Origin of the sequence: Serpentinimonas raichei, from assembly GCF_000828895.1 — a bacterium.
GTDB classification, from domain to species: domain Bacteria; phylum Pseudomonadota; class Gammaproteobacteria; order Burkholderiales; family Burkholderiaceae_C; genus Serpentinimonas; species Serpentinimonas raichei.
Genome location: NZ_AP014568.1, coordinates 444,313 through 894,218 on the forward strand (window position 1 = coordinate 444,313; position 449,906 = coordinate 894,218).

Consider the following 449,906-nt stretch of genomic DNA (forward strand, 5'->3'; position numbering starts at 1 on the left):
ATCGGCGAGGCCGCCGTGGCCGCCTGGGTGCGCAATTTTGCCGATGCGCGCGTGGGCGGGGGTGAGTCGGTGCGGCAACTGCTGCAGCGCGTGCAAGCGGCCCTGATCGAGCAGGCGGCGGACGGGCCGGGCGAGGTGGTCTGGCTCTGCCATGCGGGAGTCATTCGGGCTTGCCTGTGGCTCTATGGATCCACCTCCAGCGCCACGCCGCAGGCCGATACGTGGCCGCGCACAACCGTTTCCTGTGCTTATTGCAAGGAATTTCCCAGGACATACCCTAGGACCGGGGAACTTGGGTGGCGTTCATAAGTTGGCTGTAAGAATCGGGCTCGACAGTCCATGCCTGAGCGTTGCTTGGCCTCTTGCGGCAGCGTTCTGGCGCGGTGGCGCAAGCCGCCGTTTCAGGTGTGATTCGACCCATCCCGGGCTGATCCAGAAAGGAACCCATTCATGACTAACCCCAGTACGAAAGACGCGGCACCGCCCGGCGTCGTGTACGACGAGGGCGTGATCAAGCGCAAGCTTGGCGCGGCCCTTGGCCTACTGGCCATCTTTTGTGTCACCTATTTCACGGCCGCCGTGATCGCGACGCGCGACTTCAAGCAAATCGGCCAGATCGAAATCCTCGGCTTGCCTCTGGCGCTCTACACCGCCACGCTGGTGTTCGTCGTGGGCTTGGTGGTGACCCGCATGTGTCTGAACCAAGACAAAGGGGGTAAATCATGAACTTTGAAAACCCGATTGCCTTTGCCATTCTGGTCGCCAGTTTGATTCTGGTGGTCTATATCAGTTGGTGGGGCAAAAAACAAACCACCACCACCACCGACTTTTACGTCGCTGGCGGCAAAATCTCGGCGCGGCTCAACGGCTGGGCCATGTTTGGCGACTACTGCTCGGCTGCCAGCTTCTTGGGTGTGGCCGGTGCGATTGCGCTGGTCGGCATCGATAGCTGGTGGATCGCCATCGGCTTCTTTGGCGCCTGGATTTTCGTGCTGGTGGCACTGGCTGGCCCGCTGAAAAGCTCGGGCAAGTTCACCGTCGGCGACGTGCTGGTCGGGCGCTTTGGTGGCCGCAGCCTCAAGTTCCTGGCGATGTTCACCACGGTGGTGATCGGCACGCTCTACTTGGTGCCGCAGATCGTGGGTGCGGGTCACCTGTTCCAGTTGCTGTTGGGCTGGGATTACATGGTCACGGTGTTCGTTTCGGCGTTCATCATGGGCCTGATGGTGATTCTGGGCGGCATGATGGGTACCACCTACAACCAAGCCATCCAGGGTGTGATCTTGCTGGTGGCGATGCTGCTGCTGTTCGTGCTGGCCACGCTGGTTTATTTTGGTGGCAACCCCTTTGCCATCATCACCCAAGCCATGGGAACCGTTCCGCCAACCGAGGCAGTGAAGGTAATGGCGCAAGTCACAGTGCCTGCCGCGACCGAAGCCGCTTACGGCCCGTTCGTGCTGGCCGAAGCGATCCGCGCCGGCTTTGCCGACCTGCCCAATGCGCTCACACCGGGTGTTGCAACCCCCGACGTCTGGAACCAAGTCAGTCTGGTGCTGGGTCTGCTGCTCGGTGTGGCCGGTCTGCCGCACATCCTGATCCGCTTCTACACCGTGAAAGACGCCAAAGACGCCAAGAAAGGTGCGCAAATCACCATCATCGGGCTGGCGGTGTTCTACATCGCGGTGCTGTTCGTCGGCTTTGCCACCATGATGATCCTCTACCCTGAGCTGATCAAAATGCTTGAAGCTGGCCAGCGCGGTCAAGCCACCAACTTGGCCATTCCCATGCTGGGTCAAGCCCTGGGTGGTGAAGTGGTGTTGGGCCTGATCGCAGCCGGTGCCATGGCGGCCATGCTGAGCACGGCGGTGGGTCTGCTGATCTCCATGACCACCAGCCTGTCGCACGACGTCTATGCCGGCGTGTTGCGCCCCAACAGCACCGACCGTGAGCGCGTTGCGTTCGCCAAAATGGGTGCCGTGGTGCTGACCGTGATCGCCCTGCTGGCTTCGATCTGGCTCAAAGACCAGAACGTCGCCATTCTGGTGGCCATGTGCTTTGGTATCGCCGCCTCCACGTTCGCCCCGGTGCTGATCCTGTCGGTGTGGTGGACGGGCCTGACCAAAGAAGGCGTGATTGCCGGTCTGGTGGTGGGCTTGATCGTCTCACTGACCTTCACCTTCGCTCGTTTCGCAGCGGTGCCAGAAATCGCGGGCATCCGTGTGCTGGGCAACCCAGCTCTCTACGGCGTGCCGGCGGCCCTGCTGTCGATCATTGTGGTGAGCCTGTTGACCAAGAACACGGGCAACGCCCGCGAGTTCATGGCCATGGCGCATCGCGAATAAGCAAGCTCTTGCTACAACTTGGAACCCACCGCAAGGTGGGTTCATTAAAAACCCGCCATGAGGCGGGTTTTTTTAGATCATCCCCGCCATACGGCGGGTTTTTTTATGGCTGCCCTTCTGGTGGGATCAGAGCTGATTGACCGGGTACAGCCGCGCCAGCGAGCCCTGCACGCTTTTCACCACGGCGAAGGCGTTTTTCAGGTGCCCGCGCTCGAGGTTGGAGAGCGCATCGGGGCGCAGGTAGTTGTCGGCGGCGTGGCCTTCCGACATGCGCTGCGCCTGGTGCTGCAGCCGCAGCGTGCTCAGGAATTCGAGCGCGTCGATCAGGTCGCGCACCTGCTGCGCCGTGACGGCCCCGCTGCCGGCGGCAATTTCCAGCCGGTCGCGCGTGTTCACGGCCGCCGAGCCGGCCGCCAGCGCGTAAAAGCGCGCCATGTCGGTGATCGGAACGATGCCCTGCATTTTCAGGTCCACACAGCCCTCGTGTGCGCCGCCCTTGATCAGGCTGATGTTGCCGAGCCAGTTCAGCGGCGGCTGGCGTTGCAGCGCGTTGCCGGCCAGGTTCACCAGAAAGGACTTGTTGCCCCGGGAGCGCTGCACCACCTCGGCGCGCAGCCCGTCGATCAGCTCGGGCTTGCCATAAACGAAGCGCTGGTCGAAAAAAACGCCGGTGAGCATCAGCGCTTCCGGTTCGGGGATGTCGATCCAGCGGTAAAAATACTGGCGCCACTGCTGCAGTGGCTGGCGCCACAGGTCGGTCATGGCCATCATCTCGCCGGGGCAGTGCACGTAGCCGCAGGCGTCGAGCCCGTCGCAGACAAAGCGCGACAGTTGCTTGAAGTACTCGCCATGGCGCTCGGGCTCGTAACCGTCGTCGAGCACCATGCAGTTGTCTTGGTCCGATTTGGCGGTCTGCTCGTTGCGCCCTTGCGAGCCCGCGGCCACCCAAGCGTAGTCCAGCGGCGCCGGACCCAGTTGCATCTCACCCAGTTGCAGCAGCCGCGCCGTGAGGGCGTCGGTGATGGCGCTCACGATGTGGCCGGTGCTGTAGGCGCTGGCCTCGGCGGCGGCCAGGCTTTGCTGCAACTGCTTGATGCGCGCACTGGTTTGCACCAGCGCCTGGACCGAGTCCTGGTTGTAGATGGCCCCAGCCAGATAGACCGCCGAATTGCTTTGACGCTCGCTCAGGTCCGAGCTGCTGATCATGCCCGCCACCGCTTGCCCGTCGAGCACCGGCACGTGGTGGATGTTGTGGCGCGCCATCAGCAGCAAGGCGTCGAAGGCGTGCTGCTGGATGTCGATCGTCAGCGGGGCCAGGGTGGCAATCTCCAAGATCGGGCGCGAGGTGTCGAGCCCAGCGGCCACCACGCGGTTGCGCAGGTCGCGGTCGGTGATGAGGCCAAACAGGGCCCCGTCTTGCACGATCAGCACCGAGGAGATGCGGTGCTCGCGCATCAGGCGCGCGGCGTCGATGATCGGGGTCTGCGGCGGCAGCGTGACGGGTGCGCGCTTGAGCAGGCTGCGCACCGGGGTGGTGATGAGGCTGACGTAGTCGTCGCTGCTGCGCGATGGGGCCGGGTCGGTGTGGGCGTTCATGGTGCGGTGTGCAGGAAGTCCCTCTAAAGCCGCATCTTAAAGCCATGCGCGGCTTGTTCTTGTTGGGTTGAAATTTTTATCAGTCTGAAGCAGCCCCGCCAAGATTGGGCGACAATGCGTGCACCACACGACAGGGAAAGATCCATGCCCAACGTCCCCTTGCAGTCGAGGTTCACACCGTGATGTGCCGCCCCCACTGCGTGGTCTGGGTGCTGCTCTGGCTGGGCGCTGCGGGTGGCGCAGTGGCCGCTGCACCCGGCCCTGCGCCGACCCTGCCACCCTCTGCGCTCGCGGTGGCCGTGGCCGATCTGCCCCCCTTGGGCCCGCCACCTTGGAGCGACGAAGCGCCGCAGCTGTCGCGCTGGATCGAGCAGGGTTTCGAGGCGCAGCAGCGCAACGAGGTGCTGCAGGCAGCGGCGCACTATTGTGCGGCGGCGCGCTTTGGCAGCACCGAGGCCCAGTACCGCCTCGGGCGCTTGTTTTTGGCGCGCGTCGACGAGCCCGGTCGGCTCGAAGGGCGCACCCTGCTGGCCATGGCGGCGCAAGGCGGGCACGAGCAGGCTGCGCTAATCGTGGCGCAGACCGGCTTGGCCGACGCCGTGCCCGATTGCCTGATCAGCGGCGCGGCGCCGCAGTTTGCGCTCCCGGCGGCGCCAGCGGCCCCGGCCGCGCTGATGGCCGAAGCGGTGGTGCCCTTCGAAGTGGTGCAGCGCTTCATCGACGCCCTGCCGCCCGAGCGCCAGCGCTACGCCGAACTGATCCAGCGCTTGGCGCCGCGCTTCGAGGTCGATTACCGCTTCGCGCTGGCGGTGGCGCGGGCCGAGTCGAACTTCAACCCCAGCGCCGTGTCGCCCAAAAACGCCATGGGGCTGATGCAGCTCATCCCCGAAACCGCCGAGCGCTTTGGCGTGCGCTACCCCTTCAACGCGGAGCAAAACGTGCGCGGCGGCTTGGCGTACCTGCGCTGGCTGCTGCAGCGTTTCAATGGCGACGTGGCGCTGGCCGCTGCCGCTTACAACGCCGGCGAGGGGGCGGTGGACCGTTTTGGCGGCATCCCGCCGTTTCGGGAAACGCAGGAATACGTGCGCCGCATCCTAAACTTTTACCGCGCTCCGCTGCACGTCTGGCCACCGGTGCGCTGAATCCGCAGAGCGCCCCCGGCTAGGGGTTTTACAAATCCAGCTCCTGCCGGATCAGGGTGGCGATTTCCTCGATCGATTTGCTGGTGGTCGAGAGGTTGCGGATGCCGGTGCGGCGCATCATGGCCTCGGCTTCGGCCACTTCGTAGCGGCAGTTTTCCAGGCTGGCGTAGCGCGAGTTCGGGCGGCGCTCGTGCCGGATTTCGCTCAGGCGCTGCGCGTCGATGGTCAGGCCAAACAGCTTTTTCTTGTGCGCCAGCAACTGCGGCGGCAGTTGGCGGCGCTCGAAATCTTCCGGGATCAGCGGGTAGTTGCTGGCCTTGAGGCCAAACTGCAGCGCCAGGTAGAGCGAGGTTGGCGTTTTGCCGCTGCGGCTCACCCCCACCAAAATCACGTCCGATTGCGCCAGGTCCCGGTCGGTCTGGCCGTCGTCGTGGTCGAGCGTGAAGTTGATCGCCTCCATGCGGTCGTGGTATTCGCGGCTCTTGGCCACATCAGAAAAACGCCCCACGCGGTGGTTCGACTTGATGCCCAGCTCCAGCTCCAGCGGTGCAATGAAGGTGCCGAACATATCGATCAGCATGCCCTTGCAGTGGCCGTGCAGCACCTGCAGCACCTCGGGGTTGACCACGGTGGTAAAGACCAGCGGGCGCCGGCCATCGACCTCGGCGGCGTGGTTGATTTGCCGCAGCGCCTGGTGCGCCTTGTCGGGGTCGTCGATGAAGGGCAGGCGCACCCGGCGCGGCTCGATCTCGAACTGCGCCAGCAGGGCTTTGGCAAAGGTTTCGGCGGTGATGCCGGTGCCGTCGGAGACAAAAAAGGCGGTGCGGTGCGACATGGGGTGCGTTTGGGTGCAACAGCGTGCAAGTAGGGGGGCGGATTTACAATCCAAGCATTATCCCGCCACCCGCGCCGGGCTCGGCCGCCACCCTTACAACACAACGATGCGGCGGTTTCAAGCCTTGGCGTGCGTGTTGCTGCCGCAGCCGCCGCAGCGGGGTACCCGGTTTTTAACTTTGGAACCTGCACCATGTCGCAACTGTTTGACCCGACCGCCTTGGTCGTGCCGTTTGAGCAACTCAGAATGACCGATGTCGAAGCCGTGGGCGGCAAAAACGCCAGCCTCGGTGAGATGATCTCGCAACTGCCGCAAGGCGTTCGCGTGCCGACCGGTTTTGCCACCACCGCGCACGCCTTTCGCCAGTTTCTGGCCGCCGACGGGCTGCACCAGCGCATCCAGGCCAAGCTCGACGCGCTCGATACCGACGACGTGCGCGCGCTGGCGCAGTGCGGCTCCGAAATTCGCGCCCTGGTCGAGGCGCAGCCCTTTCCGGCTGCGCTGGAGCAGGCCATCCGCGCCGCCTACGTGCAGCTCAACGGCAGCAGCGCCAGCGCCAGCTACGCGGTGCGCTCATCGGCCACCGCCGAAGACTTGCCCGACGCCTCCTTTGCCGGGCAGCAGGAAACCTTTTTGAACGTACAGGGCATAGACGACGTATTGCACAAAATCAAAGAGGTGTTTGCCAGCCTCTACAACGACCGCGCCATCAGCTACCGCGTCCACAAGGGCTTTGCGCACGCCGAGGTGGCGCTGTCGGCCGGGGTGCAGCGCATGGTGCGCTCCGACCTGGGCGCGGCCGGGGTGGTGTTCACCATCGACACCGAATCGGGCTTTGAAGACGTGGTGTTCATCACCAGCAGCTACGGGCTGGGCGAAACGGTGGTGCAAGGGGCGGTGAACCCGGACGAGTTCTACGTCCACAAACCGATGCTGCAAGCGGGCAAGCAGGCCGTGATCCGGCGCAACCTCGGCTCCAAGCTGATCCAGATGGTGTTTGCCACGCCCGAGCAAAAAGCGCGCAGCGGCAAGCTGGTGCAAACCGTCGAGGTGCCGGTGGAGCTGCGCAACCGCTACAGCCTGAACGAGGCCGAGGTGCTGCAACTGGCGCACTACGCGCTGGTGATCGAGCGCCACTACGGCCGGGCGATGGACATCGAGTGGGGCAAAGACGGGCTCGATGGCCAAATCTACATCCTGCAAGCGCGCCCCGAGACGGTCAAGAGCCAGTCCGGCGGCCAAGTCGAGCTGCGCTACAAGCTCAAGGGCCAGGGCGCGGTGCTGGCCACCGGGCGCGCCATTGGGCAAAAAATCGGCACCGGGCCGGTGCGGCTGGTGCAGCACCTCAGCGAGATGGACCAGGTGCAGCCCGGCGACGTGCTGGTGACGGACATGACCGACCCGAACTGGGAGCCGGTGATGAAGCGCGCCAGTGCCATTGTCACGAATCGCGGCGGGCGCACCTGCCACGCCGCCATCATCGCGCGCGAGCTGGGCATACCGGCCGTGGTGGGCTGTGGCGACGCCACCGAGGCGCTCAAAGACGGCGCGCTGGTGACGGTGAGCTGCGCCGAGGGCGACACCGGCCGCATCTACGACGGCCTGCTGGAGACCGAAGTCACCGAGGTGCGCCGGGGTGCCATGCCCGAGCTGGACCTGAAAATCATGATGAACGTGGGCAACCCGCAGTTGGCCTTCGATTTTGCCCAAATCCCCAACCACGGCGTGGGGCTGGCGCGGCTGGAGTTCATCATCAACAACAACATCGGCGTGCACCCGAAAGCGATTCTGGACTACCCGCAGATCGACCCCGACCTGAAAAAAGCGGTGGAGTCGGTGGCACGCGGCCACGCCAGCCCGCGCGCGTTCTATGTGGATAAAGTGACCGAAGGCGTGGCCACCATCGCCGCCGCCTTCTGGCCCAAGCCGGTGATCGTGCGCCTGAGCGACTTCAAGAGCAACGAGTACCGCAAGCTCATCGGCGGCAGCCGCTACGAGCCCGACGAAGAAAACCCCATGCTCGGTTTCCGGGGCGCGGTGCGCTACCTCAGCGCCGATTTTGGCGAGGCCTTTGCCATGGAATGCGAAGCCCTGCGGCGCGTGCGCGAGCCCATGGGGCTGGACAATGTGCAGGTCATGGTGCCTTTCGTGCGCACCCTCAAGCAGGCCGAGCAGGTGGTGGAGCTGCTGGCGCGCTTTGGCCTCAAGCGCGGCGTCAACGGCCTAAAATTGATCATGATGTGCGAAATCCCCAGCAACGCCATTTTGGCCGAGCAGTTTTTGCAGCATTTCGACGGCTTTTCCATCGGCTCCAACGACCTGACCCAGCTCACCCTGGGGCTGGACCGCGACTCCGGGCTGGCGCTGCTGGCGCAGGACTTCGACGAGCGCGACCCGGCCGTAACGGCGCTGATCTCGCAAGCCATCCAGGCCTGCCGCGCCCAAGGCAAGTACATCGGCATCTGCGGCCAAGGCCCGAGCGACCACCCGGACTTTGCGCGCTGGCTGCAGCAGCAAGGCATCGAATCAATCTCGCTCAACCCCGACACCGTGATCGAGACCTGGACGCAGTTGGCTCAGGGCTGATGGGGCGGGGGGGCACTGGCGGCGGTCTGCTGGCGGCCCTCTCTCACAGGGCTTACTGCCCCGGTGCGCGCAGCAGCGCCGCGATGGGCTGCAAATCCTCGGCTGTGAGCACGCCACTGGCTAGGCGCAGGCGCAGGGTGCCGAGCAGCAGCTCGTAGCGGGCGCGCGCCAAGCGGGCTTTGGTGTCGAAGAGCTGGCTCTGGGCGTTGAGCACGTCGATGTTGATGCGCACCCCCACTTCGAAGCCGAGCCGGTTGGCATCTAGAGCGCTCTGGCTGGAGGCTTGCGCGGCTTCGAGGGCCTGCACCTGCCCGGTGCCCGAGACCAGACCGAGGTAGGCGCTGCGCGTGGCTTGGCTGACGCTGCGCTGGGCCGCGTCGAGCTCGGCGCGGGCGCGGGTTTGCAGGGCCACGGCTTCGGCAATGCGGTTTTGCAGCGCGCCGCCGGTGTAGAGCGGCAGGTTGAACTGGATGCCGATGCTGGCGTCGCGCTGACTGACGTTGCCGCTGGCCGGCAGGCCTAGGGCCGGTGCGCGGACGAGTTGGAGCTGCGCCGTGGCATCGACGGTGGGGCCGCGTGCGGCTTGGGCGCGTTGCACTTCGAGCGCGGCGATTTGCAGCCCGGCCTCGGCTTGGCGCAGCATGGGGTGTGCGTTTTGGGCGCGCTCGACCCAGCTTGGCATGGTCGCAGAGGGGTCCGGCACCGGCAGGGCCACGCCTTCGGGCAGGTGCCACGGGCGCACGCCGGCGCGGCCGACGAGTTGCTCGAGTTCGAGCTGGCGCACCAGCAGCGCATTGGTGGCGGCGATGTGCTGCGCGCGCACCAGGTCGAAGCGCGCCTGCGCCTCGCGCGCATCGGTGATGGTGGTGGCACCGACTTCAAACAGGCGCCGCGCCGCCGCGAGTTGCTCGGCCACGGCGGTTTGCTGCGCCTCGATGAAGCGCAGGCTGTCTTGCGCCGCCAACAGATCGAAGGTGGCTTGGGCGGTGCGCACGATCAGCTCTTGTTCGGCGCTTTGCAGCCGCGCCTGCGCCGCCTGCAAGGCCAGCTCGGCCTGCTGCAGCGCCAGTTGGTTGGCGGGCCGAAACAGCGGCTGGCTGGCTCCTAGGCTGAGGTTCTGCCGGTTGCTGGAGCGTGTGGGCCCGGGCAGGCTGCTGTCGCTGTGGGTCCAGTGCGCGCCGCCGCTCAGGGCCACGCTGGGGCGCACCCCGGCCAGCGCCTGGGCAGCGCGGGCGCGCTCGGCCTCGAACTGGGCCTGCGCAGCTACAAACGTGGCGTCGTGGGCGCGCGCGGCGGCGAACAGATCGGGCAGGTTTTGCGCTTGGGCGCTGCCGAGTGCGCATAAGCCCAGCAAGGCAGCGGCTGCTGCAGCCCGGCGAAAGGTGCTGGCGGGGCGCCGGAGGGTGGCCTTCATGGTGCCGGGCAGCGCTTAAAACTGAAAGCGCGAGGCTTCGGGAAAGCCACGCAGACGCGGGGCCACGATGTCCCACGGTTGTTCGGTGGAGTAGTTGGCAGGGCCGGTGCGCCGCACCAAGGTGGCGCGCATGATCGGTTCTTGGCCGACGATGGCAAACAGACGCCCGCCGGTTTTGAGCAAGGCCAGCAAGTCGGCCGGCACCTCGGCCACCGAGCCGCTGAGCACGATCGCGTCGTAGGGGGCGTTGCTGCCACAGGCGGCGCAGCGCTGGGCGGCGGCGTCGGCGCAGCGCACCTCGACGTTGTCGATCCCGGCCGCGCTCAGGTTGCGGCGCGCCTGCTCGGCCAGCGCCGGGTCGATCTCCAGGCTCAACACGCGCGCGCTCAGGCGGCTCAGCAGCGCCGCCATATAGCCCGAGCCGGTGCCGATTTCGAGCACCGAGTCGGTGTCTTGCAGGGCCAGGTCTTGCAGGGCGCGGGCCTCGATTTTGGGGGCCAGCATGCACGCGCCCTCGACCGCCGGGCGACAGAGCGGGATTTCGACATCGGCCAGCGCCAGCGCGCGGTAGGCGGCGGGAGCGAAATCTTCGCGCTTGAGCTCGCCCAGCAGTTGCAGCACCCGCGCATCCAGCACTTCCCAAGGCCGAATCTGCTGCTCGATCATGTTGAAGCGGGCTTGCTCGAAGTCAAAAGCGGGGTGGGCAGGGCTCAAGGCGGACTCCAGTGGGCGGGTGGACAGATGGTGCGGATGATTTTAACGGACTGCACCCTCGGGTCCGAGCAACTGGCGCAAGCGGTACAGCGCCGCCAGCGCCTCGCGCGGGCTTAGGGCGTCGGGGTCGAGCGCGGCGACGGCTTGTTCGAGGGCGCTCGGGGGCTGGGGTTCCAGGGCCTCTGCGGCTGCCCAGGCTTCGTCGGCTGGCAGGCCCACGCCGGGTGCGGGGGCGAACAGGTCGATCTGCGCCTGCGCCGTGGCGCTGTGGGCTTCGAGCGCTTGCAGGGTCTGGCGCGCTTGGTTGAGCACGGCGGCAGGCACACCGGCTAGGCGCGCCACCTGCACCCCGTAGCTGCGGCTGGCCGGGCCGGGCTCGATCTGGTGCAAAAACACGATCTCGCGCCCGCTCTCGACCGCGCTCACGTGCAGGTTGAGGGCGGCGGCGTGCTCGACCGGGAACTGGGTGAGCTCGAAGTAGTGGGTGGCAAACAGGGTGTGGGCGCGCACCTTGTCGTGCAGGTGGCTGGCGATGGCACCAGCCAGCGCCAGGCCGTCGAAGGTTGAGGTGCCGCGCCCGATCTCGTCCATCAGCACCAGGCTGTTTGCGCTGGCGCGGTGCAGGATCTGCGCCGCTTCGCTCATTTCGAGCATGAAGGTGGACTGGGCGTTGGCCAGATCGTCGGCGGCCCCGATGCGGGTGTGGATGGCGTCCAGCGGCCCGAGGCGGCAGCGCTGCGCCGGCACGTAGCTGCCCACGCTGGCCAGCAGCGCGATCAGCGCCACCTGGCGCATGTAGGTGGATTTGCCGCCCATGTTGGGGCCGGTGATGATCTGCAGCCGCGCCTTGGGGCCGAGCACGGTGTCGTTGGGGATGAAGGGGGTGTGGCTCTCGGCCAGCCGCGCCTGCACCACGGGGTGGCGGCCGGCGCGGATTTCGATTCCCGGCTCGGGGCCGAATTCGGGCGCGCACCAGTCCAGCGTGAGCGAGCGCTCGGCCAGCGCACACAGGGCGTCGAGCGCGGCCAGCGCACGCGCCAGTTCGCCCAGCGCGCCCAGGTGCGGCTGCAAGGCCTCCAGCAGCGCCTCGTAGAGCCATTTTTCACGCGCCAAGGCGCGCTCTTGTGCGCCCAGCACCTGGTCTTCAAAGGCCTTGAGTTCCGGGGTGATGAAGCGCTCGGCGTTTTTTAGGGTCTGGCGGCGCCGGTAGTCGGCCGGCACCCGGTCGAGCTGGCCTTGGGTGATTTCGATGTAAAAGCCGTGCACCTTGTTGAACTGCACGCGCAGGTTGGCAATGCCGCTGCGCTCGCGCTCGCGCGCTTCCAGCGCCAGCAAAAAGGCGTCGCAGTTGTGTTGCAGGGCGCGCAACTGGTCCAGCTCGGCGTCGTAGCCGTGGTTGATGACGCCGCCATCGCGCAGCAGCGCCGCCGGTTCGGGCAGCAGGGCGCGCTGCAGCAGCTCGGCGCAGTCCGGCGGCGGCTGCAACTGCTGCGCCAGTTGGGCCAGCAGGGGCGGCAGGGGGCGCTCGGTGCGGGTGGCCAGATCGGCGCGGTCGGCCAGATCGCACAGCTCGGGCGGGGCCGTGGGCGCGCCGGTTTGCAGCGTTTGCGCCAGCGCCGCGGCGCGGTGCAGCGTCTGCGCCAGCCCGACCAGCTCGCGGGGCCGCACCTGGCGCAGCGCCAGCCGCGCCGTGATGCGCTCCACGTCGGCGGCCCCGGCCAGCGCCTGGCGCAGCGGCTGCAGCAGGCGCTGGCGCAGCAGCCCGATGGCCTGCAGGCGCTGCTGCGCTGCCGTGCGCACCCGCTGCGGCTCCAGCAGCCAGCGCCGCAGCAGCCGGCTGCCCATAGCGGTCTGGCAGGTGTCGAGCAGCGAGAACAGCGTCGGGCTGGGCTCGCCGCGCAGGGTCTGCGTCAGCTCCAGGTTGCGCCGGGTGCTGGCGGGCAGGTCGATCAGTTCCTCGGGCCGCGCCACGCGCAGGGTGGCCACGTGCGCCAGCGCCCGGCCTTGGGTGTGCTCGGCGTAGTCCAACAGCGCCGAGGCGGCGGCGTGCGCCAGCGGCAGCTCTTGCGCGCCCCAACCCGCCAGACTGGCGGCCTGCAACTGCGCGCACAGCTTGCGCAAGCCCAGCGCGCTGTCGAAAGCCCAAGCCGGGCGCGCCGCCAGGCTCAGGCGCGCCGTGCCGGTCCCGCCTACACCGCCCGCCAGGCTGGGCCACTGGCGTTGCAGCTCGTGCAACTCGCGCGAGGGGGCGGCGGGCAGATCGGCGCTGTGCAGCAGCTCGCTGGGGCCGATGCGCGCCGCCCACGTGGGCAGTTCGTCGCTGCGGCACTGCGCCAGGTGCAGCTCGCCCTGCGTCAGGCTCAGCCAAGCCAGGCCCAGCGTCTGGCGTGGGCCCCAGTGCAGCGCCAGCAGCAGCGGTTCGGCCTTGTCGGGCAGCAGCTCGGCCTCGGTCAGGGTGCCGGGGGTGAGCACGCGCACCACGCGCCGCTCCAGCGGCCCCTTGGCTTGGGCCAAGTCACCCACCACGCCCACCTGCTCGCATATCGCCACCGACTCGCCCAGCTTGAGCAGCCGCGCCAGGTAGTTTGGCGCCGAATGAAACGGCACCCCGGCCATGGGAATCGGCTGCCCGGCCGACTGGCCGCGCTTGGTGAGCGTGATGTCGAGCAGCCGCGCGGCCTTCTCGGCATCCTCGTAAAACAGCTCGTAAAAATCCCCCATGCGGTAAAACAGCAGCGTACCCGGATAGCCCGCCTTGAGCCCGAGGTACTGCTGCATCATGGGGGTGTGGGAAGGGGTGCTCGAATGGTTCATGCCCCCAGATTGTCCATTGCTTCGCTTGTCCGGTGGGCATGGGCCACCGCGCTTTCGTTGGCCGCCGTCACGTACACGCTGTGCACCCCTGGCACCGCTTGGGGCATGTTCACCCTTTTTCGCCACCCCAAGGGTTTTTCTAGGGACGCGATTCTAAGTGGCGGCGCGCGGGGCGGCCGGTCCCCGCGCGCGCACTGGTTTCAAGGTGCGGCCAAGCGCCTGGCTTCGACTTCCACTTCCACGCGGCGATCAGGCTGCAGGCAGGCGATCAGCGAAGGCGTGGCCCTGTTGCCCCGGCAGTCGCCGGGAGCCGTCACCGGGCTGGATTCGCCCGCGCCGGTGCTGCTCACGCTGGTGGCCGGGACGCCGCCGCGCACCAAGTAGGCGCTGACGGCTTGGGCGCGCCGCTGCGAAAGGTCCAGGTTGTAGGCCTCGGAACCCAGCCGGTCGGTGTGGCCGACGACGCGGATGCGCTCGAACTGCGTGTTGCGGATCTGGTTCAAGAAATCGTCAAGTTCGCGGATCGCCTCGGGGCGCAGGGTCGCCTGGTCGAAGCCGAACAGGGCATCGGCCGAGAAGTGCACCGTGATCACCTGGGCTGGCGGCGGCGGTGGCGGCGGGGGCGGGGGCGGTGGCGGTGGCGGTGGCGGTGGCGGTGGCGGGGCCGGCGGGGCCGGCGGGGCGGGGCCGGCGGGGCCGGCGGGGCCGGCGCCACCCAAGCCGGTGCCGCAGCAACGGGTGCCGCGGCACCGGGTGCCGGGCCGCCACCGAAGCGGTACACCACCCCCACGCTCAGCATGTCAACGTGGCCCCTGTTGCCCACGGTGTCCCTGATGCGCAGGCGCTCGAACTCGCCGCGCAGGTCCCACGCATCCGTGAGCTTCCAAGCCAGGCCGACGCCGAGCTTGAGGCCGGTGTCGCGCTCGCTGGTGCGGGTGGCGCCGTACGGATTGGTCACGGCACCGGTGGCGGCAAAACGGCCGCGGGTGTGCACGTGGGCCACGCCCAGCCGTCCGAGCAGCGACAGCCGCTCGGTCAGCGGCAGCGTGCCCACCAGGTCCAGGTTCAGCCCGCGCACCGTGACGTCGCCTTGCAGACTTCCGGGCGGGGTGGTGGTGGCCGTGTAGCCCATCTCGCCCATGTCGAACCAGCCGAGCTCGACGCCGAAGTTGCGGTTGATCTGGTAGCCCCCGAACAGCTTGAAACCGACGTCGCGGTCACGCTCGCTGAAGCCGTTGGTGACCAAGCCTTGGCCGAGCAGGCCACGGGTGATGCGGTCTTCGGCTATGGTGGCCGCGCTGCCGCCGACGCTGGCACCGCCGTACCAGCCAGTTGCTTGGGCGAAGGCCAAGGGGCTGGCGAGGGTCGCCGCCGCCATGCAGCCGATTGCTGCGGTTCTTCTTGCGCTGATCATGATTCGGCTTTCGTGGGAAGGAGGAGGCCGCGCATCAGGGTGCCGGCACGTTGATGACCGTGTTGACCACGGTGACGGACGCGTCCAAGGACAGCACGCGGCCGTTCAAGGTGGTGATTTCTCCCCGACCCGCCGTCGAGAAGGTCGCGCCGGCCTGCGAGATGATGGTGCCCACCATGGTGCCGCCGCCGCCCGCGTTGATGGTCGCGGCCGAACCGACCTGCCAGAACACGTTCTTGGCCTGCGCGTCGTTGATCAGGATCACGCTGCGCGGGAAGGCCACACCGGGACCGCCGACCGTCAGCGAGGTGCGCATCTGGAACACCCAGATCGCGTTGGCGTCGCCCCGGCCGTCTAGGGTCAGGTCGCCGCCCTCGATCAGGAAGCTGCCACCGGCGGCGGTGTACACGCCGGGTGGGAGCGTCAGGCCCGCCAGGTTGCCGGGGGCCAAAACGGCCGGCATATCGCGGAGCCGGATGAACGCGATCTCAGCGTCGCGGCGGGCATCTTGTGCGATCGTGCATGAGGCAGGATTTGGAACATCAGACGTTGGGCCCGTGGTGGAATCGGTGCACGTGAAGATCGTCCCGTTCACTGCTCCCCTGTTATCCCCCGTTACCGTATAAACATCTCCTGCCGTATCTTGGAATCCGGTTATCGACGTAGGTTCCGTAGCTGTGGTGCCGATGTCGCCGTTGATGACCGTTCGGGTGCCATCGTTGGTCATGCCGGCGGAGCCGCCGAAGATGCCGAAGGTGGCGGCGCGGCCCAAGGGCACGAGCGGCGGGACCGGCGGCACGACGCAGCTGACGGCGGTGAAGCTCCAACTGAAGTCGCTCGCCATGCTGTTGCCGGGCACGGCCAAGTCACGCACGCCGGCGGTGGTGCCGATCAGGCGGGCGACGTGCGCACCGGCCAGCATCGGCGCCTGCGGCGTGAAGGTCGCGATGCGGCCGGTGGCCACGTCCAGCACTACCGAGGACGCCGCTACGTTGGTGCCGCCCGGGCCGGTGAGCCTGAAGTTGGCCGCGTTGATGGTGGCCGGGTCCATGCGCAGGCCCGAGGGCACGGCGAAGGTGGCGTTGACGGCGTCCGTCAGGCAGACGCTGGGCGCACCGTGCGCCGGATTGGTGGAGGCGACGCTGATCATGGCCGGCGGCACCGCGGCGGCGGTGGTGAAGGTCCAGACGTAGTTGCTGGCGGCAGGCAGCGGGGCCTGGTTGCCGCCCAGCGCGTTGCCGGCGAGGTCGGTGGCCGCCATGGTGACGGTGGCGGTGTAGGTGGTTCCCGGTGCCAGCGCGGCGGCCGGCCTGAACACCGCGGTGCGGTTGCCGACCACGTAGGTCACGTTGCCGGCCGGCGCGACGCAGGGCGTGACGCAGGTCAGCGTGAAGCTGGCAGCCGAGATGCTGGCGGGCGCCATGTCCTCGGTGAAGGTCGCCGTCACCGCGGTGTTGGCCGGCACGGTGGGGCCGGGCACCGTGGTCGCCGGCACCGTCAGCGTGACGCGTGGCCGGGTGGTGTCCAGCGCGACGCCGGTGGTGAAGCGCCAGACGTAGGGCTCGGCCATGGCCAGCCCGGTCGTGGCGCTGCGGGCGGCGGTGATGGTGCCGGTGTATTGCGTCAGCGGCTCCAGCAGCGTCCCGGCGGGCAGGGCAAAGGTGGCGATGCGGCCGGTGGCGTCCAAGGTGGTGGTGCCCGCCGGGCTGACGCAAGGCGCGGCGCAGGTCACGACGAAGCTGGCGGTGCCGGTCAGCGGCGCCATGCGTTCGCTGAAGTCGGCGCTGATCAGGGTGTTGTTGATGGGAACGCCGGTGGCGCCGTCGACGGGGGCGACTGCCGTCACGGTTGGCGGGGTGGGCGGCGGGCCGTCGAAGCCCAGAATCTCGTCGCGGCCTCCGCCGCCGCCGCAGCCGGCGATCAATGCGACCAGCAGGCTGGCTGCGAGCCACGGCCGGACGCCGTGCAATAGCTTGTTCATGGTGTATTCCTCATGGTGTCTTCTTGGTTGCTTGGGGGGCAGTATGGGCTGTCCCAGCCGCAGCATCTGTGCGCTGGCGCACATAGCGCCTTCTCAGACGCAGCGCCACCTCTTCGGTCGTGCTGACACGGCGCGCAACGCCGACCCGGCTGCGGTCAAGGGGGGCAGCCCTTGGCGAGAGGTCAGCGACGGCAGACTCAGGCAGCTTCAGGCCTGCCCTGCCTCGCGCGCCCGCTCGGGCTCCAGCAGCCAGCGCCGCAGCAGCCGGCTGCCCATGCGGGTCTGGCAGGTGTCGAGCAGCGCAAACAGCGTCGGGCTGAGTTCGCCGCGCAGGGTTTGCGTCAGATCCAGGTTGCAATGCGTGAGCGTGATGTCGAGCAGCCGCGCGGCCTTCTCGGCATCCTCGCAAAACAGCAGCGTACCCGGATAGCCCGCCTTGAGCCCGAGGCACTGCTGCATCATGGGGGTGTGGCTGGGGCCAGATGCGGCGGGCGTGGCGGGAGTTGTTGACGGAGCCGGGTTCGTGCGTGCGGTTTGGACGGGGGGGTTTGCAGAGCCTCCCAGGCATTCAGGCCGCCAAGGGCTGCAAGGGGCGCTGGTCTGGAATCAAGTGGGGCTTGCAGGGCCGGAAATGTTGCCCGGCCGGCCGTCTGGCGCGGCGCAATCGGCCACCACACGGTTGCGCCCTTGCTGTTTGGCCGCGTAGAGGGCTTGGTCGGCGCGCTTCACGGTGTCGATTTCGGTGCCTCCTGCTGGGCCGGCAGCCACCCCCAGCGACAGAGTCACGCGGCCGACTTCGGCGTCGTGGCAGTCGGCTACGGCCAAGCGAATGCGCTCCGCCAATTCCAACGCAGCGGGCAAGCCTAGACCGGGCAGCGCGATCAAGAACTCTTCACCGCCCCAGCGCACCACCGCATCGGTGCTGCGCACGCTTTGGCTCAATTGCTGCGCCACGGCTGCGATGATGCGGTCTCCGGCGGCGTGGCCGTGCAGGTCGTTGACGCGTTTGAATCGGTCGATGTCGGCCATGATCACGGCATAGGCTTGGCCCGAGACTTGGGCGGCGGCATGGCAGCGTTGCAAGGCCTCTTCACCTGCGCGGCGGTTGAGCAGGCTGGTGAGCGGGTCGCGGCAAGCCAGGTTTTGCAGTGCCTGTTCGCGCGCCACAAAGTGGCCGACATCGGTGGCCACCGAGACATAGTGCGTTGTTTGGCCGGCTGCATCGTGCAGCGCCGCCACGCTTTGCTCGCAATGGTAGAGGCTGCCGTCTTTGCGCCGATTGGTGAATGCGGCTTTGAAGGTTTGGCCGCGTTCCAAGCTGCTCTGCAGGGATTGGTAAAAATCTGCGTCGTGCACTCCAGAATGCAGCAATTGCCCGGGTTTTTTTCCCAGAATATCGGCCTGCGCGTAGCCGCTGAGCGCGGCAAAGGCGCGGTTGGCATACATCACGCGCTGCTGCGCGTCGGTAATAAAAACGGACGAGGGCGCAGCATCCAGCGCCAATCCCATGAGCGCCTGCATTTTTTGCGCCTGCAGCAACTGGGTGATGTCTTGCTGTATCGAGATGTAGTGCGTGATCTGGCCCAGATCGTTAAAAATTGGCGAAGTTATCCATTCGACGTGGTAGCTGCTGCCGTCTTTGCGGTAGTTGATGGCCCGGCCTTCAAAAGGCTGGCCGGAAGCCAAACAGGCGCGCAGGCGCTGCAGCACGGCGGGGTCGGTGAGCGGCCCTTGCAGAATGCGCGGGGTTTGCCCCATCAATTCCGCTGCCGTGTAGCCGGTCATGCGGCAAAAAGCCGGGTTGCAATAGAGTATTTTGCAGCCGCCGGCCCCCAAGTCGGCATCGGTCAGGACGATGGCGTTGTAGGCTTGCGACAGGGCCGTTTCAAGCAGGCCGGCTGGCAATGCGAAATCTGGCGCTGCGGGGTTCTTCACTGCGAATCAGGCCAGTTGACGGGTGGCAACTGCTCATACATTGGGCGGGCAAACAGATAGCCTTGGAAATAGGACACGCCCAAATCGCGCAAGGCCTGATACTCGGCCGGGGTTTCGATGCCTTCGGCAATGACCTCGATTTGCAATGCGCGGCACACACCTATGATGCCCGTGACGATGGCCTTGCGCACCGGGTCTTGGTCGATGTGGCGCAGCAAGGCCATGTCGAGCTTGACGATATCGGGTTGAAACTCGGCCAGCAAATTTAGACCGGAATAGCCTGCGCCAAAGTCGTCGATGGCGGTTTGAAAGCCTTGGCGCCGATACTCTTTGATGATGCGCTTGAGGTGCTCTTTGTCAACCAGTTGTTCGTTTTCGGTGATCTCAAAAATCAGCCGCTCGGTGGGAAAGCCAAAGCGCTCGGCGGCTTGCAAGGTGGCGCGGATGCAGGTGGCCGCCTCATAGACGGCATTGGGCATGAAATTGATGCTCAAATAGCAGGGCATCTGCAGCTTCGCGGCGAGCTCTACCGCCTTGACGCGACACGTCTGGTCAAACAAGTAGCGATTCGTTTCGTTGACTTGGCGCAACACCTCAAGGGCGCTGCCGTCGCCTATGGGGCGCACCAAGGCCTCGTAAGCGTACACCTGCATGGAGCGCGCATCCACGATGGGCTGAAACGACATGCTAAAATCGAAATCCAGTGCGGGCTGATCTTGGCAGCGTTTGCATGGCGGGGTTGTGGGTCTAATCTCAATATTCATGCAAAACATTCTAAGCCCAAAAGGCTTGGGAATGCGCACACAAAGCCCACTGCCCTTGGTGGGTGTGGCGCACCGTTTGCAGGCGCGCCGCTACCATGCGCAGCGGGGCGCTGCAACCGGGTTTTAGGCCGGCGGCTCGGGCTGCGCCGCCGCACCCCCGCAGCGGCTGTGTTTGCCCAGCAAGCCCGCCAATTGGCCGTAAATGCGCGGGTTGGCGGCCATGCATTCGCGCTGCTCCAAAAAGTCGGACTCGCCGGTGAAGTTGCCCACCAAGCCGCCAGCTTCGGTGACCAGCAGCGCGCCGGCGGCCACGTCCCAGGGGCTCAGGCCGGTCTCGAAAAAGCCGTCGGCAAAACCGGCCGCCACGTAGGCCAGATCGAGCGCGGCCGAGCCGGGGCGGCGCACACCGCGCACTTTGGGCATGACCTCGCCCAGCATCTGCATGAAATGCTGCATCGAATCGCCGGGCCTGAAGGGGAAACCGGTGCTGACCAGGCATTCGCTCAACTGGGTGCGCTTGGCCACGCGGATGCGGCGCTCGTTGAGGTAGGCGCCGCGGCCGCGGGTGGCGGTGAAGAGGTCGTTGCGGGTCGGGTCGTAGATCACGGCCTGCTCCAGCTTGCCGTGCACCTGCAGCGCGATGCTGACGCAATAGACCGGGAAGCCGTGGATGAAGTTGGTGGTGCCGTCGAGCGGGTCGATGATCCAGACGAAGGCGCGGTCGCGCCCCTTGCCCTCGCGCCGGCCCGATTCTTCGGCCCACAGACCGTGGTCGGGGTAGGCTTCGTGCAGCGTGGCGATGATGGCCTGCTCGGCCGCCTGATCGACTTCGGTGACGTAATCGTTGGTTTGCTTGGCCGATACGCGCACCGATTCGATGTCGAGCGCGGCGCGGTTGATCAAGTTGCCGGCAGCGCGCGCGGCCTTGATGGCCACGTTGAGCATGGGGTGCAGGTGCGGGGAGGTCATGGTTGTGTAGGAGCGCAAGGTAAGGGCGCGATGGCCGCTGAATGGGGCATTTTAGCGGGGTGGGGCTGTGGGCGCCCAATTGTGTGGGCGCACAATCGTCCCATGCGATCCAACCAGCCTATCTCTCGTTTCATTCTGATCGAACCCAGCCACGCCGGCAACGTGGGGGCGGTGGCGCGCGCCCTGAAGGTGATGGGCTTTACCGACCTGGTGCTGGTGCGGCCGCGCTGGGTCGATGTGTTGCAGCGCCCGGAGGCGCTCGAGCGTGCCAGTGGGGCCACCGATGTGCTGGCTGGCGCGCGGGTGCTGGGCTCGCTCGACGAGGCGCTGACTGGCATCACGCACCTGTGCGCCACCGCCATGACGGTGCGCGACTTTGGCCCGCCCACCCTGGCCCCGCGCGAGCATTTGAGGGCCTGGGTGCGCACGCTGGAGGCTGGGCCACCGGATTCCAATCAAGCTGCCGATGAAGCTGCCCCTGAGCCTGCCGCAGCCGGGATCGCGTTTTTGTTTGGCCCTGAGCGCTACGGCCTGAGCAACGCCGATGTGTACCGCTGCCACGCCAGCCTGCGCATCCCGACTGCGCCCGGCTACGGCTCGCTCAACCTGGCCGCTGCGGTGCAACTGATCGCCTACGAATGGCGGTTGGCCCTAGGGGGGTTTGATGCAGGCGCGCTGGAGCCGCTCGCCGTGCCGCCGCACCACGCTACCGAAGCCCCCGCCGATGCCGCCGCCATCGCCGCCACACTGGCGCACTGGCAGGAGGCGCTGGTGGCGCTGGAGTATCTGGACCCGGCGGCGCCCAAAAAACTGCTGCCGCGCCTGAACCAGTTGCTCAACCGGGCCCAGCCCACGCAGGCCGAAATCCATATCCTGCGCGGGGTAGCGCGGGCGGCCTTGCGGCTGGCGGCGCGGGCCAAAGGTTAGACTGCGCGGCTATGTTTGCCCGACTCAAGTCCGACCTCGATTGCATTCTGGAGCGCGACCCGGCGGCGCGCTCGCGCTGGGAGGTGCTGACCTGCTACCCCGGCCTGCACGCGCTGCTGCTGCACCGCATCGCGCACCGGCTCTGGGGCCGGGGCTGGCTGTGGCTGGCGCGCTGGCTGGCGCACTGGAGCCGCTGGCTCACCGGCATCGAAATCCACCCCGGCGCCAGCATCGGCGCGCGCGTTTTCATCGACCACGGCATGGGGGTGGTGATCGGCGAGACGGCCGAAATCGGCGACGGCTGCACCATCTACCACGGCGTCACGCTGGGCGGGGTGTCGTTGCACAAAGGGGCCAAGCGGCACCCGACGCTGGGGCGCGACGTGGTGATCGGGGCCGGGGCCAAGGTGCTGGGCGGCTTTGTGGTGGGCGACGGCGCGCGCGTGGGCAGCAACGCGGTGCTGACCAAGGCGGTGCCGCCCGGGGCCACGGCGGTGGGCAACCCGGCGCGCATCATTTTGGCCGAGGCCGATGCCCGGCGCGAAGAAGTGGCCTCGAAGATGGGCTTTTCGGCCTACGGCATCACGCAAAATGACGATCCGCTCAGCCAGGCCATGCGCGGCCTGATCGACAGCGCCGCGAGCCAAGAGCACCAGATCGCGCTGCTGTGGCAGGCGCTGGAGCGCTTGTCGGCCCAGCAAGGCCAACCGCTGCCGCCCGACGCCGCGCGCCTGGAGCAGTTCGAGGCCCAAAAATTCAACGATCTGGTGGGCAAGTAGGGCGCTGCGCGCTCTTGGGTCTAAAAGCCGCGCACACAGCGGGATCGGTTTCCAGATACGGGCCGCCGATCAGGTCGATGCAGTAGGGCACGGCGGCAAAGATGCCGGGCAGCAGCACGCGGCCGCCGGGCTCGCGCAGGCCTTCGAGGGTTTCGGCGATGCTCTTGGGCTGGCCCGGCAGGTTGATGATCAGGCAGCGCCCGCGCAGCACCGCCAGCTGGCGCGACAAAATCGCCGTGGGCACGAAACGCAGCCCGATCTGGCGCATCTGTTCGCCAAAGCCGGGCAGTTCGCGTTCGGCCACATCGCGCGTGGCCTCGGGCGTGACATCGCGCGGGGCCGGCCCGGTGCCGCCGGTGGTGAGCACCAGCGCGCAGCCCGCTTCGTCGGCCAATTCGATCAGGGTCTGGGCGATGCGCGCGCGCTCATCGGGAATCAGGCGCGCCTCGAACTGCAGCGGGTTGCGCAGCGCCCGGCGCAGCCAGTCTTGCAGCGCGGGCAGGCCCTGGTCGGCATAGACACCGGCGCTGGCGCGGTCGCTCACCGAAACGATGCCGATGCGCACCGGCTCCAGTGCGCTCATGCGGCCTCCAGCGGTTGCGCCGGGGGGGTGCTGGAACTGCGGTGGGCCAGGGCTTGGGCGTCGGAACCCGCCGCGCTGCCGTCCTCGGGTGGCTCCAGCCCGGCGCGCAGCAGTTGGTAGATTTCGCGAAAGCTTTTGCTGTGGCGCACGGCTTGGCCCGAGCGCTCGGCGCCGGCCTGGGCTTGCGCGTCTTTGCGCGCCTGGCGGATTAAGGTGCGCAGGTGTTGCAAATCGGTTTGCGGGGCGATTTGCAGCCAGGCATTGAGTGCCTCGTCGTCGGCCAGCAGGCGCGTGCGCCAGAGCTCGGCTTGGTGCAGGCGCAGGGTGTCGGCGGCGCTGCCGTGGTGCTGCTCGGCCAGCGCCTGCTCCACGGCTTGCACGGTGGCGCTGTCGAGCCGGCGCATGAGCTTGCCGATGTACTGGATCTGGCGCCGGCGGCCTTCGAAGTCGGTGATGCGCTGCGCGGCGGCCAGCGCATCGAGCAAGCCACTGGGCAGGGCCAGCCGGTCGAGCAGGCCGCTGCGCAGGCTGAGCAGTTGCTCGCCGAGTTGTTGCAGGTGTTCGCTGTGTTTTTTGAGGTCGGTGCGGCTGGTTTCGGTGTCGCCTTTGAGTTCGCGTTTGAGTTCGTGGTCCAGTTCGCTGCCCTCAGCAACGAAGTGGCCTTTGACGTAGTAGCCTTTGGTGGGTTTGCGTGCCATCCGGCTATCATAGTGTAGTGTTCAACGCTATGCAGCACATAAAACCGCGTCTTTGCCACCCTGGCGTCGTTGCAAATCCTCGCGATACCTACGGGTATCGCTGTGGTTTGCGCCTAGCCAGGACGCCAAATCCATCGTTGTTCTTAAGTGCTGCTTAGCGTTGAACACTACACTAGCACCCAGCATGAAAAAATCCCGCTCCCCTGCGCCGGCCTCCGGCCCAACTGGCCCAAGCTCCAGCCCTGACACCACCACCGCCTATCCCGATCCCGAAGCGGGCTTTCAGTACCACCGGCAGCAGTTCGAGGCCTTGGCCGATCTGGCCCTGCAGCACGCCAAGCAACTCGGTGCCGCCGATGCCGCGGTCGAGGTTTCGGAAGCCGCCGGCCTGAACGTCTCGGTGCGCATGGGCGAGTTGGAAAACGTGGAGCGCAACCGCGACAAATCGCTGGGTGTCACGGTCTATATCGGGCAGCGCCGGGGCAACGCCTCCAGTTCCGACTTCAGCCCGCAAGCCATCCGCCAAGCCGTGCAGGCCGCTTACGACATTGCGCGCTACACCGCCGAAGACCCGGCCGCAGGCCTGCCCGACGAGCAAGACGTGGCCACCGAGGCGCCCGAGCTGGAGCTGTTTCACCCGTGGCCCATCGATGCGCACGAGGCGCAGCAACTGGCCTTGCGCTGCGAAGCGGCGGCGCTGCAAACCAGCAAAAAAATATGCAACAGCGAAGGCGCCGGGGTGTCGGCGCAGCAGTCGCACTTTTACGCCGAGCACATGCGCGGCGGCGAGCGCGCTCGCGCGGGCATTTTTCGAGGCGGCTACGCCAGCTCGCGCCACAGCCTGTCGGTCTCGCCCATTGCGGGCAAGGGCGCGCAGATGCAGCGCGACTACTGGTACAGCTCGATGCGCAGCCCGGCCGACCTGGCCAGCCCGGAAGCGGTGGGCCGCTACGCCGCCGAGCGCGCGCTGGCGCGCTTGCAGCCACGCAAGATCGCCACCACCGAATGCCCGGTGCTGTTCGAGTCGCCGCTGGCGGCCGGCTTGCTTGGGGCCTTCGTGCAGGCCATCAGCGGCGGCGCGCTGTACCGCAAAACCAGTTTTTTGACCGACAGCCTAGGGCGCCAGGTGTTCCCCGAGCACATCGATCTGTACGAAGACCCGCTGATCGTGCGCGCCAAGGGCAGCGCCCCCTTCGACAGCGAAGGCGTGCAGACGGTGCCGCGCCAGGTGCTCAGCAGCGGCTGCGTCAAGGGCTATTTTTTGGGCAGCTACTCGGCGCGCAAGCTCGGCATGCGCACCAGCGGCAACGCGGGCGGCTCGCACAACTTGGCCCTGCGCAGCCGCCTGACCCAGCCCGAAGACGACCTGCCCGCCATGCTGCGCCGCTTGGGCACCGGCTTGTTCGTCACCGAACTCATGGGCCAGGGCGTGAACTACGTGACGGGCGACTACTCGCGCGGGGCCAGCGGTTTCTGGGTAGAAAACGGAGAAATCGCCTATCCGGTGCAGGAAATCACCATCGCCGGCAACCTTAAAGAGATGTTCCTCGGGCTGGCGGCCATAGGCGCGGATGAATTTGCCTTTGGCTCCAAAAACGTGGGCTCGGTGTTGATCGAGCGCATGAAGGTGGCCGGTAGCTGAGCCACCATTCAAACCGGCAGCGCGCTGGCCCGCACCGGCTCGCCCCACAGGCGCGCGATCAACCCTGCGGCGTGGGCGCAGTCGCCGCTGCTCCAAAAATGGGTTGTGCCTGTGGCGGTTGCGGTTAGGGCGGCCGGCCGCGGCAAGCGGCGCTGCAACTCGCGCGCCACGGCGGCGGCCGGGTCCAGCACCAGCACCCCGGGGCCGGCGCGCTGCTCGATCAGCGGGCGCAAAAACGGGTAGTGGGTGCAGCCCAGCACCAGCACGTCGGCCCCTTGCGCCAGCAGCGGCTCTAGGCAGGCGGACACCGCAGCCCTAGAGGCGGCGCCATCGAGCTCACCGCGCTCCACCATTTCGACCCAGCCCGGGCAGGCTTGGGCCAGCACCCGCACCGGCCCGGCGTGGGCCGCGATCAGCCGCGCCAGGCCGGGGCTGCGCACGGTGTTGTGGGTGGCCAGCACGCCCACGGTGCCGCTGCGCGTGGCGGCTACAGCCGGCTTGACGGCGGGTTCGATCGCCACCAGCGGCAACTGCGGGAATTGCTGGCGCAGCGCCTGGATCGACAGGCCGGTGACGGTGTTGCACGCCACCACCACCGCCCGCACCTGCTGCGCCAACAAAAAACCGATGATGCGCTCGGCCCGCGCCTGCACCTGCGGCACCGGCTTGTCGCCATAAGGGGCGTGGCCCGAATCGGCCACGTACAGCAGTTCCTCGGACGGCAACAGGGCGCGGATTTCGCGCAGCACCGACAGGCCGCCGACGCCGGAGTCGAACACGCCGATGGGTTGCGGGGCGTCGCTCATGCCAAACAAAGCAGGCGTGGCGCGCAAACCCGATGGGGACCGGGCATGGAGGGTGGCCTCAGCGCGCCAGCGCGGCTTTCACGGCCGCCGACACCTGGCCCATGTCGGCCTGGCCGGCCAGTTGCGTCTTGGCGGCTGCCATCAGCCGGCCCATGTCGGCCGGGCTGAGGGGGCGCCCCAGTTCGGCCGTCAGCGCGTCTGCGAGGGTGCCCACAGCGCTGGCCACGGCGGCGGCGCTCAGGCGTTCGGGCAGGTAGGCTTGCAACACTAGGGCTTCGGCCTGCTCCACGTCGGCCAGGTCGGTGCGGCCGGCCTGCTGGAAGGCGGTGATCGAATCTTTGCGCTGTTTGAGCAGCTTGTCGATCACGCCGACCACGGCGCCATCGTCGAGCACGATGCGCTCATCGACTTCGCGCTGCTTGATCGCTGCCAGCAGCAGCCGGATCGTGCCCAGGCGAACGCTGTCTTTGGCGCGCATGGCGGCCTTCATGTCGTCGCTGATGCGGTCTTTGAGTGACATCGTGGTGCGCTTTCTTGGGGCAAAATGAACAAAGCCCGCCAGAGTGTGCTCAAGCGGGCTTTGAAGGGGGTGGCGCAGCGCTGTTGCAGGCAGAGCCCGCGCAGCACCACGGCACTTAGAACATGCGCTTGGGCAGTTGCATCGAACGCACGCGCTTGTAGTGGCGCTTGACGGCGGCGGCCTTCTTGCGCTTGCGCTCGGCGGTGGGTTTCTCGTAGAACTCGCGTGCCCGCAAGTCGTTGAGCAGGCCCAGTTTTTCGATGGTGCGCTTGAAGCGGCGCAGCGCGACGTCAAACGGCTCGTTGTCTTTAACTCGAATGGTGGTCATTAGCCAAAAAATTCCAAGATTGGGCCGCGCCGACTCTGGGGCAAGATCGAGGCCTCAGACCGTGCTGCAGCAAGGGTTCCCCGTCTTGTGGTGGATCAAGGCCGACGGGGGATTGCCAGCAAAAGCAGCATTATATGCAGCTTGGCCGGGCAACGGAAGGGCCGGGTGTGTGTTTGGCACTACAGTGCGCTTGCAGGAGGCAATTTAGATGTTTGAATCGGCAGAAATCGGGCACCGGGTCGAGAAGGAGCGCTGGAAGCAGGAGTCGGCGCGCCTGCGTCACGCCTTGTTGCAGGCGCAGTATCGCTTGCTCAACGAGGGGCGCACGGCGGTGCTGATTTTGGTCAATGGTGTCGATGGGGCAGGGCGTGGCGAGACCGTCAACACGCTCAACGAATGGATGGACCCGCGCCACATCCGCACCGAGGCCTTTGGCCCGCAGACGCCCGAAGACCGCAAACACCCCGAGATGTGGCGCTTTTGGCAGGTGCTGCCGCCCAAGGGCCGGATCGGGATTTTTTTTGGTTCCTGGTACACCGACCCGGTGGCCTCATTCGCCCGGGGTGGCGAGACCCACGCCCGCTTCGTGCAGCGGCTGGAGCGCATTCGCCAGTTTGAGCGCATGCTGGTTGCCGAAGGGGTGGTGCTGGTCAAGCTGTGGTTTCATCTGTCCAAAAAAGCGGCCCGGGAGCGCCTCAAAACCCTGCAGTCCGACCCCAAAACCGCTTGGCGCGTCACGCCGCAAGACAAGGACAACCTCAGGCGCTACGATCGCTTCATCGAAGTCAGCGACGAGGCGCTGCGCAAGACCAGCTTGGGCGAAGCCTCGTGGCTGGTGATCGAGGGCAGCGACCCGGCCTACCGCACCCTGAGCGCCGCGCAGCACCTGCTGCAGGCCATGCAAGGCGCGTTTGCCCGCCGCAGCGCCGCCGACGGCAGCACGGCAGCAGCGGGGCCGGCCGCAGCGCCCGACCGGGTGCTGCAGCAGCCGCCTTTTCTGGCGCTCGATTCGCGCAGCCTGCTCAAGGTGCAGGACTACACGCGCAGCCTCAAGCGCAGCGTCTACGAGGACGAACTCGAACACTGGCAGGGCAAGTTGGCGCTGCTCAGCCGCGATGCGCGCATGCACAAACGGGCGCTGGCGCTGGTGTTCGAGGGCATGGATGCGGCCGGCAAGGGCAGCACCATCCGGCGCATCACGCAGGCCTTGGATGCGCGCTTTTACCGCGTGGTGCCGGTGGCGGCCCCGAACGAGAACGAACGCGCCCAACCCTATCTGTGGCGTTTTTGGCGCTACATCCCGGATTTGGGCAAATCGGTGATCTTTGACCGCTCGTGGTATGGCCGGGTGCTGGTCGAGCGCGTCGAGGGCTTGTGCGCGCCCGCCGACTGGATGCGCGCCTACGGCGAGATCAACGAGTACGAAGAAGAGCTGTGCGATGCCGGGGTGGTGATCGTCAAAATCTGGCTCGCCATCACGCCCGAGGAGCAGTTGCGCCGCTTTCGTGAGCGCGAGCAGACGCTCTACAAAAATTTCAAGATCACCCCGGAAGACTGGCGCAACCGCGAGAAATGGCCGCAGTACGAGCGCGCGGTCGAGGAGATGATCGACCGCACCTCGACCCAGGTGGCGCCCTGGTACATCGTGGCCAGCGACAACAAGCACTGGAGCCGCATCGAGGTCTTGCGCCACCTGTGCCAGCGGCTGGAGGCAGCGCTGTAGCGGGCGGCAGGGGGCCTCGATGGGCGGCCAGGGTTTTTGATCAGGGCACAGGCCGCTGCCCGCCGCTGCAGCGCCGCTGCCCGGCCAGGTCCAGCCGGTGCGCCACGCGCTGGTAGCCGTGGGCGCGCAGCAGATCGGCCACGGCATCGGCCTGATCCCAGCCGTGTTCCAGCAGCAGCCAGCCGCCGGGCTGTAAGTGGGCGTAGGCACTGGCTATGATTTCGCGCAGGTCGGCCAGGCCATCGGGGCCGGACACCAGCGCCTGCTGCGGCTCGTGGCGCAAGGCGGCCAGGTGCGGGTCGGCGGCGCGGATGTAGGGCGGGTTGCTGACGATCAGCCACAGCAAGGCGGGCGGCGGCTCTGGGTCGTGGTCGGCAACTGGGGTGGCCGGGGCGCAATCTGGGGCGGCTGGGTTGGCTGGGCCAGCCGCCGTGGGCCAGCCGCGCAGCCAGTGGCCGTGCCGCAGGCGCAGCGGCAGGTGCAGCCGCTCGGCGTTGGCGCGCGCCACGGCCAGCGCGTCCAGGCTGGCGTCGAGCGCCCACACCTGGGCTTGGGGCCGCTGCTGTTGCAGCGCCAGCGCAATGGCGCCGCTGCCGGTACCTAAGTCGAGCACCGGCAGCGCCTGCCCCAGTGGCAGCCGTTCCAGTGCCCAATCGACCAGGGTTTCGGTGTCGGGGCGGGGGTCGAGCACGCGCGCATCGATTTGCAGCGCCAGGCCGTAGAACTCGCGCTGGCCGGTCAAGTAGGCCAGCGGCTCGCCGTTCAGGCGGCGTTCGGTGAGGGCGCGCAAGTGCTGGGCGGCGGCGGCGGGCAGGGCGGCGTCGCCATGCGCCAGCAGCCAGGCGCGTTCGTGCGGCCCGCGCTGCAGGGCGTGCAGCAGCAGCAACTGGGCCTCCAGCCGGGGCAGCCCGGCTTGCTGCGCGCCTCGCAAGGCGGCTTCGATGCTGCCTTGGCCTTGGTCCGGCACCCGGCTCACGCCAGCGCCCCACGCTCGCTCTGGGCGGCGCGCTGCTCCAGTTCGCCCAGCAGCTCGGCCCCGCGCGCCAGCCGCAGCGCCTGCAGCAGCTCGTCCAGATCGCCCTCTAGGATTTGCCCCAGCTTGTAGAGCGTGAGGTTGATGCGGTGTTCGCTCAGGCGCCCCTGCGGGTAGTTGTAGGTGCGGATGCGGTCGCTGCGGTCGCCGCTGCCGATCAGGCCCTTGCGCTCGGCGGCTTCGCGGCTGGCGCGTTCGCTGCGCTCTTTTTCCTGCAAGCGCGCTTGCAGCACCTGCAGCGCCTTGGCTTTGTTGCTGTGCTGGCTGCGCCCGTCTTGGCATTCGGCCACCAGGCCGGTGGGCAGGTGCACCACGCGCACGGCGGAGTCGGTTTTGTTGATGTGCTGGCCGCCGGCACCGCTGGCGCGGAAGGTGTCGATGCGCAGATCGGCGGGGTTGAGCGTGATGGCCTGCGTCGGGTCGGGCTCGGGCAGCACCGCCACGGTGCAGGCGCTGGTGTGGATGCGCCCTTGCGCTTCGGTGGCCGGCACGCGCTGCACCCGGTGCCCGCCAGACTCGAAGCGCAGCGTGCCGTAGGCCCCGCGGCCTTCTAGGCGCAGCACCAGTTCTTTGTAGCCGCCGAGTTCGGCCGGGGTTTCGCTCAGGGTTTCGACGCGCCAGCCTTGGCGTTCGGCAAAGCGGGTGTACATGCGCGCCAAATCGCCGGCAAAGAGCGCGGCTTCGTCGCCGCCGGTGCCGGCGCGGATTTCAAGGAAAGCGTGGCGCGTATCGTCGGGGTCGCGGGGCAGCAGCAGGGTTTGCAGCTCGGCCTCTAGCAGCGCCATGTCGGCTTGCACCTGCTCGGCTTCGAGCTGCGCCAGCTCGGCCAGTTCGGGGTCGGCGTCGGCGCTCAGGGCCAGCGCGTGCTGCAGCGCGGCTTCGCACTCGAGGTAGCGCCGGTAGGGCTGCACCACGTTGTCGGCCTCGGCGTGTTCGCGGCTGAGCTGGCGAAAGCGCTCGCGGTCGGACACGGCGTCGGGCGCGCCCAGCAGGGCGTCGAGCTCGTGCAGGCGCAGCCGCTGGCGCTCCAGCGTGTGGCGGATGAAGGGTTTCACAGGCGCCCGGGCCCGCGCAGGAACAGGCGCGAGACCGCCTCGGCGGTGGCGGCGCGGGTGTGTTCGTCGCCCGCGTGCAGTTCGGCCAGTGGGCCGTGCAGCATTTTTTGCGTCAGGCCGCGCGCCAGCGCTTGCAGCACGGCTTCGGTGTCTTCGCCGCGTGCCAGCCGCTTGCGCGCGCGCTCGATTTCCAGCGCACGCCAGTCTTCGGCCTGCGCTTGCAACTGGCAGATCAGCCCGACCACGCCCAGCGTCGGGTCGCGCTGTTGCAGCCAATGCATGAAGCCCTGCACCCCGGAATCGATGATGGCCTCGGCCTGAGCCACGGCGGCTTGGCGGTGGTCTTTGCCGTTTTGCACCACGCTGGCGAGGTCATCGACGGTGTAGAGGTAGACATCGTCGAGCTGCTTGACTTCGGCCTCGATGTCGCGCGGCACCGCCAGGTCAACCATAAACATCGGGCGGTGGCGACGCTGCTTGAGGGCGCGCTCGACCGCCCCAAGCCCGATCAGCGGCAGGGTGGAGGCGGTGCAACTGATGACGGCGTCGAACTCGTGCAGGCGGCCGGGCAAGTCGGACAGGCGCAGCGCCTCGGCGCCAAAGCGGCTGGCGAGCTTTTCGCCGCGCTCGAGCGTGCGGTTGGCGATCGCCATCGAGAGCGGCTGCTTGGCGGCAAAGTGGGTGGCGGCGAGTTCGATCATCTCGCCCGCTCCGATGAACAGCACCCGAATCTGGCGCAAATCTTCGAACAACTGGCCCGCCAGGCGCACCGCAGCGGCGGTCATGCTGATCGAGTGCGCGCCGATGGCGGTGCTGCTGCGCACCTGCTTGGCCACGGCAAAGGAGCGCTGGAACAACTGGTGCAGCGTGCGGCCCAAGGCCCCGGCCTGCTCGGCGGCGCGCACCGCGTCTTTCATCTGGCCCAAAATTTGCGGCTCGCCCAGGACCATGGAATCGAGCCCGCTGGCCACACGAAAGGCGTGCCGGGCCGCCGCGTCGTCGTGCAGCACGTAGGCGTGGTGCAGCAACTGCTGTGGGCTTACGCTGCCGGTTTGGGCCAGCCAGTGGATGGTGGGCTCGAGCGCCACCTGCTCGGCGGCGCAGTAAATTTCAGTGCGGTTGCAGGTGGAAAGCAGCGTGGCCTCGGGCTGCTGCGCAAGGCCAGCGCGAAAGCGCTGCAGGGTGGGGGGCAGTTGATCGAGCGCGAACGCGAACCGGCCGCGCAAATCGAGCGGCGCGGTTTGATGGTTGATTCCTAGCGCCCAAACTGCCATAAGGAACGGATTATAAAATCGCGACGACCCAGGCGGCTTGCCATGGGCCAATCGTTTGTACGATGAGCTTGATCGCCGGTTGCGGCCCCCCATTTTTTGCTCGATTTTGAGCGGGATTTTCAGCCTCCTGCGTAGGCCTGCGTGGCGACACTTTTTATGAGCTTCTTTGACGGCCTGCTGCACCTGTTCAATTTTTTTCTGCCCGCCTTGGGCATGGCGGCGCTGCTGGCCCCGGCGCTGGTCTGGGGCCAGGGCGCGGGCAGCCGACGCGGCGCACGCTTCAAAAGCCTGCTGCTGGGCTGGCTGGCCTTGTCGGCCTTGGGTGCGCTGGTGCTGCTGGCTGGGCTGTGGTGGCATGGCCGCGATGGCCGCATGGCCACCTATGCGGCGCTGGTGGTGGCGCTGGGCTCGGCCGTGGCCTACTGGCGTTCGCGCTAGCCCAGCCCAGCCCGCACCCGGTCCATGCCCTTGCGCCGAGCAGGCACAGCCAACGCTGCCCCGGTGAGCCAGGGGGCGCTGCGTTAATATCGCCAACCCCGTCCGATGCTTTGGCCTTTATGAACGCTCCGACCCCGATGCAGCATCTGCTCGCCGCCGCCGATGCGCTGCCGCGGCTGCGCGAAATCCCCTACAACTACACCTCGTTTTCCGACCGCGAGATCGTGATCCGGCTGCTCGGCGCGCGCGCCTGGGAGGTGCTGAATCAGTTGCGCCAGGAGCGCCACACCGGCCGCTCGGCGCGCATGCTCTATGAGGTGCTGGGCGATATTTGGGTGGTGCAGCGCAACCCCTATCTGCAAGACGACCTGCTCGACAACCCCAAGCGCCGCGCTGCGCTGGTGCAAGCGCTGCAGCACCGCCTGTGCGAAATCGAAAAACGCCGCCGCCCGCTCGAAGACGGGGCCCGCGACGCGCTGGTGGGCGAGCTGCTGGCGGCGGCGCAGCAGGCGGTGCGCGCCTTCGAGCGCCGATTCGCAGAAATGGCGGCCCTGCGCCAGCGCGCCATCAAGGCGCTGCGCCGCCACACCGCGCGCGACAACATCAAGTTCGACGCCCTGAGCCGCGTCAGCCACGTCACCGACGCCACCGACTGGCGCGTCGAATACCCGCTGCTGGTGCTCACGCCCGACAGCGAGGCCGAAACCGCCGCCTTGGTGCGCGCCTGCATCCAGCTCGGCCTCACGCTCATTCCGCGTGGCGGCGGCACCGGCTACACCGGCGGCGCGGTGCCGCTGTGCTGGAACAGCGCCGTCATCAACACCGAAAAGCTCGAAACCCTGAGCGCCGTCGAGCTGCGGCCGCTGCCCGGCGTGGCGCAACCCGTGCCCACGATCTGGAGCGAGGCCGGGGTGGTGACGCAGCGCGTGGCCGACGCCGCCGAGCGCGCCGGTTATGTGTTCGCGGTGGATCCGACCAGCGCCGAAGCCTCCTGCGTGGGCGGCAACATCGCCATGAACGCGGGCGGCAAAAAAGCCGTGCTCTGGGGCACGGCGCTCGACAACCTGGCCAGTTGGCGCATGGTCACGCCCGAGGCGCAGTGGCTGGAGGTCACGCGCCTAGGCCATAACCTAGGCAAGATTCACGACGCCGCCGTGGCCAGCTTCGAGTTGCAGTACTTCGAGGCCGACGGCAAAACCCTGATCCGCACCGAGCGGCTCGACATCCCCGGCAGCACCTTTCGCAAGGCCGGGCTGGGCAAGGACGTAACCGACAAGTTTCTGGCCGGGCTGCCAGGGGTGCAAAAAGAGGGCTGCGACGGACTCATCACCAGCGCGCGCTGGGTGCTGCACCGCATGCCAGCGCACACCCGCACCGTGTGCCTGGAGTTTTTTGGCAACCCCAAAGACGCGGTGCCCAGCATCGTCGAAATCAAAGACTACCTCGACTCTTTGCAGCACAGCCCCACGCCGGTGTTGCTGGCCGGGCTGGAGCACCTGGACGACCGCTACCTCAAGGCGGTGGGCTACAGCACCAAGAGCAAGCGCGGCGGCCTGCCCAAGATGGTGCTGATCGGCGACGTGGTGGGCGACGACCCCGATGCCGTGGCGCACGCCACCAGCGAGGTGGTGCGGCTGGCCAATGCCCGCAGCGGCGAAGGTTTTGTGGCCGTGAGCGCCGAGGCGCGCAAAAAATTCTGGGCCGACCGCAAGAAAACCGCCGCCATCAGCCGCCACACCAACGCCTTCAAGGTCAACGAAGACGTGGTGATTCCGCTGCCGCGCATGGGCGAATACACGCTCGGCATCGAGCGCATCAACATCGAGCTCAGCCTGCGCAACAAGCTCGAACTGGCCGATGCGCTGCTGGCCTTTTTTGACCGCACCACGCTGCCCCTAGGGCCAGTGGAAGACGCCGCCGACCGGCCCAGCCCGGAGCGGGTGCAAGAGCGCGCGCAACAGGCCCAGGCGCTGATCGAGGGCGTGCGCGCCCAGTGGCAAGGGTGGCTCGATGGGCTCGATGGCTTTGCCAGCCCAGAACACGGCAATGGCCTGGATGCCCTCGATGCCCACGCTGCGCTCGATGCCCTCGACGGCACCGAGGCCGCGCCTGCTGAGCGCAGCAGCTTCGAGCCGCTGCAAGAGCAGCGCTGGCGCGCCAGTTGGAAAACCCAAATCCGCGCCCCGCTGCGCGAGCTGTTTACCGGCAGCGTCTGGGCCCCGGTGCTGGCCGAATGCGAGGCCATCCACCAGCGCGTGCTCAAGGGCCGGGTTTGGGCGGCGCTGCACATGCACGCCGGCGACGGCAACGTGCACACCAACATCCCCGTCAACAGCGACGACTACGCCATGCTGCAAACCGCGCACGAGGCGGTGGGGCGCATCATGGCGCTGGCGCGCAGCCTCGACGGCGTGATCTCGGGCGAGCACGGGATTGGCATCACCAAGCTCGAATACCTGAGCGAGGCCGAGCTGGCCCCCTTTGCCGATTACAAGCAGCGCATCGACCCCGAAGGCCGCTTCAACCGCGGCAAGCTGCTGCGCCACGGCCCGCTGTTCGAGCAGCCCGAGCAGCGCCGCGCCGACCTCAGCCAAGCCTACACCCCGAGCTTTGGCCTGATGGGCTACGAGTCGCTCATCATGCAGCAAAGCGACATCGGCGCCATTGCCGATTCGGTCAAAAACTGCCTGCGCTGCGGCAAGTGCAAACCGGTCTGCGCCACCCACGTGCCGCGTGCCAACCTGCTCTACAGCCCGCGCAACAAGATTTTGGCCACCTCGCTGCTGATCGAGGCCTTTTTGTACGAGGAGCAGACGCGGCGCGGCATCAGCCTGCGCCACTGGGAAGAGTTCGAAGACGTGGCCGACCACTGCACCGTCTGCCACAAGTGCCTCACACCCTGTCCGGTCAAGATCGACTTTGGCGACGTGACCATGAACATGCGCAACCTGCTGCGCAAGATGGGCAAAAAGAGCTTCCGGCCCGGCAACGCGGCGGCCATGTTCATGCTCAACGCCACCCGGCCCGAGACCATCCGGCTGGCGCGCACGGCCATGGTGGGAATCGGCTTCAAGGCGCAGCGCTGGGCCCACGGGCTGCTCAAGGGGCTGGCGCGCAAGCAGACCAGCGCCCCGCCCGCGACCCTCGGGCCAGCGCCGATCAAAGAGCAGGTGATCCACTTCATCAACAAAAAGCTGCCCGGTGGCCTGCCCAAGAAAACCGCGCGCGCCTTGCTCGACATCGAAGACAAGGCCTACGTGCCCATCATCCGCGACCCGCGCGCCACCCACAGCGACACCGAGGCGGTGTTTTACTTCCCCGGCTGCGGCTCCGAGCGCCTGTTCAGCCAGGTGGGGCTGGCCACGCAGGCCATGCTCTGGCACGCCGGGGTGCAAACGGTGCTGCCGCCGGGCTACCTGTGCTGCGGTTACCCGCAGCGCGGCTCGGGCCAGTTCGACAAGGCCGAGCAGATCATCACCGACAACCGGGTGCTGTTTCACCGGGTGGCCAACACGCTCAACTACCTCGACATCAAGACCGTGGTGGTGAGCTGCGGCACCTGCTACGACCAGTTGCAGGGCTATCAGTTCGAGCAAATTTTCCCCGGCTGCCGCATCATCGACATCCACGAATACCTGCTGGAAAAGGGCATCACCCTGCCAAGCCAAGGCGCCTACCTGTTTCACGACCCCTGCCACAGCCCGATGAAGCTGCAAGACCCGCTCAAAACCGTGCAGGCGCTGGTGGGGCCCACGGTGCTCAAGGCCGAGCGCTGCTGCGGCGAGAGCGGCACGCTGGGCGTGACGCGGCCCGACATCTCGACCCAGGTGCGCTTTCGCAAAGAGCAGGAGCTGCGCCAGAACGCCGCCGACCTGAGCGCGTTGGCGCAGCAAAACGGGGTGGTGCCAACCGCAGGAGCGACCAAAATCCTCACCAGTTGCCCGAGTTGCTACCAGGGCCTGAGCCGCTTTGGCGACGACCTCGGCAACGGGCTGCTGGAAGCCGACTACATCGTGGTGGAAATGGCGCAGCAAATTTTGGGCCCCAACTGGCTGCCCGACTACGTGGCGCGCGCCAACGCCGGGGGCATCGAGCGGGTGCTGGTGTGAGCGCGGGCCCCGAGCTGATCTGCCCCTTGTGCGCGCACGAGGGCGGGCTGCTGCTGCTGCGCCAGCACAAATTGCGCATCGTGCGCGTGGCGGGTGCGCAAGATGCGCTGCCAGCCGATGTGCAGACGCTGGTGCAGCCCGAGGCGCTGGCCGAGCCCTTCCCGGCCTACTACCGCGTGATCTGGAACGCCCACGTGGCCGAGTGGTCCGACCTGAGCGAGGCCGAACAGGGCTTGTGCATGCGCGCCGTCAACGCCGTCGAACGCGTGCTGCGCTTGCAGTTGCAACCCAGCAAGATCAACCTAGCGGCGCTGGGCAACGTGGTGCCGCACCTGCACTGGCATGTGCTGGCGCGCTTCGAGTGGGACAGCCACTACCCGGCCCCGGTCTGGGCCGCTGCCCAGCGCCCACTGCAGGCCGAGCGGCTGCACGCGCTGCGCCAGCGCCTGCCGGCCTGCGACGCCGCCATCGCCGCGCTGCGTCTGTGAGGCGCGGCTCAGGTGCCCGTCATCCAAACCCGTTAGCATAGCGCCCCATGAGCCAAACCCATTTCGGATACGCCGCCGTCGAGGAACAAGACAAAGCCCGCCAGGTGCGCGCCGTGTTTGACTCGGTGGCGCCGCGCTACGACCTCATGAACGACCTCATGTCCGGCGGGCTGCACCGGCTCTGGAAGCGCTACGCGGTGGCGGTGGCCAACGTGCAGCCGGGCCAGCGCGTGCTCGACCTGGCCGGCGGCACCGGCGACTTGGCGCGCGCCTTTGCGCCCTTGGTGCAACCGGGCGGCGTGGTGCTGCACACCGACATCAACGAGGCCATGCTGCGCGAAGGGCACGTGCGCCTGCTCGACGCCGGCGTGCTGCTGCCCACGCTGGTCTGCGACGCCGAGCGCCTGCCCTTTGCCGAGGGCGCGTTCGACTTGGTCACGGTGGCCTTTGGCTTGCGCAACATGACGCACCAGCAGCAGGCGCTGCAAGAGATGAACCGCGTACTGCGCCCGGGCGGCAAGCTGCTGGTGCTGGAGTTCTCCAAGGTGGCACCGCCGCTGCAGCAGGCCTACGACTGGTACAGCTTTCAGGTGCTGCCCCGGCTCGGCCAGCGGGTGGCGGGCGACGCGGCCAGCTACCGCTATTTGGCGGAATCGATCCGCATGCACCCAGATCAGGAAACTTTGCGTGGCATGATGCGTCAAAGTGGCTTCGGACACGTCGATGTGCACAACCTGACGGCCGGGGTAACGGCCCTGCACATGGGCATCAAGTGTTGATTTTTTTAACGAAAGTGAGCGGGACATGAAGTTTTGGTCGATCTTTTTGGCGCTGATGCTGGCGCTCACCTCCTTCGATGCCTTTGCGCAAAAGCGCTTTGGCGGCGGCGGCTCATTTGGCCAGCAGTCGGGCAATGTGCAGCAGCGCAACGCCACACCGCAGCAGGCACCCGGCCAGCAGGCCGCGGGCCAGCGCGCCGGTGGCACGCAAACCCCATCGCGTCCGTGGGGCGCCATGCTGGGCGGTTTGGCCGCTGGCTTGGGCTTGGCTTGGCTGGCCTCCTCGCTCGGTTTGGGTGAAGAGTTCGCCACCCTGCTGCTGTTGCTGCTGGCCGGGGTAGCCATTTTGGCCGTGGTGGGCTTGGTGCTGCGCTCGCGCGCCGCCGCCGCTGGCCGCTCGCCCTTTGCCATGCAAGGCGCCGGTGGTCAGTACACCGCCCGCAGCTACCAGCCTGGCAACGTCGGCAACGACGCCTCGGCCCGGCCTTGGGAGCGCAGCCAGAGCGGCTTTGGCAGCAACCACCCGGCCCCGGTACAGGGGGCGCAATACAGTGGCAACCAAGGCGGCAGTCTGATTGGCTCCGGCTTGGGTGGCTCGGCGCTTGGCGGCAGCCAAAGCTGGGGCGTTCCGGCCGACTTCGACACCGAAGGCTTTTTGCGCGCCTCCAAAGCCAACTTCGTGCGCGTCCAAGAGGCCTGGGACCGCGCCGACATCGCCGCCCTGCGCACCCTCATGAGCGACGAAATGGTGGGCCACATCCAAGCCCAACTGGCCGAGCGCACGGCCGAGCGCGAGCGCAGCGGCGCGCCGGTGGTGCAGACCAACGAGGTGCTGATGCTGGATGCCAAGTTGCTGGGCATTGAAGACCGCGGCATCGACTACATGGCCAGCGTCGAGTTCTCGGGCATGATGCGCGAAGAAGGCTCGGCCGGCCCCACGCCCATGCGCGAAGTCTGGAACATCACCCGGCCCAAGCAAGGCCCAGGGGGCTGGCTGGTGGCGGGCGTGCAAGCGCTGCAATGACCCGGATTTGAGTTTTTTAGCGGGCCGCACCGGACCGTGGGGGTGCATACCCTGCGCCCGGCGCTGGCTGTGGGCATATACCGAATCGCCAAAGCAGGCGGTTCCATCGCGATGGAGTCCGCTTTATGCGCCAAAATCAGGGGGCCATGAAACAGCCCCCTTTTTCTTTTCCGTCCCCGCCCGAGGCGCTGCAGCGCCTGTTCGATGCGCTGCCCAAGCTGCCCGGTCTTTCCGGTGGCCTTGAGGCCCTGCCCGAGCCGCCCGAGTGGTTGCGCCTAGAGCTGCACAACCGCTTGCTGCTGTTGCTCAACCACGTGCTGCAGCAAGAGCCGCAGGCCATGGAGCGGCTGCGGCGCCAGCAAGGCAAGCCGGTGCAGGTGCAGTGGGGGCCGTTTGCGCTCAAGCTGCAGGCCACCGCAGCCGGTTTGCTGGCGCTGGCCGCGCCCGAGGCCGAGCCCGATCTGCGCATCCAACTCACCGAGCGCTCACCGCTGGCGCTGGCCCAAGTGGCCCTAAGCGGTGCCAAACCAGCGCTGGAAATTCAAGGCGATGTGCAGCTCGCGGCCGAGGTGGCGTGGTTGTTCGACAACGTGCGCTGGGACGCCGAAGAAGACCTCTCGCGCCTGCTGGGCGACGCTGCGGCGCACCGGCTGGTAAGCGGCGTGCGGGCTGGCTTGGCCGAACTCAAGCGCTTTGCCGAGCAGGCGCAGACGCAGGCGCAGGGCGTGGGCCAGGCGCTGGCGCGCGGCTGGCGCACCCCATCCCCCTTCGGCACCTACGCTGGGGCGGCGGCACCTGAGCCCGCACCCGCACCAGAGGCAAGCACCCCCAACCCCAACCGCACGGGCAGCGGCGAGCCCGGAGCCAGCGCGTGATCCGGCGCTTCTTTCGCGGCGCCTTCATCGTCTGGGTGGTGCTGCGCTACGGCCTCGACGAGCTGGTCTTGTCGGGCTTTGAACACCCGCTGCTGGCGCTGCTGCGTCGCTTCATCACGGTAGGGCGCGATCTGCGCGCCCCACGCGGGCTGCGCCTGCGCGAGGCGCTGGAGCGGCTGGGTCCGATCTTCGTCAAATTCGGTCAGGTGCTCTCGACCCGGCGCGACCTGATGCCGCCCGATATTGCCGAGGAGCTGGCGCACCTGCAAGAGCGGGTGCCGCCCTTTCCCAGCGCGGTGGCGGTGGCGATCATCGAAAAAGCCTTTGGCAAGCCGCTGAATCAGGTGTTTGCTGCGTTTGAGCAAACCCCGGTGGCCAGCGCCTCCATCGCCCAGGTGCATTTTGCGCAACTGCACGACGGGCGCGAGGTGGCGGTCAAGGTGCTGCGCCCCGAGATGCTGCAAGTGATCGAAAAAGACCTCGGCCTCATGCGCGTGATGGCCGGCTGGGTGGAGCGGCTGTCGCGCGATGGCAAGCGCCTGAAACCGCGTCAGGTGGTGGCCGAGTTCGATAAATACCTGCACGACGAGCTCGACCTCATACGCGAAGCCTCCAACGCGGCCCAGTTGCGCCGCAATATGCAAGACCTCGATCTGGTGCTGATCCCGGAAATGCACTGGGACTGGTGCCGCACCGAGGTGTTGGTGATGGAGCGCATGAAAGGGGTGCCGATCAGCCAAGTCGAGCGGCTGCGCGCCGCCGGTGTCGACATCCCGCGCGTGGCGCGCGAAGGGGTGACGATTTTTTTCACCCAAGTGTTTCGGGATGGTTTTTTCCATGCCGATATGCACCCCGGCAACATCCAGGTCAGCCTCGCGCCCGAGACCTTTGGTCGCCTGATTTCGCTCGACTTTGGCATCGTTGGCACCCTGACGCCGACCGACAAAGAGTATCTGGCGCAGAATTTCACCGCTTTTTTCCGGCGCGACTACAAGCGCGTGGCCGAGCTGCACGTGGAAAGCGGCTGGGCGCCGCCGCACACCCGCATCGACGAGCTCGAAGCCGCCATCCGCGCGGTGTGCGAGCCTTACTTCGACCGCCCCTTGAAAGAAATCTCGCTCGGCATGGTGCTGATGCGGCTGTTCCAGACCTCGCGCCGCTTCCAGGTCGAAATCCAGCCGCAACTGGTGCTGCTGCAAAAAACCCTGCTCAACATCGAGGGGTTGGGGCGCGAGCTCGACCCCGAGCTCGACCTCTGGAGCACCGCCAAGCCCTTTTTGGAAAAGTGGATGCTGGAGCAGGTGGGGCCGCAGCGCCTGTGGCAGCAGCTCAAGGCCGAAGCGCCGCTGTACGCCAAGCTGCTGCCCGCCCTGCCGCGGTTGCTGCACGACTACCTGCAGCAGCGTCCGACCGACTTGCGGCGCGAGGTGCAAGAGCTGGTGCGCGAGCAGCGCCGCACCAACCGGCTGCTGCAGGGGATCATCTACGGCGGGGTGGGCTTCGTGCTGGGGTTGCTGGCGATGCAGCTTTATGTGCGGGTGAGTTTGTGGTGATGCCACCTGCCCCCAGTTAAAATGGTGGGCTCGCGCGCCCATTGTTTCGTCCATCCCGATTTGCACAGGTAATTCCATGCCCATCTACGCCTATCAGTGTGAGTCTTGCGGTCACGCCAAAGACGTGCTGCAAAAAGTCTCTGCCGATCCGCTCACCACCTGCCCGGCCTGCGGGGCCGAGAGCTTCAAAAAACAGCTCACCGCCGCTGGTTTTCAGCTCAAGGGCAGCGGCTGGTACCAGACCGATTTTCGCAATGGCTCGGCCGCTGCGCCAGCCGCTGCTGCGGGTGCCACCAGTGTCGCCCCGGCCGCTGCCGATGCCGCCACCGCCGCCGCCCCGGCTGGCCCCTGCGGCCAGCCTTGTGCCGCGGCCTGTCAAGCCTGACAGCTGCCTACCTGGCTGCTAAACCCTTGGCCGACTGGCACTGCGCGTCGGGCTGGGGTGGTGCACCCGTTTACCCGTTCCGCTCCGGCGTTCCTTTGCCGCCTGAGCCCCGTTTCTGAAAGCCCCTCCCATGTCGATGCGCAGCCACTATTGCGGTCTGGTCACTGAAGCCCTGTTGGGCCAAACCCTGAGCCTGTGCGGTTGGGTCAATCGCCGTCGCGACCACGGCGGCGTGATCTTCATCGACCTGCGCGACCGCGAGGGTTCGCTGCAAGTGGTGTGCGACCCAGACCGGGCCGAGATGTTTCAGATCGCCGAAGGGCTGCGCAACGAGTTTTGCGTGCAGATCAAGGGCGTGCTGCGCGCGCGCCCAGCCGGCACCGCCAACGAGGCGCTCAAGAGCGGCCAAGTGGAGCTGCTGTGCCACGAGATCGTGGTGCTCAACCCCTCGGTCACGCCGCCGTTCCCGCTCGACGACGAGCACCTGAGCGAAACCACGCGCCTGACGCACCGCGTGCTGGATCTGCGCCGCCCCGCCATGCAGCGCAACCTGATGCTGCGCTACCGCGTGGCCATGCAGGTGCGCCAGTTCCTCGATGCGCACGGCTTCATCGACATCGAAACCCCGATGCTCACCAAGAGCACCCCCGAAGGCGCGCGCGACTACCTCGTGCCCAGCCGCGTACACGACGGCCACTTCTTTGCGCTGCCGCAGTCGCCCCAGTTGTTCAAGCAGTTGCTGATGGTGGCCGGCTTTGATCGCTACTACCAGATCACCAAGTGCTTTCGCGACGAAGACCTGCGCGCCGACCGCCAGCCCGAATTCACCCAGATCGACATCGAAACCTCCTTCTTGGGCGAGCAAGAAATCCGCGACCTGTTCCAAGGCATGATCACGGCCGTGTTCCAGCAGGCGCTGGGCGTTGATCTGGGTGCGTTTCCGGTCATGGCCTACGCCGACGCCATGCACCGCTTCGGCTCCGACAAGCCCGATCTGCGCGTGCAGCTCGAATTCACCGAGCTCACCGACACCATGGCCGGGGTCGATTTCAAGGTCTTTAGCAGCGCGGCGCAAATGAAGGGCGGGCGCGTGGTGGCGCTGCGCGTGCCGGGCGGGGCCGAGCTCAGCCGCAGCGAGATCGACGCCTACACCGAGTTCGTCAAAATCTACGGTGCCAAGGGCCTGGCTTGGATCAAGGTCAACGACGTGGCGGCCGGGCGCGAGGGCCTGCAAAGCCCGATCGTCAAAAACCTGCACGACGCCGCGCTGGCCGAGGTGTTGCGGCGCAGCGGGGCGCAAAACGGCGACCTGCTGTTCTTTGGGGCCGACAAAGCCAAGGTCGTCAACGACGCCATCGGCGCCCTGCGCCTGAAAATCGGCCACAGCGAATTCGCCAAGGCACGCGGCCTGTTCCAGCCCGGCTGGGCCCCGCTGTGGGTGGTCGATTTCCCGATGTTCGAATACGACGACGAAGCCGCGCGCTGGAACGCCGTGCACCACCCCTTCACCGCGCCCAAAGACGGGCACGAGGCGCTCATGGGCAGCGACCCTGGCCGCTGCATCGCCAAAGCCTACGACATGGTGCTCAACGGCTGGGAGTTGGGCGGCGGCTCGGTGCGCATCCACCGCGCCGAGGTGCAAAGCCAGGTTTTTGCCGCGCTCGGCATCGGGCCGGACGAAGCGCGCGCCAAGTTCGGCTTCTTGCTCGACGCGCTGCAATACGGCGCACCGCCGCACGGCGGGCTGGCTTTCGGGTTGGATCGGCTGGTCACGCTCATGACCGGGGCCGAGTCCATCCGCGACGTGATCGCCTTCCCCAAAACCCAGCGCGCCCAGTGCCTGCTCACGCAAGCCCCGAGCCTGGTCGATGAAAAGCAACTGCGCGAGCTCCATATCCGACTGCGCAACCCGGATGCCGTCCGGACCTGATACTATGTTCACTCCATCCACTCGGGAGTCCACCATGACCGATCACGTAAGCCCCTCCAAAGACAAACTCGTTGCCGACCTGCGGCTCGTCGTCGCCGACGCCGAGGAGCTTCTTGCCGCGACCGCGCACCAAACCGGCGACGCCTTGGCGGCGCTGCGCGAGCGCGCACAAGAAAACCTGCGCAACGCCCGCCACAAACTGGTTGGCCTCGAAGACGATGTGCGCATCAAGGCGCGTGAAGCCTGCCACGCCACCAACCACTACGTGCACGAGCACCCGTGGACGGCGATCGGCGTCGCTGCTGGCGTTGGCTTGCTGGTCGGCATGCTGATCAGCCGCCGCTAATAGCCGCAGCCGCTGTTCCCATGCCGTCGCTGCGTCCCGATAACGGGTCTGATTCGGCGCGGCCGACTTGGACATCCGCCCTGAGCGGCGTCGTGCGCGACGCCGTGGCCTTGGCCAGGGTGCGGCTGGAATTGCTGGCGCTCGAAGGTCGCAGCCACGCCCAAGCGGTGGTGCTGCTGCTGTTGCTGGGCTGGGCGGCGTTGTGCCTGTTCCTGCTCGGGCTGGCATTTTTGGCCGTGATGCTCACGGTGCTGTGGTGGGACACCCCCTACCGCGTGTTGGCGCTGGCCGCCTTTGCCTTTGTGTTCCTCACCCTTGGGGCGGTGGGTGCGGCTTGGGCTTGGCGCAACTGGGTCGTGCAGCGCAACTGGTTCGAGGCCACCCGCCAAGAGCTGGCGGCCGATGCGCGAAAGCTGCGCCCATGATGTCCGCCGGCCGCGATTACTGGCAGCGCCGGGCGGCCCTGCAGCAGCAGTCGGCACAGTTGCGCGACCGGCTCGAAGGGCAGGTGCAGGCGCTGCAGCCGGTGTGGCAGGTGGTCGATGGCACGCAACGCGGCGTCGGCTGGTTGCGCCAGCGGCCTTGGGTGCTGGCGCTGGGCCTGCTGGTGCTGGCGCGCAAGCCACGCACGGTGCTGCATTGGGGCTGGCGCGCGTGGCGCGGCTGGCGCTGGGCCAGCCGGTGGCTGGGCCGTTGAGCCGTCTCTCTGGTGCTCTCTTAAGCTCAACCCCGTATGAAGCTGATATTTGGTTTGCTGTTTGGCATAGGCTGCATCTTTGGCGGCTATGTGATCGCGGGCGGCAAGATGGGGGCCATCATGGCGGCGCTTCCCGTCAAGATGATGATCATCATGGGCGGTGCGCTGGGGGCCTTCGTCATCAACAACAAGCCTGCGGTGCTCAAGGGTGCGTGGGCCGGCATCGGCAAGGCGGCCAAGGGCTCCAAATACTCCAAGGCGCGGGCCATGGAGCTGCTGGCGCTGCTGTATGAGATTTTGCAAAAAGCGCGCAAGGAAGGGCTGATGGCGATCGAGTCCGACGTCGAAACCCCCGATGCGTCGCCTTTGTTCCAGAAATACCCCACCATCGCCGCCGACCACCATGCGGTCGAGTTCATCACCGACTACCTGCGCATGATGGTCTCGGGCAATCTGAACGCGCACGAGATCGAGTCCCTCATGGACAGCGAGATCGAAACCCACCACCAAGAGGGCCATGCCGTGGTGGCGGCGTACTCCAGGCTGGCCGGAGCCTTGCCGGCCTTTGGCATCGTGGCCGCGGTGCTGGGCGTGATTCAGACCATGGGCTCCGTCACCGAACCGCCCGAGATTCTGGGGGCCAAAATTGGCTCTGCCTTGTTGGGCGCTTTTCTGGGGATTTTTCTGGGCTATGCGATTTTCGAGCCACTCGCGGGCACGTTGGAGCAAAAGCTGGAAGAAGACACCAAAGAGCTGCAATGCATCCGCACCACCTTGTTGGCCAGCATGCAGGGCTACGCCCCCATGACGGCGATCGAGTTTGGGCGCAAGGTGCTGTACTCCACGGAACGGCCCACCTTCACCGAGCTCGAAGGGCATGTCAAGCAAAAGAAATGAGCCGAACATCGATTGCGCAAGCCCTTCACACCTAAGTTTCCCTCATGAGCGCCACCGGCAAGCCGCTGCAGCCCATCATCATCAAGCGCATCAAGAAGGCGGGGCATGCTGCGCACGGCGGCGCTTGGAAAATCGCCTACGCCGACTTTGTCACGGCCATGATGGCCCTTTTTTTGCTGCTCTGGCTGCTGGGTGCGTCCACCGAGGACCAACGGCGCGGGATTGCGGATTACTTCAACGCCCCCGTCATGGTGGCCTTGTTTGGTGAACCGGGTGCCAGGGCCACCATTACCCCACTGCCCGGCGGCGGGATGGATTTGTTGCGGCCCGATACACCGCTCGAAACCCGCCCCGAGCAGACGCAGGAGCAAAGGAATGACTGGGCCTTGCGCCAGGCGCTGATGCAGTATGACCGGCAGCGCGTGGAGGACCTGCGCCTCAAGATCGAGCAAGCCATCCAAGCCAATCCGCAATTGGCCGAGATGAGCCATCAGATTCGGCTCGAAATGGTGCAAGATGGGCTCTACATCCAGATCGTCGATGAGCAGGACCGCCCCATGTTTGCCACCGGCAGCCCGCTGGTGCAACCGCATTTGCGCGCCATCGTGCGCGAAATCGCCGTCTCGTTGGCCGAGGTGCCAAACCGCATGTCGCTCTCCGGCCACACCGACGCCACCCCCTTTGGTCGTGGCGCGCTGGGCTACAGCAACTGGGAGCTGTCAGCCGATCGCGCCAATGCGGCGCGCCGCGAACTGATGGCCGCTGGGATCCCGGAGCAAAAAATCGCCCGCGTGGTGGGCATGGGCCCGAGTCAGCCGCTGCTGCCCGAAGCCCCGTTTGATCCACGCAACCGGCGCATCAGCATTTTGGTGCTGACCCAAGATGCCGAAGAGCGCATGACGCGCTCGATCGCCGGCGCTGGGGTGTCGCCTTTGAGCAGTGTCGCCGCACCCGCAGCCCCGGCCCCCACCCCAGCGGCGACGCAGCCCCCCACATCGCCACCACCCCAAGGCGCCACCTTGGGCTCGGTCGCCTTGCCTCCTTTGCCCAGCTTGGCCCCGCCCGCGCCAGCGGGCCGTTGAACGCACCGCGCCAGGCGTTGCGCCTCCAGTTACACTCAATCCCATTAGCATCCCGATTTGGAATCCGTCATGCCAGACTTGCGCTTTTTGATCGTTGACGACTTCTCCACCATGCGCCGCATCGTGCGCAATCTGCTCAAAGAAATCGGCCATGCCGACGCCGATGAGGCAGAGGACGGCGTGGTGGCCCTGCACAAGCTGCGCAATGGCAAGTTCGACTTCGTCGTCTCCGACATCAACATGCCCAATATGAACGGCTTCGAGCTGCTGACGCAGATCAAGTCCGACGACAAGCTCAAGCACCTCCCGGTGCTGATGGTCACCGCTGAAGCGCGCAAAGAAGACATCATTGCCGCCGCCCAAGGGGGGGCGGCGGGCTACATCGTCAAGCCCTTTACCAAGGCCACGCTGGAAGAAAAGCTGGCCAATATTTTCAAAAAAATGGGCTGGTGAGCGTGCTGGTTCGATACACGATAGAAGGCTAAGGGCAGGGACATGAATGCAAGCACGCACGAACAATCCACAGAAATGTTTCAGCGACTCGGGCGCATCACGCGCCAGTTGCACGACGCCCTGAACCAACTGGGCTACACCCCGGCGCTCAAGGGCGCCGTCGATGAGTTGCCCGACGCCCGCAGCCGCTTGCAATACATTGCCCGCCTGACCGGCGATGCGGCCGAAAAGGTGCTCAATCGGGTCGATGAGGCCAAGGCCGAACAAGACGCCGTGCGCCAGCACAGCCAGCAACTGCTCGACACCATCGGGGCCGTGCCGGGCCTCAAGTGGGCCATGCCCGAGTTGCTGGAATGGTCGCAAAAAATCCAGCACAGCACCGAGCGCACCGACACGCACCTGACCGAGATCATGCTGGCGCAAGATTTCCACGACCTCACCGGCCAGGTGATCAAGAAAGTGGTGACGTTGGCGGCCACCATCGAAGCGCAGTTGGTGCAGCTGCTGCTCGAGTCGGCCGTACATGCCCATCCAAACGCGCAGCCCGCAGGGCCCGCAGGCGCGGCACCGCAGTCTGTTGCGCCCGCACCCCTTGCACCCACTGCGCGCCGCGAGGATGAGGCCCTTTCAGGCCCGGTGGTCAACCCCGAGGGGCGCACCGACGTCGTCACCGATCAAGCGCAAGTGGACGACTTGCTCGCCAGCCTCGGGTTTTAAGAACAAGGCGGCGTAGCGGGCCCTAATCGGGCTTTAGAAAACCGGCGCACGCCAGACAATGCGGTCAACCCAGCGTTGACCGCCCATGGAATCCTCCCAAGATAAAAACCTACCCGCCACCCCGCGCCGCCTGCAAAAGGCGCGCGAAGATGGACAGGTGCCGCGCGCCAAGGATTTGAGCAATCTGGTGGTGGTGGCGGGCGGTTTGGTGCTGTTGTGGTTCAGCGCCGCTTGGGCCTTTGAGCGCGTGAGTCAAATCATGCGCATCAGCTATGGTTTTAACGCCGAGATGCTGCGCCACCCCGAAGTCATGCTCGAAGTGCTGGCGCGCGCTGTGGTCGAAGGCCTGTGGTTTTACTTGCCCCTGGCGTTGGTGGTGGCCGTGCTGGCCGTGCTCTCGCTGCTGGCGGCGGGCTCCTTTGCCTGGAGCTTCAAGCCCATCACACCCACGCTGTCTGACATCGGCCTCATCAGCGGCTTCAAGCGGGTGTTTTCGATGCAGCAGATGTTCGAGCTGCTCAAGCTGATTGGGGTCTCGGCCTTGTTGGCGCTGGTGGGTTGGTGGTTCGTGAGCAGCCATCTGCCAGCCTTTGGCTCGCTGCTGTTGCGCCCGCTGGAAAGCTCGATCGTGCAATTGGGGCAGTGGTTCATGCTGGGCGTGGGCGGTCTGCTGCTGGTGCTGCTGCTGGTGGCGCTGATCGACGTGCCGCTGCAGCAGTACCTGCACCGGCGCAACCTCAAGATGTCGCACCAGGAGGTGGTCGAGGAGCACAAAGAAACCGAGGGCAACCCGTGGCTGCGGGCCAAGCGCTTGCAGCGCCAGCGCGAACTGGCACAGGGCAGCAGCGTGGGCAGCGTGCCCTCGGCCGATTTGGTGCTGATGAACCCGACCCACTACGCGGTGGCGCTCAAATACGACGAAAAAACCATGGCTGCGCCCTACGTGATCGCCAAGGGGGCGGACCTGATCGCGCTGCGCATCCGCGACATGGCCAAAATGCACCAGATTCCGGTGCTCCAGTCGCCCATGCTGGCGCGCGCCCTCTACGCCCACACCGAAATCAACCAGCAGGTGCCGGCGCCGCTGTTCACAGCGGTGGCTCAGGTGCTGGCCTATGTGTACCGCCTGCGCGCCGCGCTGCGCGGGCAAGGCCCGATGCCGGGCCAGCCGCCAGAGCCCGAGGTGCCGCCCGAACTCGACCCGCACCATGACCTAGCCGTCGCCCCGGTGCCAGCCTAAGCCCGCCGACCCGATGCCGCAGCGCCCATGAACGCCTTTTTACAAACCGCCCAAAACCTGTTGCGCACGCGCAGCGGTATTGGCGCCACGATTGCGGTGCCCATCTTGGTGCTGCTGCTGTTGGCGATGCTGGTGCTGCCGCTGCCGCCGTGGCTGCTGGACCTGCTCTTTACCCTCAACATCGCCATCGCGCTGATGGTGATGATGGTGGCCGCCTACATGCGGCGGGCGATGGACTTCATCGTCTTTCCCACCGTGTTGCTGCTCACCACCCTGATGCGCTTGGCGCTCAACGTGGCCTCGACCCGCGTGGTGCTGATGGAAGGGCACCAAGGCACCGGCGCCGCCGGCAACGTGATCGAGGCCTTTGGCACCTTTGTGGTGGGTGGCAACTTCGCCGTCGGGGTGATCGTGTTCCTGATTTTGGTGGTGATCAACTTCGTGGTGGTCACCAAGGGGGCCGAGCGCATCGCCGAAGTCGGGGCGCGCTTCACGCTCGACGCCATGCCGGGCAAGCAGATGGCGATCGACGCCGACCTCAACGCCGGCGTCATCGACGACAAAGAGGCCAAGCAACGGCGCGCCGAAGTGGCCGAAGAAGCCGACTTTTTTGGCAACATGGACGGTGCCGCCAAGTTCGTGCGCGGCGACGCCATCGCCGGCATCCTGATCTTGCTCATCACCATGATCGGCGGTTTTGCGATCGGCATGCTGCAGCACGACATGAGCGCGGGCGACGCCTCGGCCACCTACGTCACACTGGCCATTGGCGATGCGCTGGCGGCCCAGATTCCGGCGCTGCTGATCTCGGTCGCGGCCGCGATGGTGGTCTCGCGCGTGGGCAAAGAAGAAGATTTGGGCCAGCAGATCGTGGGCCAGGTGTTCGATTCGCCCAAGGTGTTGGGCGTCACCGCGCTGGTGATGTTTTTGCTGGGCATCATCCCCGGCATGCCGAACGTGGTGTTTCTGGGTTTTGCCTTTTTGCTTGGCGGCATGGCGTTCTGGATCGGGTGGCAACAGCGCCAGAAAGAGGCGGCCAAGCTGCAGGCGCAGCAGCTTGCCAACACCCCGGTTTCGACCGACGGCGAAGCCTCGTGGAGCGATATGCAGCCCGTCGATCTGCTCGGGCTGGAACTGGGCTACCGCCTGATTCCGCTGGTGGACAAAACGCGCCAAGGCGATTTGCTCACCCGCATCAAGGGCGTGCGCAAAAAGTTTGCCCAAGATGTGGGCTTCTTGCCGCCGCCGGTGCACGTGCGCGACAACCTCGAGCTGCGCCCGAGCAGCTACCGCATCGCCTTGCGCGGCGTGGTGGTGGGCGAGGGCGAGGTGTTTCCGGGCCAGTTTCTGGCCATCAACCCAGGTCATATCCGCACCCCGCTCATCGGCACCCCGACCACCGATCCGGCCTTTGGCCTGCCGGCGCACTGGATCGAGGAGCGGCAAAAAGAAAACGCCCAAATGGCCGGCTACACCGTGGTGGACTCGGAAACCGTGCTGGCCACCCACTTGTCGCACCTGATGCTGGTGCATGCGGCCAAGCTGCTCAGCCGCACCGAGGTGCAGGAGTTGGTGGCGCACGTGGCCAAGCTGGCGCCCAAGCTGATCGAGGAGGTGGTGCCGGCCATGGTGCCGATCGGCGTGTTTCACAAGGTGTTGCAACTGCTGCTGGAAGAGTCGGTGCACATCCGCGACATCCGCACCATCGTCGAGGTGCTGGCCGAGCACGCCGGCCAGACGCAAGATGCGGCCGAACTGGCGCGCCGCATCCGGCAGGCGCTGGCACCGGCCATCGTGCAGCAAATCTACGGCCCCGTGAGCGAACTGGAAGTGATCGCCATCGAGCCCGGGCTGGAGCGGCTGCTGACGCAGGCCCTGAGCGGGCAGGGCGCACTCGACCCCGGCGTGGCCGAGATGCTCACCCAGTCGGCGGCCAAGGTCGCGAACCGGCAGGAGGAAAAAGGCATCCCGGCCTGCCTGCTGGTGCCCGACTCCATCCGCAGCGCCATGGCGCGCCTGCTCAAGCGCGCCGCGCCGCGTCTGCAGGTGCTGGCGCACAGCGAAATTCCTGATACCCATTTGATCCGCATCGGCCCAATACTCGGAGAGCCCGCATGAACGCCCAACGCTTTATTGCCCCCAATTCGCGCGAAGCCATGGCGCTGGCCAAGGCCACCTTTGGCGACAGCGCCGTGATTTTGTCGAGCCGCTCCGTCGAGCAAGGGTTTGAGGTGGTGGCCACCAGCGAGGCCGACCTGGGGCAGTTGCGCACCCAGGTCGCGGCGGCGCCCAACCCAACGCAACGGCCCAGCGAACGGGTGCAACGCGCCAACCTGCAACAACGCGCCGAGAACCAGTTGCCGCGCCAATCGGCGGGCAGCAGCGTGGCGCAAGACACCGAAGCCATGGCCATGAGCACCCTGTCGTTCCAGGACTACGTGCGCGAGCGCATGCTGCGCAAACGCCGCGAAGTTCTGCAGGCGCCGCAGGCCGCTGACATGCCGCAACGCGAACCGGCGCCCCAAGAGCCGCTGCGCGCCCAAGGCGGGGTGCCGGCACGCAGCGCCGCGCCCGCGCGCGACGGCTCGCGGCTGCAGCCAGAGGAATTCGACGTGCGCTTGCGTTTTGCCCAGACCCCCCAGGAGCCGCCCAGGCCCAAAGCGCGCCCAGCCCCAGCCCCCGCACAGCCCGAGCCCAGCGTGGCCGCGGCAGCCACCCCAGCTGCGGCAGCGCGCCTGACCGAGCAGATCGACAAACTCCAAGCCATGATGGAGGAGCGGCTCAGCACCTTGGCTTGGCTCGGGCAGGCCAAACAAAACCCGATCGAGGCCGGGCTGCTGCTCAAACTCATCCGTTGCGGCTACTCGCCCACCGTGGCACGCGCCGTGATGGAGCGTCTGCCCGAGAGCTACGCCCCCGCCGAGGCCTTTCGCTGGACGCAAGAGGTGCTGGCGCGCAACCTGCGCACCCACCGCGAGGCCGGCCACCTCTGTGACGAAGGCGGGGTGTTTGCCCTCGTGGGGGCCACCGGGGTGGGCAAAACCACCACCGCGGCCAAGCTGGCGGCGCAATGCGTGCAGGCCTATGGATCGAGCAGCATTGGCCTGATCACACTCGACAGCTACCGCGTGGCCGGTTACGAGCAGCTGCGCTCCTATGCGCGCATGCTGGGCGTGGTGGCGCACCTGGCGCACGACCGCGCCGCGCTGCAAGATTTGCTGGAGCTGCTGGCCAACAAACGCATGGTGATCATCGACACCGCAGGCTTGGGCCAAAAAGACCCGCGCATTGCCGAAATGATGGAGCTGCTGGCGGCGCCGAGCATCAAAAAACTGCTGGTGCTCAACGCCGGCGCGCATGGCGACACCCTCGAAGAGGTGGTGCATGCCTACCAGGGGCCCAGCCTGCACGGCGTGGTGTTGTCCAAGCTCGACGAGGCCGCCAAGCTCGGCCCGGCGCTCGACACCCTAATCCGGCACCAGCTGGTGCTGCGTGGCCTGAGCACCGGCCAGCGCGTGCCCGAAGACTGGCAGCGCCCCGACGCCCCCACGCTGGTGCGGCTCTCGATGGCCACCAGCGGCAAATCGGCCTTTGATCCGCAGTCGGCCGAGTTGCCCCTGTACTTTGCCGAATCGGGTCAAGAGCGGGTGGCCTTGGATGGGCGTCATGCGTGAGTTGGGCTTCGACCAAGCCGCCGGCCTGGCGGCCCTGGGCTTGCGGCCACCCAGGCGCTTGCTGCCGGTGGTGCAAAGCCCCGACCGCGCGCTCACCGAGGCGCTGCTGACGCAGCTCGAGTGCGGCTTGCACGGGCTCGGCCTGAGCGTGCTGCGCTTCGAGGGTTTGCCCGCTGCGGGTGGGCCGCTTGCGCTCAGCGGCGCAGGGCTGGGCGATTGGGACGAGTTGCTGCCACCCTCTGGGGTGCTGCTCTGGCAGGCCCCGCTGGAGGCGTGGGCGGTGCTGTTGGCCGACAGCCAGGCGCGCCCCCTGGTGGTGCTCAACCCCACTCCAGCCAGTTTGGTGTACGCCTACAACGCGCTTAAGGTGCTGTGGCAGGTGGCGGCCTTGCGGCCCTTGGTGCTGTGGCTGCCCGATGCCGAAGCGGCCTCTGGCGGGTCAAGGCCTTGGGCCCCAGGCAGTGAGCCCGCCCAGGTGCAGACGCTGCGCCAGCAGGCGTGGTTGCGTCTGGGCCTGCGGCCGACGGTGTGGCCGCTCGGGTATGATCGTCAGCGGGGTGTCTTGCACCCAGCGGCCGATGAGTCCTGTGCGCAACGGGTTCTGGAAACGGCGTTGGTGCTGCAAGATAGCGTGAGACATCCCCATGTTCATTCCATATCAAACGATTTTTTCGCGCTTTCAGCTGATCAGACCAGCGGAGTTCCTGATGTACACCGCCAAAGGTACGCTTGACCGCGATGCCCAACTCCAACGATACAGCCCCCTGGTGGTCCGCTTGGCGCATCATCTGATGGCCCGGCTGCCCGCCAGCGTCCAAATCGACGACCTGATCCAAGTCGGCATGATCGGCCTCAATGAAGCCTTGTCGCGCTTCGAGCCCACGCAGGGGGTGCAGTTCGAGACCTTTGCCAGCCAGCGCATACGCGGGGCCATGCTCGATGAGCTGCGCGACGGCGACTGGCTCTCGCGCAGCTCGCGCAAGCAGCAAAAAGACATCGAGGCGGCGGTGCAGCGGCTGGAGCAGCGGCTGCAGCGGGTGCCGCGCGAATCCGAAATCGCGCACGAGCTGGGCTTGTCGCTTGCCGAGTACCAAGAGAGCCTGACGCGGGTGCGCGGCACCCAACTGGTGTACCTCGAAGACCTGGCCGGTGCCGGTGAGGACGACCAGTTTTTAGACCGTTACCTGCCCGCCGACGACAGCGCCAACCCACAAACCATGCTGAGCGACCAGCGCATGCGCACGGCGCTGATCGAGGGCATCAACAAGCTGCCCGAGCGCGAGCAATACGTGATGAGCATGTACTACGAGCACGACATGAACCTCAAAGAGATTGCGGCCGTGCTGGGGGTGACCGAATCGCGCGTGAGCCAGTTGCACAGCCAATCGATTGCCCGGCTGCGGGCGCGGCTGCGCGAACACTAAAGCCTGGGGTCGGTGCGGTGCCTTGCGCCGCCGGGGTCTAGGCTTTGAGGTAGCCGCCGCCGTTGCCGCTGGCGAGCGGGCCAGAAAATGGGTTGGCGCGGCCAGCCAAGCGGCTGTAGGCCTTGACGTGGTCGGCCGGGAACAGGGCGTCGAGCGCGCGCTGCGTGCGCGCCGACAGCTTGCTATTGAGTGCCAGCAGGGCTTGCAACTCGTGAGCCACTTGCTGCAGCAGCGCCGCCGTTGCGGGGGGCATGGGGCCGCTTAGCGCAGCCGCTTGCAAAGTGGGGAGGTTGCGTTCTAACGCACGGGACAGATCGGCCACGAGGCCGATGAAGGGCTCGGCGTCATCGCGCCCGATCGATTCGAGGCCGCTTTGGTGGGCGGCCGCAATGGCTGCATGCAAACCCAGCAGCGCCTGCTGTGCGGCCTGCCAAGGCGGCGGCACGGCGGCGGCAGCGCTCATCGGCCCGGCTGGACGGGCTGCTCGTTGCGCGGGGCGGCAGCCGCCACACTCAGCATGTCGCGCGCGCTGGCGATCAGGCGGTCAGCGATGGCTTCGGCATTGACCGAAAACGAACCGTTTTGAATGGCGCTGCGCATGGCCTGCACTTTTTCGGCATTGAACACATCGGTGCCCGAGCGCGCGACGTTGTTGGTCATGCTTTGCGTCACCGGCGACAGCCGAACCTCGACGCTGGCTGGGGCGTCTGGGGCGGCTGTGCTGGTGGCAGCCTGCGCAGGCACGGCCGCACGCTCCAGCGACCGCGACTGGGCGAGGGAGGCAGGGGTGACGGGCTTGTCGGAAAGGCTGTTGATGTTCATGACACGCTCCAAACCCCACTTGAGTGGGGCGGTTGAGAGCTTTATCGGCCAAAGATGGGCAGACTTTAACCCTATTTTGGCTTTTTGGGTGTCTTTTTTAAGTCACATCCGGACTTCAACCGTTTGCCCGTCGCGCACCACGCCGCTGACCACTTTGCGGTTCGGCAGGCGCACCCGCACCGTTTGCCCGAGTATGCCGTGTTGCAGCGCCGTGCCTGCAGCATACAGGCTAAAGCCCGGTCCCTGCATAGCCAGGCGCACCTGGGTGCCTGAGGCAAACACCTGCGGTGCGCGCACCATGCCCGGGCGCAGCACCTGGCCGGGTTGCAGGGTTTGGCTGGCTGCCAAGCCCAGCCATTGCGCGGACTGCGTCAGGGGCAGGGCCGTGCTGGCGGCCCAATCGGACTCGATGGGCTCCACGTCTTCCGGGCGCAGCGGCGTGCCAGCGGCTACCGGCTGGCGCAGCGCCCAAGACGGGCCCCACACGCGCACCTGAATTGGCAGAAACACGCTCCACGCCACCGGGCCTTGGGTGCAGCGCAGCCCAATGCGGGTGCGCCCCCAGAGTCGGGTGCCCGCGGGCAGAAACGGTTCCACACGCTGGCACGGGGCCAGCCGCAAGCGGCTGTCGAAACGCCCCACCTCCACCTCGGGGCGCAGCGGCAGGCTGGGGTCGAGCTGGGCCAGCAGTTGCTGGTTGATCCATTGTTCGGTTTGTTGCGACCACTGCGCTGGCCCGCTGACGCTGCCTGCAGCGCTGAAGCCACTGGCCGCTAGGCCCAACACCCACGGCAACGCCCACCGCAGCCAGCCCCGGGTGGGCAAGGCCGGTCGGGTGGGGATTGAGCGGGGTGGTGACATGGGGCAAGGAGAGGTTGCGCCAACTGTAGTCAGTCGCCGGATCGGCTAAAGCGGAATAAGCGCGGCCTTGGTTCAGTTATTCCGCGCTTGGATTGGGCTCAAGTTTTCCACAATCGCTGCATCGGGGGCCATTGGTTTCGTGCCCCCGGCCCTTCCACACCAGGAGCGCAGCGTGTTCGAGCACCTGACCCGTCGCATGGAGTTTTTCTCCGACGTCTTGCAACTGCGGGCGCACCGCCAGCAGGTGCTGGCCAGCAACATCGCCAACGCCGACACGCCCGGCTTCGTGGCGCGCGACTTCGACTTTAAGCAGGCGTTGGGCAATGTGCAGGCGCGCGGGTCGGAGCTGCGCGCCGGCGCCATGCCGGTGCTTGGGGGGGGCGATGCGCGCCATTTGCGCACCAGTGCCGCCTTGGGCGATGTGGCCGACCGCAACCGCGTGCAGTACAGCGTGCAGACCCAGCCCAGCCTAGACGGCAACAGCGTCGACATGGACCAGCAGCGCGCCAACTTCATGCACAACGCGGTGCAGTACGAATCGACCCTGCGTTTCATCAACGGCCATGTGCGCACCATGCTCAGCGCCATCCAGGGTCAGTGAAGGAGCAACCTCATGTCGATGTTCACCATTTTCAATGTCTCGGGCAGCGCCATCAGCGCCCAGGCGCAGCGCCTCAACGCCGTGGCCAGCAACTTGGCCAACGCCGACGCCGTGGCCGGCCCCGACGGACAGGCCTTTCGCGCGCGCCAGGTGGTGTTTCAGACCGTGCCCATGGGCAACAACCCGGCCTCGGCCGGGGTGCGGGTGCAAAACATCATCGAGAGCGATGCGCCCAACCGGCGCGTTTTCAACCCGCAACACCCGAGCGCCGACGGCGAAGGCTATGTGACGCACTCCAACGTGAACCCGGTGGAGGAGATGGTCAACATGATCTCGGCCTCGCGCGCCTACCAAAACAACGTCGAGGTGATGAACACCGCCCGCACCCTGTTGCTGCGCACGCTGCAAATGGGCCAATGAACGACCCCTTTTTGGAGCCCTCCCCATGTTCATGACACCGCTCAACCGCAGCCAGATCGACGCCTACAACGCCAGCGGCGGCGCCCAAGCGCAGGCCACCGATCCGCAGGCCGCGCAAGACCGTTTTCTCAAGCTCTTTTTGGCCCAGTTGAGCAACCAGGACCCGCTCAACCCAATGGACAACGCGCAGATGACGACCCAGATGGCGCAGATCAACACCGTCACCGGCATCCAGCAGCTCAACCAGACCGTCAACAACCTGGCCGAGCAGTTTCACATGGCGCAAGGGGTGCAGTCGGCGGCGCTGGTCGGGCGCCAGGTGGTGGCACAGGGCAATGCGCTGGCCGTCAGCAACGGGGTGGCGCAGGGCAGTTTCAGCTTGCCGCAGGCGGTCGATCAGGTGCGCGTCGATGTGCTGGGGCGGGCCGGCGAGGTGCTGGGCAGCGTCGAGTTGGGGGCGCGCGGGGCGGGTATGCAGCATTTCGAATGGCCGCTGGGCAGCATCGATCCGGCGCGCGTGGGGAGCATGCAAGTCCAAGCCAGCAGCGCCGGGCAGGCGGTGACCGCGCTGCCTCTGGCGCGCCAGCGCATCGATTCGGTCGGTGTGGTCGATGGGGCCCTGCGGCTGCGCAGCGCCGACGGCAGCACCATGACCCAAAAGCAGATTTTGGCCTTTCTTTGAGGCCGCATCCCTCTCAATCAGGAGCATTCCATGAGTTTTCAGACTGGCCTGTCGGGCCTCAACGCATCGTCGCGCAATCTGGAGGTGATCGGGCACAACATTGCCAACGCCAACACCACCGGCATGAAGGCCTCGCGGGTCGAGTTTTCCGAGGTCTTTGCCTCATCGCTGGGTGCGGCGGGAGGCGACAACGCCGGCATTGGGGTGCAGGTGGCCACGGTGGCGCAGCTCTTTACCCAGGGCAACCTGAAGATCACCGGCAACCAGCTCGATCTGGCCATCAACGGCAGCGGGTTTTTCCAGGTCGCCGCACCCGACGGCTCCACCCTCTACACCCGCAACGGCGAGTTCAAACTCGACCGCGATGGCTTCATCGTCACCAACAACGGCTCGCGCTTGCAGGGCTTCCCGACCGACGAAGCGGGGCGGCGCACCAGCGTGGTGACCGCCGATCTGAGCTTGCCCACCGGAGCCGCCATTGCCCCACGCCGCACCGGCAGCAACCCAGACGTGGCCATGCAAGGCTTGTTCCTGAGCGCCAACCTCGACGCCCGGGCCGCGCCGCAGGTGGTGTCGCCGGCCACCAGCGCCAGTTTTCCCTTGAGCGAGGGCCAAAAAACCTTTGGCACCGCCGCCAATGTGTTTGATTCGCAAGGCAACCCCATCGCCTTGCAGATGTACTTTGTGCGCTTGCCGGCCGCCAACACGTGGCAGGTCGTGGCCAGCGCCGACAACGGGGTCTCGGGCATGTCGCTGGGCAACGTGGTGTTCGATGCCGCCGGGCAGGTTTCCAGTGCCGCGCTGGCGCCGGTCAGAATCACTGCCGGTTCACCGCCCACTTCCCCTGCCCCGCCCCCGCCCCCGTCTGTGTTTACCGGCAACGCATCGTTTCCGAGCGATGGCACATTCAGCTTTGGGCTGCGTTTGGGTGACCCTACGGCCGGTTTTACCCTGACCCAGTTCGGCAGCAAGTTTGGCGTCTTCGATTTGAGCCAAGACGGCTACAGCTCGGGCGAGCTGACCTCGATCGACATCGGCGAAAACGGCGTCATTTTGGCGCGCTACTCCAACGGGGTCTCGATCGCCGAGGGCCAGGTGGCGCTGGGCAACTTTCGCAACCTGCAGGGCCTGCAGCCGATCAACGGCGGCTATTGGTCCGAGACCATCGCCTCGGGTGCGGTGGTGCTGGGCGGGCCGTTGGAGGGTCGCTTGGGGCTGATTCGCCAAAGCTCGCTCGAAGAATCGAACGTCGATCTGACGCAGGAATTGGTCAACATGATCGTGGCGCAGCGCTCCTACCAGGCCAACGCGCAGACCATTCGCACCCAAGATCAGATGATGCAGACGCTGGTCAACTTGCGCTGATGAGCGCATAAACCGCCGCCTGAACCAGGAGCACCCCCATGGACCGCATGATCTACCTCGCGCTCTCGGGCGCCAATGCGGCCATGCACCGCAAGCAGGCGCTCACGCACAACCTGGCCAACGTGAGCACGAATGGCTTTCGGGCCGAGCTGTCCACCTTTCGCGCGGTGCCCTTGCGCGGCGAAGGGGCCAGCACGCGCGCCTTTGCGCTGGAGGCCACCGCCGGCCACCTCGACACGCCGGGCACCATGAACCAGACTGGGCGCAACCTCGATGTGGCCGCCGTTGGGCGCGCCTTCTTTGCCGTGCAAGCGCTCGATGGCACCGAGGCCTACACCCGCGCCGGCGCCTTGCAGGTGTCGGCGCAGGGGCAGTTGGTGGGCGTCAACGGCCTGCCCATGCTCGACGACGGCGCCGCCCCGATCGCCGTGCCCGCCAACGCCCAGGTGATGATCGCCAGCGACGGCAGCGTGAGCGCGCGCGTGGGCAACGAGCCGCCGCAAGCCATCGGGCGCTTGAAGCTGGTCACCCCCGACGACGCCGCGCAGCGGCTGGTGCGCGGCAACGACGGCCTGTTTCGCAGCGCCAACGGCGCCCCCCTAGCGGTCGACCCGACCGCCACCTTGGCCGACGGCACGCTGGAGGGTTCCAACGTGAACCCGATCGAGGCCATGGTCGGCATGATCAGCGTGGCGCGCCAGTACGAGCTGCAACTGCGCATGCTGCAAAACGCCGAACGCAACGACCAAGCCGCCACCCGCCTGCTGAGCCTGCAAGGCTAACCCCCCCCATTTGCCACCGAGAGGTCCATCATGATCAACTCCTTGCACATTGCCAGCACCGGCATGCGCGCCCAGCAAACCCAGCTCGACGTGATTTCGCACAACCTGGCCAACGTCTCGACCACCGGCTTCAAGCGCAGCACCGCCTTGTTCGAAGACCTGATCTACCAAAACCTGCGCCAAGCCGGCGGCCAGACTGCCGAGCAGTCCGAGCTGCCCACCGGCTTGCAGCTCGGGCTCGGGGTGCGCACCGTGGCCACCGCGCGCACCTACACCCAGGGCGCCCTGCAGCAGAGCAACAACCAGCTCGATGTGGCCATCAACGGCGACGGCTTTTTCCAGGTCGAAATGCCCGACGGCAGCACCGCCTACTCCCGCGACGGTAGCTTCAAAATTGCCCCCGATGGGCGCTTGGTCACCAACAGCGGCATGCCGGTGCTGGGCGGCGTGACCATTCCGGCCGACACGCGCAGCATCACCATCGGCACCGATGGCACGGTTTCGGTGCTGGTGGGCAACAACCCGCAGCCGCAGCAGGCCGGCACCATCACGCTGGCCACCTTCATCAACCCGGCCGGGCTGGAGCCGCGCGGGCAAAACCTGTTCACCGAGACCGCCGCCTCGGGCGAGGCCGCCGTCGGGGCGCCGGGCAGCGAAGGGCGTGGCCCGGTGATGCAAGGCTTTTTGGAGGGCTCCAACGTGAACGTGGTGCAAGAGCTGGTGGCCATGATCCAGACCCAGCGCGCCTTCGAGCTCAATTCGCGCGCCGTGCAAACCTCGGACCAGATGCTGCAGCGGCTGGCGCAGATTTGATCTTTTTGCACAGCGATTTTTTGGGGCACAGAAAATGAAACCCTCTCACACCCGCTGGGCATTGTCTGCCATGCTGGGGCTGGCGGCCTTGTGGCTGAGCGGCTGCACCGCCCTGTCGCAAATCCCCGAGGTCGATTTGGTGCCGGCCCCGCGCACGCTCGACATTGCACCGGCGCCGCCGGCCGCCGCCGCACCGCTCAACGGCAGCCTGTTTAACGCCGCCACTTTTCGCCCCGGCTTTGAAGACCACCGCGCCCGCTTGGTCGGCGATGTGCTCAACATCCAGATCAGCGAGCGCCTGAGCGCCACCCAAGAGTCTGCGACCACGGTCAACCGCAACTCTGAAATCGGCGCCAGCGTCAGCGCCCTGCCTTTCACCGGCGCGCGCATGCTGGGGCGGCTGGAAACCGGGGCCCAAACCGAAAACACTTTTGACGGCGACGGCAGCACCGAGGCCAGCAACACCTTCGCCGGCAGCATCGTGGCGGTGGTGACGCAGGTGCTGCCCAACGGGCACCTGATCGTGGTCGGGGAAAAACAAATCGGGGTGAATCAAAACGTGGACGTGCTGCAGTTTTCGGGCACGGTCGACCCGCGCACCATCCGGCCCGGCAACACGGTGCAATCGACCCAGGTCGCCAACGTGCGCGTGCTCTCGCGCGGGCGCGGGGCACAGGCCGATGCGCACACATTTGGCTGGCTTTCGCGCTTCTTTTTAACGCTTATGCCGTTCTAAAGTTTCCCACAATCGAACCGAAGGCCTGCACCGATGGCCGCACCTTACCGCTTCGGAGTTTGCATGATGTTTCGCCCCCGCCCCGCCCTCGCATCTGGCCCATCCGGCTGGGCGGCGCTTTGGGTCGTGTGCCTAGCGCTCTGGCTGGCCGCGGCCGCGCCCTTGCAAGCCAGCACCCGCATCAAAGATGTGGCGGTGGTGCAAGGGGTGCGCAGCAACCCGCTCACCGGCTATGGGCTGGTGGTGGGCCTAGATGGCACCGGCGACCAGGCCGCGCAGATGCCCTTTACCGCTCAGTCACTGCGCAACTACCTCGAGCAACACGGCCTGAGCCTGCCGCCAGGGGCCAACTTCCAGCCGCGCAATGTGGCGGCGGTGCTGGTGACGGCGCAACTGCCGGCCTTTGCCCAGCCTGGGCAGGCCATCGATATCACGGTTTCGTCGGTGGGCAATGCGCGCTCGCTGCGCGGCGGCACCCTCATCACCACCCCGCTGCGCGGGGTCGATGGCCAGATTTACGCGCTCGCCCAGGGTAACTTGCTGGTCGGTGGGGCGGGTGCGGGGGCGGCTGGAACGCAAGTCGTGATCAACCACCTCGGTGTGGGGCGCATTCCAAACGGCGGCCAGGTCGAGCGCGCCGTGGCCACCCCGTTTTTGCTCGGGTCAACCATCGACCTCAACCTCAACGCGGCCGATTTTCAGACCGCGCGCCGGGTCGCGCAGTCGATCAACCAGGCCAAAGGCGAGGGCACGGCGCAGGCACTCGATGGCCGCTTGGTGCGCTTGCGCGCGCCCGCCGACCCCCATGCGCGGGTGGCCTTCATGGCCGACATCGAAGACTTGCCGCTGCAGCTCGCACCCCCAATGGCCCGGGTGGTGATCAACTCGCGCACCGGCTCGGTGGTCATGAACCAGACCGTCACGCTGGCGCCGGCGGCGGTGGCACACGGCAACCTGACCGTGACCATCCGCGTCACGCCCCAAGTGGCCATGCCAGCGCCTTTTTCTCCGCCGGGTACGCGGCCGGTGGTGGTGGAGCAGGCCGAAGTGCAGATCGGGCAAGAGGGTGGGGCGCTCATTCAAATGCCCGCCAGCACCCAGCTAAGCGAAGTGGTGCGCGCCCTCAACGCCATGGGCGCTACGCCGATGGATTTGGTCTCGATCCTGCAAGCCTTGCGTGCCGCCGGCTCCTTGCGTGCCGAGCTGGAGGTGATCTGAATGACCCCCACCACCAGCCTGAGCCTGCCGGCCGCCTCGGCCATGCCGCTGGCGCTGCAGCGCGGGCTGGCGGTCGATTCCACCTCGCTTGATCAGCTCAACCACCTCGCGGGCCGCGACAGCCGCGCCGCCGTGCGCGAAACCGCGCGCCAGTTCGAGGCCCTGTTCATGCGCGAGCTGCTCAAGAGCATGCGCGAAGCCACCGACAGCAGCGGCCTGATGGGCGACGAATCGGCCGGCTTGGGCACCCAAATGCTCGACGAACAATGGGCGCTCAAGATGACCGGGCTGCCACGCGGTCTGGGTGAAATGATCGAGCGCCAGTTGCTGCTGCAAACCCAGCCCGGCGCAGCGGGCGCAGCGGCGGGTGCGGCGCCCGCAGCTGCGCTGGCCTTGCCCCCCGCTTCGGCTGCGGTGCGCGGCCCGGTGGCCCAGCCCAGCGCAACCCAAGCCGCCTTTGTCTCGCAGCACCGCCAGGTGGCGCAGCAGGTCGAGCGCGAGAGCGGCATTCCGGCCAGCTTCATGATCGGCAAGGCCGCGCACGAAACCGGCTGGGGCCGCAGCCCGATCCGCAACGCCGATGGCTCTGACAGCTTCAACCTCTTTGGCATCAAAGCCACATCAGGTTGGCGCGGCCGCGTGACCGAGATCACCACCACCGAATACGTCAACGGCGCGCCGCAGCGCATGGTGCAGCGCTTTCGCGCCTACGACAGCCCGCTCGAGGCCTTTCGCGACTACGCCCGCCTGATCGGGCGCAGCCCGCGCTACGCCGAAGTGATGCAAAACCTGCACTCGCCACGCGCCTTTGCGCAAGAGGTGCAACAGGCCGGCTTCGCCACCGATCCGCGCTACGCCGAAAAGCTCGAGCGCATGATCAACGCCACGGTCAACGTCAAACGGGCCTTGGGCTAAGCCGCCATGGGATTCAACGTCGGCGTCACGGCGCTCAGAGCCAATATGGCGGCCCTGCAGGTGGTCGGGCACAACATCGCCAATGTCAACACGCCCGGCTTTTCGCGCCAGCACGTCGATTTGCAGCAGGTGCCGGGGCAAAAATTTGGTACGGGATATTTTGGCAAGGGTGTGCAGGTGGCGTCGGTCGATCGCGCCTTCAACCAATTTCTGACCCGCGAAGCCAACCTCAGCGCCGCCGCCGCCGAATCGGCCAACATTCGCTTCCAGCGGCTGCAAACGCTGGAGCAGTTGTTCCCCATGGGCGAGGCGGGCGTCGGGCACCAGCTCAACGGCTTTTTAAATGCCTGGGCCGACACCGTGGCCTCGCCCACCAACCAGACCGCGCGCTCCGTGGTGCTGTCGCGCGCCGAGGAATTTAGCAACCGGCTCAACCAGACCGCCAGCCAGCTCGAAGAGCTGCGCGCCACCACGCGGGTGCAGATCGAGGCCGGTATCGAGCAGGCCAACCGGCTCGGGGCCAGCATCGCGCAGCTCAACCAGCGCATCGTCGATGCCTACGCCGGTGGCACCGCACCCAACGATCTGCTCGACCAGCGCGACCGGCTGGTGGCCGACCTGAACAAAATCGTCCAGGTCAACACGCTAGAGGCCGACGACCGCTCGCTCACGGTGTTCGTGGGCGGCAGCGTGCCCTTGGTGCTGGGGGTGCGCGCCACGCCCTTGGTGGGCTCGGAGTCGGTCAGTGCCGAAGGGCGCTACACCATAGGCTTTGGCAGCGCCGGGGCCATCATCAACGAAGACCTGCTGGCCGGTGGGCAACTGCGCGGTGTGCTGGCTTTCTACAACGACGACGTGGCCGCCGTGGCCACCCAGCTCGGGCGCTTGGCGCTCTCGACCCTGGAGCTGACGAACCGCCAACACCGGGCCGGCTTGGACCTCAATGGCAACCAAGGCGTCGATTTTTTCCGCGCCTTGCCAGCCTCTTACTTTACGGCCTCGGTGTCGGTGGTGAGTGGTTCGGTGGCGCCACCGGGGGTGAGCTGGAGCATCGACAGCGCAGCCGCCGCGCCCGCCAGCTTTCAAGCCTCCGACTACCGAATTTCATTCACCGCAGCTGGCACTGGGTCGATCACCCGCGTCAGCGACGGCCACAGCGTGGCTTTCACCCCCCCCGCCACCGACCTCACGCTGGACGGCTTGCGCTTTGCAGGATTGAACACCGGCGCGCCCAATACCGAGGTGCTGGTGCGGCCGTTTCGCGGTGCCGCTGCAGCGATGGCCGTGAACCTGAGCGCGCCCTCTCAATTGGCCTTGGCCAGCCCGGTGGTGGTGGCTGCCACGGCGGGCAACTCGGGCAATGTGCAGGTCGAAGCGCTGCATCGGCCGGCTGGGCAGAGCCCGCCCTTCACCTTGCCCGCCACGATCGCCTTCGTGGCAGGTGGCTACACCCTCAACGGCGGTGCGGTGCAGCCTTTTGTGTCGGGGCAGCCGATTGTGGCCAACGGTTTTAGCCTCACCTTGCGCGGCTCGCCGGCTGTGGGCGACAGCTTCACCGTGAGCGACGCCGCCGGGCTAGATATGCGCCAAAATGCGGGCAATGCGCAAGCCCTGCTGGCCCTGCGCGACCTCGACGCGCTCGACGGCTACACCCTGTCGGATGGCTACATTCCGGTTTTCGCATCGGTCTCGAGCAGCATTCAGGTGGCCCAGGCCGAATCCGATTTCGCCACCCGCGTGGCCGCGCAAGCCGAGGCCGTGCGCGCCAACCAGTCTGGCGTCAACCTAGACGAAGAAGCCGCCCGCCTGATGCAGTTTCAGCAAGCCTACCAGGCTTCGGCGCGCTACCTGCAAAGCATCCAGTCGATTTTTGAAACCTTGCTGGCCACCTTCGGCCGCTAAGGAGCCACGCCATGAGCCTGATCCGCGTCGCCACCGCACACAGCTACGAAGCCACCATGGCGCGCATCACCCAGCGCGGTGCCGAAATCAACGACCTGCAAGAAAAGCTGGCCGCCGGCAAACGCGTGCTGCGCGCCAGCGACGACCCGGTGGCGGCCACCTTGGCCGAGCGCGAAAGCAACCGCTTGCTGCGCACCGAAGCCGATCTGCGGGCGCTCGAGCGCTCGCGCGCCAACCTGCAATTGGCTGAAGGTGCCGTGGGTCAGATGAGCGATTTGTTGGGGCGCTTTGGCGAACTGCTGGTGCAAGGCGGCAACAGCACCCTGCTGCCCAGTGATCGGCGCAGCATCACACTGGAAATGCGCGGCCTGCGCGAGCAAGTGCTCAACCTGGCCAACACCCAAGACGCCGATGGCAACGCCCTGCTGGGCGGTTTGGGCGTGACGCACCCCAACGGGCGCCCGTTCCAAGAAACCGGCCCACCCGCTGCCGTGCTGTCGCACCTGTTGCCCGGCCAGGCGGCGGCCACCGAAGTGGGCTTGCCCAACCGCGTCGATGGCGATTTTGCGCTGCGCAACCTCGCTTCGGTGGATCCGGCAGTGGTGGGCAGCACCGACCTGTTTGCCGTCATGCAGCGCGCCATCGATGCACTCGAAAGCCCCATCTTGAGCGTGGGTGACCGCACGCAGGCGCTCGCCCACGCCAACGCCGACCTGCAAACCGGCCAAGACCGGCTGCTGCTGGTGCGCGGGCGCTTGGGCGAGCTGCTCAACCGCGCCGACAGCCTCGGCAGCTTGCTGCAAGACCGCTCGGTGGCCGGCCAGCAGGCGCTCTCGGAGCTCACCGACCTCGACATGGTGCGCGCCATTTCCGAATTTCAAAACCGCCAGCTCGGCCTGCAAGCGGCGTTGCAGTCGTATGGGCAGGTGCAGCGGTTGTCGTTGTTTCAGTTTATTGCCTGAAAACTTTCTGAAGAAATAAAAATAAATTAAAATTTCCTCAGAAAAGGTTTGTGCCATGTCTGCAAATGCCAACGCTCCCGCCCAGACCGTCAACGCGGCAGCCGTGCTGTCCAAGGCGGTCGCCCGCGCTGCGGAGCACCTCGACGTTTCGCGCGCCCTGCTGGCCAGGGTGCTCGGGCTCAGCCCATCGACGGTTACGCGGCTCTATGCCGGCCAGTACCAGCTTGAGCCACAGCGCAAAGAGTGGGAGTTCGCCCTGTTGTTCGTGCGCTTGTTTCGCTCGCTCGACTCCATCGTCGGCGAGCAGGGCAGCGCGCGCGCCTGGCTGGGCAGCCACAACATCGGGCTCAACGGTTGCCCGCTTGAGCTCATCCGCAGCACAGAAGGGCTGGTTCGTGTCGTGCACTACCTGGACGCCTCACGCGCTCGCGTCTGAGGCCCGCGCTTGGGCAGCGTCAGCCTGGCGCATGGTCGAAGCCCAGCACGTGGCCTCGACCATGAAGATCGTCGATGACGCGGCCGAGCAGGATGTGCTGGAAGCCTTGCTCGAAAGCAGCAAGCCGCCTCTGCCGCGCGGCACCGACCACCTGGACTATTTGCTGGCCACACCGTTTCGCTACGACCCCTTGCGTGGCGGCTCTCGCTTCAGGGCGAGCACCGATCCCGGGGTGTACTACGGTGCCGGTAGTGTGCGCACGGCGTGCGCAGAACTGGGCTACTGGCGTTGGAAATTTCTCCATGACGCCGTTGATCTGAAGCGCATCGAGCCCGTGGCGCACACCGCCTTTAGGGTCGAACTCGCCACCCCAGTGGTCGATCTGCGCGAGCCGCCCTTTGCCATCGACCACCGCGCCTGGATGCACCCATCTGACTACAGCAGCACGCAATCGATTGCTGGCGTTGCACGGCAAGCCCACATTGGGGGCATACTCTACCACTCGGTCCGCGACCCAGAGCCGGGGTGGTGCGTCGCGGTGCTGGACCCTGCAGCATTTGCCTCGCCCAAGCCCGACCCCATCATGCAGACCTGGTGGCTGGCGGTGCAGCAACACGCCGTTGTGTGGCGGCGCGACAACGAGCGGCTGGTGTTGGATGCCGGGTTTTGGCGGGCCTGAGCCCAGCAACGACAACGCCCGCGCAAGGCGCAAAAAAAGCCGGGAGGCTTGCACCCCCCGGCTCTGGGTCTGGAAGTGCCAGCGCCACACCCCCGAAGGGGCCCAGCGCTTACACCCAGAGCGGCATCACATATCCATGCCGCCCATACCACCCATGCCGCCCATGCCGCCGCCCGGCATTGCTGGGGCGTCGTCTTTGGGGGCCTCGGCCACCATGGCTTCGGTGGTGAGCATCAGCGAGGCCACCGAGGCGGCGTTTTGCAGCGCCATGCGCGTCACCTTGGTCGGGTCCAGAATGCCCATCTCGATCATGTCGCCGTAGCTGTCGTTGGCGGCGTTGAAGCCGTAGTTGCCCTTGCCGGCCAGCACCGCATTCACCACCACGCTCGGCTCGCCACCGGCGTTGGACACGATGATGCGAATCGGCTCTTCGACCGCGCGCAGCACGATCTTGATGCCGGCTTCTTGGTCGGCGTTGTCGCCCTTGATCGAGCTGATGGCCTGGCGCGCACGCAGCAGCGCCACGCCGCCGCCGGCCACGATGCCTTCTTCCACAGCCGCACGGGTCGCGTGCAGCGCGTCTTCGACGCGGGCTTTCTTCTCTTTCATCTCGACTTCGGTGGCTGCGCCGACCTTGATCACCGCCACGCCACCGGCCAGCTTGGCCACGCGCTCTTGCAGCTTCTCTTTGTCGTAGTCCGAGGTGGCTTCCTCGATCTGGATGCGGATTTGCTTGACACGCGCCTGGATGTCGTCTTCGGAGCCGGCACCGTCGATGATGATGGTGTTTTCCTTGGCCACTTCGATGCGCTTGGCTTGGCCCAGATCGGCCAACGTGACCTTCTCCAGCGTCAGGCCCACTTCTTCGGCGATCACTTTGCCACCGGTCAGGATGGCGATGTCTTCCAGCATGGCTTTGCGGCGGTCGCCAAAGCCCGGGGCTTTCACCGCCACCACTTTCAGGATGCCGCGGATGGTGTTGACCACCAGCGTGGCCAGCGCCTCGCCTTCCACGTCTTCGGCCACGATCAGCAGCGGACGGCCGGCCTTGGCCACCGCTTCGAGCGTCGGCAGCAGGTCGCGGATGTTGCTGATTTTCTTGTCAAACAGCAGCACGAACGGGTTGTCGAGCAGGGCCGCTTGTTTTTCGGGGTTGTTGATGAAGTAGGGCGACAGGTAGCCGCGGTCAAACTGCATGCCTTCGACGATGTCGAGCTCGTTGTCCAGGCTCTTGCCGTCTTCAACCGTGATCACGCCTTCTTTGCCCACTTTGTCCATGGCTTTGGCGATGATGTCGCCAATGCTGGCGTCGGCGTTGGCCGAAATCGCACCCACTTGCGCCACTTCCTTGCTGGTGGTGGTGGGCTTGGAGGAGCGTTTCAGCTCTTCGACCAGGGCGGTCACGGCGCGGTCGATGCCACGCTTGAGGTCCATCGGGTTCATGCCCGCGGCCACGTACTTCATGCCTTCGCGCACGATGGCTTGGGCCAGCACGGTGGCGGTGGTGGTGCCGTCACCGGCGTTGTCGCTGGTCTTGGAAGCGACTTCCTTGACCATCTGCGCGCCCATGTTTTGCAGCTTGTCTTTGAGCTCGATCTCTTTGGCCACCGACACGCCGTCTTTGGTCACGGTGGGGGCGCCGAAGCTGCGCTCGAGCACCACGTTGCGGCCTTTGGGGCCCAGCGTCACTTTCACGGCGTTGGCCAGGATGTTCACACCCTCGACCATGCGAGCGCGGGCTTCGCCGCCGAAAACTACGTCTTTTGCTGCCATTTTTAAAATTCCTAAGGGAGATGGGATACGAATCGAAGCGGATGCGGGCGCTGGATCAGCGCGCCACGACGGCGAACAGGTCGTCTTCTTTCATGACCAGCAGCTCGTCGCCATCGATCTTGACGGTCTGGCCGCTGTACTTGCCAAACAGCACGCGGTCACCGACTTGCACGCTCAGGGCTTTGGTTTCGCCCTTGTCGTTCGTCTTGCCCGGGCCGACGGCCAGCACTTCACCCTGGTCAGGCTTTTCGGCGGCGTTGTCGGGGATCACGATGCCCGAAGCGGTTTTGGTTTCCTGTTCCAAGCGCTTGACGATCACGCGATCGGCGAGGGGACGAAGTTTCATGGGTTCTCCTGTGAAAAAAACGGTGGGTTGCTACAACGTGGGGCAGCCAGCGCTTGCTAGCACTCAACCCCAACGAGTGCTAATGATAAGGGCGCAGCGGCCGCTTTTCAAGGGGGGAGGGTGCGAAATGTGTGGGCGGCGTGTGCCTCGGCCAGCAATTGCTTCCAGTCGCTGGGCGGATGGCCGCTTTCAAGCATCTTGCGAAACACCCGGTAGACGTCGTCACTGCTCTCGTAGGCGCGCTTGGTGTCCTCGTCGTTGACCCAAGCGAGCACGATCGCCTTGGCTGTTGCGTGGTAGCGGAAGAACAGCCGGTGCTGCTGAAAAAACTTGGCCCGCAACCAGTGCTTGTGGTCGTCGCCAAGGGTGTTGCCTTGCCGGTACTCTGGTCGTGTCGGATCTTGCGGGATCACGTCGAACGCCAGCCTAGTGACCGCCGCCAGTCGCTTGGCGGCGTTTTTATTCATGTACCCGACCGGGTCCTTCTGCTTCAAGGCTTCAACCTGCTGAGCCAGCACTTCCAACTGGGCAAGGAACAGCGGGTGGGCAAAAACCGTCCAGCCGTGTACGACCAGTGCGGCAGGTTTGCCCGCGCTCATTCATCGTCTGCCGACAGGGCCGCGTCAAGATCGACTTTGATGCCGCCAGTCAGCCACTGGAGGCGCTGCACGAAACCGGCATCAATGGCCTGCAGGCGCTCGGGATGGTTGGCGATGTCGCGGGCCAACAAGCCAAGGAAAGATCCCAGCACCGGGTCGTCTTCCTGTGCGGGCTCGGCGCGCGACAGCACGACCTCGCCGCCGGGGCGTATGGTGTAGTGGATTTTGTCGCGCTTGCCCAGACGAAGGGCGCGGCGCACGGTTTCCGGCACCGTGGTCTGGTAGCGGTCGGTCAGGGTGGATTCGACTTCAAGGGTGGCCGCCATGGTGCTCTCCGGTCAAAAGGGGGGGGTGGATGCCTTGCATGGTAATGCAATCCCATTGCTCGGTCAATGCGGCACCTCGCGCCACAGCCCAACCAAGCGCTCGCTGGGCCAGCCGGTTAGGCGCTGCAGCAGCGCCCAGTCGAAACCGGGGCCGGGGTCGGCCTTGCGGCCGGGGGCGATGTGCTCGTGCCCGGCCACGTGCTCCAGCGGGTAGCGCGCCGCCAGCTCGTGGCACAGCGCGGCCAGGGTGTGGTACTGCTCCGCTTCGAAAGGGCCGCCCTCCAGCCCTTCGAGCTCGATGCCGATCGAGTAATCGTTGCAATTGGGCTGGCCCTGCCACTGCGAGGCCCCGGCGTGCCAAGCGCGGCGCTCGCAATCTACAAACTGCAGCAGCTCGCCGCCGCGGCGGATGAAGTAGTGCGCCGACACCTGCAGCCCGCGGATGGACTGAAAGTAGGGGTGCGCGTCCCAATCGAGCGTGCCGGCAAACAACTGCTCCACCTGCGCCCCGCCATACTGCCCCGGCGGCAGGCTGATGGAGTGCAGCACCAGCAGCGTGATGCGCGCCCCCGGTGGGCGCGGGCCGTGGTGCGGGCTGGGGCAGTGGCGGGGGGTGGGCATGGGCGCTAGTGTGGCGCAAAATGCGCTTGAACGGTGCCGGTGCCGCGGTTCATCATTTCTTCCATTGCCAAGCCAAGATGATGACTGTAAACACCATGCCCTTGCGCGCAGACTACCCTTTACTTGACTTCTTCACGTAGTTGCGGAGCAGGTACTCGTCGAACATAGGAACCGTGAAGGCAATGTCACCGTGGGACGGGCTATAGATCATTCCTTTTCTGATGATCTGTGCACGCCGTGGACCCAGGCTTTGGTGGGTCTCATTGAGTGCGGCCGCAACGTCTGATGACCTATACGGACCGGCGCCAAGTTTAGCCATCGCGATAACGTACTCTCGTTCCTTCAGAGTTAGCCGATCAAAGCGAACCTTAAAGAAGCCATCGTCCAGTCGCCTCGTGGCTTCACCTGCAGCCTTGGATGCGTCTTCTAGCCCAATGCCTGGTCCAGCGGCGATGTTCCAGCACTGATAGCCCCACTCCTGCAAAAAGTAGGGATAGCCTTTGGTCCTTGCTAGGATCTCATCGAGCGCCTCGCCATCAATGCGCTCTCCCTCACCTTCGATCGGTTGCCTGATGGCTGTCTTCGCATCCGCCTCCTCAAGAGCGCCAACGGCAGGGTAGTGAAAGAGCCGCTCCGCGTAGGATTTCGCATCGCCTGAAAGCGCTGCAACCTGCGGCAGACCAGCACCAAAGAACAGAACTGGCAGGTCCTTCTGGTTGACCTTGTGCAGCGCAACGATTAACGCTGCCAAGTCCTCGGAGCGGAGGTATTGCACTTCGTCAATCAGGAGCGTCCAGGCCTTGCCCGCGGCCTTCGCTGCCTCGCCTACCCGAACGAACAATTCAGGGAGGTCGGCCTCCATGTCGCCGCTATCGGCTACTCCCACTTCCGGGTCAACCGAAATGGAAGCATCACCGTACGAGAGCTTGAAGGCCGAGGCGAATGAGCGCAGAGCCCGAAGCGCCTGATGAGCTTTGGCCTTGGCCTTCTCCGATGCCGAAAGCTTGCGCAGGGCTTGGTTGATCTTCGGTGCAAGGAGTTCACTGAGCGCCCTTCCCTCCGGTGCCTCGATAGCCGATGTCACGTGCCCTGCTGCTTGGGCCATATCTTCAATTTTGTTCAGCAGCACCGTCTTGCCGACGCCACGCAAACCCAGCAACATCTGCGAACGGCTGGGCTTGCCCAGTAGAGCCCGCTGAATCGCTGTCTGTGCGTCTTGAACAATGGTGTCCCGGCCAGCCAGCTCCGGTGGTCTGCTCCCGGCGCCCGGGGCGAAAGGGTTCCTCACGGCGTCCATGATTCCTGCTCCGGTAGAAGTCTAAGCATTGACATCATAGTCTATCGCAAACAACTTATACATGCTTATACATGCTTAGAACTCACTAGAGATCGTTGCGCGTCGGCGCTGGCACCAGCGTCGAGCCTGCTGATGCCCAGTAACTGGTAGAGCAGGCCGTCATCTTCCTTGCTGCCATCCGAGGCGCGGTGCGGCGGGGGAGCTGGCTTGCCGCTGCTGCCCACATGGACAAGATGGGAGTCTAGTGTGGCGCAAATTGCGCTTGACACAAAGTACGTTTTAACGTACGCTAAGGGTCAAAGGAGCATACCATGCTGACCCCCATCACCGCAAGCGCAGCGCGTGCCGATCTGTACCGCCTGATCGATCAGGCGGCTCAATCGCATCAGCCGATCTTGATTTCTGGCAAGCGCAGCAGCGCGGTCTTGGTTTCGGCCGCTGACTGGCAAGCCATACAAGAGACGCTCTACCTGCTGTCGGTGCCGGGCATGCGCGAGTCCATCTTGCAGGGCATGGCCGAGCCCCTAGGCCAGAGTGCCAAGGCGGTTGACTGGTGAAGTGGGCCGTTGTCTATGCCAGGCAGGCACTGAAGGATGCCCAAAAAATCTCGGCCGCCGGGCTGAAGGAAAAGGCGCAAGCGCTGCTCGAAATCTTGGCCACCGATCCCTTTCAAAACCCGCCCGCCGACGAAAAGCTGGTGGGCGATCTCGAAGGGGCCTACTCGCGCCGAATCAACATCCAGCACCGCCTAGTTTACGAGGTGCTCAAGCAGGAACGCACCGTGCGTGTGCTGCGCATGTGGTCGCATTACGAATGATGCGCCTAGGGCAGTGGCTGCGCTACCCGGTTGCTCGCTTGCGGTTTTCCGGTACAGTCACAGGCATGGCACCCACCGTTGTCCGCGACGGCCAGTTCCGGCTGTTCTTCTTCTCGCGCGAGGAGCCGCGGATTCACGTTCACGTGGCGCACCCAGAAGGCGAGGCAAAGTTCTGGCTGACGCCATCGGTGCATGTGGCCACGAACGTTGGTCTGTCAAACGTCCAGCTTCGACAGGCACAGGAAATCGTTGAAGCTCACATTCAGGAGATCCAAAATGCTTGGAACAGTCACTTTGGAGGCTGAAGTCACCAACATCTCGATGCACTGCTTCTGGCTGTTGCTCGGAGACGAAGAGCTTGCCGTGCCGTTCTCCGACTTCCCGTGGTTCAAGCAGGCAACGATTGAGCAGATATCTAACGTTCAGCGCCCAACTGTTGACCACCTTTACTGGCCGCAGCTCGACGTGGACCTGTCTATCGAGTCCATCCGCAAGCCAGAACGCTTTCCACTGGTTTCGCGCAGCGCTGCCTGACCCATCGCTGTTGAACGGTGCCGGTGCCACGGTTCATCATTTCTGTCAGAGAACGAGCGGCTGGCCTTCATCGACTGGCAATCTATCGCACCCAGTGGTATGACTCGGCAGATGGACAGCGTTTTCCGTACCCGAACATTCACCCGCTGGATGCGCAAGGCGGGCCTGACTGACGCGGGCCTGCACGCTGCGGTGAGCGAGATGGTTCAGGGACTCGTGGACGCCGACTTGGGTGGCCATCTAGTGAAAAAGCGCATTGCGCTGGCGGTGGGTGAAATTGAAGAGGTACGCCATGACAACGACCAAACGCAAAAGCCGCATCCTAGATGAGGTGCATGAAACCGCACGCGGGCTGCATGGCGCAGGGCTCATCAGCAAGCGTCGCATGGGCGAGTTTGATGCCCTGTGCCATCTCGGCGTCCACGAGCTGGTGCCGCAGCAAATCAGAGCGCTGCGCGAACAAGCGCACCTGAGCCAGTCGGTGTTTGCCGCGGTGCTCAACACCAGTGTGTCCACGGTGCAAAAGTGGGAGGCAGGTGACAAGAAGCCGAGTGGCCCGTCCCTCAAACTCCTCAACCTCATCGAGCGCAAAGGGCTGGAAGCGGTGCTGTGACGCCAAGCGTGAGTCCATCAAGCAGGGCGGCACCGGCTCGCCTATGAAGTGCTCCAGCCGGAACGCACCGTGCGTGTGCTGTGCATGGGGTAGCACTGCGAATGATGCGCTTGGGTCTGCGTCAAGGGCTTGGTTCAATCATGCCATGGCTCCAAAAGCGCGGGAAGGGCGATAGCCCGAGCCCGATTGGGCGCCAGCCGCTGTGCTCGGGCCAGTGCAGATAGGGCAGTTGCTGCGCCACGACCCAGACCAGGTAGAGGCTGGCGAGCAAAAAGGGCAGCGCCAGCCATAGCCGTGCGCGCCAGCTTGCCGGCTGCAAGGGGGCATCGCACTCACACAGCGCCCACGCCCAGCCCGCCAGCAGGCACAGCCAGACCAGCGTGGTGGGCATGACCAGCACCCCATCCACCAGGCTTTGCGTGGCCGCCCCGGTGAGGCTGGCCAGCAGCGCCATGCGCAGGGCAGGGTGGGTGTCGCCGGCCAGCGGCAGGGCCGCCCCGTGGCAGCGGCGCAACAACTGCCAGTACGCGCGGCCCAGCCAAGCCAGCAACAGCAGGGCCGCCGGCAGGCCCCATTCGGCCGCCCCTTGCAGCGGCGCGTTGTGCGGGTGCGCGGCAATGGGGTTGGGGTGGGCGGCAAAGTGCATCGGCCCCACACCCAGCAGCGGCTGCTGGCGGATCATGTCCCAGGCCAGCGACCAGATCACCTCGCGCCCCGACAGCGAGAAGGTCAGGCGGCTGGCCGGGTGGTGGAACGTGGTGGGGTCGGCCAACAGCAGCGGGGGCAGCACGGTGAACAGCAGCCCGCTAAGCCCAGCCCCGAGCAGGCCGGTGAGCAGCAGGCCGAGCGCCACGCGCCGGCCCAGCGGCCCCAGGCAAGCCAGCAGCACGGCGCTGGTGCCCAGCGCCAGCACCGTGCCACGGGTGCCGGTGCTGAGCACCACCGCCCACGTGAGCACCGCCAGCGCGCCCAGCAGCCAAGCCCAGCGGTGCGGCCACTGCGCCGGGGCAAAGGCCCAGCCCAGCAGCAACAGCGGCAGCAGCAGCGTGGCCACTTGGCCAAAAAAACGCGGGTTGGAAAAACCGCCCAGCATGGCCAGCACGTGCAGGCCCAATTCGGGCTGCGCCAAGGCGCTGGCGTAGGCCACCAAAAATTGCAAGCCTATGCCCGCGCAGAGCATGAAGGCGGCCAGCAGCAGCGCCCCATCCAGCCCCGGCGCCTGCAGGCGCAGCCCGCGCACGGCCAGCGCCAGCCCCAGGCAGCCCAGCAGCAGGCTGATTTCCAGCAGCGCCCAAGCCGGGTGCGCCGCCGCCCAGGCCGAGGCCAGCCCCAGCCCCAGCACCGCCGCCAGCAGGCCCACGCTGAGCGGGCGTGCCGACCAAGGTGCGGTGTAGGGGCTGAGCAGCAACAGCGGTGCCAGCGCCAGCAGGGCCACCTGCACCAGGCGCTGCTGGTCGTGCCAGGCCAGCGGGGGCTGCAGTTGCAGCAAGGGCATGCTGGCCGCGAGCGCCAGCAGCAGCCAGGCCGCGAGCAGGGTGCCTAGGTGCGGGCGGATGAGGCTCGGGTGGGGCATGTGCGGGTGGGGTGGCTTGGGCTGCCTGTGCCGCCAGAGGGGGGTGGCGTGCAGGCCGGCAGGAATGTGGCTGCGGCAGTGGGGCCGACTAGCTGCCCAAGGCGCAGCCGACGGGCAGCAGTGGGGCGGCCACGCTGCTCTCGCACACCCACTGGCCGGTGCCGTTGCGCGTGAAGCGCACAAAACGCCCCACCACCTGCGGGCTGCCGTTCAAGGTGCAGGCAATGCGCTGCCCGCTGGCGTCGGACCAGGCACCGGACACGGCGATGCTGCCGCAGCGCAGGGTGCTGGCTGGCAGGCCCAAAGCCACAGCGTCTGGGCTGCCGGTGAGCTCGGAATGGATGCCGCTCTCAAAAGCCGTGACCCCGCTGCGTATGTCGGCCAAGCCGGCCGTTACTTGGGAGCGGGCGCTGAAATTTTGATACAGGGGCAAGGCGATGGCTGCCAGAATGCCGATGATGGTCACCACGGTCAGCAGCTCGATCAGGGTGAAGCCTTGTTGCGAGCGGTTCATGGGGGTGCCTTCGGTAGGTGCAGTCTGCAGGGGATGTGGCTGGGGTACGGCTTTTGGGTATCGTATTGCCAAGTCGGGCGGTAGCAAATTGGAGAGCCGAAAACGTGTTGACAAAAAAGCCCGCTCGGTGAGGAGCGGGCTTGGTCGTCATGCAAATTTATAGCTGTTGCGAGGTTCCCGTTGCAAACAGGCCCGCCACAGAAGTTTGCGAATTAGGATGCGGTGCAGCCGACTGGGCGATGTACTTCGTCCACGTTGGTGGTGCATGCCCACTGACCATCGGTGGCGCGTGTGAGTCGAATGTAGTCACCCCGAACGCTAGGGTTGCCATTGATGATGCATTGGATCTGTTGTCCACTGGCTAATGTCCAGCCAGCGGTCGGCAAAGTAATGGCGCAACGCGTTGTAGTTGCTGCTAAGCCAATGTCTGTCAAGTTTGCATTACCCGTGCGATCCCCACGCTGAATCCCTTCCTCAAAAGCCGTCACACCGCCGCGAATATCGGCCAAACCTGCTGTGGCTTGCGAGCGCGCGGTGTAGTTCTGGAAAGCCGGCAGCGCAATCGCCGCCAAAATGCCGATGATGGCCACCACGATCATCAGTTCGATCAGGGTGAAGCCTTGTTGAACGCGTTTCATAAAAATTCTCCAATGCGGGTTGATAAGGGGCCGCAAAGGGTTTGCGGTCGGTGGCATACAAGCAAACCGCGTGCCAGGGGCTGGCAAGCGCTGGTCTGCCCTAGGCGGCACAGGGGCCGTGCAGCACAGGCAAGGGGTTGCGGGGCGCTGCAGGCGGGCCGGCACCTCAAAATTTCACCTCAAAATTTGATGTGCGGTGGATCAAATTCGGGCTGGCACGGCAGCGCTTGCCGGGGCTGGAATGGCCGCAGAGTAGCCCAGCCGCTGCGCCATGCATCCGAAAGCCGTTCATGGGGCCCGAGCAACGCCCCGCCCCGCCCCGCTTCACCTGCGCCGACTACCGCCAGTGGGCGGGGGATGAGCGCTTTGAATGGATCGAGGGTCTGCCCTACGCCATGGCACCGGCACCGGGGCGCAAGCACCAAGGGGTGCTGGGGGAGGTTTAGCGCCAGATTGCCACCGCGCTGCACGGCCAGCCCTGCCGGGTCTATATCGTTGAGGCTAACCGGCGGGCTGCAACGCACATCCGAGTTGAACCGCAGCTTAGGCGCTGTGTGGCAGGGTGCCCGCTCTGGTGCCGGCCGGGGAAGCGTGAAGCTGCAGCCCCAAGGCAGACACGACCTTCATGACCGTGGCGAACTCTGGGTTGCCACTGGGTGCCAGTGCCTTGTAGAGGCTTTCGCGCCCCAGGCCGGCATCGCGTGCGATCTGACTCATGCCTTTGGCCTTTGCGATGTCTCCGAGTGCGGCGGCGACAAGGGCCGGGTCGCCCGCTTCGAGCGCTGCTTCGAGGTAAGCGGCCATGTCTTCTTGGGTGTTGAGATACTCAGCCGGATCCCACGGTTTGGTGATGGTCTTGGACATGTTCGTCTCCTAAAGTTGCTTGGCCAGGGTCTTGGCCAGCCGGATGTCTAGGTCTTGCGACGACTTGTCGCCTCCTGCGAGGAGTACGATCAGCACAGCGCCTTGCTGAACAAAATAGACCCGATAGCCCGGACCATGATCGATGCGCAGTTCCGAGACGCCCTCGCCCACAGGTTTCACATCTCCCGGATTTCCAAGAGACAAGCGGCGAATGCGGATGTCGATGCGCGCCTTGGCCTGCCGATCACGCAGGCCGCCATACCACTCGGCGTAAGCAAGGGTCTGGCGGACTTCGATCATTCTGGCAGTGTATCACATGGGATACGTTTTGGCGTCGCACGGTGCGCTTTGGGCGCCCTACTGCCGGCCCAGCAACTCTTCGACCAATACGTTGATGTCTTGCGCAATTTTGCGAAGCAAGACGGGTGAAATATCTTGGCCCTTGTGAAACGGGACGGTTGTTGCTCGACCGTCGGGGTGTCGGAACTGCTTGTGCGAACCCTTCTGCCTAGACTCAGCGAAACCCAGACGTTCGAGATGGCGAACAACTTCCTGCGGCTTCAAAACGGGCAGGCTGCCCATTACGCGATGGCAAGCTGCTGGGTGCCCACAAACTGTGCATCAAGCACCGGCTCGCCATCTTCCAAGAGCATGGAGACAACCTCTTGGAGATTTTGCTGCAACTCATCCAGTGAGGTGCCTTGGGTATGCGCGCCCGGAAATCCGGGGACATAACCAACGTAAAGCCCTGTTTCCATGCACTTTTCTACTATGGCGGTAAAAGTTTTCATGATCAGGTTTGTTGCGGCCTTGGAACGCTGAGGCGCTGCCCGAGATTATGGCTGGGGTTTTGCAGGAAAGCAAGGGCGGTGTGGCGGTTGGTGGGCATACCGTGGAGCACTTTGGGTGGCCGCCGGGGGCCTGAGCCTTTCCACGAAGACAAAGCAGCAGGCCAGCAGCCGGGTAGCGTCGCCGAAGCACGAGGGTGTGGAGTGTCAAAAGTCCATCCCATCGTCCGGGATGCGACAAGTAATTTCCCGTTCTTGATGCTCGCCCAGCCGTGCTTCTGAACCGAAGTGAAGCTGTGCCCAGCCAAGTGGAGCCGGATTTATGCGTGGTCTGCGACCCGGCCCAGCGCGACGCCGCCGGTTGCCGTGGCGCGCCACACAGCGCGCCCAAGTTGCAGCGCAGCTTAGGCTGCGGCCAGATTGAGCTTGCCTACCCGCTGCAAGTCGATGCGCTGGCGAGCTATCCAAAGATAGTGCGCGTCTTGCATGGCCAGCCAACTTTCCGCAGAGCGGCCTACCGCCTTGGACAGGCGCAGCGCCATCTCCGGTGTGACCCGGCTGGTGCCTCTGAGCAGGCGGTTCAGAGTTGAGGGGGCCACGTCCAGATTTTGCGCCAGTTCGCGGCCACTGATCGCGTTGGGCTCAAGGTAGATTTCGGTGATGAATTCACCCGGGTGGGGCGGGTTGTGCATCGCGGTGCAGCTTGCACGCTTGCACAGCAGCGTTTGCGGCTGCAGGCGCTAACGGCTAAACTCCAAGCTCAAGCTCGTACCATGAAACCTCGCTATAGTCAGTACAATCCTAAGCGCAAGCTGCTCACGCCTGCTCAGGCCCAAGCTCGCGCGGACGAGCTTGGTCGGTTGGCCGATCGTGTGCGCTATGGCGGAAACCCCGAGCACAAGAAAAACCCCGGCGATTTTGGGCTCACACCGCCATCCGATCCGAGGCAAGGCAAATCGCTGTGCGATGCCGCCCAGATTTTTCGGCGCGACGAAGCAGTCAAACTGCTGCAAGCAGGGCTGCGCAGTGGCTTGGTGAGCGACCGGATGGAGGGCGAGTGGCCAAAAAACGTCTGGTCGGTCACCGACTATGGCGATGCTCTGGAGGCGCAGCTTGAGAACCCTGAGTTAGGGGTTTACCACGGCTACCCCATGCCAGAGACCGACCCGTTGTCTCATGAAGTGCTGCGTCGTTGGGCGCTGCGCAATGGCTGAACTGCGCATCAACGCGAAGTGGATGGCGGCAGCTTCAGGCAGGCCTGAAGTCAGCGCCACTGCAGCCTTGCTCGATATCTGCGTCGACAAGCTCTGCTTGACGCGGAACCAGGACACTTGGGCCGAGACCGTGCGCGACAACGTTTTCGCGTCGGCCTATCCCCTTGCGATGTGGTTTGTGGCCTCGTGGTGGCGCTTAAGCCACGAGCCTTTGCCGACGCAGCCGCCTAGCCATGACTGGCGTATGGTGCATGAACTCGGCGCGGCCAATCATGGCTTCGTGTGGCCGCGCGTCGTCTTTGTCCCGGATGGTGAAGCGATCTTTGTCTGGGCCGAGGCTGCGATGAAGCCTGACCAGTCGGTGCAGTACCTGCAAGCGCTGGAGGAGCCTGGACTGATTCCGTTGGACGGTTTTCAGCTGGGCGTCCAGCGCTTCGTGCAGTGCGTACTCGCCCGACTAAATGCCAAGCAACTTGCTGGTACAAACTTGGGACAGCTTTGGGCCGTATTGCAAGAAGATCTGGCGGATCCCGAGTCGGTTCGCCGCAGGAAGCTGGAGGCCGAACTGGGCTTCGATCCCGAGGAATGCCCCGAGCACGCGCTGAACGCGGCATTGCAATGGGAGGGTCTGGTCGGAGCGGCTGCACTGTCAGAGCTGGCCCCTGCGATTGCAGCGTCGGGGTACAGCCCTGAGCTGGCAATTTTGGGGCAATTTGCCAGTGCCAGTGGAATTGTCGGGGCTCCTGCCGTTTCGCCTGGCAGCATTGAGCACCGAGACCAAGGCGCCCCATGGGAGCGGGCGGTGCATGACGCACACGCCCTGCGCCGGGTTCTGGGCAATGTCAGCGCTCCAATCTCCAACCGGGATCTGCACGAGGTCCTCGGACTGAGGCACGCAGACCTTGACAATTGGTCTGCACCCGAGGAGCGCTCACCTGTTGCGGTGGCGATGCCGATACAAGGTCATCGCCTGAAGTTTGTCCCACGCAAACGCAATGTGGTCGGACGGCGGTTCGAGCTGGCGCGCTTTCTGGGTGAGTACATGCGCCCTGTGGCCGACAAGGAGCGCTGGCTTGTGTCGACCGACCTTGGTACCGCTCCTCAGAAATACCAGCGCGCCTTTGCGGCCGAGTTCCTGTGCCCGTTTGATGCATTGAAGTCCTTTTTGAACGGCGACTTCTCGTCTTATGCCCGCGCGGAGGCCGCCGAGCAGTTCGAGGTAAGTGAGCAGTTGGTGACCAGCTTGTTGCTGAACAACGGCTGCATCCATCAACACGGCTCATGGGGTTTTCCCTATCAGATTGGCGCCCAGACCCGCCCTTGATCGATGCGCTCCGGCCGCAGAGCCACCGGCCTACTGCCCGGCTGGCTTACACTCCCAGCCATGCAAGACGACGCCAGCCCCCCACCCGCCCCCCAACCCGCGCCCGTGGCGGCGACCAGTGGCGCGGCGGCGCTGCCACGGCGCCACAAGGGCATTTACGTGTTGCCCAACCTGATCACGCTGGCGGGGCTGTTTGGCGGCTTTTATGCCGTGGTGATGGCCATGAATGGCCGCTTCGACCTGGCCACGCTGGGCATTTTTGCCGCCATGGTGCTCGACAGCCTAGATGGCCGGGTGGCGCGCCTGACGCGCAGCCAAAGCGCCTTTGGCGAGCAGATGGATTCGCTGGCCGATATGGTCTCGTTTGGGGCCGCGCCGGCGCTGGTGGCTTACGAATGGGCGCTCTACGATCTGGGGCGCTGGGGCTGGATTGCGGCCTTTGTGTATTGCGCCTGCGCGGCGCTGCGGCTGGCGCGCTTCAACGTGAACACCGCCGTGGTGGATAGGCGCTACTTCCAGGGCCTGCCCTCACCGGCGGCGGCGGCGCTGGTGGCGGGCTTTATCTGGCTGGCGACCGAGTTCGAGCTCGACCCGCAGACGCTGGCTTGGCCCATGTTTGCCCTGATGCTCTACGCCGGGTTGACCATGGTCTCGAACGTGCCCTTTTACAGCTTCAAAGACCTGAACATCAAGCGCAGCGTGCCCTTTGCCGTGATCGTGCTGGTGGCGCTGGGCATTGCGGTGGTCAACATCCACCCGCCGCTGGTGTTGTTTGGCCTGATCGCGGGCTACGCCTTTTCGGGCTATGCGGTGTATGGCTGGCGCAAGGCGCGTGGCCAGCCCACCAGCGTGGTGAGCACCAGCACGCACGACCCGGACGAAAAAGACCTGCACCACTAACCCCGGATGGGGTGCGTGTTTGCATCCGATTGGATACACTGCGGCACATGAACACCTTTGAGCGCTCAGAGCAGTTTGATGCTTGGCTCTTAGGTCTGAAGGACAAATTGGGCCGCGCCCGGATCGCCCTGCGCATTCGGTCTGCCGAGCACGGAAATTTCGGCGACTGTGAGCCGGTTGGTGGCGGTGTTTCCGAAATGCGCGTCCACGTTGGGCCGGGCTACCGGGCCTATTTCACACGGCGTGCAGAGCGGACTTATTTGCTTCTTGTGGGGGGCGACAAGGCCTCGCAGAAGCGTGACATAAAGCGTGCCATCGAGATGGCGCGGGGCTTGGATGAGGAGTAACCCATGGCCAAATTTGCCACTTTTGATGCGGCCGACTACCTCGACGATGAGGAAACCATTGCGCTATACATCAGTGCTGCGCTGGAAGATCCCAATCCCGAAGTGTTTTTAACTGCGGTGCGTGATGTGGCTCGCGCCCGTGGCATGGCACAACTTGCCAAGGATGCGGGCCTTGGCCGCGAGAGCCTTTACGAAGCCCTTGCGCCAGGCGCCAAGCCACGCTACGACACCATGCTCAAGCTGCTTCATGCGCTGGGTGTGAAGCTTTCTGCTTCCCCCGTCCACTCATGAACCAATCGCTGCGCGCCCGCACCGCGCCGCTCTTGGGCCTATTCTGGGGTGCAAGCACGCGCTGACGCCAACGGTGCTATATTGCGGTTCATGCAAAACGTCTGCGCTTACCTGCTACTAGGCCCCGGTTACCACGGGTCGGCTGGCTAACGCACGCCTTTTTGCACAACGGCCCGTATGCACCCGCAGCGGGCCGTTGGTGTTTTTGGGGGCTGCGGGCAACCTTAGATTGCGGCAAAAACCCGCTTGGAGCACTCACATGACCGACAAACTCATCATATTCGACACCACCTTGCGCGACGGCGAGCAGTCGCCCGGGGCCTCCATGACCAAGGACGAAAAGCTGCGCATCGCGCGCCAGCTCGAGCGGCTGCGCGTCGATGTGATCGAGGCCGGCTTTGCCGCCAGCTCCAACGGTGATTTCGAGGCCGTCAAGTCGATTGCCGACCACATCAAAGATTCCACCGTCTGTTCGCTGGCGCGCGCCAACGAGCGCGACATCGAGCGCTCGGCCGAGGCGCTCAAGGGGGCCAACAGCGCCCGCATCCACACCTTCATCGCCACCAGCGAGCTGCACATGGAGAAAAAGCTGCGCATGACGCGCGAGCAGGTGCTGGAGCAGGCGCGCATGGCGGTGCGGCTGGCGCGCAAGCTCTGCCCTGACGTCGAGTTCAGCCCCGAAGACGGCTACCGCAGCGACCCGGACTTCCTGTGCCGGGTGATCGAAGCGGTGATCGCCGAAGGCGCGCGCACCATCAACATCCCCGACACGGTGGGCTACGCGGTGCCCGAGCTGTACGGCAACTTCATCAAAACGCTGCGCGAGCGCGTGCCCAATTCGGACCAGGCGATCTGGAGCGTGCATTGCCACAACGATCTGGGCATGGCGGTGGCCAATTCGCTCGCCGGGGTCAAGATTGGTGGTGCGCGCCAAGTCGAGTGCACCATCAACGGCTTGGGTGAGCGCGCCGGCAACTGTTCGCTGGAAGAAATCGTGATGGCGGTGAAAACCCGGCGCGACTACTTTGGGCTGGAGGTGGGCATCGACACCACCCAGATCGTGCCGGCCAGCCGCATGGTGAGCCAGACCACCGGCTTCGTGGTGCAGCCCAACAAGGCGGTGGTGGGGGCCAACGCCTTTGCCCACGCCAGCGGCATCCACCAAGACGGCGTGCTCAAGGCGCGCGACACCTACGAGATCATGCGCGCCGAAGACGTGGGCTGGGCCGCCAACAAGATCGTGCTGGGCAAGCTGAGCGGGCGCAATGCCTTCAAGCAGCGGCTGGATGATTTGGGCATCGACTTGGAAAGCGAAGGCGAGCTCAACGCCGCCTTTGCCAAGTTCAAAGAGCTGGCCGACCGCAAATCCGAAATTTTTGACGAAGACATACTGGCGCTGGTGAGCGACGAGAGCGTGACGCCCATGCGCGAGCACTATGGCCTAGTCTCGCTGGCGCAACACAGCGAAACCGGCGAGCGGCCCCATGCGCGGGTGGTGTTCACGGTGGGCGGCAAAGAGTACAGCACGCAGGCCGATGGCAATGGCCCGGTGGATGCCTCGCTCAAAGCGATCGAGAGCCACGTGAAAAGCGGGGCCGAGTTGCAACTGTATTCTGTCAACGCCATCACCAGCGGCTCGACCGAGAGCCAGGGCGAGGTCACGGTGCGGCTGCAGCATGGCGGCCGGGTGGTCAACGGCGTGGGCTCCGACCCGGACATCGTGGTGGCATCGGCCAAGGCCTACCTGAGCGCGCTGACCAAGCTGCACAGCAAGTCGGAGCGGGTGGCGGCGCAGGGCTGGCCGGTCTGATGGGTGCGTGGGGGGCGGGTTGGAGGTCAAGGGTTTACCCTGGTTGCGTTTACCAAGTTATGTGATATTGGCTTAAAAAAGAAGCACAAGCCCATGAGGGGTTTCGGTATTTTGATTTTTCCTTCTATACTCGCGACCTTGTTCGCCAGTTTCTAGAAGGACCCATCATGAATCGAAACCGCTTGTTGGGGGCGCCGCGTTCTGGCTTGGCGGCGGCGCTGCTGCTGGCCGGGTCGGTGCTGTGGGTGCCCCTGCACGCCCAAGGCAGTTTTGCGGCCAAGCAACGCGTGGCGGCGCCGGGGGTGGGGGTGCAAGGGGTGCAAGGGGTGCGCCAGCCCCCCACGGCGGCAGCGCGCTTGCCCTTGGCCGACGCCCAGCCCCAGCGCGCCAGCGCGCCCGAGCCGGGCCTGCGCTTTGCGGCCAAGGTGCAAGTGGCCTCTGACGCCATGCTCGAACAAGCGCGCCAGCGCCAGGCCCGTGAAGCCGCGCCGCGCGCCGTGCTGGCCGCCGCACCGGCTGCTGCACCCGCACCCGCTGCAGCACCGGTGCTGCAAGCGCAAGCGCCCGGGATGCGTTCGGCCACCATGCAGGCCGAGCGCTTGGGATTGCGCGTGCCGGACGATCCGCTCGAGCTCGACTCCGGCGTGGCGCTGCTGGTGGATGCCAACACAGGCGAAATTTTGCTCGGCAAAAACGACACCGTGGTGCTGCCGATCGCCTCCATCACCAAGCTCATGACCGCCATTTTGGTGGTGGATGCGGGGCTGGACCTCAACCAAATCATCACCATCACGCAGGCCGACGTGGACCGGCTGCGCGGCAGCAGCTCGCGCTTGCCGGTGGGGGCGCAGCTCACACGCGGGCAGGCCTTGCACCTGTCGCTGATGTCGAGCGAGAACCGCGCTGCCCACGCGCTGGCGCGCACCTTCCCCGGTGGGGTGCCGCAATTTGTGCGCCAGATGAACCTCAAGGCCGTCGAGCTGGGCATGCACGACACCCACTTTGCCGACCCCACCGGTTTGTCGGGCGGCAACCGTTCCAGCGCGCGCGATCTGGCCATGCTCACCGCCGCCAGCTCGCACCGCCCGCTGGTGCGCGAGCTGTCGGTCTCGCCGCAGTACCAGTTGGCGCTGGGGCGGCGCGTGCTCACCTACCGCAACAGCAACATGCTGGTGCGCGAAGGCGACTGGGAGATCAATCTGCAAAAAACCGGCTTCATCCGCGAGGCCGGGCGCACGCTGGTGATGCAAGCCGATGTGTCGGGGCGCTCCCTGATCGTGGTGCTGCTGGGTGCCAGCGGCAGCCACGCACGCGCGGCCGATGCCGAGCGCTTGCGCCGGTGGGCCTTGCGCAGCTTGTTTTCGGCGGGCCCACGGCCCACCGACGCCGTATCGGCCGGCGAGCGCAGCCGCGAGGCGCTGCGGCAGCCGGGTTGAGCGCGCAAAGGCCTCAGGGTGCTTTAGGCCGGGCCAAGCTCTGCGCTCCAGCCCAGCGCCAGGCTGATCTGTTCGGCGGTGTTGCGCAATTTGGGCAGCCAGCTTTCCTCTAGCCGGTCGGCCGGGGCCGAGATCGACAAGCCAGCCACCAAGCGGCCTTGGTCGTCGTAAATGCCGGCGGCCATGCAGCGCACGCCAATTTCCAGTTCCTCGTTGTCGCGCGCCACGCCGTGGCGGCGGCACAGCGCCAGTTCGCGCTCGAGCGCCGCCAACTGGGTGATGCTGTTGCGGGTTTGGCCCATCAGGCCGGTGCGGCTGGCGTAGGCGCGCAGGCGCTGCGGCTCGTCGGCGGCTAGGAACAGCTTGCCGACCGAGGTCAGGTGCAATGGCGCACGGCCGCCAATGGCGCGCACCACCTGCATGCCGGAGCGTTCGCTGAAAGCGCGCTCCACGTAGATGATCTCGTCGCCTTGGCGCACGCTCAGGTTGACCGGTTGCTGGATTTGTTTGTGCAGCTCGCGCATGGGCAGCAGCGCGGCGTCGCGCACGCTCAGGCGCCCCTTGACCAGGTTGCCGAGTTCGAGCAGGCGCATGCCGAGCCGGTAGGCCCCGGGTGCGGGCCGTTCGACAAAGCGCCCCAGCGCCAGATCGTTGAGGATGCGGTGCGCGGTGGACGGGTGCAAGCCGGTGCGCTCACTGATGTCCTTGAGCGCGACCGGCTCTTCGTGCTGGGCCAACACCTCCAGCAAATCAAACATGCGTTCGAGCACCTGCACGCTGGGCTTGGGTGGGGCGATGGGGAGCGGCGCTTGGAGCGGGATGCGGTTCATAAAATAGGGCCTTTGGGCGATTGCCTTGCTGCGCTATTTTATCTGGTGAAATTTATTCGCCGCTGCGCTCTGCGGGCTGCCAGTGCCCGTCGAGCAAAAGCTGGTGCGGTTGAAAGCGGTTTTTGTAGCTCATCTTGGGGCTGGACTCGATCCAGTAGCCCAGGTAGAGGTAGCGCAGGCCCAGCAGACGCGCCTGCTCGATCTGCCACAGCACGCTGTAGACGCCATAAGCGGCGCTGGGTTCGGGGTCGTAGAAGGTGTAAACGGCCGAGAGCCCGTCTTCGATCGCGTCCAAGATCGAGACCATGCGCAACACCTCGGCGCCGCCGCCCGCTGGAGCGGGTTCGGTGAACTCTACCAGGCGCGAATCGGCCCGGCTTTGCAGCAGGAACTGCCGGTACTGCTCGAGGTCGTCTTGGTCCATGCCGCCGCCCGGGTGGCGCTGGCGCTGGTAGCGCAAATACAGCTCGTAATGCGCGGGCCTGAAGCCCAGCGTGAGCACGTGCGCCTGCAAATGGGCGTGGCGCTTCCAGGCGCGGCGCTGGCTGCGGCTGGGCACAAAGGCCTGCGCATCGACGCGCAGCGGGATGCAGGCCTGGCAGCCGTCGCAATGCGGCCGGTAGGTGAACAGGCCGCTGCGCCTAAACCCTTGGGCCACCAGTTGCGCGTAGGTGTCGCCCCGTACCAGGTGGCTGGGCGAGGCCACCAGGGAGCGCGCCGTGCGCTCGTTGAGGTAGCTGCACGGGTAGGCCGCCGTGGCATAGAACTGCACGGCTTGCAAGGGGAGTTCTTGCGGGTGCGTCATGGCGGTGGGTGGCTGCTGGGGCTGGGCTCGAACAGGGCCTGCCAGTGTAGGGGATCAAACTGCCACGGTGGGGCGGGCGCAGCAAGGGCCGGCTGCACGAGCTGCAAAAATTCGCTGCGCGGCAGGGTGCGGGCGCCGAGCGAGGCTAGGTGCGCGGTGTCTTGCTGGCAGTCGATCAGCGGCACCTGCCAGGCGCGGGCACAGGCCACCAGCGCCGCCAGCGCGATTTTGGAGGCGTTGGGGCGGCGGCTGAACATGGATTCGCCAAACACCATGCGTCCCAGGTTGACGCAGTACAGGGCGCCGGCGAGTTCGCCATCCCACCAGGTTTCGACGCTGTGCACCGCGCCAGCCCGGTGCCAGGCCAGGTAGGCCTCGATCATGGGTGGGACGATCCAACTGCCGCGCTGGCCCGCTCGTGGCACCCCGGCACAGGCGCGCAGCACGTGCTCGAAGGCGCTGTCGATGCGGATTTCGATGCGGCCCTGGCGCAGCCCGCGCCGCAGCTCTTTGCGCAGCGAGGGGTGCAGCCGAAAATCAGCCGGGCGCAGCACCATGCGCGGGTCCGGGCTCCACCAGAGTATGGGTTGCTCGCCGCTGAACCAGGGAAAGATGCCGCTGGCGTAGGCGCGCTCTAGGCTGGCGCAATCGAGCGCGCCCCCGGCGGCGAGCAGGCCGGGAATGGGGTCGCCCGCGCCCCAAGCTTGCTCCACGGGCGGAAAAGGCTGGCCGGGTTGCAGCCAGGGCAGGGCGGGGCGCGGGCCGGGCGGGTGGCTCATGGGTTTGCGCTGGGTTTGGTGTCGGGCTTGGCCCCGCGCTCGGCCCCGCGCTCGGCCCAAGTATCGCACCAAGCCGCCACGCGGCACTGGTCACACAGCGGCTGGCGAGCTTTGCAAACATAGCGCCCATGCAAGATCAGCCAGTGGTGCGCGTGGCGCAAATACGCCGGCGGAATGCGCGCCAGCAAACCCTGCTCCACTTGCAAGGGCGTGCGCCCCGGTGCCAGCCCGGTGCGGTTGGCGAGCCGGAACACGTGCGTATCCACCGCCAGCGTGGGTTCGCCAAACGCCTCGTTGAGCACCACGTTGGCGGTTTTGCGCCCGACGCCGGGCAGGGCTTCGAGTTCGGCGCGGGTGCGCGGCACCTGCCCGCCGTGGCGCTCGATCAGCATCTGGCAGCTTTGCAGCAGGTGCCGCGCCTTGCTGCGGTACAGCCCAATCGACTGGATGTGCGCTTGCAGCCCTTCGAGCCCCAGCGCCAGCATCTGCGCCGGGGTGGCGGCGACGGCAAACAGGGTGCGGGTGGCGCGGTTTACGCTCACGTCGGTGGCCTGCGCGCTCAGCAGCACCGCGCACAGCAGCTCGAAGTCGCTCTTATACTCCAGCTCGGTTTTGGGCTCGGGCTTGGCCGCCGCCAGTGCGGCAAAGAACGGCTCGATGTGTTCTGGTTTCATGGCTAGGGATTTTCACCCATGAGCGCTCCCACTGCGATTCGTTTTGCCGATCGGCTCTCAAACGTCGAGACATCGGCCATCCGCGAACTGTTCAAACTGCTCGGGCAGCCGGGCATCATCAGCTTTGCCGGAGGCTTCCCCGACGCGGCGCTGTTCGACGTCGAGGGCATCCGCGCCGCCAGCGAACGCGCCTTGCAGCACGACCCGGCCGCCGCCTTGCAGTACGGGGCCACCGAGGGCTACCCGCCGCTGCGCGAGCAACTGGCCGCGCTGATGGCGGGCAAGGGGGTGGCGGGGCTGGCACCCGAGCAACTCATCGTCACCACCGGCAGCCAGCAGGCGCTGGACCTGATCGGCAAGACGCTGATCTCGCCCGGCGACAAGGTGATCGTCGAAGGGCCGACTTTTCTGGCCACGATCCAGTGCTTTCGCCTCTATGGCGCGGAGCTGATTTCGGCCCCGATCGACGGCGACGGGGTGGACGTGCAGCGGCTGGAGGCGTTGATCGCCCAACACCGGCCCAAATTCGTCTATCTGGTGCCCACCTTTGGCAACCCCAGCGGCGCGCTGCTGAGCCTGGAGCGGCGCCGCCGCGTGCTGGAGCTGGCGCTGCGCACCCAGACCCTGATCGTAGAAGACGACCCCTACGGCGACCTGTATTTTGACGCCGCTCCACCGCCGAGCCTGCTGGCCTTGAGCGCGGAGCTGCCGGGCAGCCGCGACTGCCTGGTGCACTGCGGCTCGCTGAGCAAGGTGCTCAGCCCGGGGCTGCGCATCGGCTGGCTGGTGGCACCGCCCGAGCTGCTGGCCAAGGCGGTGATGTGCAAGCAGTTCAGCGACGCCCACACCAGCACCTTCGCCCAGGCCACGGCGGCGCAGTACCTGCAAGGCGGCCGCTTGGGTGCCACGCTGGAGCGGGTGCGCCAGGTGTATGCCGAACGCGCGCAAGCCATGGGGGCTGCCTTGCGCAGCGAGCTGGGGGCGGCGCTTGGTTTTGTGCCGCCGCAAGGCGGCTTGTTTATTTGGGCGCGCCTGACCGGCGTGGGCCGCAGCGGGGCCGGCACGGCACTGGCCGACGGCCACGAACTGGCGCAGCGCGCCATCGCCCAGGGCGTGGCTTTTGTGCCGGGGCGGCCCTTTTACGCCAGCGCACCCGACCCGGCCACGCTGCGCCTGAGCTTTGCCACCGTGGGCGTGGAGCGCATCCGCGAAGGGGTGGCGCGGCTGGCGCGGGCGCTCTGAGGCGCTAGAACACCCGCACCGCCCACAGCCGCAGCCGCATCCCTGTGCCGGTGGTGAAGCCCACGGTGGGGTGGTGCACACGGCCTTGGGCGTCGATCACCATGAAGGCCGGCACCGAGCGCTGGCCCAGCGCCTGCGCCAGTTCGCCGCGTGCGTCGATCACGCTGTGCCAAGGCAGGCCGCGTTGCTGCTGGTAACGCTGCACCTGCGCGGCGGGGCCCGATTGCATGGCGACCGTGAGCAGCGGCCAGTCTTGCCCTAGGCGCGTCACGCTGCCTTCCATGGTGCGGCAAATCGGGCACCACTCGGCCCAGACGTAGAGCGCCACCGGTTGCCCCGGGTGGTGCAGCCGCAGCACATCCAGCGCCTGCTGCAAGCTGCCGTTTTGGGTTTGGCCCGTGGGCAGCAGCCATTGCACCGGCTGCTGCAGGTCGAGCTGGGCCGGCACCGCGCGCGTCTGCCAGGCTTGCACACCAAAAAACACCGCCAGCAGCAGCGCCACGGTGAACAGGTGCGAGCGCCAGCGCGAGCGCCAAGTGGGTTTGGAGGGTGGGGTTTGGGGATCGGACACGGCACGGTTGGGGGTGATTCAAGCCTGCAATGATACCCCTAGGGGGTGCAAGCCACCCTACGGCGGAGACGATATACTTTTGTTGCTCGACTACTCCCCCCACACACACACAATGCAAGGCCGTGCCATGAAGCCGATCCAGCTCTTCGACCCCGCTTCCTGCACCTACACCTACGTGTTGTTTGACCCTGCCTCGCGCGCGGCGCTGATCATTGATCCGGTGCAAGAACAGATCGAGCGCGATCTGGCCACCCTGCATGACTACGGCCTCAATCTGATCTGGGCCGTCGAGACCCATGCGCATGCCGACCACATCACCAGCGCGGGCCAGTTGGCCGAGCTGGCCGGTGCCCGCATGGCGGCGCCGGCAGGTTGTGGCATCGGGACCGCAGGCACGCAGTTGGCGCACGGCGACGTGCTGCGTTTCGGTGCCGAAACCCTGCTGGCTTTGCACACGCCGGGGCATACCGCAGGCAGCATGAGCTATGTCTGGCGCGAACACGTGTTCACCGGAGACACCTTGCTCATCAACGGTTGCGGCCGCACCGATTTCCAGTCCGGCAGCGCCAACGCCCTCTACCACAGCCTGACCCAGGTGCTGTTTGCGCTGCCCGACGGCACCACGGTCTGGCCGGGGCACGATTACCAAGGCCGCAGCCATTCCACCATCGCCCAAGAAAAGACGGGCAATGCACGGGTGGCGGGCAAGACCGAGGCCGAGTTCGTGGCCATCATGGAGGGTCTGAACCTGCCCAAGCCCCGGCGCATCGACGAAGCGGTGCCGGCCAACCTGAACTCCGGCATCCGGCAAGATGCCGATGGCGCGCTGCTGATGCAAGCGCGTCCGCCCGCTCCAGCCCACTTGGGCACTTACGCCGGCGATGTGTCGCCCCAACTGGCTTGGCAATGGGTGCAGGCCGGGGAGGCGGTGCTGGTGGACGTGCGCACCGATGCCGAGCGCGAGTGGGTGGGTTTTGTGCCCGGCGCCCAGCCCGTGGCATGGAAACAGTGGCCCGGCATGGCCCCAAACCCGCAGTTTGACGCCGCCATCCGGCAGGCCGCCGCCGGGGGGCACAAGCTGGTGCTGCTGTGCCGCAGTGGGGTGCGCTCCATCGTCGCGGCCCAGCGCGCCACCGAGCTGGGACTGACGGCCTACAATATCCTCGAAGGCTTTGAGGGCGATTTGGATGCCCAGGCGCAGCGCGGGCGCAAAGGCGGCTGGCGCCAGCATGGCTTGCCTTGGCGACAAAACTGAGCGCTTGTGAATACCTGAAAAAGCTCTGCCATCAGCACGCGTGGCATTCACCAATAAAAGGAGTTACGCCTTGACCGCACCGACCAAATACCTGCTCGACGAAAGCCAGCTGCCGCGCGCCTGGTACAACATCCAGGCCGATCTGCCGCAGCCCGCGCCCGCGGTGCTGCACCCGGGCACCTTGCAGCCGATCGGGCCGGACGATCTGGCGCCGCTGTTTCCGCTGGAGTTGATCAAGCAAGAGGTGAGCACCGAGCGCGAGATCGAAATCCCCGAGCCGGTGCGCGACATCTACCGCCTCTGGCGCCCGGCCCCGCTGTACCGGGCGCACCGGCTGGAGCGCGCGCTGGGCACCCCGGCCAAGATCTTCTACAAATACGAGGGCGTGAGCCCCGCCGGCAGCCACAAGCCCAACACCGCCATCCCGCAGGCGTTTTACAACCAGCAGGCCGGCGTCAAGCGCCTAACGACCGAGACTGGCGCCGGCCAGTGGGGCACGTCGCTGGCCTTTGCCGGCAGCCTGTTTGATTTGGAAGTGCTGGTGTTCCAGGTGCGCGTGTCCTACGAGCAAAAACCCTATCGCCGCGCCGTGATGGAGACCTACGGCGCACGCTGCGTGGCTTCGCCCTCGGCCGAGACCGTCTATGGCCGCAGCGTGCTGGCGCAGCGCCCCGATCACCCCGGCAGCCTCGGGATTGCGATTTCCGAAGCGGTGGAACTGGCGGTGCAACGCGAGGACACCAAGTACGCGCTCGGCTCGGTGCTCAACCACGTGCTGCTGCACCAGACCGTGATCGGGCTGGAAGCGATGCAGCAGTTGCAGATGGCCGACGCCTGGCCCGATGTGGTGGTGGGCTGCACCGGGGGCGGCTCGAACTTTGCTGGCCTCGCTTTTCCGTTCATGGGCGACGCGCTGCGCGGCGGCCGCAAGGCGCGCATCGTGGCGGTGGAGCCGGCGGCCTGCCCGTCGCTCACGCGCGGCCGCTACGCCTACGACTTTGGCGACACCGGGCACCTGACGCCCCTGACCAAGATGCACACCTTGGGCAGCACCTTCACGCCGCCCGGTTTTCATGCCGGGGGCTTGCGCTACCACGGCATGGCGCCGCTGGTGAGCCACTGCAAAGAGCTGGGTTTGCTCGAAGCCGTGGCCTACACCCAAGGCGAGTGCTTTGCCGCCGGGGTGGCGTTTGCGCGTGCCGAAGGCATCGTGCCCGCGCCCGAGGCCAACCACGCCGTCAAGGGCGCGATCGAGGAGGCGCTGCGCTGCAAGCGCGAGGGCCGCAGCGAGACGATTTTGTTTGGCCTGTGCGGCCACGGCCACTTCGACATGGCCTCGTACCAGAAGTACTTTGCCGGCGAGCTCAAGGACGAAGCCTACGACGAGCAGGAGCTCGCCTTGGCGCTGGCCGGGTTGCCCAGCGTACCCGGGACTGGGGTTTAAGGTTTAGGGCCGCACGACTTCGAGCAGGCGCTCGAGCCCGCCCTGGTTGATCGCCACGTGCGCCTGCGTGCGCACCACCGGCTTGGCCTGAAAAGCCACCGATAGCCCGGCGGCGGCCATCATGGGCAGGTCGTTGGCGCCGTCGCCCACGGCGATGCACTGCGCCGGCTCCAAGCCCAGCAGGCTGGCGACCTCGAGCAGGGTGCGGCGCTTTTCGGCGCCGTCGCAGATGTCGCCCCAGCACTGGGGCAGCAAGCGCCCGGTGAGGGCGCCGCAGTGCGGGCCGCTGCGCAGTTCGAGCACGTTGGCGCGCACGAAGTCGATGCCCAACTCGGCGCGCACGCGCTCGGCAAAAAAAGTGAAGCCCCCCGAGACCAGCAGCGTTTTGAGCCCGGCGGCGCGGCAGGCGGCCACGAGCTCGGCGGCACCGGGGTTGAGGCGCAGCCGCTCGGTATAGACGCGCTCCATATCGGCCACGGTCACGCCCTCGAGCAGCGCCACGCGCCGGCGCAGGCTGTGTTTGAAGTCGGTGATCTCGCCGCGCATGGCGGCTTCGGTGATGGCCGCCACCTCGGCCTTGCGGCCCACGGCGTCGGCGATCTCGTCCACGCACTCGATGTTGATCAGCGTCGAGTCCATGTCGAAGGCGATCAGTTCGAAATCGCGCAGGCGCAGCGGCGGGGCAAAACCTTGGACGACAAGGCCGGGGGCGAATTCGGTGGGGGCGGTCATGGATGAATGATTGTGAATCGAATCGAAGGGAATGTCACGCATCAAACCAGTTGGCCACCTGCAAGCCCGGCACACGCCCGAATTCGCGCGTGTTGCGCGTGACCAGGGTGAGGCCATGCGCCAAGGCGATGCCAGCGATGAGGGTGTCGATGGGGCCGATGGGGCTGCCTTGGGTTTCGAGCTGGGCGCGGGTGCGGGCGGCCTGTTCGGCGCTTTGGGCGTCAAAGGGGTGAGATTGGAAGCGGTTTTGCACGGCCTCCAGCTTGAGCAGTTGGGTGTTGGGGTGGGCCGATTTGTAGGCACCGCTGAGCAGTTCCCAGAGCACGGGGGTGCACAGGCGGATGTCGGTATCGCGTTGTTGCGCCATGTGCTGGCGCACGGCACCCTGGTCTTTGAAAAAATAAATCAGGATGTTGGTGTCGAGCAGGTAGGGCATGGTGCGTGTTCACCAGCTTTGTCGGGGCAGGTCGGGCACTTGGCTGGCGCGCAGGGCTTCGAGCGTGGGGAAGTCGTCGTCGCCCTCGGTGCCGAGGGCGTCGAGCTCGGCGTAGAAGGCGGCCCAGTCGTTGTGTTGGCGGCGCTTTTCGGCGGCCGCAAACTGGGCGAACCATTGACTGAGCGAGAGTTGCTGGCGCGCCGCCGCCGCGCGCGCCGCTTGCAGGGCTTGGTCTTCTAGGTAAATGGTGACTTGGGCCATGCTGCACTCCGAATCAAAAAACCATGGTCGAAATTATAAGTGTTGGCCACTTATACGCTAGGGGTCTGAGACACGGCCAGCGGCGGCCCGAGCGCGCGCAGCACGTCGCGCACCAGTTGCGCCCGGTCTTTGGCTTCGGGCAGGGCGCGTTCGATGCGCAGCTTGTCGTTGCCGGCCAGTTTGATGTGGCGGTTTTTTTGCACCAGTTCGATGATGCGCTGCGGCTCGATGGGCGGGTTGGGCTTGAAACTGATCAGGATCAGGCCCGGTGTGGCATCGACTTTTTGCACGCCGTAGGGGGCGGCGAGCACGCGCAGGCGGTGCACGTCGATCAGGGTCTGGGTGGGCGCGGGCAGCTTGCCGAAGCGGTCCACGATTTCTTCGAGCAGGGTGTCGATCTGCGCGCTGGTCTTGGCGCTGGCGAGCTTTTTGTACAGGCTCAGGCGCAGGTGCACGTCGCCGCAGTAGTCGTTGGGCAGCAGGGCCGGGGCGTGCAGGTTGATGTCGGTGGTGGCGCCCAGGGGGCTGAGCAGGTCGGGTTCGCGCCCGGCCTTGAGCGCATCGACGGCTTCGGCCAGCATCTCGTGGTAGAGCTGAAAACCGACTTCGAGCATGTTGCCGCTCTGGTTTTCGCCCAGCACCTCGCCCGCGCCACGGATTTCGAGGTCGTGCATGGCGAGGTAAAAACCGCTGCCCAGCGCCTCCATCTGCCCGATGGCTTCCAGCCGCTGCTGCGCCGCTTTGCTTAAGCTGTCGATCTCGGGCACCATCAGGTAGGCGTAGGCTTGGTGGTGGCTGCGCCCGACGCGGCCGCGCAACTGGTGCAACTGCGCCAGCCCAAACTTGTCGGCGCGGCTGATGAGGATGGTGTTGGCGCTGGGCACGTCGATGCCGGTTTCGATGATGGTCGAGCACAGCAGCAGGTTGTGGCGCTGGGCCACGAAGTCGCGCATCACGCGCTCGAGTTCGCGTTCGGGCATCTGGCCGTGGGCGATGGCGATGCGCGCCTCGGGCAGCAGCTCGGCCAGTTGGCTGCGGCGGTTTTCGATGGTTTCGACTTCGTTGTGCAAAAAATAGACCTGCCCGCCGCGCATCAGCTCGCGCAGCACCGCTTCGCGGATCACGCCCTTGCCCTCGTTTCGCACAAAGGTTTTGATGGACAGGCGGCGCTGCGGCGCGGTGGCGATCACGCTCAGGTCGCGCAGCCCTTCCAGCGCCAGCCCGAGGGTGCGCGGGATCGGGGTGGCGGTGAGGGTGAGCACATCGACTTCGGCGCGCAGCGCTTTCATGGCCTCTTTGTGGCGCACGCCGAAGCGGTGTTCCTCGTCGATGATGAGCAGGCCGAGGTTTTTGAACTGGGTTTTTTCGCTCAAGAGCTTGTGCGTGCCGACCACGATGTCCACCGTGCCGGCGCGGATGCCTTGCAGGGCGGCGCTGATTTCGCGCGCGCTGCGAAAGCGGCTCATTTCGGCGATTTTTACCGGCCAGTTGGAAAAGCGGTCTTGCAGCGTTTGGTAGTGCTGCTCGGCCAGCAGGGTGGTGGGGGCCAAAAAGGCGACTTGTTTGCCGCCGCTGACGGCCACGAAGGCGGCGCGCAGGGCGACTTCGGTCTTGCCAAAGCCGACGTCGCCGCAGACCAGCCGGTCCATCGGGCGCGGGCTGATGAGGTCCTGGATGACGGCGTGGATGGCGGCTTTTTGGTCGGGCGTTTCTTCGAAGCCAAAGTCGTTGGCGAAGGCCTCGTAGTCTTGCGCCGGAAAGCGAAAGGCGTGGCCCTCGCGCGCGGCGCGGCGGGCGTAGAGGTTGAGCAGCTCGGCGGCGGCGTCGCGCACCTGTTCGGCGGCCTTGCGCCGGGCCTTGTCCCACTGGCCGGAACCCAAGCGGTGCAGCGGCGCTTCGTCGGCGCTCACGCCGGTGTAGCGGCTGATGAGCTGCAACTGGCTCACCGGCACGTAGAGCACCGCTGCGCTGGCGTATTCGAGGTGCAAAAACTCTTGCAGCGCGGGGCTGCCGTCGGCCGTTTTTTCGCCCAGATCGAGGTTGACCAGGCCCCGGTAGCGGCCGATGCCGTGCTGGCTGTGCACCACGGGGTCGCCGAGTTGGAGTTCGCTCAGGTCTTTGATCAGCGCTTCGACGTCGCTGACCTGCTCCTGTTTTTTGCGCCGCCGCGTGCCGGGTGCGGTGGCAAAGAGCTCGGTCTCGGTGACGAAGTCGATGCCGGTGGGTAGCCAGGCAAAGCCGCTGGCCAGCGCGGCGGTGGCCAGGCCGACGGGGGCCGGGCTGGTTTGGAAGGCGGCCAGCGAGTCGAACAGCGGCGGATTCAGGCCGCTGGCGCGCAGGAAGTCGAGCAGGCTGGCGCGCCGGCCCTCGCTCTCGGCCAGCAGCAGGGCGCGCCGGGGGCTGTGCTTTAGCAGCCTGTCGGACCTAGGGATAGTCGGCTGCAAATCGACCGCAGCGGCCCATTTTGCACCGTCTTCTGGCCCCATAGCCGGGCTATGGGGCGGCGAACCCGGCGCAAACTGTTCTCGCTGGGGCCGATTTTCGCTCTCGACGCCCCAAGTCCGACAGGCTGCCAGATGGGCCTTGAGGCGCTCCAGCGGGTCGGTGGCGGCGCGCTGGGCCGCGAGGTCGGGCAGGGTCTGCGCCCAGGCGCTGCTCGGGTCTGGCTGCTCAGATTCCTTGGCCGGTCGCAGCGCCAGTTGCGCCAGCGCCTTGGCCGCCACATAAAAGCCTTCGGCGTCGAGGAACAGCAGTTCGGGCGGCAGCGGTGGGCGCTCCGGGTCGCCAAGGGCGAGGCGGTAGCGCTCGCGCGTGTCGAGCGCAAAGCGCTGGAAGGCGGGTTCGAGCTCGCCGTGCAGCACCAGCGTGGTGGCGCTGCCGAGGTAATCGAACACGGTGGCGGTGGCGTCGAAAAACAGCGGCAGGTAGTACTCGATGCCGGCGCTGGCCACGCCGTTGCCCATGTCTTTGTAGAGGCGGCTGCGGCTCGGGTCGCCTTCGAGCAGTTCGCGCCAGCGCGCACGAAACTGGCTGCGTGCGGCTTCGTCGAGCGGAAACTCGCGCCCCGGCAGCAGCCGCACCTCGGGCACCGGGTGCAGGCTGCGCTGGGTGTCGGGGTCGAAGGTGCGGATGGAGTCGATCTCGTCGTCGAACAGGTCGATGCGGTAGGGCAGCGCAGAGCCCATCGGAAACAGGTCGATCAGGCTGCCGCGCACCGCGTATTCGCCCGGGCCGACGACCTGGCTCACGTGCTGGTAGCCAGCCAGCGTGAGCTGGGCTTTGAGGCGGGCCGCGTCGAGCTGTTGTTGCAGCTTGAATTCGAAACTGTAGGCGGCCAGAAAGGCCGGTGGCGCGAGCCGGTAGAGCGCGGTGGTGGCGGGGATGAGCACCACGTCGGCCCCGAGTGCGCGGTCGCGCTGCACGATGCGCCAGAGCGTGGCCAGGCGCTCCGAGATCAAGTCCTGGTGTGGCGAGAAGCTGTCGTAGGGCAGGGTTTCCCAGTCCGGGAACAGGGCGCAGCGCAGGCCGGGCGCGAAGAAGGGGATTTCGTCGAGCAGGCGCTGGGCGTCGGCGGCGTCGGCGCAGACCACGGCGGTGAGCCGGCCAGCGCGGCGCTCGCGCTCGGCCAGTTGCGCCAGCAGCAAGGCGTCGGCGCTGCCTATGGGGCGCGGCAACTGCAAGCGCTTGCCGGGGCTCAGGGGGGGCAGGTGCATGGTGGGCGGGCGGGTTGGGTAGGGGGGGCCCGCAAGGGGTTCAAAAAGGGGGGCGCAAAAGGCGCAAAAAAAGCGGCAGGGCAATAGCCCAGCGGCTGATTCTAAAATCACACACCGTGACCCATCCCACTGCAAACAAAATACCTGCAATCCCCGCCCCTTGGGGCTGCGTGGCCGACGGGGCCCCGGCGCGCTGCTACGCCCTCATCACCAGCGCGGGCAACGGCAGCCGGGCCGTGCGCCCCGCCGATCCGGCCGCGCCCAAGCAGTACCAACGGCTGGCCGGCCAGCGCGTGATCGAGCACACGCTGGCGGCCTTTCTGGCGCTGCCGCACTGGGCCGGGGTGGCGGTGGTGGTGGCACCCGGCGACGACGCCTACCAGAGCAGCGACGCACGGGTGCGCGTCTGGCCGGTGGGCGGCGCGGTGCGCGCCCAAACCGTGCACAACGGCTTGCAGCAACTGGCCGCCGCCGGGGCCCGCGACAGCGATTGGGTGCTGGTGCACGACGCCGCGCGCTGCCTGATCGAACCCGCGCAGATCGAGCGCCTGCTCGCGGCCTGCTGGGACGACCCGGTCGGCGGCCTGCTGGCGCTGCCGCTGCCCGATACGCTCAAGTCCGCCACAGCCGCCACAGCCGCTACAGCCGCCATGCCCCGGGTGGCGGCCACGCTGGAGCGCGACCACAAATGGCTGGCGCAAACGCCGCAGATGTTCAGGCTCGGGGCCCTGCGCGCGGCGCTGGCGGCGCACCAGGGCAGCGGCTATGCCGGCATCACCGACGAAGCCAGCGCCATCGAGCGCAGCGGGGCCCAGCCGCTGCTGGTGCCGGGCAGTGCCAGCAACTTCAAAATCACCTACCCGGCCGACTTCGCGCTGGCCGAGGCGCTGCTGGCGCAGCGGCAGACGCAGCGCCTGGCGCTCCCCGATTCCGCCACAGCCGCCACTCCCACAACAGCCCCCATGAACCCAGCCAGCCCCGCACCGGCCACCCCCGCCCCCAATCCCCTGGCCGGCCTGCGCATCGGCGAAGGCTGGGACATTCACGCGCTGGTGCCGGGGCGGCCGCTGATTTTGGGCGGCATCCACATCCCGCACCCCAGCGGCCTGCTCGGGCACTCCGACGCCGACGCGCTGCTGCACGCCATCACCGACGCGCTGCTGGGCGCGGCCGCGCTGGGCGACATCGGCACACTGTTCCCCGACACCGACGCGCGCTTCGCTGGGGCCGATTCGGCCCAGTTGCTGGCGCAGGCCATGCAGCGCGTAGCCGAACACGGTTACGCCCTGATCAACCTCGATACCACCGTGATCGCCCAAGCCCCCAAGCTGGCCCCCTACAAAGCGGCCATGCAAGCGCGCATCGCTGAGGTGCTGGGCCTGCAGCCGGGCCAAGTCAATGTGAAAGCCAAAACGGCCGAAAAACTCGGGCCGGTGGGGCAGGGTTTGGCGATCGAATGCCGCGCGGTGGCGCTGTTGCAGCGGGTGGCTTGAGGCGCTGCAACAGTCCTCAAGGCTCGGCGGGTGCCTTCGGCAAACGCAGCCGCGCCAGCAGGCCGCCCGCCACGCCGTTGCGCAGTTCCAGCGCGCCGCCCATGAGTTGCAGGGTTTTGTCGGCGATCGCCAGCCCCAAGCCGCTGCCGTTGGCGGCGGTGCGGGCGCTGTCGGCGCGAAAGAAGGGCTCGGTCAGGCGCGGCAGCAGCGGTGGCGGCACGCCCGGGCCTTGGTCGGCCAGTTGCAGCGTCAGCGTGCCGGACGGGCTGGGTGGGGCGCTGATCTGCAGCCGTAGCAAGCCATCGGGGCTGCGGCCGTAGCGCGAGGCGTTTTGCAGCAGGTTGTCGAGCACACGGCGCAGCTCCACCGGGTCGGCCAGCACGCACAGGCCGGGCGGCACATCCAGGGTCACCGCGCAGTCGGGTGCGCCTTGGTAGGGCAGCAGCGCGGTGGCCGTCAGCTCGGCCAGATCGACGGCTTGCAATTGCTGCACCTGATCGACGCGGGCGTAGTCGAGAAACTTGTCGATGATGGCCGCCACCTGGTCGATGTCGGCCGCCATGAGTTGGCGCGTGGTCTCGTCGGGCACGCTGAGCTCGATTTCCAGCCGCAGCCGCGCCAGCGGGGTGCGCAGATCATGCGAAATGCCGGCCAGCATCAAGGTGCGGTCGGCCTCGGCCTTGGCCAGTTGCTCGGCCATGCGGTTAAAGCCGATGTTGACAGCGCGAATCTCGTGCGTGGCCTCGGTTTCATCGAGTCGCGGCCCGCTGAAGTCGCCCGAGCGCACGCGCGCCGTGGCGGCGCTGAGCTGCAGCAGCGGCTGGTTGATCAGGCGTGCAAACAGGGCCGCTCCGAGCAGGGACAAGGCCGCCGCAATGCCGAGCCAAACCAACCAGGTGGCGCCTCCGACTTGCCCCACCCGGGCCGGATCGGCCAGCAGCCAGAAGCGGTCGCCGTCGATATCAAAGCCGATCCACAGGCCGTCAAAGCCGTTGACTTGGCGCGCCACCACCGTCTGCGGCCCGAGCATGAGCGCCAGTTCGGCGCTGATGCGCCGGCTCAAGGGATCGTAGTCGTAGGCCAGGTGGGTGTCGGCGACCTCACGCACCGCGATGCGCAGATTCTCTTGCTGCAGCAAGGTGGTGACCAGCGAAATGCGGGCGATCGGGTCGGCGTGTGCCAGTGCCGCGCGCGTGAGGTTGACCAGTGTGGCCAGTTGTTGGGCGCTTTGCACCGCACGCGGCTCTTCTTCAAGCGTGCGCAGGGTTTGAAACCAGGCCAGCACCGAGCCCAGCAGCAAAGCCGCGAGCAGCAAAAACGTGCGAGCAAACAGGCTGATTCCCATGCCCCCTTTGTTGCGGCGCGGTTCTGCACCGGCTGGCAGATCAGCTGCTGCCATCGGGGATAAACACATAGCCCACGCCCCAGACCGTTTGCAGGTAGCGCGGCGCGCTTGGGTCGGCTTCGATGAGTTTGCGCAGGCGCGAGACCTGCACATCGAGGCTGCGGTCGAAGGGCTCGAACTCGCGCCCTCGCGCCAGTTGCGCCAGCTTGTCGCGCGACAGCGGCTGGCGCGGGTGCCGCACCAAGGCTTTGAGCATGGAAAACTCGCCACTGGTCAGGCCAATGTCGATGCCGTCTTTTTGCAGGGTGCGCTGCCCAAGGTCGAGCACGAAGGGGCCAAACTGCACCACCTCGTGTTCGGTCGAAGGGGCGCCGGGGACTTCGGGGGGCGGGCGGCGGCGCAACACGGCGTGGATGCGCGCCAGCAACTCGCGTGGGTTGAAGGGTTTGCCCAAATAATCGTCGGCCCCGATTTCCAGCCCGACGATGCGGTCCACGTCTTCGCCCTTGGCGGTGAGCATGATGATGGGGGTGCGCAGCCGCCCGGCGCGCAGGCGGCGGCAGATGCTCAAGCCATCCTCGCCCGGCAACATCAGATCGAGCACGATCAGGTCGAAAGTCTCGCGCTGCAGCAGCTTGTCGAGCGCGCGCGCATCGGCCGCCAGCAGCACCTCGAAGCCCTGCTGGCTCAGGTAGCGGTTGAGCAGGTCGCGGATGCGGGCGTCGTCGTCCACGACCACGATGCGGTCGGTGCGGTGCGGCGGCGGTTCCGGGGTGGGGTGGGGCATGGGGTTGGCGTCAGAGCTAAAACAGTGACAACGATTGTGACACTGGGCGGCCCCAAGGGGGTGGGTCATATAGGCCTGAGAAACGCGCCGTTACAGTTGTTGCGCGTGGCTGCAGCCCCAATCGCCATCGGTCGGGGCTGCTGGTGGCACACTGGGGGTGCACCGCGCAAGGAAAAGCGCGCCACGCACTTTGCATGGGTCCGGTATTACAGGAGCAATCCAATGATTTTTCGTCCTATTTTTCTCTCCGCGCAGTTGCGTTATGGGCTGGCGGGCTTGGCGCTGGGCCTCGGCCTGCTGGGCGCTGGTGCTGCTGCGGCGCAGGTTTCGGTCAACCCGGCTGCGCTGCAGCCACTGCCGCACAACGTGGTGCAGCTGAGCGCCACGGCACAACAGCCGGTGCGCCAAGACTGGCTCACCCTAACGCTGGCGCAGCGCGTGCAGGGTGCCGACCCGGCGGCCTTGCAGCGCCAGCTCAGCCAAAGCGTGGAGGCGGCGTTGCGCCAGTTGCGGCCGCAGGTGCGTGCGGGCGAGTTCGAATTGGGCACGGGCCATTTCAGCCTGCAGCCGCGCCACGACCCCGAGGGCCAGATCGTGGGCTGGATCGGCAGCGCCGAGCTGCTGCTGCAAGGGCGCGACGTGGCAGGGCTGGCCACGGCAGCGGCGCAGGTGCGCGGCCTGAACGTGGCGCAGATGGCGTTTACACTCAGCCCGCAGGCGCGCCAGCAGGTCGAGGCCAGCGTGCGCAGCGCCGCCATCGAGCGCTTTCGCGCCAGCGCGCAGCAGGTGGCGCGCGACTTTGGTTTTACCGATTACAGATTGCGCGAAATCGCCATCAGCGATGGCGAGCAGGATTTTTCGCCCCGGCCGCGCCTGATGATGGCCGCCCAAGCCCGCCTGGACGGTGCCGAGGCCGCCCTGCCCGCCGAACCCGGCACGGCGCAGGTGCAGGTCACGGTGACGGGCACGGTGCAATTGCAGTAGCCGGGGCGCTCACTGCGCCGCCCAGCCGCCGTCCATGTTCCAGGCCGCGCCGCGCACATTGGCGGCCGCCGCCGAGCAGAAAAACACCGCCAGCGCGCCCAGTTCCTCGGGCGTGGTGAACTGCAGCGAGGGTTCCTTCTCGCACAGCAGGTGTTTGGTGGCTTCGGCGTTGCTCAAGCCCAGCGCGGCGGCGCGCTCATCGACCTGTTTTTGCACCAGCGGCGTCAGCACCCAGCCGGGGCAGATGGCGTTGCAGGTCACGCCGGTGGTGGCGGTTTCGAGGGCCACCACCTTGGTCAGGCCCACCAGCGCGTGCTTGGAAGCCACGTAGGCCGCTTTGTAGGCCGATGCCACCAGCCCGTGCACCGAGGCCACGTTGATGATGCGGCCCCAGTTGGCCGCCTTCATGGCCGGCAGCGCCAGCCGCGTGGTATGAAAGGCGCTGCTCAGGTTGATGGCCAGCACCGCGTCCCAGCGCTCGGGCGCAAAGTCCTCGATCGGGGCCACGTGCTGGATGCCGGCGTTGTTGACCAACACATCGATGCGGCCAAACTCCGCCGCCGCGGCGCGCAGCATGGCCTCGATCTGCTGCGGTTGGCTCATGTCGGCCCCCTGGTAGCTGACCCGGGCCCCCGGTGCGGCCACGGCGGCCACTTCGGCGCAAGCGGCTTGCGCGTCGCCAAAGCCATTGAGCACCAGGTGCGCGCCTTGTTGCGCCAGCGCCTTGGCGATCCCTAGGCCAATGCCGCTGGTAGAGCCCGTCACCAGGGCCGTCTTGTTTGCGAGCATGAAAACATCTCCGTTTGATTTACGATAGGCAGGACAAGCTACTGTTTTCTGAATTATCGCGGACAGCACCAGCGCTGGCTGGAGACAAAACTTTCAAGACCGATATGGAACCTACTCTGCACCACTTGGCCGTACCCGGCCCGCTGGCCACGCACGGCGAACCCCGCCGCATCGCCTGGTGGGAGTGGGGGCCAACTGGTGCGCCCGACGCCCCGGCGCAGGTGGTGGTGTGCGTACACGGCCTAACACGCCAGGCGCGCGATTTCGACGTGCTGGCGCAGGCGCTGTTGCAGCGGGCTGCGGTGCAGGTGGTGTGCGTCGATGTGGCCGGGCGCGGCCACAGCGACTGGTTGGCCGACCCATCCGCGTATGCGGTGCCCACCTACGCCGCCGACTTGGCGCTGTTGCTGGCGCACCTGCGTGCGCGCCACGCGGCGGCCACCGGCAGCGCCGAGCCCACCGAACTGTTCATCGACTGGGTGGGCACCAGCATGGGCGGCCTGATCGGCATGGCGCTGGCAGCGCAACCCGGGCTGGGTTTGCGCCGCCTGGTGCTCAACGATGTGGGGCCGGTGATCGAGGCCGCGGCGCTGCGCCGCATTGCCACCTACGTCGGCAATCAGGCCGTCTATGCCAGCGAGCAAGAGGCGGTGCAGGCGCTGGCGCAACTGCACCGGGGTTTCGGCCCGCACAGCCCCGAGCAGTGGCTGGCCTTGTCGCGCCCGATGTTGCGCCCGGTGCAGGGCGGCTGGATGCTGCACTACGACCCGGCCATCGCGCAGCCGCTGCGCGCCATGCAGGCGGCAGGGCAGGCGGCAGGGCAGGCGGTGGGCGCAGACCCCGGCGCAGCCATCCACGCTGGCGAGGCTTTGCTATGGCAAATGTACGAGGCCATCACGGCCGAGGTGCTGCTGCTGCGCGGGGCCGAATCCGACCTGCTCAGCCACGCCACCGCCTTGGCCATGACGCAGCGCGGGCCGCGTGCGCGCCTGCTTGAATTTGCGGGCGTGGGCCATGCGCCCACGCTGGTGGCGCCCGAGCAGGTGGCGCAGGTATGCGATTTTCTGTTGGCTCCATGAGATCGGCCCCTCCGCCACCGGATTTTTCCGCAGCCACAGCAGCCCCTGCAGCCGGGGGACCGTCGCAGGCCCGCGCCGCCGACGAGCAGGCTGCTGTGTTGCGCGCGCGTGCCTTTGCCGAGCCGCTGCTGGCCGCCGAAACGCTCGATACCAGCGAAAACACGCTGGCGCACGCCGACGGCGTGGTTGCCGTGCTGGATCTGATCGGTGGTGGTGCCGAACTCAAAGTCTGCACCTATCTGGTCTATGCCTGCGAGCACCTGAACCGCCCGCGCGAGCTCATCACCAAAGCCTTTGGCGCCGATTTGGCCGCCGTGGCGCTGGAAACCACCAAGCTGGTGCAGTTGCAGCGCCAAACCCGGGTCAAGGCAGCCCAGGTGCGCCTAGAGCGCGCCAGCGGGGCCGATTCTGGCAGCAGCAGCGGCATGCGGGCCACCCCAACTGAGCTCGAAGCCAGTCAGCACGAAAACATCCGCAAGATGCTGCTGGCCTTCTCGCGCGATTTGCGCGTGGTGCTGCTGCGGCTGGCCTCGCGGCTGCAAACGCTGCGCTACATTGCGGCGGCAAAAATCGAGCCCGACCCGGCGCTGGCCAGCGAATCGCTGCACGTGTTTGCACCGCTGGCCAACCGGCTGGGCATCTGGCCGATCAAGTGGGAAATTGAAGACCTGGCCTTTCGCTTCCTGGAGCCCCAAACCTACAAAGACATCGCGCGCCAGCTCGACGAAAAACGCATCGAGCGCGAGAGCCATGTGGAGCAGGTGCGCCAGCAGTTGCAGCAGGCGCTGCGCGCGCAAGGCATCCAGGCCGAGGTGCAGGGGCGGCCCAAGCACATCTACAGCATCGTCAAAAAAATGCGCGGCAAGGCGCTCGATTTCGACCACGTGTTCGACCTGCGCGCCCTGCGCGTGGTGGTGCCGCAGATCGAAGACTGCTACCGCGTGCTGGCCTACGCGCACGCCCACTACAGCCCGCTGCCCGAGGAGTTCGACGACTACATCGGCAAACCCAAGCCCAACGGCTACCAGTCGCTGCACACCGTGATCCGCGACGCGCAGGGGCGCGCCTTCGAGCTGCAGATCCGCACCCAAGGCATGCACGAGCACGCCGAGCACGGCGTGGCGGCGCACTGGGCCTACAAGGAAGCCGGCAGCAAGGGCTACCAAGGCGTGCACGCCGATTCCGATTACGACGCCAAAATCGCCGTGCTGCGCCAGTTGCTGGCCTGGCAGAGCGATGTGGAGAGCGAGCGCCGCCAGGCGGCAACGCAGCCGCTGTTTGACGACGCCATTTACGTGCTGACGCCGCACGCGGCCATCGTCGAGCTGCCCAAGGGGGCCACCGCGCTCGATTTTGCCTACACCGTGCACACCGATCTGGGGCACCGCTGCCGTGGTGCGCGCGTCGATGGGGCCATGGTTGCGCTCAACACGCCGCTGCAAAACGGCCAAACGGTGGAGATCATCGCCAGCAAAGACGGCGGCCCCTCGCGCGACTGGCTCAATCCCGAGCAGGGCTACCTGGTGAGCCACCGCGCCAAGAGCAAGGTGCGGGCCTGGTTCAACGCCCAGGCGGTGCACAGCACCATCCAGCGCGGCCGCGAGCTGCTCGACAAGTGGTTGCAGCGCGAAGGCAAGACCGCCCTCAACCTCGACGATCTGGCCAGCCGCATCGGCTACGACGACGCCGCCAGCCTGTGCGAGGCCTTGGGCAAGGACGAAATCACGCTGCGCACGGTCGAGCAACTGCTCCACCCCACCCAAGCGATGCAAGCCCCGGATGAGGTGCAATTGCGCAAAGCGCGCCACAGCCCGGCCCGCGCCCCGCAAGGCAGCGTGCTGGTGGTGGGCATGGATTCGCTGCTGACGCAACTGGCGCGCTGCTGCAAACCGGCCCCGCCAGACGACATCCGTGGCTACATCACGCGCGGCAAGGGGGTGGGCGTGCACCGCGCCGACTGCCCCGACTACGCCATGCTGGCACAGCGGCACCCGGGCCGGGTGATCGAGGTGCAGTGGAACGGTATCGGCGCCAAAGGCGATGCGGCCACCCACTACGCCGTCGATGTGGCGATCGAGGCGCAGGACCGCCAAGGCCTGTTGCGCGACATATCCGACGCCTTTGCCAGCCAGAAAATCAACGTCATCGGCGTGCAGACGCAAAGCGTGAAAGGGGTGGCCTGGATGACCTTCACGGTCGAAGTCACCGACGCCAGCCGGGTGCAGCGCGTCATGGCCGCCATGCAAGACGTGGCCGGGGTGCGCAGCGTGCGCCGGCGCTAAAGCCTGCTACAATCGCAGGCTTGCAACCGACCTTTAGGCGCGTAGCTCAGCTGGTTAGAGCACCACCTTGACATGGTGGGGGTCGTTGGTTCGAGTCCAATCGCGCCTACCAATCGCACGTTGAAAAAAGCCACAAAGCATCAAGTTTTGTGGCTTTTTTATTTGCTGAGCCTACATCCTCTCGACATCAAGTCCGTGTTTTTCCAGCTTGATTGGGCCTGCAAGGCCAGCAAACGGAGCCGACCGGCCCAGCGCGGCCAGTTAAACTTCCGCTCATGACCGCACCCAGACCCCTCGGCGCAGAGCCGGAGCCAGCGCTTGGCCCGCCCGCCGCCGTTGCCTCGGCCTCGGTCGAGGGCCTGCGCTTCCCCGGCTCGCCGTTCGAGCTGCACCAGCCCTTCGAGCCCGCGGGCGACCAGCCGGCGGCGATCGAGCTGCTGGTGCAAGGGGTGCAAAACGGCGAGCTCTACCAGACCCTGCTGGGCGTGACCGGCTCCGGCAAGACCTACACCATGGCGCACGTGATCGCCCGGCTGGGCCGGCCGGCGATCGTCTTTGCGCCCAACAAAACGCTGGCGGCGCAGTTGTACAGCGAGTTTCGCGAGTTCTTCCCCAACAACGCAGTCGAATACTTCGTCAGCTACTACGACTACTACCAGCCCGAGGCCTACGTGCCGCAGCGCGATCTGTTCATCGAAAAAGACAGCGCCATCAACGAGCACATCGAGCAGATGCGGCTCTCGTGCACCAAAAGCCTGCTGGAGCGGCGCGATGTGCTGATCGTGGCCAGCGTCTCGGCGATCTACGGCATCGGCCAGCCCGAGAGCTACCACCGCATGATCATGACGCTGCGCGTGGGCGACCGCTTGGGCCAGCGCGACGCCATCGCGCAGCTGGTGCGCATGCAGTATGAGCGTAACGAGCAGGATTTTGCTCGCGGCCTGTTTCGGGTGCGCGGCGACACCATCGACGTCTTTCCGGCCGAGCACTCGGAGCTGGCGCTGCGCATCGAGTTGTTTGACGACGAAGTCGAAGCGCTGCAACTGTTTGACCCGCTCACCGGGCGCATCCGCCAGCGCATCCCGCGCTTTACGGTTTACCCCAGCAGCCACTACGTGACGCCGCGCGAGCAGGTGTTGGCGGCGGTCGAGGCCATTAAGCTCGAGCTGGCGCAGCGCCTGCCCGAGCTGGTGGCGGCGGGCAAGCTGGTCGAGGCCCAGCGGCTGGAGCAGCGCACGCGCTTCGACCTCGAGATGCTGGTCGAGGTTGGCCACTGCAAGGGGATCGAGAACTACTCGCGCCACCTCTCGGGTGCGGCCCCGGGCGAGCCGCCGGCCACCCTGTGCGACTACCTGCCGCCCGATGCGCTCATGTTCTTGGATGAGAGCCACGTCATGATCGGCCAGCTCGGCGGCATGTACCACGGCGACCGCTCGCGCAAGGCCACGCTGGTCGAGTACGGCTTTCGGCTGCCGAGCGCGCTCGACAACCGGCCGCTCAAGTTCGAGGAGTTCCAGGCGCGCATGCGCCAGTGCATTTTCGTCTCGGCCACCCCGGCCGAGTTCGAGCGCCAGCACGCCGGCCAGGTGGTGGAGCAGGTGGTGCGCCCGACCGGGCTGGTGGACCCGCTGCTCGAAGTGCGCCCGGCCACGCACCAGGTCGATGACGCGCTGCAAGAAATCCGCCTGCGCGTGCAGCGCAGCGAGCGCGTGCTCATCACCGTGCTGACCAAGCGCATGGCCGAGCAGTTGACCGAGTACCTGAACGAAAACGGCGTGCGCGTGCGCTACCTGCACTCCGACATCGACACCGTGGAGCGGGTCGAGATCATCCGCGACCTGCGCCTGGGTGTTTTTGATGTGCTGGTGGGCATCAACTTGCTGCGCGAAGGGCTGGATATACCCGAAGTCAGCTTGGTGGCGATTTTGGACGCCGACAAAGAAGGCTTTTTGCGCTCCGAGCGCAGCCTGATCCAGACCATCGGCCGCGCGGCGCGCCACCTCAACGGCATGGCGATTTTGTATGCGGATCGCGTCACCGACTCGATGCGGCGCGCCATCGGCGAGACCGAGCGCCGCCGCACCAAGCAACTGGCCTTCAACGCCGAACACGGCATCACGCCCGTCGGGGTGGTCAAGCGCATCAAAGATTTGATCGACGGCGTGCAGAGCGACAAAGCCAGCGAGCAGGCGCAGCGCCAGGAGCTGGCCCGGGTGCAGCAGGCCGAAATCCAGGACATGAGCGAGAAAGACCTGTCCAAAGAGATCAAGCGGCTGGAAAAGCTGATGTTCGAGCACGCGCGCAAGCTCGAATTCGAGCAGGCCGCCCAGGCGCGCGACCGCTTGACGCAACTCAAAGATCGGGTGCTGGGGGCGCACACGCCACTGTAGCCCCTCACCCGTTTCGGGGAGCCCGGCCAGGGCTGGCGTGGCCCACAATCGCAGCATGCCCAGCATCACGCGCATCTACCTGATCGAAGACGACCGCACCGTGTTGCAATTTGTGCAGCACGCGCTGGCGCTGCGGCCCGATTGGCGCCTGGTCGGGCATTCCGAGACCTTTGCCCATGCCCGCATCATGGCCCCCAACAGCCTGGCCGATGTGTATTTGGTCGATCTGGGCCTGCCCGATGGCCGCGGCGAAGACATGCTGCGCCTGCTGGCCCTGACCAAGCCCGAGGCCGAGCTGCTGGTGTTCACCGTCTTTGGCGACGAGTCGCGCCTCATCAACGCCCTGCAATCCGGGGCCACCGGCTATGTGCTCAAGGGCTGCAACGCCACCGAGCTGATCGAGGCCATCGAGCAGATTTGCGAGGGTGGGGCGCCGATTTCGCCGCTGCTGGCGCGGTTGTTGCTCAAGCAATTGCGCAACAACGCCCCGGCGCAGGCGGCCGACATCAATGGAGCCATACCGGCGCTGTCGGAGCGCGAAACCGAGGTGCTCAAGCTGGTGGCGCAAGGCTATGTGAACAAAGAGATCGCCTCCAAGCTCGGCATCGGCACCGCCACCGTGAGCACGCACATCAAAAACCTGTACCGCAAGCTGGCGGTGCACACCCGGGTGCAGGTGGTGCGGGCGGCGCAGGAGCGGGGCCTGTTGTGAGGGGCTTGCCACCGGTGCCGCCACTGCCCGAGCACACCGCTGGGCGGGTTCCGCATTACGTCTGGGTGGCGCTGCTGCTGCTGGGTTTGCTGTGGGCGCTGCACAGCGTCTCGCGGCCGTCTGCCCCCGAAGGCGCCGTGACCTTGCGCCAGGCGCTGGCCAGCCTGCCGCAGCAGCCGCAGGAGCCGCCGCAGCGGGTGGCTTTGCCGCACATTCTGGACGACCAACCGGCTGCCTGGTGGGGCCAAGTGGACTACCAGCTCGACTGGCCGCGCGAACTGCACTACGACGACCCCGCCCAAACCCGGCTGGCGCTGTTGCTGCCGCGCGTGGGCACGCGCTTTCGGGTGCTGCTCAATGGGCAAGAAATCTACCAGGTCGGCTGGTACGCCGCGCCCGAGCGCAACATCCTGAGCGCCTGGTTCCCCTATCTGGTCAACTTGCCACCGGGGCTGCTGCACCCCGACCCGCAACACAACACGATACACATCCAAGTTCAGGGCCAGTTGCTCGAGCGCAGCGGTTTGTGGCCCTTGCAAATCGGCTACCACAGCGCCTTGTTCGAGCGCCACCAGGTGCTCGAAGTTTGGCAAGTCAAGGGCACGTGGATGATGCTCATCAGCTCGTTGCTGATGGGCCTGCTCTCGCTGCACCTGTGGCGCACCTTGCGCGAGCGCCTGTTTTTGCTGTTGGCGCTGGCGGCGCTGGCGCATACCGTGCGGCTGGCCCTTTCGGTCTCGCTCGAACCGGTGCTGAGCTATGGCTGGTATTTTTATTTGCACCGGCTTGCCTTTACCTGGTACGTGGGGTTTTTCCTGCTGTTCGTGGCCGAACTGCTGGTCTTTCGCGACCGGCTCGTGCACGGACTGGCCTGGTTTCTGATTGCCTTTGGTCCGTTCTGGCTGGCTTGGACCTTGTATACACAGAACTACGATTTTTATCGCATCTGGGCCGCAGCCTTGGCCGCCTGCGGAGCCATTTCGCTGCTGTGGCTGCTGTTCAAGGCGCGCCAGCGCGGCGCCTTCGACGCCGATCAAATCTTGGTGCTGTTGGTGGCGGTGTTTACGCTGGCCACCGGCGTGCGCGATTTTTTGGTGGTGCAACTCAATTTCCCGGGCGATGCCGACTTGCGCTGGACTTCGCTGGGCAGCCTAGCCTTGCTCTTTACCCTGAGCTGGGTGTTGGCGCAGCGGGCCACCGCCTCCACGCGCGAGGTGTACCGGCTCAACCAGTCGCTGGCTGGAACGGTGGCCAAGCGCGAGGCCGAGTTGCGCCAGGCCTTCGAGCAACTGCGCGCCTCCGAGCAGCAGCGCGCTATCGAGGGCGAGCGCCGGCGCCTGATGCGCGACATGCACGACGGCCTAGGCAGCCAACTGGTGCAGACCCTCAACATGGTGCGCAGCCAGAGGGATACGCTGGATGCGGCCTCGGTCGAATCCATGATTCACCACGCGCTCGACGAGCTGCGCCTGATGCTCGATTCGCTGGAGCCGATGGAGGGCGACCTCGCCACCATCTTGGGCACCTTCCGCCAGCGTGTCGAACCCGCCTTGGTAGCTGCCGGGATCGAGCTCGACTGGCAGGTGCAAGACGTTCCCGTGCTGGCGACCTTGGATGCCCAGGGAGTGATGCACCTGTTTCGCTGCATGCAAGAGATTTTTGCCAATGTGGTCAAACACGCCCAGGCGCGCCGCGTGTGCGTGCGCACGCGCCACGATGAAGTGCACGTCTACCTGAGCGTGACCGACGACGGCGTGGGCTTGCAGCGCCAGCAGGCCAGGCAGCCGCAGCAGCGCGGATTGAGCAATTTGCGGGCGCGCGCCGGCAAGCTCGGGGCCGAGCTGCGCTTTTTCAACGCCAAGCCAGGAACCGGGGTCGAATTTGCCTTTCCAATCCATCGCACCCTCACGCCAGAAGCGGTGGACACGGCGCCGCCCATCAAGTGAACAGCCCAATAGCCCTAGGCGCTCCAAGACCAAGCAAAAGAGTCGGATATTGGGTATACTCGAATTCAAAGATCGGTTGGCGGGGCATTCCGGTGCTCAGACTCCTGCACCCCATGAGGGCTTCTGGATTTTGTGCCCATGGGCCCGACAGCCAGCCACGAGAGGGTGTATTCAACAAAATCAAAAGGATTGCACCATGCGCCTCACCACCAAAGGACGGTTCGCCGTCACCGCCATGATCGATCTGGCGCTGCGCCAGGCCGGCGGCCCCGTCACGCTGGCGGCCATCAGCCAGCGCCAGCACATTTCGCTCTCCTACCTGGAGCAGTTGTTTGGCAAGCTGCGCCGCCACAACCTGGTCGAATCCACCCGTGGCCCCGGCGGCGGCTACACCTTGGGGCGCAAGGCCGGCGACATCACGGTGGCCGACATCATCGTCTCGGTCGATGAACCGATCGACGCCACCCAGTGCGCCGGCAAGGAAAACTGCCACGGCGAGGGCGAGCGCTGCATGACGCACGAGTTGTGGACCGCGCTGAATGCGAAAATGGTCGATTTTCTTGATTCCGTGACCTTGCAAAAACTGGTCGACGAGCAACTGGCAAAGGGCATGGTGATCGAAGCCACGCCTTCGCTCAAGCGCGCCATTTCGAGCGCGCCGGTGCTCAAACCCATCCGTGTCAACGCGCCCAACTCGGTTTTTGCCTTGGGCACCGCAGCAGGAAAATAAACATGACTCCGCACTTCCCCATCTACCTCGATTACAGCGCCACCAACCCCTGCGACCCGCGCGTGGTCGATCTGATGGTGCCGTGGCTCTACGAGCACTTTGGCAACCCGGCCTCGCGCAGCCACGCCTGGGGCTGGGAGGCCGAGCGCGCGGTCGAGCAGGCTCGTGAGCAGGTGGCGGCCCTGATAGGCGCCGACCCGCGCGAAATCGTCTGGACCAGCGGCGCCACCGAATCCAACAACCTGGCGCTCAAGGGCGCGGCGCATTTTTACCGCGACAAGGGGCGGCACTTGGTCACGCTCAAGACCGAGCACAAGGCCGTGCTTGACACCTGCCGCCAGCTCGAGCGCGAGGGCTTTGAAGTCACCTATCTGGATGTGCAGCCCGATGGCCTGCTCGACCTCGAGGCCTTCGCCGCCGCGCTGCGGCCCGACACCATTTTGGCCTCGGTGATGTTCGTCAACAACGAAATCGGCGTGATCCAGGACATCGCCGCCATTGGTGCCATTTGCCGCGAGCGCGGCGTGCTGCTGCACGTGGATGCGGCGCAGGCCACCGGCCGGGTGGAAGTGAACCTGCAGCAGTTGCCGGTCGATCTGATGAGCCTGACCGCCCACAAAACCTACGGCCCCAAAGGCGTTGGGGCGCTCTATGTGCGGCGCAAACCGCGCGTGCGCATCGAGGCGCAGATGCACGGCGGCGGCCACGAGCGCGGCATGCGCTCGGGCACCTTGCCCACGCACCAGATCGTCGGCATGGGCGCGGCCTACGCCATCGCGCAGGCCGAAATGGCGACCGAGCTGCCGCGCATCCGCGCCTTGCACCAGCGCCTGTTCAATGGCCTGTCGGGCATCGAGCAGGTGTTTGTGAACGGGCACCCGACCCAGCGCGTGCCGCACAACCTGAACATGAGCTTCAACTACGTCGAGGGCGAGTCGCTCATCATGGGCATCAAGGGCCTGGCGGTTTCCAGCGGTTCCGCCTGCACCTCGGCCAGCCTCGAGCCCAGCTACGTGCTGCGCGCCCTGGGCCGCAGCGACGAACTGGCCCACAGCAGCCTGCGCATGACGATCGGGCGCTGGACCACCGAGGCCGAGATCGACTTTGCCGTGCAGTCCATCCGCGACAACGTGGCCAAGCTGCGCGAGCTCTCCCCGCTGTGGGAGATGTACCAAGACGGCATCGATTTGTCCACCATCCAGTGGGCCGCGCACTGACAGCACCCGCGGCAATTTGACAGGAGAACCACATGGCATACAGCGACAAGGTCATCGACCACTACGAGCACCCGCGCAACGTGGGCGGCTTTGACAAGGGCGACGACACGGTCGGCACCGGCATGGTCGGGGCCCCGGCCTGCGGCGACGTGATGAAGCTGCAGATCAAGGTCAACCCGGCCACCGGCCTGATCGAGGACGCGCGCTTCAAAACCTACGGCTGCGGCTCGGCCATTGCGTCGAGCTCGCTCATCACCGAATGGGTCAAGGGCAAGTCGCTCGATCAAGCGACGCAGATCAAAAACAGCCAGATCGCCGAAGAACTGGCGCTGCCGCCGGTGAAAATCCACTGCTCCATCTTGGCCGAAGACGCCATCAAGGCGGCGGTCGATGACTACCGGCAAAAGCACGCCAAAGCGGCCCCATCTGCCGCTGCCGCCCCATCCGCCCAACTGGCCCACTAAAACGGTGCCGATTTTGAAGGTTTGAGTCCATGAGCGTCACGGTAACCGAAGCCGCTGCCAAGCACGTGCACAAATACCTGGCCCGACGCGGCAAGGGGGTGGGGGTGCGGCTGGGTGTGAAAACCACCGGCTGCTCTGGCTTGGCCTACAAGCTGGAATACGCCGACGCCGCCGCCCCCGACGATGTGGTGTACGAGAGCCAGGGCGTGCAGGTGCTGATCGAACCCAAAAGCCTGCCCTACCTCGACGGCACCGTGCTCGATTTCGTGCGCGAAGGGCTCAATGAGGGCTTCAAGTTCAGCAACCCCAACGAACGCGACCGCTGCGGCTGTGGTGAATCGTTCCGGGTCTGAGGCGCCGCAGGCCTTGGGCGGGGCCGCGCCGGGCCCAGCGTCCAGCCCCATAGGCGGCGCCGAGCACAGCCCTGATTTGATCAGGGCGCCCGACTTGCGCGCCAACGACTTTGCCCTGTTTGGCCTGCCGCCCGGCTTTGCGCTCGATTGCGCCGAGCTGGAGCAGCGCTGGAAGCAGTTGCAGCGCCAGGCGCACCCCGACCGCCACGCCACCCAAGGCGCGGCGGCGCAGCGGGTGGCGCTGCAGTGGTCGGTGCGCATCAACGAAGGCTACCAGCGCCTCAAAGACCCACTCAAGCGCGGCGCCTACTGGTGCGAACAGCAGGGCCAGAGCGTGGGAGCGCACGACAACACCGCCATGCCGGCCGAATTTTTGATGCAACAGATGCAGTGGCGCGAGGCGCTGGCCGAGGCCACTGACGCGGCCGATCTGCTGCCGCTGCAAGCCGAACTCGACGCCGAGCGGGCGCAGCGGCTGGCCGCACTCGAAACCGCCATCGACGCGCAACGCGACACCCGCGCCGCCGCACAGCAGGTGCGTGCGCTCTTGTTCATCGAGCGCTTCGAGCAACAATTGCACGATCGCCTAGACCGTTTATAACTGCACCCCCTATGGCTTTATTGCAAATCTCCGAGCCCGGCCAGGCGCCGGACCCGCACCAGCGGCGCATTGCCGTCGGCATCGACCTGGGCACCACCCACTCGCTGGTGGCGGCGCTGCGCCACGGCCACAACGAATGCCTGCCCGACGCGCAGGGCAGGGTGTTGCTGCCCAGCGTGGTGCGCTACCTGCCCGCCGCCCACCAAGGCGCGGGCCGCCAGATCGGCTGGGAGGCGCTGCAGGCGCAGACGCAAGACCCGGCCAACACCATCAGCTCGGTCAAGCGCCTGATGGGGCGCACCCGCGCCGACCTGGCCGCCAGCGGCGTGCTGGGCCGCTTGCCCTACACCGTGGTCGATGGCGTGGGCATGGCGGCGCTGCACACCGTGGCCGGCGACAAAAGCCCGGTGGAAGTGAGCGCCGAGATCTTGGCCGCCTTGCGCCAGCGCGCCGAAGACAGCTTCGACGCCGACCTGTACGGCGCCGTGATCACCGTACCGGCCTATTTCGACGACGCCCAGCGCCAGGCCACCAAAGACGCGGCCCAGCTGGCCGGCCTCAAGGTGCTGCGCCTGCTCAACGAACCCACCGCCGCCGCGCTGGCCTACGGGCTGGACCAGGCCGCCGAAGGGCTGTATCTGGTGTTCGACCTCGGCGGCGGCACCTTCGATGTCTCGCTGCTGCGCCTGAGCCGGGGCGTGTTCGAGGTGCTGGCCACCGGCGGCGATTCGGCCCTGGGCGGCGACGACTACGACCGCGCCCTGGCCGACGCGCTGCTGGCGCGCTCCGGGCTGGCTTGCCACGCCAGCGAACTGCCGCTGACCGAGCGCGCCACCTTGCTGGCCGAGGTGCGGCGCGTCAAAGAAGCGCTGTCGGACTTGCCCGATGCGGCGCAGACCTTGCCTTTGGTCGCCACGCTGCAAGGACAAGCGCAGCAGTGGCAGATCAGCCGCGCCGACTTCGACGCCGCCACCGCCACCCTGAACGCGCAAACCCTGGCTGCCGTACGGCGCGTGCTGCGCGATGCGCGCGTGGCGGCGGCCGACGTGCAGGGCGTGGTGCTGGTCGGTGGTGCCACCCGCATGCCCGCGCTGCGCCAGGCGGTGGCCGAGTTTTTCGGCCGCCCCCCGCTCACCGACCTGAACCCAGACGAAGTGGTCGCCCTGGGTGCGGCGCTGCAAGCGCAGCAACTGGCCGGCCACCCCGCCAACGGCGAAGACTGGCTGCTGCTCGACGTCACGCCGCTCTCGCTCGGCCTGGAGACCATGGGCGGGCTGGTCGAGCGCATCGTGCCGCGCAACACCCCGCTGCCGGCCGCGCTGGCACAAGACTTCACCACCTACCAAGACGGCCAGACCGCGCTGGCGCTGCACGTGCTGCAAGGCGAGCGCGACCTGGTACCAGACTGCCGCAGCCTGGCGCGCTTCGAGCTGCGCGGCATCCCGCCCATGGTGGCCGGGGCGGCGCGCATCCGCGTCACCTTCCACCTCGATGCCGACGGGCTGCTCAGCGTGAGCGCGCGCGAGCAAGGCAGCGGGGTCGAGGCGCACATCGAGGTCAAACCCTCCTACGGCCTGAGCGACGAACAAATCGCCGCCATGCTGCAAGAGGGCAACGCCAGCGCCGCGCAAGACATGCGCGCGCGCGCCTTGCGCGAAGCCCAGGTCGAGGCCGAGCGCATGGCCGCCGCCACCCGCAGCGCCCTGGCCGCCGACGGCGAGCTGCTGCGCCCCGAGGAGCGCGCCGCCATCGAAGCGCTGCTGCAGGCGCAGGCGCAGGCTAAACTGCAAGACGACGCCGCCGCGCTCGACGCCGCCACCGAGGCGCTGGCCGAGGGCTGTGAAGAATTTGCCGCCCGTCGCATGAACCGCAGCATTGCCACCGCCTTGGCCGGGCAACATATCAACCAGTTTTAAGCCGCCATGCCAACCCTCACCGTATTGCCCCACCCCGAACTCTGCCCCGAAGGGCGCACGCTCGAGGGCCTCAGCGGCAGCACCCTGTGCGAGGCGCTGCTCGACCACGGCGTGGCCATCGAGCACGCCTGCGACATGAGCTGCGCCTGCACCACCTGCCACGTGATCGTGCGCCAGGGCTTTGCCACCCTAGAGCCGGCCAGCGAAGAAGAAGAAGACCTGCTCGACAAAGCCTGGGGCGTCAAGCCGCAGTCGCGCCTGAGCTGCCAGGTGCGGCTGGCTCGGCAGGATTTGACGGTCGAGATTCCGCGCTACACCATCAACCACGCGCGCGAAAACCACTGACAGCCCAAGGGCCGCCCCATGCGCCAAATCGTCCTCGACACCGAAACCACCGGCCTGTCGCCCGCCAATGGCGACCGCATCATCGAAATCGGCTGCATCGAACTGCTCGGGCGCAAGCCCAGCGGCAACAACCGCCACTACTACCTCAACCCCGAGCGCGAAATCCACGCCGAGGCGCAGCGCGTACACGGCCTGTCGCTCGAATTTTTGGCCGACAAGCCCAAGTTTGCCCAAGTCGCCGCCGATTTGCTCGACTACCTGGCCGGGGCCGAGCTGATCATCCACAACGCCCCCTTCGATATCGGCTTTCTGGATGCCGAATGGCAGCGCCTGGGCCACGGCCCCACGCGCCAACTGGCCGGCGGCGTGATCGACACCCTGCTCATGGCCAAGGAAATGTACCCGGGCAAGCGCAACGGACTCGACGCCCTGTGCGAGCGGCTCGGGGTCGACAACTCCAGCCGCACCCGGCACGGCGCGCTGCTCGACGCCGAGCTGCTGGCCGAGGTCTATATCTGTCTCACACGCGGGCAGGATTCGCTGCTGATGGAGCTCGACATCGGCCCCTCAGGCAGCGGCCACTCCGACGGCTCCAGTCTAGGCCTAGGCCAAGGCCAAAGCGCATCGGCCAGCGACTGGTCGCATCTGGCCATCCCGCTGCTGCAAGCCAACCCGCAAGAACGGCAAGCCCACGAAGCGCTGCTGCTCGAACTCGACCAAGCCAGCAAGGGCAAAACCCTGTGGCGCAAGCTGCAGCCCATGCCAGCCTGAGGGCGCAAATTTTTGCAGCGCCGCTGCGGCGCCCCCGCGCGTGGCCGCGAAAAGTCGGGCTATAATTCAGGGCTAGATGGGTGATTAGCTCAGTGGTAGAGCACTGCCTTCACACGGCAGGGGTCGCAGGTTCAAACCCTGCATCACCCACCATCGGCACATGCGCACAACCCCCGGCAGTTTTCTGTGCGGGGGTTTTGATTTTTTAGCGCCAATCCAGCCCATGAAAAAAGCCGCCCAGTGCATGCACCAAGCGGCTTTTAAAGAGGGAATGGTCGGAGCGGCGGGATTCGAACTCGCGACCCTCTGCTCCCAAAGCAGATGCGCTACCAGGCTGCGCTACGCTCCGACTAAGCTGCATATTGTATGCGCCGCAGGCACCGCTTGGAGGCGGTCGGGCAAAAAAATTTGCTTGAGCGCCTACAGGGTGCTACAATGCAAGGCTTCACGACCAATTGGGCGGGTTTTTACCGGCCCTTTTTTTTTGGCTTGGCACCAAACGCATCAGGGCCCAACACCACACACATGAGCTGGCAGCACACCGTCGCACAGACCGTCACCGGGATGGGATTCGATCTGGTGGATCTGGAACGATCCGCCGGGGGCTTGCTGCGCGTCACCATCGACTGGCCGTGGGTGGGGCCGGATGGCGCAGCGGAGCGCTCCATCACCGTGGAAGACTGCGAACGCGTCACGCGCCAGTTGCAGCTGCTGCTCGAAGTCGAGGCGGTGGAGTACAAGCGGCTCGAAGTGGGCTCGCCCGGCATCGACCGGCCGCTGCGCCACCCGGCCGATTTTGAGCGCTTCCTGGGTTCGGTGATCGATCTCACGCTCAAGCAGCCCATCGGGGCGGCGGCGGCGCAAGGCGGGGTGGCGGTGGCGGCGACCCGCAAAAAATTTCGGGGCACGCTCGAGCGCGCCGCAGCACCCGAGGCGGTGGCCGAGGGTGGCGCAGGCCCAACCGGCACCGCCGAGGGCTTGCAGGCCGCGCAGCCTGCACCCGGCAGCCACTGGCAGATCGTCTGGCGCGACGAGCCGGTGCGCAAACCGGGCCAGCCCGTGAGCAAAAAAGCCCAGCCTGCGCCCTTGCAGGTGCTGGGCTTTGCGCTCGATGAGCTGCGCGAGGCGCGGCTGGCACCGATTGTCAACTTCAAGGGCCGCAGCGCAAGCGCGCCGGCCACTCCCTCCGCCGACGAAGGTGGAAGCAAAATTGCAAAGGCAGAAAAAAAATGAACCGCGAAATGTTGATGCTGATCGACGCCATTTCACGCGAAAAAAACGTAGAGCGCAGCGTGGTGTTGAGCGCGGTCGAGTCCGCCCTGGCCTCGGCCACCAAGAAGCTGTACAAGGGTGAGGTGGACATTCGCGTCAGCGTCAACCCCGACACCGGCGCCTACGAAGCCTTCCGCCGCTGGCTGGTGGTGCCCGACGAGGCCGGCCTGCAAAACCCGGACGCCGAAGAGCTCTACTCCGACGTGGCCGAAGAGCGGTCCGGCATTGCGGTGGGCGAGTACATCGAGCAGCCCATCGAAGCGGTGCCGGTGGGGCGCATCGGTGCCATGGCGGCCAAGCAGGTGATCTTGCAGCGCATTCGCGACGCCGAGCGCGAAATGCTGCTCAACGACTTCATGAGCCGCGGCGACAAGATTTTTGTCGGCACCGTCAAGCGCCTCGACAAGGGCGATGTGATCGTCGAGAGCGGGCGCGTCGAAGGCCGGCTCAAGCGCTCCGAAATGATCCCCAAAGAAAACCTGCGCAGCGCCGACCGCGTGCGCGCCATGATCATGGAGGTGGACCTGACGCTGCGCGGGGCCCCGATTTTGCTCTCGCGTTCCGCGCCCGAGTTCATGATCGAGCTGTTTCGCCAAGAGGTGCCCGAGATCGAGCAAGGGCTGCTGGAGATCAAATCCTGCGCCCGCGACCCCGGCTCGCGCGCCAAGATCGCCGTCAAGTCCTACGACAAACGCATCGACCCGATCGGTACCTGCGTCGGCATGCGCGGCTCGCGCGTCAATGCCGTGACCAATGAGCTCGCCGGCGAGCGGGTCGATATCGTGCTCTGGAGCGAAGACCCGGCGCAGTTCGTGATCGGTGCGCTGGCGCCGGCCAATGTGCAGTCGATCGTCGTCGATGAAGAGCGCCACGCCATGGACGTGGTGGTGGACGAGGAAAACCTGGCGATTGCGATCGGCCGTGGCGGCCAAAATGTGCGCCTAGCCGCTGACCTCACCGGCTGGAAAATCAACATCATGACGGCCGAAGAATCAACGGCCAAGCAGGCGCAGGAGTCCGATGCGATCCGCGCCCTGTTCATGGCCAAACTCGACGTCGACCAAGAGATGGCCGACATCCTGATCGGCGAGGGCTTTGCCAGCCTCGAAGAAGTGGCCTATGTGCCGCTGCAAGAGATGCTGGAGATCGCGTCCTTCGACGAGGAAACCGTGCACGAACTGCGCGCACGCGCCAAAAACGCCTTGCTGACGCTGGAAATCGCCAAAGAGGAGCGGGTGGAAGACGCGGTGCGCGATTTGCGCGACCTCGAGGGCCTAAACCCCGAGCTGATGGCGCAACTGGCCGCCGCGGGCGTGCACAACCTCGACGACTTGGCCGATTTGGCGACCGATGAGCTAATCGAAATCACCGGACTGGGTGCCGAAGAGGCGACCGCATTGATCATGCGCGCGCGCCAGCACTGGTTCACCACCGATCAGGACCCAGCGCCAAGCTCGCAGTCCTAAGACGGCCAGCGACACGGAGAACCGAACACATGACCAGTAAAACCGTCGCAGACTTTGCCGCCGAACTCAATCAACCCACGGCTTTGCTGCTGGAGCAGTTGGGGAGTGCCGGGGTGCTCAAGCAGTCCGGTGCCGACCCGATTTCAGAGTCCGACAAGCAGCGCTTGCTCGGATTCCTGCAGGCCAGCCACGGCACGGCCAGTGCCGAGCGCAAAAAAATCACCCTGACCAAAAAATCGACCAGCGAGATCAAGCAGGCCGACGCATCGGGGCGGGCGCGCACGATCCAGGTCGAGGTGCGCAAGAAGCGCACCTTCGTGCGCCGCGACGACGAGCCAGTCGGCAGCCCGAGCGCGGCAGAGGAGCCGGCCACCGAAGTGGACGAGGCAGCCGAGGCGATCTCGCACCAAGCGCAGCAGGCCGAGCTGGAGCGGCTTGAAGAGCAAGCGCGCCATCAAGCCGAGCAAATTCGGCTCCAGGAAGAAGAGCTGGCGCGCCAGCGCCTGGAGCGGCAGCAGCAGCAGGAGCGCGAGGCCCAAGAGCAGCAGGCTGCCCTTGAGCTGGAACGCCAGCGCCAATTGGCGTTGCAGCGGGCGCGCGCCGAACAAGAGGTGCAACAGAGCCGCCAACGCGGTGCCAAGCCTGCCACGGTGCCACCGCCCGCGCCGGCCGCTGCGCCAGCCGCCGAACTGGCCGCCCAGCAAGCCGCCGAGCTGTCTGCCAAGCAAGCCGCCGAATTGGCGAGCAAGCAAGCCGCCGAGTTGGCCACGGAGAAGGCCGCTGCCCAGCGGCTGGTGGACGAACAACGCGCCCTCGACCTCGATCAGCGCCGCCAAAAGGCGCTGGCCGAGGCGCAGGCGATCCGCGACATGATGGCGGCCCCGAAGAAGGTGCTGCTGGCCAAAAAACCCGAAGAGCCCAAGCCAGCCCCGGCTGCCGAGGCCAAGCCTGGCCTCAAGGGCACGCTGCACAAGCCAGCCGGCACGCCGGCACCGGCCAAACCGGGCGCGGCCAAACCCGCCGCACCAGGTGCAGCGGCTGCGGGGGCGGGCAAAAAAGAAGTCAAATCCGAAGCCCTGTCCTCCACTTGGAAGGACGAAGCGGCCAAGAAAAAAGAAGTCAAAGGGCGTACTGGCAACACCAGCGCGGTGCGTTCCAGCGGCACCGCGTGGCGCGCCAGCAGCAAGGGCGGTGGAAGGCGCGGCTCCGGTGGCCGCGACGAGCGCTCACACGGCTTTGATTCGGCCCAGTCCGAGGCCAAGGTGATCGAGGTGCACGTGCCCGAGACCATCACCGTGGCCGAACTGGCGCACAAGATGGCGCTCAAGTCGTCCGAGGTCATCAAGCAGTTGATGAAGCTGGGCCAGATGGTCACCATCAACCAGTCGCTGGACCAGGACACGGCCATGATCGTGGTCGAAGAACTGGGGCACCAGGCGGTGGCGGCAGCGCTCGACGACCCAGAGGCCTTCACCGAAGAAGAAACCGCGCAACAGCAGGCCGAAAGCCTGACACGCGCGCCGGTGGTCACGGTCATGGGCCACGTGGACCACGGCAAGACTTCGCTGCTCGACTACATCCGGCGCACCAAGGTGGCGGCGGGCGAGGCGGGCGGCATCACACAGCACATCGGCGCTTACCACGTGGAAACCCCGCGCGGCATGGTGACCTTCCTCGACACCCCCGGCCACGAGGCCTTCACGGCCATGCGGGCCCGCGGCGCCCAGGCCACCGACGTGGTGATTCTGGTTTGCGCCGCCGACGACGGCGTGATGCCGCAGACCAAAGAAGCCATCAAGCACGCCAAAGCGGCCAATGTGCCAATCGTGGTGGCCCTGACCAAGGCCGACAAGCCCGAAGCCAACCTGGAGCGCGTCAAGGCCGGGCTGGTGGCCGAGCAGGTGGTGCCCGAAGAATTCGGCGGCGATTCGCCCTTTGTGGCGGTGTCGTCCAAGACTGGCATGGGCATCGACGCGCTGCTGGAGCAGGTGCTGCTGCAAGCCGAGGTGCTCGAACTCAAGGCCCCGGTCGCTGCCAACGCCAAGGGGCTGGTGATCGAAGCCCGGCTCGACAAGGGCCGCGGCGCCGTGGCCACGGTGCTGGTGCAATCGGGCACGCTCAAGGTCGGCGACGTGGTGCTGGCCGGCCAGACTTCGGGCCGGGTGCGCGCCATGCTGGACGAAAACGGCCGCTCGACCAAAGAAGCCGGGCCTTCGATCCCGGTCGAAATTCAGGGCTTGTCCGAGGTGCCGCGCGCCGGTGACAGCTTCATGGTGCTGGCCGACGAGCGCCGGGCGCGCGAGATCGCCACCTACCGCGCCGGCAAGTTTCGCTCCACCAAGCTGGCCAAGCAGCAAGCGGCCAAGCTGGAAAACATGTTTGCCGACATGCAGGCGGGCGAGGTGCAGACCCTGCCCATCATCATCAAGTCCGACGTGCAGGGCTCGCAAGAGGCGCTGGCCACTTCGCTGCTCAAGCTCTCGACCGACGAGGTGCGGGTGCAACTGGTGTATGCGGGCGTGGGCGCGATCAGCGAGTCCGACGTCAACCTAGCGATCGCCTCGAAAGCGATCGTGATCGGCTTTAACGTGCGCGCCGACGTGGGTGCGCGCAAGCAGGCCGAGGCCACCGGCATCGATCTGCACTACTACAACATCATCTACGACGCGGTCGATGAGCTCAAGGCCGCCATGTCGGGCATGTTGGCACCGGAAAAGCGCGAGGAAATCATCGGCACGGCCGAAATCCGCACCGTGTTCGTGGCCTCCAAAATCGGCACCGTCGCCGGCTCCATGGTCACCGACGGCCACATCACACGCAGCGCGCATTTCCGCCTGCTGCGCGACAACGTGGTGATCTACACCGGCGAGATCGAATCCTTGAAGCGCATGAAGGACGATGTGCGCGAGGTCAAAGAAGGCTTCGAGTGCGGCATCAAGCTCAAAAACTACAACGACATCAAAGAAGGCGACACGCTGGAGGTCTTTGAAATCAAGGAAGTGGCGCGTACACTCTGATTGCCGAGCGCAAAGCCATGCCAAACAAAAAAGCCCCCTCCAACCGCAGCTTCAAGGTCGCCGACCAGATTCAGCGCGACTTGAGCGAGTTGATCGCACGCGAGTTGAAAGACCCGCGTGTGGGCATGGTCACGCTGCAAGCAATCGAGCTCACGCCCGATTACGCGCACGCCAATGTGTATTTCAGCGTGCTCACGGGCGATGCGCAGCAGGCGCTGGAAGGGCTCAACCAAGCGGCCGGGTTTTTGCGCAATGGCTTGTTCAAGCGGCTGCACATCCACACCGTGCCGACGCTGCACTTTGTGTTCGACCGCACGCCCGAGCGCGCCGCCGACATGAACGCCCTGATCGCGCAGGCTGTGGCCTCGCGTTCCAAAGAAAGCGACTAAATTGAGCGCCGTCAGGTCCCCCCAAGGTGCCGACGCTGCCTTGGAGGGCGGCGGCGCCCCTGTTGCACCCAGCCGCAGCACCCCTCGGCCGCGGCTGCAGCGCCGCCCCGTGCACGGGGTGCTGCTGCTGGACAAAGCGCTGGGCCTGTCCAGCAACCAGGCGCTGCAGCGCGCCAAGTGGCTGTTGCGTGCCGACAAAGCCGGCCACACCGGCACCCTGGACCCGCTCGCCAGCGGCCTGCTGCCGCTGTGCTTTGGTGCGGCCACCAAGTTCAGCCAATTGCAGCTCGATGCCGACAAGGTCTATGCGGCCACGCTGCGTCTAGGTGTGCGCACGAGCAGCGGCGACGCCGAGGGCGAGGTGCTGGAGCGCCGCCCCGTGGCCTGCACACCCGGGCAGGTGCAGCAGGTGCTGGCGCGCTTCCTGGGGCCGATCAGCCAAGTGCCGCCCATGCACAGCGCGCTCAAGCACCAAGGCCGGGCCCTGTACGAATACGCCCGCGCCGGGCTGGAAGTGGAGCGCGCGCCGCGCAGCGTCACCATCCACGCGCTGGAGCTGTTGGCGCTCCACCTACACAGCCCCGAGCCCACGCTGGGCCTGCGCGTGCGCTGCAGCAAAGGCACTTACATCCGCACCCTGGCCGAGGACATCGGGGCCGCGCTGGGTTGCGGCGCGCATCTGGCGGCCTTGCGGCGCGAGCGCAGCGGCGGCCTGGTGCTGGAGCGCAGCCTGACGCTGGAGCAGCTCGAAGCCTTGCCCGAGGGCGAGCGTCTGCAGGCCCTGCTGCCCGTGGAGGCGCTGCTGGACGGACACGAGCGCGTCACGCTCGATGGCGATAATGCAGCGCGCTTCCTCACCGGTTTGCGTCGGCGCGGACCGTGGCCGCAGGCCGAACGCGTGGCCGTGTATGCCGAACAGGACGCGCAGCACGCTTTAGGCCAAGGCCCACAACCCGCCCCGCTGCTCGGCAGCGCCCACATCCAGGGCGGCGAACTCATACCCGGGCGCTTGTTGAGCCCGATCGAAATCCAACAAATCCAACTGCAAAACCAGCCATGAGCACTCCGATCCGCAACATCGCCATCATCGCCCACGTTGACCACGGCAAAACCACCATGGTCGATCAACTGCTGCGCCAAAGCGGCACCTTTGCCGAGCACGAAAAAGTGGTTGACACCGTGATGGACAGCAACGCCATCGAGCGCGAGCGCGGCATCACCATCTTGGCCAAAAACTGCGCCGTGAGCTGGAAAGGCACCCACATCAACATCGTGGACACCCCCGGCCACGCCGACTTTGGCGGCGAAGTCGAGCGCGCGCTCTCGATGGTCGATGGCGTGCTGCTGCTCATCGACGCCCAAGAAGGCCCGATGCCGCAAACCCGCTTCGTCACCAAAAAGGCGCTGGCGCTGGGCCTGCGCCCGATCTTGGTCGTCAACAAGGTTGACAAGCCCGGTGCCAACCCCGACAAGGTCGTCAACGCCGCTTTCGATTTGTTCGACAAGCTCGGCGCCAACGACGAGCAGCTCGACTTTCCCGTCGTCTATGCCTCGGGCATCAATGGCTGGTCTGCGCTCACCGAGGGCGAGGCGGGGCAGCAGTGGGGCCCCGATATGTCGGCGCTGTTCGACACCGTGCTGGAACACGTGCCGGCACACCAAGGCGACCCCGAGGCCCCGCTGCAGTTGCAGATTTCAGCGCTCGATTACTCCTCTTTTGTCGGGCGCATTGGCGTCGGGCGCATCAGCGCCGGCCGCATCCGCCCCGGCATGGACGTGCTGGTCTATGAAGGCCCCGAGGGCAAGCCGGCCAAGGGCCGCGTCAACCAGGTGCTGACCTTCCAGGGGCTGGACCGGGTGCAGACCGCCGAGGCCGGGCCGGGCCACATCGTGCTCGTCAACGGGCTCGACAGCCTCGGCATCGGCGTGACCGTGACCGACCCGGCCGACCCGCGCCCGCTGCCCATGCTCAAGGTCGATGAGCCCACCTTGACCATGAACTTTTGCGTCAACACCAGCCCGCTGGCCGGGCGCGAGGGCAAGTTCGTGACCAGCCGCCAGATTTGGGACCGGCTGCAAAAAGAGCTGCAAAGCAACGTGGCGCTGCGCGTGCGCGAGACCAGCGAGGACGGGATTTTTGAAGTCTCGGGCCGTGGCGAGCTGCACCTGACCATTTTGCTGGAAAACATGCGCCGCGAGGGCTACGAGCTGGCGGTGAGCAAGCCGCGTGTGGTGTTTCGCGACGTGGGCGGCGAGCGCCACGAGCCGATCGAGCTGGTGACAGCCGACATCGAGGAACAGCACCAGGGCGGCGTGATGCAGGCGCTGGGCGAGCGCAAGGGCGACTTGGTGAACATGGAGCCCGATGGCCGTGGCCGCGTGCGGCTCGAATACCGCATCCCGGCGCGGGGCTTGATTGGCTTTAGCAACGAATTTTTGAACCTCACGCGCGGCTCGGGCCTGATCAGCAACATCTTCGACGGCTACGAGCCGCACAAGGGCGAGATCGCCAGCCGCAAAAACGGCGTGCTCATCAGCATGGACGACGGCGAAATCTTCACCTACGCGCTGGGCAAGCTCGACGACCGCGGCCGCATGTTCGTGCGCCCCAACGACCCGGTCTATGAAGGCATGATCGTGGGCATCCACAGCCGCGACAACGACCTGATCGTCAACGCCACGCGCACCAAGCAGCTCACCAACTTTCGCGTCAGCGGCAAGGAAGACGCAATCAAGATCACGCCCCCGATCGAGCTCACGCTGGAGTACGGGGTCGAGTTCATCGAAGACGACGAGCTGGTCGAGATCACCCCCAAGAGCATCCGCCTGCGCAAGCGCTTCCTCAAAGAGCACGAGCGCAAGCGCGCCAGCCGCGAGGGCTGATGCGGCTGACCGGGGGCGGCGGGCGCTGAAAACGGGCTGAAAACCGGCTTTGCGGTTTCCTACAATCGGGGCACCCTCACACACTTGGTGCCTCATGGTTCAAATGCCTGTTTTCCCGGCCAGCGCCTTCAAGGCCTACGACATCCGCGGTGTCGTCCCCGATGCCCTCAACCCGGCATTTGCTTGCGCACTCGGGCGTGCCTTTGGCGCGCGCGCGCTGGCCTTGGGCGAGGGCACGGTGGCGGTCGGGCGCGACGGCCGGCGCAGCAGCCCGGAGCTGGCGGCGGCGCTGACCGAGGGCCTGCGCCAGGCCGGGGTGGCGGTGCTCGACATTGGGCTCTCGACCACGCCCATGCTCTACTACGCCGCCCACACGCGCTGCCACAGCGGCATCCAGGTCACGGGCAGCCACAACCCGAAGCAACACAACGGCTTCAAGATGGTGCTGGCCGGGCGCGCGATTTACGGCGATGACATCCAGGCGCTGCTCCAAGCGATGGAGGAGGCGGCGGTGGCCAGCCCTAGCACCCTTGATTCAGCCCCCATGGCCGCGCTGCAGCGCATCGACGTGCTGCCCGACTACGTGGCTCGCATCGTTGCCGACGTGCAGCTGCAGCGGCCGCTCAAAATCGTGATCGACAGCGGCAACGGCGTCGCCGGGGCCAGCGCGCCGGACCTGTTTCGTGCCCTGGGCTGCGAGGTGATCGAGCTCTACAGCGAAGTCGACGGGGATTTCCCCAACCACCACCCAGACCCCTCCAAACCCGAAAACCTGCGCGACCTGATCGCGGCCGTGCAGCGCAGCGGGGCCGAACTCGGGCTGGCCTTCGACGGCGACGGCGACCGGCTCGGCATCGTCACCCCGAGCGGGCAAAACATCTACCCCGATCGGCAGATGCTGCTCTTTGCCCAAGACGTGCTGGCGCGCGTGCCCGGCGGCACCATTGTCTATGACGTGAAATGCAGCCAGCGCCTGGCCCCCGCCATACGCGCCGCCGGCGGCGTGCCGCTGATGTACAAAACCGGCCACTCGCTCATCAAAGCCAAGATGAAGGAAGTGGCCGCGCCCTTGGGTGGCGAGATGAGCGGCCACATTTTTTTCCAGGAGCGCTGGTTTGGCTTCGACGACGGCAGCTACGCCGGGGCGCGGCTGCTCGAAATCCTGAGCCGCTCGCCCAACGCCGGGGCGGTGCTGGAGGCGCTGCCCAGCAGCCACAGCACGCCCGAGCTCAACGTGGCCTGCGCCGAGGGCGAGCCGCACCGCCTAGTGGCCGAGTTGCAGGCGCTGGCCGACTTTGCCGCACCGGCCCAGGTCAACCTCATCGACGGTTTGCGCGTCGATTGGCCCGACGGCTTTGGCCTGATTCGCGCCTCCAACACCACCCCGGTGCTGGTGCTGCGCTTCGAGGGCCAGACGGCGGCGGCGCTGGCGCGCATCGAAGCCGAGCTGCTGGCGCTGCTGCGGCGCGTCAAGCCCGATGCGACGGTGGGCGCGGCGGCGCACTGAAGGGCCCTTCTGCCATGGTCAGCCCCAGCCCGAACCCGGAGATCATCGTCTTCAACCTCAAGCAGCGCTACACCGGGGTCTCGGCGACCGTGAACGCGCTGGTGCCGCTGCAATTGCAGCAGTGGCCGCTGGCCTATTGCGGCACCCCGCTCTCCAACGGCGTTCCGGGGCTCACGCTCAAGCAGGCGATTGCGCTCTCGCGCCAACCCGCGCCGGGGCGGCGCTTTCGCATCTGGCACGTGCGGCGCGACCCCGAAATGCTGGCCGGCCTGTGGGCGCGCGATGTGCTGCGGCTGCCGATCAAGCTGGTCTTTACCTCGGCGGCGCAGCACCGGCACGGCTGGTTCCCGCGCTGGCTGATCTCGCGCATGGACGCGGTCATTTCCACCACGCCCAAGGCGGCCAGCTTCGTGCCCAACACCACCGCCGTGGTGCCGCACGGCATCGACTTGCAGCGCTTTGCGCCGCCGCCCGACAAGCTCACCGCCTGGGCCGACTCCGGCCTGCCGGGGCGCTACGGCGTCGGGGTGTTTGGCCGCGTGCGGCCCGACAAGGGCACCGACGTCTTCGTCGATGCCATGCTGCAGGCGCTGCCGCACCTGCCCGAGGTCACGGCGGTGATCGCCGGGCTGGCGCAGCCGCAGCACCAGGCCTACCAGCGCGCGCTGCAAGCCCAGATCGACGCCGCCGGCCTGAGCCAGCGCATCGTGTTTCTGGGCGAGGTACCGGCCGGCGAGGTGCACCGCTGGTACCAGCGCTGCCTGCTGTGCGTGGCCTGCCCGCGCTACGAGCCTTTTGGCCTCACCCCTTTCGAGGCCGCCGCCACCGGCTGTGCGCTGGTGTGCTCGCGCACCGGCGCGTTCGAAGAACTGGTGCAGCCGGGCGTAAACGGCTACCTGGTGGACACCGGCGACGCCGCTGGCCTAGCGCAGGCGGTGCAGCAGGTGCTGCGCGACCCGCAGGCGGCGCTGCGGCTGGGGCAGGCGGCGCGCGAGCGGGTGCACAGCACCTTCACGCTGGCGCAAGAGGCGGCCGGGATCGGGCGCGTCTATCAGAGCCTGTTCGATGCGGCCTGAACGCGCTCCAAGGACAAAGCTGGTGCTGGATGCGGCTGGGGTGGGCGGGGCAGTGCGATGAGTGTGAAGAGCAACCACGCTTTTGTCCCACCTTTGAGCCTGCTTGAGCGCATGGCGCTGGCCGTTTATGGCCTGCTGATGCGGCTGCTGCAACCCTGGGTGCGCCGGCGGCACCGGCGCCGGGGCCGCGCCGAACCGGGCTATTTGCAGCACATGGAGCAGCGCTTTGGCCACTACCCGGGCTTGGAGCCCTCCAGCGGCTGGGTTTGGGTGCATGCCGTGTCGCTGGGCGAAACCCGCGCCGCCGCCTTGCTGCTGGCGGCACTGCGCGAGCAGGTGCCTGGCTTGCGCCTGCTGCTCAGCCACGGCACCGCCACCGGCCGCGCCGAAGGGGCCAAGCTGCTGCGCCCGGGCGATCTGCAAGTCTGGCAGCCGTGGGACACGCCGGCGGCGGTGCAGCGCTTTTTGCAGCAGTTCCGGCCCGCGCTGGGGGTGTTGCTCGAAACCGAAGTCTGGCCGCACTGGGTGCAGGGCTGCCGCGCCCACGGCGTGCCGCTGTACCTGGTGAATGCGCGCCTGAACCCCAAATCGCTGCGCGCCGCGCAGCGCCTGCGCTGCCTGATGCGCCCGGCCTACGCGGGTTTAAGCGCCGTGCTGGCCCAGACCGAGGCCGACGCGGCGCGCCTGCGCCAGCTTGGGGCCGAACCGGTGCAGGTGCTGGGCAACCTCAAGTTCGACCTCGAAGCCGACCCGGCGCAGATCGAGCGCGGGCGGCGCTGGCGCGCGGCACTGGGCGGGCGGCGCGTGGTGATGCTGGCCAGCAGCCGCGAGGGCGAGGAGGCGCTCTGGTTGCAGGCGCTGCGCCAGGCGCAGGACAGCCCCTTTGGCCCCGAGGCCCCGCTGTGGCTGCTGGTGCCGCGCCACCCGCAGCGCTTCGACGCCGTGGCCGCGCTGCTGCAACAGGCGGGCCTGAGCGTGTTCAGGCGCAGCCAGTGGCCCGAGGGTCTAGATGCCGTCGCCCCAGCCGCCGCCCGCAGCGCCCAAGTCTGGCTGGGCGACTCGCTGGGCGAGATGCACGCCTACTACGCCATGGCCGATCTGGCCTGGCTGGGCGGCAGCTTCTTGCCGCTGGGCGGGCAAAACCTGATCGAGGCCGCGGCCTGCGGCTGCCCGGTGCTCATGGGGCCGCACACCTACAACTTCCACGACGCCGCCGAGCAGGCCCTGCACTGCGGCGCGGCGCGGCGCCTGCCCGATATGCCCGCCGCGCTGCCCGCCACCCGGCATTGGCTCGACGACGCAGCCGCCTTGCAGCGCGCACGCGAAGGCTGTGCCGCCTTGCTGCAACAAGGCCAGGGCGCAGCGCAGCGCAGCGCGGCCCTGTTGCGCGCCGCGATGGCACCCGCCACACCGGGTGCTTAGGTGTCGCATCCCTGACGATCGTATAGACTCACTGCGCTTGCCCTCCTCCCGACCCTGAAAGCTCTGCCTGCCTCGCTTGGTTCCTGTTTCTATGGAGTCGATTAATCAGTTGCGAGGAGGGGAGCGGGGGTTGTCAACGGCCTGATAGCTGGTGCTGCGCCCACCCGCATCCGATTTGCGCAGCACGCCCCGCGCAAGCAGATCGTTGATATCGCGCAGAGCCGTGTCTGGCGAGCACTTGGCGATCGCCGCCCACTTGCTGCTGGTGAGCTTGCCCGCGAAGCCGTAGAGCAGCAGGTTGAGCAACTTCACCTGCCGCTGATTGAGTGGTGTGCTCGCCCAGCGCTGCCAGAACCGCGCCTTGACCAATACGGTGTCAAGCGTGTGCTGCGCCTGATCGACGGCGCGATGCAGCGTGCCGAGGAACCAGGCGAGCCAGGCGGTGACGTCCAGCGACCGTTTCTGGCTCTGCTCCAAGATGTCGTAGTAAGCCTTGCGTTCGCGCTGAATCTGCGCGGACAAACTGTAGAAGCGCTGCGGGCTGCCGTCGGCGCGTGCCAGCAGCAGATCACCGATGGCCCGGGCGATACGGCCATTGCCGTCGTCAAACGGGTGCAAGGTGACGAACCACAGGTGGCCGAGGCCCGCTTTGAGCAGTGGCGGCTCGTTCGACGCGCCATTCACCCAGTCGAAGAAGCGGCTGGTTTCGGTCTCGAGGCGATCGGCGGGCGGCGCTTCGAAATGCACCCGTTGGCGGCCGATGCGGCCCGAAACCACCTGCATCGGCCCGCTGGCATCGTCGCGCCAGGCGCCGACCTTGATCCTAGAAAGGCCGGAGTAACCGGTGGGAAACAGTGCGGCATGCCAGCCGAACAGACGCTCCCGTGTTGCCAGTGCCTGGCAGTTGGTCGTGGCGTCGAGCACCAGCTCGACCACGCCCTCGACATGCCGATCGACCGGCGCAAGCGCTCCGATGTCCACGCCCAGCCTGCGCGCGATGGACGAGCGCACGGACTCGACGTTGAGCTGCTCGCCCTCGATCTCGCTGGTCTTGACCACGTCCTCGGTCAGCGCGGCCAGGCTCGCCTGATCGCGCAGCGCCATGCCCACGTCGGCCAGACGCCCCATTAAGAGCCCTTGGGCGCGACTGACCTCGGCCATAGGGCCAGCCAAGGCCGCCCAGTCGAAGCGCCAGTTCGGCCAGTCAGGGGTCTGCCAGATGTATTTGCAATCGCCGCTATTCATGCGGATATTATGGGCTGCAATCTCCGCATGCACAAGGTATTCACCGCATAAAATGCGGTGAATAGTGATATTTGGGCTGCGCCAAGGCTTGCCAGAGCGGTCAGCACCGGGTAAGCCCCAAGCAGGCACAATGTCAGAGCCATCAGAATCGATCAGAATCGGGCTGAGCCTCTGATCCCCTGTGAGGCCCCCAAGCGGTTCGCTCCATGCCGCCCCCGAACGCACACGAACGCCCACCGGAGACACGCCATGAACGAGAGCTTGCTGTCGCAACGCCTGCTGGCGCTGTTCGCGGCTGCCGTCTTGCTGTTCAATTTTCCGCTCATCGCCTTGTGGGACAGCGAGATCAAGTGGTGGGGCATTCCGCTCTTTCCGCTGGCCATGTTCACGCTCTGGGCCTTGCTGATTGCGCTGCTGGCTTGGCTGATGGAGCGCCAGCCCGACTAAAACCGCCGCCCAGCCCACAAACCCAAACCACAGCCCAAACCCAGCCCCATGTCCCCGCTGCTGGTCATCGCCGTTGCCACCGCCTACCTGCTGCTGCTGTTTGCCGTGGCCTTTTACGGCGACCGGCGCGCCGCCCAAGGCCGCTCGCTGATCGGCAACGCCTGGGTCTATGCGCTCTCGATGGCGGTCTATTGCACCGCCTGGACCTACTTTGGCAGCATCGGGCGCGCCGCCACCGACGGGCTCTGGTTCCTGCCGATCTACCTCGGGCCCATGCTGGCCATGATCCTGGGCTGGATGGTGGTGCGCAAGATGATCCGCATCGCCAAGACCTACCGCATCACCTCGATCGCCGATTTCATCTCCAGCCGCTACGGCAAGAGCCCGCTGCTGGCGGGTGTGGTGACGCTGATCATGGTGGTGGGCATCGTGCCCTACATCGCCTTGCAGCTCAAGGGCATCGCGGTGGCTTACGCGGTGCTCACCACGCCGCTCGGGCAGCCCTTTCCGGCCCCGCACAGTTGGTGGCAGGACAGCACCTTTTACCTCGCGCTGGCGCTGGCCGGTTTCACCATTGTCTTTGGCGCGCGCCAGCTCGACAGCAGCGAGCGCCACGAGGGCCTGGTGGCGGCGATTGCGCTCGAATCGCTGGTCAAGCTGCTGGCTTTCGTGGCGGTGGGGGTGTTTGTGAGCTTCGTGCTGTTCAACGGCGTGGGCGATATTTTTGCCCGCGCCGCGGCGGTGCCCGAAATGGCCGGTCTGCTCGAACTCGGCGACGACAGCCGCTTTGCCTACGCCCAGTGGTTCACACTCACGGTGCTGGCGCTGCTCTCGGTGCTGCTGCTGCCACGCCAGTTTCAGGTGATGGTGGTGGAAAACGTGGATGAGCGGCACCTCAAGCGCGCGGTCTGGGTCTTTCCGCTCTACCTGTTGCTGATCAACCTGTTCGTGCTGCCCATCGCCTTGGGCGGGATGCTGTACTTTGGCGCGCAGCCCGGCCTGACGGTCCACCCCGAGACCTTCGTGCTGGCGCTGCCGCTGGCCGAGGGCTGGCTGTGGCTGGTGCTGCTGGCCTTCATCGGCGGTTTTTCCGCCGCCACCGGCATGGTGATCGTCGATGGCATCGCCGTCTCGACCATGATCAGCAACAACCTGGCCGCGCCGCTGCTGCTGCGGCTGCAAGGCTGGCTGCGCAGCCCGCTCGATTTCAAGCGCTGGCTGCTGCAAATCCGGCGCGCCGCCATCGTGCTCATCATGCTGCTGGGCTATCTTTACTACTACCTGGCGGGCGACGCCTACGCCCTGATGGGCATCGGGCTGATCAGCTTTGCTGCGGTGGCGCAGTTTGCCCCGGCGCTGTTTGGCGGCATGTACTGGAAGGGCGGCACCCGCGCCGGTGCGCTCAGCGGCCTGCTGCTCGGCTTTGGGCTGTGGTGCTACACCCTGATGCTGCCCTCGCTGGCCAAGTCGGGCTGGCTGGACGACGGTTTCTTGCTGCACGGCCCCTGGGGCATAGGCTGGCTCAAGCCCGAGGCGCTGTTTGGCTTGCAGGGGCTCGATCACCTCACGCACGCTTTTTTCTGGACCATGTTTTTCAACGTCGGGGCCTATCTGCTGGTTTCGCTCTGGCGCAGCCCCTCGGCCCAAGAGGCCAGCCAGGCGGTGCTGTTCGTCGATGTGTTCGAGCGCACCGCCGCCACGCAGCCGGTGTTCTGGCGCGGCCGGGCCCGGCTCGACGACCTGCTGCCGCTGGTGCCGCGCATCCTCGGCCCCGAGCGCGCCCAGGCCGCCTTGGCCGACTACGCACGCCAGCGCGGCGTGGCCAGCGTGGCGCAGTTGCCGGCCGATGCGCAACTGGTGCAGCACGTGGAAACCCTGCTCGCCGGGGCCATCGGCAGCGCCTCGGCACACGCCATGGTGGCGTCGGTGGTGCAGGCCGATGCGCTCGATGTGGCCGACGTGCTCGGCATCCTGGAAGAATCGAACCGCCTGCGCCTGCATTCGCAGGAACTGGAAGAAAAATCCCATTCGCTGGAGCGCGCCACTGCCGAGCTGCGCGCCGCCAACGTGCAGTTGCAAAGCCTGGACCGGCACCGCGACGAGTTCATGTCGGCCGTCACGCACGAGCTGCGCACCCCGCTGACGGCGATCCGCGCTTTCTCCGAACTCATGCGCGACGACCCCGAACTCGAGGCCGCGCAGCGCCAGCAGTTTTTGGGCATCATCGTGGCCGAGACCGAGCGCCTGAGCCGCTTGGTGAACCAGGTGCTGGACATGGCCAAGATCGAGTCCGGCCACGCCGACTGGCAACCCAGCGAGCTGGACCTGGCCGAGCTGCTGCGCCAGTCGTGCCAGACCACGGCCGAGCTGCTGCGCGACAAGGGCACCGAGCTGCACCTGCTGCTGCCCGACCCGAGCCAGCCGCCGCTGTGGGTGCGCGCCGACCCGGACCGCCTGACGCAGGTGATGCTCAACCTGCTCTCCAACGCCGCCAAATTCGTGCCCACGCCGGGCGGGCGCATCGAGCTGCGCTTGCAGCGGCGCGGCGACTGCGCGCGAGTCACGGTGCAAGACAACGGCCCTGGCGTGCCGCTGGCCGACCAGCAGCGCGTGTTCGAGCGCTTTCGCCAAAGCAGCGACGGCCAGGGGCGGCTGCGCGGCACCGGCCTGGGGCTGCCGATCAGCCGCCAGATCATCGAGCATTTCGGTGGCCGCCTGTGGCTGCAGAGCGAGCCGGGGCAGGGGGCCTGCTTCGGTTTCGAGCTGCCGCTGTGCGGGGCGGTCGCTGGGAGTGTGGCTGGGGCTGCGGCGGCGGGCACGGCACAATCGGCACCAGAACCAGGAGACTGCAACCATGAACCCCACCCTGCTGATCGTCGATGACGAACCCAACATCCTGCTCTCGCTCGAATTTCTGATGAAGCGCGAAGGCTACCAGGTGCATCTGGCACGCGATGGGGTAGAGGCCCTGGAAGCGATTGCCGCGCTGCGCCCGGACTTGGTGCTGCTCGACGTGATGATGCCGCGCAAAACCGGCTTCGAGGTCTGCCAGGAGGTGCGCGCCGACGAGGCGCTCAAAGCCACCCGCATCCTCATGCTCACCGCCAAGGGCCGCGACACCGACGTCGCCAAGGGCTTGGCGCTGGGTGCCGACGCCTACATGACCAAACCTTTCTCGACCAAGGAGCTGGTGGAGAAAGTGCGCCAGATGCTGCTGTCCAATCGCTGATCATGGCCCGCCACCAACCCACCGACAAACGGCTGCTCTGGCTGCTGGCCGTGGCGGCGCTGGTCTCCATCGTCTGGCTGCTGTTCACGCTCTGGCTCATCGCCGCCACGCTCACGCCGCCCGATCGCGCCACCGTCTGGGCCTTGGTGGGGCCCAGCCTGCTGCTGGTGAGCTTAACCTGGGGTGCCGGCATGGGGGCGATTGCCTGGGGCCTGAAACGCTGGTTCGGTCACTGGGTCACGCCCTCGGTGCAACTGGCGGAGGAAGCGCAGGTGCTGCTGCGCACCGACGTGGTGCGCGAGCTGCGCCCCAAAGGCAACGTCGAGACCAAGGAGCTGGCCAAGCTGTTCAACCAGTTGGTGGCGCAGCGCGAGGAGCTGCGGCACCAGATGCAAGACAAGGTGCGCGCCGCCGCGCGCGACATCGAGCAAGAAAAATCGCGCCTGGCGGCGCTGATGTCCGAGCTCACCCAAAGCGTGGTGGTGTGCAACCTCGACGGCCGCATCCTGCTCTACAACAACCGCGCCCGGACGCAGTTTCGCGCCCTCTCGCAAAGCCCGCGCTTGGCCGATGGGGCCGAGCTGATCGGACTCGGGCGCTCGATCTACACCGTGTTCGACCGCAAACTGGTGGCGCACGCACTCGAGAGCGTGCAGCAGCGCCTGCAGCGCGGGGTGGCGCAACCCACGGCGCAGTTTGTCACCAGCACCCGCGCCGGGCAGTTGCTGCGCGTGCAGATGACGCCGGTGCGCAGCGTGGCCGAACCCGATGCCGCGCCGGTCTTGGGCGCGGCCTTGGAGCCCGCCACCCAAGCCCCACCCCTGCAACTGGCCGGCTTCGTGCTCATGCTCGACAACATCACGCGCGAGTTCGAGGCCGAGGCGGTGCGCGAGCGCCTGGTGCTGGGCCTGACCGAAGGCAGCCGGGCGGCGCTGGCCAATATGCGTGCCGCCATCGAGATGCTCGACTACCCCGACCTCGAACCGGCCCTGCGCGAGCGCTTTCTGGCCGTGGTGCGCGACGAGGTGCAGGCCTTAAGCGAGCGCGTGCAGCGCAGCAGCAGCCAAGCCGCCGAGGTGTTTCAAAGCCGCTGGCCGCTGGAAGACATGCTCGGCACCGACTTGCTCAGCGCCGCCGGGCGGCGCATCGAAGAAACGCTGGGCCTGGCGCTCAACCAGAGCGAGGCCGACCCGAATCTGTGGCTGCGCATCGAGAGCTTTTCGATTTTGCAGGCGCTGCTGTTTTTGAGTGCGCGCCTGCGCGACGAATTCGCCATCCGCCACGTCAGCCTGCGCCTGCGCCCCTCGGGCCAAGGGGTCGACAAGGCCGAGCTGGACCTGATCTGGAGCGGCGCCACGCTCAGCACCGAGACCGTGATGAGCTGGGAGATCGACCCCATGCGCATCGGCAGCGAGGCCAGCGCCTTGACGGTGCGCGAGGTGGTGGACCGCCACGGCGGCGCCTTCTGGCTGGAGCGGGATCGGGCCAGCAACCAGGCTTGGTTTCGCTTCCTGCTGCCGGCCGCCACCGCGCAAGAGCAGCTCGACAACGCCACCTTCGTGCACCACCCAAGCCGCCCGGAGTATTACGATTTCGACCTGTTTCGCGTCAGTCCGCGCAGCCAGGCGCTCGACGAGGTGCCGCTGGCCGATCTGTCCTTCACTGTGTTCGACACCGAAACCACCGGCCTCAATCCGGCCGAGGGCGACGAGATCATCCAGATCGGCGCCGTGCGCGTGCTCAACGGCAAGCTGCTCAGGCAAGAGGTGTTCGACCAGTTGGTCGATCCCAAGCGCGAGATCCCGCCCGAGTCGATCCCTATCCACGGCATCACGCCCGAGATGGTGCAAGGCCAGCCCGGCATCCTGGAGGTGTTGCCCGCCTTGCACGCCTTTGCCGCCGACACCGTGCTGGTGGCGCACAACGCCGCCTTCGACATGCGTTTTTTGCAACTCAAGGAGCGGCAAACCGGGCTGGCGTTCGAGCAGCCAGTGCTCGACACGCTGCTGCTGTCGGCGGTGGTGCACCCCGGACAAGATTCGCACCGGCTCGAAGCCATTGCCGAACGCTTCAACGTCACCGTAATCGGCCGCCACACCGCCTTGGGCGACGCCATGGTCACCGCCGAGGTGTTCGTGCGCCTGTTGCCCTTGTTGGCCGAAAAAGGCATCCACACCCTGGGCCAGGCGCGGGGGGCGGCGCAGCGCACCTACTTTGCGCGCATCCAGTATTGAGAGGCGCAGCGGGTCCGCCCCGGGGCCTTACTGGCACAGGGCCTTGATGTGCTCCGGGATGGCAATCGCCTTCATGCGCTCGGGGTGCTGCGGGTGCCGGATGCAAAAAGCGCGCGTCTCGCGGCCCTCGCAGAGCAGATCGCTGCCGCGCTGGACGCGGTGCTCGTGGATGAAAACCTTGTCGCGCCATTCGACGATGCAGGTGTGGATTTGCAAGCGCTCGCCGTAGGTGGCGGGTTGCATGAACTTGGTGTGGATTTCCAGCAGCGGCGTGCCGATGATGCCGCTGGTCTTGACCAGTTCGCGCCAGGGCGGTACGCCGCACTGCATAAAGAAGTTCAGCGAGGAGGCGTCCATCCACTTGCTGAAATTGGGAAAAAAGACGATGCCGGCCGGATCGCAGTCGCCAAACATCACGTCCACTTCAAAAACGACCGATTTGCTCATAGCACTCACGCAGCCTTGGGGTTTTCGATCAACAACGCCATGCCTTGGCCACCGCCCACGCAGGCGCTGGCGATGCCCCAGCGCTGCTGGCTGCGGCGCAGCTCGCGCGCCAGTGTAATGCCCAGACGCAGCCCGGTGGCGGCCAGCGGATGGCCGAGCGCGATGGCGCCGCCGTTGACGTTCAGGCGCTCCATATCCAGCCCCAGCTCGCGCGCCACCGCCAGCGTCTGCGCGCCTTGGGCTTCGTTGATTTCAATGCGGGCTATGTCGGACAGCGCCAGGCCGGAGCGCGCCAGCAGCAAGCGAATGGCGGGTGCCGGCCCGATGCCCATGATCTCGGGCGCCACCCCCACCACCGCGCTGGACACCAGGCGCGCCAAGGGTTGTTTGCCGCTGGCCTTGGCCCAGCTTTGGGCGTAGGCGCCGGTGGCTACCACCGCCGCCGCCGCCGCATCCACCAGCGCCGAGCTGTTGCCGCCGGTTTGCACCCCGCCTGCATAGACCGGCTTGAGTTGGGCCAGCACCTCCACGGGGGAGGGGCGCGGGTGCGTATCGGTGCGCAGTTCGGGTGTTTTGGACGGCAATTTGATGCCGCGCGTTTGGTAGCCGGCCAGCTCGAAGCGCTCGCTCACCACGGCCACGATCTCATCCTCGAAAAAGCCGGCTGCCTGGGCCGCCACCGCCTGGGCAAAGGAGCGGCTGGCAAAGGCATCGACCTCGGCGCGGCCGATGCCGTACTGCTGGGCCAGGTTTTCTGCGGTTTGGATCATGCTGATGCCGGGGGCCGGGTCCATCAACGCTTCCCACAAATAGTCTTGGAAGCCCACCGGTGCCCCGAGCCTGAAGCCGCTGCGGTGTTCGAAAGCGGCGATGGGGTTGCGCGTCATGCTCTCGCAGCCCACCACCAGGGCGGCCTCGCACAGGCCGCCTTGCAGTTGTTCACCCGCTTGACGCAGCAGCTCCAGCCCGGTGCCGCAGATGCGTTGCACCATCAGCGCGGGCACCTCCACCGGCACGCCGGCATACAGACCGATGTGGCGCGGCAGCATGTACTGGTAACAATCGCCCGGTGCCATATTGCCCGCAATCACCGAGCCGATGTGTGCGCCCGCCACGCCCGCGCGTTGCAGCACCGCGCGCGCGGCTTTGATGCCCAGATCGGTGGGCGAGACCGACCCCAGCGCACCGCAGTAATCCACCATCGGGGTGCGCACGCCGTCCAGCAACCAGACGTCGTCGAACGCGTTGAAAAAGCCTTTGTGTTGCATGCGTATGTCCTGGTGCAGCCAGGCTCAGGGTTGCGGTTTGAGGATGTGGGGCAGCCGATCTTCGTGCAAAGCCAACACGGTGTCGGCCCGCTGTGCCAGCACGGCGCGCTGGTTGATCGAGCCTTTGTCGGTGATCTCCCCCCGGTCGATGCTGGGTGGCTCGGCCAGCAGACACAGCCGGGCGATGCGGCTGGCGCTGCCGGTGGCGCGCTGGGCCAGTTGGTTCAGCATGGTTTGGAAATGGGCTTGCACCGGGGCGCTCTCCAGCACCGCGCTCATCGGGGCCGAATCGGGCAGGCCCGAGAGCGCGCGCACCTTGGGCGTGGGAAAGACCATGGCGCCCACTTCTTTGCGGTTGATGCCGGTGAGCACCGCGTCTTGGATGCAGGGGGCGCCAGCGGCAATGAGCTGGGCCCGCAGCGGCCCCACGCTCACAAAGGTGCCGGTGGCGAGCTTGAAATCCTCGGCAATGCGGCCGTCGAATTTCAGGCCCAAGTGGGGGTTGGATTCGTCGATCCACTTCACCGCATCGCCGCTTTTGAAAAACCCTTCTTCATCAAAAGCCTCGGCGCTGTCGGCGGGCGCGCGCCAATAGCCGGGGCTGATGTTGGGGCCCTTGTAGCGCACCTCGGTTTTGTCGCCTTGCTGCACCAGCTTGAGTTCCAGCCCGGGGGCGGGCAGGCCCAAGTCGCCCGATTGCACGTGCGGGTGGGTGATGAAGATGGCAAAGGGGCCGGATTCGGTCATGCCCAAACCGGTGGCCATGACGATGCGCTGGCCGATTTCGCGCGCTTCGCTCTCAAACAAGCTGTCCCACACCGGTTGCGCCAGAGCCGCACCGGCGTAGAAAAACATCTGCACCCGCGAGAGCAGGGTCTGGCGCAACAGGGCGTCGGTCTGCATGGCGTGGGCAATGGCCTCAAAGCCGGTGGGCACGTTGAAATAGACCGTGGGCGCGATCTCGCGCAGGTTGCGCAGGGTTTCGTGCATCAGCGCGGGGGTGGGTTTGCCGTCGTCGAGGTAGAGCGTGCCGCCGTGCATCAGCACCATGCCGAAATTGTGGTTGCCGCCGAAGGTGTGGTTCCAGGGCAGCCAGTCCACCAGCACCAAAGGCTGCTCGGCCAGCACCGGCATGGACTGGGCCATCTGTTGCTGGTTGGCACACCACATGCCGTGGGTGTTGATGACCGGCTTGGGCAGCTTGGTCGAACCGCTGGTAAAAAGGAATTTGGCGATCGTTTGCGGCCCGGTGGCGGCCATGGCGGCATCAACCGCAGGCGTGGCCGGGGTGGCGGCCAGATCGGCAAAGCGGGTGCTGCGGCGGCCATCCAAGGCGCCCTCTAGGTCGCCCTCAGCAAGCACGATTTCCATATCCGCTTCGGCCACTGCGCGCAAGGCCTTGCCGTAGCGGGCCGCATCGCTGGCAAACAGCAGCCCGGGCGTGGTGCTGCGCAGCACGTGGCGCAGCTTGTCGAAGTCGGTGCTGAGCAGCGAATAGGCTGGCGAGGTGGGCACATACGGCACGCCGGCCACCAAGCAGCCCAAGGCCAGCAGGGCGTGCTCCAGGCTGTTTTCCGACAAGATCAGCACCGGGCGCTCGGCGCTCAGGCCGCGATCGAGCAGCCCTTGGGCGATGCGGCGCGCGGTGGCCCAAGCGTCGGCGTAGCGGATGGGCTGCCAATCGCCCAGCGCAGCCTGGCCATCGGCGCCGACGATGCGCTGGCGGCGCGCCATCCAGGTGCGATCTGGGGCGGTTTCGGCCCAGTGGCGCAGGCGGTCGGTCAGGCGCTCGGGGTAGGGCAGCAAATCGGGCGCGGCGCGCAGGTAGCGTGTGCCCGGCGCGCCATCGCGCAATCGCGCTTGGGTGACGCCAAATTTCAGCGGTCGAAACGGCGGGCTGGTGTTCATGGCTGCAAAGGTGGGGGGCGCGCTTGGCCATGCAGCGGCGCGCAGGGAGAGTCTGGGGCTTTATTTTTTCTGCACCTTGGCGGCCTTGCCTTGCAAAAAGGCGCGCACGCGCTCCTTGGCCTCTGGTGCGGCCTGGGCCATGCCCGAGATCAAGGCTTCGGTAAAGTAGCCGTGATCGGCCGGTTGCTCGGCTATGCGTGGCAGCGCGTGCATCAGGGCGTAGTTGGTCAGCGGGGCGTTGGTGGCGATCTGGCGCGCCAGCGCCAGCGCGCGTTCGAGCGCGCCGCCGGTGGGCACCAGATACTGCGCCAGCCCGGCGCGCTCGCCCTCGCTGGCACTGTAAACGCGGCCGGTGAGCATCATGTCGGTCATGCGCGCCACACCGATCAGCTTGGAAATGCGCACCGAACCGCCGCCCCCCACAAAAATGCCGCGCGTGCCCTCGGGCAGGGCAAAGAAGGTGCTCTCGTCGGCAACCCGGATGTGGCAGGCGCTGGCCAGTTCCAAGCCGCCGCCCACCACCGCCCCGTGCAGCGCCGCCACCACGGGCACCGGGCCGCGCTCCACGCCATCGAGCGCGGCGTGCCACATGCGCGAGTGCTGCATGCCTTGGCCGGCGTCGCGCTCTTGCAGCTCCGACAAATCGAGCCCGGCGCAGAAGTGCTCGCCCTCGCCATGGATCACGGCCGCGCGCACGCCTGGGGGCAGGTTTTGAAAAGTCTCGCGCAAGGCGAGGATCAGTCCGTCGTTGAGGGCGTTGCGCTTGGCCGGGCGCGACAAGCGGATCAGGGCGACCTCGTCTTGCAGGTGCAGCTCGATGCCGGATTGAAGGGGGGCTGCAGTTTTGCGGTTGGGCATGGGGATTAGTCGGGTCGAATGTTGCGTTCTCGGATGATGCGTCCAAAACGCTCGGAATCGTTTCTGACCCGTGCCGCGAGTTCTTGGGGTGAGCCCTCGAGGGCAGTTCCTGCCCCAATGGCGACCAGCCCCTCGCGCACCTCGGTGCTTTGCATGATTCGGCCGATCTCGGTGCTCAGGCGCGCGACGATGGCAGCCGGTGTGCCGCTGCGAGCGTAAATGCCAAAGACGGTGTCCACGTCAAAATCGGTCAGGCCCGATTCATGCAGCGTGGGCAAATCCGGCAGCGCGGGCACGCGGGTGCGGCTGCCGACGGCCAAGAGCTGCACCCGGCCTGCCTGAGCCGCTTGCAAGCCCGGGCCGGAATCAAAGAGGAAATCAATCTCGCCGCCGATCAGCGCCGTGAGTGCGGGTGCGGCGCCTCGGTACGGAATGTGTCTGGCCGTCACATTGGCCTGGCTGGTGAATTTCTCGCCTGCAATGTGCGAGGAAGTGCCGTTGCCGGCCGAACCAAAAGTCAGTTGTCCGGGGCGGGCGCGCAGCATAGCCAGCAAATCCTGCACATTTTGAACGCCCAGATTGGCGCGAACCATCAGATACACAAAGACCCGACCGGTGGCGGCCACCGGCACCAAGTCGGTGAAGGGGTCAAAGGTCATGCGGTGCAAGTGCGGATTGATCGCTAGCAGGCTGGCGGGAGCAGATAGCAGGGTGTAGCCATCAGGCGCCGACGAGGCCACCGCCTGGCCCGCGATATTGCCTGCTGCGCCGGCCCGGTTGTCCACGGGCACGGGTTGACCCAGGGCTCGCGTCAGGTGGTTGGCGACCAATCGGGTGGTGAGGTCGGCGATGCCACCAGGAGGAAAGCCGACGATCAGGCTCACCGCCCGGCTGGGCCAGGTTTGCGCGTGCGCCCATGGGCTGAGCAAGCCAAAACTGGCGGGCGCCGCGATGGCGGCGGTCAACAGCCTTCTGCGTTGGGTCTGGGTTTGGTTCATGCAAGTCTCCTGGTGGCGCCGGCTGTATTCAAGCGCGGCTATGTTTGTTGATCAATCGCTTGGCGCTGGCAATCAAATTCTGTCCGTTGAAGCCACGCCAGCCGTCGAAACTCTTGGGCCTGGGTCAGCCGGATCATGTTGATCTGCTTGCCTCGACCTGAAGCAGGCTTGTGCGGGGGAACATGGTGAGGTCTCCTCTGGCTCGAAGGTGGCACGAATGGGCTGGTCCGGGACCGGCCGCCAAAGGGTGTGGCTGGCAGGGCTGCACGGGCAAGATCGCAAGGGCAAGATCGCAAGGGCACTGTATCGCACTGCAGGGTGATCGGACAGCGCTGGATGGGGCGTTCGGGCTGGTGTTAACCCTTAATTTCTCGCAGGTATGTCGGTTTTGGCATGGCTGATATGCAGCCTGCGCTTTCAGGGCCGCTGCCTGCCTGCCCAGGGTTCGACAAAGCTGCGTATCGCTGCCAGCAGCGTGTCGGGTTGGTCGCGGTGCGGTGCATGGCCGCAGTGGGCCAATTCCAGCAGTTGGGTCTGCCTAGCGATGCGGGCGATGCCGTGAATTTGCTCCAGCGTGCCGTAGGCGTCGTCTAGCCCTTGCACCGCCAGCAGCGGGCAGCGCAGACGCGCGAGTTCTGGCAGCAGCGTCCAGTGGCGAAAGGCGGGCGCAAGCCAGGCCTCGTTCCAGCCCCAGAAGGCCGAGTCGGGGTCGTCGTGGTGCTGCGCCAGCCGGGCGCGCAAGGGTCCCTGGGTGTAGTCGGTGCGTGCCTGGGCTATGCTGCGCAGTGCAATGTCTTCGACAAAAATGTGCGGTGCCAGCACGATCGCCCCAGCCACCCGCTGCGGCCACTGGGCGGCATGGATGAGCGCGATCGAGCCGCCGTCGCTGTGACCCAGCAACCAGGGCGGCTGCGCCTGGGTGTCGATGCCCAGCGCTTGCAGCAGCGCCGGCAGCACCTCGAGCGCCTGGCGGTGCATGTAGTCGGGGCCCCAGCATTCGTCTGCGGCACGCGGGGTGGAGCGGCCATAGCCGGGGCGCGAATACACCAAGCCACGCCAGCCCAAGGTGTGGCAGAGCCGGGCGGGAAAGTCGCGCCACATGGCCACCGAGCCCAAGCCCTCGTGCAGAAAAACCAGCAGCGGTGCCTGCTGCGGCGCGCTCCCAAGCCACTGGTACTCCAGTTGCAGCCGATGGCCCCGCCACTCGATCGGGCAAAAATCGCTTGCGTTGGACCCGCTGTTCATGCGTCGACTGAATCCAGTTGGCGCAGCTTGAAGCGCTGAATTTTGCCGCTGGCGGTCTTGGGCAATTCGTGCACAAAGGCGATCTGGCGCGGGTATTTGTAGGGCGCGAGCTTGTCTTTGACAAAGGCCTTCAGGGCAGCCTCGTCTGTGTGCTGGCCGGCTTTGAGCACCACATAGGCTTTGCTCTTGATGAGGCCCTCTGCGTCGTGGACGCCGATCACTGCCGCTTCCATCACGGCCGGATGCTGCATCAGGGTGGACTCGACCTCGAACGGGCTGACGTAGATGCCGCTGACCTTGAGCATGTCGTCGCTGCGCCCGCCATAGGTGTAGCTGCCGTCGCTGTGCTGGGTGTACTTGTCGCCGCTCTTGACCCAGTGGCCTTGAAAGGTGTCGCGGGATTTGTCCCGGTTGCCCCAGTACAGCAGGGCCGCCGACGGGCCTTGTATGTACAGATCGCCCAGTTCGCCCTCCGGCACGACCGATAAGCCGTCTTCGGCGCGCAACTCGATGGTGTAGCCGGGCACCGGCCAGCCGCTGCTGCCGTAACGCACCCGATCGGGCCGGTTGGAGAGGTAGATGTGCAGCATTTCGGTCGAACCGATGCCGTCGATGATGTCGATGCCGAAGTGGAGCCGGAAGCGCTCGCCCAACTGGGCCGGCAAGGCCTCGCCGGCCGATGAGACCAGGCGCAGCGCTACTGCTGCGCGGCTGGGCAGGGCAGGGTGGGCCAGCATGGCGGCAAAGCCGGTAGGGGCGCCGTAAAACACCGTGGGTTGGAGGCCGCCCACCGCGCCAATCCAGCGTTGGAATACCGCTTCGGGGGTGGCCCGCTCGGCCATCAGCAGCGTGGTGGCACCCGCAACCAGCGGGAAGATCAAGGCGTTGCCCAAGCCGTAGGCAAAAAACAGCTTGGCGGCCGAAAAACACAGGTCGTTCGCGCGAAGGCCCAGCACGCGCTTGCCATACAGTTCGGCGGTCCAGTAAGGGTTGGCGTGGGTGTGCAGCGCCGCTTTGGGGCGGCCGGTGGAGCCCGAGGAATAGAGCCAGAAAGCCGGGTCATCGGGGCTGGTGGCGGCTGGGCTGGCTCGGGTGGAATGTGGGCGCAGGAAATCGTCGAACTCGACTTCACCCTCTAGCAGGGGCCCCTGCGGCTGTGAAACCACCACCTGCCGCACCTCATGCCGACTCTGCCCCAGCGCAGCGCGCAGCGTGGGCAACAAGGCTCCCGAGACCAGCACCGCCTGCGCACGCGAGTGCTCCAGCATATGGGCGTAGTCGTCGGCGGTGAGCAAGGTGTTGACCGGCACCGGCACCAGGCCCGCGTACAGGGCCCCCAAAAAACCCACCGGCCAGTGCCGCTGGTCGTGCATCAATAGCAGCACGCGCTCCTCGCGCCGCAAGCCGCTGGCCAGCAAGGCGTTGGCGCTCTGACACACCAGTTGGGCCAGTTGGCCGTAGCTCAGGCTGCCTTGATCGTCGATGAAGGCGAGCGCATCGGGCCGCGCAGCGTTGATTTCCAGCACATGCTGGGTAAAGTTGAAGGTCGCGCCCAAGGGCGCAATTGTTGGTTTGGTGCTCATGGGGGCGGGTTCCTGCACGGGCTCTGGGTCTGGGCTGCTGGGGTCTCAAGTGGCCGGGATGGCCTGCGCCAGCACGGCGCTGCTGGCTTGCAGCGCGCTGCGGCGGTGGTAGAAGTTGAGCGCGCGCACGCCGCCCAGCTCTTCACCGCCACCGGCCCGGCCCGGGCCGCCGTGCAGCGACTGCGGCATCACATTGCCGTGCCCGGTGTGCAGGGCGGCCACATCGGGCGAAACCACGTGGACGCGCCCGTGGCTGTCGGCCAGTTCCAGCGCGGTCTGGGCCAGCGCAGCCGGATCGGTGCCATAGAGCGAGGCGACCAAGGAACCCTGGCCGCGGCGGATGAGCTCGAGGGCGTGGGCGAGGTCGCGGCAGGGCATTAGGGTGGCCACCGGGCCAAACACCTCCACTTCGTGCACCGTGGCGTTGGCATCGGGGTCGCGCGTTCCCAGCAGCACCGGGGCCACGATGCTGGCCACGGCCGGGTCGGCATCGAGCAGCGCCATGCCGCGGCAGTCGCACAGCAGCTCGGTGTGCGCTTGCAGCAGGCTCAAGCCCTGCTCGACGGTGTTTTTTTGCGCCCGGCTCACCAGCGAGCCCATGCGCACCGCCGAGTTGCGCGGGTTGCCCACGGTGGTTTTGGCCAATTGGGCGCCGATCGCCTGTGCGGCCGCGTCGTACAGGTGCGCCGGCACCAGCACGCGGCGTATGGCGGTGCATTTTTGCCCCGCCTTGACCGTCATCTCGCGCGCCACTTCCTTGGCCAATAGGCCCAGTGCGGTGGCGCTGTCTGCGCTGTCAGCCGAGGGCAGCAGCAGCGCGGCATTGACGCTGTCGGCCTCGATGTTGACGCGCACCGAGCGCTGCACCACCGCCGGGTGGGAGCGGATCAGGGCGGCGGTTTGCGCCGAACCGGTGAACGAGACCACGTCGAAGGCTTGCAGTTGATCGAGCAACCCGGCCGAGCTGCCGCAGATGATCGACAAGGCGCCGGGCGGCAGGATGCCCGCGTTGAGCACATCGCGCACCATGCGCTGGCTTAGCCAGGCGGTTGCGGTGGCGGGCTTGATGATCACCGGCACGCCCGAGAGCAGCGCCGGCGCCGCCTTTTCCCACAGGCCCCAGCTTGGGAAGTTGAAGGCGTTGATGCACAGCGCCACCCCGCGCGTGGGAGTCAGGATGTGCTGCGACTGAAACAGCGGATCTTTGGCCAGGCGGGCGGCCTCGCCATCGACCAAAAAATGGCGATCACCCAAGGATTCGCCCAGTTTGGCGTAGTAGCCCAGGGTGTAGATGCCGCCATCGACGTCAATGGCCGAGTCGTTGCGCACGGTGCCGCTGTTGGCGGTGCTGATGTCGTAATAGGCGTCGCGGTTGGCCTGCAGCACCTGCCCGACGGCAGTCAGCAGCGCGGCACGCTGGCGGTAGCTCAGGGCGCGCAGTTGTGCCCCGCCTTGCTCGCGGGCAAAGTGAAAAGCAGCGGCCAAGTCCAGGCCGGTCGCGTCCACCCGCACCAGCTCGGTGCCCAGCACCGGGTCAAACAAAGGTGTGGGGGTGCCGCTGCCGCATGTCCATTGATTGGCCACGTGGTTGGCCAGCAGTTCGGTGCTCATGGTGTCTCCTCGGTATCGTGGTTGGAACTTGGGCACAATATGAACTATCGTGCACAAACTTTAGGTTAACAGAAAGAAAAATCGTGTCAAGCAATATATTGCATGAAGCCGAGGTATTTTCCCGTGCCCGCGAAGTTGCAGACAAGCACCCCTTCCTGCTCGCCTTGGGCGAGCGGGTGCGCAGTTTGCGCGCGCGCCGCGGCATGACGCGCAAGGCGCTGGCGCAATCGGCCGAGGTGTCGGAGCGGCATCTGGCCAACCTCGAGTACGGCGAGGGCAACGTCTCGATTTTGTTGCTGCTGCAGGTGTCGCAGGCCCTGCAATGTTCGCTGGCTGAATTGCTGGGCGATGTCACCACGCAGTCGGCCGAGTGGCTCCTGATCCGGGAGCTGCTCGCAGGCTGCAACGAGGCCACGCTGCGCCGCGCCCGCACCGCCTTGGCCGATTTGCTGGGTACGGGCTCCTCCCACGGCCCGCGCAGCCAGCGCGTGGCCCTGATCGGCTTGCGCGGGGCGGGCAAGACCACCTTGGGCAAGATGTTGGCCGAGGACTTGGGCTACCCGTTTCTGGAGCTGAGCCGCGAGATCGAAAAGTTTGCGGGCTGCAGCGTCATGGAAATCCAGGCCCTGTATGGACAAAACGCCTACCGCCGCTATGAGCGCCGGGCGGTCGAGGAGGCGATCCAGCTCTATCCGGAAGCGGTGCTGGCTACGCCCGGGGGCATCGTTTCCGATGCCGCCACCTTCAACCTACTGCTGGCGCATTGCACCACGGTCTGGTTGCAAGCCGACCCCCAAGACCACATGGACCGGGTGCGCGCCCAAGGCGACTTGCGCCCCATGGCCGCCAACCCGGAGGCGATGCAAGACCTGAAAAACATTCTGGACGGGCGCGCCGATCTGTATGCCCGCGCCCTGTGCCGAGTCCATACCAGCACCCAGCCGCTGGAGCAAACCTTTGCCTTGCTGCGCGCGCAGGTGCGCCAGGTGTTGCTGTTGCCGGCGTGAATGCTGCGTTCATGCAAAATAATGCTTGACATCGGAAAAACATGCAGTAAAATGCTCACACGCAGGCCGTGTACCGTGTACGGTCTTGCCATCAGGAGACCCCATGAACGCACCCGAACCCGCCTCTGCCGTGCTGCCCGATTCGGTAGATTTTCAGACTCACCCCGGCGTATACCGCCATTGGAAGCTGGACTTTGATGGCCCGGTGGCCACCTTGACCGCCGATTTCGATCAAGACGGCGGCATCCGGCCGGGCTATCGGCTCAAGCTCAACAGCTACGACCTGGGCGTAGACATTGAGCTCAAAGATGCCATCGATCGCATCCGCTTCGAGCACCCCGAGGTGCGCACCGTGGTGCTCACCAGCGCCCAAGACAAGGTGTTTTGCTCCGGGGCCAATATTTACATGCTTGGTTTGTCCAGCCACGCCTGGAAAGTGAATTTTTGCAAATTCACCAACGAAACCCGCAATGGCCTGGAAGATGCGTCCCGGCACAGCGGGCTGAAGTTTCTGGCTGCCATCAACGGCGCCTGCGCTGGCGGCGGCTACGAGCTGGCCATGGCGTGCGACGAAATCATTCTGGTCGATGACCGCTCCAGCGCCGTCAGCCTGCCTGAAGTGCCGCTGCTGGGCGTGTTACCGGGCACTGGCGGCCTGACCCGTCTGACCGACAAGCGCCATGTGCGCCACGACTTGGCCGATATTTTTTGCACCACCAGCGAGGGCGTGCGCGGCCAGAAAGCCAAGGACTGGCGTCTGGTGGACGCCATCGTCAAACCGGCGCAGTTTGCCGCCACGGTGCGCGAGCGCGCCTTGCAACTGGCCGAACAAAGCGACCGACCCGCCGGCGCCCAAGGGGTGCAGCTCACGCCGCTGGTGCGCCACATCAGCGATGCGGGTTTGACATACCGCCACGTTGAAGTGCGCATCGATCGCGCCAAGCGCAGCGCCCGCATCACCGTCAAGGCCCCAAGCGGCGCGCAGCCCAGCACAGCCGCTGGCATCGAGGCCGCGGGGGCTGCCTGGTATCCGCTGCAAATGGGGCGCGAGCTGGAAGACGCGATTCTGCACTTGCGCAGCAACGAACTGGATATCGGCACCTGGCTGCTCCAGACCGAAGGCGACGCGGCAGCGGTGCTGGCCAACGACGCGCTGATGCAGGCGCACCAAAGCCACTGGCTGGTGCGTGAGACCATCGGCTTGCTGCGCCGCACCTTGGCTCGGCTCGATGTCTCATCGCGCAGCCTGTTTGCCTTGATCGACACCGGGTCGTGCTTTGCAGGCAGTTTGGCCGAGCTGGCTTTCTGCGCCGACCGTGCCTACATGCTGGCTTTGCCCGGTGACCCGCTGCGGGCACCCAAGCTGCACTTGAGCGAGTTCAACTTCGGTTTCCTGCCCATGATCACCGAGCGCACGCGCCTGCAGCGCCGGTTTTACGACGAAGCCGCCCCCATGGATGCAGCTCGCCAAGCGCTGGGCCAAGCGCTCGACGCCCACGCGGCCCAGGCCTTGGGCCTGATCAGCGCCGCCCCCGACGACATCGACTGGGCCGACGAACTGCGCCTGGCGCTGGAAGAGCGCGCCAGCATGTCGCCCGATGCCCTCACCGGACTTGAAGCCAATCTGCGTTTTGGGCCGCATGAAAACATGGCCACCCGCATTTTTGGGCGCCTCAGCGCCTGGCAAAACTGGGTCTTTCAGCGCCCCAACGCTGTGGGCGAAAAAGGGGCATTGAAGGTCTATGGCAAAGGCGAGCGCGCCGCGTTCGACTGGAACAGGGTTTGACACCACAAGGAGATCAGCATGAGCAGCATCAATTACAGCGAAAAAATTCCCAACAACGTCAACCTCAGCGAAGACCGCACCCTGCAGCGCGCGCTCGAGCAGTGGCAACCCAACTACCTCAAGTGGTGGGACAGCATGGGCCCGGACGGCTCGCAAAACTTTGACGTGTACCTGCGCACGGCGGTGAGCGTCGATCCCCAGGGTTGGGCCCAGTTTGGCCACGTGAAGATGCCCGATTACCGCTGGGGAATTTTCCTCAACCCCGCCGAGCAGGACCGAAAAATCCACTTCGGCGACCACATGGGCGAAGCCGCCTGGCAAGACGTGCCTGGCGAATACCGCGCCAACCTGCGCCGCATCATCGTCACCCAGGGCGATACCGAGCCGGCCTCGGTCGAGCAGCAGCGCCACCTCGGCCTGACCTGCCCGAGCCAGTACGACCTGCGCAACCTGTTTCAGGTGAACGTGGAAGAGGGGCGCCACCTGTGGGCCATGGTTTACCTGCTGCACAAGTATTTTGGCAAGGATGGCCGTGAAGAAGGCGAAGCCCTGCTGGAGCGCAACAGCGGCAGCGCCGACAACCCGCGCATTCTGGAAGCCTTCAACGAAGAGACGCCGGACTGGCTGAGCTTCTTCATGTTCACCTACTTCACCGACCGCGACGGCAAGTTCCAGCTCTGCGCCTTGGCCGAGAGCAGCTTCGACCCGTTGGCGCGCACCACCAAGTTCATGCTGACCGAAGAAGCGCACCACATGTTCGTGGGCGAGTCCGGTGTGAGCCGCGTCATCAACCGCACTTGCCAGGTGATGAACGAGCTCAAAACCGACGACCCGGCCAAGCTGCGCGCCGCCGGTGTGATCGACCTGCCGACCATCCAGCGCTACCTGAACTTCCACTTCTCGGTCACGATCGACCTATTTGGCGCCGACGAGTCCAGCAACGCCGCCACCTTCTACAGCACCGGCCTCAAGGGCCGCTACGAAGAGGGCAAGCGCACCGACGACCACGTGCTCAAAGGTCAGTTCTACAAGGTGCTGAACGTGCAAAACGGCCAACTGGTCGAAAAAGAAGTGCCGATGCTCAACGCGCTCAACGAAGTGCTGCGCGACGATTACATCAAAGACAGCATCGGTGGCGTGGAGCGCTGGAACAAGGTGATCGAAAAAGCAGGCATCCCGTTTCGCCTGAAGGTGCCACACAAGGCATTCCACCGCAACATCGGCATGCTCAAGGGCGTGAAAGTGTCGCCCGAGGGTCGCGTGATCTCTGAGTCCGAATGGAACGCCCACCGCGACCAATGGCTGCCCAGCGAAAGCGACCGCGCTTTTGTCGCCAGCCTGATGGGCCGCGTGGTCGATCCTGGCAAGTTCGCCAACTGGATCGCTCCCCCGGTAATGGGTATCAACCGCCAGCCGGTGGACTTCGAGTACGTCCGGTTTGCCTGACTGTGGACGCGCCCGCACCCCGACTGAGGGCGTGTCCACCCCCCGCCAAGGGGCGATGCCTGCGGCCTGGCAAAGCCAGTTCCGCGGCATCACGGGATGGGTCAGGCGCTCCGGCACAGCCCGGGGTGCGTCTGTGCCCGAGCCACTTTTGCCCGAGGCGCGGTGCGGTGCGGACGGCGCAGAGAGGTTAACGAGCAACTGGCCGCAGGCCGGCGAGGGACACGAACGCAGCGAGCTGCGCTGTGTCGCGTGCTGCCACGTCAACGCAAAAACACCCCTTCGAACTTTCTACCGAACTCAGAACTACACTGCCAAAAAACCACGGAGACTTCCATGAACGCGCCCGCTGAATTGGCTGTGATCAAGCAACACCTGATCGATCCTGAAATTTGCATCCGCTGCAACACCTGCGAAGCCATCTGCCCGGTGCAGGCCATCACGCACGACTCGCGCAACTACGTGGTGGACGCTGAAAAGTGCAACTGGTGCAACGACTGCATCGCGCCGTGCCCAACGGGTTCGATCGACAACTACCGCACCATGCCGCGCGCCAAAGCCTATACGCTGGCCGAGCAGCTCACCTGGGACGCATTGCCGGCAGAGCTCTCGGCTCAAGAGCGCAAAGCGCTGGTGGGCGACGACACGGCTGGCGAGGCGGCACCGGAGGCCGCGGTCGAGGCCGCTGTGGTGGTCAATCCCACTGGGCAGACCGGGTTCCACTCAAGCGCTTATGGTGCCAGCGTGCCACCTTGGAGTGCGGCACACGCCTACACCAACCTCTACGGACCCAAGGCCGCACAGAAAACCGTCACCGCCACCGTGGCCGGCAATGTGCGCGTGACCGAGGTTGGTATACAGGCCGGTCATGACTATGACACGCACCACATCGTGCTCGACTTCGGTGCCATGCCGTTTCCGGTGCTGGAAGGCCAGTCCATCGGCATCATCCCGCCCGGCCTTGACGCCAAAGGCAAGCCGCACCATGCGCGGCAGTATTCCATTGCCAGCCCCCGCAACGGCGAGCGCCCGGGTTACAACAACCTGTCGCTCACCATCAAGCGCGTGCTCGAAGACCACCAAGGCCAGCCTGTGCGCGGCGTGGCCAGCAACTTCATGTGCGACCTGCAGGTCGGCGACAAGGTCGAGGTGATCGGACCGTTCGGCAGCAGCTTCCTCATGCCCAACCACCCCAAGAGCCACATTGTGATGATCTGCACCGGCACCGGTAGCGCACCCATGCGCGCCATGACCGAGTGGCGACGGCGCTTGCGCGCGCAAGCGCTGGCAAAGGCCGAGCGAGCCGGAGCCGCATGGGAGTCGGACTACCAAGGCGGTAAACTGATGTTGTTCTTTGGCGCCCGCACGCAGCAGGAATTGCCCTACTTCGGACCGCTGCAGAACCTGCCCAAGGACTTCATCGACATCAACTTTGCCTTCAGCCGCACTTCGGGCCAACCCAAGCGCTATGTGCAGCACGCCATGGTCGAACGCGCCCCCGATTTGAGCGCGTTGCTGGTCGATCCCAATGCCTATTTTTACGTTTGCGGTCTCAAGGTGATGGAGGAGGGCGTCTTGCTCGCGCTGCGCGACATCGCACACGGGGCCGGGCTGGATTGGTCAGCGCTCAGCGCGGCGCTCAAGCGCGAAGGCAGGCTGCACCTCGAAACGTACTGATCGGTGCGCAGGGCTGGGTGCAGCCCGGCCCTGGCCGGGGGGCGCTTCAGGCCCGGCTGTGTTTCTCGATCAGACGGCGTGCGTTGGCCAGCAGCTCGCGGCCGTTGAAGCCACGCCGATCCATGTCCTGCACCCAGTTGACCTCCACCGGGCGCGCCTGACGCCGGAACTCCTGCGCCTCCACCCCGCGGATGGTGTTGATCCGGTTGCCGCGCTCTTGGGCGATGCGGCGCGCGGGGGCGTCACCCGATTCTTGGCCGCGGCCCAAGGCGGCCGAGGCTTCGATGCCGGTGTTGGCGTCGATCACGCGCTTGAGGTCGGGCGGCAGTGCGTCGTAGCGGCGCTGGTTCATGGCCATCACGAAGGTGGTGGTGTAGAGCGCACCACCAGCAGGGTCGAACTCGCTGTGGAATTGCACCATCTCCTGCACCCGAATCGAGGGCACGATTTCCCATGGAATCATGGTGCCATCGATTACGCCGCGCGACAGCGCCTCGGGGATTTGCGGCAGCGCCATGCCCACCGGGGTAGCCCCCAAGTGGCCAAGCAAGGCGGTGATCATGCGCGTTGGGCCGCGCATGCGCAGGCCGCGCAGATCGTCCGGGCGCGTGATGGCGCGTTCCCGAACATGGAATACGCCCGGTCCGTGAACGTGAAACGCCAGGGAGCGAACCCCGCGAAATTCATCGGCGGCATGGGTCTGGATGTATTCCCAGAAAGCGCGCGAGGTCGCGCCAGCGTTGCTCATCATGAAGGGCAGCTCATACACCTCGGAGCGCGGAAAGCGCCCCGGGGTGAGGCCAGGCATGGCCCAGACCACATCGGCCAAGCCGTCACGGGCCTGATCGAACAGTTGCCCCGGGTTGCCGCCCAACTGCATGGAGGGAAAGTGTTCGAAGCGGATGCGTCCGCCGGATTCGTTCTGGATCTTTTGCATCCAGGGCAGCAGGGCGTTGTTCCAGACCCCAGAGGTGCCCGTTACAAAGGTGTGAAACCGGAGTGTGACGCTTTGCTGGGCAAAGCCAATCAAAGCCGGGGCACCAAGTGCCACGGCAGTGCCGGACTGAAGCAGGGTTCTGCGTGAAAACATGATGGGCTCCTCTGGGGTCCCGGGCGATCCCGGACGGGTGGTTGAAAACGGGCATGGGCGCAGATGTACGGTGCTGCGTCACGAGCACTATAATGCATATAGAAGGAAAAATGTGTCATATTGAGGCCCGCTGGCATCAGTGAATTCCATTAGGTGAATTCCCTTGGTGGCCGTTTGCCAGGTCTTCCAAGCCTTGGGTTTGACGCGGCTGCAGCGGTTTACGATGGCGCGGGTTTGGCGGCGCCTGCTCTGATGGACAATGCGGTATCCCTCCTTTTCGGTGCACCCAGCATGACCCATCTTTTCGAACCCATCCGCGCCGGCCAACTGGCCTTGTCCAACCGCATCGTCATGGCCCCGCTGACGCGCAACCGCGCGCCAAGGGCCGTGCCCACGGCGCTCATGGCCAGCTACTACCAGCAGCGCGCCAGCGCCGGCTTGCTGATCTCGGAAGCCACCGCCATCAGCCAGCAGGGCCAAGGCTATGCCGACGTGCCCGGCCTCTACGCCCCCGAGCAGATTGCCGGCTGGAAGCGCGTCACGGATGCGGTGCACGCCAGTGGCGGCAAGATCGTGACCCAGCTCTGGCACGTGGGCCGTGTTTCGCACACCAGCTTGCAGCCCAGTGGCGGCGCGCCGGTCGCACCCTCGGCCATCCGCGCCCAAACCAAGACGGTGCTGATCCAAGACGGGGCGGCGTCTTTCGTCGACACCTCCGAGCCGCGTGCGCTCGAGCTGGCCGAAATTCCCGGCCTCGTCGAGGACTACCGCAAGGCCGCGCTGGCCGCCATCGAAGCCGGCTTTGATGGGGTAGAAATCCACGCCGCCAACGGCTACCTGATCGATCAGTTCCTGAAAACCGGCAGCAACCAGCGCACCGACGCCTACGGCGGCTCGATTCCGAACCGGGCCCGGCTGCTGCTCGAGGTGGTGCAGGCGGTGAGCGCGGCCATCGGCGGTGGCCGCACCGGCATCCGCCTGTCGCCCGTGACGCCGGCCAACGATGTGCTCGATGCCGACCCGCAGCCGCTGTTCGAGCACGTGGTGCGCCAGCTCGCCCCGCTGGGCTTGGCCTATCTGCACCTGATCGAGGGTGCCACTGGCGGCGCGCGCGCGCTCACCGACCGCCCCTTCGATTACGCCGCCCTGCGCGCCAGCTACCGCGCCGCCGGTGGCCAGGGGGCATGGATGGTCAACAACGGCTACGACCTGGCACTGGCGCAGAGCGCCTTGCAAAGCGGCGCCGACCTCGTGGCCTTTGGCAAAGCCTACATCGCCAACCCCGACCTCGTGGCGCGCCTGCAACAGGGTGGCCCGTTCAATGAGCCCGATCGCAGCACCTTTTACGGCGGCGGCGCCAAAGGCTACACCGACTACCCGGCGCTCACGGCTTAAGCAAGCGGTGGGAGGCTGGCACCCCGGTTTATCCTCATGGCCCCATGAAGCTGTACAACTACTTTCGCTCCAGCACCTCGTTTAGGGTGCGCATCGCGCTCAACCTAAAGGGCTTGGACTGCGAGTACGCGTCGGTGCACCTGGCACGCGGCGAGCAGCGCGAAGCGGCCTACCGCGCCCTCAGCCCCGATGGGCTGGTGCCGCTGCTCGATCTGCAGGGGGTGCCGGAACCGGGGCTATTAAGCCAGTCGATGGCCATCATCGAGTACCTCGACGAGGTCTATCCGCAACCGCCCCTGCTGCCGCCCGATCCGCTGGGGCGCTCGCGCGTGCGGGCGCTGGCGCAGAGCGTGGCCTGCGAGATGCACCCGATCAATAACCTGCGCGTGCTCAAGTACCTGGCGCAGCCGCTGGGGCTTAACGAGGAGCAGCGCGCCGCCTGGTACAACCACTGGGTGGTGCAGGGTCTGCTGGCCTACGAGCAGCGGCTGCGCGAATTGCAGGCCGAACGCGCCGCACGCGCCTTGCCGCCTGCGCGCTACTCCTACGGCGACGCGCCCAGCTTGGCCGACTGCTGCCTGGTGCCGCAACTGATCAATGGGCGCCGCTTCGGCCTGTCCTACGATGCGCTCGACATCCCCCTGACGCTTGCGGTGCTGCAGGCTTGCCTAGAGCTCGACGCCTTTCGCCGCGCCCTGCCCGAGAACTGCCCCGATGCCCCCCCAGTCTGATCCCCACCCCTCGGCCATCGGTTGGCTGCCCGCCCACGCCCCTTGGCCGGCCGGGGTAGCGGCTGGCATCACGCAGCGCAGCGGCGGCGTGTCGGCGCCGCCGTGGGACAGCCTCAACCTGGGCGACCACGTCGGCGACGACCCCATCCACGTGCAAGCCAACCGCCAGCGCCTGGCCGATGGCTTGGCCATGCGAGCGGTGTTTATGCGCCAGGTGCACGGCAACGCGGTGTTGCACCTGCAGGCCGACACGCCCGACGGCCTCACCGCCGACGCCTGCTGGACCGACCAACCCGGCCTGGCCTGCACCGTGCTGGTGGCCGATTGCCTGCCGCTGCTGCTGGCCGCACCCGATGGCGCCAGTGTGGCGGCGGTGCATGCCGGCTGGCGTGGCTTGGCTGGGCAGGGCGTGTCGCAGGGCCGGGCACAGGGCCAGGGCGTGCTGGAGGCCCTGTGTGCGGCTTGGCCGGCGGCGCAGCACCCGAGCCAACGCGCTGCGATTCAGGTCTGGTTGGGGCCGTGCATCGGGCCGCAGCGCTTCGAGGTCGGGCCCGAGGTGCGGCAAGCCTTTGTCTCGCACGACCCGGCGGCGGCGGCGTGTTTTGTGCCGCTGCCGGGGCTGCCGGCCTTGGGTGAAAGGGTGGCTGCTGCGGCGCCCAAATACCTGGCCGATCTGCCCGCCTTGGCGCGCCAGCGCCTAGCCGCCTTGGGCTTTGAGCGTGTGGTGGGCAACGACGGCGGCGCCGACTGGTGCACCGCCAGCCAGCCTTCACGGTTCTTTTCGCATCGGCGCGATGGGGCTAGGCTCGGCAGCAGCGGGCGCATGGCGGCCTGCATCGCTTGCCAGGCCTGAATCGGAGTTGGATTCTGGGCTGGATGGGGGCGTCGGGCCCGCTGATGCCTCGGCCGGCTTCGAGGCGGCTTCGGCCTCTTGCTGCGCCTTGCGCCGCAAGGGGCCGGTCATCAGGTAAACCATGAGGGCCAATGGAAGCAAACCGTAAAAAAACAGCGTCATAATGGCTGCAAACAGGGTGCCCGTGGGGCTGGTGGCTACCGAGGCGGCCATCAGCACCACCACATAAAGCCAAGCGATGACGATTACGTACAGAAACAACATGGGGAATGCGCGTGTTTTGGGGTCCAAACAGGGCCCGCCTTTGGGCTTACCGTTCGCGGGCTGGTTGACAGCGCAGACTGTAGCGCGAAGCGGTTAGCCACACCCGCACCCATAAACCCATGCCCTTTACTAGGAGATAACCATGAACACCCCCCAAAACCCTTGGCTGCAAGCGGCGCAGCAGTTCCAGCAGTCGGCGCTGCAGCAGTGGGGCCAGATGTTGCAGGCCAACCCGGCTGCCGCCACCCCGCAACCGGCTTTCACCCCCTTTGCCGCCCCCGGCGGGGTCGATCTGAACGAAATGCTCTCCAAAGTGGCGGGGCACCCGGTGCAGATCGAGCCTGCGCGGCTGCTGCAAATCCAGAGCGACTACTTGAAGGACCTCGCGCAACTCTGGAGCCAGGGCGTGCAGGTCAAGCCGCCCCAAGACAAACGCTTTGCCGCACCAGCGTGGAGCAGCAACCCGCTGTCGGCCTACGCGGCAGCGGCCTACCAGCTCAACGCCCGCACCCTGGTGGCGCTGGCCGATGCGGTGCAGGCCGACGCCAAAACGCGCGCGCGCATCCAGTTTGCCGTGTTGCAGTGGATCGAGGCCAGCGCGCCCAGCAACTTCCTGGCCTTCAATGCCGAGGCGCAGCAAAAAGCCCTCGTAACCAAAGGCGAGAGCCTGAGCCAGGGCATCAAAAACCTGCTGCACGACCTGGAGCAGGGCCATGTCTCGATGACCGACGAGAGCGCCTTTGAAGTCGGCAAAAACGTCGCCACCACCGAGGGCCAGGTGGTGTTCGAGAACGAGCTGTTCCAGCTCATCCAGTACAAACCCTTGACCGAGCAGGTGCACCAGCGCCCCTTTTTGCTGGTGCCACCGTGCATCAACAAGTTCTACATCCTCGATTTGCAGCCCGAGAACTCGCTGGTGCGCTACGCGGTCGAGCAGGGCATGACCACCTTCGTGGTGAGCTGGTGCAACCCGGACGCCTCGCTGGCCCACAAAACCTGGGACGACTACATCGAAGACGCGCTCATCAAGGCCATCGCCGTGGTGCGCGAAATCACCCGCGCCGAGCAAATCAACGCGCTTGGTTTTTGCGTCGGCGGCACCATGCTGGGCACGGCGCTGGCGGTGTTGGCGGCGCGCGGCGAAAAGCCGGTGGCCAGCGCCACCTTCCTGACCGCCTTCTTGGATTTTTCCGACACCGGCGTGCTCGATGTGTTCATCGACGAAAACTCCGTGCGCCTGCGCGAGCAGCAGTTTGCCAACGGCGGTCTGATGCCGGGGCGCGATCTGGCCACCACCTTCAGCTTTCTGCGCCCCACCGATCTGGTCTGGAACTACGTGGTGGGCAACTACCTCAAGGGCGAAACCCCGCCGCCCTTCGATTTGCTGTACTGGAACAGCGACAGCACCAACCTGCCCGGACCCTACTACGCCTGGTATCTGCGCCACACCTATTTGCAAAACCAGCTCTGCCAGCCGGGCGCGCTCAGCGTCTGCGGCCAGCCGGTGGACTTGGGCCGCATCGACATTCCGGTCTATATCTACGGCTCGCGCGAAGACCACATCGTCCCCATCGCCGGGGCCTACGCCAGCACCCAGCATCTGCCGGGCCCGAAACGCTTCGTGATGGGGGCCTCGGGGCACATCGCGGGTGTCATCAACCCGGCCCGCAAGGGCAAACGCAGCCATTGGGTGGGCTCGACCGAGCAGTTCCCGCCCCAACTCGACGGCTGGCTCGCCAGCGCCACCGAGCGCCCTGGCAGTTGGTGGACCGACTGGTCGGAATGGCTCAAGGGCCATGCCGGCGCGTTGGTGGCCGCACCCAAGGGCTACGGCAACCGCACATACAAGGCCATCGAGCCGGCCCCGGGCCGCTATGTCAAGGTCAAGGCCTGAACTTTTTTACCCTTTCGATTCAACCGCAACAGGAGAGCACACATGCAAGAGATCGTCATCGTCGCCGCCGCCCGCACCGCCGTGGGCAAGTTTGGCGGCAGCTTGGCCAAAGTACCGGCGCCCGAACTCGGGGCCGCCGTGATCAAGGGCTTGCTGCAGCGCACTGGCTTGGCACCGGAACAGGTGGGTGAAGTGATCTTGGGCCAGGTGCTGGCCGCAGGCTCAGGGCAAAACCCAGCGCGCCAGGCCATGCTCAAAGCCGGTCTGGCCAAAGAAACCCCGGCCATGACCATCAACGCCGTCTGCGGCTCGGGCCTGAAGGCGGTCATGCTGGCGGCGCAAGCCATAGCCACCGGCGACAGCGAGATCGTCATCGCGGGCGGCCAGGAAAACATGAGCGCCAGCCCGCACCTGCTGCCCGCCAGCCGCGACGGCCAGCGCATGGGCGACTGGAAGCTGGTCGATTCGATGATCGTCGATGGCCTGTGGGACGTTTACAACCAGTACCACATGGGCATTACGGCCGAAAACGTGGCCAAGGCGCACGGTATCACGCGTGAGATGCAAGACGCCCTGGCTGCGGCCAGCCAGCAAAAAGCCGCCGCCGCCCAAGACGCGGGCAAGTTCAAAGACGAGATCGTGCCAGTCCTGATCCCGCAGAAAAAAGGCGATGCGCTGGTCTTTGAGAGCGACGAATACCTGAATCGCAAAAGCAACCTCGAAGCCCTCACCGGCCTGCGCCCGGCCTTCGACAAGGCCGGCACGGTGACGGCGGGCAACGCCTCGGGCATCAACGACGGCGCCGCTGCGGTGCTGGTGATGTCGGCGGCCAAGGCGGCGGCGCTGGGCCTGACGCCACTGGCCACCATCCGCAGCTACGCCACCACCGGGCTGGACCCGAGCGTGATGGGCATGGGGCCGGTGTCGGCTTCGCAAAAAGCGCTGGCGCGTGCCGGCTGGGGCGTGGGCGAGGTCGATCTGTTCGAGCTCAACGAGGCCTTTGCGGCGCAGGCCTGCGCGGTCAACCTCGGGCTTGGGGTCGATGCGGCCAAGGTCAACGTCAATGGCGGCGCCATCGCCATCGGGCACCCGATCGGGGCCTCGGGCTGCCGCGTGCTGGTCACGCTGCTGCACGAAATGCAGCGCCGCGGCGCCAAAAAAGGCCTGGCCGCGCTGTGCATCGGCGGCGGCATGGGCGTGGCGCTCACCGTCGAGCGCTGAAACGCAATTTTTTTTCCACCCAAACAGAGGGACAACACATGAATCAAAAAATCGCATACGTCACTGGCGGCATGGGCGGCATCGGCACCGCGATCTGCCAGCGCTTGGCCAAGGCGGGCTTCAAGGTCATCGCCGGCTGCGGCCCCACGCGCGACCACCAAAAGTGGATCGACGAGCAAGCCGCGCTGGGCTACACCTTCTACGCCAGCGTGGGCAACGTGGGCGAGTGGGACTCCACCGTCGAGGCCTTCACCAAGGCCAAGGCCGAGCACGGCCCGATCGATGTGCTGGTCAACAACGCCGGCATCACGCGCGACCGCATGTTCCTGAAGATGACCAAAGAAGACTGGGACGCGGTGATCACCACCAACCTCACCTCCATGTTCAACGTCACCAAGCAGGTGGTGCCGGATATGGTCGAGCGCGGCTGGGGCCGCATCATCCAGATTTCGTCGGTCAACGGCGAGAAGGGCCAAGCCGGGCAGACCAACTACTCGGCCGCCAAGGCCGGGATGCATGGCTTCACCATGGCGCTGGCGCAAGAAGTGGCGGCCAAGGGCGTGACGGTGAATACCGTGAGCCCGGGCTACATCGGCACCGACATGGTGCGCGCCATCCGCCCCGACGTGCTGGAAAAGATCGTGGCCACGATTCCGGTCAAGCGCTTGGGCACGCCCGACGAAATCGGCTCCATCGTCACCTGGCTGGCGGGCGAAGACTCGGGCTTTACCACCGGGGCCGACTTTTCCTGCAACGGCGGCTTGCACATGGGGTGATGCGTTTTCAGGCCGCCGCGCAGTGCTCGGCAGCCTGCAGGCCGCTGCGCACCGCCGCCTCCAGCGTGGCCGGGTAGGGCCCGTGCAGGTAGTCGCCGGCTGCCCACAGGCCGGGGGCGATGGCTGCGCTAGGGCGCTGCAAGCCGGGGGTGCAGGCAAAAGTGGCGCGTTTTTCGATCACCGTTTGCTGCACCCGCTCGCCGTGCAGGCCCAGCGCCTGCCGGGCTTGGTCCAGCACGGCGGCTTGCAGCGTGGCTTTGTCGGTGTCGCAGGCGCTGGCCACCAGGGCCAGTTCGGCCCATGCGCCGCCGGTTTCGGCTGGTGTGGCGGCGGCACGGCCCGCTTGCAACCAGTCGCGCCTGAAAGCGAACTGCGCCGGGCTGGCGCTGCCGCTGCTGCGCAGCGCCAGCATGGGGTGCGCGCTCGGCCACGGCTGGCGCAGCCAACCGGCCACATACACCGTGCCGATGGCGGTGTGCTGCAAGGCGGCTGCTTGCGCGATCCACTGCGCCGGGGCCTCGGGCAGGGTGCGCAGCAGGCGCGCGGCTTCGGTGGCCGGGCAGGCCAAAATCACGCGGTCGGCCTCGTATGCGGCGCTGGCGCTGTGCAAGCGCCAAGGGCCGTTCGTCGCGCTGCGTTCCAAGCCCAGGGCGCGCTGGCCCAGGTGCAGTTCGGCCCCTTGGTGCGTGAGCCAGCGCAGCGCCGCCAGTGGCAGCATATCGCCCAAGCAGGTGCGCGGCAGCAGCAGTTGCGAAGCGCGCCAGGGCGGATGGCCGGCCCCGAGCAAGGCGTCGCGCAGCACGGTCAGGAACACCTGCGCGCTGGCCTGCTGCGCCGGGGTGTTGAGGGCGGCCACGCACAGCGGCTCGATGAAATCTTGCCACACCCGCTGCGGCAGGCCGGCGCACAGGTCGGCCACGCTCTCGCTGGGCAGGCAGGCAAAGCCCCTCATGCGCCAGCGCACCGCCGCCATCAACAAGGCGGCCCGGTCGCGCCCGCTCCAGCCGCGCGCGCAGGCGATCGCCGCCACGGTGTCGAGCGGGGCGGGCCAGCGCTGCGCCCAGTCCGGGGTGGCCAGCCCGCTGCCGTCGGCAAAGCGCAAGTCCAGCGGCATGGCGTGCAAATGGTCGGGCAGGTACAGCCCCAGCCGCTGCAGCAGGCCGAGGGTCTGGGTGTAGGCCCCGATCAGGATGTGTTGGCCGTTGTCGAGCGGCATCGGCAGGTCGGGCGGGCAGTCCGGGCTAGGCGTAGGCTCCAGCGCCCGCGCCCGCCCGCCCCAAACCCGCGCCGCCTCCAGCAGCGTGACGCGGCAGCCGCGCTCACTGGCGCGCACCGCCGCCGCCAGCCCGGCCCAGCCACCGCCGACGATCAAGACCCTCCGGTTCACGGCCTGCGCCCCTTGGGGCTGCTCGCGCCCGGCCTCACAGCCGCCCCAGCGCTTGCACCTTCCAGGCCAGCCAGAACTTGCGCAGCGGCGTCAGGCGCACGCGCTGCGTCAACACCTGTTGCGGGTCGGCGGCGATTTGGTGCAGCAGCGTGCGGTAGATGCTGGCCATCATCAGCCCCGGTTTTTGGGCGCGCCGGTCGGCCGCGGGCAGCAGCGCCAGCGCCTCCTCATAGACACCCAGCGCGCGCTCGATCTGAAAGCGCAGCAGCGCCTGAAAGCGCGGCTCGAAGCCGGGCTCGGCCCCTTGGCCGCGCTTGAGCAGCTCGTGCGCCTTCACCTCGAAGCGCTGCAATTCGTTGATGGGCAGGTAGATGCGCCCGCGCAGCGCGTCTTCGCCGACGTCGCGGATGATGTTGGTCAGTTGCAGCGCCAGCCCGAGCCGGTGTGCGTAGGCGGTGGTCTGGGCCTCGTGTTGGCCGAAAATGCGCGCCGCCACCTCGCCCACCACGCCGGCCACCAAATGGCAGTAGCGTTGCAAGCCGGGGTAGTCGAGGTAGCGCGACTGCTCCAGGTCCATCTGACAGCCGTCGATGATTTGCAGCAGGTGGCTGGCCTCGACACCGTAGGCGGCCAAGTGCGGTTGCAGCGCCTGCAGGGCCGGGTGCTCGGGTGCGCCATGCGCCGCGTCGAAGCAGCGCGCCACTTGCTGGCGCCACCAGTGCAGCTTGAGCTGCGCCACCGAGGGGTCGCGGGCCTCATCGACCACGTCGTCGATCTCGCGGCAATAGTCGTAAAAGGCGGTGATGGCGGCACGCCGCGGTGGCGGCAAAAACAAGAAGGCGTAGTAAAAGCTGCTGCCGGAGGCGGCGGCTTTTTGCTGGGCGTAGGCTTGGGGGGTCATGTTTTGGGGGCGTGCTGAAGGCGCTGAGCTGGCGGCATTGGGCCCAAGGCCTCAGGGCGCAGGCGCTGCCGCACCGCTGCGGCTCAAGGGCGAGTAGCGCATGAAGGTGTGATAGAGCAAAGGCACCACGAACAGCGTGAGCACGGTCGAAACCGCCAGCCCATAGACGATGCTGGCCGCCACCGGACCCCACAGCAGGCTCTCGCCCCCCAGGCCGAAGGCGAGCGAGGCCAGTCCGCCGATGGTGGTGCTGCTGGTGATGATGACCGGCACCACGCGCCGGCGCGCCGCATAGAGCGTGGCGTGCAGCACGCTCATGCCGGCGCGCAGCCGCTCGTTGGCGGCGTCGATCAGCACGATGGCCGAATTGACCGCAATCCCGCCCAGCGCAATCACCCCGTACAGGGTGTAGAGCGAAAGCGGGTTGCCACTGATGGCCAGCCCAAAAGCCACCCCGGCAAAGGCCAGCGGCACCGCCACCAGCACCATCAGCGGCTGGAAGTAGCTGCGAAACTGCGCCGCCAGAATCAGGTAGATCAGCCCGATGCCAAACAGGAACAGCACCCCCATCGCGTCCAGGCTTTCTTCGATGTCTTCGAGTTCGCCGGTGAAATCGAGGTCGATGCCGGGGTGTTGGGCGCGGATGCGCTCCCAGCCGGCTTTGACAATTTGGTTGGCTTCGCGGGTGTCGGTGAGCTCGCGGTTGAGGTTGGCTTGCACGGTCACGGTGCGGCGCAGGTTGTAATGCCGTATGGCCCCGCGCCCCGGTTGCACCTGCACCTCGACCAAGGTGCCTAGGCGCGCGATCTGCCCATTGGGCAGCGCCACCGGTTCGTTGAGCAGCTCTGCCGGGTCTTGGCGCAGGCCCAGCGCCGAGCTGCTGCGCACCTTGAGCTCGATGCGGTCGCCCCCGACGCGGGTGAAGGCCACCGTTTCGCCATCCACCGCCAGCCGCACCAGCCGCGTGGCCTGCTGCGCACTGAGCCCGAGCTCGCGCAGGGTGTCGTGGCGCAGGCTCAGTTGCAACAGCGGGCGGCCGGGCAGGTTGTCGTCCTGCACGTCTTTGGTGCCGGGAATGGCGCGCACCAGTTCCTTGATGTCCTCGGCGGCGCGCTGAATCTGGTCGAAATCGTCGCCGCGCACGCGGATGTTGATCGGCATGCCCGTGGGCGGGCCGCCGGTGAAGATGAAGAAGCTCTTGTCGCCCGGCGTGTCCAGGGCCTCGATGTAGTCGCGCATGGCATCGACCACCTCCTGCACCTCGCGCGCGTCACCCGTGCGCGGATTGAGCGAGACGAAAATCTGGCCGAAGTTGTCGCCATAAACCGGTTCGGCCTCGGTGAACATGAGCCCAGCGGTGCTCGACACCGAGCGCGCCTCGTGCCCCGCATCGGCTGGCCCCACGCCTTGCAGGCGCGCGCGCACCGCCTGCTCGACCGTCTCGGTGGCCGCCAGCGTCTGCTCCAACGTGGCGTTGGCGGGCATGTTCACGTTCACGTAGAAAGCGCGAATCGGGTCGAAAGCAAAGAACTGCACCCGCACCACCCCCACCGCGTACAGGGCCACGGCCAGCCCGATGATGGCCAGCGCCAGCGCCGAAAAGCGCTTGGGGCGGCGCAGCACGTAGGCCAGCCACTGCGCATAACGCAACCGGATGCTGCGGTTGAAGGCGTTGCGCCAGAGTTGCATGCGCGACGGGGCACGCTCCAGCCGCATTCCCACCAGTTGGATGTGCACCGGCAGCATCCAGAACGCCTGGATGAGCGAGATCGCCAGCGCCAGCGTGACCACGAAGGGGATAATGAACATGAAATCGCCCACGATGCCGGGCAGCAGCATCAGCGGCATGAAGGCGGCCATGGTGGTGGCCACCGAAGCCAGCACCGGTTTCCAGACTTCGGCAATGCCATCCAGACTGGCTTGCAGCGCTTTTTGGCCGCGCTCGATGCGGTAATAAATCGATTCGGCCACCACCACCGCGTCATCGACCAGCATCCCGAGCGCGATCACCACCCCCAGCAGCACCGAGATGTTGAGCGTGTAGCCCAGCGGCGCCAGCAGCGCGAAGGTGCCCATGAGCGAAAACGGAATGCCCAGCGCCACCAGCGCGCCAATGCGCGAACCCAGGAACAGCCAGCACACCGCCAGCACCAGCAACATGCCATACAGGGCATTGGTCTGCATGATGCCGATGGCTTCGCGTGTGGGCACGGTCTGGTCGTCGCTCAGCTCCAGCCGCAGGCCGCTGAGCGCCAGCGTGGGGTTTTGCGCTTCGATGTAGGCCCCCACGCGCTCGACCAGTTCCAGCGTGTTGGTGCCGGCGGTTTTGGTAAAGGGCAAGGAGATGGCCGGCTGGCCGTTGACCGACGCCAGTTGCGAGGCCAAGGCGCGGTCGCGCTCGATGCGCGCCACGTCGCCCAAGCGCGCCGAAGCGCCGGGCCGGGACGGTGACAGCACCGGCAGGCTGGCGAGCTGCGCCGGGTCCAGCAGCACCCCGCGCACGCTCACCGACCAGGCACCGTCTTCGGTTTTGAGGGTGCCCGCGGAGCTGTCGCGCCACCACAGGCGCAGGGTGTCGGCCACGTCGGTGGCGGTCAGCCCGAGAGCGGCCAGCGCCACCGGGTCGGGGCTGACGCGCAGCACCGGGTCGCGCAGCCCCGAGGCAAAGACCTGGTCGATGCCCGTGATGCGCTCCATGTCGTCTTGGATGCGGCGGCCGTTGAGGCGCAGCGTTTCGTCGTTGGCCAAGCCGATGAGTTGCACGGTGGCGGTCGGGAAGCCGCTGGAGGAGGTGATCTCCATCACGCGCGGGTCGTTGGCTTCAGGCGGCAGTTCGGCGGTGGCGGCGTTTTGAATCTCGCGCCGCAAATCGTTCATGCGCTGGCTGAATACGCGCGGGCTGATCTCGTGAAAGCGCACCAAAATGCTGGAGACGGTTTCGCGCGAGGTCGAGGTGACAAAGCGCACATCGGCCACGCCGGCGATGGCGTCTTCGAGCGGGTTGGTGACGAGCTGCTCGATGTCCTCGGCGCTGGCACCGGGCAACGCGGTGGTGATGGTGACCCAGTTGAAGTTGATCTCTGGGTCTTGCTCGCGCGGCATGGACAGGTAGCTGAGCAGGCCCATCAAAATCACCACCACAAAGGCGATGTTGGCCAGCGGGTGGTTGGTGAGCAAGGAGCGCAGAAAATTCATGGCAAGTCTGCGCGTTTTAATTGAGGGTCTGGCCGTCGTTTAGCGCAGCCTGCCCGCGCACCACCACCAGGGTTGCGGGCGGCAGGTCGGTGGGGACGGCGCGCCCTTCTTGCGCCCTGGGCAAAGCCACGAAGCGCGCCTGCTGGCCTTGGCGCACAAAAATGCCAAGCTCGCTGCCCCGGCGCACCAGCAGTGCGGCCGGGATGTGGGGCTGCGGGTCGCGCCAGCGCAACACCCCGCTGCTGCCGGGTGGGGCGCTCGCTGCGGCGGCATCGGCAACGGCCGGGGTCCAGCCCAGGCGCACGGCGTGGGCCCGGTTGGCGGTTTGCACGGTGGGGCTGGCGCGCAGCAGGCGCAGCTCCAACAGCTCCAGGCTGCCTTGGGGCTGGAACTGCCAAGCTGTGGCGCGCCGCAGCCCTTGCAACTCGGCCGGTGGCACATGGGCTTGCAGCTCGGTGGCCCCGCTTTCGGCCAGCAGGTACAGCGGCGCACCGGGGGCTACCGCTTCGCCCACTTGCGCCATGCGCTGCACCACGGTGCCGGCAAAGGGGGCCAGCACGCGGGTGCGCTCCAGTTGGCGCCGGGCGCTGCGCAACTGCGCTTCGGCGCTGGCCAAGTCGGCCTGCTGCAGCGCCACCTCGGTTTCGCGCTGCGTCAGCGCTTCTTTGGAGAAAAAGCCCTGCGCCACCAGGTCGCGGGCGCGCTGCAACTGCGTCAGGCCCAGTTGCAGCCGGGCCATGGCGGCATCGCGCCCGGCTTGCGCGCGCTGCAGCGCCAGCTCGTGGTCGGTCGGGTCGATTTGCACCAGCAGCTCGCCACGGCGCACCGTGGCTCCCACGTCGGCAGTCCAGCGCTGCACCGTGCCAGCCACTTCGGCGCTCAGGCGCGATTCGTTGCGCGCCAGCACGGAGGCGGCGGCGCTGCGCTCGGGCTGCAGCCACACGCTGTCTAGGCGCGCGGTTTGCACGCTGGCGGCGGGGCTGGCACTGGGCGCTGTGGCGGTGCCGGGTGCAGCGGGTGCATTCTGGGTGGCTTGGGTGGCTTGGGCCCAGGCAGGGGTGGCGGTCAGCAGGCCAGCCAAGGCGGCAGCAAAGGCGAAGGCGAGCACAGGCACCCGCTTAGGCCCAGCGGCCTGTTGTGCAGGCACGACATGGCTGGAGGAGGCGGAGGGAGCGGCGGCTGCCATCGGGTGTGGGAGGCGGATCATGGGGTGGTTTCCTGATGGGGCACAGAAGGCAAGGGCAGCGCAGCCGCCGGCCGCCAGAGCGCGCGCCAGAGCAGCAGCGGGGCGTCGCGGGCGTGCAAGCGAGGGCGCTGGCACCAGGTGCGGCCGTTCAATGCCTCGATTTTGTCCAAAATGCGCAAGCCCCCCTGCACCACCAGCCGCAATTCCCAGCCCACACGGCCGGGCAAGCGCCACGCCAGCGGGGCGCCTTGGCCCATCAGAGCGCGGGCCTGGGCGCACAGTTCCAACACCATCGCCTCGGCCGGTGCGTGCTCGGTGGCATCGGGGTGCAGGCTGGCCAGTGCCACCCCGTGGCGCTGCAAGGCCGAAAGCGGCAGGTAGTGTCGCTGGCGCGGCAGATCCAGGCTCAAATCCTGCCAGAAGTTGATCAGTTGCAGCGCGCTGCAAATGGCGTCGCTCTGGCGCAGCGAGGGCTCGTCGCACACGCCATAGAGGTGCAGCAGCAAGCGCCCGATCGGGTTGGCCGAGCGGCTGCAGTAGTCCAGCAGATCGGTCAAATCGGCATAAGGCTGGCCGCTGGCCGTGCGGCGCACGTCTTGCTCGAAGGCGTCGAGCAGGTGCAGCAGCGGCTCCAGCGGCAATTGCCTAGCGCGCACCTGCTGCGCCAGCGGCTGCATGATCTGCGGCCAGCGCCCGACCGGGTTTGGAGTTGGGTCGGACACCGCAGGAGCCGCCACCGCTGCCAAAAATTCGGCCCGGTAGGCTTGCAGATCGAGCAGGCGCTGCGCCGCGCTGGCGTGGCCTTCGTCGGCCATGTCGTCGGCGCAGCGCGCGTAGGCGTAGATGGCCCGCACCGGCTCGCGCAAGGCAGGCGGGCACAACCACGACGCCACCGGAAAGTTCTCGTAGTGCGCCACACCTTGAACGGGGTTTACCATTAGATGCATTATGCCGTGCGGTGCGGGTTGTCGCGGGGCTGATCGGGGCTGCCTTACAATTCCCGCTTTCCCGCGTCAAACCAAGGTCTGTCCTTGCTTGGGCGCGGTCAGGCGCGCGGGTGGCGAAATTGGTAGACGCACCAGGTTTAGGTCCTGACGCCCGTTAAGGGTGTGGGGGTTCGAGTCCCCCCCCGCGCACCACCTGAACGAATCCCCTCATCCCGAACACCGGGGGCCAGCCTTGCAAGCGGGTTCCCATCCCCCACAGGAGTAAGCAGCATGGCAGTCACCGTCGAAACACTGGATAAGCTCGAGCGCAAGATCACGCTGGAGCTGTCGCTGGAGCAGATCACCCTAGAGGTGCAAAATCGGCTCAAGCGCATGCAGCGCCAAGTCAAGCTCGACGGCTTTCGGCCCGGCAAGGTGCCGCTGAGCGTGGTGTCCAAGCGCTACGGCGGCTCGGTGCACTACGAGGTCATGAACGACCAGCTGGGCAAGGCCTTCCAGTCCGCCGCCCAAGAAGCGCAGTTGCGCATCGCCGGCACCCCGACCATCAACGAAAAAGAGGGTGCGGCCGAAGGCGCGCTGGCCTTCGAGGCGGTGTTCGAGGTCTATCCGGAAGTGAAAATCGGCGACCTGAGCGCGGCGGCCATTGAAAAACTCAGCGCCACGGTCGATGACGCCGCGATCGAGCGCACGCTCGATATTTTGCGCAAGCAGCGCCGCACGTTTGCGGCCCGCGGCGCCGACGAGCTGGCGCAAGACGGCGACCAGGTGCGGATCGACTTCGAGGGTAAGATCGACGGCGAGCCCTTCGAGGGCGGCAAGGCCGAGGGCTTCCAGTTCGTGCTCGGCGAAGGCCAGATGCTCAAGGAGTTTGAAGAAGCCGTGCGCGGCATGCGCGTGGGCGACTCCAAGACCTTCCCGCTCAACTTCCCGGCCGACTACCACGGCAAGGACGTGGCCGGCAAGCAGGCCGATTTTCTGGTCACGCTGCAGCAGCTCGAAGCGGCGCAACTGCCCGAAGTCAACGACGAGTTGGCGCAAGCGCTCGGCGTTGCCGGGGGCAGCGTGGAGGCGCTGCGCGCCGACATCCGCAAAAATCTGGAGCGCGAAGTCAAGTTCCGCTTGCAGATGCGCAACAAAACCGCGGTGATGGACGCGCTGCTGTCGCAGTCCGAGCTCGATGTGCCCAAGTCCAGCGTGGCCTCCGAAGTCGAGCGCCTGGTCGAAGGCGCACGCGCCAACCTCAAAGAGCGCGGCATCCAGGGCGCCGACCAGGCCCCGATCCCGCCCGAGCTGTTCCAGGCCCAGGCCGAGCGCCGCGTGCGCCTAGGGCTGGTGGTGGCCGAGCTGGTCAACGCCAACCGGCTGCAAGCCACGCCGGAGCAGGTCGATGCCCACATCCAGGAGCTGGCCAGCTCCTACGAAAGCCCGGCCGACGTGGTGCGCTGGTACCAGAGCGACCGCCAGCGCCTGGCCGAAGTCGAGGCGCTGGTGCTGGAAAACAACGTCACCGAATTCGTGCTGGCGCGCGCCCAGGTGAGCGAAAAACCGATTGCCTTCGACGAACTGATGGGACAGGGCTAAACCATGAGCGCATTGCACACACAAGCCTTGGGCATGGTGCCCATGGTGATCGAGCAGTCGGGGCGCGGCGAGCGCGCCTACGACATTTATTCGCGCCTGCTCAAAGAGCGGGTGGTGTTTCTGGTCGGTGAAGTCAACGACCACAGCGCCAATCTGGTGGTGGCGCAGTTGCTGTTCCTCGAGAGCGAGAACCCGGACAAGGACATCTCGTTCTACATCAACTCGCCCGGCGGCAGCGTGAGCGCGGGCATGTCGATCTTCGACACCATGAACTTCATCAAGCCCGAGGTTTCCACGCTGTGCGTGGGCATGGCGGCCAGCATGGGTGCTTTTTTGCTCGCTGCCGGGGCCAAGGGCAAGCGCTTTTCGCTGCCCAATTCGCGCGTCATGATCCACCAGCCGCTGGGCGGCGCGCGCGGCCAAGCGAGCGACATCGAAATCCACGCACGCGAGATTTTGCGCCTGCGCGCCGACCTGAACCGCATTTTGAGCGAACGCACCGGTCAGCCGCTGGAGAAGGTCGAGCGCGACACCGAGCGCGACTACTTCATGTCGGCCAGCGAGGCCGCCGAGTACGGCTTGGTGGATAAAGTGATCGATAAACGCAGCACCTGAGCCCGCACAGGGGGCTTGCGACTGGTCTATGATCGGGTGCAGGCGGCCCTGTTTTGGCCGCCCCCCAACGAGGCAAGCACTTCATGCCCGAGAAAAAAAGCACCACCGGCTCCAAAAATCTGTTCTGCTCTTTTTGCGGCAAAAGCCAGCACGAGGTCAGAAAGCTCATATCGGGTCCATCGGTATTCATCTGCGACGAATGCATTGCGCTGTGCTCGGACATCATGCGCGACGAGCTCCCGACCACCTTGCAGGGCAAGGGCGGTGCAGCAGAGGATGCGCTGCCGGCGCCACTGCAGATCAAGCAGCACCTCGATCAGTACGTGATCGGCCAAGAGGCGGCCAAAAAGACCCTGTCGGTGGCGGTTTACAACCACTACAAGCGCTTGCGCCACCGCGAGCAATCGGGCAAGGACGAAGTCGAGCTGAGCAAAAGCAATATCTTGCTGATCGGCCCCACGGGGTCGGGCAAAACGCTGCTGGCCGCCACCATGGCGCGCATGCTCAACGTGCCGTTTGTCATGGCCGATGCCACCACCCTCACCGAGGCCGGCTATGTGGGCGAGGACGTAGAAAACATCATCGCCAAGCTGCTGCAAACCTGCAATTACGACCCTGAAAAAGCGCAGCGCGGCATTGTTTTTATCGACGAAATCGACAAAATCACGCGCAAATCCGAGAACCCCTCCATCACCCGCGACGTTTCGGGCGAAGGGGTGCAGCAGGCGCTGCTCAAGCTGATCGAGGGCACCATCGCCTCGGTACCACCCCAAGGCGGGCGCAAGCACCCCAACCAAGACATGCTGCAGGTCGATACCTCCAACATTTTGTTCATCTGCGGCGGGGCTTTCTCGGGCCTGGAAAAGGTCATCGATGCGCGCGCCGAGGGCGGCGGCATCGGTTTTGGCGCGGCGGTCAAGAGCAAGCAGCAGCGCAGCCTGACCGAGGTTTTCTCCGAGGTCGAACCCGACGACTTGGTGCGCTTTGGCCTGATCCCCGAGTTGGTGGGCCGTTTGCCGGTGGTCACGGCGCTCGATGAACTGGGCGAAGACGCCTTGGTCGATATTTTGACCGAGCCCAAAAACGCGGTGGTCAAGCAGTTTGCCCAACTGCTGCGCATGGAGGGCGTAGAGCTCGAAGTGCGCCCGGCCGCGCTCAAGGCGATTGCGCGCCATGCCATGAAGCGCAAAACCGGCGCCCGTGGTCTGCGCTCGATCTTGGAGCAGGCGCTGCTCGAAACCATGTTTGAACTCCCAAGCCTGAGCAATGTCGAAAAAGTGGTGGTCGATGAGGCCACCATCGAAGACGGCAAACCCCCCTTGCTGGTGTACCGCGAGGCGGTCCGTCAGGCTTGAATTCCCCCTACTTTGGGTGGCTTTGGCGTGCAACGTGACCGGATGCAGGCGGGCTGGCGACTTGAAATCCCCGCTTGCGCCCTCACGTGACGTCCACATATCGAGGTAAGAAATGTCCGGACACCCCCCCCTACCCAGCCAGCCCCTGACCCTGCCCCTGTTGCCCTTGCGCGACGTGGTGGTGTTTCCGCATATGGTGATCCCCCTCTTCGTCGGGCGCCCCAAGAGCATCAAGGCCTTGGAGGCGGCGATGGAGACCGACCGACGCATCGTGCTGGTGGCGCAAAAAACCGCCACCAAAGACGACCCGAGCCCGCAAGACCTGTTCGAGGTCGGCTGCGTGGCCAGCATTTTGCAGATGCTCAAGCTGCCCGACGGCACCGTCAAGGTGCTGGTCGAGGGTGTGCAGCGCGCTGCCGTGCGGCGGGTGCAAGAGGGTGAGTCGCATTTTGAAGCCGAGGTGCTGCCGGTCAGTGCCGACGACGAATTCGCCCATGTCGAATCGACCGAGCTCGAGGCGCTGCGCCGCGCGGTGATGCAGCAGTTTGACCAGTACGTCAAGCTCAACAAAAAGATTCCGTCCGAAATCCTCACCTCCATCGCCAGCATCGACCACCCCGGTCGCTTGGCCGACACCATCGCCGCCCACCTGCCGCTCAAGCTCGAGGCCAAGCAAACCGTGCTCGACCTCAACCCGGTCGTGCAGCGGCTCGACAACCTGTTTGTGCAGCTCGAACGCGAGGTCGATATCCTCAACGTCGACAAGCGCATTCGTGGCCGCGTCAAGCGCCAGATGGAGAAAAACCAGCGCGATTTCTATCTCAACGAACAGGTCAAGGCGATCCAGAAAGAACTCGGTGAAGGCGAAGAGGGGGCCGACATCGAGGAAATCGCTCGCAAGATCAAGGCCGCCAAAATGCCGCCCGAGGCTCGCAAAAAGGCCGAGGCCGAGCTCAAAAAACTCAAGCTCATGTCGCCCATGTCGGCCGAGGCCACGGTGGTGCGCAACTACATCGACGTCCTGAGCAACCTGCCTTGGAGCAAAAAAACCAAGATCAAGCACGATCTGGGTTTTGCCGATGAGGTGCTCAACGAAGACCACTACGGGCTCGACAAGGTGAAAGACCGCATCCTCGAATACCTCGCGGTGCAGCAGCGGGTGGACAAGGTCAAGGCGCCGATTTTGTGTCTGGTCGGGCCGCCGGGGGTGGGCAAAACCTCGCTCGGGCAGTCGGTGGCGCGCGCCACCGGGCGCAAGTTCGTGCGCATGGCCTTGGGTGGCATGCGCGACGAGGCCGAAATTCGCGGCCACCGCCGCACCTACATCGGCGCGCTGCCGGGCAAGGTGCTGCAAAATCTGAGCAAGGTCGGCACCCGCAACCCGCTCTTTTTGCTCGACGAGATCGACAAACTCGGGATGGACTTTCGCGGCGACCCGTCCTCGGCGCTGCTCGAGGTGCTGGACCCGGAGCAGAACCACACCTTCAGCGACCACTATGTCGAGATCGATTTCGACCTCTCCGATGTGATGTTCGTGGCCACCTCGAACACGCTCAACATCCCGCCGGCGCTGCTGGACCGGATGGAGGTGATCCGCCTGTCGGGCTACACCGAAGACGAAAAAGCCCACATTGCACTCAAGTACCTGCTGCCCAAACAGATCAAGAACAACGGCATCCGCGACGGCGAGCTCGAGCTGAGCGAGGAGGCGGTGCGCGACGTGGTGCGCTACTACACCCGCGAGGCCGGTGTGCGTGCGCTCGAGCGCGAGCTCTCCAAAATCTGCCGCAAGGTGGTCAAGGGCCTGCTGCTGAAAAAATACAGCGCCCCGGTGCAGGTCACGCCCGACAACCTGGGCGACTACTTGGGGGTGCGCAAATACAGCTTCGGCCGTGCCGAGCAGAACAACCAAATCGGCCAAGTGGTGGGCTTGGCTTGGACCGAAGTCGGCGGCGATTTGCTCACCATCGAGGCCGCCCTCATGCCCGGCAAAGGCAACGTCACGCGCACCGGCCAGTTGGGCGAGGTGATGAAAGAATCGGTCGAGGCCGCGCGCACCGTGGTGCGCAGCCGCGCGCGGGCGCTGGGCATCAAGACCGAAGCCTTCGAGAAAAACGACATCCACATCCACGTGCCCGACGGGGCTACGCCCAAAGACGGCCCCAGCGCCGGCGCCGCCATGACCACGGCCATCGTCTCGGCCCTGACCGGCATCCCGGTGCGCGCCGACGTGGCCATGACGGGCGAGATCACGCTGCGCGGCGAAGTGACCGAAATCGGCGGCCTCAAAGAAAAGCTGCTGGCGGCGCTGCGCGGTGGCATCAAAACGGTGCTGATCCCGCAGGCCAACGTGAAAGACCTGGCCGACATCCCCGACAATGTGAAGGCCGGGCTGGAGATCGTGGCGGTGCAGTGGGTCGACCGGGTGCTGGAGCTGGCGCTGGAGCGCTATCCGCTGCCCTTGGCCGCGGAGGAGGATGCAGCCACAGTCACAGCCACCGCAGCGGTTGCGGCGGCCGAGCCGGTGGCGGTGGCTTCCTTGAAGCACTGAGGGCGCGGCGTTTGCAGGCAGGGTTTTTTGCGGGTATCGGGCGCGTTTTATGCCAGTGCCGCTGCCCGATCGGCGTTTTTTCGGTATAGAATAGCGGCTCTGCAGTTAGGCGGTGCCGATGGCGCCGCAGAATCTGCAACACGCGGGAATAGCTCAGTTGGTAGAGCGCAACCTTGCCAAGGTTGAGGTCGCGAGTTCGAATCTCGTTTCCCGCTCCAATGGTTTTCCAAGGCAAGCGCTGGCTTGTTTTCCGGTTCGGTGCCTATGGCCGAGCCGGATGTGCCCAAACGAAGGCGCGGTAGCAAAGCGGTTATGCACCGGATTGCAAATCCGTGTAGGTCGGTTCGACTCCGGCCCGCGCCTCCAGCCTTACCAAGCACTGGTCCCAAGCGGGGCCAGTCAATGCGGGAATAGCTCAGTTGGTAGAGCGCAACCTTGCCAAGGTTGAGGTCGCGAGTTCGAATCTCGTTTCCCGCTCCATTCTCCCCCCCTCCCCCCCTGAAGCCATGGCTTCAACGCACCGCCACTTTCGATTGGCTGGCGTTGGCTTGCGCGCTGCGGACCGGTGTCTGCGCCGCAGGGCGGTTGCTGGCGGCGGTGCTGGCCGTGCCTGTGCGCTTGGCTGGGGTGCTGCTGCGGGGTGCCGGGGCGGCGCTCGCCGTTCTGCTCGCGTTGCGGCTGGCGGGCGCTGCGCTGCGCTGCACCAACAGCACCTGGCCGACGCGCAAGCTGGCGTTGGGGCGCAGCTGGTTCCAACTGCGCAAGTTGGCCACGCTCACGCTGTGGCGGCGCGCCAGCGACGAGAGGGTGTCGCCCGAGCGCACGGTGACGCGGATGCTGCGCTGCCCTTGGGTGGGGCTGGTGCTGGCGCTGCCGCTTTGGTCGCGGCCGAGCAGAATCTGGCCGCCGTCGGCGAGGTGCTCGGGTACGTCGGCTTCGTGGTTGCCTAGGCGAGGCACCAGCAGGGTGGAGCCGGCGCGCAACTGGCTGGAGCGGCGCGGGATGTCGTTGACTTCGCGCAGGCGCGCTTCACTCAAATCGTGCTGCTGCGCGGCTTGGGCCACGCTCATGTTTTGGGGCACGCGCCAAGCGGTCCAAGTGGCCCACGCGCCTTGGTGCTCGCGCAGGCGCTGCTGGAAGGTGAGGGCGTTGTCCCACGGCAGCAAGATGTTGGGGGTGCCGGCAGCCATGATCACGGGTTTGTCGTGCGAGGGGTTGAGCTGGCGAAAGTTCTCGATGCTCACGTCGGCCAGCTCGGCGACCAGGGCGACGTCGATGTCGCGCGTGAGGGTGACGCTGTCGAAGAAAGGGTGGTTGCCGATCACGGGCAGGTTGATGCCGAGGCGCTGCGGGTCGCGGATCAGGTTTTCGATGGCTTGCAGCTTGGGCACGTAGTTGCGGGTTTCGTTGGGCATGCGCAGGTCGAGGTAGCTGGTGCCCAAGCCCGCCGCGCGGTTGGCGCGGATGGCGCGCTGCACGTTGCCGTTGCCCCAGTTGTAGGCGGCCAGCGCAAGCTGCCAGTCACCAAACATGCGGTGCAGACGCTGCAGATAGTCCAGCGCGGCGTTGGTGGAGGCGAGCACGTCGCGCCGGTCGTCGCGGAAGGCGTTTTGCATCAGGTCGAATGAGCGCCCGGTGGCAGGCATGAACTGCCACAGGCCAGCCGCCTTCACCGGCGAGACCGCCTGCGGGTTGAAGGCGCTCTCGATAAACGGCACCAGCGCGACTTCCATGGGCAGGCCGCGGCGCTCGGCTTCTTCGACGATGTGAAATAGGTATTTGCTGCTGCGCTGCACCATGCGTTCGAGGTTTTGCGGCCGGCTGGCGTGCCATTGCTCGTGCAGGCGCACCAGATCGGTGTCGAGATCGGGCATGGCAAAGCTGCGCCGCATGCGCTCCCACAGGTCGCGCGGGGCTTCCAGCGGGGCGACGGAGACAGGATGGCTGGTGGCGCTGCTGCGGCCCAAGGCGAGCAGGGGGCCGCTGGGGATGAGGGGGCGCAGCCCTAGGCTGCCGCCGGATTGGGCCAAGCCGGGCTGGGTTGGGTGATCGGACGCGCCTTGCAGCAGGTCGGCGGCGCTGCTGTGGTTGGGCTGAACGGCGCGGGGAAGGCTGGCCGGCCTGCTGGTTTGGGCAGCAGGGTCGGCCGCCGATCTGTGCGCAATGGCATCGCTCTGGCTGGTGGTGCCAAGGCCGCCAGGGGCGGCGCAGGCGCTGAGCCAAAGCGCGGCCGCCAAGGGCAGCACCAGGCGCAGGGTGGAGTGGACTAAGTTGTGGGCAATGGATGTCATCGGCTTGGTATCTGTCGCAAATTGTGTCGATTATCGGGCTTGCAGCATGGAACTGGCAAACACGCCAAGGTCCGGGCAGATGCGCCGGGGCCAGAACGGGGCTAAACTGGGCTTCAAGGAAAGCCGTCTTTGCAGCGCCGCAGGGCGGCGAAAGCGTGCACATCCGCGGGCCAAAGGGCCGCCGCTGCAGCGCCCTCGGCCGTTGGCGCTGCACCGGGTCCGGGGCGGATGCGGGATGCAACCGGGGCGGGGGTGCTGGCAGCCGCACCAGCCGCCACCAGCGCCGTGGCCAGTTGTTGGAGGGCCTGGCGCAGCGCGGGTTCCCGGCTGCGCAGGAAGGGGTTGAGCGCGCGCTCGCGCCCGATGCGGCTGGGCAGGGTGGGGCGGCCGGCTTGGCGCTGCTGCTCGCACCAGCGCTGGTAGTCGGCCAAGCCCGGGTGATCGGGTTCCAAGGCGCGCGCAAAACGCAGGTTGGAGAGGGTGTATTCGTGCGTGCAGCAAACCAGCGTGGGTTCGGGCAGGGCGGCCAGACGGTCTAGGCTGGCGAGCATCTGCGCCGCCGTGCCTTCGAACAAGCGGCCGCAGCCGATCGAGAACAGGGTGTCGCCGCAAAACAGCAGGCCCTCACCGAGTGTCTGGCCGCGCTCGCTGGCTGGGTCGGGCGCAGTGGTGGGCGCGGCCGGGGCAAAGCCGGCGCAGTACCAAGCGATGTGGCCCGCGGTGTGGCCGGGGACTTCGATCACCTCGAAGCGGCCGCCAAGCAGCGCCAAGCTATCGCCGTCGCGCACGCGCTGCACGCCTTCGGGCAGCGGCTCGTGGGCGGGGCCCCAAACCGGCGCGGCAGTAGCGGCGCGCAAGGCCGCCACGCCGCCGGTGTGGTCGCCGTGGTGGTGCGTGAGCAAGATGCCAGCCAGTTGCAGGCGCTCGGCCGCCAGCCAGTCCAGCACCGGTTCGGCTTGTCCAGGGTCCACCACCCAAGCCTGGCGGCCGTCGTGTAAGGCCCAGATGTAGTTGTCGCTCAAAGCGGGGATGGGGTGCAGCAGGGGCATGGCCCGATTGTCTATCAGGCTGGCCGCTGCGTAGCGGGGTACCCCGGCGCCTTGATGGACAATGCCGGTTCTATCCTTCGGGTGCAAAGGTGCGTGCGTGCTGGAACGATTTTTGGATGCGCTGTGGCTGGAAGACGGGCTGGCACCGCTGACGCTGGCGGCCTATCGCAGCGATTTGCAGCAGTTGGCCGACTGGCTGGCGCAGCGCCGCCCGCCGCCGCCCGGGGTGGCTGCCGCCACGCTGGAGCAGGCGCAGGAGGCCGATCTGCTGGCCTATCTAGCCGATAGCCATGCGCGCAGCCGCGCCAGCACCGCGAATCGGCGCCTGAGCGTGCTCAAGCGCTACTACCGCTGGGCGCTGCGCGAAGGGCTGCTGGAAGTGGACCCGACGCTTCGGCTGCTGAGCGCCCAGCGCGCGCTGCGCGTGCCCAAAACCCTGAGCGAAGCGCAAGTGGAGCAACTGCTGCAAGCGCCCGATCTGGGGCAGGCGCTGGGGCTGCGCGATCGCGCCATGCTGGAGCTGATGTACGCCAGCGGCTTGCGCGTGAGCGAGCTGGTGGGGCTGCAATTGCACCAGATCAGCCTGCCCGAGCAGGTGCTGCGCGTGCTGGGCAAGGGGTCCAAGGAGCGGCTGCTGCCCTTTGGCGACGAGGCGCTGCACTGGCTGCGCCGCTACTTGGCCGAGGCCCGGCCCGCCATTTTGAGCGGCCAGATCAGCCACGATCTGTTCGTGACGGCGCGCGGCGCGGCCATGACGCGGGTGATGTTTTGGCTGCTGGTGAAAAAATACGCACGCCAAGCGGGCATCGAAGCGCCGCTGTCGCCGCACACGCTGCGCCACGCCTTCGCCACCCATTTGCTCAACCACGGGGCCGATTTGCGCGCCGTGCAACTGCTGCTGGGCCATGCCGACATTTCCACCACCACCATCTACACCCACGTGGCGCGGGCGCGCCTCAAGCAGTTGCACGCGCAGCACCATCCACGGGGTTGAGGGGGCAGCTTGGCGCACCCGCTTGGCACACCCCGGCCCCGCTTCGTACAATCGCAACCATGAGCATTTACCAACTCGACGACGCACAACCCCAAGTCCACCCCAGCGCCTTCGTGGCCGATGGCGCGCAGGTGATCGGTCAAGTCAGCCTGGGGGCTGAGGCCAGTGTCTGGTTTGGCTGCGTGATCCGCGGCGACACCGAGGCCATCGCCATCGGCGCGGGCAGCAACATCCAAGACGCCAGCGTGCTGCACGCCGACTACGGCTTCCCGCTGCAGGTGGGCGAGCGCGTGACGGTGGGGCACCAAGTGATGCTGCACGGCTGCACCATAGGCGACGAATCGCTGATCGGCATCGGGGCGGTGGTGCTCAACGGGGCGCGCATCGGCAAACACTGCCTGGTGGGGGCGGGCGCGCTGGTCACCGAAGGCAAAGAATTCCCCGACGGTTCGCTGATTCTGGGTAGCCCGGCCAAGGTGGTGCGCACGCTGACACCAGAGCAGATCGAGGGCCTGCGCCAGAGCGCGCAGCACTACATAGCCAACGCGCGCCGCTACCGCAGCGGTCTGCGCAAGCTCGCCTAAACCGGGTAGCGCAACCGTGTCCGACGAACTGCATAAGTTTTTATTCGAGGGCCTGCCGGTGCGCGGCCTGCTGGTGCGCTTGGGCGCGAGCTGGCAGGAGCTGCTGCGCCGCCACGCCGAGGCCGGTGGCTACCCGGCGCCGGTTTCCGATCTGCTGGGTCAGATGTGTGCCGCCGCCGTGCTGCTGCAGGGCAACATCAAGTTCAACGGGGCGCTGCAACTGCAGATTCAGGGCGATGGGCCGCTGCGGCTGGCGGTCGCCGAAGTGGGGCCGGATTTTGCCTTTCGTGCCACGGCACAGGTGCAGGGCGAGGTTCCCGAGGGCGCGCTCTTGAGCGAGCTGGTGAACCGGCACCGGCGCGGGCGCTGCGCAATCACGCTCGATCCGCAAGACCGGCTGCCGGGCCAGCAGCCGTATCAGGGCGTGGTGGCGCTCAGCGGCGCCGATGGGCAGCCCTTCGAGCGCCTGAGCGAGGTGCTGGAGCACTACATGCAGCAAAGCGAGCAGCTCGACACCAAGCTGGTGCTGGCCGCCGACGCGCATTGCGCCGCCGGACTGCTGATCCAGCGCCTGCCGCCCTCGGCCGAGGCGCACTTGAGCGGCCAGGCGGCGGCACAGGCGCGGGCCCAAGCACGGGAGCAAAGCGACGACTACCCGCGCATCGCCACGCTGGCGGCGAGCTTGCAGCCCGTCGAGCTGCTGCGGCTCGACACTGACACGCTGCTGCACCGCCTGTTCTGGCAGGAGCCGCTGCTGCGCTTGCAAGAACCCGGCGGCCCGAAGCAGCCGCGTTTTGCTTGCAGTTGCTCGCGCGAGCGCGTGGCGGCGATGTTGCGCAGCTTGGGCGCGGCCGAGGTGGATTCGATGCTGGCCGAGCGGGCGCAGGTCGAGATCGGCTGCGAGTTCTGCGGCGCACAGTACCGTTTCGATGCGGTGGATGCGGCGCAGGCGCTGCTCGAACAGCCGGTGCTGGCTGGTGCGGCGGCGCGCTTGCAGTAGCGCGGGTTGGGGTGGCTTGTTGGGGTAAGTCACTAGCCCAATCAGCCCCTTGAGGGGCAGAAAAAGCGGCTGCGCGGGGCCTGTCCTGCCTACAATGGGCTGCACTTTCATTTGCGCAGGAGACACCCACCATGCAACGCCGATCACTCCTAGGAGCCGCTGGGCTCGCCGCTTCCCTGCTCGCCGCCAGTGGCAGCGCTTAGGCGCGCACCTACCCGACGCGCTCGGTGCGCCTGATTGTTCCCTTTGCGCCCGGCGGGCCGACCGACATCGTGGCGCGCATCATCTCGGAGCCGCTGTCGCAGTTGCTGGGGCAGCCGGTGGTGGTGGACAACCGCGCCGGTGCGGGCGGCATGATTGGGGCCACCGAGATCGCGCGCGCCACCCCGGACGGCTACACGCTGGGCGTGGCCACGGTTTCCACGGTGGCCGCCAACCCGGCCTTCAACCCGCGCACCCCCTACCACCCGATCAACGACTTCACGCCCATCACCAACATCGCCGCCGCGCCCAGCGTGTTCGCGGTGCACCCCTCGTTTGCGGGGCGCGACTTCGCCTCGTTCCTGCGCGAAATTCGGGCCGCGCCCGGCCGCTTCTCTTACGCCACCTCGGGCACGGGCAGCATCAACCACATTCTGGTCGAACTGTTCGAGTCCGAAACCCGCACCTTCATGGTGCACATTCCCTACCGTGGCACCGGCCCGGCGCTGGTGGATGTGGTGGCCGGCCATGTGCCGATCATTTTTGGCGACCTGCCCTCGGCGCTGCCGCACATCCAAGCGGGCCGGCTGGTGCCGATCGTGGTGGCGGCGGATCGGCGCACGGCGCAACTGCCCAATGTGCCGACCTTTGCCGAAGTGGGCTTGCCGCGTGTCAACCGCATGGCCTTCTTTGGCCTGCACGGCCCGCGCGGTTTGCCGCGCGAGGTGGTCGAGCGCGTCCACAGCGCGACCATGCGCGTGCTGGCCGACCCGACAATCCGCCGGCGCATCGAGGACACCGGCCTGGTGATCGTGGGCAACACGCCGGAGCAGTTTGCCGAACAAACCCGGCTCGAGTTCGAGCTCTACCAAGGCGTGGTGCAACGCGCCGGATTGAAGCCGGATTGATGCCACCACCGGGCCACACGCGCGGCGGGGTGGCTCAGTTGCTGCGGCTGATTGGTGCAGCCTGAGCCGGGGCCTCCGGGGCCAAGGAACTGGGTTCTGCCCCCGCTGCCGCTTCGGGGCGCCGGATCTGCACAAAAATTTCGTTCGGTCGCACCAAGCCGAGCTGGTGCCGCGCCACTTCTTCGATCATCTCCAGCCCCTCTTGCAGGTCGCGCACCTCGCTGCCGAGTTCGGCATTGCGCTGGCGCGCCGCCTCGTTGGTGGCTTCTTGCAGGTGCAGGCGCTCGCGCAGCTCGCGCACCTGAGGCACGCCGCCACGGCCAAACCAGAGCTGCGCCTGCACCAGCAGCAGCAGGGCGGCCAGCAACAGGGCAACGGTGCGGGCGCTCATGGCCGCCGTGGAGGCATGGTTTAGCGCAGGTTGTAAAACGCCGCCCGGCCCGGGTAGCGTGCCACGTCGCCGAGGTCTTCTTCGATGCGCAGCAACTGGTTGTACTTGGCCATGCGGTCCGAGCGGCTGAGCGACCCGGTCTTGATCTGGCCGGCGTTGAGCCCCACGGCGATGTCGGCGATGGTGGAATCTTCGGTCTCGCCCGAGCGGTGGCTGATCACGGCGGTGTAGCCGGCGCGCTTGGCCATTTCGATGGCTTCGAAGGTCTCGGTGAGGGTGCCGATCTGGTTGATTTTGATCAGGATCGAGTTGGCGATGCCCTTGTCTATGCCTTCTTGCAGGATTTTGGTGTTGGTCACGAACAGGTCGTCGCCCACCAGTTGCACTTTTTTGCCCAGGCGCTCGGTGAGGTGCTTCCAGCCGTCCCAGTCGCCTTCGGCCATGCCGTCTTCGACGCTGATGATGGGGTATTTGTCGCACCAGGTGGCCAAAATATTGGTCCATTCCTCGGCGCTCAGCACCAGCCCTTCGCCTTCGAGGTGGTAGCGGCCGTCGCGGTAGAACTCGCTGGCGGCGCAGTCCAGCGCCAGCGCGATCTGTTCACCCGCCACGTAGCCGGCCTGCTCGATGGCTTGCAGGATCAGTTGCAGCGCCGCTTCGTGGTTCGGCAGGTTCGGGGCAAAGCCGCCTTCGTCGCCCACGGCCACGCTCATGCCCTTGTCGTGCAGGATTTTTTTCAGGGCGTGAAAAACCTCGGCGCCCCAGCGCAGCGCTTCACGAAAGCTGGTCGCACCCAGCGGGACGATCATCAGCTCTTGCAGGTCGAGGTTGTTGTTGGCGTGCGCGCCGCCGTTGATCACGTTCATCATCGGCACCGGCATTTGCATGCGGCCGCTGCCGCCAAAGTAGCGGTACAGCGGCAGCCCGGCTTCTTCGGCGGCGGCGCGTGCCACCGCCATGCTCACGGCCAGCGTGGCGTTGGCCCCGAGGCGGCTTTTGTTGGGGGTGCCGTCGAGGTCGATCAGGGCCTGGTCCAGAAAGGCCTGCTCAGAGGCGTCGAGCCCGAGCACGGCTTCGCTGATTTCGGTGTTGATGTGCCCCACCGCCTTGAGCACGCCTTTGCCGAGGTAGCGCTTGGGGTCGCCGTCGCGCAGCTCGATCGCTTCGCGGCTGCCGGTGGAGGCACCCGAAGGCACGGCGGCGCGGCCCATGACGCCGCTTTCCAGCAGCACGTCGCATTCGACGGTGGGGTTGCCGCGGCTGTCGAGGATTTCGCGCCCGACGATGTCAACGATTGCACTCATTTTTGCACCTTTGATTTAGAAAAAGTCGAAACTGGGGGTTTGGGCGGCGCCTACACGCCTTCGACGGCGATCATGCGGATCGAGCCGGCCCCGGCGCGCGCTTGCCGCGCCTGGGTGTAGGTGGCGCTGTCGTAGTAGGCGCGCGCGGCGGCCAGGCTGGGGAATTTGAGCACCACGATGCGCTGCGGCACCCAGCCGCCTTCGAGCGGATCGACCAGGCCACCGCGCACCAGCACCTCGGCCCCGTGCTCTTGCATGGCGCGGCTGCTCCATTCGCGATAGACCTTCATTTGTTCTTCGTTGCTGATGGTGACGTCGGCGATCAGGTAGGCGTGTGGCATGGTGTGGCTGGGGGCTGTGTTTCAGGGCTGGAAATGCTGTTCGATGAAGCCGTGTTTTTTGGTGACGCGGTCGAGCTCCAGCAGGCTCTCCAACAGCGCCGCCATGTGCTTGAGCGGCACGGCGTTGGGGCCGTCGCTTAAGGCACGATCTGGGTCGGGGTGGGTTTCCATGAACAGGCCGGCCACGCCCACGGCCACGGCGGCGCGCGCCAGCACCGGCACCATTTCGCGCTGGCCGCCGCTGGACTGGCCCAGGCCGCCGGGCAGTTGCACGCTGTGGGTGGCGTCGAACACCACCGGGGCACCGGTCTGGCGCATGATGGCTAGGCTGCGCATGTCGCTCACCAGGTTGTTGTAGCCAAAGCTGACGCCGCGCTCGCAGGCCAAGAAGTTGTCCTCGGACAGACCGGCTTCGCGGGCGGCGGCGCGCGCTTTGGCGATCACGTTGAGCATGTCGTGCGGGGCCAGAAACTGCCCTTTTTTGATGTTGACCGGCTTGCCCGACTGCGCCACGGCGCGGATGAAATCGGTCTGGCGGCACAAAAAAGCCGGGGTTTGCAGCACATCGACGACCGCCGCGACTTCGGCGATTTCGGCCTCGGTGTGCACGTCGGTGAGCACCGGCAGGCCGAGCTCGCGCCGCACCTGGGCCAGAATTTCCAGTCCGCGCTCGCGCCCGGGGCCGCGAAAGCTGCTGCCGCTGGAGCGGTTCGCCTTGTCGTAGCTGCTCTTGAAGATGAAGGGGATGCCAAGCGCAGCGGTGATTTCCTTGAGCCGCCCGGCGACTTCGAGTTGCAGCGCCTCGCTCTCGACCACGCAGGGCCCGGCGATGAGGAAAAAAGGCCGGTCCAAGCCGACTTCGAAGCTACAGAGTTGCATGGTGGATCAGCCTTTGCGGGTTTGTTGCTGTTCCAGCGCCGCCCGAACGAAGGCGCTAAACAGCGGGTGCCCGCCCCACGGGGTGGACTTGAATTCGGGGTGAAACTGCACCCCCATGAACCAGGGGTGGACGCTGCTGGGCAGCTCAACGATTTCGGTGAGTTGCTCGCGCTGCGTGAGCGCCGAAATGAGCAAGCCGGCCTGGCGCAGGCGCTCCAGGTAATGCGTGTTGGCCTCGTAGCGGTGCCGGTGCCGCTCGCTCACCACCGGGCCGTAGATGGCATGCGCCAGCGTGCTGGGCTGCACGTCGGCGCTCTGCGTGCCCAGGCGCATGGTGCCGCCCAGATCGCTGCTGCCGTCGCGCTGCTGGATCGAGCCGTCGGCGTCTTGCCATTCGTCGATCAGGGCGATGACGGGGTGCGGCGTGTCGGGGTCGAACTCGGTCGAGTTGGCCCCTTGCAGGCCGGCCACGTGGCGCGCAAATTCGATCGTCGCCACTTGCATGCCTAGGCAGATGCCAAGGTAGGGCACGCGCTGCTCGCGGGCGTAGCGGGCGGCGGCAATCTTGCCTTCGGTGCCGCGTTTGCCAAAGCCGCCCGGCACCAAAATGGCGTCGAAGGGGGCCAGCACGGCCGCCACGTCTTGGCCTTCCAGCGTTTCGGAGTCGATGTAGCCGATTTCCACGCGCACCTGGTTTTTCAGGCCGGCGTGGCGCAGCGCCTCGTTGAGCGATTTGTAGCTGTCGGACAGATCGACGTATTTGCCCACCATGGCGATGCGCACCGCGCCCTGCGGGTGTTGCAGCGCGTGCACCAGCTCGTCCCAGCGTTGCAGCCGCGCCGGCGGGGTGTTGAGGCGCAGCTTGTCGCAGATCAGGCCGTCTAGCCCCTGCTCGTGCAGCAGGCGCGGCACCTGGTAGATGCTGGGCATATCGGGCAGCGAGATCACGCCCCACAGTGGCACGTTGGTAAAGAGGCTGATTTTTTCGCGCTCGTCGTCGGGGATGGTGCGGTCGGCGCGGCACAGCAGGGCGTCGGGCTGGATGCCGATTTCGCGCATTTTCTGCACCGTGTGCTGGGTCGGCTTGGTCTTGAGCTCGCCCGCCGCCGCAATCCAGGGCACGTAGCTCAGGTGCACAAAGGCGCACTGATTCGGCCCCAGGCGTAGGCTCATCTGGCGCACCGCCTCCAAGAAGGGCAGCGATTCGATGTCGCCCACGGTGCCGCCGATTTCGACGATCGCCACTTGCACCGCCTGCGCGGTGCCAAAGCCGGCCCCGCGTTTGATGAACTCTTGGATTTCGTTGGTGACGTGCGGGATCACTTGCACCGTTTTGCCGAGGTAGTCGCCGCGGCGCTCTTTTTCGAGCACGCTTTTGTAGATCTGGCCGGTGGTGAAGTTGTTGGCGCGCTTCATGCGTGTCTCGATGAAGCGCTCGTAGTGACCGAGGTCGAGGTCGGTTTCGGCCCCGTCGTCGGTGACGAACACCTCGCCGTGCTGAAACGGGCTCATGGTGCCGGGATCGACGTTGAGGTAGGGGTCGAGCTTGATCAGGGTGACGTTGAGGCCGCGCGATTCGAGCAGCGCCGCCAGCGAAGCGGACGCGATGCCCTTGCCGAGTGAGGACACCACGCCGCCGGTCACGAATACGAATTTGGTCATGTCGCGGGCGAGCCGGCTAAGGCTCGCGGCTGAGGAAAGGCCGATTATAAAAGGCTGCCCGCCCTCAGTCCGTCCTCAGTCCGTCTGCTCCAGCGCCTCGATCTGCTGCGCCACCTCGAGCCACTGTTCTTCGGCGGCTTCGATGGCCTGCTCCACAGCACCTAGGCGCTGGCTGGCAGCGGCCAGCGCGGGCGCGGCTTGCTCCGGCAGTTGCAGTTGCGCGTGCAGGGCCTGCTGTTCGGCTTGCAGTTGGGCCAGCTCGCGCTCCAGCGCCTCGCGCTGCTTTTTGTGCGGCTGCAAGCGGGTGGCCAATTGCTGGCGGCGCTGGGCCTCCAGGCGGCGCTGCTCGGCGGCTGATAGGCTGTCGGGGCTGGCCGCTTTATCCGCCTTGGCGGCCTTGGTGGCTTTATCCGGCTGGCCTACTTTGTCCGTCTTTTCCGCCTTGTCTGGCTTGGCCAGCGCCTCGCGGCGCTGCTTGGCCAGATCGAGCAGGTGGCGCTGGTAGTCGTCGAGGTCGCCCTCGAAGGGCTCGATGCCGCCGTGGCTGACGAGCCAGAACTCGTCGCAGACGGCGCGCAGCAGGGCGCGGTCGTGGCTGACCAGCAGCACCGTGCCCTCAAAGCCGTTGAGCGCCAGCGCCAGCGCCTCGCGCGTGGTCAGGTCCAAATGGTTGGTGGGTTCGTCGAGCAGCAGCAGGTTGGGCCGCTGCCAGACGATCAGGCACAGCACCAGGCGCGCTTTTTCGCCGCCGCTCATGCTGCCCACGCGCTGCTGCGTGAGCTCGCCGCCAAACTGGAAGCGCCCCAGAAAGTTGCGCAAATCCTGCTCGCGCGTGGCCTGGCCGGCCAGCGCACCGGCGGCTTCGGTGTCGCGCGCCAGCCGCAGCATATGCGCCAGGGCGGTGTCGTCGGCGCGCAGCAGGTCCATCTCTTGCTGCGCGAAGTAGCCGATGCGCAGCCCCTTGCCGTCGCTGCGCTGGCCTTCGAGCAAATCGAGCGTGCGCGCCACGGTTTTGATGAAGGTCGATTTGCCCTGCCCGTTGGCGCCCAGGATGCCGATGCGCTGCCCGGCCATGACCGAGCGCGTGACGCCGCGCACGATGGTCGTGGCGCTGCCGTCGGGGCTGCGGTAGCCAAAGCAGGCATCGCGCAGGCTGAGCATGGGGTTGGGCAGGTTGCTGGCTTCGTCGAACTCGAAGTCGAATTCGGCTTCGGCCAGCACCGGGGCCAGTTTTTCCATGCGTTGCAGCGCCTTGACGCGGCTTTGCGCCTGGCGCGCCTTGCTCGCCTTGGCCTTGAAGCGGTCGATGAAGCGCTGCAGGTGCGCGACGCGCTCTTGCTGGCGCTCGAAGCTGCTTTGCTGCAACGTGAGCTGCTCGGCGCGCATGAGCTCAAAGCGGCTGTAGTTGGCGCCGTAGCGCTTGAGCTGGCCCGACTCCAGGTGCAGCGTGACGCTGGTCACGGCGTCGAGGAACTCGCGGTCGTGGCTGATCACCAGCAGGGTGCCGGGGTAGCGCTTGAGCCAGCTCTCGAGCCAGACCAGCGCGTCGAGGTCGAGGTGGTTGGTGGGCTCGTCGAGCAGCAGCAGGTCGCTCGGGCAGATCAGGGCGCGCGCCAGTTGCAGCCGCATGCGCCAGCCGCCAGAAAAGCTGTTCACCGGGCGTTCGAGTTGCGGCGTGTCGAACCCCAGACCCAGCAGCAGCGCCTGGGCGCGGGCGTGGGCGTCGTGGCTGCCGGCATCGAAGCAGGCGCTGTAGGCTTCGGCCAGCGCCAGACCATCGCCGCTGGCTTCGGCGACGGCGAGCGCGGCGCGGGCGGCAGCGAGCCGGGTGTCGCCGTCGATCACGAAGGCGGTGGCGTCTTGCGTGGTTTCGGGCATGTCTTGTGCCACGGCGGCGCTGCGCCAGTGGCGCGGCAGTTGCAGTTCGCCGCCGTCTTCGTGCAACTGGCCTTGCAGCAGCGCAAACAGGCTCGATTTGCCGGCCCCGTTGCGCCCGACCAGGCCGATTTTTTCGCCCGGATTGAGCACCGCGCTGGCGCCGTCGAGCACCACTTTGCTGCCGCGGCGCAGCGTGATTTGGCGCAGGGTGATCATGCTGGGGCCCCGTGGGTGGGGTCGGTGAGGGTGGATTGCCAGATTTCCAGCGCCGCGCGTGTGAGCAGCAGCACCGCATCGGGGCCGGCGCTGGTGTGCAGCCAGTGCGCCGGCAGGTCGGGGAAGGCGCGCTCGAAGTGGGCGCGTTCGTGGCCGATTTCCAGCACCAGCACGCCCTCGGGGTGCAGGTGCGCGGCGGCTTGTGCCAGCAGGCTGCGGATGAAGTCCATGCCGTCGGTGCCGCCGTCTAGCGCCAGCGGCGGTTCGGCGCGGAACTCGGGCGGCAGCGCCTCCATGCTGGCGCGGCAGACGTAGGGCGGGTTGCACAGGATCAGGTCGTAGCGCTCGGGCAGGGCGGCCCAGCCGTCGGACTCGATCAGGCGCACACGCGCTGTCAAGCCGTGCTGCTCCACGTTGATGCGCGCCACCGCCAGCGCGGCGGGGGACAGGTCGGCGGCATCGACTTGCACCTCGGGCCAGGCCAGCGCGGCCAACACCGCCAGGCTGGCGTTGCCAGTGCACAGGTCGAGCACGCGCCGGGTGTGCTCGCCCAGCCAGTCATCGAGGCAATCGGCCCCTTCGGCGGCGGCGATCAGCTCGGCGATCAGGCTGCGCGGCACGATGCTGCGCTCATCGACATAAAACGGCACGCCCTGCAGCCACGCCTGGCGCGTGAGGTAGGCGGCGGGCTGGCGCGAGCGGATGCGCTGCTCGATCAAATCCAGCACGGCTTGCACCTGCGCCGGCTCGATCGGCTGCCCGGCCAGCGCGGCCAGATCGCTGTCAGGCGGCAGGCCGAGCCGCCACAGCAGCAGCCAGGCGGCTTCGTCGTGGGCATTGGTGCTGCCTTGGCCGTAGGCCAAGGGGGCGGCTTGCAGGCGCGCGCGGGCGGTCTCGAACAGTTCGATCAGGGTCATGAAGCATGCGGTGGGGCTGGGGCCTGGCAGGGCCAACAGCCGATTTTAGAGTGCCCCAGACGGGCGCGGAACCGAAGGGACGGATTAGGCGGGTTGCCTGGTCTCGAGGGGCAGGGCTGCGGAGGGCGCAGGGGAGGGCGCCGCTGCCCAAGCCGGGTCGGGCTTCCAGTGCGCCACCCAGTCGGGAATCTGCTCGGCGGGCATGGGCCGGGCGATGGCGTAGCCTTGGCCGTGCACGCAGCCCAGGCGCAGCAGCATTTGGGCGTGGGCCGAGGTTTCCACCCCTTCGGCGATCACCAGCCGCCCAAGCGCCTGCGCCAGCCCCAGCACGCCCTGCAAAATGGCGCTGTCGCTCGGGTCGTCGAGCATGCCGCGCACAAAGCTCTGGTCGATTTTCAGCACCTGGGTGGGCAGGTGCTTGAGGTAGGTCAGGGACGAGTAACCGGTGCCAAAGTCGTCCAGCGAGGTCAATACCCCGAGCTCGCGGCACTGGTGCAGCAGGGCGGACACGGCGCCCAGATCGCCCAGCGCGCTGGTTTCGAGCACCTCGAGCTCCAGTTGGCTGGGCTGTACCTCGGGCTGGCGAGCCAGCGCGGCGCGCAGCTTGGGAACGAAATCGGCTTGCGCCAGTTGCATGGCGTCGATGTTGACGCTCACCGGCAGGCGCAGCCCGGTGCGGTTCCAGTGGGCGATTTGTTGCAGCGCTTGCTCCAGCACCCAGTCGCCCACGTCCACCATCAGCGTTTGCTGCTCCAGCGCGGGCAAAAAAGCTCCTGGGCCGAGCAGGCCGCGCTGGGGGTGCTGCCAGCGGATCAGCGCCTCAGCTCCGATCACGGCCCCGCTGCGCATATTGACCTTGGGTTGGTAGTGGAGCACGAACTGCTGCTGTTGCAAGGCCAGCGCAATTTGCCCCAGTTCGGCGTGGCGGCTGCGCAAGCCGCGGTCGTGCTCGGCGTCGAACAGGTGGTAGCGGTTTTTGCCGCCTTGCTTGGCAGCATACATGGCCTGGTCGGCTTGGCGCAGCAGTTGGTCGGCGTCCACCGCGTCGGCTTGGGGGTAAAAGCTCACGCCCAAGCTGGCTGTGAGGGGTTGGCCGTTACCGGCATCGGCTTCGCAGGCGGCAATGTGACTCAAGATGGCATCGAGCAAGGGCTGCGCCGCCGCCGCTTGGGGCAGGTCGGGCAGCACGGCCACGAACTCGTCGCCGCCCATGCGCGCCAGCGTGGCGTCTTCGGGCAACGCGGCCTTGAGGCGCTGGGCCAGGCGAATGAGCAACTCGTCGCCGGCGTCGGGGCCCCGGTGCTCGTTGAAGGCCTGGAAGCCGTCCAGGTCCAGATAAACCAGCGCCAATTGCCGCCCACGGCGCAGGGCTTGCCCCATGGCCTGCTGCAGGCGGTCGGTGAGCAGGCTGCGGTTGGGCAGGCCGGTGAGGGCGTCGAACTGGCTCAGGCGCTCCAATTGACGCTGCTGCTCGCGCAGGGCACTGAGGTCGGTCGAGATGCCGGCGTAGCCCTGCAACTCGCCTTGGGTGTCGCGCACCGGGCTGATGGTGAGCAGGCACGGGTAGATCTCGCCGTTTTTGCGCCGGTTCCAGATCTCGCCGCGCCACAGGCCCTGCTCGCGCAAGGACTGCCACATCTGGCGGTAAAAGGCGGCGTCGTGGCGGCCAGAAGCCCACAGGCGCGGGTTCTGCCCCAGCAGATCGTCGCGGCTGTAGCCCGTCAAGCGACACTGGGCGGCGTTGAGGTCGATGAGGGTGCCGTGTGCATCGGTGATGACGATGGCGTCGTTGGCGTGCTCGAACACGCTGGCGGCGCGGCGCAGGGCCAGTGCAGCCTCTTGGCTCTCGGTCACGTCTTGGGCGGTGCCGATGGACTCGATCACCGCGCCGGCGGCGTTGCGCCGGTGCTGGCAGCGCTCGTGGATGTGGCGGATGGCGCCGTCGCTGTGGCGCACGATGCGGTGTACGATCTCGTAGTGGTCGGCACCGGCTTGCAGCGAGCCGCTGTAGGCGGCATCGACGGCGGCGCGGTCGTCTGGGTGTACGGTCTCCAGAAAGGCCGGATAGCTGGCAGCGAACTCCTGCGGCTGCAGGCCAAACAGGCGGTAGAGCTCGTCGCTCCAGTGCAGCCGCCCGGTTTCGATATCCAGCTTCCAGCAGCCGATGTGCGCCACCTGCTCCAGTTCGGCCAGCAGGGTTTGGTTCTCGCGCAACTGATGCGCGTCGTGGCTGGCCGCAATCCACAAGGCGGAGCGCTGCAGCAGCGGGCGCAGCAGATCCAACAGGGGGCGCTCGTAGCCGCCGGGGCGGTTGGCCAGCCCGATCAGGCCCACCATGGCGCCCTCGTGGTGCAGCGGTATGCCCAGAAAGGCATCGAGCGATGGGTGACCGGGCGGCAGCCCGCCGCGGCGCGGGTCGGTGGCGGGCTGGTTGGCAAAGACCGGCTCGCCAGTGGTGAGGGCGGCACCAATGAGCGTGCGCAAATTGGTGAACTCCATGCCCTTGGGCGCCATTTCGGCCAAGTGGGCCTTGCTGGCCGCGTCCCAGGCAATATCGGTGATGGCGTAGATTTTGAGGTAGGGCTGGCCGTCGGCAGATTGCAGCACCTCGCCGATGAAGCCGTATTCGCTGTGCGTGAGGGCAAGCAGCCGCTGCAGCAGGCCAGAAAAACCGGTTTGGCGCTCGCCTTTGTCGGGCAGGGGGGCTTGCAATTCGGACAAATCGGCAATCTGGTGCTGCAAGGCCTGCAGCTCGGCTTGCGCGCAGTCGGCCAAATCGCGCAAGGCCGCGCGCTGCGCCGGGCTGAGCAGGCGCGGGCGCTGGTCTTTGATGCACAGCATGCCCACGGTCAGGCCGCTATCGACCCGCAAAGGCGCACCGGCGTAGTAGCGGATGTGTGGCGCGCCGGTGACCATCGGGTTGGTGGCAAAACGCGCATCCAGCAGGGTGTCGGGGACTTCAAAAATATCCGGTGCCAATATGGCGTGGCCGCAGAAAGAGATGGCGCGCTCGGTTTCGCAGACCTGCATCCCCTGGCGCGATTTGAACCACTGGCGCTCGGCATCCACCAAGGAAATGAGCGCGATCGGCACCTCGAACAAGGTGCGGGCCAGCCGCGTCAGGCGGTCGAAGCGTTCTTCGGCGGCGCTGTCGAGCACACCCAGCGCGCGCAAGGCGCGCAGGCGCTCCGCTTCGTCCTCGGGCAAGGCGGGGGCGCAGTCAGAGGTGCCGACTGTGTTCATGAAAGGGGGGCGGTGGTGTGCAAAATCAGTAAATGACAATCATCTGGCCTATTTTATTAGGATTCCGGGGTGGCTGCCCCGGTGGGTGGCGTCGGCGCGGGCCGCCGCGCCAAGTGCTCCATGGAGCGAAGGTAGATCGCAGTCAGGGGCTCCAGTTCGGCCAGCGCCACGCATTCGTTGACTTGGTGGATGGTGGCGTTGGGCGGGCCGAGTTCGATCACTTGCGGGCAGATGCGGGCGATGAAGCGCCCGTCGCTGGTGCCGCCGCTGGTCGAAAGCTGCGCCTGCAAGCCGGTGACCTCCCGCACGGCGGCGCGCACCGCATCGACCAGGCTGCCCGCTGGCGTGAGAAAAGGCAGGCCCGAGAGGCTCCAATCGAGCGCGTAGTCGCGCTCGGGCTGCAGGCCGTGGCGCAGCAGCACCTCGGCCACGCGCTGCTGCAAGCCCTCGGGCGTGCTTTCGGTGCTGAAGCGAAAGTTGAAATCGAGCACCGCCGTGCCGGGGATGATGTTGCCCGCCCCGGTGCCGGCGTGCAGGTTGCTGGCCTGCCAGGCGGTGGGGGGGAAGTGCGCGTTGCCGGCGTCCCAGTGGGTGCTAGCCAGTTCGGCCAGCGCCGGGGCCAGCATATGGATGGGGTTGCGCGCCAGCTGCGGGTAGGCGATGTGGCCCTGCACCCCCTTGACGGTGAGGCGGCCGCTGAGCGAGCCGCGGCGGCCGTTCTTGATGGTGTCGCCGGTTTGGCGTTCGGCCGTGGGTTCGCCCACGATGCACCAGTCCAGCCGCTCGCCCCGGCGCTGCAGCTCGCGGCACACCACCACGGTGCCGTCGTGGGCCGGGCCTTCTTCGTCGGAAGTGAGCAAAAAAGCCAGGTTCAGCGGCGCCTCGGGCTGCGCCGCGACAAAGGCCTCGCAGGCCACCACCATCGCCGCCAGCGAGGCTTTCATGTCGCTGGCGCCGCGGCCGTAGAGCTTGCCTTCGCGCACGCTGGGGGTGAAGGGGTCGCTGGCCCAGCGCTCCCGTGCGCCGGTAGGCACCACGTCGGTGTGGCCGGCCCAGACCAGGGTCGGGGCCGCGGGGCTGGTGCTGCGTTTGGCCCACAGGTTGCTCACGCGCCACTCGGGTGGGCCGCTGTCGATGCGCTCGCACACAAAGCCCAGCGCTTGGAGGCGCTCGGCGATCAGATCTAGGCAGCCGGCGTCGGCCGGGCTGATGGAGGGGCGGGCGATCAGTTCTTGGGTCAGGTGCTGGGTGGGGTGCATGGTCGCAAAGGGGGTTCGACTTCAGGCGTCGAGCGTGAAGTTGGAGAACGAAGGGCCACGGGTTCGCGCTGCCGGGTCGGCGGTGGGTTGCGGGCTGGGCTGGCTGGTCGAGCGCTCGTTGACGGACTGGTTTTGCAGCCGCCACATCAGGTTGGTGGGCGAATCGGCATGCGCCAAGCCCTCTTGGCGCTCGATTTTGCCGCTCAGAATGAGGCGCGCGATGTCGGACTCGAAGGTTTGCGACTCCTCGGCCATGGATTTTTCCAGCGCCTCGCGCACCCCAAAAAAATCGCCTTTTTCGATCAGTTCGCTCATCAGGCGCGAGTTGACCATCACCTCCACCGCCGGCACGCGCGCGCCATCGACGGTGCGCAGCAGCCGCTGCGACACAATGGCCTTGAGCGAGGAGGCGAGGTCGTTGAGCATGGTCGGGCGCACCTCGACCGGGAAGAAATTGAGGATGCGGTTGAGCGCTTGGTGGCTGTTGTTGGCGTGCAGCGTGGCCAGCACCAGGTGGCCGGACTGGGCGTAGGCGATGGCCAGCGACATGGTTTCGCGGTCGCGGATTTCGCCAATCAGGATCACGTCCGGGGCCTGACGCAGGGCGTTTTTCAGCGCCACGTAGAGCGAGGCGGTGTCGGTGCCGACTTCGCGCTGGTTGACGATCGAGAGCTTGTTGCGAAACAGGTACTCGACCGGGTCTTCGATGGTCAAGATGTGCCCGCTGCTGCGTGCGTTGCGGTGATCGAGCAGCGACGCCAGTGTCGTGCTCTTGCCCGAGCCGGTGGAGCCGACCACCAGCATCAGGCCGCGCTTGGCCATGATCATCTGCGCCAGCACCGGCGGCAATTGCAACGACTCGAAGGCCGGAATCTCGCTGCTGATGAAGCGCGCCACCACGGCGCAGTTGCCGCGCTGCTTCATGGCGCTGAGGCGAAAGCGCCCGACTCCGGTCATCGGAATGGCCACATTGAGCTCGCCACTGGCGTGAAATTCCTGCAACTGCGCTTCGCTCACCACCTCGGCCAACAACTGCAGCGGGCCATCGACCGGCAGCGGCTGCGGCGTGATGGGCGCGCAGACGCCGTTGAACTTCATTTGCACCGGCGAGGCCGCCGACAGATAGACGTCGGAGGCTTTGCGCTCGCTCATCAGGCGCAGGATTTTTTCCATTGGGCCCATGGGGGACTCCTTGGCAGCAGACTGGGGGATTAGTCGCGCAGCAGCTCGTTGATGCTGGTTTTGGAGCGTGTCTGCGCATCGACCTGCTTGACGATCACCGCCGCGTACAGGCTGTAAGGGGCGCCGTTGGCGGCGGTTTTGGGCAGGTTGCCGCTCACCACCACCGAACCCGCCGGCACCCGGCCGTAGCTGATCTCGCCTGTGGCGCGGTTGAAAATCGGGGTGCTCTGGCCCAGATAGACGCCCATGCCGAGCACGGCGTTTTCTTCCACGATCACGCCCTCGACCACCTCGGAGCGCGCGCCAATGAAGCAGTTGTCTTCGATGATGGTGGGGTTGGCCTGCAGCGGTTCGAGCACGCCGCCGATGCCGACGCCGCCGCTCAGGTGCACGTTTTTGCCGATCTGGGCGCAGGAGCCCACGGTGGCCCAGGTGTCCACCATGCTGCCTTCATCCACGTAGGCGCCGATGTTGACGTAGCTGGGCATGAGCACGACCCCGCGGGCGATGAAGCTGCCCCGGCGCGCCACCGCGGGCGGCACCACGCGCACCCCGGCGGCAGCCAGCTCTTGCGGGCTGAGTTGTGCGAACTTGGTCGGCACCTTGTCGTAAAAAGCCAGCTCACCGGCTTGGATGATCTCGTTGTCGCGCAAGCGAAAGCTCAGCAGCACGGCTTTCTTGATCCACTGCTGCACCGTCCACTGGCCCACGCCGTGGCGGGTGGCGACGCGCAACTGGCCGCTGTTGAGCTGCTCTAGCACCTGCTCGACGGCGTCTTGCACCTCGCGCGGGGCGTTGCTGGGGTTGAGCTGGGCGCGCTGCTCCCAGGCTTGGTCGATCAGGGTTGGCAGGTCTGTGTGCATGGTGTAGGCTGGAACGGATGTAGAGGGCCAAGCGGGGTGCCAAGCCATTGGGCAGATTGTATGCACTGGGGGCGTGCAGCAGCGGCGCTGCGGCAGCGGCTGCGCTGGGTGCCGGGCCCTAAACTACGCACCCCAGTCCCCGTGGCCTTTGCCGACCCCAAGCGAATCAGCGAGCGTGCGCCTACACACCATCAAACTGTCGGGCTTCAAGTCCTTTGCCGAACCCACTGCCTTTGGCCTGCCCGGGCAGTTGGTGGGGGTGGTCGGCCCCAATGGCTGCGGCAAATCCAACATCATGGACGCCGTGCGCTGGGTGCTGGGCGAGAGCAAGGCCAGCGAGCTGCGCGGCGAGACGATGCAGGACGTGATCTTCAACGGCAGCGCGCTGCGCAAGCCCGCCAGCCGCGCCAGCGTGGAGCTGGTGTTCGACAACACCAGCCAGCGCGTGCCCGGTGCGTGGGGCCGTTACGCCGAGATTTCGGTGCGCCGCGTGCTCACGCGCGACGGCGCCAGCAGCTACCACATCAACCAGCAGCCGGTGCGGCGGCGCGATGTGCACGACCTGTTTCTGGGCACCGGGCTGGGGCCGCGCGCCTACGCCATCATCGGGCAAGGCACCATCGGGCGCATCATCGAGAGCCGACCCGAAGAGCTGCGGCTGTTTCTGGAGGAGGCGGCCGGGGTATCCAAATACAAGGAGCGCCGCCGCGAAACCGCCGCCCGGCTGCTCGATGCGCGCGCCAACCTGAGCCGGGTGCAAGACATTTTGACCGAGTTGCAGGCCCACAGCGCCAAGCTGGAGCAGCAGGCGGCGCAGGCGCAGCGCTACCGCGATCTGCAAGCCCGGCTGCGGCGGCGCCAGCAGCAACTGGCCTGGCTCAAGCTCTGCCAGGCCGAGACCGACGGGGCGCAGGCGCAGGCCTTGGAGCAGCAAGTGCAGCTGGAACTGGACGCGCAAACCGCGGCCTTGCGGCGCCTCGAGGCCGACACCGAGACCGCCCGCCAGGCGCACTACGCCGCCGGCGAGGCGCTCAACCAGGCGCAGGGGGATCTGTACGCGGCGGCGGCCGAGGTGGCGCGGCTCGAGAGCGAGATTCGGCATCTGCGCGACCACCGGCAGCGGGTGCAGCAGCGCTTGCAGCAGCTGCAGCAGCAGCGCGCGCAGTGGGAGGGGCGCGCCAGCGCCGCCGCCGAGGAGCGGGCGCGCTTGGGGCCGCAAGAGCAGGCGGCGGCCGCGCAGGCCGCTGCGCTGGCCACTCAGTGCCAGCAGCACAGCGCCGCACTGCCCGCCGTGCAGGCCGCCTTGCAGGCCGCGCAGCAGCAGCTGGTGCGCGCCCGCCGTGCCTTGGCCGAGCGCCAGCAGGCGCTGGGGCTGCTGGGGGCGCAGCAGCGCGCCCACGAGCAACAGCGCCAGCAGTGGCAGCAGCGGGCGCAGCGCCTGCACAGCGAAGCCCAGGCGCTGGCGGCACAGGCCGCCGACGAGCTGCGCCTGGCGCCGCTGCAAGCCGAGTGGGAGCAGGCGCAGCAGCGCCAGCAGCAAGCCCAAGATTTGCTGCTGCAACTGCAGCTGGAGCAGGCCGATGGGGAGCGTCAGCGCCGCCAGTGCCAGCAGCAGGCGCAGGCCCAAGGGCAGGCGCTGGCCCAGTGCCAGGCCCGGCTCGATGCCTTGCAGGCCCTGCAAACCCAGCTGCAGCAAGCGGGCCAACTGCCGCAGTGGCTGGCCCGGCAGGGGCTGCAAGGGCACGCGGCGCTGTGGCAGCGGCTGCGGCCGGCAGCGGGCTGGGCCACGGCGGTCGAGGCCGCCTTGCGCGAGCGGGTGCAGGCGCTGGAGCTGCCCAGCCTGGAGGCAGCGCTGGCGCTCGCCGATGCGCCCCCGCCAGGGGCGCTGGTGCTGTTTGCGCTGCCAGATCGGGCCGAACAGGCCGATGCGCTGGACCAAGCGGCACACGTTCCAGTCGCCGCCGCTGAGGCAATCAACGCCGCCAAAGCCGCCCAGTATTCCGATGCCGCGCCCGCGCTGCAGCCGCTGGCGCAGCACCTGCACTGCCCCGAGCCGGCCTTGCAGGCGCTGCTGGCGCGCTGGCTCAGCCCTTGCTACGCGGCAGCCAACCTGCCCGAGGCGCTGGCCGCCCGCGCCACGCTCGGCCGCTCCGAGCTGATCTACACCCCGCAAGGGCATAGTGTGGGCGCGCAGCACCTGGGTTTTTATGCCGCTGCACCCGAGCAGTCGGGTTGGCTGGAGCGGGCACAGGAGATCGAGCAGTTGCAGCAGCAGCTGCGCGGCTTGCAGGGGCTGGCCGAGCAAGCACGACTAGCCGAGGCTGCGGCCGAGGCCGCTTGCAGCCAAACCGGCCAGCGTTTGCAACAGGCCCGTGCGGCGGCCAGCGCCGCCCAAGCCCAGGCCCATGCGCTGCAAGTCGAGCTGCTGCGCCTGAGCCAGCAAGCCGAGCACCGGCAGCAGCGCGCCGCCCAATTGGCGCAAGAGCGCGCCGAAGCCGAGCAACACTTGCAGCAAGTGCAGATGCAGCAGCAGCACGTGCAGGCGCAGCAGCAGGCGCTGCAAGACGAGCTGCAGGGGCAGCAGCAGGCCCTGCAGCAGGCCGAAGCCGAGCAGGCGCGGGCCGAGCACGCCCTGCAGCAGGCCAGCGCCCAGGCGCGCGCGCTGGAACGCCAGGCGCAAGAGGCCGAATTTGCCCGACGCAGCCTGCAGGCCCGGGCAGATGAACTGCAACGCAACCAGGCAGCGGCCGCGCAGCAAGCGGCCGAACTGGCCGGGCAAGCGCAGCAGGCGCTGGCCGAACTCGAAACCCTTGCCGACGCCGCCGCGCAGGCGGCCTTGCAAGTGGCGCTGGCGGCCAGGCACCGCTGCGAGCAAGAACTGGGAGCGCGGCGCAGCGCCCACGACGGCCTGAGCGCCGACTTGCGCGCCAGCGATGCGCGCCGCATGCAGCTCGAACACGGGCTGGCGCCACTGCGCGCGCGCCTGAGCGAGTTGCAGTTGCGGCTGCAGGCGGCGCAACTGAGCCAGCAGCAGCAACGCCAGAGCCTGGAGGAGGCTGGGGTCGAGGTCCAAGATGGGCCCGGCTTGCAGGCTTTGGCGCGCAGCGTCGAAGCCGATGCGGTGCAACTGGCCAGCCTGCCGGCTCAGGTGCAGCGCAGCCAGCGCGAACTCGAGGCCTTGGGCGATGTGAACCTGGCCGCGCTGCAGGAGCTGGCCGTGGCGCAGCAGCGTTTGCAATTTTTGGGCGAGCAAAACCACGATTTGCAGCAGGCCATCGACACCTTGGAGGGGGCGATTCGCACCATCGACACCGAGACGCGCAGCCTGCTGGGTCAGACCTTCGAGGCCGTGAATGGGCAATTTGGGCGTATATTCCCCGAATTGTTTGGCGGTGGGCGCGCGCAGTTGCAGTGGAGCGAGGGCGAAATCCTCGAGGCCGGGGTGCAGGTGCTGGCGCAGCCGCCGGGCAAGAAAAACCAGACCATCCACTTGCTCTCGGGCGGCGAAAAGGCGCTGACCGCGATTGCGCTGGTGTTTGCCATTTTCCACCTCAACCCAGCGCCGTTTTGCCTGCTCGACGAAGTCGATGCGCCGCTGGACGACGCCAACACCGAACGTTATGCCAAACTGGTGACTCGTATGAGCTTCGAGACCCAGTTTCTTTTCATCAGTCACAACAAAATCACCATGGAAATGGCGCAACAACTCATTGGCGTCACGATGCAAGAGCAAGGCGTCTCGCGCATCGTGGCAGTGGACCTGCAATCGGCCCAAGACATGCTGGAGGTGCAAGCGTGATCACGCCCTTGCAAGCCGGTCTGCTGCTGCTGGGGCTGGCGCTGCTGGTGGCGCTGCTGCTCTACAACCTCTGGAACGCCCGGCGTCAGCGCCCGCGCCGCCCCGAAGCCGCTGCGTCGGCGCAGTTGCCGCCGGGGGCGCAGGCCGAATCCGAACGGCGCATCGACCCGGTGTTGGGGTCGCTGGCGCAGCAGCCGACCGCCGCTGGACAGGACGCCACGGCCGTGCCCGACCTGCCCAAGGTGGTGCAGCCGCAACAGGTGCTCGATGCCCGGCTCGACGCCATCGCCCTGCTGCTGAGCGATCAGGTGGTGTCGGGTGACGCCATCTTGGCCGCTTTGCCGGCAAGCCGGCGCATCGACGGCAAGCCGTTTTATGTCGAGGCGCAAAACACCCCATCGCAGCAATGGGAACTGCCGCGCCCGGGGGAGCGCTACCAGAATGTGCGGGCCGGCATCCAACTGGTGAATCGGGCCGGCGCGCTCAATGAGATCGGCTTTTCCCAGTTCATCCAGCGCCTCGATGAACTGGCCGACACCCTGCAGCTGCGCCCCGAGTACCCCGACATGATGCAAGAAGTGGCGCGTGCCCGCACGCTCGACCAGTTTGCGCTGGCTCACGACGCGCAGTTGTCGTTTTATGTGCGCGCCCGGCGTGCCGCCTGGAGCCCGGGTTACCTGACGCAGCACGCGGCGCGGGTGGGGTTTGTGGCGGGCTTGTTGCCGGGCCGTCTGGTGCTGCCCGCCAGCACAGCGGGCGCGGCGGCGGTGCTGGTGCTGCAGTACGAGACCCAAGCCGCCTTGGCCGACGACCCCGAGCAAGCGGTGCTGAATCAGTTTTCGGTGGCGCTTGATGTGCCGCACGTGGCGCGCAGCGAGCGCCCCTACGTGCGGCTGCGCGAGTCGGTGCAGCAGCTGGCGCACAGCATGGAAGGGCTGGTCTGCGACGGCGCCGGTACCCCCTTACAGAGCGATGCCATGGACCAGATCGGGGCCGAGCTGGAGGCCCTGTGCGAGGCCCTGCAAGCGCGCGAATTGGCGCCCGGTTCGGTGCTGGCGCGGCGCTTGTTTAGCTAAACGATCTCGCCGTTGTGCACCTGAAACTGGCCACGGCGCCGGTCGGCGAAGTAGTGCTCGAGCGTGACCTTGACGGTGCGAAAAGCCAGTTCGTCCCACGGGATTTGATCTTCGCTGAACAGCCGCGCCTCGATGGTCTCGTAACCGGGCGCGAACTGGTCGCTCAGCAGCCGGGCCCGGTAGTACAGATGAACCTGGCCGACGCGGGCCACGCTGAGCACGGTGAACAGCCCTTGCAGCTCGATCTGCGCCCCGGCTTCTTCGATGGTTTCGCGCACCGCCCCGGCGGCGGTGCTTTCGTCCAGTTCCATGAAGCCGGCCGGCAGCGTCCACTTGCCGCGCCGCGGCTCGATGTTGCGCAGGCACAGCAGCACCTGCTCGCCGTCGGGGCCCCAGACCGGCACCGTGCCCACCACGTTGAGCGGGTTTTGGTAGTGGACGGTGCCACAGGCCGGGCAGATGGCGCGCACCCGGGTGTCGCCGTCGTCGGGCAGCCGGTGCTGCACCGCCGCGCCGCACTGGCGGCAGTGTTTGATGGGCGAATGCGTCATGGGTGATAAGTGTAGTGGCTGCGCAGCGCGGCTGCAGCCAGGGTGCAGCAGGCAGTGCCGCTGGCGTGACCCACAGGGCGCTGCTGTGAGAAGCTGCGATGGATAATGTGAATTGTCTGACCCACCAAGGATTTCCGCCATGAACCCGCAACCCCAACGCGCCCTGCTCACGATTTTGGTCCATGCCGCCATGGCCGACGGCCAAAAGGCCGACAGCGAGCGCCAGTTCATCCGCGAGCTGGCGCAGCAGCTCGACGCAGAGGCCGGCGCTGCGCAACTGTCGCAGGCGCTGCAGGATGCGCTGCTCAAGCGTGTCACGCTGGCGCAGGCGGTGGCGCAACTCGAAGACGCCGAGCAGCGCCAACTGGCTTATGAGTGGGCGCTGGCGGTGTGCGATGCCGACGGCGTGGCCAGCACCGCCGAGCAGGCGTTTTTGTCGCAACTGCGGGCACAGCTTGGGTTCACCGGAACGGCGGTGGCGCAAGAGCTCGAGCAACTGGAGCGGCAAACGCACTCGGTGGCCGCAGCCGCCTATGCCGACGATTTTCTGGACGCCGACGAGCGCACCCCAGAGGTGGCCCCGGCCGCGCAGGGATGGGCGGCAGCGCCCAAGGCCGCCATGGCCATGGCGGGTGTGGGGGCCTTGGCGGCCGGGGTGGCGGGTGCAGCGGCGCTGTCGGGGCGCAACCCGGCGCAGCAGCCGGCCCAGCGCCTGGCCCAAAATCAGCCTCAGAGCGTGGCGGGCAACCCGGCGCTGGATTCGATGATCCTGCGCTACGCCATCCTCAACGGCGCGCTGGAGCTGCTGCCGCAATCGTGGGCCACGGTGGCCATCATCCCCTTGCAGGTCAAGATGGTGTACCGCATCGGCAAGGCGCACGGGGTGGCGCTGGACCAAGGGCATATCCGAGAATTCATCGCCGCTGCCGGGGTCGGGATGGGTTCGCAGTACCTGGAGCAGTTTGGGCGCCGCCTGCTCGGTGGCCTGGTCGGCAAGATGGCTGGGCGCACGGTGGGCGGCTTGGCCGGGCGCGCCACCGGGGTGGCGTTTTCCTTTGCCACCACCTACGCGCTGGGCCAGTTGGCCAAGCGCTACTACGCCGGTGGGCGCGTGATGTCCACCGATGTGTTGCGCCAGACTTTCCAGGGTTTGCTGGGGCCGGCCAAAAACCTGCAACAGCAGCACCTGCCCGAGATTCAGGCGCGCGCGCGCACCCTGAACGCAGGCGAGGTGCTGCGTCTGGTCAAGGGCGGTATTTGAGTGGCCCCATGTTGCTGCTCGCCACCGCCCTCAAACTGATTGCCGAACTGGCCTTGTTGGCCTTGCTCGGGCGCTGGCTGCTGGTGGCTGGGTTGCGCCGCCTGGCGCCGCAGGCGCTCGAATCGAACGTGTTTCTGTGGTTGCTCGACACCCTGTGCCGCCCGTTCGTGACCGTGGCGGGCTGGCTGACGCCACGCTGGGTGCTGCGCCAGCACCTGCCGCTGGTGGCTTTTTGCCTGCTGACGGGGCTGTGGTTGGCTGCCACCGTGCTCAAGCTCCAGTGGTGCCTTGAAGTGGGGTTGGAGCAATGCCGCTAATGGCTGCGCGCGTGGCGGCCCTTGGGTGGCAAGGGCTGGGGCCGGCCTTGGCGGGCGCGGCCACCTTGCTGGGTGGGCAGGGCTTGGGGGCGCGGGTGTGGCTGTGGTGTTGGCGGCGCAACCGCCTCGACGCCGCCGCGCTCGCCGCGCTGGCTTACTGGCGCGCCCGCAGCGGGCGCCCGCGCGCTGCCTTGCGCTGGCAAGGGCGCTGTGTGCAACTGCGGCCCCAGAGCGGCCAAGCCCATTTCAACCTTGGCTTCTTGCTGGAGCAGTTGCAGCAAGACGAGGCCGCCCGGTTGGCTTTCGAGCGCGCCACCGAACTGGCGCCGCAGCTCGATCTGGCCTGGTTTGGGCTGGCGCGCTGCCTCGAGCGCCAAGGTCGGCTCGACGAAGCCTTGCAGGCCTACCAACGCAACGCCACGCTGCAACCCTGGAGCCCGCACGCGCACGCGGCGATGGCGCGGCTGCAGCAGCGGCTGGGGCGGCCCGAGCAGGCGCAAGCCCTGATCGCGCACCTGCGCGGCTTCGAGCCCCGGGTGGCGGCCGCTTTGCAACAGGAGTTGCAGCCTAGGGGGCCCGCGCCGGGCCGGGCGGCAGCGCATCCCTTGGTGGGCACCCGCACGCAGCAGGAGGCGGCCTGATGCGCGACCGGGCCTTGTACTGGCGCCGCATCAAGGCGTTGACGCTTTTGCTGCTGCTGGTCTGGTTTGGCGTCACTTTCGGAGTGAGTTTTTACGCCCGTGAGTGGGATTTCTATTTTTTCGGCTGGCCCTTTGGTTTTTGGGTCGCGGCTCAGGGGGCGATCGTGGTCTATGGCCTGCTGATCGCGTTCTATGCCTGGGCGGCCAACCGGCTCGACGACCTCCACGGGGTGGTCGAGCCGCCTGATATCCACGAGCCCCGGCGCCACTGAAGTGAACATACCCCCACGCGCGCTGCGCTCGCTGCCCCCCGAGGGGGCGCTTCAGTGGCTTCGGGCGTCCGGGCGCCACTGAAATGAGCATGCCCCCACGCTCGCCGCCCGCCAAGCCGACCGCACAGCGCAGCTTTGAACGCCAACTGCACAAGGTTTTTTTGCTCTACACCGGGGCGTTTTTGCTGTTTGTGGGGTGTCTGGCGTTGCTGGAGCAGATGGGGCTGCCGCGGCATTGGATCGGCATGAGTTTTTTGCTGGGCAACATCGTGGTCTATGCGGCGATCGGCATCCTGAGCCGCACCGTCGATCCGGTCGAGTATTACGTGGCCGGGCGGCGGGTGCCGGCGTTTTACAACGGCATGGCCACCAGCGCCGACTGGATGTCGGCCGCCTCCTTCATCGGTCTGGCCGGCACGCTCTACATGCATGGCTACAGCGGGCTGGCGTTCGTGCTGGGCTGGACCGGTGGCTATTGCCTCGTGGCCTTTTTCATGGCGCCCTATCTGCGCCGTTTTGGGCAGTTCACCATCCCCGATTTTCTGGCCGAGCGCTACGGCGGGCTGTGGCCGCGCCTGTTGGGCATCGCAGCCGCCATCCTGTGCTCCTTCGTCTACATCGTGGCGCAAATCTATGGCGTCGGGCTGATCACCTCGCGCCTGACCGGGGTGGCGTTCGAGGTCGGCGTGTTCCTGGGTTTGGGCGGGATCTTGGTTTGCTCCTTTTTGGGTGGCATGCGCGCCGTCACCTGGACCCAGGTGGCGCAATACATCGTGCTGATCATCGCCTACCTGGTGCCGGTGGTGTGGCTGTCGGTGCAGCAGACCGGTTCGCCGTTGCCGCAACTGGTCTATGGGCAGCAGTTGCAACTGATCACCGAGCGCGAGCAGGAGCTGATGCGCGACCCGGCCGAGTTGCAGGTGCGCGCCATCTACCAGCAGCAGGCCCTGTTGCTGCAAGAGCGGCTGCAAGACCCAGAGCTGGCGCTGGAGCGCTTGCGCGTGCTGGCGCGCGAGCGGGTGCAGGCGCTGCGCGATTTCAATGCCTCGCCATCGGTGATTGCCCAAGCGGAGCAGGATTTGGCAGCGCTGCCGCGCGACCCCCGCAGCGCCCGCCTGCTGTGGGAGCGCCAGTTGCAGGAGGCGCAGCAAAAATCGCTGCCGCTGGGCGGCATGCAGCCGCACGCGCAGGCTTTTGCGGGCGACCCCGACGGCAGCCCGGCCGAGCAGCAGGCGTTTCACGAGTCGCGCCTGAACTTTTTGGCGCTGGTGTTTTGCCTGGTGGTGGGCACCGCCGCCTTGCCGCATATCTTGATGCGCTACTACACCGTGCCCAATGCCCGGGCGGCGCGGCAGTCGGTGGCGTGGTCGCTGCTGTTCATCGGCTTGCTCTACGTGAGCGCGCCGGCGCTGGCGGTGATGGTCAAGTTCGAGGTTTTTCATGTGCTGGTGGGCACCCCGTTTGACCAGTTGCCCGACTGGGTGGCGGCTTGGAGCCGCATCGACGCCGAGCTGCTGCGCGTCAGCGACGTGAACCTCGACGGTCTGCTGCAGCTCAACGAAATCAGCATCGGCTCCGACATCATCGTGCTGGCCGCACCCGAAATCGCTGGCCTGCCCTATGTGATTGCGGCGCTGGTGGCGGCGGGCGGGCTGGCGGCGGCGCTCTCGACCGCCGACGGGCTGCTGCTGACCATGGCCAACGCGCTCAGCCACGATCTGTACTACAAAATGATCGACCCGCACGCCTCCACCGCGCGGCGGGTCACGGTCTCCAAGGTGGTGCTGCTGGTGGTGGCGCTGGCGGCGGCCTATGTGGCGGCGCAAAAACCGGCCGATATTTTGTTCATGGTGTCGGCGGCGTTTTCGCTGGCCGGGGCTGCTTTTTTTCCGGCGCTGGTGCTGGGCATCTTCTGGAAACGCACCACCGGCAGCGCGGCGGTGCTGGGCATGCTCAGCGGCCTCGGGGTCACGCTGTACTACATGATCAGCACCCAGCCGTGGCTGCGCTCGGTCTTTGGTGTCGAGGGACCGGTCGATCTGTGGTGGGGGATCGAGCCGATTTCGGCCGGGGTGTTTGGGGTGCCGGTGGGCTTTGCCGTCATGGTGGCCGTGAGCCTGGTGACGCGGCGTCCGCCGCTGCGCGTGCAGGCCCTTGTGGAGCAGGTGCGAAGCGGGTTATAATTCCAAGCTTATCTTGCCGCACCCCAACCGACGCTGGGGGCGGCTTTGTCTCGCAGCTCTGTTGGTTGCGAGAAAATCCACAAGGAGTGTGCATGCGTCATTTTGAAATCATCATGTTGATCCACCCGGATCAGAGCGAACAGGTGCCCGCCATGCTGGAGCGCTACAAGGGCATGATCGCCGCTGGCGGCGGTCTGATCCACCGCATCGAAGACTGGGGTCGGCGCCAAATGGCCTACCAGATCAACAAGCTGTCGAAGGCGCACTACCTGTGCATCAACATCGAGGCCAATCAGGCCGTGATGGCCGAACTCGACCACGCCTTTCGCTTCAACGACGCCGTGTTGCGCCACCTCGTGGTGCAGCGCAAGCAGGCCGACACCGGCCCATCGGCCATGATGCGCTCGGTGGAGCGCGAAGAGTCGCGCAAGGCCAATCAGCAAGAGGCCGCTGCTTAAGTGGCTGCCCGTGGCTGAACCCGCAACCGAGGCCCGCAACCCGCACAACCGCCTGCACCTAGAAGCCACCGTGGTGGGAAGCAACCCGCTGCGCTATACCCCGGCTGCCATACCCGTGATCGATGTGCTGCTCGAGCACCAGTCATTGCAGCTTGAGTCGGGGCAGCAGCGTCAGGTGGCGTTGCAGCTCAAGGCGGTGGGTTTTGGTGCCATAGCCGAGTCACTGGCCAAGCTGCCGCTGGGGGTGCTGCTGCAAGCACAGGGCTTTTTGGCCCACACCCGCAACGGCAAGGGGATCGTGTTGCACATTCAAGAATTTAAACTCATTTGAGGAAGCTATTATCATGCCAGCTCCGAAACGTTTCAATAAAGACAAGCGCCCCAAGCGCAACACCCAGTCGCTTTTGTTCAAGCGCAAAAAATTCTGCCGCTTCACCGTGGCCGGCGTGGTCGAGGTGGACTACAAAGACGTCGATGTGCTGCGCGATTTCATCTCGGAAAACGGCAAGATCACCCCGGCCCGTCTGACCGGCACCCGTGCCTTTTACCAGCGTCAGGTGACGACGGCGATCAAGCGCGCGCGCTTTCTTGCCCTGCTGCCGTACTCCGACCAGCACCGCGTCTAAGCGCAAGGAGCCTCAATCATGCAAATCATTCTGCTCGACAAAGTCATCAACCTCGGCAACCTGGGCGATGTGGTCAAGGTCAAAGACGGTTACGCCCGCAACTTCCTGATCCCCAACGGGCGCGCCCGCCGCGCCACCCAAGCCGCTGTGGCCGAGTTTCAGGCGCGCCGCGCCGACCTCGAAACGGCTGCTGCGGCCAAGCTCGCCAGCGCCCAAGAGCTGGGCGCCAAGCTCGGCGGCGTGGGCCTGAAGCTGTCGCAAAAAGCCGGTGTCGATGGCCGCCTGTTTGGCTCGGTCACCAACCACGACATCGCCGACGCGCTGGGCCGCCAAGGCTTTGCCGTCAACAAGGCCCAGGTGCGCATGCCCAACGGCCTGCTCAAGAACGTGGGCGAGTACACGGTGCAAGTGGCCTTGCACACCGACGTGGTGGTCGATGTCAACGTCAGCGTGCTGGGCGAAACCGCTTAAGGCGGTCCTGTTCAGCCTTGGCGTGATAAAAACCGGCTGCGGCCGGTTTTTTTATGCGCCACGCGCAAAATCAGCGCTCTAAACTTTTTTGCTCTGACCGCTTTGGAACACCTGCTCGCCATCGACAACGGCACGCAAAGCGTGCGCGCGCTGCTGTTCGATCTGCAAGGCAACTTGGTGGCCAAGTCGCAGGTGCCGCTGACCGCGTATTTCTCCGACCAGCCCGGCTGGGTCGAGCACCCGGTCGAGGGCTACTGGAGCGCCTTGTGCGCCGCTTGTCAGGCGCTGTGGGTCAACTGCCCGGTGCCTAAATCGTCGATCAAAGGGGTGTCGGTCACCACCCAGCGCGGCACCGTGATCAACCTCGACGCCCAAGGCCAACCCCTGCGCGCCGCGATGGTCTGGCTGGACCAGCGCCGCACCGAGCAGGTGCCGCGCCTGAGCTGGTGGTGGCGCGCCGGCTTTGGGCTGCTGGGGGTGGGTGAGACCATCGATCAGGTGATCGCCCAGGCCGAAGCCAACTGGATTGCCGCCCACCAGCCCGACATCTGGCAGCGCACCGACAAGTTTTTGCTGCTCTCGGGCTACCTGAACCACCGCCTGTGCGGGCAGTTCATCGACTCGATCGGCTCGCAGGTCGGCTACCTGCCCTTCGACTACAAGGGCCAGCGCTGGGCCGGCGCGCTGGACTGGAAATGGCAGGCGCTGGCCCCGATCAAGCGCCGCATGTTGCCCGAGCTGGTTCCACCCGGCACGGTGATGGGTCAAATCAGCGCCGCCGCGGCGCAGCAGACCGGCATTCCGGTCGGCTTGCCGTTGCTGGCCGCCGCCGCCGACAAGGCCTGCGAGGTGCTGGGGGCCGGTTGCCTGGACTCGCACATCGGCTGCCTCTCCTATGGCACCACGGCCACCATCAACAGCACCACCCGGCGCTATGTCGAGGTCAGCCCCTTCATTCCACCGTATCCGGCGGCGCTGCCGGGCCACTACAGCACCGAGGTGCAGATTTTCCGTGGCTACTGGATGGTGAACTGGTTCAAGGAAGAGTTCGGTTTGCAAGAGCAACTGCGCGCCGCCGAGCAGGGGGTGGCGGTGGAGACGCTGTTTGAACAACTCGTCGATGCGGTGCCGCCGGGATCGATGGGGCTGCTGCTGCAACCCTACTGGACGCCGGGGCTGCGCCATCCGGGGCCGGAAGCCCGTGGTGCCATGATCGGTTTTAGCGACGTGCACAACCGGGCCCATTTTTACCGCGCCATCCTGGAGGGCTTGGCCTATGCCCTGCGCCAAGGCAAGGAGCGCATCGAGCAGCGCAGCGGGGTGCCGATCACGGCCTTGCGCGTCTCGGGCGGCGGCTCGCAAAGCGATGCCGCCATGCAACTGACGGCCGATGTGTTTGGGCTCGAGACCGCGCGCCCCCATGTGTACGAGACCTCGGGCCTGGGGGCGGCGATCGACGCCGCGGTGGGCTTGGGGCTGCACCCCAATTTCCCGTCAGCGATTGCCAGCATGACGCGCATCGGCCGAACTTTCGAGCCCAACGCCAACAACCGGCAGATCTACGACGAGCTGTATGCCCGTGTGTACTGCCAGATGTACGAGCGCTTGTTGCCGCTGTACCGCGAGATTCAGGACATCACCACGCAGGTGGCGCAGGCTGGCGCCAAGGCGCAGCAAGGCCGCTCAGGCAGGCAATAGCAGCCGTGGAAGCGCCCGCTGCGGGCCTACCACAGGCGCCACCACGGGGCGCGTTCGGCCGCCGCGCCTTGGCCCAAGAAGGCGCTTTGCGGGAAGTTGAGCACCAGCACGCGGCGCGCATCGGCGGCCAGATCGGTCATGCCCAGCGCCTGGTAGGAGCGGTATTTGAGGTAGAGCGCTTCTTCGGCGGCCGGCACGCCTTGGAAGTCGGTCAGCGCCACCTGGGCGCGGTTGATGGCGGCCACGTAGGCGCCACGGCTAAAGTAGTAGCGCGCCACGTTGACTTCGGACTGCGCCAGCGAATTCACGATGTGCGCCAGACGCAGCCGCGCGTCGGGGGCGTAGCGCGATTCGGGGAAGCGATCGACCAATTCACGAAAGGCCTCGAAGGATTGACGGGCCGCCCGCTGGTCGCGCTCGGACAGATCGACATTGGCCAAGAAGCCCAAAAAGCCGAGGTTGTCTTGGAAGTTGACCAAGCCCTTGAGGTAGAGCGCGTAGTCGAGCGCCGGGCTGGCCGGGTGCAGGCGCATGAACCGGTCCAGCGTGGCGATGGCCTGCGCCTGTTCACCGGCGCGGTAGTGAGCGAAGGCTTTTTCGAGCTGCGCTTGCTGCGCCAGCAAGGTGCCGGCGGCGCGGCCCTCGAGGCGCTCGAACAGCGTGATGGCGCGCTCGAAGTTGCCCCGCTCGCGCTCGGCCACGGCCTCGGCGTGCAGGCGGTTGGGGCTCCAGTCGGCGGTGGGATCGGCGGTTGGGCCGCTGGCGCAGGCGCTCAGCAGCACGACCGCAACGGCCAGCGCCGCAAAGGAACGGCCTGCACGGGCTCGCGCCGGGGCGAGAGCGGATAATCGGCTCAGAAACATCGTGTGCATACCTTCGCGTAGCAGGACCAAAGATTGACGAAACCCATTATATCGACGCCGCCCCATCTGCTGGCTGGCGCAGCCCTCGACCCGGCCGGGTTGTCAAGCCAGCGCGAGCCCGTAGGGGCGCCGCCAGCGCCAACCGAAGAGGAGGCCGACGACGCCCCGGATGCGCTTGAATGCCGCCAGTGGGAGGCGGAAATCGGCGAGCACGGCCAGCGCATCGACCGGGTGCTGGCGGCGCGGCTGCCAGCGCTTTCACGGGCGTGGCTGCAAAACCTGATCGGGCAGGGGGCCTTGCGGCTCAATGCCAGCGTGTGCCAGAAACCGGCCCACAAGCTGCGTGTGGGCGACCGCATCGAGATCGAGCTGCGCCCCACCGCCCAAGCCAGCGCCTTTGTGCCCGAGCCCATGGCGCTGCAACCGCTGTACGAAGACGCGCACCTGCTGGTGCTCGACAAGCCGGTGGGTTTGGTGGTGCATCCGGCGGCTGGGCATTGGGGCGGCACCTTGCTCAATGGCTTGCTGGCCCACCACGCGGGGGCGACGATGTTGCCGCGCGCGGGCATCGTGCACCGGCTCGACAAAGACACCAGTGGCCTGATGGTGGTGGCCAAAACGCAGGCCTGCTTTGATGCCTTGGTGCGCCAGATCGCCCTGCGTCAGGTGCATCGGGTCTATCTGGCGCTGGTGCATGGCGCGTGGCGGCATGGGCCCGAGCACGCGATCGAGCAGCCGATCGGGCGCGATCCGCGCCAGCGCCTGCGCATGGCCGTCCTTGGCCCCGAGCACTCGGGCGCCAAGCCGGCCTTGACGCATGTGCGGCCGCTGGCCGTGGGCAGCCAAAGCAGCTTGCTGGGCTGCAAGCTGCACACCGGCCGCACGCACCAGATTCGGGTGCACCTGGCTTGGTCGGGGCACGCGCTGGTGGCCGATCCGCTCTATGGCGGCCCGCCCGCGCTGGGTTTGCAGCGGCAAGCCTTGCACGCGCACCAGTTGGCCTTGCGCCACCCCCACAGCGGGCAGTGGATGCACTGGCACTGCCCGGCCCCGCCCGACCTGATGCAGGCCCTGGAAGCGGCGGGGCTGCACTACAATCCAAAGCCATTGTGGGCACTCGACACCGAGCCGGTTGCCACCGACGACGATTGATCGGCAAGCCATGGCCATGAACCCTGTCGCGCTGCCCCTGCTCCTAGAAGCCGTGCTGCTGTGTGCCCCCGAGCCGGTCTCGCTGCAGCAGCTCGGCGCCGTGTTCGAGGGCGAGGTGGCACCTGCGGCGCTGGAGGCGGCCTTGCACGGCTTGCAGCAAAGCTGGTCCGAGCGCGGGCTGGAATTGGTCCAAGTGGGGCCGGGTTGGTGTTTTCGCAGCCGCGCGGAGGTGCGGCCTTACCTCGAGCGCCTGCACCCCGAAAAGCCGCCCAAATACAGCCGCGCCGTGCTCGAGACCTTGGCCATCGTGGCCTATCGACAGCCCGTCACGCGCGGCGAAATGGAAGATTTGCGCGGTGTCAGCATCCACAGTGGGATTTTGAAACAACTCGAAGCGCGCGGCTGGATTGAGGTGGTGGGGCAGCGCCAAACGCCCGGCCGGCCCGCCTTGTACGCCACCACGCCCCAGTTTTTGCGCGACCTTGCCCTGCCGTCCTTGGCCGAACTGCCCTTGGTGCCCGCCGCCGCTGAGCCGATGCGTGGGTCGAAAGAAACGCCGGCGCCCAGGTTGCCGGGTTTTGCCCCGCCACCCGGCCGCCCTGCCGCCCAGCCCACGCCACCCCTTTAATGCCGCCATCCGAATGAGCCCTCCAGTGAACCGCAAAACCCCTTCCATCCGCCCCGCCGAAGCAGCTTCCGAAGCGGCCACCGCACCCATTCCTGCGCCAGACGCCGTTGCGGTGGGCTTCGAGGCTGTGGTCTCGGGCGCCTTCGATGCCGATTTGCAGGTGCCACCCGCACCCGACGAGCCCGCGCAGCCCTCCAAGCGGGTGCTGGAGCCCGAGGCCGAAGCGCCCAAGCTGCACAAGGTGTTGGCGCAGGCCGGGCTGGGCTCTAGGCTGGAGATGGAGCGCCTGATCGCCCAAGGCCAGATCACGGTCAACGGCGAGCCGGCCCACGTGGGGCAACGCATCCAGCAAGGCGACGCCATCCGCATCGATGGCCGCCCGATCAAGCTGCGCATCGCGCCGCTGCCGCCGCGCGTGCTGGCCTATCACAAGCCGGCCGGTGAGGTGGTGACGCACGACGACCCGCAAAACCGCCCCACCGTGTTTCGCCGCCTGCCGCGCCTGTACAGCGGCAAGTGGCAGTCGGTTGGGCGGCTCGACATCAACACCGAGGGGCTGCTGCTGTTGACCAATTCGGGCGAGCTGGCGCATTTGCTGATGCACCCCAGCTTTGGCCTGCAACGCGAATACGCGGTGCGCGTGCTGGGTGCCTTGAGCCTGGAGGAAAAGCAAAAGCTGCTCGATGGGGTGCAGCTCGAAGACGGTCCGGCGCAGTTTCAAACGCTCGAAGAGGGTGGTGGTGAAGGGGCCAACTGCTGGTACCGGGTGACGATCGCCGAAGGCCGCAACCGCGAGGTGCGGCGCATGTTCGAGTCGCTCGGGCACGCGGTGAGCCGCCTGATCCGCATCCGCTATGGGGCCGTGGCGCTTCCGCGCGGCTTGCGCCGGGGGGTGTGGATGGAGCTCGACGCGCGCGACGTGGCGCGCCTGACCGAGGCCACGGGCATGGACCGCACGCTGGAATCGCGCGCGCGCCAGTTCCAGCCCCCGGCGCCGCCCAAGCGCCAGCCTTCAAGGGGCCGCAGCCAGGGGCCGCGCCCGAGCGCGCCCAAACTGGTCGATGGCGCGCCCATGCCGCGCAACACCGGCCGCATCAGCGCCCGCGCGCCCAGCCCAGGGCCCAAACGCGGCGCCGCGCGCGGCCCCAAACCCGGTGCTCCGCGCTAAGAGCGGGTTAGAATCACGGGCTTAATCCAACTCACCCCACACGACTCCTTTCAGGATACCCCTCATGGCCATTGAGCGCACCCTCTCCATCATCAAGCCCGACGCCGTCGCCAAAAACGTGATCGGCCAGATCACCAGCCGCTTCGAAGCCGCTGGCCTCAAGGTCGTCGCCGCCAAACTGGTGCAGCTCTCGCGCGCCGAGGCCGAGCAGTTCTACGGTGTGCACCGCGCCCGCCCCTTCTTCAAAGACTTGGTGGACTTCATGCTCTCGGGCCCGGTCATGATCCAGGTGCTCGAGGGCGAAGACGCCATCGCCAAGAACCGCGACCTGATGGGCGCCACCGACCCGAAGAAGGCCGCGCCGGGCACCATCCGCGCCGACTTCGCCGACAGCATCGACGCCAACGCCGTGCACGGCTCCGACGCCCCCGAAACCGCCGCCGCCGAAGTGGCTTTCTTCTTCGCCGGCCTCAACGTCTACTCCCGCTGACCATGCAATGACGGCCAATTTGCTCGGTTTCGACCTCGACGGGTTGGCCGCCTTTTGCGAGCGGCTGGGGGAAAAGCGCTTTCGCGCAGTGCAGCTGCTGCGCTGGATGCACCAGCACGGCGAATCCCGCTTTGACCAGATGAGCGACTTGGCGCGCAGCCTGCGCGAGAAGCTGCCCGGCCTGTGCGAAGTGCGCGCGCTGCCGGTGCTGGCGCAGCAGGAGTCGGCCGACGGCACCATCAAGTGGCTGTTCGATGTCGGCGACGGCAACGCGGTCGAGACCGTTTTCATCCCCGAAGAAGGGCGTGGCACGCTGTGCATCTCCTCGCAAGCCGGTTGTGCCGTGGGCTGCCGCTTTTGCAGCACCGGCGCTCAAGGTTTTAGCCGCAACCTGAGCACGGCCGAAATCGTGGCCCAGCTCTGGTTTGCCGAACATTTTCTGCGCCGCCACCTAGGCCACCAAGAGCGGGGCTTGAGCGAGCGCGTGATCAGCAACGTGGTGCTCATGGGCATGGGCGAACCGCTGCAAAACTACGCCGCGCTGCTGCCGGCGCTGCGCCTGATGCTCGACGACCACGGCTACGGCCTGTCGCGCCGGCGCGTCACGGTCTCGACCTCGGGCGTGGTGCCGATGATCGAGCGCCTAGCCGCCGACTGCCCGGTGGCGCTGGCGGTGTCGCTGCACGCGCCCACCGACGCGCTGCGCGACGAGCTGGTGCCGCTGAACCGCAAATACCCGATCGCCGAGCTGCTCGACGCCTGCCTGGCCTACCTGCCCCGGGCCCCGCGCGACTTCATCACCTTCGAATACTGCATGCTCGACGGCGTCAACGACCAAGACCTGCACGCCGAGCAACTGATCGCGCTGCTGCAAGGGCACCGTGGCCAAGGTGTTCCGTGCAAGGTGAACCTGATACCCTTCAACCCCTTTCCCGCCTCCGGCCTGCGCTGCTCCAGCCGGGCCCGGGTGCTATCCTTTGCGCAGCGGCTCAATGCCGCCGGCCTCGTCACCACGGTGCGCAAGACGCGCGGCGACGACATCGACGCCGCCTGCGGCCAACTGGCCGGCGAGGTGCTGGACCGCACCGGGGTGTCTGAGCGCCGCGAGCAGCAAGCGGCGCTGGCCAACCCACAGCCCGTGATTTGGCGCAAGCCACCCGAGAAGGTGTCATGAATAGTCGAATCATTGCGCTGTGGCGCACCAGTCTGGTGCTGGGTTTGTGCCTGGGGTTGTGGGCCTGTGCCGCCGCACCGGGTGGCGCGGCCAGCGAACAACCGCTGATGGCGGGCATCACCGAACCCACGGATGCGCAGCGCCGGGCCCAGATCCGGCTCGAACTGGCGGCGGCTTTTCTGGAAAACAACCAACCTGCCGTGGCGCTGGAGGAGATCAACCGCGCCGTGCAGGCCGACCCGAACCTGGCGGCGGCGCACAACCTGCGCGGGCTGGTGCTGATGCAGCTCAACGAGTTTGCGCTGGCCGAGCAGAGTTTGCAGCAGGCCTTGCGGCTGGCGCCGCGCGACGGCGACAGTTGGCACAACCTCGGTTGGCTGCAATGCCAGCAGGGGCGCTTTGGGGAGGCGATGCAGTCTTTCGCACGCGCCTTGCAAGCCCCGAACTACCCGGCGCTGCCGCGCTCTTGGATGGCCCAAGGCATCTGCCAGGCGCGCGCTGGCCAAAGCGCCGAAGCGGTGCAAAGCCTGGCCCGCTCTTTCGAGCTCGATCCTGGCAATCCCATCACGCTCTACAACCTGGCCCTGCTGCTGCACCAGCGCCAGGATAGCGAGCGCGCCCGCTTTTACCTGCGCCGGCTCAACAATTCCGAATTTGCCAACGCCGAGTCGCTCTGGTTGGGCGTGAAAATTGAAAACCGGCTGCAAAACCGCGAGGCAGCGCAGCAACTGGGGCGCCAGCTGCAACGCCGCTTCCCCGACTCGCGCCAAGCCAATGCCTACGAACGAGGGGCTTTCGATGAATGAGCTGCGCCCCGAGCCGCCCGCTGACGCTGCGGGCGGCGCCACCGGTGCCGCTGCTGCGGGGGTTTTGACCTTGCGCCAAGCGCGCGAGCGTGCTGGAGTGCACGCGGCGGCCTTGGCGGCTACGCTCAAAGTGCCGCTGCGTCAGCTCGAAGCGCTGGAGTCTGGGCGCTACGACGAGTTGCCCGACCTGACCTTTGCCCGGACCCTGGCCTTGAGCGTGTGCCGCCAGCTCAAGCTCGATCCGGGTCCGGTGCTGGCCCAAATGCCCACGGCCGGCCAAGTGCGGCTGGGTGCATCCGACACCGCCTTGCACACGCCCATGCCGCAGGAGGGGGTTTCAGTGCTGGCGCGCGCCGTGGCGGTGCCCTTGCAATCGCTATCCAAGCCCTTGGCGGTCGCCGTGCTGCTGCTGGTGGTGGCCTTGGCGCTCTGGTTTTTGCTGCCGCAGCAACCAGCGCCCGCGCCAGTCCCAGAGCCCGCACCGCTGGCAGAACCCGCAGCGCCGCCGCTGACGAGCGGCCCCGATGCGGCTGCGCCCGCTGAAGCGCCTGCTCCCGTTGCAATCCCGCCCGCACCGCCCGCACCGCCCCCCGTCCCCGTCCCCGTCCCCGTCCCTGCTGCCCCCGTCTCCGCCACTCCCGCCACCGCCACCGTCGCCCCGCTGCGCCTCAGCGCGAGCCAAAGCGCCTGGGTGCAAGTCACCGGGGCCTCGGGACGGGTGCTGCTGCAGCGGCATCTGCAAGCGGGCGAAGCGCTGGACTTTGCCGACGACCTGCCGCTGCAAGTGGTGGTCGGCCGCGCCGACGCGGTCCAAGTGGCCGTGCGCGGCCAGGCGCTCGATTTGGCTGCACACAGCCGCAACAACGTGGCCCGCCTGCAAGTGAGGTGAACTGAAATGAATTTGCACGACCATCCGCCGCCCCTGACCGAGATCCCGCGCCGCAAGACGCACCAAGGCATCGTGCGCTGGGGCGCGCACCAGGTGCCGCTCGGTGGCGACGCGCCGGTGCGGGTGCAGTCGATGACCAACACCGACACCGCCGACGCCATCGGCACCGCGATTCAGGTCAAGGAGCTGGCCGAGGCCGGCTCCGAGCTGGTGCGCATCACCGTCAACAACGACGAGGCCGCGCGCGCCGTGCCGCACATCCGCGAGCAGCTCGACCGCATGGGCGTCGTGGTGCCGCTGATCGGCGACTTCCACTACAACGGACACCGCCTGCTGCAAGACCATCCGGCGATGGCACAGGCGCTCTCCAAGTACCGCATCAACCCCGGCAACGTCGGCAAGGGCGACAAAAAAGACAAGCAATTCGCCCAGATGGTCGAGGCCGCGCTGCGCTGGGACAAGCACATCCGCATCGGCGTCAACTGGGGCAGCCTAGACCAAGAACTGCTGGCCAGCCTGATGGACGAAAACGCCCGCCGCACCCAGCCGTGGCAGCCGCGCCAGGTGATGATCGAGGCGCTCATCAGCTCGGCGCTGCAATCGGCGCAGCAGGCCCAGGCCATGGGCATGCAGCCGGGCGACATCGTGCTCTCGTGCAAGGTGAGTGGGGTGCAAGACCTGATCGCGGTCTATCAAGAGCTGCACCGGCGCTGCGACTACCCGCTGCACCTGGGCCTGACCGAAGCCGGCATGGGCGTGCGCGGCACCGTGGCCTCGGCGGCGGCCCTGTCGGTGCTGCTGCAGCAGGGCATAGGCGACACCATCCGCGTCTCGCTCACGCCGCAGCCGGGCGAGTCGCGCACCCAAGAGGTGGTGGTGGCACTCGAAATCGTGCAGGCGCTGGGGCTGCGCAGCTTCGTGCCCAGCGTCACCGCCTGCCCGGGTTGCGGGCGCACCACCAGCACCGTGTTCCTCGATCTGGCGAAACAGATCGACGACTACCTGCGCTCCTCCATGCCGGGCTGGCGCGAGCGCTACCCCGGGGTGGAAAACCTCAAGGTGGCGGTGATGGGTTGCATCGTCAACGGCCCGGGCGAGAGCAAACACGCCGACATCGGCATCAGCCTGCCGGGCACCGGCGAGGCCCCGGCGGCGCCGGTGTTCATCGACGGCGAAAAGCGCCTGACCCTGCGCGGCGAGCAGATTGCGGCCGAGTTTCAGCAGATCGTGCAAAACTACATCGAACAGCGCTTTGGCGCGCGGCCCTGAGCGGCGCGTGCGGCAGCGGTTTTATTCCTCATTTCCAAATCATGGCTGAACCCTTGCGTGCCGTCAAAGGCATGAACGATATTTTTGCGCCCGCTTCCGGCCACTGGGAGTGGCTGGAGGCCAAGGTGCGCGAGCTGATGGCGCGCTACGCCTACCGCAACGTGCGCACCCCGATCGTCGAGCCGACGGCGCTGTTCGTGCGCGGCTTGGGCGAAGTGACCGACATCGTCGAAAAAGAGATGTACTCCTTCGAGGACCGGCTCAACGGCGAGCAGCTCACGCTGCGCCCCGAGGCCACGGCTGGCGTGGTGCGCGCGGTGCAAGAGCACAACCAGCTCTACGACGGCCCCAAGCGCCTGTACTACCTCGGGCCGATGTTTAGACACGAGCGCCCGCAGCGCGGCCGCTACCGCCAGTTTCACCAGGTGGGGGCGGAGGCGCTGGGTTTTGCCGGCCCCGATGTGGATGCCGAACTCATCGCCTTGGCCGCCGATTTGTGGGCCGAGCTGGGCCTGAGCGGCATCACGCTCGAACTCAACAGCCTGGGCCAGCCCAATGAGCGGCTGGCGCACCGCCAGGCGCTGATCGCCTACCTGGAGCAGCACCTCGATCGGCTCGACGAGGACGCGCGCCGGCGCCTCTACAGCAACCCGCTGCGCGTGCTCGACACCAAAAACCCCGACCTGCAGGCGCTGGTGGAAGCGGCGCCGAAGCTGATCGACTACCTCGGGGCGGCTTCGCTGGCGCATTTCGAGGCCTTGCGCGCCTTGCTCGATGCGCAAGGCATCACCTACCGCCTCAATCCGCGCCTGGTGCGCGGGCTGGACTACTACAACCTGAGCGTGTTCGAGTTCGTCACCGACACCCTCGGGGCGCAGGGCACGGTCTGCGCCGGCGGGCGCTACGACGGCCTGCTGGAGCAGATCGGCGGCAAGGCGGCCCCGGCGGTGGGTTGGGCGCTGGGCATGGAGCGCATCCTGGAGCTGCTTAAAGTGCAAGGCAAGCTGCCGCCGCTGCCGGTGCCCGACTGCTACGCCGTGGTGCCGCAGCCCGAGGCCATGGCGCAGGTGCTGGCGCTGCTGCGCCCCTTGCGCGCCGCCGGGCTGGCGGTGCAGATGCACGGCGCTGGCCCAGAGGGCTTGAGCAGCATGAAGGCGCAGTTCAAAAAGGCCGACGCCAGCGGCGCGCGCTACGCGCTGGTGTTTGGCGCCGCCGAACTCGCTGCCGGGCAGGTGGCGGTCAAGCCGCTGCGCGCCGACGCCACGGGCTCGATACAAGAGCAGACCCTGCTGCCGCTGGCCGAAGTGGGGCAGTGGGCGGCGCGCTTGCGCGCTTAGCGCCGCCGCGGCGGGCAGCCCAACGGGGTCTGCTTGGCGCGCTGTTCGGCCAGCCCGGCGGGCCAGCGCCTACAATCGGCGCACGACAGGGCCCGAACCGGCCCAGACCCGCCACACCCACCTGTGGCCCCGACATTTTTGCTCGCGCAATTTTTGCAAGCTCATCCCCATGGCCAAAACTTTCGATCCGCACGAAGAAGAACAACTCGACCAGCTCAAGCGTTTCTGGGGCCGCTTTGGCAGCCTCATCACTTGGGTGCTGGTGGCCGTGCTGGCCGCTTTCGCGGCTTGGAACGGCTGGAACTACTGGCAGCGCCAGCAGGCTGTCGAAGCCGCCGTGCTCTATCAGGCCTTGGACGAAGCCGCCGCCGCCAACGACGCCGAACGCGTGCGCCAGGTCTGGGCCGACATCCAGCAACAGGTGCCGCGCACCGCGCAGGCGCAGCAGGCCGGTCTGCTGGCGGCGCGTGCGCTGCTACAGCTCGAGGCGCCCGACGACGCGCGCCAGGCGCTGCATTTCGTGCGCGACAACGCCGCCGACCCCGGGGTGGTGGCGGCCGCGCGGCTGCGTCTGGCGGCCCTCGAGCTTCAAGCGGGCCAACACGAGGCCGCGCTGCAGGCTTTGGGCGCCGACATGCCGCCCGAGTTTGCCGCCCTGGTGGCCGACCGGCGTGGCGACGTGCTGCTGGCCCAAGGCCAGACCGACGCCGCTCGCCTAGCCTATTTGCAGGCTTGGACGGCCATGGACGATGCGCTCGACTACCGGCGCGTGATCGAAGCCAAGCTCAATGCCTTGGGGGTCGACCCCAATGCCCCAGCCACCCCGGCCAACGAGGCAGCCCCAGCCACCCCGGCTGCTCCCCAGTGACGGAGACTTTGCAGTGAACCCAGCCCCCCACCTCTCGCCGCGCTTGGTGCGCAACGCCATCGGCCGCTCCGTGGCAGCAGTCTCCCTTGCCGCCGCCTTGGCGCTCACGCTGGCGGCCTGCTCCTCGGCGCCAGAGCGCCCGCAGCCGACGCCGCTGGCCCCGCTGGTGGCGCTGCAACCGGCCACCCAGGTTTGGAGCACCGCCATCGGCGCCGTCGATCCGCTGCTCACCCCGGCCATCCATGGTCAGACGCTGTTGCTGGCCAACGCCGCCGGCGCCGTGCTGGCGCTCGATGGTGGCAACGGCCAGGTGCGCTGGCGCGTCGAGCTGGCGCAGCCACTCTCGGCCGCCGTGGGCTTCGATGGCCAGACGGCGGCGGTGGTGACGCAAGAAAACGAGTTGTTGGTGCTCAACAGCACCGGGGTGCAGTGGCGCGCACGCCTGCCGGCCCGTGTCCTCACGGCGCCGCTGGTGGCCGGGCAGCGCGTGTTCGTGCTCGCCAACGACCGCAGCGTACACGCCTTCGACGCCCGCAACGGCGCCCCGCTGTGGCAGCAGCGCGGCCGCGCCGCCGAGGCGCTGGTGCTGCAACAAAGCGGTGTCCTGCTGGCGGTGGGCGACACCTTGGTGGCGGGTTTGGGCGGGCGCATGCTGGGCTTTGATCCGCTCAACGGCCGCATCCGCTGGGACGCGGCCATCGCCACCCCGCGCGGCGTGAATGAAATCGAGCGCCTGGTCGATCTGGTCGGGCGCACGGGTCGGGTGGGCGATCGGCTCTGCGTGCGCGCCTTCCAAGCGGCCGTGGGTTGCGTCGATGCCGCCACCGGCCGCCTGCTCTGGACCCAGCCCGCCGACGGCGCCGTGGGCCTGAGCGCCGACGCCGAGCGCGTCTATGGGGTGGAGCGCAACGGCCGCGTGCTGGCTTGGCGGCAAGATACGGGCGCCCGCGCCTGGAGCAGCGACGCCTTTTTGCACCGCGGCCTGACCGCGCCGCTGGCGGCTGGCCGCTCGATCGCCATTGGCGACGCGCAGGGCTTCGTGCACCTGCTGTCGCGCGACGACGGCAGCGCCGTCAACCGCCTCAGCACCGACGGTTCGGCCATCGTCGCTGGCCCGCTGCTGCTGGGCAACACCTTGGTGGCGGTGACGCGCAACGGCGGCGTCTACGCTTGGCGGCCCCAATGAAGCCGGTGCTGGCGCTGGTCGGGCGACCCAACGTAGGCAAGTCGACGCTCTACAACCGCCTGACCAAAACGCGCGACGCCATCGTTGCCGACCTGCCCGGCCTGACACGCGACCGCCACTACGGCAGCGCGCGGCTGGGCAAGCGCGAGTTCATCGTCATCGACACCGGTGGCTTCGAGCCCCGGGCCGAGGCCGGCATCTACCGCGAAATGGCCAAGCAAACCCGCCAGGCCGTGGCCGAGGCCGATGTGGTGCTGTTCGTGCTCGACGCCCGCTCGGGCTTGAGCGCGCAAGACCACGACATCGCCAACTATCTGCGCAAGCTCGGCAAACCCTGTTTGTTGGTGGCCAACAAGGCCGAAGGGATGCTGGGAACAGCGCAGTGGAGCGAGTTCTATGAGCTCGGGCTGGGCGAGGTGCTGCCGGTTTCGGCGGCGCACGGGCAGGGCGTGCGCGAAATGCTGGAAGCGGCGCTGGACCGCTTGCCGCTGACCGAGGCCGCCGTTGCGGTGCCCGCTGAGGCCGATGAAGGGGTAATTCGGCTGGCCGTGGCCGGGCGCCCCAATGTGGGCAAATCGACCCTCATCAACACCTGGCTGGGCGAGGAGCGGCTGGTGGCCTTTGACCAGCCCGGCACCACACGCGATGCGATTTCCGTGCCCTTCGAGCGCAATGGGCAGAAGTTCGAGCTCATCGACACCGCCGGGCTGCGCCGCAAGGGCCGGGTGTTCGAGGCGGTGGAGAAGTTTTCGGTGGTCAAGACGCTGCAGGCCATCGAGAGCGCGCACGTGGTGCTGCTGCTGCTCGACGCCAGCCAAGGCGTGACCGATCAAGACGCGCACATCGCCGGTTTCGCGCTCGAGCACGGGCGCGCGGTGGTGGTGGCCCTCAACAAATGGGACGCCATCGACAGCTACCAGCGCGAGCAACTGCAGCGCTCGATCGAGAGCCGCTTGGCGTTTCTCAAGTTTGCCTCCATGCACACCATTTCGGCGCTCAAGCGCCAGGGACTGGCGCCGCTGTGGCCGGCGATCGCCCAGGCCCACGCCTCGGCCTTCAAAAAAATGCCGACGCCGCTGCTGACCCGCATCCTGCAGGAATCGGTGGCCCTGCAAGCGCCCAAGCGCAGCGGCATGTACCGCCCCAAAATGCGCTACGCCCACCAAGGCGGCATGAACCCGCCGGTGGTGGTGATCCACGGCAACTCGCTCGAAGGCGTGCCCGACAGCTACCGGCGCTTTCTGGAGGGGCGCTTTCGCAAGGCCTTCGATCTGGTGGGCACGCCGCTGCGCATCGAGTTCAAAATCGCCGACAATCCCTACGCCAAGCAATAAAACCCAAGTGCGCGCACAAAAGCGGCCGCGCTGTGGTATCTTCATTTTCTCGAAACTTCTTCGAACACGGAACATATCGTGAGCAACAACAAAGGCCAACTCTTGCAGGACCCATTCTTGAACCAGCTCCGCCGCGAGCACGTGCCGGTGTCCATCTACCTCGTCAACGGGATCAAGCTGCAGGGGCAGATCGAATCGTTCGACCAGTACGTGGTGCTGCTGCGCAACACCGTCACCCAGATGGTCTACAAGCACGCCATTTCCACCATCGTGCCTGGGCGGCCGGTGCAGTTTTCGGCCACTGCGCCGACCGCCGAGGCCTGAGCCCCTGAATCCCGATCCGATGTTGCCCGGCCCGGGCGTCTCCCAAATGGGAGACAGCCTTGGGTACCCACCCGCCAAAATCCGCCCTGCCAGCGCCCTGCCCGGGGTGATTCTGGTGGGTGTGGACATGGGCTTGCCGCATTTCGACGCCGAACTGAGCGAGCTTGCCGAGCTCGCTCGCACGGCCGGCTACGAGGTGCTCGATCGGGTGGTGTGCAAACGCCGCGCCCCCGATCCGGCGCTCTACCTCGGCTCTGGCAAGGCCGACGAGATCAAGGCGCTGGCACTGGCGCACGGGGCGCAGGAAATCTTGTTCGATCAAGCCCTGAGCCCGGCGCAGCAGCGCAACCTCGAGCGCCACATGGAGCGGCCGGTCAACGACCGCGTGCTGCTGATCCTCGAGATTTTTTCCCAGCGCGCGCGCAGCCACGAAGGCAAGTTGCAGGTCGAACTGGCGCGGCTGCAATACCTCAGCACCCGGCTGGTGCGGCGCTGGTCGCACTTGGAGCGCCAGAGCGGCGGCATCGGCCTGCGCGGCGGCCCGGGCGAGACCCAAATCGAGCTGGATCGGCGCATGATCGGCGACTCCATCAAGCGCACCCGCGAGCGCTTGGAACGCGTCCAGCGCCAGCGCAACACCCAGCGGCGCCGGCGCGAACGCAGCGGCACCTTCAAGGTCTCGCTGGTGGGCTACACCAACGCCGGCAAATCCTCATTGTTCAACGCCTTGGTGAAGGCGCGCGCCTACGCCGCCGACCAGCTTTTTGCCACGCTCGACACCACCACGCGCCAGCTCTACCTGAGCGAGGCCGGGCGCAGCCTGTCGCTGTCCGACACCGTGGGCTTTATCCGCGACCTGCCGCACGCGCTGGTGAGCGCCTTTGCCGCCACCTTGCAGGAAGCCTGCGAGGCCGATTTGCTGCTGCATGTGGTGGATTGCGCCAACCCGGCCCACCTCGAGCAGATCGCCAATGTGCAGCTGGTGTTGCGCGAGATTGGTGCCGAGGGCATCGAACAGGTGCTGGTCTTCAACAAGATCGATGCCTTGGCGCCCGAGCGTTGGCCTTTGCAAAGCGTCGATTCCATGGAACTCGACGGCCAGTCCGTGGCTCGAATCTTTTTGAGTGCGCAGACCGGTCAGGGACTGGATGCCTTGCGCGGCTTGTTGGCACAACGTCTGCAGGCAGCCACACAAGAAATGGTTTAATTCGGTGCGCGCACTTCGGCGCCGCGCCTTGATTGGGCACAATAGTGTTTTGTTCGATTTTTGAATGTCACCACCCATGCACATGACTTCATCACCTTTGCGTTTTCCATGGTGGAGCCGCGTCAGGGGCATGTTCAACCTCAACGACCCGCGTTGGGGACGCGACGACGACGCCAAGCCTGGCTCGTCCGACGGCTCGCGCGAGTCCGGCCATCGGCCCGACCCCAGCCACGACGACCGCCGCGGCGACGAGCAGCAGCCCGATCCGCGCCCGTGGCAGGGCCGCCCCCAAGGTTCCGGACGTGGCCCCAAGCAAGGTCCGCCCGATCTGGACGAAATCTGGCGCGACTTCAACCGCAAGCTCAACGGTCTCTTTGGCGGCGCTCGTGGAGGCGGCGGCATGGGCTCGGGTGGCTCCGGTGGCTCGGGCGGCGGCATGCCAGGTTTCAAGGCGCCCACCCCCAAAGGTGCAGGCGTGGTGGCGGGCATGGTGGGCGGTGTCCTGCTGGTGCTTTGGCTGGGTTCCGGATTTTTCATCGTCCAAGAGGGCCAGCAGGCGGTGGTGACCCAGTTCGGGCGCTACCACAGCACCGTTGGAGCCGGTTTCAACTGGCGCCTGCCGGCACCCATCCAACGCCACGAAACCGTGTTCGTGACCACCATCCGCTCGGTCGACGTGGGACGCGAGGACATTGTGGCGGCCACCGGGCTGCGCGATGCAGGCATGCTCACGCTGGACGAAAACATCGTCGAAATCCGCTTTGCGGTGCAGTACCGACTCAATGACGCACGCGCCTTCCTGTTCAACAGCCGCGACCCAGACAACGCTGTGCTGCGTGCTGCCGAGACCTCGGTGCGCGAGGTGGTGGGCAACATGACCATGGACCAGGCTTTGGTGGATGAACGCGACCAGATTGCACCGCGTGTGCGCGCCCTGATGCAGAGTTTGCTCGACCGGGCCCAGGTCGGGGTCGAGGTGGTGGCGGTCAACCTGCAACAAGGCGGGGTGCGCCCGCCCGAGCAGGTGCAGGCCGCATTCGATGACGTGCTGGTGGCCGGCCAAGAGCGCGAACGCGCCCGCAACGAGGCCGAGGCCTACGCCAACGACGTGATACCACGTGCCCGCGGCGCCGCTGCACGCTTGATGGAAGAAGCCCAAGGCCACAAGGTGCGCGTGGTGGCACGCGCCGAGGGTGACGCCGAGCGCTTCCGTTTGGTGCAAGCCGAGCACGCCCGCGCGCCCCAGGTCACGCGCGACCGGCTCTACTTGGAGACGATGCAGGAGGTGTTCAGCAACGTCACCAAGGTGCTGATCGACTCGCGCAACAACAACAACCTGCTGCACCTGCCGCTGGATCGCCTGATTCAGCAAGCCGCAGCGGCTAGCCCCCTGCCCACTGCGCCAGCTGCTGCCGCGCCGGCTGCGCCCGTCGCCCCGGTACCGGCCCTGGACCCCCGCGCCCGTGAAGCGCAGCGCGCCCGCTGAACGGAGCTGATGCAATGATGAACAAAATTGGTATTGTCGTGGTCTCCTTCCTCATCCTGCTTGGGCTGGGGAGTTCAATGGTGTTCGTGGTCGATCAGCGCCAGTTCGGCGTGGTCTATCAACTCGGGCAGATTCAGCGTGTGGTGGTCGAGCCGGGGCTGAATTTCAAGCTGCCGCCGCCGTTCCAAAACGTGGTCTATATCGACCGACGCCTGCTCACCCTCGAGAGCGCGGACGTGGAGCCCATGCTCACGGCCGAGCGCCAGCGCGTGGTGATCGACTGGTTCGTGCGCTGGCGCATTTCCGACCCGGCGGCCTTCATCCGCAACGTTGGGCTCGATGAGCGCGCCGGGGCCATGCAGCTGAATCGGGTGGTGCGCAACGCTTTTCAAGAGCAGGTGAACCGGCGCACCGTGCGCGAGCTGCTCTCGACCCGGCGCGAAGAGGTGATGGCTGACGTCAAGCGCGACGTGTTGGCAGCCGTGCGCGGGGCCGAGCAGCCTTGGGGCATGGATGTGGTCGATGTGCGCATCACGCGGGTGGATTACGCCGAGACCATCACGCGCTCGGTGTTTGAGCGCATGATTGCCGAGCGGCGCCGGGTGGCCAGCGAGCTGCGCGCCACCGGCTTTGCCGAAGGCGAGCAGATCCGCGCCGACGCCGACCGCCAGCGCGAGGAGCTGCTGGCCGAGGCCTTCCGCGACGCACAAAAGCTCAAAGGCCAAGGCGATGCGCAAGCCTCGCGCCTTTATGCCGACGCCTTCGGCCGTGACCCGGCATTTGCCCACTTCTACCGCAGCCTAGAAGCCTACCGGGCCAGCTTTAGAAGCCGAACCGACCTGATGGTGGTTGACCCAAGCTCCGAGTTCTTCCGTGCCATGCGCGGCAACGTGCCGGCTGCCGGGCGTTAAAGCCCGGTCACGGCCTGCTGCTACAATCTGGCCATGCGTCGCAAACTGGTGCTTATCGTGGCTGTGTGGGCCTTGCTCTGGCAAGGCGTGGCCGGCGCTGGCTTGCCTTCGCTGGCCAAGGTGGCTGCAGACGCGGCCCACGCTGCGCTGCACTGGAAAGACGTGGGCCACCACCATCACCACGACGGCAGCATCCATGCCGACACCAGCCAAGCCTCCTTTGAGCATGTGGCATTAGACGGTTCGCACTTGGCGGCCACCTATCTGGCCGCTTCCCACCTCACTTTCCCCTTGCCCCTCACAGGGCTGCCGCGCTACTGGGCCGAGCAACTGCCCAGCCCCTTCCCCGACCCCCTGCACCGACCTCCGCGCACCCTGAGCTGAGCCACGCCCGCGCTTTTTGTTGCGCGGGCTAAATTGCTTGCTCTGGCGCTGGCCTGCACCCGATTCTTGGCTCTGGCCTAGGGCGCGGTGTGGCCGAACCCAGTCCGTCTCAGGCTGCTGTTTGCAGGGGTTTTCATGTTTTTTCCTTCCCGTTTGCGGGCGATCGGTGCTGCCGTCGCCCTGTGTGTGGGTGCGCCGGGGCTTTGGGCCCAGACTGCGGCTGCTCCCGTTCTTGCTCAAAATCCCTTAATTGCGTCCGTCGTTGCACCGGCTGCCGCGCCCAACCCGGCTGCGCCCAGTGCGGCGCAGCCGCCAAGCTGGGCCCAAGCGCTCGACGCCGCTTGGGCGCGCAGCGCCGAGTCCGCGGCCGCGGTGGCGGCGGCACAGTCTGCCGGTGCCGAGCAAGCCGCCGCGCGCGCCTGGTTGCCGGGTGCGCCGGTGCTCGAAGTGGGCTGGCGCACCGACCAGTTCAACCGCAACGCCGGTGCCCGCGAAAGCGAGCTTGGCGTGGCGCTGCCGTTGTGGTTGCCAGGCCAGCGCCTAGCCAGTGCGCAACAGGCCGAGGCTGCCGCCGCCGTCGCGCAAGCTGGTGCCAGCGCCCAGCGCCTGCAGTTGGCGCACGCCTTGCTCGAAGCAGCCGCCGCCGTGCAGCAGCAGCAGCTGGCGCTGGCGCTGCGCACCGCAGAAGTGGAGGCGATGCGCCAGTTGGCCGCCGATATGCAGCGGTTGCTGGCCGCAGGTGAACGCGCCCGCACCGACAGCCTGGCGGCGCAGGCCGAGCTCTTGCAAGCGCAGGCGCTGCTGCAGCAGGAGCGCAGCGAACTGCAAAGCGCCGAGCTGCAGTGGCACAGCCTGACCGGTTTGAGCGCCATCCCGCCCCTAGAAGCGCTGCAGGCGCAGGCGGCATCGGGTGCCGATCCAACCACCACCCTGGCGCAGCACCCGCTGCTGCGCGAAGCGCTTGCGCGCAGCAAGTGGGCGCAACGCCAACTGGCGCTGGTCGAGCGCAGCCGCCGCGCCGCGCCCGAATTGCAGACGCGCTGGGTGCAGCAGGTCGAGGCGCGCGGAGCGGCTGCCACGCAGAGCCTGGGCCTGACGCTGCGCATCCCCTTGCACAGCCCGGCCCAGCACACGCCGCAGTTGTTCGCGGCCCAGGGCGCCTACGCGCAGGCCCAAGCGCGCCAACAGGAGCTGGAGCGGCAACTGCAAGCCCAGTGGGCGCAGCAGCACGCGGCACTGGCGGGTTTGCAGCCGCAGATTGCGCACGCCGCAGAGCGCGCCGGGCAACTGCGCGAGCGCGCCGCCCTGATCGAAAAATCCTTCCGCAGCGGTGAAACCGCGCTGGCCGACTGGCTGCGCACCCGCGCTGCGGCTGCCGAAGCCGAATCCGCCCTGCAAGCGCTGCGTCTGCAGCAGCAGATCGCGCAGGCGCGGCTGCAACTCTCACTTGGAAACCTGCCATGAAAACCCCCATTCGTTCCCATTTGAAACACAGCCTGGTTGCGGCGGCCCTGTGCGCGCTGGCGCTGGGCAGCCACGCCGCCCCCGGGGCCCACGGCCCCGACGGCGAACACCTGGACGCGGTTCCGGGCGCTGCTGCCGCGGGTGCTGCCGCCGTGCCGCGCTTCGAGGCCCAGTCGGAATTGTTTGAGGTCGTCGGCCGCCTGCAAGCCGAGGGCTTGAGCCTGTACCTGAACCAGTTCCAGACCAACGAGCCGGTGCTGCAAGCGCAGTTGCAAATCGAATCCGGGGCGCTGCAAGGCACGGCGGCCTTCCGGCCCGAGCAGGGCGACTACCTGCTGAGCGACGCGGCGCTGCTGCAGGCGCTGCGTCAGCCGGGCCAGCACGCGCTGGTGCTGACGGTGATCGCGGGCCAGCAGTCCGACTTGCTCGAAGGCAGCCTGCAAGTGGCCGCGCCGCTGCAAGGTGGCCACGGCCACGAGCACACCTTGCTGCAAGAGCTGGCACTGCCGCTGACGCTGGTCGGCGGCGGGCTGCTGCTGGTCGGTGGCGGAATTTGGTTTTTGCGCCGCGGCAAGGCCGTGCGCGCCAACAAAGGATTGTGATTATGAAAAAATTTCCGCATGCTTGGATGCACACGGCCGTGTTTGCGGCTGCACTCATGGTCGCGCTGCCACTGGCCTTGCCATCCGCTGGCAGCGCCTGGGCCGCTCCGGGGGCCCACGGCCCCGACGGGGAACACCTCGATGCCCCAGGTGCCGCCGCACGCCCCGACGGCCTGACGCGCCTGCCCGATGGCAGCGTGCAGGTGCCCATGGCCTCGCAACGCCTGATGGGCGTGCGCACCGTGCTGGCCCAGCCGACCCAGGTGCCGCAAACCAGCGAACTGCCGGGCCGGGTGGTGCTGGACCCCAACGCCGGAGCGCGCGTGCAAAGCCCGGTGGCGGGTCAGATCGAAGCCGGGCCGGGCGGTTTTCCGGTGCCTGGGCAGCGCGTGCGCCGGGGCGAGCTGCTGGCCTATGTGCAGCACCTGCCGGACCCGATCGGTGCCGCGAGCCTGCAAGCGCAACTGGCCGAACTGCGCGCGGCGCAAGCCCTGGCTGAGCAGCGCTGGCAGCGCTTGCGCGGCCTGGAAGGCTCGGTGCCACGGCGCGAGATCGAGGCCGCGCAGTCTGAGCTGCAAAGCCTGCAAGCGCGGCAACAGGCGCTGGCCGTCGGGCAGCGCCCGCGCGTGGCGCTGCGGGCCCCGGTCAACGGCGTGATCGCCCGCGCCGAGGCGCTGGCCGGCCAAGTGGTGGAGAGCCGCGACGTGCTGTTCGAGATCGTCGATCCGGCGCGCCTGTGGGTAGAGGCCAGCACGGCCGACGTGGCGCTTGGCCAGCGCGTCGCGGCCGCCACACTGGTCGGCGTGCCCGGCGTGCGGCTCGAACTGCTCGGCACCGGGGCCGCCATGCGCGACGGCCTGCTGCCGCTGCTGTTTCGGGCCCGGCTCATGCCCCCAACCGCAGCCACCAGCCCTGCAAGCCCAGCAACGCCCAACCCGGCCCCCACGCAACTGCCGCTGGCGCTGGGCCAGCCGGTGACGCTGATCGTGCAGCGCACCGACACCCTGCAAGGCTTTGTGCTGCCGGCCGAAGCCATCACGCGCAACCCGGCGAATCAGCCGGTGGTCTGGATCAAGTCGGGCACCGAGCGCTACATCCCGCAGCCGGTGCAGTTCAGCGCGCTCGACGCCGCCACGGTGGTGGTGCACGAGGGGCTGGGGACCGACAACCGGGTGGTGGTGCGTGGCGCGGCGCTGCTGGCGCAAATCCGCTAACGGCCCTTAAAGGACTACCATGTTCAATTGGATCGTTCGCAACAGCCTGAATAACCGGCTGTTCGTGCTGGTTTTTGCAGCCATTCTGATGGTTTATGGGGCCCTCACCGCCTGGCGCACGCCGGTCGATGTGTTCCCGGACCTTAACAAACCGCAGGTCACGGTGCTCACCGAAGCCGGCGGCATGGCCCCCGAGGAGGTGGAGCAACTCATCACCTTCCCAATCGAGACCGCACTCAACGGCATGCCCGGCGTGACGCGGGTGCGCTCGGTCTCGGGCATCGGCCTGTCGATCGTCTATGCCGAGTTCGACTGGGGCACCGACGTGTTTCGCAACCGCCAGCAAGTCGCCGAGCGGCTGGCGCTGGTGCGCGCGCAACTGCCGGATGAAGTCATCCCAAGCATGGGGCCGGTGTCGTCGATCATGGGCGAGGTGATGCTGCTGGCGCTGCCGCTGCTCCCAACTGCCGATGGCACCGTCGCCACCCCGATGGAGGCACGCGAGTACGCCGACTTCGTGCTGCGCCCGCGCCTGCTCTCGATCGCCGGGGTGTCGCAGGTGATTCCGATCGGCGGCGAGGTGCGCCAGTTGCGCGTCGAGCCCGACCCGCAGCGCATGGCGCAGTTCGGCGTCACGCTGACGCAGATCGAGGCCGCGCTGCGCGGCTTTGCCAGCAACGCCGGGGGCGGATTCATCGACCTCAACAGCCGCGAATACCTGATTCGCCACATTGGGCGCACCAGCCGCATCGAAGACTTGCAAGGCATGGCGGTGGCCTGGCGCGAGGGGCGTCCGATCCAGTTGCAGCAGGTGGCGCAGGTGCGCTTTGCCGCCGGGCTCAAACGCGGCGACGCGGGCTTTAACGGCGCACCGGCGGTGGTGCTGAGCATCCAGAAGCAGCCCGGTGCCGACACGCTGCGCCTGACCGAGCAGATCGAGGGCGCCTTGGAGGAGCTCAAGGCCGGTCGCCCTGCCGGGCTGGCCGAGCCGCAGGTGCTGTTCAGGCAGGCCGATTTCATTCAGGCGGCCACGGGCAATGTGGCCGAGGCGCTGCGCGACGGGGCCATCATGGTGGCGATCGTGCTGTTTGCCTTTTTGCTCTCGGCGCGCACCACGCTGATCTCGCTCAGCGCCATCCCGCTCGCGCTGGCCGCCACGGCGCTGGTGTTTCACTGGCTCGGGCAGACCATCAACGTGATGACGCTGGGCGGGATTGCGATCGCCATCGGCGAGCTGGTCGATGACGCGGTGGTGGATGTGGAAAACACCTTGCGCCGCCTCAAGCAAAACCGCTTGCTGGCGCGGCCGCTGCCGGTGATCGAGGTGGTGCGCCAGGCCAGCATCGAGGTGCGCACCGGCATCGTCTATGCCACGCTGATCGTGGTGCTGGTGTTCGTGCCGCTGTTTGTGTTGCCGGGCATCGAAGGGCGGCTGTTTGCGCCGCTGGGGGTGGCGTACATCGTCTCGATCCTGGCTTCGATGGCGGTGGCCATGACCGTCACGCCAGTGCTGTGCTACTACCTGCTGCCGGGCATGAAGCGCCTGGACCACGGCGACAGCCCCTTGGTCAAGCGCCTGAAAGTCTGGGACTCGCTGCTGCTGCACTGGTCGTTCGAGCGCGCGCGGCTGCTGTTTGCGGCGGCCTTGGTGGCGGTGTTGCTGGCGGCGGCGAGCGTGCCATTTTTTCCGCGCGCTTTCCTGCCGGCTTTCAACGAAGGCTCGCTCACGCTGGGCATGCTGATGCAGCCGGGTACCTCGCTGGAGGAGTCGAACCGCATCGGCAGGCTGGCCGAAACGCTGATCATGGAGGTGCCGGAAGTGACGCAGGTGGGGCGCCGAACCGGGCGCGCCGAACTCGACGAGCACGCCGAGGGGGTGCATGCGTCCGAAATCGACGTCGATCTGGCGCCGAGCGAGCGCGACCGCGAGGCCATCATGGCCGACATCCGGGAGCGGCTGGCGGTGCTGCCGGTGCAGGTGGCGGTCGGGCAGCCGATCTCGCACCGGCTGGATCACTTGCTGGCCGGGGTGCGGGCGCAGATTGCGATCAAGGTCTTTGGCGACGACACCGACACCTTGCGCGGGCTGGCGGCGCAACTGCGCCAGGAGCTGGAGGCGGTGCCGGGGCTGGTGGATTTGAGCGTCGAAAAGCAGGTGCTGATCCCGCAGATCACGGTGCGCATCGACCACCAGCGGCTGGCGCAAACCGGCTTGACGCCGGGCGAGGCGGTGCGCGTGCTGCAAGCGCTCACCGACGGCGCGCACGGGGCCGATATCGTCGATGGGCCGCGCCGCTTCGAGCTGGTGCTGCGCCTGCCGGATCAGGCGCGCAGCCCGCAGGACCTGGCCAACACGCTGATCGATACGCCCTCGGGCAGCGTGCCGGTGTCGGCCTTTGCGACGGTGGAAGTGACCGACGGCCCGAACCAGATCGGGCGCGAGAACGGGCGCCGGCGCATCGTGGTCTTTGCCAACACCGACGGCTCCGACATGGGCCGCATCATCGCCGACGTGCGCGGCGTGATCGCGCGCAGCGAGCTGCCGCCCGGGGCCTTCATCACGCTCGAAGGGCAGTTCCAGGCGCAGGAGCAGGCCACGCGGCTGATCGCCGGGCTGTCGCTGGTCTCCTTGCTGCTGATATTCATGGTGCTGTATTCGCGCTACAAATCGGTGCTGCTGAGCGCGATCATCATGGTCAACATCCCGCTGGCGCTGATCGGCTCGGTGGTGGCGATGTGGCTGGCGGGCGTGACGCTGTCGGTGGCCTCGATGGTGGGCTTCATCACGCTGGCCGGCATTGCGACGCGCAACGGCATCCTCAAGATCAGCCACTACATCAACCTGTGCAAGTTCGAGGGCGAACGCTTCGGGCCTGAGATGGTGGTGCGCGGCTCGCTCGAGCGCCTGACGCCGGTGCTGATGACGGCGCTGGTGGCGGCCTTTGCGCTCACGCCCTTGCTGCTGGCGGCCGATGCGCCGGGCAAGGAGATTTTGCACCCAGTGGCGGTGGTGATCTTTGGCGGACTGGTGAGCTCGACCCTGCTCGACACCCTGCTCACGCCGGTGATGTACCTGCGCTACGGGCGCCGGGCAACCGAGCGCCTGGTGAATGAAACCGACACCAGCCGCGCCGATACCGAGGTGCAGGAGTCGTTCTGAATGCTGGCAACCCAGGCCCGGCCGCAGCCTGCGCTGGTTCACAATCCGCTTCGATGCGGCGTTGAATCGGCGCTCAATGCGGCCAGTTCCTCAACTTTTTATGTGCAACGGAGAATGAAATGCAAAAACGGTACTTGATGGCGGCCCTGCTGGGCCTGTCGATGATCGGCTTCAACGCCCACGCCCACGGCGCGCCGAAAGCGCAGCACGGCGGCGTGGTGCAGGTGGCGGCCGACTTGGGTTTTGAGCTGGTGGCGCGCGGCGCGCAGGCGCAGATTTTTGTTGACGACCACGGCAAACCGGCCAACGTGAGCCAGATGACGGGCCAGCTCACCGTGTTGCAAGGGGCCACGCGCACCCAAGGCGCGCTGGCCCCGGCCGGCCCCAACATGCTGCAAGCCAATGTGCAACTGGCCCCAGGCGCGCGCGCCGTGGCGACCATCAACCGGCCCAATCAACCAGCGATCACGGTGCGCTTCGTGGTCAAGTAAGGGCGGCGATTCAGGCCACTTGCTGGCTGTCGCGGCTGATGCCGGCGGTCTGGCTGAAGCCGCAGTCCACGTAGGTGATCTCGGCCGTCACACCAGCGGCCAAGTCGCTGAGCAAGAAGGCGGCCACGTTGCCCACGTCGTCGATGGTCACGTTGCGCCGCAGCGGCGCGGCGTCGGCCACCATGCCCAGCAGCTTGCCAAAGTCTTTGATGCCGCTGGCGGCTAGGGTGCGGATCGGGCCGGCGCTGACGCCGTTGACGCGGATGCTGCGCCCATCGTCGAGCCGCCCCACGGCTTCGGCCAGGTAGCGCACGCTGGCCTCTAGGCTGGCTTTGGCCAGGCCCATGGTGTTGTAGTGCGGAACGGTGCGCAGCGCGCCCAAGTAGCTGAGGGTCAGCAGGGCCGAGCGGTCGTTCAGGAAGGGCAGGGCGGCCTTGGCCAGCGCCGGGAAGCTGTAGGCGCTGATGTCGTGTGCCACGCGAAAGGCCTCGCGGCTCAGGCCGTCGAGCAGGTTGCCGGCAATGGCCTCGCGCGGGGCAAAGCCGATGCTGTGCACAAAGCCATCGAAACGCGGCCAGTGCGCCGACAAATCGAGGAACAGGCGCTCGATCTGCTCGTCGTCGGCCACATCGCAGTCGAACACCAGTTTGGAGTCGAACTCGGCGGCAAAATCGGTGATCCGATCGCGGAAGCGCTCCCCCACGTAGCTAAACGCCAGCTCGGCCCCCTGCGCGTGACAGGCCCGGGCGATGCCGTAGGCGATGGAGCGGTTGGACAACACGCCCGTGATCAAGAACTTTTTACCAGCCAGAAAACCCATGCGTCGTGCTCCTGAGAATATAGGGCAGAATTGTCGCATGAGCAAGTGGTCGTCTTGGGTGTCGGGTTTGCGCGGCTGGCGCGGGCTCTTGCTCGCCTGGCTGCTGCTGGCGGGCGCACCGGCGTGGGCGGCGCACGGCTACGCCCAGTTTGGCGAGTTGGCGCTGCCGCCCGGCTTTGCGCACTTTCCCTACGTCAACCCGAACGCACCCAAAGGCGGCGAGATCACGCTGGTTTCGCCCACGCGCATCACCAATTTCGACAAGTTCAACCCCTTCACCCTGCGCGGCACGGCGCCGCCGGGGCTGTTTGGTTTGCTGTTCGAGACCTTGCTCACCCCCAGCCTGAACGAGCCCGCCGCCGCCTACGGCCTGCTGGCCGATGACGTGCAAGTGGCCCCCGACGGCCGTTCGGTCACTTTCCGCCTGCACCCGCAGGCGCGTTTTCACAACGGCGACCCGGTGCTGGCCGAAGACGTGCGGCACTCCTTCGAGACCCTCATCGGCCCCCAGGCGGCACCGCAGTTTCGCAGTTTTTTCAGCGAAGTGACGGGGGTGCGGGTGCTGGGCGAGCGGCTGCTGCGCTTCGATTTCGCGCGCGCCAACCCGGAGCTGCCGCTGGTCATCGGCAGCCTGCCGGTGTTCAGCCGCCAGTGGGGCGTGGTCGATGGGGTGCGGCTGCCTTTCGACCAGATCGTGATGCAGCACCCGATCGCTTCCGGCCCCTACCGCATCGGGCGCATGAGCTTTGGGCGCGACATCACGTTCGAGCGCGACCCCACCTGGTGGGCGCAAAACCTGAATGTGCGCCGTGGCATGTTCAACTTTGACCGCATCACCTACAAAATCTACCGCGACCCGACGGCGCAGGTGCAGGCCTTCCTGGCGGGCGAGTTCGACTACATGCAGTCTTTTATCTCGCGCGAATGGGCGCGGGCGCTCACCGGGCGGCCGTTTGACCGGGGCGAGATCATCAAGCGCGAGCTGGCGCACGCCAACGCGGGCGATTTCCAGGGCTTTTTGTTCAACACCCGCCGGCCCCAGTTCCAGGACCCGCGTGTGCGCGAGGCGCTGGCGCTGACGCTGGACTTCGAGTGGATGAATCGGCAACTGTTCTTCAATTCCTTCGAGCGCATGCGCGGCTTCTTTGTGGCCAGCGACTTTGAAGCCCGTGGCCTGCCCGGGCCGGATGAGCTGGCGCTGCTGGAGCCGCTGCGCGCCCAGTTGCCGCCCCAGGTGTTCACGCAGCCGGTGCCGCTGCCCAGCGTGACGCGGCTGGAGCTTGACTCCGGCCAGACCCTGCGCGACCACCTGCGCCGTGCCCGCGACCTGCTGGCCGAGGCCGGCTGGCGCTACCGCGACGGCGCGCTGCGCAACGCCCAGGGCCAAGCCTTCACGCTCGAATTCCTCGACAGCGGCGGCGGCATGGGCCGGGTGGTGACGCCGATGCAGAACAACCTGCGCCGCTTGGGCATCGAATCGAGCTACCGGGTGATCGACTTTGCCCTGTTGCAGCAGCGCCTGGACCGCTTCGATTTCGACGTCATCAGCACGCGCTGGCTGGGCAGCGAGGCCCCCGGCGCCGAGCTGCTGGACCGCTTCGGCTCGGCGGCCGCAGATACCGAGGGGTCGAGCAACCTGATCGGGGTGCGCGACCCGGCCGTGGATGCGCTGCTGCACCGCGCCGTGGCGGCGCGCACCCGGCCCGAGCTGGTGACGACGCTGCGCGCACTCGATCGGGTGCTGCGGCACCAGCACCTGGTGATCCCGCACTGGTTTGGCAGCACGCACCGCATCGCCTACCGCGCCGGGCGCTTCGAGCAGCCGGCCGTGCTGCCGCGCTACTTCCAGCCCGAGGGCTGGATTCTGGCCACCTGGTGGGCCAGCGAGGCCAACCGCAACCCGCCCCCAGGGCGCAGGCGCTAACAGCATGTGGCTCTACATCCTCAAGCGGCTGCTGCTGATGATCCCGACCCTGTTCGGCATCCTGCTGCTGACCTTCGTCATCATCCAGTTCGTTCCCGGCGGGCCGGTGGAGCAGATGGTGGCGCAGTTGCAGGGGCGCGACGTGGGCGGCGAGGGCGCGGCGGCGGCCGGGGCCGGCTTTCAGGGCCGCCAGGGGCTGGACGAGGCGCGCATCGAAGAAATCCGCCGCCTCTACGGCTTCGATCTGCCGGCGCACGAGCGCTTCATCCAGATGGTCGGGCAGTTTTTGCGCTTCGACCTCGGGCAGAGCTTTTTTCACCACCAGTCGGTCTGGCAGTTGATCGTCGAGCGGCTGCCGGTCTCGATCAGCCTCGGGCTGTGGACGTTTCTGATCAGCTACGCGATCTCGATTCCGCTCGGCATCGCCAAGGCGGTGCGCGCGGGCAGCCGCTTCGACACCGCCACCAGCGTGCTGGTGCTGGTCGGCTTTGCCATACCCGGCTTCGTGCTCGGGGTGGCGCTGCTGGTGATTTTTGGCGGCCAGTTGCAGTGGTTCCCGCTGCGCGGGCTGGTGTCGAGCGACTGGCACCAGCTCAGCCTGGGGGCGCAGATCGTCGATTACCTGTGGCACATCACGCTGCCGGTCACGGCCAGCGTGCTCGGGGCCTTTGCCATCACCACCATGCTGACCAAAAATTCGCTGCTCGAAGAAATCCGCAAGCAGTACGTGCTCACCGCGCGCGCCAAGGGCCTGAGCGAGCGCCGCGTGCTCTACAAACACGTGTTTCGCAACGCCCTGATCCCCATCGTCACCGCCTTTCCGGCCGCCTTTGTCGGTGCCTTCTTTGCCAGCGCGCTCTTAATCGAAACCCTGTTTTCGCTCGAGGGGCTGGGGCTGCTGGGCTTTGAGAGCGTGATCCGGCGCGACTTCCCCGTGGTCATGGGCACGCTGTACTTTTTTGCCCTGATTGCGCTGGTCACGCGCCTGATCAGCGATTTGTGCTACGTCTGGGTCGATCCCCGTGTCCGCTTCGATTGACACCCTGCCGCCCTCGCTCGGCCCCTGGCAGTTGGCTTGGCAGCGCTTTCGCCGGCACCGGCTGGGTTTTTACAGCCTGATCATTTTCCTCACCCTGTTCGTGCTCAGCCTGGGCGCGGAATTGCTCTCGAACGACAAACCGCTGCTGGCGCACTACCAGGGGCAGACTTTTGTGCCGCTGCTGCACAACCCGCCCGAAACCGCTTTCGGCGGCGACTTCGAAACCCCGACCGACTTTCTCGACCCCTTCATCCAGCGCCAGTTCGAGCAGCCCGGCAACTGGGCGCTGTTTGCGCCCAACCGCTACCACCACAGCACCATCAACTACTTCGCCCCCGAACCGCACCCCTCGCCGCCCTCGGCCCAGAACTGGCTCGGCACCGACGACCGCGGCCGCGACGTCGCCGCTCGGCTGCTGTATGGCTTCAGGCTCTCGGTCTTGTTTGCGCTGGCGCTCACGGCGGTGGGGGTGCTGCTGGGCGTGCTGGCCGGGGCCGTCCAGGGCTATTACGGCGGCCGGGTCGATCTGGTGGGGCAGCGCTTCATCGAGGTCTGGGGTTCCATGCCCGAGCTGTATTTGTTGATCATTTTTTCGGCGCTGTTCGAGCCCGGCATTCTGGTGCTGCTGATCTTGCTCAGCCTGTTTGGCTGGATGGGCCTGAGCGACTACGTGCGCGCCGAATTTTTGCGCAACCGCCAGCTCGACTACGTGCGCGCCGCGCGTGCGCTGGGCTTGAGCAACTGGCAGATCATCCGCCGCCACATCCTGCCCAACAGCCTCACGCCGGTGGTCACCTTTCTGCCGTTTCGCATGAGCGCGGCCATCATGGCCTTGACCGCGCTCGATTTTCTGGGCCTCGGGGTGCCGCCCGGTACGCCCTCGCTGGGCGAGCTGCTGGCGCAGGGCAAGAACAACATCGACGCCTGGTGGATTTCGCTCAGCACCTTTGCCGTGCTGGTCATCACCCTGCTGCTGCTGACCTTCATGGGCGATGCCCTGCGCGACGCGCTCGACCCCCGAAAGGTGCAGCGGTGAAGCCGATGCAGCCCGATTCCGATCAGCCCACCCGCGAAGCCAGCACGGGGCCGCCGCTGCTGCAAGTGCGCGGCCTGCGCGTGGCGTTTGGCGGGCAGGAAGTGGTGCATGGGATCGATTTCGAGCTCGCCGCTGGTGAGCGGCTGGCGCTGGTGGGCGAATCGGGCTCGGGCAAAACGGTGTCGGCGCTGAGCCTGCTGCGCCTTATGCCCGAGGCCGAGGTGCATGGGTGCGCGCTGCTGCAAGGGCGCGACCTGTTGCAGTTGAGCGAGCGCGAGCTGCGCGGGGTGCGCGGCGACGAGGTGGCCTGCATCTTCCAGGAGCCCATGACGGCGCTCAATCCGCTCTACACCGTGGGCAACCAGATCGGCGAAATCCTGCTCTACAAAAAAGGCTTGAGCCCGCGCCAGGCCGATGCGCGGGTGGTGGAGCTGCTGGCCGCCACCGGCATGCCCGAACCGGCGCGGCGTGCCCGCGCCTACCCGCACCAGCTCAGCGGCGGCCAGCGCCAGCGCGCCATGATCGCCATGGCGCTGGCCAGCGAGCCCCGCTTGCTGATCGCCGACGAGCCCACCACCGCCCTCGACGCCAGCCTGCGCACCCAGATGCTGGAGCTGTTGGGCACGCTGCAGCAGCGCCTCGGGATGGCGCTGCTGCTGATCACGCACGACCTGCACCTGGTGCAGCGCTTTGCCGACCGGGTGCTGGTGATGGAGCGTGGCCACCTGGTGGAGCAAGGCCCGGTGCAGCGCGTGTTCGAGCAGGCGCAGCACCCCTACACGCGCCGCTTGCTGGGCAGCCGCCCCCGGCGCGGGTTCGGGCCGCAGCCACCGGTTGCAGCAGAACCCGTGCTGCGCGCGCGCCAACTGGTGGTGGCCTACGAGGTGCCGCGTCCCGGTTTGGCGGGCTGGTTTCGCAGCGGCCGCTTCGAGGCCGTGCGCGGCATCGATTTCGAGCTGCCGCCCGGGCGCACGCTGGGTGTGGTGGGCGAGTCGGGTTCGGGCAAATCCACGCTGGCACTGGCCGCACTCGGGCTGCTGCGGCACCAGGGCGAGTTGCAGATCATGGGCCAGGCTTGGGGCGACCCCGGCGTGGGCCAGGGGCGCGCCAACACGCCGCGACTGCGCCGCCTGCGCCAGCAGGTGCAGGTGGTGTTCCAAGACCCCTATTCCAGCCTGTCGCCGCGCCTGAACATCGAGCAGATCGTGGGCGAGGGTTTGCTCATCCATGAGCCGCTGTTGAGCGTGGAGCAGCGCCGCACGCGCGTGCTGCAGGCGCTGCACGAAGTTGGGCTGCTGCCCGAGGCGCCGACAGTGGACGCGCAAGGCGCACCAAACGCCCAAGGGCAGCACAACCAGGCGCTGCTGCGCTGGTTGCAGCGCTACCCGCACGAGTTTTCGGGCGGCCAGCGCCAGCGCATCGCCATCGCGCGCGCCCTGATCCTGCAGCCGCGCCTGCTGGTGCTCGACGAGCCCACTTCGGCGCTCGACGTCACGGTGCAGCAGCAGGTGCTGGAGCTGCTGCTGCGGCTGCAGCGCCAGCATGGCCTGAGCTACCTGCTCATCACGCACGACCTGGACGTGATCTGGGCCTTGGCGCACCACGTCATGGTGTTGCAGGGCGGGGCGGTGGTCGAGCAAGGCAGCGCCGAGCAGGTGTTACAGTCACCCCAGCACTCCTACACGCAAAGCCTGCTGCAAGCCTGTGCGCCGCTGTCGCAGAGCGCCCCAGCGAGCCAGACCAGTCAGACCGACCAGAGCCACGAAGGCTAGATGCTTGTTGCCATGAACGAACCGCCCACACCGCATCCGACCGCGCACCCCATCAGCGTCACCGCCCCCTTGCGCTGGCTGGCGCTAGGCTGGCAGGATTTGCGCACCAACCCGGTGCCGGGCTTGCTGCACGGCTTGGCTGCGGCCCTGTTTGGAGCCGGCTTGCTGTGGTTTGCCGATGGCCATTTCTGGTGGTTGGCGGGGGCGTTTTCGGGCTTGGTGCTGGTAGCACCCGTGGTGTTGGTCGGCCTCTTGCTGGTCAGCCGCCACGCCCAGTTGGGCCAGCGGGCTCAAATGGGAGCCGTATTCAAGCTGTGGCGCGAGGCCGACCCGCGCCTGGTTCTGTTTGGGGTTTTGCTCGCCTTGGCCGGCACGGCTTGGGTGTTGCTTTCGGCGGGCTTGCTTGCCTTCTGGGCGCCACAGCCCATCGGCACCTTGGACGACTTCGTGGCGCACGTGCTGCTGGCCCCCAACGACGGATTGTTTGTTGGCTGGGTCATGCTGGGGGCGTTGCTGGCGGCCCCGGTGTTTGCGTCCAGCGTGGTGACGCTGCCGCTGCTGCTCGACACCGAGCAGCCCTTGCCGGTGGCGGTGGGGCACAGTTGGCGCGTGGTGGCGCAGTACCCGGTGGTCATGGTGCTCTGGGCGCTCTTGATCGCCCTCTTGGTCGGGGTGGGCTTGCTCACTGGCATGTTGGGCCTGATCGTGGCGTTGCCGTGGCTGGGGCATGCCAGCTGGCACGCCTATGTGGATTTGAAGCGGGCGGGCACTTTTGGCCTGCCGGGCTCATGGGGTGGAGTGCAATAACATGCCAGGTACCGTATTGGGCTTTACCGAAGCGCAGATCGCCTCTTTCGGTCTTACCGTTGGCCTTGGCGGCTTCATCCTCTTCATGCTGTTCATCGTGCTCAACCTGGCGCGCGAATCGAAGGCGGGGAAATTTGGCACTTTCGTGCTGCTGCTGGTGCTCTCCTTTGGCATGCTGGGCTTTTTGGCCAAGAGCGTGATCAAATGGTTCGTTGAATAGCACTTGACCACCTTTCATCCGCATGAGCCGCAACCAATTCGAATTGCCCGACCTGCTTCAAGACGAAGTGCTTGAAGTCGGACAAACGGGCCTGATCTGCAGCGCCGACGGTTGGGGCGAGCAATCGGTTGAAGGCCAATTGATCGATTTCGATCCGGCTGCCCGTGTCGTCAAAATCCGCCCCGCCGGACAGTTGCGCAGCCTGAGTCTGAAGTTCAACCAGATCAAGCGCCTGAAAATCGACGCCCACCCCGATCGCGCGGCTGCGCAGGGCCATACCGACGCGCACAGCCTCGAACTCTCGCCCAGCACCCATTCCTTTTTGGTGTCGTTGCGCGACGGGGCGCTGTATTCCGGGATTTGCCAGGGTTTTCGCAAAACCGAGCAAGGCTTGTGGATTTTCCCCAAGCCGGTGTTGGAGGGCGACCCGCAGCGTGTTTTTGTGCCAAAAAACGGCATTTTGCGCTTTGAGCTGCGTTCGGGGGATGTGAGCCAGATTGCCGACACCGACTTTGCCCAGACGCTGTTGCACGAATGGGTGCACACGCAGCCCCTTGCACCCGCTCCAGCCGATCCGGTCAGCGTGGTGGAAAACCTGGCCGATTTGCAGCGCGCCCTGCAAAGGCAAGCCAACCTGAAGCCCGTCCCCATAGGCGAAGCCCTGGTGGGTTTGGGGAAACTCACGCAAGAGCAACTCACGCAGGTGCTGGGATGGCAACAAGCCGACCAAAGCCGGCAGCCACTGGGGCAGTTGCTGCTAGACAAAGGACTGGTGTCTGCGGCCGATTTGCAGACCGCCTTTGCCCGAAAAATGGGCTACCCCTTTGTCAGCTTGAACAAGTTCCCGATCGATGCGCAGGCTTTGCGCCGCGTCCCCTTTGCCTTGGCGCAGCGCTTGCAGGTGCTGCCGCTGGTCGAGCAGGGTTCTGCGTTGGTGGTGGCAATGGCCGATCCGCTGCAGTTTCGGGTCATCGACGACCTCGAGTTCACCACCCAGCGCAAAATTCTGCCGGTGGTGAGCGTGAGCGCCGAAATAGGCGAACGCATCCAGCAAGCCTACCGCGAGGTGGGCCTGAGCGATTTGGCCCATGCCGCCGCGACGCCCCCTGCGCGCGGCCAGTCGCCTCGTCCAGGCCCGGTCCAGCAACCCCAAGACGCGGTGCAATTGGCGGTCGAGCTCGCCGGTGACGCCAAAGACGAACTCGATGAAAAACCCATCGAGCAGTCCGACAACACTTTGGTGCGGCTGATCAATTCCATGATCGCCGAAGCGTATCAGCAAGGGGCTTCCGATATTCATATCGAACCCTACCCAGGGCGGCAAAAGCTGTTGATTCGCTTTCGCGTCGATGGCCAGATGCGCAACTACCTCGAGTTGCCTGCCAGCTACCGCAATGCCCTGGTGGCGCGCATCAAAATCATGTGCGATCTGGATATTTCAGAGCGCCGCAAACCGCAAGACGGGAAAATCAATTTTTCCAAATTCGGCAATTTGCCAATCGAATTGCGGGTGGCCACCGTTCCCACCGCGGGCGGGCTCGAAGACGTGGTGTTGCGGCTGCTGTCTTCGTCCGAGCCGGTGTCGCTGGAGCAGTTGCAGCTCAATGCCCGCAATCTGGAACGCTTCGAGGCGCTGGTCGAGCGTCCCTATGGCTTGTTTCTGTGCGTAGGCCCGACCGGCTCCGGCAAAACCACCACCTTGCATTCGGCGCTGCGGCGCATCAACACCCCGAATCGCAAAATCTGGACCGCCGAAGACCCGGTCGAAATCACCCAGCGCGGCTTGCGCCAGATTCAGGTCAACCCCAAAATCGGCTGGACTTTCGCCGCCGCGCTGCGCACCCTGTTGCGCGCCGACCCGGATGTGATCATGGTGGGCGAAATCCGCGACCACGAAACGGCGGAAATCGCCATCGAGGCCTCGCTCACCGGGCACTTGGTGTTTTCTACCCTGCACACCAATTCGGCCGCCGAAACCGTGGTGCGCCTGATCGATCTGGGGGTGGATCCCTTTTCGTTTGCCGATTCCCTGCAAGGGGTGTTGGCGCAGCGCCTGGTGCGCCGGGTGTGCAAACATTGTGCGGTCGAGCAGCCGCTTGAGGCGGCCCAAGTCGACGAGCTGCTGCGCGATTACCAGGCCCTGTTGCCGGCGGCGCACCCGTTGCGCCAAGGCCAGTCCTTGCTGGACGAATGGATGCAGCGCTATGCCAAGGATGGGCGTTTGTGGATTTCCCACGCCGCGGGTTGCGAGCAGTGCGCCCATACCGGCTATGCCGGCCGTTTGGCGTTGCACGAGTTGTTGTGCAGCAGCCCCGAGATGCGCCGCCTCGTTCAAACCCGCGCGCGCTCAGCCGAGATGCAACACCTGGCCATCGATGAGGGCATGCGCACCCTGCGCCAAGACGGCCTTGAAAAACTGCTGCAAGGCCTGACCAGCCTGGCCGAGGTGCGCTCCAACACCATGGGCTGAGGGCCTGCGGGTTTCCGGTATCAGGCCGCAGCGGGCTTGGGGCGGTTGTGTTTTAGCAGCCGCGTGTCACTGGCGGCTCGAGTTCGGTGGTGGCCTGCACTTGGTGGCGCGCCAGCTCCAGCTTGGCGATGGCCATCCGGTGCACCTCGTCGGGGCCGTCGGCTAGGCGCAGGGTGCGCTGGTTGGCGTAGCTTTGCGCCAGCACAAAATCTTGCGACACCCCGGCGCCGCCGTGCGCCTGAATGGCCCAATCGAGCACTTGGCAGGCCACGTTGGGGGCCACGACCTTGATCATGGCGATTTCGGCCTTGGCGACTTTGTTGCCCACGGTGTCCATCATGTAGGCGGCTTTGAGGGTCAGCAGCCGCGCTTGCTCGATCAGGCAGCGCGACTCGGCGATGCGCTCGTGCCAGACGCTTTGCGCCGCCAGCGGCTTGCCAAAGGCCACGCGCCGCGTCAGGCGCTGGCACATCAGCTCCAGCGCGCGCTCGGCGGCGCCGATGGAGCGCATGCAGTGGTGGATGCGCCCCGGCCCGAGGCGGCCTTGGGCGATCTCGAAACCGCGCCCGGCCCCGAGCAAAATGTGGCTGGCGGGCACGCGCACGTTTTCTAGCCGCAGCTCCATGTGGCCGTGCGGGGCGTCGTCGTAGCCAAACACGGTGAGCGCGCGCTCGATGTGTACCCCCGGCGCGTCGGCCGGCACCACGACCATGGACTGTTGCGCGTGCCGGGGCGCTTGCGGGTCGGTTTTGCCCATCAGGATGAAAACGGCGCAGCGCGGGTCGCCGGCGCCGGAGGACCACCACTTGCGCCCGTTGATGCGCAGCTCGTCGCCCTCGCGCTCGATGCGGCACTGGATGTTGGTGGCGTCGGACGAGGCCACTTCGGGCTCGGTCATCAAAAAGGCTGAGCGGATCTCGCCGCGCAGCAAGGGGGCGAGCCAGCGGTCTTTGAGCGCCTCGCTGGCGTAGCGCTCCAGCGTCTCCATGTTGCCAGTGTCGGGCGCGGAGCAGTTGAACACCTCGGGCGCAAAGCTCACGCGGCCCATGATTTCGCACAGCGGCGCGTACTCGAGGTTGCTCAGGCCCTCGGGGGCGCGCGGCGAGTTGGGTAAAAACAGGTTCCACAGCCCGGCGGCGCGGGCCAGCGGCTTGAGCCGTTCGACCAGCTCGGTGGGGCGCCACGGGTTGCCACGGGCGCGGTTGGCGGCCACTTCGTCCATGAAGCGCGCTTCGTTGGGGTAGATGTGCGCGTCCATGAAGGCTTGCAGGCGCGCTTGCAAGTCTTGAACCTTGGGGCTGTAATCGAAGTGCATAAAGGCTCCGCTGGGTGGGCTAAGGTGGGGCGTGGGTGGGGGCCATGGGCGCTGGGCAGGGTCTGGATCGGGCTAGGCGCGCTGGGCATAAGACCAAGCCAGTTCGGCCAAGGGGCGCGCTCCGGCACCCGACTGGCGCGCTTGGGCGCTGGAAGCGGTGCCGGCCTCGACCCGCTTGGCGATGCCTTGCAAAATCGCCGCCAGCCTAAACAGGTTGTAGGCGAGGAAGAAATTCCAGTCCTGCTGCAGCGCCTCGGGGTCGAAAAAACCGGTGTGGGCGCAATAGCGCTCGATGTATTCGCGCTCGCTGGGAATCCCCAAAGCGGGCAGATCCAGCCCGGCAATGCCGCGAAACAGCCCCGGCTCGATGTGCCAGGCCATGCAGTGGTAGCTGAAATCGGCCAGCGGGTGCCCGAGGGTGGAAAGCTCCCAGTCCAGCACCGCCAGCACCTGCGCTTGCTCGGGGTGGAACACCAGGTTGTCGAGCCGAAAGTCGCCGTGCACCACGCACAGGCGGCTGTCGTCGCGCGCCAGCGCCGGGATGTGGGTGGGCAGCCAGTCGATCAGGCGCTCCATTGCGGCGATGGGTTGCGTCACCGAGGCCTGGTACTGCTTGCTCCAGCGCGCGATTTGGCGCTCGAAGTAGTTGCCGGGTTTGCCGTAGTCGGCCAGGCCCACGGCCTGCACATCGACCCGGTGCAGCGCCGCCAGCACCCGGTTCATTTCCAGGTAGTGGGCGCGCCGTTGCGCCGCATCCAAGCCCGGCAGCGACTGCTCCCACAGGATGCGCCCGGGCACGTATTGCATCAGGTAAAAGGCGCGCCCGATCACGGATTCGTCTTCGCACAGCGCCTCCATGCGCGGCACCGGCACCGCGGTGTCGGCCAGCGCGCGCATGACGCGAAATTCGCGCTCGATCGCGTGCGCCGAAGGCAGCAGCTTGGCCGCCGGCCCGGGTTTGCTGCGCAGCACCCAGTCGCGCTGCGCGGTGCGCAGGCGGTAAGTGGGGTTGGACTGGCCGCCGGGAAATTTCTCGATTTGCAAAGGGCCCTCAAAGCCCTCAAGGTGCGCGCTCAGCCACTGCTCCAGCGCGGCGGCTTCAAAGGGCAGGGCCGCAGGCCGTGGGGCTGGGGTGGGGCAGGAGGGTTCAGACATGGCCGCTGGGTGCAGAAAGGGTTTTTAGTTTTCGGCGGCTGCAATGCGCAGCAGGGCGCTGCGGTCGCACACCACCAGCCCGCCGGGCTCGATGCGGATGGCCAGCTCGCGCTCCATCGATTTGAGCTCTTGGTTGACGCGCTGGCGCGAGGCCCCCAGCATCTGCGCCAGCTCTTCTTGTGCCAGTTGCAGGCCGATGCGGGTCTCGCTGGCGTTGGCCAGGCAAGGCACGCCGTAGCTGCGCGACAGATGCAGCAACTGCTTGGCCAGCCGCGCGCGCAAGGGCAGGGTGTTGAGGTCTTCCACCAGCCCGAACAGATTGCGGATGCGCCGCGCCTGCAAGCGAAGCAGCGCCTCGTAGAGTTCGACGTGCTGGGCCAGGATTTTCTGAAAATCTTTGCGCGCCACGCACAGCAGCGAAGTGGCCCCGTGCGCGTAGGCGTCGTGGGTGCGGCGCTCGCCGTCGAACATGGCAATCTCGCCAAACCAGACCCCGGGCTCGACGTAGGTGAGCGTGACCTGCTTGCCCGCCAGCGAGGTCGAGCTCACCCGCACCGCGCCCTTGGCCACCGCCGACCATTCGTTGGGCGGGTCGCCGCGGGCGGCGATCAGCTCGCCATCGAGGAAGCGTTTGACGTAAGCGCATCGAAGGATGTCGTGCCGCAAAGAGGGTGAAAGGGTGTTGAACCAGCGACCGCCGTTGATGGCCTCGCGTTCCTGCATTGTCAGTATCGGTTCGTCCATGGGCTGTCTTGTGGGTGACTGGGGGCGGTCTAGGTGTCGCTGGGGCGACCTCGGCGACCTATGGCTTCAGCGGTAGTGCGGCGGGCGTTTTTCCAGAAAGGCCCGAATCCCTTCGCCGCCGTTGGTGTGATGCAGGTTTTGCACGAAGTGCTCGCGCTCTTGGCGCAGTTGCTGGTGCAGGCTGTGGGTGGGCGCCTCGTTGACCAGCTCTTTGATGCTGGCCAGCGCATTGGGGGCCAAGGCGTTGAGGCTGTCGCACCAGTGCAGCGCCTCGTGCAGCGCCTGCCCGGGCTCGCACAGGCGGTTGATCAGCCCCAGTTGCAGCAGGCGCTGCGGCTCGATGCGCTCACCGCGCATCAGCAATTCCAGCGCAACGGCACGCGGCAGCCGGCGCGCTAGGCTCCAACTGGCGCCGCCGTCGGGCGAGAGGCCCACGTTGATGTAGGACAGGGCAAACACGCTGTTGCGCGCCGCCAGCAGGAAATCGCAGGCCAGCGCGAGCGAAAACCCAGCCCCGGCGCATGCCCCCTCGACCGCCGCCACCACCGGCTTGGGGAAGCTGCGCAAGGCCTCGATCCAGATGTGCAGGCCCTCGATGCTGTCGGCCTGCACCTGCACGGCTTGTTCGCGGTTGTTAAGCAGGCGCTGCAGGTTGCCGCCGGCACAAAAATGCGCCCCTTCACCGGTGATGATGACCGAGCGCACTTCGGTGCTGCGCTCAGCGACGTTGAGCGCTTCGACCGCGGCGGCGTAGACCTCGGGTCCGAGTGCGTTGCGGCGCTCGGGGTCGCTGAGGGTCAACACCAAGGTGGCATCGTGGCTGTGGCTTTTTAAGCAGGCGGTCATGGGGGGCTCGCTTTGGCAATGAATTGGGGTGGGGGGTTTGGTGTGTCAAAATGTGGAGCAGTTGACAATACGAACACGATTAAGGCAAGGACTGGCAGATGTTGAAGTTGGCGGTGGGAAGCGCGCTGCTGTGGGCGGCCACGCAAACGCTGGCGGCAACCTTGGGTCCGACTCAAGGCGATGTCATTATCGGTCGCCCCTTCGATATTCTGGTGCAAAGCCGGCTCGAGCCCAACCAAAGCCTAGCCGACTTGTGCCTGCAAGTGCAGCTGCAGTATGGCGAGTCGGGCGTGGCGGCCAGCACCATCAGCACGGCGGTACAAAGCGTCGGACCCGATGGGGTGGCGTTGCTGCGGGTGCGCAGCACCGAGCCCATCAACGAGCCCATTGTGACCTTGGCCTTGCAGGTGGGCTGTCAAACGGTCTTTAGGCGCTCGTACACCCTGTTGGCCGATTGGAGTCCGGCGCAACCGCCGGCAGTTGCCGCCACCCTCCCTGCAGCCACCCCGGCAACGGGGGTTGCAGTGGTGGCTGTGCCTGTGCCAGTTGTTGCGCCCAACGGTGCCGCGGTTGCAGGACGCGCAGCAGCCACGGCACCGGCGGCACAGCCCCAAGCCCAAACCCCGATTCGTCTGAGCGCACCGGCGGCCCGGCCAGCCAACTTGGAGCGCCTGCGCAGCAAAGCGCCTCCTCGAGTCGTCCCGGTGCCTGCGGCTGCCGCCCCTGCAACCACCCCCCCGGCAACCACCTTGGCCCCGGTCCCGGTGGCAGGAGGGGCCCGCTTGCAGCTCGACCCGATTGCCTTGCCCGGGCAAGCTCCGCCGGTGGCGGCTGCGGCTGCGCCCGAGCAAGTGGGCGCCGCAGCCACTGCAGCGCCAGAGGGGCCTTTGGCCGATGTGGGTGCCGTCGCTAACGCGCTGGCCGCCAAGGAGCAAGAGCTGCTGGGTTTGCGCGCTGAGCAGGAGCAACTGCGCCTGGCGCTGCAAAGCACCCAGGCCCAATTGCTGCAAGTGCAAGCTGCAGCCCAGGCCGGTGTGCCTGCGATGTGGCTCTATGGGCTGGGTTCCTTGCTCTTGTTGCTGCTGGGCGGGGTCTTGTATGCCTACCGATCGGGACGGTTGTTGCTCGCGCGACCTGCTGCAGCGACGCAAACGCCGTGGTGGGCGTCCACCCTGCCCGGGGATGAGGCCACCCAGTCCAAAGCGGACCTCGCGCCGGTGCAGTCCGTGACCCCGAATGGCCTCGAGACCCGTGCCGACGCCGCACCCGCCGCACCCGTTGCGATGCCCCCGGATGCAGCCTTCGAGCCATCTGCCGCAGCCGCTCGGTCATCGGCATGGCTGGATGCCGATGGGGTAATGGGGCTGGAGGTGGCCGAAGGCCAGGCTTCGATGTTTGGCGAGGTGGCCATTTCGGTGCTCGATCTGGGTGCCTTGATCGAGGTGTGGCAGCAGGTCGAGTTTTTCGAGTCGATCGCCCAGCGCACCCAGGCCATGGAGGTGCTCAAGTTGTACGTGACCGGGCATGCGCGAGCCAGCGAGGCGCCCTATTTGCGGTGGTTGGCCTTGGCCGCGCAAGCCGGCGACGCAACCGCGTTGGGCGAGGCCACCCGGTTTTACGAGCACCACTTTCAGCGCATCGCGCCGCGCACCGAGGTTATCGATTCCGGGCTGGGCCTCGAGCACGACACGGCGCTCTTGCAAACCCTGCAGGCGCAGTGGCCGCAGCCGACGGCGGCCGTGGTGATCGAGCGCGCCTTGGCCTCTCAGCCCGGCGATCCCAGCAGCGAGCTGACCGTGCGCACCCTGGCGGCTTTCGATGACTTGCTGACCCTGAGTGGCGTGCTGGAGGCCTTGCTGCATGCACCGCTGCCCATGCTCGATTTGGGCCTTGCCCCCGCGCCTGCAGCATCCAGCGGGTCTGCGCCCACCTTGCCTGGATCGATTCCCTTGCAGACTTGGCCGAGCGCCGATTCGGTGTCGGTTGCAGCGGTCGAGGCGCCCAAACCCGACCCCCTGTCGATCGACTTCGACCTCGGGAGTTTGGACTGGGAGCCGGGCCCCCGCCCCCCCTCAGGAAAGCCCTAGCCGCTAAAAAGCGCAGTCCGCGCAGGGAGGCGATCTTCCACTTAGCGCTGGTAATGCAGCGCCCCCGGGTTGACGATGTGGGAGGGGGTGCCTTTGATGAAGTTGAGGATGTTGTCGAAGGCGGCCGAAAAATACTTTTCGTAGCTCTCTTGCTCGACAAAGCCGATGTGCGGGGTGCAGATGCAGTTTTCCAGACGCAGCAGGGCGTGCCCTTGCAAAATCGGTTCGGACTCGAACACATCCACCGCCGCCATGCCGGGGCGGCCGCGGTTGAGGGCCGCCACCAAGGCATCGGGCTGGATCAGTTCGGCGCGCGAGGTGTTGACCAGCACGGCGCTGGGTTTCATCAGGCTCAAGTCTTCAAAGCTCAGGCAGCCCTGGGTACTGGGCCCCAAGCGCAGGTGCAGGCTGAGCACGTCGGACTGCGCCAGCAGCTCGGCCTTGGAGGCAGCCACTTCAAAGCCGTCGGCCACGGCCTGCAAGCGCGTCGCCTCGCTGCCCCAGACCAGCACGCGCATGCCAAAAGCGCGCCCGTAGCCAGCCACCAGTTTGCCAATGCGGCCATAGCTCCACAGGCCCAGCGTTTTGCCGTGCAGCACCATGCCAAGGCCAAAATTGGGCGGCAGGGCGGCGGTTTTTAGGCCCGATTGTTGCCAAACCCCGTGTTTCAGATGCGCCACGTAGTGCGGCAGGCGGCGCATGGCGGCCAGAATCAGCGCCCAGGTGAGCTCGGCCGGGGCCACCGGCGAGCCCTTGCCTTCGGCCACTGCCACTCCGTGTTCGGTGCAGGCATCGAGGTCGATGTGCGGGCCCACCGACCCGGTCTGGGCGATCAGGCGCAGCTTGGGCAGTTTGTCGAGCAACTGGCGCGTGATGTGGGTGCGCTCGCGAATCAGCACCAGCGCCTGGGCGTCGCGCAGGCGCACCGACAACTGCCCCACGCCCTTGATGTTGTTGGTAAACACCTTGGCCGGAAAGGCTTCGAGCTTGGCGGCGCAGGCGAGCTTGCGCACCGCATCCTGGTAGTCGTCGAGAATCACGATATTCATGGCGGCTATTGTGCCCGGATGCGGCGGTTGCAATGGGCGCGCAGCGTGGCGCGGGCGCGCGTTTGGCATTAATATGACCGCCTATGTCCAGTCTCAGCCTAGCTGCCGCCGCCCACCCGACTGCCGCCGTACCGTGGCGCACCGACGCGCGCGTGATGGCGCTGGTTGGGTTGGCGCATGGCAGCTCGCATTTCGGGCACCTGCTGCTGCCGCCGTTGTTCCCGCTGCTGATGCTCGAGTTTGGCCTGTCCTTCACCGAAGTGGGCCTGCTGATGACGCTGTTTTTCGCCGTCTCGGGGCTGGGGCAGGCGGCCTCGGGCTTTGTGGTGGACCGTTTCGGGGCGCGTCCGGTGTTGTTTGCGTCGCTGCTGCTGTTCATGGGTGCGGCCTTGCTGGCATCCCAAGCCAACAGCTACACGACGCTGCTGTGGGTGGCGGCGCTGGCTGGCTTGGGCAATGCCTCGTTTCATCCGGTCGATTTTTCGATCCTGAATCAGCGCATCTCGTCCCCCAGGCTGGGCCACGCCTACAGCGTGCATGGCATCAGCGGCAACCTGGGCTGGGCGCTGGCCCCGGTGTTTCTGGTCGGCTGGTCGATGTGGCTGGACTGGCGCAGCGCCTACCTCGCCGCCGCCGGGCTGTATCTGCTGGTGTTTTTGCTCCTGCTGTGGCAGCGCCAGCACCTGAAGTCGGAGGTGCTGCGCCGCCCGGCGGGTGCGCCAGCGGGCAACGACTTGGCTTTTTTGCGCCATTCGGTGATCTGGTGGTGCTTTGCCTTCTTTTTGCTCACCACGCTCATGCTGGGTGTGGTGCAAAACTACTCGGCCTCGATCCTCAAAGCGCTGCACGGCGTGAGCCTAGAGGCCGCCACGCTCACGCTGAGCGCCTACATGGTGTGCGGGGCGCTGGGCATGCTGGTGGGCGGTTTCGTGGCCACGCAGGCGCGCCGCACCGATTGGGTGGTGGGGGCATCGATGGGCGCGGGTGCGCTGCTGCTGCTGCTGGCCGCCAGCGGCTGGCTGGGTGGCACGGGCACCATGCTGCTGCTGGCGGCCACGGGCTTTGCCGTGGGCATAGCCGCGCCCAGCCGCGACCTGCTGATCAAGCAGGCCACGCCCAAGGGGGCCACCGGGCGCGTCTATGGCACGGTGTATTCGGGCCTGGACGTGGGTTTTGCCATCGCACCGCTGATATTCGGCGTTTTCATGGACCGCGGCTGGTACGCCGCCACGCTGGCCGGGGCCGCTCTGGTGCTGCTGCTCTCGATCGGGGTCGCGCTCGGGGTGGGGCGGCGCAATTTGGCATGGGTTGCGCCGGGCTCAGCCCCATAGCGCAGGCTTGGCTCAGGAGCCGCTCGACCCAGCCGCGCGCAGGTTTTTCAGGCCGCGCGTTGCAAGCCCGCCCGCTCCAGCAGCGCGCAGGCGGCTTGCAGCAAGTCGGGTTGTTCGCACGCCAGCAGCTGGCGCTGCGGCAGGCTGCGCAGCCAGGTGAGTTGGCGTTTGGCCAGTTGGCGCGTGGCGCTGCTGCCGCGCTCAGTCAGGGCGGCGCGCTCGGGCGCGCTGAAGTCGCTGCGCCCGCTGGCGGCTAGGGCATCCAGCGCTTCCCACAGCTGGCGGTAGCCCACGCTGCGCAGGGCGGGCAGGCCGGGGTGCAGCTCGGGCCGCTCGCGCAGGGCGCGCACCTCGTCGATGAAGCCTTGCTCCAGCATGGCGGCAAAGCGCTGCGCGATGCGCTGGTGCAGCCAGGCGCGGTCCAGCGGTTCCAGCGCCAGCAGCAGGCCAGTCTGGCCGTTGATTTGCAGCGGCGGCAGGGCTGGCTGGGCGGTTGGCTGCGCGGCGGGCTGTGCCGGTTTGGTCTTGGTGCGGGTGTGAAACGACGACAGCGGCCGCCCGCTGGCGCGCCAGACTTCGAGCGCACGCCCGATGCGCTGCGCGTCCTTGGGGCTCAAGCGCGCCGCCGTCGGCGCATCCACCGCCGCCAGTTGCGCGTGCAGCGCGGGCCAGCCCTTTTGCGCGGCTTCGGCCTCGATGGCCTGGCGCAGATCCGGGTGCGCGGCGGGCATGTCGTCGAGCCCCTCGAACAGGGCCTTGAAGTAGAGCAGGGTGCCGCCGACCAGCAGCGGCAGGCGGCCGCGGGCGGCGATCTGGGGCAGCAGGCGCTGCGCGTCGGCCACGAAGGCGGCGGCGCTGTAGCTCTGCTGCGGCTCCAGGATGTCGATCAGGTGGTGCGGCACGGCGGCGCGTTCGGCCAGGCTGGGTTTGGCGCTGCCGATGTCGAGCCCGCGATAGACCAGCGCCGAATCGACGCTGACGATCTCCACCGGCCAGCGCTGCGCCAGCGCCAGCGCCAGCGCGCTTTTGCCGCTGGCGGTGGGGCCGGCCAGGGCGATCCAGGCGGGTGGGGCGGGGCTCATGGTTTGGGGTGGCCGATTGAATCAGTCGGGTTGGCCCGCTTGGCTGCGGCGCCATGCACTTCCCCGTAACGCTGCACCAGCGTCCAAGCCACAGCGCAGATCAGCACGCTCCAGAACCACAGCCCTTGGGTGAGGGGCAGCACGCTGGCCCCTTCGAGGCCCACCGGCAGTTGTGCCGCCAGCCACCAGCCCACGGCAAAGGCCACGCTCATCATCAAAAATCCGCTCAGGGCCGAGGCGGTGCCAGCCGCCTGCGGGAACGGGGCCACCGCGCCGCTCTGGCCGCAGGGCTGGTGGATGCCGTGCGCCAGAATGAACAGGTAGTAGGGCAGCATGATGGCCCACACGCTGTGCCAGCCCAGCCAGCCCAACAGGCCGACCAGGTTGCCGCCCAGCAGCGTCAGGGCCCCGGCGATGGCCACCGTGCGCCGCACCCCGAAGCGCAGCAGCAAGCGCCGACACAGCACAGTTCCCAGGATATAAACCGCCGACATCGAGAACATCAGCAATCCGTACTGGGTTTTGCTCAGGCCCAAGGCGTTGATGAAGACAAAGGACGAGCTGGCCAAAAAGGTGAACAGGCCGGCGTAGGAGGTGGTCACCAGCAGCGCGTAGGCCCAGAAGGTGGGGTGGCGCAAAATCAAGGCCCAGGTGCGCGCCATCTGCTGCGGGCGCAGCGCCTGCGGGTTCGGGTGCGCCAGGCTTTCCTGGAAGCGCAGCAGCACCAGCGCCAGCGCGGCGGCCCCAAACAAGGCCAGCACGCCCAGGGCGGCGCGCCAACCCATCCAGTCCGACAACAAAGCGCCCAGCGGGGCGCTGATGCAGGCCAGCACCCCCAGCCCGGTGAGGCCCTTGGACATCATGCGCGCGCCTTCGGCCGGGTGGTAGAGGTCGCGCACGATGGCGCGGGCGCACATCACCGCCGCCCCCATGGCGGCACCTTGCAGCACGCGCCAGAGCAGCAGTTGCTCCATGCTGGCAGCAAACACGCTGCCCAGCGAGGCCAGCGCGTACAGCGCCAGCCCGGCGAGCAAAATGGGGCGGCGCCCAAAGCGGTCCGACAGCGGGCCCCAGAACAGTTGCGAAACCCCAAACGCCAGCAGCAGCGCCGACAGCGTGAGCTGCGCCTGGTGCATGGGCGCATCGAAGTAGCCGGTGAGCGCGGGCAGCGCCGGCAGGTACAAGTCGGTGGTGAGCGGCTGCAGCCCCAGCAGCAGCGACAGCAACAACACCACGAGGGTGGCCGGCATGGGCGGGCGCGTGCGGGCAGGCTTCATCGCGCTCTAGATTAACAGATGCTAGGGCTTGCCGCAGGTGAACTACTGCATATCCTGCAATTTTTCTTTTCTCCTGCATGTCCTGCGTGTTATCATGACGCCTGCTGCACCTGCGGCTTTTTCGCAACCTGCAAGGAAACGCTATGGCATCCAACATCCAGAAGATTCTCGACAACCACTCAAAAGTCGTTGATGAGGGGTTCACGCACTCCGGCGATCTCAAGTACCGAAGCTATGCCGTGACGACGCTACGCGGCGGGGTCGGGAAATCGACGCTCACGTTCAACCTCGCATATGAGATGTCGCGGAAGCATCCATTGCTGATCGCGGACCTCTGCGCGCAGCGGAACTTGACCGAGAACCTGATGCGCGGCGCTCAGCAAGACGTGACCATTTTGGATGCGCTCCAGCCGGCACTCTTGGGCGCCGCGTTTGGCGATGTCCCTGACGACATCTCCTTCCGCGTCAGCAACTACTGCGACTCTTTCAAGGGCGGCAAGGTGGCGAGCTTCATCCCCGGCAGCGCAGAAATGTTCGCCTTCCCTTCGACCCTGTACCAGCAGCTTCAGATCGCCAACGCGCAGCAGAATGTCTCGGCCATCGGAAAGCTGTTAGAAATCTTGAAGCAGATTCTCGATAAGGAGGCGAAGGACAAGGGCGCCGAGAAAATCCTCATGGATACCAGCCCCTTCTATGCGGGTGGCACTCACCTTGCGTGGTGCGCGTCCGATGCCGTCGTCATCCCCGTGCGCGTAGATGAGCACTCGATTGAGTCACTTGCACTGACGCTGGGGTTGCTGTCCAACCCTGCCAAGGACTTCCTGATTTGGAATCAGCGAGCCGGTGGCAGGCCTACCCCCAAGGTCGCGGCCATCGTGATGACAATGGCCGGGGCAAAGAGTCAGAAGAAGTTCACCCCTGACAGCGCGTCGCGCATGTATATCGAACGCGCGTTGTCACTGGCGGAAAAGCACAGCCAACTGTTCGACCATCAAGACCCAAGCGACGCATTCGTCATCACCGATGACTTCATGTCCACGGGCCGAGTGAGCGGTGCAAAAAGCATCCCAATTGCTCGCCTGAAGATCGGCAGCTTCCACTCTGTTGAGGGGAAGCGATTGCAGGTCAATGCCTCAGCCGAGCGCTATCAGAAGGAACTGGCCTACCTAGCCAGCATGCTCTAAGCCTTCTTCCCGCGCCCAGCCGCAGCCTTCTTGGCGATTTCCGGGCGTTGCTCGGGCGTAAGGCTTGCGGCGCACGCAGCGCCACCCTTCTTGCCGCCTAGCATGCCCAATGCAACCGCCGCCGCCTTCTTCGCCGGCGGCGGTACTTCCTTGGGCACCCCTCCCGAGGCTTGGTCAACGATGAACTTGGCGAGTTGGTTCAGGTCTCGCGGCCTGCTTAAGCCCAATACTGTTCAGATACATAACACCGGCCTTGGTTCGTGTTTCTGGTGAAGCACAGCGCCGCGATGGCGAACGTTGAAGCTGCTCATCTTACGCTTTACGCCGCGCGGGTTGAGACGCCCGCGACTGCTGACGCAGTGCCCGCGCGCGATCTCGGCCAGCAGCGCGTCACGCCAAGCAGCCAGACGCTCAGGGGGGGATGGCCGCAGCTTGCGGCATCTTGCGCTTGATCACGCGCACGTCATGGGTGAAGCTCAGCCGATCCGGATCGAGTCCGCGCGGCCAAGCTGCTTGGACCATTAGCTGTCGGATGGCAAAGTGCGCCAACAACAGGCCCCACAGTTCTTGCTGAATCAACTCCGGCGTCTTGCTGCGCAGCACCGTGCTGTTGGCGCGCAGGTGCGTCTTGAATTCGTCGAAGACACCCTCGATCTCCCAGCGCTCGTGGTACAGCGCGGCCAACTCCAAGGCGGGTGCTGCCTGCCGATCGATGATGTTGGTCGCCAGCCGGTAGCTGTCTTGCACCGGCGTGGCCGAACCGTGCAGCGTGTAGTCGATATTGGGCTAGGCCAAGCGGCACCAGCTAGCCCAAGCGGCTGGGGAACGGCGCGGCCTCAGGCCGAGGCCGCGAGCCGCCTCAGATCACGCCCTGGGCCAGCATGGCATCAGCCACCTTGACGAAGCCGGCCACGTTGGCCCCATCGACGTAGCTCACCGAGCCGTCGGCGCGCTGGCCATGGCGCACGCAGGCTTCGTGGATGCCGACCATGATGCCGTGCAGGCGCGCATCGACTTCCTCGCACGGCCAGCTCAGGCGCATGGCGTTTTGGCTCATCTCCAGCCCCGAGGTGGCGACGCCGCCGGCGTTGCTGGCCTTGCCCGGCGCGTACAGCACGCCTTGCTGCTCAAACAGCTTGACCGCTTCCATGGTGGTGGGCATGTTGGCGCCTTCGGCCACGCACTTGACCCCGTTTTGCAGCAGCAACCGGGCGTCGTCGGCGTCGAGCTCGTTTTGGGTCGCGCAGGGCAAGGCGATGTCAACCGGCACCGACCACGGGTTGCGCCCGGCTTCGAAGCGGGTGCCGGTGCGTTTTGCGTAGTCACTCACGCGGCCGTAGAGGTGGTTTTTGACTTCCATCAGCTCGGCCAGTTTGGCGCTGGTGAAGCCGTCTTCGTCGATCACGGTGCCGCTGGAGTCCGAAACGGTGACGACCTTGGCCCCGAGCGCCAGCGCTTTTTCGACCGCGTACTGCGCCACATTGCCCGAACCCGAGACGCTCACGCGCAAGCCGTCGAAGCTCAGGCCGCGGCGCTTGAGCATTTCTTCGGCGAAATACACCGTGCCGTAGCCGGTGGCCTCGGGGCGGATGAGCGAGCCGCCAAAGGCCAGCCCCTTGCCGGTGAAGACGCAGTCGGCGCGGTTGGAGAGCTTTTTCATCATGCCGGCCATGAACCCAACTTCGCGTCCGCCCACGCCGATGTCACCGGCGGGCACGTCGGTGTCGGAGCCGATGTGGCGAAACAGCTCGCTCATCAGCGCCTGGCAAAAGCGCATCACCTCGCCCGGGCTCTTGCCTTTGGGGTCGAAATCCGAGCCGCCTTTGCCGCCGCCCATGGGCAGGGTGGTGAGGGCGTTTTTGAAGGTCTGCTCGAAGGCCAGAAATTTGAGGATCGACAGGTTGACCGAGGGGTGAAAGCGCATCCCGCCCTTGTAGGGGCCGATGGCCGAGCTGTGCTGGATGCGGTAGCCGCGGTTGACCTGCACATCGCCGTGGTCGTTGACCCAGCAGACGCGAAACATCAGCACGCGCTCGGGCTCGACCAAGCGATCGAGCAAGCCTTGCTCGGCGTATTTGGGGTGCTTTTGGATGAAGGGCCACAGGCTCTCGACCACCTCGGTCACGGCTTGCAAAAATTCGGGCTGACCCGGGTTGCGCTGGCTGACTTGGGCCAGAAAATCGTGCAGGGAAGCGTATTTCATGACGGGATCGAGGGGGTGGAGGGTGGCGGAAAAGGTGGCAGGCAAAGGGCACTTATTTTGCACCAAACCGGGGGGCGTTTTGCACCGATTTGGCGCAGAACAGGGGCCCAGAGGCCGGATTGGCTTTGATTTGGCGCAAGTTAGCCTAAAAAAAGGGCGCCGCCCTCCGGCCGTTTCAGCGCCCGCGCAAAAACAGGGCGTCGAGCTCTTTGAGGCTCAACTGGCGCCAAGTCGGGCGGCCGTGGTTGCACTGGTCGCTGCGCTCGGTGGCTTCCATCTGGCGCAGCAGGGCGTTCATCTCGATTGCGCTCAGGCGCCGGTTGGCGCGCACCGCACCGTGGCAGGCCAGGGTGGCGAGCAGATCGTCGCGGGCGCGCTGCAGCAGGCGCGCGCCGCCGTGCTGCTCCAGCTCGGCCAACACGCCGCGCGCCAGCGCCACCGCGTCGCCCTGCGCCAGCGCAGCAGGCACGGCGCGCACTGCCAAGGTCTGGCGCGAAAAGGCTGTGATTTCGAGCCCGAGCCGCTGCAGCGCCTCTTGCTGCGCCTCGGCGGTGGCCAGTTCCAGTGCGGTGGCGGCAAAGGTGGCCGGAATCAGCAAAGGCTGGCTGGGCAGGGTGGCCGCGGCGCTGTCCCACTGGCCTTTCAGGCGCTCATAGACGATGCGCTCGTGCGCCGCGTGCATGTCCACCAGCACCAGGCCGTGGCGGTTTTGCGCTAGGATGTAAACCCCGTGCAACTGGGCCAGTGCCTGGCCCAGGGGCCAGTCGGTGTCGGCGTCGGGTTCCAAGTGAGGGGGTGAAGTGGCGTAGGGGTGCACGCGCAGCTCCACGATTGGCGGCTGCGGCTGGTGTGCAGGCGCGGCTGGGCCGGGCCACAGCGCGGCCACATCGCTGGCGTGCCGACCCGCGCCCGACGCGCCCATTCTGCTGCTGGGTGCCGCCTGGGGCGATGCCCCGTACCCCCAAGGCGCAGCCTGCGTGGCCAGCCCGAGGCGCATTTGTGTGCTGTGCGCCGGAGTTTCCGGGGTGCTGCCTTGAAACGAATCCGCTAGGCTGGCACCCGCAGAGGCGGACGGCTGCACGGGTGCTGCGTTCAAGAGCCCCGCGCGCGGAGCCGCCAGCACTTGCTCCAGCGCCCGGCGCACCGCCTGGTGCACCGCACGGCCGTCGCGAAAGCGCACCTCGATCTTGCTCGGGTGCACGTTCACATCGACGCGCGCCGGGTCCAGCTCCAGCAGCAGCACGTAGACCGGCTGGCGCTGGCCGTGCAGCACATCTTCGTAGGCGCTGCGCACGGCGTGGGCTATCACCTTGTCGCGCACGAAGCGACCGTTGACGTAGCTGTATTGCTGGTCGGCGCGGGCGCGCGCCAGCTGCGCCAGTCCGGCCCGGCCCCAGACGCGCAAGCCCTCGCCCAGCCAATCGAAGGCCAGGCTGTGCGCCAGAAAATCTTCGCCCAATACATCGGCCATGCGCTGCGCCAAGGCGGCGCTCGCGGGGCCGTTCATGGGGCTGCTGTGGGCCGCAGCAGCCGCAACAGAGGGATCGGCAGCCGCAGCCGCATGGTCCGGCTGGACAGCCGCCGCTGCCAAGGGCGCAGCCCGCCACTGCTCGACCAGCCTGCCCTCGTGCCAGATGGCAAAGCCCACGTCGGGCCGCGCCAGCGCGTGGCGGCGCACCGCCTCGACGCAGTGCGCCAGCTCGGTGGCATCGCTCTTGAGGAACTTGCGCCGCGCCGGGGTGGCGTAAAACAGCTCGCGCACCTCGACCGTGGTGCCGACGCTGCGCGCCGCCGGTTGCAGCTCGCCGGTGCGCCCGTGCAGCAGCCAGCCGTGCGCTTCGCGGGCCTCGGCGCTGCGCGAGAGCAGGCTGAGTTCAGCAATCGAGTCGATCGCCGCCAGCGCCTCGCCCCGAAAGCCCATGGTGGCCACGGTTTCGAGCTCGGCCAGATCCCGCACCTTGCTGGTGGCGTGGCGCTTGAGCGCCAGCGCGAGTTCTTCGCGGGCTACGCCGCAGCCGTCGTCTTCGAGTGCGATCAGGCGCACGCCGCCAGCGCTCAGGCGCAGCGTGAGCTGGCGCGCCCCGGCGTCGAGCGCGTTGTCGATCAGTTCGCGCACCACCGAGGCCGGGCGCTCGACCACTTCGCCGGCGGCGATCTGGCTGATGAGCGCATCGGGCAACTCGCGGATCGGTCGCCGCGGTTGCATGGGGTGTGGGCTGGGGGCGGTGGCTGGGGCGGCTTGGGTCACGCAGCCATTGTAGGGCGCGGCTTTAAGCGGCGGGCGCCACCACCACGGCGGTGCCGCTGGCCGAAACCATCAGCATGCCATTGCCCTGACCCATGACCTCGTAGTCCAGATCGACCCCGACGACGGCGTTGGCACCCAGTTCTTGGGCGCGTTGCTGCAGTTCGGTCAAGGCGATGTCGCGCGCTTTTTGCAGCTCCCGCTCATAGGTGGCGGAGCGGCCACCCACCAGATCGCGGATGCCGGCAAACAGGTCTTTGAACACGTTGGCGCCCAGAATCGCTTCCCCCGTCACCACGCCGCAGTAGCGGGTGATGCGTTGGCCTTCGATGTTCGGGGTGGTGGTGACGATCATGCTAGGACTCCTGTGGGTGCACCCGGCCAGCGCAGGCGCGGGTGGGGGTGGGGGTGGGGGTGGATGCAGTCAGCGGCATTATGGCCCGGCTCGAGCAGGCCAACAAGCAAGCAGGCAAGGGCGGCGGCGCAAGCGGCATGTTGGTGGGGGCGCCCTTGAAATCGGGCCCTCGTTTGGCCTTGCCAGTAAAATCACCCTTTTGACTGTCCGAGTTCCCATCCCATGTCTGCCTGGCTGCTGCCGGATCACATTGCCGACGTTTTGCCCTCCGAGGCCCGGCACATCGAAGAACTGCGCCGGGCCCTGCTCGACGCGGCGCGTGTGCATGGCTACGAGCTGGTCATGCCGCCCTTGCTCGAGCACCTCGACTCCTTGCTCACCGGCACCGGCGAGGCGCTGGATTTGCAAACCTTCAAGCTGGTCGATCAGCTCTCGGGGCGCACGCTGGGCCTGCGCGCCGACACCACGGCGCAGGTGGCGCGCATCGATGCGCACCTGCTCAACCGCAGCGGTTTAACGCGCCTGTGCTACTGCGGCCCGGTGCTGCACACGCGCCCGCAGCGGCCGCTGGCCAGCCGCGAGCCCTTACAGTTCGGGGCCGAGCTCTACGGCCACGCCGGCCCCGAGGCCGACCTCGAGGTGCTGGAGCTGGCGCTGGCTTGCCTGCGCGCCGCCGGCCTAGGCCGCATCGTGCTCGACTGCGGCGATGTGCGCATCGTCGATGCCCTGCTCGATGGTCTGAACTTGCCCGCGCTGCGGGTGCAGCAGTTGCACGCCGCCTTGGCGGCCAAAGACGTGGCGACGCTGGGCCAGGTGGCTGCTGATCTGCCCACGGCCACACAGAGCGCCTTGCTGGCCCTGACCGAGCTGCACGGCGACGCGGCGGTGCTGGAGCAGGCCGAGCGCGTGTTGCCGCCCTCGGCGGCGCTGCAGCGCGCCTTGGCCGATCTGCGCTCGCTGGCGCAGTCCTTGCCGCTGGCGCTGGCCGCCGCCGGCTCCGCGCACACTTGCGCCGCGAACGACATCGAAATCAATTTTGACTTGGCCGACCTGCGCGGCTACGCCTACTACACCGGCTTGCGCTTTTCGATCTTTGCCGCCGCCCTGCCTGGGCAGATGCCGCAGGAACTGGTGCGCGGCGGCCGCTACGACGAAGTGGGGGCGGTGTTTGGCCGCTGCCGCCCGGCGGCCGGCTTTAGCTTGGACCTGAAAGAGCTGGTTGCGCTGCTGCCACGCCCGGCGGCACAAAAAGCCATACGCGCCCCCTGGGGCGAAGACGCCGCGCTGCGCCAAGCCATTGCCGCCTTGCGTGCCCAAGGCCACGTGGTGCTGCGCGTGCTGCCCGGCCACGAACACGAAGTGGAAGAATTCGACTGCGACCGCGCCCTCGTGCCCCACGCCGGGGCCTGGGTGCTGCAAGCCCTGCCTCCCTCCCCATGAACCCGACCGCCTGCCAGGCTTGGAACCGAACCCTATGAGCGCATCCCCTTTTCAGGCCCGTCCAGGGCGCAACGTGGTCGTCGTCGGCACCCAGTGGGGCGACGAGGGCAAGGGCAAACTGGTCGACTGGCTGACCGAAACCGCGCGCGGCGTGGTGCGTTTCCAGGGCGGCCACAACGCCGGTCACACGCTGGTCATCAACGGCGTGAAAACGGCGCTGCACCTCATCCCCAGCGGCATCATGCGCGCCGGTGTGGTGTGCTACGTGGGCAACGGCGTGGTGCTGTCGGCGGGCAAGCTGCTGGAAGAGATCACTGGCTTGGAGCGCGCCGGGGTCGAGGTGCGTTCGCGCCTGCGCGTAAGCGAAATCTGCCCCTTGATCCTGCCTTTTCACGCCGCGCTGGATGTGGCGCGCGAACAGGCCAAAGAGCGCGCCGGCACCGCCAAGATCGGCACCACCGGGCGCGGCATTGGCCCGGCTTACGAAGACAAAGTGGGGCGGCGCGCGCTGCGCGTGCAAGACCTGCGCCAGCCCGAGCGCTTTGCTGCCAAGCTGCGCGAGCTGATGGGCTACTACAACCAGCAACTGGCGGTGTTGGGCAGCGCCGAAGTCGATTGGGCGGCTTGCGGCTGGTTGCAGGATCAGCCACTGGCCGCCTTCATGCAGGGCGGGCAGATGCAGTTCGAGCCGGTGCTGGCGCAGGCGCTGCAACACGCCACGCTGCTGGCGCCGATGGTGGCCGACGTCTCGCGCGAGCTCAACGAGGCGCACCGGCGCGGCGTGAATCTGCTGTTTGAGGGCGCCCAAGGCACCTTGCTCGACGTGGACCACGGCACCTACCCCTTCGTCACCTCCAGCAGTTGCGTGGCGGGCAACGCGGCTGCGGGCGCGGGCGTCGGGCCGGGGCTGCTGCACTACGTGCTGGGCATCACCAAGGCCTACTGCACCCGCGTCGGCGGCGGCCCGTTCCCGACCGAGCTCGACTGGCAGACCGAAGGCACGCCGGGCTGGCACATGGCCACCGTGGGGGCCGAAAAAGGCACCACCACCGGGCGCTCGCGCCGCTGCGGCTGGTTCGACGCCGCCTTGCTCAAGCGCTCGGCGCAGGTCAATGGCCTGAGCGGACTGTGCATCACCAAGCTCGACGTGCTCGACGGCCTGCCCGAGCTGCAACTGTGCGTGGGCTATCGGCTCGACGGCGAGCTGATCGACCTGCTGCCCTTGGGGGCCGACGAAATCGCGCGCTGCGAGCCGATCTACGAAACGCTGCCGGGCTGGAGCCAGCCTTCGGCGGGCGTGACGCGCTACGAAGACCTGCCGCCCAACGCGCAGCACTACCTGAACCGCATCGAGGCCGTGACCGGGGTGCCGATCCACGTCGTCTCCACCAGCCCGGACCGCGACCACACCATCTTGCTGCACCACCCCTACCACGGCGCGGCGGTGTGAGCATGGTGCAGCCCCGGCCTGAGGAGCCGGATCAGTCTGGTGCCAGTGCCCTGCAACCGGCCAGCGCGCTCATCCACCACCCCTACCAGCCGCCGCCGGGCTTTGATGTCCTACCGCCGGGGGTGTTCAAGGCCTCGACGGTGTTTTTCCCCAACGTGGCGGCGCTGCGTGCGCGCCAGTGGAAAGACAAATCGGGCTACACCTACGGCCTGCACGGCACCCCCACCACCTTCACGCTGGAGGAGCGCATCGCCAGTCTGGAGGGCGGCGCGCACTGCCTGCTGTGCCCGAGCGGGCTGGCGGCGCTGGCGCTGGTGAACCTGGCTTGCTTGCAAGCCGGCGACGAGGTGCTGCTGCCCGACAACGCCTACGGCCCCAGCAAAGAGCTGGTGCGCGCCGAGTTGCAGTCCTGGGGCATCGCGCACCGCATTTACGACCCGATGCAACCGACCGATCTGGAGGCGCAGATCGGCCCCGCTACGCGCCTGGTCTGGCTCGAAGTGCCGGGGTCGGTCACGCTCGAATACCCCGACCTGCCAGCCCTGATGCGGGTGCTGCAAGCCGCCAACGTGGGCCGGTCGCGCCCGATTGTGAGCGCGCTCGACCACACCTGGGGCGCAGGCATCGCCTTTTGCGGCTTCGATTTTGGCGTCGATGTGGTGCTGCAAGCGCTCACCAAATACCCCAGCGGCGGCGCCGACGTGCTGATGGGCTCGGTGGTCACGCGCGACGCCGCGCTGCACCAGCGCCTGCTGCACACCCACATGCGCCTGGGGCTGGGGGTGGGGGCCAACGACGCCGAACTGGTGCTGCGCGGCCTGCACACCTTGCACCTGCGCTACCACGCCCAAGACGCCAGCACGCGCGCGCTGGCGCACTGGATGCAGCAGCAGCGCGGGGTGGCCCAGGTTTGGCACCCGGCGCTGCCCGGCTCGCCCGGTCACGCGCACTGGCAGCGCGACGCCCGTGCCGCCGCCTGCCTGTTCACGGTGCTGTGGCAGCCGCACATCCGGCCCGAGCAGATCGACGCCTTTTGCGACCGGCTGCGCCTATTTCGGATTGGCTACAGCTGGGGCGGCCCCATCAGCCTGTGCATGCCCTACGACATGCCGGCCATGCGCAACAGCCCTTGGCCGCAAACCCCACAAGCGGCCTACGGCCCGCGCCTGGTGCGGCTGGCGGTGGGCCTAGAGGCGCAGCCCGACTTGCAAGCCGATCTGGCGCAGGCGCTGGCGGCGCTGGACGACTAAAGCAGCGGGCGCAAGTGCGGCCAGACCTGCTCCAGAATGATAGGTTGCGCCGCCTCATTGGGGTGGATGCCGTCGCTCTGAAACAGCTCGGTCGGGTCGGCCCGGTCGGCCACGCCCTCGAGCATGAACAGCATCAGCGCGGCCTGTTCGGCTTGCGCGATGTCGGTGAACAGCCGCCGAAAATCCTGCCGGAAGCGCTCGCCAAAGTTGGGCGGCACGTCGATGCCCAGCAGCAGCACCCGGGCTCCGGCGGCGCGGCTTTCGCGTGCGATGGCGCGCAGGTTGTCGCTGGTTTGCGTCAGCGGCAGACCGCGCAGGGCGTCGTTGGCCCCCAGGGCGATCACCACCACCGCCGGCTGGTGCGTGCGCAGCAATGCCGGCAGGCGCGAGCGCCCGCCGGCCGTGGTCTCGCCGCCGATGCTGGCGTTGAACACCTGCATGGAGCGGCCCTCGCTGGCCAGCCGCTGCTGCAGCAGCGCGACCCAGCCGCTGCCCCGGCGCAGCCCGAACTCGGCGCTGAGCGAATCGCCCAGCACCAGCAGCTTGGGTGCGGCGGGGGCGTTGGCGGCCGCAGCCGGGTTGGCGTGCGCCACAATCGGTGCCAGCGATAGCCCCAAGGCAGCGGCCGCGGCGGCGCAGGCGTTAAAGTGGCGGCGGTTCCAAACTAAAGGCGGTTTCATGGCAGATGCAGTGGTAGCGGTACAGGGCTTGAGCAAATCGGTGACGGACTCCGGCGGCGTGCTCGACATTTTGTGCGACATTGATTTTGAGTTGCAACGCGGGCAGACGGTGGCCATCGTTGGGGCCTCGGGGTCGGGCAAGAGCACCTTGTTGGCGCTCATGGCTGGGTTGGATACGCCCACCCGGGGCACGGTTCGCATCGACGGAACCGATATTTTCGCACTCAATGAAGACCAGCGTGCGGCGCTGCGCGCGCACAAGGTGGGTTTCGTGTTTCAGAGCTTTCAGTTGCTCGGCAACCTGACGGCGCTGGAAAACGTGATGCTGCCGCTGGAGCTGGCCGGACGGCGCGACGCCCGCGCGGCCGCCACACAATTGTTGCAGCGCGTGGGCCTAGGGCAGCGTCTGGGGCACTACCCCAAGCTGCTCTCGGGCGGCGAGCAGCAACGGGTGGCGCTGGCACGCGCCTTCGTGGTGCAGCCGGCGCTGCTGCTGGCCGACGAGCCCACCGGCAGCCTCGACTTTGCCACCGGCGCGCGCGTGATGGAGCTGATGTTCGAGCTCAACCGCGAGCAGGGCACCACGCTGGTGCTGGTCACGCACGACCGCGCCATTGCGCAGCGCTGCCAGCGCCTGATCACGGTCGAGGCCGGTCGGGCGCTCGAGGTGGCCGAGGCACCGGCCTAGGGTGCACGACCTAGGGTGCAGGATGGGTGGCGGATAATCGGTCCCCATGTCTGAAAATAAAGTGCTGTTCGGCTTCCATGCCGTCGGGGTGCGCCTGAAAATCGCACCTGCCTCGGTGATCGAGGTCTTGTTCGACCCCACCCGCCGCGATGCGCGCATGAAGGGCTTTCTGGAGCGCGCCCGCGAGGCCCAGGTGCGCCTGATCGAGGCCGACGCCCTGCGCATCGCCAAACTGGCCGGCAGCCACGGCCACCAGGGCGTGGCGGCGCGGGTGCTCGCCGTGCCCAGCGCGCGCTCGCTCGACGAGTTGCTCGAGCGCCTGGAAGCGGCGGCCAGCCCCGACAGCCCCCCCACCCAGCCGCTGCTGCTGGTGCTCGACGGCGTGACCGACCCGCACAACCTCGGGGCCTGCCTGAGGGTGGCCGACGGGGCCGGGGTGCACGCCGTGATCGCACCCAAAGACCACGCCGCCGGCATCAACGCCACCGTGGCCAAGGTGGCCAGTGGAGCGGCCGACACCGTGCCCTATTTCATGGTCACCAATCTGGCGCGCACCTTGGGCGAGCTCAAGGAGCGCAACATTTGGGTCGTGGGCACCAGCGACCAGGCCCCCAAAACGATCTACCAAGCCGATTTGCGCGGCCCGCTGGCCCTGGTGCTGGGGGCCGAAGGCCAGGGCTTGCGCCAGCTCACCAGCAAAAGCTGCGACGAACTGGTGCGCATCCCGATGCACGGCGCGGTGGAAAGCCTCAACGTGTCGGTGGCCAGCGCGGTCTGCCTGTTCGAGGCGCGGCGTCAGCGCGGTTAAGGCAGGCGGTCAGCGAGCCGGCGCCGGGCGTTGCAGGCTGGCCAAGGCGCGCGCCACTTCGGGCACCAGCGCCGGGCCGCGGTAGATCAGGCCGGTGTAGAGTTGCACCAAGTCGGCCCCGGCTTGGAGCTTGCTCTGCGCGTCGGCCCCGCTTTGCACGCCGCCCACGCCGATGATCGGGAAATCTGGCCCCAGGCGCTGGCGCAGCGCGCGCACCACGGCGTTGCTGGCTTGCAGCAGCGGCGCGCCCGATAGCCCGCCGGCCTCGTCGGCGTGTGGCTGGCCTTGCACGGCGCTGCGGCCCAGGGTGGTGTTGGTGGCGATCACGCCGTCCATGCCGTGGCGCAGCAAGGCGGCGGCGATGGCCTCGATTTGCTCGGCCTCCAGGTCGGGCGCGATCTTGATGAACAGCGGCCGGTACACGCCGCTGGCGGCGCTCAGTTCGGCGCGGCGCTCGGCCAGCGCGGCCAGCAACTGCTCCAGCGCGGCGTCGCTTTGCAGGGCGCGCAGGTTTTGCGTGTTGGGGCTGGAGATATTCACCGCCACGTAGTCGGCATGGGGGTAAACGGCCTCCAACGCCGCGAGGTAGTCGTCGCTGGCGCGCTCGATCGGGGTGGCGGCGTTTTTGCCGATGTTTAGGCCCAGCACCAGCGCGGGCGCTGCGCTGTCGGGGGTGGTGGGGCGCTGGGCGCGCAGGCGGCTGCGCCGCACGTTGGCCACGAAGGCCGCCAGCCCCTCGTTGTTGAAGCCGAGCCGGTTGATCAGCGCCCGGCTCTGGGGCAGGCGAAAGATGCGCGGCTTGGGGTTGCCGGCTTGCGCCAGCGGGGTCACGGTGCCGACTTCGACGAAGCCAAAACCGAGCGCGCCCCAGGCGTCGATGCAGCGCGCGTTTTTGTCCAGCCCGGCCGCCAGCCCGACGCGGTTGGGAAAGCGCAGCCCGGCCAGCGTGAGCGGGTCGTCGATGCGCGGCTGCGCCGCCAGCGCCAGCAGCGGCGTGTGCTGGATGCGCTCCAACTGCGCCAGCGTGAGCTCGTGCGCGGCTTCGGCGTCGAGGCGGAACAAAAAGGGGCGCAGCAGCGCGTAGGGCAGCAAGGACATGGGGATAATGCGGTTTTGGATGGGATGCAGGGTGCAGCCGTGGGCCCGATTGTCCCAAATCGGCGGCTGCGCTTGCCACGCACGCCTGCCACAAGCCCCTAAACGCACCTCTCACCGATACAGCATGAACCAGGATCAACTCAAAACCCTCGTCGCTCAGGCGGCGCTGCAATACATCGAGCCGGGCCAGATCGTCGGCGTGGGCACCGGCTCGACGGTGAATAAGTTCATCGACGCGCTGGCCACGGTGAAGCAGCGCATACGGGGGGCCGTCTCCAGCTCCGAGGCCTCATCGGAGCGCCTGCGTGCGCACGGCATCGCGGTGCTGGACGCAAACGCGGTTGAGTCGCTGGCGCTTTATGTGGATGGGGCCGATGAGATCGATCCGCACGGCTGCATGATCAAGGGCGGCGGCGCGGCGCTGACGCGCGAAAAGATCGTGGCCGCGCTGGCCGAGCGCTTCATCTGCATCGCCGACGAGAGCAAGTACGTGCCGGTGCTGGGCCGCTTTGCGCTGCCGGTGGAGGTGATCCCGATGGCGGCGCAGCAGATCGCGCGTCGCTTTGCCGCACACGGCGGCGTGGCCACGCTGCGGCTGCAAGGCGGCCAGCCCTTGCGCACCGACAACGGCCAGCACATCTTGGACGTGACCGGGCTGTGCATCGACGAGCCGCTGGCCTTCGAGAGCGAGGTCAACAACTGGCCGGGCGTGGTCTGCGTGGGCGTGTTCGCGCACCAAAAGGCCAGCGTCTGCCTGCTGGGCACGGCCGAGGGGGTTCGGACGCTGCGGTTTTGATGGGGCGGCCGCCCGCGCGCGGCCCGGGTGCTTACACGCGCCGCAAGTCCGCAGCGCCCTCGGTGTGAAAGGCCCCCATGGTCTCATCCAAATCATGCGCCTGATCGCGCAGCCGGGCAGCCGTTTCTTGTGAGTGCTGCACCACGGTGGCGCTGCTGCGCGCCGATTCGTGCAGCGAACCCACAGCGCGGTCCAGTTCCTGTGCGCTGGCGCGCTGCTGCACCGTGGCTTGGGCAATGGAGCCCATCAGGCGCGAGAGCTCATCGACCGACTCCACCACCCGCTGCATGGTCTGGCCGGCGTTTTGTGCGGCTGTTGATCCGGTTTGCACGCGCTGGGTCGAGGTTTCGATGAGTTGCTTGACTTCGCGCGCCGCCTGCGTGCTGCGCTGCGCCAGCGAGCGCACCTCGCCGGCCACCACGGCAAAGCCGCGCCCGGCCTCCCCGGCACGGGCCGCTTCCACGGCGGCGTTGAGGGCTAGGATGTTGGTCTGGAAGGCGATGCCGTCGATCACGCTGACGATCTCGGAAATGCGGCGCGAAGCCTCGTCGATGCGCTGCATTTCTTGCACCACCTCGGTCACGGCTTGCCCGCCTTGCGAGGCGATCTCGGAGGCCTTGCCGGCCAGGCGGCTGACGTTGTCGGCGTTGCGGGCGCTCGATTCGATGGCGCCGGTCATGCTGCGCGCGTGCTCGGCGCTGGACTCGATAGCGCCGGCTTGCTGGTCGGTGACGGTGCGCAGATCGGCGCTGGATTGGTCCAGCGCCGCCGCTGCGCTCAGCACCTGGTTGGAGGCTTGGCGCACTCTGGAGACGACTTCGTTGAGGCGCCGCTCCATGTCTGCAATGGTGGCAAACAGCGAGGCAAATTCGTCGCCCCGGTTGGGGGGATCGGTTTCGGTGGAGCGGGCGTTGGCGATGCGGTGTGCGACCCGCTGCGCGCGGGCAAAAGAGGAGCGCATGGTCTGCATGAAGGAGCGCGCATGGTGGGCGGCAATCAGGAACACCAGCGCGGTGAGGATGGCCAAGGCCAACTTGGTGTTGAACGTGATGCGCTCGGTGCTTAGCATGGCGCCATCAACCTTTTCCTGCTGCAACTGGCGCTGCTGGGCCATGCTTTGCAGCATCCGGTCGCGCGCCGGCACCAGATCGGACTGCAGCAGCGCCAGAGCGCCGGCATTGTCGCCGGCCCGGATGTTGGCTGTCACCTGCTGCGCCAGCCGCCAAAAATCATCATCCGCAGAGCGGATTTGGGCAAAAATCTCGCGCTCGCGCTCGGTGTCGATGGCGGCTTCAAACTGCTGCAGCAGTGCGAGTTTTTCGTCCCTGAACACCGCGATGCGATCCAGCGCTTGTTGCTTGGCGGCGGCATCGCTGACCAGCAGGGCTTGGCGTGCTTCGAGTGAGATGCGAAACATCAGCACCTGGGCGTCGGCAATCCGCTGCACCTGGGGCATGTGGCGCTGCGCCAAGCGCTCGGAATGGTTGCCGAGGTGGCTCAAGGTGACCCAACTGGCCACAGAGGTGAGCGCCAACGTGGAAAACAAAACCACGATGATGAAAACCAATTTGCGGCCAAGGGAGGGCAAAGGGGCAGCTGAAACGGGTGTGTTCATGGTCGCAAGTTCAGGCTGAAGCTGGCGCAGCCGTGTCTGTGAGCGCATCCGCATCCGCCATGCCTTGGTGGCGCAGCAGCGCGTCGAGGCGCGGCTCGCGGCCCCTGAAGGCCTTGAAGGACTCCAGCGCCGGGCGGCTGCCGCCCACTTCGAGAATGGTCTGGCGCAGGCGGCGGCCGGTGGCGCGGTCAAGCACGTTGCCGCTCTGGCCGTGCTGGCCGTTTTGGCTGGCAGCGGCTTCTTCGAAGGCAGCGTAGGCGTCGGCGCTGAGCACCTCGGCCCACTTGTAGCTGTAGTAGCCGGCTGCGTAGCCGCCCGCAAACACGTGGCTGAAGCTGTGCGGCATGCGGTGGTAGGGCGGGGGTTCGAGCACGGCGACTTCGGCGCGCACCTGCGCCAGCAAGGCCATGTAGTCGTCGCTGCCGTCGGCATTTTTGGGCGCGCCGCCGCTGTGCAGCAGCAGGTCGAACAGGGCGAACTCGACTTGGCGCAGCGTTTGCAGGCCGCTCTGGAAGTTTTTGGCGGCCAGCATCTTGTCGAACAGCTCGCGCGGCAACGCCGCACCGGTATCGACATGCGCGCTCAAGTGGCGCAGCACCTCCCACTCCCAGCAGAAGTTTTCCATGAACTGGCTCGGCAGCTCGACGGCGTCCCATTCGACGCCGCTGATGCCGGCCACGTCGCGCTCTTCGACTTGGGTCAGCAGGTGGTGCAGGCCGTGGCCGAATTCGTGGAACAGGGTGATCGCATCGTCGTGCGTGAGCAGCGGCGGCTGGCCGTTGACGCCTTCGGCGAAGTTGCACACCAGGTGCGCCAGCGGGGTTTGCAGGCCGGTGCCATCGGGGCGGCGCCAGCGCGCGCGGGCGTCGTCCATCCAAGCGCCGCCGCGCTTGCCGCTGCGTGCGCCGGGGTCGAGGTAGAACTGGCCGATCAGGGTGGGGGCGGCGCTGGCGGCCGCCGGGCGTTCGATGCGAAAGAACTGCACCCCGGGGTGCCAGGTGGGGGCCCGGTCGGGCAGTATGCGCACCTCGAACAGGGTTTCGATCAGGCCAAACAGCCCTTCGAGCACCTTGGGCGCGGTGAAATAGGGTTTGACTTCCTGCTCGCTGTAGGCGTAGCGCGCCTGGCGCAGTTGTTCGCCGATGTAGGTCCAGTCCCAGGCTTGGGGGTCGGGCAGATCGAGCTGCTCGGCGGCAAAGGCGCGCAGGTCGGCCAGGTCGCGCTGGCCCCAAGGGCGGGCGCGCGCCGCCAGTTGGCGCAAGAAGGCGATCACTTGCTCGGCGCTGTCGGCCATTTTGGGCGCCAGCGAGACGGCGGCGTAGTGCGGGTAGCCCAGCAGTTGCGCTTCCTCGTGGCGCAGCGCAAGAATCTGGCTGATCAGGGCGCTGTTGTCGAAGCGCGCCGGGTGGGCGGCGGCGTCGGGGGCCTCGCCAGAGTCGCCCAGCTCGCTGGCGCGGGTGGCGTAGGCGCGGTAGAGGCGCTGGCGCAGCTCGCGCTGGCGCGCAAACTGCATCAGCGGCAGGTAGCAGGGCAGTTTGAGCGTGAGCAGGTGGCGCTCGGTGTGGCCTGCGGCCTCGGCAGCGGCGCGGGTGGCGGCCAGCACATCGGGCGGTACGCCGTCGAGCTCCTCGGCGCTGGCCAGGTACTGCCAGGTGTCGGTGGCGTCGAGCAGGTTTTCGCTGAACTTTTGCTGCAACTCGGCCAGTTGTTCTTGGATGGCGGCAAAACGCGCCTTGTCCGCGCCTTGCAGTTCGGCTCCGCCGAGCACGAAGTCACGCAGGGCGTGCTGGCGCGCTTGGGCCTGCTCGGGCGTCAGGCGGGCGGGGTCGAGCGCTTTGTAGAGCGCGTACAGGCGCTCGTCGCTGCCCAAGCCGGTCCAGAAAGCGGTCACGGGGGCCAGCATGGCGTTGTAGGCGGCGCGCAGCTCGGGCGTGTCGGCCACGGCGTTGAGGTGGCTCACGGCGCTCCAGGCGCGGCCCAAGCGCTCGGTGGCCACGTCGAGCACGGCGGCTATGCCCTGCCAGTCGGCTACAAAGCCGGGCGCCGTGACTTGCTCCAGCGCGGCCTGGGCCTGTTGCAGCAACTGCTCGATCGCCGGCTGCACGTGCTCGGGCCGGATGGCATCGAAGCGCGGCAGCGCGCTGCCGTCCAGCAGCGGGTTGGTGGCCGCGTCGGGGGCGGTTGTGGGCGTGGTCGGGGTGGTGCAGGGGCTGGCAGGCATGGGCACCTCAGCGCGCCTGGCTGGCTTTTTTCACGCTCACGGGCCCGGTTGGGCGCGAGCGCTTGACCAAGCCGCCCGGCGTGAGGCGCTGGTTGCCCAGCACGCGCACGGTTTTCACTTCCGGGCGCTGGCCGCCTTTTTTGCTGTATTTGAGCACCTTGTAGTCGCGTGGGCCGGGTTTGCGCTCTTCGTCCGGGGCGGCGGCTTTTTCTTTGGGCGGCAGCGGGCGCCAGAGCACCAGCAGCTTGCCGATGTGCTGGATCGGGGCGGCGTTGAGCTCGGCCGCCAGCGTGTGCAGGTAGGCATCGCGCTGGTGGCGGTCGTCGTTGAACACGCGCACCTTGATCAGGCCGTGCGCTTTCAGGGCGGCCTCGACTTCTAGCGTGACGGCCGGGGTGAGGCCCTCGTGGCCGATTTGCACCACCGGTTCGAGGTGGTGCGCGTCGGCGCGGTGTATTTTTCGGGCGGCGGGGGTGAGTTCGATTTGAGGCATGGGACAATTATCCCCGCATGAAGGTCAAAACACAAAGCAAGAAGGTCAATAAGGCGTGGCTGAACCAGCACGCCAACGATCCGTGGGTCAAACTGGCCCAAAAGGAAGGCTACCGCGCGCGCGCCGCCTTCAAACTACAGGAAATTGATCAGACTCTGCACCTGGTGCGTCCCGGCCAGTGCATCGTCGATCTGGGTTGCGCGCCGGGGGCCTGGTGCCAGTATCTGCGTCGCCGGCTGGCCCCAGACGGGGCGGCGGCGGGGGCGCTCAAGGGCCGCATCATTGGCATCGACCTGCTGCCCATGGAGCCCATCGAGGGGGTGCAGTTCATTCAGGGCGATTTTGGCGACGCGCAGCTGCTGGCGCAGTTGCAGCAGGCGCTGGCCCAGCCGATGCCCGCCGTGGGTGGCGCCGAGTCGGCTGAGGCTGCGCCCACCCGCGCAGCTGAAGCCGCGCTGCGCCCGGTCGATCTGGTGCTGTCCGACATGGCGCCCAACCTGTCGGGCATCGAGGGGGTGGATGCGGCGCGCATCACGCACCTGGTGGAGTTGGCGCTCGATTTTGCCCGCAGCCAACTCAAGCCCGAGGGGGCGCTGGTGGCCAAGGTCTTTCATGGCAGCGGCTACCAGGAGCAGGTGCAGGCGTTTCGGGCTGCGTTTAGGCAGGTCAAGGCGATCAAGCCCAAGGCCTCGCGCGACAAATCTTCTGAAACCTTTTTGATCGGCCTCGGTCTGAAAGCATGAGTGGCGCATCGTTGTCGTTTTCTATCCTCTTCATGCAGATGGATTTGTGCACCCGAAAGCGGGGCACGGCCTTGAAAGACCTAAAATGGCCCCGCATGTGGGGCGCACATATTTCTAGCAGGAGTTTGCCTTGAACAACCAGTGGTTTGCCAAAGTGGCGGTGTGGATGGTGGTGGCCATGGTGCTGTTCACCGTCTTCAACCAATTTCAAGGGGCGCCCACGGCCGGGGCCACTGCGCTCGCCTACTCCGATTTTCTCGACAAGGTGCGCACCAGCCGCATCCAGAGCGCGACCATCCAAGAAGGCCCCAATGGCACCGAGATCACCGCCGTCACCACCGACGGGCAGCGGGTGCGCACCCAAGCCACTTTTCTGGATCGGGGCCTGATCGGCGACTTGGTCGCCCACAACGTGCGCTTCGACGTGCAGCCGCGCCAAGAGGCCTCGCTGCTGATGACGATTCTGGTGAGCTGGGGCCCGATGCTGCTGCTGATCGGGGTCTGGATTTATTTCATGCGCCAAATGCAGGGCGGTGGCAAGGGCGGTGCCTTCAGCTTTGGCAAGAGCAAGGCGCGCATGCTCGACGAGAGCGCCAACACCGTCTCCTTTGCCGATGTGGCCGGCTGCGACGAAGCCAAAGAGGAGGTCAAGGAGGTGGTTGACTTCCTCAAAGACCCGGCCCGCTTCCAAAAGCTGGGCGGGCGCATCCCACGCGGGCTGCTGTTGGTCGGGCCGCCGGGCACCGGCAAAACCCTGCTGGCCAAGGCCATCGCGGGCGAGGCCAAGGTGCCGTTTTTCAGCATCTCGGGTTCCGACTTTGTCGAGATGTTCGTCGGCGTCGGGGCCTCAAGGGTGCGCGATATGTTTGAGCAGGCCAAGAAAAACTCGCCCTGCATCATCTTCATCGACGAGATCGACGCCGTGGGGCGCCAGCGCGGCGCCGGCCTGGGCGGCGGCAACGACGAGCGCGAGCAGACCCTCAACCAGATGCTGGTCGAGATGGACGGCTTCGAGACCAACTTGGGCGTGATCGTGATCGCCGCCACCAACCGGCCCGATATTCTCGATGCCGCGCTGCTGCGCCCAGGGCGCTTCGACCGCCAGGTCTATGTCACGCTGCCCGACATCCGCGGCCGCGAGCAAATCCTCAACGTGCACATGCGCAAAGTACCGCTGGGTGCCGATGTGAGCGCCAGCGTGATCGCGCGCGGCACCCCCGGCATGAGCGGGGCAGATCTGGCCAACCTGTGCAACGAAGCCGCGCTGATGGCGGCGCGCCGCAACGCACGCCTGGTCGATATGCAGGACTTCGAGAAGGCCAAGGACAAAATCCTCATGGGCCCCGAGCGCAAGAGCATGGTCATGCCCGAAGAAGAGCGGCGCAACACCGCCTACCACGAGTCCGGCCACGCCCTGATCGGCAAACTGCTGCCCAAGTGCGACCCGGTGCACAAAGTGACCATCATCCCGCGCGGCCGTGCCTTGGGCGTGACCATGAGCCTGCCCGAAAAAGACCGCTACAGCTTCGACAAGCACTACATGCTGAACCAGATCAGCATGTTGTTTGGCGGCCGCATCGCCGAAGAGGTGTTCATGAACCAGATGACCACGGGTGCTTCCAACGACTTCGAGCGCGCCACCCACATCGCGCGCGACATGGTGATGCGCTACGGCATGAGCGACGCGCTCGGCCCCATGGTCTATGCCGAAAATGAGGGCGAGGTGTTCTTGGGCCGCTCGATCACCAAGACCACCAACATCAGCGAAGAGACCATGCGCCGCGTCGATGCCGAGGTGCGCCGCATCATCGACGAGCAGTACGCGCAGGCGCGCAAGCTGATCGAAGACAACGCCGACAAGATGCACGCCATGGCCAAGGCGCTGCTGGATTGGGAAACCATCGACAGCGAGCAGATCGACGACATCATGGCGGGCAAGCCGCCGCGCGCACCCAAAGACTGGACGCCACGCAACCCCAGCGTGGACGGTAGCGGTGGCGGTGGTTCGGCCGCAGCCAAGCCCGAGCCGGCCCCAACGGCGGCCTGAATAGCGGCGCAGTGGTGGTGGGGGCAGCAGGCGCAGCCGCAACGGGTGGCGCGCCAGCCATCTGGCAGACCAGCCGCTTTGCGCTCTCGCTGGAGCGCCCGCTGGTGATGGGGATACTCAACCTCACACCCGATTCCTTCTCCGACGGCGGCCAGTACCTGCGGCCCGAGGCCGCCTTGCGCCAAGCCGAGCGCCTGCTGGCCGAAGGGGCCGATGTGCTCGATCTGGGGGCCGAGTCCACCCGGCCCGGTGCCACCCCGCTGCCGCTGGCCGACGAATTGCAGCGCCTGCTGCCGCTGCTGCGCGAGTTGCAGCGCTGGCAGGTGCCGCTTTCGATCGACACCTACAAGCCCGAGGCGATGCAAGCCTGCCTCGACTTGGGGGCCGACATCATCAACGACGTCTGGGCGCTGCGCCACCCGGCACAGCACGGCCCCAGCGCTGAGGCGGTGCTGGCGCAGCACCCCAACTGCGGCGTGTGCCTGATGCACATGCACCGCGAACCGCAAACTATGCAGAGCGCACCCATGAGTGGCGACGTGCTGCCTCAGGTGCGCGACTTTTTGCTGGGGCGCGCCCAAGCGCTGCAAGCGCGCGGGGTGGCGCGCGCGCGGATCGTGCTCGACCCCGGCATCGGCTTTGGCAAAACGGTGGCGCAAAACTTTGCCTTGCTGGCGCGCCAGCGCGAGCTGCTGGCGCTGGGCTACCCGCTGCTGCTGGGGTGGTCGCGCAAATCGTCGCTGGGCGCGGTCACGGGCTGTGAGCAAGCAGCCGAGCGCCTGCCCGCCAGCGTGGCCGCTGCGCTGCTGGCGCTCGAGCGCGGGGCCAGCGTTCTGCGCGTCCACGATGTGGCACCCACGGTGCAGGCGCTCAAGGTGTGGCAGGCGATGCGCCAGCAGGCTGGATAATCCGTGCTTTTGCAAGCTTGGGAGCAGCCCGTTTTATGAGCAGACAATACTTTGGCACCGACGGCATCCGCGGCACGGTTGGCCAGCCGCCCATCACCCCCGACTTCGTGTTGCGCCTGGCCCATGCGGTTGGGCGCGTGCTCAAGCGCAGCCAGTCGCACCCCAAGGTGCTGATCGGCAAAGACACGCGCATCTCGGGCTATATGCTGGAGTCGGCGCTGGAGTCGGGCTTTAACTCGGCCGGGGTCGATGTGGTGTTGCTGGGTCCGCTGCCCACGCCGGCGGTGGCCTACCTGACGCGGGCCCAGCGCGCCAGCCTCGGGGTGGTGATCTCGGCCAGCCACAACCCCTTTGCCGACAACGGCATCAAGTTTTTCAGCGCCCAGGGGGCCAAGTTGAGCGACGAGTGGGAGCTGGACGTCGAAGCCGCGCTGCGCCAGGAGCCGCAGTGGGCCCCGTCGGCGCAACTGGGCAAAACGCGGCGCCTGGATGACGCCGCCGGGCGCTACATCGAGTTTTGCAAAAGCACCTTTGGCACCGAGTTGAGCTTGAGCGGGCTCAAAATCGTCGTCGATGCGGCGCATGGGGCGGCCTACCACATTGCGCCCAAGGTGTTCCACGAGCTCGGGGCCGAGGTGATCGAGATCGGCTGCCAACCCGACGGCTACAACATCAACCACGAGGTGGGGGCCACGCACCCGCAGGCGCTGGTGGCGGCGGTGGGCCAGCACCGCGCCGACCTCGGCATCGCCCTCGATGGCGACGCCGACCGCCTGCTGCTGGTCGATGCCAAGGGCCGGCTCTACAACGGCGACGAGTTGCTGTATCTGCTGGCCGACGACCGGCTCGGGCGCGACGAGGTGGTGCCCGGTGTGGTCGGCACGCTGATGACCAATATGGCGGTTGAGCTGGCCTTGCAGGCCAAAGGGGTGCCGCTGCGGCGCGCCCAGGTGGGCGACCGCTACGTGCTCGAAGAGCTGCAACGCCAGCGCTGGCCGCTGGGCGGCGAGGGCTCGGGCCATTTGCTGATTCTCGATAAACAGACCACCGGCGACGGCATCGTGGCCGCCCTGCAAGTGCTGCAGGTGTGTGTGCGCAGCGGCCAGTCGCTGGCGCAGTTGCTGCAAGGGCTGACATTGTTTCCGCAAACCCTGCTCAATGTGCGGCTGCAAGCGGGGCAGGATTGGAAAACCCACGCCGCGCTGGCGCGCACCCTGGAGCAGGCCGAGGCCGCGTTGCAGGGCCAAGGGCGGGTGCTGATCCGCGCCAGCGGCACCGAGCCGCTGCTGCGCGTGATGGTGGAGGCGCGCGAGACCGCGCTGGCGCAGAGTTGGGCCGAGCGGCTGGTGGCCAGCCTGAGCGAGTAGCGCGCTGGCGCCTGATCGAACGGGCGTGCAAAGCTTGGTACTCGGGTTTACGCGTAGTTGTCACATTTTCATGTGCGCGCCGTTCCATAATCGAACGATATGATTTTCAGGGAATCGAAGCGCAGACACATGAGTACCTCCACCCCGACCCCCAAACACGGATTTCTCGACCGCGACCAAAGCATTCTGGCCTTCAATGAGCGCGTGCTGGACTGGGCCCGTCGCCCTGCCGTGCCCTTGCTGGAGCGGCTGCGCTACCTGACCATCGTGTCATCCAATCTGGACGAGTTTTTCGAGGTGCGTTTTGCGCCGCAACTGGCGGCCTTTGTGAGCAACGAGCAGCGCGGGGCCATCACCGCACAGACCTTCCGCGAGGTCGCGGCCAAAGTCCATGCTTTGGTCGATCTGCAATACATGATTCTCAACGAGGAGCTGCTGCCCATACTCGAAAAGCGCGGCATCAAAATCGTCGCGCACAGCGAGCGCACCCCAGCCCAGCGGCGCTGGGTCAAGGAATACTTCGCCACCGAGGTGCAGCCGCTGCTGCTACCGATCGGGCTCGACCCCTCGCACCCCTTTCCGCAGGTGGCCAACAAGTCGCTCAACTTCATCGTGCGCTTGGCCGGTCGCGATGCCTTTGGGCGCGAAAACGAAGTGGCCATCGTCAAAGTTCCGCGCTCGCTGCCGCGTTACTTGCGCATGCCGGGTGCGCGCAACAGCAAGAACGCCTGCTTCATTTCGATTTCGAGCCTGATCCGCTCGCACCTGGGCGATTTGTTTCCGGGCCGCAGCGTGACCGAGTTTTCGCAGTTTCGCGTCACGCGCCACTCCGATCTGGCGGTCGATGAAGAAGAGGTGAAAAACCTGCGCACGGCGATGCGCCTGGGCCTGACGCGGCGCCACTACGGCCAGGCGCTGCGGCTCGAGGTCTCGGCCGGGTGCTCCGAATTTTTGTCCGATTTTTTGCAGCTGCAGTTCAACCTACCGCCCGAGTGCCTGTTCCGGGTCTCTGGGCCAGTCAATCTGGTGCGCATGACGCAACTGATCGATCTGCTTGAATTGCCCGCCTTGCGCTTCGAGCCCTATCTGCCCGGTTGGCCGTCGCAACTGGTGCCGGGGCAGTCCTTCTTCGAGCGCCTCAAAAAAGGCGATGTGCTGATCCACCAGCCCTACGAGAGCTTCGACGCCGTGCTGGCCTTCTTGCGCGAGGCGGTGGAAGACCCGCAGGTGCTGGCGATCAAGCAAACCATTTACCGCACCGGCAGCAAGGGCGAGATGGCCGACTTGTTGCGCGAGGCGGTGCGCCGCGGCAAGGAAGTCACGGCGGTGGTCGAGCTCAAGGCGCGCTTCGACGAAGAGGCCAACATCAACCACGCCGAGCGGCTGGAGTCGGTCGGGGCGCAGGTGGTGTATGGCATCGTCGGGCTCAAAACCCACGCCAAGATGCTGCTCATCACGCGCCGCGAAGAAGGGCGGCTGGTGCGCTACGCCCACCTCTCGACCGGCAACTACAACCCAGGCACCGCCAAGCTCTACACCGATTTCAGCTACCTCACGGCCGATGAAGCGCTCACCAGCGACCTCGATCAGGTGTTTTTGCACTTGGCCAGCCAGAGCCGCCTGCCCCGGCTACACAAAGTGCTGGCAGCCCCGTTTTACCTGCACAAGGGCATGCTCGAGCGCATCGAGGCCTGCGTCGCAGCGGCCAAACTGGGGCAAGAGGCGCGCATCATCCTCAAGACCAACGCCCTCACCGACGAGCCGCTGGCGCGTGCGCTGGCGCACGCCTCGCAGGCCGGGGTGCAGATCGACGCCATCGTGCGCGGGGCCTGCATTCTGCCGGCTGGGGTACCGGGCTACACCGAGAACGTGCGCATCCGCTCGGTCATTGGGCGCTTGCTGGAGCACTCGCGGGTGTTTTACTTTCGCTATGGCGAGCAAGAAGAGCTGTGGCTGTCCAGCGCCGACTGGATGAACCGCAACATGCTGCGCCGCATCGAGTTGGCGTGGCCCGTAACCGACCCGGCGCTGCGCCAGCGCGTGATGGAAGAGGGCATCCACCAGTACCTGCACGACAGCCGCGATGCCTGGCTGCTAGAACCCGATGGAAGCTACTCGCGCGCCGGGGTGCATCAGGGGCGCGGCCGCAACCCGCTGCATTCGGCCCAAACGGCCCTCATGTCCCGTCACGGGAGCAAAGGATAAGCATGGACTTGATACTCTGGCGCCACGCCGAAGCTGAAGACCTGGAGGAAACCGAGGAGTTGTGCGGGGCCGACCTGTCGCGCCGCCTCACGCCCAAGGGCGAGCGCCAGGCGCTGCGCATGGCGGCCTGGCTGGATCGGCAACTACCCGAAGGGGTGCGTGTTTTTTGCAGCCCGGCGGTGCGCACCGAACAAACCGTGATCGCGTTGGGGCGCAAATACAAGGCGCGCGAGGAACTGCGCCCCGATGGCAGCGTCGATGAGCTGCTGCAACTGGTGCAATGGCCCGAAGCGCGCCAACCCGCCTTGATCGTCGGGCACCAGCCCACGCTGGGCCGCACGGTGGCGCGTCTGCTCGATTGGCGCGAAGAAGACTGCTCGATCCGCAAGGGTGCGGTGTGGTGGTTGCGCCAGCGCGAGCGCGATGGCCAACTGCAAACCGTCATCGTGACGGTGCAGACGCCAGAGCTGCTTTGATCAGCGCAGGTCCAGCTCCAACGCCCAGTGCGTTTTCTGCCACATCAGGGCCTCTTCTTCCAGCAACCAAGCCGATTGCGGGTGCAGCTTCGCCCAGCCCGGCACCGCGCTGAATTTGAAGCAGCCCGCCTTGTAGCCCAGCCGCAAAGCGGCGGTGTCGGGGTCGGTGCGGGCGTGGCAGAGCAACACCGCCAGCCGCAGGCACATCAGTTGCTTGGCAAACAGCTCTTCTTGCAGTTCGGCCTCGAGCTTGCGCAGCTTGCCGCGTTGGCCCAGCACCAAGCGGCTCATGCGGTGCAACTCGGGCATCGAAAAGCCCGGCGCATCCACATGGTCGAGGATGTAGGCCCCGTGGCGGTAGGCGCCGCTGTGCGAAATGTGGGTGCCGATCTCGTGCAGGCGCGCCGCCCAGTCGAGCTTGCGCGAGTAGCGGCCGTTGAGCGGGTCTTCGTCGGCCACTTGCGCAAACAGCCGCACCGCCAGCGCCGCCACGCGTTTGGCCTGCGCCTGGTCGGTGGCGTAGCGCTCACCCAGCCAGCGCACCGTGCGCTCGCGGATGTCGGTCTGGCCGCTCTCGCGGTCGATCAGGTCGAACAGCGCACCCTGGCGCAGCGCGCCGTAGGAACGATGCAGCGTCTGCAGGTCGAACAACTCAAACAGCGCGTGCAGCACGCTCAAGCCGCCACACAGCACCGGGCGGCGGTCGTCGCGCAAGCCCTCCAGTCGCAACTCGTTGACGTTGCCAGCGCGCAGCAGGCGCTCGCTGAGCCAATCCAGCCCGGCGCGGCTGATGACATCGGACTCGAAGCCGTTGAGGGCCAACATTTCGCACACCGCCCCGGCGCTGCCCGAGGAGCCGTAAGCCACTTGCCATTCGGCGGCGGGAAAGGTCTCCAGCGCTTCGTCCAGCACCGCCTTGGCGGCGATGACGGCGGTGCGCAGCATGGGTGCGGTGTACTGGCCGCGCGCAAAGTAGCGCTGCGTCCACGAAACTGAACCCAGCCGGTAGGATTCCATGCGCAAGGGCTCGTGGCCTTGGCCAAGGATGATCTCGGTTGAGCGCCCGCCGATGTCGATCACCAGTCGGCACTCGTCCGACTGCGGCAGCAGGTGCGAGGCCCCTTGGTAGATCAGGCGCGCCTCTTCGTGGCCCGAGATCACATCGATGGGAAAACCCAGCACCGCCTGTGCCTTGCGCAAAAAATCGTCGCGGTTGCGCGCTTCGCGCAGGGTCTGGGTGGCCACGGCGCGCACCTGGGTTTTCTTGAAGCCCTGCAAGCGTTCACCAAAACGCGCCAGGCATTCCCAGCCGCGCTCCATCGCCGTTGGGCTCAGGTTTTTGTACTCATCGAGCCCGGTCCCCAGTCGCACCGGCTCCTTGAGGTACTCGACCCGTTCCACGTGGCCCGAGTGGTAGCGACCGATCTCCAGCCTAAAGCTGTTTGAGCCCATGTCCACCGACGCCAAAAGAGTTCCGTTGTCCATAATGGTATTTACCTATTCGGGGCAAGCATACCACCGGCTGGGCGGACCCTTGTGTCTTGGGTGCTGCGTCTATCCGTTGCGCGTGCTGTAATTGGACTTGATAGATCTTCACGCTTTGCTTCTATGTCTGGTCCTGCTTACCCGTCCACCGCCGCCTCGTCGCGCGCACCCGACTGGCGCGCCTGCGTGGCCCCGATGCTGGACTGGAGCGACCGGCACTGCCGCTTCCTGCACCGCCTGCTCACCCGGCGCGCCCGCCTCTACACCGAGATGGTCACCACCGGCGCCTTGCTGCATGGCGACGTGCGCCGCCATTTGGTCTTCGATGCTGCCGAGCACCCGCTGGCCTTGCAACTGGGCGGCAGCGAGCCGGCCGAACTGGCCCAGTGCGCGCGCCTGGGGCAGCAGTGGGGCTACGACGAAATCAACCTCAACTGCGGTTGCCCGAGCCCGCGGGTGCAGCGCGGCGCCTTTGGGGCTTGCCTGATGGCCGAGCCGCAGCGCGTCGCCGATTGCGTGCGCGCCATGCGGGCGGCGGTGGACATCCCGGTCACGGTCAAGCACCGCATCGGTCTCGACCAAGAGCAAAGCTACGGCTTTGTGCGCGATTTCGTGGGCACCGTGGCCGAAGCGGGTTGCACGGTTTTCATCGTGCATGCGCGCAGCGCCTGGCTGCAGGGCCTGAGCCCCAAAGAAAACCGCGCGCTGCCGCCGCTGCGCTACGAGGTGGTGCAGCAGCTCAAGCGCGATTTTCCGGCTCTCACGCTGGTGCTCAACGGCGGCTTGCAGACCGCGCAGCAGATGGCCGAGCAGTTGCAACACCTCGATGGCGTGATGATTGGGCGCAGCGCCTACCACCAGCCTTGGGATTTGAGCCGCTGGGATGAAATCTTTTACGCCGCCGCGCCCTTCGATTCAAACCGCGACGCGGTGGAAGCAGCCATGGTGGACTATATGGAGCGCGAAGCCTTGCAGGAAGGCACGCACTGGTACGCGGTGGCGCGGCATCTGCTGGGCCTGCGCCACGGCCAGAGCGGGGCCCGGCGCTGGCGCCAGGTCTGGAGCGACCACCGGCTCAAAGACCTGCCGCCACGCCACGTCTGGCGTTTGGCCCAGCAAGCCTTGCAGCCCACCCACGCCCCCACAGCATCGCAGCCGTGCCTTGCGATCTAAGCCATGAGCAGCGCCACCTACCCCGACGTCTCCTTTTTTCAATCGTGTGAGGGGTAGCCGGTGATGGTGCGGATCTCGCGGTATAGAGGCTGTAGACGATCGTACATGCGACAGTACACGCGCTGGTAGAGCTGCTCGTAGGTGTGGGCGTGTTCGGGCGCGGGGGCAAAGGTCTGGCCAATGCGCGTCATGGTGCGCACGGCGGTGGCGAAGTCGGGGTGCAGCCCCAGGCCTACGCTGGCCAAGATGGCCGCACCCAAGCCGCTGGTCTCATACAGGTGCGGTCTCTCACAGGGCAGGTTGAAGATGTCGGCGGTGATCTGCATGGCCGCATCGCTCTGTGAGCCGCCGCCTGAGACGCGCACGCGTTCAATGCGTTGGCCACCGCGTTTTTCGATGCGCTCCTTGGCTTCGCGCAGCGCGTAGGCCAAGCCTTCAAGGATGGCGCGGTACAGGTGGGCTCTGGTGTGTATATCGCCAAAGCCGATCACGGCGCCCTTGGCCTCGGGGCCCGGCACCTTGATGCCAGGGTTCCAAAATGGCTGCAGCATCAGGCCCTGCGCACCGGGTGGCACGGCGTTGACCAATTCATCAAACAGGCTCTCGGGGGAAACGCCGCGCTCTTGCGCAAGCAGTTGCTCGTGCTGGCCGAATTGTTCCTTGAACCAGCTCACCATCCAAAAACCCCGCGTGATTTGCACTTCGGTGTTGTAGTGCCCCGGCACGGCCGCTTGGTAGGGCGGGATGAAGGGTGTGGCCTCCAAATAGCGCCGCATGGTGATGTTGATGGTGGCGGCCGTGCCGTAGGAGAGGCAGGCGATCTCGGGCGTGAGGCAGCCCGCGCCGATCACCTCGCAGGCCTTGTCGGCCGCACCCGCCACCACGGGCAGGCCGAAGGGGATGCCGGTCGCGCTCGCGGCCTGCGGGGTGACTTGGCCGATGACGGTGCCCGCATCCACCAGCTCGGGCAGCATGCTTGGGCGGATGGGCAGGGCGTGCCACTTCCAGTCGTACGACGGCGCCCAGCGGCCTTTTTTGTAGTCGAACGGTACATAGCCTACTTGCGAGGCCACCGAATCAACAAAACGCCCCGTGAGCTGGTGGTTCAGGTAGCCCGAGAGCAGCAGAAATTTGTCGGTGCGTGCCCAAAGATCTGGCTGGTGCTGCACGATCCAGTTCGCCTCGGCCTCGCGCTGGAAGTGGCGCACGGTGTCGCGCATGCCGATGGCGGCGAAGGCTGCCTCCCACCACCATGGCAGGCGCGGGGCGTGCTGAGCGCGGCGCTGGTCGAGCCAGATCATTGAGGGACGCAGTGGCTGTCCATCGGTACCGAGCGACACGGTGGTGCCGCGCTGTGTGGTGACCACGACCCCGGCGATGGAATTTTTCGGCACGGCGGTGTTGGCCCACAGGCGCTGGCAGGCCTGGCACAGGGTTTGCCAGAAGGCTTCGGGGTCGTTCTCCATCCAGCCGGGCTCGGGAGAACGGTAGGTGGTGATGGCCACTTGCGCCTTGTCCACCAAGTTGCCGTGCAGATCCAGCAGCAGGGCGCGCACGCTCTGCGTGCCGTTGTCGATGACCAGCAGGTAGGGTTTGGTCATGGGGCCTCCTCGATTTTTGTAGCTGCGGGCGCTTGACGGATGAGCGTTTGCGGCTATTTTTTTATTCAAATTCTGGCAGCATGGTGCCCGGCAGCTGGTAGTGCGCGGTGATGAGAGCGCGGTAGCGGACGGTTTCCTCTTGCCAGCGCGCATCGCTCCAAGCCAAGTCCGGTGCGCAGAGCCGCCGGATGCGTGGCAGCAGCGCCAGCGCGCCGTGGGGCAGCAAAATGCCCAGCCGCGTTCGGCGCAGCAGCAGGTCGTCCAAGTGCTCCACGGCCTCGTAGCGGGCGGCCACGGCCAGCTCCAGCCACAAGGTGGAGGTGCCGGGGATGCCATGCAGGTTTTCTTGGTGAGCATCGGCGCACAGGGACGCGGCCAAGCTGCCGTAGCGCCCCTGCAGGCGCTGGCGCACACTTGCACACCAACGCGGGTTCAATGGGCTGGCTGGGGTGAACACGGGCGCATCGGTGCGCGTGAACGGTTTTCCCACGTGCGGCGCGGCCAAGGCCAGTGCATCCTGCGCCATGAGGCGGAAGGTGGTGAGCTTGCCGCCGGTCAGCGTGACAAGGCCAGACTCGTCGCGCACCACATGGTCGCGCGAGGCTTTGGAGGCATCTTTTTGACCGCCGTCGATGACTGGGCGCACGCCGGCGTAGCAGGCGCTGACGTCCGCCGGGGTAAGGCGGGCACCCGGAAACTGGTCGTTCACGGCCTCGATCAGATAGATCACCTCTGCCGGTGTGATGCTGGCCTCGGTGTCGAGTGACTCATCGTGGTCCAGGTCGGTGGTGCCGATCAGCGTGGCACCCTCCCAGCAGTAGAGGAAAACCGGGCGGCCATCGCGTGGGTGCATGAGGCTGATGCTCTGCGCCACCGGCAGGCGCCAGAACGGCACGAGGAGGTGGCTGCCGCGCAGCGGGCGCAGGATGGGCCTGCTGCCCAACCCGGCGCGTAGCCGGTCGGCCCAGGCGCCGGTGGCGTTGACCACAGAGCGGGCCCGCACCACATGGCTGCGCCCGCCCAGCGCATCCTGCAGGTCGAGGCCGGTGATGCGGCCGCCCTCCAGCCGCAAGGCGCGTGCGGCCAGGTAGTTGAGGGTGGTGGCACCCAGCAGCCGCGCCTCTTGCAGCACCCGCAGTACCAGCCGGGCGTCGTCGGTTTTGGCGTCTTGAAACACCAGCGCTCCGCGCAGTCCAGGAGGCGCCAAGCCGGGCGCCAACGCCTGTGTGGTGGCGAGGTCGGCATGAAAATGGCTGCGCTGTCCGGCCATGAGGTCGTACACCGACAGCCCGGTCTGCATCAGCCAGCGCCCAGGCTTGCGGTCGGGGCAATCGGCAAATAAAAAGCTTTGCAGCTCCACCAAGCCCGGGGCTTCCTGTAGCAGGCGCTCGCGTTCGCGCACTGAATGCAGCGTGGTTTTGAGGTCACCTTCTTTCAGGTAGCGCAGTCCACCATGCACCAATTTGGACGAACGGCTGGACGCGCCCCAAGCGAAGTCGCGCTGCTCCACCAGCAGCACGCTCCAGCCCCTTCGTGCCGCCTGCTGCGCCACGCCCGCGCCGGTGATGCCGCCGCCAATGACGACGATATCCCACTCTTGGGCTTCGATCTGCGCCAATGCCTCGGCGCGCGGGAGCATCAGTCCGCCCATGGCCCACCGTCCTGCAGCAGCTTGCCGGGGTTCATGATCCCGTGCGGGTCGAAATGGCGGCACAGCCCGGCCAGTGTCGCCATGCCCAGCGGGCCTTTCTCGTCGACCAGGTGTGTGGCGTGGTCGCGCCCCACGCCGTGCTGGTGGCTCACGGTGCCGCCGTGCGCGGCAATCTGCTCGGCGACGGCGCGTTTGAGCGTCTGCCAGCGCTCGAAATTGGGCGCGAAGCCGCCGGGTGCGGTGGGCCAGACGTACTGCGAATAGATGCTGCTGCCCTGCGGGTATACGTGCGAAAGGTGGGTAAAGGCATGCACCGGCGTCCCAAAGCGAGCGAACGCCTCGCGCCCTGCCTGCTCCATGGCGTGCATCAAGGACTTCACTTGGGGCCAATCCACCGCCGTCTCGATGGTGTCGACGCTGTAGCCTTGGTCCCACAGCGTGTTGCGCAGGTAGGGTCCCTTGAACCGATTGACCGCCCACTTGCTCCCCATGGCTGGGCCGATGTAGACCGCGCCGTGGCGGCGCAGCTCTCGCCGGGCCTCGCCCAGTGCATGGCGCGCGGTGGCCGAGTCGGCGGTCACGCCCAGCATCAACAGGCATTTGTTTGCACCGCAGCCGCGCCAAGCCAAGTAGCGCTGCAGCAGCCCGATCAGGCGCTCGTGGCCAGCCAGCGTGAGGTTGGTTTCGGTCTCGATGCGGTTGGACAATCGCAGCATCGACAGTGGCAGCCGCCGCTGCGCCAGTGCGCGCACGGCGGCCTCGGCGCTGTCCCAGTCTGGTAGGAAAAGGGCGTGGAAACTTTCGTGCTCGGGCAGGGGCGAGATGCGCACCGTGACCTCGGTCAGGATACCGAAGCGCCCCTCGGAACCCAACACGATTTCGCGCAGATCTGGGCCGGCGCTGGCAGCGGGCAGGGTGGGAAGCACCAGCGGGCCCACGGGCGTCTCCATGCGTCCGCCCGCGAAGAGCTGCTCGATGCGCCCATAGCGCAGCGACTGCTGGCCGCTGGAGCGCGTGACCACCCAGCCGCCCACAGTGGAATATTCAAACGACTGCGGAAAATGACCCAACGTGTAGCCTTGGGCGCGCAGTTGGGCTTCTACTTGCTGCCCTGGAGTGCCTGCGCCGAAAGTGGCGAGCAGGCTGGTCTTGTCCAGGTGCAACAGGCGGTTCATGCGTGTCAGGTTGACCGAGAGGATGGGCCGCTCGCTCAGGGGACAGTCGAGGTGTCCCGACACGCTGGTGCCGCCGGCGAACGGGATCACAATCCAGCGCTGTGAGTGCGCCAAGTCCAGGAGCGTGCGCACCTGCTCGCCCGATTCCGGGAACGCCACACCATCGGGCACCGGGGGAAGCTGGCCGAAGCGCTTGCGGATCCAGTCGGCGTAGCTCTCGCCCAGCCCCACGGCTAGGCGCGAAGAGGCATCGTGCTGGATCAGCGGGTGCTCCAGCAGGCGCGAAGCCGGAATGCGCGGCAGCAGGTCTTCGCGCTTGGCGTCCTGCCCTGGTTGGCCTGGTCCGAGGCGCTGGGCCAGCATGGCACGTGCACCTTCGCCCAGGTTCATCGAGGTGGATTCGTCGCCCCAGCCGTTCCATCGCCGCATGACTGGATACTCCTGAATGGTTTTCAGGCTACTATAGCTGCGGGCTTCCGATTTGCCATTCCGAAATGCCGCCAACTGATTGTTCCAACACGCCAAACACGCCACCGCCCCGTGTCGTGGCGCCCTACGCGCGCACACTGTGGGATACGGCGTGCGCCGAAGGCATGACACAGGCTGCGCTGGAGCAGGCACTGGGCCAAGAAGCTCCGGGTGAGGCGGACGTGCCTGTGTCCGCCTATTTGTCGCTGCTGCAGCAGGCTCTGGCCCACGCGGGGCCGGGCTTCGCCTGGCGCCTTGGGCAGAGTGTCAAGCCCACTACCTACGGCGTCAACGGCATCCTGCTGCTAGCCTGCCACACGTTGGGCGAGGCGCTGGACCAGGTGCTGCGTTTCGAGTCGCTGGTGCATGACTTGGGGCGATCCACCCTCACGTGGCAGGGCGACACGGTGGAATATGTCTGGTGCAACGGCTGGGGTAGCCATCCGGCGGCGGATGCGCTGGTCGAGTCGGTGTTTTCCGGCATCCATGCCTGCGCTCAGTGGCTCGTTGGGAAGCCGATTGCGGGTGTTGCGTTGGAGTTTTCGCACCGTCAAGACGATGCCACGGCGCAGGCTATCTCTCAGGCCAGCGGGGCGCGCGTTCGTTGGGGCGGTGCGTTGCATCGAGCCAACTTCCCTGCGGCACTGCTGAGCCTGCAGATTCCTCAGGCCAATAAAACGCTGCTGCCGCTCCTGCAACGGCATGCCGACGAGCTGTTGCAGGCACGCCACCCACGCGAGGGCGGTATCGTGGCGCAGGTGCGCCAAAGCATCTCTGGTCGGCTGGGGCGAGGCGCTGTGAAGCTGGCCGATGTGGCGGATGACTTGCACCTATCCACGCGCACCCTGCAGCGCCGCTTGGCCGAGACCGGCATGACCTACCAGGCACTGATCGATGCCACGAGGCACGAGCTGGCCTGTCACTACCTAGCCACTTCGGCCATGCCGATTGCCGAGGTGGGCTACCTGCTGGGGTACCACGAGTCAGCGGCCTTCCACCATGCCTTCAAGCAGTGGCAGGGGCAGGGGCCGGGCCAATACCGGGCCGGATGCGCCGAGCTTCGGACGGCACATTACCCTGCACGTCCCAATGGCTGGTCTGCATCTTGACCCGACCCGGCGGTACCAACATCTGCTCGGTGTGGGGGTAATCGGTGCAAGGTGCAAATTTCAGGGGTGCGTCATAGAATCAAGGGTTACCCCACATGGCAGCCGTCAATCCCCCAAGGCACCACCCCCCCCATGACCGCCTACGTTGACGTCTCCTTTTTCCCGCGCCCGGCCAAGCCGCTGCCCAGTTTCAAACCCTACTGGGCCAAGCGCTTGGGCGTTGCGCCCTTTTTGCCCACCAGCCGCGCCGAGATGGAGCGCCTGGGCTGGGACAGTTGCGACGTGGTGCTGGTCACCGGCGACGCCTATGTCGATCACCCCAGCTTTGGCATGGCGGTGATCGGGCGCGTGCTGGAGGCGCAGGGCTTTCGCGTGGGCATCATCGCCCAGCCCGATTGGCACAGCGCCGAGCCCTTCAAGCTGCTGGGGCGGCCCAATCTGTTCTGGGGCGTGACCTCGGGCAATATGGATTCGATGATCAACCGCTACACGGCCGATCGCAAAATCCGCTCCGACGACGCCTACACCCCTGGCGACGTGGGCGGCAAGCGCCCGGACCGGGCCGCCATCGTTTACAGCCAGCGCTGCCGCGAAGCCTACAAGGATGTGCCGATCGTGCTCGGCGGCATCGAAGGCTCGCTGCGCCGCATCGCCCACTACGACTACTGGAGCGACCAGGTGCGGCGCTCGGTCGTGGTCGATGCCAAGTGCGACCTGCTGCTGTATGGCAACGCCGAGCGCGCCATCGTCGAGATCGCGCACCGGCTGGCGCGGCGCGAGCCGGTGCAGCAGATCACCGACGTGCGCGGCACCGCCTTCGTGCGCCGCAGCAGCGCGCCGGACTGGATCGAGCTCGATTCGACCGAAGTCGATCGCCCCGGCCGCGTGGAAGCGCACTTGAGCCCCTACCTGAGCACCAGCGAGCAGGCGCAGGCGCGCGGGGCGAGCTGTTCGAAAGAAGAAACATCCGTTCAGGCTGAGCCTGTCGAAGCCCTTGCGAGCCCTTCGATCCTTCGACAAGCTCAGGATAGGCCAAGCTCAGGGCGAACGGTGCAGGTGCAGGTCGAAGCTCCTGCCCCCGTTCGGGCTGAGCCTGTCGAAGCCCTAGCGAGCCCTTCGATCCTTCGACAAGCTCAGGACGGGCCAAGCTCAGGGCGAACGGTAAATTGGGAGGTCAAACCCATCACCCTCCACCCCCCGCTGGCCCAGCGCACCAAGGCCGCCGCACCGGCACGCGAGCGCACCGTGATCCGCCTGCCCAGCTACGAGCAGGTGCGCGCCGACCCGGTGCTGTACGCCCACGCCAGCCGCGTGCTGCACCTGGAAACCAACCCCGGCAACGCGCGCGCGCTGGTGCAGGCGCACGGCAGCGGCGCCACGGCGCGCGAGGTCTGGATCAACCCGCCGCCCATCCCCTTGAGCAGCGCCGAAATGGACTGGGTGTTCGACCTGCCCTATGCGCGCAGCCCGCACCCGAGCTACGCCGACGAACACGGCCGCCACGACGGGACTACCAAAATCCCGGCCTGGGAGATGATCCGCTTCAGCGTCAACATCATGCGCGGCTGCTTTGGCGGTTGCAGCTTTTGCTCCATCACCGAGCACGAAGGCCGCATCATCCAGAGCCGCTCCGAAGACTCGATCGTGCGCGAAGTCGAGCAAATCCGCGACCAGGTGGCGGGCTTTACCGGCGTCATCAGCGACCTCGGCGGCCCCACCGCCAATATGTACCGTCTCGGCTGCAAGAGCCCCGAGATCGAGGCCGCCTGCCGCAAACCGAGCTGCGTCTATCCCGGCATCTGCTCCAACCTGCACACCGATCACCGGCCGCTGATCTCGATCTACCGGCGCACGCGCGCGCTGCCGGGCATCAAAAAGGTGCTGATCGGCTCCGGCCTGCGCTACGACCTGGCGGTGCAAAGCCCGGAGTACGTGCAGGAGCTGGTGCAGCACCACGTGGGCGGCTACCTCAAGATCGCGCCCGAGCACACCGAGGGCGGGCCGCTGTCGAAAATGATGAAGCCCGGCATCGGCAGCTACGAGCGCTTCAAAAAGCTGTTCGAGCAGTACAGCGCCGAGGCCGGCAAGAAGCAGTACCTGATCCCGTACTTCATCGCCGCGCATCCCGGCACCAGCGACGCCGACATGATGCAGCTCGCGCTCTGGCTCAAGCGCAACGGCTTTCGCGCCGACCAGGTGCAGACCTTCTACCCCAGCCCCATGGCCAGCGCCACCGCCATGTACCACAGCGGGCTCAACCCGCTCAAGGGCATCCACCGTGACGCCCGCGCCGAGCGCGTGGATGTCGTCAAGGGCGACCGGCGCCGGCGCCTGCACAAAGCCTTTTTGCGCTACCACGACCCGGCCAACTGGCCGCTGCTGCGCGAGGCGCTCAAAGCCATGGGCCGCGCCGACCTGATCGGCAACGGGCGCCAGCACCTGATTCCCAGCTTCCAACCCAGCAGCAGCCCCAGCGGCTACCAGAGCCCACGGCGCAGCAACAGCACGCCGGTGCGCCCCGGCACGCTGCTGACGCAGCACACCGGGCTGCCGCCACGGGCCGGGGTGGCGGGCAAGAAAAAACGCTGATCGGGGTGCGACGGGGCGCAACCAGTGTGGGCTGCAGGGCCCGCGCGTGGTAGCGGGCGGGCGTATCTGGCCCGGCGCATCAGGCCGGGGTTTTGGGTTGCGCCAAGGCCGTGTGCGCCGCAGCGCCGCGGCCTTTGCCACCACGCCACAGCCGCAGCCCCAGCTTGCGCGCCTCTTCCAGCACCAGCACGCTGGCGGCTACGGCCGTGGCCAGCAGCCAGTCGTGCAGACTCAGGTCGGTGGTGTTGAAGAAAGCCTGCAGCGGCCCCCAGTGCACCACCAGGATCTGCAACGGGATCACCACCCCCAGCGACATCCACAGCCAGCGGTTGGTGAACAGTTGCCGGTTGAAGGCCGTGCCATGTTCGTTGCGGGCATTGAAGAGGTTGAAGAACTGGAACAGCACGAAAGTGGTCCAGGCCAGCGTGAGCGCATAGGTCTCGCCCTTGGGCTGGGCGTACCAGAACAGCGCCAGTGTGCCGACCGTCATGCAGAAACCATAAAAAAACAGTTGTGCAATGCGGCTGCCGCTCAAAATGCGCGCATCGGGGCGGCGCGGCGGCTCGTCCATGACGCCGGTGCGCGGCGGCTCCACCCCCAGGCTCAGGGCGGGCGGCCCGTCCATGATGATGTTGACCCACAAAATCTGCACCGCCGTAAAGGGTGTGGGCAGTCCCAGCAGGCTGGCGCCCAGCACGGTCTGCATGGCCCCGATGTTGGTCGAGACCTGAAAACGCACGAATTTGACGATGTTGTCGTAAATGGCGCGGCCCTCGCGCACCGCGCGCACGATGGTGGCGAAGTTGTCGTCGGTGAGCACCATCACCGCGGCTTCTTTGGTGACTTCGGTGCCGGTGATGCCCATTGCCACGCCGATGTCGGCGTGTTTCAGCGCCGGGGCGTCGTTGACGCCGTCGCCGGTCATGGCGGTGACGTGGCCGTCGGCCTTGAGCGCTTGCACGATGCGCACCTTGTGTTCGGGCGCCACGCGGGCAAACACGGCGATGCGGTCGATGCGCGCCGCCAGCGCTTCCACGCTGAGCGCATCGAGCTCGCGCCCCTCGATCACCTCGCCGTGCAGGCCGAGCTCGCGCGCGATCGCCGCCGCCGTGATGCGGTGGTCGCCGGTGATCATCTTGACCTGGATGCCGGCGTGCTGGCACTGCGCAATGGCCTCGCGCGCCTCCGGGCGCGGCGGGTCGATCAGGCCCACCAGGCCGACCAGCGTCAGCTCCTGGGCGTGCTGCATCAGCTCGCCGGCGGGGTCGAAGTCGCGCGCTGGCAGGGTTTTGGTGGCCACCGCCAGCACCCGCATGGCCTGGCTGGCCAGGCGCTCGTTCTCGGTCTGCCAGAAAGCCGCATCGAGCGCGGCTTCGCCCTCGCCCTCACCCACGTCACTGAGCTGGCGGCTGGCGCGCGTGAGCAGCACATCGGGCGCGCCCTTGACATACATGCGCACCCACTCGCCGTCGTGGTGGAAGGTGGCTTGGAATTTGTGCGCCGAATCGAAGGGGATTTCGGCAATGCGCGGGTTGTGCGCGGCCAGCGCTTCGGCATCGACCCCGCCCTTGGCCGCCAAGGCCAGCAGCGCGCCCTCGGTCGGGTCGCCGATCAGGCGGCCGTCGCGGATGCGGCTGTCGTTGGCCAGCGCCGCCGGGTGCAGCAGGGGCAGGAAGTCGGGCAGGGCGGCACGGTCGGCGGCATCGGCGGCAGCGATCAGGCCCGCTGCGGTGTAGCCTTCGCCCGAGACGGTGAAGCGGCGCTGCCTGAAAACCAGACTGCGCGCGCTCATCTGGTTTAGGGTCAGGGTGCCGGTCTTGTCGGAGCAGATCACGGTGGTGCAGCCCAGGGTTTCGACCGCCGTCATGCGCTTGACGATGGCGCGGTGCTGCGCCATTGCGAACATGCCCAGCGCCAGCGTGACGGTGAGCACGGCCGGCAGGCCGTCGGGGGTGGCGGCCACGGCCAGCGCCAGCGAGGTCAGCAGCAGGTTGGCCAGTTCATCGCCGCGCCACATGCCGAGGGTAAAAATCACCGTCACCACGATGGCGGCGATCAGCACCAGCTTGCGCGCCAGCCCATCGATCTGCTTTTGCAGCGGGGTGGCACCGGTTTCGGCCTTGGCCAGCATGTCGGCCAGGCGGCCCATCTCGGTGCCCATGCCGGTGCCGGTGACGAGCAGCTCGGCACGCCCGCGCGTGACGCCGGTGTTCATGAATGCCATGTTGAGGCGGTCGCCCAGCGGGGCCGCCAGCGGCGCCACGAAGGCCGCGTCTTTGCCCACGGTGTGCGACTCGCCGGTGAGGGCCGCTTCGTCGATCTCCACATTGTGCGCCGCCAGCAGACGGCCGTCGGCCGGAACCCGGTCCCCGGCTTCGAGCAGCACCACGTCGCCGGGAACGAGGGTGCTGGCTTCGATTTCTTCTACGCGACCGCTGCGGCGCACACGCGCTAGGGGGGCCAGCATTTTTTTCAAGGCCGCAAGCGTTTTCTCGGCCCGGTACTCCTGCCAAAAGCCCAGCACGGCGTTGAAGCACACCACCACCAGGATCACGGTCACGCTCTTGAAGTCGCCGATGAAGGCGGCCAGCACCGCGGCGACCAGCAAGATGATGATCAGCATGCTCTTGAATTGATCGAGCAAACCGCGCCAGAGCGGGCGCGGTGGCGGTTCGGCGAGCTTATTGGCGCCGTGCTGCTGCAGGCGCTGCGCGGCCTCTAGTGGGCTCAGGCCCGGCGCGGACTCGACGCCGAGCTGCAGCGCACAGGCTGGCGCGCTCAGGGTGTGCCATGGCGGGCTGCTGGAAGTGGCAGCAGGGGCCGCGGGGGTGGCCTCAGGCGCTGCGGCCGAATTTGGGGCCGGATTGGGGTCAAGGCGAGGCGGGGCGGTCATGGTGTGGGCTTTCGCGTTTGGGTGCCCAGCCATGATACGCCTGCCATTTGGCAGAAACGAGTTAGAAGCCGCGTTGCCAGTGCCCCAAACCTCAGCTTGGGGCTGAGGGTTCGTTCGTAAATTTTCGACTTGGCTTAAACCGTCATGCCGCCGCAGACTTCAAGCACCGCGCCATTGACGTAGCTGGCCTCGTCGCTGGCCAAGAAGGCATAGACGTTGGCGATTTCCAGCGGCTGCGCCAGCCGCTTGAGCGGCACCCGGCTTTCCATCTCTTTGAGCACTTTGTCGGGGATGGTGCGCAGGATCGGGGTATCCACAAAGCCCGGCGCCACGGCGTTGACGCGCACGCCTTTGGGGCCGAGTTCGCGGCTCCAGGTTTTGGTGAAGCCGATCACGCCAAACTTGCTGGCGGCGTAGTTGGTCTGGCCAAAGTTGCCGTAAATCCCCACCACACTGGAGGCGTTGAGGATCACGCCTGCGCCTTGCGCCACCATGGCATCGGCCACCGCCTGGCTGCAATGGAAGACGCCACGCAAATTCACGTCGAGCACGCGATCGAACTGCTCCAAGCTCATTTTTTGCAGCCGGGCGTCTTGGGTGATGCCGGCGTTGTTGACCAGCACGTCGATGCGGCCGTATTGCTGCAACACCTCGGCCACCAGCGCATCGACCTGGGGGCGTTGCGTCACGTCGAGCACCCGCCCGAGCGCCTGTGCACCCAGGGCCTGGCACTGAGCCACCACCTCGTCGATGGCGCTCTGGCGCAGGTCGCAGACCACCACGGTGGCCCCTTCGGCGGCGAATTTGAGGGCGGTGGCGGCCCCGATGCCTTGGGCGGCACCGGTGATGAGGCAGATTTTGTTTTGTAGGCGTTTCATGGGCGGTATGGGTAGAAGGGTGAAGCCAAGCGCACAAAGCTAGCACAGCCGCCTTGCGCCAAGCTGATGGCTTGCCACCCCCGCTACCCTGCCGGCCTCAGGTGTAATCCGCTATCTGTGCCTTGCCCCCAAACACCCGGTACACAAACAGCGACGAAGCGATGATGATCGGCAGCATCACGCAGGCGCCGAGGAAAATTAGCCAGAGGGCTTCGGGCGAGGCCGCCGCTTGCCACAGCGTCATTTGATCGATCACCAAATACGGGAACAGGCTGTAGGCCAAGCCGTAAAACGCCAGCAGGAAAATGCCCACTGTGGCCGCAAAGGGCACCGCAGTGCCGTACTCGTTGCCTTGCTGCAACCGGGTTGGCAGCCGCTCTAGGCTGCGCCAGATGAGGTAAAACAGCAGCAGCGTCATGAGCGGAATCGGGGCCAGCAGCACCACCCAAGGCAGGCTAAACCACTTGTCGAAAATGCGTTCGGAGGCAAAGGGCGTGGCCAGCGACACCGCCGCAACGCCCAGCGCGGTCCACCACAGGCTGGCCTTGGCCCAGCGCAACGCCTGTTGCTGCAGCGCGCCGCTGGTCTTGAAGATCAGCCAGCCGGCCCCGAGCAAGCAGTAGCCCGCCACCAGGCACACGGCAATCAGGCTGGCAAAGGCAAAGGCGGCCCAGCCGCTGGCAAAACCCAGCACCATCGATCCCAGCATATGGCCTTGGGCCAGCGTGGCAATCAGCGAACCAGCCCAGAAAGCCTGGTTCCAACCCGCCTTGTGTTCGGGTGCGGCCTTGGAGCGAAATTTGAACGCCACGCCGCGCAGGCACAGGCCGAACAGCATCAGCGCCACCGGCAGGTACAACGCGGTCAGGACCACCCCGTGCGCCAGCGGGAACGCAACCATCAGCAGGCCCACCCCAAGCACCAACCAGGTTTCGTTGGCGTCCCAAAAGGGGCCGATGGAGGCAATCATCACGTCTTTGTCCGGATCGGTGGCGCGGCGCAGCAAGATGCCCACGCCAAGGTCGTAACCGTCCAGAATCACGTAGGCCAGCATGCTCAGGCCGAGCAGCAGGTAGAAGGCCAGCGGCAACCAGCCGGCTGGCGTCATCAGGTCGGGCATGTCAAACACCTTTGGGCTCCAATGCAGTTACGGGCAGGGTCGGGCTGGGTGGCTCGGGAGCCTTCGGCTTGGGCTCCAGCAATTCAGCCGGGCCGGCCTTTTTGGCCAAGCGGAACAACACCGCGATGTAAGCCGTCAGCAGCACGGCATAGAGCAGCAAGTAACCGGTCAGCGTCATGGCGATCTGCGGGCCGGGCACCGGGCCAGCCGCGTCGGCCACCAGCTGCAAGCCCTGCACCATCCAAGGCTGGCGCCCGATTTCGGTGGTGTACCAGCCGGCCAGCACCGCCACCCAGCCCGAAAAAGTCATCAGAAACAGCACGCGCGCCAACAGCACCGAGGGCTCACTGCCTTGGCGGCGCAAGCGCCACGCGGCCCAAAAGCCCACCACCAGCATCGCCACGCCGATGCCCACCATCACCCTAAAGGTCCAAAACACCACCGCCACGGGCGGGTGCTTGCCCTCGAATTCGTTCAAGCCCTTGAGCTCGCCGTCCGGGTCGTGGGTGAGAATAATGGAGGCCAGCTTGGGGATTTCGATGGCAAAGTGGGTGGTGCGCGCTTCTTCGTCAGGAAAGCCAAACAGCACCAGCGGCACCCCGCGATCGGTTTCCCAGATGGCCTCGATGGCGGCGATTTTGGCCGGCTGGTATTTGAGTGTGTTCAGGCCGTGCAGGTCGCCAATGAAGATTTGCAAAGGAATAAGCAGCGCACCCATGAAGGCCCCCGTGCGCAGGGTGGCCAGCACCGCCGCGCTGCGGTCGCCGCGCAGCCAGCGCCACGCCGACAGACCGGCAATCAAGAAGGCCACGGTCAGGAACGAGGCCACCATCATGTGCGAAAAGCGGTAGGGGAAGGAGGGGTTGAAGATGATCGCCCACCAGTCGGTGGCGTGCGCCACGCCGTCGCGCATCTCAAAGCCGGCCGGGGTGTGCATCCACGAGCTCAGCACCAAAATCCAGAACGCTGACAGGGTGGTGGCCAGCGCCACCATCAGGGTCGAGAGGGTGTGCACCCGGTTGCTGACGCGGTTGAAGCCAAACAACATCACGCCAACGAAGATGGCCTCGATGAAAAAGGCCGTCAGCACCTCGTAGGCCAGCAGCGGGCCAGCGATGTTGCCAAAGGTGTTCATGAAGCCCGGCCAGTTGGTGCCGAACTGAAAGCTCATGATGATGCCGCTCACCACCCCGAGCGAAAAACTGAGCGCGAACACTTTCACCCACAAGGCGTAGGCGTCCATCCATTTCATATCCGCCGTGCGGTGGTAGCGCCACTTGAAGAACAGCAGCACCCACGCCAAGCCGATGGTGATGGTGGGAAACAGGATGTGAAAGCTGATGTTGGCGGCAAACTGGATGCGCGCTAGCAGCAGCGGGTCGAGGAAATCAAGCATTTTTGCCTCCAATGAAACGGTCTCTGGCATCAAGCAGCTTGCCCACTTTGCGGCCAAGCTTCATCAATTCGACCACGCGCTCGCGGTCCATTTCTCGCACCTCCTCGAACCAGCTCGTGGCTAGTTCAATCAGATCGTGCATTTCGCGCATGCGCTCTTGGGCATGTTTGTCCACCGGGTCGACCACCGGCTCCAGCAGCGCATCGCGCAACATCGACAAGGTGGGGTCCACCTCGCGCTTGCGCCGCTGCTCGGCCAAGGTCTGAAAGATCGCCCACACGTCTTCGGGGGCTGAAAAATACTCGCGCCGGTCACCCGGCAGGTGTTGCAAGCGCACCAAGCCCCAGCTTTGCAGCTCTTTCAGGCCCATGCTCACGTTGGAGCGCGAAAATCCCAGTGCGTCGGCGATGTCTTCGGCGTTGAGGGGTTGCGGCGACACAAACAACAGGGCATACATCTGCCCCACGGTGCGGTTGATGCCCCAGCGGCTGCCCATTTCGCCAAAGTGCAGCACGAAGCGTTGGACCAAAGGTGTATTCATGGTTTGCTGTTATTTCAGAAATTTGTGAAATTGTAGGTTTTGTTGATTAACCTCAAACTTGACCAGTGCTTAGGGTGATGAGGGCGAGCCGCTCAGACCCCTTGGCTGCAACCCCGGCTGCTCTGCCTCTACAATCGGAGGCGGCTCACACAAGCCGCTTGGGCTGTGTGGGTTGCATGCCCACTTCCCTTGTGTCAGGCCGTTATCGCCTTCCCACCGCCCAGAAAGCCCGCACCGTGCAAGACCCCCAGGCTTTAGAAGCGCCCGCGCCCGGCCATTCGCTGCGCGTGATCAAAAAGTACCCCAACCGCCGCCTCTACGACACCGAAACCTCGGCCTACATCACGCTGGCCGAAGTCAAGGAGCTGGTGATGCGGGTGCAGCCCTTCGTGGTGCGCGACGCCAAGAGCGGCGAAGACCTCACGCGCAGCATCCTGCTGCAAATCATTTTGGAAGAAGAAAGCGCCGGCGTGCCGCTGTTTTCCGAGAAGCTGCTGGCCAACCTGATCCGCTTCTACGGCCACTCGATGCAGGCCAATATGGGCCACTACCTGGAAAAAAACCTGCAAATCTTCATGGATGTGCAGCAAAAAATGGCCGACCAGGCCAAAGACCTCACGCCCGAGCTGTGGCAGCAGTTCGTCAAAGCGCAGGCCCCGCTGATGCTGGGCAACTACTACAGCCAGTCGCAGCACGCGCTGGCGCAGATGCAAGAGCAGATGCTGGCCGCCTTCGGGCTCAAGCGCTGATTGCCTTCCTGCAACCCCGGTTCGCTGTGCCCCACAGCGAAGCTGAGACAATCGGGGCATGAGTGCAACCCTTGATCCTTTGGCCCCAGCGGCCTCACACGCGCCCCGGCCCGCGCCCAAAGTGGGCTTCGTCAGCTTGGGCTGCCCCAAGGCTCTGACCGACTCCGAGCTTATCCTGACCCGGCTGCACGCCGAGGGTTATCAAACCAGCAAGAGCTACCAGGGGGCCGATCTGGTGATCGTCAACACCTGCGGCTTCATCGACGAGGCGGTGCAAGAAAGCCTTGACGCCATTGGCGAGGCGCTGGCCGCCAACGGCCGGGTGCTGGTCACCGGCTGCCTGGGCGCGCGCCAAGGTGAGGACGGGGCCAACCTGGTGCGCCAGATGCACCCCTCGGTGCTGGCCGTGACCGGGCCGCACGCCACCGAGGAAGTGATGCAGGCGGTGCACCAGCACCTGCCACCGCCGCCGCACGACCCGTTCCTCGATTTGCTGCCCGCGCGTCCCTCACAGGTGATCGAGGGCGTGGGCGTCAAGCTCACGCCGCGCCACTACGCCTACCTAAAAATCAGCGAAGGCTGCAACCACCGCTGCACCTTTTGCATCATCCCCTCGCTGCGCGGCGACTTGGTGAGCCGCCCGGTGGGCGAGGTGCTGACCGAGGCGCGCAAGCTGTTCGAGGCCGGGGTCAAGGAGCTGCTGGTGGTGAGCCAAGACACCTCGGCCTACGGCGTCGATGTGCAGTACCGCACCGGCTTTTGGGATGGCCGGCCGATCAAGAGCAAGCTGTTTGACCTCGTGCGTGCGCTGGGCGAGCTGGCGCGCCCGCACGGGGCCTGGGTGCGGCTGCACTACGTCTATCCCTACCCGCACGTGGACGAAATCCTCCCGCTGATGGCCGATGGGCTGGTGCTGCCCTACCTCGACGTGCCGCTGCAACACAGCCACCCGGATGTGCTCAAGCGCATGAAGCGCCCGGCCAGCGGCGAGCGCAACCTTGAGCGCATCCAGCGCTGGCGCGAGCTCTGCCCGGAACTGGTGCTGCGCAGCACCTTCATCGCCGGTTTCCCGGGCGAGAGCGAGGCCGAGTTCGAGCACCTGCTGGACTTCGTGGCGCAGGCGCAGATCGACCGCGCCGGCTGCTTTGCCTACTCGCCGGTGCAAGGGGCGGCCGCCAACGCGCTGCCTAGTGCACTGCCCGATGCGCTGCGCCACGAGCGCCGGGCGCGCTTCATGGCCGTCGCCGAGGGCGTGGCGGTGGCGCGCTTGCAGCGCCGCGTGGGGGCCACCATGCAGGTGCTGGTGGACCAGGCGCACAGCCTGGGCAAAAAGGGCGGGGTGGGGCGCAGCTACGCCGACGCGCCCGAGATCGATGGCTTGGTGCGCCTGTTACCGACCCAAAAAGCCAGCCAGAGCTACCGGGTGGGCGAGTTTGTGCGCGCGCGCATCGTGGCCGCCGAGGGGCACGACCTGGTGGGTTTGCCGCTTTGAGGGGCTGGCGGCGACAAGCAGGCAAGAAAAAAGCCTGCGCATTGAATGTGGTTCAATGTGCAGGCTCTTTGCCTTGTGTGGTGCCCAGGAGAGGACTCGAACCTCCACGCCTCTCAGCGCTAGTACCTGAAACTAGTGCGTCTACCAATTCCGCCACCTGGGCTTTCAGATAAGCCGCTAGTATAGCATGACCCAAACGAGTGAAAAAACGAGTGAAAGAAAAAATCCAAAACCCAATGCTGACCGAATTTGACGGCGTGGTGCATGGCCACCGCGACGGCCACGGCTTCGTGCAGCGCGACGACGGCCAGCCCGACCTCTACCTTTCGCCCAATGAGATGCGCGCCGTGCTGCACCGCGACCGCGTCAAGGCGCGCATCATTGGGCACGACCGACGCGGCCGGCCCGAGGGGCGCGTGACCGAAATCATCGAGCGCTCCAGTGCACCCCTGATCGGCCGCCTGCTGCACGAAGGCGGGATCTGGCTGCTGGCGCCGGAAGACAAACGCTATGGCCAAGACGTGCTGATCCCCAAGGGGGCCACCGGGGCGGCGCAAGCGGGGCAGGTGGTGGTGGTCGAGCTGACCGAGCCGCCGGCCTTGTTTGGGCAGCCGGTCGGGCGCGTCAAAGAGGTGCTGGGCGAGATCGACGACCCCGGCATGGAAATCGAGATCGCGGTGCGCAAGTACGACGTGCCCTACCAGTTCAGCGAGGCCGCTTTGGCGCAGGCGCGCGCTTTGCCAGAGCATGTGCGCGCCACCGACCGCAAAGGCCGCATCGACCTGACCGACATCCCGCTGGTGACAATCGACGGCGAGGACGCGCGCGACTTCGACGACGCGGTGTATTGCGAGCCAGCCCGCGTCGGGCGCAGCAAGGGCTGGCGGCTGCTGGTGGCGATAGCCGATGTCAGCCACTACGTAGAAAACGGCAACGCCCTCGACGCCGACGCCTACGAGCGCGCCACCTCGGTCTATTTTCCGCGCCGCGTGATCCCGATGCTGCCGGAAAAGCTCTCCAACGGCTTGTGCTCGCTCAACCCGCAGGTCGAGCGCCTGTGCCTGGTGTGCGACATGCTCATCAACGCGAAGGGCGAGGTGCACGCCTACCAGTTCTACCCGGCCGTGATGTTCAGCCACGCCCGCCTGACCTACACCGAAGTGGCGGCGATCTTGCAAAACACCCGTGGCCCGCAAGCGCAGCAGCGTGCCGCCTTGGTGCCGCATTTGCTGCACCTGCACGAGGCTTACCGGGCGCTGTTGGGTGCGCGCCAGCGCCGTGGCGCGGTGGACTTCGAGACCGTCGAGACGCAGATCGTTTGCGACGAAGTCGGGCGCATCGAGAAAATCATCCCCCGTGTGCGCACCGAGGCGCACAAGCTGATCGAAGAAACCATGCTGGCGGCCAATGTGTGCGCGGCCGAATTCATCGCCCAGGGCAAGCAGTGGGGGCTGTACCGGGTGCACGAGGGCCCGACGCCCGAGAAGGTTGAAGCCCTGCGCCAGTACCTGAAAGCGCTGGGCGTGATGCAAAGCCTGCCGGAGCAGCCACAGCCCAAAGATTTTCAGCAGCTCGCCGCCGCCACCCAAGAGCGCCCGGACGCGGCACAAATCCACCAGATGCTGCTGCGCTCGATGCAGCAGGCCATCTACACCCCGCACAACAGCGGCCACTTCGGGCTGGCATTCGAGGCCTACACCCACTTTACCAGCCCGATCCGGCGCTACCCCGATCTGCTGGTGCACCGCCTCATCAAAGCCATTTTGGCCGAGCGCCGCTACCACTTGCCGACCCTGCCCACGCCGGGCGAGGCGCAGGCCAAGTTGTCCAAGCGCTTGGCGGGCAAGGGTGCGGCCGCAGACAGTGGCGCTGCGCCCCAAGCGCGCAGCGCAGAGGCCTTGGGCTGGCAGGCGGCGGGCCTGCATTGCAGCGCCAACGAGCGCCGCGCCGACGAGGCCAGCCGCGACGTAGAGGCCTGGCTCAAGTGCAAATACATGCGCGAACACCTGGGCGAGGAGTTCGGCGGCGTGATCAGCGCCGTCACCAGCTTTGGCCTGTTCGTGACGCTGGAAAACCTGTATGTCGAAGGGCTGGTGCACATCACCGAGCTCGGCGGCGAGTACTTCCGCTACGAAGAGGCGCGCCAGGAGCTGCGCGGCGAGCGCACTGGCATCCGCTACGCCTTGGGTTCGCGCTTGCAGGTGCAGGTGAGCCGGGTCGATTTGGACGGGCGCCGGATCGACTTCCGGCTCGTCACCGGCGACGAGCCGGCGCGGCGCCTACCGCGTGAGTCGCGTGAGCCCCGCGAACGCGGCGTCGGCAAAGCGGCCAGCCCGGGTCAGGAGCCAGGGGATGCAGCCGCTGCCGGAGTTGCGGACCCAGCCCCGCGCAAAGCCAAACGGACGCGCGCTGCGGCCACGCCTGAGGCACAATATTCGCCTAAGCGCACCCGCAAGGCGGTGCGCGAGGTGCCCCGGGCAGCTGGTACACCGGCGGCGTCGGCCACACGGGGTGCAGGCAAGATGAAAAAGGGCAAACGATGAAAATCAGACCCCCGCACGCGCTGTGCTCGCGGCCCCCGCGCAGCCTGCAAGGCTATCAGTGGTTGCGGGCCCTCGTGCCCCACTGAAAATATGTCTGCCCTCCTTTTTTTGCTTAACACGCTGTTTTTTTTCTTGGTCGGGGCGGCCCTGCTGCGCGCTTGGATGAACACGCGGCGCATGCGCATGGTGCAGCAGCCGGGCCCGTTCGTGATGGCGGTCACCAACTGGATCGTGCAGCCGCTGCGCAAATCGCTGCCACAGACTTGGGTGCAATCGCAGTTTGACGTGGCCAGCTTCATCGCGGCCTGTCTGCTGGCGCTGGCCTATTCAGCGGCTTGGCACACCCTGTTCGGAGCCGGCCTGATCGGCTCGACGGGGACGAGCCCGTTGTTTAGCGTGCCCTTTGTGGCGCTCAACTTTATGCTGCGCACCGTATTGCAGGGCCTGATGGTGCTGGCGCTGGTGTATGTGGTGCTGTCCTGGGTCCAGCCCCAGGCGCCGGTTCAGTACACACTGGGGCAGTTGCTGCAGCCCTTGTTGGCACCCATCCGGCGCGTGCTGCCCACGCTGGGCGGGGTGGATTTGTCGGTGCTGCTGCTGATCGTGCTGCTGCAAGTGGCCTTGATCTTGATCGGTTGAGCGCGCTTCAGCCGGGTTTAGAGGCAGTTGAGCAGCTCGCTGGCGCACAACAGCGGCTGCTCGGACGGCCAGCGGTCGGCGCAGCGGCCGTGGCGGTGCACCGCAGCGGCTGCGGCCTGCGCAGTCGCCTCTAGGCCGGCTTCGGCTGTGGCCAGCAGGGCTCCGATCAGTCCGGCCAACACATCGCCGGTGCCGGCGCTGGCCAGCAGCGCGTTGCCGCTGGGGTTGATGCTCGGCACCCAGCCGGGCGCGGCCACCACGGTTCCAGAGCCCTTGAGCGCCACCACGCAGCGGCTGCGTTCGGCCAATTGCTGCGCGGCACCCAGCCGGTCGGCCTGCACCTGCGCCACGCTGCAACCGAGCAGGCGCGCCGCTTCCAGCGGGTGCGGCGTGAGCACCGTTTGCCAGCCCCGATCGAGCCGGGCCATGAGCTGGGCCTGCAGCGCGGCGTCGGCGGCCAGGGCGTTGAGGGCGTCGGCGTCGAGCACCAAGCGCGGGCAGGTGGCCAGCACATCGGCCAGCAGCGCCGCCACCGCCGTGCCGCCGCCGCAGCCGCACACCGTCACGCTCTGCGCCGCAATCGGGTCGTGCAACAGCGCGGCCGCCGGGCGCAGCATCAGCTCGGGTTGCAACGGGTCGAAAACGGGGGCTGCTGCCGTGCCCGCTGCCGGTTCCAGCAGGCCCAGATAGACCCGCCCAGCCCCGCCGCGCAGGGCCGCACGAGCGGCCAGTACGGCGGCGCCGGTCATGCCGGTGCCCTGCGGGCCCGGTTGCTGGCCGCCGATCACGATCACGCTGCCGTGCGTGCCCTTGTGGGGGCTGTGCTGGCGCTGGCGCAACAGGCTGGGGCTGGGGACGGGGCCCATGCCATGGGGTGTTTCGGGCCCATGCAGCCAGGCGCTGGGCCCGGGTGCGGCCAAGCCCAGTTGGCTCCAGCCCAAGTCGTCGAACCAGATCTGGCCACTGGCTTGGCGGCCGTGGTGCGTGAACAGGCCCGGCTTGAGCGTGAGCAGGCTCAGGGTGTGGCGCAAGGGGCTGGCCGTGGGCGCGGCGCGGGCGTGCCAGTTGCCATGGTCGGCACACAAGCCGCTGGGCAGATCGACGCACAGCAGCGGGCAGGGCAGGCTTTGCAGGCGCTCGATCCAATCCAACGCCGGGCCGCGCACGGCCTGCGCCAGCCCGAGTCCAAACAGCGCGTCGATGGCCAGGTCGGGCGCATCGGGCCCATCGGCTGGCGCTTCGGCCCAGTGCAGGCCGGCTTGTTGCGCCAGCGCCCATGCGTGGCGCGCGTCATCGGGCAGGCGCTGCGCATCGCCCAGCCAGGTCACGCAGACCTGGCCGCCCAGCGGCTGCAAACGTTGCTGCCACGCCACGGCGGCGAGTAGGCCGTCGCTGCCATTGTTGCCGCCACCACACACCACCCAAACCCGGCGCGCGTGCGGGGCCAGCGCGGCGCTCAAGCGGAATACGGCAGCCCCGGCGCGCTGCATCAGGGTGTGAGCGGGCAGGTGTTGGCGCCCCAATTCGTGCTGCGCCCGTTGCTCGATGGCGCGGCTGCTCTGGCTGCCGTAGAGCGGCAAGGCGCGGGGCAAATCGGGCAGTGAGAGGCGTTGCGGATGGGCGGGCAGGTTCATGGGCTTGTTGCCGCCACGGCGGCCGTGCTAGAATACTAGAGTTTTGCCGTTGTCGTGCTTTGGGTGGCCTTTGGGTTGCTTGGGATTGTGGGGCGGTAAAACAAACGCAATTGCAATCGCAAACAGGCCCAATCGGGTGTTGCGTCCATTTTTCACTGGCAGGGTGCCGGTGCCGGGTGGCCGCGATGCGGGCCTGATTTAAGACCAAACCTGAAAGGTAACACAATCATGACCATTTCCATGCGCGAAATGCTGGAAGCCGGTGTCCATTTTGGCCACCAAACCCGCTTCTGGAACCCCAAGATGGCCCCTTACATCTTCGGCCATCGCAACAAAATCCACATCATCAACCTGGACAAGACGCTGCCTCTGTTCGAGGAAGCGGCCAAGTTTGTGCGCCAAACCACCGCCCGCGGCGGCAACGTGCTGATGGTGGGCACCAAGCGCCAAGCGCGCGACATCGTGGCCCTCGAGGCGCAGCGCGCCGGTGTGCCCTTCGTCGAGCAGCGCTGGCTCGGCGGCATGTTGACCAACTTCAAAACGGTCAAGACCTCGATCAAGCGCCTCAAAGAGATGCTGGCGCAAAAAGAAGCCGGGCTCGATCACATGTCGAAAAAAGAGCAGCTCACCTTTGGTCGTCAGATCGAGAAGCTGCAAAACGACATCGGCGGCATTCAAGACATGAACGCGCTGCCGGACGCGATTTTCGTCATCGACGTGGGTTACCACAAAATCGCCGTGGCCGAAGCGCAAAAACTCGGCATCCCGCTGATCGCCGTGGTTGACACCAACCACTCGCCAATCGGCATCGACTACGTCATCCCTGGCAACGACGACTCGGCCAAGGCCGTGGCCTTGTATGCGCGCGGCATCGCCGACGCCATCATCGAAGGCCGGGCCAACGCCGTCAGCAACGTGGTGCAAGCGGTGCAGGCGAGCAATGGCGACGAGTTCGTCGAGGTCAAAGAAGAAGCCTGAGCCTTCGCTACGCCAGCTACAAAAGGGGCGGTTGCGCCCCTTTTTTGTAAGCAATTTTTCATATTGATAACGCAAGCTCGGGCCTTTGAGCCCGCAACGGAGTACACACAATGGCTGCAATCACCGCAAGCATGGTCGCCCAACTGCGCGCCAAGACCGACGCGCCGATGATGGAGTGCAAAAAAGCCCTCACCGAGGCCGATGGCAATATGGACAAGGCCGAGGAGCTGCTGCGCGTCAAGCTCGGCAACAAGGCCGGCAAGGCCGCCAGCCGCATCACCGCCGAAGGCGTGGTGGTGGCCAGCCTGGGTGGCCACACCGGGGCGCTGCTGGAAGTCAACTGCGAGACCGATTTCGTCTCCAAAAACGAGCTGTTCCTGAGCTTTTGCAACCAGGTGGCCAACCTGATCGCGCAAAACAACCCGGCCGATGTGGCCGCCGTGGGCGCGCTGCCCCTGAGCTTGGAAGGCTTTGGCCCCACAGTCGAAGACGTGCGCAAGGGCCTGATCGGCAAGATCGGCGAGAACATGACGCTGCGCCGCTTCAAGCGCTACAGCGGCGGCGGCCAGTTGGCGGCCTATCTGCACGGGGTGCGCATTGGGGTGATGGTGGAGTTCGAGGGCGACGCCACAGCCGCCAAAGACGCCGCCATGCACATCGCTGCCATGAAGCCGGTCTCGCTCACCGCCGCCGAGGTGCCGGCCGAGCTGATCGAGAAAGAGCGCGCCGTGGCCGCTGGCAAGGCCGAAGAAGACCGCAAGCTGGCCGAAGCCGCCGGCAAGCCGGCCCAGCCGGCCGAGATCGTGGCCAAGCGCATCGAGGGTGGGGTGCAAAAATACCTCAAAGAGGTGTCGCTGTTCAACCAAGCGTTCGTCAAAAACGACAAGCTCACGGTCGAGCAAATGCTCAAGGCCGCGGGCACCACGGTGAAGGGCTTTACGCTGTACGTGGTGGGCGAGGGGATCGAGAAAAAGCAAGACGACTTCGCCGCCGAGGTGGCGGCGCAAGTGGCAGCAGCCCAAGCGGGCTGATCCCTATCTGGCCTGCGGGCGTGCCAGCGGTCTAGGCCGCACAGCCTACTGCGCCACATATTTCAACGGCCAACCTTGCAAAAGGGTGGCCGTTGTCGCGCTGCAGCCTCTAAAATCGTTCGACCTCATTGCCCCCGAAAGCCTTTATGCCAGTCCATCAGCGCATCCTGCTCAAGCTCTCTGGTGAAGCCCTGATGGGCGACGATGCCTTTGGCATCAACCGCGCCACCATCGACCGCATCGTGGCCGAGGTGGCCGAGGTGGTGCAGCTCGGGGTGCAGGTGGCGGTGGTGATCGGCGGCGGCAACATCTTTCGTGGTGTGGCTGGCGGTGCGGCAGGCATGGAGCGCGCCACGGCCGACTACATGGGCATGCTGGCCACTGTGATGAACGCGCTGGCGCTGGGCGACGCCATGAACCGCCAAGGCCTCAAGGCGCGCGTGATGTCGGCCATCAACATCGACCAAGTGGTTGAGCCCTATGTGCGCCCCAAGGCCTTGCAGTACCTGGAAGAGGGCAAGGTGGTGGTGTTTGCGGCCGGCACCGGCAACCCCTTTTTCACCACCGACACCGCCGCCGCGCTGCGCGGGGCCGAGATCGGGGCCGAGATCGTGCTCAAGGCCACCAAGGTCGATGGGGTTTACAGCGCCGACCCGAAAAAAGACCCGCACGCCGTGCGCTACCAAAGCATCAGCTTCGACGAAGCCATGGCGCGCCAGTTGCAGGTGATGGACGCCACCGCCTTTGCCCTGTGCCGCGACCAAGAGCTGCCGGTGCGGGTGTTTTCGATCTTCAAGCCCGGGGCGCTGCGCCGGGTGGTGCAAGGCGAAGACGAAGGCACGCTGGTGCACGTCTGAGCCGGTGTATGCTATCCGGTTAGCCCCAATGTTGCTGCCTACCAACGATTGACGACCATGCAGATTTCCGACATCAAGAAAAACGCCGACCTCAAAATGCACGCCTCGCTGGAGGCGCTCAAGAGCAACCTGGGCAAAGTGCGCACCGGGCGCGCCAACCCGGCCTTGCTCGACACCGTGCACGTGGACTACTACGGGGCCATGTTGCCGCTGTCGCAAGTGGCCAACCTGAGCCTGCTCGATGCGCGCACCATCGGCGTGGCGCCGTGGGAAAAGGGCATGGGGGCCAAGATCGAAAAAGCCATCCGCGAGTCCGACCTCGGGCTCAACCCGGCTTCGCAGGGCGACCTGATCCGGGTGCCGATCCCGGCCATGAACGAGGAGCGGCGCAAAGAGCTCACCAAGGTCGTCAAAGGCGAGGGGGAACAGGCCAAGATTGCCATCCGCAACCTGCGCCGCGACGCCAACGAACAGCTCAAGAAACTGGTCAAAGACAAACTCGCCTCTGAGGACGATGAGCGCCGCGCCCAAGAAGAGGTGCAAAAACTGACCGACAAAATGATCGCCGAGGTGGACAAGCTCGTGGCCACCAAAGAACAAGAGCTGATGGCGTTTTGAAGCCCCCGCAACCCATGACTCTCCCTGTGCGCAAGGCGGGCGTACCGCACCATCTGGCCGTGGTGATGGACGGCAACGGCCGCTGGGCCAAGCAACGCTATTTGCCGCGTCTGGCTGGGCACCGCCAGGGGCTGGAAAAATTGCGCGAGCTGGTGCGCTGGTGTAGCGAAACCGGGGTGCAGGTGCTCACGGTGTTTACCTTTTCATCCGAAAACTGGAGCCGGCCGGCCGACGAGGTGAGTGGCCTGATGGGGCTGCTGGGGCGGGCGCTGGAGCGCGAAGTGGCCGAGCTCGAGCGCGCCGGGGTGCGGCTGCATTTCCCGGGCGATCGTCAGGCCCTGAGCCCCGAGCTGCAGCAGCGGCTGGTGCAAGCCGAGCAGCAAACGGCAGGCAATCGCCGCTTGGTGCTCAATGTCTGCTTCAACTACGGTGGCCGTTGGGACGTGGTGCAGGCGGCGCAGCAGTTGGCGGCGCGCGGCGAGCCGATCACCGAGGCGGCGCTGAGTGGGGCCATGGCGCTGGCCCACGTGGGCGACCCCGACTTGCTCATCCGCACCGGCGGTGAGCAGCGCCTGAGCAATTTCCTGCTCTGGCAGAGCGCCTATTCCGAGTTGTATTTTTCCGAGGCGCTGTGGCCGGCTTTCGAGCGCCAAGAGTTCGACCAGGCGCTGGCCGCTTTTGCGCGGCGCGAGCGGCGCTTCGGCCTGATTTCAGAGCAGATGGCGGAGCAGCGTTCGGAACCGGTGCAGCCCTTGCGGGCTGTGGCCTGATCGGCCCCCATGTTGTGGCAGCGTGTGCTCACGGCGCTGGGGCTGTTGGGGCTGTTGCTGGCTTCGCTCTGGCACTCGTCTGAATGGCCGTTTGGCCTGCTCTCGCTGCTGCTGGTGTGCATTGCAGCGTGGGAATGGGCGCGTCTGAGTGGCCTGTCACGCGGGCCCGCCGTGGTGGCCGCGCTTGGGCTTGGTTTGGTTTTGTTGGGCTCGTGGGGGTTGGTGGGCGTAGGCCAAACCAGCCGCTGGTTTTGGCTGCTGGCTGCTGTGGCCTGCGCCTTGCTGCTGCCGCTGTTGCTGCAGCGGGGGGTGCAGGGCTGGCGCCGGCTTGCCACCGGGCCGCGGGTGGGGCTGGGTCTGCTGCTGCTGGGGCAGGCGTGGTGGGCCTTGTTGCATGCCAAGGCCATCGGCTTGGGCATGCTGCTGAGCATTTTGTTGCTGGTCTGGGCAGCCGACATCGCGGCCTACTTTGGCGGCAAACGCTTCGGGCGGCGCAAACTGGCGCCCACCATCAGCCCTGGCAAAACCTGGGAAGGGGTGTGGAGCGGTGCGCTGGCGGTGCTGCTGCTGAGTGTGCTGTGGATCACAGTGTGGCCTCCCCACTGGGGCCCCAACCTGTACTCCGAACTCTGGCAACTGGGGCCATGGTTGGCCTTGGCCGCGTTGTTGCTGTTGCTGGCCTTGAGCGTGATGGGCGATTTGTTCGAATCGATGGTCAAGCGCAGCGCTGGCCGCAAGGACTCCAGTCGCATTTTGCCCGGTCATGGTGGGCTGATGGATCGTTTTGATGCGCTGTTGCCGGTGTTGCCCTTGGCGCTTTGGATCGTGACTGCCTAAGGCGCTCCGCACACCCTCAATATGCAAACGCTGACCGTGCTCGGATCGACCGGATCGATTGGAACCCAGACCTTGGATGTGGTGGCGCGCCACCCGCAGCGCTACCGCGTCTTTGCGCTCACGGCCCAAGAGCGGGTGGAGGAATTGGCGCAGCAGTGCCAGCGTTTTCAACCGCGCTACGCGGTCATCGCGCAGGCCCACGCAGACGCCTTGCGCCAGGCCTTGCAGGCACGCGGTGTCGGCGGCACCGAGGTGCTGGGCGGCCCCCAGGCCTTGTGCGAGGTGGCGGCGGCGCCCGAGGTCGATGCCGTGATGGCCGCCATCGTCGGCGCCGCCGGTTTGGCGCCCTGTGTGGCGGCAGCGCGCAGCGGCAAAAAGCTGCTGCTGGCCAACAAAGAGGCGCTGGTGCTGGGGGGCGAGTGGTTCATGCAGGCGGTGCGCGCCGGCGGCGCCACTTTGCTGCCGATCGACAGCGAGCACTCGGCGCTGTTTCAGTGCCTGCCCGAGTCGCCCTTGGTGTGGGCGCAGCGGGTCGAAAAAATCATCCTCACGGCCTCGGGTGGGCCGTTTCGCCAGCGCGACCCGGCCAGCTTGGCCAGCGTCACGCCGGAGCAGGCGTGCGCGCACCCGAACTGGGTCATGGGGCAAAAAATTTCGGTCGATTCGGCCACCATGATGAACAAGGCGCTCGAAGTCATCGAAGCGCATTATCTGTTTGGGCTGGCACCCGAGCAAATCGAGGTGGTGATTCATCCGCAGAGCGTGATCCACTCCATGGTGCAGATGCGCGACCGCTCGGTGCTGGCGCAACTGGGCACACCCGATATGCGGGTGCCGATCGCCTACGGCCTGAGCTGGCCCGAGCGCATCGAGTCCGGGGCCGAGGCGCTGGACTTTGCCCGCATGGGGGCGCTGAGCTTTGAGGCGCCTACGCGCGAGCGCTTTCCGGCCCTGTTTTTGGCTTGGGAGGCGCTGGCTGGGCCGGTTGGCAGCACGGCGGTGCTCAATGCCGCCAACGAAGTGGCGGTGCAGGCTTTTTTGCAGCGCCGCTTGCGCTTTGACCGCATCCACGCCGTGAACGCGGGAACGCTGCAAGCCTTGTCGCCCTCCAAGCCCAACGGGCTCGAGGATTTGCTGGCGCTGGATGCGCAGGCGCGCGCGCTGGCGCAGGCGCAGTTACAGCGCTGGAAAGATTGAGGCCGACAGTGAAACGAAGCAAGCTGCTCGTCCCGGTGCTGGTCGCCGGTCTGGTGCTGGTGCTCGCGGCGGGTGCCGCGTACTGGCGCTTCGGGCACGCCGTGGCGGTGCCGATGGTCGAGGCTGTGCAGGGTAGCGTGGCCCAGCGCGTCGTCGGCCCCGGCACCCTGCAGGCGCGTGTGCCTGTGACGCTGGCCGCGCGCATCACGTCCACGGTGCAGCAGGTCAATGTGGACATCGGCGACAGCGTCCAGCGCGGTCAAGCGCTCGTGCTGCTCGACGACCGCGACCTGGTTGCCAAGCGCAGCGTGGTCGGCGGCCAGCAGGTGGCCTTGTCGCGCAACGTCGATGCGGCCAAGGCGGGCATCGCCAAGGCGCAGGCCGAGCTCGATCTGGCGCGCAGCAGGCAGCAGCGCGACGTCGAGTTGCTGCGCACCGGTTTCGTTGCGCAGGCCGCGCTCGACGGCTCCAACGCCGCGTTGCGCGCCGCGCAGGCCAACCTGGACAGCGCGCGCGCCACCCACGCCGCGCGCGCGGCCGACGCGAGCGCGCTGCAGCACGAAGCCCGCCATGCCGACACCGTGCTGTCGTTCACCCGCATCGCGGCGCCGATGGATGGCGTCATCATCGCGCGCCAGGCCGAGGTCGGTACCACGGTCGTTCCGGGCAGCACGCTGCTGCGCATGGTCGATCCGGCCACGCTGTGGGTGGCGATGAGCGTGGACGAGTCGGTGCTCGCCCGCGTGCAGGTCGGCCAGGCGGCGAGCATCCGCCTGCGCAGCGGCGAGTTGCTGCCGGGCAAGGTCGCGCGCATCACCCACCAGTCCGACGCCGCCACGCGCGAGCTCGAAGTCAACATCGCTTTCGACAAGCCGCCGGCACGCTTCGCGATCGACCAGGAGGCCCAGGTCTCGGTTGACACCGGGGCGGTGGCGGGCATCGCGGTGCCGCTGACGGCGCTGACGCGCGACCGCGAGGGCCGCCTAGGTGTGCTGGTCGTGGTGGACGCGCGCGCCGAGTTCCGGCCCGTGCAGACCGGTGCCGCCGATGGGCACCAGGCCCTGGTCACGCAGGGGCTGGCGGCCGGCGAGCGCGTCGTCGCCGCGGCCGAAGGCGTGAGGGCCGGCATGCGCGTGCGCGCGCAAACCGCGGCCGGCCGCTGAGCACCGGGCCCGGGCGCGACGCAGGAAGCAATCGATGGACCTCGCCCTCAAGGACATCCGCCGCCACATTGGCAAGTTCATCGCCACCATCTTCGGCGTGGCGATGCTGCTGGCCATCGTGCTGGTGATGAACGGCATCTACCGGGGCAACATCGCCGACGGCGTCTGGCTGATCGACCACACGGCCGCCGAGCTGTGGGTCGTCGAGCGCGGGCGCGGCGGGCCCTTCAACGAGAGCTCGCGCATTCCGCTGGACAGCCGCCAGAGCGTGGCCGCGACGCCGGGCGTGGCCAAGGCCAGCCCGCTGGTGATCTACTCGGCGCAGCGCGTGATCGGGGCCCGGGAGCAGCAGTTCACGGTCATCGGCTACGACGTGTTCGGCGGCTTGGGCGGGCCCACGCGCATCGCGCGCGGGCGCGGCATCGAGGCGCCGCACTACGAGGTGGTGGTTGACAGCAAGCTCGGCCTCGACCTCGGCGACAAGCTGACCCTAGGCAGCCACGACTACACGGTGGTCGGTATCACACAGGGCGCGGTCGATTCCGGCGGCAACCCGCTGCTGTACCTGTCGCTGCCCGATGCGCAGCAGGTGCAGTTCCAGCAGGACAACCGGGCCCTGGTTGCGGCGCGCGCGGCCAACCTGCAACGCCTGGAACGCGCGGGCTACTCGTCCGAGCAGGCCGTGCGCCTGTTGCCGCTGCTCTCGACCTCGGGCGACACCATCAACGCGGTGCTGGTGCAGCTCGCACCCGGTGCCGACGGTGCGCGGGTCGCGCAGCACATGCGCGACTGGCTGTACTTCAACGTTTACACCACCGAAGAGCAGCGCAATCTGATGCTCGAAGGCCGGCTCGCCCGCATGTCGGCGGTGCTTGGGCTGTTTCGCACGCTGCTGCTGATCGTCTCGATCGTCATCATCGCGCTCATCATCTACGTGCTGACGATCGAGAAGATCCGCTCCATCGCCACGCTCAAGCTGATCGGCGCGTCCAACTGGGTCATCGTGCGCCTGATCATGGAGCAGTCGATGGCGCTGACGCTGGCCAGCTTCGCTGTCGCTTACGGCCTGCGCGAGCTGATCGCGCCCGGCTTCCCGCGCAGCCTGGCTTTCCTGGCCCAGGATACCGCCATCACCTTCGGCGTGATGCTGGTCGGCGGCGTGCTGGCCAGCGCGATGGCGATCTGGCATGCGCTGCGCACGCCGCCGCAGATGGCGCTCGGGGGCTGACGGTGGTCGATGCCAAGAGATCGGTCGTCGAGGTCGAGGGCGTGTCCAAGACCTTCGGCAGTGGCGAGACAGCCGTGCAGGCGCTCAAGCCCTGTTCGTTCGCGGTCCAGGAGGGCGAGCTCGCGGCGCTGCTGGGCCCCAGCGGCTCGGGCAAGAGCACGCTGCTGCTGGCGATCAGCCTGATCCTGGAGCCGACCACCGGGCGCATCGTGGTGGGCGGGCAGGAGGTCTACAACAACGGCTGGACGGGGGTCGATGACCGTGCCTTCCGCCGCCGCCACATCGGCTTCATCTTCCAGCAGCACAACCTGATCCCGTTCCTGACCGCGATCGAAAACGTCGCCCTGATGATGCAGTTGAACGGCATCGGCCGGCGCGAGGCGACGCGGCGTGCGAAGGAACTGCTCGGCTACCTCGAGATCGCGCACCGCGCCGATGCGCTGCCGGCCAACCTCTCGGGCGGCGAGCAGCAGCGCGTGGCGATCGGGCGCGCGCTGGCCAACGAGCCGCCGCTGATCCTGGCCGACGAGCCCACTGCGGCACTCGACACCGAGCGCGGTACCAAGGTGATGGCGCTGCTGAAGAAGATCGCGCGCGAGCGCCGCTCGGCGGTGATCACCGTCACCCACGACCACCGCATGATCGAAGGCTTCGACAGCGTCTATCACCTCGACGACGGCGTGCTGGCGCGCATGCCGCAGGCGGCGGCCGGGCACTGAGTGCCTATTGCTGGGCAAACTCGAGCAGCGCCTTCGGCTCCACCACCGTCACCCGCCCACGCTCGAGCCGCACCCAGCCCCTTTGCTCGAAGTTGCCCAGCAGACGGCTGATGAACACGCGCACGCTGCCCAACTCATCAGCCAGGTTCTGGTGTGTGGCATTGACCACCGGGCCGCGCTGGATCAGCAGCCGCGCCAGCCGCGCGTCGAGCTTGCGGAATGCGACTTCCTCGACCAGCTCCATCACCTCGGCCAGCCGGGCGCCGTACATATCGAACACGAAGCGGCAAAACGGTGGGTGCCGCAGCATGAATACCTGGAACAAATCGGGCGGGATGCGCAGCAGCGTCACGTCGCTTTCGGCGACGCCTCGGGCCGCATAGTCGGTTTCGCCCAGCAGGCAGCCGCCCGACAGGATGCAGGCCTCGCCGGGGCTGACGCGGTAGAGCACGATTTCGCGGCCACTGCGCGAGGTCTTGGTCACGCGCACGCTGCCTTCGAGCACCAGCGGGAAGCCTTCGCACGGCATGTCCTGCTCGAACACCACGCTGCCCGCAGGGGCCCGGCGCAGCGGTGCCGCGGCCAGCAACTCGGCCAAGTGTGCCGCCGGCAGCTCGGCCAATACCGGAAAGCGCTCGAGCAGCAGAGCGCGCGGGAGGGAGTCGATGGCTTAGGCGCTCATCTTGCCGATGGCACAACTTACGTACGACTTGGCCACTGCGGCGGCTGAGCGCAGGCCCTCGACCGAACCCTTCTCGGGGTAGCCCAAGCGCGCGAGCTTGGCAGCAAACTCGCCGCGCAGTTCCGCCGCAGCCCCGATCTCGACGCTGTCGGTGGCAGGGTCCACGACAACCTGCGTCACCCGTGGATCGGCGCGCAGCGTTTTCTCGATGGTGCTGGCGCACCCGCCGCACTTGAGGTTTTCGACCTCGAAACGGATGCTGTTGTGGCTGTTCATGAGCGACTCCTTGAACGAAAAGAGGATTAAATTGACGACAATTATGCATGATTGGTTTGCTTGGCTGCGGTCTGCCACTTGGGTGGCAGACCGCAGCCAACCCGGCGCCTATCATTCACCCCGAAGCACCATCAACACGCTTTACCCAAGCCACCAAAGGAAACGTCGATGAACTCCCTGACCGCGCCCCGTTCGATCCGCAAGCCGCTGCTGCACAGCGCCGCTTGGCTGCTGCTGGCCATCACCCTGTGGTTGTTCGCCGCGATGGCGAGCGCCCAAGCCCAGACCCAAGCGCCGGCCAGGGCGGCGATGCCTGCGCTGTTCTTGGAAGACACCAGTCCCAAGGCCTTGGTGCCCACGGTCGAGGCGTTCCGCGAGGCGGTCAGAGCCGCCGGCTGGAGCATACTCGACGTGACCAACATGGCCGGCATCCTGTCCGAGCGCGGCTTCACGCTGCACCCGGTGCTGGTGTTCGACGCCTGCAGCGCCAGATACAGCGCTGACCTGCTGTCTAGGGACGAGACCCGATTCGTCGCGTCGATGATTCCCTGCCGCGTGGCGATCTACCAGACCAGCACCGGCAAGGTCGTGATTTCGCGCATGAACTCGGTCGCCATGGCGGGCATGGTCGGCGGCCATGCCGGCACGGTCATCAGGAAGTCGGGCGAAGAGATGGAGCAGATCATCCAGGCCACGCTGAAGAAGCTCGGCTCGTAAACAACCGCGTCGCGCGGCCGGTGCTAGGTGTGCAGGCGTGAAGCGCAGCCACGCGCATAGCCTATCGAACGGGCGCAGCCGCTGCCCCGCAGGCCATCGAGACGCTGCGCGCCGCGCTGGGCGCGCGCCTTGATCGGGCGGGTGTGCGCGCCGTCTTTGCGGTTCAGGCGTTGTTCCCGCTTGCATGCAGTGGCTTGTCGGCCTTGGATCGGCTTGCATCGCGTTTCAGGGCCAACGTTTTAGGAGCAAAATACAGGAGGATTTATACCAGTGCCCTCGAGCCTGCTCCCTACACCCCAGCCATGCACCCAGCCTCTGCCTTAACCCAAGCGCGCCCGCCCAGCGCCCCCCCATGCTGACCATTTTGGCCTTCCTCGTCGCCATCGGGCTGCTGATCGCGGTGCACGAGTACGGGCACTACCGCGTGGCGGTGGCTTGTGGCGTCAAGGTGTTGCGGTTTTCAGTGGGTTTTGGCAAGCCTTTGTGGAGTTGGCGCTCGCCACGCAGCGGCACCGAATACGTGGTCGGCATGCTGCCCTTGGGCGGCTACGTGCGCATGCTCGACGAACGCGAGGGCAGCGTGGCGGCCGCCGAGCGGCACCTGGCCTTCAACACCCAGCGCTTGCGCGTGCGCACCGCCATCGTCGCCGCCGGCCCGGCGGCCAATCTGCTGCTGGCGGTGTTTTTGTACGCGCTGGTGTCGTGGATCGGGGTGCCGCAGCCGCAGCCGGTGCTGTCCACGCCCACGCCCGCCTCGCTGGCTGAACGCGCCGGGGTGCGCGGCGGCGAGTGGGTGGTGGCGCTGGCGCGGGTTGATCAACCGCCGCAAGCGATCGAATCGTTCAGCCAACTGCGCTGGGAACTCACACGCGCCGCGCTGGGGCAGCAGGATTTGCGCCTGTGGCTGGCCAGCGGCCCCGGCGAACCCGGGCGCGAGGTGCGGCTGGAGCTGTCGCAGGTCGATGTGCGCCACGTCGACGCCAGCTTGTTGCGCCAGATCGGCATCGAGGCCCCGTGGTCGGCGCCGCTGCTGGGCCAGCTCACGCCCGAGGGGGCCGCCGCCACCGCCGGCCTGCTGGCGGCGGACCGGGTGCTGCGCGTCGATGGCCAGCCGGTGCGCGACGCGGCGCAACTGCGCCAGCTCATCCGCCTGTCGGCCGCCGACGGCCAGCCGCGCACGCAGCGCTGGCAAATCGAGCGCGACGCACGCCAGCTCGAGCTCGAGGTCACGCCGCGCCCCGAGCAGATCGAGGGGCTGTGGGTGGGCCGCATCGGGGCTTTCGTGGGTGCGGCGCCCGAGATGGCCGAGCGCTCGCTCGGGCCGCTGGAGGGGCTCTGGCAGGGCGTGGTGCGCACCTGGGAGGTCTCGCACCTGTCGCTGCAAATGATCGGCAAGATGCTGACGGGCCAGGCCTCGCTGCAAAACCTGAGCGGCCCGATCACCATCGCCGACTACGCCGGCCAGTCGGCGGCGCTGGGGTTCACCAGCTACCTGCTGTTTCTGGCGCTGATCAGCGTCAGCCTCGGCGTGCTCAACCTGCTGCCGCTGCCGGTGCTCGATGGCGGGCACCTGATGTATTATCTGTGGGAAGCCGTGACCGGGCGACCGGTGCCCGACGCTTGGATGGATGGCTTGCAGCGCCTCGGCATCGTGCTGCTGCTGGGCATCATGTCGCTGGCCATTTTTAATGATATTGCCCGTTTGCTGGGCTGAGAACGCTTTTCATGATCAACAAGCATCCGCGCTTGCGCAGCCTCGCTTTGGGCGCACTGGTTTCTTTGGCGGTGGCGCTGCCGGCTTGGGCGACCAACCCCTTTACTTTGCGCGACATCCGGGTCGAGGGCCTGCAGCGCGTCGAGCCCGGCACGGTGTTTGCCTCGCTGCCGTTTCGGGTCGGCGACGCCTTCACCGAAGACCAAGGCAGCGCCGCCATTCGTGCCCTGTTCGGACTGGGCTTGTTCTCCGACGTGCGGCTGCAAGTCGAGGGCGAGGTGCTGGTGGTGATCGTCGAAGAACGCCCGACGGTGGCCGAGATCAGTTTCTCGGGCGTGCGCGAGTTCGACAACGAGGTGCTGCGCCGCGCCCTGCGCGACGTGGGCTTGGCCGAAGGCCGGCCCTTTGACCGCGCCTTGGCCGACCGCGCCGAACAAGAGCTCAAGCGCCAGTACCTGGCGCGCAGCATGTACGCCGCCACCGTCACGGCCACCGTCACGCCTTTGGATCGCAACCGCATCAACCTCAATTTCCATGTGGTCGAAGGCGGCATCACGCGCATCAGCGAGCTGCGCATCGTCGGCAACCAGGCTTTCAGTGAAGCCACGCTGCTGCGTTTGTTTGCGCTCGACACGGGCAACTGGCTGAGCTGGTACACGCGCTCGGACCGTTATTCGCGCGAGCGCCTCAACGCCGACCTCGAAACCCTGCGCTCGCACTACCTCACGCGCGGCTTCCTCGAGTTCACGATCGACTCGACCCAAGTCGCCATCACGCCCGACAAAGGCGAAATGGCCATCACCATCAACATCACCGAGGGCCAGCGCTTTGTGGTCTCCGGGGTGCGGCTGGAGGGCGATTATCTGGGCCGCGAAGAAGAGTTCAAATCCTTCGTGCGCATCCGCGTCGGTCAGGCCTACAACGCCGAAGAAGTGAGCGAGACCGTGCGCGCCTTTGGTGAGCACTTCGGGCGCTTTGGCTTTGCTTTTGCGCGCGTCGAGGCGGTGCCCGAAATCAACCGCGAAAACGCCCAAGTGGCGTTCGTGCTGCGCGCCGAACCCTCGCGCCGCGCCTTCGTGCGCCGCATCGAGATCGAGGGCAACGAGCGCACCCGCGACGAAGTCATCCGGCGCGAGTTCCGTCAGTTCGAATCGGCTTGGTACGACGGCGACCGCATCCGCCTATCGCGCGACCGCGTCGATCGGCTTGGTTTCTTTACCCAGGTCATGGTCGATACGCGCGAGGTGCCGGGGGCGCCCGATCAGGTCGATCTGGTGGTGTCGGTCGAGGAGCGCGCCACCGGCAGCCTGTCCATCGGAGCCGGTTACGGGCAGGCCGATGGGATCTCGTTCGTGGCCGGAATCAAGCAGGAAAACATTTTCGGCAGCGGCCACTCGCTCAGCCTGAACGTCAACACCAGCCGCTTCAACGAGCAGTTCATGCTCAGCACCACCAACCCGTACTTCACGCAGGATGGGGTTTCGCGCACCATCGACGTGTTCTATCGCACCAGCCGCCCGCTGTCGGAGCAGGCCGGTGACTACCGGCTCGTCACGCCCGGCGCCAGCATCCGCTTTGGGGTGCCTTTTACCGAGACCGACACGGTGTTCTTTGGCCTCGGCGTGGAGCAGACGCGCATCGAGCCCGGTGCCGGCTTGCCGCTGGCGTTTAAGCAGCACATGGATGTGTTCGGGCCGTCCTCGATCTCGGTCCCCATCACTGTCGGCTGGGCGCGCGACGGCCGCGACAGCGCGCTGGTGCCCACCAGCGGGCGCCTGATGCGCCTCAATGGCGAGCTGGGTCTGTTTGGCGACACGCGCTACTGGCGCTTGAGCGGCCAGTTGCAGCAGTACATCCCGCTCACCAACCAGCTCACCTTGGCCTTCAACGCCGAGGTCGGCTGGGGCCGGGGTTTGGGCGACAAGCCCTTCCCGGTGTTCAAAAATTTCTTTGGCGGCGGCTTGGGTTCGGTGCGCGGTTTCGAGCAGGGCACTTTGGGCGGCACCAGCGGCATCGTCGGGCAGCCGGGCGCCTTGTCGTACATCGGCGGCTCGCGCATGGCGGTGCTCAACACCGAAATTTTGGCTCCTTTCCCGGGCGCGGGCAACGACCGCACGCTGCGCCTGTTTGGCTTCGTCGACATCGGCAACGTCTCGGACGATTTCAACCAGCAAAGCCGCTTCAGCGACTTTCGCGCTTCGGCCGGTGTGGGCATCAGTTGGCTCTCACCCGTCGGGCCGCTTAGAATCGCCTATGCGCGGCCGTTGCGCCAGTTCGCCAACGACAAACCGCAAAGCGTTCAATTCCAGATTGGTACCACGTTCTGATGAAATCTTTTACCCGCTACCTGTTTCGTACTACCTTGGCCGCTTTGCTGCTGGCCACCGCCGCTTTTGCGGCCACGGCACAAGACTTCAAGATCGGTTTCGTCAACACCGACCGCGTGCTGCGCGAATCGGCCGCTGCTCAGGCCGCGCAAACCAAGCTGCAGCAAGAATTCTCGCGCCGCGAGCGCGAGGTCGATGCGCTGGGAACGCAGTTGCGCACCGCCTCCGAGGCGTTTCAGCGCGAAGCCCCCACCCTGTCTGAAGCCCAGCGCAGCACGCGCCAGCGCCAGATGGTGGAGCTCGAGCGCGACTTCCAGCGCCGCCGCCAAGCCTTCCAAGAAGACCTGAACCTGCGCCGCAACGAGGAGCTGCAGCAGGTGATCGAGCGCGCCAACCGCGTCATTCGCCAGATTGCCGAGGCCGAGCGCTTCGACCTGATCATCCAAGAGGCAGTCTATATCCACCCCCGGCATGACATCACCGACAAGGTGATCGCGGGCTTGAACAGCGCCCCGGCCCGCTGAGGGGCCAGCACCCGCCATCCGCACCCTCTCTGATGCTCCGGCTCAGCGACATCCACGCCGCCTTGGGCGGCGTTTTGCATGGCGACGGCGCGTGCCCGATCTCCGGCTTGGCCTCGCTCGAGAGCGCCGGGCCCGATCGGCTCGCCTTTGTGGCGCAGACGCGCCACGCCGCCGCCATTGAAACCACGCAGGCGGCGGCGCTGATCGTGCCGCCCGAGCTGGTGCCACGGGCCAGCGCCCGCGGGCCCTGCATCGAGACGCCGGAGCCCCATGCCTACTTTGCCCGCCTGACGCAGTGGTGGCGCGCGCGCCTGCAAGCGGCGCAGCACGAGGCCGCCGATCCAGCCGAGCCCGCCATCCACCCCAGCGCCTGGGTGCACCCGAGTGCCGAACTCGGGGCCGGGGTGCGCTTGGGGGCCTTTGCCGTGGTCGAGGCCGGGGTGCAGATCGGCGCCAACAGCGAGATCGGGGCCCATTGCGTGATCGGGGCGCGGGTGCGCCTGGGCGCGCAGGCGCGGCTGGCGGCGCAGGTGGTGATCGGGCACGACTGCACGCTCGGGGCGCGCTGCATCATCCACAGCGGGGCGGTGATTGGGGCCGACGGCTTTGGCTTTGCGCCGCAGCAGGGGCAGTGGCTCAAGATCGAGCAGTTGGGCGCGGTGCGCATCGGCGACGACGTGGAAATCGGTGCCAACACCTGCATCGACCGCGGCACCCTCGACGACACCGTGCTCGAAGACGGAGTCAAGCTCGACAACCTGATCCAGATCGGCCACAACGTGCGCATCGGCGCGCACAGCGCCTTGGCCGGTTGCGTCGGGGTGGCGGGCAGCGCCCACATCGGCGCCCACTGCACCTTGGGCGGCGGGGCCGGGGTGCTCGGGCATTTGCGCTTGGCCGACCACGTGCACATCACGGCCGCCACGCTGGTGACGCGCTCGATCCTCAAGCCGGGCCAGTACAGCGGCGCGTTCCCGATCGACGACAATGTGAACTGGGAAAAAAACGCCGCCACCCTGCGCCAGTTGTACGCGCTGCGGCAACGCCTCAGAGCCTTAGAAAAAAAATCCTGATGGACATCCACCAAATTCTGAAAAAACTGCCGCACCGCTACCCTTTTTTGCTGGTAGACCGGGTGCTGGAAATCGAAAAAGGCCAGTTCATTCGCGCGCTCAAAAACGTGAGCATGAACGAGCCCCAGTTCACCGGCCACTTTCCGCACCGGCCGGTGTTTCCGGGGGTGCTGATGCTCGAAGCTTTGGCGCAGACGGCGGCCCTACTCACCTTTGAGACCTTGGGGTTGGAGCTGGACGAAAACTCGGTCTATTACTTTGCCGGTGTCGATGGCGCGCGCTTCAAGCGCCCGGTGGAGCCGGGTGACCAGTTGCTCATGCACGTGACGCTGGTGCGCTCCAAGGCCGGCATCTTCAAATTCAAGGGCGTGGCCCGGGTCGGCGACGAGGTGGCCTGCGAGGCCGAACTGATGTGCACCATGCGCCGCATTCAGCAAAGCGAAGGCAGCACCGCATGAGTTTGATCCACCCCACCGCGCTGGTGGACCCGGCGGCGCAACTGCATCCCTCGGTGGCGGTCGGGGCCTACAGCCTGATCGGCCCGCATGTGCAGATCGCCGAGGGCAGCACGGTTGGCAGCCACTGCGTGATCGAGGGCCACACCCGCATCGGCGCGCACAACGCCATCCACAGCTACGCCGCGCTGGGCGGGGCGCCGCAGGACAAAAAATACGCCGGCGAGCCAACCCGGCTCGAAATCGGTGACCGCAACGTGATCCGCGAGTTTTGCACCTTGCACCGGGGCACCGCCAACGGCCGCGGTGTGACCCGCGTCGGGCACGACAACATGCTGATGGCCTATGTGCACCTTGCGCACGACTGCCAAGTTGGCAGCCACACCGTGTTTGCCAACAACGCCCAACTGGCCGGCCACGTGCAGGTGGGGGATTGGGTGATTTTGGGCGGATTTACCGTGGTGCGCCAGTTTTTGCGCCTGGGTGCGCACAGCTTCACCGCCATGTGCGCGCTGCTGTTTGCCGATTTGCCGCCGTTCGTGGTCTGCCAGGGGCAGCCGGCGGTGGCGCGCAACGTCAACGCCGAAGGGCTGCGCCGGCGCGGCTTTGGCCCGGCGCGCATCGCCGCCGTGCGCGCCATGTACAAAGCGTTGTACCGCGACAACCTCACGCTGCAAGCGGCGCAGCCGCGCATTGCCGCCTTGGCCAGCGCAGGCTCGGAGGCCGCGCCCGATGTGGCGCTGATGCTCGAATTCTTGGCCGGGGCCGGCAAGCCCGGCATCGTGCGCCGGCGCGCGCGCAGCGATGCCGCCGATGGCGAAGGAGCGACTGCATGAAAACAATCTCTACGCCCGCCTGGCTCGCCGCCACACCAAGGAGCGAGTCATGAAGCCCCTGCGCTGTGCCGTGATCGGCGTCGGCTACCTGGGCAAGTTCCACGCCCAGAAGTACGCCAAGCTGCCCGGCTGTGAATTGGTGGCCGTGGTCGACAGCCGGCTGGAGGTGGCGCAAGCCGTGGCCAAGCCGCTGGGCTGCCGCGCCGTGGCCGACTACCGCGAGCTGCTGGGCCAGGTCGATGCCGTGAGCGTGGTGGTGCCGACGCAGGCGCACCACGCCGTGACGCTGGACTTTCTGCGCGCCGGGGCCCACGTGTTGGTGGAAAAACCCATCGCCGTCACGCTGGAGCAGGCCGACGAGATGATCGAGCAAGCCGAGCGCAGCGGCCTGGTGCTGGCGGTCGGGCACCTGGAGCGCTTCAACCCGGTGGCGCTGGCGCTGGAGCCCTTGCTGGACCAACCGCGCTTCATCGAGAGCACCCGGCTGGCCCCGTTCAAGCCGCGCGCCACCGATGTGAGCGTGCTGCTGGATTTGATGATCCACGACGTCGATCTGATTTTGTCCCTGGTGGATAGCGAGATCGTCAGCGTGGACAGCAGCGGCGCGCGCGTGCTCACCAACGACATCGACATTGCCAATGCGCGCATCCGCTTTGCCAACGGCTGCGTGGCCAATGTGACGGCCAGCCGCGTCAGCAACAAGAGCGAGCGCAAGATGCGCGTGTTCCAGCACCGCGCCTGCCATTCGCTCGATTTTGGCACCCGGCACCTGATCAGCTACCGCGCCACCGATGCCGACCCGCTGGCCGCCCCCGAAGACGCAATCGAGCGCCAGATGCAGATGTTTGGCGAAGCCGACGCACTGCTGAGCGAAATCACCGATTTCGTGGCCAGCGTGCGCGAAGGGCGTGCGCCCAAGGTCAGCGGTCGCGCCGGGCGGCGTGCGCTGGCGGCGGTGCAGCGCATCAGCGCCGCGACCGAGCTCATTTCCTGAATTTTTGCTTCCCGAAAGACTTGCCATGCGCATCCCGATGGTCGATCTGGCCACCCAGTACCGCGAACTCAAACCCCAGCTCGAACCGGCGCTGCTGGCCGCGCTGGAGGCGACCCAGTTCATCCTTGGCCCCAACGTGCAGGCCTTTGAGGCCGAAGCGGCGGCTTACTTGGGCGTCAAGCACGCCATCAGTTGCGCCAACGGCACCGACGCGCTGCACCTGGCGCTGCGCGCGCTCGGGCTGGGGCCGGGCGACGAGGTCATCACCACGCCGTTTACTTTCATCGCCACCGCCGAGGCCATAGCCTACGTGGGCGCCAAAACGGTGTTCGTCGATATCGACCCGCGCAGCTTCAACCTCGATGTGGAGCAGGTGGCGCGCGCCATCGGGCCGCGCACCAAGGCGCTGCTGCCGGTGCACCTGTTCGGCCAACCGGCCAATATGGCGCCGCTGCAGGCGCTGGCGCAGCAGCACGGCCTGCACCTGATCGAAGACTGCGCCCAGTCCTTCGGCGCCCGGGTGGCCGGGCGCATGACCGGCTCCATCGGCGATGTGTCGGCGTTCAGCTTTTTCCCGAGCAAAAACCTGGGCTGCTACGGCGACGGCGGCATGGTCACCACGCAGTCCGACGCGCTGGCCGAGACGCTGCGCATGCTGCGCAACCACGGCAGCAAGGTGCGCTACTACCACGACATCATCGGCTACAACAGCCGTCTCGATGAGCTGCAGGCGGTGGTGCTGCGCGCCAAGCTGCCGCGCATCGACCACTACAACCAGCAGCGGCGCCGGGTGGCGCAGCGCTACCAGGCCGGCTTGGCCGGTTTGCCGCTGCAAACCCCGTTCGAGGACGGCATCGGGCAGCACGTCTATCACCAATACACCCTGCTGTGCGAGCGCCGCGACGCGCTGCAGCAGGCCCTGAGCGCGGCGCAAATCGCCAGCGCGATCTACTACCCGGTGCCGCTGCACCAGCAAAAGGTGTTTGCGGCCGAGGCGGCGGGGCAGTCGTTCCCGGTCACCGAATCGGTGGCGCGTTGCTGCCTCTCGCTGCCAATCTACCCCGAGCTGAGCGATGCGGCGATCGACGAAGTCTGCGCCGTGATTCGGCAGGCGCTGGCCTGAGCCGGCCCTTGGCTGCCGTGCCGACCGCGCCCGCGCCCACCCACCCAGCCAGTCTTGCGCCTGCGCCGCAGCCGGGCCCGGGCTTGCGCGTGGCCATGGTGGCGGCGGAGCGCTCCGGCGACCAGCTTGCCGCCTTGCTGCTGCACGGCATGCGCCAGCGCTGGAGCGGCTTGCAAGCCAGCGGCATCGGCGGGCCGCTGATGCAGGCGCAGGGCTTTGCGGCGCGCTGGAGCTGCGACGAACTCACCGTGCGCGGGCTGGTCGAGGGCGTGTGGGCGTATCGGCGCATCAGCGCCATCCGGCGCCAGTTGCTGGCCGATCTGCTGCACCAGCGCCCCGACGTGTACCTCGGCGTCGATGCCTCGGATTTCAACCTGCCGCTGGAGCGCCAGCTCAATCGCGCCGGCATCCCGGCGATCCAACTGGTCTGCCCCTCGATCTGGGCCTGGCGGCCCGGGCGCGTGCACGCCATCCGGCGCAGCGTGCGCCACGTGCTGTGCCTGTTCCCTTTTGAGCCCGTTTTGCTGGAGCGCCACGGCATCGAGGGCACCTTCGTGGGGCACCCAGTGGCCGACCTGATCGCGCTCGAACCCGACCAAGCCGCCGCCCGCCAGCGCCTCGGGCTGGCGCCAGACGACACCGTGGTGGCGCTGCTGCCGGGCAGCCGGGTGGCCGAGATCGCCGCGCTGGCGCTGCCGTTCTTGCACGCCGCGCGCCTGATGGCGCAGCAGCGCCCGCAGTTGCGCTTCGTGCTGCCCACGCACGAGGGCCTGCGCCCGGCCTTGCAGCAGGCGCTGCTTCAGACTGGCATGGAGGAACGGGTGCAACTGGTGCTGGGGCAAGCGCACACGGTGCAGGCGGCTTGCGACGTGGCGCTGGTGGCCAGCGGCACCGCCACGCTCGAAACCGCGCTGCACAAGCGCCCCATGGTGATCGCCTACCGCATGCAGTGGCTTTCGTATTGGGTCGCCAACCAGCAGCGGCGCACGCCCTGGATCGGGCTGCCCAATATTTTGTGCCAGCAAAGCCTGGTGCCCGAGCTGCTGCAAGACCAGGTGCAGCCCGAGGCGCTGGCGCGCGCCACGCTGGCCTGGCTCGACGACCCGGCAGCGGTGGCGCAGCTGCGCCAGCGCTTTACCGAGATGCACCTGCAACTGCGGCAAGACATGCCCGCCCGAGCCAGCCATGCGATTGCGCAAATCCTTGCCGCGTGAGGCCTACACGCTGGGCTGGAATCCGCCCGGTCTGGTGGCCGGTGTCGATGAAGCCGGGCGCGGCCCGCTGGCCGGGCCGGTGCTGGCCGCCGCCGTGATGCTGGACCCGCGCAAACCCATCGCGGGCTTGCGCGACTCGAAAAAGCTTAGCCCGAAGCGGCGCGAGCACTTGCACGAGCAGATTCTGGAGCACGCCCTGTGCTGCTCGGTCGCGCTGGCCAGCGTGGAAGAAATCGAGCGCCTCAACATCTTGCAGGCCACCTTGCTGGCGATGCAGCGCGCCGTGGCGGGTTTGCGGCTGCGCCCGACGCAGGTGCTGGTCGATGGCAACCGGCTGCCCGCGCTCGACCTGCCCGCGCAAGCCGTGGTGCAGGGCGACGACCGGGTGGCCGCCATCGCCGCCGCCTCCATCGTGGCCAAGGTGCAACGCGACCGCCTGTGCGACGCTTGGCACGCCCAGTACCCCGATTACGGCTTCGATCGGCACAAGGGCTACGGCACCGCCGCACACCTCGAGGCGCTGCAACGCTGCGGCCCCACGCCCCTGCACCGGCGCGGCTTTGCCCCGGTGGCGGCCTTGCTGGCGCCAGCCAGTCCGCCATGAGCACCGAAACCATCCGCTCGCGCGACAACGCGCTGGTCAAGCAACTGCGCCGCCTAGGCCAAGACGGGGCTGCCGGCCGCGAACTGGGTCTGGTCTGGCTCGAAGGCGAGCACCTGTGCCGCGCCTTGCTGGCACGCGGCCACCTGCCCGCGCTGCTCCTGCGCGCCGAATCGGCCCCGCACTGGGACCATGCCTGGGCCTTGCCACCCAGCGTGCGCCGGGTGGCACTGGCCGACAGCCTGCTGGCCAGTGTGAGCAGCCTGGGCTCCAGCGCGCCGGTGGGCTTTTTGTGGCCCTTGCCCGCCGCCGTGGCACCCGAGCCGGGGCGACCCACTGTGCTGCTGGACCGCTTACAAGACCCGGGCAACGTCGGCTCCATCCTGCGCAGCGCCGCCGCCTTCGGGTTTGAGCAGGTGCTGGCGCTCAAGGGCACGGCGGCGCTGTGGGCGCCCAAGGTGCTGCGCGCCGGCATGGGGGCGCACTTTGCGCTGCGCCTCGTTGAAGCGGCCACCTTGGCCGATCTGCCGGCCTTGCAACTGCCGCTGCTGGCCACCAGCTCGCACCAAGGGCAGTGGCTGCACCAGGCCGCGCTGCCCTGGCCTTGCGCCTGGCTGCTGGGCCACGAAGGGCAGGGCCTGAGCCCCGAGCTGCTGGCCGCTGCCAGCCAGCACCTGCGCATCGCCCAGCCCGGCGGCGAAGAGTCGCTCAACGTCGCCGCCGCCGCCGCCATCTGCTTGCATGCCAGTGCGGTGCAGCGGGGGGCTTGAGCCCCACGCTATAATTCCAAGGTTTACCCGAACCCCACGCACCCGGCGGCTCAAGGCTGCTCCATCCTCCGCCCTCGGCGCCTCAAGCGCGTGCTGGCGCGGCGGCTAAAGGGTGCGGATTGAACTGGAGAGTCCTGTGTTTCCCGTCCCCGCCCCAGCCCTGCTCGCGCTCGCCGACGGCACGGTCTTTCGCGGCACCGCCATCGGTGCCACTGGACTAACCGTTGGCGAGGTGGTGTTCAACACCGCCCTCACCGGCTACCAGGAAATCCTCACCGACCCGAGCTACCGCCAGCAGCTCGTCACGCTCACCTATCCGCACATCGGCAACACCGGCGTCAACGCCGAAGACGTGGAGTCCGATGCCATCCACGCCGCCGGCCTGATCATCAAAGACCTGCCGCTGCTGCACTCGAACTTTCGCGCCAGCGCCTCGCTCACGCAGTACCTGCAAGCGGCCGGCACGGTGGCGATTGCGGGCATCGACACCCGCGCCCTGACGCGCCGCCTGCGCCAGCACGGAGCGCAAAACGGCGCCATCCTCGCGCTGGCCGAGGGCCAGACCCTTTCGGACGCGCACGCGGCCCAGGCCCTGGCCGCCGCCCGCAGCGCGCCCAGCATGGCCGGGCAGGATCTGGCGCGGGTGGTGAGCACGGCGCAGCCCTACGAGTGGACGCAGACCGAATGGCAGCTCGCGCGCGCCGACGGCAGCCCCGGCTATGGCGAGCTGAGCGCGCCGCGCTTTCATGTGGTGGCCTACGACTTTGGCGTGAAGAAAAACATCCTGCGCATGCTGGCGCAACGCGGCTGCCGCGTGACCGTGGTGCCGGCCCAGACCCCGGCCGCCCAGGTGCTGGCGCTGCGCCCCGACGGCGTGTTTTTGTCCAACGGCCCCGGCGACCCGCAGCCTTGCGACTACGCCATCGCCGCCGCGCGCGAGCTCATCGACTCCGGCCTGCCCACTTTCGGCATCTGCCTCGGGCACCAGATCATGGCGCTGGCCAGCGGCGCACAAACCTACAAGATGCCGCACGGCCACCACGGCGCCAACCACCCGGTGCAGGAGCTGGCCAGTGGGCGCGTGGGCATCACCAGCCAGAACCACGGCTTTGCGGTGCAGCGCGAATCGCTGCCGGCGCATCTGCGCGTGACCCACATCAGCCTGTTCGACGGCACCGTGCAGGGGCTGGAGCGCACCGACCGCCCCGCCTTTTGCTTTCAGGGCCACCCCGAGGCCTCGCCCGGCCCGCACGACATCGCCAGCCTGTTTGACCGCTTCACGGCGCTGATGGCCCAGGAGAACACATAATGCCCAAGCGCACCGATCTGCACACCATCCTCATCATTGGCGCCGGCCCGATCGTCATCGGCCAAGCCTGCGAGTTCGACTACTCCGGCGTGCAAGCCTGCAAGGCGCTGCGCGAGGAGGGCTACCGCGTGGTGCTGATCAACAGCAACCCGGCCACCATCATGACCGACCCGGCCACGGCCGATGTCACCTACATCGAGCCCATCACCTGGCAGACGGTGGAAAAGATCATCGCCAAAGAGCGCCACCAGCACCCCGGTGGTTTCGCCATTTTGCCCACCATGGGCGGCCAGACCGCGCTCAACTGCGCGCTCGACCTGTGGCGCCAGGGCGTGCTGGCGCAGCACGGGGTGGAGCTGATCGGGGCCACGCCCGAAGCCATCGACAAAGCCGAAGACCGGCTCAAGTTCAAAGACGCCATGACCAAGATCGGCCTGGGTTCGGCGCGCTCGGGCATTGCGCACAGCCTGGCCGAGGCCTGGGAGGTGCAAAAGCAGGTGGGCTTTCCGACCGTGATCCGGCCCAGCTTCACCCTGGGCGGCAGCGGCGGCGGCATCGCCTACAACCCGGAGGAGTTCGAGACCATCTGCAAGCGCGGCCTGGAAGCCTCGCCGACGCACGAGCTGTTGATCGAAGAATCGCTGCTGGGCTGGAAAGAATTCGAGATGGAGGTGGTGCGCGACCGCGCCGACAACTGCATCATCGTCTGCTCGATCGAAAACCTGGACCCGATGGGCGTGCACACCGGTGACTCGATCACCGTGGCCCCGGCGCAAACCCTGACCGACAAAGAGTACCAGATCATGCGCAACGCCAGCCTGGCGGTGCTGCGCGAGATCGGTGTCGATACCGGCGGCTCCAACGTGCAGTTCGCGCTCAACCCGCAAGATGGGCGCATGGTGGTGATCGAGATGAACCCGCGCGTCTCGCGCTCCTCGGCGCTGGCCTCGAAGGCGACCGGTTTCCCGATCGCCAAGGTGGCGGCCAAGCTGGCGGTGGGCTACACCCTGGACGAACTGAAAAACGAGATCACCGGCGGCGCCACGCCGGCCTCGTTCGAGCCCTCGATCGACTACGTGGTGACCAAGATCCCGCGCTTTGCTTTCGAGAAATTCCCTACCGCCGACAGCCGTCTGACGACGCAGATGAAGTCCGTGGGCGAAGTGATGGCGATCGGGCGCACCTTCCAAGAGAGCTTCCAGAAGGCGCTGCGCGGGCTCGAAGTCGGCGTCGATGGCATGAACGAAAAAACCCAGGACCGCGAGACGCTGGAGCGCGAGCTCGGCGCGCCGGGGCCGGAGCGCATCTGGTACGTGGGCGACGCCTTCGCCGCCGGCTGGACGCTGGCCGAGGTGCAGCACTTCACCCAAATCGACCCCTGGTTTCTGGTGCAAATCGAAGACATCGTGCGCATCGAGCTCACGCTAGACAAGCACACCGCCGAACACGGCGCGGGTGCGCTGGCGGCCTTGGGCGAGCCCACGCTGCGCACGCTCAAGCAAAAAGGCTTTTCCGACCGCCGCCTGGCCAAGCTGCTGCACACCAGCGAGCAAGCCGTGCGCACGCAGCGCCACGCCTTGGGCGTGCGCCCGGTTTATAAGCGGGTGGACACCTGCGCCGCCGAGTTCGCCACCGCCACCGCCTACCTGTATTCGAGCTACGAACAAGAGTGCGAGGCCGAGCCCAGCAACCGCAAAAAGATCATGGTGCTGGGCGGTGGCCCGAACCGCATCGGCCAGGGCATCGAGTTCGACTACTGCTGCGTACACGCCGCGCTGGCGCTGCGCGAAGACGGCTACGAGACCCTGATGGTCAACTGCAACCCCGAGACCGTCTCGACCGACTACGACACCTCGGACCGGCTCTACTTCGAGCCGCTCACGCTCGAAGACGTGCTCGAAATCGTGGACAAAGAGAAGCCGCTGGGCGTGATCGTGCAGTTTGGCGGCCAGACCCCGCTCAAGCTCGCGCTTGGGCTGGAGGCGGCCGGGGTGCCCATCATCGGCACCAGCCCAGACATGATCGACGCCGCCGAAGACCGCGAGCGCTTCCAGCAACTGCTGCACACCCTGGGGCTGCGCCAGCCGCCCAACGCCACCGCGCGCACCGAAGCCGACGCGCTGGACAAGGCCACTGCGCTGGGCTACCCGCTGGTGGTGCGCCCAAGCTACGTGCTGGGCGGCCGGGCGATGGAGATCGTGCACGAGCCGCGCGACCTCGAGCGCTACATGCGCGAGGCGGTCAAGGTCAGCCACGACTCCCCGGTGCTGTTGGACCGCTTCCTGAGCGACGCCATCGAGTGCGACGTCGATTGCATCCGCGACGCCAGCGGCGCGGTGCTGATCGGCGGCGTGATGGAGCACATCGAACAAGCCGGGGTGCATTCGGGCGATTCGGCCTGCTCGCTGCCGCCCTACTACCTGAGCGCGGCCACGGTGGATGAAATCAAGCGCCAGACGGCCGCCATGGCCGGCGCGCTGCAAGTGGTGGGGCTGATGAACGTGCAGTTCGCGATCCAGCAGATCGACGGCGCCGATGTGATTTTCGTGCTCGAAGTGAACCCGCGCGCCTCGCGCACCGTGCCCTTCGTCTCCAAGGCCACCGGCATCCAGTTGGCCAAGGTGGCGGCGCGCTGCATGGCCGGCCAGACTCTGGCGCAGCAGGGCATGACACAGGAAGTCACGCCGCCGTACTTCAGCGTCAAAGAGGCGGTGTTCCCCTTCGTCAAGTTCCCTGGCGTGGACACCATCCTTGGCCCGGAGATGAAATCCACCGGCGAGGTGATGGGCGTGGGGCGCACCTTTGGCGAAGCCTTCGTCAAGTCGCAACTGGGGGCGGGCACGCAACTGCCGCGCCCGACCGATGCGGTGCGCAAGGTGTTTTTGTCGGTCAAGGCCGACGACAAGCCGCGCGCGGTGGCGCTGGCGCGCGAGCTGCACGCACTCGGCTTCGAGCTGGTGGCCACGCGCGGCAGCGCCGCCGCCCTCAACGCCGCCGGCGTGCCGTGTGCCGTGGTCAACAAGGTGGCCGAAGGGCGCCCCAACATCGTCGATCTGATCAAAAACGGCGACATCGCCATGGTCATCAACACGGTGGAGGAGCGGCGCAACGCCATTGCCGATTCGCGCTACATCCGCACCTCGGCGCTGGCCAACCGAGTCACCACCTTCACCACCATCTCGGGCGCCGAAGCAGCCGTGGAGGGCATCAAATGCCAAGACTCGCTGGGCGTGGTTTCGGTGCAGGAGCTGCACGCCGCACTCAAGGCTGGGGTCGGCCTCGCTGCGGTTTGATGAGGGGCAAGGCGTTGCCAAGTCGGGTGATCATGGGTTAGAATGCGAAAGTCTGCCCTTGTTGGGCAGGTCAACACACGTCTGTTGCGGCAAGCTGCACCCCCAAAGCCTTGGCGCTGGGGCTGCATGCACCCTGCGGCAGGTCGCAAGTCACCCTAGAAAGTTGTTACATGATCGCTCAATCCGTTAAAGCCGAAGTCATTTCGGCCAACGCCCGCTCTGCCCACGACACGGGCAGCCCCGAAGTGCAGGTCGCCATCCTCACCGCTCGCATCAACGAGCTCACGCCGCACTTCAAAACCCACGCCAAAGACCACCACGGCCGCCGCGGTCTGCTCAAAATGGTGAGCCGTCGGCGCAAGCTGCTCGACTACCTTAAAGGCAAAGACTCCAGCCGCTACGTGGGTCTGATTCAGAAACTGGGTCTGCGCAAATAAACGGCGGCGCTTGCATTCCTGCTTGCGCCCCCACTTGCCCCAATTTTTCTGCTTTTGAACGTGCAAAACGCCTCGGTAGCCCTGCCGCCGCAGGCGTTTTTTGCGCTTCATTTTCCTTTGCCCTTGCGTGCTCATTCAGAGCGAAGCTGTGTCATTCCAAAGCCGTCGCGCACCGCGGCGGCGCTGGAATGGCATCGTGTTCTGAAGGCTCGGCATGGGCTATCAACCCCCCACCTTAGGAACACCCATGGGCCTGTTTAACAAAGTCAGCAAAAGCTTCCAATGGGGCCGCCACACGGTGCGCCTTGAAACCGGCGAGATCGCACGCCAATCCAGCGGCGCCGTGCTGCTCGATATGGACGGCACCGTGGTGCTGGCCACCGTGGTCGCCCGAACCGAGGCCAAGTCCGGGCAGGACTTTTTCCCCCTCACCGTCGATTACCTCGAAAAATCTTACGCTGCGGGCAAAATTCCGGGTAGCTTCTTCAAGCGCGAAGGCCGCCCAAGCGAGTTCGAGACCCTCACCAGCCGCCTGATCGACCGCCCGATCCGCCCGCTCTTTCCCGAAGGCTTCTTCAATGAAGTGCAGGTGGTGGTGCACACGCTCTCGCTCAACCCCGAGGTCGATGCCGACATCGCGGCCCTGATCGCCACCAGCGCCGCCTTGTCGATCAGCGGCATCCCCTTCAACGGCCCCATCGGCGCAGCCCGTGTCGGCTACGTCAACGGCCAGTACCTGCTCAACCCCGGCCAGACCGAGCGCGCCAACAGCCAGCTCGATCTGGTGGTGGCGGGCACCCAAGCTGCGGTGCTGATGGTCGAGAGCGAGGCCCAGCAACTGTCGGAAGAAGTGCTGCTCGGCGCTGTGGTCTTTGGCCATGAGCAAGGCAACATCGCCATTGCCGCCATCAACGAATTGGTGCGCGATGCCGGCAAGCCCGAATGGGACTGGCAGCCGCCGGCGCGCAACGAGCCGCTGATCGCGCGCGTCGAGGCGCTGGCCCGCGAAGCGCTGGTGGCGGCCTACCAGATCCGCAACAAACAGGCGCGCACCCAAGCCTGCCGCCAGGCCTACGCCGCCACCATGGCCGGGCTCAAGGCCGAGGGCGTCGAGTTCGACTCGGTCAAGGTCGAAGAGCTGCTGTTCAACATCGAAGCCGGCATCGTGCGCGGCCAGATTCTGGCCGGCGAGCCGCGCATCGACGGCCGCGACACGCGCACCGTGCGCCCGATCGAAATCCGCACCGGCGTTCTGCCACGCACCCACGGCTCGGCGCTGTTCACACGCGGCGAAACGCAAGCGCTGGTGATCGCCACCCTGGGCACCGAGCGCGATGCGCAGCGCGTCGATGCGCTGGCGGGCGATTTCGAAGACCGCTTCATGCTGCACTACAACATGCCGCCCTTTGCCACCGGCGAAACCGGCCGCGTCGGCAGCCCCAAGCGGCGTGAAATCGGCCACGGCCGGCTGGCCAAGCGCGCTCTGGTGGCTGCGCTGCCACCCAAAGACGAGTTCCCCTACACCCTGCGCGTGGTGAGTGAAATCACCGAATCCAACGGCTCCTCGTCCATGGCCTCGGTCTGCGGCGGCTGCCTGGCGCTGATGGATGCGGGCGTGCCCATGAAGGCGCACGTGGCCGGCATCGCCATGGGCCTGATCAAAGACGGCAACCGCTTTGCCGTGCTGACCGACATTCTGGGTGACGAAGACCACCTGGGCGATATGGATTTCAAGGTCGCGGGCACCACCGGCGGCATCACGGCCTTGCAGATGGACATCAAAATCCAGGGCATCACCAAAGAAATCATGCAAGTGGCGCTGGCGCAGGCCAAAGAGGCGCGGCTGCACATCTTGGGCGAGATGCAGGCGGCGATGGGTTCAGCCAACACCGAAATCAGCGACTTCGCCCCGCGCCTCTACACCATGAAGATCAACCCGGAGAAAATCCGCGACGTGATCGGCAAGGGGGGTGCCACCATCCGTGCCCTGACCGAAGAAACCGGCACCCAGATCGACATCGCCGAAGACGGCACCATCACCATCGCCAGCAACGAATCGGCCAAGGCCGAAGAGGCCAAGCGGCGCATCGAGGCCATCACGGCCGAAGTCGAAATCGGCAAGGTCTATGAAGGCGCGATCACCAAAATCCTCGATTTCGGTGCCTTGGTCAACCTGCTGCCAGGCAAAGACGGCCTGCTGCACATCAGCCAGATCGCGCACCAGCGCGTCGAAAAAGTCACCGACTTCCTCAAAGAGGGCCAAGTGGTCAAAGTCAAGGTGCTGGAAACCGACGAAAAAGGCCGCATCAAGCTGTCGATGAAGGCGCTGCTGGACCGCGACGAGGTGCAGTCGGCCCCGGCGCAGCAGCCGCAAGCGGCGCAAGATGACTGAACCCCGGCCGCTGCAAGGTATCTGAGAGTCCACCATGCGCAAGAAACTGATCGTCGGCAACTGGAAGATGAACGGCAGCCAAGCGGCCAATGCCGAGCTGCTGGCCGCGCTCAAGGCGGGCTTCAACCCGGCACAATCCGAGCTGGCCTTGTGTGCCCCGGCCCCGTACCTGCTGCAATTGCAAGCGGCTTTGCAGGGCAGCGGCATAGACTGGGGCGCGCAAGATGTGTCGGCGCACGAGGGCGGGGCCTACACCGGTGAGGTGAGTGCGGCCATGCTGCGCGACTGCGGCAGCCGCTACGTGATCGTCGGCCACTCCGAGCGGCGCCAATACCACGGCGAGAGCGACGACTTGGTCGCACTCAAGGCGCAGCGTGCGCTCGCCGCGGGCCTGACCCCGATCGTCTGCGTGGGCGAGACGCTGCCCGACCGCGAGGCCGGCCGCACCGAGTTCGTCGTCAAGCGCCAGTTGTCGGCCGTCATTCATGCGGTGGGCCACTGCTGCAGCGAGATCGTGGTCGCCTACGAGCCGGTGTGGGCCATCGGCACCGGCTTGAGCGCCAGCGCCGAGCAGGCGCAGGCGGTGCATGCGGTGCTGCGCGCCCAGTTGCGCGCCGCCACGGCGCAGGCCGAGCGCAACCGCATCCTCTACGGTGGCAGCATGAACGCGGCCAACGCGGCCGAGCTGCTGCGCCAGCCCGACATCGATGGCGGGCTGATCGGCGGCGCATCGCTCAAAGCCGCCTCGTTTTTGTCCATTGCCGCGGCCAGCCCGGTTGTGGCGCTGTCAAACTGATTGTTGGAGTTTTGTTCCCATGAGTAATATTTTGTTGACCCTTCTGCTGGCGGTGCAACTGCTGTCGGCGCTGGTGATGATCGGCCTGATTCTGGTGCAGCACGGCAAAGGGGCCGATGCCGGTGCCTCGCTCGGGGGCGGCAGTTCCGGTGCCGCCACCTTGTTTGGCGCCAGCGGGGGCTCCAACTTCATGTCGCGCAGCACCGCCATTTTGGCGACGGTGTTCCTGAGCTGCACCTTGGCCTTGGCCTATTTTGGTCAGGCACCCCAAGCTGGGGCTGGCACCGTGCTGGAAACGCTCCCCGTCGCCCCACCGACGCCGGCGGACCAGATTCCGGCTGCCCCGGTTGCTCCGCCTGCGGGTGTCGGTCAAATTCCCGCACAGTAAGGTTTTGTAAAGTTTGCCCCGGTTTTTCGGGGTAAAATCTGGGTCTGTTGAGCAGTGTGTGCGGTGCAGCCAAACACACTTGCCTGACGCAACATTTGGCCGACGTGGTGAAATTGGTAGACACGCTATCTTGAGGGGGTAGTGGCGAAAGCTGTGCGAGTTCGAGTCTCGCCGTCGGCACCAATCAAGTATTAACCTACGCGCAGCAGCGCTGTGCTGCCGCATGGTTTGAATCTGTGGGGCATCAAGATGAATCTAGAGCTTTACCTGCCTGTACTCTTGTTTATTCTGGTCGGTCTCGCTGTTGGGGTGTTGCCTCAAGTCATCGGTTATGTCTTGGGCCCCAATCGGCCCGACCCCGAAAAGAACTCCCCCTACGAGTGCGGCTTCGAGGCCTTTGAGGACGCGCGCATGAAGTTCGATGTGCGCTATTACCTTGTGGCCATTCTGTTCATCCTTTTCGATCTTGAAATCGCCTTTTTGTTTCCGTGGGCGGTGGCTTTCAGTGAAATCGGTTTTACCGGCTTCTTGGCCGGCATGATGTTTCTCGCCATCCTCACCGTAGGCTTCATCTACGAGTGGAAAAAAGGGGCGCTGGATTGGGAGTGAGCGGTTTGTCGTCCGCCTGCCATGGCGGCAGCGGCAGATCATTTACACAAGGACGAATGCGATGATCGAAGGCGTACTCAAGCAGGGCTTTGTCACGACCAGTTACGACTCGGTGGTGAACTGGGCCAAAACCGGCTCCATCTGGCCCATGACATTCGGCTTGGCCTGCTGTGCGGTCGAAATGATGCACTCGGCGGCGGCCCGTTACGACCTCGGGCGTTTTGGGGCCGAGGTGTTTCGCGCCAGTCCGCGCCAGTCCGATCTGATGATCGTCGCCGGCACCCTGTGCAACAAAATGGCACCTGCGCTGCGCAAGGTCTATGACCAAATGGCCGAGCCGCGCTGGGTCATCAGCATGGGCTCCTGTGCCAACGGCGGCGGCTACTACCACTACAGCTACTCGGTGGTGCGCGGCTGCGACCGCGTGGTGCCGGTGGATGTCTATGTGCCGGGCTGTCCGCCCACGGCCGAGGCCTTGATCTACGGCATCATCCAGTTGCAGCAAAAAATCCGCCGCACCCAAACCATCGCCCGCGTCTGAGCAGCGAAAGGCACAGCCATGACACAAGCAAGTTCCGGGGCCGATCATCTGGGCGCATGGACGCAACTGCCGCTGGCCACGGTGCAGCAAACGCTGGCGCTGGCCTTGCAGGAGCGCGCCACGGTGCAGGTGAGCGCCAGTGGCGAGATCGATATCGAGGTGGCGCCAGCGCATTATTTGGGCGTGATGCAGACCCTGCGCGACGCCACCGGCTGCCGCTTTGAGCAGTTGATCGACCTGTGCGGCATCGACTATTCCGAATACCGCAACCTGCCTTGGAGCGGTCCGCGTTTTGCCGTGGTGGTGCATTTGCTGTCGGTTTCGCTCAATCAGCGTGTGCGCGTGCGCGTGTTTTGCCCCGACGACGACTGGCCGCAAATCGATTCTCTCAGCGCCTTGTGGTCCGCCGCCAACTGGTACGAGCGCGAAGCCTTCGACCTGTACGGCATCGTGTTTGAAGGGCACCCCGATTTGCGCCGCATCCTGACCGATTACGGCTTCATCGGGCACCCGTTTCGCAAAGATTTTCCGCTCTCGGGCCATGTCGAAATGCGTTACGACCCGGAACGCCGCCGCGTGGTCTATGAGCCGATCACCATCGAGCCGCGTGAGAACACGCCGCGCATCGTGCGCGAAGACCATTACGGCAGTGGCCTGCGCTAAAAGCCGTTGGAGCGGATCAAAACATGGCTGAAATCAAGAACTACACCCTCAACTTCGGGCCCCAGCACCCGGCCGCCCACGGCGTGCTGCGCTTGGTGCTGGAGCTCGATGGCGAAGTCGTGCAACGCGCCGACCCACACATCGGACTGCTGCACCGCGCCACCGAGAAGCTGGCCGAGCACAAGACCTACATCCAGTCGCTGCCCTATATGGACCGGCTCGATTACGTCTCCATGATGTGCAACGAGCACGCCTATTGCCTGGCAATCGAAAAGCTGCTCAACATCTCGGTGCCCATTCGCGCCCAGTACATCCGCGTCATGTTCAGCGAGATCACGCGCTTGCTCAACCACCTGATGTGGCTGGGCTCGCACGGCAACGACTGCGGCAGCTCCACCATCCTGATCTACGCCTTTCGCGAGCGCGAAGACCTGTTCGATATGTACGAGGCGGTCTCAGGGGCGCGCATGCACGCGGCCTATTTCCGCCCCGGCGGCGTGTACCGCGACTTGCCTGATGCCATGCCCCGGCACGCCGAAAACAAGATCCGCAACGCCCGTTCCACGGCCGATCTGAATCGCAACCGGCAAGGCTCGCTGCTCGATTTCATCGAAGACTTCACGCAGCGCTTCCCGGTCTATCTGGGCGAATACCACACCCTATTGACCGACAACCGCATCTGGAAGCAGCGCACCGTGGGCATTGGCGTCATCAGCCCCGAGCGCGCGCTCAATATGGGGCTCACCGGCCCCATGCTACGCGGCAGCGGAATCGCCTGGGACTTGCGCAAAAAGCAGCCCTACGACGCCTACGCCCAGATGGAATTCGACGTGCCCGTGGGCAAGACCGGCGACACCTACGACCGCTACCTGGTGCGCATGGAGGAGATGAAGCAGTCCAACCGCATCATCCAGCAGTGCATCACTTGGCTGCGCGCCAACCCCGGGCCGGTGATCACCGACAACCACAAGGTGGCCCCGCCCACGCGCGAAGCCATGAAATCGAGCATGGAGGAGCTGATCCACCACTTCAAGCTCTTTACCGAGGGCTTTCATGTGCCCGAAGGCCAGGCCTATGCGGCGGTCGAGCACCCCAAAGGCGAGTTTGGCATCTACTTGGTGAGCGACGGGGCCAACAAGCCCTACCGGCTCAAAATCCGGGCGCCAGGCTTCCCGCATCTGGCGGCCCTCGATGAAATGGCACGCGGCCACATGCTGGCTGACGCGGTGGCCATCATCGGCACCATGGACATCGTGTTTGGAGAGATTGACCGATGAGCGCAGCAACCCCATCCTTGCAGTCCGTGGCTTTTTCCGAAGCCACCTTGGCGCGCTTTGCGCGCGAAGTGGCCAAGTACCCGCCCGATCAAAAGCAGTCGGCGGTCATGGCCTGTTTGTCCATCGTGCAGCAAGAGCAGGGCTGGGTCAGCCCAGCGGCCGAGCAGGGCGTGGCCGACATCCTCGGCATGCCGGTGATGGCGGTGCACGAAGTCACCACCTTCTACAACATGTACAACCAGCAGCCGGTGGGCCGCTTCAAGCTCAACGTCTGCACCAACCTGCCGTGCGCGCTGCGCGACGGGGAGCACGCGCTGCAACACCTGGAGCGCCGCTTGGGCATCCAGAAGGGCCAAACCACGGCCGATGGCTTGTTCACGCTGCAACAGTCCGAGTGCCTGGGCGCTTGCGCCGACTCGCCGGTGTTGCTGGTCAACGACCGCCACATGTGCAGCTTCATGAGCACCGACAAGCTCGACCAACTCATCGACGGCCTGCGCGCTGCGACAAAGGAAGAAGCATGAACGTCAACCAGGTGCTGGAGCAGTTCCAGTCGCGCGGCATCGAGACCTGCTTTCACGGCCGCCACATCAGCCCGCAGATGGTCGTCGGCCTTGACGGCAGCAACTGGGGTTTGGCCGACTACGAGGCGCGTGGCGGCTATGCGGCGCTGCGCCAGATCCTTGGGCTTGACGGCGGCGAGGCGATGACGCCCGAGGCCGTCATCGCCCACGTGAAAGAGTCCGCTTTGCGCGGCCGTGGCGGGGCCGGCTTTCCCACCGGCCTCAAATGGAGCTTCATGCCGCGCCAGTTCCCGGGTCAAAAATACCTGGTCTGCAATTCCGACGAAGGCGAGCCCGGCACCTGCAAAGACCGCGAGCTGCTGATGCACAACCCGCATCTGGTGATCGAGGGCATGGCCATTGCCGCCTACGCCATGGGCACCAGCGTGGGCTACAACTACATCCACGGCGAAATTTTCCAAGTCTATGAGCGCTTCGAGGCCGCACTCGAGCAGGCGCGCGCCGCGGGCTACTTGGGCGAGCGCATCCTAGGCACCGACTTCAGCTTCCAACTGCACGCGCACCACGGTTTTGGGGCCTACATCTGCGGCGAAGAAACCGCGCTGCTCGAATCGCTCGAAGGCAAAAAGGGGCAGCCGCGCTTCAAGCCGCCGTTCCCGGCCAGCTTTGGCCTGTACGGCAAACCGACCACCATCAACAACACCGAAACCTTCGCCGCCGTGCCGTGGCTGATCCGCAATGGCGGCAAGGCCTACCTCGATTGCGGCCGCCCCAACAACGGCGGCACCAAGATTTTTTCGGTCAGCGGCGACGTGGAACGCCCTGGCAACTACGAAGTGCCCATGTGCACCTCGTTTTGCACCCTGCTCGAACTGGCCGGCGGCGTGCGCAAAGGACGCAAGCTCAAGGCGGTGATTCCCGGTGGTTCGTCGTCGCCGGCGCTGCCCGCTGATCTGATCTTGAGTTGCACCATGGACTACGACTCGATCAGCAAGGCCGGCTCGATGCTCGGCTCGGGCGCGGTGATCGTGCTCGACGACAGCCGCTGCATGGTCAAGGCGCTCAAACGCCTGAGCTATTTTTATATGCACGAATCCTGCGGCCAGTGCACGCCGTGCCGCGAGGGCACCGGCTGGTTGTGGCGCATCGTGGACCGCATCGAGCGTGGCCAAGGCCGGCCCGAAGACCTCGCGCTGCTCGACAACGTGGCGGAAAACATCATGGGGCGCACCATCTGCGCCTTGGGCGACGCGGCAGCAATGCCGGTGCGCGGCATGATCAAGCACTTCCGGCACGAGTTCGAGCACTACATCGAACACAAGACCGGCATGGTTGCGGCCTCCGTTTGAACAGAAGAACACCATGCTTGAAATCGAACTCGACGGCAAAAAGGTGGAGGTGCCAGCAGGCAGCATGATCATGCATGCGGCCGAGAAGGCGGGCCAGACCATCCCGCATTTCTGCTACCACAAAAAGCTCTCCATCGCCGCCAACTGCCGCATGTGCTTGGTGGAAGTGGAGAAAGCGCCCAAGCCCATGCCGGCTTGCGCCACCCCGGTGACGCAGGGCATGGTCGTGCGCACGCGCAGCGAAAAGGCGATCAAGGCGCAGCAGTCGGTGATGGAGTTTTTGCTCATCAACCACCCGCTCGACTGCCCGATCTGCGACCAAGGCGGCGAGTGCCAGTTGCAGGACTTGGCCGTGGGCTACGGCGCGGGCCAGTCGCGCTACCAGGAAGAAAAGCGCGTGGTGGCGCACAAAGAGGCGGGTCCGCTGATTTCCATGGAGGAAATGAGCCGCTGCATCCACTGCACCCGCTGCGTGCGCTTTGGGCAAGAGATCGCCGGCCAGATGGAGCTCGGTATGAGCCACCGCGGCGAGCACGCCGAGATCGAAACCTTCGTCGGCCAGACCGTGGACTCCGAGCTGTCGGGCAATATGATCGACATCTGCCCGGTGGGTGCGCTCACCAGCAAGCCCTTTCGCTACCAGGCCCGCACCTGGGAGCTGTCGCGGCGCAAGAGCATCAGCCCGCACGACTCCACCGGCGCCAACCTGATCGTGCAGGTAAAAAACCACCGCGTGCTGCGCGTGGTGCCGCTGGAGAACGAGGCCGTCAACGAATGCTGGATCGCCGACCGCGACCGCTTCAGCTACGAAGCCCTCAACGGCGACGAGCGCCTGACGCAGCCCATGCTCAAGCAAGGCGGGCAGTGGCGCACGGTGGATTGGCAGACCGCGCTCGAATACGTGGCCAATGGCTTGCAGCAGATCAAGGCCGATCACGGTGCGGCGGCGATAGGCGCCGTGGCCAGCCCGCATTGCACCCTGGAAGAGCTGCACCTGGCTGGCGCGCTGCTGCGCGGCCTGGGCAGCCACAGCATCGACACGCGCTTGCGCGCCGCAGACTACCGCCACGCCGCCCCGGCGGGTGTGGCGCGCTGGCTCGGGCTGCCGATCGCCGAACTCTCCACGCTCGAGCGCGTGCTGGTGATCGGCTCCAACCTGCGCAAAGACCACCCGCTGCTGGCGCAGCGCATCCGCCAGGCGCAACGCCGCGGCGCCCAAGTGAGCGCGCTGGTGTCCGAGGCGCCAGACTGGGCGCTGCCGCTGGCGCACACGCTGGTGGCCGAGGCCGGTCGTTGGCCGCTGGAGTTGGCCGGCATCGCCGCTGCGGTGGCGCAAGCGCAGGGCATAGCGTCGCCGGTGCCCAGCCCCGAGCCCGTGAGTGAGCGCGCATGCGCCATCGCCGCCTCGCTGCTGGGTGGCGAGCGCAAGGCGCTGTTGCTGGGCAACGCCGCCGCGCACCACGAGCAGGCATCCAGCTTGCTGGCGCTGGCGCAGTGGATCGCAGAACGCACCGGCGCGCGCTGGGGCACCTTGAGCGAAGCCGCCAACACCGTGGGCGCGCAACTGGTGCAGGCGCTGCCCGGCGCCGGCGGCCTCAACGCCACCCAAATTTTGAGCGGTGCCGCCAAGGCGGTGCTGCTGCTCAACGCCGAAGTCGGGCTCGACACGGCGGTGTGCGGCAAAGGGCTGGCGCAGGCGCAGATGGTCGTGAGCTTAAGCCCCTTCAAAGCCAACCTCGAACACTGCGACGTGCTGCTGCCCATTGCTCCCTTCACCGAGACCTCGGGCAGCTTCGTCAACGCCGAAGGGCGCTTGCAGAGCTTTCACGCCGTGGTGCGGCCGCTGGGCGAAGCGCGCCCGGCTTGGAAAGTGCTGCGCGTGCTGGGCCAAATGCTGGGCCTGCCCGGTTTCGATGCCGACAGCTCGCAAGCCGTGCTGGCGCAAGCCCTGCCTGGTGTGGCCAGCGGCCAGTGCGTGCCCGCTGAGCGGCTCGACAACCGCAGCCAAGCCACCATCGACCTCACCGTGGGCAGCGCCACGCCCTGCGTGGCCAGCATTTACCAGCTTGATGCGCTGGTGCGCCGTGCCCCTTCGCTGCAGCAAACCGCCGACGCCCGTGCGGCCCGCACCGCCGCCCACGCCCACCAGACCGGAGACCGCGCATGATCGACGCCCTCTACTACGGCGGCCTGAACCTGTTCGCAGCCGCCTGGTGGCAAGAAGCCGCCTGGCCGGTGCTGTGGGCCCTGATCAAAATCATGGTCATCGTGGCACCCCTCATGGGCGCCGTCGCCTACCTCACCCTGTGGGAGCGGCGCCTGATCGGCTTCATGCAGGTGCGCTTGGGGCCGAACCGCGTCGGTCCGCAAGGTTTGCTGCAACCCATCGCCGACGCCTTCAAGCTGCTCACCAAAGAGCTCATCACCCCCACCGCAGCCAGCCCGGGCCTGTTCTGGATCGCCCCGATGCTGGCCATCATGCCGGCGCTGGCGGCCTGGGCCGTGATTCCCTTCGGCCCCGAAGCGGTGCTGGCCAACGTCAACGCCGGTTTGCTGCTGCTGCTGGCCATCACCTCGATCGAGGTTTATGGCGTCATCATCGCTGGTTGGGCGGCCAACTCCAAATACGCCTTCTTGGGTGCGCTGCGCGCCTCGGCGCAGATGGTGAGCTACGAAATCGCCATCGGTTTTTGCTTCCTGGTGGTGGTCATGACTGCGGGCAGCCTGCAACTGGGCGAGATCGTCGCCTCGCAGCAGCAGGGCATGTTTGCCGACATGGGGCTCAACTTCCTGTCTTGGAACTGGCTGCCGCTGCTGCCGATCTTCATCGTCTTCCTCATTTCGGGCGTGGCCGAAACCAACCGCCACCCCTTCGACGTGGTCGAGGGCGAGGCCGAGATCGTGGCCGGCCACATGGTCGAGTACTCGGGCATGCGTTTTGCCATCTTCTTCCTGGCCGAATACGCCAGCATGTGGCTGATCTCGATCCTGGCGGTGCTGATGTTCCTGGGTGGCTGGTCGGCCCCGATCGCGGCGCTGGACTTCATCCCCGGCTGGATCTGGCTGGCGCTCAAGACCTTCTTCGTGGTCTCGCTGTTCATCTGGATCCGCGCCACCTTCCCGCGCTTCCGCTACGACCAGATCATGCGTCTGGGTTGGAAAGTTTTCATCCCCGTCACGCTGATCTGGCTGGTGGTGGTCGCCGTCTGGATGCAGACGCCTTGGAACATCTGGGATTAAGAGGAGCGCACTCGCATGTCTGCTACCGCCGTTGCACCTTTCTCGCTGAAAGATTTTCTCAAGAGCTTCCTGCTCGTTGAGCTGTTCAAGGGCATGGCCCTGACCGGGCGCTACGCCTTTAGGCCCAAGGTCACGCTGCAATACCCGGAAGAAAAAACCCCGCTCTCGCCGCGTTTCCGGGGCCTGCACGCGCAGCGCCGCTACGAAGACGGCGAGGAGCGCTGCATCGCCTGCAAGCTGTGCGAAGCGGTGTGCCCGGCCATGGCCATCACCATCGAAGCGGCCGAGCGCGACGATGGCACCCGGCGCACCACGCGCTACGACATCGACCTCACCAAGTGCATTTTCTGCGGCTTTTGCGAAGAGGCCTGCCCGGTCGATGCCATCGTCGAGACCCACATCCTCGAATACCACGGTGAAAAGCGTGGCGACCTGTATTTCACCAAAGAGATGCTGCTGGCCGTGGGCGACCGCTACGAAAAAGAGATCGCAGCCGCCCGCGCGGCGGATGCACCCTACCGCTGAACCCGAGCGCTAACCAGGCAGAACACGATATGGATTTTCAAGCGGGTTTTTTCTACGTCTTTGCGGCGCTGCTGTTGTTTGCGGCGTTCAAGGTCATCACGGCGCGCAACGCGGTGCACGCGGTGCTGTACCTGATGCTGGCCTTCTCGCAGGCGGCGGCGATCTTTTTGCTGCTCAAGGCCGAGTTTCTGGCCATCACGCTGGTACTGGTCTATCTGGGCGCGGTGATGGTGCTGTTTTTGTTCGTCGTCATGATGATGGACATCAACACCGAGGTCTTGCGCAAGGGCTTTTGGCGCCATTTCCCGATCACCGCGCTGCTAGGGGCCGTGATCAGCGTGCAGTTGATCGTGGTGCTCTGGTTTGGCTTCCCCCAGATGACGGTCGATCCGGCGGTGCTCACCCGCGGCATGCACGTGCCGGGGCATGAGAACACGCTGGAGCTCGGCTTGCTGCTCTATTCCGCCTACCTGTACCCGGTGCAGATCGCCGGCGTGATTTTGCTGGTGGGCATGATCGCCGCCATCGCGCTGGTGCTGCGCGAGCGCAAAGACAGCAAGGCCATCGACGCCAGCATTCAGGTGCGCGTCAAGGCCGCCGACCGCTTGCAAGTGCTGCACATGCCGCCCACACCCAAGCCCGCTGCGGCTGCGCCAGACCAAGCCCCTGCCGCCCAGGCCAAGGAGGGCCAGCCATGATGACCACGCTCACTCTGGGGCATTTCCTCTCGCTCGGGGCGCTGCTGTTTGCGCTCTCGGTGGTGGGCATTTTCCTGAACCGGCGCAACCTGATCGTGCTGCTGATGTGCATCGAGCTGATGCTGCTGGCGGTCAACATCAACTTTGTCGCTTTTGCCTACTTCCACGGCGATCTGCACGGGCAGGTGTTCGTGTTCTTCATCCTCACCGTGGCGGCGGCCGAATCGGCCATCGGGTTGGCAATTTTGGTGCTGTTGTTCCGCAACCGCCAATCGATCCGCGTCGATGAGCTCAACGCGCTCAAGGGCTGACAGGCCACAAGGACAGTCACAAGCATGAGTACTACCCTTTCTGCAAGCACGCTGCTGGCGGTGCCGCTGGCGCCCTTGATCGGCGCGGTGCTGGTCGGCATCTTTGGCACCCGCTTGGGCGGCAACTGGTTCGGGCGCCGCCTGTGCCACACCATCGCCATCCTGGGCGTGCTGGTTTCCTTCATCTTGTCGGTCGCTGTGCTGCTCGACGTGATCGACGGCGCACGCTTCAACGACTCGATCTACGAGTGGATGGTGATCGGCGGGCTGACGATGGAGATCGGCTTCATGGTCGATGGCCTCACCGCCATGATGATGGCCGTCGTCACCTTCGTCTCGCTCATGGTGCACATCTACACCATCGGCTACATGGAGGAAGACGAGGGCTACAACCGCTTCTTCTGCTACATCTCGCTCTTTACCTTCTCGATGCTCATGCTGGTCATGAGCAACAACCTGCTGCAACTGTTCTTTGCGTGGGAAGCGGTGGGGCTGGTGTCGTACCTGCTGATCGGCTTTTGGTACAAGCGCCCGACGGCGATCTTTGCCAACATGAAGGCCTTTTTGGTCAACCGCGTGGGCGACTTTGGCTTCCTTTTGGGCATCGCGCTCATCGCCGCCTACACCGGCAGCCTGAACTACAGCGAAATTTTTGCCAAGCTGCCCGAACTGGCCACGGTCGAATTCCCGTGGTACATCTTGGGCCAGGAAGCGCTGCTGGTGACGGTGATCGCCATCTGCCTGTTCATCGGTGCCATGGGCAAATCGGCCCAGTTCCCGCTGCACGTCTGGCTGCCCGACTCGATGGAAGGCCCGACCCCGATCTCGGCCCTGATCCACGCCGCCACCATGGTCACGGCCGGCATCTTCATGGTCGCGCGCATGTCGCCGGTGTTCGAGCTCTCGGACGCGGCGCTCAACTTCATCCTCATCATCGGCGCCATCACCGCGCTGTTCATGGGCTTGCTGGGCATGGTGCAAAACGACATCAAGCGCGTGGTGGCCTATTCCACCCTGTCGCAACTGGGCTACATGACGGTGGCGCTGGGCGCTTCGGCCTACTCGGTGGCGCTGTTCCACCTCATGACGCACGCGTTCTTCAAGGCGCTGCTGTTCTTGGCTGCGGGCTCGGTGATCATGGGCCTGCACCACAACCAAGACATGCGCTGGATGGGCGGCTTGCGCAAGTACATGCCCATCACTTGGATCACGGCCTTACTGGGTACGCTGGCGCTGGTCGGGATGCCGCTGTTTTCGGGCTACTACTCCAAGGAAGCGATCAAGCTCTCAGCCGATTTCAGCGGCCTGCCAGCGGCCACCTTTGCCTACTACGCCTTGCTGGCGGGCGTGTTCGTGACCTCGTTCTACTCGTTCCGGCTCTACTTCATGGTCTTTCACGGCCCCGAGCGCTACCACCTGAACCCGGACGCGCACCACGACGACCATGGCCACCACGGCCACGACGAGAAACCGCACGAGTCGCCTTGGGTGGTGACGGTGCCGCTCTTGCTGCTGGCGGTGCCCTCGGTGGTGATCGGTTACCTGACCATCGGCCCGATGCTGTTTGGCGATTTTCTGGCCGATGCCGTGCACGTCAACCACGTGCTGCACCCAGCCATGACCGAACTGGCTGCGCTGTATCACGGCCCGCTGGCCTTTGCCCTCAAAGCCTTCAGCTCCATCGGGCTCTATCTGGCCATTGCCGGTGCCTTGCTGGCCTGGTATTTGTACCTGCACAACCCGAAGCTGGCACCCGTGATTGCGCACAAGCTGCGCCCGCTGGTGGTGCTGCTGGAAAACAAGTACTACCTCGACTGGTTCAACGAAAAGGTGATCGCGCGCGCCACCATGGCGCTCGGCAGCGGGCTCTGGAAGGGCGGCGACCGTGGCCTGATCGAAGCCGGGGTGGTGAATATGAGCTGGAAGCTGGTGGGCCGCATCGCGGCGGTGGTGCGCCAGGCGCAGACCGGCTACCTCTACCACTATGCTTTTGTGATGATCGTGGGCGTGCTCGCGCTCATGACCTACTTCGTCTGGCGCTAAGGAGAACAACAACATGGGTTTGCTTAGCCTTGCGATCTGGACCCCGATCCTTCTCGGTGCCGCGCTGCTGGCCTTTGGTCGCCGCCTGAGTTCGCAGCAGGTGCGCTGGGTGGCGCTGGCCGCTTCCCTGCTCGGGTTGGCCGTCACCCTGCCGCTCTACACCGGCTTTGAAATCGGCGCAGCCGGGTTTCAGTTCGTCGAAAAAGTGCTCTGGATCGAGCGCTTCAATGTTCACTACCACGTCGGTGTCGATGGCATTTCGCTGTGGCTGATTTTGCTCACGGCCTTTACCACGGTGATCGCCGTGATTGCCAGTTGGGAGTCGATCACCGAGCGCGTGCACCAGTACATGGGCGCCTTTTTGATCTTGTCGGGGGCCATGATCGGCGTCTTTGCGGCCCAGGACGCGCTGCTGTTCTTCCTGTTCTTCGAAGCCACCCTGATCCCGATGTACCTGATCATCGGCATCTGGGGCGGACCGAACCGCATCTACGCCGCCTACAAGTTCTTCCTCTACACGCTGCTCGGCTCGCTGCTGATGCTGCTGGCGCTGATCTACCTCTACAACGCTTCGGGTGGCAGCTTCGACTTCCAGGTCTGGTACGACTTGCCGCTCACCAGCACCGAGCAGACGCTGCTGTTCTTTGCCTTCTTGGCGGCCTTTGCCGTCAAGGTGCCGATGTGGCCGGTGCACACCTGGTTGCCCGATGTGCACGTGGAAGCCCCGACCGCCGGTTCGGCGGTGCTGGCAGCGATCATGCTCAAGCTCGGCGCTTACGGCTTTTTGCGCTTTTCGCTGCCCATCACCCCAGACGCCTCGCAAGAGTGGGCTTGGCTGATGATTGCGCTCTCGCTCATCGCCGTGATCTACGTCGGGCTGGTGGCGCTGGTGCAGCAGGACATGAAAAAGCTGGTGGCCTACTCCTCGGTGGCGCACATGGGCTTTGTCACGCTGGGCTTTTTCCTGTTCAACGAGCTGGCGCTGGCCGGCGCCATCGTGCAGATGATCGCGCACGGCTTCGTCTCGGCCGCCATGTTCCTGTGCATCGGCGTGCTCTACGACCGCATGCACTCGCGTGAAATCTCCGACTACGGCGGCGTCATCAACCCCATGCCCAAGTTTGCCGCCTTTGCGCTGCTGTTCACCATGGCCAACGCCGGCATGCCAGGCACCGCCGGTTTTGTGGGCGAGTGGATGGTGATTCTGGGTGCGGTGCAAGCCAATTTCTGGATCGGCCTCGGGGCCGCCACGGCGCTCATACTGGGCGCGGCCTATTCGCTGCTGATGTTCAAGCGCGTCTATCTGGGCGCGGTGGCCAACGACAACGTAAAAGCGCTGTTCGACATCAACGCCCGCGAATACTTCGTGTTGGCCGTGCTGGCGCTGGCGGTGTTGTTCATGGGCGTCTTTCCCAAGCCCTTCACCGACGTGATGATGCCCGCCGTGACCGAGCTGCTGCAGCACATCTCGGTCAGCAAGCTGCCCTGATTCGCCCGCCCCATCTGGATTTGAAAGAGCCACCCCATGATTGACCGATTGAGTTGGGCCGCGATCACCCCCGAGCTGCTGCTGCTGGTGATGGTCTGCGTGATCGCCATTTACGATTTGTTTCTCAAGTCGCCGCAGCGCTGGGCCACGCATTACCTGACGCTGCTCACACTGGCTGCGGCCGCCTTCCTGACCGGCTCGGCGGCGCTTAGCGGCCAGACCTTCAGCGGCTTTGGCGGCATGGTGGTGAGCGACCCGATGGGCAACTGGCTCAAGTGCTTTGCCGCCCTCACCATGATGGTGCTGCTGATCTATGCCCGGCCCTACGCCGGGGCGCGCGGGATGATGCGCGGCGGCGAGCTCTACACCCTTGGGTTGTTTGGCCTGCTGGGCATGTACGTGATGATCTCGGGCCACAACCTGCTCATCATCTACCTCGGGCTGGAGCTGCTGGCGCTGTCGAGCTTTGCGCTGGTGGCGCTGCGCCGCGACGACCTGCGCGCCACCGAAGCGGCCATGAAGTACTTTGTGCTGGGTGCGCTGGCCAGCGGTTTCCTGCTCTACGGCATGTCGCTGGTCTATGGCGCCACGGGTACGCTGGACATACGCGCGATGGCCGTGGCGATCGAGGCCGGGGTGGCGCAGCCGCAGGTGCTGATGCTGGGGCTGGTGTTCGTGGTGGCTGGGCTGGCCTTCAAGCTCGGGGCGGTGCCCTTTCATATGTGGGTGCCCGATGTCTATCACGGCGCACCGACGGCGATCACGCTGTTTATCGCCTCGGCCCCCAAGCTGGCCGCCTTTGCCATCGTGATGCGGCTGCTGGTGGAAGGCATGCCCGCGCTGGCCTTCGACTGGCAGCAGATGCTGGCGGTGCTGGCGGTGCTCTCCTTGATCGTCGGCAACTTGGCGGCGGTGGCGCAGAGCAACCTCAAGCGCATGTTGGCCTTTTCGACCATCGCGCAAGTGGGCTTTTTGTTGCTGGCTTTTGTGGCCGGGGTTGGGGCCGATGGCAACACCGCCAACATGAGCACCGCCTACAGCGCCGCCATGTTCTACATCATCACCTACGTGCTCACCACGCTGGCGGTGTTTGGCGTGATTTTGCTGCTCAGCCGCGACGGCTTCGAGTCCGAAGAAATCAACGACCTGGCCGGCCTGAACCAGCGCAGCCCGCTTTACGCCGGTGTGATGGCGGCGGGCATGTTCTCGCTTGCCGGGGTGCCGCCGCTGGTGGGCTTTTACGCCAAGCTCACGGTGCTGCAGGCGCTGTTGGCCGCAGGCGATGGAATCTATCTGTGGCTGGCGGTGTTTGCGGTGCTGATGTCGCTGGTGGGCGCGTTCTACTACCTGCGCGTGGTCAAGGTGATGTACTTCGATGCGCCCACGCAAACGGCGGCCATTTCGGCCCCGCTGGAGCTGCGCGCGGTGCTCTCGCTCAACGGGGCGCTGCTGCTGCTGCTGGGGCTATTTCCCGGTGCGCTGCTCGCCCTTTGCGCGCAAGCCATTGCGTCGCTGCTGGTTTGAGTTAAGCTATCTAGCATGAATCAAGACTTCTACGTTTTTCTGGTGTTGGGCTTGGCGCTGGTGTTTGCCAACCTGCCGTTCATGAGTCAGCGCGTTTTCTTGGTGCTGCCCTACAAGGGTGGCATCAAACCGCTGTGGTTGCGCTTTGCCGAGCTGCTGGCCTGTTACTTCATCGTAGGCGCCATAGCCAAAGGCATCGAACTCAGCCAAGGGCAGATCTACCCGCAAGGCTGGCAGTTCTACGTCGTCACCATTTCCCTGTTTCTCACCTTTGCCTTTCCCGGCTTTGTCATTCGCTACATGCTGGTCCGTCGCACCTGAAGCCTCGGCATGAAGGTGCTCGATCTGGCCTGTGAGCAGGGGCATCTGTTTGAAGGCTGGTTCGGTTCCGACGCCGATTTTCAGTCGCAGCAGTCGCGGGCGCTGATCGACTGCCCTTTGTGTGGCAGCCAGAAGATCGAAAAGCGCCTGAGTGCGCCCCGCCTCAATCTGGGCAAGTCAGTCGCTGCCGACACTTTGCCGGCCGACCCTGCTGCGTCTGCGCCCATCCTGACTGCGGCGACAGCCGGGCAGCAGGCAGAGGCGTTGCGCTTGTTGCGCCAGGTGCTGGCCCAAACCGAAGACGTGGGCGAGCAATTTGCTCAACAGGCCCTGCAAATGCACCAAGGTGAACTCGAGCCGCGGCCCATACGGGGCCAAACCACGGCAGAGCAAGCCGCCGAGCTGATAGGGTCCGGGGTGCCGATCGTGCAGTTGCCCAATCTGCCCCTGCTCAAGCACACGCTGCAGTAGCAGCGCCGCCGTTCAGGGATAGAGCCCGCGCAGTTCGCGCGCGTGCAATATGCGCCGGCAGGCGACGATGAAGGTGGCGGTGCGCAGGCTGACGCGGTGCTCGCTGGCCACCTCCCAGATGGCTTCGAAGGCGCCGCGCAGGATCTGCGCCAGCCGCTGGTTGATTTCTTCCTCGTTCCAGAAAAAGCTGGAGAAATCCTGCACCCATTCGAAGTAACTTACCGTCACCCCGCCGGCGTTGGCAATTACGTCGGGGATAACCAGTATGCCGCGCTCGTTGAGGATGTCGTCGGCGGCCGGGGTGGTGGGGCCGTTGGCCCCTTCGATCACCATGCGGGCACGGATGCGCTGCGCGTTGGCTTCGGTGATCTGGCGCTCCAGCGCGGCAGGCACCATGATCTCGCACTCCACGTCCCAAAAGCTGTCGCTGGGCAGGGCTTGGGCTCCCTCAAAGCCGGCCACGCTGCCGTGCGCCGCCACGTGTGCGGTGAGTGCCGCCACATCGAGCCCGCCGCCGTGGTACACGGTGCCGCCGTGGTCCTGCACCGCCACCGTGCGCACGCCGGCTTGCGCCAGCAGCTTGGCCGAGACGCTGCCCACGTTGCCAAAGCCTTGCAGGGCCACCCGAGCGCCTTGCAGTTCGAGCCCGATGTGCCGCGCCGCCTCGGTGCAGATGATCGCCACGCCGCGCCCGGTGGCTTCGCGGCGCCCGAGCGAGCCGCCAAGGTCGATCGGCTTGCCGGTGACGACGCCGGTGGCCGTCTCGCCCACGTTCATCGAGTAGGTGTCCATCATCCAGGCCATGACGCGCTCGTTGGTGTTGACGTCGGGGGCGGGGATGTCTTTGGTCGGGCCGATGATGAGCCCGATCTCGCTCGTGTAGCGGCGCGTGACGCGCTCGAGTTCGGCCAGCGAGAGGGTTTTGGGATCGACCCGGATGCCGCCCTTGGCGCCGCCGTAGGGCACGTTGACGGCGGCGTTTTTGATCGACATCCAAGCCGCCAGCGCCATCACTTCGGCCAGCGTCACATCCTGGTGAAAGCGCACGCCGCCTTTGCCGGGGCCGCGCGAGGTGTTGTGCTGCACCCGGTAGCCCTCAAAGTGGGCGATGCGGCCATCGTCGAGGCGGATGGGTACGTCGACGATCAGGCTGCGCTTGGGGCGCTTGAGGGTTTCGATCCAGCGGCCAAGCGGCCCTAGGTAGGGCGCCACCCGGTCGATCTGCTGCAGGTAGTCGCCCCACGGGCCGAGGTGGGCCGGGTCGAGGTAGGAGGGCAGGGCGTGGCCGCTCAGGGGGCTGGGCCCCGTGGCGGCGGTGGGGGCGCTGGGGCTGCTCATGGGCGGTCTGGGTGTTGAAAGGGGTGAGCTTTACAAAACTTCGCTGGCAAAGTCGGCCAAGCGCGAGCGCTCGCCACGGGCCAAGGTGATGTGCCCGCCGTGCGGCCAACCTTTGAAGCGGTCCACGGCGTAGGTCAGGCCCGAGGAGCCTTCGGTGAGGTAGGGGGTGTCGATCTGCGCCAGGTTGCCCATGCAGATGATTTTGGTGCCCGGCCCGGCGCGGGTGATGAGGGTTTTCATCTGCTTGGGCGTGAGGTTTTGCGCCTCGTCGATGATCACGTACTTGTTCATGAAGGTGCGCCCGCGCATGAAGTTCATGCTTTTGATCTTGACCCGGCTGCGGATCAGGTCGTTGGTGGCGGCGCGCCCCCATTCACCGGCGTTGCCGCCGTCGCCCTTGGCCAAAAATTCGAGGTTGTCGTCGAGCGCGCCCATCCAGGGGCCCATTTTTTCTTCTTCGGTGCCAGGCAAAAAGCCGATGTCCTCGCCCACGCTGACGGTGGCACGGGTCATGATGATCTCGGTGTAGCGGCGCTCATCGAGCACCTGCGTCAGGCCGGCGGCGAGGGCCATCAGGGTTTTGCCGGTGCCGGCGGTGCCGGCCAGGGTGACGAAGTCGATCTCGGGGTCCATCAGCAGGTTGAGGGCGAAATTTTGCTCGCGGTTGCGGCTGGTGATGCCCCAGACCGAGCTTTTTAGGTGCGTGTAGTCTTTGAGCGTGCGCAGCACGGCCTGCTTGGTGCGCAGCTCGGTGACGCGGGCATACAGGGCGGGCTCGCCTGCCGACTCGAAATACACAAACTGGTTGATCGCCAGTTTGTCGACCACCGGGCCGCTGATGCGGTAGTAGGTGTGGCCGCCTTGCTGCCAGCTTTCCAGGGTTTTGCTCTGGCGGGTCCAGAAATCGTGCGGCAGCGCCAGCGAGCCAGGGTAGAGCAGTTCGCCGTCATCGAGGGTTTTGTCGTTTTGGTAGTCTTCGGCGGCCAGCCCCAAGGCGCGCGCCTTGATGCGCATGTTGATGTCTTTGGACACCAGCACCACCTGGCGCAGCGGGTGCTTGAGCGTGAGGGCTTGCACCACGCCCAGAATTTGGTTGTCGGCCTTGCCTTGCGGCAGGCTGGCGGGCAGCTCGTGGGACAGTGGCTCGGTCTGGAACAGCAGCAAGCCGGTGGCTTCGCGGTTGCTGCTGGCGGCCAGCGGCACGCCATGGTGGATATCGGCCCCTTTTTGCGCCACCAGCGCGTCGAGGGTGCGGCTGGCTTGGCGGGCGTTGCGCGCCACGTCGCTCATGCCCTTTTTGTGCCCGTCAAGCTCTTCGAGCACGATCATGGGCAGGAAGATGTCGTGTTCCTCGAAGCGAAACAGGCTGCTCGGGTCGTGCATCAGCACGTTGGTGTCGAGCACAAACAGGCGCGTCGGGCCTTTGCTGTTTGGGCTGCCGTTGCCGTTTTTGCTGCCACGCCTTGGGTTGCGTTTGCTGCCGCTTTGGCTGGCCGCTGGGGGCGCCACGGCGCTTGTGCTGGGTGGGGTGATCTGGGCGGCGCTGGGCGAGCTGGCTGGCGCTGGGCTGGGCGGGACCTCGGCGGCCGCTGGCGGCGCCACGGTGGGCGCGGCCAGCAGGCTGGCTAGCGCTGGGGCGCTGCCCGCGAGACGGACCGGTACGGCGGGTGTGCGGACCGATGCATCGGCTTTGTTGCGCCCACGATGCGAAGCGCCGGTGGTGGCTTGGGTCGGCACCGGCGGGAGGCTCGAGTCGGGTGAGAGGGCCAAGCTTGAAGCAGGGGAGGCGGCGGCAGCAAGCTCGGTGGCTTTGGCTGGCACACGGCCGGCCTTCTTGGTGGGGGCGGGGGGCAGAGGCATGCAAACATTATGCACGACTCAGGCGCGCAGGCCCGGGCTGCGGGCTCAGGCGGCTTTTTTCAGCAGCTTGACCGCCTTGAGCACCTCTTCTACGTGCCCGGGCACTTTGAGCCCGCGCCACTCTTGCAGCAGCACCCCGGTGGGGCTGATGAGGAAGGTGCTGCGCTCGATGCCCTTGACCTTCTTGCCGTACATGATCTTGTTTTTGACCACGCCAAACATGTGGCACATTTTTTCTTCGGTGTCGGCGATCAGCTCAAAGGGCAGTTCGAGCTTGGCCTTGAACTCGTCGTGCGACTTCATGTTGTCGCGCGACACGCCAAACACCTGCGCGCCGGCCTTGACGAAATCGGCGTAATGGTCGCGAAACTGCATCGCTTCGGTGGTGCAGCCGGGGGTGTTGTCTTTGGGGTAAAAAAACAGGACCACGGCTTGGCCTAGGTGCGACAGCTGCGTGACCTTGACTCCGCCCGTTGCGTTGGCTTCGAATTCGGGTATGGATTTGTTGACGACGACAGCCATTTAAAGGATCCCTTGCTCAGTAAGAGGCGTTCGGGTGAGGGGCTTGGTCAGCCCTTGCCGGAGCGATCAGCAGCCCAAGCGCCAGACGCCATAAACAAGGGGCTATTTTAGCGCGAATCGGGGCCGAGCGAAAGCCCGGCGGGGTCGGACTCGAGCAGCAACGCGGCCGCCACGCGGCGGCCCTCGGCGACCAGGATGTTGTAGGTGCGCGCGGCGGCCAGTGTGTCCATGGTCTCGACGCCGATGCCGGCCTCGATCAGGGGGCGCAGCAGCGCCGGGGCGACGAAGCGCAGCCGCAGGCCGCTGCCCAGCAGCAGCAGTTCGGGCCGCCATTGGGCCAGCAGGGCGAAGTGCTGCTCGTTAAGGTCGGCATGGCTGGCGCAGTCCCAGGCTTGCAGGCGGCCGTCGGCGCACAGCAGCAGGCTGTGGCGGTAGGTGGTGGCGCCAATCTGCAGCCAGCCCGGCCCGTGGGCGCGCACGCTGGTGTTCTCGATGCGGTCGGGTTGCAGTTTCATGGGTGCGGGTAGGGTAAAGTGTGGTGAAATTATAGGTTTCGCTCCTCCAGCCCGCTCACACCACACCAGCCATGCCCACACCGCCGCTGCTCAAATCGGCCAAACTGGCCAACGTCTGCTACGACATTCGCGGCCCCGTGCTGGACAAGGCGCGCGCGATGGAGGAAGAAGGCCACAAGATCATCAAGCTCAACATCGGCAACATCGCCGCCTTTGGCTTGCAGCCGCCCGACGAGATCGTGCAAGACATGATCCGCAACCTGCCCACGCCCACGGCGGCCGGCTACACCGACAGCAAGGGCCTGTTTGCGCCGCGCAAGGCGGTGGTGCACTACACGCAGGAAAAGGGCATCGCCGGGGTGACGGTGGATGACGTGTACTTGGGCAATGGCGCCAGCGAGCTGATCGGCATGAGCCTCAACGCCCTGCTCAACAGCGGCGACGAGGTGCTGATTCCGGCCCCCGACTACCCGCTCTACACCGCCAGCGTGGCGCTGGCCGGTGGCACGCCGGTGCATTATCTGTGCGACGAAGGCAGCGGCTGGCTGCCCGACCTAGACGACATCCGGCGCAAGATCACGCCGCAGACCAAGGGCATCGTCGTCATCAACCCCAACAACCCCACTGGTGCGCTCTACCCCGACGACCTGCTGCGCGCAATCGTCGAGATCGCGCGCCAGCACGGCTTGGTGATTTTTGCCGACGAAATCTACGACAAAACGCTCTACGACGGCGTGACCCACACCAGCGTGGCGGCGCTGGCCGACGAGGTGCTGGTGCTCACCTTCAACGGCCTGAGCAAGAACTACCGCTCCTGCGGCTACCGCGCGGGCTGGATGGTGGTTTCGGGCGACAAGCGGCGCGCGCGCGACTACATCGAGGGTCTGAATATGCTGGCCTCGATGCGCCTGTGCGCCAACACGCCGGGGCAGTTGGCGATCCAGACCGCGCTCGGCGGCTACCAGAGCATCAAGGACTTGGTGGCACCCAGCGGGCGCCTGTGCCGCCAGCGCGATCTGGCTTACGAGCTGATGAGCCAGATTCCGGGCGTGAGCGTGGTCAAGCCCAAGGCGGCGCTGTATATGTTTCCGCGCCTGGACCCGAAGATGTACCCGATCACCGACGACCAGCAGTTTGCCTACGAGCTGCTGGCCGAAGAAAAAGTTCTGATTGTGCAGGGAACGGGCTTTAACTGGCCGCAACCCGACCACTTCCGCCTGGTTTTCCTGCCGCACGCCGACGACTTGGCAGAAGCCATCGGGCGCATCGCGCGCTTTTTGGCGCACCTGCGCAAGCGCCACGGCACCTGAGCGTGAAACCCGACCCGGCCCCCTTTTTTGATTTGATGAAAGAACCCACAGAGATGAAAGCGATACAAGTAGGCCTGCTCGGCATCGGCACCGTGGGCGGCGGTGTGTTTGAGGTGCTGCGCCGCAACCAGACCGAAATCCAGCGCCGCGCCGGGCGTGGCATAGCCATCGCCGCCGTGGCCGACCTCGACCAGGAGCGCGCGCGCCGCCTGGTGGGTGACGCGGTGCCGGTGTTTGGCGACGCACGCGCCGTGCTGGCCAACCCCGATATCGACATCGTGATCGAGCTCATCGGCGGTGTGGGCGTGGCGCGGGCGCTGGTGCTCGAAGCCATCGCCGCGGGCAAGCACGTGGTGACGGCCAACAAGGCGCTGCTGGCGGTGCACGGAACCGAGATTTTCCAGGCCGCGCAGCAACGCGGCGTGATGGTGGCCTTTGAGGCGGCGGTGGCCGGCGGCATTCCGATCATCAAGGCGCTGCGCGAGGGCCTGACGGCGAACCGCATCCAGTGGGTGGCGGGCATCATCAACGGCACCACCAACTTTATTTTGAGCGAGATGCGCGACAAGGGGCTGGATTTTGCCACCGCGCTGGCGCAGGCGCAGCAACTGGGCTACGCCGAGGCCGACCCGCGCAACGACATCGAAGGCATAGACGCGGCGCACAAGGCGACCATCCTGAGCGCCATCGCCTTTGGCATTCCGGTGCAGTTCGAGCGCGCCTACGTCGAGGGCATCACCCGGCTGGCCGCGAGCGATTTCAAGTACGCCGAGCAACTGGGCTACCGCATCAAGCTGCTGGGCATTGCCAAGCGCCAAGCCAGCGGCATCGAGCTGCGCGTACACCCCTGCCTGGTGCCGGCCAAGCGCCTGCTGGCCAACGTGGAAGGGGCGATGAACGCCGTCATGGTGCAGGGCGACGCGGTGGGCACCACGCTCTACTACGGCAAGGGCGCGGGCAGCGAGCCGACCGCCAGCGCGGTGATCGCCGATCTGGTGGACGTGACGCGGCTGCACACCGCCGACCCGCAAAACCGGGTGCCGCACCTGGCGTTCCAGCCCGATGCGCTGAGCGAGCTGCCGATCCTGCCCATGAGCGCGGTGCAGACCAGCTACTACCTGCGCCTGTGCGTGGCCGACCAGGCCGGGGTGCTGGCGCAAGTGACCGGGATTTTGGCGGCGGCCGAGATCAGCATCGACGCCGTGTTGCAGCGCGAGGCCGAGCAGGGCGCAGCGCAGACCGAGCTCATCATCCTCACGCACCAGACCCGCGAGGGCGCGATGGACGCCGCGCTGGCGCAGATGCAGGCCCTGCCCACGGTGCTGGCACCGATCGTGCGCATCCGCAAAGAGGAGCTGGCCTGATGCGCTACCTCTCGACCCGCGGCCACCCCGAGCGGCTGCGTTTTTGCGACATCCTGCTTGAAGGGCTGGCCCCCGACGGCGGGCTGTACCTGCCCGAGCAGTACCCGCAAGTCGATGCCGCTACGCTGGCGCGCTGGCGCGGCGTCTGGGCCGAGCAGGGCTATGCGGCGCTGGCCTTCGAGATTTTGTCGCTCTACATCGACGACATCCCGCCCGCCGACTTGCGCGCCCTGTGCCACAAAACCTACACCGCCGAAGTGTTTGGCAGCCCCGCCATTGCGCCGCTGCGCCGGCTCGATGAGGGCCTGTGGATAGCGGAGCTGTCCAACGGCCCCACGCTGGCCTTCAAAGACATGGCGATGCAGTTGCTCGGCAACCTGTTCGAGTACGAGCTGGCGCGCCGTGGCACGCAGCTCAACATTTTGGGCGCGACCAGCGGCGACACCGGCAGCGCCGCCGAGTACGCCATGCGCGGCAAGCGGGGCGTGCGCGTGTTCATGCTCTCGCCGCACGGGCGCATGAGCGCCTTCCAGCAGGCGCAGATGTTCAGCCTGCAAGACCCCAACATCCACAACCTGGCGATCGAGGGCGTGTTCGACGACTGCCAGGACATCGTCAAGGCGGTCAGCGCCGACCTCGAATTCAAGCGCCGCTACCAGATCGGCACCGTCAATTCGATCAACTGGGCGCGCTTGCTGGCGCAGGTGGTGTATTACTTTGCTGGCTACTTCAGTCTGACACGATCCGACGCGCAGCGCATCAGCTTCGCCGTGCCCAGCGGCAACTTTGGCAACGTCTGCGCCGGCCATGTGGCGCGCATGATGGGCCTGCCGATCGAGCAACTGGTGGTGGCGACGAACGAAAACGATGTGCTCGACGAGTTCTTTCGCACCGGCTGCTACCGCGTGCGCCCGAGCGCGCAGACCTTCGAGACTTCCAGCCCCTCGATGGACATCTCCAAGGCCAGCAACTTCGAGCGCTTCGTGTTCGACCTGCTCGGGCGCGACGCGGCGCGCACCCAGGCCTTGTTTGGCGCCGAGTTGGCGCGCAGCGGCTGCTTCGACCTCAGCGCCGACCCCGCCTTTGCCCAGATCCGCAGCCGCTACGGCTTCGTGAGCGGGCGCAGCAGCCACGCCGATCGGCTCGACACCATCCGCGCCGCCTGGCAACACAGCGGCCAGATGCTAGACCCGCACACCGCCGACGCGGTGCGGGTGGCGCGCCAGCACCTGCAAGCGGGCACGCCCATGGTGGTGCTGGAGACCGCCCTGCCAGTCAAGTTTTCAGCCACGCTGGTGGAGGCGCTGGGGCGCGAGCCCGAGCGCCCCGCCGCGCTGGAAGGCATAGAAAACCTGCCCAAACGGGTGCAGGTGCTGCCGCCCGAGGTCGAGCGCGTGAAGGCCTATATTGCCGCCGAGTGCGACTGTTGATCGGGCCTAGCGCGCGCTGCGGCTCACCCCTCGACCCTTCTGACACACCTCCTGGCCCACCCATCCCGTTGCACCGCGCATGAACCCAGCCCCAACTGCCGCCCCCGCCCGCCCCGGCCTGCTGCCGCTCGACGACGCGCTGGCGGCCCTGCTGGCGACGGCGCAGCCGCTGAATGAGCTGGAGACGCTGGCGCTGGATGAGGCCGATGGCCGCGTGCTGGCGCAGGATCTGCGCGCCGCGCTCGACGTGCCCGGTTTCGACAACAGCGCCATGGACGGCTACGCGGTGCGCGCCGCCGAAGTGGCCGCCGCCCACGCCGCCGGGGCGGCGTTGCCGGTGAGCCTGCGCATCCCCGCCGGGGCGGTGGGGGCTGCCCTGCAAGCTGGCACGGTGGCGCGCATCTTCACCGGTGCCCCCATCCCCACCGGGGCCGACGCGGTGCTGGCGCAAGAAGAAGCCGAGCCCAACACCGACGCCAGCGGCTCGCCACAGGTGCGTTTTCTCAAACCGGCGCGGCTGGGCCAGCACATCCGCCGCCGGGGTGAAGACATCGCGCACGGCCAAGTCGTGTTGCCCGCCGGCACCCTGCTGGGCCCGGCCGAACTCGGGCTGGCCGCCAGCCTGGGTGCGGCGCAACTGCCGCTGCGGCGGCGCTTGCGCGTGGCGCTGCTGAGCAGCGGCGACGAGCTGATCGAGCCTGGCCATATCGCCCCTGAACGGTTGCCGCCGGGGGCGATCTACAACAGCAACCGCACTTTTTTGCGCGCCCTGTTGCAGCGCCTAGGCTGCCAAGTGAGCGTCTGCGCCCCGGTGCCGGATCGGCTCGATGCCACCGTGGCGGCGCTGCGCGAGGCGGCGCAGGGCCACGACCTGGTGCTCAGCAGCGGCGGCGTCTCGGTAGGCGAGGCGGACCACCTCAAGGCCGCGGTGCAAGCCCTGGGCGGCCTGCACCTGTGGCAGATCGCCATCAAACCCGGCAAGCCCTTTGCGCATGGCTGGCTGGAGCGCGCTGCGGCCACGGCTGGCGGGCGCTGCCACTACATCGGCCTGCCCGGCAACCCGGTGGCCAGCTATGTCACTTTTTTGCTGCTGGTGCAGCCCTTCGTGCGCCGCTTGCAGGGTGTGCAAGATGTGAGCGGTTGCGCCAGCCCGGGCCTGCCTCAGACCATCGAGCTGCCGGCGCATTTCGACTGGCCCAGCGTCGAGCGGCGGCGCGAGTTCCTGCGCGTGCGCCGCAACGCCGCCGGCGGGCTCGACCTCTATCCGAGCCAAGGCTCGGGCGTGCTGAGCTCCATCGCTTGGGCTGACGGACTGGTCGATAAAGCGCCGGGGCAGACCATCGCTCACGGGGATGGCGTGCGGTACTGGCCGTTTGGTGCGGCGCTGGGCTGAGTGGCGGCGCGTACACCCGAAGCAAGGGCGAGGGCTCAGTCCACTTGCACCGCGCCCGTGATGCGGTAGAAAAACCCGAGGCTGTCGTTGTGCAGCACGTGAAAACGCCCCTCGACCACCAGCGCGCCGATGGTGTAGCGCACCGGGCGGCGGCTGCGCACCTGCACGATGCTCTCGGGGCCGCCGGGGGTGCAAAAGGGGCAGGTCAGGGGCACCGAGGTAAGCAAAAAATGCACCTGGCGCTCGCCGGGGTCGAGCGGCGTCATGAAGCCTTGCAGGCGCACGGTGCGCTGGTCGAGCGCCAAAATGGCCGGTGAATACACCTGCACCACGCGGTTGCGCTCGGTGCGGGTGCTGATGTCGGCCAAGGTGGACCAAGCGATCACATCGGTGCGCACCGGCAGTGGGGCGTAGGCGCTCAGCGGGCTGTGGATGCCCGCGCCTTGGCCGCCCGCCAGCGGGTTGGCTGCAGCCGCAGCGCCATCCGCACCCGCTGGGGCGGCGGATCCGCTGGGTGTCGTCTGCGCCTGTGCCCGCAGCGGCCAGCCCATGCCCGCGACGGCCCCGGCCGCTCCCGCAGCCAGCACGCCAGCCCGGCCCAGCCAGGCGCGCCGATCCAGCCGTGCTGCTTCGTCAATGGACATGGCGCATGCCGCAGTAGTTGCCCAGCGCCAGCCCGGTGCAGGCGGCGCGCAGCTGCTGGTGGCAGACGCGCTCGCCGCGCCCGGCTTGCAGGCACTCGGCGGCGGCTTGGTGCGCGGCGGCCATGGCTTGGTGGCGGCGGATGTCTTCCTGGATTTGGGCCGGGGTGTGTTGCTGCCCGTGCGCGTGCGTGTGCGGCGCTTGGCCGGGTGTGGCCCAAGCGACGGGCAGGGCGGACAGGGCCAAGAGGCTGGCGGCCAGCAGCGGCAGCAGGGATTGTTTCAGCGTTTTCTTCATGGTGGTTTGGAGTGAAGGTTGCAGGGAAGGTTGCATCGTCGCGCTGTGCACGGTTTTTAGCTTCGGTTGAGCAAGGTCATGACATCGAGCCGCTGCGCGCGCCAAGCCGGCAGCGCCGCGGCTAGGGCGGCCAGCAGCAGCGCCGTGAAGGGCACCCACAGCAGCACGGGGCTCCAGTGCCAGGCTTGCAACAGCGCCGTGCTGCCCGGCGGCAGCCAGCCCGCGATGGCGGCCAGCAGCGCTTGCGCCAGCAGCAGGCCCAGCAGCAGCGCCAGCAGCGCCAGCGTCAGCGCCTCGGCCAGCAGCAGCCCGACCAGGCGCCGCGCCGGGGTGCCGAGCATGCGCAGCATCGCCAGATCGGTTTCGCGCTCGCGCACCGCGGCCCACAGCGCGACGAAGATCGACAGCCCGGCCATCAGCAGCAGCGTCAGGCCAAAGCCTTGCAGCACCTGGGTGCCCGCACCCAGCAGGGTGAGCAAGCGCGTGAGCTCCAGCGCCGGGGCGGCGGCCTGCATATTGGTTTGGGTGTTGACGAAGCGCGGGAACGTCACCGCCGCCAGCGGGCTGTGGTAGCTGATGAGCGCCATCGTCACTTCGCGCTCGGCCTCGATGCTGGCGCGCTCCTCGGGGCTCATCTGCGCCATGCCGTGCAGGTCGTCGTGCACCAGCCAGACCGATTCGGTGGCCGTGAGCACCAGCCGGTCCAGCACGCAGCGGCATGGGGCCAAGATGCCGGTGATGGTGTAGGGGTGTAGCTCGTGCGCCTTGCCGCTGGGGTCGAGCCCGTGCACGCCGACAAAGCGCTGCCCCAGCCCCAAGCCGGTGCTGGCCGCCACTTGGGAGCCGAGCACGGCCTGCATCGGCTGCTGCCAGAGCTGGCCCTGCGCCAGTTCGGCCCCGTACAGCGCCACGTAATCGTGCGTGGTGCCGACGACGCGGTAGCCCGCCAGGTTGTCGCCCAGGCTGAGCGGGATGATGCGCGCCACTTGCGGGTGCTGGCGCAGGGTTTCCAGATCGGCCAGGCGGATGTTGCCCGGCGGCACGTCGAGGTGAAAAACCCCGGACATGATGAGCTGGATCGGGCTGCCCTTGGCCCCGATGACGGCGTCGATGCCCGACAGGTCGCGCTCGAAGGAGTGCGTGATCTGCTCGCGCGCACTCAACACGAAGGCCATGGCGGCCACGCCCAAGGTGAGCAGCAGCAGGTTGAGCACCGTGGCCAGCGGCCGCGACCACAGGTAGCGCCAAGACAAGCCGAGCGTGTTCATGGCACAGCCTTTGCGAGCCAGAGCGTGCGCGCATCGGGCAGGGCCAGCACGGCGCGCTGGTCGTGGGTGGCGACGACCAGGGTGGCGGCACTGGCCTGCGCCTGCTGGCGGATCAGGGCCATGGCTTGGGCGGCGTTCTCGTCGTCGAGGCTGGCGGTGGGTTCATCGGCCAGCAGCACGGTCGGGCGGCGCAGCAGGGCGCGCGCCAAGGCCACGCGCAGCGCCTGCCCGGTGGAGAGCTGGTGCACGTGGCGCTGCAATAACTCACCCAAGCCCAAGGTGTCGATCAGGTGCTGGAAATGGCCAGGGTCCAGCGCCTGGCGGCTGGCGTAGGCCACCAGTTGCAGGTTGTCGCGCACGCTCAAGGCGGCGCTGAGCAGGCCGCGCTGCGGCAAAAAACCGATCTGGCGCGCGCGCCAGCGGTCGCGCTCGCTTTGCTTCAAGCGCGCCGGTTGCACCCCGGCGACTTCGAGCAGGCCGGCGCTGGGCGTGAGCAGCCCGGCCAGCAGCGCCAGCCAAGTCGATTTGCCGCTGCCCGAGGGGCCGCGCAGCAGCAAGGTTTGGCCGCTGGGGCATTCCAGATCGGGGTAGGCCAGGGTGGGCCCGTCGCGCCAGCTATGGCGCAGTGCGTGGGTTCGAATCATGTGGTTGGGTTGGCGGGGTGCGGGGTGGTGGTGGTGGAGTTGCTGCAACCGGCACAGGTGCCGTGCAGGGTGAGGTCGAGCCACTGCGCCCGGTGCCCCAAGGCGGCCAGGGCAGCGGCCCAGTTTTGTGCCAAGGCTTGGGCGTGAAGCTGGGCCTCGTGCTCGGCGGGGGTTTGGGTTTGGGGCATGGCACCGGGTGCGGCCGCACCCGGCTCCAAGGCCAGCGGCAGCAGTTGGTGGCAGGAATCGCATTCGAAGTGTGGCTGCAAGGCGGTCTGGGCTGCCGGGCTCGCCGGGCTTGGGCTGGCCCCGGCCCAAGTGAAGCGCCAGCGGCGCTCGTTGGGGTCGGGGTGGCGCAGCAGCAAGCCGCAGGCGGCCAGCCGGTCCAGCAACCGGTACAGGGTGACGCGGTTGATGGCCACGCCGCGCGCCTTGAGTTGCGCCAGCACCTCGAAGTGGCAGGGCGAGCTGTGCGGGGCGCCGGCCAGCACACCCAGCACGGCGCGGGTGGCGACCGTGAGGCGCAAACCGGCATCGTGCAAGCGCTCGAGCACCTCGGGCGTGAGCGGGCTGGCAGTGGAAGCAGGGCTGGGGCTGGGCATGTTCATGGAGTGGGAGGGTGCTAGCGCAATTAAGTTGCGTTATGATGCCGATATTAACGCAATCGAGTTGCAATAACGTGATCTCCCAATTTTTCATGGCCAAGGCCGACGCGCTGCCAGCGGCGCTGCCAGCGGCCGCACCGGAGCCGCTGCGGGTGCGGCCCAAGCTTGCGCCAGCGCCTGCCGTTGAAGAATCGCTGCCGGGTTCGGGCAGCGCCCGGCCCGCCATCGAGCTGCACAACCTCACCGTGGGCTACGAGCGCCATCCGGCGGTGCATCACCTCTCGCTGCGCTGGGCGGCGGGCAGCTTGGTGGCGATCGTCGGGCCCAACGGCGCCGGCAAATCGACTTTGCTCAAGGCGCTGGCGGGGGAGCTGCGGCCGCTGTCTGGGCGCATCGAGGGGCTGGCTGGGCGGCGCGTGGCCTATTTGCCGCAAACGCCGCAGATCGACCGCAGCTTTCCGGTCACGGTGCAAGACCTGGTGCAGCTCGGGCTCTGGCACCAAGTGGGGGCGCTCGGGCGCTGGAAAGGCGCGCACCGCCAGCGCTGCCGCGAGGCGCTGGCCACGGTGGGTTTGCAGGGCTTTGAGGCGCGCACCATCGACACCTTGTCGGGCGGGCAGTTTCAGCGCGCCCTGTTCGCGCGCCTGATGCTGCAAGACGCCGAGCTGCTGCTGCTCGACGAGCCCTTTGCCGCGGTGGATGAAAACACCAGCGCCGACCTGTTGCAACTGCTCAAAGACTGGAGCGCCAGCGGCAAAACCGTGCTCACGGTCTTGCACGATCTGGGGCTGGTGCGGGCGCATTTTCCGCAAGCGCTGCTGCTGGCGCGCGAACCTGTGGCGCACGGGGCCACGGCGGCGGTGCTCACGCCTGCGAATCTGCGCCGCGCTTTGGGCATGCGCGAGTCCTTCGATGATCTGGCCCCTTGGTGCGAGGCCGATGCCGCTGCACACCCTGCCGGAGGGCGGCACTGATGGCGGTCTTGGCCTGGTTTGCCCCCTTGTGGGAGTTTTCCTTCATGCAGCGGGCCTTGCTCGGCTGCCTGCTGCTTTCGCTGAGCGCGGCCCCGGTGGGGGTGTTTCTGATGCTGCGCCGCATGAGCCTGACGGGCGATGCCATGGCGCACGCCATTTTGCCTGGGGCGGCGCTGGGATTTTTGATCTCCGGCCTGTCGGTCGGGGCCATGACGCTGGGCGGAATCGTCGCCGGGCTGGTGGTGGCGGTGGGCTCGGGGCTGGTGGCGCGCAGCACCATCTTGCGCGAAGACACGGCGCTGGCGGCCTTTTACCTGCTCTCGCTGGCGCTGGGGGTGCTGATCATCTCTACCTATGGCAGCCAGGTCGATTTGCTGCACGTGCTGTTTGGCTCGGTGCTGGCGCTCGACAACGCGGCGCTGGGGCTGCTGCTGGGCATTGCGCTGCTTTCGCTGCTGGCGCTGGCGCTGCTGTACCGCGCCTTGGTGCTGGAGTGCCTAGACCCCGACTTTTTGCGCGCCCACAGCCGGCGCTGGAGCGCGCTGGCGCATTACGGTTTTCTGGTGCTGGTGGTGTTCAACCTGGTGGCGGGCTTTCATGCCCTGGGCACGCTGATGGCGGTGGCGATCATGGTGCTGCCTGCGGCGGCGTCGCGCTTTTGGGTGCGGCGCATCCAGTCGCTGCTGGGTTTGGCCCCGCTGCTGGCGCTGGCCTGCTGCGTGGCTGGCTTGCTGCTCTCCTACCACGCCGACTGGCCGACCAGCCCGGCGATCGTGCTCGCGCTGGGTGCGGTGTATGTGTTTTCCATGGTTTTTGGCCGCTTCGGTCTGTGGCGGCAACGGGCCATTTCTCCGGTGCATTTGAAAGGATGAGGCGATGAAACGACGGCATTTTGCGACCACCCTGCTGGCAGGTGTGGGTGCGGCTTGGGGTTTGGGTGCGGCAGGTGTGGCGGCGGCGCAAGGGGCAGCCGCCGTGCCCGCGCAGGCGGGTGCGGCAACCGGCGCAGCCACGGCAACCGGGTCCGCAGCGGCCGCGCTGCCGGTGGTGGCCACGTTCAGCATTTTGGGCGACTTGGTGCGCCAGGTGGGTGGCGAGCGCTTGCAGCTCGATGTGCTGATCGGTCCCGACAGCGACGCCCACATATTCCAGCCCCGGCCCTCGCACGCGCGCCAGGTGCGCCAGGCGCGGCTGCTGTTTTCCAACGGCCTAGGCTTTGAGGGCTGGATGCCGCGCCTGCTGCAAAGCGCTGCTTTCCGCGGTCAGCACGTGGTGGTCAGTCGGGGCATAGCGGCGCTGCGCAGCGCGGGCCACGGGCATGGGCACGGTGGCCACGGCCACGGCCACAAGCATGGCGAGCACGACCCGCACGCCTGGCAGAACGTGGCCCATGTGCGCACCTATGTGCGCAACATCGCCGACGCGCTGTGCGCCGCCGACGCCGCCGGTTGCGATTTCTACCGCCAACGCGCCCAAGACTACGACGCCGTGCTGGTGCAGCTCGACGCCGACGTCCGCGCCGCTTGGGCCCCAATAGCGCCGGCGCAGCGCAAGGTGATCGTCTCGCACGACGCCTTTGCCTACTACGGCCAAGCCTATGAAGTGCGTTTTCTGGCCGCGCGCGGCGTCAGCCCGCACAGCGAACCAACGGCGCGCGACATCGTGCGGCTGGTGCAGCAGATCCGCCAAGAGCAGGTGCGCGCGCTGTTCGTCGAGAACGTGACCGACCCGCGCCTGATCGAGCAGATCGCCCGCGAGACCGGCCTGCGCCCGGCCGGGCGCCTGTACTCCGATGCGCTCTCGGTCCCCGGCGACACCGCGCCCACCTACGTGGACATGATGCGCCACAACACCCAGGCCCTGACGCGGGCCATTCTGGGGGCTTGAGCGCCAAGCCGGGCAAGGCGCGGCATCCTGCGTCACAATCGGCCCGCAGCGCCGCCACTTTGGAGCGGCGCTTGGGCTGAGATGCGATTTAATCATTCCTGTTTTGCCTTGGGCTGCGGGCGCGGCGCAGGTGCGGCGCTGCTGGCGCTGGCCCTGTCCGGCTGTGCCTCGTTGCCGTCTGCAACCGACCCAGCGGCCGGCGTGTCGGCGGCGCAGGCGCTGTCCACCCCGCTGGCCGCCGATTGGCGCAACCCTTGGCCGGCTGCGGCAACGCCGGAGCAAGTGCCTGAGCAACCCGCCTCAGCCTTGCCAGCCCCCACCAAAACCGAGCTGGCGCAGTGGTGGCGGGCCTTTGACGACCCGGCTCTGAACGCCCTGATCGAGCAGGCGCTGCAGGCCCACACCAGCGTGCGCGCCGCCCAGGCTGCTCTGCAGCAGGCGCGCTCCCTCAACGCCATCAGCCAAGCGGCGCAGGGGCCGCAACTGCAAGCCAGTGCCAGCACCCAGCGTGCGCAGGCGGGTCAGGGTGGGGCCGCCAGCAGCTGGCGCGCCGGGCTCGATGCCAGTTGGGAGCTGGACTGGTTCGGCCAACGCCGCGCGGCCGAAGCGGCCACGGCGGCCGAGGTGCAAGCGGCCGCCGCACAACTCGGTCAAGCGCGGGTGAGCCTGGCGGCCGAAGTGGCGCTCACTTACATCGAATGGCGCACCTTGCAGCAGCGCTTGGGCGTGCTGCAGCGGCGTTTGGCCCTGCAAGAGGAATTTGTGCAGATCGTGGGCTGGCGCGTGCAGGCCGGGCTGATGTCGGGGCAGGACTTGGAGCAGGCGCGCCTCAATCTGGCGCAACTGCGCGCCACCTTGCCCGAGCTGCAAGCCGCCATGGGCCAGGCCGAAGCGGCGCTGGCGGTATTGAGCGGCCGGCCGCCCCAAAGCGCCCTCGATTTGCCCGCCAGCGGCGGCATCCCCGTGGCGGGGGGCGCGCTGGCGCGCGCGATCCCGGCCGACACCTTGTTGCAGCGCCCCGATGTGCAACGCGCCCAGGCGCGGTTGCATGCAGCGGCAGCGCGCACGGCGCAGGCCGAGGCGGCGCGCTGGCCCAGCTTGACCCTCGGCGGCACGCTGGACTGGCGCAGCCCGCGGGTGAGCGATTTGTTCGACGTGTCGGCGCTTACGCGCACGCTGCTGTTGCGCTTGGGTGCCAGCCTGTACGATGGCGGGGCCGTGCGCGCCCAGGTGCAGGCGCAGCAGGCGGCGGCCGAGCAGGCCCGCATCGAGCTCGAAGCCGCGGTGCTGACGGCGCTGCGCGAAGTCGAGCACGCCCTGCTGGCGCTGCAAGCCAGCGAACAGCGCTTGCAAAGCCTGTCTCAGGCCGCCGAGGCAGCAGCCGAGGTGGAGGCGCTGGCGCTGCTGCGCCTGACCAGCGGCCTGATCGACTACCGCATCTGGCTTGATGCCCGCCACAACCTGCTCACCGCCCAAACCGAATTGGCCAACGCCCGTGCGGCAAGGAGCGCAGACCACGTGCGCCTAGTCAAGGCGCTCGGAGGCGGCTGGAACGCCGCCGATGTGCAAGCCGCACGAGACCCCATAACGACGACCACACATGAGCTCTGAAGACCCCTCATCTTCCCTTGACGCTGCGGCTTTGCTGAGCGCGGCAACCCCGGCGCGCCGCTGGTGGCGCAGCCCGCGCCTGTGGGTGGCGCTGGCGGCTTTGGCGCTGGCCTTGCTGGCGCTCTGGTTTTGGAATACCTCGCAACAGCGCCAGGCCGCCCCGGTGTACCAAACCGAGCCGCTGGCGCGCGGCACCCTCGCCCGCACCGTGACCGCCAATGGCACCTTGCAGCCCGTGCGCGCCGTGAATATCGGCAGCGAACTCTCGGGCACGGTGCGCACGGTGCACGTGGACATCAACGACCCGGTGCGCCGTGGCCAGGTGCTGCTCGAACTCGATACCGAACGGCTGCAAGACCAGGTGCGCCACGGCCGCGCGGCGCTGGCGGCCGCGCAGGCCCAGGTGGCGCTGGCGCAAGCCAGCCAGCTCGAAGCCGAAGCCACGCTGCGCGAAGCGCAGGCGCAACTGGCGCGGCTGCAGGAGGTGCAGCGCCTCTCGGGCGGCAAGGTGCCCTCGGCGGCCGAGCTCGACACGGCGCGCGCCGCCGCCGAGCGCGCCCAGGCGGCGCTGGAGCGCAACCGCGCCAACGTGCTCAACGCGCAGGCCGGGGTGGAACAGGCGCGGGCCAATTTGTCCAGCCACGAAACCAATCTGGGCAAGGCCTCGATCCGCTCGCCCATCGACGGCGTGGTGCTGGCGCGCTCGGTCGATCCGGGCAATGCCGTGGCCGCTTCCTTGCAAGCCGTCACCTTGCTGCAACTGGCGCAGGATTTGCGCCAACTGGAGCTGCAAGTCAGCGTCGATGAGGCCGACATCGGCGTCGTGAGCGCGGGCCAGCCGGCCACCTTCACCGTCAGCAGCCAGCCCGCCAGGCGCTTTGCCGGGCAGGTCAGCCGCGTTGCCTTTGGCGCCACGCGGGCCGACAACGTGGTCACTTACACCACCACCATTCGGGTCGAGAACCAAGACCTGAGCCTGCGCCCCGGCATGACGGCCACGGCCAGCATCGTGGCGGTGCAGCGCGACAACGTGTTGCTGGTGCCCAATGCGGCCTTGCGCTTTTTGCCGTCTGACCCGGCCGGGGCGGCGCCGGGTGGCGGCGGGGTGCTGGCCAGTCTGTTGCCGCGCCTGCCGGCAGCGGCCCCACGGGTGGCGCGCATCGATCCGCGCCCCGGGCAGCGCCAGATCTGGGTGCTGCAAGACGGCCAGCCGGTGCCGTTGCAAGTGAGCACCGGCATCACCGACGGCCGCCAGACCGAGGTCTCGGGCGAGGGCGTGGTCGAGGGCCTGGCCGTGATCGTCAGCCAAGGCCGCGCTGGTGGCGCAGGCAGGCCATGAACCCGGTCGTGCCACCACCGCTGGCGCAGCAGCCCGGTGCCCAAGCCGCAGCGGCAGCGCCAGCGCAGCCCGCCCCCGCACCCCTGATCGAGTTGCGCGGCGTGAGCAAGGTCTACGGTCAGGGTCAGACCGCCTTTTTGGCGCTCAAAGGGGTGGATCTGCAAATCGCAGCGGGTGAGTTCGTGGCCATCATGGGGCCCAGCGGCAGCGGAAAATCGACTGCAATGAACCTGCTCGGCTGCCTCGATACCGCCAGCGCGGGCGAGTACCGTTTTCGCGGTGTGCCTCTGCAAGGCTTGCAGCGCGACGAGCTGGCGCTGCTGCGGCGCCAGTATTTTGGCTTCGTGTTCCAAGGGTTTTACTTGCTGGCGCGCACCACCGCGCTGGAAAACGTGGAGCTGCCGCTGGTCTATCGCGGCTTGCCGGCCAAGCAGCGCCACGCCGCCGCACGCGCCGCGCTGGCCGCGGTGGGCCTAAGCCCCTGGGAGCACCACACCCCAGCCGAGCTCTCGGGCGGGCAGCAGCAGCGGGTGGCGATCGCGCGCGCCATCGTCACCGAGCCGCAGGTGCTGCTGGCCGACGAACCCACCGGCAACCTCGACAGCCAGCGCGGCCACGAGATCATGGCGCTGATCCAAGGCCTGAGCCGCGAGCGCGGCCTGACCGTGCTGATGGTCACGCACGAGCCCGACATCGCCGCCTACGCCAGCCGCTTGGTGCGCTTCGTCGATGGGCGGGTGGCCAGCGACCAGCCCAACCCAAACCCGGTCGTACCCGCACCCGCACCCGCACCCGCCGGTGCCGTTTGACATGCTGCTCAACGCCCTCATCCTCGCCCTGCGCTCAATCCGGCGCAACCTGCTGCGCTCCTTTCTCACCATTTTGGGGGTGGTGATCGGGGTCGCGGCGGTGATCACCATGGTCACGGTCGGCAACGGGGCCACGCTGGCGATCCAGGCGCAAATCCAGGGCTTGGGCACCAATTTGCTGCAAGTGCGCCCAGGCCAGCGCATGGGGCCGGCCGGGGCGGGGCAGGCGGCACCGGCTTTCCTGGCGGCCGACGCCCAAGCCATATTCGAGCAGGTGCCGGGCGTGCTGGCCACGGCCCCGGAAGCGCGCAGCGGGGGCACGGTGGTGGCCAATGGCCGCAACTGGTCCAGCCAATTGATCGGCAGCAGCAACGACTGGTTGCTCACTGGCAACTGGCGCTTGGCCGAAGGCCGCCCCTTTAGCGAGGAGGAGCAACGCGCGGGCGCGGCCGTGTGCCTGATCGGCGAGACGGTGCGGCGCGAGCTCTTTGGCCCCAATCCGGCCCTGGGTGCGATGCTGCGCGTGCGCCAGATGCCGTGCGAAGTGGTCGGGGTGCTGGCGGCCAAGGGTCAAGGTGCGTTTGGCAACGACCAAGACGACCTCGTGCAGATGCCGCTCAACACCTTTCAGCGCCGCATCGTGGGCCACACCCGCATCGGCATTTTGCAGGTGTCGATGCAAGACGGGGTCGAGACCGCCACGGTGCGCGCCGGCATCGTGCAACTGCTGCGCGAGCGCCGCAACCTGAGCGAGACCGACGAAGACAACTTCAACGTGCTCGACACCCGGCAACTGGCCCAGACCCTATCGGGCACCACCCGCATCATGACGCTGCTGCTGGGCGCGGTGGCGGCGGTGAGCCTGATCGTGGGCGGCATCGGCATCATGAACATCATGCTGGTGAGCGTGACCGAGCGCACGCGCGAGATCGGGCTGCGGCTGGCCATAGGCGCGCGCGAGCGCGAGGTGCTGTTGCAATTTTTGATCGAGGCGGTGGTGCTGGCGGCCATCGGCGGCCTGATCGGCATGACGCTGGCGCTGGGGGCCAGCATCGGGCTGTCGGCGCTGATGAGCGTGCCCTTCGTGTTCGACCCCGCCATCAACGCGCTCGCCTTTGCCTTTTCGGCCGCCATCGGGGTGCTGTTTGGCTACTTCCCGGCGCGGCGCGCGGCGCGGCTGAACCCGATCGAGGCGCTGCGCCACGAGTGATGAGGCACTGGCCGCCGTTCAGCGCGTGGGGGCGGCGGCGGCAAAGGGTGCGCCGCGCAGCCGCTGCCCGGCCTCGATGCCGCGCTGGGCAAACCAGCCTTGGTGCATTTCCAGCACGAAGCGCACCGGCTCGGCCGAGCAATGCGAGCGCTCCGAGAGCGGCTGCATATCGGCCAGGTTGACGATGCGGCCGTCGTCGGCCACGAAGGCGGCGGTCAGGGGCAAAAAGGTGTTTTTCATCCAGAAGCACTGGATCGCGGGGGCGTCGAACACAAACCACATGCCCTCGTTGTTGGGCATGCTGCGGCGCCACATCAGGCCGGTGTTGCGTTGCGCCGGGGTGCTGGCCACTTGCACCGTGAGCAGGTGCAAGCCGGCTTGCAGTTGCAGGCGCGGCAAGTCCTGTTGCGGCAGGCCCTCCTGCGGCTGGGCTTGCGGGGGCTGCTGCTGCGGCGGCTGCGAGGGTGGCTGCCGGGCGTGCGCAGCGGTGGCCAGCCCCATCCCGATTCCTATTGCCACACCGCACAGCGGCACAAAGCGCAACGCAGCGGCAGAGAAAAGCCAAGCTAAGGGTTTAAACATGCGGTTTGTCAGCTCTGTGCAGGAATGAAGGTTAAAATTTTCACACAGCTTAAGTTAAGCCGTTGTCGCAAACGCCAGCTAAGGGCTCTACGGATGCCCGAACTTGCGCTCAATAGCCCGCTAGCCCAGTCGCTCAGTTTTTCCATTCGGAGACCCTTCCTTCATGTACCAGCATATCAAAGTGCCCGCCCAAGGCGAAAAAATCACGATTAACCCCGATTTTTCGCTCAACGTCCCCGACCAGCCCATCATCCCCTACATCGAAGGCGATGGCACCGGTTTCGACATCACCCCGGTGATGCTCAAGGTGGTGGATGCCGCAGTGGCCAAAGCCTACGGCGGCAAGCGCCAGATCCACTGGATGGAAGTCTATGCCGGCGAGAAATCGACCCAGGTTTATGGCCCCGACGTCTGGCTGCCCGAAGAAACGCTGGCGGTGCTCAAAGACTACGTGGTCTCGATCAAGGGACCGCTCACCACGCCCGTGGGCGGCGGCATCCGCAGCCTCAACGTGGCGCTGCGCCAAGAGCTCGACCTCTACGTCTGCCTGCGCCCGGTGCAGTACTTCAAGGGCGTGCCCTCGCCGGTGAAAGAGCCGGAAAAAATCAATATGGTGATCTTTCGTGAAAACTCCGAAGACATCTACGCCGGCATCGAGTACGAGGCCCAGTCGCCCAAGGCGCAAAAACTGATCAAGTTCTTGCAAGAGGAACTCGGCGCCACCAAAATCCGCTTCCCCGCCACCTCCGGCATCGGCATCAAGCCGGTTTCGAGCGAGGGCACCGAGCGCCTGATGCGCAAGGCGATCCAGTACGCGATCGACAACGACAAGCCCAGCGTGACCATCGTGCACAAGGGCAACATCATGAAGTACACCGAGGGCGGTTTCCGCGATTGGTCCTACGCCTTGGCGCAGCGCGAGTTCGGCGCCGAGCTGATCGACGGCGGCCCGTGGTGCAAGTTCAAGAACCCCAAGACCGGGCGCGAGATCGTCATCAAAGACTCGATCGCCGACGCCTTCTTGCAGCAAATCCTGCTGCGCCCGGCCGAGTACTCGGTGATCGCCACGCTCAACCTCAACGGCGACTACATCTCGGATGCGCTGGCGGCACAGGTGGGTGGCATCGGCATCGCCCCCGGCGCCAACTTGAGTGATTCGGTGGCCTGCTTCGAGGCCACGCACGGCACCGCGCCCAAGTACGCCGGCAAAGACTACGTCAACCCCGGCTCCGAAATCCTCTCGGCCGAGATGATGCTGCGCCACATGGGCTGGATCGAAGCCGCCGACCTGATCATCAGCTCGATGGAAAAAGCCATCCAGTCCAAGCGCGTGACCTACGACTTCGCGCGCCTGATGCAAGGCGCCGAGCAAGTGAGCTGCTCGGGCTTTGGCCAGGTGATGATCGAGCAGATGTGATCACACGGTGGGCCCGCGCTTGAGCCCTGCCTGACCCAACCCCGGCCCGCGAGGGCGCGGGGTTTTTCTTTGCCATTTTGCGGGCTTTTTCTGTGCCGGCCATGTTCGCTAAAATGGCCCCATGCCCAAACAACCCGATCTGACTCCGCAGTTGCCCTCGGGCGATGCCACCGCAGTGGTGGAGCGGCGCCGCCAGCGCGTGCGCCCGCCCAAGCTGTACCAGGTGCTGCTGCTCAACGACGACTTCACCCCGATGGAGTTCGTGGTGCAGGTGCTGCAGGAGTTTTTCAACAAAGACCGTGAGAGCGCGACCCAGATCATGCTCAAAATCCACCTCGAAGGCCGGGGTCTGTGCGGTGTCTTTAGCCGCGACATCGCCCAAACCAAGGTCGATCAGGTGCTGCAAGCCGCCGCGCAGCAGGGGCATCCGCTGCAATGTGTGAGTGAGCCCATTGAATAAGGGCACATTTGCCCCAATTGCTGCACACCGATCCGCAAATCGCGGTAAATTAGAGGCTCGCAAGAAGGAAACGAACCATGATCGCCCAAGAACTTGAAGTCAGCTTGCACATGGCCTTCGTGGAAGCGCGCCAGCAACGCCACGAATTCATCACCGTCGAGCACCTGCTGTTGGCCCTGCTCGACAACCCCAGCGCCGCCGACGTGCTGCGCGCCTGCTCGGCCAAAATTGATGAGTTGCGCAAGTCCTTGTCGCACTTCATCAAAGACAACACGCCCCAGGTGGCCGGGGCCGACGAGGTGGACACCCAGCCCACGTTGGGCTTTCAGCGCGTGATCCAGCGCGCCATCATGCACGTGCAGAGCACCGGCAACGGCAAGAAGGAAGTCACCGGCGCCAACGTGCTGGTGGCCATTTTTGGCGAGAAAGACTCGCACGCCGTTTACTACCTGCATCAGCAGGGTGTGAGCCGGCTCGATGTGGTGAACTACATCGCACACGGCATCAAAAAGTCCGACCCGCCCGAGTCCGCTAGGCCGGCAGAGGGCGGTGGCGCGGCCGACAACGAAGAGGCCACCAGCGAGAGCAAGGCCCCCGAGAAAGCCTCGCCGCTGGAGTTGTTCACGCAAAACCTCAATGTGCTGGCGCGCGACGGCAAGATCGACCCGCTGATCGGGCGCGACTACGAAGTCGAGCGCGTGATCCAGATTTTGTGCCGTCGGCGCAAAAACAACCCGCTGCTGGTGGGTGAGGCCGGCGTGGGCAAAACCGCCATCGCCGAGGGCTTGGCGTGGCGCATCGTGCAAAAAGAAGTGCCCGAGGTGCTGGCCGAAGCCACGGTCTATTCGCTCGACATGGGCTCGCTGCTGGCGGGCACCAAGTACCGGGGCGATTTCGAGCAGCGCTTGAAGGGCGTGCTCAAGTCGCTCAAAGACAAGCCCAACGCGATTTTGTTCATCGACGAAATCCACACCCTGATCGGGGCCGGTGCGGCTTCGGGCGGCACGCTCGATGCCTCCAACCTGCTCAAGCCGGCGCTCTCCAGCGGCGTGCTCAAGTGCATCGGGGCCACCACCTTCACCGAGTACCGCGGCATTTTCGAGAAAGACGCCGCGCTCAGCCGCCGCTTCCAAAAGGTCGATGTGGTCGAACCCACGGTGGCGCAGACCATCGACATCCTCAAGGGCCTGAAAAGCCGCTTCGAGGAGCACCACAGCGTCAAGTACGCAGCGGCGGCGCTGCAGGCGGCGGCCGAGCTCTCAGCCAAATACATCAACGACCGGCACCTGCCCGACAAGGCCATCGACGTGATCGACGAGGCCGGTGCGGCACAGCGCATCCTCACCCCCTCCAAGCGCAAGAAAACCATCGGCAAGGCCGAGGTGGAGGAGATCGTCGCCAAGATCGCCCGCATCCCGCCCGCCAGCGTCAGCAGCGACGACCGCGGCAAGCTGCAAACGCTGGAGCGCGACCTCAAGGCGGTGGTGTTCGGCCAAGACAAGGCGCTCGAGCTGCTGGCCGCCAGTGTGAAAATGGCGCGCTCGGGCTTGGGCAAACCCGACAAACCCATCGGGGCCTTTTTGTTCAGCGGCCCGACCGGGGTCGGCAAGACCGAGGCCGCCAAGCAACTGGCCTACATATTGGGCATCGAGCTGATCCGCTTTGACATGTCCGAGTACATGGAGCGCCACGCGGTCAGCCGCCTGATCGGCGCACCACCGGGCTATGTGGGTTTCGACCAGGGCGGCTTGCTCACCGAAGCCATCACCAAGAAGCCGCACTGCGTGCTGCTGCTCGACGAGATCGAGAAAGCGCACCCCGATATTTTCAACGTGCTGCTGCAGGTGATGGACCACGGTGCCCTGACCGACAACAACGGGCGCAAGGCGGATTTCCGCAATGTGATCGTGATCATGACCACCAACGCCGGTGCCGAGACCATGAACAAGGCGACCATTGGTTTCACCAACGTGCGCCAGGCGGGCGACGAAATGGCCGACATCAAGCGCCTGTTCACGCCCGAGTTTCGCAACCGACTCGACGCCATCGTGGGCTTCAAGGCGCTTGACGAGCTGGTTATCATGCGCGTGGTCGATAAGTTTCTGCTGCAACTGGAGCAGCAACTGGGCGAGAAGAGGGTCGAAGTCAGCTTCAGCGACGCCTTGCGCAAGCACCTGGCCGTCAAAGGCTTCGATCCGCTCATGGGTGCACGCCCCATGCAGCGCCTGATCCAAGACACCATCCGGCGCTCGCTCGCCGACGAGCTGCTTTTTGGCCGCCTGACCGACGGCGGGCGGCTGGAGGTGGACATCGACACCAGCAACCCAGACAAGCCCGAAGTCAAGCTCGACATTCAGCCGCTGAGCAAGAAAGAGCGAAGCGCCCGCGCCGAACCGGCCGAGCCGGAAGAAGCCACGGCGGACTGAAGCAGGGCTTAGCCCAGCGGCCAGACCAGCACCTGGCCGCTGGTCACCGCCACCAGCACGTGGCGCATTTCGGCATCGAAGCCGATATCGAGCACGCCCAGGCGCTCGGTGCGCTCGGTGAGTGAGCGCGGCAATTGCCACGTTTGCCGGGTCTGCCCGCTGGCCACCGTCCACAAGGTGATCTGGCCGTTGGCAGCGGCGGTGAGCAACAGCGCACCGTCGGCCGAAAAACAGGCCCGGCTGAAGCCGCCACGCCGCGCTCCCATGGCCGGGTGCAGCACGGTGTTTTGCGCCAAGTCCCAGATTCGCCCTGTCCCGTGCGCCGGGCCGGCAAACAGCAGCCGCTGGTCGGGCGAGAACACGGCGGTCGTTACCGGGGCGTCGAACTTCCAAGTGATGAAGGCCGCTCCCTGCTCTAGGTTCCAGGCGCGCAGCAGGCCGTCGTCGGCCCCGGTTACACCCATGGCGGCATCGGCGCTGATGTCCACGGCGCGCACCGCTTCGGCGTGCGGGATGATCACGGGCAGGCGCACGTTGTGGCCGTCGAGCAGCCAGGCTTCGCGCGAAGTCAGGCCCGCCAGAATGCGCCGCCCTTGGTTGGAAACCGCCACGCAGCGCACCCCCGCCTCTGCGCTCCAGTGCCCGAGCACGCGGCCCTGGCTCAAATCCCAATGGATCAGGTTGTGGCGCTCGGCCGTGACGCCGCGCGTGCCGTCGGGCGAAAAAGCGCTGACAAAAACCTGCGCCCGGTCTTGTTCGGCGTGGCTTAAGGTGGCCACACGCTGCTGGGTGCGCCAGTTCCACAGCCCGGCGCCTTGCTGCACCGAACCCACCAGCGCCTGCTCGCCGTTGGGGCTCAGGCGCAGCGACAACACCCCGCCGTAGCCCAGCGCCACGGTTTCGGCGGGGGGCTCGGCGCAGCCGCTCAAGGCCAGCAGGCCGCCCATGCCGCCCAGAGCGGCGAGAGAGCTGCGCAGCACCTGCCTGCGCGAGGGGTGCCAATGGGGGGTCTGGGCCAAGGCGGCGGGGGGCAAAAGGGGCTTCATGGCGTCGCGGGCAGGCGCTGGCAGTCGATGGGCGGGTGTTGGTCGAGGCGGATCTGCAGGCTGCTGGCCCCCAGCCGCACCTCGAGGCCGGGCTGGGCGAAGGTGTCGGCACGGCCCGGCGGCGGGTGCAGCTCGTGCGTGCGCCCGGCGCGCACCAGCACCGCCACGCCTTGCTGCGGGAAATAACGCCACTCGACGCGCTGGCCGTCGGCGCAGGCGTAGTGGGCGCGCAGCATGGGGGTGGGGGGTATAGGGGCCGCCTCGGTAGGGGTGTGGGCGGCGGGGGGCTCGGGCGTGGGCAAAGGGGCGGGGCTGGCGGGTGCAGGCAGGGTTGCGGGCGCATCCGCTGCCGGCGGGCGCTCGCAAGCGGCCAAGGCCAGAGCCAGGGCAAACGGGGCGAGCAGGTGCAGTGGGGCAGGGCGCGGCATAGCCCCGGCAGCATAACCCATGAAAAAGCGCTCGTGCTGCAAAACTTCGGCTTTAATAGCACCCCATGAAGCCACACACCTTTCTTTGGCACGACTACGAAACCTTTGGCGCCAAGGCCCGGCTGGACCGGCCGGCGCAGTTTGGCGCCGTGCGCACCGACGCCGAGCTCAACCCCATCGGCGCGCCGCTGATGTTTTATTGCCGCCCGGCGCCCGACTATCTGCCCGACCCCGAGAGCTGCCTCATCACCGGCATCACGCCCCAGCAGTGCCTGCAACACGGCCTGCCCGAGCACGAGTTCGCCCAGCGCATCGAGGCCGAGCTGGGGCAGCCCGGCACCGTGGGCGTGGGCTTCAACTCGATTCGCTTCGACGACGAATTCACCCGCTTCATGCTCTGGCGCAACCTGCTCGACCCCTACGCGCGCGAGTGGAAAAACGGCTGCGGCCGTTGGGATCTGCTCGACGTGCTGCGCCTGTGCTACGCCCTGCGCCCCGAGGGCTTGCAGTGGCCGCTCAAGACCGACGGCCGGCCCAGCTTCAAGCTCGAAGACCTGGCGCGTGCCAACGGCATCGAACACGGGGCGGCGCACGATGCCCTGTCGGACGTGTATGCCACGCTCGGCTTGGCGCGGCTGCTGCGCGAGCGCCAGCCGCGCTTGTTCGACTTTGCCTTGGGTCTGCACAAAAAAGAGCAGGTGGCGCACGAGCTGGGGCTGCCGACCACGCCGCAGCGGGCCCAGCCTTTTTTGCACGTGTCGGGGTTTTTCCCGCCCGAGCGCGGCTGCCTAGGGTTGATGTGGCCGCTGGCCAGCCACCCCAGCAACCGCAACGAGCTGCTGGCCTGGGACCTGGCCCACGACCCCGCCGAGTTGGCCACGCTCAACGCCGCCGAGGTGCGCGCGCGGCTCTTTGTGCGCCAAGAGGAGCTGCCTGCGGGGGTCAAGCGCCTGCCGCTCAAGAGCGTGCACCTGAACAAATCGCCGATGGTGGTGGGAAACCTCAAAACCCTGCGCCCCGAGCTGGCGCAGCGCTGGGGCATCGATCTGGAGCAAGGGCTGCGCCACGCCGAGCGCGCCGCGCTGCTGCCCGATTTGAGCGCGCTCTGGAGCGCGGTCTATGAGCGCAACGGCGGCACCCAGGCTGCGCAGACGGCCGCGCAAGCCAGCGCCACCCAGTCCGACCCTGAGCAGGATTTGTACGGCGGCTTCGTGGGCGACGCCGACCGCCTGCGCCTGCTGGAGTTGCGCCAGCGCCCAGCCGACGACCCGGCGTGGACGCGCACCCAGTTCGAGGACCCGCGCCTGGGTGAGCTGGTGTGGCGCTACCGGGCGCGCAACTTCCCCGAGCAACTCAGCGCGGCCGAGCAGGCGCGCTGGCGCACCCACTGCCAGGCGCGGCTGCTGCACGGGCAGGGCGGCGCGCTCACGCTGGAGCGCCAAATGGCGCGCATCGACGAGCTGGCCGAGCAGGCCGGCGAGCGCGGCGACGAACGCGCCGAAGCCATTTTGGGCGAGCTGCACGACTACGCGCTTGGCCTAGCCGAAGGCGTGGCGTAGTTGGCATGAAAATGGATCAGTGATGCACAGAGCTTGACGCGAGGCGGTGTTCTATATAAACTATAGCAGTTCATTATATGGAACTGCACCATGGCAAGCAACACGGACAACTCGGATTTGGCACGCAACTTGCGCGCAGCCAGGGAGCGCCGGGGCTTGACCTTGACCGGTTTGGCGGAGCGCTCAGGCGTTGCCAAGTCCACTCTTTCTGGTCTTGAGTCAGCAGCAGGCAATCCTACAGTGGCCACGCTGTGGGCTATCGCCAATGCCCTTGAGGTTTCATTTGGGGAGTTGCTTGGAACGGTGGGTGCGACAGGTTTTGCGTCCACAACCGAGTTCGAAGCTGATGGGGTTGCTGTTCGATTTATTGAACAAAGTGAGTCGGCCCCAAGGTTGGAGTTGTACTGCGTAGAACTAAAGTTGGGCAGTTTACAAGAGTCGGCACCGCATCCCAAGGGAGTAAGGGAGCGTGTGACGGTGCTTGGCGGTGCCTTGCTGGTGGGCCCCGTGCAAAGCCCGGCCCTTGTTCGGGCCGGTCAAACCCACGAGTTTGCAGCCGACGTGCCGCATGTGTACAGAGCGGTTGAGGCGCAGACCAAAGCCATGGTGTTGATCGAGTACCCCAGCGGGCATGGCCTGGGCGATCAAGCCGAAATACACGTCCCATGGCCGACAACAGACAAGGGATGGGATGGATTGCGTTCGCTCGTGGACCGCCTCCTGATCGAAGTGTCAAACGGAGTGGGCGCGCGTGCGATCCGGTTTTTCGCCTGCGGGCAGGCAGCGCAGGCAGCGGTCAGCGAACTTTGCACGCGTTTGCCGGTGCTGCGCGACCCCACTTTTTGTTGGCCGTTATTCTGTTTTGCTGATGCCGATCAGCAAGGCCCGTTTCTGGTGTTGTTGCCGTTGCGCTTCACGGCTGCAGATTGGGCTGCCGAACCAGTGTCTTCTTGCTCGGTGACGGCGACCCTGAGGTCAGCACGTACCCTGTCCTGTCAGGCTCAGTGGCCCGGTTTGAAGTTGACGATGGCTCAGTTGACGGATGCCAGAGCTGCAGCAGCAGGCCGTTCATGGATACTGGGGCCGTTGGCTGCTGAAGTGCTGTTGCAGCGCGGTGCGCTGGTGCTTCCAGGACGGCTCGAGCGGGTGGCGAAAATAGTTGACCAGGTTCATGCTGGCAATGAATCCACATCTTTTTCCGAAAGAATAGACGTGGTTGGCTATGATGCATTCGAATTAATCCATCCGGCTTATGCTAGGCAAGCCGTTGCAGTCGCAGAAGATATTCAACGGTACGCACCAGATGTGGGCTTGAATGAGGTGATCGATGTCGGATCGGGCCCCGGAGCGCCCATTCTGATGCTGCATGAATTGTTGCCCGACCTGCACTTTGTCGCGTTAGAGCCCGATCCCATGGCTTTTATTTGTCTGCAGCGCAATATCTGTGGGCTAGAGGCCGTGCGGGCGCAGCAGACCGGATTCCTCGAGTTTGACAGCAAAGACAACGCAACGCCGTTGATTACGTCAACCGGTGCCTCGCACCATTTTAACACTGCCTTTATGTTGCAACAGGCTGTGCGGCTGCTGCAGCCAGGTGGGCTATTGATCGTGGCCGACGAATTCATCCCTGAGTTTGACTCGGCGCAAGCGCGCAGTCTGGCTTTACTCCAACACCACGCTGCCTACATCCTGTGGGCCATGGCTTGGATCGAAAAATGTCAGGAATTCACAGACCTGGGTCGAACCGGGGGGGCGTATTTTGCCTTGCGCCAGGCACTTGCTTTGGCGCTCGTTGATATCGAGTCGGGTCACGCAGTGGCAGCCATTAACCGCTGCCGGGAGATTTTTGCGCAAATCAAGCATGCCGGATTGGGTCAGTTTGATGGGAGTCAGATAGACGCTTATATCAATTTTTTCTGGTTGGAATTGCAAGCTATGGTGGCTGGTTTTGATTACGAAGTCGAGCGCAAAACACACCCGCGACGCTTCGTCGAATTGGCTGCTCTGGCCGGCCTAGAACTGGTGCGCAAGCGCAGAATATTTGCGACCAGTGGATCGGATGAATGGGGCGGTGGGACCTATGTGTTTACCCTTCGAAAACCGATGTTTCGCTAGCGGGGGGGTGGCATGCAGCAGATAGTCAAAGGTTTGACGGACAGTCTTTCGATTGGTGCCGCTTATCTCCCGATTGCTTTTTCATTTGGCCTGGCTGCGCTCGAGGCTGGGTTTTCGCCCGCTGCTGCGGTGTTGCTGTCGGCGCTGGTGTTTGCCGGTGCCAGCCAGTTTGTGATGCTTGCTTTGATGGCCACTGGCACCGGTATGATGGCTGTGGTGGTTACCGTGTTGCTGATGAATGTGCGTCATCTTTTCTACGGCCCCGCCCTGTTGGCCAAACTCGGGTCTGGCCGGCCCAGTTGGCCTACACCGTTGCTGGCCTTTGGGCTCACCGATGAAGTGTTTGCCACCGCCTCTGGCAAGCTGGGGCAAATCCCGCTGGCCGATCGCGAAGGCTGGTATGTTGGATTGCAGGTGGGGGCTTACTCGATTTGGGTCTTGGGTACGGCATTGGGCGCCATGTTCGGTCGGCAACTGAGCGCGCAATCAGCTTTTTGGAGCGATGCCATGTCATTTGTATTGCCGGCGCTGTTTTTGGCCTTGTTGCTTGAAATTGCTGCGCAGACCCGGTGGCTGGTGCTTTTGGGGGCGGCCCTCACGACGACGGCGGCACTGCCATTTATGCCGGCTTATCTGGCGCTGCTACTGGGCATGGTCGCGGGCGCTGCGCTGGGTTACCGACGGGGGGTGTCATGACTTTGATCGAAGCGTTCACGGTGCTGGCGGCTGCACTGGTGACTTTTTTATTGCGCTGGCTGCCGATGCTGGTCTGGCGCAACGCAGCGTCGGCGCCGACCACGGGAGTAAAGTCGATACTCAATGGCATCGGTCCGGCAGCCATTTGCGCTATGCTGGTGCTTGCTTTGGGATCGTTGCTGGAGTTGGAATGGCAACTTAACGCGTGGTTGCCAGCGCTGATCGGTGTATTGGCCGTGTTTGCTGCCAAGTGGCGGCTGGGCGGGATCGCTTGGCCGACTCTGTTCGGTGCCTTGGCTTACGGTCTTTCGATGCATCTGTTCTGAGTTGCTCTGCTCAGGCATGGCCATGCTGCCAAGCCTCATGGCGTCGGTGCAGCGCGCCAGCTGGGCCCAGGGAAGTACAATCGAGGGTTTTTCCCTTGCGCCTGCGCGACGTGCGTGGGCACGCGTGGCGAACCGATCAACCAACTGCGAGGCATCTGACACCCATGGCAGGGCATTCCAAATGGGCCAACATCCAGCACCGCAAGGGGCGTCAGGATGAAAAACGCGGCCGGGTCTGGACCCGCGTGATCCGCGAAATCATGGTGGCGGCGCGTCAAGGCGGCGGCGGCGACGCGGCGGCCAACCCGCGCCTGCGGCTGGCGATCGACAAGGCCAAGGCGGCCAATATGCCGGCCGACACCATCAAGCGCAACATAGACAAGGCCACGGGCAACCTCGAAGGCGTGCAGTACGAGGAGATCCGTTACGAGGGCTACGGCATCGCCGGTGCGGCCGTGATCGTCGAAACCATGACCGACAACCGCGTGCGCACGGTGGCCGAAGTGCGCCACGCCTTCAGCAAGCACGGCGGCAATTTGGGCACCGAAGGCTCGGTGGCGTTCCAGTTCAAGCACTGCGGCCAGTTCATCTTCGCTCCCGGCGTGCCCGAAGAGCGGCTGTTCGAGGTGGCGCTGGAAGCCGGGGCCGAAGACGTGCTCGGCAGCGACGACGGCGCTTTCGAGGTGCTCACGGCGGTGACCGATTTCGAGGCCGTGCAGCAGGCGCTGCAAGGCGCGGGCCTGCGCCCCGAACTGGCCGAAGTGACGCTGCGCGCCGACAACCCGGTGGCCTTGAGCGGCGACGAGGCGCTGCGCATGCAAAAACTGCTCGACGCCCTAGAAGACCTCGACGACGTGCAAAACGTCTATCACAACGCAGAACTCAACCCATGAACGCAGAACTCAAGGTGCTGGTGGTCGGCGGTGGCGGGCGCGAACACGCGCTGGCCTGGAAGCTCAAGCAGTCGCCGCGCGTGGCGCAGGTTTATGTGGCGCCGGGCAACGGCGGCACCGCGCTCGACCCAGCGCTGCAAAACGTGCCGATCAGCGACCCGACCGAGCTCGCGCGCTGGGCGCAGCAGCAGGGCATCGCCCTGACCGTGGTCGGCCCCGAGGGGCCGCTGGCGGCGGGCATCGTCGATGTCTTTCGCGCCCAGGGCTTGCGCATCTTTGGCCCCACGCAGGCGGCGGCGCAGCTCGAGAGCTCCAAGGCCTTTTCCAAGGCCTTCATGCAGCGCCACGGCATCCCGACAGCGGCCTACCAAGTCTTTGCCGAAGCACCCGCCGCCCACGCCTACGTGGAGCAAATGGGCGCGCCGATCGTGGTCAAGGCCGATGGCTTGGCCGCTGGCAAGGGCGTGGTGGTGGCGCAAACGCTGGCCGAGGCGCACGCCGCCATCGATTTCATGCTGCAAGGCCAAGCGCCGGGGCTGGCCCACAACGCCGGCGGCGCGCGGGTGGTGATCGAAGCCTTTTTGCAGGGCGAAGAAGCCAGCTTCATCGTGCTCTGCGACGGCGTGCAAGCGCTGGCGCTGGCCAGCAGCCAAGACCACAAGCGCCTGCTCGACGCCGACCAGGGCCCCAACACCGGCGGCATGGGGGCCTACTCGCCGGCCCCGGTGGTCACGCCCGAGGTGCACCAGCGCGCGCTCGACGAGGTGATTTTGCCGACGCTGCGCGGCATGGCCGCCGACGGCATCCCCTACACCGGCTTCCTCTACGCCGGGCTGATGATCGGCCCCGACGGCAGCGTGCGCACGCTCGAGTTCAACTGCCGCTTGGGCGACCCCGAAACGCAACCGATCCTGCTGCGCCTGCAAAGCGATCTGGCCGCGGTGTTGCTGGCGGCCACCGAGCAGCGCCTGCACGAGATCGAGCTGCAATGGGATGAGCGCGTGGCGCTGGGCGTGGTGCTGGCCGCGCACGGCTACCCCCAGCAGCCACGCACGGGCGACGCCATCGCACTCACCGCCCCTGATAGCCCAGATGCCGTGCTGTTCCACGCCGGCACGGCCTTGCAGCAGGGGCGGCTGTGCACCGCCGGCGGGCGCGTGCTCTGCGCCACCGCGCTCGGGGCCGACGTGGCGCAAGCGCAACGCCGCGCCTACCAACTGGTGCAGGGCGTACACTACCCCGGCATGCAATACCGACACGACATCGGCTTTAGGGCCTTGCCCGCATGAGCGGCGCGCCCACGGCCGCCATGCGCGACTACCTGCTGGGCTTGCAGCAGCGCATCACCTCGGCCATCACCGAGATCGACGGCCAGAGCTTTGTCTCCGACGCTTGGGAAAAGGCCCCCGGCGAACCCTTGCAAGGCAACGGCGTGACGCAGATTCTGGAAGGCGGCGCGGTGTTCGAGCGCGCCGGTTGCGGCTTTTCGCATGTGCAAGGCCAGCGCCTGCCGCCCTCGGCCACGCAGCACCGGCCCGAACTGGCTGGGGCCCCGTTCGAGGCGCTGGGCGTTTCGCTGGTGTTTCATCCGCGCAACCCCTACGTGCCCACGGTGCACATGAACGTGCGCCAGATCACGGCGTTGCCGTCGGGTGGCGGCGCGCCGGTGAGCTGGTTTGGCGGCGGCATGGACCTCACGCCCTATTACGGTTTCGAGGAAGACGCGCAGCACTTTCACCGCACCTGCGCCGCCGCCCTGTCCCCCTTTGGCGCCGACAAATACCCGCGCTTCAAAGCCTGGTGCGACGATTATTTTTTTCTCAAGCACCGCAACGAAGCGCGCGGCATCGGCGGCATCTTCTACGACGACCTGTCCGAACTCGGCCTCGAGGGCGGGCTGGCGCTCACCCAAGCGGTGGGCGACGCCTTCTTGCACGCCTACCTGCCGCTGGTACAGCGGCGCCGCGACACGCCCTACGGCGAGCGCGAGCGCCAGTTTCAACTCTACCGGCGCGGCCGCTACGTCGAATTCAACCTGGTGTGGGACCGGGGCACCCACTTTGGCCTGCAATCGGGCGGGCGCAGCGAATCCATTTTGCTCTCGATGCCGCCGCTGGTGCGCTGGGCTTACCAGGAACAACCGGCGGAGGGCACGCCCGAACACCGGCTGACGAGCGAGTTTTTGCCGCGGCGAGACTGGCTGTGAGCGCCACCCCCGCGGCCGCGCAGCGCATCGGCGTGTTTGGCGGCGCCTTCGATCCGCCGCACTGGGCGCACCGGGCGCTGGCCGAGACGGCGCTGGCGCAACTGGCGCTCGACGCGCTGCTGATTTTGCCCACTGGCCACGCCTGGCACAAAAGCCGCGCACTCACGCCCGCGCCGCACCGGCTGGCGATGTGCAGGCTGGCCTTTGATGGGCTAGAGCGCGTGCACATCGACGCGCGCGAAACCCGCCGCCCCGGCCCCAGCTACACCGCCGACACCTTGCAGGAGCTGGCCGCCGAACACCCGGGGGCGCAGCTGTTTCTGGTGCTGGGGGCCGACCAGCTGCTCGCTTTCCAGAGCTGGCAGCGCTGGCAGGAGGTGCTGCGCCACGCCACGCTGGCGGTGGCCAATCGGCCCCTGCACGCCGACGGCAGGGTGGCCGACGGGCCGGTGGCCGAGCCCGACCTGAGCGGCATCGATCTGCCCTTCGAGCACCTGCAGATGCCGCTGCACCCGATCAGTGCCACGGCGGTGCGTGCGCGGGTGCGGGGCGCAGCGGGCGGCGGCCAAGGCGGCTCCGGCGGCCTCAACGAATTTTCCACGGCACAACCAGCGCTCGATCTGCTGGTGCCCGCCGCCGTGGCGCGGTATATTTCAGACCATCACCTTTACCATCAGCCAGAATGAGCAGTCAGCCCAGCAACGAACGCAGCCCCCTAGCCAGCGGCCCGAATACCTCCAGCGCCGAGGCAACCCAAGGGGTGCAGGCAGCCCTTGCGGGTGGCTCCCAGAGCGAAACCATGGCCAAGCGCAACACCCAAAAGCTGCAGCGCGCCGCCGTCGATGGGCTGGAAGACGTGAAGGCGCAAGACATCCAGGTGTTCAACACCGAGGCGCTGTCGGCGCTGTTCGAGCGCGTGATCGTAGCCAGCGGCACCTCCAACCGCCAGACCAAGGCGCTGGCGGCCAGCGTCTGCGACGCGGTGCGCGAAGCCGGTTTTGACAAGCCGCGCGTGGAAGGCCAGGAAAACGGCGAGTGGATCGTCGTGGACTGCGGCGCGGTGGTGGTGCACGTGATGCAGCCCAGCATCCGCCAGTACTACCGGCTGGAAGAAATCTGGGGCAGCAAACCGGTGCGCCTGAAATTCGGCGCGCCGGCTCCGACGCAAGCGCGACCCGCTGCTGCCGGGGCCAAGGCCAAGACAAAGTCTGCCACAGCCAAGGCCAAGCCTGCCAAGCCTGCCAAGCCTGCCAAGCCTGCCAAGCCTGCCAAGCCTGACGGCGCCCCGGCGGCTCCAGCACGGGCAAAGTCAGCCAAGCCCGCCAAGTCGGACACAAGCCAAGCTGGCCCAGCCCGCACCAGGGCGGTCAAGCCCCTTAAGACCGAGTCTGCCGAAGCCGCCGCTGCGCCCGCCAAGCCACGGCCAGCGCGCCCCCGCGCCAGCCCCAAACCCGTGGCATGAAACTGGTCCTCGTCGCCGTCGGGCAGCGCCTGCCCGATTGGGCGCAGACCGCCTGCGACGATTTTGCCAAGCGGCTGCCACCCGATGCGCGCTTCGAGCTGCGCACGGTCAAGGCCGAACCGCGCGGCCACAAGTCGGTGGCGGCCTTGCGTGCCGCCGAGCGCGAGCGCATCGAAGCCGCCCTGCCCAAGGGCGCGCGGCTGGTGGTTCTGGATGAGCGCGGCAGCACCCTGACCACGGCCGCGCTGGCGCGCCAGTGGCTGCAGTGGCAGCAGCAGGGCGACGACGTGGCGCTGCTCATCGGCGGCCCCGACGGCCTGGACCCAGCGCTCAAGTCCGCCGCACAGCAGAGCCTGCGCCTGTCGGACTTGACGCTGCCGCACGCGCTGGCCCGGCTGCTGCTGATCGAGCAACTGTACCGGGCCTGGTCGCTCAACGCCGGGCACCCCTACCACCGCGAGTAACAAGCCAATGCACGACAGCGCCCAAGCCCCTTGGCTGTATCTGGCTTCGCAGAGCCCGCGCCGGCGCGAGCTGCTGGCGCAGTGGGGCTGGCGCGTCGAGCTGCTGCTGCCCGAGGCCGACGACGATTTGCACGCCCTGGAAGCGCTGGAGCAGGCGCGCCCCCACGAAGCCCCGGCGCGCTACGTGCAGCGCGTGACCCGGCTCAAGCTGCAAGCCGCGCTGCTGCGGCTGCAACGCTTGGAGCGGCGCGGCTGGCCGCCGGGCCCGGTGCTGTGCGCCGACACCACGGTGGCGCTCGGGCGCCAGATTTATGGCAAACCCGCCGACGCCGCCCATGCGGTGCAGATGCTGCAAAGCCTGGCCGGGCAGCGGCACCAGGTGCTCACCGCCGTGGCGCTGGCGCACCAGGGCCAGCTCTGGCAGGCGCTGAGCCGCTCCACGGTCGAGTTCGCGCCTTGGGGCGTGGACGAGATCGAGCGCTACGTGGCCAGTGGCGAGCCGCTGGGCAAGGCCGGGGCCTACGCCATCCAGGGGCGCGCCAGCCAGTGGATACGGCGCATCAGCGGCAGCCACAGCGGCATCGTGGGGCTGCCGGCCTACGAGACGGCGCAACTGCTGCGCGCCGCCGGTCTGTCGCCGCCCCAAGCCCTCAACCCCCAAAGTCCATGAGCCAAGACATCCTGATCAACTGGTCACCGCAAGAAACGCGGGTGGCGGTGGTGGAACACGGTGCGGTGCAAGAGGTGCACATCGAGCGCGCGCTCGAGCGCGGGCTGGTCGGCAACGTCTATCTGGGCAAGGTCGCGCGCGTGCTGCCCGGCATGCAGTCGGCCTTCATCGACATCGGGTTTGAGCGCGCCGCCTTTTTGCACGTGGCCGACCTGCTGCCCAATATCAACGCCCGCTTTGCCGCCAAAGAGCGCCCCTTGGCGCTGGCATCGCCGCCCACTGCAAGCCCGCTGGAGCCGGTAGCAGCCAGCCCGGAAAGCGCGGAAAGCACTACCCCGATGCCAGCAGGCAACGGGCAGGCCGCCAGTGCCTTGCCCATCGAGCGCCAGTTGTTCGAGGGTCAGGCGCTGCTGGTGCAGGTGCTCAAAGACCCGATCGGCTCCAAGGGCGCGCGCCTGACGGCGCAGATCAGCATCGCAGGCCGCCAACTGGTGTTTTTGCCGCAGGATCAGCACCTTGGGGTGTCGCAAAAAATCCCGCCGGCGCAGCGCGAGGCCTTGCGCCAGCGCCTGCAAGCGCTCACGGCGGGCGAGGGCGGCGGTTTCATTTTGCGCACCAACGCCGAAGACGCCAGCGACGAAGAGCTGGCCGAAGACGTGGCCTACCTGCGCAAAAGCTGGGCCCACATCAAAAGCGCGGCCGTGCGTTTGCCTGCCCCGAGCCTGCTGCAACAGGATGTGAGCCTGCTGCAGCGCGTGCTGCGCGACCTCGTCAGCGCCCAGACCCAAACCATTCAGGTCGATTCCCAAGAGCAGTTCGGCCAGTTGCAGCAGTTCGCGCGCGAGTACATGCCGGCCACGCTGGAGCGCATCAGCCACTACCGGGGTGAGCGCCCGATTTTCGATTTGTATCAGATCGACGAAGAAATCGCGCGCGCGCTCGGGCGCCGGGTCGAGCTCAAATCGGGCGGCTACCTGGTGATCGACCAGACCGAGGCGCTCACCACCATCGACGTCAACACCGGCGGCTTCGTGGGGGCGCGCAACTTCGACGACACCATCTTTCGCACCAACCTGGAGGCCACGCAGGTGATTGCGCGCCAGTTGCGGTTGCGCAACTTGGGCGGCATCGTGATCGTGGACTTTATCGACATGCTGCGCGAGGCGCACCGCGAGGCGGTGTTGGCCGAGTTGCGCAAACAACTGGCGCGCGACCGCGTAAAAACCACCACTGGCGCGTTTTCGCAGCTCGGCTTGCTGGAGATGACGCGCAAGCGCAACCGCGAGTCGCTGGCGCAACTGCTGAGCCAAACCTGCCCGACTTGCAGCGGCAGCGGCCGGGTAAAAACCGCGCGCAGCGTCTGCTACGACATCTTGCGCGAGATCTTGCGCGAGGCGCGCGCCTTTAGCCCACGCGAGTTTCGCATCGTCGCGGCGGCGCCGGTGATCGAGCTGCTGCTGGACGAAGAAAGCGCGCACCTGGCCGGTTTGAGCGAGTTCATCGGCAAGCCGATCTCACTGCAAAGCGAGGCCGCGCTGCGCCCGGACCAGTACGACATCGTGCTGCTTTGAGCTGCGTCGCCCCGCAGCGGGCGCGGCCTCTCATTCCGACAATCTGCCGCCCAAGCTGAGCGCGTGCAGCCGCGCATACACGCCGTTGGCCGCCAGCAGCGCCTCGTGGCGGCCTTGCTCGACGATCTGGCCTTGGGCCAGCACCAGCACCCGGTCGGCGTGTTCGATGGTCGAGAGCCGGTGCGCGATCACCAGCGTGGTGCGCCCGCGCATGAGCCGCTGCAGGGCATCTTGCACCAGCCGCTCCGATTCGTTGTCCAGCGCCGAGGTGGCTTCGTCCAAGATCAGAATGGGCGCATCCTTGTAGATGGCGCGCGCAATTGCCAGCCGCTGGCGCTGGCCGCCCGACAGCTCGGTCGCGTTGTGCCCCACGGGGGTGTGCATGCCTTGGGGCAGGGTTTGCAGCAGCTCGCCCAAGTTGGCAAATTCAAGCGCCTGCCGCACCCGCTCCTCGTCGAACTCGGACCCCAAGGCCACGTTGGCGGCCAGGGTGTCGTTGAACATCACAACGTCTTGGCTGACCATGGCGAACTGGCGCCGCAGGTTGGCCAGGTCCCAGTCGGGCAGGGCCACGCCGTCGAGCCGCAACACCCCGCCGCTGGCCTCGACAAAGCGCGGCAGCAGGTTGGCCAAGGTGGTTTTGCCCGAGCCCGATGGGCCCACCAGCGCCAGCACCTCGCCCGCCGCCACCTCTAGGCTGATGCCGCGCAGCGCCGCGTCGTCCTTGCTGCCGTACTGCACCCAGACCTGCTCCAGGCTCAGGTGGCCCGCGGCGCGCTCGGCCTGGTGCGTGCCGCCGCGCTGGATCGGGGTCTGTTCGATCAGCTCCAGCCCGCGCTCCAGCGCCGCCAGCCCGCGCGTGATCGGGGTCACGAGGTCGGCCAATTGGCGGATCGGGCTGATCAGCATCAGCATGGCGGTGACGAAGCCCACGAAGCTGCCCACCGTCACGCCGCTGGTGGCACTTTGCCAGAGCGCGATCATGATCACGGTCGAGAGCGCGGCGGCGGCCAGCATCTGCGTCAGCGGAGCCACGGCGGCCCCGGCCACGGTGGCCTTGAGCGCCAACCGGCGCAGCACCAGATTGAGCCGGTCGAAGCGCTGCGTCTGCTGCGCCTGCGCCCCATGCAGCCGCACCACGCGGTGCGCCAGCGCGTTTTCTTCCACCACGTAGGCCAGCTCGTCGGTGGCCAGTTGGCTGCTGCGCGTGAGGCGGTACAGGCGCTTGGAGAGCACCCGCATCACCCAGGCCAGCGGCGGAAAAACGGCCAGCACGATCAGCGTCAGTTGCCAGTTCAAAAACAGCAGATAGGCCAGTAGGGCGATCACAGTAAGCACATCGCGCACCAGCGTGAGCACGCTGTTGACCAGCATCAGGGCCCCGGTCTGCACCTCATAGACCAGGGTGTTGGAGAGTTTGCTGGCACTTTGCTCGCCAAACAACGACAGATCGGCGTCGTTGAGGCGCTCGAACATGGCGCGGCGCATTTGCACCATGGCCCCGGCCGCCACGTAGCTGAGCGCGTACTTGGCGGCAAAGGTGGCCAGCCCGCGCACTGCAAACAGGCCCATTAGCGCCACCGGCACCATCCAGAGCGGAAAACTGCCTGCCACAAAGCCTTCGTCGAGCAGGATTTGCAGCAAGGCCGGGATGGCCGGTTCGGTCAGGGCGGCGATCAAGGCGCCGAGAAAAGCCAGTCCCAGCGCACCCTTGTGCGGGCGAAAATAGGGCCAGACCCGCAACAGGCGCTGGCCGAGGGTGCGGGTGTCGGGCGCAGCGGCAGCGCTGGCGGCTTCGGTGGTGGGGCGGTCGTGCAAGATCGATACGGGAAAACAGCGGGCTGCAGGGGCTGCATCGGCATGGTCCGCAGCGCATCCGCTATTATCCGTCTGTCGTGTCGGTGGCTGCGGCGCTTGCGGCTTGTCAGCCACGCCCTGCCGATTTTTCCTGTTTGCCTTCGTTCCTCCATGCACCAGTCTCCCTGTCAGCCCCTGTTACCTCTGCCGCCCACCTTGACGCGGCGCCGCTTCCACGCCTTGGCCGCGCTGGGCGGGGCCGGTCTGGGTTTGGGCGCTTGGGGTTCAGCGCAAGCGCAATTCCGGGTCGAGGTGACTGGGGTAGGCTTGCAGCAGATCCCCTTTGCCATTGCACCCTTCAGACTCAGCCCGGATCTGCCCCAAGACGTGCCCGCCATCGTGCGCGCCAACCTCGAGCGCAGCGGCCAGTTGCGCGCCCTGGCCGGGGGCAGCGCCGTGCTCGACGAAACCGCGCGGCCCGATCTGGCGCCGTGGCGCGCTGCCGGTGTCGATGCGCTCATCACCGGCAGCACCGTGCGCCTGGCCGATGGCCGTTTCGATGTGCGCTTCAGGCTCTGGGATGTGGTGCGGGCGCAAGACCTCGGGGGCCTGAGCTTCCCGGTGCCCGCCAGCGACCTGCGGCTGGCCGCGCACCGCCTGTCAGACTACGTCTTTGAGCGCCTGACCGGCGATCCGGGCGTGTTTGCCACCCGCATCGCCTATGTCTCGCGCCACGGCGAACGCCACAACCTGTGGGTGGCCGATGCCGACGGCGAAAACGCCCAAAGCGCCTTGGCCAGCGCCGAGCCCATCATCTCGCCCGCTTGGTCGCCCAACGGGCAACAGCTGGCCTATGTGTCGTTCGAGGCGCGCCGGCCCGTCGTTTACGCCCACGAAGTGGCCACCGGGCGGCGCCGTTTGCTGGCCAGCTTTCGCGGCTCCAACAGCGCCCCGGCGTGGTCGCCCGATGGCCGGCGGCTGCTGGCCACGCTCACCTTTGGCGGCTCGTCGCAGATTTTTTCCATCGACGCCGCAGGCGGTGGGCAGCCGCAGCGCATCACCCAGACCAGCGGCATCGAAACCGAGCCCGCCTTCACCCCGGATGGGCGCCAGGTGTATTTCGTCAGCGACCGGGGCGGCTCGCCGCAGATCTACCGCATGAGCCCCAGCGGGGCTGATGTGGTGCGCATCACCTTCGAGGGCAACTACAACATTTCGCCCACCGTCAGCCCCGACGGCCGCTGGCTGGCCTATATTTCGCGCATCAGCGGGGACTTTAGGGTCTGCGTGATGGAACTGGCCAATGGCCGCATCACCCCCTTGACCGACACCAGCGCCGACGAGAGCCCCAGCTTTGCCCCCAACAGCCGCCTGATCCTGTACGCCACCCGGGTGCAGGGGCGCGAGACGCTGATGACCACCACGCTCGATGGCCGCATCAAAACCCGGCTGGCCAACCTCCCAGGCGGCATCCGCGAGCCCGATTGGGGCCCGTTTCAGCGTTGAAGCCACCGGATTCACCTTTGCTCATTTGTAACACCACCATGCAAGCCCTATCCTGCACCGTTCGCAAGCACCGCAGCTTTTTTTCCAAGCCGGTGTCGCGCGCCATCCAAGCCGCCACCGTGTTGTGCGCAGCCCTGCTTTTGGCGGCTTGCGGCTCCAACGTCAATCTGGCCGAAGACGTGCCGGTCACCGATCGCACGGCGGTGCCGGTGCAGCAAATCGGTGTCGCACCTGGCGCGGGCGCAGCGGGAGCGGCAACAGGGGCGGTGGACCAACGCGCCGTGGCCCCGGTGCAAGCCGGTACCACCACCATGGGGCAGCCCCCCGCGCACCTGGCGCGCTTGGTGTTTTTTGACTTCGACGAGTACACCGTGCGGCCCGAGTTCGTTCCCTTGCTGGAAGGGCATGCGCGGTTTTTGGCTACCGACCGCCAGCGCCGGGTGGCGCTCGAGGGCCACACCGATGAACGCGGTGGCCGCGAATACAACCTTGCGCTGGGGCAAAAGCGCGCCGAGGCGGTGCGCCGCTCGCTGGCCCTGATGGGGGTGCAAGACGCGCAAATGGAGGCGGTCAGCTTTGGCGAAGAAAAACCCGCCAACGCCGGCACCGACGAGGCTGCGCACAGCCAAAACCGGCGCGTTGAACTGGTTTACCGCTGATGCCTGCGCGCTCCTTTTTTGGTGCGGCCCGCCACGGCGTGCTGGGCCTGTTGCTGCTGGCGCTGGCGGCGTGGGCGCTGCCGGTGCAGGCGCAGTTGTTTGGCGGCGACGACCAGGCGCGGCGCGCCATCATCGAGCTGCGCGAGCGCGTCGAGGCCAACCGCAGCGCGGCTGAGCAGGCCAACCAAGCCCTGCAGCAGCAAGATACCGAACTCACCCGACGCCTCGACGAAGATCTGCTGGGCCTGCGCCGCAGTCTGGTCGAGCTTGGGGCGCAGAACGACGCCTTGCGCCGCGAATTGGCCGAGCTGCGCGGCCACAACGAAAGGCTGGCGCACTTGGTGGCCGAGTTGCAGCGTCAGCAGCGCGACTGGCAGGCGCAACTCGACCAGCGCCTGCGCCCGCTGGAGCCGCTCACTGTCACGGTCGAGGGGGTCGAGTTTCAGGCCCGGCCCGAGGAGGTGCAGGCCTTCGATGCCGCCATGGTGGTGTTGCGCGCCTCCGAATTCGAGCGCGCAGCGCGCCTGTTTGGCGAGCTGGTGGCTCAGTTTCCGCGCAGCGGCTACGTGGCCCCCGCCCTTTACTGGCAAGGCAACGCACAGTACGCCGCGCGCCAACACCCTGCCGCCATCGAAACCTTCAGGCGCATGATCGCCGCATCACCTCGCCACCCGAGGGTGCCCGATGCCTTGCTCGGCATCGCCAACGCCCACATCGAACTGCGCGACAACCGCGCCGCGCGCGCCGCCTTGCAAGAGCTCATCCAAGCGCACCCCAACACCGAGGCCGCCGTCGTGGCGCGTGAGCGGCTGACGCGGCTGCGCTAAGCCCTTGGCGTTAGCGGGCGGTACCGTGCGGTCCCGAGCATAAGCAACCTTGGCTGCCTAAAATTGGCAGTCAAATGGTTGATCCGCTACAATCGTTCGCCATGGAAATGACTGAAATCCAAGCGCAAACCACGTTCGTGTTATGGGCCGCCTTTGCGGTGGCCTTTGTATTTGGCACGGTGGCGCAACGCACCCACTTTTGCACCATGGGTGCCATCAGCGACGTCGTCAACATGGGCGACTGGACGCGGCTGCGCATGTGGGGCATGGCCGCGGGCATTGCCATGCTGGGTTTTTATGGCATGGCGGCGCTGGGCTGGATCGACCCCATGCAGACCATCTACAGCGGCAGCCGGGTGCTCTGGCTCTCGGCCCTGTTGGGCGGGGCGCTGTTTGGCTTTGGCATGGTGTTGGCATCGGGCTGCGGCAGCAAAACCCTGGTGCGCATCGGCGCCGGCAACCTCAAATCGCTGGTGGTGTTTGTCGTCATGGGCTTGGCGGCCTATGCCACCCTCAGCGGCGTAACGGCGGTGCTGCGCGACCGCAGCGTCGATCAGGTGGTGCTGCACCTCGATTCCAGTGCAGCCTTGCCGCTGTGGTTGGCTGGGCAGTGGGGTGTGCCGGGTGCCGCCCTCGGGCTGGCGGGTTTGGTCGGCTTGGCCTTGGTCGTCTGGGCGCTGGCAAGCCGCGATTTTCGCGCCTCGATCGACAACTGGCTGGCCGGCATTGGCATCGGGGCCACGGTGGTGGCGCTGTGGTGGGTCACGGGCGTGCTGGCCTTCGTCCCCGAACACCCAGAAACGCTGGAGGCGGTGTTCCTCACCACCGACACCGGCGTGATGGAATCGCTCACCTTCACCGCGCCCATGGCCTATGCGCTGGAGTGGCTGATTTTTTTTAGCGACGCTTCCAAGGTGCTGACCATCGGTGTGGTGTCGGTGTTGGGGGTGGTGCTGGGTTCATTGGTTTACGCCCTGCTCAGCCGCAGCTTTCACTGGGAAGGTTTTGGCAGCACCCAAGACACGGCCTTGCACCTGATCGGGGCCGTTTGCATGGGCGTCGGGGGCGTCACCGCCATGGGCTGCACCATCGGGCAGGGCCTCTCGGGCCTCTCCACCCTAAGCCTGGGCAGCCTGATCGCGGTGGCGGGCATCGGCTTGGGGGCGGTGGCGGCGCTGCGCTTGCAAATCTGGCTGCTCGAGCGTGCTTGAGGCTGCGCCACCGTCCACCGCCGATTCTGCGCAAGAGCCTTTTGAGGGCTTCGAGCGCCGCTTTGGCGGCTTGCGGCGCCTTTATGGCAGCGTGGGGGCGCAGCGCATTTTTGACGCCCATGTGGTGGTGGTCGGCATCGGGGGCGTGGGTTCGTGGGCGGCCGAGGCGCTGGCGCGCAGCGGGGTCGGGCGCCTGACGCTGATCGACCTCGATCATCTGGCCGAATCCAACATAAACCGCCAACTGCACGCCTTGACTGATACCCTAGGGCAATCCAAGGTCTTGGCCATGCAGCAGCGCATTGCGCAGATCAACCCGGCCGCGCAGGTGCACGCGCTGGACGAATTCGTGACCCCTGCCAACTGGGGCGCTCTGATGCAGCAGATTGAGGCCTGCAATGGCAGCCCACTGGCCCTGATCGATGCCTGCGACCAGCGCAGCGCCAAGGAAACGCTGGCGGCATGGGCCTTGCAAGCCCCGCTGCACTTCATCACCTGCGGCGCAGCCGGGGGCAAGCGGCAGGCGCACCGGATTGAGGTTGCCGATTTGTCCAGCACCACCCACGACCCGCTGCTGGCCCGCCTGCGGGCCCGCCTGCGCCAAGCCCATGCGGCAACGGCGCGCGGGCCGATGGGGCTGGCCTGCGTGTTCAGCCGCGAACCCGTGGCCAGCCCCGACCCTTCCTGCGCTGTGCCAGGCGCTGGCGACGGCAGCCTCAATTGCCACGGCTACGGTTCCAGCGTGGCGGTCACGGCGGGCTTTGGCATGGTGGCGGCAGGCTGGACCCTAGAGCGCATCGCCACGGCCGCCGCGCCAAAAAAATCGCAGACGGTGCCAAAACGCGCCACTTGAGATAAAAAAACCAAGCTATAATTCAAGGCTTCGCAGCGCTGCTAGTTGGCGTTGTCGGTGCAAAGTGGGTCGTTAGCTCAGTTGGTAGAGCAGCGGACTTTTAATCCGTTGGTCGCAGGTTCGAATCCCGCACGACCTACCAGTTAAATCAACAAGTTAGGCCAGTTTTCGGACTGGCCTTTTTTGTTGCTTGGGTGCTATGGCTAAGTTGAGTAATTTACTTTAAAAACAACAGCCTATGGTGTTTTTGCGCGCCCAGTAAAGAAAATTAGCTGCTGGGCTTGTAGGGTACCCTCAGAAGATTTTTATCACGCAGGGCTTAACTTCTCAAAACTCTATCAATTCAGCGTTTTTTTAGATAAGATTAGCGCCTATTCTTATCGCGTGACGAGATTGATGAGATTGAAAAAATTCGCTGCGCCATGACACACCCCACGCTGTCCCCTCGCCATGAGGCGCTGCTGCGCCAAGTTCTTGCCGAAGGCAAGCCCGTTGCCCCAAGCGCCCTGGAGCACGCTCTACAAGTCTCTCGGCCCACCCTCAACCGGGACTTGCGCGACCTTCTTGCCGCCGGTTTTCTGAAGAAGCAGGGCGACGGCCGCTCGACTCGATACTTGGCCACCGAAGCGGCCGAGGCGGCGCTGCGCTCTTTGCCTCCTGGCTCCCAAACACCGGTTCGGTCGGTAGCCCTTCAGTGGTCAGCACCTGCGCAGCGCCTTGTGGAGGCCCTTGGCGCACCCTTGGGCACTCGCACTCCCGTGGGCTACGACAGTGGGTTTGTGAGCAGCTACATCCCAAATCAGTCCAGCTTGCTGCCGCCCCAACTGGCCACCGACTTGTACCACGCCGGCCGCAGCCCAGACCAGCAACCCGCTGGAACTTACGCGCGCGAGGTGCTCGAGCAGTTGCTCATCGACCTGTCCTGGTCGTCATCGCGCCTCGAGGGCAACAACAAAAGCTTGCTCGACACCAAGGAACTCTTCGAGCGCGGCCAACAAGCCGGGCCGCTCGATGACGACACGTTGATGCTGCTCAATCACAAAAGTGCCATCGAGTTCATGGTCGATGCGGTGCCGACGGAGGGCATTACCGTAGCCGTCATCGTCGATCTGCAGGCCAAGCTGATGCGGGACCTTCTCCGCGACTCGCGGGACATCGGCAGCATCCGTCGGCGCGTGGTGAACATCGACGGCTCGGTTTACAGCCCCAGCAACATACCCACGCTCCTAGAAGAGACGCTGAACGCCATTGTCGGCAAGGTGCGCAACATCCGCAATCCGGTTGAGGCCGCCTTCTTCCTGTGGGTCAACTTGGCCTACCTACAGCCCTTTGCGGACGGCAACAAACGCACGAGTCGGCTGTGCGCGAATATGCCGCTCATGCTCTACAACTGCGCACCGCTGTCCTTTCTGGATGTGGAGCGCTCGGACTACGCGACCGCCATGCTCGGTGTTTACGAGCAGCGCAACGTGTCTGCGGCGGTGGACTTGTTCGAATTTATCTACCGTCGCTCGATGCAGAAGTACAGCGTGCTGCGCGCCGCTCTGTCGGCGCCCGACCCGATTCGAACCAAGTACCGGCAGGCCTTGAACGAATTGATGCAGTTCGTTGTCTTTCATGGCTGCACGCTGGAGGCCGCATTTGCCGATGTGTACGTCGATGCCCCGGACATCTCGGCGCTGCGCCTGATCGCGAACACCGAACTCGATCAACTGGAGCAGCACAACTGCGCCCGCTACAACCTTGCCCGTGGCATGACACAGCGATGGATAGACTCTGGGCGGAGCCGATGATGGGAAATTGGGTGGCCCACGTTTTGGTTGCGCAGGGCCCGGGCGGGCAGCACGTCAACAAGGCCTCCACGGCCGTGCACCTGCGCTTCGACATCGCGGCCTCCTCACTGCTCGCGGCGCTCAAGGCGCGGCTGCTGGCCCGGTCGGACAGCCGAATCTCTGCCGACGGGGTGCTGGTGATCAAGGCGCAGGGCTCGCGCAGCCTGGAGAGCAACAAGGCCGAGGCCATGGCCCGCTTGCACACGCTCATCGAGCGCGCCGCGCACGTGCCCAAGCCCCGCAAACCCACCCGGCCGACCTACGGCTCCCAGCAGCGCCGCCTCGAGGGCAAGGCGCAACGGTCGTCGGTCAAACTCGGGCGCGGCAAAGTTTCAGAGTAGCAAGGCCCAATGCGCTGGGGTGGTGGTGGGCGTGCAGGCCCCCATACGTCAGAATAGTTGTCGCCTCGATAGAACAACCCTTGGGGCGGCGAAGAAGGACGAACATGGCCCGATACGGACAAGCATTCAAAGACAAGGCGCTGGCCCGCTTGCTGGCGCCCGAGAGCGCAGCGCTGCACGTGGTAGCGCAAGATCTGGGCGTTGGGGTGTCAACCCTGGAGCGCTGGCGCGAGCAGGCGCAGAGCAAACCGGCCCGCGTGCCAAGCTGGACTGCAGGCAGTCGGCTCGAAGCCGTCATCACCACAGCGGCCCTCAACGAGGCCGCCAAGAGCGCCTGGTGTCGCGAGCACGGCGTGTACCCGAGCGAGCTTGACCAGTGGCGCGCCAGTTGCACCACGGCCTTGTCCAATCCCGAGGAGGCCCGCGCCAGTCCGCAGGCCACGCGCGCCTCGGCCAAGCGCATCAAGGAGCTCGAACGCGATTTGCTGCGCAAAGACCGGGCACTGGCCGAGACCGCCGCGCTGCTGGTGCTATCAAAAAAAGTCGCGGCGATCTTGCACAAGGGAGAGGACGAATGATCGGCCTCGAAGATCGCCAAGCCCTGTCCCAAAACATCTATGCTGCGCACGCCGCCGGCGCACGCCTGCGCCCAGCCTGCCAGATCGTCGGCATCGACGTGCGCACCCTGCAACGCTGGAAGGCCCAGCAGGGGCTCAAAACAGGCGATGGCAGGCCGCAGGCGCTGCGGCCCGTGCCCAGCCATGCCCTGAGCCCTCAGGAGCGCGCGGCGCTGCTGGCCGTGGCCAACGAGACCCGCTTTGCCTCGGTGCCGCCGGCGCGCATCGTGCCCATGCTGGCCGACGAGGGGATCTATCTGGGAAGCGAATCCAGCATGGCGCGTGTGCTGCGGGCGCATGGGCAAAACACCCGCCGTGGCCGCGCCAAGCCCCCCAGAGCGGTGCGCCCGCCCAGCACCCACATCGCCACCGCGCCCGGCCAAGTTTGGTGCTGGGACATGAGCTACTTGCCCGCCGTGGTGACCGGGCGCTGGTTTCACCTGTACCTGATCCTGGATCTGTACAGCCGCAAGATCGTGGGTGCCGAGGTGCACGAGAGCGATGACGCCAACCACGCCGTGCACCTGGTGCGCCGCACCGCACTGGCCGAGGACATTGCCGCTTTCACTGATAAACCGGTATTGCATGGTGACAATGGATCGACTCTGAAGGCGACTACGGTGCTGGCCATGCTCAACTGGCTGGGTGTGAAACCCTCGTACTCGCGGCCACGTGTGAGCGACGACAACGCCTATGCTGAGGCGCTGTTTCGCACCGCCAAGTACCGGCCCGAGTTCCCGCTCAAGGGCTTTGCCAGCCTCGATGAGGCCAGAGCCTGGGCGGCGCAGTTCGTGCATTGGTACAACCACGATCACCGCCACAGCGGCATCCGCTACGTCAGCCCGGCCCAGCGCCACAGTGGCGAAGATCAGGACATTCTCGACGCGCGCCATGCGCTGTACCAGCAAGCCAGGCAGAAGAACCCGGCGCGCTGGTCGGGCCAGACGCGCAACTGGACACCGGTCGATGTGGTCACGCTCAACCCGGAGCGCGACTCGGTCATCAAAGCGGCTGTGGCTCACGCTCATATTCACGCGGCGGCTGCATGATTCAGGCGACAACTATCTTGACATGCGCCGGGTTCGCAGCAAGCCCTGCGCTTATGGGCGCGTTTCGCGCCACGCGTCGGCCACCTGTTTGATCAGGCCATGCACCTCATCGAGGGCGGCCGTGTCGCTGTGGGCGTTGGCGTGCAGCAGGCGCACCGAGCAATACGCGTACAAACCGTCGAGCTGCAAGGCCAGTTCGCCCCCGGCCTTGGTGTCGAGGTGGGTGCGCAGGCCCTCACCCAAAATTTGCAGCGCCCTGTCGAGATGGCGGATTTTGTTGTTGACGTCGCGCTGCTCGATGGCCAGCCGACCTAGGGTTATGCGCTCCAGCAGGCCTTCAAACAGCAGCATGACGACCTCGTGCGGGCCACTGCCATCGGCGCGGCTGTCGAGGGCCACCGAGGCGTAGGCGCGGGCGGAACGGTTGGCGGGTGGGATCATGATGGTATGCCAGCAAACAGGGGGTACACAATCATTATCGGTCAGGGCGGGCAAGTTTGAAGGCTTTGATTGCGCTGCCTAGGGCCGGCTCGGCAGAAAGCCATCGATCGCCGCCTGCACATGCTCCAAATGCACTTCCAGCCCCAGCCACAGCGGCAGCCGCACCAGCCGTTCGGACTCGTGCTCGGTCAAGGCCAAGTTGCCGTGGCAGCGTCCGAGCCGCTTGCCCTGCGGGGCCGAATGCAGCGGCACGTAGTGGAACACGCTGTGGATGCCGTGGCTTTTGAGGTGTGCAATAAAGGCGCTGCGCTCCGCCAAATCGCGCAGGCGTATGGCATACATGTGGGCGTTGTGCTGGCAATGGGCTGGCGATGCAGGGCGCTGAAAGCGCTGCGCGCGGCTGGAGGCAGCAAAAAAGCGGTCGTAGCGCTGCCACAGATCCAGCCGCTGCTGCGTGATGCGGTCGGCCTCTTGCAGTTGCCCCCACAAAAAGGCCGCCACCAGTTCGCCCGGCAAAAAGCTCGAACCCACGTCGCACCAGGTGTATTTGTCCACTTCGCCGCGAAAGAATTGGCTGCGGTTGGTGCCTTTTTCGCGCAAGATTTCGGCGCGCTCGACCCAGCGCGCGTCGTTCACCAGCAGCGCACCGCCTTCACCCGAGATGATGTTTTTGGTTTCGTGAAAGCTCAGGCAGCCCAGGTGCCCGATCGACCCCAAAGGGCGGCCGCGGTAGCTGGCCATCAGGCCTTGCGCCGCGTCTTCGACTACGATCAGGCCGTGCCGTTGCGCCAGCGCCATGATCGCATCCATTTCGCAGCCCACACCGGCGTAATGCACCACCGCGATGGCCTTGGTGCGCGGTGTGATGGCGGCCTCGATCAGCGTCTCGTCGATGTTGAGCGTATCGGGCCGAATGTCCACGAACACCGGCGTGGCCCCGCGCAGCACGAAGGCGTTGGCGGTCGAGACGAAGGTGTAGGACGGCATAATGACTTCATCACCCGGGCCTAGGTCGAGTAGCAGCGCCGCCATTTCCAGCGCCGCCGTACACGAGTGGGTGAGCAGCGCCTTACGGGTGCCGGTTCTTTGCTCCAGCCACTGGTGGCAGCGCTGGGTAAAGGGGCCGTCGCCGGCCAGCTTGCCGTTGAAGTGCGCCTCGGCAATGTGGAACAGTTCCTTACCTGTCATGTAGGGCTTATTGAAGGGGATGTTCATGGTTTCACTGACGGAAAATTAGTGGGCAGATTAATCGAATAGCTCTTGGTGTTTCTTTGAAAATTATGCTATGTAGAATCTGCAAAATAAACTCCAAGAAGACGTCGAGTGTGATGGTGCCATTTATGAATAAAATCAGTCCCTTTCACGCGAGATGAGAATTTACTGTCAAGTACTGTCCGAGCTAAAATCAATTTCTTTGCAGTAATATTAAATTAATTAATCCGGCTTACCGCGTTGAAATTTTGGCCAATGCTTGTGAAAACCAAGCAAAATCTCTTCAAACTGAAATTCAAATCGCCTATAAAGGTTAATAATTGGTATATTGGCCGCTGAGATTAATGTATGCGCTTCTCGAACGCCACGAAGTCTGTTTAAGCGCAGTGCATCCGCCCATAATGACACGGCTAGAAGCGCATGACTGCGCTTAGTGCCGGTTAGAACCAGATCGACTCTCTCACCCTCATCGCGCTGAATGTGCAGCCCAATCACCTCTCCCTTTAATCTGTAGCTATAGACCTCATGCTGCTGCACCAACAAATCCGACAGCCAATTTCTATAACGTAGTGCAGCCAGCGCCTGCGCGATCCAGGGATCCTCGTGCATGCGACCGTACTTGAAGTCGGTGGCTAAGATGGTGCGCAAGGCCTCGTGGTCTTCCTTGGTTGCCGTCTCCAGCAATGGGCCCGCGCGGATCAGGCGGTCAAATGAGACGCTGCTTTGAAGCTTGTGATGACGAATTCGGTAGCTTGACTCAGCGAAGTAAAAACCGGACTGGTGCATCACCTGCTTGAGCAAGCGAGTTGGTTCAAAGCGCCCGTAGGCGAATTGCAGGTTCTGCGCCTGCGCCCAACTCTCGAATTGTCCGAGCAGATCCAGCCCGGCGGCCTCTTGCGAAACGATAAAGCGGGTGATCTCAGCGCAGGGAAATCCAAAAACACGCTCATCCCATGGGGTTCGGCGGCACTCTAGGGCCGCGTGGTTATTTTCCAGACGGAGCATGGTGGTCAAAGAAAGAAGGCAGCAGCAGCTTACGGCTGAAGGCTGTGATTAAATCATGACCATCCCACACTGGCGCGAAGGACAGGGCCTCACCTATTGAAACGATACGATCAATAGCCCTCGCCGGTAGCGCCAAGGTCAATTCCAACAACTGTGCTCGCGTGAAACCATGCACTGCCAACGTCTGTTCTTTGTAGGTCAACTGTGAAGCCAGATCGACCAGATGGGGCAAGCGCATCTCAAGAAACAGACCATTGCCGCAGTGCAGGGTCTTTGCAGCTTCGTCCAGTGGACGTTCTACCATCAGCCGAAGGGGTAGGCCTGGCAGCAACCCAGAAACTCCATCTGGGCGCGCAAGGGCTGAACCGGCATATTCGAAGCAGGCAGCCACGCGAGCAAAGCTCATTGCCTCTGTGTTTTCGGGCTGACGCCGAACCAGCATCTGCTCAAAAGCCGTCCAAAAGCGCGCACGGGCTACATCGATTCGATCGGGTGTACCGATCCAAGCCACTAGACGCGGCGAGGAACAGGCCTGCTGTTTGAACCAGAAGGTATCGTTATAAAAGCGACCAGCTAAGTGTGCCAGCGCCGTCTCGTCAAGCCGAAGTAGCGCCTCGGAGTCAATGGCGCAGGCCGAGAAGCGGTCGGGGAAGCAAATTTCGGTAGCTGTCGGGCGCAACGGGACGGCTCGAAGCTTGCGCACCGTCGCATCCCCGCCCCACACCACGCGCACCTGGCAGGCTTCTGACAGCGCGCTGGTGATCGTGTCATCATGGGGATAAGTGAGGAGCACAATCCGGTTCCGCACAGGCTTTCCCACTTCCTCGGCCAGCGTTTGAGCCAGCACCGTGATGAGAAATGTTTGCGCTGCGCTGGATTTCTGCGACAGGCGCACGACGTTCACGTTACCCGCCAACAGTGAAAGCAACCAAGAATACATGAATACCGAATCCACGTTGCTCGGTGCTATGTGAAAGGCCAGGCCACGGCCCAGAACCAGGGCTTCACCGGTGTCGAAGGGGTACTTCTGTGCCAGCAGGTGCAGGCTGGCACCCCTGAACCAGTGACCCAGAGCCGCCAGTTCCGGATGCTGACGAATGCCAGCAGCAGTGAGCAGCTTCTGCGATAAGCGTTTAACGAACTCGACGGCACGAAGATCAAACGGCTGCCAGGCTGGAGCAAGTGATAGCGATTCGATCACTTTATCGAGCGATCGAATTTCTCGCTCTTCATGCAATAAAAATGATGGCTTCTGCATCGCAATTAGTGTTGAATATTAAGGCAATGCCTGTTACTCACCCCAAACTGCCCATGAACAATAGGGCTGAAGATGGGATCGCCTTAGTTTTATGTTTTCGGTTCCAAGAATCTCGCGAACAGCAATGGTCTCGCCGGGAAAATGCTCGCAGTTTAATTCGTCAAAAACCAAGATAGATCCTCTTGTGAGGCGATGTTTAATTGCCTGTAGGACGTCGCGAGTTGGTAAATATAGATCGGTGTCGAATATGGCCATTGATATTATGGCGTGTGGATTTTCTTCCAGCCATACAGGAAACGTTTTGCAAATGTCTCCTTTGACCAGATCGAATTTTCTAATATGGGCCATCGGGGCCGCCTGCTCATGCAGCCACAATATCTGCTCAAGATCGGATTCAAAACCCGCCTTGGATGAGTAGTCTCCTGGCTTCCACTCAGATGTCCTGCTAAAGTCCGCCACTGATACTGATGGAAACCCTGAAAATGTATCAAATCCAATAATTTTACGCGAAATGTAAACGGCTCATAAATGGATCTAAGGTTAATCAACTGGCACATCGTAGCACCCCATTGAACCCCAAATTCGCATATTACACCTGGTACATTTACGATTTGCTTGTATAGCTCTGTATAGTAGTTTATTCTCGCGAGTGCTTGAACCCTAACGCCAATCAAGGCGTGCATGTGCCAGTTATCACCAAGATATGGCAACAGATCAATAAACCTGGTCCGAAGATCTTGGTTAATCTGCTTTTGGGAATCGGTTTTAATGTCAAGTTCTTTTATTGGGGAGATGTTCATGTTATTTGCTTTGTGTTTAATGGCTCAAGGATAACGAGTATCGCTGCACCCACGCACTTCAACCTGTGGAAGACGTCCGCTTACCGTAAAATAGCTGCCGGCTCGGCTGCAGGGGCAGTCATCCCGGCCGAGCAGCTTGCCCACGTCCTCGGTCAGCAGGGAATGGCCGGGGTAGCTGAGCGGAATGGCGCTCTGCACCTGTATCACCCCCGTCTGACCGACCTCGAGCGGTTGCAGCGTGTGCGGGTCACGGATCAGAACGTCGGCGTAACTCGGGCTGTGCAGGTGGCCGTGTTCGCACTCCATGAAGATGGAGCCGACTTGCTCTACCATGCCGTAATAGTTGTGAACGCGATCAATGCCGAACTGCTGCTGTAGCCGCGTCTTGAACTCATGATTGCTGACGCTCTGATCCAGCAACCGCTTCCAGCCACCGCCGTGGAACAACACGCTGCCTGGAGGGAATCGCAACTTGACGCCCTGGCGCAGCGCGCACTGATAAAGCCCCTGCCAAACAACGAACGTGAAACCAAACAGCAGAACTGGCGTTTCTGCGTGGCGTTCCACCCAGGCTTGTAGGGCATGGACGTCCAGTTCCAGCGCATCATTTAGACAGTAACAGTGATCGCGGCCATAGGTCGAAAATCCCAGGATGCCGGCCGCACGTGCGTTGAACCGCCGGCGATCCTTCAGCACATCAGCGGAATCGACAATCACCATCGGCCAGCGCTTCTTGCCCAGGAACGAGGCCATGATGGCGCTGAGCACTCGCGTCTGACGCATCGACGTCTCGCGGTCGAGGTAGATGCGCGACACCGCCTGGCCGGTGGTGCCACTGGAGGTCAGCGTCTTGATGACCTCGGCTTCCGGCACGCTGCGCAACTCCAGCGTTTTGAACAAGCGCACTGGCAAGTAGGGCACCTCGGCCAGCGTGGCCGCCTGGGCACCCGCTGGAAACAGGCGCTCCACCATGTTGGCGTATGGTGCGCAGTGTTGCAGGTGCCAGCGCGTCAGCCCGTTCAGGGTGTCCAGCAGCGCCGGATCCTTGGCGTCGGCGCGAAAGTTATAGGGCTTGTTGATATCCAGTGGCAGTTCTGGCGGGTGGGCTGCTGTGTCCATTTTAATGTGTTCGAAGGACATCATATTAGGCGCAGTAGGGCACCGTAGTCTTTTTTGCCAGAAGGCAGCAGCGGCAGTTGGTCCACCGATTGCAAACAGGTCATGGTCGGGTGGATGGCAAATTGCCTGCGTATGAATTCTTGTGCCTTACCCAACAATGCGACATCTTGGCATTCCAGCAAAACATGCAACCGGTCATCAGTGCCGCCCACGGCCAGTGGTATTTGCAGTGCAGCTTGCAGTGCTTGCTCCACCTCATCTAGGCCGATGCGGTTGCCGCCGACCTTGATGAAGCGCTTGAGCCGACCAGTGATGTAGAAGAAGCCGTCCTCGTCCACCCGACCGAGGTCGCCGGTGGGCAAGCAGCCCTGGCAGTCGTCGCCGCGCGCCAGATCAGATCGCTGGTCAGCATAGCCCAGCATCACGTTCGGGCCTCGGTAGACTAGCTCGCCACTGCCAGCGGTGACGTCCAGCGCGCCTCCTGGAATCGGCACGCCAATGCTGCCGATTTTGCTGACCAACTGCTCGGGCGGTACGTAGCTGATGCGCGCACAAGCCTCGGTTTGGCCATACATGACGAAAAATCGACGACCACTGGCCTGCGCGTGCTCGGCCACTAGACGCGTGAGCTTATCTTCCAAGCGTCCGCCAGCCTGCGTCAGCGTGCGCAGCGCGGGCAGATCCAGCTTGAAGAAGGCGGTGCGGTACAGCATTTGGTACATGTAGGGCACCCCGGCCAACGAGGTCACATGCTGCTCGCGCAGGCGTTGGTGAAACTCTCGGCTGAACACGCTGTCGGTGTTGAGGACCAGCGTGGCGCGGACCAGCAGGTGGCTGTTGATCACCGATAGACCATACGAGTAGTGCATCGGGAGCGAGGTGATGGCACGCTCCTGCGCCGTCAGATCCAGGTAGCTGGCGATGGACGCCGCATTGGCCTGCAACGCAGCCCGCGTCAGGCGCACCAGACGCGGGCTGCCCGTGGTGCCGGAGGTACTCAGCAGCAACCCCAGATCTGCGTGCAATTCGGCCCCCGGGGCCGCTGGCTGTTCCTGCGGCTCGCCGTGCGTGGCGATCCACTGCGGCTGATAGCGGGCTTGTAGCGCCGCAAGTTGCTCAGGGGGCGTCTGAACAGCCAGCAACAGCGGCACATGGCCTTGGCGCAGACAGGCCAGATAAAGCGCCACATCAGCCAGCCGGTTGTCACACAGCACAAACCCGAGCGTGCGCGAGCCCAGCGCGGCCAGTGCCTCTTCCTGCTGGGTGACTTGCGCCAGCAGTGTGGCATAGCTGTGCACCAGGCCCACAGCGTCGATGACAGCGCTGCGCTGCGCCCACTCGGCGTCAAGATCCCAGAAGTTCATAAGCTCATCCCACCATCGACGCCAATCACCTGTCCGGTGATATAGGCCGCCTGCGCGGAGGCCAGGAAACGCACCAGATGCGCCACCTCATCGGGCTGGCCCATGCGGCCCATGCGCACACGGGCCAAGTTTTCATGATGCACCTTGTCGCTGTGCTGGCGGTTCATTTCGGTGTCGATGTAACCCGGTGCCACAGCGTTGACGCGGATCTTCTGCGGCGCCAGTTCCTTGGCCGCCGCCAGCGTGGCGCCGATCAGCCCTGCCTTGGAGGCGGCGTAAGGCACCTGTCCCTCAAACCCGTAACGCCCGACGATGGACGACATGTTGATGACCGATCCACCCCCATTGCGCGCCATCAGCTTGGCAGCGCCTTGCATATGTAGAATGGCTGCCGCTAAATTGACTTCCAGAGTATGTGACAGCGCTGTATGTGTGACCATGCCCATCTTGGCCGGTTCCATTACGCCGGCGTTGTTAACCAGTACATCCAAGCGTCGAAAGCGCTTGAAGATCACCTGGAACGCACGGCCAATGGCTTCATGCTCGGTCATGTCGTAGTTGAGCAGTAGGCTGCCAGTAGCGCAGGCCGCAGGTAACTTGGCGAGCAATTCATCGAGCGCAGCAAGTGATCGGGAATGCAGAACCAGATGGTAGCCGTCGTCAGCCAATGCCCTAGCACACGCGAGACCAATCCCGCGTGAGGCACCAGTAACAAAGGCAATTCGATCAGTCATTATTCACTGATGATATTTGGCTACGATCTGCTTGGCTCTGACAAAACTGCTCATTTCAATCACATCTTCGGCATCCATCATAATGTCGAAAGCCTCCTCGATAGCAGCTATTAAAGTCATGTGTGCCACAGAATCCCACTCGGCCAATTCAGCGTACTTGAGATTGTCATCAACAATCCCATGCGGAATACCTAAAGCTTCCGCAAATATTTTTTTTAGTTTATCTTCCGTGGGCATGATTTTCAGTTTAAAAAATGACGGGGCAGATTCACATTCTCAAACGGCGGCCTAATGATTTAGGCAGCAACTCTCTTGGCTTGCGACGAACCCATGCTTCCAAATTGAACGCAGTGGGCGCATTCCGTCCAAAATTACAACTTAAAGCGTTTCGCAGACTGAATCAGCTTTAACTGAGTGAATTTGAGCAAGATTATGCAAAATTTGCTTCGTTGTGAGCCTGAAACTTCAAGCTTTTGAAGCCTCAGTGCGGCTAGATTAGGGGTGCCGTTTTTCAGATTTACACAAGCGTACCCTTAAACTTGTAGGTCTCTCCCGCTTCCGCCCAAGAGCCTTCAACTTCCAGGCTGGATGCTGCTCGATTAATTATTTTTATTGTTATCACGGCGGCGTCACTGCAGTCTTGTTTGCTGATCTTGTGCTTTGAAAAAGTCGGAGGAGTTACATAGCTATCTCCTACTTTTTGCGCTGTGGCTTCTATCGTCCACTCGTCCTGAGCGTCCCACGTCGTTGAACCTTTGAAAGCAACATCGTGACATCTATCAATGAATTCTTCAATAGTGAAGACATCGTTTCCTTCTTCATAGTAAAGTTTTCCGTGGTACATAAGACTCCTGATGTGTTGTGTTGATGTGTGCCGAAGGGTTTTGCTTGTGCGGATTTACGTTGAGGTCAATAAGCAGGGTGTCACAAGGCGCGTTTGGAGTGTACCTTGGCTTGTGATCTGTGCGGGGAGGGTTTTGTGGCGTTGGAGCACTGCGAGAGCGCAGCCTGGGCTTTGTAGCTGGTTTTGGAGGGGGCGACTCACTTGAAGCTGATGTTGTAGCCATTGGCGCATTGTACCACACGGGCTGCGGGCAGCAACTGGTGCGGCACCTCGACGTAGCGCAGGTCGATATTCGAAATCACTTGGTCCAGCAACAACTCCATCACGCCGGCCTTGCGGCACAGGATCAGGTCTGACCAGTCGGTATGGGTCAGCAGCACGGGGATGAAGTCGCTGCGTTTGACGAAGGAGCCGACGGCTTCGAGCACTCCTAGGTTTTGCCGGATGCCGGCGGCGCTGTGGCAGCAGTCGTTGAGCATCAGGATGCCGTCGGGGGCGCACAGTTCGCTCCACAGCAGCAGATCGCGCAAAATCCACTCGTACTGGTGGTTGGCGTCGATGTAGATCAGGTCCAGCGCCGCTTCCTTGCGGTTTTTCAGGGTGCGTAGGGCGGCGTCGGCGCTTTGGCGCAGGATTTCGACGTTGCTGTGCCCGGCAAAGCGCTGGCGGCATTCTTCGTACAGCCGGTCGAAGGTGGCTTGCTCGCCCAGGTCGCCGCCGTAGTAGCTGTGGTAAACCTGCGGCGGGTCGATCCACGGCAGGGTGTCCTCAAAGGGGTGGGTGGCCAGCGCCGTGGCGGCGCTGCTCCAGGGGTCGACCAGCAGCAGGGTCTGTGGCTCTAGGGCCTGCTGCAGCCGGGCTGCGTTTTCGCCACGCAGCACCCCGAGTTCGGCCACACGCGGGCGCACTTTGAGGGCCTTGAAGGCCACGCCCAGTATCTGGTAGAAATACTGGCGGTCGCAGTGGCAGACTTTCATGGTGTGCTCGTGGGTTGGGAAGGAGTAAAAATGGCCTCGAACCAACGCTGGGTCAGGCCACGCAGGGCGTATTTTTCTTGCACCCATTGGTGCAACTGCTGCCCGAGTTGGGTGCGCAGGGCGGCGTCGTCGATCAGGCGGCGCAGCGCGGCGCGCCATTCTTCGGGGGTATTGCAGCGCAGAGCCGGCGCATCGTCGGTGCGGTAGGGGAACACATCGGAGCACACCACCGGCCAGCCCATGGCCCCGTATTCGAGCAGGCGCAGACTGCTTTTGCAGCGGTTGAACAGGTTGTCCTGCAGCGGCGCAATGGCGATGTCGAGGTTCAGGGTGGCCATTTTGACTGGGTAGTGGGTAATCGATTCGAAATAGTGCAACTCTTTCAGGTGCGGCTTGATGGCGTCGATGTTTGACCCCATGCCCATGTCCAGCAAAACCCAGTCAACTTCAGCGGCGAATTCTGCCACGATCGGGGCAATAAGTTCGAGGTCCATCGGGTGCTGGTCGGCCCAGTAGGACCACCCAATGCGCAGGCGCTCCCCCGGCTCGCGCTTGACCTCGACGGCGAACCAAGGCCGGTCCAGGCTATTGGGCACCAGGCGCACATCGGGCACGTACTGGCGGTAGTGCTGCAGCAGGGTATCGGTGGTGACGATCAAGCGGTCGCTGGCGCGCAGCGCCTGCACCATGCGCTGGTGCCCTTCGCGGCTCTGGAACACGCGGTTGGGGTGCTTGTCGGGCACTTCGCCCAGCAGGTCATCCACCATTTGCACAATCACGGTGGCGGGCGCGGCGCGTTTGTAGTGCCGCACCTGGCCAAGCTGCCCGTCATCGACAGCGTGTTGCAGCACCAGCACATCGGGTTGGGCGCGGCGCAATTCCAGCGGCTGCAATATCCGCTGCACCCCGCCCGCCATGGGCATGATCACACAGCCTTGCACCAAGCCCGCATCCTGCAAGGCGTGCAGCGGCTCGATCACCCGGTACTGCCCGGCCCCGCTGTGCAGCGGCAGCGCCAGCGCGCGCGCTCGGTCGCGCCGGCGTGGGTTCCAGTCGATCACGATGTGGGCTTCGATGTCGAAAGGGCGCAGCAGCGAGAGCTGGCGGTTGTAGCAGCGGTCTTGCGCCAGTTCGGCGGCCCAGTCTTCGAGCACCTGGCGGCGTTCGGCCAGCTCTTGGTCGGCCAAGCGGATTTGATCGTGCATCTCGCTGCGGCGCACCTGCAGCGTTTTGCCGCCGTGGTGTACGAGGTGGCTCAGTGGCGTCCAAACGTGGCGCAGGCCCAGCGCACCNAGGCGCAGGCACAGATCGAGCACGCCNANGAACAGCGGGTAGCGCTGCTCGCGCAANCCGCCCACGCGCTCCCAGTGCGCNTTGCGCAGCACNAAGCAGTGGCCGCTNACGGCGCTGGTGTCTTGCGTGAGTTGCAGGCGCGAATAGACCCCGGCCTCATCGAGCCAGCCTTCTTCGCCACAGTAGCTGCCCGCCAGCCCCTGCACCCCGAGCAGCACCGGGCCGCCCACCACTTTGGGCTCGGCCTCTTTGGACGAGAGCAGGCGCGGGGCCACCAGGCCCACATCGCTTTGCTGGGCGATGGCGACAAGGCGCTCCAGCCAGCCGGGGTGCAGCGGTTCGGTGTCGTCGTCGCAGACCAGCACGAATTCGCCGCTGGCGCGCGCGATGCCGGCGTTGAGCGCGGCGGCATGGTTGTACTCGCCCTCGGGCAGCAGCACGATATGCACCGGCACATTCAAGATGTCGGCGCTGGCTAGTCGCACTTCATCGGCGTACTGCGGCTGGCACACCAGTATGGCTTCGGCCAGCGGCATGTCGTTGAGCTTGGCGGCTGCGAGCAAGAGGCTGCGCAGATAACCGGTCTGCAAGCCCGTGGGCACCACCAGCGAGACTTGGGCTGGCCCCTGCAAGCGGTGCGGCACCAGCCAAGTGCCCAAGCGCGGCAGCGGCTGCAAGCGATCGGCCAAGCCTTGCTGCTGCAGCACTTGCAGCGCAAAGTCGAACTCTTGCGCCTCGGAGGCACTGGCCATGCCGCTGCCGCCATGCACCAGCACGGTGTCGATATGCCCGAGCACGGGCCGGCCATAGCGGGCCAGCAGCGCCAGTGCGGCGGCGTAGAGCTCGGCCCCCGGCAGCGGCTGGCCGAGTTGCTGCCAGAGCGCGCCCTGCACCGCCACGGCTGGGCCGAGGTAGTTCATGCAGCGCAGCAACTCGATGTTGGCATCGGGCTTGAAGTGCGGGTAGCGCTCTTTGGAGTCGCCTTGGTGCAGGTCTTCGTCGGCGTAAATGAGGCGCGCCTGCGGGAACTCGGCCACCGCCAGGCCCCACTCCATGAGGGCGCGTGGCTCCAGCGTGCTGCCGCTGGCCAGCAGCAGCACCCAGTCTGTGGGCAGGGCCAGCATGGGCAGTGCCCGCAACGACTGCCCCGCAGCCACTTGGTGCCAGACGATGCCGGATTCTTCTGCCAAGCCCTCGGGTGCGCTGGTGTCGGCCACGATCTGCACCTGCACCGGCTGCCCCAGGCACTGGGCCAGGCTGTCGAGCGTGTCGGCCAGGGCGTCGAGCGGGGCACCGCGTTGGTCGATCAGTACGGTGAGCGGCTCTACCCGGCCTGCGGCCAGGTGCTCGGCGTAAATATCGGCGTCGATCTCGCGCAAGGTGCTGCGCGGGCGCCACAGGGCGTATTGGGTGTGCAAGCGCTGCCAGAGCTGGCGGTCGGCGCGGGCGGCTTTGTCGGCTGCGGTGGTGTAAATGCCGGGCAGGCGGTCGAGCGCGGCTTGGGGCCAGGCTTGCTCGAAGGGCAGGGCGCTGGCGGCTTTTTGGGTCTGCTCGATGAAGCTTTGCAGTTGCTCAACCCAAGGCGCAAAGAGTTGTTCGAACTCCTGCTCCGCCAGGTGTACGGTGTCGAGGGCGCGCTGCACTTCGGCGGGGTCTTCGCCTCTGGCTACGCCGCTAAATATATCAAGCCCGGGAACATAGTCCAGGGTCTTAAAAGTTGTCCACTGGTTGGGTATAAGTACGACAGCACAGCCACATAAAATTGCCTCATAAATAATAATTGAGAATTCGTAGATATAAAGAATTTTTGCTGACTTCAGAACTTCCAAGGTCTGACTGTAGCTGCTCAATGTACGGGGTGAGATTTCAATCGCATCTGGACCAAAGTCACGCAATAAACCACCAAAACGAGTGTAGCGATTATCGTAGAATGCGATCTTGCTTCGCTTGGCCTGTGGAAGGCGTCCGGAAGTGATCGAAGCCAAGTCCGATAATGGCAGTCGAAGCAGAGGCGCATCATCCAGACAATCACGATGATAGACATAAAGTAAATCCGTGTCTCCGAAACTTAGGGTGCCACCAAAATAACCTGGTTTATTGAGATAGTAGCACACGGTCTGCCCTATCTGCAAAGGCATGCCCTTAAATGCCTCGCTGTACACCACAATAGGCTTGCGGCCGCTTCTATAATGCGCCAGCTTGATCGCATCGTTGATCTGCGGTGTCCAGAGACCTGGGCCAAGTGTGGGGCTGTCCACGTAAGCCTCATACCCCCACTGGTTGAGCAGGCTGCACAGCTGGTGCAGCAAGCGCACACCGGAGGAGCGGTGGTCGTAGGCTGGGGCTACGATGTAGTAGGGCTGCCTGCGATGCAGATACAGGCTGGAGCATGGTTGCGGGTGGGCAGGCAGTTTGCGATCAATATCCAATTGAAAACTCCATTCATGAGATTATCCTGAATCCGTGACCCCGCACCAAAAATACTGCTGATTCCCTATTGAAATCAACATTCTAGACCCCAAGTGGGCTTCACCCTGAAGGTGAAGCCCCCATGCCCGATTTTGTCATCAAACAACTGCCCTACGACTTGAGCCAGCACGCTGGCTTGGCCCTGATTGGCAAGTACCTCAAGCGCATCAATCTCAACGCCTTGGTCGACCCCGCTTACCCCGTGCGCAGCGGCATCGCCAATAGCGACATCCTCAAGAGCTACCTGGGCCTGCTGTGTCTGGGCAAGAACGATTTTGATGCCATCGAAGGCCAGCGCCAAGACACTTTCTTCACCCGCGCCTTGGGCTTGCGATCGGTGCCCTCGTCGCCCACCCTGCGCCAGCGCTTGGACACCCACGCGCCAGCTTGGTTTGACTTGATCGATGACATCAACACCGCGGTTTTGAGCCTCAAGCTCGAGGGCCAGCCCATCGACTTCGGGGCGCTGCCCTGTGCTTATGTGCCACTGGACATCGACACCTTCGCCATGGACCAAAGCGGCACGGCCAAGGAGCATGTGGGGCGCACCTATGCGGGAGTGGACGGCTACTGCCCGCTGGTGGCCTACTTGGGCACCCAAGGCTTTTGCCTGGAGTTTGCCCTGCGCCCGGGCACCCAGCACTCGGCCAGCGAGACCGAATACAACATCGAGCGGCTGCTGCCGCTGGCGGCCAAAGTCACGGCAGCGGCCCAGCCGCCCTTGCTGCTGCGGGCCGACTCGGGCTTTGATTCGGCCAAGCTGATGTGTGCCATCGCCCGACAAGCCAAAGCCCTGCAGCGCGAGGTCGCGTGGCTCATCAAGTGGAACCCGCGCAGCACGCCGGTAGAGACCATCGCCCAGGCACGGGTAGCCGATGCCAACACCGCTTGGACGGTATTGCGCCCCGGTAAACGCCAGTGCCTGTGGGAGCAAAGCGTGGCCATCAGAGACGGTAACGAGAGCCTCAAAGCACGCCGCGTGTACCGCCTGACCGAGCGCACCGTTGACAAACGGGGCCAGCAGATGCTGTTGCCCGAGTATGTGCTGGAAGGCTGGAGCACCACCTTGCCTGAGTCGTTCACGCCCGAGCAGGTCATTGCCTTGTACGCCGAGCACGGCACGCATGAGCAGTTTCACTCGGAGTTCAAAACCGACATGGATCTGACCCGGCTGCCCTCGGGCAAGTTCGACACCAACTACGTGGTGTGCGCGCTGGCGGCCGTGGCGATGAACCTGCTGCGCTTGGTTGGCCAGCACACGCTGCACGGGCCCGATGCACCGGTGCGCCACAGCGCGCAGCGCCGTCGCATCCGCACGGTGATACAGGAGTTGATGTTCAAGGCCGCCCGCATGGTGGACCATGCCCGCCAGTGGGTGTTGGGCTTGGGGGCCAACGACAGGGCCTTTGCGGTGTTTGAGCGCCACTGGCGCGCGCTTGACGCGCTGTAGCGGCCAAGCGCAAAGCCCCAGCCGCTGCCGACCAGCACCCGAAGAAAGATCAGCCAATTGGGAGGCTCCCAAGGATGGGGGCTGCGCGCTTGCAGGCAAAAACACCCATACGGCCTTGTTCAACGCATCCGTTCCCATGCTTTGATAGCGCATGGGCGCGCAAACACGCTCGGCTTGGGCCAAATTTGAGAAATCCAGAGCGGAATTCATGTCTAAAAGCGGATTCGGCTTGGGTTAGAGTTTGGCTGCTAATGGGGTCACGGATTCAGGATTATGCCAAGCAACCAAGCCAAAACTGTACGGGTGCATGCAGAGCCTTCACAGCCTTGCTGTGAGGCTGTAGTGTAACCCAGAAGCCGAACCTCATTTGCCATGCCGCGCGGCCTCGCGTATAGATTCCTGCAATGAAAATTCAAGCTGCAGCCCAAGTTCAGAGCGTGCTTTTTCTGTGTTTGGCAGGTAAAAAGCGCGGGTGCTCATGCCAGCAACCTGGCCCAGGACTTTGACTGGCTTGTGGGGTGCCAGAAGATCTCGCACCAAATGAGCCAACTGAGCGATCGAAACAGCCTGCTCCGAACCCACGTTGTAAGCCTGCGCGCGGCGGCCACGCTGCATCAACACCAGCAACCAGTGCGCCAAATCGCGTTGGTCCATGTAAGAGCGCAAGGCAGAGCCGTCGCCCTGGACTATAATCGCATCGTGATGCAGGGCATCGTGAATGAAATTGCCTATGGCAAAATGCACTTGTTGCGGCAGATCGCGCCCAACAAAAGAAAAGCAGCGCGCAATCACCACCTCCAGGCGATCTTGGTACAGCGCGCACAAATGCTCCGCAGTGCGCTTGGCCACATTAAACACTTGCCCAGGCTGCAGCGGATCTGGCATGGTCAGGCAAGTTTCTACAACACCCCTTGCAGCCTCAATGGAGCCATACACCCCGCCGGAGCTGGTCAACAAAAAACGCCGCGCTCCAGTGGCTGTTGCCAGTTCAAGCATATTTCGCGTGCCCGTCAGCACCTGGTCAAAACGCTGCAGGGCAGTCAGTTGCGGCCCCAAGGTTGAATCGGCGGCTGCGTGCAGCACATGGCTAAAGCGCTCTTGAAATGGCAAGCTGGATGGCTGTAAAATATCGCCCCGCCACCAGCGCAAATGAGGCAGGGTTGCCAAAGCAGGGAAGCGTTGGAGAAACGCATCGGGGTCGCGGCTCAGCACAGTCAGGCGTGGAATCGCCATCGGCCTGGCTTGCCAGTGGCGCAACAAGGCCAGTCCAAAAAAACCCGTGCCACCCGTCAGCAGCATATGGTCGGCTGGGGTAAAAGCGATGTCAGATGAGTTCATCGGCTGGGGTGTAAAGGGGCACCAGCGGGTTGCTGAATGCCTTGGCCAGAGCGCTGGCCATGGCGCGCTCAGATTGGTACGAGGAAAGCAAAATGGGTACGCTAGGATGTTCGGACAAAGCTGCAGGGGCCTGCACCTGCCAACGGCCCCATGGCTTACCAGCTAGATTGGGGTTGGCATCGAACACTGCCAGCAGCCGGTTTTGTTGGGCTGGGTTCATGTGCGCAACCAAGCGCGCACTGTGCGAGCCTGCACCGTAAAGCACAAAGGGCTGCTGCGGAACTTTGCCCAAAGCCAGCTGCATACGCGCGGCGGAACCCTGCAAATAGGCATCGAAAACAGCACTGGGTTCGCGCTCAGGCAACTGATGCGCTGCCCCAACGGGCGTGGGTGGAACCTGTGCCCATACGAACAGGGAGCCAGAGTCGAGCTGAGGCAAGGCCAGGTGCTCGATTTCTAAAATCTGCAGGCCAAGGCGGCCGAGCAAATTGCTCAGGCTAATTGCACTAAAAAACTGAATGTGCTCCAATGAGAGTTCACCATAGGGTTCGCCACGCTTGGCGCTGAACAATTCCAGCGCAGGCACCTCGATCAGCACGTGGCAGCCAGGCTTCAAATGCCCAAACAGGCTAGGCAAATCCAGCGCCAGATCGGGCAGGTGCTCCAGCACCGCCAGCAAGCAAAGCAGATCGGCCTGTTGCAGGTCAATCAAATGTGGGGCGGCTTGCAGGGTGCCCACGCGCACGCAATCAAGCCCATACAACGCCTGGGCCGCCGCAGAGGAATTGGGTGCCGGATCGAGGCCGGTGAGTTGCGTCCACCCCGCTTGGCGCAGCGTTGCCAAAAAGCCACCCGAGCCGCAGCCCAAATCCACGATCCGAGCCTGGGGATTGAGGGCGCGACGCTGGCATAAGCGCAGAGCAGCGGCCGCACGCTGCTGTTCCAAGGCGCTGGCTGGCTGCAGCAAATCATATTTTGAGAGGCCATCGTAATATGCGCGATAAACGGCGGCCGGTGGTAAACGATCGGCAAAATGAAAGCCGCACTGCGTGCAACGCGCTACCCGGTAGCTCAGATCAATGCCGGCAATAGGCACCAAATGGTTGTGGTGCAGCGCTTGCGCCGTGCTGCTTAGGCACACAGGGCAAGGGCGTGCTTGCTGTGCAGCCACTTCAGCGGCTATTTGGAACGGCATACAACACCAAATCAAAGCTGTTGCTGGCATGCTGGCGCAAGTAGCAAGTGTAGTCTGGGCAAATATCACTGATCAAATCAGGCAGTTGCCACAAATCGTCTGGTTTGTGGTAGGCCGAGATCGCCAGCACGGGGCGGGAACTGCGCAGCGTATGGGCTGCTCCGCGCAGCGCCGCAGCTTCTGCGCCTTCAATATCGAGTTTGAGCAGATCGATGCCTTCACCGGCCAGCAAATCGTCAACTGCAACAGTGGATATGCAGTCGTCGCCATCTGGGCGGATCGTCCCGGCCATGCCTTGTTGACCGCCGAAACGCAGCACCGCATACCGATCGCTCAAACCCAGCGGCACACAATGCCAGCGCACTTTGGCGCCGCCCACCTGCAGGCGCAGGAGTGCAAAATTAGCTGGGTCGGGTTCAAACAACCAAGCCCGCTCTACCGATGCGAGTTGCAGCAATTGCAGCAAACTGTCGCCATTGTACGCGCCGCCATCTAGGTAGCGCAAGGATGCGGCATTTTCGCGCAGGGGTGGCAGGGTGATTGCATTGAAATACTGTGGCTCGGGGTGAGCGAAACCTGCATATTCCAAATCAAGACCCATGCGAAACGCCACCACGCGCTCCAGGCATTGTTGGCTGGTATCATCGGCCAAGCGGCTGTGGGTGCGGCGCAGATCGTCGGCGTGATGCGCCAGGTATTGTGGGCTGGACAGCCAGTAGCGCCAGCCCAGCGCGGCACTGAATTGGGCGTAGCTGTCCCATGGGGGCAAAACAGTGCGAAATCCAGCCTGCTGCGCCAACTGCACCAAGCCATCCATGGGCATCAAGTAATTGTGAATGCCGATCAACAGCGGGCAAACGAAGTCGTGCGCACTCAAGCCGCACCAGCTTGTGACCGGCAGCCCATCTAAACTTTTCGTAGTAGGTGCAGTCTGTATAAAGCCGCGCACCCGTATGCCTTGCGCAGCACAGGCCTGGGCCAGTGCCCGGCCAAACAAGCCGCCACCAAAAATCCAGACCTCTTGCCCGGGTAGCAGCGCACGCGGGGGCTGAAGTTGGGCCTGCAGTCGCTCGAACCAGTCGCTCACGGTGCGAGGCTCCGAATTTGAGTGGCGGCGCTGCGCACGGCAGCCACGGTGGCGGGATCGAGAAAGGGATACATGTCGTCGAGTTCCGGGGTGATAAATTGTCCCTTGCTGTCCAGGCGCGATTTGCAACGCGGCTCGAAATTCTGTTTTGGGTCAACGATCAAGTTGAGCAGCAGCGGCCCATTTGATTGCAGACACTCATCGAGGCGATCCAGGTCTGCCACCGAGGCGATGGTGGCGGCCTCGATGCCGTAGGCCTGTGCAACCTGGCAAAAATCGGGAAACTCGACTCCGCTGGCTGGGTTGGCACCAATCACGCGCCCAAAGAAATTTTCATGCGTTTGTGAGATGCTTAGGTAGCCTGCGTTGTTGAGCACCAGGATGATGATTGGCAGGCCGGAGGTTTTTAGGGTTTGCAGTTCTTGGATATTCATCTGCAGGCTGCCATCACCAGCAAAACACAGCACCCGCCCAGGATTGTGAGCGCGTGCGGCACCCAAGGCGGCAGGCAAGTCGTAGCCCATCGAGGCCGAGCCCGAATTGCTGAACATGCGGTTGTTTGGCCCCAGGCGGCCGATCTGAAACGGGATGATGCAGGCCGAGGCATTGCCGCAGACCACCACATCATCTGGGCGCAGCTGCTTGAAAATGCGCTCCACCACAACATAGGGGTTCAGAGCTGCATGGGGTGTTTGCGGGTGCTCATGGCGCACATCGAAACGCTGGCCCAGTTCGCGCACCCACGCCAGCCAGGGGCTGAAATTTGGCAAATCCAGCTTCTGCAAGGCTTGCCCCAAAGCGGCAACAAACTCCTTGGCATCGCATTGCAGGCTCAGATCAACGGGTACGCCGGGTTTGTTGAGTTCGGCTGCGTCGATATCGATTTGCACCACAAAAGCATGCTTGGCAAAAGACTCAAAGTTGTAACTGCTTTGGCGGATGTTCAAGCGCGAACCGATGACCAAAACCCAGTCTGCCGCTTGCAGGGAGAAATTGCCTGGGCGTGTGCCTATGGTGCCCGGCCGTCCGGCAAACAGGGGGTGCTCAGAGGCAATCAGGTCGTGGGTCCAGGCCGTGGCCATAGGCAAACCATGGGTTTCACACAGTTGCAGCAGGTCGGGCACGGCCTTGGCCAGGCGCACCCCGGTGCCACCCAGCACCAAGGGCCGGTTTGCAGTGCGCAAGCGCGCTGCAATTTGCGCGCAAATGGCCTGCAATTCTGGGTTCTGTGTAGGCGCCGGAAATACAGGGTCGGGAATGTCAAAGTCCACTTGCGCCGATTGAATGTCGAGCGGAATATCGAGCCACACTGGGCCAGGTCGGCCAGAGACTGCTTGCACGTAGGCCTCAGGCAGGTATTGCTGCAAATCGATTGGCTCGCGCAGCAGGCGCGCGTATTTGCACAGCGGGCCAGCGACTGCAATCGTGGGGCCTTCCTGATCGCCCAGTTGGCGCAAGCTAGGCAGTTGATGAAAATCCAGGCAGGTGGCGCGCTTGACCTGGCCCGATAAAACCAGCATCGGAATCGAGTCGGTGTAGGCACCGAATACGCCATTGAGGGCGTTCAGGGCACCGGGGCCAGTCGTGAGCATGACGACGGCGGGTTTGCCCTTGATGCGGGCATAGCCTTCGGCCGCCATGGCACAAGCCTGCTCGTGGTGCATAAAGGTGCAGCGCAAGCCGGGGTGCGATCCCAGTGCCTGGTTCAGAAACATGGCCCCGCCACCGGTGACGGCAAAGACCTGCTCGATGCCTTGTCGCACCAACCAGTCGGCAATCAAGTCGGAAAGCTGCGCGCTCATTTAAATTCCACGGTTTTTAATGATGTTTTTCAAGGTGGCGGTGTTGCTATACGGGCCGTCGATGTGCTCGATGGTGAGTTTGTCGTGCGCGGCGATCGGCTGCAGCAGGCGCTCACCGTTCATCACTTCGCGGCACGACAGTTGCCCTTTGTGCAGCGGAATGGCCAGGTAAAAATCTTTGTCGAAATCGGCTTTGCTAAATACATAACCCGGCTCCAGCGGGCGCCGGGCGTACACACCACGCACCAGGGCGTCGAGGTATTCGGTTTCTTTGCGCGAGATCACGCGCCGGCTCTGCCCCACGCCACCGCACATTTCGCGTGCCTTGTGAAAGGCCTTGAACCAGGTATCGCACTGCTGCGGCAAGGAGCAGTAGCTTGATACTGCTACCCCGTCGGCTTCGATGTCGATATGGCGCTCCCAGGTGCGTGCGCCCTTGCCATAAGAGATCAGCATTGAGGAAGACCAATCGTGGTATTCGTGGGTTGAAAGACCAATCACGTGGCCCGGATAGCGGTTGCGCAGGTAGTCGATTTGATCCAGGTTGAGCTCGGCGTCTTCGCTCGGGTAGAGCGAGATGCAGTGGTTGATGGCCAGGGGAATGTCGCGTTTTTCAAAAAACCGAACCAGGTCGTCCAGGTCTTTTTCTGAGGCGCCTCCGGTAGAGACTATGGTGGGCCTGCGTGTGGAGGCGATTTTCTCGATCAGGGGCCAGTCGTTCATGTCGGAGCTGGCGATCTTGATGATCGGCATATCGAACTCCAGGCACAAATCCACCGAGGCTTCGTCGAACGGGGTGGCCAGTGGCAGGCTGGCTATGTTGCGAATTTCATCGACGAGGATGGAAAATTCGGCCCGACTGAGTTTGGTGGCTTCGGTTTTCTTGACGTAGCGCAGTTCCTGGTTGCCCTTGAACTCTGGGTGGATGAACTCATCCACATCGCGGAATTGCAGCTTGATCGCGGCTTTTACGTTGTTGTAGCGCGCCACGGTGCCGTGCTCGCGCACGATCTTCAAACCGCGCGCCACGCTGCCCAGGTGGTTGTTGGCCAGTTCCAGGACGAACAAGTTTTCAAATAAATCCCGGTCGCGTTGCTTGATCGTTCCCATTTTATGCTCCTCGAATGCGGTGTGCGTAGTTAATGAAAGTTGATGCCCAAGTAGCTCTCGATCCGTTGCGCGGCAAACTCCAGCATTTCAAGCGTGAGCGCTGGCTGCACCCCGATCCAGAAGGTGTGCTTCATCACCGTGTCGGTATTGCGCAACTCACCGCTGATGCGGTAGTTTTGGCCTTGCATATAGGGCTGGCGCGTGAGGTTGCCAGCAAACAGCAAGCGCGTGCCGATTTTGTTTTGCTCCAGGTATTGCAGCAAGTCCAGCCGCGTTACCGGACAATTTTCGCGCAGCGTAATGGGAAAGCCAAACCACGAGGGGTCGGCGTGCTCGGTGGCTTGCGGCAGGTGCACGTATTCCTCGCAGCCTGCAAGCCGCTCTTTGAGGAAGGCGAAATTGCGTTTGCGCGCCGCAATGAACTGCGGGGCCTTGTCCAACTGGGCCAGCCCGCAGGCGGCCTGCATGTCGGTGATCTTGAGGTTGTAGCCCAGGTGCCCGTAGGTGTATTTGTGGTCGTAGCCTTCGGGCAAGCTGCCCAGCTTCCAGCAGTAGCGCTTGCCGCAGGTGTTGTCCTTGCCTGGCGGGCAGTAGCAGTCGCGGCCCCAATCGCGAAAGCTCTCGGCTATTGCTTTGAGTTCGTCGCTGTGGGTGAATACCGCGCCGCCTTCGCCCATGGTGATGTGGTGTGCCGGGTAAAAGCTCAGCGTAGCCATGTCGCCGAAGGTTCCCACCATCTGTCCACGGTAGGTGCTGCCCAGGGCGTCGCAGCAGTCTTCAACCAGCCAAAGCCCGTGTTTTTTGCACAGTGCTGTGACCACGTCGAGGTTGAAAGGGTTGCCCAGGCTGTGGGCCAGCATGATGGCCTTGGTTTTGGGGCCAATGGCGGCCTCGATTTGGCTGGCTTCGATGTTGTGGGTGTGCAGGTCCACATCCACAAACACGGGGACTGCACCAAACTGGATGATGGGGTTGACCGTGGTTGGAAATCCCGCCGCCACCGCGATCACCTCGTCACCGCGGCGAATGGCGCGCTGGCCCAGTTTGGGCGATGTCAGGGTGCTGAACGCCACCAGGTTGGCCGAGGAGCCGGAGTTGACGGTAATCAGGTGTTTGACGCCAATGAAGGCTGCCAATTTTTTCTCGAACTGGGCATTGAAGCGCCCCGTGGTCAGCCAGCCGTCAAGCGAAGCCTCTACCATGAGTTGGAGTTCGGCGGCGTCGAGCAATTTGCCCGAGGGCGGAATGGCGCTTGTGCCGGGCACAAACTCGCGTGGCGCAAATGCGCTTGCCGAAAAATGCGCGACTTCGTCTTGAATGACGTGCCGCAACACGGTTTGCAGCGCTTGGGGCGTGAGTTGCGCCAGTTGCTTGACCGCAAGGCTGCCGTTGAGCAGCATGGATTTTTCGGGGCGCACAAAGCTTTGGAATGGCAAGGCAGGGCCGACAAAGTCGTCTGCCCCTAGGGCCAGGCGATTGGCCGACGCAGCCGGTGGGGTGGTGGTAATGAAGACGAAGCGTGCGTCGCCTGTGCTGTCGGGCGCGGTAATGGCCAGTGCCGGTCGGTATTTTTGCTGGGCCAGCTTGGTGTAGGGGAATGGCAACTTGTAGATGCCACCTTGGTGGATGGATGCCTTAAACATTGTTCCAGCAATCTTCTGCAGGGTTGAGCAGGACGTTTTGTGCAAAGTTGCTTTGGCTTTGCAGTTGCAGTGCTGCTTGTTGCTCAGGGCTTAGGCTGCTGCTTGCAGTGGCGGAATCGGCATCGGCATCTAAAAAAACAACCACCACTTTGGCGTCGAGTGGCAGACCCTCTTGGGGCAAATGGATGTGCCCCTTAAGGCATTGCGCCTGTATGGCTAGCATGTCTGTGCTCCTGTGTGCGTTTGCATGTAGTCTTGTATTTGCTGGAGCGAGTGCTGTTGCATATCACTTGCACCCAGGTAGGCTTGGTGCCACTCAACGGTTTTTTGCAGGGCCATGCCCAAAGGCCAGCGCGGTTGCCAGCCTAAGCGGGCTTGGGCCTTGGAAATGTCTAGTTTGAGGTGGTGTGCCTCGTGCGGGTGCGTGCCACCGTCTGGCTGCCAATGGGTGCCATTGCCCCAACTGTTCACCATATGCTCAACAATCCATTGCACTGGCTGTGCATCGTCATCCCTCGGGCCAAAGTTCCAAGCTTGAGCATAATCGTGGCCTTGTTCGTAAAGCCGCTCGGCAAGGGCTAGGTAGCCGCTCAATGGCTCCAGCACATGCTGCCAAGGCCGGATGGCATGTGGGTTGCGAATGCGAACGGGCTGGCCTTGCTCGAAGGCCCTGAGAATGTCGGGGATGAGGCGGTCTTGCGCCCAGTCGCCGCCGCCAATGACGTTGCCTGCGCGGGCGGTGGCCAAGGCTGCGCTGCCGGGCGTGTGGAAGAAGGAGCTGCGGTACGCAGCCGTAACCAGCTCAGAGCAGCCCTTGCTGTTGCTGTAGGGGTCGTGCCCGCCCATGGGCTCGTTCTCCCGGTAGCCCCAGACCCACTCCCGGTTCTCGTAGCATTTGTCGGTGGTGATGTTTACAACCGCCCGGATTTCGGGCGTGTGCCGCACCGATTCCAGCAAATGCACCGTGCCCATGACGTTGGTGGCGTAGGTTTCCACCGGGTTTTGGTACGAGCAGCGCACCAGCGGCTGCGCGGCCATGTGGATAACGATCTCGGGCCGCGCCGCCTGCATGGCTTGCTGCAAGTGGGCCAGCTCGCGGATGTCACCCAAGATGGAGCACATGCCTGCGCGCACGCGCGCCTGCTCGAACAGGTTTGGCTGCGTAGGAGGGGCGAGAGCAAAGCCAGTCAGCTCGGCACCCAGGCTTTGCAGCCACAAACACAACCAACTGCCTTTGAAGCCGGTTTGCCCGGTGACGAACACCCGTTTGCCGCTCCAAAAGGCCGGATTCATGACCAGACCTTCCAAGGGGCCTTACCAGTGGCCCAGAGTTCTTCGAGGTGGGTTTTGTCGCGCAGGGTGTCCATGGGTTGCCAGAACCCGCTGTGGGCGTAGGCGGCGAGTTGACCCTGTTTGGCCAGCGCTTCCACCGGCTCGCGCTCCCAGGTGGTGGCGTCATCCGCTATGTAGCCGAGCACGGCAGGGGAGAGCACGAAAAACCCGCCGTTGATCAAGGCCCCGTCGCCTTGGGGTTTTTCGCGAAAGGTGCGCACCCGCTGGTCGGCCAGGTCGAGCGCGCCAAAGCGCCCCGGCGGCAAGGCGGCGGTGAGGGTGGCCAGCACACCTTGTTGCTGGTGAAATTCGATCAAGGCGCGGACATCGACATCGGCCACCCCATCGCCGTAGGTGAGGCAAAACGCGGTTTCGCCTTCCAAATAAGGCGCTGCGCGCTTGATGCGGCCACCGGTCATGGTGTCGAGCCCGGTGTCGAGCAAGGTGACGCGCCACGGTTCGGCGTAGCGCTGGTGCACCTGCATCTGGTTGTTGGCCATGTCGAAGGTGACGTCGGACATGTGCAAAAAGTAGTTGGCGAAATACTCTTTGATGACGTAACCTTTGTAGCCGCAGCAGATGATGAAATCGTTGATCCCGTAATGGGAGTAGATTTTCATGATGTGCCACAAAATCGGCTTGCCGCCGATTTCCACCATCGGTTTGGGGCGCAGCGCAGTTTCTTCGCTGATGCGCGTTCCCAAACCACCGGCCAATATCACGGCTTTCATGCTGCGCTGCCGCTGTGAGGCGGTTGCTCGGAAAAAATCGCATCGCGCCAGCGCTGGGTCAGGCCTTGCAGGGCGTATTTTTCATGTACCCACTGGCGCAACTGCTGCCCCAGTTGGGCGCGCAGGGCGGCATCGTCGATCAGGCGGCGCAGTGCGGCGCGCCATTCTTCTGGGGTATTGCAGCGCAGCACCGGCGCGTCGTCGGTGCGGTAGGGGAAGACATCGGAGCACACCACCGGCCAGCCCATGGCCCCGTATTCGATCAGGCGCAGATTGCTTTTGCAGCGGTTGAACGGGTTGTCTTGCAGCGGCGCAATGGCGATGTCGAGATTGAGCGTGGCCATTTTGGCCGGGTAGTCGGCGATCGAGACGAAGGAGTGAAACTCTTTCAGGTGCGGCTTGATGGCGTCTATGCTCATTCCCATGAAGACCCAATCGACTTCGGCGGCAAATTCGGCCACGATAGGGGCGATGAGTTCGAGGTCGCCTTGGTGCTGGCCGGCCCCGATCCAACCCACACGCAAGCGCTCCCCCGGCTCGCGCTTCACGTCGAGCGCAAACCAGTGCCGGTCCAGGCTGTTGGGCACCAGGCGCACATCGGGCACGTACTGGCGGTAGTGCTGCAGCAGGGTATCGGTGGTGACGATCAAGCGGTCGCTGGCGCGCAGCGCCTGCACCATGCGCTGGTGCCCTTCGCGGCTCTGGAACACGCGGTTGGGGTGCTTGTCGGGCACTTCGCCTAGCAAGTCGTCCACCATTTGCACGATCAGGGTATCTGGCGCGGCGCGTTTGTAGTGCCGCACCTGGCTGAGCTGCCCGTCATCGACGGCGTGTTGCAGCACCAGCACATCGGGCTGGGCGCGGCGCAGCTCCAGCGGCTGCAATATCCGCTGCACCCCGCCCGCCATGGGCATGATCACACAGCCTTGCACCAAGCCCGCATCCTGCAAGGCGTGCAGCGGCTCGATCACCCGGTACTGCCCGGCCCCGCTGTGCAGCGGCAGCGCCAGCGCGCGCGCTCGGTCGCGCCGGCGTGGGTTCCAGTCGATCACGATGTGGGCTTCGATGTCGAAAGGGCGCAGCAGCGAGAGCTGGCGGTTGTAGCAGCGGTCTTGCGCCAGTTCGGCGGCCCAGTCTTCGAGCACCTGGCGGCGTTCGGCCAGCTCTTGGTCGGCCAAGCGGATTTGATCGTGCATCTCGCTGCGGCGCACCTGCAGCGTTTTGCCGCCGTGGTGTACGAGGTGGCTCAGTGGCGTCCAAACGTGGCGCAGGCCCAGCGCACCNAGGCGCAGGCACAGATCGAGCACGCCNANGAACAGCGGGTAGCGCTGCTCGCGCAANCCGCCCACGCGCTCCCAGTGCGCNTTGCGCAGCACNAAGCAGTGGCCGCTNACGGCGCTGGTGTCTTGCGTGAGTTGCAGGCGCGAATAGACCCCGGCCTCATCGAGCCAGCCTTCTTCGCCACAGTAGCTGCCCGCCAGCCCCTGCACCCCGAGCAGCACCGGGCCGCCCACCACTTTGGGCTCGGCCTCTTTGGACGAGAGCAGGCGCGGGGCCACCAGGCCCACATCGCTTTGCTGGGCGATGGCGACAAGGCGCTCCAGCCAGCCGGGGTGCAGCGGTTCGGTGTCGTCGTCGCAGACCAGCACGAATTCGCCGCTGGCGCGCGCGATGCCGGCGTTGAGCGCGGCGGCATGGTTGTACTCGCCCTCGGGCAGCAGCACGATATGCACCGGCACATTCAAGATGTCGGCGCTGGCTAGTCGCACTTCATCGGCGTACTGCGGCTGGCACACCAGTATGGCTTCGGCCAGCGGCATGTCGTTGAGCTTGGCGGCTGCGAGCAAGAGGCTGCGCAGATAACCGGTCTGCAAGCCCGTGGGCACCACCAGCGAGACTTGGGCTGGCCCCTGCAAGCGGTGCGGCACCAGCCAAGTGCCCAAGCGCGGCAGCGGCTGCAAGCGATCGGCCAAGCCTTGCTGCTGCAGCACTTGCAGCGCAAAGTCGAACTCTTGCGCCTCGGAGGCACTGGCCATGCCGCTGCCGCCATGCACCAGCACGGTGTCGATATGCCCGAGCACGGGCCGGCCATAGCGGGCCAGCAGCGCCAGTGCGGCGGCGTAGAGCTCGGCCCCCGGCAGCGGCTGGCCGAGTTGCTGCCAGAGCGCGCCCTGCACCGCCACGGCTGGGCCGAGGTAGTTCATGCAGCGCAGCAGCTCGACGTTGGCATCGGGCTTGAAGAAGGGGTAGCGCTCCTCGGAGTCGCCTTGGTGCAGGTCTTCGTCGGCGTAGATCAGGCGCGCCTGTGGGAATTCGGCCACCGCCAAGCCCCACTCCATGAGGGCGCGTGGGGCCAGTGCAGTACCGCTGGCCAGCAGCAACACCCAGTCTGTGGGCAGTGCCAAGGTAGGCAGCGCTTGCCCCGCAGCCACCTGGTGCCAGACGATGCCGGGTGCATCGGCCAAGCCCTCGGGCGCGCTGGTGTCGGCCACGATCTGCACCTGCACCGCCTGCCCCAGGCACTGGGCCAGGCTGTCGAGCGTGTCGGCCAGGGCTTCGAGCGTGGCACCGCGCTGGTCTATGACTGCGGTGAGTGGCTCGACTCGGCCGGCTGCGAGGTGCTCGGCGTAGATGTCGGCGTCGATCTCGCGCAGGCTGCTGCGCTGGCGCCACTGGGTGTATTGCGGGTGCAAGCGGCGCCAGAGCTGGCGGTCGGCGCGCGCGGCTTTGTCGGCGGCGTTGGTGTAAATGCCGGGCATCTGGTCCAGCGCAGCTTGCGGCCAGGCTTGCTCAAAGGGCAGGGCAGTGGCGGCTTGCTGGGTTTGCTCGATGAAGCTTTGCAGTTGCTCGATCCAAGGCGCAAAGAGTTGCTCGAATTCCTGCGCCGCCAGGTGTACGGTGTCGAGGGCGCGCTGCACTTCGGCGGGGTCTTCGCCCCAGGCGATGCCGCTGAGTTGGTCCAGCTCCAGAACCTTGTCAAATTTTTTCAGCAACAAGGGGTTGGGCAGAAACACCACCGCACAGCCGCTCAAAACGGCCTCGCCCACTATGGCGGAATTCTCGTAGGTGTAAAGTATTTTGGCCTGCTTCAAAATTTGCAGGGTTTCGCGGTGCGTGGCCGGGGTTTTGCTGGAAATCTCGATCGCATCGGGGCCAAAATCGCGCAGCACCCCACCCATGCTGCTGTAGCGGTTGTGGTAGTAAGCAATTTTGCTGCGCTGCGCTTGGGGCAGGCAGCCGTGAACGATCTCGCTCAAGTCCTGTATGGGCGGCCGCAGCACGGGTGCGGTGGCATGAAAAGCCCGGTGAAAAGTGTAAACCAGTTCGGTGCTGCCAAAGTCTTTATCGCCACCCAGGTGCCCTGGTACATTCAGCACCAAGCGCACCGGCTGGCCGAGTTGCCAGGGTGTGCCTTTGACCACCTCGGGGTAAATGACGATGGGTTTTTTGCCGGCTTTGTAGTGCGACAGCTTGACCGCATCGCTCAGGGGCGGAGTCCAGAGCTCCGGGCCAAGTATGTGGCTGCTTACATACGCCTCGTGCCCCATTTGGTTGAGCAGGCTGCAAAGCTGGTGCAGCAAGCGCACACCGGCCGAGCGGTGGTCGTAGGCTGGGGCTACGATGTAGTAGGGCTGCCCGCCCTGCTGGTACACGCTCGAACACGGCTTGAGGCCAGCGGGAAGCAGGCGTTGAATATCCAATTCTTGACTCCAGAGTCGATCAAGCCACGCCAGTGGACCACAGCAGCAATGCGCAGGTTCCGATCTGAGCAGCGCAACACCGTGCCGCCGAACCCACAACGCGGTTTGCAAGCGGTAGTTTAACCCTGCAACAGCCGCAACACGCCCTGCGGAATCTGGTTGGCCTGCGCGATCATGGCGGTGCCAGCCTGCTGCAGGATCTGGGCGCGGCTCAGGCTGGCGGTTTCGGCGGCAAAGTCGGCGTCCATGATGCGCCCGCGGGCGGCCGACTGGTTTTCTACCGAGGTGCGCAGGAAGTTGATGGTGTTCTCGAAGCGGCTCTGCACCGCACCCAGGGTGGCGCGGGTGGAGTTGACGGTGGCCAAGGCGGTGTCGAGTGCCACCAGCACGGCCGAGTTGGCGGCGTTCACGGTGGTGTTGAGGCCGGAGGCGCTGCCACCAGCTTGCGTCACACCCGACATGCCGCCGGCGGCGGCGTTGATGTTCATGGCAGCGCCGGCGATGGTGATGGTCTGGCCGCTGTTGGCCCCGACCTGGAAGTTAAAGTCGGTGGTGGTGGTAAAGAGATTGGTGCCGTTGAACTGCACCGCGCCGATGGTGCGGTTGACTTCGTCGCGCAACTGGGTGAATTCTTGGTTCAGGGCAGCGATGTCGCCCACTGCACCCGTGGTGTTGGTCGAGTTGATCGACTGCACGGCGAGCTCGCGCATGCGCTGCATCAGGTCGGTCATTACGGCCAAGCCGCCTTCAGCCACTTGAGCCAACGAGATGCCGTCGTTGGCGTTGCGGATGGCCACATTCATGCCGCGCACTTGGGTGTTCATGCGCTCGGCAATCGCCAAGCCGGCGGCGTCGTCTTTGGCGCTGTTGACGCGCAGGCCCGAGGAGAGGCGCTGCAAGGTAACGGCCATCTGCCCTTGGGTTTGGGCCGTGTTGCGCTGCGCGTTGAGCGACATCACGTTGGTGTTGATGGTCAGGGCCATGGTGCAATCTCCTTGAAGGATCGGTAGTTCAGATCAAATCACTCGGTTTGCGTTGTGGTCGCCAAGTTTGACCTGATGAACCGGGTGTTGGGGAGATTGTGAGATGGGTGCTGCAAGGACAAAGCCCCGATAAACGGGGCTTTGTGGGGGCATTAGCGGCCTTGACAGGCTTAAAGGAAGCGGGTCTAGTTGTTGCTGCGGTTCCACTGCGCCAGTTGCTGCGTCACGAAGCTGCCCAAGCCGTTTATGGCCCCCAGATTGGCATCTAGCCGGCTGTATTGGGCCAGCAGGCTGGCTTGGGTGCGCACCAGCCGGTCTTCGAGCCGCTCGATGCGGTCGTTCTTGCGCTCGATGCTGGCTTGGATGGCGCTGTTGCGGCCGTTCACCGAGCCCTCGGTGCCGTTGGCGGCCAAGGCAAAGTCGCGCAAGCGCCGTGCGATGCCCACGTCGGCCCCGGCGCTGCCGGTGTGGGAGAGCAGGCGGCGCATGCCCTCTTGGTTGGCCATGGCGGCATCGAGCCGGGTGTTGTTGACGCCCAGTGAGCCGTCGCGCTGCACTTGCAGGCCCATGTCACTCAAGCGGCCCAAGGGCGAGCCGCTCGGGCCATCGCTCATCACCAACTGGCGCAGCGCCGTTTGCAGCCGCCGGGCGGTGCCGTCGGCCTGCAGCGGGCCGTCGGCGTTGCCGGCAGGGTCGGCGCGGGTGAGTTCCGACAAGGTGGCGTTGATGCGGTTGTAGGCAACCCGGAAGGCTTCGATGGCCTCGCGCACCACGGTGTTGTTTTGTTGCACCGACACCTGCACCGCCGTGGCTGGGCTGCCGGGCAGGGTGGCGGTGGTGCTTTGTTGCAAATTGAGTGTGAGGCCCGGCACCACGTTGGCCACGGTGTTGGTGGGCGATGTAAGGGCCACGCCATCGACGCTGAACTGCGCGTCCAGCGCGTCTTGGGTGCGCCCCATGCCGACCAAGGCGGTGCCGTTGTGGAAGTGGTTCAGGCTGCCCAAGGCGCTGGTGGAATCGGTGATGGGGGCACCGCCGCCGTCGAGCGCGCGCACCTCAAAGCCCGCCGCCGCGCCGGTGTTGCTGCCGCGCAACATAAGCTGCTCCTGCCCGCCGCTGCGCAGCACCAGCGCCGACACGCCGGCGTTGCTCTCGTTGATACGCGCCGCCAGCGTGCTCAAGGTGTCGTTTGCTTGCACTGCGACCGAAACCGGGGTGCCGCCGCCAAAGCTGTTGCCGCTCCAGGTGCCGACGCGAAACTCCAGCGTGCCTGCCGCCCCGATGGGGGCATCGACCGCGCGCCCGGTCGAAGCCGCCCCTTGCGACTGCGCCAGCCGTGCGATCTGCACCGAAAAGTTGCTGGTCAAGGCCGAACTGCCGGCGCTGCCTGTGAGGGCGGTGCTGTTGCTGGAGCTGAAGTTGCGGCTGCCCCACAGGCTGGGGTCGAGCAGGCGCGCGGCGGCGTCTTGCAGGCCGGCCAAGTCGGAGCGCACACGCGCAAAGGCCGAGAGCTGGGTGCGCAGGCTGCCGGCTTGGGATTCGAGTTGCTGGATCGGGCGCCGCTCAATGGCCACCAACTGGCGCACGATGGCGTTGACGTCGAGTCCGCTGCCGATGCCGGGTGATGAAATAGCCATGATGCACTCCTGCGGTAAAAAGCGGATGCGCTGCCTGCGCGCTGCCAGTAAACCTTTTGTACTCTAGCAGCAACGGCGGTTTTTTGAAAGGCGGAAAAGCCAGAAAAACCCAAGCAGGCCCGAAACCACAACGGCCGACCTTGGCAAAAACCAAGATCGGCCGATAGGGAGCGCCGCTTGGGTCGCCCCTTTCAGATCAGCGCAGCAGCGCCAGCACGCCTTGGGGCAACTGGTTGGCTTGCGCGATCATGGCGGTGCCAGCCTGTTGCAGGATTTGGCTGCGGCTTAGGTTGGCGGTTTCGGCAGCAAAGTCGGCGTCCATGATGCGCCCGCGGGCGGCGGACTGGTTTTCTACCGAGGTGCGCAAGAAGTTGACGGTGTTCTCGAAGCGGCTCTGCACCGCACCCAGGGTGGCGCGGGTGGAGTTGACGGTGGCCAAGGCGGTGTCGAGTGCCACCAGCACGGCCGAGTTGGCGGCGTTCACGGTGGTGTTGAGGCCGGAGGCGCCGCCACCAGCTTGCGTCACACCCGACATGCCGCCGACGGCGGCGTTGATGTTCATGGCAGCGCCGGCGATGGTGATGGTCTGGGCGCTGTTGGCCCCGACCTGGAAGTTGAAGTCGTTGGTGGTGGTAAAGAGATTGGTGCCGTTGAACTGCACCGCGCCGATGGTGCGGTTGACTTCGTCGCGCAACTGGGTGAATTCTTGGTTCAGGGCCGCGATGTCGGCCGGGGTGTTGGTCGAGTTGATCGACTGCACCGCCAGCTCGCGCATGCGCTGCATCATATCGCTCATCACCGACAGGCCGCCTTCGGCGGTCTGCGCCAAGGAGATGCCGTCGTTGGCGTTGCGGATGGCCACATTCATCCCGCGCACTTGGGTGTTCATGCGCTCGGCGATGGCCAAGCCGGCGGCGTCGTCTTTGGCGCTGTTGACGCGCAGGCCCGAAGACAGGCGCTGCAGCGAGACAGCCAGCGAGCTCTGGGTGGCGGCTGCGTTGCGCTGCGCGGTGAGCGAATTGACGTTGGTGTTGATCGACATGACCATGATGAGGCTCCTTTGAAGCAAACAAGTGCAAACAGCGCCGGCTTGGGCCGGGGGTCAAAACCAACCCCATGCTGGTTTGACGACGAACCCTTGTGCAAGTCCGTTATGTAGGTTTTCGGTTGTGCCCAGCAAAACTTTAGCCCGGCTTGGAGCGAATTTTGGATAAATGCCCGGCGAGGCTGGCATGATCGGGCCATGGACAGCTTGCGTGTGGCGACTTACAACATTCACAAAGGCGTGCAGGGCTTGGGGCCGGCGCGCCGGCTTGAAATCCACAACCTTGGGCATGCGGTGGAGCAGTTCGACGCCGACATCGTTTGCCTGCAAGAGGTGCGCGGCGTGAATCGCAAGATGCAGCGCGTGTTTTCCCATTGGCCCACGGGTGGGCAAGCCAATTTTCTGGCCCCCGAGGGCTACGAGGCGGTGTACCGCAGCAACGTGGTGACGCGCCACGGCGAGCACGGCAACGCCTTGCTCAGCCGCTGGCCGGTGCTCGAGCACCGCCACCACGACGTGACCGACCACCGCTTCGAGCGCCGTGGTCTGCTGCATGCCACGGTGCAGGTGCAGCAGCGCACGGTGCACGTGGTGGTGCTGCACCTGAGCCTGATCCACGCCAGCCGCGCGCGCCAGGTGCAGGCGCTGGGGCGCTTCTTGCAGGCCCATGTGCCCGAGACCGAGCCGCTGGTGGTGGCGGGCGATTTCAACGACTGGGGGGTGCAGTTGCACCGGCCCATGAGCGAGTTCGGCCTGCGCACCTTTGAGGACCTGCGGCTGCCCACCTTCCCCTCGCGCTTGCCGCTGCTGCACCTGGACCGCGTGTATGTGCGCGGCATGCAGCTGCTGCACGCACACGTGCCGCATGGCCTTGCGTGGCGGCGCATGTCGGACCACCTGCCGCTGATCGCGCACCTGGGGTGGATTTGAAACGGGCGCTGCAACCCGGCCACCGCCTGCGCCTGCTCGAAGGCGGGGCGGCGCTGTTTGCGGCCATGGTGCAGGCCATAGACCGCGCGCAGCACCTGGTGCACGTAGAAACCTATATTTTCGAGTTTGCCCACGACGCGCTGCAAGTGGCCGAGGCGCTTGAGCGAGCGGCCCAACGCGGGGTGCAGGTGCGGCTGGTGCTGGATGCCTTTGGGGTTCCAGACGTGCCGCCCGATTGGCGCGCCCGCTTTGCTGCCGCCGGGGTGCAGTGGCGCTTTTACCGGCCGCTGGGCCGGGTCGGGCTGCTGCTGCCGCGCAACTGGCGCCGCCTGCACCGCAAGTTGTGCGTGATCGATGGGCTGCTGGGCTTTTGCGGTGGCATCAACCTGATCGACGACCGCGACGACGTGTTGCTCGGGCGCTTGGCGGCCCCGCGTCTGGATTACGCGCTGCAAGTGAGCGGGCCGCTGGTGCTCGAGATGCTCGAAGCCATGGAGCAGCTCTGGTGGCGCATGCTGGCGCTGCGGTCGGCGCGCCAGCGCGAATTTCGCGCCGCTTGGGCAGCGCTGCGCGCCGGTCTGCCACACCCCGAGCCGTGGCCGTGGTGGGAGCATGCCGTGCACCCGGGTCGGCCGCAATTGGAGCAGTCGGTGGCGGGTGCGCCAGCCGTGTTTTTGTTGCGCGACAACCTGCGCCACCGGCACGAGATCGAGCGCGCCTACTTGGCCGCGATCGAACAGGCGCGCACCGAAATCGTGCTCGCCAACGCCTATTTCATCCCCGGGCGGCGCCTGCGCAGCGCGCTGGTGCGGGCGGCGCAGCGCGGGGTGCGGGTGCGGCTGTTGCTGCACGGCAAGTATGAGCGGTTTTTGCAATACCACGCCGCGCGCCCGGTGTATCACCAGTTGCTGGCCGCCGGGGTGCAAATCCACGAATACGCCCCCAGCTCGCTGCACGCCAAGGTGGCGGTGGTCGACGGGCGCTGGGCCACGGTGGGCTCGTGCAACCTCGACCCAGTCAGTCTGCTGCTCACCCGCGAGGCCAACGTGGTGACGACCGACCCCGCCTTTGCGCGCCTGCTGCGCAACCGCCTAGACGAACTGCTGGGCAGTGCCGGTGAGCGCGTGGATGCCAAGCGACTCGCCAGCCGACCCTGGCACCAGCGCCTGCTGGATCGGCTGGCCTTTGGCATCATGCGTGCGATGCTCTACTTGGGTGGCTACCGCTACTGAAATCGCCCCTGGGCGCTTGGCACAGGGCCGCACATAGCCCCAGCCCACGTGGGGCCGCCCACAGCCTGCGCGGCGCTGACGCCGCGCCGATGGTGATAGGATGCCTCCCATGTTGATGCCAGCCCCCCACCTCGAGGCCGACCACGCCGCTCATGAAGGCGTGCCCATGTCGGTCGTCATACGCCAGCGCCTGCAGGCGGCCCGCAAGCGCTTTCATGCCAACGACAACATCGCCGACTTCGTGCAACCCGGTGAACTCGAAGCCCTGCTCGACGAAGTGACCGGTAAAATGCAGGGTGTGCTCGACAGCCTCGTGATCGACACCGTGCACGACCACAACACCGACCAAACGGCGCGCCGGGTGGCCAAAATGTACCTCAAAGAGGTGTTTGCGGGCCGCTACGTGAAAGCCCCGGCGATCACCGAGTTTCCCAATGCCGAGCACCTCAACGAGCTGATGATCGTGGGCCCCATCACGGTGCGCAGCGCGTGCAGCCACCACCTGTGCCCGGTGATCGGCCAAATCTGGATCGGGGTCTTGCCCAACGAGCACACCAACGTGATTGGCCTGTCCAAATACGCCCGCTTGGCCGAATGGGTGATGGGGCGGCCGCAGATCCAGGAAGAGGCGGTGGTGCAACTGGCCGACCTGATCCAAGAAAAAACCCAGCCCGACGGCTTGGCGCTGGTGATGGAAGCCAGCCACTACTGCATGGCTTGGCGTGGCGTCAAAGACATGGACAGCCGCATGATCAACTCAGTCATGCGTGGCGTTTTTCTCAAAGACAGCAACTTGCGTCGCGAGTTTTTGTCGCTCATTTCAAGGGGCAAATAAATGCTGGTGCGCCTGCTCTACGTCAGCCGCGCCAGCGAGCGCGAACTCGAGGCCTCGATCGAGTCCATTATGGCCAGCGCGCGCCAGCACAATCTGCAAAACGGCATCACCGGCATCTTGTGCTACGGCGGCGGCATTTACGTGCAAGCCATCGAGGGCGGGCGGGTGGCGGTGAACCGCCTTTATCGCCAGATCGTGGCCGATGCGCGCCACAGCGATGTGGAGCTGCTGCACTACGAAGAAATCACCGAGCGCCGCTTTGGGGGCTGGACCATGGGGCAGGTGAACCTGAGCCGGCTCAACACCTCGGTGGTGCTCAAATACTGCGAAAAACCCGAGTTTGATCCGTATGGCATGTCGGGCCGGGTGTCGCTGGCGCTGCTCGAAGAGCTGATGGCCACGGCCTGCATCATTGGCCGGGCCTGATCGGGCTGGGCTGGCTGTGGCCCGATGATTCCCCGCACACGCGGCAAGCCGGGTCGCGCGCCAGCCGCAGCGGCTGAAAATCGGTGCGCAGGGCGTCGAGCAGCAGCAGGCGCCCGACCATGCTCGAGCCCACGCCCGCCAGCAACTTGAGCGCCTCGGCCGCCTGCAGCGAGCCCACCAGCCCCACCAGCGGCGCCAGCACCCCCAGCGTGGCGCAGCGCACCTCTTCGGGGGCTTGGGCTTCGGGGAACACGCAGGCGTAGCAGGGTGAGCTGGGCTGGCGCGGGTCGAACACCGCCAACTGGCCATCGAAGCGAATCGCCGCCCCCGAGACCAGCGGCACCCGGTGCCGCACGCTGGCGCGGTTGAGGGCGTGGCGGGTGGCAAAGTTGTCGCTGCAATCGAGCAGCACGTCGGCACGGGGCAGCAAGCGGTCGAGCAAGGCGGCGTCGGCGCGCTGCGCCAGCGCCTCGATGCGCGGCTCGGGGTTGATCGCCTGCATGGCGGCTTGCGCCGAATGCACCTTGGGCTGGCCCACGCGCGCCAGCGTGTGTGCGATCTGGCGCTGCAAATTGGTGGCATCGACCGTGTCGTGATCGACTAAAGTGATGCGCCCAACCCCGGCTGCCGCCAGATACAGCAGCACCGGCGAGCCCAGCCCACCGGCCCCCACCACCACCGCGTGCGCCGCCAGCAGCCGCTGCTGCCCGACGATGCCGATTTCTTCGAGCAGGATGTGGCGCGAGTAGCGCAGCAGCTGCGCGTCGTCCAATTCAGGCAAGGCAGGCACGGCGGCGCAAGGGGCCTTTAGTTGCGGGTGCGCTCAGGCGGTGGGCGCTCGCGACCGGTCTGGCTCACTTGCACCGGCAAGTTTTGCAGGTGGTTGAGCGCCTGGCGCAGTTGGAAATCGTCGGCCGAGCCGAACTCGGGCAACAGGCGCTGGCCGGGGTTGAGGCGCTGCTGTTCCTCAAGGCGCTGGCGCGCCGCTTCGCGCTCTTGCTCGCGCTGGCGTTCGCGGGCGCGCTCTTCCTCGGTGAGTTCGCGCGCCGGGGCATCGCTGCGACCGGCGCTGATGTCGGCCTGGCGCGGGCGCAGCGCCGCCAGCACATCGCCAGCAGCGGTTTCGTCCAGCCACACATCGGGCAGTATGCCGCGGTCTTGAATCGCGCGCCCGCTGGGGCTGAAGTAGTGCGCGGTGGTGAGCTTGATGGCGGTCTCGGGGCCGAGCGGGCGCACCGTTTGCACCGAACCCTTGCCAAAGGTCTGGCTGCCCATGATGGTGGCGCGGCGGTGGTCTTGCAGCGCACCGGCGACGATCTCGCTCGCCGAGGCCGATCCTTCGTTGACCAGCACCACCAGCGGCACGGTGCGCAGCCGGCCTTGGGTGGCTTCGGTCAGGCGCTGGATGTGGTCGGTGCCGCTGCGCAAATAGTAGCGCGGCGCAGCGCGGAAGGTGGCGCGGCTTTCGGGCAACTGGCCGTTGGTGGTGACCACCACGACATTTTCGGGCAGAAAAGCGGCCGACATGGCCACGGCCGCGTCGAGCAGGCCGCCGGGGTCGTTGCGCAAATCAAGCACAAAGCCCTTGAGCTGCGGGTCTTGCTGGTACAGCGCCTGCACCTGGCGCGCAAAGTCTTCGATCGTGCGCTCTTGGAACTGCGACACCCGCACCCACGCAAAACCGGGCTCGACCATGCGGCTGCGCACGCTCTGGGTGCGAATTTCTTGGCGCGTGATGGTCACGCTGAAGCTGCGGTTTTCGCTGCGCCGCATGATCATCAGGCGCACCTGCGTGTTGGGTTCGCCGCGCATGCGCCGCACCGCCTCGCCGATGGTCATGCCGCGCACCGGCGCGTCGTCGATCTGGCTGATGAGGTCGTTGGCCATCAGGCCGGCGCGAAAGGCGGGCGAGCCTTCGATGGGCGAGACCACTTTGACGAGCCCGTCTTCCATCGAAATTTCGATGCCCACGCCCACGAAGCGGCCCGCCGTGCCTTCGCGGAATTCGCGGAAGTGGCGCGGGTCGAGGAACTGCGAGTGCGGGTCCAGTCCCGAGACCATGCCCGCCATGGCGTCGTTGAGCAGCTCGGCGCTGTCAACTGGCTCGACGAAATCGCTTTTGATGATGCCGTAGACGGCGGCCAGTTGCTGCAACTGCTCCAGCGGCAGCGGCGTGACGGCACCGCGCGCCACCGCCTGCAATTGCATGGTGGTCAGCGCTCCCGCCAAGGCCCCGATGGCGACCCAGCCCGCGACTTTCAATTTGTATCCCATATGCTCAACCTCTGCCCGCAGTGGACAACTCGACCCGCACTATAGCGCTTGGAGGGTGGGACGCGCATTGCGTTCCCAATAAAACCGTGCAGGCCGCCAACGGGCAGGGTTTGACCATGCCATAAACGGTTCAGCCGCGGCTCTGGCGCGCCACAGCGGCGGCGGCCGCCTCGGCCGCAGCGGCATCGCCCAAGTAGTAGCGCCGCAGCGGCCGCAGGGCGGCGTCGAACTCATAGACCAGCGGAATGCCGTTGGGGATGTTGAGCTGCACGATGTCGGAATCCGACACGCCATCGAGGTGCTTGATCAGGGCGCGGATGGAGTTGCCATGCGCCGACACCAGCACCCGCTGCCCGCTGGCAATGGCTGGCGCCAGCGTCTGCTCCCAGTAGGGCACCATGCGCGCCACCGTGTCTTTGAGGCATTCGGTGAGCGGCACCTGGCTGGGCGCAAGGGCGGCGTAGCGCGGGTCGGCGCGTTCGCTGCGCTCGTCGTCAGCGGCCAGGGGCGGTGGCGGGGTGTCGTAGCTGCGCCGCCACAGCAGCACCTGCGCCTCGCCGTACTGGCGCGCGGTTTCGGCCTTGTTCAGCCCTTGCAGGGCGCCGTAGTGGCGCTCGTTGAGGCGCCAGTCTTTGAGCACCGGCAGCCAAGCGCAGTCCATGGCGTCGAGGCAGTGGTTGAGGGTGTGGATGGCGCGCTTGAGCACGCTGGTGTGGCAGCAATCGAAGGCCCAGCCTTCGGCTTTGAGCAACTGGCCGGCCGACAGCGCCTGCGCCACGCCGGTGGGGGTGAGGTCCACATCGGTCCAGCCGGTGAAGCGGTTTTCGAGGTTCCAAGTGGATTCGCCGTGGCGGATCAGGACAAGCTTGTGCATAGGGGGAAATTTCTGCGGTGTGGCCGGGGCGGGATAAGGTTGTGATTCTAAAATACCGGCTGCTTATGTTTTGAGGACAGACGTGGATTTCATCGTACAAAATTGGGTTCTGGTGCTGATTGCCGTGACGGCGCTGGCGCTGTTGCTGTGGCCTATGGTCTCGGGCGGGGGCGGCGCGGGCAGCCTGACGCCGACCGAGGCGGTGCAGCTCATCAACCGCGAAAAGGCGGCGGTGATCGACATCTGCTCGGCCGAAGAATACGCCGCTGGGCACATCGGGCAGGCCAAACACGTGCCGATCGATGAGCTGGAGAAGCGTTTGGCGCAGGTGGTGAAAAACAAGGCCACGCCGCTGCTGATGGTGTGCGCCTCCGGCGTGCGCTCCAAGCGCGCCGTGGGCGTGGCCAAAAAGCTGGGCTACGAGAAGGTGCATTCGCTCGCCGGCGGCTTGGGTGCCTGGCGCGCCGCCGCCATGCCGGTGCAAAAAGGGCCACCAGGCAAGAACTGAACACCCCGTCGGGAGCTTTTGCACATGGCCCACATCACGATCTACAGCAGCGACTACTGCCCCTTCTGCCACCGTGCCAAGGCGCTGCTGCGCTCGCGCGGGGTGAGCGAGTGGGAGGAAATCGTGGTCGATGGCCGCTCGGATTTGCGCGCCGCCATGGCCGAGCGCGCCGGGCGCAGCAGCGTGCCGCAAATTTTTATCGCCGGCCAGCACATCGGCGGCTGCGACGACTTGCACGCGCTCGATGCGCGCGGGGGGCTGTTGCCCTTGCTGAGATAATCTGGCGCTGCTGCGCACCCGGCGCGCGCTCGCTTGCTTGCCCTGAGTGGGTTTATTTTTGTCACCAAGAGATTCATCATGACCGATACCTCCGCCGCCCCGGTGTTTCAAATCCAGCGCGTCTACCTCAAAGAGGCCTCGCTGGAGCAGCCCAATTCGCCCAACATCCTGTTGCAGCAAGAGCAACCCGCGCTGGACATTCAGCTCGGGGTGGCGGCCGAGCCGCTGGCCGAAGGGGTGTACGAAGTCACCGTGACCTGCACCGTGACAACCAAAATCAAGGACAAAACCCTGTATCTGGTGGAGGCCAAGCAGGCCGGCATTTTTGAAGTGCGCAACCTGCCACAAGAGCAGCTCGGCCCGATTCTGGGCATCGCCTGCCCGCAGATCATCTACCCCTACCTGCGTGGCAACGTGGCCGACCTGATCCAGCGCGGCGGCTTCCCGCCGGTGCATCTGGCCGAAATCAACTTCCAAGGCATGTACGACCAGCAACTGCCGCGCGAAGGTGAGGCGGCCGCAGCACCCGCACCCACGGTGCAATGACGCACGGCGCACCAGGCCGGGCATGAAAATCACCCTGCTGGGAGCCGGGGCCTGGGGCACGGCGCTGGCGATTGCGGCGGCGCGCACCCCAGAAGTGGGTGCGGAGGCTGGGGCCACTGCGCGTCGCGTGCGCCTGTGGGCACGCGATCCGCTTCAAGTGGCCGCCATGCAGGCCGCGCGCTGCAACCCGCGCTACCTGCCGGGCAGCCTGTTCCCCGCTGCGCTCGAGCTGTTTGCGGCCGACGAGGCCGAGCTGGCGCAGCTTTGCGCCGGTGAAGATTTGGTCGTGCTGGGCACCCCGATGGCGGCGCTGCGCGGCTTGTTGCGCCGCTTGCGCGGGCTCCAAGTGCCCGTGGTCTGGTTGTGCAAGGGTTTTGAGCAGCACAGCGGCTTGCTCGGGCACGAGATTGCGCTGCAAGAGGCCCCGGCCTTGGCCGTGGGCGTGCTCAGCGGCCCCAGTTTTGCCAAAGAAGTGGCGGCCGCCGCCCCGACCGCGCTGGTGGCCGCCAGCGCGCACGCCCACGTGAGCCAGCGCTTGGTGCAGGCTTTGCACAGCCGCACGCTGCGCGTGTATGCCAACGACGACGTGGTGGGGGTGGAAGTTGGCGGCGCGGTGAAAAACGTGCTGGCCATTGCCACGGGCTTGTGCGACGGCCTGCAACTGGGGCACAACGCGCGCGCGGCCCTGATCACGCGCGGGCTGGCCGAAACCGTGCGCCTCGGGCTGGCGCTGGGCGCGCGCGCCGAAACCTTTATGGGCCTGAGCGGCTTGGGCGACTTGGTGCTCACGGCCACGGGTGATTTGAGCCGCAACCGCCAGGTTGGGCTGCGGCTGGCGCAGGGCCAGAGCCTGCAACAGGCGCTGGATTCGCTCGGCCACGTGGCCGAAGGGGTTTACAGCGCACGCACGGTGGCGCAACGCGCCCGCGCCTTGGGCGTGGAGATGCCGATCACGCAAGCCGTGGTGGCGCTGCTCGATGCCGAGCTCAGCCCGGCGCAGGCGGTGCAGCAGTTGATGGGCCGCGAGCCCACGCCCGAGCGGCCTTGAGAGCGGCGGTGGGCCGCTGCAAAACTCAAAACACCCAGTTGTCGATCAGGCGCGTGCGCCCCAGCCGCGCAGCCCCGAGGGCCAGCAGTTGGCCGGCTTGGCTGTCTTGGCCTGTGCGGCAGCCCGCCAATTCCGTGGCTGCTGGCGGCTGCAAATCGCTGCAGCGGCGCACCGTGAGGTAATCGGTCTGCCAGCCGCGGGCGTTCAGTTGCGCCACGGCTTGCTGCTCCTGCGCGGCCAAATCACCCGCACCGCCCGCGCCATCCCATTTTTCGTCTGCTAGGGCCTGGGCCAAGCTGCGCAGCGCCCGGTTTAATTGCACCGCTTCGGCGCGCTCGGCCGCCGACAAATAGGCATTGCGCGAGCTTAAAGCCAGCCCGTCCGGGGCGCGCTCGGTGGGCGCGCCATGCACCGTGACTGGCAGCGCAAACTGTTGCACCATCTGGCGCAACACCAGCCACTGCTGGTAATCCTTTTGCCCAAACACGGCGTGTCCGCCGCCCTTGCTCTGCCCAAAAACGATCTGGAACAGCTTCATCACCACGGTGCAGACACCGGTGAAAAAACCAGGCCGAAACTGACCCTCCAGCATGTCGGCCAACTCCGCAGGGGGCTGCACCTTGTAGCGCTGCGGCTGCGGGTACAGCTCGGGCTCCGAGGGGGCAAACAGCACCTCGCAGCCAGCGGCTTCGAGCTGGGCGCAATCGGTCTCGAAGGTGCGCGGGTAGCTGTCGAAATCTTCGTGCGGCAAAAATTGCAAGCGGTTGACGAAGATGCTGGCCACCGTTGTGTCGCCCAGCGGGCGGGCCTGCTGCACCAGCGCCAAATGGCCCGCGTGCAGGTTGCCCATGGTGGGCACGAAGGCGGGGCGGTCAAAGCGCGCCAGGTGTGCGCGCAGTTCGGGGATGCGGTGGAAGATGCGCATGGGCGGCTCCTCACCAGGCGTGCAGGGCCGGGTCGGGGAAGCTGCCGTCTTTTACGGCGCGCACGTAGGCCGCCATGGCATTTTGTACGCTGCTGTGCCCGTCCATGAAATTGCGCACAAACTTGGGCGCCTTGCCCAAGTTGACGCCCAGCATATCGTGCATCACCAGCACCTGGCCCGCGGTGCCGCTGCCCGAGCCGATGCCGATGCTGTGGCAGTGCGGCAACTGCGCCGTGATGGCGCTGGCCAGGCTGGCGGGCACCATTTCGAGCACCAGCATGGTGGCCCCGGCGTCTTGCAGTTCGCGCGCGTGGGCCTGCAGGCGCACGGCGTCGGCCTCGCTGCGCCCCTGCACCCGGTAGCCGCCCAGGGCGTGTACGGTTTGCGGCGTCAGCCCCAAGTGCGCGCAGACCGGGATGCCGCGCTCGACCAGAAAACGCACCACCTCGCTGGTCCAGCCGCCGCCTTCGAGCTTGACCATGTGCGCACCGGCGTGCATCAGGGCGATGGCGCTGCGCATGGCTTGCTCGCGCGACTCCTGGTAGCTGCCAAAGGGCAAGTCGCCAATCACCCACGCCGTGCCTTGCACCCGGCGCAGCCCGCGCGTCACGCTCTGGGTGTGGTAGCACATGGTTTCGAGCGTCACGCCCACGGTGCTGCTCAGGCCCTGGCAGACCATGCCGAGCGAGTCGCCCACCAGCAGGCACTCGACTCCGGCGTTGTCGGCCACCGCGGCAAAGGTGGCGTCGTAGGCGGTGAGCATGGTGATTTTTTCGCCGCGCTGGCGCAGCTCGTGCAGGCGCGGCAGGCTCACTGGCTTGCGCGGCGGCAACGGCGAGGCGGTGGGCAGGGTGCCGTAGGGGGTGCTGGCGGTGGCTTCGCTCATGGTGGGTGGTGCGGCTGAAGGCTGTGGTTGGGCGGCGGTAGGGGCGATGGCCCGGATTGTGACGCAGGCGGGCTGGTGGCCCGGTGGCTGCGCTGGCGAGTTTAATCTGCGCCTGCGCGGCGTGCGCCCGCTGTGGGTTGCCGGTTGCGCAAGGGAGCCGGTTTGTGCAAGGATGAGCGGTTGGGCTACCCCAAGCGCACTCTGAGGGACAATCTGGGATAAATTTTGTGTACCATGAGCCATCCAAACCCCGCTCCCGACCCCTTCACCCCCGCCGCCGTGGCCGAACTGGCGCGCGCCGACGTGGCCCGCGCCTTGGCCGAAGACCTCGGCCGCGGCGACTTGAGCGCGGCCCTGATCGCTCCCGAGCGCCGCGCCCGCGCGCACCTGCTGGCGCGCGAGGCCGCCGTGCTCTGCGGCGCGCCGTGGGTGCAGGCGGCGGTGCAGGCGCTCGACCCCGCCGCGCAGTTGCACTGGCTGGTGCCCGAAGGCCAGCGCTGCGCCGCCAACCAGGTGGTGTTGCGCATCGAAGGCCAGGCGCGTGCCCTGCTGAGTGCCGAGCGCACCGCGCTCAACTTTTTGCAGACCCTGAGCGCCGTCGCGACGCAGACCGCGCGCTACGTGGAGCGCGTGGCGGGCACGCGGGCGCAGATCGTTGACACCCGCAAAACCTTGCCCGGCTTGCGGCTGGCGCAAAAATACGCGGTGCGCGTGGGCGGCGGCAGCAACCACCGCCTGGGCCTGTACGACGCGGTGCTGATCAAAGAAAACCACATCGCCGCCGCCGGGGGCGTGACGCTGGCATTGCGCCAGGCGCAGCAGGCCGCAGCGCGCTTCGTGCAAATCGAGGTCGAAACGCTGGCCCAGCTCGACGAAGCGCTTGCTGCCGGCGCGCGCATGGTCTTGCTCGACAACATGGACTTGCCCACGCTGCATGAAGCCGTGCGCCGCAACGCCATCCACCCCGGCGGGCCGGCGCTGCTCGAGATTTCGGGCGGGGTCAACCTCGACAGCGTACGCGCACTGGCCGAAACCGGGGTCGATCGCATCTCCATCGGGGCCTTGACCAAAGACATCAAGGCGGTGGATTTTTCGCTGCGTTTCGACTAGTGAAGGGCTGCAAACCGCTCATCTTTGACGCCCCCGGGCGCTGGCGCCAATCGCCTTGAATCGTCTCGGCTTCGGGTTTCAAATCAAGGCGCTTCGCTTTTTGCAAGCGATAATGCCCTCCATGCCCACCTACCGCTCCAAAACCTCCACCGCTGGCCGCAACATGGCGGGTGCGCGCGCGCTCTGGCGCGCCACCGGCATGAAAGACGGCGATTTCGATAAACCCATCATAGCCATTGCCAACAGCTTCACCCAGTTCGTCCCCGGCCACGTGCACCTCAAAGACCTGGGCCAACTGGTGGCGCGCGAAATCGAGGCCGCCGGAGGCGTGGCCAAAGAGTTTCACACCATCGCCGTCGATGACGGCATCGCCATGGGACACGACGGCATGTTGTACTCGCTGCCCAGCCGCGAGGTGATCGCCGACAGCGTCGAGTACATGGTCAACGCCCACTGCGCCGACGCGCTGGTGTGCATCTCCAACTGCGACAAAATCACCCCCGGCATGCTGATG

The 449,906-nt window shown here is 66.1% G+C and carries 405 protein-coding genes, 10 tRNA genes and 6 pseudogenes (2 of these 421 only partly in view); 267 read left to right on the forward strand and 154 right to left on the reverse strand.

Annotated elements, in window-relative coordinates; all coding sequences use genetic code 11:
• The 3 genes from SRAA_RS02135 to SRAA_RS02145 form a co-directional block, all read left to right on the forward strand.
• A protein-coding gene (locus tag SRAA_RS02135) for a histidine phosphatase family protein (protein ID WP_082039857.1) crosses the window boundary here: on the forward strand, window positions 1-309 show its final stretch. Its footprint begins 351 nt before the window's first position; 309 of the gene's 660 nt are visible here — the last part of the coding sequence; the start codon falls outside the window, past its left edge; it ends in the stop codon at window positions 307-309.
• A gap of 141 nt (window positions 310-450) precedes the next feature.
• The gene (locus SRAA_RS02140) at window positions 451-726 is read left to right on the forward strand and encodes a hypothetical protein (protein ID WP_144318684.1); all 276 of its coding nucleotides are present in this window, start codon (window positions 451-453) and stop codon (window positions 724-726) included.
• Window positions 723-2,342, forward strand: coding sequence for a sodium/solute symporter (locus SRAA_RS02145; protein WP_045530699.1), 1,620 nt, complete (start codon window positions 723-725; stop codon window positions 2,340-2,342). The genes SRAA_RS02140 and SRAA_RS02145 overlap by 4 nt, the downstream gene beginning before the upstream one ends.
• A gap of 126 nt (window positions 2,343-2,468) precedes the next feature.
• Here the strand turns inward: SRAA_RS02145 and SRAA_RS02150 are convergent, their stop codons facing one another.
• Window positions 2,469-3,938, reverse strand: a complete 1,470-nt coding sequence (locus SRAA_RS02150) for a putative nucleotidyltransferase substrate binding domain-containing protein (protein ID WP_052467450.1) — start codon at window positions 3,936-3,938, stop codon at window positions 2,469-2,471.
• A gap of 182 nt (window positions 3,939-4,120) precedes the next feature.
• Between SRAA_RS02150 and SRAA_RS02155 the strand changes: the two genes are divergently transcribed.
• The gene (locus SRAA_RS02155) at window positions 4,121-5,080 is read left to right on the forward strand and encodes a lytic transglycosylase domain-containing protein (RefSeq protein ID WP_082039858.1); all 960 of its coding nucleotides are present in this window, start codon (window positions 4,121-4,123) and stop codon (window positions 5,078-5,080) included.
• Between the two features lie 28 nt (window positions 5,081-5,108).
• Here the strand turns inward: SRAA_RS02155 and ppsR are convergent, their stop codons facing one another.
• The gene (ppsR, locus tag SRAA_RS02160) at window positions 5,109-5,915 is read right to left on the reverse strand and encodes a posphoenolpyruvate synthetase regulatory kinase/phosphorylase PpsR (protein WP_045530700.1); all 807 of its coding nucleotides are present in this window, start codon (window positions 5,913-5,915) and stop codon (window positions 5,109-5,111) included.
• Window positions 5,916-6,107: 192 nt separating this feature from the next.
• Here ppsR and ppsA point away from each other — a divergent pair, with 192 nt between their 5' ends.
• Complete coding sequence (ppsA, locus tag SRAA_RS02165; RefSeq protein WP_045530701.1) at window positions 6,108-8,501, forward strand: phosphoenolpyruvate synthase; 2,394 nt, start codon at window positions 6,108-6,110, stop codon at window positions 8,499-8,501.
• A 52-nt stretch (window positions 8,502-8,553) separates the two neighbouring features.
• Here the strand turns inward: ppsA and SRAA_RS02170 are convergent, their stop codons facing one another.
• The 10 genes and pseudogenes from SRAA_RS02170 to SRAA_RS02215 all read right to left on the reverse strand — a co-directional run bounded on the left by SRAA_RS02170 (window position 8,554) and on the right by SRAA_RS02215 (window position 20,506).
• A complete protein-coding gene (locus SRAA_RS02170; protein WP_045530702.1) occupies window positions 8,554-9,915 on the reverse strand; it encodes a TolC family outer membrane protein in 1,362 nt (453 codons plus the stop codon).
• A gap of 15 nt (window positions 9,916-9,930) precedes the next feature.
• On the reverse strand, window positions 9,931-10,581 hold the full coding sequence (locus SRAA_RS02175; protein WP_045533121.1) for a protein-L-isoaspartate O-methyltransferase family protein: 651 nt from the start codon (window positions 10,579-10,581) through the stop codon (window positions 9,931-9,933).
• Window positions 10,582-10,671: 90 nt separating this feature from the next.
• A complete protein-coding gene (gene mutS / locus SRAA_RS02180; RefSeq protein ID WP_231849310.1) occupies window positions 10,672-13,443 on the reverse strand; it encodes a DNA mismatch repair protein MutS in 2,772 nt (923 codons plus the stop codon).
• 200 nt (window positions 13,444-13,643) lie between these two features.
• Complete coding sequence (locus SRAA_RS12675) at window positions 13,644-14,036, reverse strand: OmpA family protein (RefSeq protein WP_052467451.1); 393 nt, start codon at window positions 14,034-14,036, stop codon at window positions 13,644-13,646.
• Window positions 14,033-14,857 (reverse strand): outer membrane beta-barrel protein, encoded by an 825-nt coding sequence (locus tag SRAA_RS12620; protein ID WP_231849311.1) that lies wholly within the window; start codon window positions 14,855-14,857, stop codon window positions 14,033-14,035. Before SRAA_RS12620 ends, SRAA_RS12675 begins: the two co-directional genes overlap by 4 nt.
• A gap of 34 nt (window positions 14,858-14,891) precedes the next feature.
• A complete protein-coding gene (locus SRAA_RS02195) occupies window positions 14,892-16,838 on the reverse strand; it encodes an Ig-like domain-containing protein (RefSeq protein ID WP_045530704.1) in 1,947 nt (648 codons plus the stop codon).
• A 210-nt stretch (window positions 16,839-17,048) separates the two neighbouring features.
• Window positions 17,049-17,201: pseudogene (locus SRAA_RS12680) on the reverse strand (hypothetical protein); the annotation flags it as partial.
• A 243-nt stretch (window positions 17,202-17,444) separates the two neighbouring features.
• Complete coding sequence (locus SRAA_RS02205) at window positions 17,445-18,773, reverse strand: sensor domain-containing diguanylate cyclase (RefSeq protein WP_045530706.1); 1,329 nt, start codon at window positions 18,771-18,773, stop codon at window positions 17,445-17,447.
• Window positions 18,770-19,459, reverse strand: coding sequence for an EAL domain-containing protein (locus SRAA_RS02210; RefSeq protein WP_144318685.1), 690 nt, complete (start codon window positions 19,457-19,459; stop codon window positions 18,770-18,772). The genes SRAA_RS02205 and SRAA_RS02210 overlap by 4 nt, the downstream gene beginning before the upstream one ends.
• A 201-nt stretch (window positions 19,460-19,660) precedes the next feature.
• Window positions 19,661-20,506, reverse strand: a complete 846-nt coding sequence (locus SRAA_RS02215) for an inositol monophosphatase family protein (RefSeq protein WP_045530707.1) — start codon at window positions 20,504-20,506, stop codon at window positions 19,661-19,663.
• A gap of 102 nt (window positions 20,507-20,608) precedes the next feature.
• Here SRAA_RS02215 and SRAA_RS02220 point away from each other — a divergent pair, with 102 nt between their 5' ends.
• The gene (locus SRAA_RS02220) at window positions 20,609-21,433 is read left to right on the forward strand and encodes an RNA methyltransferase (protein ID WP_045530708.1); all 825 of its coding nucleotides are present in this window, start codon (window positions 20,609-20,611) and stop codon (window positions 21,431-21,433) included.
• An 11-nt stretch (window positions 21,434-21,444) separates the two neighbouring features.
• Window positions 21,445-22,212 carry a serine O-acetyltransferase gene (gene cysE, locus SRAA_RS02225; RefSeq protein WP_045530709.1) on the forward strand — a complete coding sequence of 256 codons (768 nt, stop codon included), beginning with the start codon at window positions 21,445-21,447 and terminating at the stop codon, window positions 22,210-22,212.
• On the opposite strand, the gene mog is transcribed toward cysE, so the two are convergent.
• Together mog and yjgA are read right to left on the reverse strand one after the other, a co-directional pair.
• Entirely contained in the window at window positions 22,190-22,795 is a 606-nt protein-coding gene (gene mog / locus SRAA_RS02230) for a molybdopterin adenylyltransferase (protein ID WP_045530710.1), read from the reverse strand. The genes cysE and mog overlap by 23 nt on opposite strands.
• On the reverse strand, window positions 22,792-23,493 hold the full coding sequence (gene yjgA / locus SRAA_RS02235) for a ribosome biogenesis factor YjgA (RefSeq protein ID WP_045530711.1): 702 nt from the start codon (window positions 23,491-23,493) through the stop codon (window positions 22,792-22,794). The genes mog and yjgA overlap by 4 nt, the downstream gene beginning before the upstream one ends.
• A gap of 184 nt (window positions 23,494-23,677) precedes the next feature.
• On the opposite strand from yjgA, the gene pmbA reads away from it, so the two are divergent.
• Window positions 23,678-25,135 (forward strand): metalloprotease PmbA, encoded by a 1,458-nt coding sequence (gene pmbA, locus SRAA_RS02240; RefSeq protein ID WP_045530712.1) that lies wholly within the window; start codon window positions 23,678-23,680, stop codon window positions 25,133-25,135.
• Window positions 25,136-25,143: 8 nt separating this feature from the next.
• Here pmbA and murI read toward each other — a convergent pair whose 3' ends face one another.
• From murI to rpsU, 3 genes are all read right to left on the reverse strand, one after another.
• Window positions 25,144-25,941: a glutamate racemase gene (murI, locus tag SRAA_RS02245; RefSeq protein WP_045530713.1), complete on the reverse strand. Its 798-nt coding sequence runs from the start codon at window positions 25,939-25,941 to the stop codon at window positions 25,144-25,146.
• Between the two features lie 58 nt (window positions 25,942-25,999).
• Window positions 26,000-26,461 carry a GatB/YqeY domain-containing protein gene (locus SRAA_RS02250; RefSeq protein WP_045530714.1) on the reverse strand — a complete coding sequence of 154 codons (462 nt, stop codon included), beginning with the start codon at window positions 26,459-26,461 and terminating at the stop codon, window positions 26,000-26,002.
• A 115-nt stretch (window positions 26,462-26,576) separates the two neighbouring features.
• On the reverse strand, window positions 26,577-26,789 hold the full coding sequence (gene rpsU / locus SRAA_RS02255; RefSeq protein ID WP_034110916.1) for a 30S ribosomal protein S21: 213 nt from the start codon (window positions 26,787-26,789) through the stop codon (window positions 26,577-26,579).
• 208 nt (window positions 26,790-26,997) lie between these two features.
• Between rpsU and pap the strand changes: the two genes are divergently transcribed.
• Window positions 26,998-28,512 carry a polyphosphate:AMP phosphotransferase gene (gene pap, locus SRAA_RS02260; protein ID WP_045530715.1) on the forward strand — a complete coding sequence of 505 codons (1,515 nt, stop codon included), beginning with the start codon at window positions 26,998-27,000 and terminating at the stop codon, window positions 28,510-28,512.
• A gap of 40 nt (window positions 28,513-28,552) precedes the next feature.
• Here the strand turns inward: pap and prmC are convergent, their stop codons facing one another.
• The 3 genes from prmC to hemA are packed head-to-tail and all read right to left on the reverse strand — an operon-like array spanning window position 28,553 to window position 31,874.
• The gene (prmC, locus tag SRAA_RS02265) at window positions 28,553-29,488 is read right to left on the reverse strand and encodes a peptide chain release factor N(5)-glutamine methyltransferase (RefSeq protein ID WP_045530716.1); all 936 of its coding nucleotides are present in this window, start codon (window positions 29,486-29,488) and stop codon (window positions 28,553-28,555) included.
• A complete protein-coding gene (prfA, locus tag SRAA_RS02270) occupies window positions 29,485-30,600 on the reverse strand; it encodes a peptide chain release factor 1 (protein WP_045530717.1) in 1,116 nt (371 codons plus the stop codon). Before prfA ends, prmC begins: the two co-directional genes overlap by 4 nt.
• On the reverse strand, window positions 30,597-31,874 hold the full coding sequence (gene hemA, locus SRAA_RS02275) for a glutamyl-tRNA reductase (protein ID WP_045530718.1): 1,278 nt from the start codon (window positions 31,872-31,874) through the stop codon (window positions 30,597-30,599). Before hemA ends, prfA begins: the two co-directional genes overlap by 4 nt.
• A gap of 156 nt (window positions 31,875-32,030) precedes the next feature.
• Here hemA and SRAA_RS02280 point away from each other — a divergent pair, with 156 nt between their 5' ends.
• From SRAA_RS02280 to SRAA_RS02380, 21 genes are all read left to right on the forward strand, one after another.
• Complete coding sequence (locus tag SRAA_RS02280; protein ID WP_029463036.1) at window positions 32,031-32,312, forward strand: hypothetical protein; 282 nt, start codon at window positions 32,031-32,033, stop codon at window positions 32,310-32,312.
• Window positions 32,313-32,431: 119 nt separating this feature from the next.
• Window positions 32,432-36,421 carry a DUF3683 domain-containing protein gene (locus SRAA_RS02285; protein ID WP_029463035.1) on the forward strand — a complete coding sequence of 1,330 codons (3,990 nt, stop codon included), beginning with the start codon at window positions 32,432-32,434 and terminating at the stop codon, window positions 36,419-36,421.
• On the forward strand, window positions 36,418-36,909 hold the full coding sequence (locus tag SRAA_RS02290; protein ID WP_231849312.1) for an HIT family protein: 492 nt from the start codon (window positions 36,418-36,420) through the stop codon (window positions 36,907-36,909). Before SRAA_RS02285 ends, SRAA_RS02290 begins: the two co-directional genes overlap by 4 nt.
• 47 nt (window positions 36,910-36,956) lie before the next feature.
• Entirely contained in the window at window positions 36,957-37,688 is a 732-nt protein-coding gene (locus tag SRAA_RS02295; RefSeq protein ID WP_045530719.1) for a class I SAM-dependent methyltransferase, read from the forward strand.
• 25 nt (window positions 37,689-37,713) lie between these two features.
• Window positions 37,714-38,712, forward strand: a complete 999-nt coding sequence (locus SRAA_RS02300; protein ID WP_045530720.1) for a Tim44 domain-containing protein — start codon at window positions 37,714-37,716, stop codon at window positions 38,710-38,712.
• A gap of 146 nt (window positions 38,713-38,858) precedes the next feature.
• Window positions 38,859-39,587 (forward strand): SCP2 sterol-binding domain-containing protein, encoded by a 729-nt coding sequence (locus tag SRAA_RS02305; RefSeq protein ID WP_052467453.1) that lies wholly within the window; start codon window positions 38,859-38,861, stop codon window positions 39,585-39,587.
• Complete coding sequence (ubiB, locus tag SRAA_RS02310) at window positions 39,587-41,140, forward strand: ubiquinone biosynthesis regulatory protein kinase UbiB (RefSeq protein ID WP_045533133.1); 1,554 nt, start codon at window positions 39,587-39,589, stop codon at window positions 41,138-41,140. Before SRAA_RS02305 ends, ubiB begins: the two co-directional genes overlap by 1 nt.
• Window positions 41,141-41,216: 76 nt before the next feature.
• Window positions 41,217-41,525 carry an FmdB family zinc ribbon protein gene (locus SRAA_RS02315; protein ID WP_045530721.1) on the forward strand — a complete coding sequence of 103 codons (309 nt, stop codon included), beginning with the start codon at window positions 41,217-41,219 and terminating at the stop codon, window positions 41,523-41,525.
• 130 nt (window positions 41,526-41,655) lie between these two features.
• Window positions 41,656-43,455, forward strand: coding sequence for an aspartate--tRNA ligase (gene aspS / locus SRAA_RS02320; RefSeq protein WP_045530722.1), 1,800 nt, complete (start codon window positions 41,656-41,658; stop codon window positions 43,453-43,455).
• A gap of 34 nt (window positions 43,456-43,489) precedes the next feature.
• Complete coding sequence (locus SRAA_RS02325; RefSeq protein ID WP_082039860.1) at window positions 43,490-43,801, forward strand: ElaB/YgaM/YqjD family protein; 312 nt, start codon at window positions 43,490-43,492, stop codon at window positions 43,799-43,801.
• A 20-nt stretch (window positions 43,802-43,821) separates the two neighbouring features.
• Window positions 43,822-44,226: a phage holin family protein gene (locus tag SRAA_RS02330; protein WP_082039861.1), complete on the forward strand. Its 405-nt coding sequence runs from the start codon at window positions 43,822-43,824 to the stop codon at window positions 44,224-44,226.
• Window positions 44,223-44,498, forward strand: a complete 276-nt coding sequence (locus SRAA_RS02335) for a YqjK family protein (RefSeq protein ID WP_082039862.1) — start codon at window positions 44,223-44,225, stop codon at window positions 44,496-44,498. Before SRAA_RS02330 ends, SRAA_RS02335 begins: the two co-directional genes overlap by 4 nt.
• A gap of 36 nt (window positions 44,499-44,534) precedes the next feature.
• The gene (motA, locus tag SRAA_RS02340; RefSeq protein ID WP_045530725.1) at window positions 44,535-45,395 is read left to right on the forward strand and encodes a flagellar motor stator protein MotA; all 861 of its coding nucleotides are present in this window, start codon (window positions 44,535-44,537) and stop codon (window positions 45,393-45,395) included.
• A 44-nt stretch (window positions 45,396-45,439) separates the two neighbouring features.
• On the forward strand, window positions 45,440-46,477 hold the full coding sequence (motB, locus tag SRAA_RS02345; protein WP_082039863.1) for a flagellar motor protein MotB: 1,038 nt from the start codon (window positions 45,440-45,442) through the stop codon (window positions 46,475-46,477).
• A 69-nt stretch (window positions 46,478-46,546) separates the two neighbouring features.
• Window positions 46,547-46,930 (forward strand): chemotaxis response regulator CheY, encoded by a 384-nt coding sequence (cheY, locus tag SRAA_RS02350; RefSeq protein ID WP_045530726.1) that lies wholly within the window; start codon window positions 46,547-46,549, stop codon window positions 46,928-46,930.
• Window positions 46,931-47,005: 75 nt separating this feature from the next.
• The gene (locus SRAA_RS02355) at window positions 47,006-47,647 is read left to right on the forward strand and encodes a protein phosphatase CheZ (protein ID WP_231849313.1); all 642 of its coding nucleotides are present in this window, start codon (window positions 47,006-47,008) and stop codon (window positions 47,645-47,647) included.
• Window positions 47,648-47,732: 85 nt separating this feature from the next.
• Complete coding sequence (locus SRAA_RS02360) at window positions 47,733-48,887, forward strand: EscU/YscU/HrcU family type III secretion system export apparatus switch protein (protein ID WP_045530728.1); 1,155 nt, start codon at window positions 47,733-47,735, stop codon at window positions 48,885-48,887.
• A 27-nt stretch (window positions 48,888-48,914) separates the two neighbouring features.
• Window positions 48,915-51,005, forward strand: a complete 2,091-nt coding sequence (flhA, locus tag SRAA_RS02365) for a flagellar biosynthesis protein FlhA (protein ID WP_045530729.1) — start codon at window positions 48,915-48,917, stop codon at window positions 51,003-51,005.
• Window positions 51,002-52,561, forward strand: coding sequence for a flagellar biosynthesis GTPase FlhF (gene flhF / locus SRAA_RS02370; RefSeq protein WP_045530730.1), 1,560 nt, complete (start codon window positions 51,002-51,004; stop codon window positions 52,559-52,561). Before flhA ends, flhF begins: the two co-directional genes overlap by 4 nt.
• Window positions 52,554-53,294 (forward strand): hypothetical protein, encoded by a 741-nt coding sequence (locus tag SRAA_RS02375; protein WP_144318686.1) that lies wholly within the window; start codon window positions 52,554-52,556, stop codon window positions 53,292-53,294. Before flhF ends, SRAA_RS02375 begins: the two co-directional genes overlap by 8 nt.
• On the forward strand, window positions 53,269-53,985 hold the full coding sequence (locus tag SRAA_RS02380) for an RNA polymerase sigma factor FliA (RefSeq protein WP_045530732.1): 717 nt from the start codon (window positions 53,269-53,271) through the stop codon (window positions 53,983-53,985). The genes SRAA_RS02375 and SRAA_RS02380 overlap by 26 nt, the downstream gene beginning before the upstream one ends.
• Before the next feature lie 37 nt (window positions 53,986-54,022).
• Here the strand turns inward: SRAA_RS02380 and SRAA_RS02385 are convergent, their stop codons facing one another.
• From SRAA_RS02385 to flgA, 3 genes are all read right to left on the reverse strand, one after another.
• On the reverse strand, window positions 54,023-54,448 hold the full coding sequence (locus SRAA_RS02385; RefSeq protein WP_045530733.1) for a hypothetical protein: 426 nt from the start codon (window positions 54,446-54,448) through the stop codon (window positions 54,023-54,025).
• Window positions 54,445-54,807: a flagellar biosynthesis anti-sigma factor FlgM gene (gene flgM / locus SRAA_RS02390; protein WP_045530734.1), complete on the reverse strand. Its 363-nt coding sequence runs from the start codon at window positions 54,805-54,807 to the stop codon at window positions 54,445-54,447. The genes SRAA_RS02385 and flgM overlap by 4 nt, the downstream gene beginning before the upstream one ends.
• 102 nt (window positions 54,808-54,909) lie before the next feature.
• On the reverse strand, window positions 54,910-55,668 hold the full coding sequence (gene flgA, locus SRAA_RS02395; protein ID WP_029463257.1) for a flagellar basal body P-ring formation chaperone FlgA: 759 nt from the start codon (window positions 55,666-55,668) through the stop codon (window positions 54,910-54,912).
• A 196-nt stretch (window positions 55,669-55,864) separates the two neighbouring features.
• Between flgA and flgB the strand changes: the two genes are divergently transcribed.
• The 13 genes from flgB to SRAA_RS02460 all read left to right on the forward strand — a co-directional run bounded on the left by flgB (window position 55,865) and on the right by SRAA_RS02460 (window position 67,179).
• Entirely contained in the window at window positions 55,865-56,269 is a 405-nt protein-coding gene (flgB, locus tag SRAA_RS02400; protein WP_052369176.1) for a flagellar basal body rod protein FlgB, read from the forward strand.
• A 12-nt stretch (window positions 56,270-56,281) separates the two neighbouring features.
• Entirely contained in the window at window positions 56,282-56,689 is a 408-nt protein-coding gene (flgC, locus tag SRAA_RS02405; RefSeq protein WP_029463255.1) for a flagellar basal body rod protein FlgC, read from the forward strand.
• Between the two features lie 25 nt (window positions 56,690-56,714).
• Window positions 56,715-57,371 carry a flagellar hook assembly protein FlgD gene (locus SRAA_RS02410; RefSeq protein ID WP_045530735.1) on the forward strand — a complete coding sequence of 219 codons (657 nt, stop codon included), beginning with the start codon at window positions 56,715-56,717 and terminating at the stop codon, window positions 57,369-57,371.
• A gap of 30 nt (window positions 57,372-57,401) precedes the next feature.
• Window positions 57,402-58,736 (forward strand): flagellar hook protein FlgE, encoded by a 1,335-nt coding sequence (gene flgE / locus SRAA_RS02415; protein ID WP_045530736.1) that lies wholly within the window; start codon window positions 57,402-57,404, stop codon window positions 58,734-58,736.
• Window positions 58,737-58,774: 38 nt separating this feature from the next.
• Window positions 58,775-59,518 carry a flagellar basal body rod protein FlgF gene (locus SRAA_RS02420; protein WP_045530737.1) on the forward strand — a complete coding sequence of 248 codons (744 nt, stop codon included), beginning with the start codon at window positions 58,775-58,777 and terminating at the stop codon, window positions 59,516-59,518.
• Window positions 59,519-59,548: 30 nt separating this feature from the next.
• On the forward strand, window positions 59,549-60,331 hold the full coding sequence (gene flgG, locus SRAA_RS02425; protein WP_045530738.1) for a flagellar basal-body rod protein FlgG: 783 nt from the start codon (window positions 59,549-59,551) through the stop codon (window positions 60,329-60,331).
• A 34-nt stretch (window positions 60,332-60,365) separates the two neighbouring features.
• A complete protein-coding gene (locus tag SRAA_RS02430) occupies window positions 60,366-61,067 on the forward strand; it encodes a flagellar basal body L-ring protein FlgH (protein ID WP_045530739.1) in 702 nt (233 codons plus the stop codon).
• 63 nt (window positions 61,068-61,130) lie between these two features.
• Window positions 61,131-62,285, forward strand: a complete 1,155-nt coding sequence (locus SRAA_RS02435) for a flagellar basal body P-ring protein FlgI (protein ID WP_231849314.1) — start codon at window positions 61,131-61,133, stop codon at window positions 62,283-62,285.
• Entirely contained in the window at window positions 62,286-63,200 is a 915-nt protein-coding gene (flgJ, locus tag SRAA_RS02440; protein ID WP_171820212.1) for a flagellar assembly peptidoglycan hydrolase FlgJ, read from the forward strand.
• Between the two features lie 6 nt (window positions 63,201-63,206).
• The gene (flgK, locus tag SRAA_RS02445) at window positions 63,207-65,102 is read left to right on the forward strand and encodes a flagellar hook-associated protein FlgK (protein WP_045530741.1); all 1,896 of its coding nucleotides are present in this window, start codon (window positions 63,207-63,209) and stop codon (window positions 65,100-65,102) included.
• A gap of 11 nt (window positions 65,103-65,113) precedes the next feature.
• Window positions 65,114-66,064, forward strand: coding sequence for a flagellin N-terminal helical domain-containing protein (locus SRAA_RS02450; RefSeq protein ID WP_045530742.1), 951 nt, complete (start codon window positions 65,114-65,116; stop codon window positions 66,062-66,064).
• 55 nt (window positions 66,065-66,119) lie between these two features.
• Window positions 66,120-66,500 carry an MbcA/ParS/Xre antitoxin family protein gene (locus SRAA_RS02455; protein ID WP_045530743.1) on the forward strand — a complete coding sequence of 127 codons (381 nt, stop codon included), beginning with the start codon at window positions 66,120-66,122 and terminating at the stop codon, window positions 66,498-66,500.
• Between the two features lie 31 nt (window positions 66,501-66,531).
• Window positions 66,532-67,179: an RES family NAD+ phosphorylase gene (locus SRAA_RS02460; RefSeq protein ID WP_045530744.1), complete on the forward strand. Its 648-nt coding sequence runs from the start codon at window positions 66,532-66,534 to the stop codon at window positions 67,177-67,179.
• Between the two features lie 126 nt (window positions 67,180-67,305).
• Here the strand turns inward: SRAA_RS02460 and groL are convergent, their stop codons facing one another.
• From groL to SRAA_RS02490, 6 genes are all read right to left on the reverse strand, one after another.
• Window positions 67,306-68,952, reverse strand: a complete 1,647-nt coding sequence (gene groL / locus SRAA_RS02465; RefSeq protein ID WP_045530745.1) for a chaperonin GroEL — start codon at window positions 68,950-68,952, stop codon at window positions 67,306-67,308.
• 55 nt (window positions 68,953-69,007) lie between these two features.
• The gene (gene groES / locus SRAA_RS02470; protein WP_045530746.1) at window positions 69,008-69,298 is read right to left on the reverse strand and encodes a co-chaperone GroES; all 291 of its coding nucleotides are present in this window, start codon (window positions 69,296-69,298) and stop codon (window positions 69,008-69,010) included.
• Between the two features lie 107 nt (window positions 69,299-69,405).
• The gene (locus tag SRAA_RS02475) at window positions 69,406-69,897 is read right to left on the reverse strand and encodes a type II toxin-antitoxin system YhaV family toxin (RefSeq protein ID WP_045530747.1); all 492 of its coding nucleotides are present in this window, start codon (window positions 69,895-69,897) and stop codon (window positions 69,406-69,408) included.
• Entirely contained in the window at window positions 69,894-70,223 is a 330-nt protein-coding gene (locus SRAA_RS02480) for a type II toxin-antitoxin system PrlF family antitoxin (protein ID WP_045530748.1), read from the reverse strand. Before SRAA_RS02480 ends, SRAA_RS02475 begins: the two co-directional genes overlap by 4 nt.
• A gap of 63 nt (window positions 70,224-70,286) precedes the next feature.
• Window positions 70,287-70,844: a 1,6-anhydro-N-acetylmuramyl-L-alanine amidase AmpD gene (gene ampD / locus SRAA_RS02485; protein WP_045530749.1), complete on the reverse strand. Its 558-nt coding sequence runs from the start codon at window positions 70,842-70,844 to the stop codon at window positions 70,287-70,289.
• Window positions 70,845-70,956: 112 nt separating this feature from the next.
• A complete protein-coding gene (locus tag SRAA_RS02490) occupies window positions 70,957-72,141 on the reverse strand; it encodes an ATP-binding protein (RefSeq protein ID WP_045530750.1) in 1,185 nt (394 codons plus the stop codon).
• 311 nt (window positions 72,142-72,452) lie between these two features.
• Between SRAA_RS02490 and SRAA_RS02495 the strand changes: the two genes are divergently transcribed.
• From SRAA_RS02495 to SRAA_RS02520, 6 genes are all read left to right on the forward strand, one after another.
• A complete protein-coding gene (locus SRAA_RS02495; protein WP_231849315.1) occupies window positions 72,453-72,698 on the forward strand; it encodes a type II toxin-antitoxin system Phd/YefM family antitoxin in 246 nt (81 codons plus the stop codon).
• A complete protein-coding gene (locus tag SRAA_RS02500) occupies window positions 72,695-72,958 on the forward strand; it encodes a Txe/YoeB family addiction module toxin (RefSeq protein WP_045530751.1) in 264 nt (87 codons plus the stop codon). Before SRAA_RS02495 ends, SRAA_RS02500 begins: the two co-directional genes overlap by 4 nt.
• Window positions 72,959-73,023: 65 nt before the next feature.
• Window positions 73,024-73,263, forward strand: a complete 240-nt coding sequence (locus tag SRAA_RS02505) for a DUF4160 domain-containing protein (RefSeq protein WP_045530752.1) — start codon at window positions 73,024-73,026, stop codon at window positions 73,261-73,263.
• Entirely contained in the window at window positions 73,235-73,492 is a 258-nt protein-coding gene (locus SRAA_RS02510; protein WP_045530753.1) for a DUF2442 domain-containing protein, read from the forward strand. Before SRAA_RS02505 ends, SRAA_RS02510 begins: the two co-directional genes overlap by 29 nt.
• Before the next feature lie 111 nt (window positions 73,493-73,603).
• Complete coding sequence (locus SRAA_RS02515; protein ID WP_082040072.1) at window positions 73,604-73,822, forward strand: type II toxin-antitoxin system RelE/ParE family toxin; 219 nt, start codon at window positions 73,604-73,606, stop codon at window positions 73,820-73,822.
• Complete coding sequence (locus SRAA_RS02520; RefSeq protein WP_045530755.1) at window positions 73,785-74,105, forward strand: helix-turn-helix domain-containing protein; 321 nt, start codon at window positions 73,785-73,787, stop codon at window positions 74,103-74,105. Before SRAA_RS02515 ends, SRAA_RS02520 begins: the two co-directional genes overlap by 38 nt.
• Window positions 74,106-74,226: 121 nt before the next feature.
• Here SRAA_RS02520 and SRAA_RS02525 read toward each other — a convergent pair whose 3' ends face one another.
• From SRAA_RS02525 to SRAA_RS12840, 4 genes and pseudogenes are all read right to left on the reverse strand, one after another.
• Window positions 74,227-75,678, reverse strand: coding sequence for an O-antigen ligase family protein (locus SRAA_RS02525; protein ID WP_052467456.1), 1,452 nt, complete (start codon window positions 75,676-75,678; stop codon window positions 74,227-74,229).
• 88 nt (window positions 75,679-75,766) lie between these two features.
• On the reverse strand, window positions 75,767-76,192 hold the full coding sequence (locus SRAA_RS02530; protein WP_045530756.1) for a pilin: 426 nt from the start codon (window positions 76,190-76,192) through the stop codon (window positions 75,767-75,769).
• A 212-nt stretch (window positions 76,193-76,404) separates the two neighbouring features.
• Window positions 76,405-76,785: a pilin gene (locus SRAA_RS02535; protein ID WP_420834928.1), complete on the reverse strand. Its 381-nt coding sequence runs from the start codon at window positions 76,783-76,785 to the stop codon at window positions 76,405-76,407.
• Window positions 76,780-76,887 (reverse strand): annotated as a pseudogene (locus SRAA_RS12840) (prepilin-type N-terminal cleavage/methylation domain-containing protein); the annotation flags it as partial. The gene SRAA_RS02535 and the pseudogene SRAA_RS12840, both read right to left, overlap by 6 nt.
• A 233-nt stretch (window positions 76,888-77,120) precedes the next feature.
• Here SRAA_RS12840 and SRAA_RS12590 point away from each other — a divergent pair.
• Window positions 77,121-77,276 (forward strand): hypothetical protein, encoded by a 156-nt coding sequence (locus SRAA_RS12590; protein ID WP_171820213.1) that lies wholly within the window; start codon window positions 77,121-77,123, stop codon window positions 77,274-77,276.
• A 97-nt stretch (window positions 77,277-77,373) separates the two neighbouring features.
• Here the strand turns inward: SRAA_RS12590 and SRAA_RS02540 are convergent, their stop codons facing one another.
• From SRAA_RS02540 to SRAA_RS02560, 5 genes are all read right to left on the reverse strand, one after another.
• On the reverse strand, window positions 77,374-77,694 hold the full coding sequence (locus SRAA_RS02540) for an addiction module antidote protein (RefSeq protein WP_045530758.1): 321 nt from the start codon (window positions 77,692-77,694) through the stop codon (window positions 77,374-77,376).
• 9 nt (window positions 77,695-77,703) lie between these two features.
• Window positions 77,704-77,994 carry a type II toxin-antitoxin system RelE/ParE family toxin gene (locus SRAA_RS02545; RefSeq protein ID WP_045530759.1) on the reverse strand — a complete coding sequence of 97 codons (291 nt, stop codon included), beginning with the start codon at window positions 77,992-77,994 and terminating at the stop codon, window positions 77,704-77,706.
• Window positions 77,995-78,051: 57 nt separating this feature from the next.
• The gene (locus SRAA_RS12845; RefSeq protein WP_045530760.1) at window positions 78,052-78,276 is read right to left on the reverse strand and encodes a type II toxin-antitoxin system HicA family toxin; all 225 of its coding nucleotides are present in this window, start codon (window positions 78,274-78,276) and stop codon (window positions 78,052-78,054) included.
• The gene (locus SRAA_RS02555; protein ID WP_045530761.1) at window positions 78,276-78,485 is read right to left on the reverse strand and encodes a type II toxin-antitoxin system HicB family antitoxin; all 210 of its coding nucleotides are present in this window, start codon (window positions 78,483-78,485) and stop codon (window positions 78,276-78,278) included. Before SRAA_RS02555 ends, SRAA_RS12845 begins: the two co-directional genes overlap by 1 nt.
• A gap of 401 nt (window positions 78,486-78,886) precedes the next feature.
• Window positions 78,887-79,174 (reverse strand): HigA family addiction module antitoxin, encoded by a 288-nt coding sequence (locus SRAA_RS02560; protein WP_045530762.1) that lies wholly within the window; start codon window positions 79,172-79,174, stop codon window positions 78,887-78,889.
• Between the two features lie 81 nt (window positions 79,175-79,255).
• On the opposite strand from SRAA_RS02560, the gene SRAA_RS02565 reads away from it, so the two are divergent.
• The 7 genes from SRAA_RS02565 to SRAA_RS02595 all read left to right on the forward strand — a co-directional run bounded on the left by SRAA_RS02565 (window position 79,256) and on the right by SRAA_RS02595 (window position 85,804).
• The gene (locus SRAA_RS02565; RefSeq protein WP_045530763.1) at window positions 79,256-79,696 is read left to right on the forward strand and encodes a hypothetical protein; all 441 of its coding nucleotides are present in this window, start codon (window positions 79,256-79,258) and stop codon (window positions 79,694-79,696) included.
• A complete protein-coding gene (locus tag SRAA_RS02570) occupies window positions 79,689-81,020 on the forward strand; it encodes an ImmA/IrrE family metallo-endopeptidase (RefSeq protein ID WP_045530764.1) in 1,332 nt (443 codons plus the stop codon). Before SRAA_RS02565 ends, SRAA_RS02570 begins: the two co-directional genes overlap by 8 nt.
• Window positions 81,021-81,080: 60 nt before the next feature.
• Window positions 81,081-81,920, forward strand: a complete 840-nt coding sequence (gene pssA, locus SRAA_RS02575; RefSeq protein WP_082039864.1) for a CDP-diacylglycerol--serine O-phosphatidyltransferase — start codon at window positions 81,081-81,083, stop codon at window positions 81,918-81,920.
• Between the two features lie 47 nt (window positions 81,921-81,967).
• Window positions 81,968-82,267 (forward strand): type II toxin-antitoxin system RelE/ParE family toxin, encoded by a 300-nt coding sequence (locus tag SRAA_RS02580; protein ID WP_045530765.1) that lies wholly within the window; start codon window positions 81,968-81,970, stop codon window positions 82,265-82,267.
• A gap of 3 nt (window positions 82,268-82,270) precedes the next feature.
• Complete coding sequence (locus tag SRAA_RS02585; RefSeq protein WP_045530766.1) at window positions 82,271-82,558, forward strand: addiction module antidote protein; 288 nt, start codon at window positions 82,271-82,273, stop codon at window positions 82,556-82,558.
• A 259-nt stretch (window positions 82,559-82,817) separates the two neighbouring features.
• Complete coding sequence (locus SRAA_RS02590) at window positions 82,818-84,368, forward strand: 2-isopropylmalate synthase (protein ID WP_045530767.1); 1,551 nt, start codon at window positions 82,818-82,820, stop codon at window positions 84,366-84,368.
• 167 nt (window positions 84,369-84,535) lie between these two features.
• A complete protein-coding gene (locus SRAA_RS02595) occupies window positions 84,536-85,804 on the forward strand; it encodes a D-alanyl-D-alanine carboxypeptidase family protein (protein WP_082039865.1) in 1,269 nt (422 codons plus the stop codon).
• 23 nt (window positions 85,805-85,827) lie between these two features.
• On the opposite strand, the gene SRAA_RS02600 is transcribed toward SRAA_RS02595, so the two are convergent.
• Genes SRAA_RS02600 through nth form a run of 4 tightly spaced genes read right to left on the reverse strand, consistent with a single transcriptional unit; the run spans window position 85,828 to window position 88,892 of the window.
• Entirely contained in the window at window positions 85,828-86,634 is an 807-nt protein-coding gene (locus SRAA_RS02600; protein ID WP_045530768.1) for an IclR family transcriptional regulator, read from the reverse strand.
• Window positions 86,635-86,686: 52 nt separating this feature from the next.
• The gene (locus SRAA_RS02605) at window positions 86,687-87,439 is read right to left on the reverse strand and encodes an arginyltransferase (protein WP_045530769.1); all 753 of its coding nucleotides are present in this window, start codon (window positions 87,437-87,439) and stop codon (window positions 86,687-86,689) included.
• A complete protein-coding gene (gene aat, locus SRAA_RS02610) occupies window positions 87,436-88,218 on the reverse strand; it encodes a leucyl/phenylalanyl-tRNA--protein transferase (RefSeq protein WP_045530770.1) in 783 nt (260 codons plus the stop codon). The genes SRAA_RS02605 and aat overlap by 4 nt, the downstream gene beginning before the upstream one ends.
• Window positions 88,215-88,892: an endonuclease III gene (gene nth / locus SRAA_RS02615; protein ID WP_045530771.1), complete on the reverse strand. Its 678-nt coding sequence runs from the start codon at window positions 88,890-88,892 to the stop codon at window positions 88,215-88,217. Before nth ends, aat begins: the two co-directional genes overlap by 4 nt.
• 36 nt (window positions 88,893-88,928) lie before the next feature.
• On the opposite strand from nth, the gene SRAA_RS02620 reads away from it, so the two are divergent.
• Window positions 88,929-90,134, forward strand: a complete 1,206-nt coding sequence (locus tag SRAA_RS02620; RefSeq protein ID WP_045533147.1) for an aminotransferase-like domain-containing protein — start codon at window positions 88,929-88,931, stop codon at window positions 90,132-90,134.
• A 4-nt stretch (window positions 90,135-90,138) separates the two neighbouring features.
• Here SRAA_RS02620 and SRAA_RS02625 read toward each other — a convergent pair whose 3' ends face one another.
• The gene (locus SRAA_RS02625) at window positions 90,139-90,705 is read right to left on the reverse strand and encodes a redoxin domain-containing protein (RefSeq protein ID WP_052467457.1); all 567 of its coding nucleotides are present in this window, start codon (window positions 90,703-90,705) and stop codon (window positions 90,139-90,141) included.
• Window positions 90,706-91,060: 355 nt separating this feature from the next.
• Here SRAA_RS02625 and SRAA_RS12820 point away from each other — a divergent pair.
• From SRAA_RS12820 to SRAA_RS02635, 3 genes and pseudogenes are all read left to right on the forward strand, one after another.
• Window positions 91,061-91,333, forward strand: a pseudogene (locus SRAA_RS12820) (MBL fold metallo-hydrolase); the annotation flags it as partial.
• Window positions 91,334-91,537: 204 nt separating this feature from the next.
• Complete coding sequence (locus tag SRAA_RS12825; protein WP_338056382.1) at window positions 91,538-91,960, forward strand: rhodanese-like domain-containing protein; 423 nt, start codon at window positions 91,538-91,540, stop codon at window positions 91,958-91,960.
• Window positions 91,961-92,030: 70 nt separating this feature from the next.
• Entirely contained in the window at window positions 92,031-93,404 is a 1,374-nt protein-coding gene (locus SRAA_RS02635) for a TrpB-like pyridoxal phosphate-dependent enzyme (protein ID WP_045530773.1), read from the forward strand.
• Window positions 93,405-93,407: 3 nt separating this feature from the next.
• Here the strand turns inward: SRAA_RS02635 and serB are convergent, their stop codons facing one another.
• From serB to mfd, 4 genes are read right to left on the reverse strand one after another with little or no spacing between them, the layout of a single operon-like run.
• Window positions 93,408-94,136 carry a phosphoserine phosphatase SerB gene (gene serB, locus SRAA_RS02640; protein ID WP_045530774.1) on the reverse strand — a complete coding sequence of 243 codons (729 nt, stop codon included), beginning with the start codon at window positions 94,134-94,136 and terminating at the stop codon, window positions 93,408-93,410.
• A gap of 34 nt (window positions 94,137-94,170) precedes the next feature.
• A complete protein-coding gene (locus SRAA_RS02645) occupies window positions 94,171-94,572 on the reverse strand; it encodes a type II toxin-antitoxin system VapC family toxin (RefSeq protein ID WP_045530775.1) in 402 nt (133 codons plus the stop codon).
• Window positions 94,573-94,581: 9 nt separating this feature from the next.
• A complete protein-coding gene (locus tag SRAA_RS02650) occupies window positions 94,582-94,833 on the reverse strand; it encodes a hypothetical protein (protein ID WP_045530776.1) in 252 nt (83 codons plus the stop codon).
• A 50-nt stretch (window positions 94,834-94,883) separates the two neighbouring features.
• Window positions 94,884-98,546, reverse strand: coding sequence for a transcription-repair coupling factor (mfd, locus tag SRAA_RS12690; protein WP_231849316.1), 3,663 nt, complete (start codon window positions 98,544-98,546; stop codon window positions 94,884-94,886).
• 116 nt (window positions 98,547-98,662) lie between these two features.
• On the opposite strand from mfd, the gene ispF reads away from it, so the two are divergent.
• Entirely contained in the window at window positions 98,663-100,039 is a 1,377-nt protein-coding gene (gene ispF, locus SRAA_RS12810) for a 2-C-methyl-D-erythritol 2,4-cyclodiphosphate synthase (protein ID WP_275451283.1), read from the forward strand.
• Window positions 100,040-100,055: 16 nt separating this feature from the next.
• Here ispF and SRAA_RS02665 read toward each other — a convergent pair whose 3' ends face one another.
• Both SRAA_RS02665 and ompR read right to left on the reverse strand, forming a co-directional pair.
• Window positions 100,056-101,384 carry an ATP-binding protein gene (locus tag SRAA_RS02665; RefSeq protein ID WP_082040074.1) on the reverse strand — a complete coding sequence of 443 codons (1,329 nt, stop codon included), beginning with the start codon at window positions 101,382-101,384 and terminating at the stop codon, window positions 100,056-100,058.
• 40 nt (window positions 101,385-101,424) lie between these two features.
• Entirely contained in the window at window positions 101,425-102,171 is a 747-nt protein-coding gene (gene ompR / locus SRAA_RS02670; protein WP_045530779.1) for an osmolarity response regulator transcription factor OmpR, read from the reverse strand.
• 222 nt (window positions 102,172-102,393) lie between these two features.
• On the opposite strand from ompR, the gene SRAA_RS02675 reads away from it, so the two are divergent.
• Window positions 102,394-103,155 (forward strand): SIMPL domain-containing protein, encoded by a 762-nt coding sequence (locus tag SRAA_RS02675; protein WP_052467459.1) that lies wholly within the window; start codon window positions 102,394-102,396, stop codon window positions 103,153-103,155.
• Between the two features lie 9 nt (window positions 103,156-103,164).
• Here SRAA_RS02675 and SRAA_RS02680 read toward each other — a convergent pair whose 3' ends face one another.
• Window positions 103,165-103,944 carry a 3-hydroxybutyrate dehydrogenase gene (locus tag SRAA_RS02680; protein ID WP_045530780.1) on the reverse strand — a complete coding sequence of 260 codons (780 nt, stop codon included), beginning with the start codon at window positions 103,942-103,944 and terminating at the stop codon, window positions 103,165-103,167.
• Window positions 103,945-104,048: 104 nt separating this feature from the next.
• Between SRAA_RS02680 and SRAA_RS02685 the strand changes: the two genes are divergently transcribed.
• From SRAA_RS02685 to SRAA_RS02755, 15 genes are all read left to right on the forward strand, one after another.
• On the forward strand, window positions 104,049-105,023 hold the full coding sequence (locus SRAA_RS02685) for an alpha/beta fold hydrolase (RefSeq protein WP_052467460.1): 975 nt from the start codon (window positions 104,049-104,051) through the stop codon (window positions 105,021-105,023).
• Window positions 105,020-107,305 (forward strand): RelA/SpoT family protein, encoded by a 2,286-nt coding sequence (locus tag SRAA_RS02690; RefSeq protein WP_045530782.1) that lies wholly within the window; start codon window positions 105,020-105,022, stop codon window positions 107,303-107,305. The genes SRAA_RS02685 and SRAA_RS02690 overlap by 4 nt, the downstream gene beginning before the upstream one ends.
• 35 nt (window positions 107,306-107,340) lie before the next feature.
• Window positions 107,341-107,417: transfer RNA gene (locus SRAA_RS02695), tRNA-Val, on the forward strand.
• A 163-nt stretch (window positions 107,418-107,580) separates the two neighbouring features.
• Window positions 107,581-109,695: an excinuclease ABC subunit UvrB gene (gene uvrB / locus SRAA_RS02700; protein WP_045530784.1), complete on the forward strand. Its 2,115-nt coding sequence runs from the start codon at window positions 107,581-107,583 to the stop codon at window positions 109,693-109,695.
• A gap of 55 nt (window positions 109,696-109,750) precedes the next feature.
• Window positions 109,751-110,407: a LuxR C-terminal-related transcriptional regulator gene (locus SRAA_RS02705; protein WP_045533157.1), complete on the forward strand. Its 657-nt coding sequence runs from the start codon at window positions 109,751-109,753 to the stop codon at window positions 110,405-110,407.
• Window positions 110,404-112,353: a sensor histidine kinase gene (locus SRAA_RS12010; RefSeq protein WP_144318688.1), complete on the forward strand. Its 1,950-nt coding sequence runs from the start codon at window positions 110,404-110,406 to the stop codon at window positions 112,351-112,353. The genes SRAA_RS02705 and SRAA_RS12010 overlap by 4 nt, the downstream gene beginning before the upstream one ends.
• A gap of 196 nt (window positions 112,354-112,549) precedes the next feature.
• A complete protein-coding gene (gene iscR, locus SRAA_RS02715; RefSeq protein WP_045530786.1) occupies window positions 112,550-113,083 on the forward strand; it encodes a Fe-S cluster assembly transcriptional regulator IscR in 534 nt (177 codons plus the stop codon).
• Complete coding sequence (locus SRAA_RS02720; protein WP_275451285.1) at window positions 113,080-114,300, forward strand: IscS subfamily cysteine desulfurase; 1,221 nt, start codon at window positions 113,080-113,082, stop codon at window positions 114,298-114,300. Before iscR ends, SRAA_RS02720 begins: the two co-directional genes overlap by 4 nt.
• Before the next feature lie 32 nt (window positions 114,301-114,332).
• Window positions 114,333-114,764, forward strand: a complete 432-nt coding sequence (iscU, locus tag SRAA_RS02725) for a Fe-S cluster assembly scaffold IscU (protein WP_045530790.1) — start codon at window positions 114,333-114,335, stop codon at window positions 114,762-114,764.
• A 29-nt stretch (window positions 114,765-114,793) separates the two neighbouring features.
• On the forward strand, window positions 114,794-115,117 hold the full coding sequence (iscA, locus tag SRAA_RS02730; RefSeq protein WP_045530792.1) for an iron-sulfur cluster assembly protein IscA: 324 nt from the start codon (window positions 114,794-114,796) through the stop codon (window positions 115,115-115,117).
• A gap of 76 nt (window positions 115,118-115,193) precedes the next feature.
• Window positions 115,194-115,718: a Fe-S protein assembly co-chaperone HscB gene (hscB, locus tag SRAA_RS02735; RefSeq protein WP_231849317.1), complete on the forward strand. Its 525-nt coding sequence runs from the start codon at window positions 115,194-115,196 to the stop codon at window positions 115,716-115,718.
• An 11-nt stretch (window positions 115,719-115,729) separates the two neighbouring features.
• Window positions 115,730-117,634: a Fe-S protein assembly chaperone HscA gene (hscA, locus tag SRAA_RS02740; protein ID WP_045530794.1), complete on the forward strand. Its 1,905-nt coding sequence runs from the start codon at window positions 115,730-115,732 to the stop codon at window positions 117,632-117,634.
• A gap of 6 nt (window positions 117,635-117,640) precedes the next feature.
• A complete protein-coding gene (gene fdx, locus SRAA_RS02745; protein WP_045530802.1) occupies window positions 117,641-117,979 on the forward strand; it encodes an ISC system 2Fe-2S type ferredoxin in 339 nt (112 codons plus the stop codon).
• A gap of 18 nt (window positions 117,980-117,997) precedes the next feature.
• Window positions 117,998-118,750, forward strand: a complete 753-nt coding sequence (dnaQ, locus tag SRAA_RS02750) for a DNA polymerase III subunit epsilon (RefSeq protein WP_045530806.1) — start codon at window positions 117,998-118,000, stop codon at window positions 118,748-118,750.
• A gap of 78 nt (window positions 118,751-118,828) precedes the next feature.
• A tRNA-Val gene (locus tag SRAA_RS02755) sits at window positions 118,829-118,903 on the forward strand.
• Window positions 118,904-119,022: 119 nt separating this feature from the next.
• Here SRAA_RS02755 and SRAA_RS02760 read toward each other — a convergent pair.
• Window positions 119,023-119,099, reverse strand: a tRNA-Pro gene (locus tag SRAA_RS02760).
• A 176-nt stretch (window positions 119,100-119,275) separates the two neighbouring features.
• Between SRAA_RS02760 and SRAA_RS02765 the strand changes: the two genes are divergently transcribed.
• The 9 genes from SRAA_RS02765 (at window position 119,276) to SRAA_RS02805 (ending at window position 131,782) form a co-directional block, all read left to right on the forward strand.
• Window positions 119,276-119,983, forward strand: a complete 708-nt coding sequence (locus SRAA_RS02765; protein ID WP_045533162.1) for an LSm family protein — start codon at window positions 119,276-119,278, stop codon at window positions 119,981-119,983.
• Window positions 119,980-121,488, forward strand: coding sequence for a transcription termination factor NusA (gene nusA / locus SRAA_RS02770; protein ID WP_045530808.1), 1,509 nt, complete (start codon window positions 119,980-119,982; stop codon window positions 121,486-121,488). Before SRAA_RS02765 ends, nusA begins: the two co-directional genes overlap by 4 nt.
• A gap of 29 nt (window positions 121,489-121,517) precedes the next feature.
• On the forward strand, window positions 121,518-124,505 hold the full coding sequence (gene infB, locus SRAA_RS02775) for a translation initiation factor IF-2 (protein WP_045530810.1): 2,988 nt from the start codon (window positions 121,518-121,520) through the stop codon (window positions 124,503-124,505).
• Window positions 124,506-124,522: 17 nt separating this feature from the next.
• Window positions 124,523-124,894 (forward strand): 30S ribosome-binding factor RbfA, encoded by a 372-nt coding sequence (gene rbfA, locus SRAA_RS02780; protein WP_045530811.1) that lies wholly within the window; start codon window positions 124,523-124,525, stop codon window positions 124,892-124,894.
• Window positions 124,895-124,934: 40 nt separating this feature from the next.
• A complete protein-coding gene (truB, locus tag SRAA_RS02785; protein WP_045533164.1) occupies window positions 124,935-125,954 on the forward strand; it encodes a tRNA pseudouridine(55) synthase TruB in 1,020 nt (339 codons plus the stop codon).
• Window positions 125,951-127,777, forward strand: a complete 1,827-nt coding sequence (gene typA / locus SRAA_RS02790) for a translational GTPase TypA (RefSeq protein ID WP_045530813.1) — start codon at window positions 125,951-125,953, stop codon at window positions 127,775-127,777. Before truB ends, typA begins: the two co-directional genes overlap by 4 nt.
• Window positions 127,778-127,880: 103 nt before the next feature.
• Window positions 127,881-129,284 carry a phosphomannomutase/phosphoglucomutase gene (locus SRAA_RS02795; protein WP_045530815.1) on the forward strand — a complete coding sequence of 468 codons (1,404 nt, stop codon included), beginning with the start codon at window positions 127,881-127,883 and terminating at the stop codon, window positions 129,282-129,284.
• Window positions 129,285-129,298: 14 nt separating this feature from the next.
• Window positions 129,299-130,360, forward strand: coding sequence for a glycosyltransferase family 4 protein (locus SRAA_RS02800; protein ID WP_045530817.1), 1,062 nt, complete (start codon window positions 129,299-129,301; stop codon window positions 130,358-130,360).
• 93 nt (window positions 130,361-130,453) lie between these two features.
• The gene (locus SRAA_RS02805; protein ID WP_420834923.1) at window positions 130,454-131,782 is read left to right on the forward strand and encodes a 3-deoxy-D-manno-octulosonic acid transferase; all 1,329 of its coding nucleotides are present in this window, start codon (window positions 130,454-130,456) and stop codon (window positions 131,780-131,782) included.
• A 105-nt stretch (window positions 131,783-131,887) separates the two neighbouring features.
• Here SRAA_RS02805 and SRAA_RS02810 read toward each other — a convergent pair whose 3' ends face one another.
• Window positions 131,888-133,027: a Fic family protein gene (locus tag SRAA_RS02810; protein WP_045530821.1), complete on the reverse strand. Its 1,140-nt coding sequence runs from the start codon at window positions 133,025-133,027 to the stop codon at window positions 131,888-131,890.
• A 249-nt stretch (window positions 133,028-133,276) separates the two neighbouring features.
• Between SRAA_RS02810 and SRAA_RS02815 the strand changes: the two genes are divergently transcribed.
• Genes SRAA_RS02815 through SRAA_RS02830 form a run of 4 tightly spaced genes read left to right on the forward strand, consistent with a single transcriptional unit; the run spans window position 133,277 to window position 138,937 of the window.
• Window positions 133,277-133,474 (forward strand): hypothetical protein, encoded by a 198-nt coding sequence (locus tag SRAA_RS02815; protein WP_045530823.1) that lies wholly within the window; start codon window positions 133,277-133,279, stop codon window positions 133,472-133,474.
• A 48-nt stretch (window positions 133,475-133,522) separates the two neighbouring features.
• Complete coding sequence (locus SRAA_RS02820) at window positions 133,523-136,357, forward strand: sensor histidine kinase (RefSeq protein WP_082039867.1); 2,835 nt, start codon at window positions 133,523-133,525, stop codon at window positions 136,355-136,357.
• Window positions 136,329-136,703: a response regulator transcription factor gene (locus SRAA_RS02825; RefSeq protein ID WP_045530825.1), complete on the forward strand. Its 375-nt coding sequence runs from the start codon at window positions 136,329-136,331 to the stop codon at window positions 136,701-136,703. Before SRAA_RS02820 ends, SRAA_RS02825 begins: the two co-directional genes overlap by 29 nt.
• A gap of 2 nt (window positions 136,704-136,705) precedes the next feature.
• The gene (locus tag SRAA_RS02830; protein WP_045530827.1) at window positions 136,706-138,937 is read left to right on the forward strand and encodes a 3'-5' exonuclease; all 2,232 of its coding nucleotides are present in this window, start codon (window positions 136,706-136,708) and stop codon (window positions 138,935-138,937) included.
• Between the two features lie 27 nt (window positions 138,938-138,964).
• On the opposite strand, the gene SRAA_RS02835 is transcribed toward SRAA_RS02830, so the two are convergent.
• The 8 genes from SRAA_RS02835 to SRAA_RS02870 all read right to left on the reverse strand — a co-directional run bounded on the left by SRAA_RS02835 (window position 138,965) and on the right by SRAA_RS02870 (window position 148,855).
• Window positions 138,965-139,384: an acyl-CoA thioesterase gene (locus tag SRAA_RS02835; protein ID WP_045530829.1), complete on the reverse strand. Its 420-nt coding sequence runs from the start codon at window positions 139,382-139,384 to the stop codon at window positions 138,965-138,967.
• Between the two features lie 5 nt (window positions 139,385-139,389).
• Complete coding sequence (locus tag SRAA_RS02840) at window positions 139,390-140,652, reverse strand: thiolase family protein (protein WP_045530830.1); 1,263 nt, start codon at window positions 140,650-140,652, stop codon at window positions 139,390-139,392.
• 24 nt (window positions 140,653-140,676) lie between these two features.
• Entirely contained in the window at window positions 140,677-142,560 is a 1,884-nt protein-coding gene (locus tag SRAA_RS02845) for a feruloyl-CoA synthase (protein ID WP_045530832.1), read from the reverse strand.
• A gap of 60 nt (window positions 142,561-142,620) precedes the next feature.
• Window positions 142,621-143,418: a crotonase/enoyl-CoA hydratase family protein gene (locus tag SRAA_RS02850; protein ID WP_045530834.1), complete on the reverse strand. Its 798-nt coding sequence runs from the start codon at window positions 143,416-143,418 to the stop codon at window positions 142,621-142,623.
• A 5-nt stretch (window positions 143,419-143,423) separates the two neighbouring features.
• Window positions 143,424-144,416: a Bug family tripartite tricarboxylate transporter substrate binding protein gene (locus tag SRAA_RS02855; RefSeq protein WP_045530836.1), complete on the reverse strand. Its 993-nt coding sequence runs from the start codon at window positions 144,414-144,416 to the stop codon at window positions 143,424-143,426.
• Between the two features lie 417 nt (window positions 144,417-144,833).
• The gene (locus tag SRAA_RS02860) at window positions 144,834-145,661 is read right to left on the reverse strand and encodes an alpha/beta fold hydrolase (protein WP_045530838.1); all 828 of its coding nucleotides are present in this window, start codon (window positions 145,659-145,661) and stop codon (window positions 144,834-144,836) included.
• Window positions 145,658-147,244, reverse strand: a complete 1,587-nt coding sequence (locus SRAA_RS02865; RefSeq protein WP_045533167.1) for a benzoate-CoA ligase family protein — start codon at window positions 147,242-147,244, stop codon at window positions 145,658-145,660. The genes SRAA_RS02860 and SRAA_RS02865 overlap by 4 nt, the downstream gene beginning before the upstream one ends.
• 45 nt (window positions 147,245-147,289) lie before the next feature.
• Window positions 147,290-148,855, reverse strand: a complete 1,566-nt coding sequence (locus tag SRAA_RS02870; RefSeq protein ID WP_045530840.1) for a 3,4-dehydroadipyl-CoA semialdehyde dehydrogenase — start codon at window positions 148,853-148,855, stop codon at window positions 147,290-147,292.
• 83 nt (window positions 148,856-148,938) lie between these two features.
• Here SRAA_RS02870 and SRAA_RS02875 point away from each other — a divergent pair, with 83 nt between their 5' ends.
• From SRAA_RS02875 to boxA, 4 genes are all read left to right on the forward strand, one after another.
• Window positions 148,939-149,862, forward strand: a complete 924-nt coding sequence (locus SRAA_RS02875; protein WP_045530842.1) for a helix-turn-helix transcriptional regulator — start codon at window positions 148,939-148,941, stop codon at window positions 149,860-149,862.
• A gap of 103 nt (window positions 149,863-149,965) precedes the next feature.
• Window positions 149,966-151,648, forward strand: coding sequence for a 2,3-epoxybenzoyl-CoA dihydrolase (gene boxC, locus SRAA_RS02880; RefSeq protein WP_045530844.1), 1,683 nt, complete (start codon window positions 149,966-149,968; stop codon window positions 151,646-151,648).
• A gap of 18 nt (window positions 151,649-151,666) precedes the next feature.
• Entirely contained in the window at window positions 151,667-153,094 is a 1,428-nt protein-coding gene (gene boxB / locus SRAA_RS02885; RefSeq protein ID WP_045530846.1) for a benzoyl-CoA 2,3-epoxidase subunit BoxB, read from the forward strand.
• Between the two features lie 333 nt (window positions 153,095-153,427).
• Window positions 153,428-154,768 carry a benzoyl-CoA 2,3-epoxidase subunit BoxA gene (gene boxA / locus SRAA_RS02890; RefSeq protein WP_045530848.1) on the forward strand — a complete coding sequence of 447 codons (1,341 nt, stop codon included), beginning with the start codon at window positions 153,428-153,430 and terminating at the stop codon, window positions 154,766-154,768.
• A gap of 46 nt (window positions 154,769-154,814) precedes the next feature.
• Here boxA and SRAA_RS02895 read toward each other — a convergent pair whose 3' ends face one another.
• Window positions 154,815-155,858: a TRAP transporter substrate-binding protein gene (locus tag SRAA_RS02895; protein ID WP_045530850.1), complete on the reverse strand. Its 1,044-nt coding sequence runs from the start codon at window positions 155,856-155,858 to the stop codon at window positions 154,815-154,817.
• 291 nt (window positions 155,859-156,149) lie between these two features.
• Between SRAA_RS02895 and SRAA_RS02900 the strand changes: the two genes are divergently transcribed.
• The 6 genes from SRAA_RS02900 to phbB all read left to right on the forward strand — a co-directional run bounded on the left by SRAA_RS02900 (window position 156,150) and on the right by phbB (window position 162,992).
• Window positions 156,150-157,253 (forward strand): alkene reductase, encoded by a 1,104-nt coding sequence (locus SRAA_RS02900; RefSeq protein ID WP_045530852.1) that lies wholly within the window; start codon window positions 156,150-156,152, stop codon window positions 157,251-157,253.
• A gap of 44 nt (window positions 157,254-157,297) precedes the next feature.
• Entirely contained in the window at window positions 157,298-157,984 is a 687-nt protein-coding gene (gene maiA / locus SRAA_RS02905; protein ID WP_045530854.1) for a maleylacetoacetate isomerase, read from the forward strand.
• Window positions 157,968-158,837 (forward strand): peptidoglycan editing factor PgeF, encoded by an 870-nt coding sequence (gene pgeF, locus SRAA_RS02910; RefSeq protein WP_045530856.1) that lies wholly within the window; start codon window positions 157,968-157,970, stop codon window positions 158,835-158,837. The genes maiA and pgeF overlap by 17 nt, the downstream gene beginning before the upstream one ends.
• A 406-nt stretch (window positions 158,838-159,243) precedes the next feature.
• Window positions 159,244-160,995, forward strand: a complete 1,752-nt coding sequence (locus SRAA_RS02915; protein WP_045530858.1) for a PHA/PHB synthase family protein — start codon at window positions 159,244-159,246, stop codon at window positions 160,993-160,995.
• Window positions 160,996-161,037: 42 nt separating this feature from the next.
• On the forward strand, window positions 161,038-162,216 hold the full coding sequence (locus tag SRAA_RS02920) for an acetyl-CoA C-acetyltransferase (RefSeq protein ID WP_045530860.1): 1,179 nt from the start codon (window positions 161,038-161,040) through the stop codon (window positions 162,214-162,216).
• Window positions 162,217-162,254: 38 nt separating this feature from the next.
• Entirely contained in the window at window positions 162,255-162,992 is a 738-nt protein-coding gene (phbB, locus tag SRAA_RS02925) for an acetoacetyl-CoA reductase (protein WP_034112064.1), read from the forward strand.
• A gap of 7 nt (window positions 162,993-162,999) precedes the next feature.
• On the opposite strand, the gene hpnE is transcribed toward phbB, so the two are convergent.
• From hpnE to hpnC, 5 genes are read right to left on the reverse strand one after another with little or no spacing between them, the layout of a single operon-like run.
• On the reverse strand, window positions 163,000-164,379 hold the full coding sequence (gene hpnE, locus SRAA_RS02930; RefSeq protein WP_045530861.1) for a hydroxysqualene dehydroxylase HpnE: 1,380 nt from the start codon (window positions 164,377-164,379) through the stop codon (window positions 163,000-163,002).
• 34 nt (window positions 164,380-164,413) lie between these two features.
• Window positions 164,414-165,280, reverse strand: coding sequence for a presqualene diphosphate synthase HpnD (gene hpnD / locus SRAA_RS02935; RefSeq protein WP_045530862.1), 867 nt, complete (start codon window positions 165,278-165,280; stop codon window positions 164,414-164,416).
• A 51-nt stretch (window positions 165,281-165,331) separates the two neighbouring features.
• Entirely contained in the window at window positions 165,332-168,475 is a 3,144-nt protein-coding gene (locus SRAA_RS02940) for an efflux RND transporter permease subunit (RefSeq protein WP_045530863.1), read from the reverse strand.
• Between the two features lie 16 nt (window positions 168,476-168,491).
• Window positions 168,492-169,682, reverse strand: a complete 1,191-nt coding sequence (locus SRAA_RS02945) for an efflux RND transporter periplasmic adaptor subunit (protein ID WP_144318689.1) — start codon at window positions 169,680-169,682, stop codon at window positions 168,492-168,494.
• Window positions 169,679-170,599 carry a squalene synthase HpnC gene (gene hpnC, locus SRAA_RS02950; RefSeq protein WP_231849318.1) on the reverse strand — a complete coding sequence of 307 codons (921 nt, stop codon included), beginning with the start codon at window positions 170,597-170,599 and terminating at the stop codon, window positions 169,679-169,681. Before hpnC ends, SRAA_RS02945 begins: the two co-directional genes overlap by 4 nt.
• A gap of 113 nt (window positions 170,600-170,712) precedes the next feature.
• Between hpnC and SRAA_RS02955 the strand changes: the two genes are divergently transcribed.
• From SRAA_RS02955 to SRAA_RS02990, 8 genes are all read left to right on the forward strand, one after another.
• Window positions 170,713-170,800, forward strand: a tRNA-Leu gene (locus SRAA_RS02955).
• A gap of 78 nt (window positions 170,801-170,878) precedes the next feature.
• Window positions 170,879-172,189 (forward strand): trigger factor, encoded by a 1,311-nt coding sequence (gene tig / locus SRAA_RS02960; protein ID WP_045530867.1) that lies wholly within the window; start codon window positions 170,879-170,881, stop codon window positions 172,187-172,189.
• A gap of 3 nt (window positions 172,190-172,192) precedes the next feature.
• Window positions 172,193-172,804 (forward strand): ATP-dependent Clp endopeptidase proteolytic subunit ClpP, encoded by a 612-nt coding sequence (gene clpP / locus SRAA_RS02965; RefSeq protein WP_045530869.1) that lies wholly within the window; start codon window positions 172,193-172,195, stop codon window positions 172,802-172,804.
• Window positions 172,805-172,887: 83 nt separating this feature from the next.
• A complete protein-coding gene (gene clpX / locus SRAA_RS02970) occupies window positions 172,888-174,159 on the forward strand; it encodes an ATP-dependent Clp protease ATP-binding subunit ClpX (RefSeq protein WP_045530871.1) in 1,272 nt (423 codons plus the stop codon).
• A 112-nt stretch (window positions 174,160-174,271) separates the two neighbouring features.
• Complete coding sequence (gene lon, locus SRAA_RS02975; protein ID WP_045530873.1) at window positions 174,272-176,710, forward strand: endopeptidase La; 2,439 nt, start codon at window positions 174,272-174,274, stop codon at window positions 176,708-176,710.
• 142 nt (window positions 176,711-176,852) lie between these two features.
• Window positions 176,853-176,928 (forward strand) — tRNA-Gly (locus tag SRAA_RS02980).
• A 74-nt stretch (window positions 176,929-177,002) separates the two neighbouring features.
• Window positions 177,003-177,076 (forward strand) — tRNA-Cys (locus SRAA_RS02985).
• A gap of 38 nt (window positions 177,077-177,114) precedes the next feature.
• A tRNA-Gly gene (locus tag SRAA_RS02990) sits at window positions 177,115-177,190 on the forward strand.
• A 32-nt stretch (window positions 177,191-177,222) separates the two neighbouring features.
• Here SRAA_RS02990 and SRAA_RS02995 read toward each other — a convergent pair.
• Window positions 177,223-179,001, reverse strand: coding sequence for a transglycosylase SLT domain-containing protein (locus SRAA_RS02995; protein WP_052467464.1), 1,779 nt, complete (start codon window positions 178,999-179,001; stop codon window positions 177,223-177,225).
• Window positions 179,002-179,114: 113 nt separating this feature from the next.
• On the reverse strand, window positions 179,115-180,050 hold the full coding sequence (gene gloB, locus SRAA_RS03000) for a hydroxyacylglutathione hydrolase (protein ID WP_082039869.1): 936 nt from the start codon (window positions 180,048-180,050) through the stop codon (window positions 179,115-179,117).
• A gap of 61 nt (window positions 180,051-180,111) precedes the next feature.
• On the opposite strand from gloB, the gene xerD reads away from it, so the two are divergent.
• The 4 genes and pseudogenes from xerD (at window position 180,112) to SRAA_RS03020 (ending at window position 183,737) form a co-directional block, all read left to right on the forward strand.
• Entirely contained in the window at window positions 180,112-181,044 is a 933-nt protein-coding gene (gene xerD / locus SRAA_RS03005; RefSeq protein WP_045530875.1) for a site-specific tyrosine recombinase XerD, read from the forward strand.
• Window positions 181,045-181,103: 59 nt separating this feature from the next.
• On the forward strand, window positions 181,104-181,628 hold the full coding sequence (locus SRAA_RS03010; RefSeq protein ID WP_045530877.1) for a gamma carbonic anhydrase family protein: 525 nt from the start codon (window positions 181,104-181,106) through the stop codon (window positions 181,626-181,628).
• Between the two features lie 16 nt (window positions 181,629-181,644).
• Window positions 181,645-182,628 (forward strand): Hsp33 family molecular chaperone HslO, encoded by a 984-nt coding sequence (hslO, locus tag SRAA_RS03015; RefSeq protein ID WP_045530879.1) that lies wholly within the window; start codon window positions 181,645-181,647, stop codon window positions 182,626-182,628.
• A gap of 131 nt (window positions 182,629-182,759) precedes the next feature.
• A pseudogene (locus SRAA_RS03020) lies at window positions 182,760-183,737 on the forward strand (tripartite tricarboxylate transporter substrate binding protein BugE).
• Between the two features lie 34 nt (window positions 183,738-183,771).
• Here the strand turns inward: SRAA_RS03020 and ftsB are convergent.
• From ftsB to dapD, 11 genes are all read right to left on the reverse strand, one after another.
• A complete protein-coding gene (gene ftsB, locus SRAA_RS03025) occupies window positions 183,772-184,128 on the reverse strand; it encodes a cell division protein FtsB (protein WP_082039870.1) in 357 nt (118 codons plus the stop codon).
• 20 nt (window positions 184,129-184,148) lie between these two features.
• Window positions 184,149-185,432: a phosphopyruvate hydratase gene (gene eno, locus SRAA_RS03030; RefSeq protein ID WP_045530881.1), complete on the reverse strand. Its 1,284-nt coding sequence runs from the start codon at window positions 185,430-185,432 to the stop codon at window positions 184,149-184,151.
• A gap of 50 nt (window positions 185,433-185,482) precedes the next feature.
• Complete coding sequence (locus tag SRAA_RS03035; RefSeq protein WP_034111211.1) at window positions 185,483-185,773, reverse strand: DUF1330 domain-containing protein; 291 nt, start codon at window positions 185,771-185,773, stop codon at window positions 185,483-185,485.
• Window positions 185,774-185,794: 21 nt separating this feature from the next.
• Complete coding sequence (gene kdsA / locus SRAA_RS03040) at window positions 185,795-186,652, reverse strand: 3-deoxy-8-phosphooctulonate synthase (RefSeq protein ID WP_045530884.1); 858 nt, start codon at window positions 186,650-186,652, stop codon at window positions 185,795-185,797.
• 6 nt (window positions 186,653-186,658) lie between these two features.
• Window positions 186,659-188,314, reverse strand: coding sequence for a CTP synthase (locus tag SRAA_RS03045; protein ID WP_045530886.1), 1,656 nt, complete (start codon window positions 188,312-188,314; stop codon window positions 186,659-186,661).
• Between the two features lie 75 nt (window positions 188,315-188,389).
• The gene (locus SRAA_RS03050; protein ID WP_045530888.1) at window positions 188,390-190,408 is read right to left on the reverse strand and encodes an ABC-F family ATP-binding cassette domain-containing protein; all 2,019 of its coding nucleotides are present in this window, start codon (window positions 190,406-190,408) and stop codon (window positions 188,390-188,392) included.
• Entirely contained in the window at window positions 190,405-191,325 is a 921-nt protein-coding gene (gene prmB, locus SRAA_RS03055) for a 50S ribosomal protein L3 N(5)-glutamine methyltransferase (RefSeq protein WP_045530890.1), read from the reverse strand. The genes SRAA_RS03050 and prmB overlap by 4 nt, the downstream gene beginning before the upstream one ends.
• A gap of 84 nt (window positions 191,326-191,409) precedes the next feature.
• The gene (locus SRAA_RS12015) at window positions 191,410-194,568 is read right to left on the reverse strand and encodes a bifunctional diguanylate cyclase/phosphodiesterase (protein ID WP_052467465.1); all 3,159 of its coding nucleotides are present in this window, start codon (window positions 194,566-194,568) and stop codon (window positions 191,410-191,412) included.
• A gap of 56 nt (window positions 194,569-194,624) precedes the next feature.
• A complete protein-coding gene (gene dapE / locus SRAA_RS03065) occupies window positions 194,625-195,827 on the reverse strand; it encodes a succinyl-diaminopimelate desuccinylase (RefSeq protein ID WP_045530892.1) in 1,203 nt (400 codons plus the stop codon).
• 21 nt (window positions 195,828-195,848) lie between these two features.
• On the reverse strand, window positions 195,849-197,009 hold the full coding sequence (locus SRAA_RS03070; RefSeq protein ID WP_045530894.1) for a PilT/PilU family type 4a pilus ATPase: 1,161 nt from the start codon (window positions 197,007-197,009) through the stop codon (window positions 195,849-195,851).
• A 29-nt stretch (window positions 197,010-197,038) separates the two neighbouring features.
• Window positions 197,039-197,872, reverse strand: coding sequence for a 2,3,4,5-tetrahydropyridine-2,6-dicarboxylate N-succinyltransferase (gene dapD / locus SRAA_RS03075; protein WP_045530896.1), 834 nt, complete (start codon window positions 197,870-197,872; stop codon window positions 197,039-197,041).
• A 175-nt stretch (window positions 197,873-198,047) separates the two neighbouring features.
• Between dapD and smc the strand changes: the two genes are divergently transcribed.
• On the forward strand, window positions 198,048-201,671 hold the full coding sequence (smc, locus tag SRAA_RS03080; RefSeq protein WP_045530897.1) for a chromosome segregation protein SMC: 3,624 nt from the start codon (window positions 198,048-198,050) through the stop codon (window positions 201,669-201,671).
• Entirely contained in the window at window positions 201,668-202,747 is a 1,080-nt protein-coding gene (locus tag SRAA_RS03085; RefSeq protein WP_338056373.1) for a cell division protein FtsZ, read from the forward strand. Before smc ends, SRAA_RS03085 begins: the two co-directional genes overlap by 4 nt.
• Here SRAA_RS03085 and SRAA_RS03090 read toward each other — a convergent pair.
• Window positions 202,744-203,298, reverse strand: a complete 555-nt coding sequence (locus SRAA_RS03090) for an NUDIX hydrolase (protein ID WP_045530899.1) — start codon at window positions 203,296-203,298, stop codon at window positions 202,744-202,746. The genes SRAA_RS03085 and SRAA_RS03090 overlap by 4 nt on opposite strands.
• Before the next feature lie 139 nt (window positions 203,299-203,437).
• Between SRAA_RS03090 and SRAA_RS03095 the strand changes: the two genes are divergently transcribed.
• The 10 genes from SRAA_RS03095 to SRAA_RS03140 all read left to right on the forward strand — a co-directional run bounded on the left by SRAA_RS03095 (window position 203,438) and on the right by SRAA_RS03140 (window position 211,225).
• Window positions 203,438-204,559, forward strand: a complete 1,122-nt coding sequence (locus SRAA_RS03095; protein WP_045530902.1) for a YcjF family protein — start codon at window positions 203,438-203,440, stop codon at window positions 204,557-204,559.
• A gap of 8 nt (window positions 204,560-204,567) precedes the next feature.
• Window positions 204,568-204,876, forward strand: coding sequence for a hypothetical protein (locus SRAA_RS03100; RefSeq protein WP_045530904.1), 309 nt, complete (start codon window positions 204,568-204,570; stop codon window positions 204,874-204,876).
• On the forward strand, window positions 204,876-205,517 hold the full coding sequence (locus tag SRAA_RS03105; RefSeq protein ID WP_052467466.1) for a tetratricopeptide repeat protein: 642 nt from the start codon (window positions 204,876-204,878) through the stop codon (window positions 205,515-205,517). The genes SRAA_RS03100 and SRAA_RS03105 overlap by 1 nt, the downstream gene beginning before the upstream one ends.
• Window positions 205,517-205,789 (forward strand): DUF4212 domain-containing protein, encoded by a 273-nt coding sequence (locus SRAA_RS03110; RefSeq protein ID WP_045530906.1) that lies wholly within the window; start codon window positions 205,517-205,519, stop codon window positions 205,787-205,789. Before SRAA_RS03105 ends, SRAA_RS03110 begins: the two co-directional genes overlap by 1 nt.
• 83 nt (window positions 205,790-205,872) lie before the next feature.
• The gene (locus SRAA_RS03115; RefSeq protein WP_045530908.1) at window positions 205,873-207,972 is read left to right on the forward strand and encodes a sodium:solute symporter family protein; all 2,100 of its coding nucleotides are present in this window, start codon (window positions 205,873-205,875) and stop codon (window positions 207,970-207,972) included.
• 92 nt (window positions 207,973-208,064) lie between these two features.
• On the forward strand, window positions 208,065-208,430 hold the full coding sequence (rpsF, locus tag SRAA_RS03120) for a 30S ribosomal protein S6 (protein WP_029462532.1): 366 nt from the start codon (window positions 208,065-208,067) through the stop codon (window positions 208,428-208,430).
• Between the two features lie 10 nt (window positions 208,431-208,440).
• Complete coding sequence (gene priB / locus SRAA_RS03125; RefSeq protein ID WP_045530910.1) at window positions 208,441-208,761, forward strand: primosomal replication protein N; 321 nt, start codon at window positions 208,441-208,443, stop codon at window positions 208,759-208,761.
• 13 nt (window positions 208,762-208,774) lie between these two features.
• Window positions 208,775-209,056, forward strand: a complete 282-nt coding sequence (rpsR, locus tag SRAA_RS03130) for a 30S ribosomal protein S18 (RefSeq protein ID WP_045530912.1) — start codon at window positions 208,775-208,777, stop codon at window positions 209,054-209,056.
• A gap of 18 nt (window positions 209,057-209,074) precedes the next feature.
• Window positions 209,075-209,527 (forward strand): 50S ribosomal protein L9, encoded by a 453-nt coding sequence (gene rplI / locus SRAA_RS03135; RefSeq protein ID WP_045530915.1) that lies wholly within the window; start codon window positions 209,075-209,077, stop codon window positions 209,525-209,527.
• 102 nt (window positions 209,528-209,629) lie between these two features.
• Window positions 209,630-211,225 (forward strand): FGGY-family carbohydrate kinase, encoded by a 1,596-nt coding sequence (locus tag SRAA_RS03140; protein ID WP_231849319.1) that lies wholly within the window; start codon window positions 209,630-209,632, stop codon window positions 211,223-211,225.
• Window positions 211,226-211,251: 26 nt separating this feature from the next.
• Here the strand turns inward: SRAA_RS03140 and SRAA_RS03145 are convergent, their stop codons facing one another.
• Window positions 211,252-212,088, reverse strand: a complete 837-nt coding sequence (locus SRAA_RS03145; protein ID WP_045533184.1) for an outer membrane protein assembly factor BamD — start codon at window positions 212,086-212,088, stop codon at window positions 211,252-211,254.
• Between the two features lie 33 nt (window positions 212,089-212,121).
• Here SRAA_RS03145 and SRAA_RS03150 point away from each other — a divergent pair, with 33 nt between their 5' ends.
• The 22 genes from SRAA_RS03150 to SRAA_RS03255 all read left to right on the forward strand — a co-directional run bounded on the left by SRAA_RS03150 (window position 212,122) and on the right by SRAA_RS03255 (window position 235,632).
• Entirely contained in the window at window positions 212,122-213,240 is a 1,119-nt protein-coding gene (locus SRAA_RS03150; RefSeq protein ID WP_231849320.1) for an RluA family pseudouridine synthase, read from the forward strand.
• 16 nt (window positions 213,241-213,256) lie between these two features.
• Window positions 213,257-213,868, forward strand: a complete 612-nt coding sequence (scpB, locus tag SRAA_RS03155; RefSeq protein WP_082040076.1) for an SMC-Scp complex subunit ScpB — start codon at window positions 213,257-213,259, stop codon at window positions 213,866-213,868.
• Between the two features lie 13 nt (window positions 213,869-213,881).
• Window positions 213,882-215,036 carry a pseudouridine synthase gene (locus tag SRAA_RS03160; RefSeq protein ID WP_082039872.1) on the forward strand — a complete coding sequence of 385 codons (1,155 nt, stop codon included), beginning with the start codon at window positions 213,882-213,884 and terminating at the stop codon, window positions 215,034-215,036.
• 64 nt (window positions 215,037-215,100) lie between these two features.
• Window positions 215,101-215,526 (forward strand): nucleoside-diphosphate kinase, encoded by a 426-nt coding sequence (gene ndk, locus SRAA_RS03165; RefSeq protein ID WP_045530919.1) that lies wholly within the window; start codon window positions 215,101-215,103, stop codon window positions 215,524-215,526.
• Window positions 215,527-215,533: 7 nt separating this feature from the next.
• Window positions 215,534-216,700: a dual-specificity RNA methyltransferase RlmN gene (gene rlmN, locus SRAA_RS03170; RefSeq protein ID WP_045530921.1), complete on the forward strand. Its 1,167-nt coding sequence runs from the start codon at window positions 215,534-215,536 to the stop codon at window positions 216,698-216,700.
• Complete coding sequence (pilW, locus tag SRAA_RS03175) at window positions 216,697-217,506, forward strand: type IV pilus biogenesis/stability protein PilW (RefSeq protein WP_052467467.1); 810 nt, start codon at window positions 216,697-216,699, stop codon at window positions 217,504-217,506. Before rlmN ends, pilW begins: the two co-directional genes overlap by 4 nt.
• Window positions 217,499-218,395, forward strand: a complete 897-nt coding sequence (locus SRAA_RS03180) for a helix-turn-helix domain-containing protein (RefSeq protein WP_045530923.1) — start codon at window positions 217,499-217,501, stop codon at window positions 218,393-218,395. The genes pilW and SRAA_RS03180 overlap by 8 nt, the downstream gene beginning before the upstream one ends.
• A gap of 6 nt (window positions 218,396-218,401) precedes the next feature.
• On the forward strand, window positions 218,402-219,664 hold the full coding sequence (ispG, locus tag SRAA_RS03185; protein ID WP_045530925.1) for a flavodoxin-dependent (E)-4-hydroxy-3-methylbut-2-enyl-diphosphate synthase: 1,263 nt from the start codon (window positions 218,402-218,404) through the stop codon (window positions 219,662-219,664).
• A gap of 41 nt (window positions 219,665-219,705) precedes the next feature.
• Entirely contained in the window at window positions 219,706-221,001 is a 1,296-nt protein-coding gene (gene hisS / locus SRAA_RS03190) for a histidine--tRNA ligase (RefSeq protein ID WP_045530927.1), read from the forward strand.
• Between the two features lie 169 nt (window positions 221,002-221,170).
• The gene (locus tag SRAA_RS03195) at window positions 221,171-221,869 is read left to right on the forward strand and encodes a YfgM family protein (protein ID WP_045530929.1); all 699 of its coding nucleotides are present in this window, start codon (window positions 221,171-221,173) and stop codon (window positions 221,867-221,869) included.
• Between the two features lie 13 nt (window positions 221,870-221,882).
• The gene (gene bamB, locus SRAA_RS03200) at window positions 221,883-223,055 is read left to right on the forward strand and encodes an outer membrane protein assembly factor BamB (RefSeq protein WP_231849321.1); all 1,173 of its coding nucleotides are present in this window, start codon (window positions 221,883-221,885) and stop codon (window positions 223,053-223,055) included.
• Window positions 223,052-224,389, forward strand: a complete 1,338-nt coding sequence (gene der, locus SRAA_RS03205; protein WP_045530931.1) for a ribosome biogenesis GTPase Der — start codon at window positions 223,052-223,054, stop codon at window positions 224,387-224,389. Before bamB ends, der begins: the two co-directional genes overlap by 4 nt.
• Before the next feature lie 78 nt (window positions 224,390-224,467).
• Complete coding sequence (hfq, locus tag SRAA_RS03210) at window positions 224,468-224,713, forward strand: RNA chaperone Hfq (protein WP_045530933.1); 246 nt, start codon at window positions 224,468-224,470, stop codon at window positions 224,711-224,713.
• 46 nt (window positions 224,714-224,759) lie between these two features.
• Window positions 224,760-225,920, forward strand: a complete 1,161-nt coding sequence (gene hflX / locus SRAA_RS03215) for a GTPase HflX (protein WP_045530935.1) — start codon at window positions 224,760-224,762, stop codon at window positions 225,918-225,920.
• Between the two features lie 76 nt (window positions 225,921-225,996).
• Window positions 225,997-227,406: an FtsH protease activity modulator HflK gene (gene hflK / locus SRAA_RS03220; protein WP_045530937.1), complete on the forward strand. Its 1,410-nt coding sequence runs from the start codon at window positions 225,997-225,999 to the stop codon at window positions 227,404-227,406.
• Window positions 227,407-227,423: 17 nt separating this feature from the next.
• Window positions 227,424-228,317: a protease modulator HflC gene (gene hflC, locus SRAA_RS03225; RefSeq protein WP_045533195.1), complete on the forward strand. Its 894-nt coding sequence runs from the start codon at window positions 227,424-227,426 to the stop codon at window positions 228,315-228,317.
• 33 nt (window positions 228,318-228,350) lie between these two features.
• Window positions 228,351-228,701, forward strand: a complete 351-nt coding sequence (locus SRAA_RS03230; RefSeq protein WP_045530939.1) for a hypothetical protein — start codon at window positions 228,351-228,353, stop codon at window positions 228,699-228,701.
• 135 nt (window positions 228,702-228,836) lie between these two features.
• Window positions 228,837-230,165: a TolC family protein gene (locus SRAA_RS03235; protein ID WP_082039876.1), complete on the forward strand. Its 1,329-nt coding sequence runs from the start codon at window positions 228,837-228,839 to the stop codon at window positions 230,163-230,165.
• On the forward strand, window positions 230,162-230,767 hold the full coding sequence (locus SRAA_RS03240; RefSeq protein ID WP_045530941.1) for a hypothetical protein: 606 nt from the start codon (window positions 230,162-230,164) through the stop codon (window positions 230,765-230,767). The genes SRAA_RS03235 and SRAA_RS03240 overlap by 4 nt, the downstream gene beginning before the upstream one ends.
• A gap of 2 nt (window positions 230,768-230,769) precedes the next feature.
• Window positions 230,770-231,981, forward strand: a complete 1,212-nt coding sequence (locus SRAA_RS03245; RefSeq protein ID WP_082039877.1) for an efflux RND transporter periplasmic adaptor subunit — start codon at window positions 230,770-230,772, stop codon at window positions 231,979-231,981.
• A gap of 19 nt (window positions 231,982-232,000) precedes the next feature.
• On the forward strand, window positions 232,001-235,141 hold the full coding sequence (locus SRAA_RS03250) for an efflux RND transporter permease subunit (protein ID WP_045530943.1): 3,141 nt from the start codon (window positions 232,001-232,003) through the stop codon (window positions 235,139-235,141).
• Between the two features lie 119 nt (window positions 235,142-235,260).
• On the forward strand, window positions 235,261-235,632 hold the full coding sequence (locus SRAA_RS03255; RefSeq protein WP_045530945.1) for a hypothetical protein: 372 nt from the start codon (window positions 235,261-235,263) through the stop codon (window positions 235,630-235,632).
• 10 nt (window positions 235,633-235,642) lie between these two features.
• Here SRAA_RS03255 and fabI read toward each other — a convergent pair whose 3' ends face one another.
• Window positions 235,643-236,452, reverse strand: coding sequence for an enoyl-ACP reductase FabI (gene fabI / locus SRAA_RS03260; protein WP_045530947.1), 810 nt, complete (start codon window positions 236,450-236,452; stop codon window positions 235,643-235,645).
• Window positions 236,453-236,489: 37 nt separating this feature from the next.
• Between fabI and SRAA_RS03265 the strand changes: the two genes are divergently transcribed.
• From SRAA_RS03265 to SRAA_RS03295, 7 genes are read left to right on the forward strand one after another with little or no spacing between them, the layout of a single operon-like run.
• Window positions 236,490-238,376 (forward strand): extracellular solute-binding protein, encoded by a 1,887-nt coding sequence (locus SRAA_RS03265; RefSeq protein WP_144318690.1) that lies wholly within the window; start codon window positions 236,490-236,492, stop codon window positions 238,374-238,376.
• Window positions 238,377-238,380: 4 nt separating this feature from the next.
• Window positions 238,381-239,415, forward strand: a complete 1,035-nt coding sequence (locus tag SRAA_RS03270) for a microcin C ABC transporter permease YejB (protein ID WP_045530949.1) — start codon at window positions 238,381-238,383, stop codon at window positions 239,413-239,415.
• A complete protein-coding gene (locus SRAA_RS03275) occupies window positions 239,399-240,451 on the forward strand; it encodes an ABC transporter permease (RefSeq protein ID WP_045530951.1) in 1,053 nt (350 codons plus the stop codon). Before SRAA_RS03270 ends, SRAA_RS03275 begins: the two co-directional genes overlap by 17 nt.
• A 5-nt stretch (window positions 240,452-240,456) precedes the next feature.
• Entirely contained in the window at window positions 240,457-242,223 is a 1,767-nt protein-coding gene (locus SRAA_RS03280) for an ABC transporter ATP-binding protein (protein ID WP_045533206.1), read from the forward strand.
• Window positions 242,224-242,235: 12 nt separating this feature from the next.
• Window positions 242,236-243,030 (forward strand): DUF2189 domain-containing protein, encoded by a 795-nt coding sequence (locus tag SRAA_RS03285; RefSeq protein WP_045530952.1) that lies wholly within the window; start codon window positions 242,236-242,238, stop codon window positions 243,028-243,030.
• A 1-nt stretch (window position 243,031) separates the two neighbouring features.
• The gene (locus SRAA_RS03290) at window positions 243,032-243,250 is read left to right on the forward strand and encodes a DUF2788 domain-containing protein (protein ID WP_045530955.1); all 219 of its coding nucleotides are present in this window, start codon (window positions 243,032-243,034) and stop codon (window positions 243,248-243,250) included.
• Window positions 243,251-243,272: 22 nt separating this feature from the next.
• Window positions 243,273-245,720 carry a GspE/PulE family protein gene (locus SRAA_RS03295; RefSeq protein WP_082039878.1) on the forward strand — a complete coding sequence of 816 codons (2,448 nt, stop codon included), beginning with the start codon at window positions 243,273-243,275 and terminating at the stop codon, window positions 245,718-245,720.
• 52 nt (window positions 245,721-245,772) lie between these two features.
• Here SRAA_RS03295 and SRAA_RS03300 read toward each other — a convergent pair whose 3' ends face one another.
• From SRAA_RS03300 to SRAA_RS03315, 4 genes are all read right to left on the reverse strand, one after another.
• A complete protein-coding gene (locus SRAA_RS03300) occupies window positions 245,773-247,035 on the reverse strand; it encodes an acyl-CoA dehydrogenase family protein (RefSeq protein WP_045530956.1) in 1,263 nt (420 codons plus the stop codon).
• 72 nt (window positions 247,036-247,107) lie between these two features.
• The gene (locus tag SRAA_RS03305) at window positions 247,108-248,190 is read right to left on the reverse strand and encodes a phosphotransferase (protein ID WP_045530957.1); all 1,083 of its coding nucleotides are present in this window, start codon (window positions 248,188-248,190) and stop codon (window positions 247,108-247,110) included.
• A 24-nt stretch (window positions 248,191-248,214) separates the two neighbouring features.
• Window positions 248,215-248,934, reverse strand: coding sequence for a Crp/Fnr family transcriptional regulator (locus tag SRAA_RS03310; RefSeq protein ID WP_045530959.1), 720 nt, complete (start codon window positions 248,932-248,934; stop codon window positions 248,215-248,217).
• Between the two features lie 66 nt (window positions 248,935-249,000).
• A complete protein-coding gene (locus SRAA_RS03315; protein WP_045530962.1) occupies window positions 249,001-249,780 on the reverse strand; it encodes an oxepin-CoA hydrolase, alternative type in 780 nt (259 codons plus the stop codon).
• Window positions 249,781-249,878: 98 nt separating this feature from the next.
• Between SRAA_RS03315 and SRAA_RS03320 the strand changes: the two genes are divergently transcribed.
• On the forward strand, window positions 249,879-251,867 hold the full coding sequence (locus SRAA_RS03320; protein ID WP_045530965.1) for a hypothetical protein: 1,989 nt from the start codon (window positions 249,879-249,881) through the stop codon (window positions 251,865-251,867).
• Between the two features lie 41 nt (window positions 251,868-251,908).
• Here the strand turns inward: SRAA_RS03320 and SRAA_RS03325 are convergent, their stop codons facing one another.
• Window positions 251,909-252,916 carry a D-2-hydroxyacid dehydrogenase family protein gene (locus tag SRAA_RS03325; RefSeq protein WP_045530967.1) on the reverse strand — a complete coding sequence of 336 codons (1,008 nt, stop codon included), beginning with the start codon at window positions 252,914-252,916 and terminating at the stop codon, window positions 251,909-251,911.
• An 83-nt stretch (window positions 252,917-252,999) separates the two neighbouring features.
• Between SRAA_RS03325 and SRAA_RS03330 the strand changes: the two genes are divergently transcribed.
• A complete protein-coding gene (locus tag SRAA_RS03330) occupies window positions 253,000-254,247 on the forward strand; it encodes an MFS transporter (protein WP_045530969.1) in 1,248 nt (415 codons plus the stop codon).
• 47 nt (window positions 254,248-254,294) lie between these two features.
• Here the strand turns inward: SRAA_RS03330 and miaA are convergent, their stop codons facing one another.
• Complete coding sequence (gene miaA / locus SRAA_RS03335) at window positions 254,295-255,329, reverse strand: tRNA (adenosine(37)-N6)-dimethylallyltransferase MiaA (RefSeq protein ID WP_045530971.1); 1,035 nt, start codon at window positions 255,327-255,329, stop codon at window positions 254,295-254,297.
• The gene (locus SRAA_RS03340; protein WP_082040077.1) at window positions 255,326-256,579 is read right to left on the reverse strand and encodes a multidrug effflux MFS transporter; all 1,254 of its coding nucleotides are present in this window, start codon (window positions 256,577-256,579) and stop codon (window positions 255,326-255,328) included. The genes miaA and SRAA_RS03340 overlap by 4 nt, the downstream gene beginning before the upstream one ends.
• 170 nt (window positions 256,580-256,749) lie before the next feature.
• Between SRAA_RS03340 and SRAA_RS03345 the strand changes: the two genes are divergently transcribed.
• Complete coding sequence (locus tag SRAA_RS03345) at window positions 256,750-257,790, forward strand: ParA family protein (protein WP_045530974.1); 1,041 nt, start codon at window positions 256,750-256,752, stop codon at window positions 257,788-257,790.
• 411 nt (window positions 257,791-258,201) lie between these two features.
• Here the strand turns inward: SRAA_RS03345 and SRAA_RS03350 are convergent.
• The 4 genes and pseudogenes from SRAA_RS03350 to SRAA_RS03365 all read right to left on the reverse strand — a co-directional run.
• Window positions 258,202-258,570: pseudogene (locus SRAA_RS03350) on the reverse strand (transposase); the annotation flags it as partial.
• Window positions 258,571-258,649: 79 nt separating this feature from the next.
• Window positions 258,650-259,993 (reverse strand): NADP-specific glutamate dehydrogenase, encoded by a 1,344-nt coding sequence (gene gdhA / locus SRAA_RS03355; protein WP_045530978.1) that lies wholly within the window; start codon window positions 259,991-259,993, stop codon window positions 258,650-258,652.
• 175 nt (window positions 259,994-260,168) lie between these two features.
• Entirely contained in the window at window positions 260,169-262,199 is a 2,031-nt protein-coding gene (gene mutL, locus SRAA_RS03360; protein ID WP_045533210.1) for a DNA mismatch repair endonuclease MutL, read from the reverse strand.
• Between the two features lie 64 nt (window positions 262,200-262,263).
• Window positions 262,264-262,593, reverse strand: coding sequence for a heavy metal-binding domain-containing protein (locus SRAA_RS03365; protein ID WP_045530980.1), 330 nt, complete (start codon window positions 262,591-262,593; stop codon window positions 262,264-262,266).
• Between the two features lie 222 nt (window positions 262,594-262,815).
• On the opposite strand from SRAA_RS03365, the gene SRAA_RS03370 reads away from it, so the two are divergent.
• The 3 genes from SRAA_RS03370 to SRAA_RS03380 are packed head-to-tail and all read left to right on the forward strand — an operon-like array spanning window position 262,816 to window position 266,733.
• A complete protein-coding gene (locus SRAA_RS03370; RefSeq protein WP_045530982.1) occupies window positions 262,816-264,033 on the forward strand; it encodes an ATP phosphoribosyltransferase regulatory subunit in 1,218 nt (405 codons plus the stop codon).
• Between the two features lie 34 nt (window positions 264,034-264,067).
• A complete protein-coding gene (locus tag SRAA_RS03375) occupies window positions 264,068-265,483 on the forward strand; it encodes an adenylosuccinate synthase (RefSeq protein WP_045530984.1) in 1,416 nt (471 codons plus the stop codon).
• Between the two features lie 2 nt (window positions 265,484-265,485).
• On the forward strand, window positions 265,486-266,733 hold the full coding sequence (locus SRAA_RS03380; protein ID WP_045530986.1) for a PLP-dependent transferase: 1,248 nt from the start codon (window positions 265,486-265,488) through the stop codon (window positions 266,731-266,733).
• Here SRAA_RS03380 and SRAA_RS03385 read toward each other — a convergent pair.
• Window positions 266,730-267,413, reverse strand: a complete 684-nt coding sequence (locus SRAA_RS03385; protein WP_045530988.1) for an arylesterase — start codon at window positions 267,411-267,413, stop codon at window positions 266,730-266,732. The two genes, SRAA_RS03380 and SRAA_RS03385, sit on opposite strands and share 4 nt — an antisense overlap.
• On the opposite strand from SRAA_RS03385, the gene SRAA_RS03390 reads away from it, so the two are divergent.
• Window positions 267,412-268,101, forward strand: a complete 690-nt coding sequence (locus tag SRAA_RS03390) for an ABC transporter ATP-binding protein (protein WP_045530990.1) — start codon at window positions 267,412-267,414, stop codon at window positions 268,099-268,101. The two genes, SRAA_RS03385 and SRAA_RS03390, sit on opposite strands and share 2 nt — an antisense overlap.
• 46 nt (window positions 268,102-268,147) lie before the next feature.
• Window positions 268,148-268,909, forward strand: a complete 762-nt coding sequence (gene rlmB, locus SRAA_RS03395; RefSeq protein ID WP_045530992.1) for a 23S rRNA (guanosine(2251)-2'-O)-methyltransferase RlmB — start codon at window positions 268,148-268,150, stop codon at window positions 268,907-268,909.
• Between the two features lie 9 nt (window positions 268,910-268,918).
• Here rlmB and SRAA_RS03400 read toward each other — a convergent pair whose 3' ends face one another.
• Complete coding sequence (locus tag SRAA_RS03400; RefSeq protein ID WP_045530994.1) at window positions 268,919-270,007, reverse strand: quinone-dependent dihydroorotate dehydrogenase; 1,089 nt, start codon at window positions 270,005-270,007, stop codon at window positions 268,919-268,921.
• A gap of 124 nt (window positions 270,008-270,131) precedes the next feature.
• Here SRAA_RS03400 and rpiA point away from each other — a divergent pair, with 124 nt between their 5' ends.
• The gene (gene rpiA / locus SRAA_RS03405) at window positions 270,132-270,803 is read left to right on the forward strand and encodes a ribose-5-phosphate isomerase RpiA (RefSeq protein ID WP_045530996.1); all 672 of its coding nucleotides are present in this window, start codon (window positions 270,132-270,134) and stop codon (window positions 270,801-270,803) included.
• A gap of 31 nt (window positions 270,804-270,834) precedes the next feature.
• On the opposite strand, the gene SRAA_RS03410 is transcribed toward rpiA, so the two are convergent.
• The 4 genes and pseudogenes from SRAA_RS03410 to SRAA_RS03420 form a co-directional block, all read right to left on the reverse strand.
• Complete coding sequence (locus SRAA_RS03410) at window positions 270,835-271,872, reverse strand: methyl-accepting chemotaxis protein (RefSeq protein WP_476748573.1); 1,038 nt, start codon at window positions 271,870-271,872, stop codon at window positions 270,835-270,837.
• Window positions 271,873-271,875: 3 nt separating this feature from the next.
• Window positions 271,876-272,472 (reverse strand): annotated as a pseudogene (locus SRAA_RS12890) (MCP four helix bundle domain-containing protein); the annotation flags it as partial.
• Window positions 272,429-274,639: a M3 family metallopeptidase gene (locus tag SRAA_RS03415; RefSeq protein WP_045531000.1), complete on the reverse strand. Its 2,211-nt coding sequence runs from the start codon at window positions 274,637-274,639 to the stop codon at window positions 272,429-272,431. The gene SRAA_RS03415 and the pseudogene SRAA_RS12890, both read right to left, overlap by 44 nt.
• A 7-nt stretch (window positions 274,640-274,646) precedes the next feature.
• On the reverse strand, window positions 274,647-275,132 hold the full coding sequence (locus SRAA_RS03420) for a YhbY family RNA-binding protein (RefSeq protein ID WP_045531003.1): 486 nt from the start codon (window positions 275,130-275,132) through the stop codon (window positions 274,647-274,649).
• A 17-nt stretch (window positions 275,133-275,149) separates the two neighbouring features.
• Here SRAA_RS03420 and SRAA_RS03425 point away from each other — a divergent pair, with 17 nt between their 5' ends.
• From SRAA_RS03425 to SRAA_RS03450, 6 genes are all read left to right on the forward strand, one after another.
• A complete protein-coding gene (locus SRAA_RS03425) occupies window positions 275,150-275,875 on the forward strand; it encodes an RlmE family RNA methyltransferase (protein WP_045531005.1) in 726 nt (241 codons plus the stop codon).
• A gap of 130 nt (window positions 275,876-276,005) precedes the next feature.
• A complete protein-coding gene (ftsH, locus tag SRAA_RS03430; RefSeq protein ID WP_045531007.1) occupies window positions 276,006-277,922 on the forward strand; it encodes an ATP-dependent zinc metalloprotease FtsH in 1,917 nt (638 codons plus the stop codon).
• Window positions 277,923-278,029: 107 nt separating this feature from the next.
• Window positions 278,030-278,830 (forward strand): dihydropteroate synthase, encoded by an 801-nt coding sequence (gene folP / locus SRAA_RS03435; RefSeq protein WP_045533212.1) that lies wholly within the window; start codon window positions 278,030-278,032, stop codon window positions 278,828-278,830.
• Between the two features lie 35 nt (window positions 278,831-278,865).
• Window positions 278,866-280,197: a phosphoglucosamine mutase gene (gene glmM / locus SRAA_RS03440; protein ID WP_045531009.1), complete on the forward strand. Its 1,332-nt coding sequence runs from the start codon at window positions 278,866-278,868 to the stop codon at window positions 280,195-280,197.
• A 129-nt stretch (window positions 280,198-280,326) separates the two neighbouring features.
• Entirely contained in the window at window positions 280,327-282,402 is a 2,076-nt protein-coding gene (gene ppk1, locus SRAA_RS03445; protein WP_045531011.1) for a polyphosphate kinase 1, read from the forward strand.
• Window positions 282,403-282,404: 2 nt separating this feature from the next.
• Window positions 282,405-282,878, forward strand: coding sequence for a SixA phosphatase family protein (locus SRAA_RS03450; RefSeq protein ID WP_034109825.1), 474 nt, complete (start codon window positions 282,405-282,407; stop codon window positions 282,876-282,878).
• Here SRAA_RS03450 and SRAA_RS03455 read toward each other — a convergent pair whose 3' ends face one another.
• Window positions 282,879-284,363 (reverse strand): Ppx/GppA phosphatase family protein, encoded by a 1,485-nt coding sequence (locus tag SRAA_RS03455; protein ID WP_045531014.1) that lies wholly within the window; start codon window positions 284,361-284,363, stop codon window positions 282,879-282,881.
• A gap of 123 nt (window positions 284,364-284,486) precedes the next feature.
• Between SRAA_RS03455 and dusA the strand changes: the two genes are divergently transcribed.
• Entirely contained in the window at window positions 284,487-285,536 is a 1,050-nt protein-coding gene (dusA, locus tag SRAA_RS03460; protein WP_082039883.1) for a tRNA dihydrouridine(20/20a) synthase DusA, read from the forward strand.
• Window positions 285,537-285,574: 38 nt separating this feature from the next.
• On the opposite strand, the gene SRAA_RS03465 is transcribed toward dusA, so the two are convergent.
• The 3 genes from SRAA_RS03465 to SRAA_RS03475 form a co-directional block, all read right to left on the reverse strand.
• The gene (locus tag SRAA_RS03465) at window positions 285,575-287,137 is read right to left on the reverse strand and encodes an FGGY-family carbohydrate kinase (RefSeq protein ID WP_045531016.1); all 1,563 of its coding nucleotides are present in this window, start codon (window positions 287,135-287,137) and stop codon (window positions 285,575-285,577) included.
• Window positions 287,138-287,198: 61 nt separating this feature from the next.
• Window positions 287,199-288,776: a glycerol-3-phosphate dehydrogenase/oxidase gene (locus SRAA_RS03470; protein ID WP_231849322.1), complete on the reverse strand. Its 1,578-nt coding sequence runs from the start codon at window positions 288,774-288,776 to the stop codon at window positions 287,199-287,201.
• Window positions 288,776-290,392, reverse strand: a complete 1,617-nt coding sequence (locus SRAA_RS03475) for an FAD-binding oxidoreductase (protein WP_045531020.1) — start codon at window positions 290,390-290,392, stop codon at window positions 288,776-288,778. Before SRAA_RS03475 ends, SRAA_RS03470 begins: the two co-directional genes overlap by 1 nt.
• 116 nt (window positions 290,393-290,508) lie before the next feature.
• Between SRAA_RS03475 and SRAA_RS03480 the strand changes: the two genes are divergently transcribed.
• Together SRAA_RS03480 and SRAA_RS03485 are read left to right on the forward strand one after the other, a co-directional pair.
• Window positions 290,509-291,540: an AraC family transcriptional regulator gene (locus tag SRAA_RS03480; protein WP_052467471.1), complete on the forward strand. Its 1,032-nt coding sequence runs from the start codon at window positions 290,509-290,511 to the stop codon at window positions 291,538-291,540.
• 132 nt (window positions 291,541-291,672) lie between these two features.
• A complete protein-coding gene (locus SRAA_RS03485) occupies window positions 291,673-294,129 on the forward strand; it encodes a YgiQ family radical SAM protein (protein WP_045531022.1) in 2,457 nt (818 codons plus the stop codon).
• 79 nt (window positions 294,130-294,208) lie between these two features.
• Here SRAA_RS03485 and SRAA_RS03490 read toward each other — a convergent pair whose 3' ends face one another.
• From SRAA_RS03490 to SRAA_RS03510, 5 genes are all read right to left on the reverse strand, one after another.
• Complete coding sequence (locus SRAA_RS03490; protein ID WP_082040078.1) at window positions 294,209-297,022, reverse strand: cation-translocating P-type ATPase; 2,814 nt, start codon at window positions 297,020-297,022, stop codon at window positions 294,209-294,211.
• Window positions 297,023-297,156: 134 nt separating this feature from the next.
• Window positions 297,157-297,900 carry a 3-oxoacyl-[acyl-carrier-protein] reductase gene (gene fabG, locus SRAA_RS03495; protein WP_045531024.1) on the reverse strand — a complete coding sequence of 248 codons (744 nt, stop codon included), beginning with the start codon at window positions 297,898-297,900 and terminating at the stop codon, window positions 297,157-297,159.
• Between the two features lie 97 nt (window positions 297,901-297,997).
• Entirely contained in the window at window positions 297,998-299,020 is a 1,023-nt protein-coding gene (locus tag SRAA_RS03500; RefSeq protein ID WP_420834924.1) for a cytochrome d ubiquinol oxidase subunit II, read from the reverse strand.
• A gap of 1 nt (window position 299,021) precedes the next feature.
• Complete coding sequence (locus tag SRAA_RS03505; RefSeq protein WP_045531028.1) at window positions 299,022-300,416, reverse strand: cytochrome ubiquinol oxidase subunit I; 1,395 nt, start codon at window positions 300,414-300,416, stop codon at window positions 299,022-299,024.
• Window positions 300,409-300,957, reverse strand: a complete 549-nt coding sequence (locus SRAA_RS03510) for a GbsR/MarR family transcriptional regulator (protein ID WP_034109836.1) — start codon at window positions 300,955-300,957, stop codon at window positions 300,409-300,411. The genes SRAA_RS03505 and SRAA_RS03510 overlap by 8 nt, the downstream gene beginning before the upstream one ends.
• Before the next feature lie 236 nt (window positions 300,958-301,193).
• Between SRAA_RS03510 and phaR the strand changes: the two genes are divergently transcribed.
• Both phaR and rimO read left to right on the forward strand, forming a co-directional pair.
• Window positions 301,194-301,706, forward strand: coding sequence for a polyhydroxyalkanoate synthesis repressor PhaR (gene phaR / locus SRAA_RS03515; RefSeq protein WP_045531030.1), 513 nt, complete (start codon window positions 301,194-301,196; stop codon window positions 301,704-301,706).
• Window positions 301,707-301,764: 58 nt separating this feature from the next.
• Window positions 301,765-303,198 (forward strand): 30S ribosomal protein S12 methylthiotransferase RimO, encoded by a 1,434-nt coding sequence (gene rimO, locus SRAA_RS03520; RefSeq protein WP_045531032.1) that lies wholly within the window; start codon window positions 301,765-301,767, stop codon window positions 303,196-303,198.
• 78 nt (window positions 303,199-303,276) lie between these two features.
• Here rimO and SRAA_RS03525 read toward each other — a convergent pair.
• Window positions 303,277-303,361: transfer RNA gene (locus SRAA_RS03525), tRNA-Leu, on the reverse strand.
• Between the two features lie 73 nt (window positions 303,362-303,434).
• On the opposite strand from SRAA_RS03525, the gene rnr reads away from it, so the two are divergent.
• A complete protein-coding gene (gene rnr, locus SRAA_RS03530; protein WP_045533219.1) occupies window positions 303,435-305,741 on the forward strand; it encodes a ribonuclease R in 2,307 nt (768 codons plus the stop codon).
• A 90-nt stretch (window positions 305,742-305,831) separates the two neighbouring features.
• Window positions 305,832-306,380, forward strand: coding sequence for a YggT family protein (locus tag SRAA_RS03535; RefSeq protein WP_045531034.1), 549 nt, complete (start codon window positions 305,832-305,834; stop codon window positions 306,378-306,380).
• 17 nt (window positions 306,381-306,397) lie between these two features.
• Here SRAA_RS03535 and SRAA_RS03540 read toward each other — a convergent pair whose 3' ends face one another.
• A complete protein-coding gene (locus SRAA_RS03540) occupies window positions 306,398-308,014 on the reverse strand; it encodes a bifunctional ADP-dependent NAD(P)H-hydrate dehydratase/NAD(P)H-hydrate epimerase (RefSeq protein WP_045531036.1) in 1,617 nt (538 codons plus the stop codon).
• A 228-nt stretch (window positions 308,015-308,242) separates the two neighbouring features.
• Here SRAA_RS03540 and rpsB point away from each other — a divergent pair, with 228 nt between their 5' ends.
• From rpsB to SRAA_RS03590, 10 genes are all read left to right on the forward strand, one after another.
• Window positions 308,243-308,992, forward strand: coding sequence for a 30S ribosomal protein S2 (gene rpsB, locus SRAA_RS03545; RefSeq protein ID WP_045531039.1), 750 nt, complete (start codon window positions 308,243-308,245; stop codon window positions 308,990-308,992).
• A 110-nt stretch (window positions 308,993-309,102) separates the two neighbouring features.
• Window positions 309,103-310,023: a translation elongation factor Ts gene (gene tsf / locus SRAA_RS03550; RefSeq protein WP_045531041.1), complete on the forward strand. Its 921-nt coding sequence runs from the start codon at window positions 309,103-309,105 to the stop codon at window positions 310,021-310,023.
• Between the two features lie 146 nt (window positions 310,024-310,169).
• On the forward strand, window positions 310,170-310,880 hold the full coding sequence (gene pyrH, locus SRAA_RS03555) for a UMP kinase (protein ID WP_045531043.1): 711 nt from the start codon (window positions 310,170-310,172) through the stop codon (window positions 310,878-310,880).
• Window positions 310,881-310,937: 57 nt separating this feature from the next.
• On the forward strand, window positions 310,938-311,498 hold the full coding sequence (gene frr / locus SRAA_RS03560; RefSeq protein WP_045531045.1) for a ribosome recycling factor: 561 nt from the start codon (window positions 310,938-310,940) through the stop codon (window positions 311,496-311,498).
• A gap of 14 nt (window positions 311,499-311,512) precedes the next feature.
• A complete protein-coding gene (gene uppS, locus SRAA_RS03565) occupies window positions 311,513-312,268 on the forward strand; it encodes a polyprenyl diphosphate synthase (RefSeq protein WP_045531048.1) in 756 nt (251 codons plus the stop codon).
• Between the two features lie 9 nt (window positions 312,269-312,277).
• Window positions 312,278-313,105, forward strand: coding sequence for a phosphatidate cytidylyltransferase (locus tag SRAA_RS03570; protein ID WP_045531050.1), 828 nt, complete (start codon window positions 312,278-312,280; stop codon window positions 313,103-313,105).
• Window positions 313,106-313,126: 21 nt separating this feature from the next.
• The gene (ispC, locus tag SRAA_RS03575) at window positions 313,127-314,302 is read left to right on the forward strand and encodes a 1-deoxy-D-xylulose-5-phosphate reductoisomerase (RefSeq protein ID WP_045531052.1); all 1,176 of its coding nucleotides are present in this window, start codon (window positions 313,127-313,129) and stop codon (window positions 314,300-314,302) included.
• A gap of 113 nt (window positions 314,303-314,415) precedes the next feature.
• Complete coding sequence (locus SRAA_RS03580) at window positions 314,416-315,465, forward strand: efflux RND transporter periplasmic adaptor subunit (RefSeq protein ID WP_268747392.1); 1,050 nt, start codon at window positions 314,416-314,418, stop codon at window positions 315,463-315,465.
• Between the two features lie 34 nt (window positions 315,466-315,499).
• Window positions 315,500-316,693, forward strand: a complete 1,194-nt coding sequence (locus tag SRAA_RS03585; protein ID WP_045531056.1) for an ABC transporter permease — start codon at window positions 315,500-315,502, stop codon at window positions 316,691-316,693.
• Window positions 316,694-316,734: 41 nt separating this feature from the next.
• Window positions 316,735-317,412: an ABC transporter ATP-binding protein gene (locus SRAA_RS03590; RefSeq protein WP_231849323.1), complete on the forward strand. Its 678-nt coding sequence runs from the start codon at window positions 316,735-316,737 to the stop codon at window positions 317,410-317,412.
• Between the two features lie 4 nt (window positions 317,413-317,416).
• Here the strand turns inward: SRAA_RS03590 and SRAA_RS03595 are convergent, their stop codons facing one another.
• Both SRAA_RS03595 and SRAA_RS03600 read right to left on the reverse strand, forming a co-directional pair.
• Window positions 317,417-318,034 (reverse strand): Crp/Fnr family transcriptional regulator, encoded by a 618-nt coding sequence (locus tag SRAA_RS03595; RefSeq protein WP_197538519.1) that lies wholly within the window; start codon window positions 318,032-318,034, stop codon window positions 317,417-317,419.
• Between the two features lie 48 nt (window positions 318,035-318,082).
• The gene (locus SRAA_RS03600) at window positions 318,083-318,370 is read right to left on the reverse strand and encodes a heavy-metal-associated domain-containing protein (protein ID WP_231849324.1); all 288 of its coding nucleotides are present in this window, start codon (window positions 318,368-318,370) and stop codon (window positions 318,083-318,085) included.
• Window positions 318,371-318,538: 168 nt separating this feature from the next.
• On the opposite strand from SRAA_RS03600, the gene SRAA_RS03605 reads away from it, so the two are divergent.
• The 35 genes from SRAA_RS03605 (at window position 318,539) to SRAA_RS03775 (ending at window position 354,918) form a co-directional block, all read left to right on the forward strand.
• A complete protein-coding gene (locus SRAA_RS03605) occupies window positions 318,539-319,087 on the forward strand; it encodes a DUF302 domain-containing protein (protein ID WP_045531062.1) in 549 nt (182 codons plus the stop codon).
• Between the two features lie 352 nt (window positions 319,088-319,439).
• The gene (rseP, locus tag SRAA_RS03610) at window positions 319,440-320,801 is read left to right on the forward strand and encodes an RIP metalloprotease RseP (RefSeq protein WP_045531064.1); all 1,362 of its coding nucleotides are present in this window, start codon (window positions 319,440-319,442) and stop codon (window positions 320,799-320,801) included.
• An 11-nt stretch (window positions 320,802-320,812) separates the two neighbouring features.
• A complete protein-coding gene (bamA, locus tag SRAA_RS03615; protein ID WP_144318691.1) occupies window positions 320,813-323,128 on the forward strand; it encodes an outer membrane protein assembly factor BamA in 2,316 nt (771 codons plus the stop codon).
• Complete coding sequence (locus tag SRAA_RS03620) at window positions 323,128-323,652, forward strand: OmpH/Skp family outer membrane protein (RefSeq protein WP_045531066.1); 525 nt, start codon at window positions 323,128-323,130, stop codon at window positions 323,650-323,652. Before bamA ends, SRAA_RS03620 begins: the two co-directional genes overlap by 1 nt.
• Before the next feature lie 32 nt (window positions 323,653-323,684).
• Window positions 323,685-324,725 (forward strand): UDP-3-O-(3-hydroxymyristoyl)glucosamine N-acyltransferase, encoded by a 1,041-nt coding sequence (gene lpxD, locus SRAA_RS03625; RefSeq protein WP_171820216.1) that lies wholly within the window; start codon window positions 323,685-323,687, stop codon window positions 324,723-324,725.
• A complete protein-coding gene (fabZ, locus tag SRAA_RS03630) occupies window positions 324,722-325,183 on the forward strand; it encodes a 3-hydroxyacyl-ACP dehydratase FabZ (RefSeq protein ID WP_045533225.1) in 462 nt (153 codons plus the stop codon). Before lpxD ends, fabZ begins: the two co-directional genes overlap by 4 nt.
• On the forward strand, window positions 325,180-326,016 hold the full coding sequence (gene lpxA, locus SRAA_RS03635) for an acyl-ACP--UDP-N-acetylglucosamine O-acyltransferase (protein WP_045476483.1): 837 nt from the start codon (window positions 325,180-325,182) through the stop codon (window positions 326,014-326,016). Before fabZ ends, lpxA begins: the two co-directional genes overlap by 4 nt.
• Window positions 326,017-326,065: 49 nt before the next feature.
• On the forward strand, window positions 326,066-327,010 hold the full coding sequence (locus tag SRAA_RS03640) for a Gfo/Idh/MocA family protein (protein WP_029462558.1): 945 nt from the start codon (window positions 326,066-326,068) through the stop codon (window positions 327,008-327,010).
• 25 nt (window positions 327,011-327,035) lie between these two features.
• A complete protein-coding gene (locus SRAA_RS03645; protein ID WP_029462559.1) occupies window positions 327,036-328,133 on the forward strand; it encodes a DegT/DnrJ/EryC1/StrS family aminotransferase in 1,098 nt (365 codons plus the stop codon).
• A gap of 17 nt (window positions 328,134-328,150) precedes the next feature.
• On the forward strand, window positions 328,151-329,347 hold the full coding sequence (lpxB, locus tag SRAA_RS03650; protein ID WP_338056383.1) for a lipid-A-disaccharide synthase: 1,197 nt from the start codon (window positions 328,151-328,153) through the stop codon (window positions 329,345-329,347).
• Window positions 329,319-329,951 carry a ribonuclease HII gene (gene rnhB / locus SRAA_RS03655; protein ID WP_029462561.1) on the forward strand — a complete coding sequence of 211 codons (633 nt, stop codon included), beginning with the start codon at window positions 329,319-329,321 and terminating at the stop codon, window positions 329,949-329,951. The genes lpxB and rnhB overlap by 29 nt, the downstream gene beginning before the upstream one ends.
• Window positions 329,948-330,718, forward strand: coding sequence for a TrmH family RNA methyltransferase (locus tag SRAA_RS03660; RefSeq protein WP_029462562.1), 771 nt, complete (start codon window positions 329,948-329,950; stop codon window positions 330,716-330,718). The genes rnhB and SRAA_RS03660 overlap by 4 nt, the downstream gene beginning before the upstream one ends.
• 136 nt (window positions 330,719-330,854) lie before the next feature.
• A complete protein-coding gene (gene carA, locus SRAA_RS03665; RefSeq protein ID WP_144318692.1) occupies window positions 330,855-332,027 on the forward strand; it encodes a glutamine-hydrolyzing carbamoyl-phosphate synthase small subunit in 1,173 nt (390 codons plus the stop codon).
• Window positions 332,027-335,320, forward strand: a complete 3,294-nt coding sequence (carB, locus tag SRAA_RS03670; protein WP_045531070.1) for a carbamoyl-phosphate synthase large subunit — start codon at window positions 332,027-332,029, stop codon at window positions 335,318-335,320. Before carA ends, carB begins: the two co-directional genes overlap by 1 nt.
• A 170-nt stretch (window positions 335,321-335,490) precedes the next feature.
• Complete coding sequence (gene rpsO, locus SRAA_RS03675; RefSeq protein ID WP_045531072.1) at window positions 335,491-335,757, forward strand: 30S ribosomal protein S15; 267 nt, start codon at window positions 335,491-335,493, stop codon at window positions 335,755-335,757.
• Between the two features lie 247 nt (window positions 335,758-336,004).
• Entirely contained in the window at window positions 336,005-338,149 is a 2,145-nt protein-coding gene (gene pnp / locus SRAA_RS03680) for a polyribonucleotide nucleotidyltransferase (protein WP_045531074.1), read from the forward strand.
• 34 nt (window positions 338,150-338,183) lie between these two features.
• Complete coding sequence (tpiA, locus tag SRAA_RS03685; RefSeq protein ID WP_045531075.1) at window positions 338,184-338,945, forward strand: triose-phosphate isomerase; 762 nt, start codon at window positions 338,184-338,186, stop codon at window positions 338,943-338,945.
• 19 nt (window positions 338,946-338,964) lie between these two features.
• Window positions 338,965-339,333 carry a preprotein translocase subunit SecG gene (gene secG, locus SRAA_RS03690; protein ID WP_045531077.1) on the forward strand — a complete coding sequence of 123 codons (369 nt, stop codon included), beginning with the start codon at window positions 338,965-338,967 and terminating at the stop codon, window positions 339,331-339,333.
• A 98-nt stretch (window positions 339,334-339,431) separates the two neighbouring features.
• Window positions 339,432-339,516: transfer RNA gene (locus SRAA_RS03695), tRNA-Leu, on the forward strand.
• A gap of 66 nt (window positions 339,517-339,582) precedes the next feature.
• On the forward strand, window positions 339,583-339,942 hold the full coding sequence (locus tag SRAA_RS03700) for an NADH-quinone oxidoreductase subunit A (RefSeq protein ID WP_045533227.1): 360 nt from the start codon (window positions 339,583-339,585) through the stop codon (window positions 339,940-339,942).
• Between the two features lie 61 nt (window positions 339,943-340,003).
• Complete coding sequence (locus tag SRAA_RS03705) at window positions 340,004-340,483, forward strand: NuoB/complex I 20 kDa subunit family protein (RefSeq protein ID WP_029462570.1); 480 nt, start codon at window positions 340,004-340,006, stop codon at window positions 340,481-340,483.
• 18 nt (window positions 340,484-340,501) lie between these two features.
• Window positions 340,502-341,146, forward strand: coding sequence for an NADH-quinone oxidoreductase subunit C (locus tag SRAA_RS03710; protein ID WP_082039886.1), 645 nt, complete (start codon window positions 340,502-340,504; stop codon window positions 341,144-341,146).
• Window positions 341,147-341,169: 23 nt separating this feature from the next.
• On the forward strand, window positions 341,170-342,423 hold the full coding sequence (locus SRAA_RS03715; protein WP_045531079.1) for an NADH-quinone oxidoreductase subunit D: 1,254 nt from the start codon (window positions 341,170-341,172) through the stop codon (window positions 342,421-342,423).
• Window positions 342,420-342,947: an NADH-quinone oxidoreductase subunit NuoE gene (gene nuoE, locus SRAA_RS03720; protein ID WP_045531081.1), complete on the forward strand. Its 528-nt coding sequence runs from the start codon at window positions 342,420-342,422 to the stop codon at window positions 342,945-342,947. The genes SRAA_RS03715 and nuoE overlap by 4 nt, the downstream gene beginning before the upstream one ends.
• A complete protein-coding gene (nuoF, locus tag SRAA_RS03725) occupies window positions 342,944-344,296 on the forward strand; it encodes an NADH-quinone oxidoreductase subunit NuoF (RefSeq protein ID WP_045531083.1) in 1,353 nt (450 codons plus the stop codon). Before nuoE ends, nuoF begins: the two co-directional genes overlap by 4 nt.
• A 13-nt stretch (window positions 344,297-344,309) precedes the next feature.
• On the forward strand, window positions 344,310-346,463 hold the full coding sequence (gene nuoG / locus SRAA_RS03730) for an NADH-quinone oxidoreductase subunit NuoG (protein WP_045531085.1): 2,154 nt from the start codon (window positions 344,310-344,312) through the stop codon (window positions 346,461-346,463).
• Window positions 346,460-347,536: an NADH-quinone oxidoreductase subunit NuoH gene (gene nuoH / locus SRAA_RS03735; protein ID WP_045531086.1), complete on the forward strand. Its 1,077-nt coding sequence runs from the start codon at window positions 346,460-346,462 to the stop codon at window positions 347,534-347,536. The genes nuoG and nuoH overlap by 4 nt, the downstream gene beginning before the upstream one ends.
• Window positions 347,537-347,551: 15 nt before the next feature.
• Entirely contained in the window at window positions 347,552-348,061 is a 510-nt protein-coding gene (nuoI, locus tag SRAA_RS03740; RefSeq protein ID WP_029462577.1) for an NADH-quinone oxidoreductase subunit NuoI, read from the forward strand.
• Window positions 348,062-348,090: 29 nt separating this feature from the next.
• Window positions 348,091-348,759: an NADH-quinone oxidoreductase subunit J gene (locus SRAA_RS03745; protein ID WP_045531087.1), complete on the forward strand. Its 669-nt coding sequence runs from the start codon at window positions 348,091-348,093 to the stop codon at window positions 348,757-348,759.
• Window positions 348,759-349,070 carry an NADH-quinone oxidoreductase subunit NuoK gene (gene nuoK / locus SRAA_RS03750; protein WP_029462579.1) on the forward strand — a complete coding sequence of 104 codons (312 nt, stop codon included), beginning with the start codon at window positions 348,759-348,761 and terminating at the stop codon, window positions 349,068-349,070. The genes SRAA_RS03745 and nuoK overlap by 1 nt, the downstream gene beginning before the upstream one ends.
• A 24-nt stretch (window positions 349,071-349,094) precedes the next feature.
• A complete protein-coding gene (nuoL, locus tag SRAA_RS03755; RefSeq protein ID WP_045531088.1) occupies window positions 349,095-351,113 on the forward strand; it encodes an NADH-quinone oxidoreductase subunit L in 2,019 nt (672 codons plus the stop codon).
• Between the two features lie 13 nt (window positions 351,114-351,126).
• Complete coding sequence (locus tag SRAA_RS03760) at window positions 351,127-352,602, forward strand: NADH-quinone oxidoreductase subunit M (RefSeq protein ID WP_045531089.1); 1,476 nt, start codon at window positions 351,127-351,129, stop codon at window positions 352,600-352,602.
• A gap of 36 nt (window positions 352,603-352,638) precedes the next feature.
• The gene (gene nuoN / locus SRAA_RS03765; RefSeq protein WP_045531090.1) at window positions 352,639-354,126 is read left to right on the forward strand and encodes an NADH-quinone oxidoreductase subunit NuoN; all 1,488 of its coding nucleotides are present in this window, start codon (window positions 352,639-352,641) and stop codon (window positions 354,124-354,126) included.
• A gap of 15 nt (window positions 354,127-354,141) precedes the next feature.
• Window positions 354,142-354,447 carry a DUF2818 family protein gene (locus tag SRAA_RS03770; RefSeq protein WP_045531091.1) on the forward strand — a complete coding sequence of 102 codons (306 nt, stop codon included), beginning with the start codon at window positions 354,142-354,144 and terminating at the stop codon, window positions 354,445-354,447.
• 9 nt (window positions 354,448-354,456) lie between these two features.
• Window positions 354,457-354,918 carry a DUF1178 family protein gene (locus tag SRAA_RS03775; RefSeq protein WP_045531092.1) on the forward strand — a complete coding sequence of 154 codons (462 nt, stop codon included), beginning with the start codon at window positions 354,457-354,459 and terminating at the stop codon, window positions 354,916-354,918.
• Window positions 354,919-354,930: 12 nt separating this feature from the next.
• Here the strand turns inward: SRAA_RS03775 and SRAA_RS03780 are convergent, their stop codons facing one another.
• The 4 genes from SRAA_RS03780 to SRAA_RS03795 form a co-directional block, all read right to left on the reverse strand.
• Window positions 354,931-356,256, reverse strand: a complete 1,326-nt coding sequence (locus tag SRAA_RS03780; protein WP_045531093.1) for a Glu/Leu/Phe/Val family dehydrogenase — start codon at window positions 356,254-356,256, stop codon at window positions 354,931-354,933.
• Window positions 356,257-356,286: 30 nt separating this feature from the next.
• Window positions 356,287-358,116 (reverse strand): PhoH family protein, encoded by a 1,830-nt coding sequence (locus SRAA_RS03785; protein WP_045531094.1) that lies wholly within the window; start codon window positions 358,114-358,116, stop codon window positions 356,287-356,289.
• A gap of 45 nt (window positions 358,117-358,161) precedes the next feature.
• Complete coding sequence (locus SRAA_RS03790) at window positions 358,162-358,638, reverse strand: peroxiredoxin (RefSeq protein WP_045531095.1); 477 nt, start codon at window positions 358,636-358,638, stop codon at window positions 358,162-358,164.
• Between the two features lie 107 nt (window positions 358,639-358,745).
• Window positions 358,746-359,153 (reverse strand): Mth938-like domain-containing protein, encoded by a 408-nt coding sequence (locus SRAA_RS03795; protein WP_045531096.1) that lies wholly within the window; start codon window positions 359,151-359,153, stop codon window positions 358,746-358,748.
• A gap of 71 nt (window positions 359,154-359,224) precedes the next feature.
• Between SRAA_RS03795 and SRAA_RS03800 the strand changes: the two genes are divergently transcribed.
• From SRAA_RS03800 to SRAA_RS03815, 4 genes are all read left to right on the forward strand, one after another.
• Window positions 359,225-360,463, forward strand: coding sequence for a pyridoxal phosphate-dependent aminotransferase (locus SRAA_RS03800; protein WP_045531097.1), 1,239 nt, complete (start codon window positions 359,225-359,227; stop codon window positions 360,461-360,463).
• Between the two features lie 53 nt (window positions 360,464-360,516).
• The gene (locus SRAA_RS03805) at window positions 360,517-361,827 is read left to right on the forward strand and encodes a homoserine dehydrogenase (RefSeq protein ID WP_045533230.1); all 1,311 of its coding nucleotides are present in this window, start codon (window positions 360,517-360,519) and stop codon (window positions 361,825-361,827) included.
• Window positions 361,827-363,257 carry a threonine synthase gene (thrC, locus tag SRAA_RS03810; protein ID WP_045531098.1) on the forward strand — a complete coding sequence of 477 codons (1,431 nt, stop codon included), beginning with the start codon at window positions 361,827-361,829 and terminating at the stop codon, window positions 363,255-363,257. Before SRAA_RS03805 ends, thrC begins: the two co-directional genes overlap by 1 nt.
• A 79-nt stretch (window positions 363,258-363,336) precedes the next feature.
• Window positions 363,337-364,650: a molybdopterin molybdotransferase MoeA gene (locus tag SRAA_RS03815; protein WP_045531099.1), complete on the forward strand. Its 1,314-nt coding sequence runs from the start codon at window positions 363,337-363,339 to the stop codon at window positions 364,648-364,650.
• Between the two features lie 35 nt (window positions 364,651-364,685).
• Here the strand turns inward: SRAA_RS03815 and SRAA_RS03820 are convergent, their stop codons facing one another.
• Genes SRAA_RS03820 through SRAA_RS03840 form a run of 5 tightly spaced genes read right to left on the reverse strand, consistent with a single transcriptional unit; the run spans window position 364,686 to window position 368,109 of the window.
• Window positions 364,686-365,294: a DUF3299 domain-containing protein gene (locus SRAA_RS03820; RefSeq protein ID WP_231849325.1), complete on the reverse strand. Its 609-nt coding sequence runs from the start codon at window positions 365,292-365,294 to the stop codon at window positions 364,686-364,688.
• The gene (locus SRAA_RS03825) at window positions 365,284-365,589 is read right to left on the reverse strand and encodes a hypothetical protein (protein ID WP_045531100.1); all 306 of its coding nucleotides are present in this window, start codon (window positions 365,587-365,589) and stop codon (window positions 365,284-365,286) included. Before SRAA_RS03825 ends, SRAA_RS03820 begins: the two co-directional genes overlap by 11 nt.
• Before the next feature lie 56 nt (window positions 365,590-365,645).
• Window positions 365,646-366,857, reverse strand: coding sequence for an ABC transporter permease (locus SRAA_RS03830; RefSeq protein ID WP_045531101.1), 1,212 nt, complete (start codon window positions 366,855-366,857; stop codon window positions 365,646-365,648).
• The gene (locus tag SRAA_RS03835) at window positions 366,854-367,501 is read right to left on the reverse strand and encodes an ABC transporter ATP-binding protein (RefSeq protein WP_045533234.1); all 648 of its coding nucleotides are present in this window, start codon (window positions 367,499-367,501) and stop codon (window positions 366,854-366,856) included. The genes SRAA_RS03830 and SRAA_RS03835 overlap by 4 nt, the downstream gene beginning before the upstream one ends.
• Window positions 367,498-368,109 (reverse strand): Fur family transcriptional regulator, encoded by a 612-nt coding sequence (locus tag SRAA_RS03840; protein ID WP_045531102.1) that lies wholly within the window; start codon window positions 368,107-368,109, stop codon window positions 367,498-367,500. The genes SRAA_RS03835 and SRAA_RS03840 overlap by 4 nt, the downstream gene beginning before the upstream one ends.
• Window positions 368,110-368,180: 71 nt before the next feature.
• Here SRAA_RS03840 and aztA point away from each other — a divergent pair, with 71 nt between their 5' ends.
• The 7 genes from aztA (at window position 368,181) to SRAA_RS03875 (ending at window position 375,936) form a co-directional block, all read left to right on the forward strand.
• Window positions 368,181-369,080, forward strand: coding sequence for a zinc ABC transporter ATP-binding protein AztA (aztA, locus tag SRAA_RS03845; RefSeq protein WP_231849326.1), 900 nt, complete (start codon window positions 368,181-368,183; stop codon window positions 369,078-369,080).
• Window positions 369,080-369,952 carry a metal ABC transporter permease gene (locus tag SRAA_RS03850; RefSeq protein ID WP_045531103.1) on the forward strand — a complete coding sequence of 291 codons (873 nt, stop codon included), beginning with the start codon at window positions 369,080-369,082 and terminating at the stop codon, window positions 369,950-369,952. The genes aztA and SRAA_RS03850 overlap by 1 nt, the downstream gene beginning before the upstream one ends.
• A 4-nt stretch (window positions 369,953-369,956) precedes the next feature.
• Window positions 369,957-370,967: a metal ABC transporter solute-binding protein, Zn/Mn family gene (locus SRAA_RS03855; protein WP_082039888.1), complete on the forward strand. Its 1,011-nt coding sequence runs from the start codon at window positions 369,957-369,959 to the stop codon at window positions 370,965-370,967.
• An 81-nt stretch (window positions 370,968-371,048) separates the two neighbouring features.
• Window positions 371,049-372,578 (forward strand): efflux transporter outer membrane subunit, encoded by a 1,530-nt coding sequence (locus SRAA_RS03860; protein ID WP_045531104.1) that lies wholly within the window; start codon window positions 371,049-371,051, stop codon window positions 372,576-372,578.
• The gene (locus SRAA_RS03865; protein WP_045531105.1) at window positions 372,568-373,917 is read left to right on the forward strand and encodes an efflux RND transporter periplasmic adaptor subunit; all 1,350 of its coding nucleotides are present in this window, start codon (window positions 372,568-372,570) and stop codon (window positions 373,915-373,917) included. The genes SRAA_RS03860 and SRAA_RS03865 overlap by 11 nt, the downstream gene beginning before the upstream one ends.
• On the forward strand, window positions 373,914-374,726 hold the full coding sequence (locus tag SRAA_RS03870; protein ID WP_082039889.1) for an ABC transporter ATP-binding protein: 813 nt from the start codon (window positions 373,914-373,916) through the stop codon (window positions 374,724-374,726). The genes SRAA_RS03865 and SRAA_RS03870 overlap by 4 nt, the downstream gene beginning before the upstream one ends.
• 1 nt (window position 374,727) lies before the next feature.
• The gene (locus SRAA_RS03875; RefSeq protein WP_045531106.1) at window positions 374,728-375,936 is read left to right on the forward strand and encodes an ABC transporter permease; all 1,209 of its coding nucleotides are present in this window, start codon (window positions 374,728-374,730) and stop codon (window positions 375,934-375,936) included.
• A gap of 18 nt (window positions 375,937-375,954) precedes the next feature.
• On the opposite strand, the gene SRAA_RS03880 is transcribed toward SRAA_RS03875, so the two are convergent.
• Window positions 375,955-376,518, reverse strand: a complete 564-nt coding sequence (locus SRAA_RS03880; RefSeq protein WP_052467473.1) for a DUF192 domain-containing protein — start codon at window positions 376,516-376,518, stop codon at window positions 375,955-375,957.
• 163 nt (window positions 376,519-376,681) lie between these two features.
• Between SRAA_RS03880 and icd the strand changes: the two genes are divergently transcribed.
• From icd to clpA, 3 genes are all read left to right on the forward strand, one after another.
• Window positions 376,682-377,935, forward strand: coding sequence for an NADP-dependent isocitrate dehydrogenase (icd, locus tag SRAA_RS03885; protein WP_045531107.1), 1,254 nt, complete (start codon window positions 376,682-376,684; stop codon window positions 377,933-377,935).
• A gap of 121 nt (window positions 377,936-378,056) precedes the next feature.
• Window positions 378,057-378,395, forward strand: a complete 339-nt coding sequence (gene clpS, locus SRAA_RS03890; protein ID WP_045531108.1) for an ATP-dependent Clp protease adapter ClpS — start codon at window positions 378,057-378,059, stop codon at window positions 378,393-378,395.
• A gap of 77 nt (window positions 378,396-378,472) precedes the next feature.
• Window positions 378,473-380,821: an ATP-dependent Clp protease ATP-binding subunit ClpA gene (gene clpA / locus SRAA_RS03895; protein ID WP_045531109.1), complete on the forward strand. Its 2,349-nt coding sequence runs from the start codon at window positions 378,473-378,475 to the stop codon at window positions 380,819-380,821.
• Window positions 380,822-380,829: 8 nt separating this feature from the next.
• Here the strand turns inward: clpA and SRAA_RS03900 are convergent, their stop codons facing one another.
• Window positions 380,830-381,867: a WD40 repeat domain-containing protein gene (locus tag SRAA_RS03900; protein WP_144318693.1), complete on the reverse strand. Its 1,038-nt coding sequence runs from the start codon at window positions 381,865-381,867 to the stop codon at window positions 380,830-380,832.
• Window positions 381,864-382,295: a lysozyme inhibitor gene (locus tag SRAA_RS03905; protein WP_144318694.1), complete on the reverse strand. Its 432-nt coding sequence runs from the start codon at window positions 382,293-382,295 to the stop codon at window positions 381,864-381,866. Before SRAA_RS03905 ends, SRAA_RS03900 begins: the two co-directional genes overlap by 4 nt.
• A 65-nt stretch (window positions 382,296-382,360) precedes the next feature.
• On the opposite strand from SRAA_RS03905, the gene sbcB reads away from it, so the two are divergent.
• The 12 genes from sbcB (at window position 382,361) to SRAA_RS03970 (ending at window position 394,257) form a co-directional block, all read left to right on the forward strand.
• A complete protein-coding gene (sbcB, locus tag SRAA_RS03910; protein WP_045531112.1) occupies window positions 382,361-383,854 on the forward strand; it encodes an exodeoxyribonuclease I in 1,494 nt (497 codons plus the stop codon).
• Between the two features lie 90 nt (window positions 383,855-383,944).
• Window positions 383,945-385,969: a helix-turn-helix domain-containing protein gene (locus tag SRAA_RS12190; RefSeq protein ID WP_082039891.1), complete on the forward strand. Its 2,025-nt coding sequence runs from the start codon at window positions 383,945-383,947 to the stop codon at window positions 385,967-385,969.
• 12 nt (window positions 385,970-385,981) lie between these two features.
• Window positions 385,982-386,665 carry an AzlC family ABC transporter permease gene (locus SRAA_RS03925; RefSeq protein WP_045531114.1) on the forward strand — a complete coding sequence of 228 codons (684 nt, stop codon included), beginning with the start codon at window positions 385,982-385,984 and terminating at the stop codon, window positions 386,663-386,665.
• Window positions 386,662-386,991, forward strand: a complete 330-nt coding sequence (locus tag SRAA_RS03930) for an AzlD domain-containing protein (protein WP_045531115.1) — start codon at window positions 386,662-386,664, stop codon at window positions 386,989-386,991. Before SRAA_RS03925 ends, SRAA_RS03930 begins: the two co-directional genes overlap by 4 nt.
• 164 nt (window positions 386,992-387,155) lie before the next feature.
• Window positions 387,156-387,884: a YebC/PmpR family DNA-binding transcriptional regulator gene (locus tag SRAA_RS03935; protein WP_045531116.1), complete on the forward strand. Its 729-nt coding sequence runs from the start codon at window positions 387,156-387,158 to the stop codon at window positions 387,882-387,884.
• A complete protein-coding gene (gene purD, locus SRAA_RS03940; RefSeq protein ID WP_045531117.1) occupies window positions 387,881-389,173 on the forward strand; it encodes a phosphoribosylamine--glycine ligase in 1,293 nt (430 codons plus the stop codon). The genes SRAA_RS03935 and purD overlap by 4 nt, the downstream gene beginning before the upstream one ends.
• Window positions 389,170-390,090 (forward strand): oxygen-dependent coproporphyrinogen oxidase, encoded by a 921-nt coding sequence (gene hemF / locus SRAA_RS03945; protein WP_045531118.1) that lies wholly within the window; start codon window positions 389,170-389,172, stop codon window positions 390,088-390,090. The genes purD and hemF overlap by 4 nt, the downstream gene beginning before the upstream one ends.
• Entirely contained in the window at window positions 390,087-390,776 is a 690-nt protein-coding gene (gene nadD, locus SRAA_RS03950; RefSeq protein WP_045531119.1) for a nicotinate (nicotinamide) nucleotide adenylyltransferase, read from the forward strand. Before hemF ends, nadD begins: the two co-directional genes overlap by 4 nt.
• Before the next feature lie 113 nt (window positions 390,777-390,889).
• Window positions 390,890-391,552 carry a ribosome silencing factor gene (gene rsfS, locus SRAA_RS03955; protein ID WP_045533240.1) on the forward strand — a complete coding sequence of 221 codons (663 nt, stop codon included), beginning with the start codon at window positions 390,890-390,892 and terminating at the stop codon, window positions 391,550-391,552.
• The gene (rlmH, locus tag SRAA_RS03960) at window positions 391,549-392,016 is read left to right on the forward strand and encodes a 23S rRNA (pseudouridine(1915)-N(3))-methyltransferase RlmH (protein ID WP_045531120.1); all 468 of its coding nucleotides are present in this window, start codon (window positions 391,549-391,551) and stop codon (window positions 392,014-392,016) included. Before rsfS ends, rlmH begins: the two co-directional genes overlap by 4 nt.
• Before the next feature lie 7 nt (window positions 392,017-392,023).
• Window positions 392,024-392,686, forward strand: a complete 663-nt coding sequence (locus tag SRAA_RS03965) for a Maf family protein (protein WP_045531121.1) — start codon at window positions 392,024-392,026, stop codon at window positions 392,684-392,686.
• Entirely contained in the window at window positions 392,683-394,257 is a 1,575-nt protein-coding gene (locus SRAA_RS03970) for an Rne/Rng family ribonuclease (RefSeq protein ID WP_045531122.1), read from the forward strand. Before SRAA_RS03965 ends, SRAA_RS03970 begins: the two co-directional genes overlap by 4 nt.
• Before the next feature lie 30 nt (window positions 394,258-394,287).
• On the opposite strand, the gene msbA is transcribed toward SRAA_RS03970, so the two are convergent.
• Window positions 394,288-396,075, reverse strand: a complete 1,788-nt coding sequence (gene msbA, locus SRAA_RS03975; RefSeq protein WP_045531123.1) for a lipid A export permease/ATP-binding protein MsbA — start codon at window positions 396,073-396,075, stop codon at window positions 394,288-394,290.
• A 150-nt stretch (window positions 396,076-396,225) separates the two neighbouring features.
• On the opposite strand from msbA, the gene tolB reads away from it, so the two are divergent.
• The 9 genes from tolB (at window position 396,226) to SRAA_RS04025 (ending at window position 404,949) form a co-directional block, all read left to right on the forward strand.
• On the forward strand, window positions 396,226-397,560 hold the full coding sequence (gene tolB, locus SRAA_RS03980; RefSeq protein WP_045531124.1) for a Tol-Pal system beta propeller repeat protein TolB: 1,335 nt from the start codon (window positions 396,226-396,228) through the stop codon (window positions 397,558-397,560).
• Between the two features lie 38 nt (window positions 397,561-397,598).
• Window positions 397,599-398,219: a peptidoglycan-associated lipoprotein Pal gene (gene pal / locus SRAA_RS03985; protein ID WP_082039893.1), complete on the forward strand. Its 621-nt coding sequence runs from the start codon at window positions 397,599-397,601 to the stop codon at window positions 398,217-398,219.
• Window positions 398,219-399,046, forward strand: a complete 828-nt coding sequence (gene ybgF, locus SRAA_RS03990; protein WP_045531125.1) for a tol-pal system protein YbgF — start codon at window positions 398,219-398,221, stop codon at window positions 399,044-399,046. Before pal ends, ybgF begins: the two co-directional genes overlap by 1 nt.
• Window positions 399,047-399,147: 101 nt before the next feature.
• Complete coding sequence (locus SRAA_RS03995) at window positions 399,148-400,257, forward strand: YeeE/YedE family protein (protein WP_045531126.1); 1,110 nt, start codon at window positions 399,148-399,150, stop codon at window positions 400,255-400,257.
• Entirely contained in the window at window positions 400,250-401,110 is an 861-nt protein-coding gene (locus SRAA_RS04000; RefSeq protein ID WP_045531127.1) for a tRNA threonylcarbamoyladenosine dehydratase, read from the forward strand. Before SRAA_RS03995 ends, SRAA_RS04000 begins: the two co-directional genes overlap by 8 nt.
• A 66-nt stretch (window positions 401,111-401,176) precedes the next feature.
• A tRNA-Lys gene (locus tag SRAA_RS04005) sits at window positions 401,177-401,252 on the forward strand.
• A gap of 280 nt (window positions 401,253-401,532) precedes the next feature.
• The gene (locus SRAA_RS04010; protein WP_045531128.1) at window positions 401,533-402,903 is read left to right on the forward strand and encodes a Fic family protein; all 1,371 of its coding nucleotides are present in this window, start codon (window positions 401,533-401,535) and stop codon (window positions 402,901-402,903) included.
• Window positions 402,903-403,283, forward strand: coding sequence for an alternative ribosome rescue aminoacyl-tRNA hydrolase ArfB (gene arfB / locus SRAA_RS04015; RefSeq protein WP_231849328.1), 381 nt, complete (start codon window positions 402,903-402,905; stop codon window positions 403,281-403,283). Before SRAA_RS04010 ends, arfB begins: the two co-directional genes overlap by 1 nt.
• 104 nt (window positions 403,284-403,387) lie before the next feature.
• Window positions 403,388-404,949, forward strand: a protein-coding gene (locus SRAA_RS04025; RefSeq protein ID WP_144318695.1) for an IS3 family transposase whose coding sequence is annotated in 2 segments (ribosomal slippage) — window positions 403,388-403,826 and window positions 403,826-404,949 — 1,563 coding nt in all. Because the reading frame shifts where the segments join, the coding sequence is not laid out codon by codon here.
• A gap of 51 nt (window positions 404,950-405,000) precedes the next feature.
• Here the strand turns inward: SRAA_RS04025 and fliS are convergent.
• The 11 genes from fliS to SRAA_RS04075 all read right to left on the reverse strand — a co-directional run bounded on the left by fliS (window position 405,001) and on the right by SRAA_RS04075 (window position 418,134).
• Complete coding sequence (gene fliS, locus SRAA_RS04030; RefSeq protein WP_045531131.1) at window positions 405,001-405,390, reverse strand: flagellar export chaperone FliS; 390 nt, start codon at window positions 405,388-405,390, stop codon at window positions 405,001-405,003.
• 78 nt (window positions 405,391-405,468) lie between these two features.
• On the reverse strand, window positions 405,469-406,605 hold the full coding sequence (gene rffA, locus SRAA_RS04035) for a dTDP-4-amino-4,6-dideoxygalactose transaminase (RefSeq protein WP_045531132.1): 1,137 nt from the start codon (window positions 406,603-406,605) through the stop codon (window positions 405,469-405,471).
• A gap of 219 nt (window positions 406,606-406,824) precedes the next feature.
• Window positions 406,825-407,607 (reverse strand): hypothetical protein, encoded by a 783-nt coding sequence (locus SRAA_RS04040; RefSeq protein WP_045531133.1) that lies wholly within the window; start codon window positions 407,605-407,607, stop codon window positions 406,825-406,827.
• Window positions 407,588-408,865: an acyl-CoA reductase gene (locus SRAA_RS04045; protein ID WP_052467474.1), complete on the reverse strand. Its 1,278-nt coding sequence runs from the start codon at window positions 408,863-408,865 to the stop codon at window positions 407,588-407,590. Before SRAA_RS04045 ends, SRAA_RS04040 begins: the two co-directional genes overlap by 20 nt.
• An 824-nt stretch (window positions 408,866-409,689) precedes the next feature.
• Window positions 409,690-410,808 (reverse strand): LuxE/PaaK family acyltransferase, encoded by a 1,119-nt coding sequence (locus SRAA_RS04050; protein WP_231849329.1) that lies wholly within the window; start codon window positions 410,806-410,808, stop codon window positions 409,690-409,692.
• Window positions 410,805-412,148 (reverse strand): AMP-binding protein, encoded by a 1,344-nt coding sequence (locus SRAA_RS04055; RefSeq protein WP_052467475.1) that lies wholly within the window; start codon window positions 412,146-412,148, stop codon window positions 410,805-410,807. The genes SRAA_RS04050 and SRAA_RS04055 overlap by 4 nt, the downstream gene beginning before the upstream one ends.
• Entirely contained in the window at window positions 412,145-412,882 is a 738-nt protein-coding gene (locus SRAA_RS12200) for an SDR family NAD(P)-dependent oxidoreductase (protein ID WP_045531134.1), read from the reverse strand. The genes SRAA_RS04055 and SRAA_RS12200 overlap by 4 nt, the downstream gene beginning before the upstream one ends.
• A 3-nt stretch (window positions 412,883-412,885) precedes the next feature.
• Window positions 412,886-413,119, reverse strand: a complete 234-nt coding sequence (locus SRAA_RS04065) for an acyl carrier protein (RefSeq protein ID WP_045531135.1) — start codon at window positions 413,117-413,119, stop codon at window positions 412,886-412,888.
• 280 nt (window positions 413,120-413,399) lie between these two features.
• Window positions 413,400-413,726 carry a hypothetical protein gene (locus tag SRAA_RS12430; protein WP_144318696.1) on the reverse strand — a complete coding sequence of 109 codons (327 nt, stop codon included), beginning with the start codon at window positions 413,724-413,726 and terminating at the stop codon, window positions 413,400-413,402.
• Between the two features lie 197 nt (window positions 413,727-413,923).
• Window positions 413,924-414,703 carry a class I SAM-dependent methyltransferase gene (locus SRAA_RS04070; protein ID WP_045531136.1) on the reverse strand — a complete coding sequence of 260 codons (780 nt, stop codon included), beginning with the start codon at window positions 414,701-414,703 and terminating at the stop codon, window positions 413,924-413,926.
• Window positions 414,700-418,134: a glycosyltransferase gene (locus SRAA_RS04075; protein ID WP_144318697.1), complete on the reverse strand. Its 3,435-nt coding sequence runs from the start codon at window positions 418,132-418,134 to the stop codon at window positions 414,700-414,702. The genes SRAA_RS04070 and SRAA_RS04075 overlap by 4 nt, the downstream gene beginning before the upstream one ends.
• Before the next feature lie 413 nt (window positions 418,135-418,547).
• Between SRAA_RS04075 and SRAA_RS04090 the strand changes: the two genes are divergently transcribed.
• Complete coding sequence (locus tag SRAA_RS04090) at window positions 418,548-419,915, forward strand: IS1380 family transposase (protein WP_045530335.1); 1,368 nt, start codon at window positions 418,548-418,550, stop codon at window positions 419,913-419,915.
• A 363-nt stretch (window positions 419,916-420,278) separates the two neighbouring features.
• Here SRAA_RS04090 and SRAA_RS04095 read toward each other — a convergent pair whose 3' ends face one another.
• The 13 genes from SRAA_RS04095 to SRAA_RS04155 form a co-directional block, all read right to left on the reverse strand.
• Window positions 420,279-421,253, reverse strand: coding sequence for an NAD-dependent epimerase/dehydratase family protein (locus tag SRAA_RS04095; RefSeq protein ID WP_045531140.1), 975 nt, complete (start codon window positions 421,251-421,253; stop codon window positions 420,279-420,281).
• Entirely contained in the window at window positions 421,240-422,517 is a 1,278-nt protein-coding gene (locus SRAA_RS04100) for a class I SAM-dependent methyltransferase (RefSeq protein ID WP_144318698.1), read from the reverse strand. Before SRAA_RS04100 ends, SRAA_RS04095 begins: the two co-directional genes overlap by 14 nt.
• The gene (locus SRAA_RS04105; protein WP_144318699.1) at window positions 422,426-423,535 is read right to left on the reverse strand and encodes an FkbM family methyltransferase; all 1,110 of its coding nucleotides are present in this window, start codon (window positions 423,533-423,535) and stop codon (window positions 422,426-422,428) included. Before SRAA_RS04105 ends, SRAA_RS04100 begins: the two co-directional genes overlap by 92 nt.
• Window positions 423,532-425,337 (reverse strand): thiamine pyrophosphate-binding protein, encoded by a 1,806-nt coding sequence (locus tag SRAA_RS04110; protein WP_045531142.1) that lies wholly within the window; start codon window positions 425,335-425,337, stop codon window positions 423,532-423,534. Before SRAA_RS04110 ends, SRAA_RS04105 begins: the two co-directional genes overlap by 4 nt.
• Complete coding sequence (locus SRAA_RS04115) at window positions 425,338-426,447, reverse strand: N-acetylneuraminate synthase family protein (RefSeq protein WP_045531143.1); 1,110 nt, start codon at window positions 426,445-426,447, stop codon at window positions 425,338-425,340.
• Window positions 426,448-426,476: 29 nt separating this feature from the next.
• The gene (gene rfbH, locus SRAA_RS04120) at window positions 426,477-428,090 is read right to left on the reverse strand and encodes a lipopolysaccharide biosynthesis protein RfbH (protein ID WP_231849330.1); all 1,614 of its coding nucleotides are present in this window, start codon (window positions 428,088-428,090) and stop codon (window positions 426,477-426,479) included.
• Window positions 428,083-428,313: a hypothetical protein gene (locus SRAA_RS04125; RefSeq protein WP_144318700.1), complete on the reverse strand. Its 231-nt coding sequence runs from the start codon at window positions 428,311-428,313 to the stop codon at window positions 428,083-428,085. The genes rfbH and SRAA_RS04125 overlap by 8 nt, the downstream gene beginning before the upstream one ends.
• Window positions 428,307-429,383 carry a CDP-glucose 4,6-dehydratase gene (gene rfbG, locus SRAA_RS04130; protein ID WP_144318701.1) on the reverse strand — a complete coding sequence of 359 codons (1,077 nt, stop codon included), beginning with the start codon at window positions 429,381-429,383 and terminating at the stop codon, window positions 428,307-428,309. The genes SRAA_RS04125 and rfbG overlap by 7 nt, the downstream gene beginning before the upstream one ends.
• Window positions 429,380-430,153: a glucose-1-phosphate cytidylyltransferase gene (gene rfbF / locus SRAA_RS04135; RefSeq protein WP_045531145.1), complete on the reverse strand. Its 774-nt coding sequence runs from the start codon at window positions 430,151-430,153 to the stop codon at window positions 429,380-429,382. Before rfbF ends, rfbG begins: the two co-directional genes overlap by 4 nt.
• The gene (locus tag SRAA_RS04140; RefSeq protein WP_476748574.1) at window positions 430,150-433,701 is read right to left on the reverse strand and encodes a glycosyltransferase; all 3,552 of its coding nucleotides are present in this window, start codon (window positions 433,699-433,701) and stop codon (window positions 430,150-430,152) included. The genes rfbF and SRAA_RS04140 overlap by 4 nt, the downstream gene beginning before the upstream one ends.
• Before the next feature lie 272 nt (window positions 433,702-433,973).
• Window positions 433,974-434,837 (reverse strand): flagellin N-terminal helical domain-containing protein, encoded by an 864-nt coding sequence (locus tag SRAA_RS04145; protein ID WP_045531147.1) that lies wholly within the window; start codon window positions 434,835-434,837, stop codon window positions 433,974-433,976.
• Between the two features lie 185 nt (window positions 434,838-435,022).
• Entirely contained in the window at window positions 435,023-436,474 is a 1,452-nt protein-coding gene (fliD, locus tag SRAA_RS04150; protein WP_045531148.1) for a flagellar filament capping protein FliD, read from the reverse strand.
• Window positions 436,475-436,670: 196 nt separating this feature from the next.
• A complete protein-coding gene (locus SRAA_RS04155; RefSeq protein WP_045531149.1) occupies window positions 436,671-437,522 on the reverse strand; it encodes a flagellin N-terminal helical domain-containing protein in 852 nt (283 codons plus the stop codon).
• Between the two features lie 195 nt (window positions 437,523-437,717).
• Here SRAA_RS04155 and SRAA_RS04160 point away from each other — a divergent pair, with 195 nt between their 5' ends.
• From SRAA_RS04160 to SRAA_RS04175, 4 genes are all read left to right on the forward strand, one after another.
• The gene (locus SRAA_RS04160) at window positions 437,718-438,449 is read left to right on the forward strand and encodes an endonuclease/exonuclease/phosphatase family protein (protein ID WP_045531150.1); all 732 of its coding nucleotides are present in this window, start codon (window positions 437,718-437,720) and stop codon (window positions 438,447-438,449) included.
• Window positions 438,440-439,681: a cardiolipin synthase ClsB gene (gene clsB / locus SRAA_RS04165; protein ID WP_045531151.1), complete on the forward strand. Its 1,242-nt coding sequence runs from the start codon at window positions 438,440-438,442 to the stop codon at window positions 439,679-439,681. Before SRAA_RS04160 ends, clsB begins: the two co-directional genes overlap by 10 nt.
• 109 nt (window positions 439,682-439,790) lie before the next feature.
• Complete coding sequence (folE, locus tag SRAA_RS04170) at window positions 439,791-440,516, forward strand: GTP cyclohydrolase I (RefSeq protein WP_045531152.1); 726 nt, start codon at window positions 439,791-439,793, stop codon at window positions 440,514-440,516.
• A complete protein-coding gene (locus SRAA_RS04175; RefSeq protein WP_045531153.1) occupies window positions 440,517-440,942 on the forward strand; it encodes a BLUF domain-containing protein in 426 nt (141 codons plus the stop codon). It begins immediately after the preceding gene.
• On the opposite strand, the gene SRAA_RS04180 is transcribed toward SRAA_RS04175, so the two are convergent.
• The 3 genes from SRAA_RS04180 to gpmA form a co-directional block, all read right to left on the reverse strand.
• On the reverse strand, window positions 440,926-441,714 hold the full coding sequence (locus SRAA_RS04180; protein ID WP_045531154.1) for a HesA/MoeB/ThiF family protein: 789 nt from the start codon (window positions 441,712-441,714) through the stop codon (window positions 440,926-440,928). The genes SRAA_RS04175 and SRAA_RS04180 overlap by 17 nt on opposite strands.
• Window positions 441,715-441,749: 35 nt before the next feature.
• Complete coding sequence (locus SRAA_RS04185) at window positions 441,750-443,216, reverse strand: S41 family peptidase (protein ID WP_045531155.1); 1,467 nt, start codon at window positions 443,214-443,216, stop codon at window positions 441,750-441,752.
• Between the two features lie 130 nt (window positions 443,217-443,346).
• Entirely contained in the window at window positions 443,347-444,090 is a 744-nt protein-coding gene (gene gpmA, locus SRAA_RS04190) for a 2,3-diphosphoglycerate-dependent phosphoglycerate mutase (RefSeq protein ID WP_045531156.1), read from the reverse strand.
• An 82-nt stretch (window positions 444,091-444,172) separates the two neighbouring features.
• On the opposite strand from gpmA, the gene SRAA_RS04195 reads away from it, so the two are divergent.
• The 4 genes from SRAA_RS04195 (at window position 444,173) to SRAA_RS04210 (ending at window position 446,471) form a co-directional block, all read left to right on the forward strand.
• Window positions 444,173-444,598 (forward strand): rhodanese-like domain-containing protein, encoded by a 426-nt coding sequence (locus tag SRAA_RS04195; protein WP_045531157.1) that lies wholly within the window; start codon window positions 444,173-444,175, stop codon window positions 444,596-444,598.
• A gap of 24 nt (window positions 444,599-444,622) precedes the next feature.
• On the forward strand, window positions 444,623-444,877 hold the full coding sequence (grxC, locus tag SRAA_RS04200; RefSeq protein ID WP_045531158.1) for a glutaredoxin 3: 255 nt from the start codon (window positions 444,623-444,625) through the stop codon (window positions 444,875-444,877).
• Between the two features lie 78 nt (window positions 444,878-444,955).
• Entirely contained in the window at window positions 444,956-445,423 is a 468-nt protein-coding gene (gene secB, locus SRAA_RS04205; protein WP_045531159.1) for a protein-export chaperone SecB, read from the forward strand.
• 22 nt (window positions 445,424-445,445) lie between these two features.
• Complete coding sequence (locus SRAA_RS04210) at window positions 445,446-446,471, forward strand: NAD(P)H-dependent glycerol-3-phosphate dehydrogenase (protein WP_045531160.1); 1,026 nt, start codon at window positions 445,446-445,448, stop codon at window positions 446,469-446,471.
• A 25-nt stretch (window positions 446,472-446,496) separates the two neighbouring features.
• Here SRAA_RS04210 and panC read toward each other — a convergent pair whose 3' ends face one another.
• Window positions 446,497-447,396 carry a pantoate--beta-alanine ligase gene (gene panC, locus SRAA_RS04215; RefSeq protein WP_045531161.1) on the reverse strand — a complete coding sequence of 300 codons (900 nt, stop codon included), beginning with the start codon at window positions 447,394-447,396 and terminating at the stop codon, window positions 446,497-446,499.
• Window positions 447,397-447,406: 10 nt separating this feature from the next.
• The gene (panB, locus tag SRAA_RS04220) at window positions 447,407-448,282 is read right to left on the reverse strand and encodes a 3-methyl-2-oxobutanoate hydroxymethyltransferase (protein ID WP_045531162.1); all 876 of its coding nucleotides are present in this window, start codon (window positions 448,280-448,282) and stop codon (window positions 447,407-447,409) included.
• Window positions 448,283-448,516: 234 nt separating this feature from the next.
• Between panB and nadC the strand changes: the two genes are divergently transcribed.
• Together nadC and ilvD are read left to right on the forward strand one after the other, a co-directional pair.
• A complete protein-coding gene (nadC, locus tag SRAA_RS04225; RefSeq protein ID WP_045531163.1) occupies window positions 448,517-449,392 on the forward strand; it encodes a carboxylating nicotinate-nucleotide diphosphorylase in 876 nt (291 codons plus the stop codon).
• Window positions 449,393-449,513: 121 nt separating this feature from the next.
• Window positions 449,514-449,906: the 5' end (the start) of a dihydroxy-acid dehydratase gene (gene ilvD / locus SRAA_RS04230; protein WP_045531164.1), read on the forward strand. Its footprint extends 1,524 nt past the window's final position; only the first 393 of its 1,917 coding nucleotides appear in the window; the start codon lies at window positions 449,514-449,516; its stop codon lies beyond the right edge, outside the window.

Excerpts from the sequence above, each read along its gene's own strand:
- SRAA_RS02140 (WP_144318684.1), top strand. The coding sequence starts at position 451 with ATGACTAACCCCAGTACGAAAGACGCGGCACCGCCCGGCGTCGTGTAC.
- SRAA_RS02145 (WP_045530699.1), top strand. The coding sequence starts at position 723 with ATGAACTTTGAAAACCCGATTGCCTTTGCCATTCTGGTCGCCAGTTTG.
- SRAA_RS02150 (WP_052467450.1), bottom strand. The coding sequence starts at position 3,938 with ATGAACGCCCACACCGACCCGGCCCCATCGCGCAGCAGCGACGACTAC.
- SRAA_RS02155 (WP_082039858.1), top strand. The coding sequence starts at position 4,121 with ATGTGCCGCCCCCACTGCGTGGTCTGGGTGCTGCTCTGGCTGGGCGCT.
- ppsR (WP_045530700.1), bottom strand. The coding sequence starts at position 5,915 with ATGTCGCACCGCACCGCCTTTTTTGTCTCCGACGGCACCGGCATCACC.
- ppsA (WP_045530701.1), top strand. The coding sequence starts at position 6,108 with ATGTCGCAACTGTTTGACCCGACCGCCTTGGTCGTGCCGTTTGAGCAA.
- SRAA_RS02170 (WP_045530702.1), bottom strand. The coding sequence starts at position 9,915 with ATGAAGGCCACCCTCCGGCGCCCCGCCAGCACCTTTCGCCGGGCTGCA.
- SRAA_RS02175 (WP_045533121.1), bottom strand. The coding sequence starts at position 10,581 with ATGATCGAGCAGCAGATTCGGCCTTGGGAAGTGCTGGATGCGCGGGTG.
- mutS (WP_231849310.1), bottom strand. The coding sequence starts at position 13,443 with ATGAACCATTCGAGCACCCCTTCCCACACCCCCATGATGCAGCAGTAC.
- SRAA_RS12620 (WP_231849311.1), bottom strand. The coding sequence starts at position 14,857 with ATGATCAGCGCAAGAAGAACCGCAGCAATCGGCTGCATGGCGGCGGCG.
- SRAA_RS02195 (WP_045530704.1), bottom strand. The coding sequence starts at position 16,838 with ATGAACAAGCTATTGCACGGCGTCCGGCCGTGGCTCGCAGCCAGCCTG.
- SRAA_RS02210 (WP_144318685.1), bottom strand. The coding sequence starts at position 19,459 with ATGTCGTTTCAGCCCATCGTGGATGCGCGCTCCATGCAGGTGTACGCT.
- SRAA_RS02215 (WP_045530707.1), bottom strand. The coding sequence starts at position 20,506 with ATGACCTCCCCGCACCTGCACCCCATGCTCAACGTGGCCATCAAGGCC.
- SRAA_RS02220 (WP_045530708.1), top strand. The coding sequence starts at position 20,609 with ATGCGATCCAACCAGCCTATCTCTCGTTTCATTCTGATCGAACCCAGC.
- cysE (WP_045530709.1), top strand. The coding sequence starts at position 21,445 with ATGTTTGCCCGACTCAAGTCCGACCTCGATTGCATTCTGGAGCGCGAC.
- mog (WP_045530710.1), bottom strand. The coding sequence starts at position 22,795 with ATGAGCGCACTGGAGCCGGTGCGCATCGGCATCGTTTCGGTGAGCGAC.
- yjgA (WP_045530711.1), bottom strand. The coding sequence starts at position 23,493 with ATGGCACGCAAACCCACCAAAGGCTACTACGTCAAAGGCCACTTCGTT.
- pmbA (WP_045530712.1), top strand. The coding sequence starts at position 23,678 with ATGAAAAAATCCCGCTCCCCTGCGCCGGCCTCCGGCCCAACTGGCCCA.
- murI (WP_045530713.1), bottom strand. The coding sequence starts at position 25,941 with ATGAGCGACGCCCCGCAACCCATCGGCGTGTTCGACTCCGGCGTCGGC.
- SRAA_RS02250 (WP_045530714.1), bottom strand. The coding sequence starts at position 26,461 with ATGTCACTCAAAGACCGCATCAGCGACGACATGAAGGCCGCCATGCGC.
- rpsU (WP_034110916.1), bottom strand. The coding sequence starts at position 26,789 with ATGACCACCATTCGAGTTAAAGACAACGAGCCGTTTGACGTCGCGCTG.
- pap (WP_045530715.1), top strand. The coding sequence starts at position 26,998 with ATGTTTGAATCGGCAGAAATCGGGCACCGGGTCGAGAAGGAGCGCTGG.
- hemA (WP_045530718.1), bottom strand. The coding sequence starts at position 31,874 with ATGGCAGTTTGGGCGCTAGGAATCAACCATCAAACCGCGCCGCTCGAT.
- SRAA_RS02280 (WP_029463036.1), top strand. The coding sequence starts at position 32,031 with ATGAGCTTCTTTGACGGCCTGCTGCACCTGTTCAATTTTTTTCTGCCC.
- SRAA_RS02285 (WP_029463035.1), top strand. The coding sequence starts at position 32,432 with ATGAACGCTCCGACCCCGATGCAGCATCTGCTCGCCGCCGCCGATGCG.
- SRAA_RS02295 (WP_045530719.1), top strand. The coding sequence starts at position 36,957 with ATGAGCCAAACCCATTTCGGATACGCCGCCGTCGAGGAACAAGACAAA.
- SRAA_RS02300 (WP_045530720.1), top strand. The coding sequence starts at position 37,714 with ATGAAGTTTTGGTCGATCTTTTTGGCGCTGATGCTGGCGCTCACCTCC.
- SRAA_RS02305 (WP_052467453.1), top strand. The coding sequence starts at position 38,859 with ATGAAACAGCCCCCTTTTTCTTTTCCGTCCCCGCCCGAGGCGCTGCAG.
- SRAA_RS02315 (WP_045530721.1), top strand. The coding sequence starts at position 41,217 with ATGCCCATCTACGCCTATCAGTGTGAGTCTTGCGGTCACGCCAAAGAC.
- aspS (WP_045530722.1), top strand. The coding sequence starts at position 41,656 with ATGTCGATGCGCAGCCACTATTGCGGTCTGGTCACTGAAGCCCTGTTG.
- SRAA_RS02325 (WP_082039860.1), top strand. The coding sequence starts at position 43,490 with ATGACCGATCACGTAAGCCCCTCCAAAGACAAACTCGTTGCCGACCTG.
- SRAA_RS02330 (WP_082039861.1), top strand. The coding sequence starts at position 43,822 with ATGCCGTCGCTGCGTCCCGATAACGGGTCTGATTCGGCGCGGCCGACT.
- SRAA_RS02335 (WP_082039862.1), top strand. The coding sequence starts at position 44,223 with ATGATGTCCGCCGGCCGCGATTACTGGCAGCGCCGGGCGGCCCTGCAG.
- motA (WP_045530725.1), top strand. The coding sequence starts at position 44,535 with ATGAAGCTGATATTTGGTTTGCTGTTTGGCATAGGCTGCATCTTTGGC.
- motB (WP_082039863.1), top strand. The coding sequence starts at position 45,440 with ATGAGCGCCACCGGCAAGCCGCTGCAGCCCATCATCATCAAGCGCATC.
- cheY (WP_045530726.1), top strand. The coding sequence starts at position 46,547 with ATGCCAGACTTGCGCTTTTTGATCGTTGACGACTTCTCCACCATGCGC.
- SRAA_RS02355 (WP_231849313.1), top strand. The coding sequence starts at position 47,006 with ATGTTTCAGCGACTCGGGCGCATCACGCGCCAGTTGCACGACGCCCTG.
- SRAA_RS02360 (WP_045530728.1), top strand. The coding sequence starts at position 47,733 with ATGGAATCCTCCCAAGATAAAAACCTACCCGCCACCCCGCGCCGCCTG.
- flhA (WP_045530729.1), top strand. The coding sequence starts at position 48,915 with ATGAACGCCTTTTTACAAACCGCCCAAAACCTGTTGCGCACGCGCAGC.
- flhF (WP_045530730.1), top strand. The coding sequence starts at position 51,002 with ATGAACGCCCAACGCTTTATTGCCCCCAATTCGCGCGAAGCCATGGCG.
- SRAA_RS02375 (WP_144318686.1), top strand. The coding sequence starts at position 52,554 with ATGCGTGAGTTGGGCTTCGACCAAGCCGCCGGCCTGGCGGCCCTGGGC.
- SRAA_RS02380 (WP_045530732.1), top strand. The coding sequence starts at position 53,269 with ATGTACACCGCCAAAGGTACGCTTGACCGCGATGCCCAACTCCAACGA.
- SRAA_RS02385 (WP_045530733.1), bottom strand. The coding sequence starts at position 54,448 with ATGAGCGCTGCCGCCGCCGTGCCGCCGCCTTGGCAGGCCGCACAGCAG.
- flgM (WP_045530734.1), bottom strand. The coding sequence starts at position 54,807 with ATGAACATCAACAGCCTTTCCGACAAGCCCGTCACCCCTGCCTCCCTC.
- flgA (WP_029463257.1), bottom strand. The coding sequence starts at position 55,668 with ATGTCACCACCCCGCTCAATCCCCACCCGACCGGCCTTGCCCACCCGG.
- flgB (WP_052369176.1), top strand. The coding sequence starts at position 55,865 with ATGGAGTTTTTCTCCGACGTCTTGCAACTGCGGGCGCACCGCCAGCAG.
- flgC (WP_029463255.1), top strand. The coding sequence starts at position 56,282 with ATGTCGATGTTCACCATTTTCAATGTCTCGGGCAGCGCCATCAGCGCC.
- SRAA_RS02410 (WP_045530735.1), top strand. The coding sequence starts at position 56,715 with ATGTTCATGACACCGCTCAACCGCAGCCAGATCGACGCCTACAACGCC.
- flgE (WP_045530736.1), top strand. The coding sequence starts at position 57,402 with ATGAGTTTTCAGACTGGCCTGTCGGGCCTCAACGCATCGTCGCGCAAT.
- SRAA_RS02420 (WP_045530737.1), top strand. The coding sequence starts at position 58,775 with ATGGACCGCATGATCTACCTCGCGCTCTCGGGCGCCAATGCGGCCATG.
- flgG (WP_045530738.1), top strand. The coding sequence starts at position 59,549 with ATGATCAACTCCTTGCACATTGCCAGCACCGGCATGCGCGCCCAGCAA.
- SRAA_RS02430 (WP_045530739.1), top strand. The coding sequence starts at position 60,366 with ATGAAACCCTCTCACACCCGCTGGGCATTGTCTGCCATGCTGGGGCTG.
- SRAA_RS02435 (WP_231849314.1), top strand. The coding sequence starts at position 61,131 with ATGATGTTTCGCCCCCGCCCCGCCCTCGCATCTGGCCCATCCGGCTGG.
- flgJ (WP_171820212.1), top strand. The coding sequence starts at position 62,286 with ATGACCCCCACCACCAGCCTGAGCCTGCCGGCCGCCTCGGCCATGCCG.
- flgK (WP_045530741.1), top strand. The coding sequence starts at position 63,207 with ATGGGATTCAACGTCGGCGTCACGGCGCTCAGAGCCAATATGGCGGCC.
- SRAA_RS02450 (WP_045530742.1), top strand. The coding sequence starts at position 65,114 with ATGAGCCTGATCCGCGTCGCCACCGCACACAGCTACGAAGCCACCATG.
- SRAA_RS02455 (WP_045530743.1), top strand. The coding sequence starts at position 66,120 with ATGTCTGCAAATGCCAACGCTCCCGCCCAGACCGTCAACGCGGCAGCC.
- SRAA_RS02460 (WP_045530744.1), top strand. The coding sequence starts at position 66,532 with ATGGTCGAAGCCCAGCACGTGGCCTCGACCATGAAGATCGTCGATGAC.
- groL (WP_045530745.1), bottom strand. The coding sequence starts at position 68,952 with ATGGCAGCAAAAGACGTAGTTTTCGGCGGCGAAGCCCGCGCTCGCATG.
- groES (WP_045530746.1), bottom strand. The coding sequence starts at position 69,298 with ATGAAACTTCGTCCCCTCGCCGATCGCGTGATCGTCAAGCGCTTGGAA.
- SRAA_RS02475 (WP_045530747.1), bottom strand. The coding sequence starts at position 69,897 with ATGAGCGCGGGCAAACCTGCCGCACTGGTCGTACACGGCTGGACGGTT.
- SRAA_RS02480 (WP_045530748.1), bottom strand. The coding sequence starts at position 70,223 with ATGGCGGCCACCCTTGAAGTCGAATCCACCCTGACCGACCGCTACCAG.
- ampD (WP_045530749.1), bottom strand. The coding sequence starts at position 70,844 with ATGCCCACCCCCCGCCACTGCCCCAGCCCGCACCACGGCCCGCGCCCA.
- SRAA_RS02490 (WP_045530750.1), bottom strand. The coding sequence starts at position 72,141 with ATGGACGCCGTGAGGAACCCTTTCGCCCCGGGCGCCGGGAGCAGACCA.
- SRAA_RS02495 (WP_231849315.1), top strand. The coding sequence starts at position 72,453 with ATGCTGACCCCCATCACCGCAAGCGCAGCGCGTGCCGATCTGTACCGC.
- SRAA_RS02505 (WP_045530752.1), top strand. The coding sequence starts at position 73,024 with ATGGCACCCACCGTTGTCCGCGACGGCCAGTTCCGGCTGTTCTTCTTC.
- SRAA_RS02510 (WP_045530753.1), top strand. The coding sequence starts at position 73,235 with ATGCTTGGAACAGTCACTTTGGAGGCTGAAGTCACCAACATCTCGATG.
- SRAA_RS02515 (WP_082040072.1), top strand. The coding sequence starts at position 73,604 with ATGGACAGCGTTTTCCGTACCCGAACATTCACCCGCTGGATGCGCAAG.
- SRAA_RS02520 (WP_045530755.1), top strand. The coding sequence starts at position 73,785 with ATGACAACGACCAAACGCAAAAGCCGCATCCTAGATGAGGTGCATGAA.
- SRAA_RS02525 (WP_052467456.1), bottom strand. The coding sequence starts at position 75,678 with ATGCCCCACCCGAGCCTCATCCGCCCGCACCTAGGCACCCTGCTCGCG.
- SRAA_RS02530 (WP_045530756.1), bottom strand. The coding sequence starts at position 76,192 with ATGAACCGCTCGCAACAAGGCTTCACCCTGATCGAGCTGCTGACCGTG.
- SRAA_RS12590 (WP_171820213.1), top strand. The coding sequence starts at position 77,121 with ATGGGGCCCGAGCAACGCCCCGCCCCGCCCCGCTTCACCTGCGCCGAC.
- SRAA_RS02540 (WP_045530758.1), bottom strand. The coding sequence starts at position 77,694 with ATGTCCAAGACCATCACCAAACCGTGGGATCCGGCTGAGTATCTCAAC.
- SRAA_RS02545 (WP_045530759.1), bottom strand. The coding sequence starts at position 77,994 with ATGATCGAAGTCCGCCAGACCCTTGCTTACGCCGAGTGGTATGGCGGC.
- SRAA_RS12845 (WP_045530760.1), bottom strand. The coding sequence starts at position 78,276 with ATGGGCAGCCTGCCCGTTTTGAAGCCGCAGGAAGTTGTTCGCCATCTC.
- SRAA_RS02555 (WP_045530761.1), bottom strand. The coding sequence starts at position 78,485 with ATGAAAACTTTTACCGCCATAGTAGAAAAGTGCATGGAAACAGGGCTT.
- SRAA_RS02560 (WP_045530762.1), bottom strand. The coding sequence starts at position 79,174 with ATGCACAACCCGCCCCACCCGGGTGAATTCATCACCGAAATCTACCTT.
- SRAA_RS02565 (WP_045530763.1), top strand. The coding sequence starts at position 79,256 with ATGAAACCTCGCTATAGTCAGTACAATCCTAAGCGCAAGCTGCTCACG.
- SRAA_RS02570 (WP_045530764.1), top strand. The coding sequence starts at position 79,689 with ATGGCTGAACTGCGCATCAACGCGAAGTGGATGGCGGCAGCTTCAGGC.
- pssA (WP_082039864.1), top strand. The coding sequence starts at position 81,081 with ATGCAAGACGACGCCAGCCCCCCACCCGCCCCCCAACCCGCGCCCGTG.
- SRAA_RS02580 (WP_045530765.1), top strand. The coding sequence starts at position 81,968 with ATGAACACCTTTGAGCGCTCAGAGCAGTTTGATGCTTGGCTCTTAGGT.
- SRAA_RS02585 (WP_045530766.1), top strand. The coding sequence starts at position 82,271 with ATGGCCAAATTTGCCACTTTTGATGCGGCCGACTACCTCGACGATGAG.
- SRAA_RS02590 (WP_045530767.1), top strand. The coding sequence starts at position 82,818 with ATGACCGACAAACTCATCATATTCGACACCACCTTGCGCGACGGCGAG.
- SRAA_RS02595 (WP_082039865.1), top strand. The coding sequence starts at position 84,536 with ATGAATCGAAACCGCTTGTTGGGGGCGCCGCGTTCTGGCTTGGCGGCG.
- SRAA_RS02600 (WP_045530768.1), bottom strand. The coding sequence starts at position 86,634 with ATGAACCGCATCCCGCTCCAAGCGCCGCTCCCCATCGCCCCACCCAAG.
- SRAA_RS02605 (WP_045530769.1), bottom strand. The coding sequence starts at position 87,439 with ATGACGCACCCGCAAGAACTCCCCTTGCAAGCCGTGCAGTTCTATGCC.
- aat (WP_045530770.1), bottom strand. The coding sequence starts at position 88,218 with ATGAGCCACCCGCCCGGCCCGCGCCCCGCCCTGCCCTGGCTGCAACCC.
- nth (WP_045530771.1), bottom strand. The coding sequence starts at position 88,892 with ATGAAACCAGAACACATCGAGCCGTTCTTTGCCGCACTGGCGGCGGCC.
- SRAA_RS12825 (WP_338056382.1), top strand. The coding sequence starts at position 91,538 with ATGCAAGCGCGTCCGCCCGCTCCAGCCCACTTGGGCACTTACGCCGGC.
- serB (WP_045530774.1), bottom strand. The coding sequence starts at position 94,136 with ATGACCGCCCCCACCGAATTCGCCCCCGGCCTTGTCGTCCAAGGTTTT.
- SRAA_RS02645 (WP_045530775.1), bottom strand. The coding sequence starts at position 94,572 with ATGCCCTACCTGCTCGACACCAACATCCTGATTTATTTTTTCAAAGAC.
- SRAA_RS02650 (WP_045530776.1), bottom strand. The coding sequence starts at position 94,833 with ATGGCCCAAGTCACCATTTACCTAGAAGACCAAGCCCTGCAAGCGGCG.
- mfd (WP_231849316.1), bottom strand. The coding sequence starts at position 98,546 with ATGCACCTGCCCCCCCTGAGCCCCGGCAAGCGCTTGCAGTTGCCGCGC.
- SRAA_RS02665 (WP_082040074.1), bottom strand. The coding sequence starts at position 101,384 with ATGGGAATCAGCCTGTTTGCTCGCACGTTTTTGCTGCTCGCGGCTTTG.
- ompR (WP_045530779.1), bottom strand. The coding sequence starts at position 102,171 with ATGCCCCACCCCACCCCGGAACCGCCGCCGCACCGCACCGACCGCATC.
- SRAA_RS02675 (WP_052467459.1), top strand. The coding sequence starts at position 102,394 with ATGATTTTTCGTCCTATTTTTCTCTCCGCGCAGTTGCGTTATGGGCTG.
- SRAA_RS02680 (WP_045530780.1), bottom strand. The coding sequence starts at position 103,944 with ATGCTCGCAAACAAGACGGCCCTGGTGACGGGCTCTACCAGCGGCATT.
- SRAA_RS02685 (WP_052467460.1), top strand. The coding sequence starts at position 104,049 with ATGGAACCTACTCTGCACCACTTGGCCGTACCCGGCCCGCTGGCCACG.
- SRAA_RS02690 (WP_045530782.1), top strand. The coding sequence starts at position 105,020 with ATGAGATCGGCCCCTCCGCCACCGGATTTTTCCGCAGCCACAGCAGCC.
- uvrB (WP_045530784.1), top strand. The coding sequence starts at position 107,581 with ATGACCGCACCCAGACCCCTCGGCGCAGAGCCGGAGCCAGCGCTTGGC.
- SRAA_RS02705 (WP_045533157.1), top strand. The coding sequence starts at position 109,751 with ATGCCCAGCATCACGCGCATCTACCTGATCGAAGACGACCGCACCGTG.
- iscR (WP_045530786.1), top strand. The coding sequence starts at position 112,550 with ATGCGCCTCACCACCAAAGGACGGTTCGCCGTCACCGCCATGATCGAT.
- iscU (WP_045530790.1), top strand. The coding sequence starts at position 114,333 with ATGGCATACAGCGACAAGGTCATCGACCACTACGAGCACCCGCGCAAC.
- iscA (WP_045530792.1), top strand. The coding sequence starts at position 114,794 with ATGAGCGTCACGGTAACCGAAGCCGCTGCCAAGCACGTGCACAAATAC.
- hscA (WP_045530794.1), top strand. The coding sequence starts at position 115,730 with ATGGCTTTATTGCAAATCTCCGAGCCCGGCCAGGCGCCGGACCCGCAC.
- fdx (WP_045530802.1), top strand. The coding sequence starts at position 117,641 with ATGCCAACCCTCACCGTATTGCCCCACCCCGAACTCTGCCCCGAAGGG.
- dnaQ (WP_045530806.1), top strand. The coding sequence starts at position 117,998 with ATGCGCCAAATCGTCCTCGACACCGAAACCACCGGCCTGTCGCCCGCC.
- SRAA_RS02765 (WP_045533162.1), top strand. The coding sequence starts at position 119,276 with ATGAGCTGGCAGCACACCGTCGCACAGACCGTCACCGGGATGGGATTC.
- nusA (WP_045530808.1), top strand. The coding sequence starts at position 119,980 with ATGAACCGCGAAATGTTGATGCTGATCGACGCCATTTCACGCGAAAAA.
- infB (WP_045530810.1), top strand. The coding sequence starts at position 121,518 with ATGACCAGTAAAACCGTCGCAGACTTTGCCGCCGAACTCAATCAACCC.
- rbfA (WP_045530811.1), top strand. The coding sequence starts at position 124,523 with ATGCCAAACAAAAAAGCCCCCTCCAACCGCAGCTTCAAGGTCGCCGAC.
- typA (WP_045530813.1), top strand. The coding sequence starts at position 125,951 with ATGAGCACTCCGATCCGCAACATCGCCATCATCGCCCACGTTGACCAC.
- SRAA_RS02795 (WP_045530815.1), top strand. The coding sequence starts at position 127,881 with ATGCCTGTTTTCCCGGCCAGCGCCTTCAAGGCCTACGACATCCGCGGT.
- SRAA_RS02800 (WP_045530817.1), top strand. The coding sequence starts at position 129,299 with ATGGTCAGCCCCAGCCCGAACCCGGAGATCATCGTCTTCAACCTCAAG.
- SRAA_RS02810 (WP_045530821.1), bottom strand. The coding sequence starts at position 133,027 with ATGAATAGCGGCGATTGCAAATACATCTGGCAGACCCCTGACTGGCCG.
- SRAA_RS02815 (WP_045530823.1), top strand. The coding sequence starts at position 133,277 with ATGAACGAGAGCTTGCTGTCGCAACGCCTGCTGGCGCTGTTCGCGGCT.
- SRAA_RS02820 (WP_082039867.1), top strand. The coding sequence starts at position 133,523 with ATGTCCCCGCTGCTGGTCATCGCCGTTGCCACCGCCTACCTGCTGCTG.
- SRAA_RS02825 (WP_045530825.1), top strand. The coding sequence starts at position 136,329 with ATGAACCCCACCCTGCTGATCGTCGATGACGAACCCAACATCCTGCTC.
- SRAA_RS02830 (WP_045530827.1), top strand. The coding sequence starts at position 136,706 with ATGGCCCGCCACCAACCCACCGACAAACGGCTGCTCTGGCTGCTGGCC.
- SRAA_RS02835 (WP_045530829.1), bottom strand. The coding sequence starts at position 139,384 with ATGAGCAAATCGGTCGTTTTTGAAGTGGACGTGATGTTTGGCGACTGC.
- SRAA_RS02840 (WP_045530830.1), bottom strand. The coding sequence starts at position 140,652 with ATGCAACACAAAGGCTTTTTCAACGCGTTCGACGACGTCTGGTTGCTG.
- SRAA_RS02845 (WP_045530832.1), bottom strand. The coding sequence starts at position 142,560 with ATGAACACCAGCCCGCCGTTTCGACCGCTGAAATTTGGCGTCACCCAA.
- SRAA_RS02850 (WP_045530834.1), bottom strand. The coding sequence starts at position 143,418 with ATGCCCAACCGCAAAACTGCAGCCCCCCTTCAATCCGGCATCGAGCTG.
- SRAA_RS02855 (WP_045530836.1), bottom strand. The coding sequence starts at position 144,416 with ATGAACCAAACCCAGACCCAACGCAGAAGGCTGTTGACCGCCGCCATC.
- SRAA_RS02860 (WP_045530838.1), bottom strand. The coding sequence starts at position 145,661 with ATGAACAGCGGGTCCAACGCAAGCGATTTTTGCCCGATCGAGTGGCGG.
- SRAA_RS02865 (WP_045533167.1), bottom strand. The coding sequence starts at position 147,244 with ATGAGCACCAAACCAACAATTGCGCCCTTGGGCGCGACCTTCAACTTT.
- SRAA_RS02870 (WP_045530840.1), bottom strand. The coding sequence starts at position 148,855 with ATGAGCACCGAACTGCTGGCCAACCACGTGGCCAATCAATGGACATGC.
- boxC (WP_045530844.1), top strand. The coding sequence starts at position 149,966 with ATGAACGCACCCGAACCCGCCTCTGCCGTGCTGCCCGATTCGGTAGAT.
- boxB (WP_045530846.1), top strand. The coding sequence starts at position 151,667 with ATGAGCAGCATCAATTACAGCGAAAAAATTCCCAACAACGTCAACCTC.
- boxA (WP_045530848.1), top strand. The coding sequence starts at position 153,428 with ATGAACGCGCCCGCTGAATTGGCTGTGATCAAGCAACACCTGATCGAT.
- SRAA_RS02895 (WP_045530850.1), bottom strand. The coding sequence starts at position 155,858 with ATGTTTTCACGCAGAACCCTGCTTCAGTCCGGCACTGCCGTGGCACTT.
- SRAA_RS02900 (WP_045530852.1), top strand. The coding sequence starts at position 156,150 with ATGACCCATCTTTTCGAACCCATCCGCGCCGGCCAACTGGCCTTGTCC.
- maiA (WP_045530854.1), top strand. The coding sequence starts at position 157,298 with ATGAAGCTGTACAACTACTTTCGCTCCAGCACCTCGTTTAGGGTGCGC.
- pgeF (WP_045530856.1), top strand. The coding sequence starts at position 157,968 with ATGCCCCCCCAGTCTGATCCCCACCCCTCGGCCATCGGTTGGCTGCCC.
- SRAA_RS02915 (WP_045530858.1), top strand. The coding sequence starts at position 159,244 with ATGAACACCCCCCAAAACCCTTGGCTGCAAGCGGCGCAGCAGTTCCAG.
- SRAA_RS02920 (WP_045530860.1), top strand. The coding sequence starts at position 161,038 with ATGCAAGAGATCGTCATCGTCGCCGCCGCCCGCACCGCCGTGGGCAAG.
- phbB (WP_034112064.1), top strand. The coding sequence starts at position 162,255 with ATGAATCAAAAAATCGCATACGTCACTGGCGGCATGGGCGGCATCGGC.
- hpnD (WP_045530862.1), bottom strand. The coding sequence starts at position 165,280 with ATGACCCCCCAAGCCTACGCCCAGCAAAAAGCCGCCGCCTCCGGCAGC.
- SRAA_RS02940 (WP_045530863.1), bottom strand. The coding sequence starts at position 168,475 with ATGAATTTTCTGCGCTCCTTGCTCACCAACCACCCGCTGGCCAACATC.
- SRAA_RS02945 (WP_144318689.1), bottom strand. The coding sequence starts at position 169,682 with ATGATCCGCCTCCCACACCCGATGGCAGCCGCCGCTCCCTCCGCCTCC.
- hpnC (WP_231849318.1), bottom strand. The coding sequence starts at position 170,599 with ATGGTAAACCCCGTTCAAGGTGTGGCGCACTACGAGAACTTTCCGGTG.
- tig (WP_045530867.1), top strand. The coding sequence starts at position 170,879 with ATGGCAGTCACCGTCGAAACACTGGATAAGCTCGAGCGCAAGATCACG.
- clpP (WP_045530869.1), top strand. The coding sequence starts at position 172,193 with ATGAGCGCATTGCACACACAAGCCTTGGGCATGGTGCCCATGGTGATC.
- clpX (WP_045530871.1), top strand. The coding sequence starts at position 172,888 with ATGCCCGAGAAAAAAAGCACCACCGGCTCCAAAAATCTGTTCTGCTCT.
- lon (WP_045530873.1), top strand. The coding sequence starts at position 174,272 with ATGTCCGGACACCCCCCCCTACCCAGCCAGCCCCTGACCCTGCCCCTG.
- SRAA_RS02995 (WP_052467464.1), bottom strand. The coding sequence starts at position 179,001 with ATGACATCCATTGCCCACAACTTAGTCCACTCCACCCTGCGCCTGGTG.
- gloB (WP_082039869.1), bottom strand. The coding sequence starts at position 180,050 with ATGCCCCTGCTGCACCCCATCCCCGCTTTGAGCGACAACTACATCTGG.
- xerD (WP_045530875.1), top strand. The coding sequence starts at position 180,112 with ATGCCGGTTCTATCCTTCGGGTGCAAAGGTGCGTGCGTGCTGGAACGA.
- SRAA_RS03010 (WP_045530877.1), top strand. The coding sequence starts at position 181,104 with ATGAGCATTTACCAACTCGACGACGCACAACCCCAAGTCCACCCCAGC.
- ftsB (WP_082039870.1), bottom strand. The coding sequence starts at position 184,128 with ATGAGCGCCCGCACCGTTGCCCTGTTGCTGGCCGCCCTGCTGCTGCTG.
- eno (WP_045530881.1), bottom strand. The coding sequence starts at position 185,432 with ATGAGTGCAATCGTTGACATCGTCGGGCGCGAAATCCTCGACAGCCGC.
- SRAA_RS03035 (WP_034111211.1), bottom strand. The coding sequence starts at position 185,773 with ATGCCACACGCCTACCTGATCGCCGACGTCACCATCAGCAACGAAGAA.
- kdsA (WP_045530884.1), bottom strand. The coding sequence starts at position 186,652 with ATGCAACTCTGTAGCTTCGAAGTCGGCTTGGACCGGCCTTTTTTCCTC.
- SRAA_RS03045 (WP_045530886.1), bottom strand. The coding sequence starts at position 188,314 with ATGACCAAATTCGTATTCGTGACCGGCGGCGTGGTGTCCTCACTCGGC.
- SRAA_RS03050 (WP_045530888.1), bottom strand. The coding sequence starts at position 190,408 with ATGATCACCCTGCGCCAAATCACGCTGCGCCGCGGCAGCAAAGTGGTG.
- prmB (WP_045530890.1), bottom strand. The coding sequence starts at position 191,325 with ATGACCCTGATCGAACTGTTCGAGACCGCCCGCGCGCGCCTGCAAGCC.
- SRAA_RS12015 (WP_052467465.1), bottom strand. The coding sequence starts at position 194,568 with ATGAACACAGTCGGCACCTCTGACTGCGCCCCCGCCTTGCCCGAGGAC.
- dapE (WP_045530892.1), bottom strand. The coding sequence starts at position 195,827 with ATGCACCCCACCCAGCACCTGACCCAAGAACTGATCGCCCGCCCCTCC.
- SRAA_RS03070 (WP_045530894.1), bottom strand. The coding sequence starts at position 197,009 with ATGGGCCCAATGGAAAAAATCCTGCGCCTGATGAGCGAGCGCAAAGCC.
- dapD (WP_045530896.1), bottom strand. The coding sequence starts at position 197,872 with ATGCACACAGACCTGCCAACCCTGATCGACCAAGCCTGGGAGCAGCGC.
- SRAA_RS03090 (WP_045530899.1), bottom strand. The coding sequence starts at position 203,298 with ATGACGCATTCGCCCATCAAACACTGCCGCCAGTGCGGCGCGGCGGTG.
- SRAA_RS03095 (WP_045530902.1), top strand. The coding sequence starts at position 203,438 with ATGAACCCGCAACCCCAACGCGCCCTGCTCACGATTTTGGTCCATGCC.
- SRAA_RS03100 (WP_045530904.1), top strand. The coding sequence starts at position 204,568 with ATGTTGCTGCTCGCCACCGCCCTCAAACTGATTGCCGAACTGGCCTTG.
- SRAA_RS03105 (WP_052467466.1), top strand. The coding sequence starts at position 204,876 with ATGGCTGCGCGCGTGGCGGCCCTTGGGTGGCAAGGGCTGGGGCCGGCC.
- SRAA_RS03110 (WP_045530906.1), top strand. The coding sequence starts at position 205,517 with ATGCGCGACCGGGCCTTGTACTGGCGCCGCATCAAGGCGTTGACGCTT.
- SRAA_RS03115 (WP_045530908.1), top strand. The coding sequence starts at position 205,873 with ATGAGCATGCCCCCACGCTCGCCGCCCGCCAAGCCGACCGCACAGCGC.
- rpsF (WP_029462532.1), top strand. The coding sequence starts at position 208,065 with ATGCGTCATTTTGAAATCATCATGTTGATCCACCCGGATCAGAGCGAA.
- rpsR (WP_045530912.1), top strand. The coding sequence starts at position 208,775 with ATGCCAGCTCCGAAACGTTTCAATAAAGACAAGCGCCCCAAGCGCAAC.
- rplI (WP_045530915.1), top strand. The coding sequence starts at position 209,075 with ATGCAAATCATTCTGCTCGACAAAGTCATCAACCTCGGCAACCTGGGC.
- SRAA_RS03145 (WP_045533184.1), bottom strand. The coding sequence starts at position 212,088 with ATGTTTCTGAGCCGATTATCCGCTCTCGCCCCGGCGCGAGCCCGTGCA.
- scpB (WP_082040076.1), top strand. The coding sequence starts at position 213,257 with ATGAACCCTGTCGCGCTGCCCCTGCTCCTAGAAGCCGTGCTGCTGTGT.
- SRAA_RS03160 (WP_082039872.1), top strand. The coding sequence starts at position 213,882 with ATGAGCCCTCCAGTGAACCGCAAAACCCCTTCCATCCGCCCCGCCGAA.
- ndk (WP_045530919.1), top strand. The coding sequence starts at position 215,101 with ATGGCCATTGAGCGCACCCTCTCCATCATCAAGCCCGACGCCGTCGCC.
- rlmN (WP_045530921.1), top strand. The coding sequence starts at position 215,534 with ATGACGGCCAATTTGCTCGGTTTCGACCTCGACGGGTTGGCCGCCTTT.
- pilW (WP_052467467.1), top strand. The coding sequence starts at position 216,697 with ATGAATAGTCGAATCATTGCGCTGTGGCGCACCAGTCTGGTGCTGGGT.
- SRAA_RS03180 (WP_045530923.1), top strand. The coding sequence starts at position 217,499 with ATGAATGAGCTGCGCCCCGAGCCGCCCGCTGACGCTGCGGGCGGCGCC.
- ispG (WP_045530925.1), top strand. The coding sequence starts at position 218,402 with ATGAATTTGCACGACCATCCGCCGCCCCTGACCGAGATCCCGCGCCGC.
- hisS (WP_045530927.1), top strand. The coding sequence starts at position 219,706 with ATGGCTGAACCCTTGCGTGCCGTCAAAGGCATGAACGATATTTTTGCG.
- SRAA_RS03195 (WP_045530929.1), top strand. The coding sequence starts at position 221,171 with ATGGCCAAAACTTTCGATCCGCACGAAGAAGAACAACTCGACCAGCTC.
- der (WP_045530931.1), top strand. The coding sequence starts at position 223,052 with ATGAAGCCGGTGCTGGCGCTGGTCGGGCGACCCAACGTAGGCAAGTCG.
- hflX (WP_045530935.1), top strand. The coding sequence starts at position 224,760 with ATGGGAGACAGCCTTGGGTACCCACCCGCCAAAATCCGCCCTGCCAGC.
- hflK (WP_045530937.1), top strand. The coding sequence starts at position 225,997 with ATGCACATGACTTCATCACCTTTGCGTTTTCCATGGTGGAGCCGCGTC.
- hflC (WP_045533195.1), top strand. The coding sequence starts at position 227,424 with ATGAACAAAATTGGTATTGTCGTGGTCTCCTTCCTCATCCTGCTTGGG.
- SRAA_RS03230 (WP_045530939.1), top strand. The coding sequence starts at position 228,351 with ATGCGTCGCAAACTGGTGCTTATCGTGGCTGTGTGGGCCTTGCTCTGG.
- SRAA_RS03235 (WP_082039876.1), top strand. The coding sequence starts at position 228,837 with ATGTTTTTTCCTTCCCGTTTGCGGGCGATCGGTGCTGCCGTCGCCCTG.
- SRAA_RS03240 (WP_045530941.1), top strand. The coding sequence starts at position 230,162 with ATGAAAACCCCCATTCGTTCCCATTTGAAACACAGCCTGGTTGCGGCG.
- SRAA_RS03245 (WP_082039877.1), top strand. The coding sequence starts at position 230,770 with ATGAAAAAATTTCCGCATGCTTGGATGCACACGGCCGTGTTTGCGGCT.
- SRAA_RS03250 (WP_045530943.1), top strand. The coding sequence starts at position 232,001 with ATGTTCAATTGGATCGTTCGCAACAGCCTGAATAACCGGCTGTTCGTG.
- SRAA_RS03255 (WP_045530945.1), top strand. The coding sequence starts at position 235,261 with ATGCAAAAACGGTACTTGATGGCGGCCCTGCTGGGCCTGTCGATGATC.
- fabI (WP_045530947.1), bottom strand. The coding sequence starts at position 236,452 with ATGGGTTTTCTGGCTGGTAAAAAGTTCTTGATCACGGGCGTGTTGTCC.
- SRAA_RS03265 (WP_144318690.1), top strand. The coding sequence starts at position 236,490 with ATGAGCAAGTGGTCGTCTTGGGTGTCGGGTTTGCGCGGCTGGCGCGGG.
- SRAA_RS03270 (WP_045530949.1), top strand. The coding sequence starts at position 238,381 with ATGTGGCTCTACATCCTCAAGCGGCTGCTGCTGATGATCCCGACCCTG.
- SRAA_RS03280 (WP_045533206.1), top strand. The coding sequence starts at position 240,457 with ATGCAGCCCGATTCCGATCAGCCCACCCGCGAAGCCAGCACGGGGCCG.
- SRAA_RS03285 (WP_045530952.1), top strand. The coding sequence starts at position 242,236 with ATGAACGAACCGCCCACACCGCATCCGACCGCGCACCCCATCAGCGTC.
- SRAA_RS03290 (WP_045530955.1), top strand. The coding sequence starts at position 243,032 with ATGCCAGGTACCGTATTGGGCTTTACCGAAGCGCAGATCGCCTCTTTC.
- SRAA_RS03295 (WP_082039878.1), top strand. The coding sequence starts at position 243,273 with ATGAGCCGCAACCAATTCGAATTGCCCGACCTGCTTCAAGACGAAGTG.
- SRAA_RS03300 (WP_045530956.1), bottom strand. The coding sequence starts at position 247,035 with ATGCACTTCGATTACAGCCCCAAGGTTCAAGACTTGCAAGCGCGCCTG.
- SRAA_RS03305 (WP_045530957.1), bottom strand. The coding sequence starts at position 248,190 with ATGTCTGAACCCTCCTGCCCCACCCCAGCCCCACGGCCTGCGGCCCTG.
- SRAA_RS03310 (WP_045530959.1), bottom strand. The coding sequence starts at position 248,934 with ATGGACGAACCGATACTGACAATGCAGGAACGCGAGGCCATCAACGGC.
- SRAA_RS03315 (WP_045530962.1), bottom strand. The coding sequence starts at position 249,780 with ATGACCGCCTGCTTAAAAAGCCACAGCCACGATGCCACCTTGGTGTTG.
- SRAA_RS03320 (WP_045530965.1), top strand. The coding sequence starts at position 249,879 with ATGTTGAAGTTGGCGGTGGGAAGCGCGCTGCTGTGGGCGGCCACGCAA.
- SRAA_RS03325 (WP_045530967.1), bottom strand. The coding sequence starts at position 252,916 with ATGAATATCGTGATTCTCGACGACTACCAGGATGCGGTGCGCAAGCTC.
- SRAA_RS03330 (WP_045530969.1), top strand. The coding sequence starts at position 253,000 with ATGTCCAGTCTCAGCCTAGCTGCCGCCGCCCACCCGACTGCCGCCGTA.
- miaA (WP_045530971.1), bottom strand. The coding sequence starts at position 255,329 with ATGAGCCCCGCCCCACCCGCCTGGATCGCCCTGGCCGGCCCCACCGCC.
- SRAA_RS03340 (WP_082040077.1), bottom strand. The coding sequence starts at position 256,579 with ATGCCGGCCACCCTCGTGGTGTTGTTGCTGTCGCTGCTGCTGGGGCTG.
- SRAA_RS03345 (WP_045530974.1), top strand. The coding sequence starts at position 256,750 with ATGGCATCCAACATCCAGAAGATTCTCGACAACCACTCAAAAGTCGTT.
- gdhA (WP_045530978.1), bottom strand. The coding sequence starts at position 259,993 with ATGAAATACGCTTCCCTGCACGATTTTCTGGCCCAAGTCAGCCAGCGC.
- mutL (WP_045533210.1), bottom strand. The coding sequence starts at position 262,199 with ATGCAACCGCGGCGACCGATCCGCGAGTTGCCCGATGCGCTCATCAGC.
- SRAA_RS03365 (WP_045530980.1), bottom strand. The coding sequence starts at position 262,593 with ATGATCGTCACCACCACCCCGAACATCGAAGGCCAACGCATCACCCGC.
- SRAA_RS03370 (WP_045530982.1), top strand. The coding sequence starts at position 262,816 with ATGTCTGCCTGGCTGCTGCCGGATCACATTGCCGACGTTTTGCCCTCC.
- SRAA_RS03375 (WP_045530984.1), top strand. The coding sequence starts at position 264,068 with ATGAGCGCATCCCCTTTTCAGGCCCGTCCAGGGCGCAACGTGGTCGTC.
- SRAA_RS03380 (WP_045530986.1), top strand. The coding sequence starts at position 265,486 with ATGGTGCAGCCCCGGCCTGAGGAGCCGGATCAGTCTGGTGCCAGTGCC.
- SRAA_RS03390 (WP_045530990.1), top strand. The coding sequence starts at position 267,412 with ATGGCAGATGCAGTGGTAGCGGTACAGGGCTTGAGCAAATCGGTGACG.
- SRAA_RS03385 (WP_045530988.1), bottom strand. The coding sequence starts at position 267,413 with ATGAAACCGCCTTTAGTTTGGAACCGCCGCCACTTTAACGCCTGCGCC.
- rlmB (WP_045530992.1), top strand. The coding sequence starts at position 268,148 with ATGTCTGAAAATAAAGTGCTGTTCGGCTTCCATGCCGTCGGGGTGCGC.
- SRAA_RS03400 (WP_045530994.1), bottom strand. The coding sequence starts at position 270,007 with ATGTCCTTGCTGCCCTACGCGCTGCTGCGCCCCTTTTTGTTCCGCCTC.
- rpiA (WP_045530996.1), top strand. The coding sequence starts at position 270,132 with ATGAACCAGGATCAACTCAAAACCCTCGTCGCTCAGGCGGCGCTGCAA.
- SRAA_RS03410 (WP_476748573.1), bottom strand. The coding sequence starts at position 271,872 with ATGCTAAGCACCGAGCGCATCACGTTCAACACCAAGTTGGCCTTGGCC.
- SRAA_RS03415 (WP_045531000.1), bottom strand. The coding sequence starts at position 274,639 with ATGCCTGCCAGCCCCTGCACCACCCCGACCACGCCCACAACCGCCCCC.
- SRAA_RS03420 (WP_045531003.1), bottom strand. The coding sequence starts at position 275,132 with ATGCCTCAAATCGAACTCACCCCCGCCGCCCGAAAAATACACCGCGCC.
- SRAA_RS03425 (WP_045531005.1), top strand. The coding sequence starts at position 275,150 with ATGAAGGTCAAAACACAAAGCAAGAAGGTCAATAAGGCGTGGCTGAAC.
- folP (WP_045533212.1), top strand. The coding sequence starts at position 278,030 with ATGGGGATACTCAACCTCACACCCGATTCCTTCTCCGACGGCGGCCAG.
- glmM (WP_045531009.1), top strand. The coding sequence starts at position 278,866 with ATGAGCAGACAATACTTTGGCACCGACGGCATCCGCGGCACGGTTGGC.
- ppk1 (WP_045531011.1), top strand. The coding sequence starts at position 280,327 with ATGAGTACCTCCACCCCGACCCCCAAACACGGATTTCTCGACCGCGAC.
- SRAA_RS03450 (WP_034109825.1), top strand. The coding sequence starts at position 282,405 with ATGGACTTGATACTCTGGCGCCACGCCGAAGCTGAAGACCTGGAGGAA.
- SRAA_RS03455 (WP_045531014.1), bottom strand. The coding sequence starts at position 284,363 with ATGGACAACGGAACTCTTTTGGCGTCGGTGGACATGGGCTCAAACAGC.
- dusA (WP_082039883.1), top strand. The coding sequence starts at position 284,487 with ATGTCTGGTCCTGCTTACCCGTCCACCGCCGCCTCGTCGCGCGCACCC.
- SRAA_RS03465 (WP_045531016.1), bottom strand. The coding sequence starts at position 287,137 with ATGACCAAACCCTACCTGCTGGTCATCGACAACGGCACGCAGAGCGTG.
- SRAA_RS03470 (WP_231849322.1), bottom strand. The coding sequence starts at position 288,776 with ATGCTCCCGCGCGCCGAGGCATTGGCGCAGATCGAAGCCCAAGAGTGG.
- SRAA_RS03475 (WP_045531020.1), bottom strand. The coding sequence starts at position 290,392 with ATGCGGCGATGGAACGGCTGGGGCGACGAATCCACCTCGATGAACCTG.
- SRAA_RS03485 (WP_045531022.1), top strand. The coding sequence starts at position 291,673 with ATGACCGCCTACGTTGACGTCTCCTTTTTCCCGCGCCCGGCCAAGCCG.
- SRAA_RS03490 (WP_082040078.1), bottom strand. The coding sequence starts at position 297,022 with ATGACCGCCCCGCCTCGCCTTGACCCCAATCCGGCCCCAAATTCGGCC.
- fabG (WP_045531024.1), bottom strand. The coding sequence starts at position 297,900 with ATGAAACGCCTACAAAACAAAATCTGCCTCATCACCGGTGCCGCCCAA.
- SRAA_RS03500 (WP_420834924.1), bottom strand. The coding sequence starts at position 299,020 with ATGCCCGACCTGATGACGCCAGCCGGCTGGTTGCCGCTGGCCTTCTAC.
- SRAA_RS03505 (WP_045531028.1), bottom strand. The coding sequence starts at position 300,416 with ATGCTTGATTTCCTCGACCCGCTGCTGCTAGCGCGCATCCAGTTTGCC.
- SRAA_RS03510 (WP_034109836.1), bottom strand. The coding sequence starts at position 300,957 with ATGAATACACCTTTGGTCCAACGCTTCGTGCTGCACTTTGGCGAAATG.
- rimO (WP_045531032.1), top strand. The coding sequence starts at position 301,765 with ATGAGTGCAACCCTTGATCCTTTGGCCCCAGCGGCCTCACACGCGCCC.
- rnr (WP_045533219.1), top strand. The coding sequence starts at position 303,435 with ATGCTGACCGAATTTGACGGCGTGGTGCATGGCCACCGCGACGGCCAC.
- SRAA_RS03535 (WP_045531034.1), top strand. The coding sequence starts at position 305,832 with ATGTCTGCCCTCCTTTTTTTGCTTAACACGCTGTTTTTTTTCTTGGTC.
- SRAA_RS03540 (WP_045531036.1), bottom strand. The coding sequence starts at position 308,014 with ATGAACCTGCCCGCCCATCCGCAACGCCTCTCACTGCCCGATTTGCCC.
- rpsB (WP_045531039.1), top strand. The coding sequence starts at position 308,243 with ATGACCATTTCCATGCGCGAAATGCTGGAAGCCGGTGTCCATTTTGGC.
- tsf (WP_045531041.1), top strand. The coding sequence starts at position 309,103 with ATGGCTGCAATCACCGCAAGCATGGTCGCCCAACTGCGCGCCAAGACC.
- pyrH (WP_045531043.1), top strand. The coding sequence starts at position 310,170 with ATGCCAGTCCATCAGCGCATCCTGCTCAAGCTCTCTGGTGAAGCCCTG.
- frr (WP_045531045.1), top strand. The coding sequence starts at position 310,938 with ATGCAGATTTCCGACATCAAGAAAAACGCCGACCTCAAAATGCACGCC.
- uppS (WP_045531048.1), top strand. The coding sequence starts at position 311,513 with ATGACTCTCCCTGTGCGCAAGGCGGGCGTACCGCACCATCTGGCCGTG.
- SRAA_RS03570 (WP_045531050.1), top strand. The coding sequence starts at position 312,278 with ATGTTGTGGCAGCGTGTGCTCACGGCGCTGGGGCTGTTGGGGCTGTTG.
- ispC (WP_045531052.1), top strand. The coding sequence starts at position 313,127 with ATGCAAACGCTGACCGTGCTCGGATCGACCGGATCGATTGGAACCCAG.
- SRAA_RS03580 (WP_268747392.1), top strand. The coding sequence starts at position 314,416 with ATGGTCGAGGCTGTGCAGGGTAGCGTGGCCCAGCGCGTCGTCGGCCCC.
- SRAA_RS03585 (WP_045531056.1), top strand. The coding sequence starts at position 315,500 with ATGGACCTCGCCCTCAAGGACATCCGCCGCCACATTGGCAAGTTCATC.
- SRAA_RS03600 (WP_231849324.1), bottom strand. The coding sequence starts at position 318,370 with ATGAACAGCCACAACAGCATCCGTTTCGAGGTCGAAAACCTCAAGTGC.
- SRAA_RS03605 (WP_045531062.1), top strand. The coding sequence starts at position 318,539 with ATGAACTCCCTGACCGCGCCCCGTTCGATCCGCAAGCCGCTGCTGCAC.
- rseP (WP_045531064.1), top strand. The coding sequence starts at position 319,440 with ATGCTGACCATTTTGGCCTTCCTCGTCGCCATCGGGCTGCTGATCGCG.
- bamA (WP_144318691.1), top strand. The coding sequence starts at position 320,813 with ATGATCAACAAGCATCCGCGCTTGCGCAGCCTCGCTTTGGGCGCACTG.
- SRAA_RS03620 (WP_045531066.1), top strand. The coding sequence starts at position 323,128 with ATGAAATCTTTTACCCGCTACCTGTTTCGTACTACCTTGGCCGCTTTG.
- lpxD (WP_171820216.1), top strand. The coding sequence starts at position 323,685 with ATGCTCCGGCTCAGCGACATCCACGCCGCCTTGGGCGGCGTTTTGCAT.
- lpxA (WP_045476483.1), top strand. The coding sequence starts at position 325,180 with ATGAGTTTGATCCACCCCACCGCGCTGGTGGACCCGGCGGCGCAACTG.
- SRAA_RS03640 (WP_029462558.1), top strand. The coding sequence starts at position 326,066 with ATGAAGCCCCTGCGCTGTGCCGTGATCGGCGTCGGCTACCTGGGCAAG.
- SRAA_RS03645 (WP_029462559.1), top strand. The coding sequence starts at position 327,036 with ATGCGCATCCCGATGGTCGATCTGGCCACCCAGTACCGCGAACTCAAA.
- rnhB (WP_029462561.1), top strand. The coding sequence starts at position 329,319 with ATGCGATTGCGCAAATCCTTGCCGCGTGAGGCCTACACGCTGGGCTGG.
- SRAA_RS03660 (WP_029462562.1), top strand. The coding sequence starts at position 329,948 with ATGAGCACCGAAACCATCCGCTCGCGCGACAACGCGCTGGTCAAGCAA.
- carB (WP_045531070.1), top strand. The coding sequence starts at position 332,027 with ATGCCCAAGCGCACCGATCTGCACACCATCCTCATCATTGGCGCCGGC.
- rpsO (WP_045531072.1), top strand. The coding sequence starts at position 335,491 with ATGATCGCTCAATCCGTTAAAGCCGAAGTCATTTCGGCCAACGCCCGC.
- pnp (WP_045531074.1), top strand. The coding sequence starts at position 336,005 with ATGGGCCTGTTTAACAAAGTCAGCAAAAGCTTCCAATGGGGCCGCCAC.
- tpiA (WP_045531075.1), top strand. The coding sequence starts at position 338,184 with ATGCGCAAGAAACTGATCGTCGGCAACTGGAAGATGAACGGCAGCCAA.
- secG (WP_045531077.1), top strand. The coding sequence starts at position 338,965 with ATGAGTAATATTTTGTTGACCCTTCTGCTGGCGGTGCAACTGCTGTCG.
- SRAA_RS03700 (WP_045533227.1), top strand. The coding sequence starts at position 339,583 with ATGAATCTAGAGCTTTACCTGCCTGTACTCTTGTTTATTCTGGTCGGT.
- SRAA_RS03705 (WP_029462570.1), top strand. The coding sequence starts at position 340,004 with ATGATCGAAGGCGTACTCAAGCAGGGCTTTGTCACGACCAGTTACGAC.
- SRAA_RS03710 (WP_082039886.1), top strand. The coding sequence starts at position 340,502 with ATGACACAAGCAAGTTCCGGGGCCGATCATCTGGGCGCATGGACGCAA.
- SRAA_RS03715 (WP_045531079.1), top strand. The coding sequence starts at position 341,170 with ATGGCTGAAATCAAGAACTACACCCTCAACTTCGGGCCCCAGCACCCG.
- nuoE (WP_045531081.1), top strand. The coding sequence starts at position 342,420 with ATGAGCGCAGCAACCCCATCCTTGCAGTCCGTGGCTTTTTCCGAAGCC.
- nuoF (WP_045531083.1), top strand. The coding sequence starts at position 342,944 with ATGAACGTCAACCAGGTGCTGGAGCAGTTCCAGTCGCGCGGCATCGAG.
- nuoG (WP_045531085.1), top strand. The coding sequence starts at position 344,310 with ATGCTTGAAATCGAACTCGACGGCAAAAAGGTGGAGGTGCCAGCAGGC.
- nuoH (WP_045531086.1), top strand. The coding sequence starts at position 346,460 with ATGATCGACGCCCTCTACTACGGCGGCCTGAACCTGTTCGCAGCCGCC.
- nuoI (WP_029462577.1), top strand. The coding sequence starts at position 347,552 with ATGTCTGCTACCGCCGTTGCACCTTTCTCGCTGAAAGATTTTCTCAAG.
- SRAA_RS03745 (WP_045531087.1), top strand. The coding sequence starts at position 348,091 with ATGGATTTTCAAGCGGGTTTTTTCTACGTCTTTGCGGCGCTGCTGTTG.
- nuoK (WP_029462579.1), top strand. The coding sequence starts at position 348,759 with ATGACCACGCTCACTCTGGGGCATTTCCTCTCGCTCGGGGCGCTGCTG.
- nuoL (WP_045531088.1), top strand. The coding sequence starts at position 349,095 with ATGAGTACTACCCTTTCTGCAAGCACGCTGCTGGCGGTGCCGCTGGCG.
- SRAA_RS03760 (WP_045531089.1), top strand. The coding sequence starts at position 351,127 with ATGGGTTTGCTTAGCCTTGCGATCTGGACCCCGATCCTTCTCGGTGCC.
- nuoN (WP_045531090.1), top strand. The coding sequence starts at position 352,639 with ATGATTGACCGATTGAGTTGGGCCGCGATCACCCCCGAGCTGCTGCTG.
- SRAA_RS03770 (WP_045531091.1), top strand. The coding sequence starts at position 354,142 with ATGAATCAAGACTTCTACGTTTTTCTGGTGTTGGGCTTGGCGCTGGTG.
- SRAA_RS03775 (WP_045531092.1), top strand. The coding sequence starts at position 354,457 with ATGAAGGTGCTCGATCTGGCCTGTGAGCAGGGGCATCTGTTTGAAGGC.
- SRAA_RS03780 (WP_045531093.1), bottom strand. The coding sequence starts at position 356,256 with ATGAGCAGCCCCAGCGCCCCCACCGCCGCCACGGGGCCCAGCCCCCTG.
- SRAA_RS03785 (WP_045531094.1), bottom strand. The coding sequence starts at position 358,116 with ATGCCTCTGCCCCCCGCCCCCACCAAGAAGGCCGGCCGTGTGCCAGCC.
- SRAA_RS03790 (WP_045531095.1), bottom strand. The coding sequence starts at position 358,638 with ATGGCTGTCGTCGTCAACAAATCCATACCCGAATTCGAAGCCAACGCA.
- SRAA_RS03795 (WP_045531096.1), bottom strand. The coding sequence starts at position 359,153 with ATGAAACTGCAACCCGACCGCATCGAGAACACCAGCGTGCGCGCCCAC.
- SRAA_RS03800 (WP_045531097.1), top strand. The coding sequence starts at position 359,225 with ATGCCCACACCGCCGCTGCTCAAATCGGCCAAACTGGCCAACGTCTGC.
- SRAA_RS03805 (WP_045533230.1), top strand. The coding sequence starts at position 360,517 with ATGAAAGCGATACAAGTAGGCCTGCTCGGCATCGGCACCGTGGGCGGC.
- thrC (WP_045531098.1), top strand. The coding sequence starts at position 361,827 with ATGCGCTACCTCTCGACCCGCGGCCACCCCGAGCGGCTGCGTTTTTGC.
- SRAA_RS03815 (WP_045531099.1), top strand. The coding sequence starts at position 363,337 with ATGAACCCAGCCCCAACTGCCGCCCCCGCCCGCCCCGGCCTGCTGCCG.
- SRAA_RS03820 (WP_231849325.1), bottom strand. The coding sequence starts at position 365,294 with ATGTCCATTGACGAAGCAGCACGGCTGGATCGGCGCGCCTGGCTGGGC.
- SRAA_RS03825 (WP_045531100.1), bottom strand. The coding sequence starts at position 365,589 with ATGAAGAAAACGCTGAAACAATCCCTGCTGCCGCTGCTGGCCGCCAGC.
- SRAA_RS03830 (WP_045531101.1), bottom strand. The coding sequence starts at position 366,857 with ATGAACACGCTCGGCTTGTCTTGGCGCTACCTGTGGTCGCGGCCGCTG.
- SRAA_RS03835 (WP_045533234.1), bottom strand. The coding sequence starts at position 367,501 with ATGATTCGAACCCACGCACTGCGCCATAGCTGGCGCGACGGGCCCACC.
- SRAA_RS03840 (WP_045531102.1), bottom strand. The coding sequence starts at position 368,109 with ATGAACATGCCCAGCCCCAGCCCTGCTTCCACTGCCAGCCCGCTCACG.
- SRAA_RS03850 (WP_045531103.1), top strand. The coding sequence starts at position 369,080 with ATGGCGGTCTTGGCCTGGTTTGCCCCCTTGTGGGAGTTTTCCTTCATG.
- SRAA_RS03855 (WP_082039888.1), top strand. The coding sequence starts at position 369,957 with ATGAAACGACGGCATTTTGCGACCACCCTGCTGGCAGGTGTGGGTGCG.
- SRAA_RS03860 (WP_045531104.1), top strand. The coding sequence starts at position 371,049 with ATGCGATTTAATCATTCCTGTTTTGCCTTGGGCTGCGGGCGCGGCGCA.
- SRAA_RS03865 (WP_045531105.1), top strand. The coding sequence starts at position 372,568 with ATGAGCTCTGAAGACCCCTCATCTTCCCTTGACGCTGCGGCTTTGCTG.
- SRAA_RS03870 (WP_082039889.1), top strand. The coding sequence starts at position 373,914 with ATGAACCCGGTCGTGCCACCACCGCTGGCGCAGCAGCCCGGTGCCCAA.
- SRAA_RS03875 (WP_045531106.1), top strand. The coding sequence starts at position 374,728 with ATGCTGCTCAACGCCCTCATCCTCGCCCTGCGCTCAATCCGGCGCAAC.
- SRAA_RS03880 (WP_052467473.1), bottom strand. The coding sequence starts at position 376,518 with ATGTTTAAACCCTTAGCTTGGCTTTTCTCTGCCGCTGCGTTGCGCTTT.
- icd (WP_045531107.1), top strand. The coding sequence starts at position 376,682 with ATGTACCAGCATATCAAAGTGCCCGCCCAAGGCGAAAAAATCACGATT.
- clpS (WP_045531108.1), top strand. The coding sequence starts at position 378,057 with ATGCCCAAACAACCCGATCTGACTCCGCAGTTGCCCTCGGGCGATGCC.
- clpA (WP_045531109.1), top strand. The coding sequence starts at position 378,473 with ATGATCGCCCAAGAACTTGAAGTCAGCTTGCACATGGCCTTCGTGGAA.
- SRAA_RS03900 (WP_144318693.1), bottom strand. The coding sequence starts at position 381,867 with ATGAAGCCCCTTTTGCCCCCCGCCGCCTTGGCCCAGACCCCCCATTGG.
- SRAA_RS03905 (WP_144318694.1), bottom strand. The coding sequence starts at position 382,295 with ATGCCGCGCCCTGCCCCACTGCACCTGCTCGCCCCGTTTGCCCTGGCT.
- sbcB (WP_045531112.1), top strand. The coding sequence starts at position 382,361 with ATGAAGCCACACACCTTTCTTTGGCACGACTACGAAACCTTTGGCGCC.
- SRAA_RS12190 (WP_082039891.1), top strand. The coding sequence starts at position 383,945 with ATGGCAAGCAACACGGACAACTCGGATTTGGCACGCAACTTGCGCGCA.
- SRAA_RS03925 (WP_045531114.1), top strand. The coding sequence starts at position 385,982 with ATGCAGCAGATAGTCAAAGGTTTGACGGACAGTCTTTCGATTGGTGCC.
- SRAA_RS03930 (WP_045531115.1), top strand. The coding sequence starts at position 386,662 with ATGACTTTGATCGAAGCGTTCACGGTGCTGGCGGCTGCACTGGTGACT.
- SRAA_RS03935 (WP_045531116.1), top strand. The coding sequence starts at position 387,156 with ATGGCAGGGCATTCCAAATGGGCCAACATCCAGCACCGCAAGGGGCGT.
- purD (WP_045531117.1), top strand. The coding sequence starts at position 387,881 with ATGAACGCAGAACTCAAGGTGCTGGTGGTCGGCGGTGGCGGGCGCGAA.
- hemF (WP_045531118.1), top strand. The coding sequence starts at position 389,170 with ATGAGCGGCGCGCCCACGGCCGCCATGCGCGACTACCTGCTGGGCTTG.
- rsfS (WP_045533240.1), top strand. The coding sequence starts at position 390,890 with ATGGCCAAGCGCAACACCCAAAAGCTGCAGCGCGCCGCCGTCGATGGG.
- rlmH (WP_045531120.1), top strand. The coding sequence starts at position 391,549 with ATGAAACTGGTCCTCGTCGCCGTCGGGCAGCGCCTGCCCGATTGGGCG.
- SRAA_RS03965 (WP_045531121.1), top strand. The coding sequence starts at position 392,024 with ATGCACGACAGCGCCCAAGCCCCTTGGCTGTATCTGGCTTCGCAGAGC.
- SRAA_RS03970 (WP_045531122.1), top strand. The coding sequence starts at position 392,683 with ATGAGCCAAGACATCCTGATCAACTGGTCACCGCAAGAAACGCGGGTG.
- tolB (WP_045531124.1), top strand. The coding sequence starts at position 396,226 with ATGCACCAGTCTCCCTGTCAGCCCCTGTTACCTCTGCCGCCCACCTTG.
- pal (WP_082039893.1), top strand. The coding sequence starts at position 397,599 with ATGCAAGCCCTATCCTGCACCGTTCGCAAGCACCGCAGCTTTTTTTCC.
- ybgF (WP_045531125.1), top strand. The coding sequence starts at position 398,219 with ATGCCTGCGCGCTCCTTTTTTGGTGCGGCCCGCCACGGCGTGCTGGGC.
- SRAA_RS03995 (WP_045531126.1), top strand. The coding sequence starts at position 399,148 with ATGGAAATGACTGAAATCCAAGCGCAAACCACGTTCGTGTTATGGGCC.
- SRAA_RS04010 (WP_045531128.1), top strand. The coding sequence starts at position 401,533 with ATGACACACCCCACGCTGTCCCCTCGCCATGAGGCGCTGCTGCGCCAA.
- arfB (WP_231849328.1), top strand. The coding sequence starts at position 402,903 with ATGGGAAATTGGGTGGCCCACGTTTTGGTTGCGCAGGGCCCGGGCGGG.
- fliS (WP_045531131.1), bottom strand. The coding sequence starts at position 405,390 with ATGATCCCACCCGCCAACCGTTCCGCCCGCGCCTACGCCTCGGTGGCC.
- rffA (WP_045531132.1), bottom strand. The coding sequence starts at position 406,605 with ATGAACATCCCCTTCAATAAGCCCTACATGACAGGTAAGGAACTGTTC.
- SRAA_RS04040 (WP_045531133.1), bottom strand. The coding sequence starts at position 407,607 with ATGCTCCGTCTGGAAAATAACCACGCGGCCCTAGAGTGCCGCCGAACC.
- SRAA_RS04045 (WP_052467474.1), bottom strand. The coding sequence starts at position 408,865 with ATGCAGAAGCCATCATTTTTATTGCATGAAGAGCGAGAAATTCGATCG.
- SRAA_RS04050 (WP_231849329.1), bottom strand. The coding sequence starts at position 410,808 with ATGATGTCCTTCGAACACATTAAAATGGACACAGCAGCCCACCCGCCA.
- SRAA_RS04055 (WP_052467475.1), bottom strand. The coding sequence starts at position 412,148 with ATGAACTTCTGGGATCTTGACGCCGAGTGGGCGCAGCGCAGCGCTGTC.
- SRAA_RS12200 (WP_045531134.1), bottom strand. The coding sequence starts at position 412,882 with ATGACTGATCGAATTGCCTTTGTTACTGGTGCCTCACGCGGGATTGGT.
- SRAA_RS04065 (WP_045531135.1), bottom strand. The coding sequence starts at position 413,119 with ATGCCCACGGAAGATAAACTAAAAAAAATATTTGCGGAAGCTTTAGGT.
- SRAA_RS12430 (WP_144318696.1), bottom strand. The coding sequence starts at position 413,726 with ATGTACCACGGAAAACTTTACTATGAAGAAGGAAACGATGTCTTCACT.
- SRAA_RS04070 (WP_045531136.1), bottom strand. The coding sequence starts at position 414,703 with ATGAAAGTCTGCCACTGCGACCGCCAGTATTTCTACCAGATACTGGGC.
- SRAA_RS04090 (WP_045530335.1), top strand. The coding sequence starts at position 418,548 with ATGCCCGATTTTGTCATCAAACAACTGCCCTACGACTTGAGCCAGCAC.
- SRAA_RS04095 (WP_045531140.1), bottom strand. The coding sequence starts at position 421,253 with ATGAACTCATCTGACATCGCTTTTACCCCAGCCGACCATATGCTGCTG.
- SRAA_RS04110 (WP_045531142.1), bottom strand. The coding sequence starts at position 425,337 with ATGAGCGCGCAGCTTTCCGACTTGATTGCCGACTGGTTGGTGCGACAA.
- SRAA_RS04115 (WP_045531143.1), bottom strand. The coding sequence starts at position 426,447 with ATGGGAACGATCAAGCAACGCGACCGGGATTTATTTGAAAACTTGTTC.
- rfbH (WP_231849330.1), bottom strand. The coding sequence starts at position 428,090 with ATGTTTAAGGCATCCATCCACCAAGGTGGCATCTACAAGTTGCCATTC.
- SRAA_RS04125 (WP_144318700.1), bottom strand. The coding sequence starts at position 428,313 with ATGCTAGCCATACAGGCGCAATGCCTTAAGGGGCACATCCATTTGCCC.
- rfbG (WP_144318701.1), bottom strand. The coding sequence starts at position 429,383 with ATGAATCCGGCCTTTTGGAGCGGCAAACGGGTGTTCGTCACCGGGCAA.
- rfbF (WP_045531145.1), bottom strand. The coding sequence starts at position 430,153 with ATGAAAGCCGTGATATTGGCCGGTGGTTTGGGAACGCGCATCAGCGAA.
- SRAA_RS04145 (WP_045531147.1), bottom strand. The coding sequence starts at position 434,837 with ATGGCCCTGACCATCAACACCAACGTGATGTCGCTCAACGCGCAGCGC.
- fliD (WP_045531148.1), bottom strand. The coding sequence starts at position 436,474 with ATGGCTATTTCATCACCCGGCATCGGCAGCGGACTCGACGTCAACGCC.
- SRAA_RS04155 (WP_045531149.1), bottom strand. The coding sequence starts at position 437,522 with ATGGTCATGTCGATCAACACCAACGTCAATTCGCTCACCGCGCAGCGC.
- SRAA_RS04160 (WP_045531150.1), top strand. The coding sequence starts at position 437,718 with ATGGACAGCTTGCGTGTGGCGACTTACAACATTCACAAAGGCGTGCAG.
- folE (WP_045531152.1), top strand. The coding sequence starts at position 439,791 with ATGTTGATGCCAGCCCCCCACCTCGAGGCCGACCACGCCGCTCATGAA.
- SRAA_RS04175 (WP_045531153.1), top strand. The coding sequence starts at position 440,517 with ATGCTGGTGCGCCTGCTCTACGTCAGCCGCGCCAGCGAGCGCGAACTC.
- SRAA_RS04185 (WP_045531155.1), bottom strand. The coding sequence starts at position 443,216 with ATGGGATACAAATTGAAAGTCGCGGGCTGGGTCGCCATCGGGGCCTTG.
- gpmA (WP_045531156.1), bottom strand. The coding sequence starts at position 444,090 with ATGCACAAGCTTGTCCTGATCCGCCACGGCGAATCCACTTGGAACCTC.
- grxC (WP_045531158.1), top strand. The coding sequence starts at position 444,623 with ATGGCCCACATCACGATCTACAGCAGCGACTACTGCCCCTTCTGCCAC.
- secB (WP_045531159.1), top strand. The coding sequence starts at position 444,956 with ATGACCGATACCTCCGCCGCCCCGGTGTTTCAAATCCAGCGCGTCTAC.
- SRAA_RS04210 (WP_045531160.1), top strand. The coding sequence starts at position 445,446 with ATGAAAATCACCCTGCTGGGAGCCGGGGCCTGGGGCACGGCGCTGGCG.
- panC (WP_045531161.1), bottom strand. The coding sequence starts at position 447,396 with ATGCGCATCTTCCACCGCATCCCCGAACTGCGCGCACACCTGGCGCGC.
- panB (WP_045531162.1), bottom strand. The coding sequence starts at position 448,282 with ATGAGCGAAGCCACCGCCAGCACCCCCTACGGCACCCTGCCCACCGCC.
- nadC (WP_045531163.1), top strand. The coding sequence starts at position 448,517 with ATGAGCCATCCAAACCCCGCTCCCGACCCCTTCACCCCCGCCGCCGTG.